Source organism: Leifsonia soli, assembly GCF_013408745.1.
In the GTDB taxonomy this organism is placed as follows: Bacteria; Actinomycetota; Actinomycetes; order Actinomycetales; family Microbacteriaceae; genus Leifsonia; species Leifsonia soli.
Window position 1 is genome coordinate 1,071,362 of record NZ_JACCBJ010000001.1, and the last position, 453,685, is coordinate 1,525,046.

At 70.7% G+C, this 453,685-nt stretch carries 437 protein-coding genes, 6 tRNA genes, 1 other RNA gene and 1 pseudogene (2 of these 445 cut by a window edge); 145 read left to right on the forward strand and 300 right to left on the reverse strand.

The window, feature by feature from the left end; genetic code table 11:
• Window positions 1-730: the 3' portion of a class II glutamine amidotransferase gene (locus tag BJ963_RS05180; protein ID WP_089910971.1), read on the forward strand. Its footprint begins 158 nt before the window's first position; 730 of the gene's 888 nt are visible here — the last part of the coding sequence; the start codon falls outside the window, past its left edge; its stop codon occupies window positions 728-730.
• Between the two features lie 22 nt (window positions 731-752).
• Here BJ963_RS05180 and BJ963_RS05185 read toward each other — a convergent pair whose 3' ends face one another.
• Both BJ963_RS05185 and BJ963_RS05190 read right to left on the reverse strand, forming a co-directional pair.
• On the reverse strand, window positions 753-1,241 hold the full coding sequence (locus BJ963_RS05185; RefSeq protein ID WP_179455060.1) for an FBP domain-containing protein: 489 nt from the start codon (window positions 1,239-1,241) through the stop codon (window positions 753-755).
• Between the two features lie 252 nt (window positions 1,242-1,493).
• On the reverse strand, window positions 1,494-1,904 hold the full coding sequence (locus BJ963_RS05190; protein WP_179455062.1) for a hypothetical protein: 411 nt from the start codon (window positions 1,902-1,904) through the stop codon (window positions 1,494-1,496).
• Between the two features lie 180 nt (window positions 1,905-2,084).
• Here BJ963_RS05190 and BJ963_RS05195 point away from each other — a divergent pair, with 180 nt between their 5' ends.
• Window positions 2,085-2,474 (forward strand): RidA family protein, encoded by a 390-nt coding sequence (locus BJ963_RS05195; protein WP_089910963.1) that lies wholly within the window; start codon window positions 2,085-2,087, stop codon window positions 2,472-2,474.
• Window positions 2,475-2,513: 39 nt separating this feature from the next.
• Here the strand turns inward: BJ963_RS05195 and BJ963_RS05200 are convergent, their stop codons facing one another.
• On the reverse strand, window positions 2,514-2,726 hold the full coding sequence (locus tag BJ963_RS05200) for a hypothetical protein (RefSeq protein ID WP_179455064.1): 213 nt from the start codon (window positions 2,724-2,726) through the stop codon (window positions 2,514-2,516).
• Between the two features lie 212 nt (window positions 2,727-2,938).
• On the opposite strand from BJ963_RS05200, the gene BJ963_RS05205 reads away from it, so the two are divergent.
• From BJ963_RS05205 to BJ963_RS19360, 5 genes are all read left to right on the forward strand, one after another.
• Window positions 2,939-4,804 carry a diguanylate cyclase domain-containing protein gene (locus tag BJ963_RS05205; RefSeq protein WP_179455075.1) on the forward strand — a complete coding sequence of 622 codons (1,866 nt, stop codon included), beginning with the start codon at window positions 2,939-2,941 and terminating at the stop codon, window positions 4,802-4,804.
• 193 nt (window positions 4,805-4,997) lie between these two features.
• Window positions 4,998-5,741: a class I SAM-dependent methyltransferase gene (locus BJ963_RS05210; protein WP_179455078.1), complete on the forward strand. Its 744-nt coding sequence runs from the start codon at window positions 4,998-5,000 to the stop codon at window positions 5,739-5,741.
• 91 nt (window positions 5,742-5,832) lie between these two features.
• The gene (locus BJ963_RS05215; RefSeq protein WP_089910958.1) at window positions 5,833-6,195 is read left to right on the forward strand and encodes a YciI family protein; all 363 of its coding nucleotides are present in this window, start codon (window positions 5,833-5,835) and stop codon (window positions 6,193-6,195) included.
• A gap of 300 nt (window positions 6,196-6,495) precedes the next feature.
• A complete protein-coding gene (locus BJ963_RS05220) occupies window positions 6,496-6,861 on the forward strand; it encodes a VOC family protein (RefSeq protein WP_179455079.1) in 366 nt (121 codons plus the stop codon).
• A gap of 69 nt (window positions 6,862-6,930) precedes the next feature.
• Window positions 6,931-7,062 (forward strand): hypothetical protein, encoded by a 132-nt coding sequence (locus BJ963_RS19360; RefSeq protein WP_281363845.1) that lies wholly within the window; start codon window positions 6,931-6,933, stop codon window positions 7,060-7,062.
• 1 nt (window position 7,063) lies between these two features.
• On the opposite strand, the gene BJ963_RS05230 is transcribed toward BJ963_RS19360, so the two are convergent.
• Window positions 7,064-7,870, reverse strand: coding sequence for an SRPBCC domain-containing protein (locus tag BJ963_RS05230; RefSeq protein ID WP_179455081.1), 807 nt, complete (start codon window positions 7,868-7,870; stop codon window positions 7,064-7,066).
• A gap of 76 nt (window positions 7,871-7,946) precedes the next feature.
• Between BJ963_RS05230 and BJ963_RS05235 the strand changes: the two genes are divergently transcribed.
• Complete coding sequence (locus BJ963_RS05235; protein WP_179455083.1) at window positions 7,947-8,414, forward strand: SRPBCC family protein; 468 nt, start codon at window positions 7,947-7,949, stop codon at window positions 8,412-8,414.
• Between the two features lie 24 nt (window positions 8,415-8,438).
• Here BJ963_RS05235 and BJ963_RS05240 read toward each other — a convergent pair whose 3' ends face one another.
• On the reverse strand, window positions 8,439-8,882 hold the full coding sequence (locus BJ963_RS05240) for an ester cyclase (RefSeq protein WP_179455085.1): 444 nt from the start codon (window positions 8,880-8,882) through the stop codon (window positions 8,439-8,441).
• A 77-nt stretch (window positions 8,883-8,959) separates the two neighbouring features.
• Here BJ963_RS05240 and BJ963_RS05245 point away from each other — a divergent pair, with 77 nt between their 5' ends.
• Window positions 8,960-9,571, forward strand: coding sequence for a TetR family transcriptional regulator (locus BJ963_RS05245; RefSeq protein WP_179455087.1), 612 nt, complete (start codon window positions 8,960-8,962; stop codon window positions 9,569-9,571).
• Here the strand turns inward: BJ963_RS05245 and BJ963_RS05250 are convergent.
• The 10 genes from BJ963_RS05250 to BJ963_RS05295 all read right to left on the reverse strand — a co-directional run bounded on the left by BJ963_RS05250 (window position 9,492) and on the right by BJ963_RS05295 (window position 17,995).
• A complete protein-coding gene (locus BJ963_RS05250; protein WP_246297993.1) occupies window positions 9,492-9,839 on the reverse strand; it encodes a hypothetical protein in 348 nt (115 codons plus the stop codon). The two genes, BJ963_RS05245 and BJ963_RS05250, sit on opposite strands and share 80 nt — an antisense overlap.
• A gap of 286 nt (window positions 9,840-10,125) precedes the next feature.
• The gene (locus BJ963_RS05255; RefSeq protein WP_089910922.1) at window positions 10,126-10,533 is read right to left on the reverse strand and encodes an arsenate reductase ArsC; all 408 of its coding nucleotides are present in this window, start codon (window positions 10,531-10,533) and stop codon (window positions 10,126-10,128) included.
• 52 nt (window positions 10,534-10,585) lie between these two features.
• Complete coding sequence (locus tag BJ963_RS05260) at window positions 10,586-11,383, reverse strand: NAD(P)H-binding protein (protein ID WP_179455089.1); 798 nt, start codon at window positions 11,381-11,383, stop codon at window positions 10,586-10,588.
• A 161-nt stretch (window positions 11,384-11,544) separates the two neighbouring features.
• Window positions 11,545-13,143: an MFS transporter gene (locus BJ963_RS05265; protein ID WP_179455091.1), complete on the reverse strand. Its 1,599-nt coding sequence runs from the start codon at window positions 13,141-13,143 to the stop codon at window positions 11,545-11,547.
• The gene (locus BJ963_RS05270; protein ID WP_343037229.1) at window positions 13,140-14,027 is read right to left on the reverse strand and encodes a DUF5996 family protein; all 888 of its coding nucleotides are present in this window, start codon (window positions 14,025-14,027) and stop codon (window positions 13,140-13,142) included. The genes BJ963_RS05265 and BJ963_RS05270 overlap by 4 nt, the downstream gene beginning before the upstream one ends.
• A gap of 35 nt (window positions 14,028-14,062) precedes the next feature.
• Window positions 14,063-14,557: a MaoC family dehydratase gene (locus tag BJ963_RS05275; RefSeq protein ID WP_179455093.1), complete on the reverse strand. Its 495-nt coding sequence runs from the start codon at window positions 14,555-14,557 to the stop codon at window positions 14,063-14,065.
• Window positions 14,554-15,519, reverse strand: a complete 966-nt coding sequence (locus BJ963_RS05280) for an alpha/beta hydrolase (protein ID WP_179455095.1) — start codon at window positions 15,517-15,519, stop codon at window positions 14,554-14,556. Before BJ963_RS05280 ends, BJ963_RS05275 begins: the two co-directional genes overlap by 4 nt.
• Before the next feature lie 18 nt (window positions 15,520-15,537).
• Window positions 15,538-16,251, reverse strand: coding sequence for an alpha/beta hydrolase (locus tag BJ963_RS05285; RefSeq protein ID WP_179455097.1), 714 nt, complete (start codon window positions 16,249-16,251; stop codon window positions 15,538-15,540).
• 76 nt (window positions 16,252-16,327) lie between these two features.
• Complete coding sequence (locus BJ963_RS05290) at window positions 16,328-17,251, reverse strand: helix-turn-helix domain-containing protein (RefSeq protein WP_179455100.1); 924 nt, start codon at window positions 17,249-17,251, stop codon at window positions 16,328-16,330.
• Window positions 17,252-17,410: 159 nt separating this feature from the next.
• Window positions 17,411-17,995 (reverse strand): TetR/AcrR family transcriptional regulator, encoded by a 585-nt coding sequence (locus BJ963_RS05295; RefSeq protein ID WP_179455102.1) that lies wholly within the window; start codon window positions 17,993-17,995, stop codon window positions 17,411-17,413.
• An 84-nt stretch (window positions 17,996-18,079) separates the two neighbouring features.
• On the opposite strand from BJ963_RS05295, the gene BJ963_RS05300 reads away from it, so the two are divergent.
• Entirely contained in the window at window positions 18,080-18,982 is a 903-nt protein-coding gene (locus BJ963_RS05300; protein WP_179455104.1) for an AraC family transcriptional regulator, read from the forward strand.
• 58 nt (window positions 18,983-19,040) lie between these two features.
• Window positions 19,041-19,451: an aspartate 1-decarboxylase gene (panD, locus tag BJ963_RS05305; protein WP_179455106.1), complete on the forward strand. Its 411-nt coding sequence runs from the start codon at window positions 19,041-19,043 to the stop codon at window positions 19,449-19,451.
• Between the two features lie 27 nt (window positions 19,452-19,478).
• On the opposite strand, the gene BJ963_RS05310 is transcribed toward panD, so the two are convergent.
• From BJ963_RS05310 to BJ963_RS05325, 4 genes are all read right to left on the reverse strand, one after another.
• On the reverse strand, window positions 19,479-19,721 hold the full coding sequence (locus BJ963_RS05310; protein WP_179455108.1) for a hypothetical protein: 243 nt from the start codon (window positions 19,719-19,721) through the stop codon (window positions 19,479-19,481).
• A 44-nt stretch (window positions 19,722-19,765) separates the two neighbouring features.
• A complete protein-coding gene (locus BJ963_RS05315) occupies window positions 19,766-20,992 on the reverse strand; it encodes a hypothetical protein (protein ID WP_179455110.1) in 1,227 nt (408 codons plus the stop codon).
• Between the two features lie 97 nt (window positions 20,993-21,089).
• Complete coding sequence (locus BJ963_RS05320) at window positions 21,090-21,758, reverse strand: GAP family protein (protein ID WP_179455112.1); 669 nt, start codon at window positions 21,756-21,758, stop codon at window positions 21,090-21,092.
• Window positions 21,759-22,037: 279 nt separating this feature from the next.
• Entirely contained in the window at window positions 22,038-23,702 is a 1,665-nt protein-coding gene (locus BJ963_RS05325) for a SulP family inorganic anion transporter (protein WP_179455114.1), read from the reverse strand.
• A gap of 171 nt (window positions 23,703-23,873) precedes the next feature.
• On the opposite strand from BJ963_RS05325, the gene BJ963_RS05330 reads away from it, so the two are divergent.
• Together BJ963_RS05330 and BJ963_RS05335 are read left to right on the forward strand one after the other, a co-directional pair.
• Entirely contained in the window at window positions 23,874-24,437 is a 564-nt protein-coding gene (locus BJ963_RS05330) for a P-loop NTPase family protein (protein ID WP_179455116.1), read from the forward strand.
• Entirely contained in the window at window positions 24,434-25,297 is an 864-nt protein-coding gene (locus BJ963_RS05335; RefSeq protein ID WP_179455118.1) for an alpha/beta hydrolase-fold protein, read from the forward strand. Before BJ963_RS05330 ends, BJ963_RS05335 begins: the two co-directional genes overlap by 4 nt.
• Window positions 25,298-25,324: 27 nt before the next feature.
• On the opposite strand, the gene BJ963_RS05340 is transcribed toward BJ963_RS05335, so the two are convergent.
• Complete coding sequence (locus BJ963_RS05340; protein ID WP_179455120.1) at window positions 25,325-25,996, reverse strand: GAP family protein; 672 nt, start codon at window positions 25,994-25,996, stop codon at window positions 25,325-25,327.
• A gap of 209 nt (window positions 25,997-26,205) precedes the next feature.
• Here BJ963_RS05340 and BJ963_RS05345 point away from each other — a divergent pair, with 209 nt between their 5' ends.
• The 3 genes from BJ963_RS05345 to BJ963_RS05355 all read left to right on the forward strand — a co-directional run bounded on the left by BJ963_RS05345 (window position 26,206) and on the right by BJ963_RS05355 (window position 28,282).
• Entirely contained in the window at window positions 26,206-26,535 is a 330-nt protein-coding gene (locus BJ963_RS05345) for a YciI family protein (RefSeq protein WP_089910877.1), read from the forward strand.
• On the forward strand, window positions 26,532-27,749 hold the full coding sequence (locus tag BJ963_RS05350; protein WP_179455122.1) for a DUF6596 domain-containing protein: 1,218 nt from the start codon (window positions 26,532-26,534) through the stop codon (window positions 27,747-27,749). Before BJ963_RS05345 ends, BJ963_RS05350 begins: the two co-directional genes overlap by 4 nt.
• Window positions 27,750-27,838: 89 nt before the next feature.
• The gene (locus BJ963_RS05355; protein WP_089910874.1) at window positions 27,839-28,282 is read left to right on the forward strand and encodes a VOC family protein; all 444 of its coding nucleotides are present in this window, start codon (window positions 27,839-27,841) and stop codon (window positions 28,280-28,282) included.
• 31 nt (window positions 28,283-28,313) lie between these two features.
• On the opposite strand, the gene BJ963_RS05360 is transcribed toward BJ963_RS05355, so the two are convergent.
• The gene (locus BJ963_RS05360) at window positions 28,314-28,955 is read right to left on the reverse strand and encodes a GNAT family N-acetyltransferase (RefSeq protein WP_179455123.1); all 642 of its coding nucleotides are present in this window, start codon (window positions 28,953-28,955) and stop codon (window positions 28,314-28,316) included.
• Window positions 28,956-29,090: 135 nt separating this feature from the next.
• Between BJ963_RS05360 and BJ963_RS05365 the strand changes: the two genes are divergently transcribed.
• Window positions 29,091-29,495, forward strand: a complete 405-nt coding sequence (locus BJ963_RS05365) for a hypothetical protein (RefSeq protein ID WP_179455124.1) — start codon at window positions 29,091-29,093, stop codon at window positions 29,493-29,495.
• Between the two features lie 57 nt (window positions 29,496-29,552).
• Here BJ963_RS05365 and cls read toward each other — a convergent pair whose 3' ends face one another.
• Together cls and BJ963_RS05375 are read right to left on the reverse strand one after the other, a co-directional pair.
• Entirely contained in the window at window positions 29,553-31,025 is a 1,473-nt protein-coding gene (gene cls, locus BJ963_RS05370; RefSeq protein ID WP_179455125.1) for a cardiolipin synthase, read from the reverse strand.
• A gap of 84 nt (window positions 31,026-31,109) precedes the next feature.
• Window positions 31,110-33,440 (reverse strand): HelD family protein, encoded by a 2,331-nt coding sequence (locus BJ963_RS05375; RefSeq protein ID WP_179458037.1) that lies wholly within the window; start codon window positions 33,438-33,440, stop codon window positions 31,110-31,112.
• 214 nt (window positions 33,441-33,654) lie between these two features.
• On the opposite strand from BJ963_RS05375, the gene BJ963_RS05380 reads away from it, so the two are divergent.
• Window positions 33,655-34,269 carry an N-acyl homoserine lactonase family protein gene (locus tag BJ963_RS05380; RefSeq protein ID WP_179455126.1) on the forward strand — a complete coding sequence of 205 codons (615 nt, stop codon included), beginning with the start codon at window positions 33,655-33,657 and terminating at the stop codon, window positions 34,267-34,269.
• A gap of 205 nt (window positions 34,270-34,474) precedes the next feature.
• On the forward strand, window positions 34,475-35,146 hold the full coding sequence (locus tag BJ963_RS05385; protein ID WP_343037230.1) for a class I SAM-dependent methyltransferase: 672 nt from the start codon (window positions 34,475-34,477) through the stop codon (window positions 35,144-35,146).
• A 30-nt stretch (window positions 35,147-35,176) separates the two neighbouring features.
• Here the strand turns inward: BJ963_RS05385 and BJ963_RS05390 are convergent, their stop codons facing one another.
• Window positions 35,177-35,569: a carboxymuconolactone decarboxylase family protein gene (locus BJ963_RS05390; RefSeq protein WP_179455127.1), complete on the reverse strand. Its 393-nt coding sequence runs from the start codon at window positions 35,567-35,569 to the stop codon at window positions 35,177-35,179.
• Window positions 35,570-35,953: 384 nt separating this feature from the next.
• Here BJ963_RS05390 and BJ963_RS05395 point away from each other — a divergent pair, with 384 nt between their 5' ends.
• Window positions 35,954-36,595, forward strand: a complete 642-nt coding sequence (locus BJ963_RS05395) for an HdeD family acid-resistance protein (protein ID WP_179455130.1) — start codon at window positions 35,954-35,956, stop codon at window positions 36,593-36,595.
• A gap of 114 nt (window positions 36,596-36,709) precedes the next feature.
• On the opposite strand, the gene BJ963_RS05400 is transcribed toward BJ963_RS05395, so the two are convergent.
• Window positions 36,710-38,704, reverse strand: a complete 1,995-nt coding sequence (locus BJ963_RS05400) for a prolyl oligopeptidase family serine peptidase (protein WP_179455133.1) — start codon at window positions 38,702-38,704, stop codon at window positions 36,710-36,712.
• Window positions 38,701-39,471, reverse strand: a complete 771-nt coding sequence (locus BJ963_RS05405) for an SDR family oxidoreductase (RefSeq protein ID WP_089910853.1) — start codon at window positions 39,469-39,471, stop codon at window positions 38,701-38,703. The genes BJ963_RS05400 and BJ963_RS05405 overlap by 4 nt, the downstream gene beginning before the upstream one ends.
• A gap of 106 nt (window positions 39,472-39,577) precedes the next feature.
• Between BJ963_RS05405 and BJ963_RS05410 the strand changes: the two genes are divergently transcribed.
• From BJ963_RS05410 to BJ963_RS05425, 4 genes are all read left to right on the forward strand, one after another.
• Complete coding sequence (locus BJ963_RS05410) at window positions 39,578-40,087, forward strand: NfeD family protein (RefSeq protein WP_089910851.1); 510 nt, start codon at window positions 39,578-39,580, stop codon at window positions 40,085-40,087.
• Window positions 40,084-41,076 (forward strand): SPFH domain-containing protein, encoded by a 993-nt coding sequence (locus BJ963_RS05415; RefSeq protein ID WP_179455136.1) that lies wholly within the window; start codon window positions 40,084-40,086, stop codon window positions 41,074-41,076. The genes BJ963_RS05410 and BJ963_RS05415 overlap by 4 nt, the downstream gene beginning before the upstream one ends.
• Entirely contained in the window at window positions 41,073-41,822 is a 750-nt protein-coding gene (locus tag BJ963_RS05420; RefSeq protein WP_179455139.1) for a glycerophosphodiester phosphodiesterase family protein, read from the forward strand. Before BJ963_RS05415 ends, BJ963_RS05420 begins: the two co-directional genes overlap by 4 nt.
• Before the next feature lie 110 nt (window positions 41,823-41,932).
• A complete protein-coding gene (locus tag BJ963_RS05425; RefSeq protein WP_089910842.1) occupies window positions 41,933-42,304 on the forward strand; it encodes an RNA polymerase-binding protein RbpA in 372 nt (123 codons plus the stop codon).
• 37 nt (window positions 42,305-42,341) lie between these two features.
• On the opposite strand, the gene lnt is transcribed toward BJ963_RS05425, so the two are convergent.
• The 10 genes from lnt to BJ963_RS05475 form a co-directional block, all read right to left on the reverse strand.
• Window positions 42,342-43,910 (reverse strand): apolipoprotein N-acyltransferase, encoded by a 1,569-nt coding sequence (gene lnt / locus BJ963_RS05430; protein ID WP_179455143.1) that lies wholly within the window; start codon window positions 43,908-43,910, stop codon window positions 42,342-42,344.
• An 80-nt stretch (window positions 43,911-43,990) separates the two neighbouring features.
• On the reverse strand, window positions 43,991-46,423 hold the full coding sequence (locus BJ963_RS05435; RefSeq protein WP_179455153.1) for a DEAD/DEAH box helicase: 2,433 nt from the start codon (window positions 46,421-46,423) through the stop codon (window positions 43,991-43,993).
• Between the two features lie 22 nt (window positions 46,424-46,445).
• Entirely contained in the window at window positions 46,446-47,198 is a 753-nt protein-coding gene (gene tatC, locus BJ963_RS05440; protein ID WP_018191077.1) for a twin-arginine translocase subunit TatC, read from the reverse strand.
• Window positions 47,199-47,241: 43 nt separating this feature from the next.
• The gene (gene tatA / locus BJ963_RS05445; protein WP_179455155.1) at window positions 47,242-47,538 is read right to left on the reverse strand and encodes a Sec-independent protein translocase subunit TatA; all 297 of its coding nucleotides are present in this window, start codon (window positions 47,536-47,538) and stop codon (window positions 47,242-47,244) included.
• 4 nt (window positions 47,539-47,542) lie between these two features.
• On the reverse strand, window positions 47,543-47,902 hold the full coding sequence (locus tag BJ963_RS05450; RefSeq protein WP_179455157.1) for a hypothetical protein: 360 nt from the start codon (window positions 47,900-47,902) through the stop codon (window positions 47,543-47,545).
• A 29-nt stretch (window positions 47,903-47,931) separates the two neighbouring features.
• On the reverse strand, window positions 47,932-48,906 hold the full coding sequence (locus tag BJ963_RS05455) for a helix-turn-helix transcriptional regulator (RefSeq protein ID WP_089910825.1): 975 nt from the start codon (window positions 48,904-48,906) through the stop codon (window positions 47,932-47,934).
• The gene (locus BJ963_RS05460) at window positions 48,899-49,975 is read right to left on the reverse strand and encodes a WYL domain-containing protein (protein WP_179455166.1); all 1,077 of its coding nucleotides are present in this window, start codon (window positions 49,973-49,975) and stop codon (window positions 48,899-48,901) included. Before BJ963_RS05460 ends, BJ963_RS05455 begins: the two co-directional genes overlap by 8 nt.
• 21 nt (window positions 49,976-49,996) lie before the next feature.
• Window positions 49,997-50,914 (reverse strand): FKBP-type peptidyl-prolyl cis-trans isomerase, encoded by a 918-nt coding sequence (locus tag BJ963_RS05465; protein WP_231947133.1) that lies wholly within the window; start codon window positions 50,912-50,914, stop codon window positions 49,997-49,999.
• Window positions 50,915-50,954: 40 nt separating this feature from the next.
• Window positions 50,955-51,965 carry a tRNA (adenine-N1)-methyltransferase gene (locus BJ963_RS05470; protein WP_179455168.1) on the reverse strand — a complete coding sequence of 337 codons (1,011 nt, stop codon included), beginning with the start codon at window positions 51,963-51,965 and terminating at the stop codon, window positions 50,955-50,957.
• Window positions 51,962-52,687 (reverse strand): HAD family hydrolase, encoded by a 726-nt coding sequence (locus tag BJ963_RS05475; RefSeq protein WP_089910813.1) that lies wholly within the window; start codon window positions 52,685-52,687, stop codon window positions 51,962-51,964. Before BJ963_RS05475 ends, BJ963_RS05470 begins: the two co-directional genes overlap by 4 nt.
• Window positions 52,688-52,774: 87 nt before the next feature.
• On the opposite strand from BJ963_RS05475, the gene BJ963_RS05480 reads away from it, so the two are divergent.
• A complete protein-coding gene (locus BJ963_RS05480) occupies window positions 52,775-53,710 on the forward strand; it encodes a proteasome assembly chaperone family protein (RefSeq protein ID WP_089910810.1) in 936 nt (311 codons plus the stop codon).
• Window positions 53,711-53,773: 63 nt separating this feature from the next.
• On the opposite strand, the gene BJ963_RS05485 is transcribed toward BJ963_RS05480, so the two are convergent.
• Both BJ963_RS05485 and BJ963_RS05490 read right to left on the reverse strand, forming a co-directional pair.
• A complete protein-coding gene (locus tag BJ963_RS05485; protein WP_179455170.1) occupies window positions 53,774-54,637 on the reverse strand; it encodes an undecaprenyl-diphosphate phosphatase in 864 nt (287 codons plus the stop codon).
• Window positions 54,638-54,658: 21 nt separating this feature from the next.
• Window positions 54,659-55,978, reverse strand: a complete 1,320-nt coding sequence (locus tag BJ963_RS05490; RefSeq protein ID WP_179455172.1) for a M20/M25/M40 family metallo-hydrolase — start codon at window positions 55,976-55,978, stop codon at window positions 54,659-54,661.
• 133 nt (window positions 55,979-56,111) lie between these two features.
• On the opposite strand from BJ963_RS05490, the gene BJ963_RS05495 reads away from it, so the two are divergent.
• The 4 genes from BJ963_RS05495 to BJ963_RS05510 all read left to right on the forward strand — a co-directional run bounded on the left by BJ963_RS05495 (window position 56,112) and on the right by BJ963_RS05510 (window position 59,396).
• Window positions 56,112-56,196: transfer RNA gene (locus BJ963_RS05495), tRNA-Leu, on the forward strand.
• Window positions 56,197-56,272: 76 nt separating this feature from the next.
• Complete coding sequence (locus BJ963_RS05500) at window positions 56,273-57,256, forward strand: cation diffusion facilitator family transporter (protein ID WP_179455174.1); 984 nt, start codon at window positions 56,273-56,275, stop codon at window positions 57,254-57,256.
• A 39-nt stretch (window positions 57,257-57,295) separates the two neighbouring features.
• Complete coding sequence (locus BJ963_RS05505; RefSeq protein ID WP_179455176.1) at window positions 57,296-58,297, forward strand: helix-turn-helix transcriptional regulator; 1,002 nt, start codon at window positions 57,296-57,298, stop codon at window positions 58,295-58,297.
• 10 nt (window positions 58,298-58,307) lie between these two features.
• On the forward strand, window positions 58,308-59,396 hold the full coding sequence (locus tag BJ963_RS05510; RefSeq protein ID WP_179455178.1) for a VIT1/CCC1 transporter family protein: 1,089 nt from the start codon (window positions 58,308-58,310) through the stop codon (window positions 59,394-59,396).
• Between the two features lie 9 nt (window positions 59,397-59,405).
• Here the strand turns inward: BJ963_RS05510 and BJ963_RS05515 are convergent, their stop codons facing one another.
• Window positions 59,406-59,912: a DUF1707 domain-containing protein gene (locus tag BJ963_RS05515; protein WP_089910794.1), complete on the reverse strand. Its 507-nt coding sequence runs from the start codon at window positions 59,910-59,912 to the stop codon at window positions 59,406-59,408.
• Window positions 59,913-60,029: 117 nt separating this feature from the next.
• On the opposite strand from BJ963_RS05515, the gene BJ963_RS05520 reads away from it, so the two are divergent.
• Together BJ963_RS05520 and BJ963_RS05525 are read left to right on the forward strand one after the other, a co-directional pair.
• Window positions 60,030-60,320 (forward strand): DUF6504 family protein, encoded by a 291-nt coding sequence (locus BJ963_RS05520; protein ID WP_179455180.1) that lies wholly within the window; start codon window positions 60,030-60,032, stop codon window positions 60,318-60,320.
• Window positions 60,321-60,374: 54 nt separating this feature from the next.
• Window positions 60,375-61,217: a DUF3097 domain-containing protein gene (locus BJ963_RS05525; protein WP_179458039.1), complete on the forward strand. Its 843-nt coding sequence runs from the start codon at window positions 60,375-60,377 to the stop codon at window positions 61,215-61,217.
• Between the two features lie 16 nt (window positions 61,218-61,233).
• On the opposite strand, the gene BJ963_RS05530 is transcribed toward BJ963_RS05525, so the two are convergent.
• Window positions 61,234-61,665: an NUDIX domain-containing protein gene (locus BJ963_RS05530; RefSeq protein ID WP_179455182.1), complete on the reverse strand. Its 432-nt coding sequence runs from the start codon at window positions 61,663-61,665 to the stop codon at window positions 61,234-61,236.
• Between the two features lie 123 nt (window positions 61,666-61,788).
• On the opposite strand from BJ963_RS05530, the gene BJ963_RS05535 reads away from it, so the two are divergent.
• From BJ963_RS05535 to BJ963_RS05545, 3 genes are read left to right on the forward strand one after another with little or no spacing between them, the layout of a single operon-like run.
• On the forward strand, window positions 61,789-62,481 hold the full coding sequence (locus BJ963_RS05535; protein WP_179455184.1) for a hypothetical protein: 693 nt from the start codon (window positions 61,789-61,791) through the stop codon (window positions 62,479-62,481).
• On the forward strand, window positions 62,482-64,143 hold the full coding sequence (locus BJ963_RS05540; RefSeq protein ID WP_179455186.1) for a DNA polymerase Y family protein: 1,662 nt from the start codon (window positions 62,482-62,484) through the stop codon (window positions 64,141-64,143).
• A 15-nt stretch (window positions 64,144-64,158) separates the two neighbouring features.
• The gene (locus BJ963_RS05545; RefSeq protein WP_179455189.1) at window positions 64,159-67,551 is read left to right on the forward strand and encodes an error-prone DNA polymerase; all 3,393 of its coding nucleotides are present in this window, start codon (window positions 64,159-64,161) and stop codon (window positions 67,549-67,551) included.
• A 29-nt stretch (window positions 67,552-67,580) separates the two neighbouring features.
• On the opposite strand, the gene BJ963_RS05550 is transcribed toward BJ963_RS05545, so the two are convergent.
• Genes BJ963_RS05550 through BJ963_RS05560 form a run of 3 tightly spaced genes read right to left on the reverse strand, consistent with a single transcriptional unit; the run spans window position 67,581 to window position 71,024 of the window.
• Window positions 67,581-68,414 carry an AMP nucleosidase gene (locus BJ963_RS05550; protein WP_218857023.1) on the reverse strand — a complete coding sequence of 278 codons (834 nt, stop codon included), beginning with the start codon at window positions 68,412-68,414 and terminating at the stop codon, window positions 67,581-67,583.
• A gap of 30 nt (window positions 68,415-68,444) precedes the next feature.
• Window positions 68,445-69,200 carry a VIT1/CCC1 transporter family protein gene (locus BJ963_RS05555; RefSeq protein ID WP_179455191.1) on the reverse strand — a complete coding sequence of 252 codons (756 nt, stop codon included), beginning with the start codon at window positions 69,198-69,200 and terminating at the stop codon, window positions 68,445-68,447.
• 51 nt (window positions 69,201-69,251) lie between these two features.
• The gene (locus BJ963_RS05560) at window positions 69,252-71,024 is read right to left on the reverse strand and encodes a DEAD/DEAH box helicase (protein ID WP_089910762.1); all 1,773 of its coding nucleotides are present in this window, start codon (window positions 71,022-71,024) and stop codon (window positions 69,252-69,254) included.
• A 160-nt stretch (window positions 71,025-71,184) separates the two neighbouring features.
• On the opposite strand from BJ963_RS05560, the gene BJ963_RS05565 reads away from it, so the two are divergent.
• Window positions 71,185-71,973 (forward strand): SGNH/GDSL hydrolase family protein, encoded by a 789-nt coding sequence (locus BJ963_RS05565; protein ID WP_089910759.1) that lies wholly within the window; start codon window positions 71,185-71,187, stop codon window positions 71,971-71,973.
• 33 nt (window positions 71,974-72,006) lie between these two features.
• On the opposite strand, the gene BJ963_RS05570 is transcribed toward BJ963_RS05565, so the two are convergent.
• Together BJ963_RS05570 and BJ963_RS05575 are read right to left on the reverse strand one after the other, a co-directional pair.
• Window positions 72,007-73,263, reverse strand: coding sequence for a D-alanyl-D-alanine carboxypeptidase family protein (locus BJ963_RS05570; protein ID WP_343037231.1), 1,257 nt, complete (start codon window positions 73,261-73,263; stop codon window positions 72,007-72,009).
• A gap of 19 nt (window positions 73,264-73,282) precedes the next feature.
• A complete protein-coding gene (locus BJ963_RS05575) occupies window positions 73,283-74,107 on the reverse strand; it encodes a TrmH family RNA methyltransferase (RefSeq protein WP_179455193.1) in 825 nt (274 codons plus the stop codon).
• Between the two features lie 76 nt (window positions 74,108-74,183).
• On the opposite strand from BJ963_RS05575, the gene BJ963_RS05580 reads away from it, so the two are divergent.
• Together BJ963_RS05580 and BJ963_RS05585 are read left to right on the forward strand one after the other, a co-directional pair.
• Window positions 74,184-75,029 (forward strand): Sir2 family NAD-dependent protein deacetylase, encoded by an 846-nt coding sequence (locus BJ963_RS05580; protein ID WP_179458042.1) that lies wholly within the window; start codon window positions 74,184-74,186, stop codon window positions 75,027-75,029.
• Between the two features lie 35 nt (window positions 75,030-75,064).
• The gene (locus BJ963_RS05585; RefSeq protein ID WP_179455195.1) at window positions 75,065-75,664 is read left to right on the forward strand and encodes a histidine phosphatase family protein; all 600 of its coding nucleotides are present in this window, start codon (window positions 75,065-75,067) and stop codon (window positions 75,662-75,664) included.
• Window positions 75,665-75,749: 85 nt separating this feature from the next.
• Here BJ963_RS05585 and BJ963_RS05590 read toward each other — a convergent pair whose 3' ends face one another.
• Window positions 75,750-76,823 (reverse strand): glycosyltransferase, encoded by a 1,074-nt coding sequence (locus BJ963_RS05590; protein ID WP_179455197.1) that lies wholly within the window; start codon window positions 76,821-76,823, stop codon window positions 75,750-75,752.
• Window positions 76,820-77,743: an alpha/beta fold hydrolase gene (locus BJ963_RS05595; RefSeq protein ID WP_179455199.1), complete on the reverse strand. Its 924-nt coding sequence runs from the start codon at window positions 77,741-77,743 to the stop codon at window positions 76,820-76,822. Before BJ963_RS05595 ends, BJ963_RS05590 begins: the two co-directional genes overlap by 4 nt.
• A 199-nt stretch (window positions 77,744-77,942) precedes the next feature.
• Here BJ963_RS05595 and treS point away from each other — a divergent pair, with 199 nt between their 5' ends.
• The 3 genes from treS to BJ963_RS05610 all read left to right on the forward strand — a co-directional run bounded on the left by treS (window position 77,943) and on the right by BJ963_RS05610 (window position 80,842).
• Window positions 77,943-79,652, forward strand: coding sequence for a maltose alpha-D-glucosyltransferase (gene treS / locus BJ963_RS05600; protein WP_179455201.1), 1,710 nt, complete (start codon window positions 77,943-77,945; stop codon window positions 79,650-79,652).
• 116 nt (window positions 79,653-79,768) lie between these two features.
• Window positions 79,769-80,455: an exonuclease domain-containing protein gene (locus BJ963_RS05605; protein ID WP_179455203.1), complete on the forward strand. Its 687-nt coding sequence runs from the start codon at window positions 79,769-79,771 to the stop codon at window positions 80,453-80,455.
• 69 nt (window positions 80,456-80,524) lie between these two features.
• Window positions 80,525-80,842 (forward strand): DUF4190 domain-containing protein, encoded by a 318-nt coding sequence (locus BJ963_RS05610; RefSeq protein WP_089910733.1) that lies wholly within the window; start codon window positions 80,525-80,527, stop codon window positions 80,840-80,842.
• 60 nt (window positions 80,843-80,902) lie between these two features.
• Here BJ963_RS05610 and BJ963_RS05615 read toward each other — a convergent pair whose 3' ends face one another.
• The 3 genes from BJ963_RS05615 to glgA form a co-directional block, all read right to left on the reverse strand.
• Entirely contained in the window at window positions 80,903-81,154 is a 252-nt protein-coding gene (locus tag BJ963_RS05615) for a type B 50S ribosomal protein L31 (protein WP_018191113.1), read from the reverse strand.
• A 155-nt stretch (window positions 81,155-81,309) separates the two neighbouring features.
• Entirely contained in the window at window positions 81,310-82,110 is an 801-nt protein-coding gene (locus tag BJ963_RS05620) for an ABC transporter ATP-binding protein (RefSeq protein ID WP_089910728.1), read from the reverse strand.
• Between the two features lie 30 nt (window positions 82,111-82,140).
• On the reverse strand, window positions 82,141-83,331 hold the full coding sequence (glgA, locus tag BJ963_RS05625) for a glycogen synthase (protein ID WP_179455205.1): 1,191 nt from the start codon (window positions 83,329-83,331) through the stop codon (window positions 82,141-82,143).
• A 47-nt stretch (window positions 83,332-83,378) separates the two neighbouring features.
• Between glgA and BJ963_RS05630 the strand changes: the two genes are divergently transcribed.
• Both BJ963_RS05630 and serB read left to right on the forward strand, forming a co-directional pair.
• Window positions 83,379-84,623, forward strand: a complete 1,245-nt coding sequence (locus tag BJ963_RS05630; RefSeq protein WP_089910722.1) for a glucose-1-phosphate adenylyltransferase — start codon at window positions 83,379-83,381, stop codon at window positions 84,621-84,623.
• Window positions 84,620-85,282, forward strand: coding sequence for a phosphoserine phosphatase SerB (serB, locus tag BJ963_RS05635; protein ID WP_089910720.1), 663 nt, complete (start codon window positions 84,620-84,622; stop codon window positions 85,280-85,282). Before BJ963_RS05630 ends, serB begins: the two co-directional genes overlap by 4 nt.
• An 80-nt stretch (window positions 85,283-85,362) precedes the next feature.
• On the opposite strand, the gene fabG is transcribed toward serB, so the two are convergent.
• Entirely contained in the window at window positions 85,363-86,073 is a 711-nt protein-coding gene (gene fabG / locus BJ963_RS05640) for a 3-oxoacyl-ACP reductase FabG (RefSeq protein ID WP_179455207.1), read from the reverse strand.
• Window positions 86,074-86,162: 89 nt separating this feature from the next.
• Here fabG and BJ963_RS05645 point away from each other — a divergent pair, with 89 nt between their 5' ends.
• Genes BJ963_RS05645 through BJ963_RS05655 form a run of 3 tightly spaced genes read left to right on the forward strand, consistent with a single transcriptional unit; the run spans window position 86,163 to window position 87,567 of the window.
• Window positions 86,163-86,471 carry a DUF3099 domain-containing protein gene (locus BJ963_RS05645; protein WP_218857024.1) on the forward strand — a complete coding sequence of 103 codons (309 nt, stop codon included), beginning with the start codon at window positions 86,163-86,165 and terminating at the stop codon, window positions 86,469-86,471.
• A 5-nt stretch (window positions 86,472-86,476) separates the two neighbouring features.
• Entirely contained in the window at window positions 86,477-86,707 is a 231-nt protein-coding gene (locus tag BJ963_RS05650) for a hypothetical protein (RefSeq protein WP_172824184.1), read from the forward strand.
• Window positions 86,704-87,567: an SURF1 family cytochrome oxidase biogenesis protein gene (locus tag BJ963_RS05655; RefSeq protein ID WP_179455209.1), complete on the forward strand. Its 864-nt coding sequence runs from the start codon at window positions 86,704-86,706 to the stop codon at window positions 87,565-87,567. The genes BJ963_RS05650 and BJ963_RS05655 overlap by 4 nt, the downstream gene beginning before the upstream one ends.
• Window positions 87,568-87,658: 91 nt before the next feature.
• On the opposite strand, the gene BJ963_RS05660 is transcribed toward BJ963_RS05655, so the two are convergent.
• From BJ963_RS05660 to sufB, 6 genes are all read right to left on the reverse strand, one after another.
• On the reverse strand, window positions 87,659-89,257 hold the full coding sequence (locus BJ963_RS05660; RefSeq protein WP_089910709.1) for an ABC-F family ATP-binding cassette domain-containing protein: 1,599 nt from the start codon (window positions 89,255-89,257) through the stop codon (window positions 87,659-87,661).
• A gap of 106 nt (window positions 89,258-89,363) precedes the next feature.
• Complete coding sequence (locus BJ963_RS05665; RefSeq protein ID WP_089910706.1) at window positions 89,364-89,693, reverse strand: metal-sulfur cluster assembly factor; 330 nt, start codon at window positions 89,691-89,693, stop codon at window positions 89,364-89,366.
• Between the two features lie 23 nt (window positions 89,694-89,716).
• Window positions 89,717-90,508, reverse strand: a complete 792-nt coding sequence (sufC, locus tag BJ963_RS05670; RefSeq protein WP_089910704.1) for a Fe-S cluster assembly ATPase SufC — start codon at window positions 90,506-90,508, stop codon at window positions 89,717-89,719.
• 2 nt (window positions 90,509-90,510) lie between these two features.
• The gene (locus tag BJ963_RS05675) at window positions 90,511-90,840 is read right to left on the reverse strand and encodes a non-heme iron oxygenase ferredoxin subunit (RefSeq protein WP_089910701.1); all 330 of its coding nucleotides are present in this window, start codon (window positions 90,838-90,840) and stop codon (window positions 90,511-90,513) included.
• Window positions 90,840-92,066, reverse strand: a complete 1,227-nt coding sequence (gene sufD, locus BJ963_RS05680) for a Fe-S cluster assembly protein SufD (protein WP_179455211.1) — start codon at window positions 92,064-92,066, stop codon at window positions 90,840-90,842. The genes BJ963_RS05675 and sufD overlap by 1 nt, the downstream gene beginning before the upstream one ends.
• Window positions 92,063-93,481 carry a Fe-S cluster assembly protein SufB gene (gene sufB, locus BJ963_RS05685; RefSeq protein ID WP_089910696.1) on the reverse strand — a complete coding sequence of 473 codons (1,419 nt, stop codon included), beginning with the start codon at window positions 93,479-93,481 and terminating at the stop codon, window positions 92,063-92,065. Before sufB ends, sufD begins: the two co-directional genes overlap by 4 nt.
• A gap of 328 nt (window positions 93,482-93,809) precedes the next feature.
• On the opposite strand from sufB, the gene BJ963_RS05690 reads away from it, so the two are divergent.
• Window positions 93,810-94,751 carry a COX15/CtaA family protein gene (locus BJ963_RS05690; RefSeq protein ID WP_179455213.1) on the forward strand — a complete coding sequence of 314 codons (942 nt, stop codon included), beginning with the start codon at window positions 93,810-93,812 and terminating at the stop codon, window positions 94,749-94,751.
• Here BJ963_RS05690 and BJ963_RS05695 read toward each other — a convergent pair.
• Both BJ963_RS05695 and BJ963_RS05700 read right to left on the reverse strand, forming a co-directional pair.
• Window positions 94,725-95,285, reverse strand: a complete 561-nt coding sequence (locus BJ963_RS05695) for a GNAT family N-acetyltransferase (protein WP_179455215.1) — start codon at window positions 95,283-95,285, stop codon at window positions 94,725-94,727. The two genes, BJ963_RS05690 and BJ963_RS05695, sit on opposite strands and share 27 nt — an antisense overlap.
• An 86-nt stretch (window positions 95,286-95,371) precedes the next feature.
• Window positions 95,372-96,292 (reverse strand): heme o synthase, encoded by a 921-nt coding sequence (locus BJ963_RS05700; protein ID WP_089910687.1) that lies wholly within the window; start codon window positions 96,290-96,292, stop codon window positions 95,372-95,374.
• Between the two features lie 304 nt (window positions 96,293-96,596).
• On the opposite strand from BJ963_RS05700, the gene tkt reads away from it, so the two are divergent.
• Genes tkt through pgl form a run of 6 tightly spaced genes read left to right on the forward strand, consistent with a single transcriptional unit; the run spans window position 96,597 to window position 104,746 of the window.
• Window positions 96,597-98,687 carry a transketolase gene (tkt, locus tag BJ963_RS05705; RefSeq protein ID WP_179455217.1) on the forward strand — a complete coding sequence of 697 codons (2,091 nt, stop codon included), beginning with the start codon at window positions 96,597-96,599 and terminating at the stop codon, window positions 98,685-98,687.
• A gap of 28 nt (window positions 98,688-98,715) precedes the next feature.
• Window positions 98,716-99,846, forward strand: a complete 1,131-nt coding sequence (gene tal, locus BJ963_RS05710) for a transaldolase (protein ID WP_179455219.1) — start codon at window positions 98,716-98,718, stop codon at window positions 99,844-99,846.
• Window positions 99,843-101,453 (forward strand): glucose-6-phosphate isomerase, encoded by a 1,611-nt coding sequence (locus tag BJ963_RS05715; RefSeq protein ID WP_179455221.1) that lies wholly within the window; start codon window positions 99,843-99,845, stop codon window positions 101,451-101,453. Before tal ends, BJ963_RS05715 begins: the two co-directional genes overlap by 4 nt.
• A gap of 25 nt (window positions 101,454-101,478) precedes the next feature.
• Window positions 101,479-103,020, forward strand: coding sequence for a glucose-6-phosphate dehydrogenase (gene zwf / locus BJ963_RS05720; RefSeq protein ID WP_089910676.1), 1,542 nt, complete (start codon window positions 101,479-101,481; stop codon window positions 103,018-103,020).
• On the forward strand, window positions 103,017-103,979 hold the full coding sequence (locus tag BJ963_RS05725) for a glucose-6-phosphate dehydrogenase assembly protein OpcA (protein WP_179455223.1): 963 nt from the start codon (window positions 103,017-103,019) through the stop codon (window positions 103,977-103,979). Before zwf ends, BJ963_RS05725 begins: the two co-directional genes overlap by 4 nt.
• Window positions 103,976-104,746 carry a 6-phosphogluconolactonase gene (pgl, locus tag BJ963_RS05730; RefSeq protein WP_089910670.1) on the forward strand — a complete coding sequence of 257 codons (771 nt, stop codon included), beginning with the start codon at window positions 103,976-103,978 and terminating at the stop codon, window positions 104,744-104,746. Before BJ963_RS05725 ends, pgl begins: the two co-directional genes overlap by 4 nt.
• On the opposite strand, the gene BJ963_RS05735 is transcribed toward pgl, so the two are convergent.
• From BJ963_RS05735 to polA, 23 genes are all read right to left on the reverse strand, one after another.
• Window positions 104,727-105,161 carry a hypothetical protein gene (locus BJ963_RS05735; protein ID WP_089910667.1) on the reverse strand — a complete coding sequence of 145 codons (435 nt, stop codon included), beginning with the start codon at window positions 105,159-105,161 and terminating at the stop codon, window positions 104,727-104,729. The two genes, pgl and BJ963_RS05735, sit on opposite strands and share 20 nt — an antisense overlap.
• 131 nt (window positions 105,162-105,292) lie before the next feature.
• The gene (locus tag BJ963_RS05740) at window positions 105,293-105,658 is read right to left on the reverse strand and encodes an RNA polymerase-binding protein RbpA (RefSeq protein ID WP_018191138.1); all 366 of its coding nucleotides are present in this window, start codon (window positions 105,656-105,658) and stop codon (window positions 105,293-105,295) included.
• Window positions 105,659-105,684: 26 nt separating this feature from the next.
• On the reverse strand, window positions 105,685-105,930 hold the full coding sequence (gene secG, locus BJ963_RS05745; RefSeq protein WP_018191139.1) for a preprotein translocase subunit SecG: 246 nt from the start codon (window positions 105,928-105,930) through the stop codon (window positions 105,685-105,687).
• A gap of 70 nt (window positions 105,931-106,000) precedes the next feature.
• Complete coding sequence (gene tpiA / locus BJ963_RS05750) at window positions 106,001-106,804, reverse strand: triose-phosphate isomerase (protein WP_179455225.1); 804 nt, start codon at window positions 106,802-106,804, stop codon at window positions 106,001-106,003.
• Window positions 106,792-108,009 carry a phosphoglycerate kinase gene (locus BJ963_RS05755; protein WP_179455227.1) on the reverse strand — a complete coding sequence of 406 codons (1,218 nt, stop codon included), beginning with the start codon at window positions 108,007-108,009 and terminating at the stop codon, window positions 106,792-106,794. Before BJ963_RS05755 ends, tpiA begins: the two co-directional genes overlap by 13 nt.
• Window positions 108,010-108,024: 15 nt before the next feature.
• Entirely contained in the window at window positions 108,025-109,029 is a 1,005-nt protein-coding gene (gap, locus tag BJ963_RS05760; protein ID WP_089910658.1) for a type I glyceraldehyde-3-phosphate dehydrogenase, read from the reverse strand.
• A gap of 104 nt (window positions 109,030-109,133) precedes the next feature.
• Entirely contained in the window at window positions 109,134-109,760 is a 627-nt protein-coding gene (locus tag BJ963_RS05765) for a superoxide dismutase (protein ID WP_089910655.1), read from the reverse strand.
• Window positions 109,761-109,867: 107 nt separating this feature from the next.
• Window positions 109,868-110,848 carry a DNA-binding protein WhiA gene (gene whiA, locus BJ963_RS05770; protein WP_089910652.1) on the reverse strand — a complete coding sequence of 327 codons (981 nt, stop codon included), beginning with the start codon at window positions 110,846-110,848 and terminating at the stop codon, window positions 109,868-109,870.
• Window positions 110,849-110,903: 55 nt separating this feature from the next.
• Window positions 110,904-111,797, reverse strand: a complete 894-nt coding sequence (gene rapZ / locus BJ963_RS05775) for an RNase adapter RapZ (protein WP_089910649.1) — start codon at window positions 111,795-111,797, stop codon at window positions 110,904-110,906.
• 34 nt (window positions 111,798-111,831) lie between these two features.
• A complete protein-coding gene (gene uvrC / locus BJ963_RS05780) occupies window positions 111,832-113,841 on the reverse strand; it encodes an excinuclease ABC subunit UvrC (RefSeq protein WP_179455229.1) in 2,010 nt (669 codons plus the stop codon).
• Window positions 113,842-113,849: 8 nt separating this feature from the next.
• The gene (uvrA, locus tag BJ963_RS05785) at window positions 113,850-116,762 is read right to left on the reverse strand and encodes an excinuclease ABC subunit UvrA (protein WP_089910643.1); all 2,913 of its coding nucleotides are present in this window, start codon (window positions 116,760-116,762) and stop codon (window positions 113,850-113,852) included.
• A gap of 202 nt (window positions 116,763-116,964) precedes the next feature.
• On the reverse strand, window positions 116,965-117,549 hold the full coding sequence (locus tag BJ963_RS05790; RefSeq protein ID WP_246297997.1) for a hypothetical protein: 585 nt from the start codon (window positions 117,547-117,549) through the stop codon (window positions 116,965-116,967).
• Entirely contained in the window at window positions 117,546-118,952 is a 1,407-nt protein-coding gene (locus BJ963_RS05795; RefSeq protein ID WP_179455232.1) for a DUF58 domain-containing protein, read from the reverse strand. The genes BJ963_RS05790 and BJ963_RS05795 overlap by 4 nt, the downstream gene beginning before the upstream one ends.
• Window positions 118,949-120,034, reverse strand: a complete 1,086-nt coding sequence (locus BJ963_RS05800) for an AAA family ATPase (protein ID WP_179455234.1) — start codon at window positions 120,032-120,034, stop codon at window positions 118,949-118,951. The genes BJ963_RS05795 and BJ963_RS05800 overlap by 4 nt, the downstream gene beginning before the upstream one ends.
• The gene (locus tag BJ963_RS05805) at window positions 120,024-120,665 is read right to left on the reverse strand and encodes a hypothetical protein (RefSeq protein WP_246297998.1); all 642 of its coding nucleotides are present in this window, start codon (window positions 120,663-120,665) and stop codon (window positions 120,024-120,026) included. The genes BJ963_RS05800 and BJ963_RS05805 overlap by 11 nt, the downstream gene beginning before the upstream one ends.
• Window positions 120,662-121,405, reverse strand: coding sequence for a DUF4129 domain-containing protein (locus BJ963_RS05810; protein WP_343037233.1), 744 nt, complete (start codon window positions 121,403-121,405; stop codon window positions 120,662-120,664). Before BJ963_RS05810 ends, BJ963_RS05805 begins: the two co-directional genes overlap by 4 nt.
• A 75-nt stretch (window positions 121,406-121,480) precedes the next feature.
• The gene (uvrB, locus tag BJ963_RS05815) at window positions 121,481-123,547 is read right to left on the reverse strand and encodes an excinuclease ABC subunit UvrB (protein ID WP_179455236.1); all 2,067 of its coding nucleotides are present in this window, start codon (window positions 123,545-123,547) and stop codon (window positions 121,481-121,483) included.
• A 62-nt stretch (window positions 123,548-123,609) separates the two neighbouring features.
• Window positions 123,610-124,215, reverse strand: a complete 606-nt coding sequence (gene coaE, locus BJ963_RS05820; protein ID WP_179455238.1) for a dephospho-CoA kinase — start codon at window positions 124,213-124,215, stop codon at window positions 123,610-123,612.
• Window positions 124,216-124,330: 115 nt separating this feature from the next.
• Window positions 124,331-125,773 (reverse strand): 30S ribosomal protein S1, encoded by a 1,443-nt coding sequence (rpsA, locus tag BJ963_RS05825; RefSeq protein WP_089910628.1) that lies wholly within the window; start codon window positions 125,771-125,773, stop codon window positions 124,331-124,333.
• 107 nt (window positions 125,774-125,880) lie between these two features.
• Window positions 125,881-126,864 carry a DUF1731 domain-containing protein gene (locus tag BJ963_RS05830; RefSeq protein ID WP_179455240.1) on the reverse strand — a complete coding sequence of 328 codons (984 nt, stop codon included), beginning with the start codon at window positions 126,862-126,864 and terminating at the stop codon, window positions 125,881-125,883.
• On the reverse strand, window positions 126,861-127,547 hold the full coding sequence (locus tag BJ963_RS05835; RefSeq protein WP_179455242.1) for a DUF4166 domain-containing protein: 687 nt from the start codon (window positions 127,545-127,547) through the stop codon (window positions 126,861-126,863). Before BJ963_RS05835 ends, BJ963_RS05830 begins: the two co-directional genes overlap by 4 nt.
• Before the next feature lie 19 nt (window positions 127,548-127,566).
• The gene (locus BJ963_RS05840; protein WP_179455244.1) at window positions 127,567-129,240 is read right to left on the reverse strand and encodes a DUF885 domain-containing protein; all 1,674 of its coding nucleotides are present in this window, start codon (window positions 129,238-129,240) and stop codon (window positions 127,567-127,569) included.
• A gap of 118 nt (window positions 129,241-129,358) precedes the next feature.
• Window positions 129,359-132,031 carry a DNA polymerase I gene (gene polA / locus BJ963_RS05845; RefSeq protein ID WP_179455246.1) on the reverse strand — a complete coding sequence of 891 codons (2,673 nt, stop codon included), beginning with the start codon at window positions 132,029-132,031 and terminating at the stop codon, window positions 129,359-129,361.
• 58 nt (window positions 132,032-132,089) lie between these two features.
• On the opposite strand from polA, the gene BJ963_RS05850 reads away from it, so the two are divergent.
• On the forward strand, window positions 132,090-132,494 hold the full coding sequence (locus BJ963_RS05850; RefSeq protein WP_089876069.1) for a hotdog fold thioesterase: 405 nt from the start codon (window positions 132,090-132,092) through the stop codon (window positions 132,492-132,494).
• 68 nt (window positions 132,495-132,562) lie between these two features.
• Here BJ963_RS05850 and BJ963_RS05855 read toward each other — a convergent pair whose 3' ends face one another.
• Complete coding sequence (locus tag BJ963_RS05855; protein WP_089910612.1) at window positions 132,563-133,168, reverse strand: ANTAR domain-containing response regulator; 606 nt, start codon at window positions 133,166-133,168, stop codon at window positions 132,563-132,565.
• 38 nt (window positions 133,169-133,206) lie between these two features.
• Between BJ963_RS05855 and BJ963_RS05860 the strand changes: the two genes are divergently transcribed.
• Window positions 133,207-133,289, forward strand: a tRNA-Leu gene (locus BJ963_RS05860).
• 5 nt (window positions 133,290-133,294) lie between these two features.
• Here the strand turns inward: BJ963_RS05860 and BJ963_RS05865 are convergent.
• A complete protein-coding gene (locus tag BJ963_RS05865; RefSeq protein WP_179455248.1) occupies window positions 133,295-133,795 on the reverse strand; it encodes an FBP domain-containing protein in 501 nt (166 codons plus the stop codon).
• An 84-nt stretch (window positions 133,796-133,879) separates the two neighbouring features.
• Here BJ963_RS05865 and BJ963_RS05870 point away from each other — a divergent pair, with 84 nt between their 5' ends.
• Window positions 133,880-134,203, forward strand: a complete 324-nt coding sequence (locus BJ963_RS05870; RefSeq protein WP_089910604.1) for a thioredoxin family protein — start codon at window positions 133,880-133,882, stop codon at window positions 134,201-134,203.
• Between the two features lie 21 nt (window positions 134,204-134,224).
• Here the strand turns inward: BJ963_RS05870 and BJ963_RS05875 are convergent, their stop codons facing one another.
• On the reverse strand, window positions 134,225-135,001 hold the full coding sequence (locus BJ963_RS05875; protein WP_179458044.1) for an MBL fold metallo-hydrolase: 777 nt from the start codon (window positions 134,999-135,001) through the stop codon (window positions 134,225-134,227).
• A 97-nt stretch (window positions 135,002-135,098) separates the two neighbouring features.
• Here BJ963_RS05875 and BJ963_RS05880 point away from each other — a divergent pair, with 97 nt between their 5' ends.
• Together BJ963_RS05880 and BJ963_RS05885 are read left to right on the forward strand one after the other, a co-directional pair.
• On the forward strand, window positions 135,099-136,130 hold the full coding sequence (locus BJ963_RS05880; RefSeq protein ID WP_089910597.1) for an LLM class flavin-dependent oxidoreductase: 1,032 nt from the start codon (window positions 135,099-135,101) through the stop codon (window positions 136,128-136,130).
• Between the two features lie 154 nt (window positions 136,131-136,284).
• Complete coding sequence (locus tag BJ963_RS05885) at window positions 136,285-137,223, forward strand: hypothetical protein (RefSeq protein WP_179455250.1); 939 nt, start codon at window positions 136,285-136,287, stop codon at window positions 137,221-137,223.
• A gap of 105 nt (window positions 137,224-137,328) precedes the next feature.
• Here BJ963_RS05885 and BJ963_RS05890 read toward each other — a convergent pair whose 3' ends face one another.
• Window positions 137,329-137,796 (reverse strand): VOC family protein, encoded by a 468-nt coding sequence (locus BJ963_RS05890; RefSeq protein ID WP_089910590.1) that lies wholly within the window; start codon window positions 137,794-137,796, stop codon window positions 137,329-137,331.
• Window positions 137,797-137,905: 109 nt separating this feature from the next.
• Here BJ963_RS05890 and BJ963_RS05895 point away from each other — a divergent pair, with 109 nt between their 5' ends.
• Window positions 137,906-138,694, forward strand: coding sequence for a GDSL-type esterase/lipase family protein (locus tag BJ963_RS05895; protein ID WP_179455252.1), 789 nt, complete (start codon window positions 137,906-137,908; stop codon window positions 138,692-138,694).
• 100 nt (window positions 138,695-138,794) lie between these two features.
• Here the strand turns inward: BJ963_RS05895 and BJ963_RS05900 are convergent, their stop codons facing one another.
• Window positions 138,795-141,227 carry a phosphoketolase family protein gene (locus BJ963_RS05900; RefSeq protein ID WP_179455254.1) on the reverse strand — a complete coding sequence of 811 codons (2,433 nt, stop codon included), beginning with the start codon at window positions 141,225-141,227 and terminating at the stop codon, window positions 138,795-138,797.
• Between the two features lie 139 nt (window positions 141,228-141,366).
• Here BJ963_RS05900 and BJ963_RS05905 point away from each other — a divergent pair, with 139 nt between their 5' ends.
• The 4 genes from BJ963_RS05905 (at window position 141,367) to BJ963_RS05920 (ending at window position 144,324) form a co-directional block, all read left to right on the forward strand.
• Window positions 141,367-142,251 carry a L,D-transpeptidase family protein gene (locus BJ963_RS05905; protein WP_231947122.1) on the forward strand — a complete coding sequence of 295 codons (885 nt, stop codon included), beginning with the start codon at window positions 141,367-141,369 and terminating at the stop codon, window positions 142,249-142,251.
• 25 nt (window positions 142,252-142,276) lie between these two features.
• A complete protein-coding gene (locus BJ963_RS05910) occupies window positions 142,277-142,726 on the forward strand; it encodes a hypothetical protein (RefSeq protein ID WP_179455256.1) in 450 nt (149 codons plus the stop codon).
• An 82-nt stretch (window positions 142,727-142,808) separates the two neighbouring features.
• Window positions 142,809-143,378: a GNAT family N-acetyltransferase gene (locus BJ963_RS05915; RefSeq protein ID WP_179455258.1), complete on the forward strand. Its 570-nt coding sequence runs from the start codon at window positions 142,809-142,811 to the stop codon at window positions 143,376-143,378.
• 58 nt (window positions 143,379-143,436) lie between these two features.
• Window positions 143,437-144,324 (forward strand): EamA family transporter, encoded by an 888-nt coding sequence (locus BJ963_RS05920; protein WP_179455260.1) that lies wholly within the window; start codon window positions 143,437-143,439, stop codon window positions 144,322-144,324.
• Window positions 144,325-144,337: 13 nt separating this feature from the next.
• Here the strand turns inward: BJ963_RS05920 and BJ963_RS05925 are convergent, their stop codons facing one another.
• The 48 genes from BJ963_RS05925 to BJ963_RS06160 form a co-directional block, all read right to left on the reverse strand.
• A complete protein-coding gene (locus BJ963_RS05925; protein ID WP_281363846.1) occupies window positions 144,338-145,255 on the reverse strand; it encodes an ABC transporter permease in 918 nt (305 codons plus the stop codon).
• Complete coding sequence (locus tag BJ963_RS05930; protein ID WP_179455262.1) at window positions 145,242-146,177, reverse strand: ATP-binding cassette domain-containing protein; 936 nt, start codon at window positions 146,175-146,177, stop codon at window positions 145,242-145,244. Before BJ963_RS05930 ends, BJ963_RS05925 begins: the two co-directional genes overlap by 14 nt.
• Window positions 146,174-147,223, reverse strand: a complete 1,050-nt coding sequence (locus BJ963_RS05935; RefSeq protein ID WP_179458046.1) for a LolA family protein — start codon at window positions 147,221-147,223, stop codon at window positions 146,174-146,176. The genes BJ963_RS05930 and BJ963_RS05935 overlap by 4 nt, the downstream gene beginning before the upstream one ends.
• Before the next feature lie 462 nt (window positions 147,224-147,685).
• Complete coding sequence (gene pyk, locus BJ963_RS05940; protein WP_089910569.1) at window positions 147,686-149,101, reverse strand: pyruvate kinase; 1,416 nt, start codon at window positions 149,099-149,101, stop codon at window positions 147,686-147,688.
• Between the two features lie 80 nt (window positions 149,102-149,181).
• Complete coding sequence (locus BJ963_RS05945; RefSeq protein ID WP_089910566.1) at window positions 149,182-150,639, reverse strand: glutamate synthase subunit beta; 1,458 nt, start codon at window positions 150,637-150,639, stop codon at window positions 149,182-149,184.
• Window positions 150,632-155,209 (reverse strand): glutamate synthase large subunit, encoded by a 4,578-nt coding sequence (gene gltB / locus BJ963_RS05950; RefSeq protein ID WP_179455264.1) that lies wholly within the window; start codon window positions 155,207-155,209, stop codon window positions 150,632-150,634. The genes BJ963_RS05945 and gltB overlap by 8 nt, the downstream gene beginning before the upstream one ends.
• Window positions 155,210-155,382: 173 nt before the next feature.
• The gene (gene lgt / locus BJ963_RS05955; protein WP_179455266.1) at window positions 155,383-156,384 is read right to left on the reverse strand and encodes a prolipoprotein diacylglyceryl transferase; all 1,002 of its coding nucleotides are present in this window, start codon (window positions 156,382-156,384) and stop codon (window positions 155,383-155,385) included.
• 87 nt (window positions 156,385-156,471) lie between these two features.
• On the reverse strand, window positions 156,472-157,269 hold the full coding sequence (gene trpA / locus BJ963_RS05960) for a tryptophan synthase subunit alpha (RefSeq protein WP_179455268.1): 798 nt from the start codon (window positions 157,267-157,269) through the stop codon (window positions 156,472-156,474).
• Window positions 157,266-158,477, reverse strand: coding sequence for a tryptophan synthase subunit beta (gene trpB, locus BJ963_RS05965; protein WP_179455270.1), 1,212 nt, complete (start codon window positions 158,475-158,477; stop codon window positions 157,266-157,268). Before trpB ends, trpA begins: the two co-directional genes overlap by 4 nt.
• On the reverse strand, window positions 158,477-159,247 hold the full coding sequence (gene trpC / locus BJ963_RS05970; RefSeq protein WP_179455273.1) for an indole-3-glycerol phosphate synthase TrpC: 771 nt from the start codon (window positions 159,245-159,247) through the stop codon (window positions 158,477-158,479). Before trpC ends, trpB begins: the two co-directional genes overlap by 1 nt.
• A gap of 3 nt (window positions 159,248-159,250) precedes the next feature.
• Complete coding sequence (locus tag BJ963_RS05975) at window positions 159,251-159,481, reverse strand: DUF6704 family protein (protein WP_089910548.1); 231 nt, start codon at window positions 159,479-159,481, stop codon at window positions 159,251-159,253.
• Between the two features lie 178 nt (window positions 159,482-159,659).
• Complete coding sequence (locus BJ963_RS05980; protein ID WP_343037234.1) at window positions 159,660-160,361, reverse strand: Trp biosynthesis-associated membrane protein; 702 nt, start codon at window positions 160,359-160,361, stop codon at window positions 159,660-159,662.
• Window positions 160,362-160,372: 11 nt separating this feature from the next.
• Window positions 160,373-161,905 (reverse strand): anthranilate synthase component I, encoded by a 1,533-nt coding sequence (locus BJ963_RS05985; protein WP_179455277.1) that lies wholly within the window; start codon window positions 161,903-161,905, stop codon window positions 160,373-160,375.
• Window positions 161,902-162,285 (reverse strand): phosphoribosyl-AMP cyclohydrolase, encoded by a 384-nt coding sequence (gene hisI, locus BJ963_RS05990; RefSeq protein ID WP_089910533.1) that lies wholly within the window; start codon window positions 162,283-162,285, stop codon window positions 161,902-161,904. The genes BJ963_RS05985 and hisI overlap by 4 nt, the downstream gene beginning before the upstream one ends.
• Window positions 162,282-163,046, reverse strand: a complete 765-nt coding sequence (hisF, locus tag BJ963_RS05995) for an imidazole glycerol phosphate synthase subunit HisF (protein WP_089910530.1) — start codon at window positions 163,044-163,046, stop codon at window positions 162,282-162,284. Before hisF ends, hisI begins: the two co-directional genes overlap by 4 nt.
• Window positions 163,046-163,885 (reverse strand): ATP phosphoribosyltransferase, encoded by an 840-nt coding sequence (gene hisG, locus BJ963_RS06000; protein ID WP_179455279.1) that lies wholly within the window; start codon window positions 163,883-163,885, stop codon window positions 163,046-163,048. The genes hisF and hisG overlap by 1 nt, the downstream gene beginning before the upstream one ends.
• A gap of 64 nt (window positions 163,886-163,949) precedes the next feature.
• On the reverse strand, window positions 163,950-164,213 hold the full coding sequence (locus tag BJ963_RS06005) for a phosphoribosyl-ATP diphosphatase (RefSeq protein WP_089910525.1): 264 nt from the start codon (window positions 164,211-164,213) through the stop codon (window positions 163,950-163,952).
• A gap of 56 nt (window positions 164,214-164,269) precedes the next feature.
• A complete protein-coding gene (gene rpe / locus BJ963_RS06010; protein ID WP_089910522.1) occupies window positions 164,270-164,959 on the reverse strand; it encodes a ribulose-phosphate 3-epimerase in 690 nt (229 codons plus the stop codon).
• Window positions 164,960-164,968: 9 nt separating this feature from the next.
• Window positions 164,969-166,408, reverse strand: coding sequence for a transcription antitermination factor NusB (locus BJ963_RS06015; RefSeq protein WP_179455281.1), 1,440 nt, complete (start codon window positions 166,406-166,408; stop codon window positions 164,969-164,971).
• On the reverse strand, window positions 166,405-167,349 hold the full coding sequence (fmt, locus tag BJ963_RS06020) for a methionyl-tRNA formyltransferase (protein ID WP_179455283.1): 945 nt from the start codon (window positions 167,347-167,349) through the stop codon (window positions 166,405-166,407). Before fmt ends, BJ963_RS06015 begins: the two co-directional genes overlap by 4 nt.
• 129 nt (window positions 167,350-167,478) lie before the next feature.
• A complete protein-coding gene (locus BJ963_RS06025) occupies window positions 167,479-169,545 on the reverse strand; it encodes a primosomal protein N' family DNA-binding protein (RefSeq protein ID WP_179455285.1) in 2,067 nt (688 codons plus the stop codon).
• A 2-nt stretch (window positions 169,546-169,547) separates the two neighbouring features.
• Window positions 169,548-170,741, reverse strand: a complete 1,194-nt coding sequence (metK, locus tag BJ963_RS06030; protein ID WP_179455287.1) for a methionine adenosyltransferase — start codon at window positions 170,739-170,741, stop codon at window positions 169,548-169,550.
• Window positions 170,742-170,801: 60 nt separating this feature from the next.
• Window positions 170,802-172,124 (reverse strand): bifunctional phosphopantothenoylcysteine decarboxylase/phosphopantothenate synthase, encoded by a 1,323-nt coding sequence (locus BJ963_RS06035; protein ID WP_179458047.1) that lies wholly within the window; start codon window positions 172,122-172,124, stop codon window positions 170,802-170,804.
• An 82-nt stretch (window positions 172,125-172,206) separates the two neighbouring features.
• On the reverse strand, window positions 172,207-172,470 hold the full coding sequence (gene rpoZ, locus BJ963_RS06040) for a DNA-directed RNA polymerase subunit omega (RefSeq protein WP_089910506.1): 264 nt from the start codon (window positions 172,468-172,470) through the stop codon (window positions 172,207-172,209).
• A 104-nt stretch (window positions 172,471-172,574) separates the two neighbouring features.
• The gene (gene gmk, locus BJ963_RS06045; protein ID WP_179455289.1) at window positions 172,575-173,519 is read right to left on the reverse strand and encodes a guanylate kinase; all 945 of its coding nucleotides are present in this window, start codon (window positions 173,517-173,519) and stop codon (window positions 172,575-172,577) included.
• Window positions 173,512-174,474 carry an orotidine-5'-phosphate decarboxylase gene (gene pyrF / locus BJ963_RS06050; protein ID WP_425484712.1) on the reverse strand — a complete coding sequence of 321 codons (963 nt, stop codon included), beginning with the start codon at window positions 174,472-174,474 and terminating at the stop codon, window positions 173,512-173,514. Before pyrF ends, gmk begins: the two co-directional genes overlap by 8 nt.
• Complete coding sequence (carB, locus tag BJ963_RS06055) at window positions 174,471-177,758, reverse strand: carbamoyl-phosphate synthase large subunit (RefSeq protein ID WP_179455296.1); 3,288 nt, start codon at window positions 177,756-177,758, stop codon at window positions 174,471-174,473. The genes pyrF and carB overlap by 4 nt, the downstream gene beginning before the upstream one ends.
• Window positions 177,758-178,936 (reverse strand): glutamine-hydrolyzing carbamoyl-phosphate synthase small subunit, encoded by a 1,179-nt coding sequence (gene carA / locus BJ963_RS06060; protein WP_343037235.1) that lies wholly within the window; start codon window positions 178,934-178,936, stop codon window positions 177,758-177,760. Before carA ends, carB begins: the two co-directional genes overlap by 1 nt.
• Before the next feature lies 1 nt (window position 178,937).
• Complete coding sequence (locus tag BJ963_RS06065) at window positions 178,938-179,510, reverse strand: PH-like domain-containing protein (protein ID WP_246297999.1); 573 nt, start codon at window positions 179,508-179,510, stop codon at window positions 178,938-178,940.
• Window positions 179,503-180,819 (reverse strand): dihydroorotase, encoded by a 1,317-nt coding sequence (locus BJ963_RS06070; protein WP_179455298.1) that lies wholly within the window; start codon window positions 180,817-180,819, stop codon window positions 179,503-179,505. Before BJ963_RS06070 ends, BJ963_RS06065 begins: the two co-directional genes overlap by 8 nt.
• 2 nt (window positions 180,820-180,821) lie before the next feature.
• Window positions 180,822-181,793, reverse strand: a complete 972-nt coding sequence (locus BJ963_RS06075; RefSeq protein ID WP_179455300.1) for an aspartate carbamoyltransferase catalytic subunit — start codon at window positions 181,791-181,793, stop codon at window positions 180,822-180,824.
• Window positions 181,790-182,371, reverse strand: a complete 582-nt coding sequence (gene pyrR, locus BJ963_RS06080; RefSeq protein WP_179455302.1) for a bifunctional pyr operon transcriptional regulator/uracil phosphoribosyltransferase PyrR — start codon at window positions 182,369-182,371, stop codon at window positions 181,790-181,792. Before pyrR ends, BJ963_RS06075 begins: the two co-directional genes overlap by 4 nt.
• A gap of 342 nt (window positions 182,372-182,713) precedes the next feature.
• A complete protein-coding gene (locus BJ963_RS06085) occupies window positions 182,714-183,469 on the reverse strand; it encodes a DsbA family protein (protein ID WP_179455304.1) in 756 nt (251 codons plus the stop codon).
• Window positions 183,470-183,483: 14 nt separating this feature from the next.
• Complete coding sequence (gene nusB / locus BJ963_RS06090) at window positions 183,484-183,897, reverse strand: transcription antitermination factor NusB (protein ID WP_089910477.1); 414 nt, start codon at window positions 183,895-183,897, stop codon at window positions 183,484-183,486.
• Entirely contained in the window at window positions 183,898-184,461 is a 564-nt protein-coding gene (gene efp / locus BJ963_RS06095) for an elongation factor P (protein WP_089910474.1), read from the reverse strand. It abuts the gene before it with no gap.
• A 106-nt stretch (window positions 184,462-184,567) separates the two neighbouring features.
• Entirely contained in the window at window positions 184,568-185,005 is a 438-nt protein-coding gene (locus BJ963_RS06100) for a type II 3-dehydroquinate dehydratase (RefSeq protein ID WP_179455306.1), read from the reverse strand.
• A gap of 1 nt (window position 185,006) precedes the next feature.
• Window positions 185,007-185,390, reverse strand: coding sequence for a hypothetical protein (locus tag BJ963_RS06105; protein WP_179455308.1), 384 nt, complete (start codon window positions 185,388-185,390; stop codon window positions 185,007-185,009).
• Window positions 185,387-186,466 carry a 3-dehydroquinate synthase gene (aroB, locus tag BJ963_RS06110; protein ID WP_179455310.1) on the reverse strand — a complete coding sequence of 360 codons (1,080 nt, stop codon included), beginning with the start codon at window positions 186,464-186,466 and terminating at the stop codon, window positions 185,387-185,389. Before aroB ends, BJ963_RS06105 begins: the two co-directional genes overlap by 4 nt.
• Window positions 186,463-186,981, reverse strand: coding sequence for a shikimate kinase (locus BJ963_RS06115; RefSeq protein WP_089910461.1), 519 nt, complete (start codon window positions 186,979-186,981; stop codon window positions 186,463-186,465). Before BJ963_RS06115 ends, aroB begins: the two co-directional genes overlap by 4 nt.
• Window positions 186,982-186,985: 4 nt before the next feature.
• Window positions 186,986-188,194 (reverse strand): chorismate synthase, encoded by a 1,209-nt coding sequence (aroC, locus tag BJ963_RS06120; RefSeq protein WP_179455312.1) that lies wholly within the window; start codon window positions 188,192-188,194, stop codon window positions 186,986-186,988.
• A gap of 39 nt (window positions 188,195-188,233) precedes the next feature.
• On the reverse strand, window positions 188,234-189,496 hold the full coding sequence (locus tag BJ963_RS06125) for a shikimate dehydrogenase (protein WP_179455314.1): 1,263 nt from the start codon (window positions 189,494-189,496) through the stop codon (window positions 188,234-188,236).
• Entirely contained in the window at window positions 189,489-191,141 is a 1,653-nt protein-coding gene (gene mltG / locus BJ963_RS06130) for an endolytic transglycosylase MltG (RefSeq protein ID WP_246298000.1), read from the reverse strand. Before mltG ends, BJ963_RS06125 begins: the two co-directional genes overlap by 8 nt.
• A gap of 2 nt (window positions 191,142-191,143) precedes the next feature.
• Window positions 191,144-191,611, reverse strand: coding sequence for a Holliday junction resolvase RuvX (ruvX, locus tag BJ963_RS06135; protein ID WP_172824182.1), 468 nt, complete (start codon window positions 191,609-191,611; stop codon window positions 191,144-191,146).
• Window positions 191,612-191,617: 6 nt separating this feature from the next.
• Window positions 191,618-194,272, reverse strand: coding sequence for an alanine--tRNA ligase (gene alaS / locus BJ963_RS06140; RefSeq protein ID WP_179455316.1), 2,655 nt, complete (start codon window positions 194,270-194,272; stop codon window positions 191,618-191,620).
• A gap of 45 nt (window positions 194,273-194,317) precedes the next feature.
• Window positions 194,318-194,509: a hypothetical protein gene (locus BJ963_RS06145; RefSeq protein WP_089910448.1), complete on the reverse strand. Its 192-nt coding sequence runs from the start codon at window positions 194,507-194,509 to the stop codon at window positions 194,318-194,320.
• A 56-nt stretch (window positions 194,510-194,565) separates the two neighbouring features.
• Window positions 194,566-194,949: a DUF948 domain-containing protein gene (locus tag BJ963_RS06150; protein ID WP_179455318.1), complete on the reverse strand. Its 384-nt coding sequence runs from the start codon at window positions 194,947-194,949 to the stop codon at window positions 194,566-194,568.
• 150 nt (window positions 194,950-195,099) lie between these two features.
• On the reverse strand, window positions 195,100-195,723 hold the full coding sequence (rpsD, locus tag BJ963_RS06155) for a 30S ribosomal protein S4 (protein ID WP_018191226.1): 624 nt from the start codon (window positions 195,721-195,723) through the stop codon (window positions 195,100-195,102).
• Window positions 195,724-195,913: 190 nt separating this feature from the next.
• Window positions 195,914-197,254: an AAA family ATPase gene (locus BJ963_RS06160; RefSeq protein ID WP_179455320.1), complete on the reverse strand. Its 1,341-nt coding sequence runs from the start codon at window positions 197,252-197,254 to the stop codon at window positions 195,914-195,916.
• Window positions 197,255-197,395: 141 nt separating this feature from the next.
• On the opposite strand from BJ963_RS06160, the gene BJ963_RS06165 reads away from it, so the two are divergent.
• From BJ963_RS06165 to BJ963_RS06175, 3 genes are all read left to right on the forward strand, one after another.
• Window positions 197,396-198,169 carry a peptidylprolyl isomerase gene (locus BJ963_RS06165; RefSeq protein ID WP_179455322.1) on the forward strand — a complete coding sequence of 258 codons (774 nt, stop codon included), beginning with the start codon at window positions 197,396-197,398 and terminating at the stop codon, window positions 198,167-198,169.
• Window positions 198,170-198,247: 78 nt separating this feature from the next.
• The gene (locus tag BJ963_RS06170) at window positions 198,248-199,477 is read left to right on the forward strand and encodes a DUF349 domain-containing protein (RefSeq protein WP_179455324.1); all 1,230 of its coding nucleotides are present in this window, start codon (window positions 198,248-198,250) and stop codon (window positions 199,475-199,477) included.
• A 127-nt stretch (window positions 199,478-199,604) separates the two neighbouring features.
• Window positions 199,605-200,222, forward strand: a complete 618-nt coding sequence (locus BJ963_RS06175; protein ID WP_179455326.1) for a type IV toxin-antitoxin system AbiEi family antitoxin — start codon at window positions 199,605-199,607, stop codon at window positions 200,220-200,222.
• Here the strand turns inward: BJ963_RS06175 and BJ963_RS06180 are convergent.
• The 11 genes from BJ963_RS06180 to pdxS all read right to left on the reverse strand — a co-directional run bounded on the left by BJ963_RS06180 (window position 200,201) and on the right by pdxS (window position 210,803).
• The gene (locus BJ963_RS06180) at window positions 200,201-202,450 is read right to left on the reverse strand and encodes a RelA/SpoT family protein (RefSeq protein WP_089910429.1); all 2,250 of its coding nucleotides are present in this window, start codon (window positions 202,448-202,450) and stop codon (window positions 200,201-200,203) included. The two genes, BJ963_RS06175 and BJ963_RS06180, sit on opposite strands and share 22 nt — an antisense overlap.
• Before the next feature lie 69 nt (window positions 202,451-202,519).
• Window positions 202,520-202,888, reverse strand: coding sequence for a rhodanese-like domain-containing protein (locus tag BJ963_RS06185; RefSeq protein WP_179455328.1), 369 nt, complete (start codon window positions 202,886-202,888; stop codon window positions 202,520-202,522).
• A gap of 9 nt (window positions 202,889-202,897) precedes the next feature.
• On the reverse strand, window positions 202,898-203,917 hold the full coding sequence (gene secF, locus BJ963_RS06190; RefSeq protein WP_089910424.1) for a protein translocase subunit SecF: 1,020 nt from the start codon (window positions 203,915-203,917) through the stop codon (window positions 202,898-202,900).
• Window positions 203,917-205,647: a protein translocase subunit SecD gene (gene secD / locus BJ963_RS06195; RefSeq protein WP_179455330.1), complete on the reverse strand. Its 1,731-nt coding sequence runs from the start codon at window positions 205,645-205,647 to the stop codon at window positions 203,917-203,919. The genes secF and secD overlap by 1 nt, the downstream gene beginning before the upstream one ends.
• Before the next feature lie 62 nt (window positions 205,648-205,709).
• Window positions 205,710-206,132 carry a preprotein translocase subunit YajC gene (gene yajC, locus BJ963_RS06200; RefSeq protein ID WP_089910418.1) on the reverse strand — a complete coding sequence of 141 codons (423 nt, stop codon included), beginning with the start codon at window positions 206,130-206,132 and terminating at the stop codon, window positions 205,710-205,712.
• A 56-nt stretch (window positions 206,133-206,188) separates the two neighbouring features.
• A complete protein-coding gene (gene ruvB, locus BJ963_RS06205; protein WP_179455332.1) occupies window positions 206,189-207,226 on the reverse strand; it encodes a Holliday junction branch migration DNA helicase RuvB in 1,038 nt (345 codons plus the stop codon).
• Window positions 207,223-207,831 (reverse strand): Holliday junction branch migration protein RuvA, encoded by a 609-nt coding sequence (gene ruvA, locus BJ963_RS06210; protein ID WP_089910411.1) that lies wholly within the window; start codon window positions 207,829-207,831, stop codon window positions 207,223-207,225. Before ruvA ends, ruvB begins: the two co-directional genes overlap by 4 nt.
• Window positions 207,828-208,418: a crossover junction endodeoxyribonuclease RuvC gene (gene ruvC, locus BJ963_RS06215; RefSeq protein ID WP_179458052.1), complete on the reverse strand. Its 591-nt coding sequence runs from the start codon at window positions 208,416-208,418 to the stop codon at window positions 207,828-207,830. The genes ruvA and ruvC overlap by 4 nt, the downstream gene beginning before the upstream one ends.
• A gap of 15 nt (window positions 208,419-208,433) precedes the next feature.
• Window positions 208,434-209,198 (reverse strand): YebC/PmpR family DNA-binding transcriptional regulator, encoded by a 765-nt coding sequence (locus tag BJ963_RS06220; RefSeq protein WP_179455334.1) that lies wholly within the window; start codon window positions 209,196-209,198, stop codon window positions 208,434-208,436.
• Window positions 209,199-209,283: 85 nt separating this feature from the next.
• Window positions 209,284-209,895 (reverse strand): pyridoxal 5'-phosphate synthase glutaminase subunit PdxT, encoded by a 612-nt coding sequence (pdxT, locus tag BJ963_RS06225; protein ID WP_179455336.1) that lies wholly within the window; start codon window positions 209,893-209,895, stop codon window positions 209,284-209,286.
• Window positions 209,896-209,897: 2 nt separating this feature from the next.
• Window positions 209,898-210,803, reverse strand: a complete 906-nt coding sequence (gene pdxS, locus BJ963_RS06230; RefSeq protein WP_089910401.1) for a pyridoxal 5'-phosphate synthase lyase subunit PdxS — start codon at window positions 210,801-210,803, stop codon at window positions 209,898-209,900.
• A 104-nt stretch (window positions 210,804-210,907) separates the two neighbouring features.
• On the opposite strand from pdxS, the gene BJ963_RS06235 reads away from it, so the two are divergent.
• Both BJ963_RS06235 and pdxY read left to right on the forward strand, forming a co-directional pair.
• Window positions 210,908-212,218, forward strand: a complete 1,311-nt coding sequence (locus BJ963_RS06235) for an aminotransferase class I/II-fold pyridoxal phosphate-dependent enzyme (RefSeq protein WP_179455338.1) — start codon at window positions 210,908-210,910, stop codon at window positions 212,216-212,218.
• Between the two features lie 28 nt (window positions 212,219-212,246).
• Entirely contained in the window at window positions 212,247-213,098 is an 852-nt protein-coding gene (pdxY, locus tag BJ963_RS06240) for a pyridoxal kinase PdxY (RefSeq protein ID WP_179455340.1), read from the forward strand.
• Window positions 213,099-213,176: 78 nt separating this feature from the next.
• On the opposite strand, the gene BJ963_RS06245 is transcribed toward pdxY, so the two are convergent.
• Together BJ963_RS06245 and thrS are read right to left on the reverse strand one after the other, a co-directional pair.
• Window positions 213,177-213,821: an HIT family protein gene (locus BJ963_RS06245; RefSeq protein WP_089910393.1), complete on the reverse strand. Its 645-nt coding sequence runs from the start codon at window positions 213,819-213,821 to the stop codon at window positions 213,177-213,179.
• The gene (thrS, locus tag BJ963_RS06250) at window positions 213,809-215,791 is read right to left on the reverse strand and encodes a threonine--tRNA ligase (protein ID WP_089910390.1); all 1,983 of its coding nucleotides are present in this window, start codon (window positions 215,789-215,791) and stop codon (window positions 213,809-213,811) included. Before thrS ends, BJ963_RS06245 begins: the two co-directional genes overlap by 13 nt.
• A 212-nt stretch (window positions 215,792-216,003) precedes the next feature.
• Between thrS and BJ963_RS06255 the strand changes: the two genes are divergently transcribed.
• Window positions 216,004-216,201, forward strand: a complete 198-nt coding sequence (locus tag BJ963_RS06255) for a hypothetical protein (RefSeq protein WP_179455342.1) — start codon at window positions 216,004-216,006, stop codon at window positions 216,199-216,201.
• A gap of 22 nt (window positions 216,202-216,223) precedes the next feature.
• Here BJ963_RS06255 and BJ963_RS06260 read toward each other — a convergent pair whose 3' ends face one another.
• Window positions 216,224-217,297, reverse strand: a complete 1,074-nt coding sequence (locus tag BJ963_RS06260) for an alkene reductase (RefSeq protein ID WP_179455344.1) — start codon at window positions 217,295-217,297, stop codon at window positions 216,224-216,226.
• A 190-nt stretch (window positions 217,298-217,487) separates the two neighbouring features.
• On the opposite strand from BJ963_RS06260, the gene BJ963_RS06265 reads away from it, so the two are divergent.
• Window positions 217,488-218,105 (forward strand): GNAT family N-acetyltransferase, encoded by a 618-nt coding sequence (locus BJ963_RS06265; protein WP_179455346.1) that lies wholly within the window; start codon window positions 217,488-217,490, stop codon window positions 218,103-218,105.
• A gap of 3 nt (window positions 218,106-218,108) precedes the next feature.
• On the opposite strand, the gene BJ963_RS06270 is transcribed toward BJ963_RS06265, so the two are convergent.
• On the reverse strand, window positions 218,109-219,431 hold the full coding sequence (locus BJ963_RS06270; RefSeq protein WP_179455348.1) for a wax ester/triacylglycerol synthase domain-containing protein: 1,323 nt from the start codon (window positions 219,429-219,431) through the stop codon (window positions 218,109-218,111).
• 84 nt (window positions 219,432-219,515) lie between these two features.
• Here BJ963_RS06270 and BJ963_RS06275 point away from each other — a divergent pair, with 84 nt between their 5' ends.
• The gene (locus BJ963_RS06275) at window positions 219,516-219,974 is read left to right on the forward strand and encodes a GyrI-like domain-containing protein (RefSeq protein ID WP_179455350.1); all 459 of its coding nucleotides are present in this window, start codon (window positions 219,516-219,518) and stop codon (window positions 219,972-219,974) included.
• Between the two features lie 43 nt (window positions 219,975-220,017).
• Here the strand turns inward: BJ963_RS06275 and BJ963_RS06280 are convergent, their stop codons facing one another.
• From BJ963_RS06280 to BJ963_RS06300, 5 genes are all read right to left on the reverse strand, one after another.
• Entirely contained in the window at window positions 220,018-220,704 is a 687-nt protein-coding gene (locus tag BJ963_RS06280) for a BON domain-containing protein (protein WP_179455352.1), read from the reverse strand.
• Between the two features lie 191 nt (window positions 220,705-220,895).
• On the reverse strand, window positions 220,896-221,327 hold the full coding sequence (locus tag BJ963_RS06285) for an Hsp20/alpha crystallin family protein (protein WP_179455354.1): 432 nt from the start codon (window positions 221,325-221,327) through the stop codon (window positions 220,896-220,898).
• Between the two features lie 251 nt (window positions 221,328-221,578).
• Window positions 221,579-221,650, reverse strand: a tRNA-Val gene (locus tag BJ963_RS06290).
• 26 nt (window positions 221,651-221,676) lie between these two features.
• Window positions 221,677-221,747 (reverse strand) — tRNA-Cys (locus BJ963_RS06295).
• A 67-nt stretch (window positions 221,748-221,814) separates the two neighbouring features.
• Window positions 221,815-221,887 (reverse strand) — tRNA-Gly (locus BJ963_RS06300).
• Window positions 221,888-222,056: 169 nt separating this feature from the next.
• Here BJ963_RS06300 and BJ963_RS06305 point away from each other — a divergent pair.
• The 3 genes from BJ963_RS06305 (at window position 222,057) to BJ963_RS06315 (ending at window position 223,352) form a co-directional block, all read left to right on the forward strand.
• A tRNA-Val gene (locus BJ963_RS06305) sits at window positions 222,057-222,132 on the forward strand.
• A 158-nt stretch (window positions 222,133-222,290) separates the two neighbouring features.
• Window positions 222,291-222,695, forward strand: a complete 405-nt coding sequence (locus tag BJ963_RS06310; protein ID WP_179455356.1) for a hypothetical protein — start codon at window positions 222,291-222,293, stop codon at window positions 222,693-222,695.
• A gap of 42 nt (window positions 222,696-222,737) precedes the next feature.
• Window positions 222,738-223,352 carry a hypothetical protein gene (locus BJ963_RS06315; RefSeq protein ID WP_089910351.1) on the forward strand — a complete coding sequence of 205 codons (615 nt, stop codon included), beginning with the start codon at window positions 222,738-222,740 and terminating at the stop codon, window positions 223,350-223,352.
• A gap of 87 nt (window positions 223,353-223,439) precedes the next feature.
• On the opposite strand, the gene BJ963_RS06320 is transcribed toward BJ963_RS06315, so the two are convergent.
• Entirely contained in the window at window positions 223,440-224,111 is a 672-nt protein-coding gene (locus BJ963_RS06320; protein ID WP_089910348.1) for a helix-turn-helix domain-containing protein, read from the reverse strand.
• A complete protein-coding gene (locus tag BJ963_RS06325; RefSeq protein WP_231947110.1) occupies window positions 224,108-225,607 on the reverse strand; it encodes an APC family permease in 1,500 nt (499 codons plus the stop codon). Before BJ963_RS06325 ends, BJ963_RS06320 begins: the two co-directional genes overlap by 4 nt.
• 195 nt (window positions 225,608-225,802) lie before the next feature.
• Between BJ963_RS06325 and BJ963_RS06330 the strand changes: the two genes are divergently transcribed.
• Genes BJ963_RS06330 through BJ963_RS06340 form a run of 3 tightly spaced genes read left to right on the forward strand, consistent with a single transcriptional unit; the run spans window position 225,803 to window position 229,880 of the window.
• Window positions 225,803-227,305, forward strand: coding sequence for an APC family permease (locus BJ963_RS06330; RefSeq protein ID WP_089910343.1), 1,503 nt, complete (start codon window positions 225,803-225,805; stop codon window positions 227,303-227,305).
• Between the two features lie 11 nt (window positions 227,306-227,316).
• Complete coding sequence (locus BJ963_RS06335; RefSeq protein WP_179455358.1) at window positions 227,317-229,326, forward strand: primary-amine oxidase; 2,010 nt, start codon at window positions 227,317-227,319, stop codon at window positions 229,324-229,326.
• The gene (locus BJ963_RS06340; protein WP_179455360.1) at window positions 229,323-229,880 is read left to right on the forward strand and encodes a hypothetical protein; all 558 of its coding nucleotides are present in this window, start codon (window positions 229,323-229,325) and stop codon (window positions 229,878-229,880) included. The genes BJ963_RS06335 and BJ963_RS06340 overlap by 4 nt, the downstream gene beginning before the upstream one ends.
• A gap of 103 nt (window positions 229,881-229,983) precedes the next feature.
• On the opposite strand, the gene BJ963_RS06345 is transcribed toward BJ963_RS06340, so the two are convergent.
• Together BJ963_RS06345 and BJ963_RS06350 are read right to left on the reverse strand one after the other, a co-directional pair.
• On the reverse strand, window positions 229,984-230,820 hold the full coding sequence (locus BJ963_RS06345; protein WP_179455362.1) for a hypothetical protein: 837 nt from the start codon (window positions 230,818-230,820) through the stop codon (window positions 229,984-229,986).
• 11 nt (window positions 230,821-230,831) lie between these two features.
• Window positions 230,832-231,065: a PLDc N-terminal domain-containing protein gene (locus BJ963_RS06350; RefSeq protein WP_179455364.1), complete on the reverse strand. Its 234-nt coding sequence runs from the start codon at window positions 231,063-231,065 to the stop codon at window positions 230,832-230,834.
• Between the two features lie 126 nt (window positions 231,066-231,191).
• Between BJ963_RS06350 and BJ963_RS06355 the strand changes: the two genes are divergently transcribed.
• Window positions 231,192-231,539: a hypothetical protein gene (locus tag BJ963_RS06355; protein WP_089910330.1), complete on the forward strand. Its 348-nt coding sequence runs from the start codon at window positions 231,192-231,194 to the stop codon at window positions 231,537-231,539.
• Window positions 231,540-231,549: 10 nt separating this feature from the next.
• Here the strand turns inward: BJ963_RS06355 and BJ963_RS06360 are convergent, their stop codons facing one another.
• From BJ963_RS06360 to BJ963_RS06380, 5 genes are all read right to left on the reverse strand, one after another.
• Complete coding sequence (locus BJ963_RS06360) at window positions 231,550-232,032, reverse strand: type II toxin-antitoxin system PemK/MazF family toxin (protein WP_425484713.1); 483 nt, start codon at window positions 232,030-232,032, stop codon at window positions 231,550-231,552.
• Window positions 231,947-233,191 carry an ammonium transporter gene (locus BJ963_RS06365; RefSeq protein ID WP_179455366.1) on the reverse strand — a complete coding sequence of 415 codons (1,245 nt, stop codon included), beginning with the start codon at window positions 233,189-233,191 and terminating at the stop codon, window positions 231,947-231,949. The genes BJ963_RS06360 and BJ963_RS06365 overlap by 86 nt, the downstream gene beginning before the upstream one ends.
• Window positions 233,192-233,323: 132 nt before the next feature.
• Window positions 233,324-234,607 carry an ammonium transporter gene (locus BJ963_RS06370; RefSeq protein WP_089910322.1) on the reverse strand — a complete coding sequence of 428 codons (1,284 nt, stop codon included), beginning with the start codon at window positions 234,605-234,607 and terminating at the stop codon, window positions 233,324-233,326.
• Window positions 234,608-234,813: 206 nt separating this feature from the next.
• On the reverse strand, window positions 234,814-235,248 hold the full coding sequence (locus tag BJ963_RS06375) for a SufE family protein (RefSeq protein ID WP_179455368.1): 435 nt from the start codon (window positions 235,246-235,248) through the stop codon (window positions 234,814-234,816).
• A gap of 34 nt (window positions 235,249-235,282) precedes the next feature.
• Window positions 235,283-236,182 carry a sulfurtransferase gene (locus BJ963_RS06380; RefSeq protein ID WP_089910317.1) on the reverse strand — a complete coding sequence of 300 codons (900 nt, stop codon included), beginning with the start codon at window positions 236,180-236,182 and terminating at the stop codon, window positions 235,283-235,285.
• A gap of 137 nt (window positions 236,183-236,319) precedes the next feature.
• Here BJ963_RS06380 and zapE point away from each other — a divergent pair, with 137 nt between their 5' ends.
• On the forward strand, window positions 236,320-237,375 hold the full coding sequence (gene zapE / locus BJ963_RS06385; RefSeq protein ID WP_089910314.1) for a cell division protein ZapE: 1,056 nt from the start codon (window positions 236,320-236,322) through the stop codon (window positions 237,373-237,375).
• Between the two features lie 58 nt (window positions 237,376-237,433).
• On the opposite strand, the gene BJ963_RS06390 is transcribed toward zapE, so the two are convergent.
• Complete coding sequence (locus tag BJ963_RS06390) at window positions 237,434-238,663, reverse strand: alpha/beta hydrolase family protein (RefSeq protein WP_179455370.1); 1,230 nt, start codon at window positions 238,661-238,663, stop codon at window positions 237,434-237,436.
• Window positions 238,664-238,763: 100 nt separating this feature from the next.
• On the opposite strand from BJ963_RS06390, the gene BJ963_RS06395 reads away from it, so the two are divergent.
• The 4 genes from BJ963_RS06395 (at window position 238,764) to BJ963_RS06410 (ending at window position 244,010) form a co-directional block, all read left to right on the forward strand.
• The gene (locus tag BJ963_RS06395) at window positions 238,764-239,375 is read left to right on the forward strand and encodes a DUF3000 family protein (protein WP_179455372.1); all 612 of its coding nucleotides are present in this window, start codon (window positions 238,764-238,766) and stop codon (window positions 239,373-239,375) included.
• On the forward strand, window positions 239,368-240,564 hold the full coding sequence (locus BJ963_RS06400) for an HRDC domain-containing protein (protein WP_179455374.1): 1,197 nt from the start codon (window positions 239,368-239,370) through the stop codon (window positions 240,562-240,564). Before BJ963_RS06395 ends, BJ963_RS06400 begins: the two co-directional genes overlap by 8 nt.
• Window positions 240,565-240,637: 73 nt before the next feature.
• Window positions 240,638-241,864 carry an acetyl-CoA C-acyltransferase gene (locus BJ963_RS06405; protein WP_179455376.1) on the forward strand — a complete coding sequence of 409 codons (1,227 nt, stop codon included), beginning with the start codon at window positions 240,638-240,640 and terminating at the stop codon, window positions 241,862-241,864.
• Window positions 241,865-241,871: 7 nt separating this feature from the next.
• Window positions 241,872-244,010 carry a 3-hydroxyacyl-CoA dehydrogenase NAD-binding domain-containing protein gene (locus tag BJ963_RS06410; RefSeq protein WP_179455378.1) on the forward strand — a complete coding sequence of 713 codons (2,139 nt, stop codon included), beginning with the start codon at window positions 241,872-241,874 and terminating at the stop codon, window positions 244,008-244,010.
• Between the two features lie 91 nt (window positions 244,011-244,101).
• Here BJ963_RS06410 and BJ963_RS06415 read toward each other — a convergent pair whose 3' ends face one another.
• The 8 genes from BJ963_RS06415 to dut form a co-directional block, all read right to left on the reverse strand.
• Window positions 244,102-245,082 (reverse strand): aldo/keto reductase, encoded by a 981-nt coding sequence (locus BJ963_RS06415; RefSeq protein WP_179455380.1) that lies wholly within the window; start codon window positions 245,080-245,082, stop codon window positions 244,102-244,104.
• Entirely contained in the window at window positions 245,079-245,480 is a 402-nt protein-coding gene (locus tag BJ963_RS06420; RefSeq protein ID WP_179455382.1) for a MerR family transcriptional regulator, read from the reverse strand. The genes BJ963_RS06415 and BJ963_RS06420 overlap by 4 nt, the downstream gene beginning before the upstream one ends.
• A gap of 60 nt (window positions 245,481-245,540) precedes the next feature.
• Complete coding sequence (gene dxs, locus BJ963_RS06425; RefSeq protein ID WP_089910278.1) at window positions 245,541-247,493, reverse strand: 1-deoxy-D-xylulose-5-phosphate synthase; 1,953 nt, start codon at window positions 247,491-247,493, stop codon at window positions 245,541-245,543.
• A 204-nt stretch (window positions 247,494-247,697) separates the two neighbouring features.
• On the reverse strand, window positions 247,698-250,526 hold the full coding sequence (acnA, locus tag BJ963_RS06430; RefSeq protein ID WP_179455384.1) for an aconitate hydratase AcnA: 2,829 nt from the start codon (window positions 250,524-250,526) through the stop codon (window positions 247,698-247,700).
• 139 nt (window positions 250,527-250,665) lie between these two features.
• Window positions 250,666-253,047 carry an HAD-IC family P-type ATPase gene (locus tag BJ963_RS06435; RefSeq protein ID WP_179455386.1) on the reverse strand — a complete coding sequence of 794 codons (2,382 nt, stop codon included), beginning with the start codon at window positions 253,045-253,047 and terminating at the stop codon, window positions 250,666-250,668.
• Window positions 253,048-253,083: 36 nt separating this feature from the next.
• Entirely contained in the window at window positions 253,084-253,881 is a 798-nt protein-coding gene (locus tag BJ963_RS06440; RefSeq protein ID WP_179455388.1) for a DUF3159 domain-containing protein, read from the reverse strand.
• 9 nt (window positions 253,882-253,890) lie between these two features.
• Window positions 253,891-254,499: a DUF3710 domain-containing protein gene (locus BJ963_RS06445; RefSeq protein ID WP_218857373.1), complete on the reverse strand. Its 609-nt coding sequence runs from the start codon at window positions 254,497-254,499 to the stop codon at window positions 253,891-253,893.
• 65 nt (window positions 254,500-254,564) lie between these two features.
• The gene (gene dut, locus BJ963_RS06450) at window positions 254,565-255,023 is read right to left on the reverse strand and encodes a dUTP diphosphatase (protein WP_179455393.1); all 459 of its coding nucleotides are present in this window, start codon (window positions 255,021-255,023) and stop codon (window positions 254,565-254,567) included.
• A gap of 40 nt (window positions 255,024-255,063) precedes the next feature.
• On the opposite strand from dut, the gene BJ963_RS06455 reads away from it, so the two are divergent.
• Window positions 255,064-255,510 carry a DUF3093 domain-containing protein gene (locus BJ963_RS06455; RefSeq protein WP_179455395.1) on the forward strand — a complete coding sequence of 149 codons (447 nt, stop codon included), beginning with the start codon at window positions 255,064-255,066 and terminating at the stop codon, window positions 255,508-255,510.
• 11 nt (window positions 255,511-255,521) lie between these two features.
• Here the strand turns inward: BJ963_RS06455 and BJ963_RS06460 are convergent, their stop codons facing one another.
• Window positions 255,522-255,815, reverse strand: a complete 294-nt coding sequence (locus BJ963_RS06460; protein WP_026307201.1) for a DUF4193 domain-containing protein — start codon at window positions 255,813-255,815, stop codon at window positions 255,522-255,524.
• A gap of 203 nt (window positions 255,816-256,018) precedes the next feature.
• On the opposite strand from BJ963_RS06460, the gene sepH reads away from it, so the two are divergent.
• On the forward strand, window positions 256,019-257,167 hold the full coding sequence (gene sepH, locus BJ963_RS06465; protein WP_179455397.1) for a septation protein SepH: 1,149 nt from the start codon (window positions 256,019-256,021) through the stop codon (window positions 257,165-257,167).
• Between the two features lie 27 nt (window positions 257,168-257,194).
• On the opposite strand, the gene BJ963_RS06470 is transcribed toward sepH, so the two are convergent.
• A complete protein-coding gene (locus BJ963_RS06470) occupies window positions 257,195-258,319 on the reverse strand; it encodes an alkaline phosphatase family protein (protein ID WP_179458053.1) in 1,125 nt (374 codons plus the stop codon).
• A gap of 84 nt (window positions 258,320-258,403) precedes the next feature.
• On the opposite strand from BJ963_RS06470, the gene BJ963_RS06475 reads away from it, so the two are divergent.
• On the forward strand, window positions 258,404-260,890 hold the full coding sequence (locus BJ963_RS06475) for a DNA gyrase/topoisomerase IV subunit A (protein ID WP_179455399.1): 2,487 nt from the start codon (window positions 258,404-258,406) through the stop codon (window positions 260,888-260,890).
• Between the two features lie 108 nt (window positions 260,891-260,998).
• Here BJ963_RS06475 and BJ963_RS06480 read toward each other — a convergent pair whose 3' ends face one another.
• A complete protein-coding gene (locus BJ963_RS06480) occupies window positions 260,999-263,098 on the reverse strand; it encodes a DNA gyrase subunit B (RefSeq protein ID WP_179455401.1) in 2,100 nt (699 codons plus the stop codon).
• 215 nt (window positions 263,099-263,313) lie between these two features.
• Between BJ963_RS06480 and BJ963_RS06485 the strand changes: the two genes are divergently transcribed.
• The 3 genes from BJ963_RS06485 to BJ963_RS06495 are packed head-to-tail and all read left to right on the forward strand — an operon-like array spanning window position 263,314 to window position 265,367.
• Window positions 263,314-263,550, forward strand: a complete 237-nt coding sequence (locus BJ963_RS06485) for a DUF7455 domain-containing protein (protein WP_018191296.1) — start codon at window positions 263,314-263,316, stop codon at window positions 263,548-263,550.
• Window positions 263,551-263,604: 54 nt separating this feature from the next.
• Complete coding sequence (locus tag BJ963_RS06490) at window positions 263,605-264,294, forward strand: alanine racemase C-terminal domain-containing protein (protein WP_179455403.1); 690 nt, start codon at window positions 263,605-263,607, stop codon at window positions 264,292-264,294.
• A complete protein-coding gene (locus tag BJ963_RS06495; protein WP_179455405.1) occupies window positions 264,291-265,367 on the forward strand; it encodes an alanine racemase in 1,077 nt (358 codons plus the stop codon). The genes BJ963_RS06490 and BJ963_RS06495 overlap by 4 nt, the downstream gene beginning before the upstream one ends.
• Before the next feature lie 122 nt (window positions 265,368-265,489).
• Here BJ963_RS06495 and BJ963_RS06500 read toward each other — a convergent pair whose 3' ends face one another.
• The 5 genes from BJ963_RS06500 to BJ963_RS06520 all read right to left on the reverse strand — a co-directional run bounded on the left by BJ963_RS06500 (window position 265,490) and on the right by BJ963_RS06520 (window position 271,422).
• Window positions 265,490-266,206, reverse strand: a complete 717-nt coding sequence (locus BJ963_RS06500) for a type 1 glutamine amidotransferase (protein WP_089910241.1) — start codon at window positions 266,204-266,206, stop codon at window positions 265,490-265,492.
• Window positions 266,203-267,477, reverse strand: coding sequence for a MurT ligase domain-containing protein (locus BJ963_RS06505; RefSeq protein WP_179455407.1), 1,275 nt, complete (start codon window positions 267,475-267,477; stop codon window positions 266,203-266,205). Before BJ963_RS06505 ends, BJ963_RS06500 begins: the two co-directional genes overlap by 4 nt.
• A gap of 4 nt (window positions 267,478-267,481) precedes the next feature.
• The gene (locus BJ963_RS06510) at window positions 267,482-268,852 is read right to left on the reverse strand and encodes an RNA polymerase sigma factor (protein WP_179455409.1); all 1,371 of its coding nucleotides are present in this window, start codon (window positions 268,850-268,852) and stop codon (window positions 267,482-267,484) included.
• A 236-nt stretch (window positions 268,853-269,088) separates the two neighbouring features.
• On the reverse strand, window positions 269,089-270,420 hold the full coding sequence (locus BJ963_RS06515; protein ID WP_179455411.1) for an MFS transporter: 1,332 nt from the start codon (window positions 270,418-270,420) through the stop codon (window positions 269,089-269,091).
• Window positions 270,421-270,492: 72 nt separating this feature from the next.
• On the reverse strand, window positions 270,493-271,422 hold the full coding sequence (locus BJ963_RS06520) for a proteasome assembly chaperone family protein (RefSeq protein ID WP_179455413.1): 930 nt from the start codon (window positions 271,420-271,422) through the stop codon (window positions 270,493-270,495).
• A gap of 128 nt (window positions 271,423-271,550) precedes the next feature.
• Between BJ963_RS06520 and BJ963_RS06525 the strand changes: the two genes are divergently transcribed.
• From BJ963_RS06525 to sucB, 3 genes are all read left to right on the forward strand, one after another.
• Entirely contained in the window at window positions 271,551-273,035 is a 1,485-nt protein-coding gene (locus BJ963_RS06525; protein WP_179455415.1) for a leucyl aminopeptidase, read from the forward strand.
• 106 nt (window positions 273,036-273,141) lie between these two features.
• Window positions 273,142-274,515: a dihydrolipoyl dehydrogenase gene (gene lpdA, locus BJ963_RS06530; RefSeq protein WP_089910224.1), complete on the forward strand. Its 1,374-nt coding sequence runs from the start codon at window positions 273,142-273,144 to the stop codon at window positions 274,513-274,515.
• 79 nt (window positions 274,516-274,594) lie between these two features.
• Window positions 274,595-276,178 carry a 2-oxoglutarate dehydrogenase, E2 component, dihydrolipoamide succinyltransferase gene (gene sucB / locus BJ963_RS06535; RefSeq protein WP_179455417.1) on the forward strand — a complete coding sequence of 528 codons (1,584 nt, stop codon included), beginning with the start codon at window positions 274,595-274,597 and terminating at the stop codon, window positions 276,176-276,178.
• 5 nt (window positions 276,179-276,183) lie between these two features.
• Here sucB and BJ963_RS06540 read toward each other — a convergent pair whose 3' ends face one another.
• A complete protein-coding gene (locus BJ963_RS06540) occupies window positions 276,184-277,599 on the reverse strand; it encodes a hypothetical protein (protein ID WP_179455419.1) in 1,416 nt (471 codons plus the stop codon).
• 250 nt (window positions 277,600-277,849) lie between these two features.
• On the opposite strand from BJ963_RS06540, the gene lipB reads away from it, so the two are divergent.
• The 3 genes from lipB (at window position 277,850) to BJ963_RS06555 (ending at window position 280,253) form a co-directional block, all read left to right on the forward strand.
• Window positions 277,850-278,509, forward strand: coding sequence for a lipoyl(octanoyl) transferase LipB (lipB, locus tag BJ963_RS06545; protein ID WP_089910215.1), 660 nt, complete (start codon window positions 277,850-277,852; stop codon window positions 278,507-278,509).
• Entirely contained in the window at window positions 278,506-279,495 is a 990-nt protein-coding gene (gene lipA / locus BJ963_RS06550) for a lipoyl synthase (RefSeq protein ID WP_089910212.1), read from the forward strand. Before lipB ends, lipA begins: the two co-directional genes overlap by 4 nt.
• Window positions 279,496-279,557: 62 nt before the next feature.
• Complete coding sequence (locus BJ963_RS06555) at window positions 279,558-280,253, forward strand: DUF4191 domain-containing protein (RefSeq protein WP_089910209.1); 696 nt, start codon at window positions 279,558-279,560, stop codon at window positions 280,251-280,253.
• Between the two features lie 108 nt (window positions 280,254-280,361).
• Here the strand turns inward: BJ963_RS06555 and BJ963_RS06560 are convergent, their stop codons facing one another.
• Window positions 280,362-280,784 (reverse strand): RDD family protein, encoded by a 423-nt coding sequence (locus tag BJ963_RS06560; protein WP_179455421.1) that lies wholly within the window; start codon window positions 280,782-280,784, stop codon window positions 280,362-280,364.
• A gap of 159 nt (window positions 280,785-280,943) precedes the next feature.
• Here BJ963_RS06560 and glnA (BJ963_RS06565) point away from each other — a divergent pair, with 159 nt between their 5' ends.
• The 3 genes from glnA (BJ963_RS06565) (at window position 280,944) to BJ963_RS06575 (ending at window position 284,212) form a co-directional block, all read left to right on the forward strand.
• Window positions 280,944-282,368 carry a type I glutamate--ammonia ligase gene (gene glnA, locus BJ963_RS06565; RefSeq protein ID WP_089910204.1) on the forward strand — a complete coding sequence of 475 codons (1,425 nt, stop codon included), beginning with the start codon at window positions 280,944-280,946 and terminating at the stop codon, window positions 282,366-282,368.
• Window positions 282,369-282,519: 151 nt separating this feature from the next.
• Window positions 282,520-282,948 (forward strand): YciI family protein, encoded by a 429-nt coding sequence (locus BJ963_RS06570; RefSeq protein WP_089910201.1) that lies wholly within the window; start codon window positions 282,520-282,522, stop codon window positions 282,946-282,948.
• A gap of 28 nt (window positions 282,949-282,976) precedes the next feature.
• Window positions 282,977-284,212 carry an RNA polymerase sigma factor gene (locus tag BJ963_RS06575; protein ID WP_179455423.1) on the forward strand — a complete coding sequence of 412 codons (1,236 nt, stop codon included), beginning with the start codon at window positions 282,977-282,979 and terminating at the stop codon, window positions 284,210-284,212.
• Between the two features lie 128 nt (window positions 284,213-284,340).
• Here the strand turns inward: BJ963_RS06575 and BJ963_RS06580 are convergent, their stop codons facing one another.
• Both BJ963_RS06580 and glnA (BJ963_RS06585) read right to left on the reverse strand, forming a co-directional pair.
• Window positions 284,341-287,364, reverse strand: a complete 3,024-nt coding sequence (locus BJ963_RS06580; protein WP_179455427.1) for a bifunctional [glutamine synthetase] adenylyltransferase/[glutamine synthetase]-adenylyl-L-tyrosine phosphorylase — start codon at window positions 287,362-287,364, stop codon at window positions 284,341-284,343.
• Between the two features lie 10 nt (window positions 287,365-287,374).
• Window positions 287,375-288,712, reverse strand: a complete 1,338-nt coding sequence (gene glnA, locus BJ963_RS06585; protein ID WP_089910191.1) for a type I glutamate--ammonia ligase — start codon at window positions 288,710-288,712, stop codon at window positions 287,375-287,377.
• Between the two features lie 102 nt (window positions 288,713-288,814).
• On the opposite strand from glnA (BJ963_RS06585), the gene BJ963_RS06590 reads away from it, so the two are divergent.
• From BJ963_RS06590 to panB, 3 genes are read left to right on the forward strand one after another with little or no spacing between them, the layout of a single operon-like run.
• Complete coding sequence (locus BJ963_RS06590) at window positions 288,815-289,075, forward strand: hypothetical protein (RefSeq protein ID WP_089910188.1); 261 nt, start codon at window positions 288,815-288,817, stop codon at window positions 289,073-289,075.
• Window positions 289,072-289,458: a type II toxin-antitoxin system VapC family toxin gene (locus tag BJ963_RS06595; RefSeq protein WP_179455430.1), complete on the forward strand. Its 387-nt coding sequence runs from the start codon at window positions 289,072-289,074 to the stop codon at window positions 289,456-289,458. The genes BJ963_RS06590 and BJ963_RS06595 overlap by 4 nt, the downstream gene beginning before the upstream one ends.
• A 38-nt stretch (window positions 289,459-289,496) precedes the next feature.
• Window positions 289,497-290,348, forward strand: a complete 852-nt coding sequence (gene panB, locus BJ963_RS06600) for a 3-methyl-2-oxobutanoate hydroxymethyltransferase (protein ID WP_089910180.1) — start codon at window positions 289,497-289,499, stop codon at window positions 290,346-290,348.
• A 96-nt stretch (window positions 290,349-290,444) separates the two neighbouring features.
• Here panB and BJ963_RS06605 read toward each other — a convergent pair whose 3' ends face one another.
• Window positions 290,445-290,654, reverse strand: coding sequence for an SPOR domain-containing protein (locus BJ963_RS06605; RefSeq protein ID WP_018191320.1), 210 nt, complete (start codon window positions 290,652-290,654; stop codon window positions 290,445-290,447).
• Window positions 290,655-290,666: 12 nt separating this feature from the next.
• Here BJ963_RS06605 and map point away from each other — a divergent pair, with 12 nt between their 5' ends.
• Complete coding sequence (gene map / locus BJ963_RS06610) at window positions 290,667-291,533, forward strand: type I methionyl aminopeptidase (protein WP_179455431.1); 867 nt, start codon at window positions 290,667-290,669, stop codon at window positions 291,531-291,533.
• On the opposite strand, the gene BJ963_RS06615 is transcribed toward map, so the two are convergent.
• Window positions 291,520-293,016, reverse strand: a complete 1,497-nt coding sequence (locus tag BJ963_RS06615) for an MDR family MFS transporter (RefSeq protein ID WP_246298001.1) — start codon at window positions 293,014-293,016, stop codon at window positions 291,520-291,522. The genes map and BJ963_RS06615 overlap by 14 nt on opposite strands.
• 66 nt (window positions 293,017-293,082) lie before the next feature.
• On the opposite strand from BJ963_RS06615, the gene BJ963_RS06620 reads away from it, so the two are divergent.
• From BJ963_RS06620 to BJ963_RS06635, 4 genes are read left to right on the forward strand one after another with little or no spacing between them, the layout of a single operon-like run.
• Window positions 293,083-293,700, forward strand: a complete 618-nt coding sequence (locus BJ963_RS06620; RefSeq protein WP_179455433.1) for a TetR/AcrR family transcriptional regulator — start codon at window positions 293,083-293,085, stop codon at window positions 293,698-293,700.
• Window positions 293,701-293,726: 26 nt separating this feature from the next.
• Window positions 293,727-294,560, forward strand: a complete 834-nt coding sequence (gene ppgK, locus BJ963_RS06625; protein ID WP_089910171.1) for a polyphosphate--glucose phosphotransferase — start codon at window positions 293,727-293,729, stop codon at window positions 294,558-294,560.
• A 7-nt stretch (window positions 294,561-294,567) separates the two neighbouring features.
• On the forward strand, window positions 294,568-297,132 hold the full coding sequence (locus BJ963_RS06630; RefSeq protein ID WP_179455435.1) for an ATP-binding protein: 2,565 nt from the start codon (window positions 294,568-294,570) through the stop codon (window positions 297,130-297,132).
• A complete protein-coding gene (locus tag BJ963_RS06635; RefSeq protein WP_089910167.1) occupies window positions 297,129-297,836 on the forward strand; it encodes a response regulator in 708 nt (235 codons plus the stop codon). The genes BJ963_RS06630 and BJ963_RS06635 overlap by 4 nt, the downstream gene beginning before the upstream one ends.
• A 26-nt stretch (window positions 297,837-297,862) precedes the next feature.
• Here BJ963_RS06635 and rnpB read toward each other — a convergent pair.
• From rnpB to BJ963_RS06655, 4 genes are all read right to left on the reverse strand, one after another.
• Window positions 297,863-298,230: RNase P RNA component class A (gene rnpB / locus BJ963_RS06640), an RNA gene on the reverse strand.
• A gap of 26 nt (window positions 298,231-298,256) precedes the next feature.
• Window positions 298,257-298,991 carry a CT398-like coiled coil hairpin domain-containing protein gene (locus tag BJ963_RS06645; RefSeq protein ID WP_179455437.1) on the reverse strand — a complete coding sequence of 245 codons (735 nt, stop codon included), beginning with the start codon at window positions 298,989-298,991 and terminating at the stop codon, window positions 298,257-298,259.
• 28 nt (window positions 298,992-299,019) lie between these two features.
• Window positions 299,020-299,838, reverse strand: coding sequence for a Nif3-like dinuclear metal center hexameric protein (locus BJ963_RS06650; RefSeq protein ID WP_179455446.1), 819 nt, complete (start codon window positions 299,836-299,838; stop codon window positions 299,020-299,022).
• Between the two features lie 88 nt (window positions 299,839-299,926).
• Complete coding sequence (locus BJ963_RS06655) at window positions 299,927-302,155, reverse strand: purine-cytosine permease family protein (protein WP_179455448.1); 2,229 nt, start codon at window positions 302,153-302,155, stop codon at window positions 299,927-299,929.
• 153 nt (window positions 302,156-302,308) lie between these two features.
• Between BJ963_RS06655 and BJ963_RS06660 the strand changes: the two genes are divergently transcribed.
• Together BJ963_RS06660 and BJ963_RS06665 are read left to right on the forward strand one after the other, a co-directional pair.
• Window positions 302,309-303,115: a thymidylate synthase gene (locus BJ963_RS06660; RefSeq protein ID WP_089910158.1), complete on the forward strand. Its 807-nt coding sequence runs from the start codon at window positions 302,309-302,311 to the stop codon at window positions 303,113-303,115.
• Window positions 303,112-303,594 carry a dihydrofolate reductase gene (locus BJ963_RS06665; RefSeq protein ID WP_179455450.1) on the forward strand — a complete coding sequence of 161 codons (483 nt, stop codon included), beginning with the start codon at window positions 303,112-303,114 and terminating at the stop codon, window positions 303,592-303,594. Before BJ963_RS06660 ends, BJ963_RS06665 begins: the two co-directional genes overlap by 4 nt.
• 3 nt (window positions 303,595-303,597) lie before the next feature.
• Here BJ963_RS06665 and BJ963_RS06670 read toward each other — a convergent pair whose 3' ends face one another.
• The gene (locus BJ963_RS06670) at window positions 303,598-304,197 is read right to left on the reverse strand and encodes a DUF1345 domain-containing protein (protein WP_089916687.1); all 600 of its coding nucleotides are present in this window, start codon (window positions 304,195-304,197) and stop codon (window positions 303,598-303,600) included.
• A 108-nt stretch (window positions 304,198-304,305) separates the two neighbouring features.
• On the opposite strand from BJ963_RS06670, the gene BJ963_RS06675 reads away from it, so the two are divergent.
• Both BJ963_RS06675 and BJ963_RS06680 read left to right on the forward strand, forming a co-directional pair.
• A complete protein-coding gene (locus BJ963_RS06675; protein ID WP_089910152.1) occupies window positions 304,306-305,619 on the forward strand; it encodes an aspartate aminotransferase type Ic in 1,314 nt (437 codons plus the stop codon).
• Window positions 305,620-305,624: 5 nt separating this feature from the next.
• Entirely contained in the window at window positions 305,625-306,140 is a 516-nt protein-coding gene (locus BJ963_RS06680) for a GNAT family N-acetyltransferase (RefSeq protein ID WP_179455452.1), read from the forward strand.
• Window positions 306,141-306,232: 92 nt separating this feature from the next.
• Here the strand turns inward: BJ963_RS06680 and dhaM are convergent, their stop codons facing one another.
• From dhaM to trpD, 4 genes are read right to left on the reverse strand one after another with little or no spacing between them, the layout of a single operon-like run.
• A complete protein-coding gene (dhaM, locus tag BJ963_RS06685) occupies window positions 306,233-306,952 on the reverse strand; it encodes a dihydroxyacetone kinase phosphoryl donor subunit DhaM (protein ID WP_089910148.1) in 720 nt (239 codons plus the stop codon).
• A complete protein-coding gene (dhaL, locus tag BJ963_RS06690) occupies window positions 306,949-307,590 on the reverse strand; it encodes a dihydroxyacetone kinase subunit DhaL (protein WP_089910145.1) in 642 nt (213 codons plus the stop codon). The genes dhaM and dhaL overlap by 4 nt, the downstream gene beginning before the upstream one ends.
• A 33-nt stretch (window positions 307,591-307,623) precedes the next feature.
• Entirely contained in the window at window positions 307,624-308,622 is a 999-nt protein-coding gene (gene dhaK, locus BJ963_RS06695; protein WP_089910143.1) for a dihydroxyacetone kinase subunit DhaK, read from the reverse strand.
• A 40-nt stretch (window positions 308,623-308,662) separates the two neighbouring features.
• A complete protein-coding gene (gene trpD, locus BJ963_RS06700; RefSeq protein WP_089910140.1) occupies window positions 308,663-309,712 on the reverse strand; it encodes an anthranilate phosphoribosyltransferase in 1,050 nt (349 codons plus the stop codon).
• A gap of 132 nt (window positions 309,713-309,844) precedes the next feature.
• On the opposite strand from trpD, the gene ctaE reads away from it, so the two are divergent.
• The 5 genes from ctaE (at window position 309,845) to BJ963_RS06725 (ending at window position 314,984) form a co-directional block, all read left to right on the forward strand.
• Entirely contained in the window at window positions 309,845-310,489 is a 645-nt protein-coding gene (ctaE, locus tag BJ963_RS06705) for an aa3-type cytochrome oxidase subunit III (RefSeq protein WP_172824178.1), read from the forward strand.
• Window positions 310,490-310,512: 23 nt separating this feature from the next.
• Window positions 310,513-311,349 (forward strand): cytochrome bc1 complex diheme cytochrome c subunit, encoded by an 837-nt coding sequence (gene qcrC / locus BJ963_RS06710; protein ID WP_179455454.1) that lies wholly within the window; start codon window positions 310,513-310,515, stop codon window positions 311,347-311,349.
• Window positions 311,350-311,391: 42 nt separating this feature from the next.
• Window positions 311,392-312,459, forward strand: coding sequence for a cytochrome bc1 complex Rieske iron-sulfur subunit (gene qcrA, locus BJ963_RS06715; protein ID WP_089910132.1), 1,068 nt, complete (start codon window positions 311,392-311,394; stop codon window positions 312,457-312,459).
• Window positions 312,456-314,072 (forward strand): cytochrome bc1 complex cytochrome b subunit, encoded by a 1,617-nt coding sequence (gene qcrB, locus BJ963_RS06720; protein ID WP_179455456.1) that lies wholly within the window; start codon window positions 312,456-312,458, stop codon window positions 314,070-314,072. Before qcrA ends, qcrB begins: the two co-directional genes overlap by 4 nt.
• A gap of 96 nt (window positions 314,073-314,168) precedes the next feature.
• Window positions 314,169-314,984, forward strand: coding sequence for a methyltransferase domain-containing protein (locus tag BJ963_RS06725; protein WP_179455458.1), 816 nt, complete (start codon window positions 314,169-314,171; stop codon window positions 314,982-314,984).
• 518 nt (window positions 314,985-315,502) lie between these two features.
• Here BJ963_RS06725 and BJ963_RS06730 read toward each other — a convergent pair.
• The 5 genes from BJ963_RS06730 to BJ963_RS06750 all read right to left on the reverse strand — a co-directional run bounded on the left by BJ963_RS06730 (window position 315,503) and on the right by BJ963_RS06750 (window position 320,624).
• Window positions 315,503-315,925, reverse strand: coding sequence for a cytochrome c oxidase subunit 4 (locus BJ963_RS06730; protein ID WP_089910123.1), 423 nt, complete (start codon window positions 315,923-315,925; stop codon window positions 315,503-315,505).
• Between the two features lie 3 nt (window positions 315,926-315,928).
• Entirely contained in the window at window positions 315,929-317,677 is a 1,749-nt protein-coding gene (gene ctaD, locus BJ963_RS06735; RefSeq protein WP_089910120.1) for an aa3-type cytochrome oxidase subunit I, read from the reverse strand.
• A gap of 9 nt (window positions 317,678-317,686) precedes the next feature.
• Window positions 317,687-318,574 (reverse strand): aa3-type cytochrome oxidase subunit II, encoded by an 888-nt coding sequence (gene ctaC / locus BJ963_RS06740; RefSeq protein WP_089910117.1) that lies wholly within the window; start codon window positions 318,572-318,574, stop codon window positions 317,687-317,689.
• 144 nt (window positions 318,575-318,718) lie between these two features.
• On the reverse strand, window positions 318,719-319,075 hold the full coding sequence (erpA, locus tag BJ963_RS06745) for an iron-sulfur cluster insertion protein ErpA (RefSeq protein ID WP_089910115.1): 357 nt from the start codon (window positions 319,073-319,075) through the stop codon (window positions 318,719-318,721).
• Between the two features lie 94 nt (window positions 319,076-319,169).
• Entirely contained in the window at window positions 319,170-320,624 is a 1,455-nt protein-coding gene (locus BJ963_RS06750) for a dipeptidase (RefSeq protein WP_179455459.1), read from the reverse strand.
• A gap of 41 nt (window positions 320,625-320,665) precedes the next feature.
• Here BJ963_RS06750 and BJ963_RS06755 point away from each other — a divergent pair, with 41 nt between their 5' ends.
• Both BJ963_RS06755 and BJ963_RS06760 read left to right on the forward strand, forming a co-directional pair.
• Entirely contained in the window at window positions 320,666-321,262 is a 597-nt protein-coding gene (locus BJ963_RS06755; protein ID WP_089910108.1) for a DUF3043 domain-containing protein, read from the forward strand.
• 1 nt (window position 321,263) lies between these two features.
• Entirely contained in the window at window positions 321,264-322,199 is a 936-nt protein-coding gene (locus BJ963_RS06760; RefSeq protein WP_179455461.1) for a ribonuclease HI family protein, read from the forward strand.
• Here BJ963_RS06760 and BJ963_RS06765 read toward each other — a convergent pair.
• The 3 genes from BJ963_RS06765 to hisD form a co-directional block, all read right to left on the reverse strand.
• The gene (locus BJ963_RS06765; protein WP_179455463.1) at window positions 322,167-323,210 is read right to left on the reverse strand and encodes a quinone-dependent dihydroorotate dehydrogenase; all 1,044 of its coding nucleotides are present in this window, start codon (window positions 323,208-323,210) and stop codon (window positions 322,167-322,169) included. The genes BJ963_RS06760 and BJ963_RS06765 overlap by 33 nt on opposite strands.
• Window positions 323,211-323,327: 117 nt before the next feature.
• On the reverse strand, window positions 323,328-323,798 hold the full coding sequence (nrdR, locus tag BJ963_RS06770) for a transcriptional regulator NrdR (protein ID WP_179455465.1): 471 nt from the start codon (window positions 323,796-323,798) through the stop codon (window positions 323,328-323,330).
• A gap of 16 nt (window positions 323,799-323,814) precedes the next feature.
• Window positions 323,815-325,125: a histidinol dehydrogenase gene (hisD, locus tag BJ963_RS06775; protein WP_179455467.1), complete on the reverse strand. Its 1,311-nt coding sequence runs from the start codon at window positions 325,123-325,125 to the stop codon at window positions 323,815-323,817.
• 79 nt (window positions 325,126-325,204) lie between these two features.
• Here hisD and BJ963_RS06780 point away from each other — a divergent pair, with 79 nt between their 5' ends.
• The gene (locus BJ963_RS06780; RefSeq protein ID WP_179455469.1) at window positions 325,205-325,735 is read left to right on the forward strand and encodes a flavin reductase family protein; all 531 of its coding nucleotides are present in this window, start codon (window positions 325,205-325,207) and stop codon (window positions 325,733-325,735) included.
• Window positions 325,736-325,832: 97 nt separating this feature from the next.
• Here the strand turns inward: BJ963_RS06780 and dnaE are convergent, their stop codons facing one another.
• The 21 genes from dnaE to BJ963_RS06885 form a co-directional block, all read right to left on the reverse strand.
• The gene (gene dnaE, locus BJ963_RS06785) at window positions 325,833-329,348 is read right to left on the reverse strand and encodes a DNA polymerase III subunit alpha (RefSeq protein ID WP_179455471.1); all 3,516 of its coding nucleotides are present in this window, start codon (window positions 329,346-329,348) and stop codon (window positions 325,833-325,835) included.
• A 35-nt stretch (window positions 329,349-329,383) separates the two neighbouring features.
• Window positions 329,384-330,304, reverse strand: coding sequence for an RluA family pseudouridine synthase (locus BJ963_RS06790; protein WP_179455473.1), 921 nt, complete (start codon window positions 330,302-330,304; stop codon window positions 329,384-329,386).
• A complete protein-coding gene (gene lspA / locus BJ963_RS06795) occupies window positions 330,305-330,928 on the reverse strand; it encodes a signal peptidase II (protein WP_246298002.1) in 624 nt (207 codons plus the stop codon).
• Window positions 330,929-330,959: 31 nt separating this feature from the next.
• On the reverse strand, window positions 330,960-331,796 hold the full coding sequence (locus tag BJ963_RS06800) for a DivIVA domain-containing protein (protein ID WP_179455475.1): 837 nt from the start codon (window positions 331,794-331,796) through the stop codon (window positions 330,960-330,962).
• A 148-nt stretch (window positions 331,797-331,944) separates the two neighbouring features.
• The gene (locus tag BJ963_RS06805; protein WP_018191359.1) at window positions 331,945-332,241 is read right to left on the reverse strand and encodes a YggT family protein; all 297 of its coding nucleotides are present in this window, start codon (window positions 332,239-332,241) and stop codon (window positions 331,945-331,947) included.
• 102 nt (window positions 332,242-332,343) lie between these two features.
• Complete coding sequence (locus BJ963_RS06810; RefSeq protein ID WP_089910078.1) at window positions 332,344-332,871, reverse strand: cell division protein SepF; 528 nt, start codon at window positions 332,869-332,871, stop codon at window positions 332,344-332,346.
• 64 nt (window positions 332,872-332,935) lie between these two features.
• On the reverse strand, window positions 332,936-333,649 hold the full coding sequence (locus BJ963_RS06815; protein ID WP_179455477.1) for a YggS family pyridoxal phosphate-dependent enzyme: 714 nt from the start codon (window positions 333,647-333,649) through the stop codon (window positions 332,936-332,938).
• Complete coding sequence (gene ftsZ / locus BJ963_RS06820) at window positions 333,615-334,796, reverse strand: cell division protein FtsZ (RefSeq protein WP_089910072.1); 1,182 nt, start codon at window positions 334,794-334,796, stop codon at window positions 333,615-333,617. Before ftsZ ends, BJ963_RS06815 begins: the two co-directional genes overlap by 35 nt.
• Before the next feature lie 142 nt (window positions 334,797-334,938).
• The gene (locus tag BJ963_RS06825) at window positions 334,939-335,961 is read right to left on the reverse strand and encodes an FtsQ-type POTRA domain-containing protein (RefSeq protein ID WP_179455479.1); all 1,023 of its coding nucleotides are present in this window, start codon (window positions 335,959-335,961) and stop codon (window positions 334,939-334,941) included.
• 11 nt (window positions 335,962-335,972) lie between these two features.
• A complete protein-coding gene (gene murC, locus BJ963_RS06830) occupies window positions 335,973-337,400 on the reverse strand; it encodes a UDP-N-acetylmuramate--L-alanine ligase (protein WP_179455481.1) in 1,428 nt (475 codons plus the stop codon).
• A gap of 117 nt (window positions 337,401-337,517) precedes the next feature.
• Window positions 337,518-338,585, reverse strand: coding sequence for a UDP-N-acetylglucosamine--N-acetylmuramyl-(pentapeptide) pyrophosphoryl-undecaprenol N-acetylglucosamine transferase (locus BJ963_RS06835; protein WP_179455483.1), 1,068 nt, complete (start codon window positions 338,583-338,585; stop codon window positions 337,518-337,520).
• Complete coding sequence (gene ftsW, locus BJ963_RS06840; RefSeq protein WP_179455485.1) at window positions 338,582-339,862, reverse strand: putative lipid II flippase FtsW; 1,281 nt, start codon at window positions 339,860-339,862, stop codon at window positions 338,582-338,584. Before ftsW ends, BJ963_RS06835 begins: the two co-directional genes overlap by 4 nt.
• The gene (gene murD / locus BJ963_RS06845; protein WP_179455487.1) at window positions 339,822-341,387 is read right to left on the reverse strand and encodes a UDP-N-acetylmuramoyl-L-alanine--D-glutamate ligase; all 1,566 of its coding nucleotides are present in this window, start codon (window positions 341,385-341,387) and stop codon (window positions 339,822-339,824) included. Before murD ends, ftsW begins: the two co-directional genes overlap by 41 nt.
• On the reverse strand, window positions 341,384-342,499 hold the full coding sequence (gene mraY / locus BJ963_RS06850) for a phospho-N-acetylmuramoyl-pentapeptide-transferase (protein WP_089910054.1): 1,116 nt from the start codon (window positions 342,497-342,499) through the stop codon (window positions 341,384-341,386). The genes murD and mraY overlap by 4 nt, the downstream gene beginning before the upstream one ends.
• Window positions 342,496-343,935: a UDP-N-acetylmuramoyl-tripeptide--D-alanyl-D-alanine ligase gene (locus tag BJ963_RS06855; protein ID WP_179455489.1), complete on the reverse strand. Its 1,440-nt coding sequence runs from the start codon at window positions 343,933-343,935 to the stop codon at window positions 342,496-342,498. The genes mraY and BJ963_RS06855 overlap by 4 nt, the downstream gene beginning before the upstream one ends.
• Entirely contained in the window at window positions 343,936-345,480 is a 1,545-nt protein-coding gene (locus tag BJ963_RS06860) for a UDP-N-acetylmuramyl-tripeptide synthetase (RefSeq protein ID WP_179455491.1), read from the reverse strand. It lies immediately after the preceding gene.
• Window positions 345,481-345,504: 24 nt separating this feature from the next.
• The gene (locus tag BJ963_RS06865; RefSeq protein WP_179455493.1) at window positions 345,505-347,247 is read right to left on the reverse strand and encodes a peptidoglycan D,D-transpeptidase FtsI family protein; all 1,743 of its coding nucleotides are present in this window, start codon (window positions 347,245-347,247) and stop codon (window positions 345,505-345,507) included.
• Between the two features lie 20 nt (window positions 347,248-347,267).
• Window positions 347,268-347,924, reverse strand: coding sequence for a cell division protein FtsL (ftsL, locus tag BJ963_RS06870; RefSeq protein ID WP_179455495.1), 657 nt, complete (start codon window positions 347,922-347,924; stop codon window positions 347,268-347,270).
• Window positions 347,921-348,925 (reverse strand): 16S rRNA (cytosine(1402)-N(4))-methyltransferase RsmH, encoded by a 1,005-nt coding sequence (gene rsmH, locus BJ963_RS06875; protein ID WP_179455497.1) that lies wholly within the window; start codon window positions 348,923-348,925, stop codon window positions 347,921-347,923. The genes ftsL and rsmH overlap by 4 nt, the downstream gene beginning before the upstream one ends.
• Window positions 348,926-349,040: 115 nt before the next feature.
• Window positions 349,041-349,472, reverse strand: a complete 432-nt coding sequence (gene mraZ, locus BJ963_RS06880) for a division/cell wall cluster transcriptional repressor MraZ (RefSeq protein ID WP_179455499.1) — start codon at window positions 349,470-349,472, stop codon at window positions 349,041-349,043.
• 238 nt (window positions 349,473-349,710) lie between these two features.
• Entirely contained in the window at window positions 349,711-350,091 is a 381-nt protein-coding gene (locus tag BJ963_RS06885) for a DUF3040 domain-containing protein (RefSeq protein ID WP_089910035.1), read from the reverse strand.
• Between the two features lie 80 nt (window positions 350,092-350,171).
• Between BJ963_RS06885 and BJ963_RS06890 the strand changes: the two genes are divergently transcribed.
• Window positions 350,172-351,302, forward strand: coding sequence for a polyprenyl synthetase family protein (locus BJ963_RS06890; RefSeq protein WP_179455501.1), 1,131 nt, complete (start codon window positions 350,172-350,174; stop codon window positions 351,300-351,302).
• Window positions 351,303-351,327: 25 nt separating this feature from the next.
• On the opposite strand, the gene BJ963_RS06895 is transcribed toward BJ963_RS06890, so the two are convergent.
• Complete coding sequence (locus BJ963_RS06895; protein ID WP_179455504.1) at window positions 351,328-351,669, reverse strand: Rv2175c family DNA-binding protein; 342 nt, start codon at window positions 351,667-351,669, stop codon at window positions 351,328-351,330.
• Window positions 351,670-351,820: 151 nt separating this feature from the next.
• Here BJ963_RS06895 and BJ963_RS06900 point away from each other — a divergent pair, with 151 nt between their 5' ends.
• The 6 genes from BJ963_RS06900 (at window position 351,821) to BJ963_RS06925 (ending at window position 359,706) form a co-directional block, all read left to right on the forward strand.
• Window positions 351,821-352,939, forward strand: coding sequence for a LysM peptidoglycan-binding domain-containing protein (locus BJ963_RS06900; RefSeq protein ID WP_179455506.1), 1,119 nt, complete (start codon window positions 351,821-351,823; stop codon window positions 352,937-352,939).
• Window positions 352,940-353,025: 86 nt separating this feature from the next.
• Complete coding sequence (gene pknB, locus BJ963_RS06905) at window positions 353,026-354,927, forward strand: Stk1 family PASTA domain-containing Ser/Thr kinase (protein WP_179455508.1); 1,902 nt, start codon at window positions 353,026-353,028, stop codon at window positions 354,925-354,927.
• Between the two features lie 246 nt (window positions 354,928-355,173).
• Window positions 355,174-356,157, forward strand: coding sequence for a hypothetical protein (locus BJ963_RS06910; protein ID WP_179455510.1), 984 nt, complete (start codon window positions 355,174-355,176; stop codon window positions 356,155-356,157).
• A gap of 2 nt (window positions 356,158-356,159) precedes the next feature.
• Window positions 356,160-357,737 carry a permuted SH3 domain-containing protein gene (locus BJ963_RS06915; RefSeq protein ID WP_246298003.1) on the forward strand — a complete coding sequence of 526 codons (1,578 nt, stop codon included), beginning with the start codon at window positions 356,160-356,162 and terminating at the stop codon, window positions 357,735-357,737.
• Window positions 357,734-358,438 (forward strand): ATP-binding cassette domain-containing protein, encoded by a 705-nt coding sequence (locus BJ963_RS06920; RefSeq protein WP_179455512.1) that lies wholly within the window; start codon window positions 357,734-357,736, stop codon window positions 358,436-358,438. The genes BJ963_RS06915 and BJ963_RS06920 overlap by 4 nt, the downstream gene beginning before the upstream one ends.
• Window positions 358,435-359,706, forward strand: a complete 1,272-nt coding sequence (locus tag BJ963_RS06925; RefSeq protein ID WP_179455513.1) for an ABC transporter permease — start codon at window positions 358,435-358,437, stop codon at window positions 359,704-359,706. Before BJ963_RS06920 ends, BJ963_RS06925 begins: the two co-directional genes overlap by 4 nt.
• Window positions 359,707-359,787: 81 nt before the next feature.
• Here BJ963_RS06925 and BJ963_RS06930 read toward each other — a convergent pair whose 3' ends face one another.
• From BJ963_RS06930 to BJ963_RS06940, 3 genes are all read right to left on the reverse strand, one after another.
• Window positions 359,788-361,116, reverse strand: a complete 1,329-nt coding sequence (locus BJ963_RS06930) for a class II 3-deoxy-7-phosphoheptulonate synthase (protein WP_089910014.1) — start codon at window positions 361,114-361,116, stop codon at window positions 359,788-359,790.
• Window positions 361,117-361,225: 109 nt separating this feature from the next.
• Complete coding sequence (locus tag BJ963_RS06935; RefSeq protein WP_089910011.1) at window positions 361,226-361,915, reverse strand: lysophospholipid acyltransferase family protein; 690 nt, start codon at window positions 361,913-361,915, stop codon at window positions 361,226-361,228.
• A 28-nt stretch (window positions 361,916-361,943) separates the two neighbouring features.
• Window positions 361,944-362,894: an ROK family glucokinase gene (locus tag BJ963_RS06940; protein ID WP_179455515.1), complete on the reverse strand. Its 951-nt coding sequence runs from the start codon at window positions 362,892-362,894 to the stop codon at window positions 361,944-361,946.
• A gap of 149 nt (window positions 362,895-363,043) precedes the next feature.
• Between BJ963_RS06940 and BJ963_RS06945 the strand changes: the two genes are divergently transcribed.
• Window positions 363,044-364,873, forward strand: coding sequence for an AMP-binding protein (locus BJ963_RS06945; RefSeq protein ID WP_179455517.1), 1,830 nt, complete (start codon window positions 363,044-363,046; stop codon window positions 364,871-364,873).
• A gap of 15 nt (window positions 364,874-364,888) precedes the next feature.
• Here BJ963_RS06945 and BJ963_RS06950 read toward each other — a convergent pair whose 3' ends face one another.
• The 5 genes from BJ963_RS06950 to BJ963_RS06970 all read right to left on the reverse strand — a co-directional run bounded on the left by BJ963_RS06950 (window position 364,889) and on the right by BJ963_RS06970 (window position 372,227).
• Entirely contained in the window at window positions 364,889-365,776 is an 888-nt protein-coding gene (locus BJ963_RS06950) for a PDDEXK family nuclease (RefSeq protein WP_179455519.1), read from the reverse strand.
• 175 nt (window positions 365,777-365,951) lie between these two features.
• A complete protein-coding gene (locus tag BJ963_RS06955) occupies window positions 365,952-366,797 on the reverse strand; it encodes an NAD-dependent epimerase/dehydratase family protein (RefSeq protein ID WP_089909997.1) in 846 nt (281 codons plus the stop codon).
• A 36-nt stretch (window positions 366,798-366,833) separates the two neighbouring features.
• A complete protein-coding gene (gene def, locus BJ963_RS06960) occupies window positions 366,834-367,325 on the reverse strand; it encodes a peptide deformylase (RefSeq protein ID WP_179455521.1) in 492 nt (163 codons plus the stop codon).
• A gap of 38 nt (window positions 367,326-367,363) precedes the next feature.
• The gene (locus BJ963_RS06965) at window positions 367,364-368,734 is read right to left on the reverse strand and encodes a nucleotide-binding protein (protein ID WP_179455523.1); all 1,371 of its coding nucleotides are present in this window, start codon (window positions 368,732-368,734) and stop codon (window positions 367,364-367,366) included.
• A gap of 88 nt (window positions 368,735-368,822) precedes the next feature.
• Window positions 368,823-372,227 (reverse strand): pyruvate carboxylase, encoded by a 3,405-nt coding sequence (locus tag BJ963_RS06970; protein ID WP_179455525.1) that lies wholly within the window; start codon window positions 372,225-372,227, stop codon window positions 368,823-368,825.
• A gap of 79 nt (window positions 372,228-372,306) precedes the next feature.
• On the opposite strand from BJ963_RS06970, the gene BJ963_RS06975 reads away from it, so the two are divergent.
• Window positions 372,307-373,116, forward strand: coding sequence for a ParA family protein (locus BJ963_RS06975; RefSeq protein ID WP_089916681.1), 810 nt, complete (start codon window positions 372,307-372,309; stop codon window positions 373,114-373,116).
• Window positions 373,117-373,227: 111 nt separating this feature from the next.
• Here the strand turns inward: BJ963_RS06975 and BJ963_RS06980 are convergent, their stop codons facing one another.
• From BJ963_RS06980 to BJ963_RS07015, 8 genes are all read right to left on the reverse strand, one after another.
• Complete coding sequence (locus BJ963_RS06980; RefSeq protein WP_018191394.1) at window positions 373,228-373,779, reverse strand: MerR family transcriptional regulator; 552 nt, start codon at window positions 373,777-373,779, stop codon at window positions 373,228-373,230.
• A 132-nt stretch (window positions 373,780-373,911) separates the two neighbouring features.
• Entirely contained in the window at window positions 373,912-374,604 is a 693-nt protein-coding gene (ftsR, locus tag BJ963_RS06985) for a transcriptional regulator FtsR (protein WP_089909985.1), read from the reverse strand.
• Window positions 374,604-375,110, reverse strand: a complete 507-nt coding sequence (locus BJ963_RS06990; protein WP_269457907.1) for an FHA domain-containing protein — start codon at window positions 375,108-375,110, stop codon at window positions 374,604-374,606. The genes ftsR and BJ963_RS06990 overlap by 1 nt, the downstream gene beginning before the upstream one ends.
• The gene (gene clsA / locus BJ963_RS06995) at window positions 375,103-375,735 is read right to left on the reverse strand and encodes a cardiolipin synthase ClsA (protein WP_343037236.1); all 633 of its coding nucleotides are present in this window, start codon (window positions 375,733-375,735) and stop codon (window positions 375,103-375,105) included. Before clsA ends, BJ963_RS06990 begins: the two co-directional genes overlap by 8 nt.
• Before the next feature lie 10 nt (window positions 375,736-375,745).
• The gene (locus BJ963_RS07000; protein WP_179455527.1) at window positions 375,746-376,576 is read right to left on the reverse strand and encodes a DUF72 domain-containing protein; all 831 of its coding nucleotides are present in this window, start codon (window positions 376,574-376,576) and stop codon (window positions 375,746-375,748) included.
• Window positions 376,576-376,980, reverse strand: a complete 405-nt coding sequence (locus BJ963_RS07005) for an RNA-binding S4 domain-containing protein (protein ID WP_089909974.1) — start codon at window positions 376,978-376,980, stop codon at window positions 376,576-376,578. Before BJ963_RS07005 ends, BJ963_RS07000 begins: the two co-directional genes overlap by 1 nt.
• Before the next feature lies 1 nt (window position 376,981).
• A complete protein-coding gene (locus BJ963_RS07010) occupies window positions 376,982-377,500 on the reverse strand; it encodes a hypothetical protein (RefSeq protein ID WP_179455529.1) in 519 nt (172 codons plus the stop codon).
• Between the two features lie 42 nt (window positions 377,501-377,542).
• On the reverse strand, window positions 377,543-378,379 hold the full coding sequence (locus BJ963_RS07015) for a DUF1295 domain-containing protein (RefSeq protein WP_425484714.1): 837 nt from the start codon (window positions 378,377-378,379) through the stop codon (window positions 377,543-377,545).
• 108 nt (window positions 378,380-378,487) lie between these two features.
• Between BJ963_RS07015 and BJ963_RS07020 the strand changes: the two genes are divergently transcribed.
• The gene (locus BJ963_RS07020; RefSeq protein WP_089909965.1) at window positions 378,488-378,787 is read left to right on the forward strand and encodes a hypothetical protein; all 300 of its coding nucleotides are present in this window, start codon (window positions 378,488-378,490) and stop codon (window positions 378,785-378,787) included.
• A gap of 10 nt (window positions 378,788-378,797) precedes the next feature.
• Here the strand turns inward: BJ963_RS07020 and BJ963_RS07025 are convergent, their stop codons facing one another.
• Window positions 378,798-379,187, reverse strand: coding sequence for a VOC family protein (locus BJ963_RS07025; protein ID WP_179455534.1), 390 nt, complete (start codon window positions 379,185-379,187; stop codon window positions 378,798-378,800).
• A gap of 49 nt (window positions 379,188-379,236) precedes the next feature.
• Window positions 379,237-380,184, reverse strand: a complete 948-nt coding sequence (locus BJ963_RS07030; RefSeq protein ID WP_089909959.1) for a nuclease-related domain-containing protein — start codon at window positions 380,182-380,184, stop codon at window positions 379,237-379,239.
• A gap of 147 nt (window positions 380,185-380,331) precedes the next feature.
• Between BJ963_RS07030 and BJ963_RS07035 the strand changes: the two genes are divergently transcribed.
• Window positions 380,332-380,712: a glyoxalase superfamily protein gene (locus BJ963_RS07035; protein ID WP_179455536.1), complete on the forward strand. Its 381-nt coding sequence runs from the start codon at window positions 380,332-380,334 to the stop codon at window positions 380,710-380,712.
• On the opposite strand, the gene BJ963_RS07040 is transcribed toward BJ963_RS07035, so the two are convergent.
• From BJ963_RS07040 to BJ963_RS07065, 6 genes are read right to left on the reverse strand one after another with little or no spacing between them, the layout of a single operon-like run.
• On the reverse strand, window positions 380,709-381,590 hold the full coding sequence (locus BJ963_RS07040) for a prenyltransferase (RefSeq protein WP_089909954.1): 882 nt from the start codon (window positions 381,588-381,590) through the stop codon (window positions 380,709-380,711). The genes BJ963_RS07035 and BJ963_RS07040 overlap by 4 nt on opposite strands.
• The gene (locus tag BJ963_RS07045; RefSeq protein ID WP_179455538.1) at window positions 381,587-381,910 is read right to left on the reverse strand and encodes a lycopene cyclase domain-containing protein; all 324 of its coding nucleotides are present in this window, start codon (window positions 381,908-381,910) and stop codon (window positions 381,587-381,589) included. The genes BJ963_RS07040 and BJ963_RS07045 overlap by 4 nt, the downstream gene beginning before the upstream one ends.
• Window positions 381,907-382,266 carry a lycopene cyclase domain-containing protein gene (locus BJ963_RS07050; RefSeq protein WP_179455540.1) on the reverse strand — a complete coding sequence of 120 codons (360 nt, stop codon included), beginning with the start codon at window positions 382,264-382,266 and terminating at the stop codon, window positions 381,907-381,909. Before BJ963_RS07050 ends, BJ963_RS07045 begins: the two co-directional genes overlap by 4 nt.
• Window positions 382,263-383,855 carry a phytoene desaturase family protein gene (gene crtI, locus BJ963_RS07055; protein WP_179455542.1) on the reverse strand — a complete coding sequence of 531 codons (1,593 nt, stop codon included), beginning with the start codon at window positions 383,853-383,855 and terminating at the stop codon, window positions 382,263-382,265. The genes BJ963_RS07050 and crtI overlap by 4 nt, the downstream gene beginning before the upstream one ends.
• A complete protein-coding gene (locus BJ963_RS07060) occupies window positions 383,852-384,775 on the reverse strand; it encodes a phytoene/squalene synthase family protein (protein WP_089909944.1) in 924 nt (307 codons plus the stop codon). Before BJ963_RS07060 ends, crtI begins: the two co-directional genes overlap by 4 nt.
• Window positions 384,772-385,896, reverse strand: coding sequence for a polyprenyl synthetase family protein (locus BJ963_RS07065; protein ID WP_246298004.1), 1,125 nt, complete (start codon window positions 385,894-385,896; stop codon window positions 384,772-384,774). The genes BJ963_RS07060 and BJ963_RS07065 overlap by 4 nt, the downstream gene beginning before the upstream one ends.
• 303 nt (window positions 385,897-386,199) lie before the next feature.
• Between BJ963_RS07065 and BJ963_RS19365 the strand changes: the two are divergent.
• Window positions 386,200-386,361: pseudogene (locus BJ963_RS19365) on the forward strand (MarR family transcriptional regulator); the annotation flags it as partial.
• A 145-nt stretch (window positions 386,362-386,506) separates the two neighbouring features.
• Here BJ963_RS19365 and BJ963_RS07075 read toward each other — a convergent pair.
• Window positions 386,507-388,114 carry an SDR family oxidoreductase gene (locus BJ963_RS07075; protein WP_179455544.1) on the reverse strand — a complete coding sequence of 536 codons (1,608 nt, stop codon included), beginning with the start codon at window positions 388,112-388,114 and terminating at the stop codon, window positions 386,507-386,509.
• A 157-nt stretch (window positions 388,115-388,271) separates the two neighbouring features.
• Here BJ963_RS07075 and BJ963_RS07080 point away from each other — a divergent pair, with 157 nt between their 5' ends.
• Window positions 388,272-388,613 (forward strand): DUF7882 family protein, encoded by a 342-nt coding sequence (locus BJ963_RS07080; RefSeq protein WP_089909938.1) that lies wholly within the window; start codon window positions 388,272-388,274, stop codon window positions 388,611-388,613.
• A 20-nt stretch (window positions 388,614-388,633) separates the two neighbouring features.
• Here the strand turns inward: BJ963_RS07080 and BJ963_RS07085 are convergent, their stop codons facing one another.
• Together BJ963_RS07085 and BJ963_RS07090 are read right to left on the reverse strand one after the other, a co-directional pair.
• The gene (locus BJ963_RS07085; RefSeq protein ID WP_179455546.1) at window positions 388,634-389,215 is read right to left on the reverse strand and encodes a galactose-binding domain-containing protein; all 582 of its coding nucleotides are present in this window, start codon (window positions 389,213-389,215) and stop codon (window positions 388,634-388,636) included.
• Between the two features lie 160 nt (window positions 389,216-389,375).
• A complete protein-coding gene (locus BJ963_RS07090; protein WP_089909932.1) occupies window positions 389,376-390,287 on the reverse strand; it encodes a sigma-70 family RNA polymerase sigma factor in 912 nt (303 codons plus the stop codon).
• A gap of 306 nt (window positions 390,288-390,593) precedes the next feature.
• On the opposite strand from BJ963_RS07090, the gene BJ963_RS07095 reads away from it, so the two are divergent.
• A complete protein-coding gene (locus tag BJ963_RS07095) occupies window positions 390,594-391,997 on the forward strand; it encodes an MFS transporter (protein ID WP_179458058.1) in 1,404 nt (467 codons plus the stop codon).
• A 75-nt stretch (window positions 391,998-392,072) separates the two neighbouring features.
• Here the strand turns inward: BJ963_RS07095 and BJ963_RS07100 are convergent, their stop codons facing one another.
• Together BJ963_RS07100 and ku are read right to left on the reverse strand one after the other, a co-directional pair.
• Window positions 392,073-393,044: a DNA topoisomerase IB gene (locus BJ963_RS07100; RefSeq protein ID WP_089909928.1), complete on the reverse strand. Its 972-nt coding sequence runs from the start codon at window positions 393,042-393,044 to the stop codon at window positions 392,073-392,075.
• Window positions 393,041-393,931, reverse strand: a complete 891-nt coding sequence (gene ku, locus BJ963_RS07105) for a non-homologous end joining protein Ku (protein WP_179455548.1) — start codon at window positions 393,929-393,931, stop codon at window positions 393,041-393,043. The genes BJ963_RS07100 and ku overlap by 4 nt, the downstream gene beginning before the upstream one ends.
• A 98-nt stretch (window positions 393,932-394,029) precedes the next feature.
• On the opposite strand from ku, the gene BJ963_RS07110 reads away from it, so the two are divergent.
• Window positions 394,030-396,453, forward strand: coding sequence for an ATP-dependent DNA ligase (locus BJ963_RS07110; protein WP_179455550.1), 2,424 nt, complete (start codon window positions 394,030-394,032; stop codon window positions 396,451-396,453).
• Window positions 396,454-396,486: 33 nt separating this feature from the next.
• On the opposite strand, the gene BJ963_RS07115 is transcribed toward BJ963_RS07110, so the two are convergent.
• Window positions 396,487-397,788 (reverse strand): MFS transporter, encoded by a 1,302-nt coding sequence (locus BJ963_RS07115; RefSeq protein ID WP_172824299.1) that lies wholly within the window; start codon window positions 397,786-397,788, stop codon window positions 396,487-396,489.
• Window positions 397,789-397,871: 83 nt separating this feature from the next.
• A complete protein-coding gene (locus BJ963_RS07120; protein ID WP_179455552.1) occupies window positions 397,872-398,315 on the reverse strand; it encodes a nitrogenase-stabilizing/protective NifW family protein in 444 nt (147 codons plus the stop codon).
• Between the two features lie 60 nt (window positions 398,316-398,375).
• Between BJ963_RS07120 and BJ963_RS07125 the strand changes: the two genes are divergently transcribed.
• Window positions 398,376-399,950, forward strand: a complete 1,575-nt coding sequence (locus BJ963_RS07125) for a bifunctional phosphatase PAP2/diacylglycerol kinase family protein (RefSeq protein ID WP_246298005.1) — start codon at window positions 398,376-398,378, stop codon at window positions 399,948-399,950.
• A 54-nt stretch (window positions 399,951-400,004) separates the two neighbouring features.
• On the opposite strand, the gene BJ963_RS07130 is transcribed toward BJ963_RS07125, so the two are convergent.
• Entirely contained in the window at window positions 400,005-401,177 is a 1,173-nt protein-coding gene (locus BJ963_RS07130; protein ID WP_179455554.1) for a citrate synthase, read from the reverse strand.
• Window positions 401,178-401,229: 52 nt separating this feature from the next.
• Between BJ963_RS07130 and BJ963_RS07135 the strand changes: the two genes are divergently transcribed.
• Entirely contained in the window at window positions 401,230-402,435 is a 1,206-nt protein-coding gene (locus BJ963_RS07135; RefSeq protein WP_179455556.1) for a citrate synthase, read from the forward strand.
• A 75-nt stretch (window positions 402,436-402,510) separates the two neighbouring features.
• Here BJ963_RS07135 and BJ963_RS07140 read toward each other — a convergent pair whose 3' ends face one another.
• The 3 genes from BJ963_RS07140 to BJ963_RS07150 are packed head-to-tail and all read right to left on the reverse strand — an operon-like array spanning window position 402,511 to window position 405,157.
• Window positions 402,511-403,170: a methionine ABC transporter permease gene (locus BJ963_RS07140; protein ID WP_089909910.1), complete on the reverse strand. Its 660-nt coding sequence runs from the start codon at window positions 403,168-403,170 to the stop codon at window positions 402,511-402,513.
• Entirely contained in the window at window positions 403,167-404,210 is a 1,044-nt protein-coding gene (locus BJ963_RS07145; RefSeq protein WP_179455559.1) for an ATP-binding cassette domain-containing protein, read from the reverse strand. The genes BJ963_RS07140 and BJ963_RS07145 overlap by 4 nt, the downstream gene beginning before the upstream one ends.
• Entirely contained in the window at window positions 404,210-405,157 is a 948-nt protein-coding gene (locus BJ963_RS07150; protein WP_179455561.1) for a MetQ/NlpA family ABC transporter substrate-binding protein, read from the reverse strand. Before BJ963_RS07150 ends, BJ963_RS07145 begins: the two co-directional genes overlap by 1 nt.
• 202 nt (window positions 405,158-405,359) lie before the next feature.
• On the opposite strand from BJ963_RS07150, the gene BJ963_RS07155 reads away from it, so the two are divergent.
• The 3 genes from BJ963_RS07155 to BJ963_RS07165 are packed head-to-tail and all read left to right on the forward strand — an operon-like array spanning window position 405,360 to window position 407,949.
• Window positions 405,360-405,614, forward strand: coding sequence for a BatC protein (locus tag BJ963_RS07155; protein ID WP_089909900.1), 255 nt, complete (start codon window positions 405,360-405,362; stop codon window positions 405,612-405,614).
• Window positions 405,614-406,969, forward strand: coding sequence for a cupin domain-containing protein (locus BJ963_RS07160; RefSeq protein WP_179455563.1), 1,356 nt, complete (start codon window positions 405,614-405,616; stop codon window positions 406,967-406,969). Before BJ963_RS07155 ends, BJ963_RS07160 begins: the two co-directional genes overlap by 1 nt.
• Entirely contained in the window at window positions 406,966-407,949 is a 984-nt protein-coding gene (locus tag BJ963_RS07165) for a ferredoxin family protein (RefSeq protein WP_343037237.1), read from the forward strand. The genes BJ963_RS07160 and BJ963_RS07165 overlap by 4 nt, the downstream gene beginning before the upstream one ends.
• Window positions 407,950-407,995: 46 nt before the next feature.
• Here BJ963_RS07165 and BJ963_RS07170 read toward each other — a convergent pair whose 3' ends face one another.
• From BJ963_RS07170 to BJ963_RS07220, 11 genes are all read right to left on the reverse strand, one after another.
• Window positions 407,996-408,418: a VOC family protein gene (locus tag BJ963_RS07170; protein WP_179455565.1), complete on the reverse strand. Its 423-nt coding sequence runs from the start codon at window positions 408,416-408,418 to the stop codon at window positions 407,996-407,998.
• Window positions 408,419-408,514: 96 nt separating this feature from the next.
• Window positions 408,515-408,919 carry a helix-turn-helix transcriptional regulator gene (locus BJ963_RS07175; RefSeq protein WP_089909891.1) on the reverse strand — a complete coding sequence of 135 codons (405 nt, stop codon included), beginning with the start codon at window positions 408,917-408,919 and terminating at the stop codon, window positions 408,515-408,517.
• A gap of 53 nt (window positions 408,920-408,972) precedes the next feature.
• On the reverse strand, window positions 408,973-412,569 hold the full coding sequence (locus BJ963_RS07180; RefSeq protein ID WP_179455567.1) for a TM0106 family RecB-like putative nuclease: 3,597 nt from the start codon (window positions 412,567-412,569) through the stop codon (window positions 408,973-408,975).
• A gap of 125 nt (window positions 412,570-412,694) precedes the next feature.
• Window positions 412,695-413,261: an HhH-GPD-type base excision DNA repair protein gene (locus BJ963_RS07185; RefSeq protein ID WP_179455569.1), complete on the reverse strand. Its 567-nt coding sequence runs from the start codon at window positions 413,259-413,261 to the stop codon at window positions 412,695-412,697.
• A 4-nt stretch (window positions 413,262-413,265) separates the two neighbouring features.
• Entirely contained in the window at window positions 413,266-413,484 is a 219-nt protein-coding gene (locus BJ963_RS07190; protein ID WP_089909883.1) for an SCO4848 family membrane protein, read from the reverse strand.
• 50 nt (window positions 413,485-413,534) lie between these two features.
• On the reverse strand, window positions 413,535-414,464 hold the full coding sequence (locus tag BJ963_RS07195) for an SseB family protein (protein WP_246298006.1): 930 nt from the start codon (window positions 414,462-414,464) through the stop codon (window positions 413,535-413,537).
• The gene (priA, locus tag BJ963_RS07200) at window positions 414,448-415,194 is read right to left on the reverse strand and encodes a bifunctional 1-(5-phosphoribosyl)-5-((5-phosphoribosylamino)methylideneamino)imidazole-4-carboxamide isomerase/phosphoribosylanthranilate isomerase PriA (RefSeq protein WP_179455571.1); all 747 of its coding nucleotides are present in this window, start codon (window positions 415,192-415,194) and stop codon (window positions 414,448-414,450) included. The genes BJ963_RS07195 and priA overlap by 17 nt, the downstream gene beginning before the upstream one ends.
• Window positions 415,195-415,258: 64 nt before the next feature.
• Window positions 415,259-415,912 (reverse strand): imidazole glycerol phosphate synthase subunit HisH, encoded by a 654-nt coding sequence (gene hisH / locus BJ963_RS07205; protein WP_179455573.1) that lies wholly within the window; start codon window positions 415,910-415,912, stop codon window positions 415,259-415,261.
• Complete coding sequence (hisB, locus tag BJ963_RS07210) at window positions 415,909-416,511, reverse strand: imidazoleglycerol-phosphate dehydratase HisB (RefSeq protein WP_179455575.1); 603 nt, start codon at window positions 416,509-416,511, stop codon at window positions 415,909-415,911. Before hisB ends, hisH begins: the two co-directional genes overlap by 4 nt.
• Window positions 416,508-417,656: a histidinol-phosphate transaminase gene (locus tag BJ963_RS07215; protein WP_179455577.1), complete on the reverse strand. Its 1,149-nt coding sequence runs from the start codon at window positions 417,654-417,656 to the stop codon at window positions 416,508-416,510. The genes hisB and BJ963_RS07215 overlap by 4 nt, the downstream gene beginning before the upstream one ends.
• A gap of 166 nt (window positions 417,657-417,822) precedes the next feature.
• Complete coding sequence (locus BJ963_RS07220; RefSeq protein ID WP_218857035.1) at window positions 417,823-418,203, reverse strand: LysM peptidoglycan-binding domain-containing protein; 381 nt, start codon at window positions 418,201-418,203, stop codon at window positions 417,823-417,825.
• 247 nt (window positions 418,204-418,450) lie between these two features.
• Here BJ963_RS07220 and lexA point away from each other — a divergent pair, with 247 nt between their 5' ends.
• Window positions 418,451-419,131: a transcriptional repressor LexA gene (lexA, locus tag BJ963_RS07225; RefSeq protein ID WP_089909867.1), complete on the forward strand. Its 681-nt coding sequence runs from the start codon at window positions 418,451-418,453 to the stop codon at window positions 419,129-419,131.
• Between the two features lie 81 nt (window positions 419,132-419,212).
• Here the strand turns inward: lexA and BJ963_RS07230 are convergent, their stop codons facing one another.
• The 4 genes from BJ963_RS07230 to hflX form a co-directional block, all read right to left on the reverse strand.
• Complete coding sequence (locus BJ963_RS07230; protein WP_089909864.1) at window positions 419,213-419,563, reverse strand: metallopeptidase family protein; 351 nt, start codon at window positions 419,561-419,563, stop codon at window positions 419,213-419,215.
• Between the two features lie 92 nt (window positions 419,564-419,655).
• A complete protein-coding gene (gene metE, locus BJ963_RS07235) occupies window positions 419,656-422,019 on the reverse strand; it encodes a 5-methyltetrahydropteroyltriglutamate--homocysteine S-methyltransferase (protein ID WP_179455579.1) in 2,364 nt (787 codons plus the stop codon).
• Window positions 422,016-422,996: a methylenetetrahydrofolate reductase gene (locus BJ963_RS07240; protein ID WP_179455581.1), complete on the reverse strand. Its 981-nt coding sequence runs from the start codon at window positions 422,994-422,996 to the stop codon at window positions 422,016-422,018. The genes metE and BJ963_RS07240 overlap by 4 nt, the downstream gene beginning before the upstream one ends.
• 220 nt (window positions 422,997-423,216) lie before the next feature.
• Window positions 423,217-424,752 (reverse strand): GTPase HflX, encoded by a 1,536-nt coding sequence (gene hflX / locus BJ963_RS07245; protein WP_179455583.1) that lies wholly within the window; start codon window positions 424,750-424,752, stop codon window positions 423,217-423,219.
• Between the two features lie 55 nt (window positions 424,753-424,807).
• Between hflX and BJ963_RS07250 the strand changes: the two genes are divergently transcribed.
• Window positions 424,808-425,425 carry a class I SAM-dependent methyltransferase gene (locus tag BJ963_RS07250; RefSeq protein ID WP_172824176.1) on the forward strand — a complete coding sequence of 206 codons (618 nt, stop codon included), beginning with the start codon at window positions 424,808-424,810 and terminating at the stop codon, window positions 425,423-425,425.
• A gap of 91 nt (window positions 425,426-425,516) precedes the next feature.
• On the opposite strand, the gene dapF is transcribed toward BJ963_RS07250, so the two are convergent.
• From dapF to dapA, 13 genes are all read right to left on the reverse strand, one after another.
• Window positions 425,517-426,395, reverse strand: a complete 879-nt coding sequence (dapF, locus tag BJ963_RS07255) for a diaminopimelate epimerase (protein ID WP_179455586.1) — start codon at window positions 426,393-426,395, stop codon at window positions 425,517-425,519.
• 10 nt (window positions 426,396-426,405) lie between these two features.
• A complete protein-coding gene (gene miaA, locus BJ963_RS07260) occupies window positions 426,406-427,380 on the reverse strand; it encodes a tRNA (adenosine(37)-N6)-dimethylallyltransferase MiaA (RefSeq protein ID WP_179458062.1) in 975 nt (324 codons plus the stop codon).
• The gene (gene miaB, locus BJ963_RS07265; protein WP_179455588.1) at window positions 427,377-428,987 is read right to left on the reverse strand and encodes a tRNA (N6-isopentenyl adenosine(37)-C2)-methylthiotransferase MiaB; all 1,611 of its coding nucleotides are present in this window, start codon (window positions 428,985-428,987) and stop codon (window positions 427,377-427,379) included. Before miaB ends, miaA begins: the two co-directional genes overlap by 4 nt.
• Window positions 428,988-429,059: 72 nt before the next feature.
• A complete protein-coding gene (locus BJ963_RS07270; RefSeq protein ID WP_343037238.1) occupies window positions 429,060-429,902 on the reverse strand; it encodes a regulatory protein RecX in 843 nt (280 codons plus the stop codon).
• Between the two features lie 37 nt (window positions 429,903-429,939).
• Window positions 429,940-431,013 carry a recombinase RecA gene (gene recA / locus BJ963_RS07275; protein ID WP_089909842.1) on the reverse strand — a complete coding sequence of 358 codons (1,074 nt, stop codon included), beginning with the start codon at window positions 431,011-431,013 and terminating at the stop codon, window positions 429,940-429,942.
• 173 nt (window positions 431,014-431,186) lie between these two features.
• Window positions 431,187-431,411, reverse strand: coding sequence for a DUF3046 domain-containing protein (locus BJ963_RS07280; protein WP_089909838.1), 225 nt, complete (start codon window positions 431,409-431,411; stop codon window positions 431,187-431,189).
• An 83-nt stretch (window positions 431,412-431,494) separates the two neighbouring features.
• Window positions 431,495-431,806, reverse strand: coding sequence for a helix-turn-helix domain-containing protein (locus tag BJ963_RS07285; protein WP_018191455.1), 312 nt, complete (start codon window positions 431,804-431,806; stop codon window positions 431,495-431,497).
• 158 nt (window positions 431,807-431,964) lie between these two features.
• A complete protein-coding gene (locus BJ963_RS07290; protein WP_179455590.1) occupies window positions 431,965-432,471 on the reverse strand; it encodes a nicotinamide-nucleotide amidohydrolase family protein in 507 nt (168 codons plus the stop codon).
• On the reverse strand, window positions 432,458-433,081 hold the full coding sequence (gene pgsA / locus BJ963_RS07295) for a CDP-diacylglycerol--glycerol-3-phosphate 3-phosphatidyltransferase (RefSeq protein WP_089909832.1): 624 nt from the start codon (window positions 433,079-433,081) through the stop codon (window positions 432,458-432,460). Before pgsA ends, BJ963_RS07290 begins: the two co-directional genes overlap by 14 nt.
• A 9-nt stretch (window positions 433,082-433,090) precedes the next feature.
• Window positions 433,091-435,934, reverse strand: coding sequence for an FtsK/SpoIIIE family DNA translocase (locus tag BJ963_RS07300; protein WP_179455592.1), 2,844 nt, complete (start codon window positions 435,932-435,934; stop codon window positions 433,091-433,093).
• Window positions 435,935-436,003: 69 nt separating this feature from the next.
• The gene (locus BJ963_RS07305) at window positions 436,004-436,495 is read right to left on the reverse strand and encodes a GNAT family N-acetyltransferase (RefSeq protein ID WP_179455594.1); all 492 of its coding nucleotides are present in this window, start codon (window positions 436,493-436,495) and stop codon (window positions 436,004-436,006) included.
• Window positions 436,496-436,562: 67 nt separating this feature from the next.
• Window positions 436,563-438,239 (reverse strand): ribonuclease J, encoded by a 1,677-nt coding sequence (locus tag BJ963_RS07310; protein ID WP_179455596.1) that lies wholly within the window; start codon window positions 438,237-438,239, stop codon window positions 436,563-436,565.
• A 71-nt stretch (window positions 438,240-438,310) separates the two neighbouring features.
• Window positions 438,311-439,288 (reverse strand): 4-hydroxy-tetrahydrodipicolinate synthase, encoded by a 978-nt coding sequence (gene dapA / locus BJ963_RS07315; protein ID WP_089909818.1) that lies wholly within the window; start codon window positions 439,286-439,288, stop codon window positions 438,311-438,313.
• A gap of 79 nt (window positions 439,289-439,367) precedes the next feature.
• Between dapA and BJ963_RS07320 the strand changes: the two genes are divergently transcribed.
• The 4 genes from BJ963_RS07320 to BJ963_RS07335 all read left to right on the forward strand — a co-directional run bounded on the left by BJ963_RS07320 (window position 439,368) and on the right by BJ963_RS07335 (window position 441,809).
• Window positions 439,368-439,808 carry a TlpA family protein disulfide reductase gene (locus BJ963_RS07320; RefSeq protein ID WP_089916654.1) on the forward strand — a complete coding sequence of 147 codons (441 nt, stop codon included), beginning with the start codon at window positions 439,368-439,370 and terminating at the stop codon, window positions 439,806-439,808.
• Window positions 439,795-440,319 (forward strand): DUF4395 domain-containing protein, encoded by a 525-nt coding sequence (locus BJ963_RS07325; RefSeq protein ID WP_218857036.1) that lies wholly within the window; start codon window positions 439,795-439,797, stop codon window positions 440,317-440,319. The genes BJ963_RS07320 and BJ963_RS07325 overlap by 14 nt, the downstream gene beginning before the upstream one ends.
• Window positions 440,320-440,469: 150 nt before the next feature.
• Window positions 440,470-440,895, forward strand: coding sequence for an OsmC family peroxiredoxin (locus BJ963_RS07330; protein ID WP_089909815.1), 426 nt, complete (start codon window positions 440,470-440,472; stop codon window positions 440,893-440,895).
• Between the two features lie 17 nt (window positions 440,896-440,912).
• The gene (locus BJ963_RS07335; protein ID WP_179455598.1) at window positions 440,913-441,809 is read left to right on the forward strand and encodes a TIGR01777 family oxidoreductase; all 897 of its coding nucleotides are present in this window, start codon (window positions 440,913-440,915) and stop codon (window positions 441,807-441,809) included.
• 67 nt (window positions 441,810-441,876) lie between these two features.
• Here the strand turns inward: BJ963_RS07335 and BJ963_RS07340 are convergent, their stop codons facing one another.
• Together BJ963_RS07340 and dapB are read right to left on the reverse strand one after the other, a co-directional pair.
• The gene (locus BJ963_RS07340) at window positions 441,877-442,344 is read right to left on the reverse strand and encodes a tetratricopeptide repeat protein (protein ID WP_179455600.1); all 468 of its coding nucleotides are present in this window, start codon (window positions 442,342-442,344) and stop codon (window positions 441,877-441,879) included.
• A gap of 31 nt (window positions 442,345-442,375) precedes the next feature.
• Window positions 442,376-443,182, reverse strand: coding sequence for a 4-hydroxy-tetrahydrodipicolinate reductase (gene dapB, locus BJ963_RS07345; RefSeq protein ID WP_089909810.1), 807 nt, complete (start codon window positions 443,180-443,182; stop codon window positions 442,376-442,378).
• A gap of 38 nt (window positions 443,183-443,220) precedes the next feature.
• Between dapB and BJ963_RS07350 the strand changes: the two genes are divergently transcribed.
• Entirely contained in the window at window positions 443,221-443,715 is a 495-nt protein-coding gene (locus tag BJ963_RS07350) for a GNAT family N-acetyltransferase (protein ID WP_179455602.1), read from the forward strand.
• Between the two features lie 84 nt (window positions 443,716-443,799).
• Here the strand turns inward: BJ963_RS07350 and BJ963_RS07355 are convergent, their stop codons facing one another.
• Both BJ963_RS07355 and BJ963_RS07360 read right to left on the reverse strand, forming a co-directional pair.
• Window positions 443,800-444,402 carry a histidine phosphatase family protein gene (locus tag BJ963_RS07355; RefSeq protein ID WP_089909805.1) on the reverse strand — a complete coding sequence of 201 codons (603 nt, stop codon included), beginning with the start codon at window positions 444,400-444,402 and terminating at the stop codon, window positions 443,800-443,802.
• Between the two features lie 40 nt (window positions 444,403-444,442).
• A complete protein-coding gene (locus BJ963_RS07360) occupies window positions 444,443-445,801 on the reverse strand; it encodes a M16 family metallopeptidase (protein ID WP_179455604.1) in 1,359 nt (452 codons plus the stop codon).
• A gap of 181 nt (window positions 445,802-445,982) precedes the next feature.
• Here BJ963_RS07360 and BJ963_RS07365 point away from each other — a divergent pair, with 181 nt between their 5' ends.
• Window positions 445,983-446,567, forward strand: coding sequence for a TetR/AcrR family transcriptional regulator (locus BJ963_RS07365; RefSeq protein WP_089909799.1), 585 nt, complete (start codon window positions 445,983-445,985; stop codon window positions 446,565-446,567).
• Between the two features lie 94 nt (window positions 446,568-446,661).
• On the opposite strand, the gene BJ963_RS07370 is transcribed toward BJ963_RS07365, so the two are convergent.
• The 7 genes from BJ963_RS07370 to BJ963_RS07400 all read right to left on the reverse strand — a co-directional run.
• On the reverse strand, window positions 446,662-447,726 hold the full coding sequence (locus BJ963_RS07370; protein ID WP_179455606.1) for an aldo/keto reductase: 1,065 nt from the start codon (window positions 447,724-447,726) through the stop codon (window positions 446,662-446,664).
• Between the two features lie 179 nt (window positions 447,727-447,905).
• The gene (locus BJ963_RS07375) at window positions 447,906-448,721 is read right to left on the reverse strand and encodes an aldolase/citrate lyase family protein (RefSeq protein ID WP_179455608.1); all 816 of its coding nucleotides are present in this window, start codon (window positions 448,719-448,721) and stop codon (window positions 447,906-447,908) included.
• On the reverse strand, window positions 448,718-449,263 hold the full coding sequence (locus BJ963_RS07380; protein ID WP_179455610.1) for a MaoC family dehydratase: 546 nt from the start codon (window positions 449,261-449,263) through the stop codon (window positions 448,718-448,720). Before BJ963_RS07380 ends, BJ963_RS07375 begins: the two co-directional genes overlap by 4 nt.
• Complete coding sequence (locus BJ963_RS07385; protein WP_179455612.1) at window positions 449,260-449,907, reverse strand: CoA transferase subunit B; 648 nt, start codon at window positions 449,905-449,907, stop codon at window positions 449,260-449,262. The genes BJ963_RS07380 and BJ963_RS07385 overlap by 4 nt, the downstream gene beginning before the upstream one ends.
• Window positions 449,904-450,665: a CoA transferase subunit A gene (locus tag BJ963_RS07390; protein ID WP_179455614.1), complete on the reverse strand. Its 762-nt coding sequence runs from the start codon at window positions 450,663-450,665 to the stop codon at window positions 449,904-449,906. Before BJ963_RS07390 ends, BJ963_RS07385 begins: the two co-directional genes overlap by 4 nt.
• A gap of 105 nt (window positions 450,666-450,770) precedes the next feature.
• Window positions 450,771-452,012, reverse strand: coding sequence for an acyl-CoA dehydrogenase family protein (locus BJ963_RS07395; protein ID WP_089909780.1), 1,242 nt, complete (start codon window positions 452,010-452,012; stop codon window positions 450,771-450,773).
• 23 nt (window positions 452,013-452,035) lie between these two features.
• A protein-coding gene (locus tag BJ963_RS07400) for an ATP-binding protein (protein WP_179455616.1) crosses the window boundary here: on the reverse strand, window positions 452,036-453,685 show its 3' portion. Its footprint extends 507 nt past the window's final position; the window shows 1,650 of its 2,157 coding nt (coding positions 508-2,157); its start codon lies off the right edge, out of view — the gene reads right to left on this strand; its stop codon occupies window positions 452,036-452,038.

Consider the following 453,685-nt stretch of genomic DNA (forward strand, 5'->3'; position numbering starts at 1 on the left):
CGTGAACGGCGACGGTTTCGGCTTCGGCTGGTACCCGGAGGACGCGGGCAACGGGAACATTCCCGCGCTGTTCCACAGCATCGAGCCCGCCTGGCATGACGAGAACCTCCGCGAGCTGACCAACGCCATCGCCAGTCCGCTCTTCTTCGGTCACGTGCGGGCCGCGGCCGGACCGCCCATCCAGCAGTCGAACTGCCACCCGTTCCGCCACGAGAACTGGCTGTTCATGCACAACGGCTTCCTCGACGGCTTCTCGGTCATGAAGCGCGATCTCGCGTTCGCCGTCGATCCCGAGCTGTTCCCGCTCATCCAGGGCACGACCGACACCGAGACCCTGTTCTATGTCGCACTGACGATGGGGCTGATGGACGACCCGGTCGCCGCGCTCGGACGGGCACTGCGGTTCGTGGAGGAGACCGGGCGCAAGCACGGCATCCGATTCCCGGTGCAGGGGACCTTCGCGGTCTCCGACGGGTCGCGGATGTGGGCCTTCCGCTACTCGACCTCTCAGCGCAGCCGGTCGCTGTTCCACTCGGTCGCCGTGCCGGAGCTGCGGGAGATGTTCCCGGACGCCGCGCGGCTGGAGCTGTTCGGCGACCACGCCAAGGTCGTGGTCTCGGAGCCGCTCAACGACATGCCCGGCGCCTTCGTGGAGGTGCCGGAGAACACCGTCGCGGTGCTCGACGACGACGGCTACCGACATGAGCCGTTCCTGAGCGAGGCGGCCTGACGGGGCCGCCTCGCTCAGGCCGTCACTCGTCGACCATCACCTTCCGGACGAACGCGTCGACGTGCTCACGGAGCGCCTCGATGCGCGCCTGGCGGGCCGCCTCGACGTCGAAGCCGACGTAGGCGGTCGGCGGCCGCTTGCGCACGTTGGCCGAGCACTGGAACTCGGCGCAGACCAGCGTGCCCAGGGTGTTGCCGTTGCGGCCGGCCTTCCCGGCGCGCTTCGCGATGAAGAAGAGCACGTCGTTGGGCAGGTGCACGTCGTCGCACCAGGAGCACTGCGGGCGCGACCGGACGCGGCCCTCCGCCTGCCGGAGGAGGACGCCGACGGGTGCGCCGTCGACCTCGGCGACGACGTACCCGACGGTCGGGAGCCTGCGGTCGCGCCAGCCGAGGAAGTCGATGTCGTCCCAGCGCACCTGCGCCAGGTCGGGAAGGGTGAGCTCCTTGCGCTCGCGCTGGGACGCGTTGACGAAGGAGGAACGGAGCTGCTGCTCGGTCAATGGATGCATGAATGAACGCCTGACATGTCGTGGAATCGTCATCGGTCGAACCGATGGGAAGGGTCCGCCCCGCGGGCACGCCGCAGCAGCGGTACGCGCCGACGGCGCGCAGGATCACCGAAACAGGGTCAGAACGCTCTGACGCCGGCGCTCTGCGCGCCGACGACCTCCAGACGCCCGGCGGCCGCGGAGGCGGCGAGGGGCAGCGAGACGAGCGGGTTCACGCCTCCACTCTATCGAAGCCTGTCAACCCGGCGGCGGTCAGGCCCGACGGAAGTGCGGGCGCGCCGCCGGCAGCCACATGAGCACACCGGCCGCGATGACGATGAGCACGACGAGGATCCCGAGCACGTCGCCCGTCAGCAGGGACGAGATGAGGCTGAGCAGGACGACCGCGCCGATGACGGTGAGCACGATGCGCGCCCAGTTCGCGCCTTTGAGGAGGAACACGGCGAGGAAGACGCGGAGCGCGGCACCGATGAGGGCGCCTCCGACCGCGCCGGCCACGACTCCCGCCGCATACGGGGTGCCGGAGGTCGGCCCGGCGAACAGGCCGGGTGCCATCAGCGCGAACGCGATCAGGCTCACGACCGTGCTGGCGATCCAGAGCCAGAAGGACGCGGTGACGACGGTCGGGGCGGTGCGGGCGGCGGCGGAGAGCGGCTGAGACACGGAGATTCCTCGGGGTCGGGACGGTTGCGGCGGAGCGCGTCGTCCGCCGTTCTTCTTTCCTATCGGCAGGCGCGCCGTCTCCGTCAGCAGAGGGGGAACACCCGTACCCGACGGGAGAGGCGGCATCCCCGGTGTCGGGGGTCGGCGTCAGACTGGAGACCTCACCGGAGAGGACGCGCCATGACCGAGACACCGACCCCCGTCGACCCGCCCGGGCTGTACCGCAGCCCGGCTTTCGCTCAGGGGATGATCGTCCCGCCGGGCCCGCTGCTGTTCGTCGGCGGACAGAACGGGGTGGATGCGGAGGGCGCCCTGCTCGACGGCCTCGCCGCGCAGACGGAGCAGGCGCTGCGCAACCTCCTGGCCGTCCTCGCCGAGGCGGGAAGCGGTCCGGAGCAGGTGGCGAAGCTCACCATCCATCTGGCCCCGGGAATCGACCCGACCGATGCGTACGGGGCGACGCGGGCCGTCTGGGGCGACCACCGGACGGCGGTGACGGTGCTGGCCGTCGCTCCCGCCCGGCCGGGGGCGCTGGTGGAGATCGACGCGGTCGCAGCCGTTCCGCGCTAGCTCGGCTACTGACCCCGCTCGTCTACTGGCCCCGCTCGGCTATTGGCCCCGCTCGTCTGGGCCGTCGAACTCGGACAGCTCCTCGACGACCTCGTCGCCCTCGAGCGCGGTGTCGTCACGGCTGTCGTCGGCCGCGTCGTCCCCGGTCGGGCCGCGGAAGGCGCCGGTCCCTTCGTCGAGGGTGCCCTGGCCGTCGGGGTAGCCCGCGTCGTCCGGGTACTCGGAGCGGTCGGTGTTCGCTGTCTCGTCCATGTCGTCCTTCCGTGTCGTGTAGGTATCATCCACCGCCGGGGCTCACCGGCACACCCCCGGACGGCGCGTCGCGCGGCGTCGGAACGGAGGGGAGGTGCGGCGGGTCTGCGCCCACCCGGGTCACGGGCCGGCCGGGACTGGGTTAGGGTCGTGTGGTGGTGGATGGTGGTGTTGTTCCCGACGCGTCGGAGCTTCGGCGGCTCGAAGAGTGCGTGAAGGAGCCGATCCGTACGCCGGGCCGGATCCAGTCGTTCGGGATGCTGCTGGTCGTCAACGTCGCGACCTACGAGATCGTGACCGCGAGCGAGAACGCGGCGCACTGGCTGGGCCGTTCCGTCTCGGAGCTCGGCAGCCCCACCCTCGAATGGAGCATCGCCGCGGAGACGCACGGCGACCCGGTGCGCGTCGACCTGCAGGGCGAGCCGTACGACGCGGTGACGCACCGCCTCGGCACGCAGGTCGTCATCGAGCTGGAGCCGGCGACCGGCACCCCGGACCTCCCGACCGCCTCCGTCGTCGGTGCCATCCGGTCGCTGGGGCTCGTGGCGAGCGCGGAGGAGCTGCGCCAGGCGGCGGCCGAGGAGGTCAAGCGGATCAGCGGGTTCGACCGCGTCATGGTCTACCGCTTCTTCGACGACGGCCACGGCGAGGTCGCCGGTGAGGCGTCCGAGGCCGACATGGAGTCGTACCGCGGCCTGCACTTCCCGGCATCCGACATCCCGCAGCAGGCGCGCTCGCTCTACCTGACCAAGCTGTCGCGGCAGATCGTGAGCACGGAGGACCCGGGAACCCCGCTGGTCTCCGTCGACGAGAACGTGCCGCCGCTCGACCTCAGCAGCGGGGAGTTGCGCGCCGTGTCGCCGCATCACCTGCAGTTCATGCGGAACATGGGGCAGGCGTCCACGGTCTCCTTCTCGCTCATCGAGGACGACCGGCTGACCGGCATGATCACCTGTGCGCACCGCACCGAGCGACGGATGCCCATCCTGCTCCGCCGCGCTCTGGAGGTGCTGGCCACGCAGCTGACCCTGCAGCTGGCCGCGCTCGAGTCGATCGCCCGGCTGCGCCGCGACCTCACCATCCGCGAGCAGCGGGCGGCGGTGCTCGCGGGCATCCCGTCGTCCGACGACGCTCTGCTGACCCTGGTCGATGGCGGCGCCGAGCTGTGCCGGCTGGTGGGCGCCGACGGCGCCGTGCTGGCTCTGGACGGCGTCAGCCGCAGCATCGGCGATGTCCCGCAGATCGACCGCAGTCTGCTGCTCTCCGCCGTCGGCATCGAGCCCTTCCACACGAGCGAACTGCAGCGCACCCATCCCGCCCTCGCTGCGCTGATGCCGGGGTTCGCCGGACTCCTGGTCGTCCCGGTCGGAACACACGGCGTCCTGCTGTTCTTCCGCCACGAGGTCACGCAGGTGATCCGCTGGCTCGGCGACCAGACCCCGGAGAACCGCGACACCGCGCTGTCGCCCCGCAACTCCTTCTCCGAGTGGCGGCAGAGCGTGGAGGGCACCGCGCTGGCGTGGGGGTCGATCCCCGAGGAGGGGCGTGAACTCGGGCGCGACCTGGCCAGAGCACTCGATCGACGTCAGGAGGCGCGACTCGCCCAGCTGGCGCTGATCGACCACCTGACGGGGCTGCACAACCGCCGTTCCCTGGAGCACCGTCTCGAGTCGGCGGTCGTGGACGGGCACGACGGCGTGCTGCTCTTCCTCGATCTCGACGGCTTCAAGGCCGTCAACGACCGGCACGGTCACGAGACCGGCGACGCCGTGCTGCGAGCGGTCGCCGACCGTCTCACGGGCGGCAGCCGGGCGTCGGATGTGATCTCGCGTCTCGCGGGCGACGAGTTCGTGGTCCTCAGCGTCGGGGTCGCCCAGGAGGACGGCGAGCGGTTCGCGGCGCGGCTGGTGCGCGAGATCGCCCAGCCCATCGACACCGCGCGCGGTCCGATGACCGTCACGGCATCGTGCGGTGTGCTCCCGCTCGGAGCGGGGCTGACGGCGAAGCAGCTGCTCGACGCGGCCGACGCTGCCATGTACCGCGCGAAGAAGCAGGGACGCAACCGCGTCTCCCTCTGATCCGTTGCCGGAGCGGCGCCGGCGCGTGCCCCGGCACTGCCGCATCCGCCGTCTTTCGCGGTCGCCCGCGCATCCGGCACGATGACCGTGCGCATGGTGGGGGAGACGGGATCCGTGCGCAGAGGTGCCCGGCGCTCTCCGTCGCGGCGGGCACCTCGCCACCTCGGCGCTGCGCGCGGGTATCGTCGGGCGCATGCCCGACCCGATGCACTTCGATCGGCACGCCGACCTGTATGAACGCGCCAGGCCGCCGTACCCGGCCGCGCTGTGGGAGCGGCTCGATGCGCTCGGGCTGCTCGTGCCCGGCGTTCCCGCGCTCGACCTGGGCGCCGGAAGCGGGCAGGCAACGCGGGGTCTGGTGCGGGCCGGGATGGAGGTGACCGCGGTCGAGCCGGGCACGGCTCTGGCGGCACGGTTGCGAGAGTGGCTTCCGAGCGTTCGGGTGATCGTGGCGTCGGCGGAGGAGGCGGTCCTCCCCACCGCCGCCTTCGAGCTGGCGACCGTCGCGACCGCGGTCCACTGGTTCGATCTCGGGGTGGTGCTGCCGAAGGTGCACGCCGCGCTGAGGCCGGGTGGGCGCCTCGCGGTGTGGCGCAACGCGTACGGGGACGCCTCGGTGCCGCAGACGGCGTTCCGTCAGCGTGTGCAGGCGATCGTCGATCGGCGGAGCGCTCCGCCGCGGCCGGGACCCGATGAGTCGCAGACGTCGGAGTGGGCACGACTGCTGGAGGCGGGAGGGCTGTTCCGGTCAGCGCACGTCGAGGAGTTCGCCTGGGCCGTCGAGCTGGACGAGGAGGGCGTCCGCAGCCTGTTCACCACCTTCAGCGACTGGTCAGAGAGCGAGGCGGACCAGGCAGCGCGTGCGGTCCGCGACCTCGGCGGCACGGTCATCGAGCACTACCGGACGCCGCTGATCGTCCTCGACCGCGTCGCCTGACGCCGAGTGGATCCGCTCCGCGCTGTCGATTTCGGGCGCACCCGTTCGACGCCTGTTTGGAAAATGATCCGAGAACAAGGAGGCACGGCAGATGAGCCAGTTCATCATTCTCATCCAGGGGGACGCGAACCGCTGGAAGACGATGTCCGCGCAGGAGCGCGACGAGATCGACACCGCGCACCGGGAGTTCTGGCAGAAGGCCGGGGATGCCGTCGTGGCGTCCGGAGAGCTCCAGGGGCCGGAGACGGCGGTGACCGTGCGACGCGGCGACGACGGTCAGCCGGTGGCGGTCGACGGTCCGTTCACCGAGGCGAAGGAGGTCGTCGGCGGGTTCTATGTCATCGACGTCGCAGACCGGGAGGCCGCCGTCGCGCTGGCAGCCGGTCTCGCCGAGGCCCGGCACGACCACAGCGGAGTCCAGGTGCAGCCCCTCGTCGACCACAGCGCGGGCTGAGCGCCGCACGCGCCGGGCGAATCGCGCTGGCCACATCGCGCTGCGCGGTTCGAGGGGGAGAGGGGTTTCCCGGGATGCCGTTCCTGCCGCGTCGGGTTGAGACGTCTTCGCTAGGAATTCGTTTCCGCGTCGGTCCGGCATCCCCGGGCCTCGACAACGCTAACCCGAGGGCGCTCCTGTCCTCAATTCGGAGGACAGAAACCGTCAAGAGTTGACGGGGGACGGCTGTTCGGGGTGCGGGCGGGCGTCGCATCCGGCTGTTCGGTTGCTAGCCTGAGCGCCGAGAGCGAGGAGGTCGCGATGGGCGTCGAGGGCATCGGCGGGCTGTTCATCCGCAGCCGGGATCCGGAGGCGCGCGCGGAGTGGTACCGCCGGCATCTGGGCATCGCGGCAGGCTCCGACAGCGTGTGGGAGCAGCAGGCCGGGATGACGGTGTTCGCGCCGTTCCCCGCCGACTCCGACTACTTCGCGGCCGATCAGCCGTTCCTGCTCAATCTGCGCGTCACCGGGCTGGACGAGCTGGTGGCGGCACTGGAGTCCGACGGGATCGCGGTCGAACGCAGAGCCGAGTGGGACGGCGAGTACGGCAGGTTCGCGCGGCTGCACGACCCGGAGGGTCTGCCCATCGAACTGTGGGAGGCGCCGGCGGAGGAGGCCGGCGCCTGATCGTGCGGGCCTGTTGCGGCGTGGGCGATCACCCGCTGGCGGACGGGAGGGCGGACCCTGGCCGCGACCGTGCTGAGCCCGTGGCTGCTGCCGCCGATCGTCGCCGTCATCCCGCTGTTCACGCTGCTGCGGACGCTGTCGCTGAACAACACGCTTCCTGGGCTGACCCTGGTCTACGCCCTCGGGGGAGCGGATCGCTGAGTCACGGGCGGCGCGCCACCACGTCCGCCAGGGCGTCGAGCAGCTGGGTCCACCCCGGTTCCAGGCCGGCTATCATGGGGGCGGCTGCAGCATCCGCGCCGGCGACCCGGATGGTGAGCTCCATCCGGCAACGCGTCCGACCCGACAAGGTCAGCTCGTGCACTGCGTCGAACAGCGGCTCTCCATCTGCCCCCAGGGGCGCGAGCGTGAACTCCAGGCGGCGTCCCGGCTCTGCGGCGCTGACCGTGCCGGCCGAGGCGTAACGCGCGCCGTCGGCCTCGCGCAGCCGGAGCTCGACATGGCCTCCGGGAATCGCATCCAATCGGCTGTGCTCCACCTCGAAGTGGCGGGGAGCCCACCACCGGGCGAGGAGGCGGGGATCGGTCCACGCCTCCCAGATCCGTGCCGGCGGAGCGGGGATGGTGCGAAGGAAGCGCAGGGTGGTCGCGTGACCGGCCGGGTCGTCGGAGATCCGCGCCTCGGTCGCCGCTACCGCGTCTGCGTATCGCTCGAGGGCGACGTCGTCCGGAGTCGCCACCGACAGACCGCCGAGCCAGGCGGCGACCTCGTCGAGGGCGGCCCGGTTCAGGTAGGCGAGTTTGCGCCGGCCCAGCCGGTGGATACGCACCACGCCAGCAGCTTCGAGTGCCTGGAGGTGCTTGGTCGTCTGAGGCTGGAGGGCGCCGAGGACGGCGGCGACCTCGCCGATCGTGTGCGGGCGGATGGCCAGGGTCTCGACGATCCGGAACCGCGTCGGTTCTGCGAGCACCGCGAGGATCGCGTGCACCCGGTCGCTTTCGACCGCCATCCGTTCCTCCGATCGATCAGCGCTTGACACATTCGTCGGCACGAATATATCGTGCGATCAAATGAAGGAGCAAATCATGGAAGCGATCGAACGGATCATCGCAGCACCAACAGAGACGGTCTGGGAACTGTGGACCACCCCGCAGGGCATCGGGCGCTGGTGGGCGCCGGACGGCTTCCGCACCGACGTTTCCGCACTCGACCTGCGGCCCGGGGGCGAACTCGTCTACACGATGACGGCGACGGGGCCCGAGCAGGTGGCTTTCATGGAACAGAACGGGCTCCCGCTGAGTACGGAGTCTCGCAAGATCTTCACGACTGTCGAGCGGCCGACGCGGCTCGGGTATCGCTCCCTGATCGACTTCGTGCCCGGCCACGAACCCTACGAACAGCTGACCGAGATTGAGCTCGAGCCCGCCGACGGTGGGACGCGCGTGATCATGAGAGTCGAGCCGCTGCACGACGACGTGTGGACCGAGCGGCTCCTGGCCGGCCGGGCGAACGAGCTGGACAACCTCGCACGCCTGGTTGACGCGGGGGAGTAGGTCGCCGGGCGAACGCGGCGCTGTTCACCGAGGCTGAGGGACCTCGATACGGCCGAGCTGCAGCAGGATCGCGAAGCGGTCGGGCACGCCCCAGTGTTCGACGATCCGCCCCTCGGCGACCCGTGCGACGTCGATGACGGTGAAGTGCACCGGCCGCCCGGTCGGCGCTCCGAGGAAGTGCCCGGTGTTGGTTCCGGAACCTTCGGCGCGCACCCAGACGATGTCGTCACGTTGAGCCCAGTCCCCGATGGTGAATCGGAGGTCCGGGAATGCCGTGTGCACGTCCGTCATGCCCTTCTTGACCTTGGCGATGGCTTCGGCGCCGGTGCCGGACAACCCGAGCTGGTGCTCGATCAGGTCGGGGGAGCACAGCTCGTCGACGATGTCGGTGCGGCCCTGGGCGAATCCCTCGTGGAGCATCCGCTCCAGGAGGACGACCGCGGCGGGTTCTGCGTGTGTGGTGATCATGGGAGACTCCCTCGTCTGCATGGATACTGCGTTCACTGCAGTGGTACTGCATTGACTGCACCATTAGTATCGATCTCGTGAACGCCGAGGTCAAGACCGCATCCTCCTACCGTCAGGAGCAGGCGCAGCAGACGCGCCTCCGCATCGCGTCGGCTGCCCAGACGCTCTTCGCACGCGACGGGTATGCGGTGACCAGCATCGAGGCGATCGCGAAGGAGGCCGGCGTCGGCACCCGCACCGTCTACGCCGCGTACGGGGCGAAGCGCGAGATCCTCAATGTGATCTGCGAGCGCTGGCTGGAGCGCGCGCGGGCCCGCGAGCTCGCCCGCGAAATTCTGGAGCTCACCGAGCCGGGGGAGAGGGTGGCGGGGGCGGCCCATTGGCTGACGGTGCTGTACTCGACCGATTTCGACGTCGTGCGCATCCTCGACTCCGCTCTGGACGAGGACGCGGAGACTCAGGCTCTGCTGCGCTCGAAGCTCCGCGCGCGCAACCGCGTGATGGACGGGCTGATCGCCTCCGTGGAGAACGCGTTGGTCGTTCCCCTGGCCGAGGCCCAGGCGGTGTACCGCGCGTTCGCCGCGAGCGGCGTCTACCTCGAGCTGGTCGTCAACGCCGGGTGGACGCCGGAGCATTTCGAGCAGTGGCTGGCGGCCACGCTCGCCGGTCAGCTGCTCGGAATGCGGTGACCGAGTCCGGTCGTCGCCCGCGCAGCCAGCGGTTGCGCGGGTCGCTCGGGCCCCCACGCGTGCCCTTGTGAGCCTCCTCGATGATCCGCACGTCGCGCACGGTGACGCTCTCGGTCATGAGCAGGTCGAGCGAGGTGACGAACAGCCGTCCGATCTCCTCGGGCGTCACGTCCGGTCCGGGGACGTCGACGCGGAACCCCTGCGCCTGCAATCCGCCCTCATTCGAGAACGTCACCTCGGCGTCGAACACCGCGCGATACTGCGTCATCGTCCCCTCATCCCTCTCGTCGAGGCGAGCCTAGCCTCCCCCTACGCGCGGAAAACGGAGGATATCCCGCCTCCTGGACGGGCGGACGTCCTCCGTTGCGGCATCGCAGCGGCGTGTCGCCGCGGCATCCCCTCCGTCGAGGTTCGAGTGCGGGAACGGAGGAGATTCGGCAGCCTGACCCCGTGAAACGCCGGAGACGGAGGGGATGCGGGCGAGCGTGCCCGGCATCCCCTCCGTTTCCGACCGCGCCGGTCGCGGCGCGGAGGGGTCGCGGCACGGCGCCGGCTCAGGCGACGGGCAGCAGCTCCGCGATGAGGGCCTCCACGCGCCGCTTGATCTCGTCGCGCACCGGCCGCACCTGCTCCACGGGGAGTCCGGCCGGGTCGGTCAGGTCCCAGTCCTCGTAGCGCTTGCCGGGGAAGATCGGGCAGGTGTCGCCGCATCCCATCGTGATCACCACGTCCGACTCGCGCACGGCGTCCGTCGTCAGGATCTGCGGGGTGTTCCCCGCGATGTCGATGCCCTCCTCGGCCATCACGGCCACGGCGGCGGGATTGAGCCGGTCGGCGGGCTCGGAGCCGGCGGACAGCACCTCCACCCGGCCGCCCGACAGCTCACGGAGGTAGCCGGCGGCCATCTGGGAGCGACCGGCGTTGTGGACGCAGACGAACAGGACGGTGGGGCGGTCGGACACGGCGCTCTCCCAATCTCTCGGTCACGGTAATCATAGACGACCATCGATGCTTTCAACCAGAATGCACGGCCGCAGCGGCGACCGAGGCGACCCCGCGCGGTTCGCGTCCGAGGAGCCGGCGCAGGTCGTCCGTCTCGTGCCCGAGCACGCCCGCGGCCGCTGCCGCGTGCAGCGGCCCGAGGGGGCCCACCGCGTCCGGAGTGACCTCCCTGCTCTCGACCGGGCGTCCGAGCAGGCCGCTCAGGATCGCGGCGAGGGCGGGGTAGGTCCAGGCCGGTCCGCGCAGCTCCCAGAGGGCCTGTGCCGGCGGAGCGGCGGCCACGCGCGCGGCGGCCTCGGCCATGTCGGCGATGGATGCGGTCGCCAGCGGGCGGGATGCGGTGGCCGACAGGATCACCCCGTTCCGCGCGTGCTCCAGCGCCGTCGTCACGAACGGCTCGGTGTAGAACCCGTTCCGGAGGATCGTCGCCCCGCCGCGCACGCGCAGGGCCGCTTCCGTCGCCGCGTGGGCGGGGTCGTGATCGGCTCCATGGACGCTCGTGTAGACGATGTGCTCGATGGATCGGGAGGCCGCGATCACGTCGAGGTGCTGCCGGAGGCGCTGCTCGGGGTCCAGCGTCGGACTGGAGATGAACAGCAGACGGTCGATGCCGCGGAACGCCGCGGCGAGTGCGGCGGGATCCGCGTAGTCGGCGAGGCGGGCATCCACCCCGGTCCGCCGCAGCCGGGCGGCCGCGTCGGGTGTCCGGACGAGAGCATGCACGCTCCCGGCGGGGTGGAGGGCGAGCAGGGATCGGACGGCCGCGCCGCCGAGACGGCCGGACGCGCCGGTGATCAGGATGTGGGTCATGACGTGCTCCTTCACGAGACGACGAAACGGGGTGGCGGGGGAGGGAGTCGGGGACTCCCGGCCGTCACGAGACCGTCGTCGCGCGCACGCGCGGGCAGAGGACCGTCAGGCGCCTGCGGGGATCATGGTGTGAAGAATCATCCGCTGCCGAGGCTAGCGCATCACAGGATGTGGAAGTAGTGCCGCTCGACCGGATCGGTGCTGCTCAACGCGCGGGCGGCCTCCCACAGCTCCCGGTCGCGGCCGGTGAACCGCTGCGTCCTCTGGCGGGTGAACTCGCCCCAGGACGGCACCAGGAACGTCTCGACCATCGTGCCGGGATGGTCGCCGCTGCGGTAGAGCCGCCAGCGGTAGCCGCCGGTGCGGCGGCGGGAGTCGGCCACCTGACGGATGGCCTCCTCGAATGCGGGGCGATCGGCGTCGCTCACGCTGTACGAGACCTCGATCAGCACCGGGCCGTCGGTCGGGTCGGGCTCGAAGACCAACGCGGGCTCCGGCCAGGAGTTCGGGAGGGTCCGGTCGACCGTCGCCGTGCCAGGGAGGAGCGGGAGCGCACGGACGCTGACCGCCACGACGACCAGCAGGACGGCCGAGACGACGAGCGCGGTGGTGGTGCCCGTCAGCTGCGCCAGCACGCCGAACAGGTATGACCCGACCGCCATCGCGCCCATGAAGAACAGGATGTACACAGCGACCGCGCGCGAACGCACCCACTGCGGGAGGGTCAGCTGCAGAGCGGCGTTCAGCACGGTGAGCGTGCCGATCCAGGCGAGCCCCGCCACCGTCAGCACGATCAGCGCCAGGACGAACGGCGCGAACGCGGCGGCGACCGTTCCCAGAGCGAAGAGGAAGGCACTCGCGGCGATCACCACGTTGTCGCTGAAGCGCTTGCGCGCGAGCGGCAGCAGGAAGACACCGGCGACGGCACCGACACCGAGTGCGCCGAGCAGCAGACCGTATCCGCTGGAGTCGAGTCCCAGGCGGGTCGCCGTGAGGGGGAGCAGCGCCCACAAGGCGCTCGCGGGGAAGGCGAACAGCACCGACCGGAGCAGGATGCGTCGAACGAGGTGTGCCGACAGCGTGTACCGGACGCCCGCGCGCAGGGCCGGGCCGAACCGCTCCCGGTCATCGAGCCCCGGCTGCGGCGGGCGCCGCCACCAGATCAGCGCCGCGACGGCGCCCAGGAAGCTCACCGCGTTGATCCCGAACACCACCGGCGTGCCGAACAGCGACAGCACGACGCCGGCGAGCGCCGGACCGATCGCGCGAGCGCCGTTCACCGTCACACCTCCGAGCGCGGCGGCCGCCACCACCTGCTCGCGCGGGACGAGCTCGGGCTGGATGGCCTGCCAGGCCGGAGAGGTCAGCGTCGACGCGACCCCGAGGAGCAGCGTGAAGCCGAGCAGCACGGGAGCATTGAGCGTGCCCGCCGCGGCGACCACGGTCAGGGCGATGGCCAGCACCGCACTGACCGCCGATCCCCAGATCAGCAGCTTGCGGCGGTCGAAGGAGTCCGCGAGCACCCCGGCGGGGAGCGAGAACACGACGGCGGGGATCAGGCTCGCCGTCTGCACCAGCGCGATCACCAGGCTGTCCGCGTGCGACTCGACCAGGAACCACTGAGCGCCGACGGTCTGCATCCAGGTGCCGATGTTGCTGCCGAGCTGCGCGAACCACAGCACGCGGAACACCGAGATCGCCATGGGCGCCCAGGGCGACAAGGATGCGGGGGGCGCCGTCCTGCTCGCCGACGACGTCATCGGACGGTCACGGGAGACGCGACCGTGGCATCCGGCGCCGGCCACTGCCCGAGGTCGGCCGCCGCCCGGTACGTCGCCTCGAGGAAGGCGCGGACCAGGCCGTCGGGGTCGGCGGAGCGCCGGACGTTCTCGTACGGCAGCAGGAACTCGCCCAGCTCGTCGCTGTAGAAGGCGCCGTCGGGCATCGGCGTGCGCTCGAATCCCACCGGAGCGGGATACGCGTACGAGTAGAACGCGCCCTCGGCGCCGCCGCCCGGCCAGAACCCGGCACTGCTGAGCTCGTGCGAGTACCCCTCCAGCATCACGCTGTCCGGGCAGTTCGGCGCACCGCCGGGATGCGGCGGCGCGACCCGGCCGGAGAACCGGGTGACCGCAAGATCCATCGCCCCCCAGAAGTAGTGCACCGGGCTGACCTTGCCCGTGAAACCCGAGCGGAACTCCAGCAGCATCCTCTGGGCATCGATCAGCTGCCGCCAGAACGCCCGCGCCTGCTCCGGCTCGTAGGTGCAGTGCTGGGTGTCGTCGGCGAAGGGGATGGCGACCGCCACCTCGTTCGGGACCGCGTGGATGTCGACGGGCACCCCGAGGTCGGCGAGCGCCTCGCGCGTCGCGGCGTAGAACGAGGCGACCGAGTTTCCGGCGAGCGCGAAGCGGCGGAGGTCGCCGTCGCTGGTGCGCAGCACGAGCTCGTGCTCCACGAAGTCGAATTCGATGTCGAGGATCCCCGACGGGATCGGGATGGGGCCGGTGCCGAGTCCGCGGGCGCTCAGGTAGAGCGTGACGTGCCACCAGTGGTTGACCGGCGGGGTCAGCGCCATCCGGATCTTGCCGACGATCTGCGTCCACATGTGGATGGTGTCGCGCGTGGCGGTCCAGCTGTCCACGGGAAGCTGCACCCGCGGCTCGGCGACCGGCCCCATCATGCCTCCGCCGGCTGCGGGGTGCGCCGCAACAGGTAGGTGTGCTCGCCCGAGAGGACGACCTCCGACCGTTGATTGTGCACGGTCACCGCTGCGGTGACGATTCCGTTGGGGCCATCCGGTGTCAAGGCGGTGATCTCCAGTTGCGAGTAGAGGGTGTCGCCGGCGTGGACCTCCCGGAGGAAGCGCGCCGAGAGCCCGGTGAACGCGATGAATACCTCTCCGATGATATGCGGGAACAGGGTCGCTCCGGGGGCGGTGAAGGCGAGCACCTGCAGGCCGTGGACGACCGGAGCGCTGTGGCCGTGCGCCTTCGCCCACACCTCGTCGTAGTGCACGGGGTGGTTGTCCGCAGACACCGCCTGGAACGCCGACGCGTGGGCGTCGGTGAGGGTGCGGCTCGGCGCACGGAACACCTCGCCGACCGCCAGCTGCTCGAACGTGCGCGGCTCGACGATGGCGAAGTCGAGCGGGTCGAACGTCCCGCCGCTCATGCCGCGAGCCGTTCGCTCAGGAAGTCGACCGCCTGGGCGACGGCGGCGCGCGCCTGCGGTGTGTCGTGCATGCTGTTCACCATCACGAAGTCGTGGATGATGCCCTCGTACCGCACGCCGGTGACCGCGACGCCCGCGCGGCGGAGCTTCGCCGCGTACGCCTCGCCCTCGTCGCGGAGCACATCGCACTCGGCGGTGACGACGAGGGCAGGCGGCAGCCCGGCGAGCTGCCGCTCCGTCGCCCGCAGGGGAGACGCGGTGATGCTCGCGCGCTCCTCGTCGTCCGTCGTGTACTGGTCCCAGTACCAGCGCATCGCATCCCGGGTCAGCCAATAGCCGTCGGCGAACTCGCGATACGACCCGTCGTCGAACGCGGCGTCCGTCACCGGATAGAACAGCACCTGGCCACGGAATGCGACATCGCCGCGCTCCTTCGCCATCAGCGTGACGGCGATGGCCGTGTTGCCCCCGGCCGAGTCGCCGGCGATCGCGACACGGGAGCCGTCCAGCCGCTCGTCCGCGCCATGCTCCACGACCCAGGTCGCCACGGCGTACGCCTGCTCGTTCGCGACCGGGTAGTGGACGTCGGGGGAGCGCGTGTACTCGGGGAACACGATCGCCGCTCCCGTTCCGACCGCGAGGTCGCGCACCAGCCGGTCGTGGGTGTGGGCGTCGCCGAACACCCAGCCGGCGCCGTGCGTGTAGACGACGACCGGGAGGGGGCCGGCCGAGGCCGGCGGCCGGACGATCCGGACCGGGACCGAGCCGGTCGGGCCGCCTGCGACGGTAATCCACGTCTCGTCGACCGCGGGCTTCGCGATCTCCGAATCCTGCACGTGGTCGACCGCTGTCCGTCCCTCCTCGGGAGAGAGCTGGTACAGGAACGGCGGTGAGACGGTGGCCTCGCAGAACGCCTGAGCCGCCGGTTCGAGCGCGTAGCCGTGCGGGTTCGCGGTGGTCATGCTGATCGCGGCTGTCGTTCAGGCCAGCTCTGCGGCGGCGTCGGCGATGACCTTCGCCACCTCCGCGGGGTGCGAGCGCATCACGAGGTGCGGGGCGTCGATCTCGATCACCGAGCGCAGCCCGGCGCGCTGGTAGCCGAAGCGCTCGACGTCGGGGTTGATCGTGTGATCGGCCGACGAGACGATGCCCCAGCCCGGCTTCGTCTTCCAGGCAGCGACCGGCGCCGTCTCGCTGAAGGCGAGCGCAGCGAGCGGTCGCTGCGACGCGGCGAGCACCTCGCTGACCTCCCGGTCGACGCCGGCGGCGAAGACGTCGGGGAACGCCTCCACCTTCACCGACACGTCGGTGCCGGGCTCGGACCCCTCGATGGGGAACGGCGTGTAGACCAGGTTGGCGGCGAGGTCGGAGTCGGGGAAGCCGCCCTGCAGCTGCCCGAGGCTCTCGCCCTCGTCGAGCGCGTACCCGGAGATGTAGACGAGCCCGACCACGTTCTCGGCCGCGCCGGCGACGGTGATCACGGCGCCCCCGTAGGAGTGGCCGGCGAGGAGGACCGGGCCATCGATCTGCTCGACGACCGAGCGGATGTATGCGGAGTCTCCGAGGAGGCTGCGGTTCGGCACGGCGGGAACGCGCACCGTGTAGCCCTGATCGAGCAGGATGCGGGTGACGGGAGCGAAGCTCGCCGCATCGGCGAAGGCTCCGTGGACGAGGACGATGGTGGGTGCGGTCATGGCGACGATCCTTCCGTTGGGGGGTTCGAGCGCCACGCTAGGGCCGCCCTGCCGGCCTGTCGTGGCCCTCTCGGGGTCACGGTCGCGGCAGCGGGTCCTCCTCGATGAGCTCCTCGGGAGTCGGATCGTCGCCGTCGGCGGCGGCCAGCGCGCGATCGACGCCCAGCTTCGCCTGGAGGTACGCGATCGCCGCAGCAGCCGGGGAGGCGGGGTCGCCGAAGAAGGTGGTCAGGTACTGCCCGCCGCCCGGGACCTCGAACGTCTGCCAGCGAAACGGGATGTAGCCGAACGGCTCGATCTGGACGAGCGCCACGCCGCGCCGCTGCGGGCGCGCCTCGTGGCTCGCCCACACCTCCCGGAACGCGCGGGACCGCGAGGACAGCGCCGCGACGAGGAGCTGGAGCCGCGGGTCGTCGGGCTCCGCGTGGTAGCGGAGGCTCGCGACCGCGGCCCGCACGGCCCGCTCCCAGTAGTCGCGCCGGTCGTCTCCGGCGGCCAGCGCCGCATCCACGATCGCCTCGACCATGTTGGCGCCGGGCCGCAGGGACAGCGGGATGAACGCGCGGCCCAGCGGGTTGACCGCCAGGACGTCCTGGTTGCGGTCCACCACGTACGCGGGCGCGACCGTCCACTGATCGAGCAGCACGGTCACGCTGTCCAGCACGTCCTCCGCGCTGTCGCTCCCGGCCGGCGGGCACTGGTCGGTGCGCCCGGGCGGCACCGTCTGGCCGGCGAGCCGGAACAGGTACACCGTGGCATCGGCGTCCAGCTGCAGGGCGCGCCCCAGGGCGAGCAGCACCTGCGGCGACGGCTGGTGGTCGCGGCCCTGCTCCAGCCGCAGGTAGTAGTCGGGGCTGATGCCGGCCATCCCGGCGACCTCCTGACGGCGGAGGCCCCGCACTCTGCGGCGCGCGTCCGCACGGAGGCCCGCGTCCTCCGGTGTCAGAGCGTCACGGCGGGCACGGAGGTAGGCGCCGAGGGCGGCGTGGGAGTCGCTCATGCGCGGAGGCTCCTGTCGGGGATGCACCGTACTGGATTCACCACTCCAGATTGTCCCAGACGGGCGGCTCCGGGCGCCAGGTCTGCGCGATGGGCCGATTCCTCTTGGCCCGAACCGCTGCGGCGAAGGGGCCGGCCGGGTCGAAACGGACGGCCCGGATCAGGCCGCCTGCAGCGCGGGGGACAGGTGGGCCAGCGACGACTCGGCGATGCTCTCCAGCCGCTCCGGGGCACCGTCGACTCGGCTGAACTGGATGAGGCCCTGCGAGACGAGGACGATCTCAGCGGCGAGCGTCGCCCGGCCGGCCTCTGGGACGCCCTCCCACGCGAGACGCTCCTCGACGATGGCCTCCATCGCCGCGATGGTGCGTGCGCAGGCGGCGGCCACCTCCGGCCAGTCGCGGCCGAGCTCGGCGAGGCTGTTGAGCATCAGGCATCCCCAGCTCGGCTGGTGGGCGGCGCAGTCCTCCACCACGGCGCGGAAGAACCGCCCGACGGCCTCCTCGGCCGTGCTGCCCTCGGCCATCGCGCGACGGACGAGGTCGACCCGGCCATCGCAGTAGCGCTCGAACAGCAACAGGAACAGCTCGGGCTTCGAGCCGTACGCGGCATAGATGCTGCCGTTGCCGACGCCTGCCGCCTCCGCCAGATCGGACATCGAGGTCGCGGTGTAGCCCTTCCGCCAGAAGACGGCCGTGCTGCGCGCCAGAAACGCATCCTCGTCAAACTCTCGACGGCGAGCCATTGCTCGAGCCTAGCAATCGGGGTCGTCCGGGGCGGAATCGCGGCGGACATGCGATCCTGGGTGCGACGATTTCGCGGAGGGACGATGCGACTGCCGACCGACCCGACGTGCGTGCTCGTGCAGATGCACGCGACCACGCACGCCGAGACCGCCGTCTATCGACGCATGCACCGGCACTCGTTCGGTCACGTCGGCCTGTCGCAGATCGCCTCCGTGGCGCAGAGCGTCGAGGCACGGCTGGACGAGGTTCCGGCGCGGGCGATGAAGAGCACTCAGCTGCAGCTCGTGCACAGCGGGAGCCTCGTCCTGGAGCAGGGTGGGACGCAGACCCGATTCCACGCCGGGGAGGTGGCGCTGTACGACGCCAGCCGGCCGTTCTCCTTCGTCTACCCGGAAGAGTTCCGGACGACCATCGTGCAGGTTCCGACCGTCCTGCTCTCCGCGGGCGGCGTGCTCCCCGCCTCCCTCGACGCTCGGAGCATCGGCGCGGGATCGCGCGGCCGCCGGATGCTCGAAGGGCTGCTGCTCGGCGCCCTGGGGCGTGGTCCGGGCCGCTATCCGGGCCCGGCTGGCGACCCCACGGCGCTGTCGTCCGAACTCGTCCGGGCAGCGCGGCTGCTGGTCGACGAGGAACTCGGTACGACGGCCGACCGGCACCCGTCCTCGGCCGATCTGCGCCGTGAGGCGACGGAGCTCCTGCACCGCCGGTACGCCGACCCCGGCCTGACGGCGGCCGCCATCGCGGCCGACCTCCACGTCTCGCTCCGCACGCTGTTCGCCGCCTACGAGGGCGCGGACGAATCGCTGGCGTCGACACTGCGCAGCATCCGCCTCGCCGCTGCCGAGCGGGTGCTGCTCACCACGCGGCTGCCCGTCTCCGATGTCGCCCGTGGCGTCGGCTACGCGGACGTCACGGCGTTCATCCGCGCCTGGAAGGCCGCAACCGGGCTCACGCCCGCCCGCTGGCGGCGGCTGCGCACCGGCTGATCCGTCGCGGGAATGCCGGCGCCCGGACCTGGTTGGCCGGACCTGGTTGAATAGGCACGTGCTCCGAACGATGTTCAAGTCGAAGATCCATCGCGCCACCGTGACGCACGCCGACCTCAACTACGTCGGTTCGCTGACGGTCGACAGCGATCTGCTGGCCGCCGCCGATCTGCTGCCGGGGGAGCAGGTCGCCGTGGTGGATGTGACCAACGGCGCGCGCTTCGAGACCTACCTGATCGCGGGCGAGGCCGGCAGCGGCGTCGTCGGTGTGAACGGCGCGGCGGCGCACCTGGCGGAGGTCGGCGACACGGTCATCGTCATCTCGTACGCACAGCTCGAGGACGCCGAGGCTCGCGTCTTCGTCCCGACCGTCGTGCACGTGGATGCGGACAACCGGATCGTCGCGACCGGCGACGACCCCGCAGAGGCGCTCACGCCCGGAACCGAGCGGCCGCCGCTCGCGCTCTGACCGCGCTCGGCGAGGGTCCGGCCCGCTTCACGGCTCGTCGTCGACAGGGTCGCCGTCGTCGTCCATCCGGTCAACCAGCCGATAGACCGCGCGGCGCGGCCAGTCGGTGCTGTCATCGAGAACGAAGACCTCCCAGACCTCGACGTCCCGGTATCGCGCTCTGCCCCGGAGCGCCGCCGGCGGCTCACCGCGGCCGGCCGTCAGCCGGATCACCGCGTCGACCAGGCCCGGCCGCTGCATCACCGCTTCGAACGTGACGTCGCCATCCATGTCTGCACCCTAGGGATGCGGACCGGTTCCGGAAAGCCAGTCGCTCAGCGGCACTGTCCGGCGACGGCGATCTGCTGGTCGGACGGGCGGCCGTACGCCTCGATGCCCGAGCCGGGCACGTCGAACCCCATCGCGATCGCCCAGGCGGTCGCCCACATCTCGTCGTCGCGGTGGAACGTCGGTCCGTCGAACAGGGTCTTGCACTCCGGGCGCACCACCTGGGCGTGACCGACCTCGTGCGTGATCAGCGCCTTGGCGTTGACATCGCCGTCGGCCCAGCCCTCCTGCAGGCTGAAGTTGAGGTCGATGGTCGCCCACCCGCCGTCGTCCTCGTGGTACAGCGTCGTTCCGGAGTACCAGCCCTCGCCGAGGCCACTGACCTTCTCGTGCCACTCGACATCGAGCGTGACCCCGTGGGCGATGGAGCGGGCGTAGGCCTCCATCTGCGCGCGCACTGGATAGGCCGGGTCCTGTTTCGCGGCCTCGCCGGCGGCCTGGGCCGCGTTGACCCCGTCGATCGCAGAGATCACCCGCAGGAGGCGGGTGCCGTCGACGACCGCTGCTCCCGACCCGTCGGCTTTCGCGTCGTCGATGGCGTGCCGCAGGGCGACCTTGCTCTCGTAGGTCGCGGAGGTGTCCGCCGTGAGGACCTGCTCGCCGTGCGCGGCGAGGCCGCCCGAGACGGCCAGCGCGCTCGCCGTCAGCGCCTTCTGCGCCGAGGTCAGCGCTTTCAGCTCCGCGGCCCTGGTGCGCTGGGTCGCCCGCTCCTGTTTGGCGAGCTCAAGCGTGTGCTGGACGTCGGCGGAGACGTTCCACGGCATCAGGTCGGGACTGCCCGCCGGCACGTCGGGAGCATCGAACGGCGTGTAGGTCAGGCCTTTCGACGTCTTCGTCAGCGTCGCCTGCGCGTCGGACAGCGCTGTGGCGGTGGCCTCCGGGAGGTAGTCGGGCCGCGGCTGCGCACTGAACCCGGACAGCGACTGCAAGGTGGCACGCGCCTTGTCGATCGCCGCTCCCCGGCGGTCCGTGACATCGCCCAGCGAGGTGGAGGCCGCGACCAGCTCACGGTGCGCCTGCGACTCGGCCTCCGCGGCGAGCGCGCGCCAGCCCCATCCCGCCCCCGCCGTCGCTCCGGAGATGAGCAGCAGGGTCGCTGTCGCGACCACCCAGAACCGACCGCGACGGGGAGCGCGCGGGGCCGTCGGCGGTTCGCTCTCCGCCTGCGGCGGAACGTCCTGGGGGAGGGGGCGGCTCTGTCGGTCGTCGCTCACGGGGTCCTCTCGCCTCCGGCCAGAATGCATGCATAAATGCACGCGCCACTCTACGGGGATGTCCGCCTCCGGCACGACCGGATGCCGCCGGCCCGGCTCAGAAGCGGGAGAGACCGTTGCCGATGATGACCGTGCCGATGACGGTCGCCACGATGATCGCGACCGTGGTGTCGTTGCGCAGCAGCCAGCGTTCCGTCGCGGCGAGCGCCGGCCGGGCCGTGTCCGGCCGGATCAGCGCGAACAGCGCGGGGCCGCCGACGGTGCTCCCGCCGATCAGCACGTAGATCGCGATCACGACGATGTCCTCCGGCAGCGGCAGCTGCGCCGGGCCGATCGCGAGGCCGGCGGCGATGGCGAGCAGCACGGACTTCGGGCGGAGGTTGAGCGCGAACCCGAGGCCCAGGGCGGGCAGGGAGCGCATCCTGCCGAGCGCCACCATCCAGCGCGGCGGGGTGTCGTGTTCTGTCGCCTGCGGGTGCCGCCGCACCTCGATGACCGCGTACACCAGCAGTGCCGCGCCGACCGAGATCTCCAGGACGCCGACGACCGGTTGCGGCCCCACGGACGTGGTGCCCGGGATGGCGTGCAGGAAGATCGCGAAGAGCGACGTGATCGCGATGAGACCGACGACGTATCCGACGACGAACAGCGTCGGCACCCACGGGCGGACGGCGGCGAGGAGGAGCACCAGGACGGCCAGGATCGGGACGGAACTCAGCGCGACCGCGACGGCCAGCGGCAGCAGTTGCCCGATGACGCCCAGCATGCGACTCCTTTCACCGGAGAGCCCGCCGCGAGCCGGCTGCCTCTGCGCCGTGCCGCACCGCCGAGGGTACGGCAGCGGGCATCCCCGTGGACAGTCACGCGTGGTCCGGGATCGCAGCGGGAACACCGCTCCGGCGTGCGAAGCTGAGCGCATGGACCTTCTCACCGCCTCCGGAAGGCGACGGGAGCCGACGCCTACCTGCCCCCCACCGTCGAGTACGCACAAATTGCACACCGTGGCGTGCGAAAGCGTGCAGTTTGTGCGTACTCGACGGTGGGGTCAGTCGCGGGCGACGGTGCGCCGGGCGTCGGACCAGGCTTGGTGGACGGCTGTGCCGATCCACTCGGTGCCCTGGTAGACGTTCTCCTCGCCCAGTTCGTCGAGGAGGCCGCTGGCGTCCAGTTGCCGATGCACGGCGAGCTCGCTGACGACCAGTTTCAGCCGGGACCCGGATGCGGCCAGGCTGCGCGCATAGCGGCGGAGGGAGTCGATGAGGGCGAGATCGAGCTCGTCCGTTCCGCGCAACCGGATGATCACCACCGAGCCGGCCGTCGCGTCGTCGACGCTCGGCAGTTGCCGTTCGAAGGACGGGGCGCTCGCGAAGAACAGGCTCCCGTACGGCTGCAGCACGATGACCTGCCGCGCGCCGACGGTGGCGGGCGGGTCCGACTCCCGCATCCGGCCGCTCTCGTCGAGGTGCACCTGCCGCACCCGCAGGCGGTTCGACTGGCGGGCGACGAACAGGATGATGCCCAGGCCGACACCGGCCAGCACGGCGAACTGCAGCGGGATGACCAGGGTCAGCACGAAGGTGACCGTCATGACCGCGGTCGGCAGCACGCCGCTCCTGACCACGGAGTAGACGCGGCTCGGCTTGATCGCGGCGAAGCCGATCATGATGAGCAGCCCGGCGAGCGCCGGCATCGCCGTGAGCGCGACGATGCCCGATGCGAACACGATCACGAGCGCCATGGTCGCGCCGGCGACGAACAGCGCGAGCTTCGACCGTGCGCCGGCGGCGACCAGCAGCGCGGAGCCCGACATCGAGCCGCCGACCGGCATGCCGCGGAACAGCCCGGAGACGATGTTGCCGACGCCCTGCCCGATGAAGTCGCGTGATGAGTTCGCCGGGCGTCCGCTCGCCGTCGGGATGCCCGCGGACACGCCTGCGCCCTGGATGAGTCCGACGAGCGCCAGCGATACCGCGGGGATGAGCAGGTACGGGATGTCCTCGATCGACGGGAGCGTCGGAAGCGGCAGCCCGGCCGGCACCGCGACGATGTCGCCGAGCAGTGGCACGGGGGCATCCACCCACAGGTTGAGCAGGGCGGCCGTCAGCGATCCGAGCACCACGGCGATCACGAGTCCGAACCCGCCGACGGGCGTCCGCTGCAGGACGACGATGGTCAGGATCGTGACCGCGCCGACCACAACGGTCGGGATGCTCCACTGCGGGATGTGCTTCAGCAAGTCGATCGAGCGCGTCACCCGGTTGGCGCCTTCGCCGGAGTACCCGGTGAAGGCCGACAGCTGGCCGAGGACGATGTTGACGCCCACCGCCGTGATGAACCCGGTCATGACGTCGGCCGGGACGAAGCGGATCAGCCGGCCGCCCTTCAGAAGCCCGGCGATGCACATCACCAGCCCGGTCAGCAGGGCGAGCGTGAAGAGCGCCCGGTCCGGGTCGGGCCGTGACGCGAGGTCCGCATCCTGGATGACGAGGGCCATCGCGCCGGTCGCCTGCACCGCCATGAACGTGCTGCTGGTGAGCACCGCCGCTCCGACCATCCCGTACAGGTAGGCGTAGAGGCCGGCGAGCGGATTGACGCCCGCGAGCAGTCCGGACGCGAGGCCGTCCGGCACGCTCTCGATGCCGAGGACGATCCCGGCGATGGCGTCCTTGACGATGTCACGGCGACGCAGCCGTCGCTTCTTGGCGCGCACAGGCCACAGGGTAGCGACGGCGGGCGCTCACGGCTGGACAGCAGTTGGGCGGGTGGATGCGCGCCAGGGCCAGCGGCTGGGGTAGATTCCCAGGGTGCCGACCACCGCTGCGCTCGAACCGGAGACCACGATCACCCCGGCGCCGGCTGGCGGGACGCGGTGGCCCAGCCGATGACGACGTCCGCGCTGCTGATCGGCGGCCGCTCCGGCGTCGGGAAGTCGACCGTCGCTCTGGCCATTCACGACCTCCTGTCCGCTGCCGACGTCGCACACGCGATCATCGAGGGCGACAACCTCGATCTGGCGCATCCGGCGCCGTGGACCACCTACCCGGAGGCGGAGCTCGCCGAGCGCAACCTCGCCGCCATGTGGTCCAACTACTGGGCGCTGGGATACCGCAGGGTCGTCTACACGAACACCGCGGCGCCGGTCACGATCCCGCAGCTGCACGCTGCGCTCGGGGACGACGCGGAGGTCACTGCGGTCCTCCTGCAGGGGAGTGACGAGGCGGTCAGGGTGAGGTTGACGCAGCGCGAGCGCGGCGCATCCCTCAACGCGCACCTCGCGCGCAGCGCGGCCGCCGCGGTCCGGCTGGAGGCGGACGCCCCCGCGAGCGTCGTGCGCATCGACACGACGGGACGGACGCCGGAGGAGGTCGCGATCGACGTTCTCCGCGCTGCGGGCTGGATTCCGTCCGATGCGACGGCGCAGCGCTGGGGAGGCGGCCAGCCGTGACGACGGACGTTCCGTACCGCTCGCTTCCCGTCGACCAGGGCGACGTCCACTACCTCCCCGGTCCGGACTCGTCACGCCGGGACGACGTCCCCGCGGGGGCCACGACTCGTCTCGAGCTGCAGGGTGCGAGCAGCTTCCCCGGCACCCGCCGCAGCATCTGGGTCCATGTCCCGCAGGCGGTCGACCCGAATGCCCCCGCTCGCGTCATGGTGTTCAACGATGGGTGGTGGTACCTGGACCCGGACGGTGATGTTCGCGGCGGCGTCGTCCTGGACAACCTCGTCCATCAGGGAGCGATCCCACCGCTGATCGGGGTCTTCGTCGACCCCGGGATCAGGGAGGACGGCGAGAAGAACCGCAACCGGGAATACGACGCCTTCGACGCCCGCTACGCCGACTTCCTGGCGGAGGAGGTCCTCCCGGCGGTGGGAGAGCATCATCTGCTTTCCCAGCGCGCCGCCGACCGGGGCATCTGCGGCGGGAGCTCGGGTGGAAACGCAGCGTTCACGGCGGCCTGGTCGCGGCCGGACCGGTTCGGCCGGGTGATCGCCTTCAACGCCAGCTTCGCGCAGATGCCCGGCGGCAATCCGTATCCCGCCCTGCTCGCAAGCGAGCCGCCGCGGCCGCTGCGCATCCTGCTGCAGGCCGCGCACCGCGATCTCGGCTGGAACGAGCGGACGGGCAACTGGTTCGCCGAGAACCTGCGCGTCGCGGCCGCCCTCGCCGAGGCGGGATACGACATGCGTCTGGTCGTCGGCGACGGCGGCCACAGCGCGAATCACGGGGGAGTCCTGCTGCCCGATGCGCTCCGCTGGCTGTGGAGGCCGGCGGGTCAGCCGTCTACGGTCCTGCCGCACTGAGGAACGGGCGGTGCCGAGCCGCGGAGGTCAGAACCGTCCGAGCCCCTTGCCGATCAGCACGACGCCGATCACCAGGAGCAGCACCGCCATGATGGTGGCGTTGTTGTGGAGCAGCCACGTGCGGAGGGCGTCGAGCGGCCGGGCCATCCGCCCCGAGGCGGCCAGGTAGGCGATGACCGGGACCGCAACGGTGGATGCCGCGATCACGGTGTACACGATCACGGCGACGACGGACTCGGCCGTCGTGTCCGCATCCGACTCGATGGCGACGCCCGCGGCCGCTCCCATCAGGAGGTTCTTCGGGTTGAGGGCGGAGAGCAGGAACCCCAGCCCGAGCGCACGGCCGGCCGTCAGCGTGTCGATGGCCGCCATCCACTTCGGCAGCTCCGGATCGGCGCCGGGCGCGGGCCGGGAGCGCCACTGCCGGACCGCGAGCACGAGCAGCAGCAGGCCGAGGACGATCGTGATCGTTCCCGCGATCGGCTTGGACTGGTCCGCGTCGCCGCGGGGGAGCACCGCGGAGAGGAGGGTGAACACGACGACCGCGACGACGATGCCGACCACCCAGCCGACGAGGAAGCCGACGCTCGTTCCCCGCGCTCTGGGGGAGAGCAGCATGAGGATCGCCGCGATGATGGGGATGGGGCTGATCGCCACACCGAGCGCGAGGGGGATGACGTCGCCGATCACCGGTCCCATGGATCTCCCGCCTTCCCGGCGCGTCGTCGGACGGAGGGTGCCACGCGCCGTTGCTCCACAGTGTGGGGGATGCGGGGTCGCCGCAGCTAGCCGGAAGAAATGCGCCGCTGCGAGGCGACCCGCTGTCGAAACACGCCGCACGCGTTCGTCGCAGGGGTGACACCGCCCGCACCAGGATGGGCGGAACGCAGCAGGGAGAGGATAGGCGCATGCAGTATCTCGTGAACGTCATCGACAGCCGAAGCAATTCGGGCACTGAGGAGGAGGCGGTCGCCATCGACGCCTTCAACGACACGCTGCGCGCCGGCGGCCACTGGGTGTTCGCCGGTGGACTCGCCGATCCGTCCGTCTCGACCGTCATCGACGGCCGCGGCGACGAACCGGTCTTCACCGACGGCCCGTTCGTCGAGGCGAAGGAGTGGGCGGCCGGCTTCTGGCTCATCGAAGCACCCGACCTGGATGTCGCCCTCGCGCTGATGGCGGAGGGCTCGAGGGCCTGCAACCGCCGGCTCGAGGTGCGACCCCTTCTCGTCGTGTGACCACCGCGAACGACGCCCTCACCCAGGCCCACCGCGACGAGTGGGCCCGGGTGGTCGCCACCCTCGCGAAACGGTTCGGCAGCCTCGACCTCGCCGAGGAGTCGGCCGCGGAGGCCTACGCGACCGCCGCCGAGCGGTGGCCGGCGGACGGCATCCCCCCGAATCCCGGCGCCTGGCTCACTACCACCGCCACGCGCAAGGCGATCGATCGCATCCGCCGCGAGAGCACCCGCGACGCCCGTCACAGGGAGGCGCACCTCGTGCACGACACCCGGCCGGAGCCCGTCGGCCCGGTCGACGACGACCGGCTGCGGCTGATCTTCACCTGCTGTCATCCGGCTCTGGCCCCGGAGGCGCGCATCGCGCTCACGCTGCGCATGGTCGGCGGCCTCAGCGTGCCGGAGATCGCCCGCGCGTTCCTCGTCCAGGACACCACGATGGGCGCGCGCATCACCCGGGCCAAGGCGAAGATCGCCGCGGCGAACATCCCGTATCGCCTACCGACGTCGGAGGATCTGCCGCGGCGCGTGGCCGGGGTGCTCACGGTGCTGTTCCTCATCTTCAACGAGGGATACCTCGCCTCCGGACCCGACACCGCCCCCGTGCGGCGGGAGCTCACGCGGGAGGCGATCCGGCTCGCCCGCCTCGTCCACGAGCTGCTGCCCGACGACGGCGAGGCGACCGGGATGCTGGCGCTGATGCTGCTGATCGAGGCGCGCAGCGATGCCTGCGTCTCCTCGGCCGGCGAGCTCGTGCCGCTGGGGGAGCAGGACCGCGCCACATGGGATGCGTCGCTGATCGCCGAGGGCCACGCGCTGGTGCGCGGGCGGCTGGCCTCCGGTCAGCCGCCTGGCCGGTACCAGCTTCTCGCCGCGATCAACGCCGTGCACACCGACGGCGTGGCGCCGGACTGGTCGCAGGTCGTCGCGCTGTACGACCAGCTGGTCGTGCTGGACCCGTCGCCCATCGTCCGGCTGAACCGCGCGGTCGCCGTCGGGGAGAGGGACGGTCCGGCGGCCGGTCTGGCCCTCGTGGACGCGCTCGATCCGCAGCTGTCGGGCTACCACCCGTTCCACGCGGCGCGGGCGAGCCTGCTCGTGCGGCTGGGACGGGAGGTGGATGCGCGCGCCGCGTACGAAGCCGCACGGGCGCTCACCGAGAACTCGGCCGAGCGCGCCTACCTGACCCGCCAGCTGGCCCGGCTCTCGACCTGACCTCCACGGCGCCCGAATCTCCATCCGCACCCCGGTACCATGGCGCGACATCCGCATCCCACCGATCGACCTCCCGAGGAGACGTCCCCATGCCCATCGCCCTGGACAACGTCGGCATCGCCGTGGACGACATCGAAGCGGCGATCGCCTTCTTCACCGACCTCGGCCTCACCGTGCTCGGCCGCGACACGGTCAGCGGGGAGTGGGCGGACACGGCCGTCGGCCTCGACGGCAACCACGCCAAGATCGCGGTTCTGCAGACCCCGGACGGCCACGGCCGTCTGGAGTTCTTCGAGTACCTGCACCCGGATGCGATCGCGACCCGTCCGACGCTCCCGAACGAGATCGGGATGCACCGCGTCGCGTTCTCCGTCGACGACATCGACGAGTCCCTGGCGATCGCCGCGCGGCACGGCTACCACCCGCTCCGCGGCGTCGCCACGTACGAGGACATCTACAAGCTCACCTACCTGCGCGGCCCGAGCGGCATCCTGCTGATGCTCGCGCAGAAGCTGACGCCCGCCGGCGACTGAGCAGTACGGCGATCCGCCGACTCGCCGGGCGCTAGGTCCCCTGGCGGAGTCGAGCGGTCGGCACCTCGGGAATTCCGGCGCTCACCGCCGTCAGCACGACGGTCACCCGCCGACCGGTCTCGTGCGCGGCAATAAAGCCGAGGCGCGCCGCGAGGGCGGCGGACGTCTCGTTCGTGCGGTCGATCACAGCCGTCACGATCGCGGCTCGCAGCTCGCGGAAGGCGAGCCCGAGCATCGCCCTCGCCGCCTCCGTGGCGTAGCCGTGGCCACACGCGCTGGTCAGCTGCAGCCAGCCGATCTCCGCCGTCCGCGTCTCCGCCGCGGTCGTCCGCAGATGCAGGGAGACGTCGCCGATGACGTGGCCATCGCGTTCGACCGCGAGCACGAGGAGGTCGCCGGGCACCGAGAGCGACACATGGCGAGTGCGATCCCGGAGGTGCCGGAGCGCTTCCCTTTCCGTGCGGAGCGGCCAGCCGAGTCCGCACCGGATCCTCGCGTCCGCCTCGATCCGCATCCAGTCGGCGGCGTCCGTCAGCCGATACGGGCGGAGCAGCAGGCGCGGTGTCCGCAGCTCGCGCGCGACGACCGGCGCACGGAGGACTGGAGGCTCGCGCAGCGCGCGGAGGGACGCCAGCAGCCGTCCACCCGACGGATCGTGCGACAGGGCGATCATCGGCCGCCTCCTCTCGGATGCGACGCTACGGCGCGAGTCGATGACGCGGCTGCGAGACCCCGGTCCTCGCCTGAGAGCGCCACCAGTCGTTCATAGCGCGGACGCAGGCGCGACGGCTTCCTCTAGTATTCGAGGGTGTCCGATCTGACGGCCCGCTTCCCGCCCGACTCGGCGGTGCGCGCTGTCCGATTCCCCACTACCGCTCGCGCGATCCGGTCTCTCGGCGGAGTTCGCCTCCCGATCGAATACGCCGTGGTCGTGGATGCGGGACGCGTCGGTTTCGTCGGACGCGGGGGAGAGGTGTTCTGGGACCTGCCGGCATCTGCCGTCCACGCCGTGTCCGTCGGCGAGACCCGGTCGTCCCCGCCATATCCGCAGGTCAGTCTGGCCATCATCCTGGAGGTGCGAGTCGACACCGGCACCACCGACCTCCCGATCGTTCCGGTCTCAGACGACGGCAAGCGCTCGCTGACCTGGCGCGACGAGGAGGTGCGGGCGCTGGCACGGCGACTTGTCCAGGCCCTCGGAACGGACGTCTGATGTCGAACTTTCCCGCACGCGCACGCCGTGGAGCGCGGCACCCGGCGGAGGTCGCGCCTACTGCAGCGCGGAGGTGAGCCGGGCGACCCCGTCCAGGAAGGTGGCCGACCTCGGCTCCCGCTTCCACTCCTCGAGCGTCAGCTGCCTGCCGGCGTCGCGGGAGCCCTGCTCGACAGCCCGCATCTGCTCGACGAACGACCGGCCGTGCACGAGCAGCGTCACCTCCGAGTTCAGCGCGAACGAACGGATGTCCATGTTGCTCGATCCGATCACGGCGACGTCGTCGTCGATCGAGAGGTGCTTCGAGTGCAGGATGTACGGCGCCGGGTACAGCCAGATCTGCACACCCGCGCGCAGCAGCGGCTCGTAGTACGACCGTTGTGCGTGCCACACAGCGCCCTGGTCGCCGACCTCGGAGACGAAGAGCTGCACCTCAAGCCCCCGCTGGCACGCCGTCGTGATGGCATACATCATCGCCTCGTCGGGCACGAAGTAGGGGCTCGTGATGATGACCTTCCGCTGTGCCGACGTGACCAGCGTCAGGAACTGGCGCAGGTTGTTCTCCTCGCCGTATCCCGGTCCGCTCGGGACCACCTGGCAGACGAGCGCGTCGGGGGAGGGGTCGGCAGGCACATCCACGGCCCTCACCTGCGCATCCGCGCCGAGCAGCTCGCCGGTCTCGAGGTACCAGTCGGAGAGGAACACGGCGTTCGTCTCGGCGACGACCGGCCCGGTGATCCGTGTCATCAGCTCCTGCCACTGCAGGCCGCGCTTCAGGTTCTTGGGGGTGTTGTAGCTGCGGTCGATGAGGTTCTGCGACCCCATGTGGGCGACGAGGCCGTCGACGACCACGAGCTTGCGGTGGTTGCGCAGATCGGGCCGCTGGTATTCGCCGGAGAACGGGCGGACCGGGAGCATCCAGCTCCACGTCACGCCGATGCGGTCGAGCTCGGCGAAGGTCTTGTCGCTGTCGACCGCCCGGCGGGAGGCCACGTAGTCGGCGAGGAGACGCACGGTCACCCCGCGCTGCACCGCGCGTTCCATCGCCGCAAAGAACGGCCTCGTCGTCGCATCCCACGACACGATGAAGAACTCGACGTGGACGAAATGTGCGGCCCTCTCGATATCCGCGGTCATCGCGTCGATCGACGCGCGGTAGTCGCCGATCAGCGTCGCCGCGTTGCCGCCCACCGCCGGAAGGGCGCCGAGCGCGCGGTTCTGCCGCACGAGCGACGCGAACCAGTCCGGCCAGGAGCCGCGCCCGTCGACGAGCTCGATGCCCTGCGCGCGGTCCGTGATGATGCGGTTCAGCTCATCCTGCTTCTCTCGCCGCTTCTTCGGCAGACGAGGATTGCCGATGAGCAGGAACAGCAGGATGCCGATGAACGGGATGAGGAAGATCGCCAGCAGCCACGCCATCGCAGCCGTCGGCTTCCGGTCGCGCGGCACGATGATGAGGGCCGCGATGCGGATGGCGAGGTCGGCGAGGATCAGGATGCCGCCGAGCAACGAGAGCTGATCACCGTTCATTCGGCCGCCTTCCTGATCCGGGCCGGCACGGCGGCCGGCCGGATGGTCGTCCGAAGTATCGCAGCGGGGGAGCGGGGCGGGAAGTCAGTGGTCGGACGGATCCAGGATGACGAGTTCGCCGGTCGTCCGCGTCATGGCCACGTAGCGGTCGACCGCCGACTCGATGTCCGTCGCGCGATCGCGCGGGATGCCGCGATGACGTTGACCGGATTCCACGAGGAGCACGAGGTCGAATTCGAGCCCCTTCGCCTCGACGGCGCTGAGCGATCGGACGCGCGGCGTCCCCGCGTAGGCGTCGTCGCCGATGACGCAGGCGGTCCCCTCGGCGTGGGCATCGAGCCACTCGCGGAGGATGCGGTCGCGGTCGGTCGCCGGCGCATCCCGCACGGGGATGCCGTTGTCGCGGACCGATGTGGGCACGTTGGCGTCGGGCAGCACGGCGCGGATCACCGGCGCCGCGTGCTCCATGACGGCGACCGGTGTCCGGTAGTTGACGGACAGCGTCGCCACCGTCGCGCCCGGCAGCCCGACCTCGGCGAGGCGCTCGGTCCAGCTCTCCGGGAAACCGTGCCGGGCCTGCGCACGATCGCCGACGACCGTGATGCTGTGCGAAGGAACGCGCCGGGTGACCATCGCCCACTCCGCCGGCGTCAGCTCCTGCGCCTCGTCCACGATGATGTGCGCGAACGGGCCGGCGAGCAGCTCCGTCGATGACGCGGCCGGGCCGTTGTTCGTGTCCAGCGCACTGCGGAGGTCCTGACCGCGCAGCATGGACATCGTCTTGAGGTCGGAGTCGTCGGTCGCGATGAGGTCGTGGATGACATCGTCCATCACCGCACGGTCGGCGGCCGCCCGCGCTGCGTCCGCGCGGCGGCGGCGATCCCGTTCGGGATCGCCCGCGCGCTGCAGGGCCGCATCGAGCAGCGGGAGGTCGGACACCGTCCACGGGTCGGACGGCGATCTCTGGAGCAGTGCGGCCTGGTCGGTGGTCAGCCACGGCGCGCAGCGCAGCAGCAGGGCGGGGGAGCTCCACAGCCTCCGGACGATCGCAGCCGGGTCGAGGAGCGGCCACACCGTGTCGAACACCGCAGGGAGGTCGGTGTCGTCGGTCAGCGCTCGACGGATCGCGTCGGCGTCCCTCCGTCCGCCGGCCTGCCCGTAGGCGTCGAACTCCTCCTCGTCGTCGAACCCCCAGCGCGGGGCGTCGTCTTCCCGGGCGGCGGTTGCCGCGTCGTCCCATCCCGCGTCGCCCCAGCCCGCGTCGCTCCACCGGCCGGCACGCCCAGTGTCGCCCTCGCCGTTCCGGGTCGAGACGATGTCGACGAGGATGTCGAGCAGCGCCTCCCAGATCTCCGCCCGAGCGTCGTTGTGCGGCGCGGCCGGGTCCGCCGCGCCGAGCGCCTCGGCCCACTCCCTCTGACCGATACGGAGCTCGCCCCACGGAGTGTCGAGCACGGTCGGACGCGATGGCGGGCGCTCGGCGAGCCTGATCGCGGCCTCGACGGCCCCGGGCATCCGGCGGTCGCCCTTAAGCAGCCCGACGTGGCGGTCCGGCTCCGGCACGGCTTGTCCGCCCTCCGGCACGAGGTCGGTGAGCGTGCAGGTGCGCACGCCCTCCTCGCCGAGGCCCGGCAGGATGTCGGCGACATAGTCCGTGTAGGCGTGCGACGGACCGACGAACAGCGCGCCCCCGTGCCCGCCCTGCAGCCGCGGCTCGGAGTAGAGGAGGTAGGCGGCGCGGTGCAGCGCGACCACCGTCTTTCCCGTGCCCGGTCCGCCGTCGACCACGAGGACGCCCTGCCCGTCGGCCCGGATGATCGCATCCTGGTCCGCTTGGATGGTGCCCAGCACATCCCGCATCCGGGGCGTGCGACTCGCACCGAGGCTGGCGATGAAGGCGGACTGGTCGTCGAGCGCCGCGGGGGAGGAAGCGGCGGACTCCGTGAACGTCTCATCCCAATAGTCCGTCACACACCGGTCGCTCCAGCGATAGCGGCGCCGGGAGGTCAGCCCCATCGGATGCGCGAGCGTGGCACCGAAGAACGCCTCGGCCGCCGGGGTGCGCCAGTCGACCAGCAGCCGCTCGCCGTCGGCGTCCGCCAAGCCCACGCGACCGATGTAGATCGTTTCCGTGCCGGTCACCACCCGCCCGACGCAGAGGTCGGCCCCGAACCGGCGCAGCAACCGTGACCGCCGGTTCAGCCGGACGATCTCCACCTCGCGCTCGTACGCCTCCTGCCCGTTGCCGCCGGGTGTCGCCAGCAGCTCGGCGAGGCGCCCGCCGACCTCCTCGCGCTCGGCTGCCAGGCGTGCCTCGATCCGGGCGAACCGGCGCACGTCGTCGTCGATCAGCTCGGGTGCGGCCTTGGCCGGATGTGCATCGAGGCAGAAGGGGGTCGGGAGGGCACGGGTCATCGCGATCCAATCGAGGGAAACGGGGGAGGGGAACGTCACCGGGACGACGACGGTGCTCATCGCACCGCGCCTGCCGTCCCGTGGGTATCGGTTGCGAGACTGCATTCTGCCCGGCAGGGGGCCTCTTGCGGCAAGCCCCCTGGCGTGATATATTCTGGAATTGCGAGCTGATATTCCTCGCATTTTTTGTGCCCGATCACGGTACTGTGACGGCATGACACCGTCCGTCACCGTCACTCCGGTCCGCGTCGCCAGCCTTCTGGTGGGGGAGGACGAGCGGCTTCCGGTGTTCGTCCACCTCATCGAGCACCCGGACGGCCGCATCCTGGTCGACACCGGGCTGACCGCCCTGCACCCCGCCGTCGCCGACATGGACCCGCAGCTGGAGCCACTGAGCGACAACTCGGACGTCGATCTCGACAGCATCACCGCGGTCGTCAACACGCACCTGCATTTCGACCACTGCGGCGGCAACCACCTCTTTCCGGGCCGCCCGATCCATGTGCAGCGCACGGAACTCGAGGATGCCCGCACCCAGGACGACTACACGATCCGGGAGTGGGTGGATGCGCCCGGCGTCGAGTACGCGCCGGTCGACGGCGAATGGGAACTGCTGCCCGGCATCCGGCTCGTGCCTGCACCCGGGCACACCCGCGGCTCGCAGATCGTCGCGGTGGAGACAGGGGAGCGCCCGATCGTCATCGCCGGCGACACGGCCGTCTGGTTCGGCGAACTCGACGCCCCGGAGACCGAAGGCCAGCTCCTCATCCGCTCGCTCGACCCGCAGCAGGTGTGGCTCGCCCACACGGCGGAGCCGTGGTCCGCGTGACGCGGTGACCAGGGGAGACGTGCGGCGGCACCTGTCGCCTCGGCTGCTCGTTTCCGATCGTGAGCGAGGTGCGGCGTGTACAGACGCGAGGTTTGCCCTCTTCAACCTGACATAATGTGCATTATCAGCGCATGACCGACGCGAGTTCCTCGGGCGCGGCGACCAGGTCCATGTGCGCAGAACGGTGCGCTCATATGCTCGTCGCGTGCAGAGTTCAGTGGCGAATGCGTACTCGCGTCGGTCAACGGAGTACATCGAGCTGTTCGGCTCGATGGACCCGGTGCATCGCGCCGACCTGAATCGAGTCTCGGCGTGGGCTGACGGGCTGACGGGTCTGGTCATCGACGCGGGCTGTGGGCCCGGGCATTGGACGAACCATCTCGCCGCACGAGGCATCGATGTGCGCGGTGTCGACGTGGTGCCCGAGTTCATCGCTCGGGCTCGCGACAGTTATCCGGGGATGCGGTTCGACATCGAGAGCCTGGAGGAGCTTGACGCTGAGCCATCCTCGGCCGGTGGCGTGCTCTCCTGGTACTCGCTTATCCATTACGAGCCGGAGGACATCCATACGCCACTGCGGGAGTTCGCTCGCGTCCTGCGCCCCGGCGGCGGTCTCCTCATTGGGTTCTTCACATGGCCGACTTTGGAGAGGTTTCCGCACGCCGTGGTCGACGCCTACCGATGGCCTCCGCTGTCGCTCGCCTCCGAACTGGAGTCTGCTGGATTCGAGGTCGTTGAGACCTATGAGCGGACAGAAACCGGCGCCCGTCCCCAAGGCGCGATTGTGGCACGACGTCGGCTGGGCGCGCCGCCTTCCCGCGTCACGCAGAATGCATACCTCTCCCCCACACGCGGCGCGGCTGCTGAGGACGGATGACGACTCCCCCTCAATGATCCGCCTGCTTGCTCAGGCCTGCTCGGCGAAGACCTCAGCCGCGATGCCGTAGCCCTCGAAGGCGCGGGCAACGCCGGCGTAGGCCGCGATCTGGATGAAGACCTCCACGATCTCCTCCTTGGTCGCTCCGCTTTTCAGCGCTATGCGCAGCTGTCCGCGGAGCGGTTCGAGGACGCCGAGGGACGCCGCGATGGTCACTGACACGAGCGCGCGGGTGCGCGTGTCGAGGTGGTCGGTGCGGGGCCAGGCGTCTCCGAACGCCTGGATGGTGGCGATCCGTTTGAAGTCTTCGGCGTTCTCCGGCTCGGAAGCGGCGGTCTCGAGGAAGCGCTCGAGCCGGAAGCCGAGGAGCTTCTCGGCTTCGTTGAGCGCGGCTGCGTAGTCGCGATCGATGGATTCGGACATTGTGATCTCCTTGTGTTGGGGTGAGGGGTTGCAGCTATGCGAGGCGGTCAGGAGACGACGTCGGGGAAGTCTGCCGGGAAGGGTTCGCCGATGTCATGGGGTTAATGAAACACCATTGCGCTATTTAACGCAACCTCGTTGCGCTAAGTAGGCAGGATGAACGACTTCGCCCCGTTCCGTGCGCCCGCTCCACGGAGGAGCCTCGAGCCGGCACGGCAAGGGCGACACCGGGCAATCGCACGAGTGCGCGCGCTGAACGATCCCGCGGAGCCGGAATGGGACAGCGACACGGCGCATCCGTACTCCTGACACCGCCCACACGGCGCGCTAGTGTCAGCAGCGAACGGCCAGGAGAACGGCCGCCTCTCTCGAAGGGATGACGCGATGAGCGCTACAGATCCGACCGACCCGCTGCTGCACGAATTCTCGCTGGACGCCCGGCAGATGACCCGTTCCGCCATCAACGCCATCCGCACGGCGCTCGGCGTCAGCGGCGCCGTTGCGCTGATCCTCGGCATCGTCCTGCTGTTCTGGCCCGAGAAGACGTTGTCGGTGCTGGCGATCTTCCTGGGGATCTACTTCCTGGTCGCGGGCGTGATGCGTCTCGGGATCGGCATCTTCAGCCGCGGGATGCGCGGCGGCTCCCGAGCACTCAACATCATTCTCGGAGTCCTGCTCATCTTCGCGGGAATCGTCGCCCTGAAGAACGTGACCGCCGCGGCCGTCACACTGGTGATCTTCGCCATTGCGTTCATCGGCGTCGGCTGGATCATCGACGGCGTCATGGCGCTGGCCGAAGCCGGCCGGGCCGCGTCGTCCGGATGGGCCATCGCGTTCGGCATCCTCAGCATCATCGCCGGGATCGTCGTGCTGGTGCTGCCGGCGTCGTCCGCGGTGTTCCTGCTGTTCTTCGCGGCCTTCTCGCTGATCGTCCTCGGCGTCATCGGAATCGTGCGGGCGTTCACGTTCGGCCGCGAGGTGCTCAAGGAGACCGACTCCCCTGCCGCCACCCCGCGCGTCGCCTGATCGTATACGATCCAGCGCGCTAGTTTCGGCACGAATGTGCGGAAAAACGCGCCCAGAACGCACATTCGGCACGAATCGCACCCCGGAAACGGGGTGCGATTCGTGCCGACGTGCTCAGCGGTGGTTGCTGCGGCTCGGCAGGTGCTCCGCCCACCAGTCCAGGATGATGTCGAAGCGCTCCCGGCGGTGGCGCGGGCGGCCGCTGCGGCTCAGCTCGTGGTCTTCGCCCGGGAAGACCACGAGCTCCGTCTCCACTCCCCTGCGCTTGAGCGCCGCGTAGTAGCGCTCGGCCTGCCCCAGCGGGCAGCGCAGGTCGTGGGATGAGTGCAGCACGAGCGTCGGCGTCCGCACCTGATCGACCAGGGCCTGCGGGCTCTGCGACCGCATCAGCTCCGGGTCGGTCCCGGTGTACTCGTCACCGAAGAAGCTGCCGATGTCGCTGGTGCCGACGAACGCCTCCGGGTCGAGGAATCCCCGCTCCACGATCGCCGCAGCGAAGCGGTGGTCGTGCGCGATGGTCCACGCCGTCAGGTAGCCGCCGTAGGAGCCGCCCATGATCCCGACGCGCTCGGCGTCGAGGCCGGGCACCTGGGCGATCGCGCCGTCGAGGAAGTCGAGCACGTCCGTCAAGTCGACTGTGCCCATCCGCTGGCGGATCACCCGGCCGTGCTCCTGCCCGTACCCGGCGGAGCCGCGCGGGTTGGACATGACGACCGCGTATCCCGCCGCCGCGTACACCTGCGCCTCGTCGAACAGGGCGTGCGTGTAGGCGGCGAACGGGCCGCCGTGGATGGTGAGGAGCACGGGATGCGGCCCATCGCCCTCCGGGACGAGCACCCAGCCGTGAACGGGGTAGCCATCGCGGCCGGTGATCGTCAGCTCACGCGGCTCGATGACGCCGGCTGAGCGGAGCGGCGCCGAGAAGTCGGTCAGCCGGCGCAGGCCGGCCGCCTCCACCACGGCGACATCTCCCGTGGTCAGAGCGTCGGCGAACGCGACGACGACCGTGTCGCCCGCCGCATCCACACCGCTGACGACAGTGTGATCGTCGGTCAGCCGGCGGCTCTCCCCCGCGGCCGTCACCTCGGTCAGCACCAGGGCCCCGTGGCGGCGGTCGAGGACGAGCACCGCGTCGTCTCCGCTCGGTGCGATGTCGGACTCGGTGAAGTCGACGGACTCCGGGTCGGTCAGACGTCGCGGCGCCGCGCCCGCGTCGTCGATCACGTAGAGGGCGGCGTTCTTGGCGACGAAGTCACGGCCGGTCTGGCCGACATCCTGAGCGGTGAAGAACAGCGCGCCGCCCGGAGCGAAGTGCGCCGTGATCACGCTGTACGAGCCGTGGGAGCCGGTCAGGTCGCGCGCCTCTCCCCCGTCGGCCGGGACGACGAAGACGTTCGACCGCAGGTCGAGGTCGCGGCTGGCGTGCCGTTCCGAGACGAAGGCGATGCTCCGTCCGTCGGGCGAGAACGAGATCGCGCCGTCGTCCCACGGGCCGTCGGTCACCTGACGCGGCTCCGCGACCGCGGGCGCGGGGTCCGTCGAGCCGTCGGGGTTCGGTGCGGGAGACGGGACGGGCGCCGCCCAGACGTCCGGAACCGGCACGGTGAAGACGTGCGCGCGCCGGTCGGTGATGTAGCCGAGGCCGTTCGCCTGATATTTCAGCGTGTCGAAGCGGCGAGCGGGCTCGCCGTTCGGGTCGATGCCGTCGACCGTGCCGTACCGCCCCTGCTCAGGCACCCGGCTCACGAAGGCGATGGTGCTGCCATCGGGCGACCAGGCGAATTCCGAGACGCCGAGCGTGCGGTCGGTGACCGCGACGGGCTCTCCGCCCGCGGCGTCCACGACGTACAGCTGCGCCGGCTTCTTCGGCGCTGCGCGCAGGAACGCCAGCAGGCGCCCGTCCGGCGAGAACCGGGGAGCCGTGTCGCGGAATCCGCGGGTCAGCAGCCGCGGGGCGGCGTGACCGGTGAGCGGGATGCTCCACAGCTGCCCGACGGTGGCGTCGGCCTCCAGCGATGGTCGGGTCACCGACACGACGGCTCGCGTGCCACCGGGGTGGACGGTCGGCGTCGAGACGCCGGTCAGCAGACCGAGGTCGGCGGGCTTCACTCGACGACCGGCGTGAAGCTGGACACGTCGCCGACGAGGCGCGTGTGGTCGGCCGGGATGGGGTCGACGACGGCGGAGGCGACCTCGGCCGCGAACTCGCTGACGTTGTACAGGCGCCCGGCAGCCTCCTTGCGGGCGTCGATGGCGCCCGGGTTGAGGCGGTTGAGAAGGGTCGCCGTGATGGTGCCCTCGATCATGTCACCCGAGACGACGACGAACTCGACGCCCTTCTCGGTGAGCGACGGCAGCAGCTCCCGCAGCGCGTCCTCCCCCGCCCGCTTGCTCAGCGCGACGGCCTCGTACTCGGGCATGGTCGGCGTCGTCCGGATGAAGTGCGCCTGATGGCTGGTGACGAACACGACGCGTGCGCCGTCGCCGAGCAGCGGGAGCGCCGCGGTGAGGGTGTTCACCTGGGCGTCGCGGTTGAGTTGCATCGCGTAGTCCTCGGCCATGCCGGACTCCATGCCGCCCGAGGCGTTGAGCACCAGGATGTCGAGGCCGCCCCAGGCGTCGGCGACGGTCCGGAACATGGCCGCGACGGACTCGGGGTCCGTGAGGTCGGCACCGACCGCGATGGCCGTCCCGCCGCTCTCCACGATCGAGTCGACGAGCTTCAGAGCCCGCGCCTCCTTGTTGCGGTAGTTGATGACGACACTCGCGCCCGCCTCGGCGAGGTACTGCGCGGTGTCCGCGCCGATCCCGCGCGACGAGCCGGTGACGAGGGCGCGCTTGCCCGTCAGCGAACCAGGTGAAAGGGGGTTTGCCACGAAAACTCCTCGGCGTCGATGTCTGCATCCTGAGACTACCAAGCGGGTTGGAATCGGCGTGGGCCGCACCTGATACGGTCGGAGAAAGCAGTGAAAGGGGGACGTCATGGACATCACGTCCTTCGCCTGGATCGTCTGGCTCGTCCTCATCCTGATCTTCGTGATCATCGAGATGCTGACGCTCGACTTCGTCTTCCTGATGATCGCCGTCGGCAGCTTCGGCGGCCTCGTCTCCGGCCTCGCCGGAGCACCCTGGTGGCTACAGCTGATCATCGCGGCGATCCTCTCCGTCGTGCTCATCTTCTTCATCCGTCCACCGCTCCTCCGCGCGCTGAAGCGCGGGGGCGACCCGGCGAAGAGCAACATCGACCGCCTGATCGGGATGGGCGGCGTCGTCGTCTCGACCGTCACCCGCACCACCGGCCTGGTGAAGCTGCAGATCGGCGAGACCTGGACCTCCCGGCTCGCCGGCGCGCCCCTCCCGGGCGATGGCCGGGAGGAGCTCGTCCCCGGGGAGCACGTGGTCGTGGTCTCGATCGAGGGTGCGACCGCCGTCGTCGCCCCCGCACCGGTCTCCGCAGGCAGCGACGGCCTCACCGAGAGGATCACCCCGTGAACGATCCGAGCCAGCTGGTCCTGACCATCGTGGTCAGCGTCATCGTCCTGATCATCGCGATCTTCGTGCTGGTCACGCTGTTCCGTGCGATCCGCATCATCCCGCAGGCGCGGGCCGGCGTGGTCGAGCGGCTCGGCCGGTACCACAAGACGCTGATGCCGGGGCTCAACGTCGTCGTGCCGTTCATCGACAAGGTGCGGCCGTTGATCGACATGCGGGAGCAGGTGGTCTCGTTCCCGCCGCAGCCGGTCATCACCGAGGACAACCTGGTCGTCTCGATCGACACTGTCGTCTACTTCCAGGTGAACGATGCGCGCGCCGCGACCTACGAGATCGCCAACTACCTGGGCGCGGTCGAGCAGCTGACCACCACGACACTGCGTAACGTCGTCGGCGGCCTGAACCTCGAGGAGGCGCTCACCAGCCGAGACAACATCAACGGACAGCTGCGCGTCGTGCTCGACGAGGCCACCGGCAAGTGGGGCATCCGGGTGGCGCGCGTGGAACTCAAGGCGATCGAGCCGCCGCTCTCCATCCAGGACTCCATGGAGAAGCAGATGCGCGCGGAACGTGACCGCCGCGCTGTCATCCTGACGGCCGAGGGCACGAAGCAGTCCGAGATCCTCAACGCGGAGGGTCTGCGGCAGGCCGCGATCCTCAAGGCGGAGGGTGACGCCAAGGCGGCGGTGCTCCGCGCCGAGGGCGAGGCGCAGGCGATCACGACGGTGTTCGGGGCGATCCACCAGGGCAACCCGGACAACCTGCTGCTCGCCTACCAGTACCTCCAGACGCTGCCCAAGCTCGCGGAAGGCCCGGCGAACAAGCTGTGGATCATCCCGAGCGAGCTCACCGAGGCGCTCAAGGGCATCGGCCAGGCCTTCGGGCCCGGTGCCGGGACGCCGCGCCCGGACGCAACTGGAAGCACGGATTCCGCCGGCGCGCCCGGCCCGGCCGCACCGACCGGGCCGGCGGCACCGACCGCGCCGTGACGTTCCTCGACGGGGCCGGGACGCGCATCATCGCGCATCGCGGCCTGGCCCTCGATGCGCCCGAGAACACGCTCCCCGCCTTCCTGCGCGCGCTCTCGGCGGGCGCGACGCACCTCGAGACCGATATCCACGCCTCGGCCGACGGCGAGGCCGTCATCGCGCACGACCCGGACCTCGCCCGGGTCGCCGGGCGGAGCGTCGCGGTCGGCCAGCTGACGATGCGGGAGCTGCGACGCATCGACCTCGGGCACGGGCAGGGCTTCTGCTCGCTCGGCGAGGCGCTCGACGCCTTCCCGCACGCGCGGTTCAACATCGACGTGAAGGATGCGCGCGCCGCCGCGCCGGCCGTCGCCGCGATCCGGGACGCCCGCGCGACGGAGCGCGTGCTGATCACCAGTTTCTCGACCGAGAGGAGGCGGGCCGTCGCCGACGCCCTTCCCGGAGTGGCCTCCTCCCCCGCCGTCCCCGAGTTCGTCCCCGCGCTGGTGGGCGCCCGGCTCGGCATCGCTCCCCTGGTCCGGCGCGCCCTGCACGGCTTCGTCGCCGTCCAGGTCCCCGAGCGTCGCGGACCCGTCCGGATCGTCACCCGGCGCACGGTCGAACGGTTCCATGCCGCCGGAGCCGAGGTGCACGTCTGGACGGTGAACGACCCCGCCGACATGCGACGGCTGCTCGACTTGGGGGTCGACGGCATCGTCACCGACCGCTGCGACCTCCTCAAGACCGTGGTCGCGTCGCGGCGCTGAAACCCGGCGACTCTGAGAGGCCACTGGGAGAAACGCTCCCCTGGAAAGAGAATCCCCAGCTTGACCGTTTATAACAGTGAGGATTCGCGCGCACTAGAGGAGACCACACAATGGCAGATCGAAGCTTGCGCGGCATGAGAATCGGCGCCCAGAGCCTACAGAGTGAAGAAGGCGTCGTCTACTCTCCGCGTTCCCGTTACAACTACCTGTGCCCGACCTGCGGCAAGGAGACCGATGTCGTCTTCTCGGCCGAGGCCGAGGCCCCCGAGACCTGGGAGTGCAAGCACTGCGGCCAGGAGGCTCGCCTGCTGATCGGCGACACCCCCGTCGAGGTCGACCACTCCGACGTCAAGACGCCCCGCAGCCACTGGGACATGCTGCTGGAGCGCCGCACCCGCGCCGAGCTCGAGGAACTCCTCGAGGAGCGCCTGCAGTACCTGCGCTCGCGTCGCGGAACGAGCGAGCACAAGCACACCGCCTGACCGTCAGCACCACCTGACTCAGGACAACGGGCCGTTCTCACCTTCGCGGTGGGAGCGGCCTTCTCGTTGCCGGGAGCGGGCTGCGCCGCCCCGTGAATGCGGCCGCCAGCCCGAACAGACCGAGGCCGGCGACGAGGAACTCGATCCCCCGGCTGAGCAGCGTCGCCGGCGTCGTGGTCGTGCCGAGCGGTACGTCCGCGACCATGTGTCCCGGTTTGAACGGCGGGATCGAGCTGATCGTTCGTCCATCGGGTCCGATGATCTGGCTGCTGCCGACCGTCGAGATGTTCACCAGCGAGCGTCCCGCCTCTATCGCGCGCAGGCGAGCGATCGCGAGCTGCTGCTGGTTCTCGTCCGTCTCGCCGAAGTCCGCGTTGTTCGTCTGGGCGAGGATCACCTGCGCTCCCCCGTTCATCATGTCGGTGAGCAGCTGGTCGTCGACGATGTCGAAGCAGATGGAGATCCCGGCCCGGACGCCGCCGACGTCGAAGACGTTGTCGCGCGTCCCCGGGGTGTAGTCGCGCCCGATGAGGTCGATCAGAGCGGGGGCGAATGGACGCCAGAACGCGCGGTCGGGGACGTACTCACCGAACGGCACCGGGTGCTTCTTGTCGTAGTAGTCGACGGCGCCGTGCCCGGCCACCCACTGCAGCGACGTGTTGTAGAAGCGGTCGTCGCGCGACGTGATCGTGCCGACGACGAACGGGGCGCCGAACTTCCGGCTGAGCGCATCCAGGATGGCCGCGTTGTCCGGGTCGCGCGTCGGGTCGGGCAGCGCAGACCCCTCCGGCCAGACCACCATGTCGACCTTGTTCGCGCCGGAGACCTGCGACGACGGGATGCGCAGCGTCTCCGCCACCTGGGAGGCGAACACCGCACCGACGGGAGCGTCGTCGAAGTATCCCGCCGGGCCGTTGCCCTGCACGGCGGCGATCCGCGTCGTCCCGTCGGTCGTCGCGGGCCAGGCGGGGATCGCGAACACGAGCGCGACCGCCACCCCGGCGAGCAGCCAGCGCTGCACCGTACGCACATCCAGAGCCCCGGGCAGCTCGACCAGGAGGGCGACCAGCCACACCATCACGAAGCTCACCCCGGAGATGCCGACCCAGGCCACCATCGGAGCAAGCGGGCTCTGTGACTGCGACTCGGCCACCCGTCCCCAGGAGAAGCCGCCGTACGGCCAGTTTCCCGTCACGTACTCGCGCAGCACCCAGAGGCCGCTCACGATCACCGGCAGCAGGCCGAGCCGCCCGAGCAGCGTCGGGAAGGCCCGCGGCACCCATCGGTACGCGAGCGTGATCAGGATGCCGCCGACGCCCCAGAACAGCGCCTCGAGCGTCGAGAGCGCGACCCAAGGCACCGGGCCCAGGTAGAGCGCCGTCCAGGAGACGTGGACGAGGTAGAACGCCTCCCCCGCGACCCAGCCGATCAGGAAGGCCGGCCCGGCGCGGCGTCCACGTTGCGCGAGCAGCACCATCGCGATGCCGACGAAGGTCAGCGGCCACCAGTCCTTGTCCGGGAAGCCCGCATCGAGCACCGGGCCGGCGGCCGCAGCGAGCAGCACCGCGAGCCAGAGCGGAAACGGGGCTCGCGGGACGGTCTGCACGAAGGGAGAGCCTAAAGCATCCGCGTGTGGGGTCTGCTCAGGAAGCGCGGCCCCGACCACGGGGCCGCCGGCGAGCCGCGTCACGCGACCGACGAGTACGCCACGATGCCGCGGCGGATGGACTCTAGCGCCTGCCGGGCCACCCGCCCGACGTTGCCCTGAGCCACCAGCGACAGCTGATCGAGGAGGTCGATCGTCTGCTTGGCCCAGCGGACGAAGTCGCCCGCCGCCATGTCGGCCTCGCTGAGCACCGCATCCAGCCCGGAGCCGCGGGACCACATCCACATCGCCAGCGACAGCGCGGTCGACGGGGGTTCGCTGCCGGGGAGCCGGTTGTCCTGCTCCAGGTCGTCGAGGGTGCTCCACAGCGTCGTCGTCTTCTCGAGCGCCGGGCGGAACGCCCCGCGAGGCAGGGTACGGTCGTTGGCCAGGCCGTCGTCACGCCGGGGCTCGAAGACCAGTGCGCAGGCCATGGCCGCGAGCCCGGGGGCGTCGAGGTCCTTCCAGGCGTTCCTGCGCAGGCACTCGGCGACGAGCAGATCCCGCTCGCCGTAGATGCGCTTGAGCGTGCGGCCGTGGACCGTCAGCTCGGTCTCGCCGTTCTCCTTGGTCAGGTAGCCGAGCTCGAGGAGCACCTCGGACACCCGGTCGAAGACCTTCGCGACGGCGCCGGTGCGCGATTGGATCTGCGACCGCAGCCGATCGGTGTCGCGCTTCAGCTTCCACCAGCGCTCGGCCCAGCGTGCGTGTGCCTCACGTTCCGGGCAGCGGTGGCAGGGGTGGTCCTTCATGCGTTTGCGCAGTGCCGCCAGCTGCCTCTGCCGCTTCTCCCGCTCGCTGTTCGACGCCGACTCGATGCGGGAGCCGGAGCGCTCCAGGTCGGTCAGCTCGCGCCGGATGGCGAAGTACTCGCGGAAGTCGCCGAGGTGGCAGGTCATCGCCTCCTCGTAGCCGGCGAGCGACTGCTCCTGCTGCAGAGCCTTCCGCGCCAGGTCGACCACCGCACGGTCGGCCTGGAACTGGGCGAACGACGACTCGAGGATCTCGCGGGTGCGGGGCCGCCCGAACTGGTCGATGAGGTTGACGGCCATGTTGTAGGTCGGGCGGAAGCTGGAGTTCAGCGGATAGCTGCGGCGGGAGGCGAGGGACGCGACCGACTGCGGATCGAGGCCGTCCTCCCACTGGATGACGGAGTGGCCCTCGACGTCGATTCCGCGTCGCCCGGCGCGCCCGGTCAGCTGGGTGTACTCCCCCGGCGTGATCGGCACCCGGGCCTCGCCGTTGAACTTCTCCAGCTTCTCCAGCACGACCGTCCGGGCCGGCATGTTGATCCCGAGCGCCAGCGTCTCGGTCGCGAAGACCACTTTGACGAGCTTCCGGCGGAACAGCTCCTCCACGACCTCCTTGAAGGCGGGAAGAAGACCAGCGTGGTGCGCGGCGACGCCGCGCTCCAGCCCTTCCAGCCACTCCCAGTACCCCAGGACCGCGAGGTCTTCGTCGAGCAGCGTCCGGCACCGGTCCTCGACGATCTCGCGGATCTCGTCGCGCTCGTGCTTCTCGGTCAGGCGCACCCCGGCCCGGAGCACCTGCCGCACGGCCTGGTCGCAGCCGTTGCGGCTGAAGATGAAGAAGATCGCAGGCAGCAGGTTGCGGTCATCGAGCAAAGCGACGAGGTCCGACCGGCTCATCCGGAAGGAGTCGGGACGGCCGCCCTTCGAGTGGTATCGGCCGACATCCCGCATCTGCCGGCTGCTGAGCACCCGGCCGCCGTAGCGCGCCATCTGCACGAGCTCCGGATTGACGCGGTTCGTGGTGGCGAGCCCCGACGAGTCGAACAGGTCGATGAGCTTCGACCGCATCAGGATGTGCTGCTCCAGCGGCACCGGACGCTCCTCCGACACCACGACGTCCGTGTCGCCGCGGACCGCCTGCAGCCAGTCGCCGAACTCCTCCGCGTTCGACACGGTGGCGCTGAGCGACACCATCCGGACCTCGGACGGCAGGTGGATGATGACCTCCTCCCAGACGGCGCCGCGGAACCGGTCGGCCAGGTAGTGCACCTCGTCCATCACGACGTAGGCGAGGTCGGTGAGCAGGTCGGAGTCCGCGTAGAGCATGTTGCGGAGCACCTCGGTCGTCATGACGACGATGCGCGCGTGGGAGTTGATGTTGGTGTCGCCGGTGAGGAGCCCGACCGACTCCGCGCCGTACGCCTCGACGAACTCCTGGAACTTCTGGTTCGAGAGCGCCTTCATCGGCGTCGTGTAGAACACCTTGGCGTTGGCCTCGCGCATGGCGAGGAACACGGCGAACTCCGCCACGATCGTCTTGCCTGCGCCGGTCGGGGCGGCGACGAGAACGCTGCGCCCGCGCTCCAGAGCCCCGCACGCCTCGCGCTGGAACGGGTCGAGGTCGAACCGGAGGCCCTCGCGGAAGGTCTCGAGCAACGGCTGGCGGGCCCGGTCGCGCGAGGCGGCGAACCGCTCCGCCGGTGAGAGCGTCTGGTCGGTCACTCCCCCAGCCTATGCCCGTGCGTCAGGCGGCGAGCTCGGCCTCGAGCCGCAGCTCCCGCTTCGCGGCACGGCGGTCGTGCAGCCAGGCGACGCCGTAGGCCGCGAAGTACAGCGCGACCATCGGGATGGCCAGCAGGAACATCGAGAGCACGTCGGCCGCGGGCGTCGCGATCGCGGTGAACAGCGCGATCAGGATGAGCGCCCACCGCCACGAGGCGATGATCGACTTCGCGCTGAGCACCCCGACGAAGTTCAGCAGCACCAGGAACACCGGGAGCACGAACGCGATGCCCACGGCGATCACCAGCTTCAGGATGAAGTCGAAGTAGGTCTTCGCCTGGATGATCGCGGAGTCGGGCTCCGGCGCGAAGCTCGTCAGCAGGCTCACGATGTGCGGGACCAGCAGCCAGCCCGTCACGCCGCCCGCGATGAAGAGCGGGACAGCGGTGAAGAAGAAGCCGAAGCCGTAGCGGAGCTCCTTGCGGGTCATCGCCGGGACGAAGAACGCCCAGATCTGGTAGAGCCAGACCGGGCTGGAGATGATCGCACCGATGGTTATCGCGACCTGCATCTTGAGGTCGAACGCGCCGGTGATGCTGTCGTAGTTGAGCATGGCCTCGCGGCCCTGCTGCTTCGCGATGTCCGTGATCGGACCGCGGAGCGCATCCATCACGTAACCGCTGAGGAACCAGCCGATGACGGCGCCGCCGACCAGCGCCAGAGCGGAACGGAAGAGGCGTTTGCGAAGCTCGATGAAGTGCTCGGCGAGCGTCATCCGTCCTTCGCGGCTCTTGCCTCGCTTCGTGGAGGCCACCGGACTAGGACTTCGGGTTCGACTCGGTCGAGGGGTCGACCGGCGTCGGAGCCGGGGTGCTCTGCGCAGCCGTGTTCTGGACCGCCGTGTTCTGGGTGGTCGTGTTCGTCGGCGTGCCGTCGGTGGCCTGGTCGGACTTGCCGTCCTTGCCGTCCTTCTTCAGCTCGTCGACCTCGCCCTTGAAGATCCGCATCGACTGGCCGATGCTCTTGGCGAGCGCCGGAAGCTTCGGCGCACCGAAGAGCAGCAGGATCACGGCGAGGATGATGAGCAGATGCCATCCGGTCAGTCCTGCGAACATGAGATCAGGTCCTTCTCAAAAGGTGGGCGAAGCGAGCGGGCACCGTCTCCGGGTCCACACTGACGAGTAGTCTACCGCGCCGGACGCGGGCGTCCCTGCGAGCTTGCCGGGCATAGGCGCGCTCGATGAGGTGCTCCTGCCGCTCCGCACGGAGCTCGTCGGCGTCCGCCAGCACGGCCGGCTCGAAGGTCTCGTGGAGCTCCTCCGCGCGGCGCGACAGCACCTCCGTCTTCTCCAGGAGGGCGGCGGCTTCGCGGCCGGCGGCGACCAGCTTGCGGAACAGCCACCAGGCGAAGAACGCGAGCATGCCGAGGAGACCGAGCACGAGCACGGTCCAGATCACCAGCCACGACCACCAGGGCACGGCCTCAGCCTACCCGCCCCGGCCGGCGGTCAGAGGTAGCGTTCGACGCCCGCACGGGCCCAGCCGGCGACGACCTGGCGCGCCTCGGGCGGGTCGAGGACCGTCAGAACGCCCGACAGCCCGGCGACCAGCCGCTTGAGGCCGTGGAAGTGCGCGACCCGGACGCTCGTGCGGATGATGCCGTCGCGCTCCTCGCGCACGGCGCCCTCGGGGATGTAGTCCTCGATCAGCGGGATGGCGGAGGCGGACACCTCGACCGTCACCAGCTGGTCCTCCGGCGTCCCGGTGAACAGCGTCTCGGGGAGCTTCACGTCGCCCGGCCGGTAGGTGATGGCCTCCTCCGTCGCGACCAGATCGTCGATCCGATCGAGGCGGAACGTGCGGATGGCCGTGCGCAGGTGATCCCAGCCGCGCAGGTACCAGTCCTGGTCGACGGACTCGATGCGCAGCGGGTCGACGCGACGCCGTTCGCGTTCACCGCGCGAGCTGAGGTAGTCGAACTCGAGCTGCACGCCCGCGATCACCGCATCCCGGATCGTGGCGAGTGTCTCGTCGGTCTCGGACCGCGCGACGGCCAGCTGGCTCGGTGCGGCTGATGCACCGCGGGCGAGCTTCGCCATGAGCGAGCCGATGGCGTCGCGGTCGGCGTTCTCCGGCAGGGCGGTCAGATACTGCAGCCCGGCGATGAGGGCGGCCGCCTCCCGCGCCGAGAAGCGCGGCGAGTCGTCGATCGCGACCTGGTGGGTCAGGACGATCTGGTCGTTCTCCTCGAAGTCGTCCCAGGCGATGTCGAACAGATCGCCCGGCTGGTACGCGTTGGTCTCGCCCGGGATGCCGGAGACCGCGATCAGGCGGACCGCGTCGCGCAGCTGCTCCTGATCGACGCCGAAGTGCTCGGCCGCCTCCGCGACGCTCACGCGATCGCGGTCCATCAGGTACGGCACGAGGGCGAGCAGGAAGGCCAGCTTGTCCTGCGCCTGCATCGGCTTCCGGCGCTCAGCCATCGTGCGCCTCCCCCCGCTGTCCCTGTGCGGCGTCGGCCGGAGCCGTGTGCGCGGCGACCGTCGCCTGGAGCCGCTGCAGCACCTGCTCGCGCAGCTCCGGCGGAGAGAGGACGAGCACCTCCGGCCCGAACGACGCCAGCTGGTCGGCGAGGATGTTGATGTCGGAGAAGTTCACGGTGAGCCGGACGGGCTCCCCCTCGGCGCCGACCGGGACGGCGTCGCCGTACCGCTTTCCGAGGCGGGTGGCCGCATCCGTGCCGGCCGTCACCTCGATCTCGGCGACGTTCGACTCCCAGATGCGCTCGAGCTCCAGGAGCGCCCGCTCGGCGAACGCCTCGCCGTCGACCCGGTACTGCTCCGGGTCGAACACGCGGGAGGTCAGCCTGACCGGCCCGACGATCCGCGACAGCAGGAAGGTCCGCGAGCCGTTCGCATCCTGGTCGATGCCCTGCAGATGCCACCGGCCCTGGTGCTGGACGAGCGACAGCGGCGCGACGGTGCGCTGACGGGAGGCGCTCTCGCCCGGCTTGAGGTACGGGAACTGGACCATGGCGTGCCGCTCCAGCGCCTGGCTGAGCGGCTCGAAGGCGCTCTCCCGCACGCGCAGCCGCGGCGCGTAGCCGACGACCGGGTCGTCCGCCTCGACGCCCAGCGAGCGCAGTTTCATGAGCGCGCGCCGGGACTCCCCCGACAGCGACCCCTCGCGCCACACGGCAGCGGCCAGCCCGAGGAGCGTCAGCTCCTCCGGCGAGAAGCTGACGTCGGCCGGGAGGTCGTATGCCCCTTTGGGAATGCGATAGCGGAGCAGCTGGTTGTTGCCGGACGCCTCGGGGGCCTCCACCGTCTCCAGCGGGACGCCGAGCTCGCGGATGTCGTCCTTGTCGCGCTCGAACTGCCGCTCCAGGCTGCTGTTGTCGCCGTGCGGCTCATAGCGCTGGCGATAGCCCTGGACGGTCGACAGGATCTCGCTCTTGGTCAGGCCGTTCTCTGTCGCGAGCAGCGCGAGCACCAGGCTGAACAGACGCTCCTCGACCGGGACGCGCGCGGGCGAAGAGGAGGAACGGGACACCCGTCCATCCTAGTCCGCGCGCTAGCGGATCCCGAGGATGTCGACCACCCAGGCGGAGGCCGCGACCTGTCCCTCTGCGGGGGCCTCGATGACCACCTGCGAGCCGACCTTCTTGCCCACCAGCTCGGCCAGGACCTTCTGCGGAAGGGCCTGGTTCAGCTGGCTGGCACCGGTGTCGAGCTTCACGAAGTCCGGCGACCCCGACTGCCAGCTCGAGACGATGACGTTCTTGTCTTCCCAGCCCACGGCCGTGTACTGGAGGATGGCGAACGAGTCCTTCTTGACCGTCGCTCCCGACCCGGCCTTCAGCTCCTCGCTGCGGACCTTCGTCGGCGCCGAGCCGGAGGACGGGATCGTGATGCCCGGCTGCCCGGTCGGCGCCAGCACGACGGTCGGGAATCCGGACACCGACGGACGGACGGCGCCGTCGGCCTTCGCCAGGTACGCCTTCAGGATGTCGACCACGATCACACCGGAGCTGGTCGCCCCGGTGCCGCCCGCGTCCTTCGGCGAGATGACCACGGCGACGCGCGAACCGACGGGGGCGCACTGGAGGCCCTTGCTCAGCGCGGCGTTGCCGGAGCCGAGGGCGAGCGGGTAGGTGTCGCCGCTGCCGTAGGACGTCTGCTGCACCTGACCGGTCTTGCCGTCGAGGATCGTGTACTGCATCTCGATGACCTGGCCCTTGTGGACCTGCTCACCGGTGCCCTCGGTGATGATGGTGCGCTCGGACTTCGTCGTGTCGAGCGGAGTCGGAACCGTGATCTTCGGCTTCGAGCCGATCTTCCCCGTCGCCTCCACGAGTTGGGAGGCCTTGCCGGAGGGCAGAGCGGTCGAGCAGTCGTTGTTCGGGTCGGTCGAGCATCCCGTGAGGACAGCGGCCACGAGGCCGACGGCGACCACGACAGCGGACGTTCTTCCGATGGTGACTCTGCGCACGTGTTCTCTTTCGGTCGGGGCGTTGGAGGGCCAATTCATGCTAGCCGACGCCCGGAGCGTCCTCGTCCGCGTCCCGGCCCTTCGCGAGTTCCGCGCTCGTGGCGGCCTCGCGCATCCGCTTGCGGAGGCTCTTCGGGCTGGACTGCCGCTCGCCGAGGGCGCCGGGGGTCCAGGCCTCGACATCCTCGTCGGAGTAGTCCGACTTGGACGGACGGCGCTTCAGCTCGGGCAGGACCGTCCCCGGCGCGAGCCGGCGGGCGGTGATGAGGAACCCGGTGTGGGCGATCATGCGGTGGTCGGGACGGACGGCCAGCCCCTCGACGTGCCAGCCGCGGACCATCGTCTCGTTCGACTGCGGATGCGTGTAGTCGCCGGAGGCGCGGATGGCCTCGGCCACGCGGGACAGCTGGGTCACCGTGGCGACGTAGCAGATCACGACGCCGCCGGGCTTGAGCGCGGCGGTCACCGCGTCGAGCGTCTCCCACGGCGCCAGCATGTCGAGCACAACGCGGTCCACCGTTCCCGGCTCGACCGCGGCGGGAAGCGCATCCTGCAGGTCGCCGACGGTCAGCGTCCAGTTGCCGGGATCGCCGCCGAGGAACGTGGCCGCATTGTCGCGAGCGACGTCGGCGAACTCCTCGCGGCGCTCGAACGAGAGCAGGCGCCCCTCCGGTCCGATCGCGCGGAGCAGCCAGAGCGAGAGCGCGCCGGAGCCGACACCGGCCTCCACCACCGTCGCCCCGGGGAAGATGTCCGCCAGCGCCAGGATCTGCGCCGCGTCCTTCGGATAGACGATGGCGGCGCCGCGCGGCATGGACATGACGAAGTCGGTGAGGAGCGGGCGGAGCGCCAGGTGCTCGACGCCCGCGTTGTTCGTGACGACGGAGCCGTCGGGCAGCCCGATGATGGCGTCGTGCGGCAGGACGCCGCGGTGGCTGTGGAAGAGCTTCCCCGGCTCCAGGGTGATGGTGTTCATCCGGCCCTTCGGGCCGGTGAGCTGCACGCGGTCGCCCGCGCGGAACGGTCCAGAGCTGCGCCGTGTCTCGTTCATCGGGTGGCCGCCCCACGGCGGGCGCGGGCGACGGAGAACAGATCGTCCGCGGTGCGTCCGTCGAGCGTCGGCCACAGCGTGTGCTCCTCCGATTCGGGCAGCGGCACGATGTGCGGCACTCCGATGGTGGTCGCCCCCGCAGCCACGGCCGAGGCCAGGCCCACCAACGAGTCTTCGACGGCCACGGTCTGGCGGATGTCCACCCCGAGCAGCTCGGCGGCGCGCAGGTACGGTTCCGGAGCCGGCTTCGGCTCGTCCACCTCGTCGCCGCTCACGATCACGTCGAACGCGTCGAACGGCATCTGCGCGACGATCTGCTCCGCCATCCTGCGGACCGACATGGTCACCAGGGCCGTCGGGACGCCGCGCTCGCGCAGCGCCTCCAGCAGCTCGCGGGCACCCGGGCGCCACGGCACGCCGTCGGCGTCGAGCTTCTGCTGCACGCGGTCGGTCAGCCACTCCACGATCTCGTCCGGCTCCATCGCCACGCCGCGGGAGCGGAGGATCTCGGCGGAGTTCCAAAGGCCGAGGCCGACGAGCAGCAGACCGTCGTCGTGCGTCCAGGTGCCGCCGAACGAGTGCACCAGCTCCACCTCCGACGCCATCCAGTACGGCTCGGTGTCGACGAGGGTGCCATCCATGTCCCACAGCACGGCGGCGGGCACGTCGCCGGAGCCGGTGTCGGTACGGGTATGTTCGCTGCGGGGGGAAGACGCGGTCACAACGGGCAAGTCTATCGGGAGAGCCGCGGGCCTATCCTGGATGGATGGCGCCCCGACCGGACGCCGGGAAGGACGAGGGACAGCTTCGTGACAGACGGACAGAACATCCTCGGCGGGCGCATCCTCGTGGTGGCCTTCGAGGGATGGAACGACGCGGGCGAGGCGGCCAGCGGCGCAGTCAAGACGCTCAAGGAGCAGCTCGACGTCGTTCCGATCGCCGAGGTCGACCCCGAGCTCTACTTCGACTTCCAGTTCAACCGGCCGGTGGTGACCGACGACGACGGCCGCAGGCGCCTCATCTGGCCCTCTGCGGTCATCTACGGTCCGTCGCTCCCCGGGCGGGTCGGAGAGGACCTCGCCGGCGACGCGGAGCTCACCGTCACGGGCGACAACGCGGGCAACATCTTCCTGCTGCTCGGCACGGAGCCGTCGCGCAGCTGGCGCAGCTTCACGGCCGAGATCATGGATGTGGCGCTCGCCGCCGACATCGGAGCCGTCGTCTTCCTCGGCGCGATGCTCGCCGACGTCCCGCACACGCGGCCCATCTCCGTCTTCGCGTCCAGCGACAATGCGGCGGTGCGGGCGGAACTCGGCCTCGAGCGCTCCACGTACGAGGGGCCGGTCGGCATCCTGAGCGCGCTCGCCGAGGGAGCGGAGGACGTCGGCATCCCGACCATGATGATCTGGGCGTCCGTGCCGCACTACGTGCACAACGCGCCCAGCCCGAAGGCCGTGCTCGCGCTGATCGACAAGCTCGAGGAGCTCGTGGATGTGACCATCCCCCGCGGCACGCTCGTCGACGAGGCCGCGGCCTGGGAGTCCGGGATCGACGCGCTCGCCGCCGACGACGAGGAGATGGCCTCCTACATCCAGCAGCTCGAGCAGGCGCGCGACACCGTCGACTCGCCCGAGGCGAGCGGCGAGGCGATCGCGCAGGAGTTCGAGCGGTACCTGCGCCGCCGCGGCGACGGCCGCGACGGCGGCACGGCCGGGCGCGCGCCCGACGACCCACGCCGCGGCTGAGGCGCCGGGGCGTCCCGGCTCAGACCTCGCCGGTCGTAAGCACCGCGCTCGTGAGCACCGGGTTCACGCCTGGAGCACGCCGGTGGCCAGCAGGATCATCAGCAGGACGCCGAGAGCGATGCGGTAGATCACGAACGGCAGGAAGCTGCGGCGCGAGATGTAGCCCATGAAGAACGCGATCACCAGCAGGCCGACGACGAACGCGACGACCGTCGCGGCCGCGGTCTCGACCGGGCCGAACACCTCGGGCGTGCAGGTTCCCGCCTTCGCGAGCGCCGCGGTGCACGGCTCCTTGACGGCCTTGTAGAGCTGGTAGAAGCCGCTGCCGAACACCGCGGGGAGCGCCAGCAGGAACGAGTACCGTGCCGCGGCGCGGCGCTGGTAGCCCATGAACAGCCCCGCCGTGATGGTGCCTCCGGAGCGGGAGACGCCCGGGATGAGCGCGAGCGCCTGGGCGAGACCGAAGACGATGCCGTCGATCCAGGTCAGGTCGCGCAGCCTCTTGCGCTTCGCCCCCACCCAGTCGGCGATGCCGAGCAGGATGCCGAACACGATGAGCGTCGTCGCGACGATCCACAGCGAGCGGAAGACCGTCTCGATCTGGTCCTGGAAGAACAGGCCGAGGACCACGATCGGAACGCTGCCCAGGATGACGAGCCAGCCCATCCGCGCGTCGGGGTCGTTGCGCGGGATACGACCGAACAGCGCCCGGAACCACTGCGCGATGATGCGCGTGATGTCGCGCCAGAAGTAGAGCAGCACCGCCGCTTCCGTTCCCAGCTGGATGATCGCGGTGAAGCGGGCGCCGGGGTCGGCCCCGGTTCCGAGCAGCTCGCCGACGATGCGGATGTGCGCCGACGACGAGATGGGGAGGAACTCGGTGAGCCCCTGCACGAGGCCGAGGATCAGAGCGTTGATGAAGTCCATACGTTGCGTCGAATCCCGGGGTCAGTAGGCGCGGAGCAGGTCGCGGAGCACGGTCCTACCGAACACTAGCGCGTCGAGCGGGACGCGCTCGTCCACCCCGTGGAACATGCCGGGGAAGTCGAGGTCGGCGGGCAGCCGGAGCGGCGCGAAGCCGTACCCGGTGATGCCGAGCCGGCTGAGTGCCTTGTTGTCGGTGCCGCCGGAGAGGAGGTACGGGAGCACGGGCGCGCCCGGGTCGTGCTGCTCCAGCGTGCCGGTGATGGCGTCAACCAGTCCGCCGTCGAACTCGGCCTCGAGCCCGATGTCGCGGTGCATCACCTGGATCTCGATGTCGTCGCCGATGAGCTCGCGGACCCGGGAGAGCACCGCGTCCTCCTCGCCGGGGAGCGTGCGGATGTCGATCAGCGCCTCCGCCGTGTCCGGGATGACGTTGTGCTTGTAGCCGGCCTCGAGCAGGGTCGGGTTCGTCGTCGTCCGGAGCGTCGCGAGGATGAATCCGGCGGCCGTCCCCGTGCGGATCACGACCTCGTCCGGTCCGATCCGCTGCGGGTCGACGTCCAGCAGGCGGCCGAGCTCGCCGATCAGCCGCGTCGTCGTCGCCGTCAGCTGGACCGGCCAGTCCTCGCGGCCGAGCGCCACGACGGCCTCCGCGAGCTTCGTGATGGCGTTGTCGCGGATGAGCCGCGAGCCGTGCGCGGCGCGGCCGCGCGCGATCAGCTTGATCCAGACGAGCGACTTCTCCCCCGTCTGCAGCAGGTACGCGCGCCGGCCCGCGAGGTCGATCGAATAGCCGCCGACCTCGCTGATCGCCTCGGTCGCGCCCGCGAACAGCTCGGGATGCGTATCGACCAGGTGGTGCGACCCGCGCCGGCCGCCGTCCTCCTCGTCGGCGAAGAACGCGACGACGAGGTCGCGCGCCGGGCGCTCCCCCGCGCGCAGGATGTCGCCGACCGCGGTCAGGATCATCGCATCCATGTTCTTCATGTCGACGGCGCCACGGCCCCAGAGCAGGCCGTCCTTGATCTCGCCGCCGAACGGGTCGACCGACCAGTTGCGCGGATCGGCCGGCACCACGTCGAGGTGACCGTGCACGACGAGAGCGGGCTTGCCCGGATCGGCGCCGGCAACGCGGGCCACCACGCTCGCGCGGCCCGGGTCGGACTCGAACACCCGCGGCTGCAGGCCGAGCTCGACCAGCTTCGCCTCGACGTATGCGGCGGCCTCAGCTTCGCCGTTCGAGCGGCCCTCGCCGTAGTTCGTCGTGTCGAACCGGATGAGGTCTCTGGCGATGATCGCGGTCTCGTCGAGGTCGGGCTCGGTCGCGCGGAGTTCGTCGGTCATCCCACCACGCTACCGGGCGCATCCGGTCGCCGCCCCGCCACGCCCGAGGTGTGTGGACGAGTGATCCTGTGTGGAGAATCCGTGCTATCGTCTTTCTTCGGCAGCCGGAGAAGTTCGGCGGCCGTCTCACCTCGTCCGGGTGGCGGAAATGGCAGACGCGCTAGCTTGAGGTGCTAGTGCCCGTATAGGGCGTGGGGGTTCAAGTCCCCCCTCGGACACAGAACGCGGAAGCGGACGGAAGGCCCCGGTCACAGCGACCGGGGCCTTCCGCATTCCCGGGACTATGGTGTCGCCATGCCCCGCAGCAAACGATCGTCGAGCCTGTTCACGGTGCTGCTCGCCTTCGCGGCGAACATCCTGGTCGCGATCGCCAAGACTATCGCGGCCGCGATCACGGGGTCGGCATCCCTGGTGGCCGAGGCCGCGCACTCGTGGGCCGACGCCGGCAACGAGATCTTCCTCATCCAGGCCGAACGCTCCGCCGTGCGCCCGCGCGACGCGTCGCACCCCGGCGGGTACGGCCGCGACGCGTACGTCTGGAGCCTGTTCGCCGCCGTCGGGCTGTTCACCGCAGGCGCCGTCGTCTCCGTCATGCACGGCGTCCAGGCCCTCGGCTCGACGGAAGCGGATTCGGACTACCTCGTCGGCTATCTCGTGCTTGCGGCCGCCTTCGTCCTCGAAGGCATCTCGTTCCTCCAGTCGTACCGGCAGGCGCACGCGAAGGCCGACTCCTCCGGCACCGGGACGTTCGAGCACGTGTTCAGAACATCGAACCCGACCCTGCGCGCGGTGTTCGCGGAGGACTCCGCCGCTCTCGTCGGTCTCGTGATCGCCTTCCTCGGACTGCTGCTGCACGAGCTCACGGGCAATCCGTTCTGGGACGCGCTCGGATCCATCCTGATCGGAGTGCTCCTGGCGGTCGTCGCGGTCGTCCTCATCGAGCGCAACCGCCGGTTCCTGCTCGGGCAACCCGGCTCGGACCGCGCGTGGCAGGCCGCGCTCGGCGCGCTGCTCGCGCACCCCGAGGTCGAGACCGTGACGTACCTGCACCTCGAGTACGTCGGCCCGGAGCGCTTCTATCTCGTCGCCGCGGTCGATCTCGTCGGCAACGACCGCGAGTCCGACGTCGCGGTCGACCTCCAGGCCGTCGAGGCGGCACTGGAGAGCTCCGAGTGGATCACGGAAGCCGTCATCACGCTGTCCCGGCCCGGCGCCGCGCCCCTCAGCGTCACGTCCTCCGGAACCGGAACCGAGGCGGACGTGGCCGCAAATAGCTAGCGGTCAGTTTCCGACCGCAAGCCTGTGCAGAATGGGAGCATGGCAAGTACCGGCTCCCGCTCGCTCCAGCTCCTCTCTCTCCTCCAGTCCCATCGGTACTGGCCCGGACAGGAGCTCGCCGACCGTCTCGGCATCTCGCCGCGCACTCTGCGCCGCGACATCGAGCGCCTGCGCGACCTGGGATACCCGGTCGACGCCACCCGCGGCGTGTCCGGCGGGTACCAGCTCGCCGCCGGCGCGTCCCTGCCTCCGCTGGTCGTCGACGACGACGAGGCCGTCGCGCTCGCCGTCGGCCTGCGGACCGCCGCGCAGAGCGGAATCGCGGGCGTCGACGAGGCCTCCGTGCGCGCCCTCGCCAAGGTCGTCCAGGTGATGCCGCCGCGGCTACGGCGCCGGGTCGACGCGCTCCGGATGACGACGCTGTCCACCACCTTCGGGCCGACGCCGCAGACCGACCCCGGCATCCTCACCGCCTTCGCTCAGGCGTGCCGCGACGAGGAGCGGATCGAGTTCGCCTACGTCGCCCGCGACGGCCAGGCCTCCAGGCGCACCGTCGAGCCGCACCGGCTCGTCTCCGTCGAGCGCCGCTGGTACCTGGTCGCCTACGACCTCACCCGCTTCGACTGGCGCAGCTTCCGCCTCGACCGCATCGCCGATCCGCACCCGACCGGCGCCCGATTCCGACCGCGGGCCCTCCCTGCGGAGGATGCGGTCGAGTACGTCCGGCAGTCGCTGCACAGCGCGGTGGAGCCGATGATCGTCGACGCCGTCATCGATGCTCCCAACGACCGCGTCGTCGACGTGCTCGGGCGATGGGCGACGGTCGACGACCGCGGTGACGGCACCTGCGCGGTCAAGATCACCGCGGACAGCGCGGAGTGGGCCCTCTTCGGGCTCGCGGCGGTGGACGCGCCTTTCCACATCCTCGGCCCGGAGGAGGCGGTGATCGCCGCGGCCGACTGGGGCGAGCGATTCACCCGCTCCGCACTGGCGCTCACCGCCGAGGCAGCCGCCCCGGCCGGCCCCGCCACCACCTCGTAGACTGGAGGGGATGACGACAACAGCCCGAACCCCGAGCCCCGCCGACATCAGGCGGTGGCGCCGCTACCTGGCCGACGAGCGCGCGGAGGCCTCCGTGTACCGCGATCTCGCCAGCCGCCGACAGGGCGAGGAGCGCGAGATCCTGCTCGCGCTGGCCGAGGCGGAACGCCGGCACGAGCAGCACTGGGTCGACCTGCTCGGGGCGCAGGCAGGCCGTCCGCTGAAGGGCGACATCCGCACCCGTCTGCTCGGCTGGCTCGCCCGGCGGTTCGGCTCCGTCTTCGTGCTCGCCCTGGCGCAGCGCGCCGAGGCCCGCTCGCCGTACGCGGCCGACTCCGACGCCACGCCGCAGATGGCGGCCGACGAGCAGGTGCACGAAGAGGTCGTCCGCGCCCTCGCGGCCCGCGGCAGGCAGCGGCTCTCCGGAACGTTCCGCGCCGCCGTCTTCGGTGCGAACGACGGCCTCGTCAGCAACCTGGCCCTCGTGCTCGGTGTGAGCGCGAGCGGGGTCCCCACCCACGTCGTGCTCCTCACCGGCATTTCCGGCCTCCTCGCCGGAGCGCTCAGCATGGGCGCGGGAGAGTACGTGTCGGTGCGGTCGCAGCGTGAGCTGCTGGAGGCATCCACCCCGAACCCCGCGACAGGCTCGGCCCTGCCCCACCTCGATGTCGATGCCAACGAGCTCACGCTGGTCTACCGCGCGCGCGGCATGACGCCGGAGGCGGCGGCGGACCACGCACGCGAGGTCCTGTCGACGCTCCAGGCGGTCACCTCCCCCATTCCCCTGGGCCCGGCGGTCGACGAGGACGAGCACGAGGCGATCGGCACGGGATGGAACGCGGCCCTCTCGAGCTTCTGCTTCTTCGCCTCCGGGGCGCTCATCCCGATCCTGCCGTTCCTGTTCGGGCTGACCGGGACCGCGGCGATCGTCGTCTCGGCTCTGCTCGTCGGGATCGTGCTGCTCGGCACGGGAGCGGTCGTCGGCCTGCTCTCCGGTGCTTCCCCGCTGAAGCGGGCGATCCGTCAGCTGCTCATCGGCTACGGAGCGGCCGCGGCCACCTATCTCCTCGGTCTGCTGTTCGGCGCCACCGTCGGCTGAGCCGGCCGGCTAGCGCCGACGGCCGCCGTCGGTGCCGTAGGCGACGGCGCCGACCAGCGGGATGAGCAGGAACCACAGCCACGAGTACTGGTACCCCCATGCCATCCCGGTGAGGAAGAACAGGATCACCGACACGAACGGGATGATCGAGACCGCCAGGAGACCCCAGCGGGAGGACGGCTCGCGGCCACCCTGGCCGTACGGCTGCGGCTGAGCGGGATACGACGGAGCCGGATACGGCTGACCCGGATAGGGCTGGCCCGGCTGTGCACCCGCGGGGGCGGCGCCCCCGGGCTCGGCGGGCCCGTCCAGCCGCAGACCGCCGGGGAGGTCCGCGAAGAGCGGAGCGAGGTCGCCCCGCGTCACCGCGGAGCGGGCCGCGGCGGAACGCGTCTGCAGCTCCTGATCGGTGAGCCGCCCCTGGGCGGCATGGGCCTGCAGGGCTGCGACCGCGCGCTCGCGCTCATCGTGGCTGAGGCGCAGTGACGCGCCGGAGGGATCCGTGATGTCCGACATAGACGCCAGTATGGCAGCGACGCGTCGCATCCACGATGGTCATCGCGGGGGGTGCGATGTCGCGGACCGCGGGTACACTCTCTTTCGAACATACGTTCGACAGACGAGGTGAGCAGCATGACCGAGATCGACGAGACGGTCGCCGTCTGGACGACCGACGAGGGCGTCCCCACCCGGCTCGTGTGGAGATCCACGCGGTACCGGGTCTCCGACACGCCGACGGTGTGGGCGGAGGTCTGCACCTGGTGGCGGCCGTTCGGCGAGCACCGCTACCCGATCGGCAGCGTCCCGCGGTCGATCGGCGGCTGGCGGTTCCAGGGCACGAGCGAGGACGGCGTGGCGCACGTGTTCGACGTACGCCACGACGCGACCGCGCGGTCGTGGCGGCTGGTCCGCGTTTTCGACTGATCGCAGCGTGGCTCGCACGCCCCGCGCATCCCGTCGCATAGCCTCCATCGGGTGATGGACGACCGCTACGGATCCGATGTGCTCGCCGGCGACTGGCGGCAGGCCGGGAGGAAGCCCGTCCCGACCGTCGAGGCCGTGACGGATCTGGTGCTGGAAGATGCGGCATCCGGCTTCTGCGGCGCCGTCACGCGGCTCGAAGCGCAGACGGTCGAGCTCGAGGACTACTTCGGCAAGAAGCGCGTCTTCCCGCTGTCCGGCTCGTTCCTCATCGACGGGGAGCCGGTGCGCCTGGCCGTCCCGTCACGTGCGCCCGCCGGTCCGACGCGGACGGCATCCGGATCGTTCGCGGTCGGCGACCAGAAGGCGCGGGTCGCCCGCGCCAGCCGGATCTTCGTCGAGGGACGCCACGACGCCGAACTGGTCGAACGGGTCTGGGGCGACGACCTTCGTGTGGAAGGCGTCGTCGTCGAGTACCTCGAAGGCGTCGACGATCTCGACGCGATCGTCCGCGAGTTCCAGCCGGATCGTGGCCGGCGCATCGGCGTCCTGGTGGACCACCTGGTCCCCGGATCGAAGGAGAGCAGGATCGCGGAGCAGGTGGCGCGCGGACCGTACGGCGCCCACGTCCTCGTCGTCGGCCATCCGTACATCGACATCTGGCAGGCGGTGAAGCCGCAGCGGGTCGGCCTCGAGGCCTGGCCGAGCATCCCGCGGTCGGTCTCCTGGAAGCACGGCATCTGCGCCGCCCTCGGTCTTCCGCACGAGACGCAGGCCGACATCGCGCGCGCCTGGAAGCGCATCCTCGGCCGGGTCCGTTCCTACACCGACCTCGAGCCGGAGCTGCTCGGCCGCGTCGAGCAGCTGATCGACTTCGTCACCGAGCCGCCGGGGCGGTAGGCACGACCCGCACCGCTCACCAGCCGTATTCGGTGTACGACTCCCCTCGCACGAGCGCGTCGATGCCGTGCCGGATCACCGGGATGACGTCGTCCGGCAGCGCGCGCACCGGCGCCCAGACCAGTTCGGATGCCTTCTCCGGCTCTCCGATCGCCGGTGCCGCACCCGGCGGGAGCGCGGCGGTGAAGAAGAAGTCGATGTAGGCGTCGCCGTCCGCGCGGCCGTGCTGGACGAGGGCGAGCCGCACGTCGCCGCGGGCGAAGGCGATGCCGATCTCCTCTCGCGCCTCACGGAGCACGGCGGCGGTCGCCGACTCCCCCGGCTCGATGTGACCGGCGGGGAGCGAGAGCTCGCCGTCGCGATAGCCGGTGCCCGCACGGCGCTGGAGCAGGATGCGGTCGGCGTCGAACAGGCACAGGTACACGGCTGCGGGGTAGGTCGGGCGCATGTGCCCAGTGTGCGCCGTCGGCTGTCGGTCGGGTGGCGTACTGTTCTTCTCCACAGGTGGCGCTCGTCCACACACCCGAAATTTCCATTTGCGTTGTTCGAACATACGTTCGAAAATAGACGTATGTCCCTCGCAGCTCCGCACCTCGCCGAACCGGTCGCCGACCGGGCGCAGGTGCACGAGCTGCAGACCCGCATCCGGCAGATGCAGGCGACCAAGCTCGAGAGCCGGACCCTGCAGACGCACCCGGCGCTCTCCCCCCTCCTGCCGGGAGGCTCGCTCAAGGCCGGGGCCGCGTACTCGGTCCGCGGGTCGACGACGCTGCTGATGGCCATGCTGGCCGGTCCCAGCGCGGCCGGGGCGTGGTGCGGCGTCGTCGGGATGCCCGATTTCGGCGCGGAGGCTGCCGGGCGGTTCGGCATCGACCTCGAGCGCCTCGTGCTGGTGCCGCATCCCGGGGAGCATTGGCTGACCGTGACCGCGGCGGTCGTCGATGTGCTCAGCGTCGTGGTCGTCGCGCCGCCCGCCCGCGCGAAGGACGGCGACGTCGCCCGGCTCACCGCCCGGCTGCGGCAGCGCGAGGCGACCCTCATCGTCGCCGGCGACTGGCCCCAGGTCGAGGCGACGCTCACCGTCGCGCGCAGCGGGTGGGACGGACTCGGCACCGGCAACGGCTATCTCTCGTCCCGGCGGGTCACCGTGGAGTCGGCGCCCCGCGGCGGGACCGGTCCCCGCCGGACCGCCGAGCTGTGGCTGCCGGCCGTCGACGAGAGCTTCCGCACCTCCGGGCCGACGCGGCTCGAGGCGGTGAGCTAGATGGCGAGCGGAGCACGCGAAGCCGTCGTCACCCGGGCGATCGTGCTCTGGTGTCCCGACTGGCCGGTCATCGCTGCGCAGCAGGCGCTCGAGCTGGCGGTCGATCAGCCGCTCGCCCTGGTCGAGAAGGGCGTGGTCTTCGCGTGCTCTCCCGCAGCGCGTGCCGACGGGGTGAAGCGCGGACTGCGGATGCGCGAGGCGCAGGCGCGCTGCCCTCAGCTGGAGGTGCTGCCCTACGATCCGGTGCTCGATGCGCGTGCGTTCGAGCCGGTGCTCGCCGCGATCGAGGAGATCACCCCCGGTGTGCAGCCGGTCCGCCCGGGCACGTGCGTGCTCCGGGCCCGCGGGCCCGCGCGCTATTACGGCGGCGAGGAGCAGGCGGCCGCCGAGCTGCTGCGCTGCCTGGAGGGGCTCGGGCTCCCGGACGCGCGGGTCGGGATCGCCGACGGTCCTTTCGCCGCCGAGCAGGCCGCCCGCTCGACCGGGGCCGCCCGGCCGCTCGGCGGCGCTCCCTCCGCCGGCACTCCGACGACCGGTGCCGCCGACGCCGCGCACGACCCGGCCCCGCACTTCTGGGCCCACAGCCGCGTGCGCATCATCCCGTCCGGCGACTCCCCCGCGTTCCTGGCGCCGCTCCCGGTCGCCCTCCTGGGCTTCGCCGAGCTCACTCCGCTGCTGCGCCGGCTGGGGCTGCACACGCTCGGCGACATCGCCGCGCTCTCGCGCGTAGACATGCGGGAGCGGTTCGGCGAGCGGGGAGAACTCGCGCACACCCTGGCCAGCGGGCTCGACGGAACGGCGGTGGTGCCGCGCACCCCGCCGAAGCAGCTCGACCGCTCCATCGACTTCGAGCCTCCCCTCGACCGCGTCGACCAGGTGACCTTCGCCGTGCGCGGCACGGCCGAGCAGTTCATCGGCGGGCTCACCAAGGCCGGGCTGGTGTGCACCTCGCTCCGGGTGGAGGTGACCGACGAGTCCGGCCGGGTCAGCGAGCGCATCTGGCTCCATCCCCGGCTGTTCTCCCCGCCCGACGTGGTCGACCGGGTTCGCTGGCAGCTGCAGGGCTCCGGCGCGATCGACTCCGGACTGGCGTCGCCGATCTCCCGGGTGGTCCTCGAGCCGGAGGCGGTCGACGACATCGGCCACCACGAGGACGGGCTGTGGGGCGGTGGAGCCGACGAGCGCATCCACCACGGCCTCACCCGTGTGCAGAGCATGCTCGGCCACGAAGCGGTGGTCACGGCGACGATCGGCGGCGGCCGCGCCCCCGGCGAACGGCAGGTGCTGGTGCCCTGGGGCGACCGGCCGGTGGGGGTCGCCCGGGCCGACCAGCCGTGGCCGGGATCCCTGCCGGCACCCGCGCCGTCGACGGTGTTCGAGGTCCCGCGTCCCGTCGCGGTGCTCACCGAGCAGGGGGCGTCCGTCGAGGTGACCGACCGTGGAGACGTGACCGCGCCGATCGCCCGGTTCTCCCCCACCGGCCAGGCGCGGGACGCCCGGCCGGTTGACTCCTGGGCCGGCCCCTGGCCGGTGCGGGAACGCTGGTGGGACGCCACGCTCTCGCGGGCGATGCACCGGTTCCAGCTGGTCGACGCCGACGGCACCGCCTGGCTGCTCGCGCTGGCCGGGTCCGGCTGGTTCGCGGAGGCGCGCTATGACTGAGCGAGGCGATGCCTGATGGGGTGGAACAACCCTCCGATCCCGTGGGCCGAGTTCGAGCGGCGGCTTTCCGGGCGGCGCACCGCGCAGCAGGCCGACGAACGCCCGTCCTCCCGCAAGCGGCAGAAGTACGTTCCGCAGGTGATCCCGGAGACGCCGGAGGACGCGGTCCCCTACGCCGAGCTGCACGCGCACAGCAACTTCAGTTTCCTCGACGGCGCGTCCTCTCCCGAGGAGCTGCTGGAGGAGGCGACGCGGCTGAACCTGCACGCGCTCGCCCTCACCGACCACGACGGCATGTACGGCGTGGTGCACCTGGCCGAGGCGGCCGAAGCGTACGACCGCGTGAAGACCGTGTTCGGGGCCGAGCTGTCGCTGTCGCTCACCAAGCCGCAGAACGGCGAGCCCGATCCGGAGGGCAGCCACCTGGTGGTGCTCGGCCACCGGCAGGAGGGCTACCACCGGCTCGCCGCCGCGATCACCGCGGGGCAATTGGCCGGTGAGGAGAAGGGGCGGCCGGTGTACCGGCTCGACGAGCTCGCCGAGCAGTCCGGCGGCGAGTGGATGGTGTTGACCGGATGCCGTAAGGGCGACGTCCGGCTCGCCCTCGCCGAGCACGGGGAACGCGCAGCGGAGCGCGAGGTCTCCCGGCTCGCCGAGCTGTTCGGCCGCGACAACGTCCTCGTCGAGCTGATCGACCAGGGCGCCCCGCGCGATTCGACCGACAACGACATCCTCACCCGGATCGCCGGGCGGCTCGGGCTGCCGACGGTGGCGACCAACAACGTCCACTACGCGAGCCCCGCGCAGTACCCGCTGGCGACCGCCGTCGCTGCCGTGCGAGCCCGGCGCAGCCTCGACGAGCTCGACGGCTGGCTCCCGGCCGCCGGCGCCGCCCACCTGCGCAGCGGGGCGGAGATGGCCCGCCGGTTCGCGCGCTACCCCGGTGCCGTCGAACGGACCGTCGAGATCGCCGACGACCTCTCCTTCCGCCTCCGCAGTGCCCGTCCCCGGCTGCCGAAACAGGACGTCCCGGAGGGCCACACGCCGATGGGCTGGCTGCGCGAGCTCACCTGGCGGGGCGCGGCCGAACGCTATCCCGACCTCGACCGCAACCCGGCGAAGCGCGAGCGCATCGAGCGCGAGCTGGATGTGATCGAGGCGAAGGACTTCCCCGGCTACTTCCTCATCGTTCACGACATCGTCCGGTTCGCCCGCAGCCGCGGGATCCTCTGCCAGGGCCGGGGGTCGGCGGCGAACTCGGCCGTCGTCTACCTGCTCGGGATCACCGCCGTCGACTCGATCAAGTACGACCTGCCGTTCGAGCGGTTCCTGTCCAGCATGCGCGAGGAGGAGCCCGACATCGACGTCGACTTCGACTCCGACCGCCGGGAGGAGGTCATCCAGTACGTCTACGCCAAGTACGGCAGGCACAACGCGGCGCAGGTCGCCAACGTGATCACCTACCGCCCCAAGAACGCGGTGCGCGACATGGCGAAGGCGCTCGGCTACTCCACCGGCCAGCAGGACGCCTGGAGCAAGCAGATCGACGCGTGGGGGGCGGTCCAGACCAGCGACGACCACGACATCCCGGACGACGTGGTCGGGCTCGCACAGCAGGTGCTCAAATTCCCCCGGCATCTCGGCATCCACTCGGGCGGAATGGTCCTCACCGACCGGCCCGTCGGCGAGGTCTGCCCGATCGAGCACGCGCGCATGGAAGGCCGCACGGTGCTGCAGTGGGACAAGGACGACTGCGCGTGGATGGGCCTGGTCAAGTTCGACCTCCTCGGCCTCGGGATGCTGTCGGCGCTGGACTACTCGATGCGCACCATCGAGGCATCGCTGGGCGAGAAGTGGACGCTGGAGAGCATCCCGAAAGAGGAGCAGGGCGTGTACGACATGCTCTGCCGGGCCGACTCGATCGGCGTCTTCCAGGTGGAGAGCCGCGCACAGATCGGCACCCTGCCGCGTCTGCAGCCGCGCAGCTTCTACGACCTCGTGATCGAGATCGCGCTCATCCGCCCCGGTCCCATCCAGGGCGGAGCGGTGCACCCGTACATCCGCCGGAAGCTGGGCAAGGAGCCGGTCACCTACCTGCACCCCGCGCTCGTTCCCGTGCTGGAGCGCACGATGGGCGTCCCGCTGTTCCAGGAGCAGCTGATGCAGATGGCCGTCGCGGTCGGCGACTGCACGGCGGAGGACGCCGACCTGCTGCGCCGCGCGATGGGCTCCAAGCGCGGGGTGGAGAAGATCGAGGCGCTCAAGGCGAAGCTGTACGACGGGATGGCGAACAACGGCATCACCGGAGCCGACGCCGACGCCATCTACGAGAAGATCGAAGCGTTCGCCAACTTCGGCTTCGCCGAGAGCCACGCGATCAGCTTCGCGCTGCTCGTCTACGTCAGCTCCTGGATGAAGCTGCACTACCCCGGCGCCTTCCTGGCCGGGCTGTTGCGCGCCCAGCCGATGGGCTTCTACTCGCCGCGCACCCTCACCGCCGACGCGCGACGGCACGGCGTCGTCGTGCACCGCCCGGACATCCAGCGCTCCGGCGTCTTCCCGCTCCTCGAGCCGCTCGACGACCCGGATGCGCGGCGGGGGCCGACCGGCTCCGATCCGTGCCTGCAGACGGAGCAGCCGCCGATCGATCCCTTCGACCCGGCCGTCCCGCTCGACTTCGCCGCGCACCGCCGCGACGCCGGCCACGCGGTCCGGCTGGGCCTGGCGGCGGTCACCTCGATCGGCGAGAAGGTGGCGGAGCGCATCGTCGCCGAGCGGGAGGCGTACGGCCCCTACCGCGACCTCGGCGACCTCGCCCGGCGCACCGGCCTCACCACCGGCCAGCTGGAGGCGCTCGCCGCCGCCGGCGCCTTCGACGGCTTCGACCTGAGCAGGCGGCAGGCGATCTGGGAGGCGGGCAACGCCGCCCAGGAGCGGCCCGAGTACCTGGCCGGCACGGCGATCACCGTCCAGCCGCCGCTGCTGCCGATGCTCTCCCCCGCCGAGCAGCTCGCCAGCGACCTCTGGGCGACGGGGATCTCGACCGACGACCATCCCATCCGCTTCCTGCGTCCGGCGCTCGCCGCCCGCGGCGTCCGCCCAGCCGACACGCTCGCCGCCGGCGAGTCCGGTCGCCGCATCGAGGTGGGCGGCGTGGTGACTCACCGGCAGCGACCCGCCACGGCGGCGGGGGTCACGTTCCTCAACATCGAGGACGAGACCGGGATGGTGAACGTCGTGTGCCCGGTCGGCGTCTGGAACCGCTACCGCCGCGTGGCCCGCCAGGCGCCGGCGATGATCATCCGCGGCATCCTGGAGCGCAGCGAGGAAGGCGTCGTCAACGTGGTCGCCGACCGCCTCGAAGCACTCGACACCGGAATCCGCACCGTCTCGAGGGACTTCCGGTGACCAGGATCAACCAGCGCAGGCGGATCCCGTCACTCGTCGAATCGCAGGTGCCGGACGCTGCGGCCGTTCCTCCGCACCAGCCGGAGGGCCTCGACGCCGATCCGGATGTGACGCTCGACGAAGTCGCGCGACACGCCCTGGTCGCTCTCCGCGGTCTTCACGCCCTCCGGGGTCATCGGCTGATCCGAGATGAGCAGCAGCGCCCCGCTCGGGATGCGGTTGGCGAAACCCGCCGCGAACACGGTCGCCGTCTCCATGTCGACGGCCATACAGCGCGTCCGCTTGAGGTACTCCTTGAACGTGTCATCGTGCTCCCACACCCGCCGGTTCGTCGTGAACACGGTGCCCGTCCAGTAGTCCTGCTGGAAGTCGCGGATGGTCGACGACACGGCGCGCTGCAGCTGGAAGGCCGGAAGGGCGGGCACCTCCGGCGGCAGGTAGTCGTTCGACGTGCCCTCGCCGCGGATGGCCGCGATCGGAAGCACGAGATCGCCGAGCTTGTTCTTGCGCTTCACCCCGCCGCACTTTCCGAGGAACAGCGCCGCCTTCGGACACGCAGCGGTGAGCAGGTCCATGATCGTCGCCGCGTTCGGGCTGCCCATCCCGAAATCGACCATCGTGATCCCGTCGGCCGTCGCGTTCGGCATCGACCGGTCGAGCCCGCGCACCTCGGCGCCGTACCACTCGGCGAAGCGCTTCACGTAGTCGCTGAAATTCGTCAGCAGGATGTACTCCCCGAACTCCTCCACCGGAGTGCCCGTGTAGCGCGGAAGCCAATCGCGGACGATCGCCTCCTTGTCCTTCATGCCGCCCTCGCCGGGCATCACGTTCGCCGCGGCCTCGCGGTCCTGCGCATCCACCATCCTGCATCCCCCTCCGTCGTGCGGCGCCGGTCAGCCTGCGACGCTCGTGCCGAGCAGCGAACCGACGATGAAGGTGGCGGCCAGCGCAAGCGCACCGCCCACCACCACCCGGACCATGGCGCGACCGCGGGAGCTGCCCCCGATCCAGGCCGCCACGTAACCGGTGACCGCCAGCGCCACGAGCACCGCAACGAACGTGACCGGGATGCGCAGCGTCGCGGGAAGCAGGATGGTCAGCATCGGCAGGATGGCGCCGCAGGTGAACGCAACGGCCGACGCGAGCGCCGCATGCCACGGGCTGACCACGTCGTCCTGGTCGATCCCGAGCTCCGCAGAGAGGTGGGCGGCGAGAGCGTCGTGCGCGGTCAGCTCGACGGCGACCTGACGCGCCGTCGCCGGGGTCAGCCCGCGCTGCTCGTACAGGCCCGTCAGCTCCTCCAGCTCCTGCTCCGGCATCTCCGCCAGCTCCCGGCGCTCCTTCGCGATGAGCGATCGCTCGCTGTCGCGCTGGCTGCTCACGGAGACGTATTCGCCCAGGGCCATCGAGATCGCCCCGCCGACGAGCGCCGCCAGCCCCGCCGTGACGATCGCGGGGGCGGAACTCGTCGCGCCGGCGACGCCGACCACCACCGCGGCGACCGAGACGATCCCGTCATTCGCCCCGAGGACGCCCGCGCGCAGCCAGTTCAGCCGCTGCGCCATGCCTCCGCGGTGCGGCTCGTCCGGATGCGCACCCTCCGGCGCCGTACCCTCCGGGCTCCGGTCACCCGCTCCTGTATCGCTCATGGGCTCAGCCTAGGAACCCCGGCGGGCGACCGCCAGCAAGGTTCGGCGACCCTAATGAGCGCCCAGCCGCTTCCGCAGGAAGTCGATCCTCGCCTGGAGCTGGGTGACACTGGCCTGCGCGACCGCCGGTCCGCCGCAGACCCGCCGCAGCTCCGCGTGGATCAGACCGTGCGGCTCCCCCGAGTTCTTCGAATACAGCCCGACGAGGCTGTTCAGCAGCTGGCGCTGCTCCTTCAGCGTCCGGTGCAGCGTCGGCGGCGGATGCCCCTCCGCGGTCGGCGGCCGGGACGAGTGCCGGCGCGCCTGTCGTTGCTGCCGCTGCAGCAGCAGCTCGTGCACCTGCTCCGGCTCGAGGATGCCGGGGAGGCCGATGAAGTCGAGCTCCTCGTCCGTGCCCGGTACCGCGAAGCTGCCGAACTCCTTGCCGTCGTACAGCACGCGGTCGAAGTTGGCCTCCGACCCCAGCGCCTCGAACGCGAACTCCTCCGTCAGCGCCTCCGACGCGCGCTCCTCGCGATTCGCGTCGGCCACCATCGCGTCCTCGGGGTTCCACAAGTCGCCCTCGGTGTTCTCCTCGACGCGGTCGAGCGCGTGATCGCGTTCCAGCTCCATCGCGTTCGCCAACGCCATCAGCGTCGGCACGTTCGGCAGGAACACGGAGGCCGTCTCGCCGCGGCGCCGGGCGCGCACGAACCGGCCGATCGCCTGCGCGAAGAACAGCGGGGTGGATGCGCTGGTCGCGTACACGCCCACGGCCAGCCGCGGCACGTCGACGCCCTCCGACACCATGCGCACCGCGACCATCCACCGCGAGTCGCCCTGCGCGAACTCGGCGATCCGGTCGCTGGCCTCCTTCTCGTCGGAGAGCACGACCGTGACCGGCTCTCCGCTGATCTGCTGCAGCAGGTCCGCATACGCCCGCGCCGCGTAGTGGTCCGTCGCGATCACCAGACCTCCGGCGTCGGGAATGGAGTTGCGCACCTCGGTGAGGCGGCGGTCGGCCGCCGCCAGCACGGCCGGGATCCACTCGCCGCGCGGATCGAGCGCCGTCCGCCACGCCTGCGATGTGATGTCCTTCGTGTTGCCCTCGCCGAGCCGCGCCTCCATCTCGTCGCCCGTCTTGGTGCGCCAGCGCATGTGCCCGGCGTAGACCATGAAGATGACGGGACGGACGACGCCGTCCTCGAGCGCGCGGCCGTAGCCGTAGTTGTAGTCGGTGACCGACGTCCGGATGCCCTGGCGGTCGGGCAGGTAGGTCACGAACGGGATGGGCGCCGTGTCCGAGCGGAACGGCGTACCGGTGAGCGAGAGCCGCCGCGTCGCGCGCTCGAAGGCGTCGCGGATGCCGTCTCCCCAGCTCAGGGCGTCACCACCGTGATGCACCTCGTCGAGGATCACCAGCGTCTTGTACGCCTCGGTGATGTCCTTGTGCAGGCTCGGCCGCATGGCCACCTGCGCGTAGGTCACCGCGGCGCCCCGGTAGTGCCGTGCATAGCGGCCATCGGAGTTCTTGAAGTCCGGATCGAGGTGGAGGCCGACCCGGGCCGCCGCCTCCGCCCACTGGCGCTTGAGGTGCTCGGTCGGCGCGACGACCGTGACGCGCTCGACGACCCGGCGCGACAGGAGCTCGGTCGCGAGCCTCAGCGCGAAGGTCGTCTTACCGGCGCCCGGCGTCGCCGCCGCGAGGAAGTCGCGCGGCTCGTGGACGAAGTACGCATCGAGCGCCTCCGCCTGCCAGGCACGCAGCTTGCCCGCGGTCCCCCAGGCGGCGCGCTCCGGGAAGGACGGCGACAGGTGCTCAGCGGCGAAGCTTCCCGCGTGCACGCCCGGGCGCTCGATATCTCCGCCCTCGATATCACCGCGCTCGAGACCACTGAGTTCGGGGTCACCGGAGGCCTCTTCCGGCTGGGGTGCTGCTGACGTCTCCACTTGGATCAAATCTACCGGAGCCCGCCGACACCGCCGTCCGATGCAGAATGGAGCAATGGCGGAAGCACAGCATCCCTGGTCCCGGTACGTCGCCCTCGGAGACTCGTTCACCGAAGGCATCGGCGATCCGGAACCGGGGAGCCCAGGCGGCCACCGCGGCTGGGCGGATCGCGTGGCCGAGGTCCTGAGCAGACAGACCGACGACTTCGCGTACGCGAACCTCGCGGTCCGCGGCAAGCTGATCCGCCAGATCCTGGACGAGCAGGTGGATGCGGCGGTCGCCCTCCGGCCCGACCTCATCACGATCTCGGCGGGCGGCAACGACGTCATCCGGCCGGGGACCGACCCCGACCAGATCGCGCTGCTATTCGACGAGGCCGTCTCGCGGCTGAGCGTCGACGGCGCGACCATCGTGGTGTTCACCGGAGTCGACGTCGGCTTCTCGCCGGTCTTCCGCGGCATCCGCGGCAAGGTCGCGATCTACAACGAGAACGTCCGCGCCATCGCGGCGCGCTACGACTGCATCGTCGCCGATCAGTGGTCGCTGACCGAGATCCAGGACCAGCGGATGTGGGCGCCCGACCGCCTGCACCTCGCGCCGCTCGGCCACCACACCGTGGCGCGGATGGTCCTCGCCGCGCTCAACGTGGAGAACGACCTGCAGCCGCTGCAGCCGGAACCGCTCCCTCCGCGCACCTGGCGGCGCGCCCGCGCCGAGGACCTCTCGTGGGCGCGCGAGTACCTCGTGCCGTGGGTCCTTCGCCGCATCCGGCACCAGTCGTCCGGCGACCATGTCACGCCGAAGCGGCCGCAGGCGGGTCCCTTCCTGATCAGCGGCGACTGACCCGGCGTTCCGAGGCGGCCCTCCGGTCCGCGGCTAGGTGCCGAGGCCGCCCGGATGCGCCAGCCGCCACCCGAATCCCGGGTCCGGCACATCGCGCGCCAGCGCGAGCGGCACCGTGGCGGTCTTCCCGTTCAGGGTGAACGTGCCCTGTCCGAGGATGTCGCCCTTGAATCCGGACGACAGCGGTCGGGTCTGCAGGTCCACGCCGATCGGCGTGTCCGACCACACCAGGAACGACTTCGTCTCGGTCGCGACCAGCTTCGATGTCGCTCCCCAGGCGGTGGTGTAGGTCCCGAACACCTGGCCCTTCTCGACCGGCGTGACCTGGTGGAAGCCGTTCTTCATGCTGGTGAGGAGCGCCTGGACACCCGCCCACAGGTCGTCGTGGGTGGGCGCGCCGAGCACGACGCCGAGCACCCGCACCTTCGTCGCACCGACCGGGAGCTCCGCCGAGAAGAGCAGGCAGTTGCCCGCCTCGTCGGTGTTGCCGGTCTTGATGCCGTCCATCCCCTCGAAACCGAGGAGGGTGTTCGTGTTGTCCTGCGACCCGGCTCCTGGCAGGTTCGCGTTCTTCTGCGACACGATCGACGACAGCACGGGCGACGCCAGCACGAGCTTCCCGATGCCGATGAGGTCCTTCGTCGTGCTCACGTTGCCGGGGTCGAGGCCGTCCGGGGTCGTGATCTTCGTTCCGCTGAAGCCGTTCTTCGCGAGCCAATCGTTCGCGGCGGAGACGTAGGCGCTCGTCGAGCCATACGCCCAGTTCGCCAGCGAGATCGCGTAGTTGTTCGCGGAGGGCAGGAGCATCGCCTCCAGCGCCTGCTTCTCGGTCATCGAGGTGCCGGCGACCACCGGTGCCCACGAACCGCCGGCCGCGACGACGTCGTGCCAGATGTTCACGTCGCGCTGCGTGAACGCGATGTCCGGACCCTGGTCGTCGCCGTTCAGCGGCTTCTTCTCCAGCACCACGAGTGCGGTGATGGTCTTCGTGATGCTGGCGATCGGCACGCTCGCGTCGCTGCCGTGCGACGCCGAGGCACCCGGGTAGTCGGGGGCGACGATCGCGGAGGAGCCGTACCCGGGCCACGCCAGCTGCGCGGCCGGCTGGACCAGCTGCTTGCCGTGCGCGGTGACGGCGGCTGTCGCCGGGACGGGCGCGACCAGCGACCCGACAACGTAGACGAACGCGAGGAGGACGGCGATCACGGTTCCGAAGACGACGATCCGGCGCCGGCGGTACACCGTCCGCGAGACACGGCGCGGCGGATCGACGAGAACTTGCTGGGGCACCCTCGGATTTTAGCGGCGGCTATCCCTGCTGCGGCTGAGAACGCGCGCTGAGCGCCCACAACGCCACCGCGGATGCCGACGCCACGTTGAGCGAGTCGACGCCGTGCAGCATCGGGATGGTGACGACGGTGTCCGCCGCCGCCAGGGCCCGGCGGCTCAGCCCGTCCCCCTCCGCTCCGAACACCATCGCGACGCGCTCCGGCGGGTCGGCCGCATAGGCGTCGAGCGTCACCGCATCGTCGGACAGCGCCAGCGCGGCGATGTCGAACCCCGCATCGTGCAGCAGCGGAACGGCGTCGTCCCACTCGGGCAGCCGGGTCCACGGCACCTGCAGCACCGTGCCCATCGACACGCGGACGCTCCGGCGGTACAGCGGATCGGCGCACCGCGGGGTGACCAGCACGGCGTCCGCGCCGAGGCCGGCGACCGAGCGGAAGATCGCCCCGACGTTGGTGTGGTCGACGATGTCCTCCAGCACCACGACGCGCCGCGCATCCCGCATCAGGTCGGCCGGATCGGGCAGCACCGGGCGGTGCATCGCCGCGAGGGCGCCGCGGTGCAGGTGGTAGCCGGTGAGCCGCTCCAGCACGGCCGCGTCACCGACGAAGACCGGGACGTCGGGGTACGGAGCGAGCAGCGGCTCCACGTCCGCGAGCCACTGCTCCTGCAGCAGCACGGACCGCGGTCGGTGCCCGGCGGCCAGCGCGCGGGTGATCACCTTCGTCGACTCGGCGATGTACAGGCCGCCCTCCGGCTCGGTCACCCGCCGCAGAGCGACATCGGTGAGACGCGAGTAGTCGGCGAGACCGCCGGCCTCCAGGTCGTCGATGCGGTGCAGGAGCATGGCTCTACACTGCCAGCCGCACGAAACAAATCGGAAAACTGGGGTGTTTAGACTCAAAGAGGATCTGGAGGTGCCTGTGACCACGCTGACGACCGAGCTCCCGCCGGAGCTCGCCCGCGGGATCGACCAGACCGTCGAGCTGCTCTCCGGCCGCCGTTTCGCCGTTCTGACCGGTGCCGGCGTGTCCACCGACTCCGGTATCCCGGACTACCGCGGCGAGGGCGCACCGAAGCGCACGCCGATGACGTTTCAGCAGTTCCTCGCCGACGACCGCTTCCGCAAGCGCTACTGGGCGGGCAGCCACCTCGGCTACCGCCGCTTCGCCGCCGCGCAGCCCAACGACGGCCACCGCGCCCTGGCGGCTCTGGAGTCGTCGGGCGCCGCAAACGGTGTCATCACGCAGAACGTCGACGGCCTGCACAAGCAGGCGGGGTCGCGCAAGGTCGTCGACCTGCACGGCGCGATGGACCGCGTCCTCTGCCTCGTCTGCGGCCAGATCTTCGCGCGCGAGGCGATCACCTCCCGCATCGACGCCGCGAACCCGTGGCTCGACACGGAGGGCGCCGTCGAGATCGCGCCGGACGGCGATGCCGTCGTCACCGATATCGACGCCTTCGTCGTCCCGGACTGCACCGTGTGCGGCGGACGCCTGAAGCCGGACGTCGTGTTCTTCGGCGAGTTCGTGCCCGCCGAGAAGTATCGCGAGGCCAGCGCGCTGGTCCGCTCGGCGGAGGCCCTCGTGATCGCCGGGTCGTCGCTGGTCGTCAACTCCGGCATCCGCCTGCTCGAGGAGGCCAGGCGCCGTCGGCTCCCGATCGTCATCGTCAACCGCGGCGCGACCAAGGGCGACGGTCGCGCGACCATTAAGCTGGACGGTGGGACGACGGAGACACTGGTCGAATTGGCCGAACGGCTGGCCTGAGCCGACGGCGCGCGTCCCGTGACGAAAGGACGCGTGTGACCTTCATCTCGCTGGTGCGGCACGGCCAGACCGACTGGAACCTCGCGAAGCGCATCCAGGGCTCCAGCGACATCCCGCTCAATGCGACGGGCCGGGACCAGGCGGAGGCGACGGGACGCGCGCTCGCGGGCGGACGGTTCGACGCGATCTACGCCAGCCCGCTCTCGCGGGCGCTCGACACGGCGCGCATCATCGCCGGTCACGTCGGGCTGGGCGAGCCGGAACGCCTGCCGGCCGTCGCGGAACGGCAGTACGGAGAGGCCGAGGGGCTGACCGGCGAGCAGATCCTGGCCCGCTGGCCGGACGGGACGCCCGTGCCGGGTCGCGAGACCCGCGACGAGGTCGTCGCCCGCGCCCTTCCCGCGCTCCGCGAGCTCGGGGAGCGGCACCCCGGCGAGAACCTCATCGTGGTCAGCCACGGCGGCGTCATCTCGTCGCTCGTGCGCCACGTCACCGACCACGCACTGCCCGGGCCGGGCGAGCTCATCCCGAACGGCTCCGTGCACCGCTTCCGCTACGACGACGGCGACCTCACGCTCGACCGCTTCAACCTCGGTCCGGAGGACCGCGACCTGTTCACCGCCTCCGTCATGTGACGGAACGCCACCCCGCCGCATCCAGGGGTCGCAACACGCCGTTCTGACCCGCCGATAACGGCGCGTCGCGACCCACAGACGGCCGTCAGCGCGACGCGACCTCCGTGAGCACGCCGAGCAGCCGCTCCGCCGACGCGTCCCAGGTGTACCGGGCGGCCTGAGCGCGCGCGGCCGCCGACCGCGCCGCCCACACGCCGTCGTCCTCCAGGTGCCGGATGCGCGCGGCGAGCTGCTCCGGGGCGTCCGCGTCGAAGTACAGCGCGGCCTCCCCGCCGATCTCCCGGAAGATCGGGATGTCGCTGACGACCACCGGCGTTCCGAGCGTCATCGACTCAACCAGCGGGATGCCGAACCCCTCGTCGTGCGACGCGGTCACGAGAGCGGTCGCCGCGGCGAGCGTCTCCGCGTAGTCCTCGTCGCTGGCGCCGTCGTGGAAGACGATCCGCGCCCCCGGGGCGAGCTCCGTCAGGCGCCGCCGTTCTGCATCCGTCACCCGGCTCATCAGGTGGAGCGTGTAGTCCGGCAGCAGCGCGGTGGCGCGCACCAGTGTGTCCACGTTCTTGTACGGCATGAACGAGCCCATGTAGACCAGGCTCTTGCTCTCCGCCGCCGTGCGCTCCGCCCGCCCTGGCGCGAGCTCGGGCATGTCGGCGGCGTTCGGGACGACGTGCACCGGCCGCTTGGTCAGACGGTGCTCGGCGATCAGCCCCTTCGTGGTCTCCGACACGGTGACGACGGCGTCCGATCGGTTCAGCAGCAGGCGCTGCGGCCACCAGGCCAGGTGGTACAGCCGCCAGAGTCCGCGCACGAACGCCGGCAGGTCGCGCGGCGGCGTCGGGTGCCGGTAGTAGATCAGGTCGTGGACGGTCAGCACGAGCAGGTACTTCCGGCCGAAGCCGCCCATCGTCTGCATCGGCGTGAAGACCACGTCCGGCCTGAGGCGGTTGACCGTCCGGGCGACCCACGGCTCCCCCACCGACGTGGGTGCGGGGATGATCTCCCAGGGCAGATCGGGCAGCAGGTCCAGCTGGCGGTGGTCGCTGATGAGCATGGTCACCGGGTGCCGCTTCGCTAGGGCCCTCACGAGCCCGGCGGTGTAGCGGCTGATGCCGTCGTGCCGGCCGATGCGGGTGTAGCGGCAGTCGAACAGGATCCTCACGGTCGCTCCTCCGCGAGTTCGGCGACGAACCGCTGGATGGCGCGGGCCGCGGCCGCCGGGGTCTCGTAGTGGATGAGGTGGCCGACCTCCGGGATGACGACGAGCTCCGCCGCCGGGAACACCGTCTGCAGGCGGTACTCGGCCGCGATGGGCGTGATGTCGTCCTTCTCGGCGGCGACGAGCAGGGTGCGCTCCGGGATGCGCGCCGCGTACTCACTGACGTCGTGCGCGACGGAGGCGCGGAACGCCTCGAGCACGACGCGCCGGTCGCTGAACGCGGAGAAGTAACGGTCGTGCTGGTCGTGGATCCAGCGTCGCAGCGCCGGCTCCTTCGTCTTCGCCATGGCCATGCTCATCACGCGGACGATCACGCGGTTGCGCAGCAACGCGAACCCGAGCCGCTCGGGGAGCACCGAGGCGAGCCAGTAGTAGAACACCGCGAGCCGCGTGAACACACCGCGCGGGCCCTCGAGCGCGGGCTGGCCGATCGGGTTCACCAGCACGACGCCGGCGGGACGTTCGGCGTCCGCTGCGGTGTCCGCATCCGCCAGCGCACCGGCGACGACGATGGATCCGAAGGAGTGGCCGAGCAGCACCACCCGGCCGCTCAGCCCCGACGCGGCGACGAAGGCGCGCAGCCAGCGGCCGTAGCCGGCGACGTCATGCGCCGCCTCGGTCATCGGCGTCGACGCACCGAAGCCCGGGAGGTCGGGCGAGATCATGCGGATGCCGTGCAGCTGCGCGACCACCGGCTCCAAGCCGTGGTGATCGCCGCGGAAGCCGTGCACGAGCACCAGGGTGGTCGTCGCATCCCGGTCGCCGTAGTCCCAGAACCGCGTGGTCGAGCCCAGGACCGGGACCGCCTCTTCGCGCACGGGCACCCGCTCCAGAGCGGCGGCGTAGGGTGAGGAGACAGTCATCGCTTCCCAGTCTAGGCAGGACTGGACAGGGCACCGCTCGCACGCCCTAGACTTCACTGGATGTAATCGCTTGCACCGGATGCCGCTCCCCCGGCGGCCCGCCCGGCATCATCGAGTGCATCACCGCACCGTCCACGCACCGCCCCCGCTTCATCCCGCTCCGGCACCGCCCCCGAACCACCCCGCCAGAAGGAGAACCGTGAGTTTCACCGCGCCCATCACGCTGCCCGGGCTCGCCCTCGATCGGCAGTGGTACCGCCGGTCGGTCTTCTACGAGGTCATGGTCCGCTCGTTCGTCGACAGCAACGGCGACGGGTCCGGCGACATCGCGGGACTGACCTCGAAGCTCGACTACCTGCAGTGGCTCGGGATCGATGCGCTCTGGCTCCCGCCGTTCTTCCAGTCGCCCCTGCGCGACGGCGGCTACGACGTCTCCGACTTCACGTCGATCCTCCCGGAGTTCGGCACGATCGATGAGTTCCGCGAGCTCGTCACCAAAGCCCACGAGCGCAACATGCGCATCATCATCGACCTGCCGATCAACCACACCTCCGATCAGCACGAGTGGTTCCAGCAGTCGCGCTCCGATCCGGAGGGGCCGTTCGGCGACTTCTACGTGTGGAACGACACGGACGACAAGTGGCCGGACATCCGCATCATCTTCGTCGACACCGAGGACTCCAACTGGGCGTTCGACGAGGCCAGGCGGCAGTTCTACTTCCACCGCTTCTTCTCGCACCAGCCGGACCTCAACTTCGAGAACCCGGCCGTGCACGAGGCGATGTACGACGTCGTCCGGTTCTGGCTCGATCTCGGCGTCGACGGCTTCCGGCTCGACGCCATCCCCTACCTCTACGAGTCCGACGAGGGCAACGGCGAGGGCGAGCCGAAGACCCATGAGTTCATCATCAAGCTGCGCGAATGGGTCGACCGCGAGTACCCCGGCCGCATCATGATCGCCGAGGCCAACCAGTGGCCGCGCGAGGTGGCGGCGTTCTTCGGCAGCGAGGAGGAGCCGGAGTGCCACATGGCCTTCGACTTCCCGGTGATGCCGCGCATCTTCTACGCACTGAGGTCGCAGCAGGCCAGCGAGCTCGTCCGGGTGCTCTCCGAGACGACGGACGTGCCCGACGGCGCCGCCTGGGGCGTGTTCCTGCGCAACCACGACGAGCTGACGCTCGAGATGGTCAGCGAGGAGTACCGGCAGGCGATGTACGGCTGGTACGCCTACGACCCGCGGATGCGCGCCAACATCGGCATCCGGCGCCGCCTCGCGCCGCTGCTCGACAACTCCCGGGCGGAGCTGGAGCTGGCCCACGCGCTGCTGTTCTCGCTGCCGGGCAGCCCGTTCCTGTACTACGGCGACGAGATCGGGATGGGCGACAACATCTGGCTGCCGGATCGCGACAGCTCGCGCACGCCCATGCAGTGGACGCCCGACCGCAACGCCGGCTTCTCCAGCGCCGACCCGGGCAAGCTGTACCTTCCGGTGGTCCAGTCGCTGGTGTTCCACTACAACCAGGTCAACGTCGAGGCGCAGCTCGCGCAGTCGCGGTCGCTGCTGCACTGGATCCGCAACGTGATCCACGTGCGGAAGGCGCATCCCGTGTTCGGGCTGGGCGACATCCGCGTGCTGCCGACCGACCACGAGTCCGTCCTGGCGTTCGTGCGCTCGTACGAGGGCAGCGGCACGCACTTCGGCGACCAGCCGGAGGACGTGCTGTGCGTGTTCTCGTTCGCGCACAATCCCGTGTCGGTCACTCTGGAGGCGCCCGAGTTCGCCGGCCGCACGCTGTACGACCTGTTCGGAGGCGCGGAGTTCCCGACCGTCGCCGACGACGGCCGCTTCACGCTCACCCTCGGCACCCAGAACTTCTACTGGCTGCACATGGAGCCGCGCCGCGACTGACCCGTCCCCCTCCCGAGCTGCGACATCACGTCACCACTCGACCCGGATACCGGCAACGACTCACGACTCGGCGCGCCATCCACAGGGATGACGGTGGGTCGGCTTAGCCTGAGGGCATGAGCACGTGGCACCAGCGACTCGGGGTGTTCGACCTCGAGACCACCGGAATCGACGTCGAATCGGCCCGGATCGTCACCGCCCACGTCGGTCTCCTCGACGAGACCGGTGAGGTGCTGCACCGCCGCGACTGGCTGATCGACCCGCAGGTCGAGATCCCGGCCGAGGCGACGGCCGTCCACGGCATCACGACCGACCGCGCCCGCGAGCACGGAATGGATGCGGCCAGGGCGGTCGCGGCGATCGTTGCGCAGCTGCGCAGCCTGTTCGATCGCGGCATCCCCGTCGTCGCCTACAACGCGCCGTACGACTTCACGCTGCTCGACCGCGAGGCCCGCCGCCACAGCGTCGCCCCGCTCGTCTCCCCCGGCCCCATCATCGACCCGCTAGTCATCGACAAGGCGGTGGACAAGTACCGCCGCGGCAAGCGGACGCTCACGGTCACCGCGACCCACTACGGCGTCGACCTCCTCGCCGCCCACGACGCCGGAGCCGACGCCATCGCGGCCGGCCGGGTCGCGCAGGCGCTCGCCCGCATCCACGCCGAGGCCCTCGCCCTGGAGGCCGCTGAGCTTCACCGTCGCCAGGTGGACTGGTGCCGCGAGCAGGCCGCCGACTTCCAGGAGTACATGCGCCGGGAGCGCGACCCCGGGTTCACGACCTCGGGCGCGTGGCCCATCCGCTGAGCCCCCGCTGAGCTGCCACCCGCATGCGGGGGCTTCTGCACGCGCCGCTGGGCCGCTAGATTGTGCCGCATGAGCGACTCCAACCTGAACCCGCAGCCCCTCCCGCCGCAGCAGCCCGCCGGCTACCAGCAGCAGTACCAGGGCGCGCAGCCCGGCTGGAACACCATGTCGATCGTGGCCTTCATCCTGTCCTTCTTCGTCAACATCGTCGGCATCATCCTGGGCTTCATCGCCCTCAACCAGATCAAGCGCACCGGCGAGCAGGGCCGGGGCCTCGCGATCGCGGCCATCATTATCGGCTTCGTCTCGGTGGCCTTCGGCATCATCTTCGCCATCATCTTCTTCGCGTCGCTCGGCGCCGCGATGAGCAACTACAACTACAACTGACCGCCCGCCGCGGAACGACGAAGGCCCCCGTCCGGTGGACGGGGGCCTTCGTCGTGCGGCTTACTTGCCGAAGCTCTTGTAGCGCGAGTTGAACTTCTCGACGCGGCCGGCCGAGTCCATGATGCGCTGCTTGCCCGTGTAGAACGGGTGCGACTCGGAGGAGATCTCGACGTCGATCACCGGGTAGGTGTTGCCGTCCTCCCACTCGATGGTCTTGTCGCTCGAGACGGTGGAGCGGGTGAGGAACGTCGCACCCGAGGCCAGGTCGCGGAAAACCACCGGGGCGTAGTCGGGGTGGATGCCAGTCTTCATCAGGACTTCCTTGTTGCAGCTAGTAGTCGGTTCGGTCGTGTCCGCGCAGACCGCGTGGACGGGAAGCTTCAGACCCGCGAGCCCGGGATCGCAGCCATGACGGCGCGAACGGTTCGGGGACCAGCTATCGAGTCTAGCAGATCGCGGGCGGGCGATCAGCCTTCGACGCCCTGGCGCGCCCGGGCGGTGTAGCGGCCGTCCGACTCCGTGATCTCCACGTCGATGTCGAAGGTCGCACTGAGGTTCTCGCTCGTCAGCACATCGCCGATCGGGCCCTGGGCGGTGATCTCGCCGTCCTTGAGCAGCAGCGCGCGGTTGAACGCCTGCGGGATCTCCTCGACGTGGTGCGTGACCATCACGATCGCGGGCGATTTGGGGTCGCTGGCGTACCCGCCGAGCAGCTGAAGCAGCTCCTCGCGACCGCCGAGGTCGAGGCTCGCCGCCGGCTCGTCGAGCAGCAGGATCTCCGGATCCGTCATCACCGACCGGGCGATCTGCACCCGCTTCTGCTCACCGTCGGAGAGGCTGCCGAAGGTGCGCTCGGCGAGGTGGTCGAGGTGCCATTCGGAGAGCACCCGGTGGGCACGGCGCTCGTCGATGTCCTCATACAGCTCGTTCCAGCGGCCGGTCACGGCATACGCGGCGGTCATCACGACATCCAGCACGCGCTCGTTCCGCGGGATGCGCCGGGCGAGCGCGCTCGAGGCGAAGCCCAGCAGCGGTCGCAGCTCTGCGAGGTCGGTGTGGCCGACCGACTCCCCCAGCACGACGGCCTCTCCCGAGCTCGGGTGCAGAGCCGCCGCGGCGATCTGCAGCAGGGTCGTCTTCCCCGCGCCGTTCCTGCCCAGGATGACCCACCGCTCGTCCGGTTCGACCGTCCAGTCGATACCCTTCAGGACGGGGTTGCCGTCCCGCACAACGGACACGTCGGAAAGTCGGAGAACGCTGTCGGCCATAGCCTCCAGCCTAGCGTCGCCGGGCACCCCTCAGTGACGACCGGCGAGGGAGCGGTACACGTCCCGGGTCTGCTCCGCGATGGCCGTCCAGCTGAACGAGGTCTCCGCCCGCTCACGCCCTGCGCGGCCCATCTCGGCCGCTCGCGCCGGGTCGGAGGCCACCTCGGTGAGTGCCGCCGCGAGATCGGCGACGAAGGCGTCCGGGTCGGTCGGGGTGCCCGTGCCGTCCTGCAGCTGCCGGATCGGCACGAGTCGTCCGGTCACGCCGTCCACGATGACCTCGGGGATGCCGCCGGTGGCCGTGCCGACCACGGGAAGCCCGCACGCCATCGCCTCGAGGTTGACGATCCCCAGCGGCTCGTAGATGGACGGGCAGACGAAGACGGTGGATGCGGTCAGCGCGATGCGGAGGTCGTCGTTCGGGAGCAGGCGGTCGATCCAGACCACGCCGTCGCGCTCGCGCTGCAGCTCCTCCACGAGACCCGTCACCTCGGCCAGGATCTCCGGAGTGTCCGGAGCGCCGGCGCACAGGATGACCTGTACCTCGGGCGGCAGCATCCTGGCCGCCCGCAGCAGATATGGCAGCCCCTTCTGGCGTGTGATGCGGCCGACGAAGATGACGGCCGGGCGGTCGGGGTCGATCCCGAGGGCTCGCGCGCGGTCGTCGTCGCGCAGCGGCTGCCAGCGCTCGAGGTCGATGCCGTTGTAGATGGTGACGACCTTGGTCGGGTCGAGCTCCGGATACGAGGCGAGGATGTCGCGGCGCATCCCGTCGCTGACCGCGATCACGGTGTCGGCGGCCTCGAACGCGGTCTTCTCGATCCAGCTGGACACGCGGTAGCCGCCGCCGAGCTGCTCGGCCTTCCACGGCCGGAGCGGCTCCAGGCTGTGCGCCGTGACGACGTGCGGGACGCCGTGCAGCAGCTTCGCCAGGTGGCCGGCGCCGTTCGCATACCAGGTGTGCGAGTGGACGACATCCGCTCCCCCGCAGTCCTGCGCCATCTGCAGATCGACACCGAGCGTGGCGATCGCCCCGTTGGCGTCGGCGAGTTCGGCGGGCACGCGGTAGGAGGCCGTATCCGGCTCGTCCCGCGGCTCGCCGAAGGCGCGGACGATCACCTCGGTGTCGGTCCGCAGAGCCTTCACGAGCTCGGTCACATGGACCCCGGCCCCGCCGTAGATGTCCGGCGGATACTCCCGGGTGAGCAGATCGACGCGCATGTCCGAAACGCTAGTACAGCGATCAGTTCGCCTCTACTGTTGTGGACATGGCATCAGGCAAGAAGATCTTCGGCATCGTCCTCGCGGGCGGAGAGGGAAAGCGGCTGATGCCGTTGACGGCGGACCGGGCGAAGCCCGCCGTCCCGTTCGGCGGGCAGTACCGCCTCATCGATTTCGCCCTGTCGAACCTGATCAACTCGCAACTGCGCCAGATCGTCGTCCTCACCCAGTACAAGTCGCACAGCCTCGACCGCCACGTCTCGCAGACCTGGCGCCTCGACGGCATCACCAACTCGTACATCGCGTCCGTCCCTGCTCAGCAGCGGCTCGGCAAGCGATGGTTCTCCGGGTCGGCGGACGCCATCCTGCAGAGCCTCAACCTGCTGCGCGACGAGAAGCCGGACATCGTGGTCGTCGTCGGCGCCGATCACGTGTACCGGATGGACTTCGCCCAGATGATCGAGGCGCACATCGCCTCCGGGGCCCCGGCGACGGTGGCCGCGATCCGCCAGCCGATCGGGCTCGCGGACCAGTTCGGCGTCATCGAGGTCGAGCCGGAGCGCACCGACCGCATCGGCGCGTTCCGCGAGAAGCCGCGCGACCCGATCGGCCTGCCCGACTCGCCCGACGAGGTCCTCGCCTCCATGGGCAACTACGTCTTCGACGCCGATGCGCTCATCGACGCCGTGGTGCGCGACGGCGACCGTCCCGACTCCAACCACGACATGGGCGGCGACATCATCCCCGACTTCGTGGCCCGCGGCGAGGCGGCGGTCTACGACTTCAACAACAACGACGTCCCCGGATCGACCGACCGCGACCGCTACTACTGGCGCGACGTCGGGACGATCGACTCGTTCTTCGAGGCCCACCAGGACCTCATCTCGGCCCTGCCGGTGTTCAACCTGTACAACCGGTCCTGGCCGATCTTCAGCCAGGTGCTCAACTCCCCGCCGGCGAAGATCGTGCGCGACGGACGCGGCGCCCTCGGCACGACCATCGACTCCATCGTCTCGCTCGGCTCGGTGATCTCCGGCGCCCACCTCGAGCGCAGCGTCCTCGGCCCGTGGGCGAAGGTCGACTCCGGCGCGAAGGTCGTCGACTCGGTCGTCTTCGAGCGCGCGATCATCGAGCCGAACGCGTTCGTCGGCCGCGCCATCCTCGACAAGGACGTGGTGGTCGCCGAGGGCGCCCAGATCGGCGTGGATGCGGATCGCGACCGCGCCAGGGGCTTCACCGTGACCGACTCGGGCATCACCGTGGTCGGCAAGGGCGTCCACGTCGTTCCATGACGACCGAACAGCACCCCAGGTCCGCCTCCGTCCTCGTCGTCCTCGACGCCGACTCCACGCTGCTCCAGGACGAGGTCATCGAGCTGCTCGCCGATGAGGCGGGGTCCCGTCCGGAGGTCGCCGAGATCACCGAGCGCGCCATGCGCGGCGAGCTCGACTTCGAAGAGAGCCTGCGCGAACGCGTCCGCACCCTCGCGGGCCTGCCCGCCGCCGTGTTCCAGCACGTCGGTGAGCGCATCCGGGTGACCGAGGGCGTCCCGGAGCTCATCGCCGGGGTCCAGGCGGCCGGCGGCGTCGTCGGCGTGGTGTCCGGCGGCTTCCACGAGCTGCTCGACCCTATCGGCGAACGCCTCGGGCTCGACCACTGGCGCGCCAACCGGCTCGTGGTCGAGGACGGCCGGCTCACCGGCGAGGTCGACGGACCGGTGGTGGATGCGGCGGCCAAGGCTCAGGCGCTGCTGCTCTGGGCCGCCGACGCCGGCGTGCACCTGCGGCAGACCGTGGCCATCGGCGACGGAGCGAACGACCTGCGGATGATGGCGGAGGCGGGCCTCTCCGTCGCCTTCAACGCGAAGCCGCGGGTGCGGGCGGAGGCCGACCTGGTCATCGACCGGCCGGACCTCTCGCAGGTGCTCCCCCTCCTCGGCCTCCGCGGCTGAGCCCCCAGCCGACAGCTCCTGAGTCTTCCGGCCCGATACACCGATCGCGGGCCGAAAAACTCAGGAGCTGTGTGCGTGGGTCAGTGCCCCATCCCGAGACCGCCGTCGACGGGGATGACCGCGCCGGAGATGTAGCCGGCGTCATCTCCGGCGATCCACGTCACGACCTTCGCGACCTCCGAGGCCGACGCGAAGCGGCCGGCCGGGATGCTCTTCTTGTACTCGGCCTGCTGCGCCTCGGGGAGCGCCGCCGTCATGTCGGTCTCGATGAACCCAGGCGCGACGACGTTCGCGGTGATGCCGCGCGCGCCCAGCTCACGGGTGATGGACCGCGCCATGCCGACCAGCCCGGCCTTCGACGACGCGTAGTTGACCTGCCCGGCGCCGCCGAACAGACCGACGACGCTGGAGATCAGGACGATCCGGCCGAACCGCGCCTTCAGCATCCCCTTGTTCGCCCGCTTCACGACACGGAACGCGCCGCCGAGGTTCGTCTCGACGACCGAGTCGAACTCCTCGTCCGTCATCCGCATCAGCAGCGTGTCCTTGGTGATGCCCGCGTTCGCGACGACGACCTCCACCGGACCGAGCTTCTCCTCCACCTCGGCGAAGGCGGCATCCACGGAGGCGGTGTCCGTGACGTCCGCACGCACCGTCAGCGCGCCCGCCGGGCCCTCGCCGGACCGCGCGGTGACCGCCACCCGGTGGCCCTGGGCGACGAACTCCTCGGCGATGGCGTAGCCGATCCCCCGGTTGCCTCCGGTGACGAGGACGGTGCGTGGCGTGGTCATGCGATTCCCTTCAGGAAGACGGCTTTCTGCAGATTCGACCCCAGCAGGGCCGAACCCAAGTTTATGGACGTACGCTGGAGGCAACGCACATGAAGAAGCCCTCAGCACCGTCGATCACGAGTCTCCCCCTCTCTCCCGATGAGGAGCGACGGCACCGGATGATCAAGTATTCGGTCGCCATGGGCGTCCGCGTGCTCTGCCTCGTCGCCGCCGTGATCGTCCCCGGCTGGTGGGCCGCCATCCCGCTCGTCGGAGCGATCTTCCTGCCCTACTTCGCCGTGGTCATCGCCAACGTCTCGGTGGAGCAGGGTCGAGTCGCCGTTCAGCGTCCAGGCAGTATCGTTCCTGTTGCGCCCACTCCGCAGGCGCCGAAGGACGAGCCGCGGGAGGGCCAGTGATCGGGATGGGCGAGCCGGAGCCCCTGACGTGCTCGCGCGCCGGCTGCCGGGAGACCGCATCGTGGCGCATCGAGTGGCGCAACCCCCGCATCCACTCGGCCGACCGGGTGAAGGTGTGGCTGGCGTGCGACGAGCATGTCGACTACCTGCGCGAGTTCCTGGCCGCACGCGACTTCCCGCTGCGCGTCGTGCCGGCCGAGGGATCCGAGGTCGCCGCTGAGAGGCCGATCGCGTGACCGGATCGACGACCGGAGGGTGGCGCTTCGCGTTCTCCCGCCGCTGGCTCGGGTACCTGGCGTTCGCGATCGTGTTCGCCATCGCGTGCGGCTTCCTGTCCAACTGGCAGCTCGCGCGCAGCAAGGAGGCCGCTGCCGCGAACGCCCTCGTGACGGCGAACTTCGACCAGGCTCCCGTTCCCCTGGCCGACGAGCTGCCGACGCTGGGCTCGTACTCGCCGAAGCAGGAGTGGAAGCGCGTCACCGTGACGGGCACGTACGAACGAGACAAGCAGCTGCTCGTCCGCAACCGCCCCTTCAACGGCAACCCCGGCTTCGAGGTGCTGACGCCGCTCCGCACAGCCGATGGCTCGCTGTTCATCGTGGACCGCGGCTGGGTCCCCACCGGCAACACCACCGACTCCCCCGACCACGTTCCGGCCGCGCCGGCCGGCACCGTGACCGTCGTCGCGCGGTTGAAGGCCAGCGAACCGGCCATCGCCGGGCGCACAGCGACGGGCGATCAGGTGGGCACCATCCAGCTCTCCGTCGTCGAGCAGAAGCTCGGAGGGGCCGACGTCTACACCGGCGCATACGGACTGCTCGACAGCGAGGACCCGGCTCCCGCCACCGCGCCGACGCCGACCGTCACCAGCCCGCCGACGCAGGACGAGGGCCTGCACTGGTCGTACATGATCCAGTGGATCATCTTCGCCCTGATCGGATTCTTCGGCCTCGGCTACGCGCTGGTCACGGAGTACCGCAAGCGCAACTCCGACGACCCCGCAGAACGCGAGCGCGCTGCGGCCCGCGAGCGGCGCCGCCGCGCCAAGCGCACCGACGCCGACGTGGAGGACGAACTCCTCGACGCCGCGCGCTGACCCTCCCCGCCCCCGTCGAGTACGCACAAATTGCACGCCCCAGAGCCTCTGGGCGTGCAATTTTTGTGTACTCGACGGAGGCGCGGAGGGGTCAGGCGAGAGAGATGAGGTCGAGGTAGTCGCGCGACCAGTGGTCCTCGACGCCGTCGGGGAGGATGAGGACGCGCTCCGGGTTCAGCGCCTCCACCGCTCCCTCGTCGTGGCTGACCAGGACGACCGCGCCCTCGTAGTGCGCCAGCGCATCCAGGATCTCCTCGCGGCTCGCCGGGTCGAGGTTGTTGGTCGGCTCGTCGAGCAGCAGCACATTCGCGCCGGAGACGACGATCATCGCCAGGGCGAGCCGGGTCTTCTCGCCGCCGGAGAGCACGCCCGCCGGCTTGTGCGCGTCGTCCCCCGTGAACAGGAACGAGCCGAGCACCCTGCGGGCCTCCGTCTCGGTGAGCGACGGCGATGACGACACCATGTTCTGGAGCACGCTGCGCTCGACGTCGATCGTCTCGTGCTCCTGGGCGTAGTAGCCGACCCGCAGTCCGTGGCCGGGCTCGACCTGCCCGGTGTCGGGCTTGTCGACGCCCGCGAGCATCCGGAGCAGGGTGGTCTTGCCCGCACCGTTCAGCCCGAGCACCACGACCTTCGAGCCGCGGTCGATGGCCAGATCGACGGCGGTGAAGATCTCCAGCGAGCCGTAGCTCTTGGACAGGTCGCTCGCCTGCAGCGGCGTGCGGCCGCACGGCGCCGGGGTCGGGAACCGCAGCTTGGCGACCCGGTCGACCTGGCGCACGTCCTCCAGCCCGGCGAGCAGCTTCTCGGCACGCGCGACCATCTGGTGCGCCGCCGCGGCCTTCGTCGCCTTCGCGCCGAACTTGGCGGCCTGCAGCTGCAGGGCGCCCGCCTTCTTCTCGGCGTTCGCGCGCTCCTTCTTGCGACGCTCCTCGTCGGCGGCGCGCTGACGCTGGTAGTTCTTCCAGCCCATGTTGTAGATGTCGATGACCTGGCGGTTCGCATCCAGGTAGAAGACCCGGTTGACCGTCTCGCCGACCAGTTCGACGTCGTGCGAGATGACGATGAATCCACCGGTGTAGTTCTTCAGGAACTCACGCAGCCAGATCACCGAGTCGGCGTCCAGGTGGTTGGTCGGCTCGTCCAGGATCATCGTGCGGGCATCGGAGAACAGGATGCGCGCCAGCTCGATGCGCCGGCGCTGGCCGCCCGACAGCGTCTTCAGCGGCTGGTCGAGGATGCGGTCGGGCAGGTTGAGATTGGAGGCGATGGATGCGGCCTCGGCCTCGGCGGCGTACCCGCCGAGCAGGTGGAAGCGCTCCTCCAGCCGTCCGTACTTCTTCATCGCCGCTTCGGACACGGCGGAGTCGGTGCTCGCCATGTCGACGGTGGCCTGCTGCATCCCGAGCACGATCGAGCCGAGGCCCCGGGCGTCGAGGATGCGCGTGCGAGCCAGGTCGTCGAGGTTGCCGGATCGGGGATCCTGCGGCAGGTAGCCGAGCTCCCCGGAGCGGTCCACTTTTCCGGCGGTCGGCAGCAGGTCGCCGGCGAGGACCTTGGTAAGCGTCGTCTTGCCGGCGCCGTTGCGGCCGACGAGTCCGATCTTGTCCCCGTCGGCGACGCGGAAGCTCACGTCCTCCATCAGAAGGCGTGCGCCAACGCGCAGCTCCAGCCCCTGCACGGCAAGCACGTCGTTCTCTTCTCTACTCGGTTCTCAGCAAACAGTTCCGGACTTTTTCGGCCCGACACGCCACGGCGCGGTCGAAAAAGTCCGGAACTGTTGGAAAGGGGGATGTTCAGATGGCGAAGCCGAGGGCGCGCATCATGTCGCGCCCGTCGTCGCTGATCCGCTCGGGACCCCACGGCGGCATCCACACCCAGTTGATGCGGAAGGCCTCGACGATCCCGTCGAGCGCCTCAGCCGTCTGCTCTTCGAGCACGTCGGTCAGCGGGCAGCCGGCACTGGTGAGCGTCATCGAGATGATGAGCGCGTTGTTCTCGTCGTCCCAGGCCAGATCGTAGATGAGGCCCAGGTCGACGACGTTGATCCCGAGCTCGGGATCCATGACGTCCTTCAGCGCCTCTTCGACCTGGTCGAAGAGCGCGGGACTCAGAGTGGCGGGCATGGTGGGATTCTACCTCTCGAAGCTCAGGAACCGACCTCGGCCGCCGATGCGGCCGCAGGCTCGGGGGCGTCGACGTAGCGGTCGTAGCCCTCCTCCTCCAGGCGGTCGGCCAGCTCGGGGCCGCCCTGCTCGGCGACGCGGCCGGCGACGAACACGTGCACGAAGTCCGGCTTGATGTAGCGCAGGATGCGCGTGTAGTGCGTGATCAGCAGGATGCCGAGCCCGGTGTTGGCCTTCGCCCGGTTGACGCCCTCCGACACGATCTTGAGCGCGTCGACGTCGAGGCCGGAGTCGGTCTCGTCGAGCACGGCGAACTTCGGCTTGAGCAGCTCCAGCTGGAGGATCTCGTTGCGCTTCTTTTCGCCGCCCGAGAAGCCCTCGTTGACGTTGCGCTCGGCGAACGACGAGTCCATGCGCAGCGCACCCATCGACTCCCGGACGTCCTTCACCCAGGTGCGGATGGACGGCGCCTGGCCGTCGATCGCCGTCTTGGCGGTGCGGAGGAAGTTGGTGTTGGTCACGCCGGGGATCTCGACCGGGTACTGCATCGCGAGGAAGAGCCCGGCGCGGGCGCGCTCGTCGACGGTCATCGCGAGGACGTCCTCGCCGTCGAGCGTGATGCTGCCCTGGGTCACCGTGTACTTCGGGTGACCGGCGATCGTGTAGGCGAGGGTGGACTTGCCGGAGCCGTTCGGGCCCATGATCGCGTGGATCTCACCCTCGTTGATGGTGAGGTCGACGCCGTTCAGGATGGGCTTGGTGCCCTGGTCCGTCTCGACGGTGACGTGGAGGTCGCGGATCTCGAGGACTGACATGGTTACTTGTTCACTTTCGGGGCGCTGGGGTCGATGAAGACGTCTCCGTCGATGATCTCGACGGGAAACACGGGGACCGGCTCGTAGGCCGGGAGGTTGAGGGGCTTGCCGGTGACCAGGGAGAACTGGGACCCGTGGGCCCAGCACTCCAGGGTCTCGTCCTCGACGAAGCCCTCGGACAGCGAGATCTCGCCGTGGGTGCAGGTGTCGCCGATGGCGTGCACCGCACCGGACGAGTCCTTGACGACGGCGATGGGGACGCCGTCGAGCACGACGCGGGTGGCCTGGTTCTCGACCAGCTCCGCGACGGCCGCGACGCGCTGACCCGCCATCAGTGCTCGGCCCCGGCGTTCGGCGCGGACGGCGTCGACGCGGTGACCGTCGCCGACTCCAGCTCGTCCTCGATCTTCGCTTGCAGGCGCTCCTGGAGCGCCGGCGAGCCGATCTGCTGGACGATCTCGGCGAGGAAGCCGCGCACGACCAGACGGCGCGCCTCCTCCTCCGGGATGCCGCGGGACTGCAGGTAGAACAGCTGCTCGTCGTCGAACCGGCCGGTGGCGCTCGCGTGACCGGCCCCGAGGATGTCGCCGGTCTCGATCTCGAGGTTCGGCACGGAGTCGGCGCGGGCGCCGTCGGTCAGGACGAGGTTGCGGTTCTGCTCGTAGGTGTCGGTGCCGACGGCCGACGGGCCGATCAGCACGTCGCCGATCCAGACCGTGCGCGCGCCGACGCCCTGCAGCGCGCCCTTGTAGGTCACGCGGCTGCGGGTCTCGGGGCCGTCGTGGAAGACGTACACCTGCTGCTCGAGGTGCTGGCCGGCGTCGGCGAAGTAGGCGCCGAGGAGTTCGGCGTCCGACCGGGCGCCCGCCAGGTGGGCGGACGGGTTGAGCCGGACGACCCCGCCGCCGAGCGTGACGGCCACGTGCTTGATGCGCGCGCCCTCGCCCAGCTCGGCGAAGTGGGCGGCGACGTGGAGGGCGTCGTCGTCCCACTCCTGGAGCGACACGACGGTGAGGTCGGCGTCCTTCCCCAGCAGGAACTCGACGTTCTCGGTCAGGTGCGCCGATCCGGTGTTCTGCAGGATCAGCGTAGCGACCGCTCCGGGGGCCACCTCGACGACCGTGTGCGCTGCGCGCGCCGGTCCGCCGAGGGCGGAACGCGTGAGCGTCACCTCGCGGCGGTCGCCGCTGAGGTCGGCTCCGATGGTCACGAGCAGGGCCTGCTCGAAGGCCGTCCAGGCGTTGGCGGACGCGCGGTCCTCCGGCTTCCCGCCTGCACCGATCCTGGCGTCGTCCCGCGTGATCCACGCGGTGGTCACACCGGGAGCGGCGGTCACGTCGTACACGTACGGCGAGCCGTCCAGCTCACCCGTGATGAGCTCCTGGAGCCGCGCGACGGGCGTGTACTTCCACATCGGCTCGCGACCGGTCACCGCGGGGAAGTCGGAGACCTCCGTCGATGTGAACCGCTCGGCGCGGCTCTGGACGGGGACGGGCGCGCGCAGGTGCTTCGGGGCGGGGGCGGCCGTGTCGGTCGTCGTCGTCTCGATCTGCGTCATCCGACAGAGCCTTCCATGCCCATCTCGATGAGCTTGTTGAGTTCCAGTGCGTACTCCATCGGGAGCTCGCGGGCGATCGGCTCGATGAAGCCGCGGACGATCATCGCCATGGCCTCGTCCTCCGGGAGCCCGCGCGACATCAGGTAGAACAGCTGCTCCTCGCTCACGCGCGACACGGTCGCCTCGTGGCCGAGCTGCACGTCGTCGACGCGGATGTCGATGGCCGGGTAGGTGTCGGACCGCGAGATCGTGTCGACGAGCAGCGCGTCGCAGCGCACGGTGTTGGCGGAGTGGTGCGCGTTCGCGTCCACCCGCACCTCGCCGCGGTAGCCCGCGCGGCCGCCGCCGCGTGCGATCGACTTGGAGACGATCGACGACTGCGTGTACGGCGCCATGTGGATCATCTTGGCGCCGGCGTCCTGGTGCTGACCGGGGCCGGCGAAGGCGACGGACAGCGTCTCGCCCTTGGCGTGCTCGCCCATCAGGTAGATCGACGGGTACTTCATCGTCACCTTGGAGCCGATGTTGCCGTCGATCCACTCCATGGTCGCGCCCTCGGCCGCGGTCGCCCGCTTGGTGACGAGGTTGTAGACGTTGTTGGACCAGTTCTGGATGGTCGTGTAGCGGACCCGCGCGTTCTTCTTGACGATGATCTCCACGACCGCGGAGTGCAGCGAGTCCGACTTGTAGATCGGCGCCGTGCAGCCCTCGATGTAGTGGACGTAGCTGCCCTCGTCCGCGATGATCAGGGTCCGCTCGAACTGGCCCATGTTCTCCGTGTTGATGCGGAAGTAGGCCTGCAGCGGGATCTCGACGTGGACGCCCTTCGGCACGTAGACGAACGAGCCGCCCGACCACACAGCGGTGTTCAGCGCGGCGAACTTGTTGTCGCCCGCCGGGATGACCGTGCCGAAGTACTCCTCGAAGATCTCGGGGTGCTCGCGGAGCGCGGTGTCGGTGTCGAGGAAGATGACGCCCTGCTGCTCGAGGTCTTCGCGGATCTGGTGGTAGACGACCTCGGACTCGTACTGCGCGGCGACGCCGGCGACGAGGCGCTGGCGCTCCGCCTCCGGGATGCCGAGCTTCTCGTAGGTGTTCCGGATGTCCTCCGGGAGGTCTTCCCAGCTCTGCGCCTGCTTCTCGGTGGAGCGGACGAAGTACTTGATGTTGTCGAAGTCGATCTCCGACAGGTCGGCGCCCCAGGTCGGCATGGGCTTGCGCTCGAACAGCTGGAGGGCCTTGAGGCGGCGTTGCAGCATCCACTCGGGCTCCTTCTTGAGCGCCGAGATGTCTTTCACCACCTCGGGCGAGAGACCGCGACGAGCGGTGGACCCCGCGGCGTCGGAATCCGACCAGCCGAACTCGTACTGCCCCAAAGAGGCGAGCTCAGGCCGATCGATCAGGATGTCTGACATATCTACCTCGTTTCCTTCCACTCGTAACCGGATATCAGTCCGGCTCATTCCCCTCGGAGAACACGGCTCACGCCGGTCGCTCCTGAGCGTCCTGATTGTGCGGGTGGCGGTGACTGCGTACCAACACGTGCGTACCTAGACTGTTCGGAGAGACGGGCCACGATGCCCCGGCGATGGACGGAGAAACCGGCCGCGCCACGCGCTGGGATGCGCGTTCCTCGAACCCACCAATTCTACAGGTGCGGCGCGGTATTAGTAGAGGCGCGCCTGCGCATTGCCCGAGTATCCGCAACCGGCCCCGCCGATCCGACCGAGAGAGTCCCGAACCATGAAGCGCATCATCGCCTGGCTGCCGGATCGTGTCGACGGACGGCTGAAGGCGATCGCCTGGGTGTATCTGGTCGGCCAGGTCGTCCTGGTCGGGACCGGCGGCCTGGTGCGGCTCACGGCCAGCGGCCTCGGCTGCCCCACCTGGCCCAAGTGCACGAGCGACTCTCTCGTGAACACGCCGGAGATGGGCGTCCACGGCTTCATCGAGTTCGGCAACCGCGTCCTCAGCGCTCTGCTCGCGGTGGTCGCCATCGTCGCGTTCCTGGCCATCCTCCGGATGCGGAAGCAGCGCCCCGACCTGTTCTGGCTGACCCTCATCGCCGGCCTCGCCATCCCCGCGCAGGCGGTCATCGGCGGGCTCAGCGTCCTGAGCGGCCTGAACCCCTACGTGGTCGGTCTGCACTTCGTCGTCTCGATCGCGCTGGTCGCGACCTGCACCGCCTTCGTCTTCCGCGTCTACGCGGTCCCCGGGCCGCGTGTGCGCGCCGTGCCCGGCTGGTTCGCGGGCGTCGCCCACCTCACCAGCTTCGTCGTCGCCGTCACGATCCTGGTCGGCATCCTCACCACCGGCAGCGGTCCGCACGCCGGAGACGCGAATGCCCCGCGGAACGGGCTGAACCCCGAGATCCTGCAGCATGTCCACGCGATCCCCGCGTACGTCACCTTCGCGCTGACCCTGGTGCTCGTCGTGGGGTCCTTCCGGTATCGCACCACCCAGGTGCACCGCTTCACGCAATACCTGCTCGCCGTCGAGCTGGTGCAGATCGTCGTCGGGCTCATCCAGGCGAACACGGGGCTGCCGGGCATCCTGGTCGGCATCCACATGACCCTTGCCGCGCTGCTGGCCTCGGCGATGACCGCGGTCATCCTCTCGCTCAAGGCTCCGGCGGCGGCCCTGGACGTGCCGGAGGGGTCAGCGGCCGACGCCGTCGCGGCTTAGCCGGCCGACGCGCGCCTCGCGCAGTTCGCCGTGCAGGCTGACGACCGTGCGGATCCCGTCGCCGAAACCGAAGCCCGCCGCCTCCGCCAGTCGCCTGCTCGCCTCGTTGCCGGGCACGTACTCCCAGTTGAGCCGCTCGAATCCCAGTCCGTCCGGGTCGAGCGCGTAGCGGGCGACGGCGCCGAGCGCCTCCCGCATGTAGCCCTGCCCGCGCGCCCACGGCCCGGACCAGCAGCCGAGCGAGGCCGAGCCGGGGTGCTCGTCCCTGCGCACCTCGAGCGCGCCGAGGAGGCGGCCGTCGCCGCGTGCACGCACAGCCCACACGGTGTACTGGCGGCTCGCCAGCCCGTGCGGGCAGTAGCTGCGCACGAAGAACTCCGCGCTCTCGCGGGTGTATGGCGACGGCAACGGCACCCAGCGCTGGGTCGCGGGGTCCTGACAGGCCGCCAGCACGTCCGGGACGTCGTCGTCCGTCGGGGCGTCGAGCACGAGGCGGGGCGTCGCCAGACGCATGGTCAGCACCGGTGCCGTCATGCGCACATGTTAGAGCCAGGCGGGCCCTCGCGGCACGGGTTTTCGCGTACGGACTCCCCGGCGGGCGCTGTCAGCCGCGGCCGCGCTCAGAACGGCAGCAGCGGGTCGATCGCGACGGCGAGGAAGATCAGCGTCAGGTAGGCGATCGAGCCGTGGAAGACGCGCATCGGCGACACCGTCTCGTGACGGATCGCGAGGTTGTACAGACGGTGCGACTCGTAGATGAACCAGCCGCCGGCGACCAGGGATACGGCCGTGTACAGCAGCCCCATCCCGGCGACCGGGATGAGCAGGAGCGAGCACGCCACCATGGCCCACGCGTACAGGATGACCTGCAGGCCGACCACGGCGCGCCCGCGGACCACCGCGAGCATCGGCACGCCGGCCTCCTGGTAGTCCGACCGGTACTTCATCGACAGCGGCCAGTAGTGCGGCGGCGTCCAGAGGAAGATGATGCCGAACAGGATGACGGGCGCCCAGTCCAGGGAGCCGGTCACGGCCGCCCAGCCGATCAGCACGGGCATGCAGCCGGCGACGCCGCCCCAGACGATGTTCTGCGGCGTGCGGCGCTTGAGGATGAGCGTGTAGAAGACGACGTAGAGCAGGATGGCCGCGACCGAGAGCGCGGCGGCGAGCCAGTTCGTGAAGAATCCGAGCACCAGCACCGAGGCGATGCCCAGCGCCCAGGCGAAGACGAGAGCCTCGCGGTCGGAGAGCTCGCCGGTGACGAGCGGCCGGTTCTTCGTGCGCCGCATGACGCGGTCGATGTCACGGTCGATGTAGCAGTTGAAGGCGCCGGCGGACCCGGCGCTCATGTAGCCGCCGACGACCGTGGCGAGCACCAGCCACAGGTTCGGGATGCCGTGCGCGGCGAGGATCATCGTCGGGACGGTCGTGACCAGGAGCAGTTCGACGACCCGCGGTTTGGTGAGGGCGACGTACGCCTTCACCTTGCGAGCGACGCCGATGCGGCCCGGTTCGACACGGCTCTCTACAGCGACGTCCATTGCTCCTCGTGATGTGTCGGCGGATGTACTCAGACGGTATCCGATTCTACGTCACGTCGAGCACCGGCCGACCGGGTACCCCGTGTACGCCCCTGGCACAACCGGCTGGGGGAACACCCCACGTTTCGTGCGCGTTACCTATACTTGGAGGTGCTCGCCAGCCGAAGCCCTGTTCCGGCCGCACTCTTTGTAGGACGGTGACGGAGGAATGGCTCGGCGCCGATGACGTCCACGGCGCGCACTACCTCAACCGGTGCGGGTTCCACGACGACCCTCACCACATCGACGAAGGGTCAGTTTTCACGTGGCAGCACTGCAGTGGGATCCCATTGACAACAAGGCAGTAGACACGGCGCGCGTCCTCGCGGCCGACGCGGTGGAGAAGGTGGGCAACGGGCATCCCGGCACCGCCATGAGCCTCGCCCCCGCGGCCTACCTGCTGTTCCAGAAGGTGATGCGCCGCGACCCGCGCGACCAGCACTGGCTCGGCCGCGACCGCTTCATCCTCTCGGCGGGCCACTCGTCCCTGACCCAGTACATCCAGCTCTATCTGGGCGGATACGGTCTCGAACTCGACGACCTGAAGAAGCTCCGCACCTGGGGCTCCCTCACCCCCGGCCACCCCGAGTACGGACACACCGACGGCGTGGAGATCACCACAGGACCTCTCGGTCAGGGCATCTCCTCCGCCGTCGGTTTCGCTTATGCGGAGCGGTTCGAGCGCGGTCTGTTCGACCCGGACGCCGCCCCCGGCACCAGCCCGTTCGACCACTACGTCTACGTGATCGCCTCCGACGGCGACCTCGAGGAGGGCGTCAGCTCCGAGGCGTCGTCGCTCGCCGGCCACCAGGAGCTCGGCAACCTGATCGCGATCTACGACAGCAACCAGATCTCGATCGAGGACGACACCGACATCGCGTTCACCGAGGATGTCAAGGCGCGCTACGAGGCGTACCACTGGGACGTCCAGGTGGTCGACTGGAAGAAGACCGGCGTCTACCAGGAGGACGTGCAGGAGCTCTACACGGCCATCGAGAACGCCAAGGCGGTCACCGACAAGCCGTCGCTGATCATCCTCAAGACGATCATCGGCTGGCCTGCGCCGAAGAAGCAGAACACCGGCAAGATCCACGGGTCCGCCCTGGGCGCCGACGAGCTGCGTGCGGTCAAGGAGGTGCTCGGCTTCGACCCGGAGCAGACCTTCGAGGTCGCCGACGAGGTCATCGAGCACACCCGCAAGGCGATCGAGCGGGGAGCCGCCGAGCGCGCCGAGTGGCAGAAGGGCTTCGACGCCTGGGCCGAGGCGAACCCCGAGCGCAAGCAGCTGCTCGACCGCCTGCTGTCGGGCGAGGCGCCCGACCTCGAGAGCGTCATCCCCGTCTTCGAGCCGGGCAAGGACGTCTCGACCCGCGCCGCGAGCGGCAAGGTCCTGAACGCCATCGCGCCGGCCATGCCGGAGCTGTGGGGCGGTTCCGCCGACCTCGCCGAGTCGAACAACACCACCATCGAGGGCGCCCCCTCGTTCGTGCCGAGCGAGCGCTCGACCCACGAGTGGACGGGCAACCCGTACGGCCGCGTGCTGCACTTCGGCATCCGCGAGCACGCGATGGCCGCGATCATCAACGGCATCGTGCTGCACGGACCGACGCGTCCGTTCGGCGGCACGTTCCTGATCTTCAGCGACTACCAGCGCCCGTCGCTGCGTCTGTCGGCCCTGATGGACATCCCGTCGATCTTCGTCTGGACCCACGACTCCGTGGCCCTCGGCGAGGACGGCCCGACGCACCAGCCGATCGAGCAGCTCTCGACGCTGCGCGCCATCCCGAACTTCACGGTCGTCCGCCCCGGCGACGCCAACGAGGTGGCCTGGGCCTGGAAGACCATGCTGGAGCGCCGCCAGGGCCCGGCCGGCATCGCGCTGACCCGCCAGAACATCCCGGTTTTCGAGCGCGGAGAGGGCGAAGCAGAGGGCGACACCCTGGCGTCGGCGAAGAACGTCGCGAAGGGCGCGTACATCCTGGCCGAGGCGCCGGGCGGCACGCCGGACGTGATCTTCATCGCGACCGGCTCCGAGGTCCAGATCGCACTGGAGGCCCGCGAGGAGCTGCGCGGCGAGGGCATCAACGCCCGCGTCGTCTCCGCCCCGAGCCTCGAGTGGTTCGCCGAGCAGCCCGCCGAGTACCGCGAGAAAGTACTCCCCGAGGCCGTCAAGGCCCGCGTCTCGATCGAGGCCGGTCTGGCGCTCGCCTGGGACAAGATCGTCGGCGACCACGGCCGCAGCGTGTCGATCGAGCACTTCGGTGCGTCGGCCGACTACAAGACGCTGTTCCGCGAGTTCGGCATGACCACCGAGCACGCCGTGTCCGCAGCGAAGGAATCGCTCGCGTCGCTCTGAGCGCGGGCACAAGAGGAGATAAGACAACATGACCGACACAACCGCCACCGCCGCGACCCCCACGGCCGCACTGTCCGCAGCGGGCGTCAGCATCTGGCTGGACGACCTGTCGCGTGAGCGCATCAACACGGGCAACCTGGAGAAGCTCATCGCCGAGAAGAACGTGGTCGGAGTGACCACGAACCCGACGATCTTCGCCGCCGCCCTCTCCAAGGGAGAGGCCTACGACGAGCAGGTCCGCCAGCTCGCCGCCGCCGGCCTGGACGTCGACGACGCGATCTTCGAGATCACCACGGACGACGTGGCGAAGGCGAGCGACATCTTCCACAGCGTCTACGAGCGCTCCAACGGCGTCGACGGCCGCGTCTCCATCGAGGTCGCCCCGGCGCTCGCCCACGACGCGAAGGCCACCATCGCGGCCGCCAAGAAGCTCTCGGACAAGATCCAGAAGCCGAACGTCATGATCAAGATCCCGGCGACGGTCGAGGGTCTCGAGGCCATCACGGAGACCATCGCGGCCGGCATCAGCGTCAACGTGACCCTGATCTTCAGCCTCGAGCGCTACCGCGCCGTCATCGACGCCTACCTCACCGGCCTCGAGAAGGCCAAGGAGGCGGGCATCGACCTCTCCGGCATCCACTCGGTCGCCTCGTTCTTCGTCTCCCGCGTCGACACCGAGGTGGACAAGCGCCTCAGCGCGATCGGCACGGACGAGGCCGAGGGCCTCAAGAGCAAGGCGGGCATCGCCAACGCCCGCCTCGCGTACGAGGTGTACGAGCAGCAGTTCGCAACCGAGCGCGCGAAGCTCCTCGTCCAGGCCGGCGCGAACGAGCAGCGTCCGCTGTGGGCCTCCACCGGTGTGAAGGACCCGAACCTGCCCGACACGCTGTACGTCGAGGCGCTCGTCGCCCCGAACGTCGTGAACACGATGCCCGAGAAGACGCTCGACGCGACCTTCGACCACGGCCACATCACCGGCGACACCGTCACCGGCACCTATGCCGAGTCGAACGACGTGCTCAACAAGCTCGCCGACCTCGGCATCAGCTACGACGACGTGACCGAGACCCTCGAGCGCGAAGGCGTCGAGAAGTTCAACGTCTCGTGGGGCGAGCTCGTCGAGACCGTGAAGACCGCCCTCGAGGGAGCCGCCAAGTGACGTTCCGCATCCACGTCACCGGTCCGGCGGCGGAGGCCGTCCGCACGGTGGTGCCGCAGCTCGTCGCCGACAAGGTGGCGTCCGGCATCACGGCGCTCGACCCGGCCCTCTGGGGCCCCGCCGCCGAGGCCGAGGCGAGCAAGCGCCTCGGCTGGACCGAAGCCGTCGCGATCTCGCGCCCCCTGGTCCCCGAGATCGTCGCCCTGCGCGACGAGCTGCACGCGAAGGGCGTGAACCACATCGTCCTCGCCGGCATGGGCGGCTCCTCGCTCGCTCCCGAGGTCATCACGCGCACCGCCGAGGCCGAGCTCACCGTGCTCGACTCGACCGACCCCGGCCAGGCGCTCTCCGCCCTCCGCGACCGGCTGGAGGCCACCGCCCTGGTTGTGTCGTCCAAGTCGGGCTCGACGCTCGAGACGGACAGCCAGCGCCGCGTGTACGAGAAGTGGTTCCAGGACGCCGGCATCGACCCGCGCGAGCGGATCGTCGTCGTCACCGACCCCGGCTCGCCGCTCGACCAGTCGGCCCGTGAGGCCGGCTACCGCGTGTTCAACGCCGACCCGAACGTGGGCGGCCGCTACTCGGCGCTCACCGCGTTCGGCCTCGTCCCCTCCGGCCTCGCCGGCGTGGACATCTCCGAGCTCCTCGACGAGGCCGACGCCACGTCGATCGAGCTCGCGGTCGACAACGAGCAGAACCCGGGCCTCGTGCTCGGCGCCGCGATCGCCGGCACGAGCCCGCTCAAGGACAAGCTCGGCATCGTCTCCGACGGGACCCACATCGTGGGCTTCGCCGACTGGGCCGAGCAGCTGATCGCCGAGTCCACGGGCAAGGAGGGCACCGGACTGCTTCCGGTCGTGCTCGACAAGCTCGCCCCCGAGCTCGAGTCGAAGCCGGCCGACCTGCAGGTCGTGCGTCTCGTCTCGAACGCCGAGGCCCACCACCTCTTCCCGGCCGACCGTCACGAGGGCGAGATCCTCGTCTCGGGCAGCCTCGGCGCCCAGATCCTGGTCTGGGAGTACGCGGTCGCGGTCGCCGGGCGCCTGCTCGGCATCAACCCGTTCGATCAGCCGGATGTGGAGGCGGCGAAGGCCGCCGCGCGCTCGCTGCTCGACAACCGCCCGGAGCCTGCCGCCCCCGCGTTCAGCGCGGGCGGCATCGAGGTCCGCAGCACCGGTTCCTTCCTCGGCGGCGCCGGGACCCTGGACGCCGCGGTGGATGCGCTCCTCGCCCAGCTCGGACCGGACGGCTACGTCGCGGTCCAGGCCTACGTCGACCGTCTCGCCCTCCCCCAGCTCGCGGGCATCCGCGACCTGCTGGCGGCGAAGGCCGACCGGCCGGTCACCTTCGGCTGGGGACCGCGCTTCCTGCACTCGACGGGTCAGTTCCACAAGGGCGGTCCGGCGGTCGGCGTGTTCCTGCAGATCACGGCGACGCCCTCCGAGGACCTCGAGATCCCCGGCCGTCCCTTCACCTTCGGGCAGCTCATCCAGGCCCAGGCCGCCGGCGACGCCAGCGTCCTCGGCGACCACGGACGCCCGGTGCTGACGTTGACGCTCACGAACCCCGAGGCGGATGTCGTCTCGCTGTTCGAGGCCGTCAACTGAGCCGTCGAAAAAGGAGATCACCCACGTGTCACCGGTGGAAATCACCCCGGAGTTCAACCCGTTGCGGTTGCCCTCCGACCGCCGCCTGAACCGCATCGCCGGGCCCAGCAGCCTCATCATCTTCGGCGTGACAGGCGACCTGTCGCGCAAGAAGCTGATGCCGGCCGTGTACGACCTCGCGAACCGCGGCCTGCTGCCGCCCGGGTTCTCGCTCGTCGGGTTCGCCCGGCGTGACTGGGAGGATCAGGACTTCGAGAAGGTCGTGTACGACGCGGTCAAGCAGTACGCCCGCACGCCGTTCGACGACGACGTATGGCAGCAGCTCGCACAGGGCATCCGCTTCGTGCCGGGCGAGTTCGACGACGACGAGGCGTTCCAGCGCCTCAAGCAGACGGTCGAGGAGCTGGACAAGGAGCGCGGGACCATGGGCAACCATGCGTTCTACCTGTCCATCCCTCCGAAGGCGTTCCCGATCGTCACCGAGCAGCTGAAGCGCTCCGGCCTCGCCGACCAGTCCGGCGACGGCTGGCGGCGCGTCGTCATCGAGAAGCCGTTCGGACACGACCTGCAGTCGGCGCGCGAGCTCAACGCGGTCGTCGAGACGGTGTTCCCGCCGGACTCGGTGTTCCGGATCGACCACTACCTCGGCAAGGAGACGGTCCAGAACATCCTGGCGCTGCGCTTCGCGAACGAGCTGTACGAGCCGATCTGGAACGCCAACTACGTCGACCACGTGCAGATCACCATGGCCGAGGACATCGGCGTCGGCGGCCGTGCCGGCTACTACGACGGCATCGGCGCTGCCCGCGACGTCATCCAGAACCACCTGCTCCAGCTCCTCGCCCTCACGGCGATGGAGGAGCCCATCTCGTTCAACGCCACAGACCTGCGCGCCGAGAAGGAGAAGGTGCTCGCCGCCGTCCGGCTGCCCAAGGACCTCGCGAAGTCGACGGCCCGCGGACAGTACGGGCCCGGCTGGCAGGGCGGCGAGAAGGTCCCTGGCTTCCTGGAGGAGGACGGGATGAACCCGCACTCCACCACGGAGACCTACGCGGCCATCAAGCTGGAGATCGGCACCCGCCGCTGGGCGGGCGTCCCGTTCTACCTGCGCGCAGGCAAGCGCCTCGGCCGCCGCGTCACCGAGATCGCCGTGGTCTTCAAGCGTGCACCGCAGCAGCTCTTCGCGGAGTCGCAGACCAGCGCGCTCGGCCAGAACGCGCTCGTGATCCGCGTGCAGCCGGACGAGGGTGTGACCATCCGCTTCGGCTCGAAGGTGCCCGGCGCCGGCATGCAGGTGCGCGACGTCAGCATGGACTTCGGCTACGGCCACGCCTTCACCGAGGCCAGCCCCGAGGCGTACGAGCGGCTCATCCTGGATGTGCTCCTCGGCGACCCGCCGCTGTTCCCCCGCCACGAGGAGGTCGAGCTCTCCTGGAAGATCCTCGACCCGATCGAGGACTTCTGGGCCACGCAGGGCCAGCCCGAGCAGTACCGCCCCGGAACCTGGGGCCCGAAATCGGCCGACGAGCTCCTCGCCCGCGACGGCCGCGTCTGGAGGCGTCCATGATCGTCGACCTTCCCGCGACGACCGTCAGCAATATCTCGAAGGCGCTCGTCAAGATCCGTGAGGAGGGCGGCGCCGTCGCCCTCGGCCGCGTGCTGACCCTCATCATCGCGACCCACCTCGGGCAGGAGGAGGAGGCCATCGAGGCCGCCAACGACGCCTCCCGCGAGCACCCCATGCGCGTGATCGTGGTGTCGACCGAGGAGGAGCGGACCCACAACGGCGACGGCCGACTCGACGCGCAGATCCGCGTCGGCGGCGACGCCGGGGCCAGCGAGGTCATCGTGCTCCGCGCCTACGGCGAGACGGCGAGCGACGAGGAGGGACTGGTCACCGGCCTGCTCCTCCCCGACGCCCCCGTCGTCGTCTGGTGGCCGGGGATCGCTCCCGAGAAGGCGTCCACCTCTCCCCTGGGCCGCATCGCGACCCGGCGGATCACCGACGCCTCCGCGCAGCCGAACCCGCAGGAGTTCCTGTTCCACCTGGGGAAGACCTATGCCCCCGGCGACACGGACTTCGCCTGGACCCGGCTGACGCTGTGGCGCGCTCAGCTCGCCGCGGTGCTCGACCAGCCGCCGTTCGAGCCGATCATCGCTGTCGACGTCGCCGGTGCGGCCGACTCGCCGTCCACGCTGCTCCTGGCCGCCTGGCTGCGACTGCAGCTGCAGGTGCCCGTGAAGTACGACCTCGCCTCGCGCGCGATCGGCTCCGGCGGCATCCACGGCGTCACGATGGAGCGCGCCTCCGGCGTGATCGAGCTGCGACGCGAGGTGCCCAACGTGGCACGTCTGTCGCAGCCCGGCCAGCCGTCGCACGACCTCTCCCTGCCACGCCGCAGCCTACGGGACTGCCTGGCGGAAGAACTGCGTAGGCTGGACCCGGACGACCTCTACGGCGAGGTCATCACCAAGGGTCTCGCACTGCTGGAGACCTCCGACGAAGGAGCAGGCGCCAGGGCATGACGAACGAACGGCGGGTGCTCGTCCACCCCGACAAGGAAGCACTCACCGCGTCTGTCGCGGCGCGCTTCCTCACCAAGACGATCGACATCGTCGACGACCAGGGGGCGGCGAACATCGCGCTCACCGGCGGCACGATGGGCATCGCGGTGCTGGAGGCGGTCAACGCCTCCCCCGCCCGCGACACCATCGACTGGTCGAAGGTGCACTTCTGGTGGGGAGACGAGCGGTTCGTGCCGCGGGACAGCCCCGACCGCAACGAGCGCCAGGCCCGCGAGGCCCTGCTCGACCACATCGCGGTCCCGCCGGAGAACGTGCACCCCTTCCCGTCGTCGGATGAGACCCCGGACATCGACGAGGCCGCCCGCCTGTACGCGGCGGAGCTCGAGGCGTTCGCCCACGAGGGCTGGCCGGTGCCGAAGTTCGACATCACGTTCCTCGGCGTCGGGCCGGACGGCCACATCGCGTCGCTTTTCCCCGACCGTCCGGGGATCCGCGAGGAGAAGGCGTCGGTGATCGCCGAGCGCGACTCGCCGAAGCCTCCACCGCAGCGGCTGAGCCTCACCCGCCCGGTGATCAACTCCTCCGACCGGATCTGGCTCGTGCTGTCCGGCACCGACAAGGCCAGCGCCCTCGGCCTCGCCCTCGCCGGCGCCAGCTACACCGAGGTCCCGGTCGCGGGGGCGAAGGGTCGCAAGCGCACCGTGTTCTTCGTGGACAAGGATGCGGCGGTCGACGTTCCCGAGAACCTCATCGCACCCAGCTACTGACCCGCTCCCGCAGCGCGTCCAGCCGCGCGCAGGGCGCTCCGGTCAGCGGTCCGCGACGTCGGATCGCACGCCGGTCGTGCCCTGCCGCGGCGATGCGACGATCGAACGCGTGCGTCAGCAGGTGCAGGTAGAACGCGAGGAGCCGCGCCGCCTCGTCCCGCACCTCCGCCTCCCGGCCGGCGAGGTCGAGTTCGTCGATCCAGCGCTGCAGTTCCGCGAACGACACCCGCAGCCGAAGCGCCAGACGCGCATCCGCCGCCGTCGTCGCGTCGATGTCGTCGCAGCGCGCGAGCAGGACGTCCGCCTTCTCGGCGGCGTCCACGGCCTCTCCCAGGAGCGCCAGTAGGCTCAACCGGCCGACCTCGTCACCGAGGGCGCGCGGCGTGTCCGCCTGCTCGTCCCGTGCTCCCCGCATGCCCCGCAGTCTAGTCCCGGGATGTGCGCCGCATCGCGGCTCTGTACGGCAGCGTGAGAACCGCGATCCGCCGACGGGCAGTGAACGACGAAGGCCGCCCACCCGCAGGTGGACGGCCTTCCTGAGGTGACTCAGTTCGTGGTCGGACGACCCCGGCGGGCGCGCAGCTGGTTGAGGGCGTCCTCGAGCAGCTGCTCGGCCTCCTCCTCGCTGCGGCGCTCCTTCACGTACGCGAGGTGCGTCTTGTAGGGCTCCGTCTTCGCGACCGACGGCGGGTTCTCCTTGTCGCGGCCGGCGGGCAGGCCCGTCGACGGCGAGTCGATGATGTCGGGGATCTCCTCCTCGGGGAGGTTCGCCGCGAAGTACCGGACCGTCTCGTTGCCGAGCGCGTCCCAGTACGAGATCGCGACGCGGTCCGCGTGGAAACCGCGGTCCTGCTCGCCCATGGGGCCCGCGCCGACGCGCGAGCCGCGGATTGCACTGCCTCCGGATGCCATGCAGTCTCTCCTTCTTCAGTGTGCGCTTACGCGCTGAACTTCGTGATCAGACCGAGCACGACGATGCAGGTGATCCAGATCAGGCCCAGGATCACCGTGATGCGGTTCAGGTTGCGCTCGGCGACACCGGACGCACCCAGGTTGGACGTCACGCCGCCGCCGAACATGTCGGACAGACCGCCGCCGCGACCCTTGTGCAGCAGGATGAGCAGTGTCAGCAGGAGGCTGGTGATGCCGAGCAGCACCTGCAGGACGACCTGGAGAATCAGCACGTGGAACCTTTCGGGGAGCGTCCGGGCCGCGCCCGGGAAGACCAACGACCAGTATAACCGGCGGGAGCCGTCAGAGGCCGACGTGCTTCTGGTACCGGACGATCGCGGCGAACTCGTTCACGTCGAGGCTCGCGCCGCCCACCAGGGCGCCGTCCACGTTCGGCTCGCGCATGAAGCCGGCGATGTTGCCCGACTTCACCGAACCGCCGTAGAGGATGCGCGTCTTGCCCGCGACATCGTCGCCCAGGACCTCGGCGATCACCGCTCGCAGCGCAGCGGCGACCTGCTCCGCCTGCTCGGGCGTGGCGGCCTGGCCGGAGCCGATGGCCCAGACCGGCTCGTACGCCACCACGAAGTCGGCGGCCGAGTCGACTCGCGACAGCGCTGCACGGAGCTGGGCGACCGGGACGGCGCTCGCGCCGTGGGTCTCCAGGTCTTCCGCGGTCTCCCCCACGCAGATGATCGGGGCGATGTTGTGCGCGATCGCCGCAGCCACCTTGCCGGCGACCTGCTCGTCGGTCTCGGCGTGCAGCGTGCGACGCTCCGAGTGCCCGACGATGACGTACCGAGACTCCAGCGCCTCGAGGAACGCCGCCGAGATCTCGCCCGTGAATGCGCCGGACTCGTGCTCGGAGACGTCCTGCCCGCCGAACGCGAGCGGCAGCTTGTCGGCCGCCACCAGCGTCTGGACGCTCCGCAGGTCGGTGAACGGCGGGAACACCGCCACCTCCACGGCCGAGAAGTCGTGGTTCGCGTCCTTCAGCGTCCACGCGAGCTTCTGCACGAACGCGATCGCCTGGAGGTGGTCCAGGTTCATCTTCCAGTTGCCGGCGATGAGCGGCACGCGCCGCACCGTTGGGCTCACTGCTGCCATCCGAGGACCTCCAGTCCGGGGAGTCGCTTGCCTTCGAGGAACTCGAGGCTCGCGCCTCCGCCCGTCGAGATGTGACCGAACTGGTCGTCGCGGAAGCCGAGCGCACGCACAGCCGCTGCCGAGTCGCCGCCGCCGACGACGCTGAGGCCGTCCACCTCGGTGAGCGCCTGCGCGACCGCCTTCGTGCCCGCCGCGAACGGCGCCAGCTCGAACACGCCCATCGGGCCGTTCCAGAACACGGTGCGCGCTGCGCGGACGTACTCCGAGAACAGCTCGGCCGTCTCCGGTCCGATGTCGAGGCCGAGGCCCTTTTCGCCCCAGTCGGTGTCCTCGATCGCGTCCACCGGGCGCACCACGTGCTCCGCGTCGGCGCCGAACTTCGAGGCCACCACCACATCGCGCGGGAGCACCAGCTCGACGCCGAGCTCCTCGGCCTTCGCCAGGTAGCCCTTCACGGTGTCGATCTGGTCGGCCTCGAGCAGGCTCGATCCGACCTTCATGCCCTTCGCCGCGAGGAAGGTGAACAGCATCCCGCCGCCGATGAGGAGCGAATCGACCTTCGGCAGCAGGTGACCGATGACACCGAGCTTGTCGGAGACCTTCGAGCCGCCGAGGACGACCGCGTACGGCCGCTCCGGGTTCTCGGTCAGCCGGTCGAGCACCTCGAGCTCGGCCTGGATCAGCGTCCCGGCCGCGCTCGGCAGCAGCTGCGCGAGCTCGTAGACGCTCGCCTGCTTGCGGTGCACGACGCCGAAGCCGTCCGAGACGAAGGCATCGCCGAAGGCGGCCAGCTTCTCGGCGAAGGCGCGGCGCTCTGCCTCGTCCTTCGAGGTCTCCCCCGGGTTGAAGCGGAGGTTCTCCAGCAGGGCGACGTCGCCGTCCTTCAGGCCGTCCACGGCCTCCTGGGCTCCGCCGCCGACGGTGTCCTTGGCGAAGGTCACCGGCGCGCCCAGCAGCTCGGAGAGCCGCTGGGCCACCGGCGCCAGGCTGTACTTCGCATCGGGGGCGCCCTCCGGGCGTCCCAGGTGGGAGATGACGACCACCTTCGCGCCCTGGTTGATCAGGGCGTTCAGCGTGGGAATCGACGCTCGCACGCGACCGTCGTCCGTGATCTTCGACCCCTCGAGGGGGACGTTGAGATCACAGCGGACGACGACCCGCTTGCCGGCGAGCGAACCGAGTGAGTCGAGAGTGCGGAGCGTCACGTCGGTTCCCTGCGCTTAGAGGCGCTCGGCGACGTACTCGGTCAGGTCGACGAGACGGTTGGAGTAGCCCCACTCGTTGTCGTACCAGCTCGAGAGCTTCACCTGGTCGCCGATGACGCGCAGCAGACCCGAGTCGAAGATCGAGGAGTGCGGGTCGGACACGATGTCGGTGGAGACGATCTCGTCCTCGGTGTACTTGAGGATGCCCTTGAGCGGGCCCTCTGCGGCCTTCTTGTACGCCGCCTTGACCTCGTCGACCGTGACCGGGCGAGAGGCGGTGACCGTCAGGTCGGTGATGGAGCCGGTGGGGACGGGGACGCGCAGCGCGAACCCGTCGAGCTTGCCCTTCAGCTCCGGGAGGACGAGGCCGATGGCTTTCGCCGCACCGGTGGAGGTCGGGACGATGTTGATCGCGGCGGCGCGGGCACGGCGCAGGTCGGAGTGCGGGCCGTCCTGCAGGTTCTGGTCGGCGGTGTAGGCGTGGACCGTGGTCATCAGACCGCGCTCGATGCCGAACTCGTCGTTGAACACCTTGGCGAGCGGCGCGAGGCAGTTCGTGGTGCAGGACGCGTTGGAGATGATGTTGTGCGACGCGGGGTCGTAGAGGTGCTCGTTCACACCCATGACGAACGTGGCGTCCTCGCCCGTCGCCGGCGCGGAGATGATGACCTTCTTGGCGCCCGCCTCGATGTGCTTGCGCGCGTCGTCCGCCTTGGTGAAGCGGCCGGTCGACTCGATGACGATGTCGACGCCCAGGTCGCCCCAGCCGAGGTTGGCGGGGTCGCGCTCGGCGAGGACCTTGATCGGCTTGCCGTTGACGACGATGTTGTCGCCATCGAGCTCCACGGTGGCGTCGAGCCGGCCCGTGATGGAGTCGTACTTGAGCAGGTGCGCGAGCGTCTTGTTGTCGGTGAGGTCGTTCACCGCGACGATCTCGAGGTCGCTGCCCTTCGCCAGGGCCGCGCGCAGGTAGTTACGACCAATGCGACCGAACCCGTTGATTCCGATCTTTACGGACACAGATGTCTCCAGTTACTCGATGGGCGCCGGACGGCGCACTTTGTCAGGTGTTGATTGCGGACGGCGGCGTCCCGGGAGGGTTCCCTCCCGGGACGCCCACCCGCCTACGACAGTAGCAGCAGACCCGCGGTCTTCTCACGCGCCCGGACGAAGCGGGCGTCGACATCGCCCCAGTTGGTGATGTTCCAGAACGCCTTCACGTAGTCGGCCTTCACGTTGACGTAGTCGAGGTAGAAGGCGTGCTCCCACATGTCGAGCATCAGGAGCGGGACGGTCGCAGCGGCGAGGTTGCCCTGGTGGTCGTACAGCTGCTCGATGATGAGCTTCTGGCCGAGCGAGTCCCAGGCGAGGATCGACCAGCCGGAGCCCTGGATGCCGAGCGCCGACGCCGTGAAGTGGGCGCGGAACTTGTCGAACGATCCGAAGAACTCGTCGATCGCGGCGGCCAGCTCGCCGGTCGGCTTGTCGCCGCCGTCCGGGGAGAGGTTGTTCCAGAACACGGTGTGGTTGACGTGGCCGGCGAGGTTGAACGCGAGGTCCTTCTCGAGCTTGTTGACGTAGGTCAGGTCGTCGGCGTCGCGCGCCTCGGCCAGCTTGGCGATCGCGGTGTTCGCACCGTCCACGTACGTCTTGTGGTGCTTGTCGTGATGCAGCTCCATGATCCGTCCGCTGATGTTCGGCTCAAGAGCCGAGTAGTCGTACGGAAGGTCCGGCAGCGTGTAGTCAGCCATTACTCATCTCCACTGTTGTTGTGATTCGAGCGACTCGTCGAGTCTGGTAAGGGCAACCCGGGCGGCCGTCGGATGCTTCCTTCCGGCCGCACGTTCCCTGTCGAAACTTACACCTCGTCCAGATCGGCGGGGAGGCTCGCCTCCGTGCCGGGGATGCCGAGGTCGCTTGCGCGCTTGTCCGCCATGGCCAGCAGGCGGCGGATGCGGCCGGCCACCGCGTCCTTCGTCATCGGCGGGTCGGCGTGGTGGCCGAGCTCGTCGAGGCTGGCGTCGCGGTGCGCGAGGCGCAGCTCCCCCGCGTAGCGCAGGTGCTGCGGAACCTCGGGGCCGAGGATCTCGAGGGCGCGCTCCACCCGGGCGCACGCGGCGACGGCGGCCTGGGCCGACCGCCGCAGGTTCGCGTCGTCGAAGTTGACCAGCCGGTTGGCGTTGGCGCGCACCTCGCGGCGCTGCCGCAGCTCCTCCCAGTTGGCGACGGTCTGCGCCGCGCCCATCGCGACGAGCATGGCGCTGATCGCCTCGCCGTCGCGGATGACGACACGGTGCACACCGCGCACCTCGCGGGCCTTGGCCGAGATGCCGAGGCGACCGGCCGCGCCGACGAGGGCCATGGCGGCCTCGTTGCCGGGGCAGGTCACCTCGAGGGCGGCGGAGCGGCCGGGATCGGTCAGCGAGCCGTGCGCGAGGAAGGCTCCGCGCCACACGGCGGCGAGCTCGTCGCGCGAGCCGGTGGTCAGACGGTTCGGGAGGCCGCGGATCGGCCGGCGCCGCGCATCCAGCAGGCCGGTCTGGCGGGCGAGCGTCTCGCCGCCGTCGAGCACGCGCACCAGGTACTGGCTGCTGCGGCGCAGGCCCGACGCGGAGATGACGGACACCTCGCTGCGGACGCCGTACAGCTCGGCGAGGTCCTTGCGCACCCGCCGGGCGAGCTCGGGGGTGTCGAGCTCGCTCTCGACCGCGATGCGGCCGCCGATCAGGTGCAGACCGCCCGAGAACCGGAGGATGGTGGCCAGTTCTGCTGCCCGGACCGTGGTCTTGCTGACCTCGACCTTCGTGAGCTCGTCCTTGACGTCGGCGGTGAGAGCCAATCGGATTCCTTACTGTCTCAAGGCAGGGGTGATGCCGTGGAGGGGAGGGCCGTGATCATTCACGGCCGAGGTCGCGGTGCTTGGTGTTGACCGACAGACCGGGGAAACTCCGCAACCGCGCCGCGAGCTCTTCCGCAATCGCGACGGACCGGTGCTTTCCGCCAGTGCAGCCTATCGCGATCAGAGCGTGACGTTTGTTCTCGCGCTGGTATCCGGACATGATCGGGCGGAGCGCGGAGACGTACCCCTGGACGAACTCCTCGGCCCCGTCCTGCGCCAGCACGTAGTCGCGGACGACCTCCTCCAGCCCCGTGTGCGGCCGCAGCTCGGGGTTCCAGAACGGGTTGGGGAGGAAACGCGCGTCGGCCACCATGTCGGCGTCGGCCGGCAGCCCGTACTTGAAGCCGAAGCTCATGACCGTCACCTGTACGTCGGCCGTGTCCTCCGCCGCGAACGTGTCGGTGATGTTGGTCGCCAGCTGGTGGATGTTGAGATCCGTGGTGTCGACGATGATGTCGCTCGACTCCCGGATCTCGCGCAGCCGCGTCCGTTCCGCGGAGATGCCGTCGAGGATGGTGCCGTCGCCCTGCAGCGGGTGCGGCCGGCGCACCTGCTCGAAACGGCGGACCAGCACCGCGTCCGAGGCCTCGAGGAACAGCACGCGCACCTTGGTGCCCTCGCGGAGGCTCTGGATCATCTCGCGCAAGTCGGAGAAGAAGTTGCGTCCGCGCACGTCGACGACCGCGGCGATGCGCGGAAGACCCGACTCCGCGCGGTTCGCGAGTTCGATCAGCGGGCGCAGCATCTGCGGAGGGAGGTTGTCCACGACGTACCAGTCGAGGTCCTCCAGCGCATTGGCGACCGTCGAGCGGCCGGCGCCCGACATCCCGGTGACGATGAGGACTTCCTGCTGCTCGGCGTTTGCGACTGTGTCGCCGTCGGTGGCCATCGTCCGGTCTCCTCCGTTGTGGTGTGCCCCCAGCCTAGCGACTGCCGCCCTCGGAGAGTCGCTCGAAGATCGCCGTCGCGAGGGTCGGGCCGACCCCGCGCACCTCGGCGATCTGCTCGGGCGTCGCCTTCCGCAGCTGGGCCACGGAGCCGAAGTGCTTCAGCAGCTCCTTGACCCGCGACGGGCCGAGGCCGGGGATCTCGCCGAGCACCGTCCCGATGTCGCGCTTCCGGCGTGCCCGCTGGTAGGTGATCGCGAACCGGTGGGCCTCGTCGCGCAAGCGCTGGATGAGGAACAGCGCGTCGCTGTTGCGCGGCAGGATCACCGGGAAGTCGGAATCCGGCAGCCAGATCTCCTCCAGGCGCTTCGCGATGCCCGCGAGCTGGATGCCGGTGACCCCGGACTCGTCCAGCGCGCGTTTGGCCGCGGCGACCTGGGGCTGCCCTCCGTCCACGATGAGCAGGTTCGGCGGGTAGGAGAACTTGCGGCGGCGGCCCTCGGCCGCGTCCACGATCTGGTCGGCGCCGGCCGCGCCCTCCGCGTCGAGCGCCGTCTCCTCGTCGGCCGCGGAGTCGTCGTCGGCCGCGGAGTCCTCGATGACCGGCGAGCCCGCGCCGGCGGGCGCATCCTTCAGATAGGCCAGCCGGCGCGTGATGACCTGATAGATCGACTCCGTGTCGTCCGTCGACTCGGGGATGCTGAACCGCCGGTACTGGTCCTTGCGGGGCAGGCCGTCCTCGAAGACGACCATCGACGCGACGATGTTCGTTCCGCTGAGGTGCGACACGTCGTAGCACTCCATCCGGAGCGGGGCGTCGTCCATGCCGAGGGCGTCCTGGATGTCGTTGAGCGCCTTCGACCGCGCCACGAAGTCGGAGCTGCGCCGGGTCTTGTAGAGGATGAGCGCGTTCTTCGCGTTCATCTCGACCGTCTGCGCGATCGCGGCCTTGTCGCCGCGCTGCGCGGTGCGCAGTTCGACGCGGCCCGTCAGGCGGCCCCGGGCGGCGGACGGGTCGGGCGTCTCCCGGCGCCGCTGGGTCAGCCACTGCTCGAGCTCCGCGGTATCCTCCGGCAGCTCGGGCACGATGATCTCGCGCGGTGGCGCGTCCGGCCCGTCGTACGCGTTCTGGACGACGGTCTCGACCAGCTCGCCGAGCTCCATGTCGAGCTCTTTGTCGACCACCCAGCTGCGCACACCGCGGACGCGGCCCGCGCGCACGATGAACTGCTGCACGGCCGCGGCGAGCTCGTCGTGCGCGATGCCGAAGACGTCGGCGTCGATGTTCTCCGGAAGGACGACGGCGCTCTTGCCGAGCACGCCCTCGAGAGCCTGGATGGCGTCCCGGTGACGAGCGGCGGCCTCGTAGTCCATCGTGCCGGCCGCCTGCTTCATCTTCTCGTTCAGATCGCGCAGGTAGCCGCTGTCGTTCCCGGCCATGAACGAGGCGAAGTCGATGGCGAGCGACTTGTGGTCGCCCGGCGAGATCCGGCCGACGCAGGGAGCAGCGCACTTGCCGATGTCGCCGAGGAGGCACGGCCTCCCGGTGAGCTCGGCGCGGCGGTACACGCCGTCGGAGCAGCTCCGCATCGGGAAGGCCTTGAGCATCAGGTCGACCGTCTCGCGGATCGCCCAGACCTTGGTGTACGGCCCGAAGTAGCGCGCATCCTTGATGTTGCGGTTGCGCGTGATCATGACCCGCGGGATGCGGTCGCCCAGCGTCACGGCCAGGTACGGGTACGTCTTGTCGTCCCGGAACTTGACGTTGAAGGGCGGGTTGAACTCCTTGATCCAGGTGTACTCCAGCTGGAGGGCCTCGTACTCGGTGCCCACGACCGTCCACTCGACGCTCGCCGCGGTGGTGACCATGCGGCGGGTGCGCTCGTGGAGGCTGCGGAGCGGCTGGAAGTAGTTGCTCAGCCGCGCGCGCAGGTTCTTCGCCTTGCCCACGTAGAGCACCCGGCGGTTCTTGTCGCGGAACCGGTACACGCCGGGCTGCGTCGGGATCTCGCCGGCCTTCGGCCGGTAGCTGACGGTGTCTGCCATCGCTCCTCTTACGCGGCGCCCCGGGCGGACTCGCCCTGCAGGATCTCCTTGAGGAAGAAACCGGTGTGGCTGCCCGGGGTCTCCGCGACCTTCTCGGGGGTCCCCGTCGCGATGACCTCGCCGCCGCCGGCGCCGCCCTCCGGACCCATGTCGATGATCCAGTCGGCCGACTTGATGACGTCGAGGTTGTGCTCGATGACGATCACCGTGTTGCCCTTGTCGAGCAGCCCGTTCAGCACCAGCAGCAGCTTGCGGACGTCCTCGAAGTGGAGCCCGGTGGTCGGCTCGTCGAGCACGTACACGCTGCGGCCGTTGGACCGTCGCTGCAGCTCGGTCGCGAGCTTCACGCGCTGCGCCTCTCCGCCGGAGAGGGTCGTCGCGCTCTGCCCGAGCCGCACGTAGCCGAGGCCGACGTCGACGAGGGTCTGCAGGAAGCGGTGGATGGCCGAGATCGGCTTGAAGAACTCCGCCGCCTCGCTGATCGGCATGTCGAGCACCTCGGCGATGTTCTTGCCCTTGTAATGCACGGAGAGGGTGTCGCGGTTGTACCGGGCTCCCCCGCACACCTCGCACGCCACATAGACGTCGGGCAGGAAGTTCATCTCGATCTTGATCGTGCCGTCGCCCGAGCACGCCTCGCAGCGTCCGCCCTTGACGTTGAAGCTGAACCGGCCGGGCAGGTAGCCGCGGGCCTTCGCCTCCGGCGTCTCGGCGAACAGGGTGCGGATGCGGTCGAACACGCCCGTGTAGGTGGCCGGGTTCGACCGCGGCGTCCGGCCGATCGGTGCTTGATCGACGTGCACGACCTTGTCGAGGTTCTCGAGCCCCGTGACGGTGCGGTGCTTGCCCGGCACCTTGCGGGCGCCGTTGAGCTTGTTTGCCATCACCCGGTACAGGATGTCGTTGACGAGCGACGACTTGCCGGAGCCGGAGACGCCGGTCACCGCCACGAACGTGCCGAGCGGGAAGTCGACCGTCACCTTCTTCAGGTTGTTGGCCTCCGCATCCACCACGCGGATCATCCGCTTCTTGTCGATCTTGCGTCGCTTCGACGGGATCGGGATCTCGCGTCGCCCGGCGAGGTAGTCGCCGGTCAGCGAGTCGGTGTTGGCCAGCAGGTCGTCGTACGACCCGGAGTGCACGACGTGGCCGCCGTTGACGCCGGCGCCCGGTCCGATGTCGACGATCCAGTCGGCGGTGCGGATGGTGTCCTCGTCGTGCTCGACGACGATCAGGGTGTTGCCGAGGTCGCGCAGGGCCACCAGCGTGTCGATGAGCCGCCGGTTGTCGCGCTGGTGCAGGCCGATGCTCGGCTCGTCGAGCACGTACAGCACGCCGGTCAGGCCGGAGCCGATCTGGGTCGCCAGACGGATGCGCTGCGCCTCGCCGCCGGAAAGCGTTCCCGCGGCGCGCGCCAGATCGAGGTAGCTGAGGCCGACCTGGATGAGGAAGTCGAGGCGGACCTTGATCTCGCGCAGCACCTGCGCGCCGATCTTCTGCTCGCGCTCCGTCAGGTGCAGCTTCTCCATGAACGAGCGGGCGTCGCTCAGGCTCAGGAGGGAGGCGTCCGCGATGCTCTTGCCGTGCACGAGCACGGCGAGGACCTCGGGCTTGAGCCGCTTGCCGCCGCAGACCGGGCAGGGGACCTCGCGCAGGTACTCGGACCAGCGGGCACGCTGCGTGTCGGTCTCGGCCTGCAGGTACTGGCGCTCGATGTAGGGCACGACACCCTCGAAGCCGGAGGTGTACGACATCTCGCGGCCGTAGCGGTTCTTCCACCGCACCTTGACCTCGAAATTGTCGCCGCGCAGAACGGCCTCCCGCACGTTGGCCGGAAGCTTCTTCCACGGCGTCTTGAGCGAGAACTTGAGGTCGCGGGCGAGGCCGTCGAGCAGCTTCTCGTAGTAGTTGAAGAGGCCCTTGCCCTGCGTGGTCCACGGGACGATGACGCCCTCGGCGATGCTGAGCTCGTCGTCGCCGAGCAGGAGCTCCTCGTCGACCGACATGCGGGTTCCGAGGCCGGAGCACTCGGGGCACGCGCCGAACGGGGCGTTGAACGAGAAGGTGCGCGGCTCGATCTCCGTCAGCTGGATCGGGTGACCGTTGGGGCACGACAGCTTCTCGCTGAAGTTCTGCCAGGCGGCCGGGCCCTCGCGGTCGACGTAGTTGACCTGCACGAGGCCGTCGGTGAGGCGGAGCGCGGTCTCCAGCGAGTCCGTCAGCCGGCCCAGGATGTCCGGCCCGGCGACGAGGCGGTCGACGACGACCGAGATGTCGTGCTTGTACTGCTTCTTCAGCGTCGGCGGGTCGGAGAGCTGCACCTGCTCGCCGTCGACGAGGGCGCGGGAGTACCCGCTCGCCGCCAGCTCCTTGAAGAGGTCGACGAACTCGCCCTTCTTCTGCGAGACGACGGGGCTGACGACCATGTACCGGGTGCCGGCCTCCAGCTCCATGAGCTGGTCGGCGATCTGCTGGACGGTCTGGCGCTGGATGCGCTCACCGCAGATCGGACAGTGCGGGACGCCGATGCGCGCCCACAGCAGGCGCATGTAGTCGTAGATCTCGGTGATCGTGCCGACCGTCGACCGCGGGTTGCGGTTGGTCGACTTCTGGTCGATGGACACCGCCGGGCTCAGGCCCTCGATGAAGTCGACGTCCGGCCGGTCGACCTGGCCGAGGAACTGACGTGCATAGGCGGACAGCGACTCGACATAGCGGCGCTGCCCCTCCGCGAAGATCGTGTCGAACGCGAGCGACGACTTGCCCGAACCGGACAGACCGGTGAAGACGACCATCGAGTCGCGCGGGATCTCGAGGTCGACGTTGTGCAGGTTGTGCACGCGCGCTCCACGCACGCTGAGGTGTGACCCCGTCACTCTGCTGATGTTGCCGGACTCCCCGTCGACCCGATCGCTGTTCACTCGTCCGCTGCTCACTCGCTCTATTCTCCGCCATCCGTGCTGGGAAATCGGGGCTGTTCGCCCACCGCGCACCCGTTCGCCAGGTCGAACGTGTGTTCGATTCTACCCTGGACGGCACCGTGATCCCGTGCAGGCGCGAGTCTAGGCGCGACCACCGACATTCCAACCCGCCACGGCGGATGCGCCGGTCGCGGGCCGTCGCTCAGCGCGGTGCGCGCCGGAGGAGCGCAGGGAGCAGGAGTCCGACGAGCGCCGCGAGAGCGAGCCCGGAGACGACCGCGAGGACCGGGACGTCCGGCCCGGCGGCTCCACCGCCCGCACCGCCGCGGAGAAGGAGCAGCACGACCGCGGCGAGCTGGACCGGCGCCTGGACGATGGCGAACCGGCGGAGCGAGGGAAGCAGCACCGTCGGCTGCAGGCGCGCCGCGGCGGGCAGCGCGAGCATCCACCCGGCCAGCAGATGCATGGCGTGCGCTCCGGCGATCACGGCGAGCAACCGGGGCGTCAGCGTGCCGGGCCCCGCCAGGGAGGACAGCAGCAGCGCACCGATCAGCACCCACGCGGTGAGCCAGCGCGGTCGCCACACCGAGACGCCCACGAGGACGGCCGCGATGACCGTCCACGGGCCCTCGGGCACCCCCACCAGCACGAGGGGCAGCGCGATCGCGGCGAACAGCGCGCGCACCGACCAGGCGGGGACCGTGAACAGTCCGAGCACCGGAGCCGGGGCCGACGGCTCCTCCGCTGTGGTGGAGACGGCCGGAAGCCGACCGCCGTCGCGGCTCACCGTCTCCCCCGCCCCGAGACGCGCCCCGGCCCGGAGGCCAGCGCGCGCAGGGCCGCCTCGCGCAGGGCCGGATCCTGCCAGACGAGCAGCTCCACGCCGCCCGCCTGCAGCTGCTCGAGCCGCAGAGCACGCTCCAGCTCGATGGCGCGCAGGGCCAGACGGTCGCGCGCAGGCAGTTCCCGCCCATCCCGCGCGGGAAGCACGTCGACGGCGATCACCCGGTGCCCGGTGGCGCGCCAGGTGAGGGCGAGCGCGACGGGCTGGTCGTCGAGGAAGGTCGACAGCACGAACACGATCGACCCTGGCGCCAGCCGCGGGGAACGGACCCGCGTGAACGGCGCCCCGTTCGCCGCGGTCGCCTCGATCGCACGCAGCACACGCTCCCTGTGGCGCGCCCCGGCCCGCGGAGGGAGGACGCGCCGCGGCTCCCCCAGGTCGTCGAAGCCGACCCGGTCCGCCGCTCCGGTGTATGCGGCGGCGAGCGAGGAGGCGGCCTCCCGGGCGAGATCGAGCGACGACACGGCCGGCCGGGGGTAGGCACGCGGCCAGTCGGCGACGACGGCGCTGACGTCGTCGCGCGCGTCCAGCACCAGGTGCACGGCCGCGTCGGAGGTCGCCGTCGTGCGCCGGACGTAGAGGTCGGCACCGCGCCCGGCACGTGCCGTCGCCTTCCAGTCGATGCGCCGCAGACGGTCGCCGGGATGGAACAGGTCGATGTCGCGGAACTCGCCCCCGTTCCCGGGGCGGGTGGAGATGTGCTGGCCGGTCAGCCCGAGCAGTCGCGCGGGCAGCGGCAGGCTGCGCAGCGGCGCGCGCCGCGGGCGCACCACCCGCTCGACCACGGCCTCGTCGGAGGGGAGGCTCACCCAGGCCGCATCCGCTCCGATGGCCCGCACCTCCACCGCCGCGACGCGCTGCGGCCCGGAGTGGACGATCGGGACCGCGCTCCGCAGCTCGGCGGCCGCCCGCGGGGTGACCACCGCATCCACGGGCGCGGCGCCGCCGAGGCCCAGCCGCAGGTGCAGGGCGTCCGGGCGCTGCGTCGCGGAGGCGGCGACGAGGATGTCGATGGCCGCGCCACCGACGCGGCCGGCTGCATCGCCGTCACCGCCTGCGTGCGTCGTCACCGCGGTGGTGATGTCGACGGCGTCGACCCGTGCCTCCGTCGGCGCGGGAGCCGCATCCTCCGTGGTCTCGGGCCGTCCGGGGGTCTCGACCGCCGCCGGCCTGCGGTCCCAGTCCCAGGCCGCGCAGAGCAGCAGTGGGATGCCGACCAGCGCCGGCTCGAACCGCGACATCACGAAGGCGGCGGCGACACCCACCACTCCGACCACGATGGCGCCGGCGACAGCCGGGCTCGGCATCCACCGGGCCCGCGTCGTCGTGGCGGCGCGCTCGGTCACCGCACTCTGCCGTCCTGCGCCGGCTCGGACGCGTCCGCGCCTCCGCGCACGGCCGTGCCGACGGCCGGGGGCCCCGGCACGGTGTTGACCACCTCGGCGACGACCTGCTCCGCCCGCACGCCGCCCGTCCACGCCTGCACGGTCAGGGTGAGCCGGTGGGCGAGCACCGGGACGGCGACGGCCTTGACGTCGTCGGGGATGACGAAGTCGCGCCCGTCGAGGACGGCCAGGGCCCGCGCGACGAGGAGGAGCCCCTGCGACCCGCGCGGCGACGCGCCCACTTCGACGGACCGGTGCCTGCGGGTGGCCGCGGCGAGGCGGACGCAGTACGCGGCGATGTCCGCATCCACGTCCACCGACTCCACCCCTGCCTGCATCGCCGCGAGCGTCGCGGAGTCGATCACGGCCTCGACCGTTGCGACCTCGTGCCGCCGGGCCACGCGGGACAGCAGGACGCGCGACTCGCCCGCCTCGTCCGGGTAGCCGACGGCGAGACGCACCATGAACCGGTCGAGCTGCGCCTCGGGCAGAGCGTAGGTGCCCTCCGACTCGATCGGATTCGCCGTCGCGACGACGTGGAAGGGCGTCGGGAGCGGGAAGCTACGGCCCTCGACCGAGACCTGCCCCTCGGCCATCGCCTCCAGCAGAGCCGACTGCGTCTTCGGCGACGTGCGGTTGATCTCGTCGGCGAGGAACAGCCCGGTGAAGACGGGACCGGGACGGAACTCGAAGTCGCCGCTGCTCGGAACGTAGACGAACGACCCGGTGATGTCGGAGGGCAGCAGGTCCGGGGTGCACTGCAGCCGGCGGAAGTCCAGCCCGACGGCCGCGGCGATGCTCCGCGCGGCGAGGGTCTTGCCGAGCCCGGGGACGTCCTCGAACAGCACGTGGCCGCCCGCGAGGATCGTGGCGAACGCGATCCGCAGCGGGCCGCGCATCCCCACGACGACGCTGCCGACCCGCTCCAGGACGTCTGCGCCCAGCCGTGCGACCTCGGCCACGGGCAGCGGGGCCGGAGGCGGGGTGGGTGCGGACGTCGCGGATGCGGACGGCGTGGATGCGGCGTTGTGATCAGCGGGCACGGGGCGGCTCCTCGAGCGAGTGGGCGGTGGACGAGCGGGCGGTGGACGAGTCGGCGGTGGACGAGCCGGCGGTGGACGAGCGGGTGGCGGAGACCAGGCGTTCGAGCCGGTCCAGGACGGCGGCGATCTGAGCGGTCCGAGGCGAGGTGACCGCCGAGCCCCGACGGAGGAGGGCGAGCACGTCCGCGCCGAGGAGCGCCTCGAGCTGCGCATCCGCCCCCCGGTCCTCCAGGTCGAGTCCGCGCAGGCCGAGCGCACGTTCGGCGACCGCCCGCAGCGCGCGCAGGCCCTCGGGCGATGCGCGTCCTCCGCGGGAGCCGAACGACCAGCCGAGGGCGACGATGTCGCGCCGCGATCCCGGCCGGGGCGGCGGCGCCGGCTGCTCCCAGGTCAGGTCCGCGGCCTCGCCCAGGGCCGAGAGACAGGCCGAGAAGGCGAAAGCGGCGACGCCGAGACCGGCGGCGTGGGCCTCATCCATCCCCAGCGACCACGCCGTCAGGCCGATCGCGAGACCCAGCAGCGCACTGAGGATGAGGCGGCGCAGCATCCGCGGCGGCAGCCGCCTCGGGCGCGGCACGGGCGCCTGCCGGTCGTCCCGACCCTCGGCACGGCCCGACACGCGCGCGTTCATCCGCGGCCGCCGTCCCGAGCGCGCGAACCGGCGGCGGAGCCGACGCTCCAGGACCCGCGCAGCGCCTCGACCGCGGCGCGGGCGGCTGCGACGTCGGCGGCGGTCACCGGTGCGCTGCTGAACCGTGCTCGGAGGTAGAGGGCGAGGAACCGGGACGCCGCGTTGCGGTCGGCCGCGACGCGCGCGACGACGCGGGCGGCGAACTCCGCGGGCGTCTCGGCGGGGAGGCGGCGGACGCCCGAGTCGGCTGCGCCCTCCTCCAGCCCCACCCAGGCGGCCTCGATCGCGTCACGCGGCTCGCGCGGCTCGGCGAGCACCTCGGCGGCTCGCTCCAGCCCGCGGCGCACCTGCTCGGGCTCCGGCTCCGGGCCCTGGTCCGCGTGCGTCTCGGACGTCTCGGCCACGCCGACCGTGTCGAGCGGCGGCAGCTCGAGCGGCGGTGCCGCTCGTCGGCGGAGGCGCCACAGCAGTGCCAGGCCGATCACCACGGCGAGGATCACCAGCGCGACCAGCAGCCAGGACAGGTCGATCCGGACCTCGTGCGGCACGCCGCGCGGCTCCGGAGTGCCCGACTGCTGGGGTGCGGGAGCCTGGGAGCGGACGGGCGCGGGCGGCAGGAACATCCGCGGGCCGCTGAACCGGGGCGCACCCTGGAACGCAACGGCCACGAGAACGACCGCCGCGAGCACGACGCCCACGGCGAGCGTCCACCGCCGCCGTCCGTCCGTCTTCGTGGTCACCCTGCCACCGTAACCCGCACGGACGACCGACGGCGCCTTCCGACCGTGCCTTCTGACCGCGCGGCCGGACGCCGGTCAGCCCAGGTGCCCGGCCTTCTCCATCTGCCGCAGGTCGCGCTTCAGATCGGAGAGCTCGTCGCGCAGGCGTGCGGCCAGCTCGAACTTCAGCTCGCCCGCCGCGGCCAGCATCTGCTGGTTGAGGTCGGCGATCAGGCCTTCGAGCTCCGCCGCTCCCTGTGCCGCGATGCCGCCGTTGCGGAGGTTCGGCGTCGGGCTCTTGCGCTTCTGCTCCCGGCCGGCGAGCATCCGGGCGGTGTCCGCCTCCTCGCGCGCCAGCACGTCGGTGATGTCGGCGATGCGCTTGCGCAGCGGCGTCGGATCGATGCCGTTGACCCGGTTGTACTCGATCTGCTTCTCGCGACGCCGGTCGGTCTCCTCGATCGCGCTCTTCATGGAGTCGGTGAGCACGTCCGCGTACATGTGCACCTGGCCGGACACGTTTCGGGCCGCACGCCCGATCGTCTGCACCAGCGACGTCGAGGAACGCAGGAAGCCCTCCTTGTCGGCGTCGAGGATGGCGACGAGCGACACCTCCGGAAGGTCGAGGCCCTCGCGCAGCAGGTTGATGCCGACGAGGACGTCGTACACGCCCGCGCGGAGCTCTGTGAGCAGCTCCACCCGGCGCAGCGTGTCGACATCCGAGTGCAGGTAGCGCACTCGGACTCCGGCCTCGGCCAGGAAGTCGGTCAGCTCCTCCGCCATCTTCTTGGTCAGCGTCGTCACCAGCACGCGCTCGTCGCGCTCCACCCGCAGGCGGATCTCCTCCAGCAGATCGTCGATCTGGCCCTTCGTCGGCTTGACCACGATCTCGGGATCGATGAGGCCGGTGGGGCGGATGATCTGCTCGACCACGCCGTCGGCGATGCCGAGCTCGTACTTGCCGGGCGTCGCGGAGAGGTACACGGTCTGCCCGACCCTGTCCTTGAACTCGTTCCACTTCAGCGGCCGGTTGTCGAGCGCGCTCGGCAGCCGGAACCCGTGCTCGACCAGCGTGCGCTTGCGGGACGCGTCGCCCTCGTACATGGCGCCGATCTGCGGAACCGTGACGTGCGACTCGTCGATCACGACGAGGAAGTCGTCCGGGAAGTAGTCGAGCAGGCAGTGCGGGGCTTCGCCCGGCGCGCGGCCGTCGATGTGGCGCGAGTAGTTCTCGATGCCCGAGCAGAAGCCGATCTGCTCCATCATCTCGAGGTCGAACTGGGTGCGCATCCGCAGGCGCTGGGCCTCGAGCAGCTTGCCCTCGCGCTCCAGCTCCTGCAGCCGCTCGTGCAGCTCCTCCTGGATGGTGCCGATCGCGCGCTGCATGGTGGCCGGGCTCGCGGCGTAGTGCGTCGCGGGGAACACGGACACCGCATCCATCTTCGTGATCACGTTGCCGGTCAGCGGGTGCAGCGAGTAGAGCGCTTCGATCTCGTCGCCGAACAGCTCGATGCGGATCGCGTTCTCTTCGTAGACCGGGATGATCTCGATCGTGTCGCCGCGCACGCGGAACTTGCCGCGCGAGAAGTCGACGTCATTGCGCTCGTACTGCATGTTCACGAACCGGCGGATCAGGGCGTCGCGGCCGACGTTCTGCCCCACCTGCAGCGCGACCATCGCCTCCAGGTACTCCTCCGCCGCACCGAGGCCGTAGATGCACGAGACCGTCGACACCACGACGACGTCGCGCCGGCTCAGCAGCGAGTTGGTGGTGGAGTGCCGTAGCCGCTCGACCTCGGCGTTGATCGAGGAGTCCTTCTCGATGAAGGTGTCCGTCTGCGGGACGTACGCCTCGGGCTGGTAGTAGTCGTAGTACGAGACGAAGTACTCGACGGCGTTGTTGGGCAGGAGCTCACGGAACTCGTTGGCGAGCTGTGCCGCCAGCGTCTTGTTGTGCGCGAGGACCAGCGTCGGGCGCTGCACCTGCTCGATGAGCCACGCTGTGGTCGCCGACTTTCCGGTACCCGTCGCGCCCAGCAGCACCACATCGGTCTCGCCCGCGTTGATGCGGGCCGACAACTCGGCGATCGCATGCGGCTGGTCGCCGCTCGGTGTGTATTCGCTGACGACCTCGAAGGGACGGACGGAGCGCGTGGGAAGCATCTCACCAGTCTAGGAAGGACCACCGACACTGCGGCCGGCTCTCGCTCACAGCGGAACGGCGATCAGCCCGCCGGCCGGCGCAGCTCCTCCCAGAGCGCGTCGACCTGCTCGATGGTGTGCTCCAGCGTCCCGCCGGTGTCGATCACGACGTCGGCGACGGCGAGGCGCTCGGCGTCGGAGGCCTGCGAGCGGATCCGGCGCTCGGCCTCGGCGCGATCCATCCCGCGGAGCCGGACGAGCCGGTCGACGCGCGTCTGCTCGTCGGCATGCGCGACGACGACACGGTCGAAGGGATACGCGTTGGCCGACTCCACCAGCAGCGGGACGTCGTAGACCACGATCGCGTCCGGGTCGCGCTCGGCGGCAGCCCGGAACCGCGCGGTCGACTCCTTCAGCACGGCCGGGTGCGTGATGCCGTTGAGGGCCGCGAGGGCCTCCGGGTCGCCGAAGACGATCGCGCCGAGCGCCGGGCGGTCGAGACGGCCGTCGGCGTCGATCACCCCGTCGCCGAACCGGCGCGCGATCTCCGCCAGGGCCGGGGTGCCCGGCTCGACCACCTCGCGGGCGATGCGGTCGGCGTCCACCACGACGGCGCCGTGCGACGCGAGACGGGAGGCGATGGTCGATTTTCCGGACGCGATCCCGCCCGTGAGTCCGATCAGCTGCACGTGCCCAGCCTAGCCAGGCCGATGCACGGCGATCGCATGCGCGCGTCATGCATCCGGATCGCCGGGAACGACGAAGCGGCCGGCCCCGAAGGACCGGCCGCTCGTCAGAGGATGCTCAGTTGTTGGAGCTGAGCTTCTCGCGCAGAGCCGCGAGCGACTCGTCGTCGGCGAGGGTTCCGCCGGTGCCCGAGTCGGAGGTGTAGGTCGACGTGCCGCTGTCGGCGGCAGCCTCCTCGAGGCCCTTCGCAACCTGGCGCTTGTGCGCCTCCCAACGAGCCTGGGCGGCAGCGTACTGCTGCTCCCACTCGTCGCGCTGCGACTCGAAGCCTTCCTTCCACTCGTTGGTCTCCGGGTCGAAGCCCTCCGGGTACTTGTAGTTGCCCTGGTCGTCGTACTCGGTGACCATGCCGTAGAGGGCCGGGTCGAACTCGGTGCCCTCGGGGTCGACGCCCTCGTTGGCCTGCTTGAGGCTCAGCGAGATGCGGCGGCGCTCCAGGTCGATGTCGATGACCTTGACGAACACCTCGTCGCCCACCGAGACGACCTGCTCGGCCAGCTCGACGTGCTTGCCGGACAGCTCCGAGATGTGCACGAGGCCCTCGATGCCGTCCGCGACGCGGACGAACGCACCGAACGGAACCAGCTTGGTGACCTTGCCCGGTGCGACCTGACCGATCGCGTGGGTGCGGGCGAAGACCTGCCACGGGTCCTCCTGCGTCGCCTTGAGCGACAGCGAGACGCGCTCGCGGTCCAGGTCGACCTCGAGGATCTCGACGGTGACCTCCTGGCCCACCTCGACGACCTCGGAGGCGTGCTCGATGTGCTTCCAGGAGAGCTCCGACACGTGGACGAGACCGTCGACGCCGCCGAGGTCGACGAACGCACCGAAGTTGACGATCGACGAGACGACGCCCTTGCGGACCTGGCCCTTGTGCAGGTTGTTGAGGAACGTGGTGCGGGACTCCGACTGGGTCTGCTCCAGCAGCGCGCGGCGCGAGAGCACCACGTTGTTGCGGTTCTTGTCGAGCTCGAGGATCTTGGCCTCGATCTCCTGACCCAGGTACGGGGTGAGGTCGCGGACGCGGCGCAGCTCGATGAGCGACGCCGGCAGGAAGCCGCGCAGGCCGATGTCGACGATCAGGCCGCCCTTGACGACCTCGATGACCGTACCGGTGACGACACCGTCGGCCTCCTTGATCTTCTCCACATCGCCCCAGGCGCGCTCGTACTGCGCGCGCTTCTTGGACAGGATGAGGCGACCCTCCTTGTCCTCCTTCTGGAGAACGAGTGCCTCGACGGTGTCGCCGACCTCGACGACCTCGCTGGGGTCGACGTCGTGCTTGATGGAAAGCTCACGGGAGGGGATGACGCCCTCCGTCTTGTAACCGACGTCGAGGAGGACCTCGTCGCGGTCGATCTTGACGACGGTGCCTTCGATGAGGTCTCCGTCGTTGAAGAACTTCAGCGTCTTTTCGACCGCGGCAAGAAAGTCCTCAGCAGATCCGATGTCGTTGACGGCGACCTGCTTGGGTGCCTTGTCGGTCGTTGCGGTTGTCATGTAGTGGGTGCTCCGTAATGGACAGGAATCAGGCCGTCGCGGTGTTCTTCTGATGTGTTTCCGCGAACGGCAGGCGGATAGGGATGTCACACAAGTGACGTTCTAGTCTACCGGGCTGCGGACGCGTGCAGCAAGCCGCGGTCGGAGAGGATGTCGCGGAGCGCCGGCGCGAGGTCCGGGTAGGCGAAGGTGTAGCCCGCGTCGAGCAGGCGTTCGGGCACGACCCAGCGGCTTTTCAGCACCAGCTCGGTCTCCGTCCGGATCGCGATGGAGCCGAGTTCGAGCATCCACCGGTGGGCCGGCAGCCCGATCGGACGGCCGAGCAGGCGGCGCAGCTCGGCCATCAGCGTGCGGTTGTCCGTCGGGTTCGGCGCGGAGATGTTGACCGGTCCGTCGAGGTCGGACCGCCCGCGCAGGAACTCGATCGCCCCGAGCACGTCGGCGATGTGGACCCAGCTGAAGCGCTGGCGGCCGCCACGCGCCCGGAACTCGTGGAACGTCCCGGCATTGCGGCGCGCGGTCGTGGCGAACCACGGCCCGTCGACCTGGGGACCGCCCAGCCCGAACCGGGTCAGATTGACCAGCGGCGTGAGCGCGCTGCCGTCGCCGAGCACGATCGCCATCCGCAGGGCGACGCGTCGGGTTCCGGGGAGATCCCCCTCGAACAGCTCGCGCTCCCAGGCCTTCGCGACCTCGACAGAGAAGCCCGTCCCGAGCTCCCCCGTCGACTCGGTCATCGGGCGGTCCTCGGCGTGACGGTAGATGGTCGCGGTGGAGGCGTTGAACCAGACCGGCGGCGGCGCGTCGCTTTGCGCGATCGCCTCCCGCACGGCGCGGGTCGTGGCGAGCCGCGACCGGAAGATCTCCGCACGATTGGCATCGCCGTAGCGGCAGTCGACGCTCTTCCCGGCGAGGTTGATCACCGCGGCGGCGCCGGAGACCGCCGCGCGCAGGCCCGCCGCGTCGTCCCACCGCACGTCGGGGCCGGAGCGGCCGATGAGGACGACCTCGGCTCCCTCAGATCGGTAGTGCTCCTCCAGGTAGCGCCCGACGAAACCGGACGCCCCCGCGATGACGATGCGCTCTTTCACTCCGATGACTCCCCCGATTGTGTGCGTGCCCGTCTGTGTTCCTGTGTCGCGCTGTGTTTCTGTGTCGCGGCTGCCCGCTCGATGCCGTACCGGAACCGCCCCCGGTACTGGTAGATCCTGCCGATCAGCGGCGCGCGGACGACGATGGACACCCGTTGCTGCTTGTGCTGGTCGTCCCACTGCTCGGTCAGCGCGACGACCGGGGCGAGCGGATCCGGGATGCGCACCCGCCGGCCGCGGACGACGAGCCACACGGCGGTCGAGCGCAGCCGCAGACCGCCGTCCCTCACCGTCGCCGCGAAGCGTGCCTCCGCCCGGACCGGATCGCCGAGGCGGTCGACGATCGCGCCACCGTCGACGCGGATCACGTCCACCATGGTCGCGTGGCCGGAGGGCAGCAGGAACGTGCGCGCCGCCGCGACGGCGGACGACCCGTCCGGCCCGCCGACGGGGCGGTTCTCGACGGCGAACGGCACCTCGCGCTCCCAGACCGGGAACATGACGTGCGATCGAGCCAACACGGCGAGCACCGGCCACAGCCACCGCCGCGGCGTTCCGACCGTCTCGAACACGCCCGTCCCCCGGCCGACCGCGCCGGCCGGGATGGCGTCGAAGTACGCCCGCAGTCGCGGATGCAGCTCGTCGAACGCCGCGCCCAGCACGGCGCAGTACGGGGAGGTCACCGAGAAGAGGGTGCGCCGCTCAGTCGAGCAGCGCCGCCTTCAGCGTGTCGAGGCCGACGCCGCCGATGTCGAGGGCCTTCTTGTGGAACGCCTTGATGTCGAACGACGCGCCCTCGCGGCGGGCGTACTCGTCGCGCAGCTGCTCCCAGATGCGCTGGCCGATCTTGTACGACGGCGCCTGCCCGGGCCAGCCCAGGTAGCGGTTGACCTCGAAGCGGACGAAGCCGTCGTTCATGTTGACGTTCTCGCGAAGGAACGGGAACGCGTCCTCTCCCGTCCACGCCCGCGAGCCGTCCGGCAGCGGCTTCTCGAGGTGCACGCCGATGTCGAGCACGACGCGCGCCGCGCGCATGCGCTGCCCGTCGAGCATCCCGAGCCGGTCGGCCGGGTCGTCGAGGTAGCCCAGCTGCTCCATCAGCCGCTCGGCGTAGAGCGCCCAGCCCTCGGCATGCCCGGACGTGCCTGCGATGCGGCGCCACGAGTTGAGCTGCGCCTTGTTGTAGGTCGCCTGCGCGATCTGCAGGTGGTGGCCGGGGACGCCCTCGTGGTACACGGTGGTCAGCTCGCGCCAGGTGTCGAATTCGGTGACGCCCTCGGGGACGCTCCACCACATCCGGCCCGCTCGCGAGAAGTCGTCGCTCGGCCCGGTGTAGTAGATGCCGCCTTCCTGCGTCGGCGCGATCATGCACTCGAGGCGGCGGATCTCGGCGGGGATGTCGAAGTGCGACTTCCCGAGCTCTTCGATCGCGCGGTCGCTGGTCTCCTGCATCCAGCGCTGCAGCGCATCGGTGCCGTGCAGCTTGCGGCTCGCGTCGCCGTCGAGGAACTCGATCGCCTCGAGAACCGTCGCTCCCGGCTTGATCTCGCGCGCGATCGACTCCTGCTCGGCACGCATGCGGGCGAGCTCCTCGATGCCCCACTCGTACGTCTCGTCGAGGTCGACGGTGGCGCCGAGGAAGCTCCGGGAGGCCAGCGCGTACAGCTCGCGGCCCACGGCGTCCTTCTCGGGGGCGTGCTGCGCCAGCTCGTTCTCGAAGAAGTCGGCCAGCGTGGCGTACGCCTGCGCGGCCTCCTTCGCGCCGTCCGCCAGATCGCCCTTCAGCGACTCGGGAAGCGTGCCGTTGAGCGGCTTCGCGTCGGCGGTGAACTCGAAGAAGAAGCCCGTGTCGGCGACCTGCTTCCGCGCCTGCGCGAGCACCTCGCGCACCTGACGGATCGCCGGGACGTTGCCCGCTGCGATGCCGCTGCGCAGGGTCTCGATGTAGCCGTTCATCGCGGCCGGGAGGTTGTGGAGGCGCTTGGCGACGTTGGCCCAGTCGTCTTCGGTGTCGGTCGGCACGAGATCGAAGATGTCGCGCAGCTCCTGCGGCGGCGACGCGATGACGTTGAGGTCGCGCTGGGCGAAGCCCGCCTCGTGCTTCTCGACGGTGAGCTGCAGCTCACGCGTAAGGTCCATCTTCGTGACGCGGTCGATGTCGTCGACCGGCTCGGCCGCTTCGATGCGGGCGAGGGTCTCTCTGACTTTGCCGATGGCGTGCTCAGCACCGGCCGGCGAATAATCGGCGTACTCGCCCTCGCGGCCTGGGCGGCCGAGCCAGACGTGGAACTCCGGGTACAACTCGAGCTGGGTGTCGACCCACTCCTCGGCGATCGTGTCGACCGGAGTGGGTTCGCGCTTCTGATCGTTGGTCATGATCCGACCCTATCGAGGAGGCGGCGGCCCGGTCACGGTGTGATCGAGTGCGCACCTTGCCGAGTCGTGAGTGGATGCGCGAATTCGGGACGAGTTGCGACATGATGTCGCAACTCGGTCAGTGCGCGGCGGCGTCCCAGTTGGAGCCGCGGCCGACCTGCACGTCGAGCGGCACGCGGAGGTCGGCGGCGCCGGCCATGCGGGCGCGCACGATCGCCTCCAGGGCGTCCCACTCCCCCGGAGCCACCTCGAAGATGAGCTCGTCGTGCACCTGCAGCAGCATGTGAGACTCGAGGCTCTGGTCGATCATGTCGCCGGCGATCCCGAGCATGGCGACTTTCATGATGTCGGCCGCCGAGCCCTGGATGGGCGCGTTCAGCGCCTGCCGCTCCGCGTTCTCCCGGAGCACCCGATTGGTCGACGTCAGGTCGGCGAACGGTCGACGGCGGCCGAAGATGGTCTCGGTGAAACCGTCGACACGCGCCTGCTCCACGACGTTGCGCAGGTAGTCGCGCACCGCACCGAACCGCTCGAAGTAGTCGGTCATCAGCTGGCGCGCCTCGGAGGTCTCGATGCGCAGCTGCTTCGAGAGGCCGAACGCGCTCAGGCCGTAGGCGAGGCCGTACGACATCGCCTTCACCTTGGTGCGCATGGCGGACGTGACCTCGGACGGGTCGACGCCGAACACGCGGGCGCCGACGAACCGGTGCAGGTCCTCCCCCGCGTTGAACGCCTCGATCAGGCCGGGGTCTTCCGACAGGTGCGCCATGATCCGCATCTCGATCTGCGAGTAGTCGGCCGTGAGCAGCGTCTCGAAGCCATCGCCGTGCCGGAACGCCGAGCGGATCTCGCGCCCCTCCTCCGTGCGGATCGGGATGTTCTGCAGGTTCGGATCGTTCGACGAGATGCGGCCGGTGCTCGTGCCGGTCTGGTCGTACGTCGTGTGGATGCGGCCGTCGCCCTCGACGGAGCGCTCCAGCGTCTCCACGATCTGCTTCAGCTTGGTGGCGTCGCGGTGCTGCAGCAGCAGGCCGAGGAAGGGATGCGGGTTCTTCTCCTGCAGGTCGGCGAGCGATCCGGCGTCGGTCGAATAGCCGGTCTTCGTCGCGCGCGTCTTCGGCATCCCGAGCTCCTCGAACAGCACCTGCTGGAGCTGCTTCGGCGAGCCGAGATTGATCTCGTGGCCGATCTGCGCGTACGCCTGCGCGGCGTAGTCGTTGGCCTTGTCGGTGAGCTCTCCGCGGAGCCGGGCGAGCACCTCGGAGTCCATGGCGACGCCGGTGAGCTCCATCTCGGCGAGCACGGCGACGAGCGGCAGCTCGATGTCGTCGAGCACCGCGCGCGTGCCATCGTCGAGGGCGATCATCTGCCCCTCGGCGACCCGGCGGATGTACCACGCCTCGGTCGCGGGGCTCACGGCGTCGTTGATCGGGACGAGCTGGTTCGGGTCCGAGACCGGGAGCGTCTCGCCGAGGACCTCGTACACCTGCTCGGCCAGCGACTGCGGGGCGGCACCGGGCTTCACGAGCCAGGAGGCGATGCGCGTGTCGAACGCCAGCCCGTCGACCACGAAACCGGCCCGGCTGAGCGCCTTGAACTGCGGCTTCGCGTGGAAGAAGTACTTGGGCGCGCTACTCGCGAGCCACTGCTCGAGCGCTTCGTAGTCCTTCCGGCCGGCGACCCACGGCACGTACACCGTGTCGTCGGCGGCGGCCAGACCGAAGCCCGTGATGCCCGCAGGCCCGAGCTCCAGCTGGACGGCGACCGCCGCGCCGTCGGCGGACGCGCGGGACAGCCAGTTCGCGAGCTCCTCGTCGACCATCGTGCGGACGGCCGGAGCGCTCACGGCGCCGGCGTCGCCGACCTCGACAGCGGACGCGGCGCCGTCGAGCATGCCCTCTTCGGCCGCGGTCTTCATCAGGCGGTCGAGCAGGGTCTTGAACTGGAGCCGCGCGAAGATGTCGCGCACCGCGTTCTCGTTCAGCGGCTTGCGCTCCAGGTCGTCGAGCGCGACGGGGAGCTCCACGTCGTCGAGCAGCTGGTTGAGCCGGCGGTTGCGGAGTGCGTTCTCCTTCTGGTCGCGGAGGTTCTGCCCGACCACGCCCGTGATCTCGTCGGCGTGCTCGACGATGTTCGCGACCGTTCCGTACTTCTGCACCCACTTGACGGCGGTCTTCTCGCCGACCTTGTCGATGCCGATCAGGTTGTCGCTCGTCTCGCCGACCAGGGCGGCGATCTCGGGGTACTGGTGCGGTTCGATGCCGTACTTCTCGCGCACGGCCGCCGGGTCGTACACCTTCAGCTCGGAGACTCCGCGCACGTTCGGGTACAGCAGGGTCACGTCGTCGTTGACCAGCTGGATGGTGTCGCGGTCGCCCGAGACGAGGAGGACGCGGTACCCCTCGTCCACCCCGCGGCGGGCGAGCGTCGCGAGGATGTCGTCGGCCTCGTAGTCCTCTTTCGCGATGGTCGTGACGTTCATCGCGTGGAGCGCCTCTTCGAGCAGCGGGACCTGGCCGGCGAACTCTGACGGCGTCTCGCCGCGCGTGCCCTTGTACTCCGGGTACTCGCGCGTGCGGAACGAGTAGCGGGAGATGTCGAACGCGACCGCGATGTGGGTCGGCTTCTGCTGCTGGAGCAGGTTGATGAACATCGCGATGAAGCCGTGGATCGCGTTCGTGTGCTGACCCTCGCGGTTGACGAAGCTGTCCACCGGAAGCGCGTAGAAGGCCCGGAAAGCGAGCGAATGGCCGTCGATCACGAGGAGGGTAGGCTTTTCGGAGTCTGACACCAGGCAAGCCTACAAGGGGCCGGTGACAGTCCAGACGACCCGTCGAGAGAGGCCGAGGATGACCGAAGACGCGCTCGCGTACGTGCAGCAGAGAGGGCTCGGCCGGCTGGCCGAGAAGATGGGCATCGAGATCATCGAGTTCAGCGTTGAGCGCTCCGTCGCGCGCATGCCCGTCGAGGGGAATACCCAGCCTGCTGACCTCCTGCACGGCGGCGCGTACGTCGTCCTCGGCGAGTCTCTCGGCTCGATGTCGGCCAACCTCTACGCCGGCGAAGGGCGCCTGGCGGTCGGCATCGAGATCAACGCATCGCACACCCGGTCGGCCACGAGCGGCTACGTCACCGGCGTGTGCACGCCCATCCACCTGGGCCGGACGCTGACGACGCACGAGATCGCGGTCACCGATGATCAGGGGCGCCGCTGCTCCACGATCCGCATCACGAACCTGATCAAAGACCTGTGACAGGATTCGTCACGAATGGTCGCCATTCGTGACGAATGGCGACCATTCGTGACGAATCGCGGCGCGCCTTACTTCTTGGGCGCGAGCTGCTCGATGATCGCCTGGGCGACGTCGTGCATGGTGAGGCGGCGGTCCATCGACGCCTTCTGGATCCAGCGGAACGCCTCCGGCTCGCTGAGGCCCATCTTCTCGTTGAGCAGGCCCTTGGCGCGGTCGACGAGCTTGCGGGTCTCGAAGCGCTGCACCATGTCGGATACCTCGGCCTCCAGCGCGATGATCTGCTGGTAGCGGGCGAGAGCGATCTCGATGGCGGGCAGGAGGTCGTTCGGCGTGAACGGCTTCACAACGTAGGCGAGCGCTCCGGCCTCGGTCGCCCGCTCGACGAGCTCCTTCTGGCTGAACGCGGTCAGCAGCACGACGGGCGCGATGTGGTCCTTCGACAGGCGCTCCGCGGCGGAGATGCCGTCGAGCTGCGGCATCTTGACGTCCATGATGACCAGATCGGGCCGCAGCTCGGTCGCGAGCGCGACCGCCGTCTCGCCGTCACCGGCCTCTCCGACGACCTCGAAACCGTTGTCGCGCAGGATCTCGACGATGTCGAGGCGGATGAGCGATTCGTCCTCCGCCACGACGACGCGACGGGGTGCGGTGGGGGTGGATTCCTGGTCAGTCACGTCCGAAAGCCTACGGTATTCTTCAGGGGTTGTTGTGCGCCGCTGTGGCGGAATGGCAGACGCGGAGCACTCAAAATGCTTTGTCCGGAAGGGCGTGTGGGTTCGAGTCCCACCAGCGGCACGACTTCAGATGCGGGCGCCGACCACGGTCGCGGCGAACCGCCTGGCACGGTCGGCGAGGCCGGAGACGCGGTCCTCGGCCACCCGGTCGGCGTCGAACCCGACATACGACGGAGGCGGCGTGCGCCGAACGTTGGCGCTGCACTCGAACGCACCGCAGACCAGCGTGCCGACCGTGTCGCCGTTGCGGCCGGGCTGACCGGCGCGGCGCGCCGACCAGAACCAGACGTCGTTGGTGAGGTGCACATCCTGGCACCAGCCGCACATCGACGGCGCATGCGACCGCATGGAGGCCTCTGACGCGCGCAGCACGATGCCGACGGGGCCGTCCGCCGTCGGGATGACGACGTAGCCGCGCTGCGGGAGCCGCGGGTCGCGCCAGCCGAGGTACTCGCGTCTGGCCCAGTCCACCTCGTGCAACCCGGGCGGGAGCGGAAGCTCTTCCGCTTCGCTGCGGGAGCAGTTGACGAACGACTCGCGGATCTGCTGCGGGCTCAGGATCTCCATGCGCACCTCCTCCTCCCATGCTCGCACAGGATCGGCGCGTCTCCGCTTGACCCTGCCCCCGTGGTCAGGGCTTAGCGTGCTCGCATGACCACGATCGAGAGCGTCACCGACGCCACTTTCCCGGAGGCCGTGCTCGCCGCGCCCGGCACCACCGTCGTCGAGTTCTGGGCGGAATGGTGCGGCCCGTGCCGTGCGCTCGGCCCTATCCTGCAGCAGCTGCAGGACGAGCACGCCGACCGCATCCGCATCGTCAAGATCAACGCGGACGAGAACATGGAGAGCACGGTCGCCTACAAGGCGCTGGCCCTCCCGGTGATGAAGGTGTTCCGCGACGGCGAGGTGGTGAAGACCATCATCGGGGCGAAGCCGAAGCCCGCGATGGAGCTGGAGCTCGCGCCGTTCCTCTGAGCGGCGTGCTCCGGCCGCCTGTCAGGTGAGGTGGTCGAACGCCCCGCTGACCCACCCGATGTAGCGGTCGGCCGAGCGCAGCACCGCGTCGCGCGCCTCCCGCGGGATGACGTTGCCCAGGTTGCCGTACATCCGGTCGAAGGGGCGGTCGCAGACCGTGTCGGCGATCCGCCGGACGACGGCGGCGGAGAGCGGGATGTCGTTGGGGAAGCTGCGCTGGAACGTCCCCCACCGCTGCGACGGCCCGGGGAAGACCGTGTCCCCGCTGAGCACGACGCCGCGGTCCCAGTGCACGACAGCGCTCCCGGGGAAGTGCCCTCCGACCGTGCGCAGCAGGACGCCGGGGAGCACCTCCTCCTCTCCCGTCCACGACTGGATGGCCGGGTCGTCGCGCTGCACCCAGTGGCGGTCGGCCGCGTTGACGAGCACCGGCGGGTCGCCGAGCATCCGCGACCAGGTCACCTGCGCGCCGAACATGTGCGGGTGGCTGGTCGCGATGACGGCGACCCCGCCGAGGTCCTGCACCGCAGCGGCCGCGGCTTCGTCGACGTACCCGGGCGGGTCCCAGAGCAGGTTGCCGTCCGGGGTGCGCAGCAGAAGGCCCTGCTGGCCGATGCCCACCTTCGGCTCGCTGCGCAGCCCGTACAGGTCGGGCTCGAGCTCGGCGACCACGATGTGCTCGCCCTCGCGCTGCAACCGCTGCAGCGTCGTCCACTCCTGACCGGTCGGCGGCACGTACTGCCGTTCGTCCTCGCAGATCGGGCAGCGCTCGGGAGGCTCCTCCCCCGACGCCGTCATCCGGGGCACCGTCTCCACGGCACAGGTCGCACACAGCCACTCCGCCACACCCGGGACTCTAACCCGACGGAATAGGCTGCGACCAGGACCGATTGGAGTGGATGTGAAACGCATCGGGTTCCTCAGCTTCGGGCACTACCAGCCCATCCCCGGCTCCGTGTCGCGTACTGCCGCGGACGCCCTCCACCAGGCGATCGACCTCGCCGTCGCCGCGGAGGAGCTCGGAGCCGACGGCGCGTTCTTCCGCGTGCACCACTTCGCGCCGCAGCTGGCGTCGCCGTTCCCGCTGCTCGCGGCCATCGGCGCGCGCACCTCGCGCATCGAGATCGGCACGGCCGTCATCGACATGCGCTACGAGAACCCGCTCTACATGGCAGAGGATGCGGCGGCGGCCGACCTGATCTCCGACGGCAGGCTGCAGCTCGGCGTCAGCCGCGGCTCACCCGAGACGGCGCTGCGCGGCTCCGAGTCGTTCGGCTACGTGCCCGCAGACGGCGAGACGGATGCGGACATGGCCCGGCGGCACACCGAGCTGTTCCGCGCGGCGATCGCCGGTGCGGGCGTCGCGGAGGCGAACCCGGCGATGACCGGCGGGCAGCGCGGCGCGCTGGCCATCGAGCCGCAGTCCCCCGGACTCGCCGACCGGATCTGGTGGGGCGCGGGCACCCGCGCGACGGCCGTGTGGGCGGCGGAGCAGGGCATGAACCTGATGAGCTCGACGCTGCTGACGGAGGACACGGGCGTTCCGTTCTCCGACCTCCAGGCGGAGCAGCTGCAGCAGTACCGCGACGCCTGGGCGGCGGCCGGCTGGGAGCGCGAGCCCCGGGTGTCGGTCAGCCGCAGTATCCTGCCGATCACGACCGACCTCGACCGCCGCTACTTCGGAGCCTCCGCCCTCGCGGAGCGGCACGACCAGGTCGGCCACCTCGACGGCGGGCTGGCGCGCTTCGGCAAGAGCTACGTGGGCGAGCCGGAGCGGATCGTGGAGGAGCTGCGCGAGGATGCCGCGGTCGCGGACGCGGACACCCTGCTGGTGACCGTCCCCAACCAGCTGGGCGTCGAATACAACGCCCACCTGCTGGAGACGATCGTCACCCAGATCGCTCCTGCGCTGGGCTGGCGCGACTGAGAGGCGGCACGGCGCCGGCACGCGCAACGCGACACACCACGCGGATCGTGTACCCCGAATGCGGCATAGACGTATTCCGGGATACTGCGATGATGGTCGTACCGCACACCCGAATCTGCGGTGACCGTTCCGTTCCGCGATCTAAGGGTGTGCCATGCGAGCTCCGACTCTCCGCTCAGCGATCACCTCTGCCGCGCTCGCACTCGTGGTGGGCGGCTCCCTCGTCGCCGCAGCCCCGGCGACCGCGGTGACGCAGCGCGTCGACGCGACATCGCCGACCTCGGCGATCAGCGGGATGTGGGCGTGGGGCAACCCGATCGACCCGGCAGAAGACGCGCGCGGCGAGGGGCTCCCGCAGTTCGAGCCGCAGGCGCTCGCCGAGTTCGCTGCCGCACACCACCTGCGCACCGTCTTCCTGTCCGTGCCGTGGGCGGCGGACGAGGGCCCCTTCGGCGTGTGGCTGACGGATGCCGTCGACGCCCTGCACGCCGCCGGCGTGGCCAAGGTGGCGGCCCTCGGCGGCGACCCCGCGTGGGCGAGCGATCCGTCGCTCGCGGCGACGTGGACCTCCGCGGCCCTGCGCGCGGCTCCCTTCGACGCGGTGCAGTTCGATGTCGAGCCGTGGGTGGTCTCGTCCGACGCTGAGCTCCCCGCCGTGGTCGCTCAGCTTCAGGCCATGTACGACGCGGCCCGCACGGCCGCGGGGTCCGTTCCGATCGGCGCCGACCTGCCCTGGTGGCTCGCGGCCAAGCCGCAGCCGGGAGGCGGTACGGCGTTCGACGCGCTGCTCCCTCACCTGAAGTCGGTCGCGATCGTGGCGTTCAGCGACCACGCGGCCGGGACCGACGGGATCGTGGCGCTCGCGAAGCCCGCGGCGACCGCGGCAGCCGCCAAGCGCATCCCGTTCAGCATCGGCGTCGAGACGGACACCCCCGAGGTCGCCGGCGGACCGGCCGCGACCTTCGGGGACGACAGCGCGGCCCTGCTCGAGGCCGAGACGGCGAAGGTGCGAACGGCCCTCGGCGGCCTGCGCGGCTACGGCGGCGTCACGGTCGAGCACCTCCTCAGCTGGCAGACCCTGCTCGCCCCCTGACCTGACCCTCACCCCCGCCCACACCAGGAGCGAGGTGCTCGCAGGTGCGGCGGACACGCCGTGCGTGAGGGCAGGTGCGAGCACCTCACGGGATGCGAGCGTGCGTCAGCGGCCGTCGGCGGCGGCCTCCAGCGCGGCGATGTCGAGCTTCCGCATCCCGAGCATCGCCTGATTCGCCCGGGCCGCGCGCGCCGGGTCCGGGTCGGACTGCAGTTCGAGCAGCCGCTTCGGCACGATCTGCCAGCTGACGCCCCAGGGGTCCTTCAGCCAGCCGCACATGCTCTCCTCGCCGCCGTCCGCGGTGAGCGCCTCCCACAATCGGTCGACCTCGGCCTGGTCGTCGCACAGCACCGAGAGCGAGAACGCCTCGGTGAAGCCTCCGGCGGGCCCGGTGTTCATGGCCTGGTACTCGACGCCGGCGAGGGTGAAGCGCAGCACAACGAGGCCGTCCGGCATGCCCTCCCCGAAGCGCTGGACCTCCAGGATCTCGGAGCCGGGGATCAACGACGTGTACAGCCGGGCCGCCTCCTCCACCCCCTTCTCGAACCACAGGAACGAACTGACCTTCTGCATGGGTCCCCCTCCATCGCCTCGTCCGCGGGCCGCATCGTCCGCGGGCCGCGCCCTCCGTCGGACGCGGTCGATGCGGCCCATGGTAGCCGCGCGGAGTAGCGTTGCACCCGTGTCCAGCACCGCATTCGCCAGCTACATCGCCATCGGAGACAGCTTCACGGAGGGCGTCGGCGACGAGCTGCCCGACGGCCGCGTCCGGGGCTGGGCGGACTTCGTGGCTCTCGGGATGGCCGCTGCCGCCGACGGGCCGTTCCGGTACGCGAACCTCGCGGTGCGCGGCCGCAAGCTCGGGCCGATCGTCGCCGAGCAGGTCGATCCGGCGATCGCGCAGCATCCCGACCTCGTCAGCCTCAACGGCGGCGGCAACGACATCATGCGACCCCGCGTCTCGATCGACGCCGTCGCGCAGACACTGATGGATGCTGCGGACCGCGTCGTGGCGTCCGGCAGCCACATGCTGCTGCTGAGCGGCGCGAACCCGAGCGCGCACCTGCCCCTCGGCGGTCTCATCCGTCGCCGCGGCGAGGAGCTCGCGGCGGCCGTCCGGGCGATGCTCCCCCGCGAGGGCATCACCTTCGTCGACAACTGGGCCGATGAAGGCCTGGAGGACATCCGCTACTGGTCGGAGGACCGTCTGCACCTCGGCCCGCTCGGGCACGCGCGGGTGGCGAGCAACGTGCTGACGGCGTTCGGCATCCCGGTGCCGGTCGAGTGGGGCGTCGAGGAGGTCGCCGCCGCGCCGCCGGGCGCGCGCACCCGCCGCACCGCCGAGTACTACCGCCGTCACGTGCTGCCGTGGATCGGCCGCCGGCTCACCGGGCGCTCCTCCGGAGACGGCCGCGCCGCGAAGATCGCCGAGCTGACCGTGGTCGACCCGGAGACCCTCCGCCCGCTCTGACCTCCGCGCCGCCTACGGCCACGTCGAGTGGACACGACACGCCGTCCGGCGCCGGGCGCGGACGGCGTGTCGTGTCAACCGAGTGCACGGGAGACCCGGGTCAGTCGTTGTCGCCGCCGGTCGTGTCGAACCGGGTCGTGCGGTCGCCGCCGGCCCAGGTCCACTCCGCCACCTCGGGGATGTCCTCCCCGTGCTCGCGCGTGTACTGGCGCGCCCGCAGGCGGGCGTCCTGCATCTCCTGACGCAGCTCGGCCTCGCGGGCGGCCAGTCCGGGGACGCGGTCGATCACGTCGATCACCAGGTGGTAGCGGTCGAGGTCGTTGAGCATCACCATGTCGAACGGTGTCGTCGTCGTGCCCTCCTCCTTGTAGCCGCGCACGTGCAGGTTGGCGTGCCCGTTGCGGCGGTAGGTGAGCCGGTGGATGAGCCACGGGTAGCCGTGGTACGCGAAGATGACGGGCTTGTCCGCGGTGAACAGCGCGTCGTACTCGCGGTCGTTCAGCCCGTGCGGATGCTCCCCCTCGCTCTGCAGCCGCATCAGGTCGACGACGTTCACCACGCGCACCTTCAGGTCGGGCAGCCGGCGGCGCAGGATGTCGGCCGCGGCGAGGGTCTCGAGCGTCGGGATGTCACCGGCGCAGCCGAGCACCACATCCGGCTCCTCCCCCTCCACCTCGGTCCCGGCCCACGGGAAGATGCCGATGCCGCGCGTGCAGTGCGCGATGGCCTCCTCCATGGTCAGCCAGTTCGGAGCGGGCTGCTTGCCGGCGACGACCACGTTCACATAGTCGACCGACCGCAGGCAGTGGTCGTAGGTCGACAGCAGCGTGTTGGCGTCGAACGGCAGGTAGACGCGCACAACGTCGGCCTTCTTGTTGACCACGTGATCGATGAAGCCCGGGTCCTGGTGCGACGCGCCGTTGTGGTCCTGCCGCCAGACATGCGAGCTGAGCAGGTAGTTGAGGGAGGCGACCGGTCGGCGCCAGGAGACCTCGCCGGCCGACTTCAGCCACTTGGCGTGCTGGTTGAACATCGAGTCGACGATGTGGATGAACGCCTCGTACGACGTGAACACGCCGTGGCGGCCGGTCAGCAGGTAACCCTCCAGCCAGCCCTGGCACTGGTGCTCGCTGAGCACCTCCATCGCGCGGCCTGTCGGCGCGAGGTGATTGTCCGCGTCGATCGGCAGGTAGCCGGCGTTCCACTGCTTGCTGGTCGTCTCGAACACGGCCTGGAGCCGGTTGGATGCGATCTCGTCCGGGCCGAACAGCCGGAAGTCGTGCGGGTTGGCGATCATCACATCCCGCAGCCACTCGCCCAGGACGCGGGTCGCCTCCGCGACGGTCTCGCCGGGCGCGGGCACGTCGACGGCGTAGTCGCGGAAGTCGGGCAGCCGCAGGTCGCGCCGCAGCAGGCCGCCGTTCGACACCGGGTTGGCGCTCATCCGCCGTTCGCCCTCGGGGGCGAGGCCGGTGATCAGCTCGATCGGGCGTCCCTGCTCGTCGAACAGCTCCTCCGGGCGGTACGACGCGAGCCAGCTCTCCAGCAGCCGCGTGTGCGCCTCGGTGTCGCGGGCGTTCGCGAGCGGGACCTGGTGCGAGCGCCAGTTGTTCTCGGCGGGGTGCCCGTCGATCTCGGCGGGGCAGGTCCATCCCTTCGGGGTGCGGAGGATGAGCATCGGCCACGCGGGACGGCCGTCCAGCTCTCCGGCCGCCGCTGCCGCCTTGATCTCCGCGATCCGGTCGAGGATCTCGTCCAGCGTCGCAGCCATCCGCTCATGCACCGCGCGGGGGTCCTCGATGTCGAACGCGCCGGAGACGATGTAGGGCGTGTATCCGTAGCCGCGCATCAGATCGAGCAGCTCGGACTCGGGGATGCGCGCGAGCACGGTCGGGTTGGCGATCTTGTATCCGTTGAGGTGCAGGATCGGCAGGACGACGCCGTCCTGCTCCGGGTTCAGGAACTTGTTGGAGTGCCAGGCGGTCGCGAGCGGTCCGGTCTCGGCCTCGCCGTCGCCGACGACAGCCGCCACCAGAAGGTCCGGGTTGTCGAACGCGGCGCCGTACGCGTGCGAGAGGGCGTAGCCGAGCTCGCCACCCTCGTGAATCGAGCCGGGCGTCTGGGGAGCCGCATGGCTCGGGATGCCGCCGGGGAAGGAGAACTGGCGGAACAGGCGGCGCAGGCCGTCCTCGCTCCGGTCGATCGCGCTGTACAGCTCGCTGTACGTCCCGTCGAGGTAGGCGCCGGCGACGACGCCCGGCCCGCCGTGGCCGGGGCCGGCGACGAAGAGGGTGTTCAGGTCGCGCTCGCGGATGACGCGGTTCAGGTGCGCGTAGATGAAGTTGAGCCCCGGAGTCGTCCCCCAGTGGCCGAGCAGCCGCGGCTTGATGTCGTCGCGCGAGAGCGGCCGCCGCAGCAACGGGTTGTCGAGCAGGTAGATCTGCCCGACGGACAGATAGTTCGCCGCGCGCCACCAGGCGTCGATGCGGTCGAGGGTGTGTTCGTCCAGGGTGCGCTCCGCGGCCGTCGTCATATCGCGATCCTACGGGGGACCCCGGGGGTGCGACAGGTCCGACAGCTGCCTTTCGGACCGCCGCGGCGCCTGACACAGTCGGCAGCACGGCGGGTCTGACAGGGTCCCCGGGCGGTGACGGGAAGAGGGCGGAGGAGCCATGAGCAGCACAGCGCAGCGCGCAGCGGCTCTCGGACTGCTCGTCCTCCTCGCCGCCGCTGTCGCCGTGGCGGGGAGCGTGGCATTCGGGCCGCCACGCCTCCCCGCCATCGGATCCGGCGCGATGTCGCAGCGGAGCTCGCCGCTCGCCGGGCCCGGTGGCGACGCATCCCCCGTCGGCCCGGCGACTCTCGCAACCCTGCCCGCCGCCACCTTCGATGCGGTGATCCCCCGGCTGTTCGCGTACGACGGGACGGCGGACACGATCACCACGCGCTACAGCATCGAGACGGACATCGCCCTGTACGGGCGCGACCGTCGCACGCCGGTCGCCCGGCTGCTGGCGGCCGACTTCCTCGGTGCAGCGACCACGGTCGTCGGCGCCGCTCCGGAGGGCGACTGGACGCTGATCCTCACGCCGGCGCGGGTGACCCTTCCGTCGCAGTCCGGAGGAACGGCGCCGGCGCAGAGCGCCGCCTGGGTCCGGACGGCGGACGTGCACGGCCCGAAGCAGCTCGCCGACCGCGTCCTGATCTCGGTGGGCCGGCAGTCGCTCACCATCCTGCAGGACGGCACGGCGCGACAGACCTTTCCCGTCGGCGTCGGCACCCCGGGCACGCCGACGCCGACGAACACGACCGGATACCTCCAGCAGCGCTACCTCGACCCGCGCCAGGGCGAGACCGTCCACCCGATCCAGCTCACGTCCCTCCACGCCACCGCCGCCGACGAGCCGTACACCGGTGGCGACGGCGGACTGATCGGGATCCACTACGCCGGCGTCAGCACGGGGGCTGTCTCGCACGGCTGCATCCGCGTCGACGCCGACGCCATCGGTGCGGTGGACGAGCTCCCGCTCGGCACCCCCGTGACCATCGTCCCGTGAAGCCGCCGCCGGAAAGGAACCGACCATGAGCCACCCCCGAAACCGCATCGCCGCGCTCGCGGCGGTCGCGATCGCCGTCTGCCTGCTCGCAACCGCCTGCACCGGGACGCCGGCGCCCGGTCCGACGACCGCGCGGCCGACCGCGACCGGCATCGCCGGCCTCCCCACCGGCGTGCAGCAGGCGACGGATGTGCCGACCGATGTCCCCAACACCCCGGAGCTCCGGAAGAACGTGGCGCTCGCCTCCTGCGAGAAGGCGGACGGCGGATGGCGCGCGGGCGGAACGGCCTCCAATCCCACGGACACGGCCGTCGACTACACGATCACGGTCTTCTTCACCACCGACACGGGCACCGTGCTCGGAACGGCGGACACGACCGTCTCCGTCGGTGCGAAGGAGAAGAAGGACTGGACAGCGACCGCAGCGCTCACGCCCGCGCCCAAGACGGTGTGCGTGCTCCGCGGGGTGGGGTGAGCGCACCTCCTCGCCGCGCTACGCCGCACGGCGAGGCGCCGGGGCCCTAGCCCGTTCCACGACGGCGCGCTAGCGTCGAGGTATGAGCGACACTGTGGTCCGGCCGGTCGACGATGCCGTCTGGGGCGACCTGGAGACCGTGTTCAGCACCCCGGGCGACCCGTCGGGATGCTGGTGCCAGTGGTTCAAGGTGCCCCGGGCGCAGAACGACCGGATCTCGGTGGACGAGCGCCGCGAGCTGCTGCACGAGCAGGTGCGGTCCGGTTCGCCGGGAGTCATCGCCTGGATCGACGGACAGCCCGTCGGCTGGGCCGCTGTGGAGCCGTACTCGGCCTACCCGACGCTCGCCCGCTCCCCCATCACCCGCAGGCGCGACGACGACCCCGCCGACCCGTGGGCGGTGACGTGCTTCGTGGTCCGGTCCGAGTTCCGCCGGCAGGGCATCGCCCGTGCGCTGCTGGACGGCGCGGTCGCGCATGCCCGCACGCAGGGCGCCGAGGTCGTCGAGGGGTATCCGGTCGACCCGGAGGTCCGGCCCTCGCTGTCCACGGCGGAGCGCTATCACGGCACCGTCGCGCTGTTCCGCGACGGCGGGTTCGAGGTGGTGCGCCGCCCGAGCGCGACGCGCGCCATCATGCGGCGGACGGTCTGAACCCCTCCGCCGTCCGGCGGCGCGTTCGACGGTGCCGCCGGCCGGTAAGCTCGACCGGGTGAGCTCCACCCGTCGCGACCGCCTCGTCGGCGCGGGCACCCAGGTGGCGACGGAAGTGAGCATCAACTACGGGTCGGCGCTCGCCGGCCTCCTCATCCCGATCGTCGGATCCATCGTCGTCGTCGCCGCACGACAGGTCGTGACGGCCGTGGCGGTCCTGCCGTTCTACCGGCCGCGCCGCGCGGAGCTGACCTGGCGGCGGCTGTGGCCGGCCCTCGCGCTCGGCGTGGTGCTCGCCGCCATGAACCTGAGCTTCTACGAAGCCGTCGGGCGGCTCGGGCTCGGCATCGCCGCCACCATCGAGTTCCTCGGGCCGTTCGCCCTCGCCCTGGCCGGTTCGCGGCGTCTGCTCGATGCGGGATGCGCGGTGGCCGCCGCGGCGGGCGTCCTGCTCCTGACGGCCACCGAGGGGACGGTCGACCCGCTCGGCGTCGCCCTCGCCCTCACCGCTGCCGCCGCCTGGGCCGCCTACATCCTGCTCACCCGTCAGGTCGCGATGCGCCTCCCGGGGCTCGAGGGCCTGAGCGTGGCGAGCGTCGTCTCGACCGTCCTGACCGTGCCGCTCGCCCTCGTCGTCATCGACTACAGCCGGGTGGATGCGCGGGTGCTGCTCCTGCTGCTCGCCCTCGGCGTCCTGTCGTCGGCCGTCCCCTACAGCCTCGACACCTTCATCCTGCGTCGCATCACGCCACGGCTGTACGCCGTCATCACGAGCTTCGGACCGGTGGTCGCGACCGTGTTCGGCGTGATCGTCCTGGGTGAGCGCTTCACGCTCATCCAGCTGATCGGCATCCTGGTGGTCTGCCTCGCAGCGGGGATCACCATCGCCACGCAGCGCGACCATCCCCGGTCCGAGCTGGAGCAGACCGCCGAGTCCGTTCCCTGATGCGTCCGGCGGGTCAGCTCAGGATGTCCTTCGTGGTGAAGCGGCCGACGGCCAGCGCACCGAAGACGACGATGTAGCCGAGCTGCAGCAACGCGTTGTCGCCGAACGAGTCCCACGAGATCGGGTCGCGCAGGAAGTCGCCGAACCCGAGCCAGTAGTGGCTGAACAGCCACGGGTGGAGCCCGTCCAGCTGCGGCAGCTGGTCGAGCACCTGCGAGACGACGGCGAGCACCGCGGTCGCGGCCATCGCGCCCACCGGCACGTCCGTCAGCGTCGAGAGGAACAGCCCGATCGCGCACAGCCCGAGCAGCGACACCACGATGTAGAGGGCGATCAGCAGGAGCCGCAGGTACGCATCGCCCATGCTCACCTGGACGCCGGACAGCAGCGTGACCGGCCCGATCGGGAAGAGCAGCATCCCGATCAGGGTTCCCGCCAGCCCCACGACCAGGGCGGCCGCGATGCAGAACACGGCACAGCCCGCATACTTGACCGCCAGCAGCCGGAGGCGCCCGGCCGGCGCGATCACGAGGTAACGGAGGGTGCCGTGGCTCGCCTCACCGGCGATCGTGTCGCCCGCCACCACCCCGATCGTCAGCGGCAGGAACAGCGGGACGCACACGACGAGGGCGGTGAAGGCGACGAACAGCCCGTTCGACGTGATCTCGCTGAGGAAGGCGGGACCGCGCGAACTGCCGCCGGTGACCCGCACCGCGATCGCGATCAGCAGCGGGATGGCCGCGAGAGCCCCCAGCATCGCCCAGGTGCGCCAGCGCCGGAACATGACCGAGATCTCCGACCCGAGCAGCGCCCAGCCTCCGCTCGCGCGCTCCCTCCGCGCCGCGATGCCCCCGGCCGCGCGGGCGCTCGGCGGAGGGACCGCGTGGTCGATCGGGACCTGCCCGGCGTCCGACAGCTCACTGCTCGACATCGAAGCCCTCCCCGGTGAGCTCCACGAAACGCTCCTCCAGGCTGGACGAGCGCACCGCGAATCCGCGCAGCCGGACGCCGTCGCCGACGAGCGCCGCCGACAGGTCCTCCGCCGCAGGCGCCGGCGAGCCGAGCGAGGCCTCCACGCCGTCCCCGGTGGCGACCGGCTCCAGGCCGAACCGCGCGAGCACCCCGGATGCCAGGGCGGTGTCCGGGGTCTCGATGGCGACCCGGGGGCCGGAAGCGCTGCGGAGCTCGTCGAGCGACCCCTGCGCCGCCAGCCGGCCGGTGCGCATGATCGCCGCGTGGGTGCAGACCTGCTCGATCTCGGCCAGCAGGTGGCTGGACACGAACACGGTCGTCCCCTCATCGGCGAGCGACCGCACCAGGGCGCGGACTTCGCGGGTGCCCTGCGGGTCCAGCCCGTTCGTCGGCTCATCGAGCACCAGGAGATCGCGGTCGGTGAGCAGGGCGCCGGCGATGCCGAGCCGCTGCTTCATCCCGAGCGAATAGGCGCGGACGTGCTTGCCGGCCGCGTGCGAGAGACCGACGCGCTCGAGAGCCGCCTCGACCCGCGCCCGCCGCGTCGCGCCCGGCGCGTACCGGTCGGCGGTGTCGCGCCGCATCAGGTTCGCGGCGCCCGACAGGTACGGAGCGAACGCCGGCCCCTCGACCAGGGCGCCGACGCGCGGCAGCACGCGCGCGCCGCGGTCGGGCATCGGCTCCCCCAGCACGCGGATCGAGCCGGCGGACGGCGACACGAGGCCCAGCAGCATCCGGATCGTCGTGGTCTTCCCCGACCCGTTCGGGCCGAGGAACCCGAACACCGAGCCGCGCGGCACGTCGAGGTCGAGGCCGTCGACGACCGCCCGCGACCGGAAGCGCTTGGTGAGCCCGCTGGTCGCGATCGCCGCGTCGGTCACTGCCCCGTCGCCTGCGCGGCCGCGGTCTGCAAGGTCGAGACCGGCACGGACCCGGCCAGGACGCGGCCGTCCGCGGTGATCAGCACCGACACCAGCGAGGAGCTGAGCGCCCGGCCGCCGTCGACGGGCTGCGTCAGCTGCGCGAAGAGCGGATCGTCGGCAACCCCGGCCGGAGCGGATCCCGCGGGCAGGGAGACGACGGTCGCCCAGCCCTCGCCGGAGACCGCCGGCTTGTGGTGCGCACCCGCGGCGTCCTTCGCCTGCGCGCCGGTCGGCAGCTTCTGCTCGGACACGCTCGCGCCCTTCGGCGGCGTGAATGCGAAGACGCCGGCATCCGGCTTCTGGTCGCTGAACGCGGTGAACCCGGCCTCGAACGCAGGGGCGCCGGCACCGCGGGCGGTGACGGCCACCTTCAGCGGGATGCCGGTCCTGCCGTCGACGGCGATGGAGACGGAGCCGATCAGGGTCGCGTCGGTGCGCGGCGTGAGCACGAGGTCGTAGGCGTCGCGCCCGGCCACCGTGGTGGCGTCGCCGAGGGACACCTTCGTGGACGGATCGACCGCGGCGAGGAAGCGCTGCGCCAGCTGCGACGGGGTCAGCGCGGTGGCGTCGGGCGTCGGCGTCGCCTTTCGGGAGTCGGGGACGGTGGCGTGCGCGACCTTCTCGCCGTTCGACTGGTACAGCCACAGGTCCGTGCCGTTGCGGATCGCATCCCGCTCGGCCAGCTTGTCGAGCACCTGGACGCGCACGTGCGTCGGGCCGTCGACCCACACCTTGGCGGTGTGGTCGGAGAGGGCCAGCTCGAGCAGGTTCGCGGCGTCGCCGTCGTCCATGCCCTTCGAGGTGGTCGCGGGGAGGTCGGGAAGCCCGAGGTCGGAGCTCTGCTCGACCGTGCCGGAGAACGAGCGGGTGTCGCTCGCGGCGACCAGTCGCAGCACATCGGCCGGTGACTTCACGGGGAGGTCGGACGCTCCCGCGGCGAGGGGCGAGACGATGACGGCGGCGGCGATCGCCACGGGGGCGACGACGGCGGGCGCCCAGCGCATCCAACGGTGTTCCATAGTCCGAGGGTACGCGCGAGCCACCCCATCCGACCCTGCGGATTGCATGGGAAAGCCGGAGTTCATCCCCCGGTCGTACCCGGCGTCATCCCGCAGGACGATGCCAGCGGGGACGGGCCTCGCGCCGCCCCTCGGCGACCGAACGGAGGAGCCGCGCGCGACTGCCGCCGCCATCCCCTCCGTCTCCCGTCCGTCGCCGGTGCGGCGAGCCCGATCGCCTCCGTTTCCGTCCGTCCCATCCGTCAGGGAACCGCCACGGCCGCTGCCCCGGACCGGCCGCTGCCGCCGTCGGAATGGGAGGAGAAGGAGCGCCGACGCGCCGGCGGATGCGGTGAACGGAGGTGGATGCGGGTGGACGCGACCGGAACGCCTCCGTCTTTCGCGGCCCCAGGCGCGCGGCCGGGAACGCAGAAGGGCCCCGCCGCAGCGGGACCCTTCCGACCGGTGCTACAGGACGTCGCCGACCCGGTGCACGCGGATGTCGTTGGTGGTTCCGGGGATCCCGGGAGGGGAACCGGAGATGATGATCACCTTGTCGCCGTCCACGGCGCGGCCGGTCGACTTCAGGGCCTCGTCCACCTGCGCGACCATCTGGTCGGTGTGGGTGACACGGCCGACGACGAAGGACTGGACACCCCAGAACAGCGACATGCGGCGGCGCACCGACTCCTCCGGCGTGAAGGCCAGGATGGGGATGCGGCTGCGCAGCCGGGCCATTCTGCGAGCCGACTCGCCCGACTCCGTGAACACGCAGAGGAACTTCGCCTCGACGAAGTCCGCGACCTCGACCGCGGCGAGCGTGATCGCGCCCGACTGCGTGCGGGGACGGGTGCCGAGCGGCAGGATGCGCTCGAGTCCGTGCTCCTCGGTCGACGTGACGATGCGCGCCATGGTCTGAACGGTGACCGTCGGGTACTCGCCGACGCTGGTCTCGCCCGAGAGCATGACCGCGTCCGCGCCGTCGAGGACGGCGTTCGCGACGTCGGAGGTCTCGGCGCGGGTGGGCACCGGGCTCGAGATCATCGACTCCAGCATCTGGGTCGCCACGATGACCGGCTTGGCCGCGCGGCGGGCCAGCTCGACGGCGCGCTTCTGCACGATCGGCACGGCCTCCAGCGGCAGCTCGACGCCCAGGTCGCCGCGGGCGACCATGATGGCGTCGAACGCCTCGATGATCTCCTCCAGCGCATCCACGGCCTGCGGCTTCTCGATCTTGGCGACGACGGGGACCTTGCGGCCCTCCTCCGCCATGATCTCGTGCACGCGCTCGATGTCCTTGGCGTTCCGCACGAACGAGAGGGCGATCAGGTCGGCCCCCAGCTTGAGGCCCCAGCGCAGGTCGGCCTCGTCCTTGTCGGACAGTGCCGGGACGTTCACGGCGACGCCCGGCAGGTTGATGCCCTTGTTGTTGGAGACGGGACCGGCCACGATGACCTCGGTCGTGACGACCGGGCCCTCGACCTCGATGACGCGCACGCGCACCTTGCCGTCGTCGATGAGGAGGAAGTCGCCCGGCTTGACGTCGTTGGGGAGGCCCTTGAACGTCGTCGAGGAGATCTCCTTGGTGCCGATGATGTCCTCGGTGGTGATCTTGAAGATGTCGCCCTCGGCGAGCTCGTACGGCCCGGCCTCGAACTTGCCGAGACGGATCTTGGGGCCCTGGAGGTCGACGAGGACGGCGACCGGCTTCCCGGCGTCGTCGGCGGCCTTGCGCACGTTGGCGTAGACCCCCTCGTGCACCTCGTAGCTGCCGTGGCTCAGGTTCATGCGGGCCACGTCCACACCCGCGTCGATGATCGCGCGGATGTTGTCGTAGCTGGAGGTCGCCGGCCCGAGGGTCGCGACGATTTTGGCCCTTCTCATGCTTTTCTGTTCGCTCCGTGATTCTGCGCCGACGGCGCGTGATTTCTTGGTGGCGCCCGGTCGTGCGGGCATCGCCTCGCTCAGACGAGGATGCCGCGGTCGGTGGGACGGATCGGAGACGGCAACTGCGTCTCCCCTTCAAGATACCGGTCAACAGCGGCTGCCGCTGCCCGGCCCTCTGCGATAGCCCACACGATGAGGGACTGACCGCGGCCGGCGTCACCGGCGACGAACACGCCCTCCTGCTCCGTCTGGTAGTCGGAATCGCGCGCCACGTTGCCGCGGCCGTCGAACGGGAGACCCAGCTGCGAGGACAGATCCTGCTGCTCCGGGCCGGTGAATCCGAGGGCGAGAAGCACCAGGTCGGCGGGGATCTCGCGCTCCGTGCCCGCCTTGGGCACCCGGCGTCCGTCCAGGAACTCGGTCTCGGCGACGCGCAGGGCGCGCACCTCGCCGAACTCGTTGGAGACGAACTCGACGGTCGACGCCAGGTACTCGCGGCGTCCGCCCTCCTCGTGCGCCGACTGGACCTCGAACAGCGTCGGCGTGGTCGGCCACGGCTGGTGCTCGGGGCGCTCCGCCGGCGGCTGCTTGCCGATGGCGAGGTTGGTCACGCTCGCGGCGCCCTGGCGGTGGGCGGTGCCGATGCAGTCCGCACCGGTGTCGCCGCCGCCGAGGACGACGACGTGCTTGCCGTCCGCGGTGATCTGGTCGGAGATCTGGTCGCCAGCGCCCGCCTTGTTCTGCTGGACGAGGTACTCCATGGCGAAGTGCACGCCCGAGAGCTCCCGGCCCGGGATGGGCAGGTCGCGCGGGACCATGGCGCCGGTGGCGACGACGACCGCGTCGTACCGGGCGCGCAGGTCGTCCCAGCTGATGTCCGTGCCGATGTCGACGCCCGCGCGGAATCGGGTGCCCTCGGCCATCATCTGGTTGAGACGCGCCTCGAGGTGTTTCTTCTCCATCTTGAAGTCCGGGATGCCGTACCGCAGCAGGCCGCCGATCCGGTCGTCGCGCTCGTAGACGGCGACGGTGTGACCGGCGCGCGTCAGCTGCTGCGCGGCGGCGAGGCCGGCTGGGCCCGAGCCGACGACGGCGACCGTCTTGCCCGTGAGGCGCTCCGGCGGCTGCGGCTGCACCCAGCCGTTCTGCCAGGCCTGGTCGATGATCGAGACCTCGACCTGCTTGATCGTGACGGCCGGCTGGTTGATGCCGAGCACGCAGGACGACTCGCACGGCGCCGGGCACAGCCGCCCGGTGAACTCCGGGAAGTTGTTCGTCGCGTGGAGGCGCTCGATCGCCTGGCGGCCCTCGCCGCGCCACATGAGGTCGTTCCACTCGGGGATCAGGTTGCCCAGTGGGCAGCCCGAGTGGCAGAACGGCACGCCGCAGTCCATGCAGCGGCCGGCCTGGCGGCGCAGCTGCGCCGGGTCCTGGGCCTCGTAGACCTCTTTCCAGTCCATCAGCCGGACCGAGACGGGGCGGCGCTTGGGCAGCTCCCGCTCGGTCACCTTCAAGAATCCCTTGGGATCAGCCACCGGTCACCTCCAAAATCCTGTTCCACACGATGTCGCCGTCGGGATCGAGTCCCTCGTCGACGGCCTCCTGGCGCATCTGCATCACCGCGGCGTAGTCGCGGGGCAGCACCTTGACGAACTTCGCGACGGTCGCGTCGAAGTCCTCCAGCATCCGGGAGGCGAGCTCGGAGCCCGTCTCGGCGGCATGCTGCTCCAGCAGGTCGCGGACGATCTCGATGTCCGCGCTGCCGAGCGGAAGGAGCTCCAGCTCGCCGGTCGCGAGCGCGTCGCGGTTGACCCGCTCGCGCTTCAGGTCGTAGACGTACGCGGTGCCCCCGGACATGCCGGCGCCGAGGTTGCGACCGGTGCCGCCGAGGATCACGGCGAGTCCGCCGGTCATGTACTCGAGCGCGTGGTCGCCCACGCCCTCGACCACTGCCGTCGCTCCGGAGTTGCGCACCAGGAAGCGCTCGCCCACGATGCCGCGGATGAACATGCTCCCCTGCGTCGCGCCGTACCCGATCACATTGCCCGCGATCACGTTGCGCTCGGCGGCGAACACGCTGTCCCGCGGCGGCTTCACGACGATCTGGCCGCCGGAGAGGCCCTTGCCCACGTAGTCGTTCGAGTCGCCCTCCAGGCGCAGCGTGATGCCGGAGGGGAGGAACGCGCCGAGCGACTGCCCGGCCGAACCGGTCAACGTGATGTCGATCGAACCGGCGGGAAGGCCGTTCTCGCCGTGCCGGACGGTCACCTCGTGGCCGAGCATCGTGCCGACGGCCCGCTCCGTGTTGCGGATCGGGAGGCTCAGCTCGATGCGGCCGCCGTTCTCGAGCACGTCGCGCGCAGCGTCGATCAGCTGGACGTCGAAGTGGTGCTCCAGCTCGTGGTCCTGCGCCCGGCCGTTGCGCCGCGGCGCCTCCGGACCGAAGGCCGGTCCGTGCAGGATGGGCGTGAGGTCGAGACCAGACGCCTTCCAGTGGTCGATGGCGCGGTCGACGTCGAGCAGCTCGGCGTGGCCGATCGCTTCGTCCAGCGTCCGGAAGCCGAGGGCCGCGAGGTACTCGCGCACCTCCTCGGCGATGAACTCGAAGAAGTTGACGACGAACTCCGGCTTGCCGGAGAACCGCGCCCGGAGCTCCGGGTTCTGCGTTGCGACGCCGACCGGGCAGGTGTCCAGGTGGCAGACGCGCATCATGATGCAGCCGGAGACGACGAGCGGAGCCGTCGCGAAGCCGAACTCCTCGGCGCCGAGCAGAGCGCCGACGATGACGTCGCGGCCGGTCTTCAGCTGACCGTCGACCTGCACGACGACGCGCTCGCGCATCCCGTTCAGCATCAGGGTCTGCTGCGTCTCCGCGAGCCCGAGCTCCCACGGCGTGCCCGCGTGCTTCAGCGAGTTGACCGGCGAGGCGCCCGTCCCGCCGTCGTGGCCGGAGACCAGGATGACGTCGGCCAGTGCCTTGGCGGTACCGGCCGCGACCGCGCCGATGCCCGACTCGGAGACGAGCTTGACGTGGACGCGGGCGCCCGGGTTGGCGCGCTTCAGGTCGAAGATCAGCTGCTTGAGGTCTTCGATCGAGTAGATGTCGTGGTGCGGGGGCGGCGAGATCAGGCCGACACCGGCGGTCGCGTGACGGGTGCGCGCGACCCACGGGTACACCTTGGTCGGCGGCAGCTGGCCGCCCTCGCCGGGCTTCGCACCCTGCGCGAGCTTGATCTGGATGTCGTCGGCGTGCGTGAGGTACATCGACGTCACGCCGAACCGGCCGGACGCCACCTGCTTGATGGCGCTGCGCCGCTCCGGGTCGAGCAGGCGGTCGAGGTCCTCGCCGCCCTCGCCGGTGTTCGACTTGGCGCCGAGCCGGTTCATGGCGATCGCGAGCGTCTCGTGCGCCTCCTGCGAGATGGAGCCGTAGCTCATCGCACCCGTGGAGAACCGCTTGACGATGGACGAGACGGACTCGACCTCCTCCAGCGGCACCGGCGGACGCTCCCCCTCCTTGAGCGAGAACATCCCGCGCAGGGTCATCAGCGACTCGGACTGGTCGTCGACGAGCTTCGTGTACTCGCGGAACACGTCGTAGCGCCGGGTGCGCGTCGAGTGCTGCAGCCGGAACACGGTCTCCGGGTTGAACAGGTGAGGAGAGCCGTCGCGACGCCACTGGTACTCGCCGCCGGTCGCGAGGCGCTCGTGCGCGAGCGCCGCGCCCTCTGCGGGGTACGCGCTGTCGTGGCGGGCGAGGTTCTCGGCCGCGATCACGTCGATCCCGACGCCGCCCAGCTTGCTGGTCGTGCCGGTGAAGTACTGGTCGACGAACTCCTGGCTGAGCCCGACGGCCTCGAACGCCTGGGCGCCCGCGTAGGAGGACACCGTGGAGATGCCCATCTTCGACATGATCTTCAGGACGCCCTTGCCGAGCGCCTTGATGACGTTCTTGACCGCCTTCTCGGGGCTGACACCGGTGATCATCCCGCTGCGGACGAGCTCCTCGCAGGTCTCCATCGCGAGGTACGGGTTGATCGCCGAAGCGCCGTACCCGATCAGCAGGGCGACGTGGTGCACTTCGCGCACATCCCCCGCCTCCACGATCAGACCCACCTTCATGCGGGTCTCCGAGCGGATGAGATGGTGGTGGACGGCGGCGAGCATCAGCAGCGACGGGATGGGCGCGAGGTCCTTCGTCGAGTCGCGGTCGCTCAGCACGATGAACTGCGCACCCGACGCGATCGCCTCGTCGACCTCGTCGCACATCTCGGCCAGACGGCGCTCCAGGGCGTCGGGACCGGCGTCGGAGCGGTACAGGCCGCGCACGGTCGTGGTCAGCGTGCTGCCCGGCCGCGGGTCGATGTGCTGGATCTTCGCCAGCTCGTCGTTGTCGATCACCGGGAAGTCGAGCACGACCTGCTTCGCGTGCTCCGGGCCCGCCGACAGCAGGTTGCGCTCCGGCCCGAGGCCGAGCTTCAGGGAGGTGACGACCTCCTCGCGGATCGAGTCGAGCGGCGGGTTGGTCACCTGCGCGAACTGCTGCGTGAAGTAGTCGAACAGCAGGCGCGGGCGCTCCGAGAGCACGGCGACGGGCGTGTCCGATCCCATCGCGCCGAGCGGCTCCGCGCCGGTGGTCGCCATCGGGCGGAGGAGGATCCGGACCTCCTCCTCGGTGTAGCCGAACGTCCGCTGGCGGCGCGTGATCGACGCAGGGGTGTGCACGATGTGCTCGCGCTCCGGGAGGTCCTTCAGGTTGATCCGGCCCTCGTCCAGCCACTCCCCGTAGGGGGCGCCGGCTGCGAGCTCCGACTTGATCTCCTCGTCCTCGATGAGGCGGCCGGCGACCGTGTCCACCAGGAACATCCGGCCGGGACGCAGGCGGCCCTTGCGGACGACGCGGCTCGGCTCGAAGTCGAGCACGCCGATCTCGGAGGCGAGCACGACCAGGCCGTCGTTCGTGACGACGTAGCGTCCGGGACGCAGGCCGTTGCGGTCGAGCGTCGCGCCGACGACGGAGCCGTCGGTGAACACGATCGCGGCCGGGCCGTCCCACGGCTCCATGAGCATCGAGTGGTACTCGTAGAACGCGCGGCGGACCGGGTCGATCTCGGTCTGGTTCTCCCAGGCCTCCGGAACCATCATCATGACGGCGTGCGGGAGTGACCGGCCGCTCAGCGACAGCAGCTCGACGACCTCGTCGAACGAGGCGGAGTCGGATGCGCCGGGCGTCACGATCGGGAAGACCGGCTTCAGGTCGCCGAGCAGCTCGTTCTCCAGCTGCGACTGGCGGGCGCGCATCCAGTTGCGGTTGCCCTGCACCGTGTTGATCTCGCCGTTGTGCGCGATCATGCGGAACGGCTGCGCGAGCGGCCACGACGGGAACGTGTTCGTCGAGTAGCGGGAGTGGACGAGCGCCAGCTTCGAGGCGAAGCGCTCGTCGGAGAGGTCCGGGTAGAACGGCTCCAGCTGGAGCGTGGTGACCATGCCCTTGTAGACCAGGGTGCGGCTCGACAGCGACGAGAAGTACAGGTCCAGCTCGCGCTCCGCCCGCTTGCGCAGGAAGAAGGTCTGCCGGTCGAGCGCGATGCCGGAGACGGCCTCGCCGCTCTCGTCGACGCGGGTCGACGCGACGTACAGCTGCTCGATCACGGGCATGGCCTGGCGGGCCAGCGTCCCGAGTTCGTCCGGGCGCACCGGAACGGCACGCCAGCCGAGGACGGTCAGCTCGTGCTCGGCCGCGATGGACTCCAGCGCCGCCTTGACCTCGGCGCGCTCGTCCTCGGCGTTCGGAAGGAACGCGTTGCCGACCGCGTACCGCCCGGCCGCCGGGAGCTCGAAGCCCGCGACGGCGCGCAGGAACGCGTCGGGCACCTGGGTGATGATGCCGGCGCCGTCGCCGGTGCCGGCGTCCGACCCGACCGCGCCGCGGTGCTCGAGGTGACGCAGCGCCTCGAGCGCGGCGTCGATGATGTCGTGCCCGGCCGTGCCGCGAAGGGTCGCGACCATGGCGAGGCCGCAGGCGTCCTTCTCGTGGGCAGGGTCGTACAGGCCCTGCGGGCCAGGCACGGTCCCGAAGCGGGAATGGGGAGGCGTGAGCGCCATCTGTCGACCGTCCTCACAGTGTCGTGGATGTGGGGATGTTGGGTGCGGGGACGCCATCGGCCCGGTGCGTATGGATTCCGCCGCATCCTCCGGGCCGTGTGCGGCTCGGACTCGTGGAGCGGTCAGGTGCGTGGGATCGCCTCGACGGTTTTCGTACTTCGAGCCGTCGGGTGTTATCCGTTCGTGGGGCTTGTGGCCTTGGCCGAAGCGGACCCGGCAGGCACACCGTCTGCGTCGGCGGCGTCCTCGTCCTCCAGGTCCGTGTCGTCCGAGTCTACCTCAGCATCCGGGTTGACCCATTCACGACCCGGCCGGTAGGGGCTGGGCTCGAGACCCGGGTGCCTGTTCGACTGGACGAAGAAGATGATGAGGCCCAGCACCACGGCGCCGAACGCGGCCCAGACGTTGCTCGGGATGCCGAGCAGCGTGAACTCGCTCGGGTCGATGCGGATCGACTCCAGGTAGGAGCGGCCGGCGCCGTACCAGATCAGGTAGACGGCGAAGACCTTGCCCCACTGCAGGGTGAAGCGGCGCTGCAGCCAGACGATGACGAACACGCCGATGACGTTCCAGATCATCTCGTACAGGAAGAGCGGCTGGAACAGCGTGCCGTCGGGCAGTCCGACCGGGATCGCCTTGTTGCCCGCATCGATCTGCAGGCCCCAGGGCAGGTCCGTCGGCAGGCCGAAGAGCTCTTGGTTGAAGTAGTTGCCGAAGCGGCCGATGGCCTGCGCGAGCAGGAGGCCCGGAGCGAGGGCGTCCGCGAACGTCCAGAACCGCAGCCCGGTCCAGCGGCAGCCGATGAGCACACCGATCGCACCGCCGATCAGGGCGCCGAAGATGGCGCCGCCACCCTCCCAGATCGCCCAGATGCTGCCCGGCTGGAAGGGGTTGAAGATGTTGGCGCCCGGGTAGAAGAAGTCCTTCGGGTGCGTGACGACGTGGTACAGACGTGCGCCGACGATCCCGAGGGGGACGGCGCACAGCAGGATGTCGAGCACGACGCCCGGCTCGGCGCCGCGCTTGGTGAGGCGGCGCGACGTCCACATGGCGGCGACGACGATGCCGACCAGGATGATCAGCGCGTACATCTGGATGCGGTACGGCCAGAAAGGCAGCGGGATCTGCGCCCAATCGGGCCCAGGACTCGGGATGCTGGCCATCCAGCCGCTCATCGTCGCAAACACCCGATGACTCACCTTTCGTGTCGATCATGCCGCGGCGCGGAGAGGCGCGCGGCCACCATAGTCTAGAACGCCCGGCTAGGCCGTCGTGCCGCGGGCGAGCTCGGCCGCGACGCGTCCGGCCTCCGCCACGCCGCCGTCGCCCAGCGCCTTGACGAGCGCGGAGCCGACGATCGCGCCGTCCGCGTACTCGAGCACCTCGGCCACCTGCGCGGCCGACGAGATGCCGAGGCCGACGCACGTGCTCGTCGCGCCCGCCTCGCGGAGGCGGCCGACGAGCGTGCGCGCCGCCGCATCCACATCGGTGCGCGCGCCGGTGATGCCCATGGTCGAGACGGCGTAGACGAAACCGCGGCTCGCCTCCACCGCCTGCTTCAGGCGCACATCGGTCGAGCTGGGCGCGGCGAGGAAGACGCGGTCGAGGCCGACCCGGTCGGAGGCGGCGAGCCAGTCGGTGCCCTCGTCCGGGATCAGGTCGGGCGTGATCAGCCCCGCTCCCCCGGCGGCGGCCAGGTCGTCCGCGAAGCGGTCGACGCCGTACTGCAGCACCGGGTTCCAGTACGTCATCACGAGGACGGGGATGTCGACCTGCGCGGTGATCTCGCGGACGGCCGTGAAGCCGTCGCGCAGACGGAATCCGGCGCCGAGCGCCTGCTGCGTCGCCGCCTGGATGACCGTGCCGTCCATGACGGGGTCGGAGTACGGCAGTCCGAGCTCGATGACGTCGACGCCGTTCTGCGCGAGCGCCACCGCGGCATCCACACTGGTCGCCAGGTCGGGGAAGCCTGCGGGGAGGTAGCCGATCAGGGCGCCGGAGGCCTCGGCGTTGCGCCGGGCGATCGCGTCGGCGACGCGGCTCGTGACCACGCCGCTCACGACTGCACCGCGTCGGCGTCGATGAGGTCGAAGTACCGCCCGGCGGTCTCCATGTCCTTGTCGCCACGGCCGCTGAGGTTCACCAGGATGATGCCACCCGGCCCCAGCTCGCGCCCGAGCGCGATGGCGCCGGCCAGCGCGTGCGACGACTCGATGGCGGGGATGATTCCCTCGGTGCGGCTCAGCAGGCGGAGGGCCTCCATCGCGTCCGCGTCCGACACGGGCCGGTACTCGGCGCGGCCGATCTTCGCGAGCCACGCGTGCTCCGGGCCGACGCCCGGGTAGTCGAGGCCGGCGGAGATCGAGTGCGACTCGATGGTCTGGCCGTCCTCGTCCTGCAACAGCATGGAGCGCGCGCCGTGCAGCACGCCGGGGCGGCCCTTGGTGATGGTCGCGGCGTGGCGCGGGGTGTCCGCACCCTCACCGCCCGCCTCGAAGCCGACCAGGCGCACATCCTCGTCGTCGAGGAAGGCGTGGAAGATGCCCATGGCGTTCGAGCCGCCGCCGACGCACGCGACGACCGCATCGGGCAGGCGGCCGGTGAGCTCCTGCACCTGCTCGCGGGCCTCCTCGCCGATGATCTTCTGGAGGTCGCGCACCATCGCCGGGAACGGGTGCGGGCCCGCCACCGTGCCGAAGATGTAGTTGGTGTGCTCGACGTTCGTGACCCAGTCGCGCATGGCGTCGTTGATGGCGTCCTTGAGCGTGCGGGAACCGGTCTTCACGGCAACGACCTCGGCGCCCAGCAGACGCATGCGGGCGACATTGAGCGCCTGGCGCTCGGTGTCGACCTCGCCCATGTAGATGGTGCACTCGAGGCCGAAGAGCGCGGCGGCCGTCGCCGTGGCGACGCCGTGCTGCCCCGCTCCGGTCTCGGCGATCACGCGGGTCTTGCCGATGCGCTTGGTGAGGATGGCCTGCCCGAGCACGTTGTTGATCTTGTGCGATCCGGTGTGGTTGAGGTCTTCGCGCTTCAGAATGATGCGCGCGCCTCCCGCATGCGCGGCGAAACGAGGCACCTCGGTGATGATCGACGGGCGCCCGGTGTAGCTGCGGTGCAGCTCGTCCAGCTCGGCGTGGAACGCGGGATCGGCCTTCGCCTCCTCCCACGCCGCCGACAGCTCGTCGAGCGCTGCGACCAGCGACTCGGGTACGAACCGCCCGCCGAAGTCGCCGAAATACGGACCCTGCTCAGTGCGGAGGGACATCAGACTCCCAGAAACTCTTCGAGCGTGGCGAGGGGGTCGCTCGTGACGAGCGCCTCGCCGACGAGCACGACATCCGCCCCCGCCGCCCGGTAGTGCGCGACATCGTCGGCCGACTTCACGGCAGACTCCGCCACGCGGATGACGCCGGAGGGGATGCTGCCGGCCAGGCGGCCGAACAGGTCCCGATCCAGCTCGAACGTCGTCAGGTCGCGGGCGTTGACGCCCACGAGGCCCGCGCCGGTGTCGAGGGCGCGGCTCAGCTCGTCGGCCGAGTGCGCCTCCACCAGCGAGGTCATGCCCAGCTCGGTGATCAGCTCGTGCAGCTCGACCAGGCGCTTCTGGTCGAGGGCGGCGACGATCAGCAGCACCAGGTCGGCGCCCGCGGCGCGGGCCTCGAACACCTGGTACGGATCGGCCACGAACTCCTTGCGCAGCACCGGGATCGAGACGGCATCGCGGACCGCCTCGAGGTCGGCGAGCGACCCGCGGAAGCGGCGCTCTTCGGTGAGGACGCTGATCGCGCTGGCGCCGCCGGTCTCGTACGAGACCGCCAGCGCGGCCGGGTCGGGGATGGCGGCGAGCGACCCGCGGGACGGGCTCGCGCGCTTCACCTCGGCGATGATCTTCACGCGCTCCGCCGGGGCGAGGGCGGTGAGGGCGTCGAGGGCGGCCGGCCGGGCGAGCGCCGCGGCCTCCACCTCGGCGAGCGGACGCTCTCCGCGTCTCCGCTCAGCGTCTTCGAGCGCGCCGGCGACGAGGTCGGCGAGCACGGATCAGTGACCCTTCGGGGTGTACTTGTCGCCGCCGACGCCGTACCCGGCGCGCTTCATGACCCAGCCGACGATGAGACCGATCACCGCGAGTCCTGCGGCCGCCCAGACGATGATGGGGAGGTCGAAGAAGAAGGCGATGGCGCCGATGGTGAACGCGACCAGCATGATGATCACGGCCGTCCATGCCGCCGGCGAGTGACCGTGGCCTGGCTCGACTGACTCGCTGCTCATGGGACTCCTGCACGTCGGGTGCGCGCCGCCGGGCGCGCACGGGGATGTGGAACGCATCCAGTCTAGTGGGCGCTCCTCCCCCTCGCCTTCCACCCGCCCGCCGTCGAGTCCGCGATTTTTGCACGCTTCTGCGGGCGTGGGCGTGCAAAAATCGCGGACTCGACGGTGGGGGTGTGGGTCAGCGGGTGGGGTCGTCGCCTCGGGTGAGGTCGTCCCAGCTGTCGATCGCGGTGTCGCGGTCGAGGGCGGTCGGCTCCCCCCGCGCGTCGGGCGCCTCGGCTGCCTCCGCGGCGACGGCGTCCGCGTCGTCGGACGCATCGGCGTCCGGGGTGGAGAAGACCTCCTCGGCGGAACGGCCGTCCTCTCCGGCGAAACGGGTCTGGTACTTGCGCGACGGACCGGGCCAGAGACGCGAGAAGACGACGACGGCCACACTGGACAGGATGATGAGCGCGCCCGCGACGACGGCCACCCACGGCCACAGCTCGATCGCGGTCGAATGCACCAGGCGGCGGATCGAGGAGTCGCCGGCGACCCCGGTCGCGGTGGTGATGGCGGAGGACGACGCGCCCACCGCATCCGACACCGCGCTGATCGCCGAGATCAAGACCGAGACGCCGAGCAGCAGCCCGAGCAGCGCGAGCACGATGCGGAAGACGGGACCGGCGATGGCCAGTGCCGCCGTCAGCGCCAGCCCGGCGAGCGACAGCGCGGTCAGCGCGGGCGCCGCCACCGACCCCGCGACGCTGATCGTGCTGGAGTGCTCGGCCGTGTCGGTCAGCCGGATGGTGAACCACGGTTGCGTCGCCGCCAGCAGCGCGAGCCCACTCCCCACGAGGAGGAGCAGCATCGTGGAGTACTTGACGCGGCGGCCGTTCACGTCCCCGGTCCTCACAGCACGCGCTTCATGGCGTTCGCCACGGCGACGGCGCGCAGCGGAGCCGCCGCCTTGTTCTGCGACTCCTGGAACTCGTTCTCCGGGATCGAGTCGGCCACCAGTCCCCCGCCGGCCTGCACCCGGGCGACCCCGTCCATGATCGTGGCGGTGCGGATCGCGATGGCGAGGTCCGCATCCCCCGCGAAGTCGAAGTAGCCGATCACGCCGCCGTAGACGCCGCGCTGGACGGGCTCCAGCTCGTCGATGATCCGCAGCGCCATGGGCTTCGGCGCGCCCGAGAGCGTTCCGGCCGGGAACGTCGCGCGGAACACGTCGATCGCGGTCGCATCCGGCAGGAGGTCGCCCTCCACCGACGAGACGATGTGCATGATGTGGCTGAACCGCTCGATGCGCATGAACTCCGTCACCTCGACGGTGCCCGCCTCGCACACCTTGAGCAGATCGTTGCGGGCGAGGTCGACGAGCATCAGGTGCTCGGCGCGCTCCTTGTCGTCGGCGAGCAGCGAGGCCTCGAGGTCGAGGTCCTGCTCCGGCGTCGCGCCACGCGGACGGGAACCCGCGATGGGATGCGTGAACGCGCGACCCTCCTGCACCTTCACCAGCGCCTCGGGCGAGGATCCGACGATCTGGTACGGCCGTCCATCCGGCTTCTCGAGCGACAGCAGGTACATGTACGGGCTCGGATTGAGCGCACGGAGGACGCGGTACACATCGAGCGCCGGAGCGGTGCACTCCAGTTCGAAGCGCTGCGAGATGACGACCTGGAAGATGTCGCCGTCGACGATGCGCTCTTTCGCCGCGACGACGGACGCCAGGAAGTCCTCCCGGCGCGTGCGGGAGATCGGGTCGGCCGGGATGCCGAGGTCGACGTCCTCCAGCCACGCCTCGGAGGGCTGCGCCAGCTCGCGCTGCATGCGGTCGAGGCGCTCCTGCGCATCCGCCCACAGGGCATCCGCGTCGGCGACGCCGTCGGCCAGCGCATTGGCGACCAGCTTGACGGTTCCGGTGCGGTGGTCCAGCACGACGAGGTCGGCCACGAAGGCGAGCGCCTGTCCCGGCACGTCGACATCGGCGGGCGGGGCGTCCGGAAGCCGCTCGATCTGGCGGATCGCCTCCCAGCCGATGAACCCGACGAGACCGCCGGTGAGCGGAGGGAGCCCGGGGATGCGGGCGGTCTGCCAGCGGGCGTGCAGCGCGGCGAGGGCATCGAGCGGCCCGAGCGACGCCGCGGTGCCGAGCGCGCGCTCGGCGGGCAGACCGTAGTCGAGCCAGTGCACGGCGTCACCGACCTGGGTGAGCACGCCGAAGGATGACGCGCCGACGAACGAGAAGCGCGACCAGATGCCGCCCTGCTCCGCCGACTCCAGCAGGAACGTGCCAGGCCGGCCCGCCGCGAGCTTGCGGTAGATGCCGACCGGTGTCTCCCCATCGGCGAAGAGCTCGCGGATCACCGGGACCACGCGATGATCCGCGACGAGCGCGTCGAACGCGCTGCGCGTCGTCGTACCGCCCACCGTGTCGATCACAGGTCGGCCGCCTCGATCTCGGGGCTCGCGCCGACCACGGGCTCCAGCACATCCCCGTCGAAGCAGGTGCGCGTGCCGGTGTGGCAGGCCGCGCCGACCTGCTCGACGGTGATCAGCAGGGTGTCGCCGTCGCAGTCGAGCGCCGCGCCCTTCACGTACTGCACGTGCCCGGACGTGTCGCCCTTCCGCCAGTACTCCTGGCGGGAGCGCGACCAGAACGTCACCCGGCCCTCGCCCATGGTGCGGCGGAACGCCTCCGCGTCCATCCATCCCATCATGAGCACCTCGCGGGTGTCCCACTGCTGGATGATCGCCGGCACCAGCCCGGTGTCGGTGAAGCGGATGCGCTCCAGCACCGCATCGGTCGTCGTCGCGTTCATCGGCGGACCTCCATCCCGGCCGCGGCCAGTTCGTCCTTCACCTGCTCGATCGTCAGCTCGCCCTGGTGGAACACGCTCGCCGCGAGCACGGCGTCGGCTCCCGCCTGGATGGCCGGAACGAAATGCTCCAGCGCCCCGGCGCCGCCCGAGGCGATCACGGGCACGCTGCTCAGCGCGCGCATCTCGCGGATGAGCTCCAGATCGAAGCCCTCCTTGGTGCCGTCGGCGTCGATGGAGTTGACCAGCAGCTCCCCCGCGCCCAGCTCGATCGCGCGCGCGGCCCACTCCAGGGCGTCGAGGTCGGTCTCCGTCCGCCCGCCGTGGGTGGTGACCACGAAACCGGAGGGCGTCGCGGCCGAGCGCTTCACATCCAGCGACAGCACCAGCACCTGCGCGCCGAACCGGGCGGCGATCTCCGAGATCAGCTCCGGGCGCGCGATGGCGGCCGAGTTGACGCCCACCTTGTCCGCGCCGTGGCCGAGCAGCTTCGCCACGTCCTCCGGGCTGCGAACGCCGCCGCCGACGGTGAGCGGGATGAACACCTGCTCGGCCGTCGCCCGCACCACGTCGTACGTGGTGGCGCGGTCGTCGACGGTCGCCGTCACATCGAGGAAGGTCAGCTCGTCCGCACCCTGCTCGAAGTACCGTCTCGCGAGCTCGACCGGGTCGCCCTGGTCGCGCAGGTTCTGGAAGTTGACGCCCTTCACCACGCGGCCTGCGGCCACGTCGAGACAGGGGATCACCCGGACCGCGACGCCCATCAGATCCGCGCAGCGTGGATGGAGGTGACCAGGATGGCGCGGGCGCCCAGCTCGTACAGGTCGTCCATGATGTGGTTGGTCTGCTCGCGCTTGATCATCACGCGGACGGCCACCCACTCCGGCTCGCCCAGCGGCGACACGGTCGGCGACTCGACGCCCGGGGTCAGCGCGACGGCCTTCTCCAGCAGTGCGACCGGAAGGTTGTAGTCGATCAGCACGTACTGGCGGGCGACCATGACGCCCTCCAGCCGGCGCACGAGCGTGTCGACGCCGGCGGCCGGCGACGGGGACGAGACGAGCACGGCCTCCGACTCGAGAATGACCGGGCCGAAGATCTCCAGGCCCTGCTTGCGGAGGGTGGAGCCGGTCTCGACGACGTCGGCGACCGCGTCGGCGACGCCGAGCCGCACGGCCGACTCGACGGCCCCGTCCAGCTTGATCAGGGAGGTGCTGACGCCGTTCTCGCCGAGGAACGCGCCGACCAGGCCCGGGTAGCTCGTCGCGACGCGCTTTCCCTCCAGGTCGGCGAGCTCGGCGAACACGCCGGCCGGGCCGGCGAACCGGAACGTCGACGCGGCGAAGTCGAGGGCGGTGATCTCGGCGGCGGGCGAGCCGGAGTCGAGCAGCAGGTCGCGGCCGGTGATGCCCACATCGAGCGCGCCGGAGCCGACATAGGTGGCGATGTCGCGCGGGCGCAGGTAGAAGAACTCGACGCCGTTGCGGGCGTCGGTGACGATGAGCTCCTTCGGATCGCGGCGGCCGACGTAGCCGGCCTCGTGCAGCATCTGCGCCGCGGTCTCGGAGAGGGAACCCTTGTTGGGGACGGCGATCTTCAGCATTCGCAGGTCTTTCGTGACGTGATCGGACGAGTGGATGGCCTCGTTGCGGTGAGAGGCGGGACCATCACAGATGTCGGTACACGTCGGCCGGTGTCAGGCCCTTCGCGAGCAGCAGGACCTGCAGGTGGTAGAGCAGCTGCGAGATCTCCTCGGCGGTCGCCTCGTCGGATTCGTACTCGGCGGCCATCCAGACCTCGGCGGCCTCCTCGACGATCTTCTTGCCGATGGCGTGCACGCCGGCGTCGAGCTCGCGGACCGTTCCGGAGCCCTCCGGGCGGTCCTGCGCCTTCCGCTCGAGTTCGGCGAAGAGGTCGTCGAAGGTTTTCACCCCTCCAGCGTACCGGTCCGCCCGAGGGGCGGTGCGCCACGGGTCCCGGCGGCGGGTCAGTGGATGTGCGGGAGGGCTGCGGCGCGGAGGGCCGCGATGCGGTCCGCCGGCTCGCCGCGGAACACACTGGAGCCCGCCACGAAGGTGTCCGCCCCGGCGGCCGCAGCCGTGACGATCGTCTCCTCGGTGATGCCGCCGTCCACCTGCAGCCAGACGTCGAGACCGCGGGCCGCGACGGCCTGGCGAAGCGCGTGGAGCTTCGGCATGGTCTCCGGCATGAACGACTGGCCGCCGAATCCCGGCTCGACCGTCATGACGAGCACCTGGTCGAACTCCTCCAGCAAGTCGAGGTAGGGCTCGACCCCGGTGCCGGGCTTCACCGCGATACCCGCCCGCGCTCCGATCGCCCGCAGTCGTCGTGCCAGCGCGACCGGGTCGTGTGCGGCCTCCGCGTGGAACGTCACCGAGTACGCGCCGAGCTCCGCGTAGCCGGGCGCCCAGCGGTCCGGGTCGTCGATCATCAGGTGCACGTCCAGCGGCACGGGGCTCACGTCCTGGATTCGCCCCACCATCTGAGGTCCGAAGGTCAGGTTCGGGACGAAGTGGTTGTCCATCACGTCGACGTGCACCAGGTCGGCGGTCGCGATGCGCTCCACCTCGCTCTGCATGTTGACGAAGTCGGCGGCGAGGATGCTGGGGTTGATGCGGACGCGCGGGTCGATCCGGTCGGCGGGGGTCGAAGCCATGACTCCAGCCTAGGCGGAGCGCTTGCGGAGCAGCGCGATGAACATCGCGTCGGTGAGGTGCCGGTGCGGCCACAGCTGGACCGTCTCACCGTCGCCCGCGAGATCGAGCCGCTCGACGGCCAGCGACTGCAGCGCGTCGGCCGTCGCCTGCGGTTCGAGCAGAGCGCCGTGCCGCTCGCGCGCGTCGGCGATGACCCCGCGGGTCTCGGCGAGGTGCGGCGAGCACGTCACGTAGGCCAGCAGTCCCCCGGGCTTCAGCGCAGCGATCGCGGAGTCGAGCAGGGCCGACTGGAGCGCCGTCAGCTCGGCGACGTCGCGCGGGCTCTTCCGCCAGCGCGCCTCCGGCCGGCGGCGGAGCGCGCCGAGCCCGGTGCACGGGGCGTCGAGCAGGATACGGTCGAACTCCGCGGGATGCTCGGCGCCGACGACCGTTCCGTCCTGTTCCCACACCGGTACCTCCAGCGGAACCGGGGCGAGCGCACGGCGCACGAGGTCGGCGCGCGCCGGGACGAGCTCGTTCGCGACCAGGGTCGCGCCACCGGCCAGCGCCTCGGCGGCCAGCAGCGCGGCCTTCCCGCCGGGACCCGCGCACAGATCGAGCCAGCGCTCGCCCGGCCGCACCGGCTCCGCGCGCGTCAGCGCGAGCGCGGCCAGCTGCGAGCCCTCGTCCTGCACGCGGATGCGACCGCCGGTCCTCTCCACGATGCCGAACGGGTCGCCCCCGCCGACGGTGAAGCCGGGAGGCGAGAACCGGTCGTCGCGCGCGTCGTCCGGCTTGTCGACCAGGCCGGGCAGCGCGATGAGGTTGACCCGCGGCGCGGTGTTGTCGGCCTCCAGCAGCTGCTCCAGCTCGTCCGCGCGCCCCTCGGCGTCGAGCGACCGGCGCAGCGCCCGCACCACCCAGACGGGATGCGAGTACAGCGCCGACAGGCGGTCGTCGTCGTTCTTCGCCCGCGCGGCCACCTCGTCCCGCCACTCGTCGGGGGTGTGGCGGCCGATCTCGCGCAGCACGCCGTTCACGAAGCCGCTGCCCGACCGGCTGCCGACGGCGCGCGCCAGCCCGACCGACTCGTTCACGGCCGCGTGCGACGGAACGCGCATCGACAGCAGCTGGTGCGCGCCGAGGCGCAGCACGTCGAGCAGCGGAGGGTCGATGCGGTCGACGGTGCGGCCCGCGGCGATCGCGATGACCCGGTCGTAGTAGCCCTGCATGCGCAGGGTGCCGTAGGTCAGCTCCGTGGCGAGGCCGGCGTCCGCCGCGGAGAGCCCGGCGCGCGCGATGCGCGTCGGCAGCAGGAGGTTGGCGTAGGCGTCCGACTCGCGGACGGCCTGCAGGACGTCGAGCGCGACCTGCCGCGCGGGCTGCACGCGGGTCTGCGGCGGGCCGGAACGCGGACGGTTCCTGTCGTCACGGCGGTCACGGCTCCGGTCTCCCTGCGGCGCGTTCATGCGAACACCACCCCGGTCGATCCGGCAGTGGATGCCGTCGCGGCGGAGGAGGCGATCCCGCGCATCCAGTCGGCGGCAGGCATCGCGCGCCTCCCGGCCGGCTGGACGGTGACGAGCTCCAGCGGCGCCGTCCCGGTTCCGGCGAGCACACGCTTGCCGCGCAGCTCCACCGCACCCGGCGGCAGCGGCTCCTCGTCGTCGGTCCTCCGCGCTGCGAGCACCTTGAACCGCTCCCCCTCCAGCAGCACGAACGCGCCCGGCTCCGGCGTCACTCCGCGCAGCCGTGCGTACACGCGCTCGGCGGGTTCGGTCAGGTCGAGCCGGGCGTCGTCGAGGGCGAGCTTCGGCGCGAGGGTGACCTCGCCGGTCTGCGGTGTGGCGGCGGCCGTTCCGGCGGAGAGGGCGTCCACGGTGTCGGCCAGCAGGGTCGCGCCCTCGTCGGCCAGGGCGCCGAGCAGTTCGCCCGCCGTCTCATCCTGTCCGATCGGACGCCGCAGCTCGGCATAGACGTCGCCCGCGTCGAGCTCCGGCACCAGGTGGAAGACCGCAGCCCCGGTCTCGGTGTCGCCCGCGATCACCGCGCGCTGCACCGGCGCGGCACCACGCCAGCGCGGGAGCAGCGAGAAGTGGAGGTTGACCCAGCCGAGGCGCGGAAGCGACAGCAGCGGCTCGCGCACCAGGCCGCCGTAGGCGACGACGACGCCGAGGTCCGGCCGCAGCGCGGCGATCCGTGCCGTCACGTCCTCCCCGAGGCGGTTGGCCTTGACGACCGGCAGACCGAGCCGTTCGGCGGCCTCGGCCACCGGCGACGGCGTCAGCACGCGCTTGCGGCCGAGCGGCGCGTCCTCCCTGGTCACGACGGCGACCACCTCGTGCCGGGCCGCCACGGCCTCCAGGGACGGGATGGCGACGGCCGGCGTTCCGGCGAAGACGATGCGCATGGGAAAGGTTCTTTCGGTTCGGGACGGCGATCCAGCCTACTCCGCGGAGGTCCGGACCCCCCGCGAACGGCGTCCCCGCCACAGGATCGCCGCTGCCACAGGATCGCCGCTGCTACAGGATCGCCGCTACTACAGGATTTCGGGGTCGTCGAAGCGCACCCGCAGGGTCGGCGCCGGACGGTACCCGGGTCGTCCGGCCGGGGCGCGGCGACGACGGGTCGCGTTCTTGACCACGGCGGCACGGACGGATGCGGCGACTTCGGCGCCGTGCGCATACTCGAAGCGCAGCACGGCCCGGACCAGGTCGGGACCGGCCCGGGCGACGCGCGCCGACGGGCCGTCCGCCTCCACCGGTGCCGGCCCGAGAACGTCGATGAGCTGGCTGCGGTCCACCGCATCCAGCACTTCGGTCACGGTCGCCTCGGATCCGGTCACCGAGGCGAGACGCACCGCGGGCGGGAAGCGCAGCTCGCGGCGGTCCGCCAGCTCCTCGCGGGCGAACTCCACCAGGCGACCGGTCGCGAAGTCGCGCGCCAGAGGTCCCCCGACGCCGACCAGCACGGTGGGAGCGCCGGGCGCCGCGAGCCCGGCGGCGCTCTGCCACCAGCGCAGGCAGTCCTCCGCGACGTGCAGGCTCTCGCGCGCCAGCATCCGCTCGCCGTCGAGCAGCAGCACCGCCTGGTACCCGCCTTCGGCGATCGGCTCGGCGCCGCGTGTCGCGACGACGAGCGCCGGGGCGGAGCCGACGCGCTGCACCGGGTGATCGCCGTCGGCGAGGATGACGCGCGTGCCGGGGAACGCGCGCCCCAGCTCCTCCGCGGTGCGGCCGGAGCCGACCGTCACCAGGCGGAACCGCCGGTGCTCGCAGTGCTCGCACTGCCAGTCGGTCGCGAGCCGCCCGCAGACCGTGCACGACGGCGGCGAGCCGGCCCTGGTCTGGTGCAGCGCACCTTTGCAGTTCATGCAGCGGGCGGCCTGACCGCAGTTCGCGCACGCGATCACCGGCGCGTAGCCCGGCCGGCCCACCTGCACGAGCACGGGACCGCGCGGACGCCCGCTCTCCCCGTTCAGCGCCTCCCGGGCAGCACGCCAGGCGGTGGAGGGGATCCGCGCGGCGCGGGCCATGGGCTCCGGCGCCTGCTGGTTGGCGGTGAGCACGACCTTCGGCGTCTGGAAGCGCTCCGGCGCGATGTCGTGCAGCCAGCCGAGCTCCACCAGGCGCTGCGCCTCGACGCTGCGGATGTTGCCGCTCAGCACCAGCGCGCAGCCTTCGAGCTCCTGCCGGACGAGGGCGGCATCGCGGGTGTGCACGTACGGGCTCAGCGGTTCGGCGTGGAGCGGGTCGCTGTCCTCCCAGACCGCGATGAGCCCCAGCCGCTCGGCCGGCGCGTACACGACGGAGCGGTTGCCGATCACGATGCGGGGGCCGGAGAGCGCCTCCAGGAAGCCGCGGTACCGGTCCGGGTTCGCCTGCCCGGCGTCGGCGCGGACGATCGCGTGCTCCGGCGCGGTCACGGCCAGGGCTGCGGCGAGCTGCTCCAGGTCGCGGTGGTCGGGAACGGCGACGATCGCGGTCCGGCCGTGGCGCCAGCAGTCGGCGGCCAGCGCCGCCAGAGTGACCGCCCACTCCCCGACCCAGGTCCCGTCGGGCAGCGGCACCAGGCGCGGGATGGCCCGGAGGGCGATGCGCTCGTCGCGCGCGACCGCATCCTCCAGCACTCGCTCTCCGTACCCCCGGACGGGCACGGCCGTCCCCGACAGCTCCTGAGTTTTTCGCCCCTCCGATGGCGTGTCGGGGCGAAAAACTCCGGAACTGTCGGCTTGAGCGGCCAGCCACGCCTTCTCGACGCGCACCATCCGGCCCGGGACAGCGAGGCGCAGGATGTCGCTCGCCGTTCCCGCGCTCCGATCGGCGAGCCGCCGCGCGAGCCGCCACACGCCCGGCGTGAGCACCCGTGCGGGCGAGACGACGGCCTCCAGCGGGCTCAGCGTCCCCTCGTACCCGTCGTCCGGGTCGCCGATCTCGACCAGGTAGCCGTCCGCCACCCGGCCGGCGGAGCGCAGCGGAACGCGCACGCGCACGCCCGGCTGCGCGTCGGCGGCCAGCTCCTCGGGGATGCTGTAGTCGAAGAGGTGGTCGAGCTGCGGGAGCGGCGAGTCGAGGACCACCCGGGCGACCCGTCCGGCCGCCGCCACCGCTAGATCCCCGCGGCCGAGCGCAGGTCGTCGACGCGGTCGAGCCGCTCCCAGGTGAACTCGGGGAGCTCGCGGCCGAAGTGGCCGTAGGTCGCCGTGCGGGCGTAGATCGGACGCAGCAGGTCGAGGTCGCGGATGATCGCAGCGGGGCGCAGGTCAAACACCTCGCGGATCGCGCCGATGATGCGCTCCTCGGGCACCTTCGCCGTGCCGAACGTCTCGACGTAGAGCCCGACCGGCGCCGCCTTGCCGATCGCGTACGCGATCTGCACCTCGAGCCGGTCGGCGAGACCGGCCGCGACCGCGTTCTTCGCCACCCACCGCATGGCGTACGCCGCCGAGCGGTCGACCTTCGACGGATCCTTGCCGGAGAACGCGCCGCCGCCGTGGCGCGACGCCCCTCCGTATGTGTCGACGATGATCTTGCGGCCGGTGAGGCCCGCGTCGCCCTTCGGGCCGCCGATCTCGAAGCGACCGGTGGGGTTGATCAGTGTGCGGATGTGGGAGGTCTCGAGCCCTGCCGCGTGCAGCACCGGGTTGATGACCTCCTCGATGACCTCCGCCTGCAGCTGCTCGTTCGAGACCCGCGGAGCGTGCTGCGTCGAGAGCACGACGGTCTGCACCGACTTCGGCACGGCGCCCTCGTACCCGACGGTCACCTGCGTCTTGCCGTCCGGGCGGAGGTAGTCCAGCGTTCCGTCCTTCCGGACCGCGGCGAGGCGCTCCGCCAGGCGGTGAGCAAGCCAGATCGGCAGCGGCATGTACTGCGGGGTCTCGGTGGTCGCGTAGCCGAACATGATGCCCTGGTCGCCCGCGCCCTGCCGGTCGAGGTCGTCGTGGCTCTGCTCCGCGCGGGTCTCCAGAGCGTTGTCGACGCCCTGCGCGATGTCGGGCGACTGCGCCCCGATCGACACGGACACGCCGCACTGGGTGCCGTCGAAGCTGACATCGGAGGAGTCGTACCCGATCTCCACGAGCTTGTTGCGCACCAGGGCAGGGATCTCGACGTAGCCGCTCGAGGTGACCTCGCCGGCGACATGGACGAGACCGGTGGTGACGAGGGTCTCCACGGCGGCGCGACTGTGCGGGTCGACGGTGAGCAGCGCATCCAGGATGCTGTCGGAGACCTGGTCGCAGATCTTGTCCGGGTGCCCTTCGGTGACGGACTCGGACGTGAAGAGACGCAGATCTGCCATTGTTCTCCCTGGTCGACGGGGCGCTTGTCTCACGACCGGATGCCTCCGGCGTGCGCGTGCTTACGCGATGACGTCGAGGATACGGTCGGCCACCGACAGCTTGCTGCCCGAGGCCTCCATCACTATATCGCCGCCCTTGCGCAGGACCACGACCTCGTTGCTCTCCGTTGCGAAGCCCTGCGACCAGCCCACCTGGTTGAGCACGAGGAAGTCGCTGCCCTTGGCGGCGAGCTTCGTCCGGCCCAGCTCGATGAGGGCCTGCGGGTCCGGCTCGGTCTCCGCCGCGAACCCGACGACGACCTGGTCGTCGCGCTTGTGCGCGGACAGCCCGGCCAGGATGTCGGGGTTGGCCACCAGCTCCAGCGTCAGCGTGTCGCCGTGGTCCGACTTCTTGATCTTGGCCTCGCGGGTCTCGGCCGGACGGTAGTCGGCGACCGCGGCGGTCATGACGACGACGTCGGCGGAGCGCGCGGCCTCCTCGACCGCCTCCTGCAGTTCGAGCGCGGTCTGCACCTCGATCAGCTCGACGCCCTCCGGCGGATCGACCTCCAGGTGCGCCGCGATCAGGACGACGTCGGCACCGCGTGCCTGCGCGGCGCTCGCGATGGCGACGCCCTGCCGCCCGCTCGAGCGGTTGCCGAGGAAGCGCACGGGATCGAGCGGCTCACGCGTCCCGCCCGCGGTCACGACGACGCGCTTCCCCGCGAGGTCGACGCCACCGCGCGGACGACGCGCCGCCTCGTTGGCGCGGCGGCGCTCCGACAGCACGACCACGTCGTTGACGGCGGTTGCCTCGGCCGGCGAGCCCGCGGGAACGGCGACGGGCGCGTGCGCGGGCGCCTCGACAGCGCGTGGCATCGCGCCGGCGGCCCGCAGAGCCGCCCGCACGATCACCTCCGGCTCCTCCATGCGGCCCGGGCCGGAGTCGGCTCCGGTCAGCTGGCCGCTCGCGGGTCCGACGACCGTGACGCCGCGGCTGCGGAGGGTGGCGATGTTCGCGACCGTCGCGGGGTTCCGCCACATCTCGGTGTGCATCGCCGGGGCGATGACGAGAGGAGCAGTGGAGGCGAGGACGGTGTTGCCGAGCAGGTCGTCGGCCAGCCCGGCAGCGAGCTTGGCGATCGTGTTCGCGGTCGCCGGGGCGATGACGATCAGGTCGGCGGACTGCCCGATCGCGACGTGACGCACCTCGGCCACGCCTTCGTAGAGATCGGTCGCGACGGGATTGCGGCTGATCGCCTCGAGCGTCGGCCGGCCCACGAACCGCAGGGCGGCCTCCGTCGCGACCACGTGCACCGAGTGACCCTCGAGGACCAGGGCGCGGATGACACCGACGGCCTTGTACGCGGCGATGCCGCCGGTCACTCCGACGACGATGGTCAATCGTGGGCTCAACGGCGGCACCTCTCCTCGGCCGGGCCCTCCCGGCTGCGGTCGTCCTGTGGTGTTGTCTTCTGCCTGGGTCCTACTCGGCGGCGGCGATCGGCTTCAGGACGAGCTTGTCCTCGTTGATCTCGTGCAGCGCGACCGACAGCGGCTTGTCGTCGACGGACGAGTCGACCAGCGGGCCGACGTTGTCGAACAGGCTGCCCTCGTGGAGGTCGGCGTAGTAGTCGTTGATCTGGCGTGCCCGCTTGGACGCGAAGATCACGAGCGCGTACTTGGACTCGACTCGGGAGAGGAGGTCGTCGATGGGCGGGTCGATGATGCCGTTGTTGCTGGTGGCCATGCGGGGTGCTCCTTAGTTCTGGGCGATCGCGCGCTGGGCGGGATCGGACGGCCGCGAGGGGCGACCGAGGACGGTGGGCGCGCCGGCGACGGCGCGGAGAGAGGTCATGGACGCGCTGGCGCCGCACGGACCTTCATCAAGTCTACGACCTCGCGGGCCGCCTCGGCGACGTCGTGGTTGACGACCTTGTAGTCGAACTCGTCCTGCGCCGCCAACTCGACCTTCGCCGTCTCGAGGCGGCGCTGCTGCTCGGCCGCGTCCTCCGTGCCGCGCCCGATGAGGCGGCGAACGAGCTCCTCCCACGTCGGCGGGAGCAGGAAGATCAGGCGGGCCTCCGGCATCGACTCACGCACCTGGCGGGCGCCCTGGAGGTCGATCTCGAGCAGGACGCTGCGTCCGGCCGCGAGGGCCTTCTCGATCGGGGCACGCGGCGTCCCGTAGCGGTAGGCGTTGTGGACCGTGGCGTGCTCCAGCAGTTCGCCCGCGTCGATCATCCGGTCGAATTCGGCGTCGTCCACGAAGTAGTAGTTGACCCCGTCGACCTCGCCGGGCCGCGGCGCACGCGTGGTCGCCGACACCGACAGCAGGACATCGGGATAGTGCTCCCGGATGTACGTGGAGACGGTGCCCTTGCCGACCGCGGTCGGTCCGGCGAGCACGACCAGCCGGGTGCGCTGGCGCGCGCTGCGGTTCTCGCGCTCGATGAGGTACTGCCGCAGGCGCAGCCGCTGGTGCCGCCCCAGGCCGCCGAGGCGCTTCGCCGGCGAGATGGCGAGACGGTCGAGCGCCTCCTGCATCTTGGTGGTGCCGATGGCGGGGACGCTGAGCAGGAACTCGGTCACCCGCAACCGCCCCTCGACGCCGTCCGGGTCGGCCGTCGCGCGGTCCAGCACGACGAGCGGCGACACCTCACGCGACGCGATCGACGCCTTCACCGCCGCGCGGGCGCGCCGTGCGGCAACGGCGGCCTGCGACGCCGCCTGGCGGTCGACGTCGGGCGGAGCCGGGCGCGTGGGAGCAGAATCCCGGGTGGATGCGGCCTCAGACATGCGCGGACCGCACCTCGTCGGCGCGGCGGCGGATCGCCTCGGCCAGCCCGTCCGGTCCGGCGCCCAGGAGCCCCCGGGACTCGCTGACGATCACACCGGTCGCGAGCGAGCCGAACAGCCGGGGAGCGTCCTCGACCCGGGCGCCCTGGTGGCCGAACCCCGGCGCGAGCACCGGGAGGGCGGGCGTCCGCTCCCCCGCCGTCGCGACGTCGATCCCGTAGTCCGCCAGCTCGACGGTCGCGCCGAGCACCAGCCCGACCGACCCGAACGGCGCGCCGTCCTGCTGCTCCTGATTGAACGAATGCACGTCTTCGATGATCGCACGAGCGACGGACTGTCCCGCCCGACGCCCGGAGCGGACGATCGCCTGCTGCACGTCCGCGGCCTCGGGATTCGAGGTCGCCGCCAGCACGAACAGGCCCTTGCCGGCCCTCTCGCCGAGCGCCATGGCGTCCGCGAGCGACCCGACGCCCTGGTAGGCGGCAACGGTCATCGCGTCGGCCTCAAGCGGAGATCCCGGGGTCAGCCACGCCTCCGCGTATGCCGTCACGCTCGTCCCGATGTCCCCGCGCTTCACGTCGGCGATCACCAGGAGGTCGGCGGCGCGCGCGGCGGCGAGCACCTCTTCGAGCGCGCGGTAACCCGCCGAGCCGAAGCGCTCGAAGAAAGCCACCTGCGGCTTGACGATCCCCGCCTGCCCGGTGGCGGCCTCCACCACCGTCAGCCCGAAGGAGCGGAGGCCGTCGGCGGACGCCGGCAACCCCCACGCCTCGAGCAGGTGCGCATGCGGGTCGATGCCGACGCACAGCCGCCCCTGCTCGGCGAACACCGCCGCGAGCCTGTCCCCGAACCGTGCCCCGCGCCCCGCCGACGGCTCCTGAGTTTTTCGGCCCGCCAACGGCGTGCCGGACGGAAAAACTCCGGAATCGCCGGGTTCGAGAGCGGGGGGCGTCATGCGCGGGCGAGCCGCTCGATCGCGTACTGCTGCAGCGACTTCACGTCGAAGCCCTCGCGGATGGCGTCCAGCGACGCGACCGCAGCGCTCAGCTCGGCGATGGTCGTGAACAGCGGCTTGTCGGCCGCGACCGCCGCCGCGCGGATCTCGTACCCGTCGGCGCGCGCCGAACGCCCGCTCGGGGTGTTGATCACCACATCCACCTCTGCGCGGTTGATGATGTCGACGATCGAGTCGCCTCCGCTCTCCTGGGCCTCGCTGTGCTTGCGCACGATGCGCGCCGCGATGCCGTTGCGGTTCAGCACCTCGGCCGTCCCCTCGGTCGCGACGATCTCGAAGCCGAGCTGGTGCAGCCGGAGCACCGGAAGCACCACCGCGCGCTTGTCGCGGTCGGAGACCGAGACGAAGGCCGTGCCGCCCAGCGGCATGCCGCCGTACGCGGCCGACTGGCTCTTCGCGAACGCCGTCGGGAAGTCCTTGTCGATGCCCATGACCTCGCCGGTGGAGCGCATCTCCGGGCCGAGCACCGAGTCGACGACCGTGCCCTCCTTCGTGCGGAACCGCTTGAACGGCAGCACGGCCTCCTTCACGGCGACCGGCGAGTCCATCGGGATGCGCGAGCCGTCCTGCTCGGGGAGCAGCCCCTCGGCGACCAGGTCGGCGATCGTCTCGCCGACCATGATCCGCGACGCGGCCTTGGCGAGCGGGATGCCGAGCGCCTTGGACACGAACGGCACGGTGCGCGAGGCGCGCGGGTTGGCCTCGAGCACGTAGAGCACGCCGGCCCCGATCGCGAACTGCACGTTCAGCAGACCACGGACGCCGATCCCTTCGGCGATCTTCCTGGTCGCGTCGCGCACCCGGTCGATCTCGCGGCGGCCGAGCGTGATCGGCGGCAGGGTGCACGACGAGTCGCCGGAATGCACGCCGGCCTCCTCGATGTGCTCCATCACGCCGCCGATGTACAGCCGCTCTCCGTCGAACAGGGCGTCGACGTCGATCTCGATCGCGTCGTCGAGGAACCGGTCGACCAGCAGCGGATGCGACGGGCCGACGATCCCCTGGCCGGCGACGCGCTCGAAGTAGTCCGCGAGCGATGCGCTGTCGTAGACGATCTCCATGCCGCGGCCGCCGAGCACGAAGCTCGGGCGCACCAGCACCGGGTAGCCGATCTGCTCCGCCACGTGCGAGGCGCTCGGGAAATCGACGGCCGTGCCGTTGCGCGGCGCGACGAGGCCGGCCTCGTCGAGGATGCCCGAGAACAGCCCGCGCTCCTCCGCCAGGTCGATGGCCTCCGGCGTCGTGCCGAGGATCGGGACGCCTGCGGCCTCCAGACCCTTCGCCAGCCCGAGCGCCGTCTGGCCGCCCAGCTGCACGACGACGCCGACGAGCTCGCCGGACTGCGACTCCGCGTGGATGATCTCCAGCACGTCCTCCAGCGTCAGCGGCTCGAAGTAGAGCCGGTCGCTGGTGTCGTAGTCGGTCGACACCGTCTCCGGGTTGCAGTTGATCATGATCGTCTCGAACCCGGCGTCGTGCAGCGCGAACGACGCGTGCACGCACGAGTAGTCGAACTCGACGCCCTGGCCGATGCGGTTCGGGCCGGAGCCCAGGATGACGACCTTGCGCTTGTCGCTCGGCTCCACTTCGGTCTCCAGGTCGTAGCTGGAGTAGTGGTACGGCGTGAGCGCCGGGAACTCGCCGGCACAGGTGTCGACCGTCTTGTAGACCGGGCGGACACCGAGGATGTGGCGCACCTCGCGCACGTCCGCCTCGCCGAAGCCGCGCAGCTCGCCGATCTGCGCGTCCGAGAACCCGTGGTCCTTCGCGTAGCGCAGCGTGTCGGTGTCGAGCGTCGGGGCGTCGCGGATCTGGTCGGCGACCTCGTTGATCAGGACGATCTGGTCGATGAACCAGGGGTCGATCTTGGTCGCCTCGAACACCTGCTCCGGGGTCGCACCGAGCCGCAGCGCCTGCTGCACGTCGACGATGCGGCCGTCGGTCGGAGTCGCGATCGAGGCGAGCAGCTCGTCCACCGTCCGGGTCTGCTGGCCCCAGTGGAACGACGAACCGCGCTTCTCGAGCGACCGGAGCGCCTTCTGCAGCGCCGAGCTGAAGCTGCGGCCGATCGCCATCGCCTCGCCGACGGACTTCATGGTGGTCGTCAGCGTCGGGTCGGCGGCCGGGAACTTCTCGAACGCGAACCGCGGCACCTTGACGACGATGTAGTCGAGCGTCGGCTCGAAGCTCGCCGGCGTCACCTTGGTGATGTCGTTCGGGATCTCGTCCAGGCGGTAGCCGATGGCGAGCTTCGCGGCGATCTTCGCGATCGGGAAGCCGGTCGCCTTCGACGCCAGCGCCGACGAGCGCGAGACGCGCGGGTTCATCTCGATGACGATGATCCGGCCGTTCTCGGGGTTCACCGCGAACTGGATGTTGCAGCCGCCGGTGTCGACGCCGACCGCGCGGATGATGTCGATGCCGATGTCGCGCATCCGCTGGTACTCGCGGTCCGTCAGCGTGAGCGCCGGGGCGACCGTGATCGAGTCGCCGGTGTGCACGCCGACCGGGTCGACGTTCTCGATGGAGCAGACGACCACCGTGTTGTCGGCGGTGTCGCGCATGAGCTCGAGCTCGTACTCCTTCCAGCCGAGGATGGACTCCTCCAGGAGCACCTCGCTGGTCGGGCTCTGGTGGATGCCGTCCCCGGCGATCCGGCGGAGCTCGTCGGGCGTGTGGGCGAAGCCGGAGCCCAGTCCGCCCATCGTGAACGACGGCCGGACGACGAGCGGGTAGCCGAGGTCCTCGGCGAACTCGAGGGCCTCATCCACCGTGTGCGCGATGTGCGAGCGCGCGACCTCGGCGCCCGCTTCGACCACGAGCTCCTTGAAGATCTGGCGGTCCTCGCCCTTCTGGATCGCCTCGAACTTCGCGCCGATCAGCTCCACGCCGTACTTCTCGAGGATGCCGTGCTCGTGCAGCTGCATGGCCGCGTTGAGCGCCGTCTGTCCGCCCAGGGTCGGCAGGATCGCGTCCGGGCGCTCCTTCGCGATGATCGTCTCGATGACCTGCCAGGTAATCGGCTCGACGTAGGTGGCGTCGGCGAAGTCGGGGTCGGTCATGATCGTCGCCGGGTTGGAGTTGACGAGGATGACGCGGACGCCCTCCGCCTTCAGCACGCGGCACGCCTGGGTGCCGGAGTAGTCGAACTCGACCGCCTGGCCGATGACGATCGGCCCGGAGCCGATGACCAGCACCGACTGGATGTCGTCACGTTTGGGCATCAGGCGTTCTCCTGGTTCTCGGTGCGGGCTGACGGGTCGGCGGGCGCGGTGTGCTGCGCCTTGACCATGTCGAGGAAGCGGTCGAAGAGGTAGTTGGCGTCGTGCGGGCCGGCGGCCGCCTCCGGGTGGTACTGCACGCTGAACGCGTTCAGGTCGAGGCAGTTCAGTCCCTCGACGACGTTGTCGTTGAGCGAGAAGTGGCTCACCTCGACGCGGCCGAAGCCGGCGGGCGAGTCGAAGGACGCGTCGATCGGCGCCTTCACCGCGAAGCCGTGGTTCTGCGCGGTGATCTCGACCCGGCCGGTGCGCTTGTCGAGCACCGGCTGGTTGATCCCGCGGTGGCCGAACGGCAGCTTGTAGGTGTCGAGGCCGAGCGCGCGGCCGAGCAGCTGGTTGCCGAAGCAGATGCCGAAGTACGGCAGGCCCGCCCGCAGTGTCTCCTGGAGCAGCGCGACGTGCTTGTCGGAGGCCTGCGGGTCGCCGGGCCCGTTCGAGAAGAACAGGGCGGAGACGCCGAGGTCGAGCACATCCTGCGCGGTCACCTGCTGCGGGAGGACGTGGACGTCGAGCCCGCGCGCGGCCAGGTTCTCCAGAGTGGACTTCTTGACGCCGAGATCGAGCACGGCGACCGAGCCGACCTTCTCGCCCACCGCCGGGACGGTGTACGGCTCGACCGTCGACACCTCGGCCGACAGGTTGCGGCCCTTCATCGGTGCGTCGGCGAGCACGAGGTCGAGCTGCTCGCTGTCGCTCAGCGCGAAGTCGTCTCCCGAGAAGATGCCGGCGCGCATGGCTCCGGCCGAGCGGATGTGACGGGTCACGGCGCGCGTGTCGATGCCGCTGATCCCGACGACGCCCTGCGCGACCAGGTCGTCGTCGAGGCTCCGCTGGGCGCGGAAGTTGGAGACGACACGGCTGGGCTCGCGGACGACGTACCCGGCGACCCAGATCTGACGGGACTCCATGTCCTCGTCGTTCGTCCCGGTGTTGCCGATGTGCGGCGCCGTCATGAGGACGATCTGGCCCGCGTACGACGGGTCGGTCAGCGTCTCCTGGTAGCCGGTCATGCCGGTGGCGAACACGGCCTCGCCGAGCGTGCGCCCGCGGGCGCCGTACGCCCGGCCGACGTACCGTTTTCCGTCTTCGAGGACGAGCACTGCGGGTTCTGCAGCGAGCACGTCACACCTCCTTGTCGTTCGGGCGGTCGACGCCCGTCGTGTCGGCGCCGGGCGTCTCCGCGCCGGCCGTGCCCGCGGAGTCCGTCCGGGGCACGAGATCTTCGATGGCCGCAGCGAGCTGCGCGCGGCCGGCCGGGTCGACGACCCGGACGTAGCTGTCGGCGGCGGTGCCGCCGCTGGTGGTCCAGCCGAGGCGGAGCAGGCCGTCCTTCTCGACGACGCGGTCGATGGCGACGCTCGCGGCGCCGATACCGGTGACGACGGCCGCCGGGACGAACACCGGCTGCTCGCCCGTCACCGCGAGCTCGACGCCCTCGGGCCGGACGGTCACCGTCGCCGTTCCGCGGAACGCCAGACCGGGCAGGGCGAGCCGCTCCAGGGGCTGACCGGCGCGGGTCGTCGCGACGTACAGCGCCTCGATGGAGGCGGTCGGCGCACTCAGCGTTCCCGGGATCGAGTAGCCGCCACCGGATGCGGTGTCGCGCTGCACGCGCCGGCGCCAGCCGACGACCGCGAGGGCGATCACGATGACGACGACCGCGAGGATCCCGAGGGTGGGGAGCACCTTATCCACGCGCCGCCACCTCCTCCACGTCGACGACCGTGCCGTCGAGAACGGTCGGTCGGCCCTGGTGGAAGGTCGTCACCACGCGGCCGGGCAGCGTCAGCCCCAGGTAAGGCGAGTTGACGCCCTTCCCGGCGAGATCGCCGGTCGAGAAGGTGCGCGACGCGGTCGGGTCGTAGAGGAAGAGGTTCGCGGCCGTGCCGGCGGCGAGCGGAGCGCCGTGGCCGTCCAGCCGTCCGATCCGCGCCGGAGTGGCGGACAGCACCCGGGCGACGTCGGCCCAGCCGAGCATCCCGTTGTCCACGACCGAGGCCTGCACGACGGGCAGGGCCGACTCGAGTCCGACCATGCCGAAGGCGGCCGCATCCCACTCGCAATCCTTGGACTCGACCGGATGCGGAGCATGGTCGGTCGCCACGATGTCGATCGTGCCGTCGGCGAGGCCGGCGCGGAGCGCCTCCACGTCCTCGCGGCGGCGGAGCGGCGGGTTGACCTTGTACCGCGCGTCGTACCCGGTCGCCAGCTCCTCGGTGAGGGCCAGGTGGTGCGGGGTGACCTCGGCCGTCACGTCGATGCCGCGGGCCTTCGCCCAGCGGATGACGTCGACGCTGCCCGCCGTCGAGACGTGGCAGACGTGCAGGCGCGATCCGACGTGCTCGGCGAGCAGCACATCCCGCGCGATGATCGACTCCTCGGCCACCGCGGGCCAGCCCGCCAGGCCGAGCTCGCCGGAGAGAGCGCCCTCGTTCATCTGGGCGCCCTCGGTCAGCCGCGGCTCCTGCGCGTGCTGCGCGATCACGCCGTCGAACGCCTTCACGTACTCCAGCGCCCGGCGCATCAGCAGCGGGTCGGAGACGCATTTGCCGTCGTCCGAGAACACCCGGACGCGGGCGCGGGACTCCGCCATCGCCCCCAGCTCGGCGAGACGCTCGCCGGCGAGGCCGACCGTCACAGCGCCGATCGGGCGCACGGTCGCGTAGCCGGCCGCCTCGCCCAGGCTCAGCACCTGCTCCACGACACCGGCGGTGTCGGCGACCGGCGACGTGTTCGCCATGGCGAACACGGCCGTGAATCCGCCGGCGGCTGCGGCGCGCGTGCCGGTCAGGACGGTCTCGCTCTGCTCGTAGCCGGGCTCGCGCAGGTGCGTGTGCAGGTCGACCAGCCCGGGCAGCGCGAGCAGCCCGTCCGCGTCGATCGCCGTCGCGCCCGCCGCGCTCACCCCCGAGCCGGTCTCGACGATCCGGCCGCCCTCGACCAGCAGGTCGGTCCGGGTGCCGTCGGCCAGCGTCGCGCCGCCGATCAGGAATCTCTCGTCCACACTCACCTCACACCGCCTGGCCGTACCTGTTCGGTATTCGCACCCGACAGCAGCAGGTACAGGGCTGCCATCCGCACGGAGACGCCGTTCGCGACCTGCTCCCGGACCGTCGAGCGCGGCGAGTCCGCGGCCGCGGCCGAGATCTCCAGCCCGCGGTTCATCGGTCCCGGGTGCATCACAATGCTATCGGCCCGCAGCCGGCCCAATCGCTCCTCGTCCAGCCCCCAGCGCCGCGAGTACTCGCGCGTGTTGGGGAAGAACGCCGCATTCATCCGCTCCGCCTGGATGCGCAGCATCATCACGACGTCGGGACCGGCGGCGATGGCGGCGTCGAGGTCGTACCCGACGGTGGCGGGCCAGCCGGACACATCCACCGGCAGCAGGGTCGGCGGCGCGACCAGAGTGACGTGCGCGCCGAGCGTCCGCAGCAGCCACACGTTGGAGCGCGCGACGCGCGAGTGCACGATGTCGCCGACGATCGCGACGCTCACCCCGTCGAGGTCCTTGCCGCGCGACGCCGTGCCGTGGAGGCGGCGACGCATGGTGAACGCGTCCAGGAGCGCCTGCGTCGGGTGCTCGTGGGTGCCGTCGCCGGCGTTCACGATGCCGGCGTCGATCCAGCCGCTCGTCGCCAGGGTCTGCGGGGCGCCCGACGACCCGTGCCGGATCACGACGGCGTCCGCGCCCATGGCCTGCAGGGTCTGGGCGGTGTCCTTGAGGCTCTCGCCCTTGGAGACGCTCGACCCCTTCGCGGAGAAGTTGATCACATCGGCCGAGAGGCGCTTCGCGGCCGCCTCGAACGAGATCCGCGTGCGGGTGGAGTCCTCGAAGAACAGGTTCACGACGGTCTTGCCCCGCAGCGTCGGGAGCTTCTTGACCTCGCGGTCCTGCACGTCCGCCATGTCCTCGGCGATGTCGAGCAGCCGGATGGCGTCCTCGCGCGGCAGGTCGCGGGTGGAGAGCAGGTGCCTCATGCGTCGCTCCCCCGCCCGGTGCCGGTGTCCGTGCCCGGCTCCTCGATCGTGACCGACTCGTCGCCGTCGACGTCGGTGAGGCGGACGTAGATGCGCTCCGCTGCGGCCGACGGCAGGTTCTTCCCGACGAAGTCGGCGCGGATCGGCAGCTCGCGGTGGCCGCGGTCGACGAGCACGGCGAGGCGGACGGCCCGCGGGCGTCCGAGGTCGCTCACCGCGTCGAGCGCCGCGCGGATGGTGCGGCCGGAGAAGAGCACGTCGTCGACCAGCACGACGGTCTTCCCGTCGATCGGCCCGGGCAGCGATGTCGGCTGCGGCGTGCGGGTGGGACGCCGCGAGAGGTCGTCGCGGTACATGGTCACGTCGAGCGCGCCGACGATGTCCGCAGGCGACGCGACGGCCGCCGGTTCGATGCGCTGGATGTTCTCGGCGATCCTCCGCGCGAGCACGACGCCGCGGGTCGGGATCCCGAGGATCACCAGATCGTCCGTTCCCCGGTTGGACTCCAGGATCTCGTGAGAGATCCGAGTCAACGCCCGGGCGATGTCAGCCTGATGCAGCACGGTGCGCGCCGTCATGCCGACCTCCTTCCCCGCCTCACAGGACGGCTCTTAAAGGATGCCTACGCCTCCACCCTACCAGGCTGCCGCCGTCCGTTCCCGCAGGCCGCTCCCGCCGCATCCACCCGCCGCATCCACCCGCTGCAAACGGAGGAGTCCGCGGGCATCCGCCCTCGAATCCCCTCCCTTTCCCGCCGACACGCCGGCGAGGCGGCCGGAAGTCCTCCGTTTCTCCGCGACGCCCGCCCGTCGGCGCGGACGCGCGAAACGGAGGAGGTGACACGCGACACGCCGAGGGGATGCACGAAACGGAGGAACCGGCGGACGCGCGCTCGGCGATGTCCTCCGATTCGGACGCGGTCAGTGGTCGGCGAGGAACGCCGTGAACGCCTTCTTGTCGGAGATGCCGCCGGGATACTGCTTCCCGTTCACGAGCACGGTCGGGGTGCCCTTGATGGTGTCGAGCACCTTCCGGCCGTCCACCTCGATCGGGCCCTTCTGCGAGTGCGCGGTGTTCGCCTGCGCCCACGCCTGGTACGGACCGCTGTCCGCGAGGCAGGAGGCGATGTCGCCGGCGCCGGCGTCGCTCGCGCGCTTGGCCAGCTGCTTGTCGGTGAGCCCGTCGGAGTTCTCCTCCGGCTGGTCCGTGAACAGCGCCTGGTAGAACGGCAGCACCGCGCGCTGGTCGCTCACGGCGACGCAGGTCAGCGCTGCGGCCGCCCTGGTCGAGTACCCCGTGCCGTTGGAGGCGGCGTCGAGGAACGTGAGCGGGTGCAGCCGGAGCGTGATCGAGCCGTCGTCGACAGCGTTCGCCAGGGTGGTGCCGTTCGCCTGCTCGAACGCGCCGCACACCGGGCACATCGCGTCGAACCAGATGTCGACCGTCTTCGCCCCGTCGCCCGCGGTGATGAAGCCGCCGTCGAAGTCCACCGCCCCGTCGGTCCCCGTCGGCGGCTTGTCGGTCGCCACCGGGACGTTGGATGCTCCCCCGAGCAGCGAGCACGCCGCGACCCCGGCGACCACGCCGACGGCCAGTGCGGCGGCCGCGGCCATCCGGACGATCCGGCGGCGCACACCCGTGCGCGCGCCGGCGATGCGATCTTCGGCAGTCCTCATGCGGTCCTCGGTGTTCAGGCCCGGGTGTGGGCGATCTTGGCGAGCAGGCCGTTCACGAAGCCGGCCGAGTCGTCCGTCGACAGCACGGTGGCCGCCTCGACCGCCTCGGAGATCGCGACGCCCTCTGGCACCTCGTCGTTGAACAGCACCTCCCAGACGCCGATGCGCAGGATTGCGCGATCGACGGCGGGCATGCGGGCCAGGGTCCAGCCCTGGGCGTAGGTCTCGATCAGCTCGTCGATCTCGTCCTGGTGCTCGATGACGCCGTCGAGGATCTCGCGCGCGTAGAGCCAGGACGCCTCACGCGCCGGCTCGTTCGCGGCGCGCTCCGCCTCGGTGGCCAGCGCCTGCCGGAGCGGCGTCTGCCGCAGGTCCGCGCTGTAGAGCACGTCGAGCGCGCGTTTGCGCGCCTTGGTCCGAGCGCTCATTCAGTCGTTGACGCGGCCGAGGTAGTCGCCCGTGCGGGTGTCGACCTTGACCTTGGTGCCGGTCTCGAGGAACAGCGGGACCTGGATCTGGTAGCCGGTCTCGACCGTCGCGGGCTTGGTGCCGCCGGTGGAGCGGTCGCCCTGCAGGCCCGGCTCGGTGTAGGTGATCTCCAGCACGACGGAGGCGGGGAGCTCGACGTAGAGCGGGGAGCCCTCGTGCAGCGCGACGGTGACGTTCTGGTTCTCGAGCATGAAGTTGGCGGCCTCGCCGACGACCGGGCCCGGGATGGTGATCTGGTCGTAGTCCGACGTGTCCATGAACACGAAGTCGGCGCCGTCCTGGTAGAGGTACTGGTAGTCGCGGCGGTCGACGTTGGTGATGTCGATCTTGGCACCGGCGTTGTAGGTGCGGTCGACGGTCTTGCCGGTCGTGACGTTCTTCAGCTTGGTCCGGACGAACGCGCCGCCCTTGCCCGGCTTGACGTGCTGGAACTCGATCACGGTCCAGAGCTGTCCGTCGATGCTGAGGACGACGCCGTTCTTGATGTCAGCGGTAGAGGCCAAGGGGATGTTTCCGTTCGCTCGGTGTGAAGATTCGGGTGGTGCCGCGCTTCGCTCCGGAGGCGGCCCACAGTCGGCCGCGCACAGCGGCCCCCAGAGATTCTAGACGTCAGCGGGCGTTTCGGCGAATGAAGGCGAGCGCCAGCCGGTACGACTCGAACCCGAACCCGGCGATGACGCCCGTGGCCACGGCGGTGAGGACGCTGGTGTGCCGGAACTCCTCGCGGGCGTGCGGATTCGACAGGTGCACCTCGACCACGGTGCCTCCGGCGGCCGTCACGAGGGACACCGCGTCCCGCACGGCGTACGAGTAGTGCGTCCACGCGCCGGCGTTCAGGATGACGGGAGCGCCCGTGTCCGCCGCCTCGTGCAGCCAGCGCAGCAGCTCGCCCTCGTCGTCGGTCTGGCGCAGGTCGATCGTGTCGTCGCCGGCGTCCTCCACGAGGACGGCGCGCAGGTCGTCGAGGGTGCCGGAGCCGTAGACGTCGGGCTCGCGGGTGCCCAGGCGGCCGAGATTGGGTCCGTTCAGGACGAGGATGCTCGTCACGTCACTCCTCTCCGTCCTTCAGCGGGCGCACGCGCACGGCCGACCAGGTGTCGTCCACCGCGATGTTGCTGACACCGCGCCAGCCGTAGGCACGGGCTTCGCCCGCGACGACGTCACGGTTGACGTCGGCACGGCCGCCCTTCGGGTACACCACCCAGACCGCTCGTGCCCCCGCGGCGACCGGCAGCTGTTCTGCATAGCGCGCCAGCAGCTCGTCGCGGGTCCGGATCACCGTCGCGACGATCGCGGCCGACGCCACCGGCGCCTCCGTCGCGCCGTCGGGCAGGGCACCGAGCAGGGCACGGTCGTCGTCGCCGGAGACCACCAGGGCGATCCCGTCGCCGGGCTTGGCCTGGAATCTCTGCAGCACGGTCTTCTCGCTCACGAGCCCACCTCCTGGTATGCGGCGAACAGCAGGCTCTGGTCCGGCCCGGCCAGCACGGTGGGCCGGGCGACGTCGTCGAGCACGATGAACCGCAGCATACTGCCCCGCGCCTTCTTGTCACGCTGCATCGAGGCGAGGAGGGTCTGCCAGCGGCCCAGTGGATACGACACCGGCAGGGTCAGCGACTCGAGGATGCGCCGGTGCCGGTCGACGGCCTCGTCGCTCAGCCGCCCGCTCAGCCGCGCCAGCTCCGCGGCGAACACCATCCCGACGGAGACGGCAGCGCCGTGACGCCACTGGTACCGCTCGGCGTGCTCGATCGCGTGTCCGAGCGTGTGGCCGTAGTTGAGGATCTCGCGCAGGCCCTGCTCGGTGAAGTCCTCCCCCACGACGCGCGCCTTGATGCCGATGGACAGCTCCACCAGCCGGCGCAGCTCCGGCGTCTCCGGGTCGGTCGCCCGGTCGACGTCCGCCTCGATGATGTCGAGGATCTCCGGCTCGGCGATGAAGCCGTACTTCACGACCTCCGCGAACCCGGCGAGGATCTCGTTCTTCGGCAGCGACGTGAGGGTGTCGAGGTCGCAGATCACGGCGTCCGGTGCGTAGAAGGCGCCGACGAGGTTCTTGCCCTCCGCGGTGTTGATGCCGGTCTTGCCGCCGACCGCCGCATCCACCATGCCGAGCAGCGTCGTCGGCACCTGGATCAGCTTGACGCCGCGCAGCCAGGTCGCGGCGACGAAGCCGGCCAGGTCGGTCACGGCGCCGCCTCCGAACCCGATCACAGCGTCCGACCGCGTGAAGTCGGCCTGCCCCATGATCCCCCACAGGAACGACGCGACCTCGACGCGCTTGGCGGCCTCCGCATCCGGGACCTCGGCGAGAAGCACCTCGTAGCGGTCGACGAGGGACTCGCGCAGTTCGGCCGCAGCGGCGCCGAGGGTCGGCGGGTGCACGACGAGCACCTTGGCGACCGCGTTCCCGAGGTGCGGTGCGAGCTCCAGCCGGAGCCCGCGGCCCACGATCACCGGGTACGGGTGCGCACCGGGGACCAGGATCTCGGTGGGGGCGTCGGTCATGCGTGTCCTTCCTTCTGCGACTCGACCCACGCCGCGATCTCCTCGACGATGGTGTCGATGGGACGCGACGAGGTGTCGGCCGTGTAGTCGGCGAGCGAGTGGTAGAGGTCGCTCCGGGCCGCGACGAGGCGCTTCCAGGACTCGAGGTCGGTGACGAGCGGCCGTTTGGCGTTGTCGATGCGGCGGGCGATCGCCTCCGGCCGCACCGTCAGCAGCACGACGCGGGTCTCGGCGAGGTCGGCCTGGGTCGCCGGGTCGAGCACGGCTCCCCCGCCGAGCGACACGACGCCGGGCTCGCGCACCGCCTCGGCGACCGCCGCGCGCTCGAGCTGCCGGAAGTACGGCTCGCCGTGCTCGGCGAACAGAGCCGGGATGGGGCCGTGCTGCGCGACGACGACGGCGTCGGTATCGACGAACGGCAGGTGCAGTCGGCGCGCCAGGCGCTTGCCGACCCGCGTCTTGCCGGCCGCGGGCGGACCGATCAGGACGACGGGCGTCGAGAGCTCGGACGACACGGCGTCAGGCGTAGGGTGCGCTGACGCGCTCGGTCGCGAGGTTCTCCGGGATGCTGGCCAGGTACGCGTGGAGGTTGCGGGCCGTCTCGCCGATCGAGTCGCCGCCGAACTTCTCCAGCACGGCGTTCGCGAGCACGAGCGCGACCATGGCCTCGGCGACCACCCCGGCGGCGGGAACCGCGCAGACGTCGGAGCGCTGGTGGTGCGCCGGCGCGGCCTCGCTCGTGGCCACATCCACGGTGCGCAGCGCGTGCGGGACGGTCGCGATCGGCTTCATCCCCGCGCGGACGCGCAGGACGCCGCCGGTGCTCATGCCGCCCTCGGTTCCGCCGGCCTTGTCGCTGGTGCGCGCGATCGCGCCGTCGCCCGCGACGAGCTCGTCGTGGGCCTCGGAGCCGCGGCGCGTGGTCGTGAGGAACCCGTCCCCGATCTCGACGCCCTTGATCGCCTGGATGCCCATCAGAGCGGCGGCGAGCTGCGCGTCCAGCTTGCGGTCCCAGTGGACGTGCGAGCCGAGCCCCGGCGGGACGCCGTACGCGAGCACCTCGACGACGCCGCCGAGGGTGTCGCCGTCCTTGTGCGCCGCATCCACCTCGGCGACCATCCGCTCGGAGGTGGCCGGGTCGAAGCAGCGCAGCGGGTCGGCGTCGAGCGTGTCGACGTCCGACGGGCGGGGCAGCGGCGCGCCTTCCGGCACCCGGACGGGGCCGATGGAGAGGGTGTGGCTCACGAGCGTGATGCCCAGCTCGTTGAGGAACGAGCGGGCGACCGCTCCCAGCGAGACGCGGGCGGCGGTCTCCCGGGCGCTCGCGCGCTCAAGGATCGGGCGCGCCTCGTCGAAGCCGTACTTCTGCATGCCGACGAGATCGGCGTGGCCGGGGCGCGGGCGGGTCAGCGCCGCGCCGCGACCGGACTTCAGCACCTCCGGGTCGACCGGCTCCGGGCTCATCACGTCGACCCACTTCGGCCACTCGGTGTTGCCGATGCGCAGGGCGATCGGGCTGCCCAGGCTGAGGCCGTGACGGACGCCGCCGGAGACCGCCAGCGCGTCCTGCTCGAACTTCATGCGCGCGCCGCGGCCGTACCCGAGCTTGCGGCGTGCCAGATCGGCACGGATCGCGTCGAGCGAGACCGGGACCCCGGCGGGAAGACCCTCCAGGACGGCGATGAGTTCGGGACCGTGGGATTCCCCGGCCGTGAGCCAACGAAGCATGCTTCGATTCTGGCACAGCGCAGTGGTGCGACCGCGCGCTCAGTGCTCCAGCGGGGAGCCCTGCTCGTCGATGCCGACGGCGTCCAGCATGGCCGAGAGCACGGCCTCCTCGTCCTCCAGCGGCTGCAGCGGATCGCCCGAGACGAACACGCGCACCTGCAGAAGGGCCTGGTGCGCGAGCATGGCGAGGCCGGACACGACCCGGCCGCCCACCGCCTCCCACTGACGGGCCAGCGGCGTCGGCCACGGCTCGTACGCGACGTCGAACAGCACGGACCGGCGCCGGGTGGAGTCGGTGTAGACCGCCTCGGTGGTGGTTCCGCCCGGCAGGGTGCTGATCACGAGGTCTGGCACGTCGAGCGAGCGGTCCGCCTGCGCGAACGGTCGGATGCGGACACGGAGGCCGAGCTCGTTCGCGAGCGGTTCGATCCACGCGCTGCGCTCGAGGTCGCGCACGTGCGCGTCCACCCTGTCCGCACCGAGCTCGGCCGCGGCGACGAGCGCGGACGCCGCCGTGGCTCCCCCGCCCAGGATGTGCACATAGTGCGCCTGCTCGAGTCCCGCCGCCTGCAGGGCGCGGACGATGCCGGCGACGTCGGTGTTGAAGCCGCGGACGGCCTCGCCGTCGAGGAGCACGGTGTTCGCGCCGCCGGTCTGCTCCGCGATGCGGTCGGTCTCCGTCAGAATCGGGAGCACGGCCTTCTTCAACGGCATCGTGAGCGAGAGTCCGCGCCACTCCGGGCCGAGGTTCGCGATGAACTCCGGCAGGGCGTCCTCCGTGACGTCGACGGCCTCGTAGGACCAGTCCAGCCCGAGCGCATCGTACGCGGCCCGGTGGAGTTGCGGCGACCGGGAGTGGCCGATCGGCGAGCCGAGCACCGCGAGCCGGCGGCTGGGTGCCTTCGGGGTGCGGGGCTTGGATGCCGTCGGCTTCGAGCCGGACTTCGCCGCAGCTTTCGCAGGGGCCTTCGCCGGAGCCTTCGCGGGGGCCTTCTCGGGCTCGGGCGCGGGGTCGGGGTGTGCCTCGCCCGCCGGCACCGCTTCCGGCGCCTCCGGCGCGTCGTGCGGAGCCTCCCGCTCGACGGCATCCTCCGCCTCCTCGACCGCCGACTCCTCGGCCTCGCGCTCGCGCTCCGCCTCCACGAGTGCGGCGATCGACGCCTCCGCCGACGCCTCCGACACGCCGTCCTCGACGGCGGCCCGCTCATCGGCGTCGGACGGCGACTCGTCGACCGCGTCGTCCTCGAGCACCGCGGGCTCCGCCACGTCCTCGTCGCGCCGCTGCTTGCTCGTGTCATCCATAGCCGGGGTTGTCCTTCATCCACTGCTGCCATTTCTCCACAGCGGCATCGTGTTCCGCCTGCGTTGTGGAGAAGATCGTCTCTCCGGTCTGGAGGTTCCAGGTCACGAAGTACATCCAGGTGCCGTCCGCGGGATGCTGCACCGCGTTGATCGCCAGGTCGCCGGGGTTCGAGATCGGTCCGACCGGCAGGCCCGAGTGCACGTACGTGTTGTACGGGTTCGCGGCGTCCTCGCGTTCTGCGTCGGTCGTCTCCACCCGGTCGGTGTGACCGGTGCCGTACGCGACCGTCGCGTCCGACTGGAGGTCCCAGCCCTGCGCCAGGCGGTTCAGGAAGACGCGGGCCACCTTCGGGTAGTCGTCCTTCAGCCCCGCCTCCCGCTGCACGATCGACGCGAGCACGATGGTGTTCCACCGGTTCTGCGGGGCGACGCCGGCCTCGTCGAGCGCCTGGAACATCCGGTCGACCATCGTCTTGATCGCCTGCTGCGCCGTGGTCCCCGGGGCGAAGGTGTACGTCGCAGGGAACAGGAAGCCCTCGAGCGACTTCGCCTCCGGCGGGAGGCCGTACGCCGCGGGGTTCGCCGCGGCGGTCTGGAGGTCGGCGAGCGGGATCTTCGCCGCGTCCGACACCGTCTGCAGGATGTCCTTCTCGGCCGTCCCCTCCGGGATGACCGCCGTGTTCTCCACGCGCGACGCCGGGTCCTTCAGGGCGGCCAGCGCGGCGGCCGCGCTCATCTGCTTCGCCAGCTTGAACACGCCGGGCTGGAACTCCACATCCGGCTTCTGGCGCAGCAGCAGCGAATAGAACGCGTCATACGTCTTGACCACGCCGGCCTTCGCGAGGTTCTCGGAGATCGTGGAGCCGTCGTCGCCGGATGCGATGGTGAACATCACCTCGCCCGTCCCGTTGCCCTTGTAGTCGTTCTCGGGCGGGAAGAGCGCGTTCTGCACCTTGGCGATCTGCGGCTGGAAGATGGCGTACGCTGCGCCGGCCATGCCGCCCAGGATCCCCAGCACGACGATCGTCACGATCAGCCGCTTGACCCAGCGGCGCTTCTTCGGCGGCTCGTCGTGGGACAGGTAGTTCTGCTGACGCCAGACCAGCGGATGCGCGTCGTCCACGGTCTCGTCCTCGGTATCCTCCAGCACGCCGAACACAGTACGCGCAGGGTGGTCGTGGGGCGACGGCGCGTGATCGTCCGCTCCGTGCCGCGCGGCGACGGCGACCGTCTCCGGCTCCTCGACGTGGGTGATCGGTCCGGTGATCACGGCGTCGAAGTCGAGACCCGCGAGGGCCGCACGATCGGCCGAGGTCTCCTGGGCCGGAGTGGGCGACGAGATCGGCGTGCTGTCGTCGAACATCGACCAGGGCGTCGCGGACGGCGACTGCGCGGCCGAGACCGGGGCGGTGCCGGGTGCGGGCGGTTCCTGAGGTTCCTGCTGCTCCCGCTGCTCCCGCTGCTCGTGCGAGTCCGGCGCCCCCTCGGCCCTGCGCTCCTGCGCCTCACGGGCGGCCCGCGCCTCGCGGCGCGTCATCGGCGGACGCTCGCCGCTGTCCGTCGCCGGCGTCTGCGGCGGCGACGGCGGCCGGTTCACGGCCGGGAAGGCGGGCGGCTCCGGCCGCTCGGGGGGGTTCTGAGCCAAAACTAGTGTCCAATGCTCGATTCGACGGGGTCACCCGGCGGACGGCCGGTGGCCCGCTCCGCGTCGAGGGCGTGCTGCAAAATTATCGTGGCAGCGACCTGATCCACCACCGGACGCGCCTTCTTCGCATTTCTGCCCGACGCCCGGAGCGCCGAGGCCGCCGACACGGTCGACAGGCGCTCGTCGACCAGCCGCACCGGGATCCCGACCTCCACTGCCAGGGCCTCGGCGAAACCGATCGCGTCCGCCGTGGATGCGGTATGCGCGCCCGAGAGCGCCAACGGCAGACCGACGATAACCTCGAAGGCTCCGAGTTCGCCGACGATCTCGGCGATCCGCCGCCGATCCGCAGCATCCTCTGAGCGAGGAACCGTCTCCACCGGGGTGGCCAGCATCCCGTGGAGGTCGGACCGGCTCACGCCGATCCTGACCTTGCCGACGTCGATGCCGATCCGCACCCCGCTGCGCACCCGGTGCTATCCGATCGCCGAGACGACGGCGCTCAGCGCCGCGGGGATCGCATCGGCGTCGGTCCCGCCGCCCTGCGCGAGGTCGGCCTTTCCGCCGCCGCCGCCACCGAGCACACCCGCCGCCGTCTTCGCGAGCGCTCCCGCGTTGACGCCGGCATCGCGCGCCGCCTGGTTGGTGCCGACGATCACGACCGGCTTGCCGCCGGCGCGGGCCGCGAGGGCGACCGCCGCCGCGTCGGAGCCGAGCCGATCGCGCACGGTGGTGACGAGCATCCGCAGGTCGTCCGGGCTGTTCAGGGAGCCGGCGTCCTCGGCCACGACCGTCACCGCTCCGCGACGCGTCGCCGACTCGAGCAGGGCCGGGACCTTGTCGAGCACCGCGCGGGCCTCGAACGCCTGGATGCGCTTCTCCGCCGCCTTCAGGCTCGCCATCAGGTCCGCGATCTTCTCGGGCAGCTGCTCGCGCGGCGTCTTGAGCGAGCTGGAGAGCTGCGACACGATCGTGCGCTCCACCGCGAGATCCTTGAACGCCTCCAGGCCGACCAGCGACTCGACGCGCCGGTTGGTGGAGCCGACCGACGACTCGCTGACCAGGTTGATCATCCCGATCTCGGAGCTCGTCGAGACATGGGTGCCCGCGCAGAGCTCGCGCGACCACGGGCCGCCGATGTCGACGACCCGCACCACGTCGCCGTACTTCTCGCCGAACAGCGCCATGGCGCCGAGAGCCTTCGCCTCGCTGAGCGGGAGCTCGCGAGTGGTGACCTCGAGGTTCTGCCGGATGGCGTTGTTCGAGATCTCCTCGATCTCGCTGCGCGTCTCGGCCGAGAGCGCCTGGTTCCAGGAGAAGTCGAGACGCAGGTAGCCGGCCTTGTTGTACGAGCCGGACTGGTGCGCGTTCGAGCCGAGCACCTGGCGGAGCGCGGCGTGGATGATGTGCGTGCCCGAGTGCGCCTGGCGCGCGCCGCGGCGGTAGTCCGCATCCACGATGCTCGTCGCGGGCGCGCCGGTGCCGACCTCGCCGCTGCGCACCAGCACCTTGTGGCTGATCAGGCCCTTCACGGGCTTCTGCACGTCGAGGACGTCGAGCTCGTACCCGGGGCCGACGATCGATCCGGCGTCCGCATCCTGTCCGCCCGACTCCGCGTAGAGCGCGGTCGCGCCGAGGATGACCTCGGCGACCTGACCCTCGCGGGCACGGTCGACCGCGTGGCCGTCGACGATGATGCCGAGGATGCTCGACTCCGTCTGGAGCTCGGTGTATCCGGTGAACACGGTCTCGCCGAGCGAGCGGAAGCTGCTGTACACCGACAGGTCGGCCAGCGCCGTCTTCTTCGCCTTCGCGTCCGCCTTCGCCCGGGAGCGCTGGTCGGCCATGAGCTTGTCGAACGCGCCCCGGTCGACGGTGAGACCCGCCTCCTCCGCCATCTCCAGCGTCAGGTCGATCGGGAAGCCGTAGGTGTCGTGCAGGAGGAACGCGGTGTCGCCCGCGAGCTGCTTCCGTCCCTCCTTCTGCGTCGTCGCGACCGCGGTGTCGAGGATGCTCGTGCCCGCCGTCAGGGTGCGGAGGAACGTCTCCTCCTCCGCGTAGGCGAGCTGCGAGATGCGGTCGAACTCGGTCGCGACCTCGGGGTAGGCCGCCTTCATCGCGTCGCGCGAGACGGGGAACAACTCCGGGAAGGTCGCCGTCTCGACGCCGAGCAGGCGCATGGCGCGCACGGTGCGGCGGAGCAGGCGGCGCAGCACGTAGCCGCGGCCCTCGTTCGACGGGGTCACCCCGTCGGCCATCAGCATCAGGGCGCTGCGGACGTGGTCGGCGACGACGCGCAGGCGCACGTCGTCCTCGTGCGCCTCGTTGCCGTACGGCTTCTCGGCGAGCTCGGCCGCGCGGTCGAGCACCGGGCGCACCTGGTCGATCTCGTACATGTTGTCGACGCCCTGCTTGAGGAACGCGACGCGCTCGAGGCCCATGCCGGTGTCGATGTTCTTCTTCGGCAGGTCGCCGAGGATCTCGAACTCCTTGCCGTCTCCCTCGCCGCGCAGGTACTGCATGAAGACGAGGTTCCAGATCTCGACGTAGCGGTCGTCGTCGGTCGCAGGGCCGCCGTCGGCGCCGTAGGCGGGGCCGCGGTCGAAGAAGATCTCCGAGCAGGGGCCCGCCGGGCCGGGCTGGCCGGTCGACCAGTAGTTGGTGTCCTTGCCGAGGCCCTGGATGCGGTCGGCCGGCAGGGTCGAGACGCGCTGCCAGATCTCGCGCGCCTCGTCGTCCTCTTCGTAGACCGTGACCCACAGGTCCTTCGGGTCGAAGCCGAGGCCGCCGTCGTCCTCCGACGTGGTCAGCAGCTCCCAGGCGAAGGTGATCGCCTGCTCCTTGAAGTAGTCGCCGAAGGAGAAGTTGCCGCACATCTGGAAGAACGTGCCGTGCCGCGGCGTCTTGCCGACCTCGTCGATGTCGAGGGTGCGGATGCACTTCTGCACACTGGTCGCCCGCGGGAAGGGCGCGGGCACCACACCGGTCAGGTAGGGGACGAAGGGCACCATCCCGGCCACCGTGAAGAGCAGCGACGGGTCGTCGCTGACCAGCGAGGCGGAGGGGACGACGGTGTGGCCGCGCTGCGCGAAGAAGTCGAGCCAGCGGCGGTGGATTTCAGCGGTCTGCATGGGGTCCGGTCGATCGAGGTCTGCGGGTGGTGAGGGGAAGGGGCGTCAGTCGCCCTGGATGGCCGAGCGGATCTCGGCCTCGCGCTGACGGTACCCGTCGGTGACGGCCTCCCCGAAGTCGCGCGCCTTCCGGTCGATGGTGCTGAAGAATTCGCGACCCTTGGGGGTCTCGTTGACCTTGTGGGCGACGGCGAAGCCGATGGCCACGCCGATGAGCAGCCACAGGAAACTCTTCATGCTGATCCTCCCTCTCTGGATGCCGCCGCGCGCGGCGCGGCAGACGAGAGTCCAGTCTAGTGCGAGCCGCCGCGTGCCTTCCGGGAGCCGAATCCGCCGGCGGCGCGGAAGGCCGCCCTGGCCGCAGCGCTGAAGCCGGCGAGCTTGATCAGCGGACCGCCGACCGTCGCGGCGAACAGCGCGACGAGTGCAGAGACGTTTCCGGTCACGTCGGCGACGTTCTTGGTGATCACGTCCACGCGCGCGAGCTGCTTGTTGGTCTCCTGCAGCGTCGTCGCGGTCTCGTCGAGGATCGGCGTGATGCCGTCGCTCGCCTCCTTGATCGCGTCGCGCGTCGAGTCGAGCACGCGCCCCAGCTTGATCAGCGGGATGGCGATGAAGCCGACGAGGATCGCGAACACGACCGCCGCGATCAACCCTGCGATGTCTCCTCCGGACACGTGGGCTCCTTCCATTCCGCCTCAGGCATACGGGTCAAGCGTAGTCGCACCCGGGCGCAGCGGGAACGGCGGGAACGGGAAAGACCGGGCGGAGACGACGAACGGGGCCGCGGCGAGAAGCCGCGACCCCGTCCGGAGTGATGCTGGTGCTCAGCGAGCCGCGTAGTACTCGACGACCAGCTGGACCTCGCAGGTCACGGGGACCTCGGCGCGCTTCGGGCGGCGCACGAGGCGCGCCTGCAGCTTGTCGATCTCGACATCCAGGTAGCCCGGGGTCTTCGGCAGGACGTCGAGGTGACCGCCGGCGGCCGCGACCTGGAAGGGCTCGGTGCCCTCGGAGCGGGCCTTGACGTGGATGAGCTGGCCCGGCTTCACGCGGAACGACGGGCGGTCGACGAGCTGGCCGTCGACGAGGATGTGACGGTGCACGACGAACTGGCGCGCCTGCGTGATGGTGCGGGCGAAGCCGGCGCGGAGCACGAGGGCGTCCAGGCGCATCTCGAGGAGCTCGACCAGGTTCTCACCGGTCAGGCCCTGCGTACGGCGGGCCTCCTCGAAGGCGATCCGGAGCTGCTTCTCGCGGATGCCGTACTGGGCGCGCAGACGCTGCTTCTCGCGCAGACGCACGGCGTAGTCCGAGTCGGCCTTGCGCTTGGTGCGGCCGTGCTCACCCGGAGCGTAGGGGCGCTTCTCCATGTAGCGCGCCGCCTTCGGGGTGAGCGGGATGCCCAGGGCCCGCGACTCGCGGGTCTTGCTGCGGGAACGTGAAGACACGGTTTCCTTTCGAAATTTTCTCTCTAGAAGTAGTGGATGCGGGCATACACGCTTGTATGGGCACTGCCGCCCGCAGAGAGAGGGATTGTCGCCAGGGAGGCCCGGCTACAGGGCCATTCCCGTCGAATCGTGAACGCGGCAGCCGCACCCCGGACACGCTTCTAGGCGCAGAAAGTCTAACAGATCGCGGTCAGCGCCCGCGCACGATGCGACGCAGCTTCGCCAGGCGTGCCGAGACGTCCCGTTCGTTGCCGTGCTCGGTGGGCGTGTAGTAGGTCGTTCCGGACAGTTCGTCGGGCAGATACTGCTGCTCCAGCACCCCGAGCGCATCGTCGTGCGGGTACTTGTAGCCCTTGCCGTGCCCGAGCCGTTTCGCGCCGGGATAGTGGGCGTCGCGCAGGTGCTTCGGGACGCGCCCGATCTTCCCGGCCCGGACGTCGGCGATCGCCGCGTCGAGCGCCATGTACGCGGCGTTCGACTTGGGGGCGGTGGCCAGGTGGACGACCGCCTGGGCGAGCGGGATGCGCCCCTCCGGCATCCCGATGTACTGAACGGCGTCGGCCGCCGCGATGGCGACGCCGAGGGCCCGCGGGTCGGCCATGCCGATGTCCTCCGACGCGAGCACGATGATCCGGCGGGCGATGAACCGCGGGTCCTCCCCCGCCTCGATCATCCGCGCGAGGTAGTGGAGCGACGCGTCGACGTCGGAGCCCCTCACCGACTTGATGAAGGCGCTGATGACGTCGTAGTGCTCGTCGCCGTTGCGGTCGTACCGCAGCAGCGCCCGGTCGACGGCCTGCGCGACGAGCTCTGCGGTGATCACCGGCTTCTTCTTCGAGGTCGCCGGCGTGGACGACGCGGCGGTGACCGACGCGGCCTCCAGAGCGGTCAGCGCCCGCCGCGCGTCCCCCGACGCCAGCCGGATGAGGGCGGCGCGCGCCTCCTGGTCGAGCGTGTACTGGCCGCCGAGACCGCGATCATCGGTCACGGCGCGGTCGATGACGACGCCGAGGTCGTCGTCGCTCAGGGTCTCGAGCGTGAGCAGGAGGCTGCGGGAGAGCAGCGGAGAGATCACGGAGAACGAGGGGTTCTCGGTCGTGGCGGCGACCAGGATGACCCAGCCGTTCTCGACGCCCGGGAGCAGCGCATCCTGCTGGGCCTTGGTGAAGCGGTGGATCTCGTCGAGGAAGAGGACGGTGGAGACGCCGTAGAGATCGCGCGTCGACAGCGCTTCGTCCATCACCAGGCGGACGTCCTTCACCCCGGCGGTCACGGCCGACAGTTCGACGAAGCGACGGCCGGACGAATGCGCGATCGCCTGCGCGAGCGTCGTCTTCCCCGTGCCGGGCGGGCCCCAGAGGATGACGGAGACCGATCCCGACTGCCCCTCTTTATCGGAGGCGAGGGCGACCAGCGGCGAACCCGGCTTGAGGAGGTGACGCTGACCGGCGACCTCGTCGAGCGACTTCGGGCGCATGCGCACCGCGAGAGGAGTCGCTCCGGTGCGGAGCCCAGGTTGCACGTCGACCACCTGTCCAGGGTAGTCGCGACCGCCGACAGTCCGCCTGGGAGCGGCGAGTTTGTCGTCCATAGGGGCGCCGGATAGGGTTCTGCATGATCCAGCGGGCGGAAGCCTCGCGGAGATCCCCCGTACCGACGCCGGAGGACACACGTGGCACCGAAGCAGAACGACCGCGAAGCGCGACAGGCCCGCGAGCGGCTGCGCGCCTACCAAGCGCGGCAGACCGTCCACGAGCACAAGGTGAAGCGCCGCAAGCGCGACAACTGGGTGGCCGGAATCGCGGCCGTCGTGATCGTCGCCCTCGCGGTCGGCACGCAGCTCCTCTACTTCTCCGCCGGACCCGGTGCTGCCAAGCCCTCGTCCTCCGCGTCGCCGTCGGCATCCCCGTCCGCGGGCGGCGTCCCGCCGAAGACCCTCGCCGAGGACCGCACCTGGACGGGCACCATGACGATCAACGGCGTCCCGCTGGGGGTCTCCCTCGACGGTGCCGCCGCGCCGCAGGCCGTCTCGTCGACGGTCTCGCTCGTCCAGAAGAAGTTCTACGACGGGCTGACCTGCCACCGACTGACCACCAGCGGCATCTTCGTCCTGCAGTGCGGCGACCCCCAGGGCAACGGGCAGGGCGGACCGGGCTACGAGTACGGGCCGATCGAGAACGCGCCTGCCGACGACGTCTACAAGGCGGGCACCATCGCGATGGCCCGTCAGGGCAACAACGCCGAGAGCCAGGGCAGCCAGTTCTTCATCGTCTACGAGGACACGAAGATCCCCTCGGACGACGCCGGCGGCTACACGGTGATCGGCTCGGTGACCAGCGGCCTGGACCAGCTCAAGGCGCAGGTGACCGACAAGGGCGTCGAGGGCGGGAAGACCGACGGGACGCCCGCGGTGAAGACCACCATCGACAGCTTCACCCTGCAGTGACCACGGCACGTGCAATAGGCTGATTCCCAAACGTTGGGCGGGCATCCCGCCCGATCGCGCAGCAGCAAGGTGAGGCTCTTGGCTACTTCTGAACAGCACCCCTGGGGACGTGTCGACGACACGGGAACCGTGTACGTCCGCGAGGGCGACGGCGAACGCGTCGTCGGCGAGTACCCCGACGGAACGGCGGAGGAGGCGCTCGCGTACTTCGAGCGCAAGTACACCGACCTCGCCGGACAGGTCGGCCTGCTGGAGCAGCGCGCACGGCGGGGAGCCCCCGCGAACGACATCGCCAAGTCCGTCGCCAACCTGCGCTCGGCCGTCGAAGGCGCGAACGCGGTCGGCGACCTCGCCTCCCTGCTGACGCGGCTGGATGCGCTGGGCGGCACGGTCGAGGAGCTCACCGAGCAGCAGAGCGCCGAGGCGAAGGCCGCACTCGACGCCGCCATCGCCGCGCGCACCGCGATCGTGGAGCAGGCGGAGGCCCTCGCGGCCCAGGACCCGGCCCGCACGCAGTGGAAGACGACGAGCGCCGAGCTCGACGCCCTCTTCGCGCAGTGGCAGGCGCACCAGCACGACGGTCCCCGCATCCCCAAGAACGAGGCCAACGAGCTGTGGAAGCGGTTCCGTGCCGCGCGCTCGACGATCGAGCACAACCGCAAGGCCTTCTTCGCGGAGCTCGACACGCAGCACCGCGACGTGCGCAACCGCAAGAACGCTCTGATCGAGGAGGCCGAGAAGCTCATCCCCCTCGGTGCGGACGGAGTGCCGGAGTACCGCCGGCTGCTCGACCAGTGGAAGGCCGCCGGGCGCGCAGGCAAGAAGAACGACGACGCCCTCTGGGCGCGGTTCAAGGCCGCCGGCGATGCGATCTACTCGGCGAAGGCCGAGGTGGATGCGCGCGACAGTGCCGAGTACGAGGCCAACCTGCAGCAGAAGCTGGCCCTCCTCGACGAGGCTGAGCCGCTGCTGAAGGCCACCGAGCGGGAGACCGCGCGCGCGCAGCTCCTGTCGATCCAGGAGCGCTGGGACCAGATCGGCCGAGTGCCCCGCGACCAGGTGCGTCCGATCGAGGACCGCCTCCGTCGCGTCGAAGCCGCGGTCCGCCGCCTCGACGAGGAGCACTGGGAGAAGAACAATCCCGAGAAGAAGGCGCGCTCGGAGGGGCTCGCCAGCCAGCTCAACGCGGCGATCGCGAAGCTCGAGCAGGAGCTCGCCGACGCGCAGGCGACGGGTGACAGCGCAAAGGTGAAGGCGGCGCAGGAGGCGCTCGACGCCCGCAAGATCTGGCTCGACGCGCTGGGCTGAGCCGGGGACGCGACGGCGCTGACCGCGTCGTCGCGCCGTCGTTCTCCACAGGGCGCCGGACGCGGACGTTCTCCACTGTTCCGATGTCTCCGACCCGCTCCGGGCCTCCCCGGACGAGGCTGGAGGCATGAACACGACGACCTCCGCTCCCCTGCTCGACGCCGACATCCTCCCGGTCGTCGAGCTGCTCGCCCTCTGTCTCGACGGTCATCTGTTCCGGGTCGGAGACGCATTCGCGCCGGCCGGGGCGGTCGACGGGCCCGCCCTGCGGTCGCAGGCCTTCGCACGCACCGCCCCGGGGTGGGCGGTGGCGGATCGCGGCTCGGCCGCGTGGATCCACGGCACGCGGTCGATGCCCCCTCCCGTCCCTCAGGTGTGCGTCCCTCCCCGTCGCCGAGGTGGGGCGCTCTCCCCCGCCGTCGACACCTCGCATCGGGTGATCGCCGACGACGAGACCGTCGTCTTCGATGGCGTGCGGGTCACGAGTCCGCTGCGGACGGCGATCGACCTGCTCTGCTCCGGCACCCCTTTCGGCGAGGGCGATGCCCTCGAGATCCGCCACCTGCTGCTGCTCGCCGGTGTCTCGCCTGCGCAACTGGACGACCGGCTGCGGACGAGTCGGCAGAAGGGGTGCGGTGTCGCGAGGCAACGGCTGCCTGCCGTCGCGCGGGCGCGGCTCCCTGGCGTGGCCGACGCGGAGTTCGGACGTCGGGACGCGGCGGGTCAGCCGCCGCTGACGCGGTAGACGTCGTAGACGGCGTCGATACGGCGCACCGCGTTGAGCACCCGGTCGAGGTGGGTGGTGTCCCCCATCTCGAAGACGAATCGGCTGAGGGCCAGTCGGTCGCTGGAGGTGGTGACCGTGGCGGAGAGGATGTTGACGTGATGCTCGGACAGCACGCGTGTGACGTCGCTGAGCAGGCCGGAGCGGTCGAGGGCCTCGACCTGGATCTGCACCAGGAAGACGCTCTTGGAGCTGGGAGCCCACTCGACCTCGATCATGCGATCGGGCTCTTGCAGCAGCGACTGCACGTTATGGCAGTTCGCCTGGTGCACCGAGACGCCCTGACCGCGGGTGATGAACCCGACGATCGGGTCGCCCGGCACCGGGGTGCAGCACTTGGCCAGCTTCACGAGGATGTCGGGAGCACCGCGAACCAGGACACCGGAGTCGCTGTTGCGCAGCTGACGGCGGCCCTTGACGGGGATCTCGAGTTCGCCGTCCGACTCGACCTCGGTCTGCAGCGACGCCACGATCTTCTCGATGACGGACTGGGTGGAGACGTGCCCTTCACCGACGGCCGCGTAGAGGGCCGAGACGTCCGGGTACTTGAGCGAGGACGCGACCTCCACCAGGGCGTCCTGCGTCATCAGCTTCTGCAGCGGCAGGTTCTGCTTGCGCATCGCCCGCGCGATCGCATCCTTGCCCTGCTCGATCGCCTCGTCGCGGCGCTCCTTGGTGAACCACTGGCGGATCTTGTTGCGCGCGCGGGGGCTCTTGACGAAGTTGAGCCAGTCCTGGCTGGGGCCGGAGTCCGGATTCTTCGAGGTGAAGATCTCGACGACGTCACCCGTGTTCAGGCTGCTCTCCAGCGGGACGAGGCGGCCGTTCACCTTGGCGCCCATCGTGCGGTGGCCGACCTCGGTGTGCACCGCGTACGCGAAGTCGACCGGCGTCGCACCGGCCGGGAGGCCGATCACCCGCCCCTTCGGGGTGAAGACGTAGACCTCCTTCGCGCCGATCTCGAAGCGGAGCGAGTCGAGGAACTCGCTCGGGTCTGCCGTCTCCGCCTGCCAGTCGGAGATATGGGCGAGCCACGCCAGGTCGGTGTCCACCTTCGCCGGTCCGCCCGAGCTCTTCCCGGTCGTCTGCTCCTTGTACTTCCAGTGCGCCGCGACACCGAACTCGGCCCGCTGGTGCATCTCCTCCGTGCGGATCTGGATCTCGACCGGGCGGCCCTGCGGGCCGATCACGGTCGTGTGCAGCGACTGGTAGAGGTTGAACTTCGGCGTCGCGATGTAGTCCTTGAAGCGGCCGGGCATCGGGGTCCAGCGCGCGTGGATCTGACCGAGCACGGCGTAACAGTCGCGCACCGTGTTGACGAGCACGCGGATGCCGACGAGGTCGTAGATGTCGTCGAACTCGCGGCCGCGCACGACCATCTTCTGGTAGATCGAGTAGTACTGCTTCGGACGCCCGACGACCTTGCCGCGGATCTTCGCCGACTTCAGGTCGTCGTTGATCGCGTCGATGACCTGCTGCACCAACCGCTCGCGCTCCGGCGTGCGCTGCTTCACGAGACTCTCGATCTCCGCATACAGCTTGGGGTAGAGCACCGCGAACGAGAGGTCCTCGAGCTCCCACTTGATCGCCTGGATGCCGAGGCGGTGCGCGAGCGGCGCGTAGATCTCCAGGGTCTCGGTCGCCTTGCGCGTCGCGGACGCGGCGGGCACGAACCCCCAGGTGCGCGCGTTGTGCAGGCGGTCGGCGAGCTTGATGATCAGCACGCGGATGTCCTTCGACATCGCCACGATCATCTTGCGGACCGTCTCGGCCTGCGCACTGTCGCCGTACTTGACCTTGTCGAGCTTCGTCACGCCGTCGACCAGCATCGCGATCTCGTCGCCGAACTGGTCGCGCAGCTCGTCGAGCGTGAACTCGGTGTCCTCGACCGTGTCGTGCAGGAGTGCGGCGGCGATCGTCTTGGCTCCGATGCCCAGGTCCGCGATGATCTGCGCGACGGCCACCGGATGCGTGATGTACGGCTCGCCCGACCGCCGCTTCTGCCCGCGGTGCGCCCGCTCGGCGACCGAGTAGGCGCGCTCGATGAGCGAGAGGTCGGCCTTCGGGTGGTGCATGCGCACCGTGCGCATCAGGGTCTCGACGGCGCCTCCGGACGGCTGCGCGCGAGAGAAGATGCGCGGCACCAGACGGCGCAGGGAAGCGCTCTGCGATGTCGTCGTGTCAACCATTCGCGCGCCTCCTGACGTCCATTATGACCGCTCCCGGACACTGTTCCGTCACGGTGGGGGCACTCGGGCCTAGGCGATCGCTCCTGGCGTACCGTCGTCGCGCAGAACGGGGCCGCCCTCGGCGTGCCAGGCGCTCATCCCGCCCGCGACATTGGCGGCCGGATAGTTCGCCTCGATGAGAGCGTCGGTGACCCGGCGCGACCGGGCCCCGCTGCGGCAGATGATCAGCAGCTGCTGGTCCTCCGGGAGCTCGTGCTGACGCTCCCCCAGCTCGCCGAGCGGGATGTGGTGCGCACCGGGCGCGTGACCGGCCTCCCACTCGAACGGCTCACGCACGTCGAGCAGCCACGCGTCCCCTGCGTCGGTCAGCTCTCGGGCGCGCGAGACCGAGATCTCGTCCTCGGGAAGGAAAGGGCTCTGCGGGGCGGCGTCGGTCATCCGGCCAGGCTACTCCGCGGCCGTCGCGACAGCGTCCGCCTTGACTTCGGCCTTCGGACGGATCGACAGCACCTTCTGGTCGTGCTTCCGGATCGCCGGCTCCTTCTCGCGGAACTGCGAGTACATCGGCGCCGCGAGGAAGATCGTCGAATAGGTACCGACGATGATGCCGATCAGCAGTGCGAGCGAGATGTCGCGGAGCGTCGCCGCACCGAGCGCATAGGCGCCGATGAAGAGGATGGACGCGACGGGGAGCACCGCGACCACGGCCGTGTTGATCGACCGGACCAGGGTCTGGTTGACGGCGAGGTTGACCGACTCGGCGAACGTCCGCCGGGTCAGCTCCATCTCCTCCTTCGTGTTCTCGCGGATCTTGTCGAACACCACGACGGTGTCGTACAGCGAGTACCCGAGGATGGTGAGGAAGCCGATCATGGTCGCCGGCGACACCTCGAAGCCGACCAGGGCGTACACGCCCGCCGTGATGATGAGGTCGTGGAACAGCGAGACGATCGCGGCCGCGGACATCTTCCAGGTGCGGAAGTAGAGCGCCATGGCGATGAACGCCAGCAGCAGGAACACCACGAGGCCCTGGATGGACTGCTGCGTGACGTCCGCGCCCCAGGACGGGCCGATGAACGTCGCAGACACCTCCGAGGCGTCTACATCGTAGGCCTTCGCCAGCGCGTCGGACACCTCGCGCGTCTGCGTCTCGGACAGCTGGTCGGTCTGCACGCGCACCGCGTTGTCGCCGACCACGCTCACGTGCGACACGGCGCTCGGCACGACGCTGGTGACGGCGCTCTGCGCCTTCGAGGTGTCGGTGCTCGACACGTCGCTCACCTGGAACTGCGAACCGCCGCGGAACTCGATCGAGAAGTTGAACCCGCCCCGGACGACCGGGACGAGGATCGACAGCACGACCATCACGGCCGCGATCGAGTACCAGATCTTGCGCCGGCCGACGAAGTCTATCGACCGTGCCCCCGTGTATAGGTCGTTACCGAATTTCACGAGACGGCTGGCCATCAGGAGTCCTTCCCCTCGGTCGATCGATCCGAGGACGTCGAGGCGCCGGCGAGCTCTGCCGCCTTGCGCTCGGCGATCGTCTGGCGGCGAGCCGCCTCCTTGCCCGCGCGTGCGGCCGTTCCCGCCTTCACCGACGCCGTCGGCGCGCGGAACTGCGCCGCCCCGCGGTATACGGCGCCGAGCGCCTGCGGGTCGAGGCCGGACAGCGGGTGACCGGAGCTGAAGAAGCGCGTCCGCGCGAGCAGCTGCAACGTCGGGTGGGTGAAGAGCAGCACGACGATGACGTCGATGATGGTCGTGAGTCCGAGTGTGAACGCGAACCCGCGCACGTTCGCCGCCGCGAGCACGTACAGCACGACGGCCGCGAGGAGGTTGGTGGCCTTCGACGCGTAGATCGTCCGGCGGGCACGTCCCCAGCCGGCCTCCACGGCGGATTCGAGACCCCTCCCGTCGCGCAACTCGTCTCGGATGCGTTCGAAGTACACGATGAACGAGTCGGCCGTGAAGCCGATCGCGACGATCAGACCGGCGACGCCCGCGAGGGAGAGCCGGTAGTCGTAGTGCCACGAGAGCAGCGAGATCGTCAGCCAGGTCAAGACGCCTGCGACGACGAGCGAGAAGATCGTGACGAGACCGAGCAGGCGGTACTGGAAGAACGTGTAGATGGCGACCAGGATGAGCCCGATCAGGCCCGCGATCAGACCGGCGAGCAGCTGGGCCGTGCCGAGCGTCGCCGAGATCGTGTCCTGGCTCTGCACCTTGAAGCTGAACGGCAGCGCGCCGAACTTCAGCTGATCGGCCAGGGCCTTCGCGGTCGTCTCGGTGAAGTTGCCGGTGATCTGCGGCTTGCCGTCCGTGATCGCGGCCTGCGTCGTCGGCGCGGAGATCACCTTGCCGTCGAGCACGATCGCGAACTGGTTCTGCGATCCCTGGAGGCCGACGAGGCGGGTCGTGACGTCGGCGAACGCCTTCGTGCCCGCGCCGTTGAAGACGATGTTGACGGCCCACTGGCCCGTCGTCACGCCCTGCGAGCTCTGCACGAGCCCGGCGTTGGCGTCGCTGATGTCCTGGCCCTTGACCTCGACGGGACCCAGCAGGTACTTGACCGTGTTCTGGTCGTCACAGGTGATCAGCGGCTGATCCGTCGGAGCGGAACTCGTCGTCTTGTTCGCGTTCGCCTTGCAGTCGTAGGCGTTGAACTCGGCCTGGAGCTTCGGCGTCACCCAGGCGAGGTCGCTGCCGTTGGTCGGCTTCGCCGACGGCGTGGCCTGCAGATCGGGCGCCGGCGACGGGGCCGGGGTCGACTTGCCGTCGGCGCCGACGACCTCGTTGGTCGGACCGCCCGCGATGAGCACCGGGCGGAAGTCGAGGCGTGCGCTCGACTTGACGCGGTCGAGCGTGGCCTGGTCCGGCTTGCCCGGCAGCGACACGACGATGTTCTTCGAGCCCTCTGTCGAGATCTGCGCCTCGGAGACGCCCGACGCGTCGATGCGCTGGCGGATGATCGACACCGCCTGGTCCAGCTGCTGCTGCTGCACGGACTGGCCGTTCTCGACCTGCGGGGCGAGGATGATCTGGGTTCCCCCCTCGAGGTCGAGGGCGAGCTTCGGCAGCCACGTCGCGTTGCTGAACAGGACGCCGGCCGTGAGGGTGCCGAGGAGCACCACCACGAGGACGCCGAGCCACGTCAGCGAACGCCAGGCTTTCTTGACCGGGGTCGACTTTGCCACCAGGAACTCAGCTTTCTACGAGCGCTCCGGCGCCGCATGGACGCCGGAGCACAGGGGATGTGTCAGTCGTCGCTCTTCGAGCCGGGCTTCTTGGGCGAGTCGTCGAGACGCTCGCCGTACTCCGGCGTCGTGGAGTCGGACGCATCGTGGGTGATCGCGTGGTCCTCATTGAGCTCGACGCCCGAGGTCTCGGCGTCGTCGCCCGTCGCCTCCGCGGTCGTGGGCTCGACGACACGGGCGAGCACCTGGCGGTGCACCTTGACGACGTGGCCGGGGCTGGTCTCGATGGTGGCGGTGTTGTCGTCCTCGTTCACGGACACGAGCGTGCCGTACAGACCGAAGTTGGTCATCACCTCGGCGCCCGGCACCATCTTCGAACGGGTCTCCTCCTGCTCCTTGCGCCGCTTGCGGCTGTTCCGGAACATGAAGAAGACGAGGGCCGCCAGAATGACGACCATCACGATGGTCAACGGGTCAAATCCCATGGAGCTGCCGAACCTTTCAATGGGGGCAAGGGGGTTGGCCGAACGGCCAGCTTGGATTATATGTCATCGACGAGCGTCGGAGGCTGGGAGGAATCCCGCCGCGGGCTCGGAATGCCGAGATGTCGCCACGCCGCTGCTGTCGCCATGCGGCCGCGCGGGGTCCGGGAGAGCAGTCCGATGCGCACGAGGAACGGCTCGACGACCGACTCGATCGTCTCCGCCTCCTCCCCGACGGAGACCGCGAGTGTGTTGAGGCCGACCGGCCCGCCGTCGAATCGCTCGAGCAGGATCTGCAGCACCGCGCGGTCGAGGCGGTCGAGCCCCAGCGGGTCGACATCGTAGAGCTCGAGCGCCGCGCGCACCGCATCCACATCGGCCCGGCCGCCGTGGACGAGGGCGTAGTCGCGCACCCGGCGCAGCAGCCGGTTGGCGATGCGCGGTGTTCCGCGGCAGCGCCCGGCGATCTCGGCCAGCGCCTCGCGGTCGATCTCGAACTCGAGCATCGTGGCCGCGCGCGTGAGCACCTGCGTCAGCTCCGCCTCGTCGTAGAACTCGAGGTGGGCCGTGAACCCGAAGCGGTCGCGCAGGGGGTTGGGCAGCAGGCCCGACCGGGTCGTCGCGCCGACCAGCGTGAACGGCGCGAGGTCGAGCGGGATGGACGTCGCACCCGCCCCCTTGCCGACCATGATGTCGATGCGGAAGTCCTCCATCGCGAGGTACAGCATCTCCTCCGCCGACCGCGCCATCCGGTGGATCTCGTCGATGAACAGCACCTCGCCCGGCGTCAGCGACGACAGCAGGGCTGCCAGGTCGCCTGCGTGCTGGATGGCCGGACCACTGGAGAGCCGGAGCGGGCGCTCGCTCTCGTGCGCGACGATCATCGCCAGCGTGGTCTTGCCGAGGCCCGGAGGGCCGGCGAGCAGGATGTGGTCGGCGGTCCGCTCCTGCATGCGGGCCGCGGTGAGCAGCAGCTGCAGCTGGCCGCGCACCTTCGCCTGGCCGACGAACTCGGAGAGCGTCCGCGGCCGGAGCGCGCCCTCGAAGGCGAGCTCGGTCTCCGACTCGAGCTCCGGCGCCGTCAGATCGTCGCTCATCGGGCCGGTCCGAGCCGGGAGAGGGTGAGCCGCAGGAGGGCCTGGACGCTGTCGCGCTCCTTCTCCTCCGTCTCCGCCGTGACCTCCGCGACGGCCTCGGCGGCGACGCGCTCGGGCCAGCCGAGCCCGACGAGGGCGACGAGCACGCTGTCGCCGACCGATGACGGCGCCCTGGTGGCCTTCACCGCGGGAGCCGGACGCCGGACGGCGGTGAGCTTGCCCGCGAGGGAGACGACGATGAGCTTCGCGGTCTTCGGGCCGATACCGGACACCTTGCGGAACGGGGCGTCGTCGTCCGCGGCGACGGCGGCGGCGATGTCATCGGGCGCCAGCACGGACAGCACGCCGATCGCCGACTTGGGGCCGACTCCCGAGACGCCGTTGAGCAGCTCGAACACCTCCAGCTGCTCCCGGTCGGCGAACCCGAACAGCTGCAGAGCGTCCTCCCGCACGATCAGCGAGGTGTGCAGGAAGGTCTCCTCACCCACCCGCAACGACAGCACGTGGTCGGGCGTCAGCTGCAGGGCGAAGCCGACGCCGCCCACCTCGACGACGGCGGTGCCGCCGCTCGCCGAGAGCACGGTACCGCGGAGGGAGGAGATCACCGTGCAAGCCTACGGGGCGCCGCCGACGTCCGGCTGGAGCGCTCGGCGGCGCGCCACGCCTGCTGGGCGGGCGTCAGCGCGGTGTCCGTCCCTCCCCCGGCGTCGGCGGCCACCGGGCCGCCGCGCCAGGCATGACAGATGGCGATCGCCAGGGCGTCCGCGGCGTCCGCGGGCTTCGGCGCCTCGGCGAGCCCGAGGATGCGCGCGACCATCGTCTGCACCTGCTTCTTGTCCGCCGAGCCGTACCCGGTGACCGCCGCCTTCACCTCGCTCGGCGTGTGCAGGGCGACGGGGAGTCCGCGCTTCGCCGCCGAATGCAGGGCGACGCCGCTGACCTGCGCCGTTCCCATCACGGTGCGGAGGTTGTGCTGGGCGAACACGCGCTCGATCGCGACGACGGCGGGGCCGAACTCGTCGAGCAGCCGCTCGATACCGGTGCCCACCGCGAGCAGCCGCTCCTCCAGGGCCATGCCGGGCGGAGTGCGGATGACCGTCACATCCACCAGCGTGGCGCGGCGGTCGGCGCGCACGTCGACGATCCCGACGCCGCAGCGCGTCAGACCCGGGTCGATGCCGAGCACCCGGATCGTCATGGCCGCGGCTTACTCGTCGTCTTCGTCGAGCTGCGCCTGCACCTCAGGGCTGATGTCGAGGTTCGTGTAGACGTTCTGCACGTCGTCCGAGTCCTCGAGGGCGTCGATCAGGCGGAACACCTTCCGCGCCACCTCGGCGTCGGCCTCGACGTTGACGGTCGCCACGAACTCCGCGTCGGCGGAGTCGTAGTCGATGCCGGCCTCCTGCAGCGCGGTGCGCGCGGCGACCAGGTCGGAGGCCTCGCTCAGCACCTCGAAGCTCTCGCCGCGGTCGGTGACCTCCTCCGCGCCCGCATCGAGGACGGCGGCGAGCACCGAGTCCTCATCGACGCCGTCGGCGTGGGGCACCACGATGACGCCCTTGCGGTGGAAGTTGTACGCGACGCTGCCCGGGTCGGCCATGGTGCCGCCGTTGCGGGTCATCGCGGTCCGGACCTCGGCCGCTGCGCGGTTCTTGTTCTCGGTGAGGCACTCGATCAGCAGGGCGACGCCGCCGGGGCCGTAGCCCTCGTACATGATCGTCGTGTAGTCGATCGACTCGCCGGTGAGGCCAGCGCCGCGCTTGATGGCGCGGTCGATGTTGTCGTTCGGGACGGAGGTCTTCTTGGCCTTCTGCACCGCGTCGACGAGCGTGGGGTTACCCGACAGGTCGGCACCGCCGGTCTTCGCCGCCACCTCGATGTTCTTGATCAGCTTTGCGAAGGACTTCGCGCGGCGGGCGTCGATCACCGCCTTCTTGTGCTTGGTCGTTGCCCACTTGGAATGCCCGGACACTGGTGCTCCCTCGTCTCACGTCTGAAGATCCTGACCATTGTAGGACGACTGGCCGCCCCGCTTCCGCGCGACCCACCCGGCGGCGTCAGGCGGCGCGCAGGGCAGCGGCCCGCACCTTGCCGAGGAAGTACTCGTGGAAGCGGGTGTCCCCGGTGATCTCCGGATGGAAGGACGTCCCGAGCAGGTCGCCCTGCTCGACGGCGACCACGCGGCCGTCGGCGACCCGGGCGAGCGGCGTCGCCGCGGGCCCCACGCTCTCGACGATGGGCGCGCGGATGAACACCGCGTGCATCGGCTCGTCGCCGACGGCCGGGATGTCCAGGTCGGTCTCGAACGAGTCCACCTGCGAGCCGAACGCGTTGCGCCGCACCGACACATCCAGGCCGCCGAGGCTCTCCTGGCCCGCGATGCCGTCGAGGATGCGGTCGGCGAGCATGATCAGCCCGGCGCACGTCCCGTAGACGGGCAGGCCACCGGCGATCGCCCGGCGCAGCGGCTCGGCCAGGCCGAACGCGCGGGAGAGCTTGTCCATGACGCTGGACTCGCCGCCCGGGATCACCAGGCCGTCGATCTCGTCCAGCTCGGCCGGACGGCGCACGGGGACGGCGTCGGCGCCCAGCCCGCGGAGGACCGCGATGTGCTCGCGGAAGTCCCCCTGCAGGGCGAGGACGCCGACCCGCGTCGTCGTTCCCGCCACTCTTACCAGCCGCGCTCGGCGAGACGGTGCGGCGCGGGGAGGTCGCCGACGTTGATGCCGACCATGGCCTCGCCCAGTCCGCGGGAGACCTCGGCGATGACCTTCGGGTCGTCGTAGAACGTCGTCGCCTTGACGATGGCCGCTGCGCGCTGCTCCGGATTGCCGGACTTGAAGATGCCGGAGCCGACGAACACGCCGTCGGCGCCGAGCTGCATCATCATGGCCGCGTCGGCCGGGGTGGCGACGCCGCCCGCGGTGAACAGCACGACGGGGAGCGTGCCGGTCTCGGCGATCTCGGCGACCAGCTCGTAGGGGGCCTGGAGCTCCTTGGCCGCGACGTACAGCTCGTCCTTCGTCATGGACTTCAGGGCGTTGATCTCGGAGGTGATCTTGCGGATGTGCTTGGTCGCCTCGGAGACGTCGCCGGTGCCGGCCTCGCCCTTCGAGCGGATCATCGCCGCGCCCTCGTTGATGCGGCGGAGCGCCTCGCCGAGGTTCGTCGCACCGCAGACGAAGGGGACGGTGAAGCGCCACTTGTCGATGTGATTGACGTAGTCGGCGGGCGAGAGCACCTCGGACTCGTCGATGTAGTCGACGTCGAGCGCCTCGAGCACCTGCGCCTCGACGAAGTGGCCGATGCGGGCCTTCGCCATGACCGGGATGGAGACCTCGGCGATGATGGCCTCGATCAGGTCGGGGTCGCTCATCCGGGCGACGCCGCCCTGCGCGCGGATGTCGGCGGGGACACGCTCGAGCGCCATGACGGCGACGGCTCCGGCGTCCTCGGCGATGCGGGCCTGCTCCGGGGTGACGACGTCCATGATGACGCCGCCCTTCAGCATCTCTGCGAGGCCGCGCTTGACCCGGCTCGATCCGGTCGCCGTGCCCTGTACGTTGTCTGTCATCATCGCCCTCTCGTGCGTAACAAAGAATGTTTTGGCCTATGCCGAACGATAGCATCCTGTCCCCTGCTCGATAGACTCGAACGCGGGACGAGCGCGCGAGGAGCGTCATGGACGGACACGGCATCACCGGCGCCACGGCGTCGGAGATCGCGGCGAGCGTTCGCGCGCTGCACGAACGCGGCGCGCTGCGCCGCGGCGACGCCCTGCCGCCGGTGCGGGAGCTCGCCGCCCAGCTGCAGGTCAACCGCAACACCGCCGTCGCCGCGTACCGCCTGCTCGCGCAGGCCGGCGTCGTCACGGCCCGCGGCCGGGCCGGCACCGTCATCGCCGGCGTCGAAGCGGTCGCCCAGGAGGGCTACGCGGCGGACAGCGTCCTCCGCGACATCGGGACGGGCAACCCGGACCCGCAGCGCATCCCCGCGCCGTCCGCCGCCCTCGCCGGCGCCATCGGCCGGCCCGTCCTCTACGGCGAGCCCGTCATCGACCCCGCCCTCGAGGAGCGCGCCCTCGCCTGGGTGCGCGACGACCTCCCCGACCAGCCGCTGCGCATCACCGTGACCAACGGCGCGGTGGATGCGGTCGAGCGTCTGCTCGCCCAGGCGCTGCTGCGCGACGACGCTGTCGCTCTCGAAGACCCGTGCTTCCTGGCGAGCATCCACACCGTCCGGCTCGGCGGGTACCGGGCCGTCCCCGTGGCGGTGGACGCGGAGGGCATGACCGTGGACGGCCTGCGCGCCTCGCTCGCCGCCGGAGTCCGTGCGGTCATCTGCACGCCGCGGGCGCAGAATCCCACCGGAGCGACCCTCTCCCCCGCGCGCGCCGCCGAGCTGCGCGCGGTGCTGGCCGACCATCCCTACGTGCTCGTCATCGAGGACGACCACTTCTCCATGCTGTCGCAGCGCCGCTACGAGACGCTGATCGGGCCCGGTCACCGGCGGTTCGCCCTCATCCGCTCCGTGTCGAAGTTCCTCGGGCCGGACATGTGCCTCGCCGTCGCCGCCACGGACCCGGAGACGGCCGAGCGCCTGGCCTTCCGGTTGAGCCCCGGCACGACGTGGGTCAGCCACATCCTGCAACGCCTCGTGCTCGCCCAGCTGACCGACGAGACCGCCCTCGCCGAGATCGCCGCCGCCGGGCGCCACTACGCCGAGCGGAACAGCGCCTTCGCGGCGCGACTGACCGCCCGCGGGCTCCCCGCCGAGGCGGCCGACGGCCTCAACCTGTGGGTCGAGCTTCCCGTGCCCGCGCGATCGGTGGCGGAGCGCCTCATGCGACGCGGGTGGCTGGCCCGAACGGGCGACGAGTTCCAGCTGGCCGAGCATCCCGCGCCGTCCCATCACCTCCGTCTCACGGTGCACGACCTCACCGACGAGGAGAGCGCTCGGCTCATCGACGACCTGGTGGACGCGGCGCGCTGAGCCCGGCACGGGATGAGAGGATCGAGGGATGAAGATCCTCTCGATCCAGTCCGCGGTCGCCTACGGTCACGTCGGCAACTCCGCCGCCGTCTTCCCGCTGCAGCGCATCGGCGTCGAGGTCCTGCCGGTCTACACCGTGAACTTCTCCAACCACACCGGCTACGGCGCGTGGCGCGGACCGCTCATCTCCCCCGACGACGTGCGCGAGGTGATCACCGGCATCGAGGAGCGCGGCGTGCTCGGTCAGATCGACGCCGTCCTCTCCGGGTACCAGGGCAGCGAGGGCATCGGCGACGTCATCATCGACGCGGTCGCCCGCGTGAAGGCCGCCAACCCGGACGCCGTCTACGCCTGCGACCCGGTGATGGGCAACGCGAAGTCCGGCTGCTTCGTCGCCCCGGCCATCCCGGTGCTGCTGCGCGAGCGCGTCGTCCCCGTCGCCGACATCATCACGCCCAACCAGTTCGAGCTGGGGTTCCTCACCGAGACGTCGCCCGACACGCTCGAGTCGACGCTGGAGTCGGTGGATGCGGCGCGCGCGATGGGTCCGAAGACGGTCCTGGTCACCAGCGTCGAGCGGCCGGATGCACCGGCCAACACCATCGAGATGCTCGCGGTCGACGACGCCGGCGCGTGGATCGTGCAGACCCCGCGCCTCCCGATGAAGGCGAACGGCTCGGGCGACGTGACGGCGGCGCTGTTCACGGCGCACTACGTGCGGACCGGGGACGCCGAGCTCGCGCTGCGGAAGACGGTGTCGAGCGTGTTCGACCTGCTCACCCGGACCCTGGAGTCGGGAGAACGCGAGCTGCAGCTGGTCGAGTCGCAGGACTCCTACGCGAACCCGCGCGAGCAATTCGCGGTCACCCGCGTGCGCTGACCCTCCTTCCACACCATCAGCTCCTGAGTTTTTCCGCCGAATCGTCGCGAATCGGGCGAAAAACTCAGGAGCTGATCGCTAGGCGGGACGCGGCCAGGCGTCGGCGATCGCGGTGCGGACCTCGCCGAGCAGCTGAGGGAGCGCCTTCGTCTTGGCGATGATGGGCAGGAAGTTCGCATCCTGAGCCCACCGCGGAACCACGTGCTGGTGCAGGTGCGCCGCGATCCCGGCGCCGGCGACCTCGCCCTGGTTCATGCCGATGTTGAACCCGTCGTTCTTCGACACCTCGCGGATGACGCGCATCGCCGTCTGGGTGAGGCTGCCGATCTCGGCGACCTCCTCCGGCGTCGCCTCGTCGTACGTGGCGATGTGGCGGTACGGGCAGACCAGGAGGTGGCCGCTGTTGTACGGGAAGAGGTTCAGCAGCGCGTACGCGTGCGTCCCGCGCGCGACGATCAGCGCATCCTCGTCGCTCATGCTCGGTGCGACGCAGAACGGGCAGTCGTCCTTGCCGGGCTGCTGGCCGTGCTGGATGTAGACCATCCGGTGCGGTGTCCACAGCCGCTGGAACTCGTCCGGCACGCCGACGAGGTACGACGGGTCGTCGACGCGGACGCGCTCGGCGTCGACGCTGTCCCGGATCGCGCCGTCCGGCACAGGACCCTCGCCGTTCAGCCCCTCGTCGTCCTGACTCCCGTACGAGTCGAGGTTCAGTCGTGCCATGCCGTGTCGACCAGCTCGTGCGAGCGGATGCTCTCGACGATCCGCTCGATCGCCTCGTCGACGGTCACGCCGTTGCGCTGCGTGCCGTCGCGGAACCGGAAGCTGACCGTGCCGGCCGACGCGTCCTCTTCTCCGACGATCAGCTGGAAGGGGACCTTCGCCTTGGTGTGGGTGCGGATCTTCTTCTGCATGCGGTCGTCGGAATGGTCGACCTCGGCGCGGACGCCGCGTGCGCGGAGCCGGGAGATCACGTCGTCGAGGAACGGCGCGTACTGGTCGGCGACAGGGATGCCCACGACCTGCACCGGCGACAGCCACACCGGGAACGCCCCGGCGTAGTGCTCCAGCAGGATCGCGAAGAACCGCTCGATCGAGCCGAGCAGCGCCCGGTGGATCATGGCCGGCTGCTTGCGCGTTCCGTCCGCCGCGTTGTACTCCAGCTCGAACAGCTCCGGCTGGTTGAAGTCCAGCTGGACGGTCGAGAGTTGCCAGGTGCGGCCGATCGCGTCGCGCGCCTGCACCGAGATCTTCGGTCCGTAGAACGCCGCTCCGCCCGGATCGTCCACCAGCTCCAGACCGGACTCGATCGCGACCTCGCGCAGGGTCTCCGTCGCGGTCTCCCAGCTCTCGTCGCTTCCGACGTACTTGTCCGGGTCCTTTGTGGAGAGCTCCAGGTAGAAGTCGGTGAGCCCATAGCCGCGCAGGGTCTCGAGCACGAACTCGAGCTGACGGGCGACCTCGTCCTTGATCTGGTCTTCTGTCACGTAGATGTGGGCGTCGTCCTGGGTGAGCCCGCGGACGCGCGTCAGACCGGACAGGGTGCCCGACTTCTCGTACCGGTACACCGTGCCGAACTCGGCGAAGCGGAGCGGGAGCTCGCGGTAGCTGCGGCCGCGCGCACGGAAGATCAGGTTGTGCATCGGGCAGTTCATGGGCTTCAGGTAGTAGTCCTGGCCCTGCCGGGTGATGTTTCCGTCCGCGTCGCGCTCCTCGTCGAGGTGCATCGGCGGGAACATGCCCTCCTTGTACCAGTTGAGGTGCTGGCTGGTCTCGAAGAGGTGCGCCTTGGTGATGTGCGGCGTGTTGACGAGCTCATAGCCGTTGGCGATGAGCCGGTCGCGCATGTAGTCCTCGATCTCCTTGCGGATGATCCCGCCCTTCGGGTGGAACACCGCCAGGCCCGAGCCGATCTCCTCGGGGAAGCTGAACAGGTCCATCTCGGCGCCGAGCTTGCGGTGGTCGCGCTTGGCGGCCTCCTCCATCCGCGTCTGGTAGGCGCGCAGCTCCTCTTTGCTCGCCCACGCGGTGCCGTAGATGCGCTGCAGCTGCTTGTTCTTCTCGTTGCCGCGCCAGTAGGCGGCCGCGACGCGGGTCAGCGCCCAGCCGTTGCCGATCATGCGCGTGTTCGGGAGGTGCGGGCCGCGGCAGAGGTCCTTCCAGACCGTCTCCCCCGTCTTCGGGTCGACGTTGTCGTAGATGGTGAGCTCGCCGGAGCCGACCTCCACGGACTCGCTCTCGTCGAAGGCGGCGGTGTCGCCGTGCTGCACTCCGCCCTTGAGGCCGATGAGCTCCAGCTTGTACGGCTCGCCGGCGAGCTCTGCGCGCGCCTCCTCGTCGGTGACGACGCGGCGGACGAACCGCTGGCCCGCACGCTGGATGCGCGACATCTCCTTCTCGAGGGCCTTGAGGTCCTCCGGGGTGAACGCCTCGAGCACGTCGAAGTCGTAGTAGAAGCCGTCCGTGATGGGCGGCCCGATGCCGAGCTTCGCCTCCGGGTTGACGGCCTGCACGGCCTGCGCGAGGACGTGCGCCGTCGAGTGGCGCAGGATGCTGAGGCCGTCGGGCGAGTCGATGGTGACCGGCTCGACCTCGTCGGTCGTCGTGACGGTGGTCGCGAGGTCCTTCAGCTCACCGTTGACGCGCATCGCGACAACGGAACGGTCGGTGAAGAGCTCGAAGCCGTCGGCCACCTGTCCACTCCTTGTTCGTGGGTCGTTTGGGGAACCCTCCAACTCTAGCCGGACCGGGGATGCCGGTCGGCGCGGGTGGCGATGGCTCGGCGACCTGCCGGCGCCGGCCCGGCGACGGGACATCATCCGAGCGACCGATGAGCGGCGGGTGTGAGCCTCGGTAGGGTGACGCCATCGGCGGCCCCACCGTCGGACGAGACGAGCTCTACCGCATGGGACCGGCACTGCAGCTCGCCGTCGCCGGCGCTGTGCTGCCGTTCGGGGTCGCCGTGCTGCTGGCCTCCCTGGTGGGGCTCGCGGCGCCGCGACGCGCGTGGGTGGTGCCGGCCTTCGGGATCTGCACCAGCGTCGTCTTCTGCGCCGCGGCGATGCTCTTCCTCCACACGCCGGCTCCCCTCCCCGGGGGATGACGGCCGGCGCGGCATGGGACGCCTACGCGCTGAGTCGGGGGTAGTCCGTGTATCCCTCCGCGCCGTCCCCGTAGAACGTGACCGGGTCGGGCCGGTTCTCGGGGTGCTCGCCCTTCCACCGCTCCACGAGGTCCGGGTTGGCGATCACGAGGCGCCCGACGGCGACCGCGTCCGCGTGCGCGTCCTCGACCAGCGTGACTGCCTCGTCGCGGGTCGTGACGGAGCCGAATCCGCTGTTCACGATGAACGGGCCGCCGAAGCGCTCGCGCAGGTCCTGCACCAGAGCGCCGGTCGGCTCGCTGTGGAGCACGCTGACATACGCCAGCCCGAGCGGCGCGATCCCGTCGACGACGGCCCGGTAGGTGGCGGTGGCGTCGGCGAGATCGGTCTCGACCACATCCTGGATGTTGTGCATCGGCGACAGGCGGATGCCCACCCGCCCGGCGCCGACAGCGGCGGCGATCGCGCTGGTCACCTCGACCGCGAACCGGGCGCGCGTCTCCGGGGAACCGCCGTACCCGTCGTCGCGGACGTTCGACACCGGCGAGAGGAACTGGTGCAGCAGGTAGCCGTTGGCGCCGTGCACCTCGACCCCGTCGAAACCGGCCGCGATGGCGTTCTCCGCCGCGGCGACGAACTCGGCGCGGACCGTCGCGAGCTCCTCGGCGGTGAGCGCGTGGGGAACCGGGTAGGCGACCTTCCCCATCGGCGTGCGCGCCTCCCCTTCGATCGCGACAGCGCTCGGTGCGACGATGCGCTCCGTGCCGGTGATCAGGGGATGCGAGACCCGGCCGCCGTGCATCAGCTGCATGACGATGCGGCCGCCCTCGGCGTGGACCGCGTCCGCGACCGCGCGCCAGCCGGCGATCTGCGCCTCCGTGACGATGCCCGGCTGGCCCGGGTAGGCACGGGATTCGTGGCTCGGATAGGTGCCCTCGGAGATGATCAGACCGACGCTCGCCCGCTGCGCGTAGTGCTCCGCCACCAACGGCCCGGGGATGCCGGCCTCGCCTGAGCGCGTTCGCGTGAGCGGCGCCATCACGACGCGGTTGGGAAGGTGGAGGTCGCCGAGCGAGACGGGAGAGAACAGATCCATCGAGGGGGATGCCTTTCGGTGTTCGGATGCCGTGCGGCCGGTCGGGGCCGCGGGCGCAGCGCTGTCGGAGCGCAACCTCGACGGTAACGGGCTGCGCCCGCGTCGTATTCCGTCGAGGCGTGGATGCTGCGGCCTCTGGCGCGCCGGAATCGAGGTCGGCACACTGGAGGAGGTCGGGTGAAAGGGGGCGATGAGCGTGACGGCTGAGCATGTGATCAAGCCGCTGACCCTGGAGACCTTCCCGGGGTGGCTGGCGCTCGCGGAGAAGCACAACGGCGTCTGGGGCGGGTGCTACTGCTCGTACTTCCACGGAGATACGGCGGACACCGTGAAACGCGAGTACGACGGCCCGACCTTCAAGCGGCGGCTCGTGGCGGAGGGCGTCGCTCATGCCGCGCTCGTCTTCGAGGGTGACGATGCGATCGCCTGGTGCGAGTACGGGAGTCCCGCCGAACTGCCGAACATCTACCACCGCAGGCAGTACGACGCGGGCGAGACGCGGCCTGCTCCGTGGCGCATCACGTGCTTCTTCGTCGACCGCGACAACCGCCGCGAAGGGGTGGCGCGGGAGGCGCTGGACGGGGCGCTCGACCTGATCAGGCAGGCCGGCGGAGGCGAGGTGGTCTCGTTCCCGAACGAACTCGTCCCCGGAAAGAGGACATCGTCGTCGTTTCTCCACAACGGCACGAGGACGATGTTCGAGAAGGCCGGATTCACCTTCGAGCGTCATATCGGGAAGAGCAAGACGGTGATGCGCATCACGGTCCCGCCACCCGACGGACGCGCGACTGTCGATCCGGCCCGGTGATCGCTAGCCTGTGCGCTCCGCCTGCCTTTCGCCCTGCGCGGCGATGCGGTCGAGCGCGTCCGCCATGGCATCGGCGAGCACCCGGGCCGGCGGCACGTGCTCTCCGTCCGTCTGCACGCTGACGCGGAAACGGCCGGCGTAGGACACGGCGAGCGCGCCGACCCGGACGTTGCCGGACAGCAGTGCCAGCGGCCAGGCAGCGGCCAGGTCCGCCCCGGCCAGTCGGAGGGCGTGCGCAGGTCCTGTCAGCTCGGACGCGATCGCCGCGACGGCCCGCTGCCGGCGAGCGAAGCGCATGAGGAACCGCGCGGCGCGGGGGCTCCGCATCAACCGGAACGTCCCGACGGCCCGCGCCCTGGCCTTCTCGGAGCGCGTCACGGCTGCCACCCGGGCGACGGAACCGTCGGAGCGGGGATCGCCCTGTGCACTGCCGACCGGGATCTCGACCAGCATGACACCGGTCGCGTTCCCCGCGCCCGCGGACCGGGCAAGGCGCACGGGGCTCGAGACCGGGAGCGTGGCGGGCGGCACCTCCCCCGCGGCGACGAGCATCGCGCGGATGCCACGGCCGAACGCGGCGAGGAAGGCGTCGTTGATCGTGCCGCCGAGTCGTCGGGCGCCCTCGTGCAGGGACGCGAGGTCGACCTCCAGGAACGCGACGTCGCGTGTCGCACCGAGCGGGCCCAGCAGGACCTTCGAGTGGACGCGACGGCGGAAGACCGCGAGCGTCTGGTCCACCAGGTCCCCCAGCCGGAGGACGAACGGCCTCCGACCCGGCGCAGCGGGATCCGCCGGCCCGGGGCCGGCCGCGACGGGTGTCTCCGCCGGAAGCGGGTCGGACAGGGCGGCGACCACTGCCTCGGCCCCCAGGCCGTCGGCGACCGCGTGGTGCAGGCGGAACAGCATCCCGCACCGGTCCCCAGCCACGCGGGGCACGAGCAGCACCTCCCAGAGCGGGCGTCGGGTGTCGAGCGGAGTCATGACGACCCGGGCGCACGTCCGCTCGAGCGCGGTGGACGCGTCCCCGTCCGCGGTGGGAGGTTCCGGCCGGATCACGCGGATGTGCTGCGCCAGGTCCGGATCGACCGACCGCCACCTCCATTCGCCGCCGGATTCGACGGGCACCCGGTGCAGGGCCGCCAACCGCTCGACCCGCGGCGCGAGTACCTCGCGGAGTGCGTCGACATCGGGGTCGCCTGTGCCGTCCACGAAACCGCCGGGAGCGAGGAGGCCGACCAGCGTGACGACGTTGGGCTGGCCCTGCTCCACGGTGAAGTTGGCCGCATCCACCGCCGCCATCGGCGTCGCCGCTCGAACGGTTTTCATGGCCTCACGCTACGGCGGCCGAGGCGCACGCCGCCGGGACGTTCGACCCTCGCCGGGCGGCACCGCCCCATTCATCATTGCCGCATGACCGAGATCGCCATCGTCCAGCATTCGGAGCAGCCGACCGCCGTCGTGCACGAGCGCGTCCCCCTCGCCGACCTCCCCGCGTTCTTCGCCCGGGCGTTCCAGGAGACCGCCGCGGCGCTGCAGGCCCAGGGGCGGCATCCGGCGGGGCCTCCGTTCGGCAAGTACTCCGGGATGCCCACCGACACCGTCGACGTCGAGGCGGGCTTCCCCGTGTCCGCACCGATCACGGCATCGGGTGACGTCGTGCCCGGCACGCTGCCCGGCGGCCGGGTGGTCGAGGCCACGCACATCGGACCGTACGACACGATCCAGCAGACCTACGACGAGATCCAGCGATTCGTCGCCGACGCAGGCCTGACTCCCGGCGAGGTCATGTGGGAGTGCTACCTGAGCGATCCGCAGAGCCAGCCCGATCCGTCCACCTGGAGGACGACGATCTGCTGGTCCGTGGCCTGACGTCTCGGGTGCTGAGACGGCTGCGGCTTCGGGCGGGAGCGCGTCAGCCGCGCCCCAGGTCGACGACGAGCAGGTTGTGCACCCGGGTGACGTTCGGGGACGACCACGCCGAGAGCTCCGCCTCGTGCTTCTCGATCCACGACCGCACGGTGCCTTTCAGGGTCAGCTCGGTGCCGTCGACGGTGACCACGATGTTGCGGGCGTCGAGCGCGGCGTTGCGGATGATCGCCTCGCGCACCCGATGGGTGACGTCTTCGGCGTCCGGCCGTCCGGTGAGCTGGATGCGGTCGACGACGGCATGGACGCCGTCGATGCGCCGGACCGCCTTGACCGCGGCCGTCCGCTGGTAGTTCCAGTCCACGAGCCCGCTCAGCGTCACCGTGTGGTCCATGACCTCCAGGTGGATCCTCTCCTCCGGGATGCCGGACGTCCAGCGCAGGACGTCGTTCACCGCCTTCGCCAGTTCGAGCCCCTCCGGCTCGCCTCCGAGCGCTCGCACGCGGAGTTCGTCGTTGACGGCGAGCACGCCCGCGACGCGCTGCGCGGCCATCACGGCCGCAGCGCGCTGGCTGAGCGACGGGACCTCGCCGCTGAGGGTGACGATGCCGCCGTCGACCGCGACCCCGATGTGCGCCGGCTCGTCGATGCCGGGCTGCCAGCCGAGTTCGGACTGGACGTCGTGACGGACCTTCAGGTCCGCGGCTGCATGCGTGCCGGTGGTGGTGTCCATGCCGACATGGTGCCGCCGTGCCGTTGCCGGCAGGAGGGGCGAAGGTCCCGTGACGCCCGGAACGTCCCGCCGGCGAACGCGTGCCGCGCTGCTCCCCCGGAGCACCGCGGCACGCCTGGTCGGGATTCGAGCCTCCCGGCCGTCCCCCTTCTTCCCCCGTCCTCGGCTTCTTCCCCCGTCCTCGTCGCCGATCAGGCCTTCGTCCCTGCTGTGATGGGGATCTTCGTCGGCGCCGGAAGCGCCGCGAACGGCACGTCGACCCGGAGGACGCCCTTGTCGAAGGTGGCGGCGATCTTGGCCTGGTCGGACTGCTGCGGGAGTGCGATGCGGCGGTAGAAGCTCTGGCTGGATTCGCGGACGACGTACTTCTTGTCCTTGTCCTCCTCCTTCTCGTGCTTCTCGGCCTGGATGACCAGCGCGCCCTCGTCGATGTTCACCGAGATGTCGTTCTCGTCGAAGTCGGGAAGGTGCACCTCGACGATGAGCTCCTTGTCGTCCTTCGTGTAGATGTCGGTCGTGGGCAGCTTGGTGCGGCGCGACGCGAGCATGCCGTCCTCGAAGAAGTCCCGCTGCAGCCGGTCGAGCTCCGCGAACGGGTCGAAACGGACCAGATTGCGTGCCATGACGGTGTCCCCTCTCTCGTCGGTGTCCGTGGTGACGCCGATACGGTACGTCCGGCGGGATGCGACGGCCCGGGCCGAAGGTCCCGCGAGGGGGTATAGCGGCCGCCTGCGTCGGAGATCCGGTCCTTCTCGGCCGGGATCTCCATCCGCACCGCGGTACGTCGGAGATTCGAGAGGCTTTCCCCGACGGTAGCGCCGGCGGCGGTCCAGAAACGACGAAACCCCCGGTTTCCCGGGGGCTTCTCTCTCTGTGGGCGATACTGGGATCGAACCAGTGACCTCTTCCGTGTCAGGGAAGCGCGCTACCGCTGCGCCAATCGCCCGAACCTGAACGCGAAGCTCAGGATCGAGGTGGATACGGGATTCGAACCCGTGTATACGGCTTTGCAGGCCGCTGCCTCGCCTCTCGGCCAATCCACCGAACGCCACAACACGGAAAAAACCGTACCGTACCTGAGAGGCCCGATCCGTAGACCGGGCCGACTCGAGCGGATGACGAGACTCGAACTCGCGACCCTCACCTTGGCAAGGTGATGCGCTACCAACTGCGCTACATCCGCATTTCGCCCCGCAGTTCCCTGCGGCACTTGAAAGACTCTAGCCGATCCGAACGCGCATGACAAAACCGATTACGCCCGCCGGGTGTGTCGCCTGCGGTCGCGTTCGGGTCCCCCGCGTCGATGTGCATCGGGGCCCCGGAGTCGGCTAGTATCGAATCTCGCAGCACACGGGCGATTGGCGCAGTTGGTAGCGCGCTTCCTTCACACGGAAGAGGTCATCAGTTCGAGTCTGGTATCGCCCACCAGAGAAAGCCCCCGGTCAGCCGGGGGTTTTTCGTTTGTCAGGAATGCCGAGATATGCGTCGCGAAACTCGGCGGCGGCGGCGTGCCGACTTTTCTCCGCGTCGGTGAGCTTACGTCCGTGATCTCACCAGTCGTGATCGCCGCGAGTAGAGTCCGACCCGTGACCGTCCCGAACAGCCGCAGCCGTAACCACCCGCGCACGCAAACGGAACGGAACCGCGCCGCCCTTCCGGTGATCGTCTACGGCGCGACCGCCATCCTTCTCCTCGCCCCGGGCGCCTCAGTCGCCGGCGAATGGCAGCACCTTCTCCGGTACGGCTGGCCGGGGCCCTACGACGCGGTCATTGCCGAGCTGAACGCTGGCGAGACCCTGTTCAGGGTGCAGCTCTCGGCGATCGCGTCCGCGATCGTCCTGGTCGCAGGCGCTGTCACCGCGGGCGTCGCCGCACGCTCCGCACGCCAACGGGTGTGGCTGGTCACCCTCGTCGGGGTTGTATCGACCGTGGTACTCGTCTTGGTGGTCGGGTTCCTGCTGACACCGCCGTTGGCGTCCTCATCGAACTGAACGCGACCGCAGTAGACGGCGCTGTCCGCTAGGGTTTCCGGCGTGAAGCTCGTCACGTCAGCGGTCATCTGTCTCATCGCTCTCTCCCTCGCAGGCTGCACCGCGTCAGCCACCAGCGCGCCCAGCCAGTCCGCAACGCACCAGGCAACGCATTCGCCCGTTGCGTCGGCGACGCCGGCCGTCGCCGACGGGTTGCCCACCAGTTGCAAGGCGTTCTACTCCGTACTCACCACGTTCATGTCGCCGGACGGGTCGCTCGTCCTCAACCCCGCATGGAAGTCCGGTCCGGGCGTGGTTCGGGCGGAAGTGGGCGGCTACGGCAGCTACGACCCGACACTCGCGCCCCTGCTGGCGCACAACCCCGGGGTCATCTGCGACTGGGCCCCGTCGGCCGGGCCGAGCGACACATTCCTCACCACCCAATTCCGCCACGTCGACGACACGACCGCACAAACCGCGATCGCCCACCTGGAACAACTCAACTGGGGATGCAGCCCGGTTTACGACGGCATGTGGTGCCTGACCGACGACTCCCACACCGGCCGGTCGATCGGCGAATCGCAGTACTTCGGTCACGGCGACTGGATCGCCTCAGACTGGAACAATGCCGGCCCGGAAACCTACACACCGAGACTGCTGCAGTCGCTCTTCGGGTGAACCGGAGGAGGCGACGAGCAGGGTCCGACCCGTGACCACTGCGCCGCCGAGAAAGCCGTGGTGCGTGAGCGCATACAACTCGACCTTTCACCGGCCGAGCAGCGGACCCAGCCGGACCGCGGTGTCCGCGACCAGCGACACCAGTCCGTCGCGGTCGGCCAGGCGGGCGGCGGGGAGGGCCAGCGCCAGCCCGGCGACCAGGCGCTGGTCGCCGCCGCGCACGGGAACCGCGAGGCAGCCGAAGCCGGGCACGAGCTCCCCCTCCTGCGTCGTGAACCGCGTCGGCGACGGCACGGCACGCGCGGCCTGCTCCGCGAGCAGGAGGCGGCCGAGGGCCGAGACGCTCAGATCCGAGCCGATGCGCTTGGGGTCCGAGAGCGGGAAATCCGGGTCGACATCGACAGGCACGACGCGGTCGTCGCGGTAGACGGCGAGATGCACGCCGCCCCGGATGCGTGCGCGAAGTTCCGCGACGGCCTCCCGCGCCGTGGCGGCCGCATCCTGCGCCTGGGCGACATCGGCGAGCTCGGCCACCTTGCGGCCGAGGGCGAAGCCGCGCAGGTCGGGCATGCGCACCAGGTACTCGTCCTGCACCAGGAGGTTCAGGATGCGGTAGGCCGTCGCACGCGGAAGCCCCAGCCGGGCCGAGAGCTGCTGCGCGGTGATCCCGGGCCCGGCGCGCGCGACCTCCTCCAGCACCGCGAACGCGCTGTGCACCGCGCCCGGCTGTCGCCCGCTCAGCTCCGGGATGGCGTTCATGGCGCCCCGCCGAGCACGTCCCCCGTCGTCGGCTCGTCGTAGAGGCCGATGCGGAGCAGCGCGTCCGCCCTCCGCCGTCGGCACAGCACCCACAGCCCGAAGGCGACCGCCGCCACCCCCGCCAGCAGCAGCACCGCGACGGCCCGGTCGCCCGAGACCTCGAGCCAGAGGTCGAGTGCGAGCGCCATCACGAGACCGACCGCGGCCGTCGCCGCCGCGATCGCGGGACCGACGGTCAGCTCCCCGATCCGCCGCAGGAAGAACGGCGTCGCGACGCAGACGAGCGCATACGCCGTCATGTAGCCGGCCGCCGCACACACCACGACGACGCCCATCGCCTGCCACGGCCCCATCCCGGCCACGACCAGCACCGCAGGCACGGCGACCTCGGCCACGATCGCGACCGTCAAAGCGATGTGCGGGGTGCGGAACCGGCGATGCGCGCGTCCGAGGGCACGCGGCGCGATCCCCTCGCGGCCGAGGGAGAACAGCACGCGCGCGAGCGCCGTGGTCGAGGCCAGGGCGCACGCCAGGAACGAGCACGCGAGCGCCGCATCCAGCAGCAGGCCGATCCACTCGACGCCCGCACGCGCGGCGAGGTCGTTGACCGGGGTATGGCTGGCGACGAGATCCCCTCCGAGCGCCTGGAAGCCCGCCAGCTGCGTGTACGCGGAGAGCAGGTAGAGCAGCCCGGCAGCGATCACCGTCCAGCGGATGGTGCGCGGGATGGTCGCGAACGGCCGCCGCGACTCCACGCCGAGCGTCGCCGCGCTCTCGAACCCGACGAAGGCGGTCACCGCGACGGTCGTGCCCGCAGCGAGCTCCGGGATACCGACCGACCGGGGCACCGCGACGCTCGCGAACGAGGAGCCGGGAACTCGGACGAGCAGCACCGCGATCAGCACCAGGATGCCCACGATCGAAAGCAGCTCGACGACCAGCGTGACACGCGTGGAGAGCCGGATGCCGCGCCAGAGCACCAGCAGGCAGAGCGCACCGGATCCGGCGAGCAGCAGGAGCACGAGCCCGCGGGAGCCGGTCACGCCGGGCTCCGCGTGCGCCAGCAGCGTCAGGCCGTAGTAGGCGGCCCCGAGCAGGGCGAACATCGCGACGAACCCGTAGCCGACGATCATCGCGGCGCTGGTCGCGAAACCGGCCCGCACGCCCAGGCCGCGCGCCGCGAACGTGTAGAGGGATCCGGTCGCCGCCATCCGGCGCGTGAACTGGTTGACGGCGTAGGCGACGAGCGCCATCAGCACGCCGGCGAGCAGGAAGGCCAGCAGGGTGCCCGATCCGGCGCGAGCGGCGACGAGCACCGGGCAGGTGGCCGCCGCGGCCGACGGGGCGACGGCCCCGACCGACTGGGCCAGCACATCCACGAAACCGAGACTGCGGCGGTCGAGGCCGGCCATCGGCGAGCGCGCGGGGAGGCCGTCGACCGGCGTCGGATCGGCGATCGCCCGGCTCAGGGCCGTCACGGGGGGCTGTGCTGTCACGGTGTGCTCCTCGCCCGCGAGGCTACGGCGGGCGTGTTGCGGCCGGGTTTCGTCGGCGTCACGGGCGCGTGACCCCGAATGCGACGCGGGTCGTCCCATTCGGCGAGCGCCGACTCTTCATGCCGGCGGAACGGACGTGCAACACCCCCTCGCGAGACTGACGGCACCACCACCCCTCACCCCCAGGAGGAACCCATGACGGCTGCACAGGAGCCACAGGCTCTGCTCGGCGATCCGATCGCCATCCGAGGTCCCGGCGCCGCGCGCCAGCTCTCCGGCCGGCTCGGCGTCGGTTCGATCGTGTTCATGGTGGTCGCCGCCGCGGCGCCGCTCACCGTGATCGGCGGCGGCTTCCCGGTCGCCGTGCTGCTCGGCAACGGAGCGGGCGTGCCGAGCATGTTCGCGATCGGCGCCGTCATCCTGCTGTTCTTCGCCGTCGGGCTGAGTGCGATGAGCCGGTTCATCCCCCGGCCCGGCGCCTTCTTCACCTATGTCGGCTACGGGATGGGACGCCCGCTCGGTCTCGCGGCCGCCTACCTGGCGCTCCTGACCTACACGACCGTGCAGGTGGCGGTCTACGGCTACCTGGGGGCGACGCTCGAGTCGTCGGTCGTCGCGCTGCACGGCCCGGACATCCCCTGGTACGTGTACTCGCTCGCGATGATCGCCCTGGTCGGCGTGCTCGGGTACCGGCACATCGAGCTGAGCTCGCGCGTGCTCGGCATCCTGCTGATCGCCGAGGTCGGCATCGTCATCGTCCTGAGCTTCGTCATCATCGGGACGGGCGGGGCGGAAGGGCTCTCGCTCGCTCCGTTCGAGCCGAGCACCGTGCTGTCGGGCTCCCCCGGCATCGGGCTCATGTTCGCCCTCGCCGGGTTCATCGGATTCGAGTCGACCGCCATCTTCCGCGACGAGGCCAAGGAGCCGGAGAAGACCATCCCGCGGGCGACCTACATCGCCGTCATCGCCATCGGCGTCTTCTACACGTTCGCCTCCTGGGCGCTGGTGATGGGATGGGGCCCCGCGAAGATCGTGGACGTCGTCGCCTCCGACACCGGCGGCTTCATCGTGAACACGGCCGTCCACTACCTGGGATCGGTCGGCGGCGTCATCGTGAACGTGCTGCTGATCACGAGCCTCTTCGCGTGCGTCCTCTCCTTCCACAACGTCGTCACCCGCTACCAGCACTCGATGTCGAACGCGTCGGTGTTCCCGGCGGCGATCGGACGCGTCCACGGCAAGCACTCGTCGCCCTACGTGTCGTCACTGGTGCAGACCGCCACCGCGGCGGTGCTGATCGCGGTCTTCGCGTTGTTCCGCCTCGACCCCGTGCTGCAGGTGTTCACCTGGTTCAGCGGCATCGCAACGCTGGCCATCGTCGTGCTGATGGCGCTGACCTGCCTGGCCGTGATCGTCTACTTCGCCCGCACGAAGACCGGCGCAGGCCTCTGGCGCACGGTGATCGCCCCCGTCATCGGCCTGCTCGGCCTGATCGGGGTGACGCTCATCATCGTCGACAACTTCCCGCTGCTCATCGGCGATGTGGATGCGAAGGGCACCCCGGTGGTCGGCCCGCTCTCCATCGCCTTCTTCGCCGCCATGCTCGCCGTTCCCGTGATCGGCGTGGTGCAGGCCCTCGTCCTGCGCCGCAGCAAGCGCGCCGCTTACGAGAACATCATCGACACCATCAGCGCCTAGGAGACCTGCACATGACGACCGAACTCCCCCTCACCCTCCCCCACGACGACACGGCGGCACCCGGACCGCTCTCCAGCCTGACCGCCGCCGAGATCGAGTCGGCGACACGCATCCTCCGCAGCGCCGGCGTCGTGACGGACACCACCCGCTTCGTCTATGTGGGGCTGCTGGAGCCCGACAAGGCGGATGTGCTGGCCGCGCTCGCCGGCGAGGCCCCCGCGCCGGACCGCGAGGCGCGCATCCTGCTGCTCGACGTCGCCACCGGCGCAAGCGCCGACGCCGCCGTCTCCCTCACCCGGGGCGAGGTCATCGCGCTGGTTCCGATCGACGGCTCGCGCGGCCAGGTCCCCATCCTGGAGGAGGAGTTCGAGGCGATCGGCGGCATCCTCGCCGCGGACTCCGGCTGGCTCGCAGCGCTCGGGAAGCGCGGACTGGTGAGCGAGCAGGTCGTCTACGCACCGCTCTCCCCCGGCTCCTACGACATCCCGGGCGAGGAAGGCCGCCGGATCATCCGGGTCTTCGCGTTCCGGATGGACCACCCTGAGGACCACCCGTGGGCGCACCCGGTCGACGGCCTCTGTGCGTACGTCGACGTCATCGCGCGCGAGGTCACGCAGGTCGTCGACGCGTTCGAGCTGCCCGTGCCGGAGGAGCCGGGCAACTTCCACCTGGAGTCGGAGCGGCCTGCGCCGCTCGACACGCTGAAGCCGATCTCGATCACCCAGCCGGAGGGACCGAGCTTCGCCGTGGACGGCGACCGGGTCACCTGGGCCAACTGGTCGTTCTCGCTCGGCTTCGACGCGCGGGAGGGGCTCATCCTGCGGAACCTCGGGTTCGCCGATCCCGACCAGGGAGGCGAGGTGCGTCCGGTGGTCTACCGCGCCTCCATCGCCGAGATGGTCGTGCCGTACGCGGACCCGTCGCCGACCCGGTACTGGCAGAACTACTTCGACACCGGCGAGTACCTGTTCGGCCGCTTCGCGAACTCGCTCACGCTGGGCTGCGACTGCCTCGGCGAGATCCGCTACTTCGACGCCGTGCTGTCCGACGAGTTCGGCCGGCCGAAGACGATCGAGAACGCGATCTGCATGCATGAGGAGGACTACGGGACGCTGTGGAAGCACACCGACCTGTTCACCTCGGCCAACGAAGTGCGGCGGTCGCGGAGGCTCGTCATCTCCTTCTTCACCACCGTAGGCAACTACGACTACGGCTTCTACTGGTACCTGTACCTCGACGGCACCATCGAGTGCGAGGCCAAGCTCACCGGCATCCTGTTCACCTCGTCGTACGTCGAGGGCTCCGCGACGGCGAGCGAGGTGGCGCCGGGTCTCGGTGCGCCCTACCACCAGCACCTGTTCTCGGCGCGGCTCGACATGATGGTGGACGGGCTGGCCAACGCGGTCGAGGAGGTGGACGCGGTGCGCCTGCCTGTCAGCGAGACGAACCCGTACGGCAACGCGTTCACGAAGCGCGCGACCCGCATCCTGAGCGAGGCGGAGGGAGCGCGCGAGGCCGACGCGTCCGTCGGGCGCACCTGGCACATCGTCAACACCGAGAAGACCAACCGGCTCGGCCGCCCCACCGGGTACGTGCTCCACGCGGAGCAGAACCCGACGCTGATGGCGGACCCCTCCGCCACGGTCACCGCCCGGGCGGCGTTCACCACGAAGCAGCTGTGGGTGACGCAGTACGCCAGCGACGAGCGCTATCCGGCCGGGGAGTTCGTCAACCAGAACCCGGGCGGCGACGGCCTCCCCGCCTACATGGCGGCGGACCGGCCCCTGGACGGTGAGGACATCGTGCTCTGGCACACGTTCGGGCCGACGCACTTCCCGCGCGTGGAGGACTGGCCGGTCATGCCGGTCGACTACGCGAAGTTCACGCTGAAGCCCTACGGCTTCTTCGGCCGCAACCCCGCCCTCAACGTCCCGGCCGAGGCTCCGGCGCACTGCGCGCCGGGGCAGCACGGCCACGCCGACGGCGGCCACGGGCACGGCGAGCACACGCACCACGGATGATCGAGACCATGCACCTCGGCAGCATGCTCCCGGCGACGCTGGGGGCATGCTGCGTCGCCGGGAGCGCCGACCGCCGCTCCCCGCTCGCCTGGTTCGGGATGCTGGCCATGCTCGCGGCGATGGCGGACACGATGCTGCTGCCGCATCCCGTCGTCGCTCCGGTCGTGTGGGCGGCGCTGCTGGTGGCGACGGGGGTCGCGACCGCGATGGCGCAGCGGCTGCGGCGGGTGGGGCGGAGTGGCGCGGAGGGCGCAGATTCCGCCCATGGCGCGCATCCCGCCCATCGCGCCCGGACGATGGCGCTGCACCGCGCGCTGCAAGCGATCCTGATGGGCGGGCTGATCGTCGCGGCGGGTGCGCACCACGGCGCGGCGGGCGGCGGACACTCAGCCCACGGGGTGAACATGGTCGCGGCATTGGGGCTCGCCGCGCTCGCCTTCGCGGTAGCGTCCGGGCTCCTGGCGCTCCGGCGACCGCTCCCGCGCCTCCTGCGCGCAGAGGCGTCACTCGGGGCGGCCTCCGTCGCGCTGATGTCGCTACCGCTGCTCGTGTAGCGCGCCGCCCGCGCCACATTCGTGCCGAATGCGCGGAAAGGCGCCGCTAGAGAGCGCACATTCGGCACGAATGCCGCCGCGCTTCGCGCTCAACGTCAGGCCGTCAGTGGGTCGTCACCGGGTGCAGGGCGTTGCTGAGCGTGCATCCCGCTTCGCCGGACTGCAGAGTGATGTCGGCCGGGTGCCACACGTGCACGGAGCCGTCGGCGTCCCGCTTCCCCACCAGACAGTCGGTGCTGCCCGAGATGCCGACGGCGACGCCGAGGACGGTGCCTTCCGCACCGCTGTCGCGGGTGAGACGGGCGCCGGTGACGGGGTCGTGCCGGACGGAGTCGTCCGGGAACGCGACCGTCAGATCGTCGGCCAGGCTCGTCGCCGTGGCCGCGGCCAGCACCGCGGAGAGCCGGTCGGCGGTGTCGGCCGGCAGGCTCGGCTTCGGAAGCGGCGTCGGCGGCGGCGAAGCCGGAGCGGGTGGACAGATCACGCTCTTCGGCTTCGTCGCGCTCCACTGGAAGAACGGACGGACGCGGAAGGCGAAGCAACCCGACCAGTCCCCCTCCGGCCAGCCCTTCCGCGCCAGGGAACCGGGCCGGCTCGGCGCGTGTGCGGTGATGCGGAGGGTGAAACGGGCACCGCCGAGATCGCGCGTCATCCCCTTCCATGACATCGCCTGAACCGACAGCTCGACGTCGTCGGCGGGAACGGCCGGCGCCTCACCGCTCGATTCTCGGGACGGGTCGGAGTACCGGTAGGCGAGGTCGGACGCGAGCACGTTCCGCGGGCGGGAGTCGTCGATCGCCGCCGCGATGCGCTCCGCCTCGTGGCGGGCGGCATTCTGCGCCACCGCGTCTCCGGTGCGCACGTCGGACGGTCCCGTGCACGCGGCGAGCGCCGACGCGAGCAGGACCGCGGCCGCCAAGGTCGCGACGGTGCGTCTCATCGGTTCCCCGCTCAGCCCGTCTGCGTGGGCGGTGTCTCCCGTCGCAGCGAGCTGCGGCCGATCGTGAACCAGAGGATCGCTCCGAGGAAGGGCGCCAGCGTCACCAGGATGAGCCACCCGACGGTCGGTCCTGCTGCGGCGCGGGCCGCGGCGATCTGGATGACGGCGATCAGCCACAGGATGAACGGGACGACGAACATCCCGAACACGATCAGCGCATGCCACCCGGCGAGGCCACTGAACATGAATCCCCCATTCGTTCGGTGCCACGACCCTACCGGACGACCGATTCTGTCTGACGAACCACCGAGACTCTGCGGAGATCCGCGCGTCGTCCACTACGCTGATCGCATCGACGATCGGGGGATATCGTGCCGACACTCATCGAGGAGTACGACAGGGACCGCGCCATCCGCCTGCGGGCCCGCTGGCTCATGGTGGGCGTGGTCGTGGCGATCGCCGGCGTCTTCCTCACCGGACCTCTCGGCGTGCTGCGCCTCGTCGACGGAGACGGCCTCGGCTGGCTGCTCGTCGCCGCAGCGATCGTGTTCGCCGTGGCGGCCATCCTGCTGTTCCGCGCCAGCCGCCGTGCGGTCCCGGCGCAGGACTACCGCATCACCGCGGACGCCTCGCAACAGCCGGACCCGGAGGGCGCGCCCATCTGGACGCGCAAGGAGATCGGCTGGTCGGCCAACGCGATCCGCCAATGGAACCCGTGACCGGACGACCTCAGCTCCAGCCGTAGCGCGCCGCCAGCGCTCGTCGCACGGTGTCGAACCGGCGCGCGTCGAGCGCGGCCCCCTCGCGACGCAGGCCGCCCGGCGCGACCCGGAACACGCGGTCGAGCCGGACGAAACTCGGGCGACCGCGCCCGTCCCACTCCCCCGAGCCGATCGGAAGGTACTCCGCCCGGCCGGGATGCTCCTGGCTGGTCAGCGCGACGGCGAGCACCGAACCCGACGGCTCGGCGGCGACCACGAGCACCGGGCGGTCCTTGCCGCGGCCGTCCGCCTCCTCGTAGGGAACCCACGTCCAGACGATCTCGCCCGGGTCGGCGTCGCCGTCGAGGCTGGGGTTGTACGACGTCCGGATGCGGCCCAGCCGGGACGGATCGACCTGGACGGTCTCAGCGGGCCGGCTCGGAGTCCGGGCCGTCCGCGACGGACGGAACAGTGCTCCCAGAGCCGACAGGACGCTTCTCACGGATGCCACGAACGGCACCATAGCGGACGCGCGTCAGGCCCACGGTGAACCGCAGGGCGAGCGCGAGCAGCAGGGAGACGGTGGTCGCATAGAGCAGCACGGACATTCCGGCGATCCCCTGGGCGATGAACAGGTCGAAGTTGCCGCTGTCGACCATCCCGCCGCCGATCGCGAACAGCCCGGGGAACAGCAGCCCCACCAGGCTGCCGACGATCGTCACGACGGAGATGGTCAGCGCCGGGCCGAACCGGGCGCGGGCGGCGAGGTCCACCATCGTGGCGCAGGCCAGGGCGGACAGCGCGCCGACCAGCATCGACCAGCCCAGTGTCAGGACTCCGGACGCCGCCGTCGCACCGACCAGGCCGGCCAGCGCGCCGCACACGGCGCTGGTCAGGGTCGGCCGGCGCAGGACCACCGCATCCACCAGCATCCACATCAGGACCCCGGTCGCGGAGGCGAGGAAGCCGCCGAAGGCCATGAGGGGCGCGTACGCGTCGAGGGCTCCCTCCGAGCCGACGATGAGCCCGAGCCACCCCACCCACACCAGGGCGCCGCCGATCGCGACGAGCGACGGACGGCTCGCGTGCGTCCGCAGGTGCTCGCCCCGGCCGCAGGCCAGCAGGATGCCGACGGCGCTGCCGCCCGCGGCCAGCACCGCGAGCGAACCGCCGAAGTCGACGACGGAGAGGCCGGCCACCGCCCACCCGTCGTCGAGCGCGAACACCCCGTAGGCGACCGGGATCAGGACGAGCGGGAACCAGAGCACCGTGAACACGATCCACGCCCGCAGGGTCAGCCGCGAGGCGACCGCCACCCCCACGAGCGCCGTGCAGAGCGCCAGGAGCGCGACGAGGTAGCCGGCGCGGGCGAGCGGATACGGTGAGGACGCCGCTGCATCGGGGCCGGCGATCGACGCCATCCCGAGATCGGGGCGACCGACCAGATGCGGGATCAGCGGGCGGCCGACGATCATGCCGTACCCGCCGAGCACCGCCAGGAGCACGACGACGGCCACCCCCACGAGTGCGAAGCGCAGCGCCCGGGCGGCACGCGCCCGCCCGGCCATGCCGCCGGCGAAGAACGCCAGCCCGAACGCGGCCAGCAGCACCAGCGCGCCGCAGACGAAGAGCAGCAGCGCATCCACCTGGTCCGGCGTGGCGTGTGCCATGGGCTCCCTCGGTCGTCAATGCCTGCACTCACCCTAGCGACGGCGCACCCGGCGCCGCGCAGCCCGGCGGACGACGGAACGGGGCGCCGCCTTCCGGCGACGCCCCGTCCGTTGCGGTCGAGAGACGGTCGATCAGACCGTCTCGAGCGAGTAGCCCTCCTCGCCGTGCACGACGGTGTCGACGCCGGCCAGCTCGTCCTCGTTCTTGATCCGGAAGCCCATGGTCTTCTGGATGACCCAGCCGATCGCGTAGGCCAGGACGAAGGAGTAGATCAGCACCGCGAAGGCGCCGATGGCCTGGACGCCCAGCTGGTAGAAGCTTCCGCCGTACAGCAGGCTCGAGAACTGCGAGGTCGCCTCACCCTTGCTGTTGTACATGTGGGTGAAGCCGAAGAAGCCGATCCACAGGGTACCGATGAGACCGCCGACGAGGTGGATGCCGACCACGTCGAGCGAGTCGTCGAACCCGAGACGGAACTTCAGGTCGATCGCCAGGGCGCAGACCGCACCGGCGACGAGGCCAAGAAGGATGGCGAAGCCCGGGGTGAGGATGTTACAGGCCGGGGTGATCGCGACCAGACCGGCCACGGCGCCCGACGCGGCGCCGATGGAGGTCGGCTTGCCGTCCTTCAGCTTCTCGACGATCAGCCAGCCGATGGTGGCGGCGGCCGGAGCGGCCAGGGTGTTCACCCAGGCGATGGCGGCGACACCGTCGACCGCGGCCTCCGAGCCGGCGTTGAAGCCGAACCAGCCGAACCACAGCAGCGCGGCGCCGAGGAGCGTCAGCGGAACGTTGTGCGGCTTGCTCATGCCCTTCTGGAACCCGACGCGCTTGCCCAGGACCAGGGCGAGAGCGAGGCCCGCCGCACCGGCGTTGATGTGGACGGCGGTGCCACCGGCGAAGTCGTTCACGTGGAGGACGGCCGGGGCCCAGCCGTCGGCGAGGTTGAACACCCAGTAGGCGACCGGGAAGTAGACGATGGTCACCCAGATGCCGGCGAACACCATCCACGAGCCGAACTTGGCGCGGTCGGCGATCGCACCGGAGATCAGCGCGACGGTGATGATGGCGAAGGTGGCCTGGAAGCCGGCGAACGCGAGGCCGCCGAGGTCGGGGGTGATGCCGTCCTTGCCCATCAGGCTCGACAGGAACCAGTCGGGGGTTCCGAGGAAGTGAGGGATGGAAGCGGGACCGAACGCGAGACCGTAGCCGTAGAGCACCCAGAGGACGCCGACCAGGGCCATCGCTCCGAAGCTCATCATCATCATGCTGATGACGCTCTTGGCCCGAACCATGCCGCCGTAGAAGAAGGCGACACCGGGGGTCATCAGCAGGACGAGGGCTGCGGCGACAAGGAGCCAGAGGGCGTTGACCGTCCCTGCCTCCGCGTAGTCCGCTGCTGTGTGGAGCACCATGCGAATTGTCTACCTCTCTGTGCATAGCCCCGCGGGGTGACGCGATCCCGATCCGGGTGGGGGGCGCTTTCGGGGTGGAGCCAGTCTCGATGCGAGAGGTTTCGTGAGAGGGATGCTCGTGTTTCGCGAGTGTTACGCATCCCCCCGGCGTGTAAACACTGTGTTTCGGGATGCTGCCGATGTGCTCGGCGGGTGCTGCGACCCTCCTAGGCGGCGAGCTTCGCGCGCACCTGCCGCTTGGCGCGGCCGAGGAGGGCGGACATCCCGCGCAGCCGGAGCGGCGACACCGCCTGCGCGAGGCCGAGGGTCTGCGGGAAGTCGTCCGGCACGGCGAGGACCTCGTCGGCGGTGAGGCCGGCGAGGCCCTGCACGAGGATGGATGCGAAGCCGCGGGTCGTCGGAGCCTCCGCCGGCGCGGTCGCGTACAGGTGCACGATCCCGTCGTCGTCGACCTCCACGAAGATGTACACCGGCGCCTGGCACTCCTCGACGCGCTCCAGCAGGTCCGGGTGGTCGCGGTAGCGCTCGGGCAGTTCGGGGAGTTCGTCCGAGAACTCCAGCAGCAGCTGCAGGCGGTCGTTCTGCTCCAGCGCCTGGAAGTCGTCGCGGATCTCGGCGAGCGTTCCCGTCATTTCGGTCATCCCTTAAGGCTACGTCCGATTCCGGCGTGACCGGTCAGCGCGCCGGAACCTCGCCTGGCTCGGAGCCGGTGACGATCGGGACGCGGACGGCCGAGCCCCACTCCGTCCACGAGCCGTCGTAGTTCTTGACGTTCTCGAAGCCGAGCAGGTGCGTGAGCACGAACCAGGTGTGGCTGGAGCGCTCGCCGATGCGGCAGTACGCGATCACGTCGTCCCCCGGCTTCAGGCCGGCTCCGTCGAGGTAGACCTCCTCGAGCTCCGCACGCCGCTTGAAGGTGGCGTCGGGAGCCGCGGCGCGGGCCCACGGCACCGACTTCGCCGACGGGATGTGACCGGCGCGCAGGGCGCCCTCGGTCGGGTACCCGGGGATCTCGGTGCGCTCGCCGCTGTACTCCTCGGGCGACCGGACGTCGATCAGCGGCTGTCCGAGGTGGGCGAGCACGTCCTCCTTGAAGGCGCGGACGACGGTGTCGTCGCGCTCGACGACGGGGTACTCGACCGGTGTCGGCTGCGGCACATCGCGCGTGAGCTCGCGGCCCTCCGCGATCCACTTGTCCCGCCCGCCGTCGAGCAGCCGGACGTCCTGGTGGCCGAACAGGGTGAACACCCACAGCGCGTAGGCGGCCCACCAGTTGTTCTTGTCGCCGTAGATCACCACGGTCGTGTCGCGGGCGATGCCCTTCGACCCGAGCAGCTCGGCGAAGCGCTCCGAACTCACGTAGTCGCGGATGACCGGGTCGTTGAGGTCGGTGTGCCAGTCGATCTTCACCGACCCGGGGATGTGCCCGGTGTCGTACAGCAGCACGTCCTCGTCCGACTCGACCACCGCGAGTCCGGGTTCGCCCAGGTGCGCGGCGAGCCAGTCGGTGCTCACGAGGCGCTCGGGGTGCGCGTAGCCGGAGAACTCGGGCGACGGGTCGGTCTCGATGGTCATGTCTGTGATGCCCTCCAGGGAATCGGTCGGTGGCGCAGGACTAGGCTGGGAAGCCTGCGACAGCTGGAATCTACGTCCAGCGTAAGCGGCTCGGAACGGCCGCGGTAAGACTTCGACACAAAGGTGCAGAACCCGCCATGACCCTCGAACAGACCGGCGCCCTCCCCCGTCTCGCCGACCGCTCGCCCGCGATCACGGGCGCGGAGATCGCCGAGAGCCTGGTGCCGCCGTCGCAGTTCGAGCACGCGACCTTCGACTCCTACCGGCCCGACCACGACTACCCGTCGCAGTCGGAGGCCGTCGCGACGCTGAAGCTGTTCGCCAAGACCTGGGAGCCGCAGCGGCCGGCCGGCCTGTTCAGCCGCAGCCGCAAGAAGGTGGAGGCGATGAAGCCGGGCGTCTACCTCGACGGCGGCTTCGGCGTCGGCAAGACGCACCTCCTCGCTGCGCTCTGGCACGAGGCGCCCGGCCCGAAGTACTTCGGAACGTTCATCGAGTACACCGCCTTGGTCGGCGCGCTCGGCTATGCCGGAGCGGTCAACCTGCTGCGCGGATCCACGCTGATCTGCATCGACGAGTTCGAGCTCGACGACCCGGGCGACACCATGATGATGACCCGGATGCTCGGCGAGCTCGTCGCCTCCGGCACCCGCATCGCGGCGACCAGCAACACGCCGCCGAACGCCCTCGGCGAGGGACGGTTCGCGGCGAGCGACTTCCTGCGCGAGATCCAGTCGCTGTCGTCGAACTTCCAGACCATCCGCATCGACGGCCTCGACTACCGCCGCCGCGACACCACCGGCAGCGCGATCACGGTCGAGCCGGCGGAGTACGAGCGTGTCGTGACCGCCCTCGCCGGCCGCGGCGAGACGGTGACGAGCGACTCCTTCCAGGACCTCATCGCGCACCTCGCGACCGTCCACCCCTCGCGCTACATCAAGATCATCGACGGCGTGGATGTGATCGGCCTGCGCGACGTGGAGGTGCTCCACGACCAGATGGCCGCCCTGCGCCTCGTCGCCTTCATCGACCGCGTGTACGACGCGGAGATCCCGATCGTACAGTCCGGCGTTCCGCTCAGCGACGTCTTCGACGAGGAGATGCTCGGCGGCGGCTACCGCAAGAAGTACCTGCGCTCCACGTCGCGCATGATCGCGCTCACCGCGGGTGAGCTGCCGCCGCACGACGACTGAGGCTCCGCCTCCCGCCGAGTTCCGGCATCACGTCACCACTCGGCCCGGGAACCGACAGCTACTCACGACTCGTCGCACCGGGTGCGGAGGTCGCGGGAGCGTGGGCGGGGATCGTGGCGGCGAGCCAGTCGGCGATGGCGCCCGTCCACTTCGCCTCGTCGTAGTTCCACAGCTTGGTGTGGAGGGCGACATCGAACGACACCAGCGTGACGATGTCGCTCCGCGCCTCGGCGAGCGCCCGGGAGCCGGTCGACGGGACGAACCCGTCGTCGTCGCTGTGCAGGATGAGCATCGGAAGGCTGAGCTCGGAGGCACGCGCCACGAAGTCCATGCTGCGCAGGTCGATCGGCGCCCCCTGGCCGGTGATGGGCCCGCTCCACTCCGACTCGATGAGGCGCATCGCTGCGCGGGTCATCATGTCCGGCAGGTGCAGGAGGTTGCCCTGGTAGCCGAGGGTGTCGATCCAGTCGATGACCGGGGATTCGAGAACGATGCCGGCCACGTGCTCCACCGAGGTGGACCGGGTGACCGTCTGGAGCACGACGGCGCCGCCCATCGACCAGCCCATCAGCACGACCGACCGGGCGCCCTGCGACACCGCGTAGTCGATCGCGGCCTCGATGTCGCGCCACTCGGTGCCGCCCAGGCCGTAGCGGCGGTCGGCGCTCTCCGGCGCATCCCCGTCGTTGCGGTACGAGGCGAGCAGGCACGTGAAGCCGGCGTCGTGGAACACCCGGACCGCACGGAGGCCCTCCTGGCGGCTGGCCCCCCAGCCGTGCACCTGGATGACCCACCGCTCGTCGCCCGCACCGTCCGGCGCCGGGAACACCCAGGCAGGAGCTTGGCCGAGGTCCGTCGCGATCTCGACCGACCGGACGGGAAGCCCGAGCTCGCCGGGCTGGAGGTAGTAGTAGCCGCTGATGCGGGAGCGTCCCGCGCGCAGTTCGCCGAATTCCACCCGCTCCAGCTCACGGGTGACCGAGCCGTCGGCGCGCTCGATCAGTCCGCCGAGCTTGGCGTAGCCGGTGTCGCCGCCCCACCAGAGGCCCAGCCGGCCGGGCATCGTCGCATCCGGCGACTCCCGCAGGGTCACCGTGCCGGTGCTCTCGTCGAACGAGCGGATGGTCTGGTTCTGCGGGCGCCGGCGCACCGGCGTGATCACGGTGCGCGCCACGCGGGCCGTCGCCCACCCGGCGATGAGCGCAGTACCGACGACCAGCCCGCCCGCGACGAAGGCCGCCGTTCCGAGTGCCTTGCCCCACGCCGATCCCGAGCCGCCTGCCGCCATAGTGGCAGCGTACCGGCGGCGGCTCCGGTACGCCCTCAGGAGTTCCCCAGGCGGCGTGCCTTACTGACGCCGGACGCCAAAGGCTTCTAGTGTTCGAAGCGTGCCGACACCGACATCCCCACCGCAGCACCCGGCGGAATTCGCCACGGCGCTGCAGTCCATCCGCACCGCAGTGTCGCGTCCGGAGCTCGTGATCGAGGAGATCCCCGCGCCCGCGCAGCTGGCGCCGTACTCCGTCGCGCTCGCCGCCGACGTCCGGCCCGCGCGCCACGGAAGCGATTCGGATCTCGGCACGGGACGCTTCATCCTGCTCTACGACCCCGAGGAGCCGGAGGCGTGGGGCGGCCGCTTCCGGATCGTCTGCTTCGCGCAGGCCCCGCTGGAGACCGACATCGGCCTCGACCCGTTCCTCGCCGACGTCGCCTGGTCGTGGCTGGTGGACGCCCTCGACGCGCGTCACGCGCGCTACACGGCCGCGAGCGGGACGGCCACCAAGATCATCTCCACCGGCTTCGGCGAGCTCGCCGCCCAGGGCGACGGCTCCCAGATCGAGCTGCGCGCCTCCTGGAGCCCGCTCGAGGCGGACGTCTCCGCACATGTCGAGGGATGGGGCGAGCTGCTGTGCATGCTCGCCGGCCTCCCCCCGACCGGCGAGGGGGTGAGCCTGCTCAGCGCCCGGGCGGCCGCGCCCAGGAAGGCGCCGCGTGGCTGAGTACACGGTCATCGAGACCCGTGCCGACTACCTCGCGGCGGTCGAGCGCATCGCCGCGGGGACGGGGCCGATCGCGGTCGACGCCGAGCGGGCCAGCGGCTTCCGGTATTCGCAGAGGGCCTACCTCATCCAGGTCTTCCGGCGAGAGGCCGGCACCTTCCTCTTCGACCCGCCGGCGGTCGGCCGCTTCGACGAGCTGAACGAGGCCATCCACGACGACGAGTGGGTGCTGCACGCGGCGACGCAGGATCTGACCTGCCTGCGCGAGGTCGGGCTCGACCCGTCCATCGTGTTCGACACGGAGCTCGCAGCACGCCTGCTCGGGATGCCGCGCGTCGGCCTCGGCACGGTCGTGGAGGAGCTCCTCGGCATCCACCTGGCGAAGGAGCACAGCGCGGCCGACTGGTCGACCCGTCCCCTCCCCCAGCCGTGGCTCGACTACGCCGCCCTCGACGTGCAGCTGCTCCCCGATCTGCGGGACGCGATCGCTGCGCTGCTGGACGAGGCGGGCAAGACCGACATCGCGCACCAGGAGTTCGCCGACGAGCTCGTCCGCGACCTGGTCCCGGTGCGCAGCGAGCCCTGGCGGCGCCTGTCGGGCATCCACTCGATCCGCGGCGTCCGAAACCTCGCCGTCGCCCGTGAGCTGTGGCAGGCCAGGGACGCCCTGGCCCGGGAGATCGACACCGCGCCCGGCCGTCTGGTCCCCGACGCGTCGCTCACCGCCGCCGCCAAGGCGATGCCGGAGTCGAAGCGCGCGCTCGCGGCGATGCGGGAGTTCACCGGGCGCGCCAGCCGCACGGAGATCGACCGCTGGTGGGCGGCCATCGAAACGGGACGCACCACCGACGACCTCCCTGTGCTGCGCGGCAACGGCGACACCCTGCCTCCGCCCCGGGCGTGGTCCGACCGCAATCCGGATGCGGATGCCCGTCTCAAGGCGGCGCGCACGGCGCTCACGGCTGTGTCCGAGGAGCGCAGCATCCCGCTGGAGAACCTGCTCACCCCCGACACGCTGCGCCGCGTCGCCTGGACTCCCCCCGCCGAAATCACGCCGGAGAGCGTCGCCGAGGCCCTCGCCGCGCACGGTGCACGGCCGTGGCAGGTTGCCGCAACCTCACAGGTGATCGCCCAGGCATTTGTGGAAAGCAGCCAAAGCGCCGACGAGGGGTCGGAGCCCGCTTCGTAGGAAGGATCAAACGATTCTTTTCGTGCACAACGGTGTACCTAGGATCGTTTCCGACCTTGATTTGGGAGGCACTGTGGCCGATAGGAACGATGTCGTGTTCGTCGACGGAGTCCGTACTCCGTTCGGACGGGCCGGCGAAAAAGGGCAGTACTGGAACACCCGCGCGGACGACCTCGTCGTGAAGGCGATGATCGGACTGCTGGAGCGGAACCCCCAGGTGCCCAAGGACCGGATCGACGACGTGGCGATCGCCGCGACGACGCAGCAGGGCGACCAGGGTCTCACCCTCGGCCGTACCGCCGCACTCCTCGCCGGACTGCCCAAGTCCGTCCCCGGATTCGCGATCGACCGGATGTGCGCCGGCGCGATGACCAGCGTCACCACTCTCGGCTCCGGCATCGCGTTCGGCGCGTACGACCTGGTGATCGCGGGCGGCGTCGAGCACATGGGCCGTCATCCGATGGGCTTCGGAGCCGACCCGAACCCGCGCTTCCTCTCCGAGAAGATGGTCGCGGAGGACGCGCTCAACATGGGCATGACGGCCGAGCGCATCCACGACCGGTTCCCCGCGCTCACCAAGGAGCGCTCCGACCGCTTCGCCATGCGCAGCCAGCAGAAGCTGGCCGCGGCGTACGAGGCCGGCAAGATCCAGCCGGACCTCGTGCCTGTCGCGATCCGCTCCGAGTCCGGCTGGAGCCTCGCCACGCAGGACGAGGGGATGCGTCCCCAGACCACCATGGAGGGGCTCGCCACTCTGAAGACCCCGTTCCGGCCGCACGGCCGCGTCACGGCGGGCAACTCGTCGCCGCTGACCGACGGCGCCACGGCCTCCCTCCTCGCGTCCACCGACGCGGTGAAGGAGCTGGGTCTCACCCCCAAGATGCGCATGGTGAGCTTCGCGTTCGCGGGCGTCGAGCCGGAGATCATGGGCCTCGGGCCCGTCCCGTCGACCGAGAAGGCGCTCCGCAAGGCGGGCCTCCGCATCGACGACATCGGGCTGTTCGAGCTGAACGAGGCGTTCGCCATCCAGGTGCTGTCGTTCCTCGACCACTTCGGCATCGCCGACGACGACCCGCGCGTCAACCTGTGGGGCGGCGCGATCGCGATCGGCCACCCGCTCGCCGCGAGCGGAGTCCGCCTGATGATCCAGCTGGCGCGCCAGTTCGAGGAGCACCCGGAGGTGCGCTACGGCATCACCGCGATGTGCGTGGGCCTCGGCCAGGGCGGAACCGTCATCTGGGAGAACCCCCACTTCTCCGGAAAAGCACTGCACGACAAGCGCGCCGCGCGGAAGGGCTGACACGCACGTGACCGACTACAGCACGATCGACTTCTCCCCCCTCGCCGACCTCACCGACGACGAGGTCGTCACCCACTCCTTCGTCCGCGACGTCCCGCTCCCCAGCGGCAAGACGCTCGCTCTGGTCACCCTCGACAACGGCCGCGACCACACCCGCCCCAACACCATGGGGCCGGCGACGCTGCTGGAGCTCGGGAAGACCTTCGACGAGCTGACCGAGCGCGCGAAGCGCGGCGAGATCGACGCGGTCGCCGTCACCGGCAAGCCGTTCATCCTCGCCGCAGGAGCCGACCTCAGCCGCGTCAGCGAGATCCCCAGCGTCGAGGTGGCTAAGCTGCTCCCGCAGCTGGGCCACTACGTTCTCGGCAAGCAGGCGACCTTCGGCGTCCCGTCGTTCGTGTTCACGAACGGCCTGGCGCTGGGCGGCGGCGTGGAGATCGGCCTCAACGCCGACTACCGCAGCATCGACCGCAATGCGGCCGCTTTCGCCCTGCCCGAGGTCTTCCTCGGCCTCATCCCCGGCTGGGGCGGCGCGACCATCCTGCCCAACCTGATCGGCATCGAGAACGCCCTCAAGGTGATCGTCGAGAACCCACTGAAGCAGAACAGGATGCTGAAGCCGCAGGAGGTCTTCGACCTCGGGATCGCGGACGCGATCTTCGACTCGGCCAACTTCCTCGAGGACTCGCTGCGGTGGGCCGACACGGTCCTCACCGGCGACGTCGTCGTCAAGCGCCCGAACGAGCCGGGCAAGATCGAGCGCATGGTGAAGTGGGATGCCGCCATCGGCATCGCGCGGAAGATGCTCGAGTCGCGCATCGGCACCGTCCCGAAGTCGCCGTACAAGGCACTCGAGCTGCTCAAGGCCGCGAAGGCGAACGACCGGGAGGCCGGGTTCGCCCTCGAGGACGACGCGCTCGCGGAGCTCATCGCGGGCGACCAGTTCCAGGCGAGCATCTACGCGTTCAACCTCGTGCAGAAGCGTGCGAAGCGCCCGGCCGGCGCCCCGGACAAGAAGGTCGCGAAGAAGGTCACCAAGATCGGCGTCATCGGCGCCGGCTACATGGCCAGCCAGTTCGCGCTGCTCTTCGTTCGGCGCCTCCGGGTGCCCGTGGTCATCACCGACCTCGACCAGGCGCACGTCGACAAGGGCGTCGCGTACATCCACGACGAGATCGGCAAACTGCAGGAGAAGGGCCGCATCTCCCCCGATGAGGCCAACCGCCTGCGCGCACTGGTCACCGGCACCACCGACAAGGCCGACTTCGCCGACTGCGACTGGGTCATCGAGGCGGTGTTCGAGGAGCTCGGCGTGAAGCAGGACGTCTTCGAGCAGGTGGAGCAGTTCGTCTCCGACGAGGCGGTGCTCGCGACGAACACCTCCTCCCTGTCGGTGGAGCAGATCGGCGCCAAGCTGAAGCATCCCGAGCGCCTGGTGGGCTTCCACTTCTTCACGCCGGTCGCGGTCATGCCGCTGATCGAGGTCGTGAACACGCCGCTCACGGATGAGGCGACGCTGTCGACCGCGATGGTGACGGCGGCAGCGCTCAAGAAGAATGCGGTCATCACGGCCGACACCCCCGGGTTCGTGGTGAACCGCATCCTCGCGAAGATCCTCGGCGACGCGATGCACGCGGTCGACGACGGGACGCCGTTCGACGTCGTCGACGAGGCGATCGCGCCGCTCGGCCTGCCGATGGCGCCGTCCGCCCTGCTCGACCTGGTGGGACTCAAGGTCGGCGCACATGTGCTCGACACCCACCATGCGGCCTTCCCCGACCGGTTCTACCGCTCGGAGAACCTCCACAAGCTGGCCGAGTACGGCACGCTGCTGGAGAAGGATGCCAAGGGCAAGGTGAAGGGCCTCGACAAGGGCGCGGCGAAGATCGTCTCCGGCGGCACGAACCCGTGGACGAAGGAGCAGATCCTGCGGACCCTCGAAGACGGCCTGGCCGATGAGATCCACCGCATGCTCGCCGACGACCACGTGGTCGAAGCACCCGAGGACATCGACCTGTGCATGATCCTCGGTGCGGGCTTCCCGTTCCAGATGGGCGGCATCACCCCCTACCTGGATCGCGTCGGAGCGTCCGAGCGCGTGTTCGGCGACACGTTCCACCACCCGCCGGTCAAGGGCGTCGCCTGACGCGCTGCCGAGTTGACGCGCTGCCGAGTTGACGCGACACGCCGTCCGCCCGATCGAGCGGACGGCGTGTCGCGTCAGGCAGGGTCGGCTGTCAGCGGTTGACCGTCGACATGTCCGGGTAGCGGTCGCCGACGGGGGCGGCCACCGCATCCAGCCGCGCCAGCTGCTCCGGGGTGAGCTGCAGGTCGGCGGCGGCGACGTTCTGCTCCAGGTTGGCGACCTTCGTCGTGCCCGGGATCGGCGCGATGTCGTCGCCCTTCGACAGCAGCCACGCGAGGGCCACCTGGCCGGGCTTCGCGCCGACCTCCCGCGCGACCTCGTCCACCTGCTCCACGATCCGGATGTTGGCCTCCAGGTTGTCTCCCTCGAACCGCGGGTTGAAGCGGCGGAAGTCGTCGTCCGACAGCTGGTCGAGCGAGCGGATCGTCCCGGTGAGGAAGCCGCGGCCGAGCGGCGAGTACGGCACGAAGCCGATGCCGAGCTCGCGAACCGTCGGCAGCACCTCGGCCTCCGGGTCGCGCGTCCACAGCGAGTACTCCGTCTGGATGGCGGTCACCGGGTGGACGGCGTTGGCGCGGCGGATGGTCGCAGGCGACGCTTCCGACAGTCCGTAGTGCCGGATCTTGCCCTCCTCGATCAGCTCCTTCAGTGCCCCGACGGTCTCCTCGATGGGCGTGTCCGGGTCCATCCGGTGCTGGTAGTAGAGGTCGATGTGGTCGGTCTGCAGACGACGCAGCGAGCCTTCGACGGAGAGCCGCACGTTATCGGCCGAGCCGTCCATCCCGCGCTCGTCGTTCTGGCGGTGCTTGATGGTGCCGAACTTGGTGGCGATGACGACGCGGTCGCGGCGGCCGTCGGCGAACGCCTTCGCGAGCAGCTCCTCGTTCGTGTACGGCCCATAGATCTCGGCCGTGTCGAAGAACGTCACGCCCAGCTCCATCGCGCGGTGGATGGTGCGGATCGAGCCCGCCTCGTCGCTGCCCGCACCGGTGTAGAACGCGGACATCCCCATGCAGCCCAGGCCCAGCTGCGAGACCTCCAGCTTCTCGGTTCCCAGTGCGATCGTCTTCATGCGTCGTTCCCTTCCGTGACCTGGCCGACGCTCTGCCGGTACAGGTCGATCTTGTAGTCGATGGCCGCCAGGCTCGCCGTCATCTCCTCCAGCTGCCGCACGACGGCCATGCGGTGCAGGAGCAGCAGCTCCAGTCGCTCCGCCTGCGTGTCGTCGCCCTGCCGCGCGAGCACGACGTACTGCCGCATCGTCGCGATGGGCATGGCGGTCGAGCGCAGCTTCGTGAGGAACGTCACCCAGGTGACGTCCGCGTCGGTGTAACGCCGGTGGGTGGAGGATGCGCGCTCGACCGGTGTCAGCATCAGCCCCTCGCGCTCGTAATAGCGCAAGGTGTGGGTGGTCAGCCCGGTCCGCTCGGCGACGTCGGAGATCGACATCGCCGTCCGTGTGTCGGTCATATCGCCACAGTAGAACTTCGAGCGCACTCCGAGTCAACCGGGGTCGGCGATCACGGAGATTTAGGCGGGACGCTTCTTCGCGGGGGCGGCGTCGGCAGCGGTCTCGTCGTCGGGCAGGGGGCGGGCGATCGGGACGCGGCTGCCGAGCACCTGCGCCACCAGATCGCGCGCGATCTTCTGCGGGGTGAGCCCGGCGTCCTCGAGGATCTGGTCACGCGAGGCATGGTCGATGAAGGCGTCCGGGAGGCCCAGCTCGTCGACCGCCGTGTCGATGCCCGCTTCGCGGAGGTCTTGGCGGACGCGCGTGCCGATGCCGCCGACGCGGATGCCGTCCTCGATCGTGACGACGATCCTGTGCTCCGCCGCGAGGGAGAGGATGCTCTTCGGCACCGGGACGACCCAGCGCGGGTCCACGACGGTCGCGCCGATCCCCTGCGCCGCCAGGCGGTCGGCGACCTTCAGCCCGAGGTCGGCCATCGGGCCGACGGTGACGAGCAGCACGTCCTTCCTGTCGCCCTCTCGGAGCACGTCCACGCCGTCGTCGAGCCGGCGGAGCGCCTCGATGTCGGGCTGGACGGACCCCTTCGGGAAGCGCAGGACGGTGGGACCGTCATCCACGGCGACGGCCTCCGCCAGCTCTTCCCGGAACCGCGTTCCGTCGCGCGGCGCGGCCAGCCGGATGCTCGGGACGACCTGCAGGATCGCGAGATCCCAGATGCCGTGGTGGCTCGGGCCGTCCGGACCGGTCACGCCGGCCCGGTCGAGAACGAAGGTGACGCCCGCCTTGTGGAGTCCGACATCCATCAGTACCTGGTCGAACGCGCGGTTCATGAACGTGGCGTAGATGGCGACGACGGGATGCAGCCCGCCGAACGCGAGACCGGCGGCGCTGGTCGCGGCGTGCTGCTCGGCGATGCCGACGTCGTGCACGCGCTCGGGGAAGCGCTCGGCGAACTTGTGCAGCCCGGTGGGGCGCAGCATCGCGGCGGTGATGCCGACGATCTTCGGGTCCTTCTCGGCGAGGCGGACGATCTCATCCGCGAACACGCCCGTCCAGGAGGGCTTGCTCGACCCCTCCATCGGCTCGCCGGTCTCCGGGTCGATCTGCCCGACCGAGTGGAACTGGTCGGCCGCGTCGCGCAGCGCGGGCTCGTAGCCCCGGCCCTTCTGCGTGATGGCATGGACGATGACAGGGGCCCCGTAGTTCTTCGCCTGGCGCAGCGCCTCCTCCATCGCCTCGATGTCGTGACCGTGGATGGGGCCGATGTACTTGATGTCGAGGTTCGAGTACAGCGCCTCGTTGTTGGAGAAGCGGCTCAGGAAGCCGTGCAGGCCGCCGCGCACGCCACGGTAGAACGACCGCCCGGGCGTACCCAGCTTGTCGAACGCCTTGCGCGACGTGAGGTACAGGTTGCGGTAGCTCTTGCGCGTCCGCACCGTGTTGAGGAAGCGCGCCATGCCGCCAATGGTCGGCGCGTACGAGCGGCCGTTGTCGTTGACGACGATGATCAGCTTGCGGTTGTTGTCGTCGGAGATGTTGTTGAGGGCCTCCCACGTCATCCCGCCCGTGAGGGCGCCGTCGCCCACGACGGCCACAACGTGCCGGTCCTGCTGTCCGGTGAGCTCGAATGCGCGGGAGATCCCGTCCGCCCAGGAGAGGGACGAGGAGGCGTGCGAGCTCTCCACGATGTCGTGCTCCGACTCCGACCGCTGCGGGTAGCCGGCCATGCCGCCGCGCTGCCGGAGCCGCGAGAAGTCCTGACGACCGGTGAGCAGCTTGTGCACGTACGACTGGTGCCCCGTGTCGAACACGATGGCATCGCGCGGGGAGTCGAAAACGCGGTGGATGGCGATGGTCGTCTCGACGACACCCAGGTTCGGGCCGAGGTGTCCACCGGTCTTCGCCACGTTGGCCACCAGGAACGCGCGCACCTCGGCCGCCAGCTGGACGAGCTCCCGCTCGGTCAGCCGGTCGAGGTCACGGGGACCGTGGATGGTCTCGAGGATTCCCATGGATTCGAGTCTAGGCGCGTCCTGGTGGACAGAGGCTCGGAACGTGCCGTACGAGGGTCCCCTTGACAATGCGTGCTCTCTCCGGCAAGGCGTCGGACCGGTGTATAGAACGGAGGCGCCCGGCGAGCGACACGCCCGTGGACGCGGAAAACGGAGGCGCCGGCGGCCGTGCGGGCCGTCGACGCCTCCGTTCGCGCGAGGTGCTCAGACCAGGCTGCGCAGCACGTACTGCAGGATGCCGCCGTTGCGGTAGTAGTCCGCCTCACCGGGGGTGTCGATGCGGACGACCGCGTCGAACTCGACGGTCGTCTTGCCCGCGCGCGAGTTGTCGCTCGGCTCCGCGACCACGTGCACCGTCTTCGGCGTCGTGCCCTCGTTCAGCTGCTCGAGACCCGTGATCGAGAACACCTCGGTGCCGTCGAGCCCCAGCGAGTCGGCGGACTCGCCGGCCGGGAACTGCAGCGGGACGACGCCCATGCCGATCAGGTTCGAGCGGTGGATGCGCTCGAAGCTCTCGGTGATGACCGCGCGGACGCCGAGCAGGCTGGTTCCCTTCGCAGCCCAGTCGCGCGACGAGCCGGAGCCGTACTCCTTGCCGCCGAGGATGACGAGCGGGGTGCCCTGCGCCTGGTAGTTCTGCGACGCGTCGTAGATGAACGACTGCGGGGCGCCCTCCCGGGTGAAGTCGCGGGTGTAGCCACCCTCGACTCCGTCCAGCAGCTGGTTCTTGAGGCGGATGTTCGCGAAGGTTCCGCGGATCATCACCTCGTGGTTGCCGCGGCGCGACCCGTAGGAGTTGAAGTCCTTGCGGTCGATGCCGTGCTCGGTGAGGTACTGGCCGGCCGGGCTGTCCGCCTTGATCGAGCCGGCGGGCGAGATGTGGTCGGTGGTGACCGAGTCGCCCAGCTTGGCGAGCACGCGGGCGCCGAGGATGTCGGAGACCGGCGTGGTGTCGAGCGTCATGCCCTCGAAGTACGGGGGCTTCCGCACGTAGGTCGACTTCTCGTCCCACTCGAAGATCGAGCCGGTCGGGGTCGGCAGCGACTTCCAGCGCTCGTCGCCCTCGAAGACGGACGCGTACTGGTGGACGAACATCCCCTCGTTGATCGACGAGTCGATGGTCTGCTGCACCTCGGCCGCGTCGGGCCAGATGTCCTTCAGGAAGACGTCGTTGCCCTCGGTGTCGGTGCCGAGCGGGTCGACCTCGAAGTCGAAGTTCATCGAACCGGCGAGGGCGTACGCGATGACCAGCGGCGGGCTCGCCAGGTAGTTCATCTTGACGTCCGGGTTGATGCGGCCCTCGAAGTTGCGGTTGCCCGAGAGCACCGCGGTGACGGCGAGGTCGTTGTCGTTGACGGCCTGCGAGATCTCCTCGGGCAGCGGGCCCGAGTTGCCGATGCAGGTGGTGCAGCCATAACCGACCGTGTAGAAGCCGAGGGCCTCCAGGTCGTGCGTGAGGCCGGCCTTCTCGTAGTAGTCGGTGACGACCTTGGAGCCAGGGGCGAGGGTCGTCTTGACCCACGGCTTGGCCTTGAGGCCCTTCTTCGCCGCATTGCGGGCGAGGAGGCCGGCGGCGAGCATGACCGACGGGTTGGAGGTGTTGGTGCACGACGTGATGGCCGCGATGGCGACGGCGCCGTGATCGAGGATGAAGTCCTCGCCGTTCTCGGACAGGCGGACCGGCGTCGGGTTGGATGCGGCCTTCGGCGCGTGGCTGTGGTGGCTGTGCTGGTGGGTGCTGCGCGCATCCTCCGGCTGGAGCTCGCCCGGGTCGGACGCCGGGAACGACTCGGAGATGGTCAGGTCGACCAGGTCGTGGGAGACGTCCGCGTAGTCGACGAGGTCCTTCTCGAACTGGTCCTTGGCGTGGCTCAGCTCGATGCGGTCCTGCGGGCGCTTCGGGCCGGCGATCGAGGGGACGACCGTGGAGAGGTCGAGCTCGAGGTACTCGCTGAAGACCGGTTCGACCGCGGGGTCGTGCCAGAGGCTCTGCGCCTTGGAGTACTCCTCGACCAGCTTCACCTGCTCCTCGCTGCGGCCGGTGAGGCGCAGGTAGTCGAGGGTGACGTCGTCGATCGGGAACATCGCGGCGGTCGAGCCGAACTCCGGGCTCATGTTGCCGATGGTCGCGCGGTTCGCGAGCGGCACCTCGGCGACGCCCGCTCCGTAGAACTCGACGAACTTGCCGACGACACCGTGCTTGCGCAGCATCTGCGTGATGGTCAGCACCACGTCGGTCGCAGTGACACCGGTCGGGATGGCGCCGGTCAGCTTGAAGCCGACGACCTTGGGGATGAGCATGGAGACGGGCTGGCCGAGCATGGCAGCCTCCGCCTCGATGCCACCGACGCCCCAGCCGAGCACGCCGAGGCCGTTGACCATGGTGGTGTGCGAGTCGGTGCCGACGCAGGTGTCCGGGTAGGCGAGCAGCTCGCCGTTGACCTCGCGGGTCATGGTGACGCGCGCCAGGTACTCGATGTTGACCTGGTGGACGATGCCGGTGCCCGGCGGGACGACCTTGAAGTCGTCGAACGCGGTCTGGCCCCAGCGGAGGAACTGGTACCGCTCGCCGTTGCGCTCGTACTCCAGGTCGGTGTTCCGCTCCAGCGCGTCCGGCTGGCCGAACAGGTCGGCGATGACGGAGTGGTCGATGACCATCTCGGCCGGGGCGAGCGGGTTGATCTTCTTGGGGTCGCCGCCGAGGGCGGAGACGGCCTCGCGCATGGTGGCGAGGTCGACGATGCAGGGGACGCCGGTGAAGTCCTGCATGATGACGCGGGCCGGCGTGTACTGGATCTCGGTGTCCGGCTCTGCGGCCGGGTCCCAGCCGCCGATGGCCCGGATGTGGTCGGCGGTGATGTTCGCGCCGTCCTCCGTGCGGAGCAGGTTCTCGAGCAGGACCTTGAGGCTGAACGGAAGCCGCTCGTACCCCTCGACCGTGTCGATTCCGAAGATCGTGTAGTCCTTCGACCCGACCGTCAGTGTCCGCTTCGCACCGAAGCTGCCGTGTCCTGCGTTCTCGGTTGCAGTCACAATGCCCTCTCCTTCATCGGCAGGCGATGTCCACGCACGCCTCGTCCATCTTCCTCGTCCGTCGAAGCGCCTTTCCAGCAAGGTAACCCTAAATCGCCGAACCGGAAAGTATCTTGACGTCGAGATAAATCTAGCACGCTCAGAGCCGGTCGAAGACCAGCGAGCGGCTCTTCGCGAAGCGGTAGAAGAGCTCGACCCCGACGGCTCCGACCGCCCCGATCGCGATGCCCCACGCGAGTGCGCCGTCCGCCTTCAGGTGCATCTCGAAGAAGGAGGCGGTGAACGGGATGAGGCACACCAGAGCGAAGGCCGCGGCCACCGCGACGAGCAGCAGCCAGCGCATCCCGGTGAGCGGACGGGTGAGCACGCACAGGATCCACAGCGACACGCAGAACAGCGCGACGGTGGTCACGCTGCGCGCCTCGTGCAGCGGGATGCTGCGATGCAGCGGAGCGTAGGCGACGATCGCGGTCACGCCGGCGATGAGGCCGGTCGGCACGGAGTACCGGAGCACCCGTCCGAGCACGCCCGGCGTGTAGATGCGCTTGTTGGGCGCCAGCGCGAGGAAGAAGGAGGGGATGCCGATGGCGAGCGTCGAGACCAGCGTCAGCTGGCGCGGGAGGAAGGGGAACGGCCACAGCAGGATCGCGCTGACCAGCGCCAGCAGGATGCCGTAGGTGGTCTTCGCGAGGAAGATGTTGGAGACGCGCTCGACGTTGGCGATGACGCGCCGCCCGGACGCGAGCACGTCGGGCAGGCGGTCGAAGCGGTCGTCGAGCAGCACGACGCGCGACACCGCCTTCGTCGCGGCCGTGCCGGTGCCCATCGCGATGCCGAGGTCGGCATCCTTGACCGCCATCGCGTCGTTCACACCGTCGCCGGTCATCGCGACCGTCCGTCCGCGTTCTTTGAGCAGCCGGACCGCCGTGCGCTTCTGGTCCGGGCTGACCCGCCCCAGCACACTCGCGGTGTCCAGCGCCTCGGCGAGCGCGTCGTCGGACGTCAGGGTGGACGCATCCACCGCAGCGCCCTCCAGCTCGAGCTCGCGGGCGATGGCCGCGACGGTGACCGGGTTGTCGCCGGACATGACGACGACGCGCACCGTCTGCTCCCGGAAGTAGCGCAGGGTGTCGCGCGCCTCGGGCCGCAGGGTCTCGGCGAGGAGCACGAGCAGGGCCGGCTCGACGCGCACCCCGGTCAGCGGTCGGTGGACGTCGTCGGGCAACGGGTCGACCGCCCGCGCCAGCGCCAGCGTCCGCAGGCCGGTCGCCGCCAGCTCGGTAGCGCGGGCGAGCGCGACGGGGTGCGCCTCGAGCACCCGCTCCGGAGCGCCGAGCACCCACGAGCTCTCCTCGTCGTCGACGGTCATGGTGAGCGCGCTGTACTTGGTCGCAGAGCTGAACGGGATGCGCCGGGCCACCCCGAAGCGGTCGCTGCGGAACCGCGACCCCAGCAGGCCGGACGTCGCGTTGCCCGCCTCGTCCGATCCGAAGGCGGCCAGCGCCGTCTCGGCCAGCTGCTTTCCGTCCGGAGCCGCGGCCCCGACGACCTCCGTCCCGTGCAGCGCGAGCTCCCCGGTCGTCAGCGTCCCGGTCTTGTCGAGGCAGAGCACGTCGACGCGGGCGAGCACCTCGACGGCCGCGAGCTCCTGCACGAGCACCTTCTTGGTGGCCAGCTGGATGGCGGCGACGCCGAACGCGAGGCTGGTCAGCAGCACGAGCCCCTCGGGGATCATGCCGACGACGGCGGCGACGGCGTCGACCAGCGCGCGCCGCCAGCGGGCGTCGACGAAGATCTCCGAGAACCCGCCGTAGGTGAGCACGCGCCCGATCAGCGTCACGACGATGAGCGGGCCGAGGATCCACGACAGGTACACCAGGATGCGGTTGGTCGCCTCGCGCAGCTCCGAGCGGACGAGCGAGTGCTTGCGGATCTCGCTGGTCAGACGGCTGGCGTAGGAGTCCGCCCCGACGGCGGTCACGAGGGCGATGCCCGTGCCGGTGACGACGTGCGAGCCGGAGAGGAGCGGCGCATCCGCATCCTTGAAGACGGGGTCGGACTCCCCCGTCAGCATCGACTCGTCGAGCGACAGCCCGGTGCTCTCCACCACCAGGGCGTCCGCCGGGATCTGGTCGCCCGGCCGCAGCACGAGGAGGTCGTCGATCACGACGTCCTCGAGGGCGACCGTCGCCACGTCCCCGTCGCGGCGCACGCGGCTGTGCGGCGCCGCCAGCAGGGCGGCCCGGTCGAGGACCCGCTTGGCGCGGTACTCCTGCACGATGCCGATCAGGGCGTTGACGACGACGATGCCGAAGAAGAAGCCGTCGCGCAGGTCGCCGAGCAGCACGACGGCGAGGAAGCAGGCGGTGAGGATGCCGTTGAACAGGGTGAAGATGTTCTCGCGGAGGATGTCGCCGAGCGACCGCGAACTCGGCTGCGTCTGCGTGTTCGCCCGGCCCGCGGCAACACGCTCCGCCACCTGGGCGGCCGTCAGCCCCGTCCGTGTCCCCGCGTCCAGCATCCGTCCCCCTCCGTCGCCCGCGAGCCCGCCGCCGTCCTAGCGGCCAGAGGCCGCGCCGCGGGGCGCCGTCGCCTTCTGCGGGAACTGGGCCTTGACCACGAACCACGTCACCAGCAGCAGCGGGGCGTAGAGCGGGACGCCCATGAGGAGCTTGGTGAGCGCGAGCGCGCTGGTCGCCGCGTCCGTGTGCGCCAGGTAGAGAGGGACCTGGACCACGAGCCGCGCGACGAAGAGCAGCAGCCAGAGGAAGGTGAGCGCCTGCATCACCCGGAACTTCCGCTTGTCGCTCCGCCAGGCGACCCCGTCGCCCATCAGGTAGCCGGCGGCCAGCCCGATGATCGGCCAGCGCACCAGCATGGAGATCAGGATGCCGGCGGCGTACGCGGCGTTGGTCCAGATCCCGAACAGGAAGTTGTCCTCGCCCCGCCCGGTGATGAGGGCGAGGATCGCCGAGACGCCAACGCCGATCAGTCCGGCCAGCGCCTGCGTGAGCGGCGTCCTCCCGATCACGCGCAGCACGGTGAAGACGATCGCGACGGCGACGGAGCAGCCGATCGACAGCGGGACGTTCTGCGTGAAGGTGAACAGGACGAGGAAGACGAGCCCCGGGAGGATCGTCTCGCAGAGCCCGCGGATGCCGCCAAGCGCGCCGAGCAGCGCCGCGCCGGTCGAGGCGTCGGTCTCCGCCAGCTGCCCGAGGCCCGAGCGGCGGGCGGCGGCCGCGATGCTGTCGCCCAGAGCGGGGGCCGGCGCGCCGGCGCCGGTCTCCGCGTTCTCCGCTGCGGTGGGCTCGGCCGGCGTGCTGTTCCGGTCGGGCCGGTCCTGATCGGTCATGCGTGCGCCCTAAAGAGAGGAGTAGTCGTTCTCGTTGCCGGTCGTCGGCGCGGCCGGCATCCGGAGCGGGATGAGGTCGCGCGGCGGCATCGGCACCGAGCCGCGGACCACCACGATGCTGCGGAACAGGTCTTCGACGAGCGCGGCCGCCTCCGGCTGCACCGCGGCATCCCCCGCGATCACGCCGCGGAGGAACCAACGAGGGCCGTCGACGCCGACGAAGCGGGCGACGCGGGTCTCGACCGGGCCGCCGTCCGGGGCCGCCACGGGGATCTCGGCCACGAGCTCCGGGCCGAACGCGCCGTCGCGCTCGGTGACCCGCCCGCCCTGGCGCTGGATCTGGTCGGTGATCTGGTCGCGGATCTCGTGCCACAGGCCGCTCGAGCGCGGCGCGGCGAACGGCTGAACCTGAAGCGTGGAGCCGGCGTAGTCCAAGCCGACCGCGACGACGCGCTGGGACTCCTCCTCCACCTCGAGGCGCAGGTGCAGGCCCTCCCGCGGGAGGATCTTCACCCCGCCGAGGTCGACGTACGGCCGGACGGGGTTGGCCTCGCTCTCGTCGAGCGGCCCCTCGGTCTCGCGGTCCGGCGGGGCCGACTTCTCGAACTCCGCCTCCAGGCCGTCGTCCTGCTGCTCGAGCTCTGCGCCCTCCTCGGCTCCGCGAGGGGTGTCGCTGATGTCGCTCACGCGTGTTCTCCTGACTCGGTCACGGTGTACCCGGACGAGCCGAAGCCCGCGGTGCCGCGGTGGCTGTCCGGGAGGGTGTCGACGGGGATGAACCGGGCCCGCGTGACCGGCATGACGATCAGCTGGGCGATCCGGTCGCCGACGGCGATATCGTACGGCATCGACCTGTCGGTATTGAGAAGGGTCACCCGGATCTCGCCGCGGTAGCCGGCATCCACCGTCCCCGGCGCATTGACGATCGTCAGCCCGTGCCGCATGGCGAGGCCGCTGCGCGGCACGACAAAGCCGGCGTACCCGTCGGGCAGGGCGATCGAGACGCCGGTCGGCATGGTGAAACGCTCCCCCGGACCGAGGCGCACCGCCTCCGCGGCGCACAGGTCGGCGCCGGCGTCGCCCGGGTGCGCGTACGCGGGCAGGGACGAGGCGATGATCGGGACGTCGACGGTATCGGTCACGTGTCAGAGGCTAGTGCAGAAGTCTGATCGAATAGAGGTCATGGACCTGTACCGAGAGCGACTCTGGGCGACGCCCTGGCTGTTCATCTCCACCCTGCTCGTCATCCCCGCGGTCATGCTCGTCTTCGCGCCGATCAACTTCACCGTCGGCGTCGTCCTGGCCATCGCGATCTACGTCGCCTGGGCGATCTTCCTCATCGCGACCGCGCCCGTCATCCGCGTGACGAAGGACGAGCTGGCGGCCGGCAACGCACGCATCCCGCTCGAGCTCGTCGGCGAGCCGACGGCGTACCGCGGCGACGACGCGACCCTGGAGCGCGGCCGGCGTCTCGATGCCCGGGCGTGGCTGCTCATCCGCGGCTGGATCAAGCCGGTCGTGAAGGTCCCGGTCCTCGACCAGGACGACCCGGCGCCCTACTGGCTCCTCTCGACAAGAAACCCGGACCAGCTGGTCCGGGTTCTCGATGAGGCTCGCCTCAGTTCCTAGTTCGTCCGACGTCAGGCGGCGCACTCCACGCAGATCGGTCCGAGCTTGGTCTCGTGATCGATCTGGGAGCGGTGCTTCACCAGGAAGCAGTTCACGCAGGTGAACTCGTCCGCCTGGGGAGGCAGCACGACGACGTCGAGGTCGAGGTCGGAGAGGTCGGCACCGGGGAGCTCGTATCCGCCGGGGTTGTCAGCGTCTTCGACGTCGACGACCCCCGACATCTTGTCCGGGACACGCTCCTTGAGGGCCTCGATCGACTCGGAGTCGTCCTCGGTCTTCCGCGGTGCGTCGTAATCCGTTGCCATGCCCATCCACTTCTCGTCGTAACGGCCGATTCTCGCAATCGGCGGCCATAGTTTGCATCAATCGCCCCTGAATAGCAAAACCAATCAGGAGCCTCTCAGCATTGCTCGGTGTGCAACTTCCGGCACGCCCGCGGTATTCCCCGGAATGCCTACTGCTCCGTGGCATCCTGGGGCCGTACGAACGAGCTCGGAAGGCAATCCACATGCAGGATCTGAAGGTCATCGGGGTCGAGAACGGCGCGCTGGTCGCCGTCGGCGACGACGGTGAGCGTTTCCGCATCGCCGTGGACGAGGCGTTGCAGTCGAAGGTGCGCCAGGTGCGGCAGGAGACGCCCGCCGACGCGCCGAAGCTCTCACCGCGCGAAGTGCAGGCCCACATCCGTTCCGGCATGTCCGCAGAGGACGTCGCAGCGGTCACCGGAGCGCCCCTGGAGTACGTCCAGCGCTTCGAGGGACCGATCATCGCCGAGCGCGAGCACATCGTGGCGAGCGCCCTCAGCGTCCCTGTGCACACCTCCGACGCCGTCGACCCGCTGGGCGAGGCCGAGACGTTCGGTTCGGTCATCCGCGACCGGCTGGCGTCGCTCGGCGTCGCCGGCGAGCGCTGGGCGAGCTGGAAGGACAGCGAGACCGGCTGGATCGTCAAGCTGGAGTTCACCGCCGACACCATCGACCACGACGCGCGCTGGTCGTACGACGCGCGCAAGCACGCCCTCGCGCCGCTGAACTCGGAGGCGACGACGCTCTCCCAGGCGGGCGAGCTGCGCGGCGGGGCGCTCATCCCCCGTCTCCGCGCCGTCCTGCCGCACGAGGGCGAGCCGGACAGCTCCCGCTTCGACAGCGGGGCCTTCACCTTCCCGGCCCCCGCCCCGGCCGCCGACCTGATGGGCCCGGAGATCACGGCGCCCATCGAGCCGCTGGCCCAGGGCCGCACGCCCGGCGCCAACAACTCGATCAGCGTCTCGGCCATCAAGCGCGCCGACGACGCCCCGCGAGATCTGCACCAGACCGCCGATCTGCTGGAGGCCCTCCGTCGCCGCCGCGGCGAGCGGGAGGCCGCCGGGTACGACGACCGGCCGACGCCGGCCGACGCGTCCCCGGTGGATGTCGTTCCGACCCCGCCGACCGAGGCCCCGGTCACGCCGACGCCCGGCCCGACGCCGTTCCGGCTGATCGATGAGCGTCCGCCCGCCGCCGAGCAGCCCCCGCTCCCCCTCGACGTGCCGGCTCCGCCGAGCGGTCCGTCGAACGACTCCGGTCCGCAGCCGTCGTCGCGGAAGAAGGGCCGGGCGGCCATGCCGAGCTGGGACGAGATCGTTTTCGGCGCGCGGACGGACGACGATCTGGCCTGAGCGGCAGGTCCTTCCTGCTCGGTGCGCCTACGCGGCCGCGCCGAACCGCAGCAGCGGGACCCGCGTCTCCTCCGGCGTGAGCGACCCGTGCTGGCCGACCATGTTGCGGCCGGTGCGCTGCGGGTCCCGGCCGTCGTAGTAGGCGATGCGCTTGCGCGCGGCGACGAGCACATCCCCGATCCGCGGGGCGACCTCGGGGGCGACCCGCTCGCCGAACCAGCCGGCGTCGACGGCCTCGGCGCGCGTCGCCACCCACGACCGGTCGCCCTCGGCGTCGCGCCAGCGCTCGGCGACCGCCGCAGGCGACGCGCCGTCCTCGAGATAGAGGTGCAGGAGGCGCGGTTCGCCGGCGATGTCCGCCACGTCCTGCAGCAGCTCCGGCGCGGTGTCGTAGAGGATGTGGCCGCTTTCTGGCACGTCGACGACGCCGTGGTCGGCGGTCAGCAGCGCGCCGCGTCCGGGACCGAGGCGACGGGCGAAGGCGACGACCAGCGCATCCAGGGTCTCCAGCGCCGTGGTCCAGTCCGGTGACTCCCAGCCGCGCGCGTGCGCCAGCTGGTCGAGCTCCGCGACGTAGAGGTAGGTGAGCCCCGGTCCGGCGGTCGCGACGACATCGGCGGCCGCCGCGAAGCGGTCGGCCATCGACTGCACGCCGACGAACTCGGCTCCGCGCAGCACCGCGGCGGTGAAGCCGGTGCCGGCGAACTTGGGCAGGGCGATCGCGCGCGGCGTCACGCCCCGCTCCGCCGCCGCCTCGAAGACCGTGCGCGAGCGCTGCCAGCTCGCCGGGTCCATCCGCTCGTCCCAGCCGGTGAGCTGGTTCGTCAGGCGGCCCGCGCCGTCGCGCACCCGGTAGCCGACCAGACCGTGCTCGCCGGGCGTCGTCCCGGTGGTCAGCGTGGCCAGAGCGGCGGCCGTGGTCGTCGGGAAGCCGGAGTCGATCGTCGTCGCCTTGCCGAGCAGCGGGGCGAGCGTCCTGGCATGGCCTGCACGTGCCCGCAGGGCGGCCGCGCCGAGGCCGTCCACCACGATGACGACCACGTGCTCCATCGCCGGGAGGCCCAGGTCGTTGGTCTCGCCGGACAGCGCGGCGAGCGAACTCGGAAGAACCGTGGCGAGGCTCGCTCTCGTCGTGAACGCGGCCGGTAGCATGGGGGGCATCCGGCCCAGTCTGGCACAGCGATCCCGCCGCCCGACAAGCCGCCCCCGCCCCTTCGCACCGCACAGAATGCCCGAATGACACCTGCAGACGACAAGCCCGCCGCCGGAACGACGGAACGCATCGAAGACGTCGACGTCACGACCGAGATGCAGGGCTCGTTCCTCGAATACGCCTACTCGGTGATCTACTCGCGGGCCCTCCCGGACGCCCGCGACGGCCTCAAGCCCGTGCAGCGCCGCATCCTCTACATGATGACCGAGATGGGCCTGCGCCCCGACCGCGGGCACGTCAAGTCGGCGCGCGTCACCGGCGAGGTCATGGGAAAGCTGCACCCGCACGGCGACAGCGCCATCTACGACGCCCTGGTGCGTATGGCGCAGGACTTCACCCTCCGCGTCCCGCTGGTCGACGGGCACGGCAACTTCGGGTCGCTCGACGACGGCCCCGCCGCCGCCCGGTACACCGAGGCGCGCCTGGCCGCCGCGGCCCTCGCGATGACGGAGGACCTCGACGAGGACGTCGTCGACTTCGTCCCCAACTACGACAACCAGCTGATGCAGCCGGACGTGCTGCCCGCCGCGTTCCCCAACCTGCTCGTCAACGGCGCCAGCGGCATCGCGGTCGGCATGGCCACCAACATGGCGCCGCACAACCTCATCGAGGTCGTCGGCGCCGCCCGGCACCTGCTCGAGAACCCGGATGCGACGCTCGACGACCTGATGGCGTACGTCCCCGGCCCCGACCTCCCCGGCGGCGGCACCATCGCCGGCCTGGCCGGCGTGCGCGACGCCTACGCGACCGGACGCGGCAGCTTCCGGATGCGCGCCAAGGTGACTGTCGAATCCATCACGGCGCGCAAGAGCGGCCTCGTCGTCACCGAACTGCCCTACCTGGTGGGCCCGGAGAAGGTGATCGAGAAGATCAAGGACGGCGTCAACTCCAAGAAGCTCAACGGCATCTCCGACGTCACCGATCTCTCCGACCGCCAGCACGGACTCCGGCTGGTCATCGGCCTCAAGACGGGGTTCAGCCCGGAGGCGGTGCTCGAGCAGCTGTACCGCTACACGCCGCTCGAAGAGGGCTTCGCGATCAACAACGTGGCCCTGGTGGCCGGCGGACCGCAGACGCTCGGCCTGCGCGACCTGCTCCAGGTGTACCTCGACCACCGCATCAGCGTGGTCACGCGCCGCTCGCAGTTCCGCCTGGCGCGTCGCAAGGAACGGCTCCACCTGGTCGAGGGCCTGCTCGTCGCGATCCTCGACATCGATGAGGTCATCCAGGTCATACGCACCTCCGACGACACGGAGCAGGCGCGCGGGCGCCTGATGCAGGTGTTCGACCTGAGCACCCTGCAGGCCGACTACATCCTCGAGCTGCGGCTGCGCCGCCTCACCAAGTTCAGCCGGATCGAGCTCGAGACCGAGCGCGATCAGCTCCGCCGCGAGATCGAGGAGCTCGAGGCGCTCCTCGCCTCGCGCCAGCGCATCAACGACCTGGTGTCGGACGAGCTGGAGCGGGTGGCCGCGACCTTCGGCACGCCGCGGCGGACGCTGCTCACCGAGGCGAAGCCGTCGATCGCCGGGGCCTCGCGAAGCAAGGCGGCGACCGTGCAGCTCGAGGTCGCCGATGTGCCGACGCGCGTGTACCTCTCGACGACCGGGCGCATCCTGCGCGTGGACGCTGTGGCGGGCGCGGACGGAGCGGAGGGCGGCCTCGACCGCATCCAGCCGCCGGCCCGGCGCAGCAAGCACGACGCCATCCTGTCGCAGCTGGACACCACCAGCCGCAGCGAGATCGGCGCGGTCACGAACCGGGGCCGGCTCATCCGCTTCTCCCCCGTCGACCTTCCGGCGGTGCCGGCGAACTCCATCCAGCCGGCCGCCGGGGTCAAGATCGGCGACTACCTCGCACTGGCGGACAAGAAGGAGCGGGTCCTCGCCCTCGTGTCGCTCGACTCGGAGCGCACGATCGCGCTCGGCACCGCGCAGGGCGTCGTGAAGCGCGTCGCGGCGGGCGACTGGGCCAACAAGCCGGAGTTCGAGGTCATCGGGCTCAAACAGGGCGACGAGGTCGTGGGCGCCACCACGGTCACCGACGCGGACGAGCTCGTGTTCGTCGCCAGCGACGCTCAGCTGCTGCGGTTCGCCGCGTCGAACGTGCGACCGCAGGGCCGCGCGGCAGGCGGCATGGCGGGCATCAACCTCGGCGCCGGCGCGCACGTCATCTACTTCGGCGCCGTCTCGGCCGAAGAGGCCGACGGCGCGGTCGTCGCGACCATCGCCGCCAGCGACGCCACCCTTCCCGGCGCCGACCCCGGCTCGGCGAAGGTCAGCGACTTCGCCGAGTTCCCGGCGAAGGGCCGCGCCACCGGCGGTGTGCGCGCGCAGCGGTTCCTCAAGGGCGAGAACGAGCTGGTGCTCGCATGGGCCGGTCCGACTCCCGCTCAGGCGGTCGCGCCGGACGGCGCTGCGCGGGCGCTCCCCGAGGGCGGCTCCCGCCGCGACGGCTCCGGCACCCCGCTCGACACCGTCGTCGGCTCCATCGGCCGCCGCATCGGCTGACCCTCCCGCCCACTCTGCGCCCCACCGTCGAGTCCGCGATCTTTGCACGTCCGCACGGCGTGTCGCGTGCAAAGTTTGCGGACTCGACGGTGGGGCGGCGCGGCTTCGTCAGGCGTCGATGCGCGCGCGGCTGAGGTCGTCGGCCCCGGCGATGATGAACTCCTTGCGCGGGGCGACGTCGTTGCCCATCAGGAGCTCGAAGACGCGGTTCGCGGCCTCGGCGTCGGGGACGCGCACCCGGCGCAGCGTGCGGTGCGCGCGGTCCATCGTCGTGGTCGCCAGCTGGTCCGCATCCATCTCGCCCAGACCCTTGTAGCGCTGGATGGGCTCCTGGTACTTCCTGCCGCGCTTCTTGAGGTCGGCGAGGACGGCCTGCAGCTCCGCCTCCGAGTACGTGTAGATCGTCTCGTTCGGCTTCGACCCCGGGTTCACCACGACGACGCGGTGCAGCGGCGGGACGGCGGCGAAGACGCGGCCCTCCTCGATCATCGGCCGCATGTAGCGGAAGAACAGCGTCAGCAGCAGTGTCCGGATGTGGGCGCCGTCGACATCCGCATCCGACATGATGATGACCTTGCCGTACCGCGCCACCGAGAGGTCGAAGCTGCGGCCGGAGCCTGCGCCGATCACCTGGATGATCGCCGCGCACTCGGCGTTCGACAGCATGTCCGAGATGGACGCCTTCTGCACGTTCAGGATCTTGCCGCGGATCGGCAGCAGCGCCTGGTACTCGCTGTCACGTGCACGGCGGGCCGTGCCGAGCGCCGAGTCGCCCTCGACGATGAACAGCTCGCTGTTGGCGACGTCGTTCGAGCGGCAGTCGACCAGCTTCGCGGGGAGGGATGAGGTCTCCAGCGCGTTCTTCCTGCGCTGCGTCTCCTTGTGGGCGCGGGCCGAGATGCGGGACTTCATCTCGGCCACGACCTTGTCGAGCACGAGAGCCGACTGCGCCTTGTCGTCGCGCTTCGACGAGCCGAACCGCTCGGCCATGGCCTTCTGGACGACGTTGGCGACGATCGCACGCACAGCGGGCGTGCCGAGGATCTCCTTCGTCTGCCCCTCGAACTGCGGCTCGGGGAGGCGGACCGTGAGCACGGCGGTGAGACCGGCCATCACGTCGTCCTTCTCGAGCTTGTCCGTCCCCACCTTGAGCCGGCGGGCGTTCTGCTCCACCTGCTGGCGGAGGAACTTGAGCATCCCCTGGTCGAACCCGGCCTGGTGGCTTCCGCCTTTCGGCGTCGCGATGATGTTGACGAAGCTGCGCATGACCGTGTCGTACCCGGTGCCCCAGCGCAGCGCGATGTCGACCTGGCAGTCGCGCTTCAGCTCGGTGGGGAGCATGGCTCCCGTGTCCGACAGCACCGGGACGGTCTCGGTGAAGTGCCCCTCCCCGGTGAGCCGCCAGGTGTCGGTGATCGGGCTGTCCGGTGCGAGGAAGTCGACGAACTCGGAGATGCCGCCCTCGTAGCGGAAGGTGGTCCGCCCGGCCGGCCCGGCGCCGTCCGCGGCCGGTCGCTTGTCGTCGATCGAGATGGCGAGCCCCGGGACGAGGAACGCCGTCTGCCGGGCGCGGCCGACGAGGTCGTCCGTCGAGAACTCGGCGCCCTTCGTGAAGATCTGCCGGTCGGCCCAGTAGCGGATGCGCGTGCCGGTCACGCCCTTCGCGACCTTGCCGACGACGCGCAGCTCGCTGCCGCTGACGAACGGGGCGAACGGGCTGTCCGGCCCCGGCTCGCCCTTCTTGTCGTCGAAGATGCCGGGCTCGCCGCGGTGGAAGGACATGGCCCAGGTCTTGCCGTCGCGGTCGACCTCGACATCGAGACGCTCGGAGAGGGCGTTCACGACAGAAGCGCCGACGCCGTGGAGTCCCCCGGAGGCCGCGTACGATCCGCTGCCGAACTTGCCGCCGGCGTGCAGCTTGGTGAAGACCACCTCGACGCCCGAAAGGCCCGTCTTCGGCTCGATGTCGACGGGGATGCCGCGGGCGCGGTCGCGCACCTCGACGCTGTCGTCGGCGTGCAGGATGACCTCGATGTCGGACCCGTGCCCGGCAAGGGCCTCGTCGACCGAGTTGTCGATGATCTCCCACAGGCAGTGCATCAGGCCGCGGGAGTCGGTGGAGCCGATGTACATGCCCGGTCGCTTGCGCACGGCCTCCAGCCCCTCGAGCACCGAGAGGTGCCTGGCCGAATAGTCCGAACTCGCCACGGGTGCTCCTTGTGGTTCCGGCGCGCCCATCCGGGTGCGGGCGCACGTGCTCCTCCAGACTAAGCGCCGGGCGGCGCAGCCCCCGTCACCGACACCCGGCGGGCGCCGAGGCTACGCGTTGAGCGAAATAGCAGGCGATGCGCGTCCGATTGCCGGGCATCCGTGGTTCTATAGACGTACCGAGTTCAAGCGGTTGCGACGGAAAGGAGCATCACATGTCGACACTCACCTCGGAGAACGGGGCGGTTGACGAGCTCGCATCGGGGCCGCAGTTGACGGCCGCGGACCGTTGCGACAGCTGCGGCGCGCAGGCGTACATCCGCGTCGTCGTCAACAACGGCGAACTCCTCTTCTGCGCCCACCACGGCAAGAAGCACCAGGAGAAGCTCTCTCAGATCGCCCACAGCTGGCACGACGAGACCGCTCGCCTGTTCGAAGAGCAGCGCGCGTAACGCGACCCCATCGCGAATCGCGAGGCTGACCGGAGGATGACACCAGGAACAGGTGTGCGCAGACGCGCCCACGTCGACCTCTCCGTCATCCGCTCGACGGCAGCCGCCGCGATCTCGTCCCTCCCCGACTGCACCGCCGATCTCCGCGCCGACGCGTACGGACACGGGCTCATCCCCGTGGCTCGTGCGCTGACGGATGCGGGGGTCGGCGGTTTTCTCGTCTCCCGGGTCGAGGATGCCGCGGCACTCGCCGACGAGGGTCTGCCCGTCGACGCGGTCGTCGGGAGCGCCCCTGGCGCATCCCTGCTCGGCCCGGAGCTCTTCGGCCTCGACCTCGAACGACCGCGCCCGGCGGCCATGCGTCTCGAGGGCGAGATCATCGCCGTCAAACGCGTCCCCGCCGACCGGGGCGTCTCGTACGGCTACACCTACCGCACGGCCCGGCCCAGCACGCTCGTGCTGGTCGCGCTCGGCTACGCCGACGGCATCCTGCGCGTCGCCTCCAACAAGGCGCCGGTGAAGGTCGGCGACACCGTCGGCCGCATCACCGGCCGCATCGCCATGGACCAGTTCGTGGTCGACATCGGCGACGACACCGCCAGTCCGGGCGATCCGGTCGTCCTGTTCGGCGACCCGGACCGCGGTGAGCCGACGGTGCGGGACTGGGCGGATGCGCTGGGCGTCGCCGCTCCGGTCATCACAAGCCGGCTCGGCCGCCGCATCGAGAGGACGTACAGCGCGTGACCATCGTGGATGCCGTCGCCGAGCCGCTCCCCCGTGCCGTCATCGACCTCGCCGCCGTGCGGCACAACGTCGCGCACCTCACCCGCCTCATCGCACCGGCGCAGACGATGCTCGCGGTGAAGGCGGACGCCTACGGCCACGGGCTGCTCCCGGTCGCCGAGGCCGGCCTCGAAGCCGGAGCGACCTCGCTCGCCGTGCTCGAGATTCCGGCCGGGCTGGTCCTCCGCCGCGCGGGCATCACCGTCCCGCTGCTCGCCTGGCTGCACGGCCAGGACACCGACTGGCGCGCCGGGATCGAGGCCGACATCGAGCTCGGCGTCTCGGCGCACTGGCAACTGGAGGCCATCGCCGCAGCGGGAGCCGACCGCCCAGCGATCGTCCACCTGAAGGTCGATACCGGGCTGAGCCGCAACGGCGCCACCCGGGAGGAGTGGCCCGGCCTGATCCGCGCGGCCCTCGAGCTGCAGGAGCGCGGCGTGATCCGCATCCGCGCCGCCTGGTCGCATCTGGCCGACGCCTCGATCGCCGACGACGAGGCCGCCCTCGCCGAGTTCCGCTCGGCGGTCGTCCAGGCGGAGCGCCTGGGCGCCTCGTTCCGGGTGCTGCACCTGGCCGCGAGCTCGGCGGGCATCCGGATGCCCGAGGCGCGTTTCGACTTCGTGCGATTCGGCATCGCCGCCTACGGTTTCTCCCCGTTCGACGACTCGACCGGCGGCGAGCTCGGCCTCATCCCGGCGATGCGCCTGGAGGCTCCGGTCACCGAGATCCACGTCGGAGGCACGACGCACGCCCGCCTCGGGATCGGCTACGCCGACGGCGTGCCGACGCTCGGCATCGCCAAGACGTCCATCCAGCTGAACGGCCGCCGCTGCCCCGTGATCGAGGTCGCCGCCGACAGCATGCTGGTGGATGCGGGAGCGCACCGGGTCGAGGTCGGAGACACCGCGATCCTGTTCGGCTCGGGTACGGACGGCGAGCCCACCGCCGAGACCTACGCCGACTGGGCGGAGACGATCGCCGACGAGATGATCACCGGCGTCGCCGCGCGCGTCCCCCGCGTCTACATCAACTGACCCCCGCCCCTCGCGGCCCGAGGTGCGACATCATGTCGCCACTCAGCCCGAGGTGCGACATCATGTCGCCACTCGGGGGAAGTAGCGGCGACGAGTCACCACTCGACGGGATCAGGCCCGGGTCAGAGGGAGACGCCGAGGCGGTCGGCGATCGCGCGGCGCGCGTTCGTCGCGTAGCGGTCCACGCGCTCCGTCTGCGGCACCGGGGGAAGCTCGCCGCGCAGTGCGGCGCTGAGCAGGCGGTCGGCCAGCACCGGGTTCATCGGCAGCAGCGGTCCGTGCAGGTGGGTTCCGATCGAGGAGCCGACCACCACGCCCTCCACCGAGCCGTCGTTGCCCGTGCCGCGCACCACGCGACCGAGCGGCTCAGCGCCGTCGAGCACGGTGCGGGCCGAGTGGTTCTCGAAGCCGGCGATCGTCGTGCCGTCCGCGAGCCGCACCACGATCTCGCCGACGTGCCGCTTGCCCCCGAGCGCGGCGCGCGACGGGAACACCGCTGCGCCCGCCAGCACCTCGCCGTCCGGGGTCTCGAGCTGGGTTCCAAGCAGCTGCCAGCCGCCTGCGATCGCAACGAACGGCACTCCCGCGTCGCGCCACTGGCGCAGCCGCGGCGCAATCCGCAGCACGTCGTCGTGGACGGCGCGCTGCGCCGAGAGCGGGCCAGAACCGATGTGAACGATGTCGGCGCTCGCCGGCAGCTCCGCGCCCGGCGCATGGGTCACGACGTCGACCTCGACTCCGCGCCAGCGGGCGCGCTCAGCCAGAGCAAGGACATTGCCCGCATCGCCGTTGATCCCGAGCTCGGCCGGGTACAGGTGCAGGATGCGCAGAACGGTCATCGCTCGCCGCCCTCCAGATCGAGGAAGCCGAGCTGCTTGCGGATGAGCATCATCTGCTCGTAGTTCACGATCATCGTCTTGGTGCCGCGCGACGGCTTCGGCAGCGCCAGGAACGCCTGCAGCGCGGGCTTCAGCTCGGGGACGACCTGGTCGACCTCGATGCCGGCGTAGGCGAACCGCGTCGCGAACTGCCAGGCCTTCGTTCCGGACACCACGTCGACGTGGGTCAGCTTCGACAGGTCGATGTCGTACACCCACGACGGGTCCGGCGTGCCCTCGTCGACGGACACGAACACCTGTTCCGGCGACTCGCTCAGGTAGTCGAGGTTCAGCTGCAGGCTCGGCGGGTTCTTCATCATGATGATCTCGATGTCCTCGTCGCCGACGTGCAGCGTCTCGCCGCGGCCGTACACCGTGCGGAGCGCGGCCATCGCGGCGACGACGGCATTCGGCTGGAACCGGTCGCCGAGCAGCCGGCTCGCCGTCGCGGTCGCGCCCGCCGCATCCACCGCGTAGTGCAGGCCGCGCGCGGGCAGACCGATCCGGACGTTCTCGCCGCCGATGGTCAGCTGCGCGCTCTGCACTTCGAGCTTGCTGACGAACACCGAGGGGATGGGCAGCGCGCCAGCGGCCGCGCCTGTCAGGTCCTTGACGTTGGCCAGGCCGTTGGGCGACGCCTCGATGATCGACGGCGCCACGGCGAAGGTGGAGACATCCCGCCCCGCCGAGGCCAGCTCGGCGCCCACCCGGGCGAGGCTGTCGTCGTCCGCGTTCACGACGACGAACTCCGAGGAGCCCTCCGCGATCGAACGCAGCATCCCGATCACACGGGTCGGCTCGAAGAAGCGGTTCAGCTGGTCGATCTGGACGTTGAGCAGCAGCGAACCGCGCGGCTTCAGAACGCGCGCGAGGTCGACGCCGTAGGCCTCGTCCACCTCGATCACACCGACGTCGCCGCGGACGTAGCCGTCGAGCGGAACGTCGGCGAGCAGCGCGGACGCGATGCCCTGCGGCAGGTTACCGCCGGACGGATTCGTGAACACGTCGAGCCCGTGCTCGCGCAGGATCGCGGTGAGCATGTTGGTCGTCGTCGACTTGCCGTTCGAGCCGGACACGAACACGACGCCGAGCGGGAGACGGCTGACCGCGCGCTCCAGGAACTTCGGGGCGATGGCCAGCGCGACCCGGCCGGGGACCGCGGAGCCGCCTCCCCGCAGGCGCAGGAGCCAGCGGGCGAGGCGGCCGGCGATGACCGCCAGTCGGTACCGCACCGGTTTACTCGAGGTAGTCGCGCAGCGACTGCGAACGCGACGGGTGACGCAGCTTCGCCATCGTCTTCGACTCGATCTGGCGGATGCGCTCGCGCGTCACACCGAACGTGTCGCCGATCTGGTCGAGCGTCTTCGGCATCCCGTCGCCGAGGCCGAAGCGCATGCGGATCACGCCCGCCTCGCGCTCGGAGAGCGAGTCGAGCAGGCTCTCCAGCTGCTTCTGCAGCATCGTGAAGCCCACCGCGTCGGCCGGGACGACCGCCTCGGTGTCCTCGATCAGGTCGCCGAACTCACTGTCGCCGTCCTCACCCAGCGGGGTGTGCAGCGAGATGGGCTCGCGACCGTACTTCTGCACCTCGATGACCTTCTCCGGGGTCATGTCGAGTTCCTTCGACAGCTCCTCGGGGGTGGGCTCGCGGCCCAGGTCCTGCAGCATCTGACGCTGCACGCGGGCCAGCTTGTTGATGACCTCCACCATGTGGACCGGGATGCGGATGGTCCGCGCCTGGTCCGCCATCGCGCGGGTGATCGCCTGACGGATCCACCACGTGGCGTAGGTCGAGAACTTGAAGCCCTTCGTGTAGTCGAACTTCTCGACAGCACGGATGAGGCCCAGGTTGCCCTCCTGGATGAGGTCGAGGAACTGCATCCCGCGACCGGTGTAACGCTTCGCGAGACTGACCACGAGGCGCAGGTTCGCGCCGAGCAGGTGGCTCTTCGCGCGCTGGCCGTCGCGGGCGACCCACTTCAGCTCGCGCTCGAGCTCCTTGCTCAGGTTCGGGGTGTTCGCGAGCTTGTCCTCCGCGAACAGACCGGCCTCGATGCGCATGGCGAGCTCGACCTCTTCGGCCGCGTTCAGCAGCGGGACCTTGCCGATCTGCTTCAGGTAGTCCTTGACCGGGTCGGCCGTCGCGCCGGTGATCGTCGAGGAGTAGACGGGGATGTCGTCGTCCTCGTCCACGGCGCGCAGCACGAGCGCGTCCGTCGGAAGCGGGATGTCGCCGACCGGGATGGTCACCGCGGGCTTCTTGCCCTCGGCGTCGTCGCCATCGGCGTCGTCGGAGTCGGCCTCGTCGGTCGTTTCCGTCTCGTCCGCGTCGTCCGCCACCGCGTCGTCGTCCGCGACGACGGCCACGTCCTCCACGTCGATCTCGACCTCGGCGTCGTCGTCGATCTCGTCGTCGTCCGCCGCACTGCCCTTCGCCTTGCTCGACGCGGTCTGCTTCTTCGCAGCCGTCTTCGTCGCAGCCTTCTTCGGAGCCGCCTTCGCGGCGGTCTTCCTGGCGGGCTTCGCCGTCTCCTCCGCGGCGACGGTCACGGTCTCGTCGACCTCGACCTCCGCATCGCGGGTCTTCGTTGCTGCACGGGTTGCCATGTGAACACCTTTCATACCAAGCAGAGGGGCCGGGATCCTGACGGCCGAGCCTGGCTCAGGGTTTGCGTGCGGACACTACTAAGACCCATGTCAAGTCCTGGGTGATTGCGCCGGGCATCGTCAAATGCTCCGGCCCAGGGACATGAACGGGTCCAGACGTCAATTATTGCACGCTCCACGTGAGCCCCCGACCACGTACGGCCATCTCGGATCGAATCGGGACGCCGCCTGCGCCCCTACAGCGCTTCGCGCCCGCCGCGCCTCCTCCACGCTCCGACGAGTGCAACCCACAGAGGGGCCACTTCTATTCCCTCGTCGTCCTTCAGCCGACGACGCGTGCGGCGGCGTGCGTGCACCAGGAACCCCACTCCGATGCCGACGATCACGTACTGGATGGCGAACGCCCAGCGGAAGTGGTCCAGCTGGTAGAGCTGCGCATCCCCGCCCGCCCCGTGCGCCTGCACGTCGAGCGAGACGCCGATCAGGAACATCATCACGAAGCTGGCGAGGAAGCCGCCGACGTTCACGATGCCGTTCGCGGAGCCGAGGCTGTGCAGCGGGTTGAATGTGCGGGCGAAGTCGAAGCCGATGAGCGACCCCGGGCCGCCGATCCCGATCGCCGCGATGAGGACGATCACGGTCCAGAGCGGCGGCTGCCCGGGCCAGAGCAGCACCAGCGTCCACGCGGCCGCCATCAGGCCGACGATCGCGAGCACCAGGTTGCTTCGGCGCATCGGGAAGCGGGCGGTGAGGATGCCGAGGATCGGACCGGAGATGAGGCCGGCGCCGACGAGCACGGTGAGCAGGGCGGACGCCTCCGCCGGCTCGATGCCGATGGCGAAGACGAGGAACGGGATGCCCCACATCAGGCTGAACACCGTTCCGGAGGACTGCGTGACGAAGTGCGACCAGAAGCCGAGCTGCGTGCCCGGGCGCGCCAGGCTGATCCGCAGCTGCCGCAGCGAGTCGGACCAGGACACCGGGCGCGGCCCCTCGCTCGCGCCGACCGGGCGGTCGGTGACCGCGGCGACGATGCCCACCAGGGCGACGACGGAGAGCGCTGCGGCCGTGAGGAAGGCGACCGTCCAGCCGGAGAGGTGCAGCAGCAGCGCGAAGGGGACGGCCGACAGCACCTGTCCCAGCTGGCCGACGTTGCCGATCCACTGCGACAGCTGCGGGACGATCTTCCCGCGGAACCACGAGTTGGTGAGCCGCATGAGAGAGGTGAAGACCGTCGCGTCGCCCGCTCCGACCAGGATGCGCCCGACGATCGCGATCGCGATGCTCGGTGCCAGTGCGACGGCGACCTGTCCGACGACCATCAGAGCGGTGCCCGCGATCATCAGGACGCGCGACCCGATGCGGTCGATGAGCACGCCCACCGGCACCTGCATCCCCGCGTAGACGATCAGCTGGACGACCGCGAGGGTGGAGAGGACGGAGGCGGAGACGTGGAAGCGGTCGGTCGCCGCGACCCCGGCGACGCCGATGGTCGTCCGCTGCATGACCGCGATCAGATACGCGAAGACACCGATCCCGTAGACGATCCAGGAGCGACGCGAGTTCACCGAACGATCCTATGCCCGTCGTCCGGGCATGCCCGCGCGCGCCGACGCGGACGCGGGGTCAGGCGTAAGCGCTCAGCGCTCGCCGCGCCCGTTCTCCTCGTCGCCATGGCGGCGGAAGGCGAGGAAGTTCTCCAGCTCCGCCGCGATCTCGTCGGCGCTCGGCAGCTCGCCGTCGCTGTCGGTCAGCGGAGAGCGCAGCTGCGTGTCCTCCATATAGGAGTCGTGCCGCTCCTCCAGCGTGCCGACGAGGCGGCCCAGCTCGGTGTTGCCCGCGACCTGCTCGTCGATGTTCGCGACGAACTCGCGGTCCTCCTGACGCAGGCGGTCGGTCGGGAAGATGAGGCCCGTCGCCGCGCTGATCGAGTCGAGGGCGGCGATCGCCGCCGCCGGGTACTCGGTGTCGGCGAGGTAGTGCGGGATCAGCAGGATGAAACCGGCGATCGGGTACGCCAGCTGCTGCAGGCGGTACTCCAGCAGGTGCAGGGCGTTCGCGGGCACCTGCGTGTGCGGCTTCCAGATCGACATGGAGTCGATGAGCTCGGTCCGGTTGCCGCTCACCGTCACCCCGATCGGCCGGGTGTGCGGGACGGGCATCGGGATGGAGTGGACCCAGGTCACGCTCTTCACCTTGTAGCGCTCGATCAGGCCGAGAACGGCCTCCGTGAACGCCTCCCACCGGAAGTCCGGCTCGAAGCCGGAGAGCAGCAGGAACGGCTGGCGCAGCTCGTCGTACGCGAGGTACAGCTTGAGCGTCGCCGGCTGGTAGTCGGTGAGGTGGTCCTGATCGAAGTAGATGATGGGACGGCGGGCGCGGTAGTCGAGCAGGATGTCCGCGTCGAAGGTGGCGACCACCTCGCTGTCGAGCGTGCCGAGCAGATAGGTGCCCAGCTGGCTCACGCCGGAGCCCGCGTCGGCGAAGCCGGTCAGCCCCGCGACCAGCGGCAATCCCTCCGGCACAGCCAGTGCCGGGTTGAGCTCGAACAGTTCGCCGGGGTCACGCATACCTCAACTCTAGAGCGGACCCCGGCGGCGGGAGCCGGGTCTCCGCCGGGTGCGGGAACGCCCACAGCGAACACGGCCGCGGCCCCGACGGGCCGGGACGGCACGCGCGTGCGCGTTAGGGTCGAGACATGACCGTTCCCGCGCTGACCGTGACCGACGCATCCACCCCCACCGGCCCCGCCGACGTCCTTGTGGTCGCCGCCCGGGTCGCCCGCGACAGTGTGACCGTGCTGTCCGGCGGCGGCGGGGACGAACTGGCGCAGCAGTTGCGGGACGTCGGTTTCGCCGGAGGCAAGGACGAGCTGGTCCGCCTGCCCGCTCAGGGCTCCGGTCCGTCGCTCGCCGTGATCGGGCTGCCGGAGACCGGGGAGGACGCCCTCCGCTACGCCGCGGGCAGTGCCGTGCGGCAGCTGGCCGGCGCGGGCGCTGTCGCGCTCGACCTCCCCGCGGAGGGCGACGCGCAGCTGGGCGCCGTGGTCGAGGGTGCTGCGCTCGGCGCGTACGCGTTCACCGAGTACCGCGAGAAGAGCCGTGCCGCGGTCAAGGACCCGGTGGGCTCCGTCGAGGTGCTCGGCGCAGCGTCCGACGCCGGTGCGCTGGTCGCCCGCGCCACCGCCGTCGCCGAGGCCGCGGCCCTCGTCAAGGACCTCGTGAACACTCCCCCGCTCGACCTCTACCCCGAGACGTTCGCCGAGCGCGCGCAGGCCGCATCGTCGGACCTTCCCGTGACGGTGACCGTGTGGGACGAGGAGCAGCTCGCGGTGGAGGGCTTCGGCGGCATCCTCGGTGTCGGGCAGGGCTCGACCCGCCCGCCGCGCCTGGTCAAGGTGTCCTACTCCCCCGACGGCGCCGCCCGGCACCTCGCGCTGGTGGGCAAGGGAATCACCTTCGACTCCGGCGGATTGTCGCTGAAGCCGGCGACGGGGATGGTCGGCATGAAGTACGACATGACCGGCGCCGCGACGGTGCTCGGCGTCGTGCTCGCCGCCGCGCGTCTGGCGCTGCCGGTGCGCGTCACGGCGTGGCTGTGCCTCGCGGAGAACATGCCGTCGGGGTCGGCGATCCGCCCGAACGACGTGCTGCGCATCCGCGGAGGGCGGACGGTCGAGGTGCTCAACACCGACGCCGAGGGCCGGCTCGTGCTCGCGGACGGCCTCGTCGCCGCGAGCGAGGAGCAGCCCGATGCGATCGTCGACGTCGCCACCCTGACCGGCGCCGCGATGGTCGCCCTCGGCACCCGATACGCCGCGGTGATGGGCTCGGACGACCTGGTCGACCAGGTGCTCACGGCCGGCAAGGAGACCGGCGAGCTGCTCTGGCCGATGCCTCTCCCCGGCGAACTGCGCGCGACCATCAACTCGGACGTTGCCGACATCGCGAACGCCAACCCGGGCAACACCGCGGGCGGTGCTCTGCTCGCCGGCGTGTTCCTGCAGGAGTTCGTCGGCCGCACCGGCGACGCGGACGACGCGCCGCGCATCGCATGGGCGCACCTCGACATCGCTGGGCCGGCGAAGAGCCCCGCCGCTCCGTACGGTTTCACCGGCAAGGGGCCGTCCGCCGTCAGCGTAAGGGCGCTCATCCGTCTGGCCGAGAGCTTTTCCCGGAAGTAGTAGGGTCGTATGGGCGGGAAATCCCGCCCATCAACACGTCTCCCGGAGCCACCCCTCTGGGCGGCAAATCGTGTCACATGATCCTGATGCGCGAGGGAGTAGCTGGGTGTCTGAGCAGAACTTTGACATTGTGGTGCTCGGCGGTGGGAGTGGAGGCTACGCAGCGGCGCTGCGTGCGGCCGAACTCGGTTTCACCGTCGGCATGATCGAGAAGGACAAGGTCGGCGGCACCTGCCTGCACCGCGGCTGCGTCCCCACGAAGGCGCTGCTCCACGCGGCCGAGGTGGCCGACTACTCGCGGGAGTCGTCGAAGTACGGCATCGTGACCCAGCTGCAGGGCGTCGACATCAACGGCGTCAGCGAGTACCGCAAGGGGATCGTCGCCAAGAAGTACAAGGGCCTCCAGGGCCTGGTGAAGGCCCGCGGCATCACCGTCATCGAGGGCGAGGGTCGCCTGACCTCCCCGACCACCGTCCAGGTGGGCGACGACACGATCGTCGGCAAGAACGTCATCCTGGCCACCGGCTCCTACTCACGCTCGCTTCCGGGCCTCGAGATCGGCGGCCGCGTGATCACGAGCGAGCAGGCTCTCGAGCTCGACTTCGTCCCCCGCAAGGTGGCCGTGCTCGGCGGCGGCGTCATCGGCGTCGAGTTCGCCAGCGTGTGGAAGTCGTTCGGCTCCGAGGTCACCATCATCGAGGCGCTGCCCCACCTCGTCCCGAACGAGGACGAGTCGATCAGCAAGTCGCTGGAGCGCGCGTTCCGTCGCCGCGGCATCGACTACCGCCTCGGCATCCGCTTCCAGGGCGTCACCCAGAACGAGAACGGCGTCGTCGTGACCCTCGAGAACGGCGACACCGTCGAGGCCGATGTCCTCCTGGTGGCCGTTGGCCGTGGCCCGCTCACCCAGGGTCTGGGCTTCGAGGAGGTCGGGGTCACCATGGACCGCGGCTTCGTCATCACCGACGAGCGCCTGCACACGAACATCCCCGGCGTCTACGCCGTGGGCGACATCGTGCCCGGTCTGCAGCTCGCGCACCGTGGATTCCAGCAGGGCATCTTCGTCGCCGAGGAGATCGCGGGCCTGAACCCGATCGTCATCCCCGACGTCAACATCCCGAAGGTCACCTACTGCGACCCGGAGGTCGCCTCCATCGGCCTCACCGAGGCCAAGGCAGTCGAGAAGTACGGTGCCGACAGCGTCAGCAGCTACGACTACAGCCTCGCCGGCAACGCCAAGAGCGAGATCATCGGCACGAACGGCAGCGTCAAGGTCGTCCGCGTCAACGACGGCCCCGTGGTCGGCGTGCACATGATCGGCGCCCGCGTCGGCGAGCTCATCGGCGAGGCGCAGCTGGCCGTGAACTGGGAGGCGTACCCCGAGGACATCGCGCCCCTCATCCACGCGCACCCCACGCAGAACGAGTCGCTCGGCGAGGCCTTCCTGTACCTCTCGGGCAAGCCGCTGCACACCCTCTAGGACGACCAGCCGGGTCCGCGCCGCGCGGACCCGGCTGCAATAAGCTACTGAACGATCAGGTTTTGAAGGAGAGAAGCTCATGAGCGAATCCGTCAGCCTCCCGGCGCTCGGCGAGAGCGTCACGGAAGGCACGGTCACCCGCTGGCTGAAGAACGTTGGCGACCGTGTCGAGGTGGACGAGCCCCTGCTCGAAGTCTCGACCGACAAGGTCGACACCGAGATCCCGTCGCCGGTCGCCGGCGTCATCGAGGAGATCCTGGTGCAGGAGGACGAGACGGTCGAGGTGGGCACTGCGCTCGTGACGATCGGCGACGGCTCCGGCGCTGGCGCCGAGGCGCCTGCTGCCCCGGCGGCCGAGGCCGCTCCCGCGGAGGCGGCTCCGGCCGAGCAGGCGGCTCCGGCCGCCGCACCGGCTCCCGCTCCCGCCGAGCAGGCTTCCGCGCCGGCCGAGCAGGCCGCTCCGGCTCCTGCTCCCGCGGCGCAGGCCGCTCCTGCTCCCGCGGCGCAGGCCGCTCCTGCTCCCGCGGCGCAGGCCGCTCCTGCTCCCGCGGCGCAGGCCGCTCCGGCTCCGGCTCAGCCGGCCGCACCCGCTCAGGCTCCTGTGCAGGAGGCTCCCGCAGCTCCCGCACCGGCCGCCCCCGCAGCACCGGCTCCCGCCGCACCGGCCGCCCCCGCAGCACCGGCTCCCGCCGCCCCGGCCGCGCCCGCGCAGGAGGCCCCAGCGGCCTCCGGCAGCTCCTCGTCGGGCGCTCACGCCGGCAACGCCGGCTACGTGACGCCGATCGTGCGCAAGCTCGCGAACGAGCAGGGCGTCGACCTCTCCACCGTCACCGGCACCGGTGTCGGCGGGCGCATCCGCAAGGAGGACATCCTCTCGGCTGCCGCCCCCGCCGCGGCTCAGGGCGGCTCGCAGGCCGCCGAGGCGGCTCCGGCCCCCGAGGTGTCGCCGCTGCGCGGAACCACGCAGCCGATGTCGCGCCTCCGCAAGGTCGTCGCGGAGCGCGCCGTCGTCTCGATGCAGTCGACCGCGCAGCTCACCAGCGTCGTCGAGGTCGATGTCACGAAGGTCGCCGCCCTGCGCGACCGCGTGAAGGCCGACTTCCTGGCCAAGACCGGCGTGAAGCTCTCCTTCCTGCCGTTCTTCGCGCTGGCCGCCGCCGAAGCGCTGAAGACGTACCCCGTCATCAACGCGACGGTGGACGGCGACAGCATCGTGTACCCCGATCACGAGAACATGTCGATCGCCGTCGACACCGAGCGCGGCCTGCTCACCCCGGTGGTGCGCAACGCGTCCGAGCTCGACATCGCGGGCCTCGCGAAGGAGATCACCGACCTGGCGGAGCGCACCCGCGACAACCGCCTCAAGCCGGACGAGCTGGCCGGCGGCACCTTCACGCTGACGAACACCGGTTCGCGTGGCGCGCTGTTCGACACCCCGGTCGTGTTCCTCCCGCAGGTCGCGATCCTGGGCACGGGCATCGTCACGAAGAAGCCGGTCGTCATCTCGGCCGACGGCACCGACTCGATCGCCATCCGCTCGACGGTGTACCTGGCTCTCTCGTACGACCACCGCATCGTGGACGGCGCCGATGCTGCCCGCTTCCTCGTCGCGGTCAAGAACCGCCTCGAGGGCGGCAACTTCGAGGCCAACCTCGGAATCTGATCCGCTCACGGGTACACCGCCCGTAGCCGCCAACCGGCCTCGCTCCTCACCAGCAGGAGCGAGGCCGGTTCGCTTTTCGGGGTGCGGGCCGCGTCCGGAGCAGCGCTGATGAGCGCGGCAGCGCCCCACCGCTCGACCAGGGACAGCTGCGCGCCGCGGTAGTCCCGGGCCCCGCTTGCGCCCTTCTCGGCCAGAGCCGCCGTCTCCTCCGCGATGAGCGGCGATCCGTCGTCGAGGACGGCCGTGAGACAGTCGGTGCGCGGAGGGCGGGCCACGAAGCACGAATGCCGGGCAGCGAGGATGGCGCGTGCCGCCTCCACCGGATCCGATTCCGGGGCGGCCGACGCAGCGGCCGATGCAGCCGCCGATGCCGTGGCCGGCACCGGACCGGAATGCGACACCTCCGGCTCCTCCACCCGTTCTCCCGGCACCCGTTCGCCCGGCACCGGAGCCGGAGCCGTCGCCGGTGCCGGTGCCGTCCCCGACGAGGGCAGCAGGGCGATCAGGGCGACGGCCGTCACCACGGGAACCGCGGCGACCGCCACGAGCACGGGTCGCCGACGCGCGAACGCTCGGAGCCGTCGACCGAGAGCGCGCCCCGGACGACCATCGAGCGCATCCATCGCCCGGCTCGCCAGGAGGGCGATCCGCACGCCCGGCCGCCCGGCGACGCCCCCGCGTGCGGACCGGCTCGGCACGGGAGGACCGGATGCGGTCAGCCCCACCGCCCAATCGGACCCGGTCGCGTCGACCCGACCGGCCTCGGACTGCCCGGGATCGGCGAACGCCACCGGTTCCGGGGCGACCGCGCGCAGCACGGCCTCGGCGAGCGCGGTCCAGCTCCCCTGCCGGAGCCCGTCCTCCACCGCACCGAAGAGGCGCATCCCGGATCCGTCGACCACCCTCAGACACACCGTCCTGCCGAGAGCGTAGAAACGCTCGGCGTCCGTGACCGCTCCCTCCGCCGTCCACGGCTCCACCCCGTCGAGCGCATCGAGAGCGGGACAGCCGTCGCCGAGGAACACGATGCCGGGGCCCGTGAGCTCCGGCCCCGCCCATCCGGACGCATGCAGTGCTCCCACCCCGGCGGCGACCCCCAGCAGAATCGTCGCCGCCTCGCCCGACCGGATGCCGCCCCGTCGAGCGAGGAGACACTCGAGGTCGCCGTGTTCCGGGGCCTCCAGCAGCACGGCATCCACCTCCCTCCCCCGCACGCGCCGAACCGCGGATACCCCGACGATGCCGACGACGTGCTCACTCGCCGCCACAGCGCGCGCGTCGAGTTCGGGGCAGGCACGGTCCGGTCCGGGAGGGCGCTCACGCACCCGCAGGAGGCACCGCCCGGGCAGCCGGTCGCCGGACACGGTCAGCCGCACCTCGTCCGTCGGGCTGCCGACAGGACGGCACTCGGACGCGCCCACCTCCCACCCCTCGTCGGCTGCGATCGACCGCGCCGCCCGGAGGAGATCGGCAGGAGTCGGTGTCCGGTCACCGGATCGAGACGGCGCGGAGGGTCGGATGGGCGCTGAGCGGAGGGAGACAGGAGAGGAAGTCACCCGTCCATCCCATCCGTCCGGCCGACGCGGCGGGTTCGCGGCCGCCGATCTGTGCAGAACCTGTCCGCGCGTCCGCCTGTGAGCACCTGTCCGCCGCCGCGCATAGACTGACCGGGTGACCACGTATGACGTCACGGGGCTAAGCGCCAACTCCGTGCCGTATCTCGAGGCCCTTCAACAGCAGCGTGCCCTGCACGCCGCCGTCGTCGCAGGCCGGGCGCCCGATACCGTCATCCTCCTCGAGCACTCCCCGGTGTACACCGCGGGAAAGAGGACCTCACCGGACGAACGTCCCACCGACGGCACCCCCGTCGTCGACGTCGACCGGGGAGGCAAGATCACCTGGCACGGGCCGGGTCAGCTCGTGGGGTACCCGATCCTCCGTCTCCACGATCCCATCGACGTCGTCGGCTACGTCCGCGCCCTCGAACGGGTGCTCATCGACGTCCTCGCCCGCCTCGGCGTCACGGGGGTCCAGATCGAGGGCCGCTCCGGAGTGTGGATGCGGCCGGAGCACAACCCGGGAGCGACCACGGACGAGAAGATCGCCGCCATCGGCATCCGCGTCGCGGAAGGCGTCACCATGCACGGCTTCGCCCTCAACTGCTCCAACAGCCTCGACGCGTACGAGCGGATCGTCGCGTGCGGCATCCGCGACGCCGGGGTGACGACGATCTCCCGCGTGCTCGGCCGGACCGTGACGCCGCAGGACGTCGCGCCTCTCGTGATGGACGCGTTCGACCTGGAGTTCACCGCAGCAGAGGCCGTCGCATGAGCGCCGTCCCCGAGGGGCGCCGGATGCTGCGCCTCGAGGTCCGCAACGCCCAGACGCCGATCGAGCGCAAGCCCGAGTGGATCAAGACGAAGGCGAAGATGGGGCCGGAGTACCGGCAGCTGCAGAGCCTGGTGAAGTCCGAGGAGCTGCACACGGTCTGCCAGGAGGCCGGCTGTCCCAACATCTACGAGTGCTGGGAGGACCGGGAGGCCACCTTCCTCATCGGCGGCTCGCAGTGCACGCGCCGCTGCGACTTCTGCCAGATCGACACCGGGAAGCCGGCGGAGTTCGACCGCGACGAGCCGCGCCGCGTCGGCGAGTCCGTGCAGCGCATGGGGCTCCGTTACGCGACCGTGACGGGTGTCGCCCGCGACGACCTGGAGGACGAGGGGTCGTGGCTGTACGCGGAGACGATCCGCGAGATCCACCGCCAGTCGCCGGGGACGGGGGTCGAGATCCTGGTGCCCGACTTCTCCGGCAACCCGGAGCACCTCGGACAGGTCTTCTCGGCGCGCCCGGAGGTGTTCGCCCACAACGTGGAGACGGTGCCGCGCATCTTCAAGCGCATCCGGCCCGCCTTCCGCTACGACCGGTCGCTCGACGTGCTGACCCAGGGGCGTGCCGCCGGGCTCATCACCAAGTCGAACCTCATCCTCGGGATGGGCGAGGAGCGCCACGAGATCAGCACCGCTCTGCGCGACCTCCACGACGCGGGGACCGACATCATCACGATCACGCAGTACCTGCGGCCCAGCCCCCGGCACCTGCCGGTGGCTCGCTGGGTGCATCCGGACGAGTTCGTCGAGCTCAAGCAGGAGGCGGAGGAGATCGGATTCCTGGGCGTCCTGGCGGGCCCCCTGGTGCGGTCGTCGTACCGCGCAGGCCGGCTGTGGGCGCAATCCATGCAGGCGAAGGGACGGCCGGTGCCGGACGAGCTGCGGCACCTCGCCGACGCGACTCTCGGCTTCGCGCAGGCGGTCTCCTGAGAGCCCTCTCCCCGCAGCGAACGGGTCATCTGGAACGCCGCCGAGCCGGTATCCTTGGAGCTATGGCAAAGGACAAGTCCACCAAGGAGCCCGGCCGTCTGAAGCAGATGTGGCAGGTGTTCCAGATGACCCGCCGGTACGACGACCGCGCGGTGCTGTACATCGTCCTCGGGGCTGTCCTGCCGATCATCCTCGGCGTCCTGCTCGCCGTGTTCCTCTCGGGCGGCAACGTCTTCACGATGGTGCTGTGGATCCTGGCGGGCGTGCTCGCCGGCGTCCTGATCGCGCTCATCATCCTCGGCCGGCGCGCGGAGCGTGCCGCGTACTCGCAGATCGAGGGTCAGCCGGGCGCAGTGGGTGCCGTGCTGCGGTCGTCGCTGAAGCGCAGCTGGCGCGGCTCGGAGATGCCGGTCGCCGTCAACGGCAAGACGCAGGATGCGGTGTACCGGGCCACCGGTCGCGGCGGCGTCGTGCTCATCAGCGAGGGCCCCGTCACCCGCACCAAGCGGATGATCGACGAGGAGCGCCGCAAGGTGAACCGCGTGCTGCCGAACGTGCCGGTCACCGTCATCAGCGTCGGGCCGGACGCCGACTCGGTGCCGCTGCACAAGGTGCCGCGCACCCTCGCCAAGATCAAGCCGACGCTCACCAAGGCCGAGGTGCTCGCGATCAGCAACCGGCTCCAGTCCATGGAGAACCAGATGCCGATCCCGAAGGGCATCGACCCGATGAAGGTGCGGGCTCAGCGCGCCCGCTGACCCGCCTCCTCGGAGTGGGCCCCGCCACTCCGTCGAGTACGCAAAGACTGCACGTTTTCCGGCGGAATCCGTGCAGTATGTGCGTACTCGACGGTGGGCGGAGGTCCGTCAGGAGCGGATGAGGACGGTCCCGGCGATCTTGTCGTGGAAACCGCGCTGGTCCGAGTCCCAGACCAGCGCCGGGATGACGACGCATAGCAGCAGCGTCCGCACGATCGGACGCCAGACCCCGACCCAGCCGCCGCGTACCGCGACGACGCGCATCCCCACCGCCCGATGGCCGATGCTGCCGCCGAGCGTCGGGATGAACACGATCTGCAGGGCGGCGAAGATCGCGATCGTCGCCCACGAATCGTAGCGGAAGAACGCGAACGACAGCAGGGAGGCGATGGCCCAGTCGATCGCGATCGCCGCGATGCGCCGTCCGACGCGCCCGACCGATCGGGGACCCGACTCGGGAAGGCCCAGGCGCTCCCCCGGGTAACGGCTCGGGGCGATGTCTCCTGGACGGTTCGTGGGGTTCTGCGGCACCCGCAGAGTCTACCGAGCGCCGTCTGGGACATCCCCGGCCCGGGTACGCGTAACATGCCCGAAACATTCGCGTGACCCCCGGGAAACCCCCTCCCTCTAGCTTTGACGTGGGCTGCACGCGCAGTCCGGTCACCCGCAAAGCCATTGGGAGTCGTCCGTATGTTCCGTGATTCGTCTGAGGTGCTCAAGTTCATCAAGGACACCGACGTGAAGTTCCTCGATATCCGCTTCACCGACCTTCCCGGTGTGCAGCAGCACTTCAACATCCCCGCTGCAACCGTCGACGAGGAGTTCTTCTCCGTCGGCCAGCTGTTCGACGGCTCCTCGATCCGCGGGTTCGCGTCGATCCACGAGTCCGACATGCAGCTCATCCCGGACGTGTCCACCGCCTACATCGACCCGTTCCGCGCCGAGCGCACGCTGATCATGGTGTTCGACATCTACAACCCCCGCAACGGCGAGATCTACGCGAAGGACCCGCGTCAGGTCGCCAAGAAGGCGGAGAAGTACCTCGCGTCGACCGGCATCGCCGACACCGCGTACTTCGCCCCCGAGGCGGAGTTCTACATCTTCGACGACGTGCGCTACGAGGTGAAGCAGAACTCGAGCTTCTACTCCGTCGACTCGGAGGAGGGCGCCTGGAACTCCGGCCGCGTCGAAGAGGGCGGCAACCTGGGCAACAAGACCCCGTACAAGGGCGGCTACTTCCCGGTCAGCCCGGTCGACAAGCAGGCCGACCTGCGCGACGACATCTCGCTCAAGCTGATCGAGGCCGGCCTCATCCTGGAGCGCGCGCACCACGAGGTGGGCACCGGCGGCCAGGCCGAGATCAACTACCGCTTCGACACCATGGTGCACGCGGCGGACGACATCCTGAAGTTCAAGTACATCGTCAAGAACACCGCCAACGAGTGGGGCAAGACGGCCACGTTCATGCCGAAGCCGCTCTTCGGCGACAACGGCTCGGGCATGCACACCCACCAGTCGCTGTGGAACGACGGCAAGCCGCTGTTCTACGACGAGGCCGGCTACGGCGGGCTCTCGGACATCGCCCGCTGGTACATCGGCGGTCTGCTGAAGCACGCTCCCGCGGTGCTGGCGTTCACGAACCCGACGGTGAACTCGTTCCACCGCCTGGTCCCCGGCTTCGAGGCCCCGGTCAACCTGGTCTACTCGGCCGGAAACCGCTCGGCTTCGATCCGCATCCCGATCACGGGCTCCAACCCGAAGGCGAAGCGCATCGAGTTCCGCGCCCCCGACGCGTCCGGAAACCCGTACCTCGCGTTCGCCGCGCAGCTGATGGCGGGCCTCGACGGCATCAAGAACCGCATCGAGCCGCACGAGCCCGTCGACAAGGACCTCTACGAGCTTCCCCCGGAGGAGGCGCGCAACATCCCGCAGGTGCCGGCGTCGCTCGGCGAGGCGCTCGACGCGCTCGAGGCCGACCACGACTTCCTCACCGCGGGCGGCGTGTTCACCCCGGAGCTCATCGAGACCTGGATCGAGTACAAGCGCGAGAAGGAGATCAAGCCGCTCGCGCAGCGTCCGCACCCCTTCGAGTACGAGCTGTACTACGGGGTCTGACCCGCACCGGAGCCACGAAGAGGGCCGCATCCGATCACGGATGCGGCCCTCTTTCTTTTTTCTTGCCGACCCTGTCGACCTTTCGCGCCGCCGTTCGACACGATGGTAGGAGGGTGCGACCGAAGCACCCCGGACCTGAGGGAGACACCCCATGAAGTACATGCTGATCATGCGCTCGGATGACGCCGCCAAGGAGGCCTACCAGGAGATGGACTTCAACGAGGTCATCACCCGCATGGGCCAGTACAACGAGCAGCTCATCTCCGCCGGCGTGCTGCTGGCGGGCGAGGGCCTCGCGGACGACGTCGCCGAGACCGGGTTCGTCGTCGACTTCTCGTCGACGCCGCCGGCGATCACCGACGGCCCCTACGGCGAGACGCACGAGCTGTTCAACGGCTTCTGGATCCTCGAGGTCGGCTCAAAGGAGGAGGCGGCGGAGTGGGCGAGCCGCTGCCCGCTGGGGCCCGGCTCGAAGCTGGAGGTTCGGCGCGTGACCGACGAGAGCGACTTCGCGGCATTCGCCGACAACGAGTACATCCAGAAAGAAGCCGAATGGCGGGCGGCCGCGGACAAGGCCTGAACGACCGGGGACCGAGAGGCTGCAGACGATGAGCGGGATCCCGGCGCGGGTCGACGCCGTCTGGCGGATCGACGGAGCGCGCGTCGTCGCGACGCTCGCGAAGATCACCGGCGACATCGGCCTCGCCGAGGATCTCGCGCAGGAGGCGCTGGTCGAGGCGCTGAAGCAGTGGCCGCGGGACGGTGTGCCGGACAACCCCGGCGGGTGGCTCGTCGCCGTCGCCAAGCGCCGGGCGATCGACCAGTGGCGACGGCGCGAACGACTCGACGACCGCTACCGGGCGATGGCGGCGACGCTGGAGGAGACCACAGAGGACGCGTGGGAGCCGATCGACGACGACGTGCTCCGCCTCGTGTTCACCGCGTGTCATCCCGCGCTGTCCCGGGAGGGCCAGGTCGCCCTCACCCTGCGCGTCGTCGCCGGGCTCGGCACGGCCGAGATCGCACGGATGTACTTCGTGCCGGTCGCGACGGTGCAGCAGCGCATCGTCCGGGCGAAGAAGACGATCGCCGCCGCGCACATCCCGTTCGCCTCCCCCGACCCCGCGGAGTGGAAGGAACGCCTCGAGGGCGTGCTCAGCGTCGTCTACCTCGTCTTCACCGAGGGGTACGCGGCGACGACTGGCCGCGAGTGGATGCGCGCCGAGCTCGCGAACGAGGCGCTCCGGCTGGGACGCATGGTGGCCGCGCTGCTGCCCCGGGAGCCCGAGGCGCACGGGCTCGTCGCCCTGATGGAGCTGCAGGCCGCGCGCTTCCCCGCGCGCACCCGCCCGGACGGCACCCCGGTGCTGCTGACCGAGCAGGACAGGACGCGCTGGGACCGCTCGCAGATCGTCCGGGGACGCGCAGCGCTGGCCCGAGCGGACGAGCTGGGACGCGGCCGCGGCCCGTACGCGCTGCAGGCGGCGATCGCCGAGTGCCACGCGATCGCACCGAGCGCCGAGGAGACCGACTGGGACCGCATCGTGGTGCTGTACGAGGCGCTCGGGAGGATCGCGCCGAATCCGGTGGTGGAGCTGAACCGTGCGGCGGCGGTGTCGATGGCGACCGGACCGGCGAACGCGCTGCGCATCGCCGACGATCTCGCCGCGCGCGGCGCCCTGCGGGGCTCGCACCTGCTGCCGAGCGTGCGCGGCGAGCTGCTGGCCCGGCTCGGTCGCACCGAGGAGGCCGTCTCCGAGCTGACGACGGCGCCCGGCCTCACCGCGAACGAACGCGAGCGCGACGTGCTGCTCGCCAAAGCCGCCCGTCTCCGCGACGCCTGACCCGTCCGGCGTCCGCTCGCCGCCCCGCCGTCGAGTCCGCGATTTTTGCACGGTTATGAGGGTCGAGGCGTGCAAAGTTTGCGGACTCGACGGTGGGGCGGCGGGCGCGGGGGCGGGCGGCGGGGGGGTCAGGCGGTGGGAGCGGGGCGCTGCGGGAGGCCGTAGAAGGCGCGCTCGAAGACCTGGCGGGCCCGGCGCGTGACCGCCAGGTAGTCCTCCTCCAGCCGGGAGGCCGAGCCGGGCGGATACTCCATCAGCCGTGCGACGCCGTCGAGCGCGCTCCGATCGGATGGAAGCACGTCGGCCGTCTTGTCCGCCCACAGGGTCATCGCCGACCGGGCCCGTGACGCGAACACCCACGCGTCGCGCATCCGCGCCGCGTCCTCGGCGGAGACGAACCCGTGCTCCGCCGCCGCGGCCAGCGCATCCAGGGTCGATGTCGTCCGCAGCGCGGGCACGGCGGCGGCGTGCTGCAGCTGGATGAGCTGGACGAACCACTCCACGTCGCTCAGCGATCCGCGCCCCAGCTTCAGGTGGCGGGACGGATCGGCGCCCTGCGGCAGCCGCTCGTTCTCGACGCGTGCCTTGATCCGCTTCACCTCGCGGATCTCCTGCTCGCCGATGCTCTGCGGGTAGCGCACCTCGTCCGCGAGGTCGGTGAAGTCGGCGAGCAGCGCCGCGTCCCCGGCGATCCCCCGGGCGCGCAGCAGCGCCTGCGCCTCCCACGTCAGCGACCAGCGGCGATAGTAGGCGCGATACGAGTCGAGCGAGCGTGCTGGCGGCCCGTTCTTCCCCTCCGGGCGCAGGCCGATGTCGAGGTCGAGCGGGAGCCGGTTGTCCTCGGTGAGCCGGTTCAGCTCCGACACGATGGCGAGCGCGCTGCGGTTCGCCGCCTCCTGGTCGGCCGCCAGCGGACGGAAGACGTACATCACGTCGGCGTCGGACCCGAAACCCAGCTCGCGGCCGCCGAACCGTCCCATCCCGATGACGGCGAACTCCAGCTGGTCGGCGTCGCCGCGGGCGAGCCGGATCGCCTGCAGCACACCGGAGATGATGTTCTCGGTGACGGCGGTGAGACCGTGGGCCAGCTCCTCGATCGTGGCGAAGCCGAGGATGCCGGAGAGCGCCAGGCGCAGGATCTCGCGGCGGCGCACCGCCCGGAGCGCCGCAGCGGCCGTGTCGACGGACTCGTGCCGGGCGAGGATCGCGGCCGTCTCCTCCCGCAGCAGCGCAGCGGAGCGGGGCCGCAGCTCGTCCTCGGTCTCCAGCCACGCGACGGACTCGGGGATGCGGCCCAGCAGCTCGCCGGCGAACCGCGACCCCGACAGCACGCGGGTGAGCCGTTCGGCCGCCCCCGTGGAGTCGCGGAGCATCCGCAGGTACCAGTGCGTGCCGCCGAGCTCTTCGCTGAGCCGCCGGAAGGTCAGGAGGCCGTAGTCCGGGTCGGGCCCGCTCGCGAACCACTGCAGCATGACGGGCAGCAGGTGCCGCTGGATCGCGGCGCGGCGCGAGACGCCGGAGGTGAGCGCGCCGATGTGCGCGAGCGCACCGCGCGGGTCGCGGAATCCGATCGCGGCGAGGCGCGCCTCCGCCTGCTCGCTGGTGAGGCCCGCTCCCCCGGCCAGCCGCGCGTCGTCGGCCGGTGTCGCCGCGACCGCGCTGAGCAGCGGACGGTAGAACAGCCGCTCGTGCAGGCCGCGCACCCGGTGCTTGATCTGGTTCCACTGCACGAGCAGCCCGTCGGCGCTGGGCGCGAGGCCGGTGGCGCGGGCGAGGATGCGCACATCCGCTTCGTCTCGCGGCATCAGGTGCGTGCGGCTCAGCCGGCGGAGCTGGAGGCGGTGCTCCATCAGCCGCAGCGAGCGGTAGTCTCGCGAGAAGCTCGCCGCCTCTTCCCGCCCGACATACCCCCGCGCGGCCAGCGCGGCGAGGGCCGAGAGGGTGTCGCGCTGGCGGACGGCCTCGTCGGTCTGGCCGTGCACGAGCTGGAGCAGCTGCACAGTGAACTCGACATCGCGCAGGCCGCCAGGCCCGAGCTTCACCTGGTAGTGCACCTCGTCGTCGGGGATGTGATCGGTGACGCGCTCGCGCATCCTCTGCACCGACTCCACGAAGTTCTCGCGGGAGGCGCTGCTCCACACCTTCGGCGCGAGGGCCGCGACGTACCGGTCCCCGAGCCCGGGATCGCCGGCGAGGGGCCGTGCCTTGAGGAGCGCCTGGAACTCCCATCCCTTCGCCCAGCGGTCGTAGTAGGCCACGTGCGAGTCGAGCGTGCGGACCAGGGCGCCGTCCTTGCCCTCCGGCCGCAGGTTCGGGTCGACCTCCCAGAGCCCCGGCTCGATCGCGGGCTCGTGGATGCCGCGCATCGTCAGCATCGCCAGGCGCGTCGCGATGTCCACCGCGCGGCCGGGCTCCAGTCCGGCGTCCTCGTCCCCTTCGGTGACGAAGATGACGTCGACGTCGCTGACGTAGTTCAGTTCGCGGGCGCCCGCCTTGCCCATCCCGATGATGGAGAACCGGGTGGCGCGCACCTGCTCCTCGGGGAAGCGGCCGGGCCCCGTCCCGATCGTCATGCGTCGCGCCACCGCCAGCGCTGCTTCGAGCGCGGCCGCCGCGAGGTCGGAGAGCGCCGCGGCGACCGCGTCGAAGCCGCCGACGGGATCGGCCTGCTCCAGGTCGAAGCTCGCCACCTGCACGAGGCGGTGGCGGTAGCGGATGCGGAGGCGCGTCCACGCGCTCTCGTCGGCGTCGGCAGCAACACCGTCGACCGCTCCGACGACGGCCAGCAGGTCGGCGCGCACCTCGTCCGCAGACGGGAGCGCGGTGACGGGAGTCGCGAGCGCGTCCACCTCGGCGGGCTGGCGGAGGAAGAACTCGGCGGCGCCCTCCGATGCGCCGATCACGCGGAACAGCCGGCGGGCGTCGTCCTCGCTGCGGAACGCTCCCGCCGCCTGCTCGGGCGCCTGCCGAAGTAGCCGCAGAGCCGAGGCCAGGGCCGTGTCGGGGTCGGCTGCGGCCGACAGCGCCGCGATCAGCGTCTCGGGATCCAGACCGGTGCGGTCGGCGAGCTCGTCGAGGCCGTCGCGGACCGAGCTCAGCCCCACGAACCCGGCGCGCGCCAGGGCGGTGAGGGAGAGCTGCTGCCGCGTCACGACGAAGGGGTCAGAGGATCTCGAGGTTGGATCGCAGCTCGTACGGGGTGACCTGCGCCCGGTACTCCGCCCACTCCTTGCGCTTGTTGAGCAGGACGTAGTTGAAGGCCTGCTCGCCGAGCGTCTCGGCGACGAGCTCCGAGTCCTCCATCAGGGAGATGGCGTGGTCGAGGCTCGCCGGGAGCTGGCTGTAGCCGAGGGCACGGCGTTCTCCGTCGGACAGCGCCCAGACGTTGTCTTCGGCCTCCGGCGGGAGCTCGTACTGGCCCTCGATGCCCTTGAGGCCCGCGGCGAGCAGCAGCGAGAACGCCAGGTACGGGTTCGCCGCGGAGTCGATCGCACGGTACTCGACGCGCGAGCTCTGGCCCTTGCTCGGCTTGTAGAGCGGGACGCGGACGAGCGCCGACCGGTTGTTGTGGCCCCAGCTGACGAAGCTGGGCGCTTCGTCGCCGCCCCAGAGGCGCTTGTAGGAGTTGACGAACTGGTTCGTGACCGCGGTGATCTCGGGCGCGTGGCGCAGGAGACCCGCGATGAAGTGCCGGCCGATCTTCGACAGCTGGTACTGCGCGCCCGGCTCGAAGAAGGCGTTGGTGTCGCCTTCGAACAGCGACATGTGGGTGTGCATCCCGGATCCCGGGTGGCCGGAGAGCGGCTTCGGCATGAAGGTCGCGTACACGCCCTGCTCGATGGCCACCTCCTTGATGACCGTGCGGAACGTCATGATGTTGTCGGCCGTGGTGAGGGCGTCCGCGTAGCGCAGGTCGATCTCGTTCTGGCCGGGGCCCGCCTCGTGGTGGCTGAACTCGACCGAGATGCCGAGGTCTTCCAGCATGCGCACCGAGCGGCGGCGGAAGTCGTGGGCGGTGCCTCCTGGGACGTTGTCGAAGTAGCCCGCCGAGTCGACCGGCTCCGGCCCCTCGGTGCCGAACGACGACGACTTGAGCAGGTAGAACTCGATCTCGGGATGCGTGTAGAAGGTGAAGCCGCGGTCGGCCGCCTTCTCCAGCGTCCGCTTGAGGACGTTGCGCGGGTCGGAGACGGCGGGCTGCCCGTCCGGCGTCGTGATGTCGCAGAACATGCGCGCGGTCGGGTCGACCTCGCCCCGCCACGGCAGGATCTGGAAGGTCGTGGCGTCCGGGAGCGCGAGCAGGTCGGACTCGTAGGCGCGGGTGAGGCCCTCGATGGCGGAGCCGTCGAAGCCGAGCCCCTCGCTGAACGCGCCCTCGACCTCGGCCGGGGCGATCGCGACGGACTTCAGGGTGCCGACGACGTCGGTGAACCACAGCCTCACGAACTTGACGCCACGCTCCTCGATCGTGCGAAGAACGAAGTCGCGCTGCTTGTCCATCCTGCCCCTTTCCTCGGCCGTGTCCAGACTACTGGGTGGTGGCAGCCTCAGCCCCGCAACGCGTCGGTGCAACACCGAAGCGGCGAGTGGTACACTCGGCGCATGCCGACACAGCTCGCCCGAACTCAGATCACCCACACGCCGCACGTCCAGCGCGCACTGGACACGGCGCGGGAGCAGTGGTCCGACGATACGGACGGGAAGCTGCTCGTGCACCTCATCGAACTCGGCGAGCAGGCATTGCGTGAGAGTCGCAGCCGACAGATCGACGATCGACTGGCCGAGCTCGATCGGATCAGTGCCCGATACTCCGACCTCACCTTCGAGAGCCTGGACTCGATCCGCGAAGGTTGGCCGGAATGACGGTCGCGCTCGACGCCGGCGTCCTCATCGGCCTCCTCGATTCCACGGATGCCCACCATGCGGCGGCGCGGCGGATTTTCGCCGCCGGTCGCCGGTTCCTGGTGCATCCCGTGAACATCGGGGAGGCTCTCATCACACCCGAACGGGCCGGTCGCGGGCTCGAGGCCTATGAGGACTTGCAGCGGATCGGTGTTCTTCCGTCTCCGTTGGGAGCCAACGAGCCGCTGATCCTCGCCCGGGTCAGAGAACAGCACCGTCTCCGCATGCCCGATGCGTGCGCGCTGGCTGTCGCTGTCCATAACGACATCCCCCTCGTCACTTTTGACAAGCAACTCGCATCGGCCGCATCGACGAGAGGACTGTTGGAACAGGTTCCGGCCTGAGCCCGGGCGCCCCGACGTCCGTCACTAGACTGAGCCGCATGAGTGAGCAGTCACCGGTGCCCTCCGTCCATCCCGCGACCTCGTCGATGCAGTCGCTGAAACGGGTTCGCACCCGCCACTTCCAGGCGGCGAAGGAGGAGGGGTCGCCCTTCACCGGCCTGACGAGCTACGACATGCTCACCGCCCAGATCTTCGACGAAGCGGGGATCGACTTCCTCCTCGTCGGCGACTCCGCCGGCAACAACGTGCTCGGCTACGACACGACGCTTCCCGTGACGGTCGACGACCTCATCCCGCTGACGCGCGCGGTCGCGGGGGCCGTGAAGCGCGCCTTCGTCGTCGCGGACATGCCGTTCGGCTCGTACGAGACGGGCCCGCTGGAGGCGCTGCACACCGCCGTCCGCTTCATGAAGGAGACCGGGGCGCACGCGGTCAAGCTCGAGGGCGGCCGTCGCAGCGCCGAGCAGATCCGCCGGATCGTCGATGCGGGCATCCCCGTCATGGCGCACATCGGCTTCACCCCGCAGAGCGAGCACGGACTCGGCGGTCACCTCGTCCAGGGGCGCGGTCAGGCGGCGGACGACCTGCTCGCCGACGCCCACGCTGTGGAGGAGGCCGGGGCGTTCGCCGTGGTGCTCGAGATGGTGCCGGCCGAGGTGGCCAAGCGCGTCACCGCCGAGCTGCGCATCCCGACGATCGGGGTCGGCGCCGGCCCGCACGTCGACGGCCAGCTGCTGGTGTGGACGGACTGGGCCGGCTTCACGACCGGCCGCGTGCCCCGCTTCGTGAAGCAGTACGCCGACCTCAAGACCGTGCTCGCGGACGCGGCACGCGCCTACAAGGCGGACGTGCAGGAGCGCACGTTCCCGACCGACGAGCACAGCTTCTAGCGGTCACGCGACCGGTCTCGGGCGACTGCGGCCGCCCGTAACGTCTGCGCCGGGGCGCGCACCCGCACTCGTCACGCAGCGCCGCAGGCGCCCGTGCTAGCGACCGTCCTCGGCGTCCTCCTCGGCCCACTTGGCGGAGTTCTCACGCAGCTTCTCGAGGGCGTGCTCGGCCTCGTCGCGGGTGTCGAACGGGCCGACGCGGTTCGGCGCGGGCGACAGGAAGCCCTGCTCGACCTCGCCGGTCTTCATGTTGTACCAGTACTTGTGCTCGGCATCCTGCTTGATGCCGTACTCGTCGCTCGTCATAAGGTTGATCGTATGCCCAAGGATTCCGCCGGACACCTGATCCCCGGTCGTGTCACCCCGATGCGGCCCGTGCCGAGCCGGATCGCGCGCCCCGAGTACGTCGGGCGCTCCGGACCAGCTCCGTACACCCGCGGCGACGTCTACACGCCCGACGAGGTGGAGCTGATCCGCGAGTCCGGGCGGATCGCCGCCCAGGCGATCGAGCGCGTCGGCGAGGCGGTGCGCCCGGGCGTGACGACGGAGGAGCTGGACGCGATCGGGCACGAGTTCCTGCTCGCGCACGACGCCTACCCATCGACCCTCGGCTACCGCGGCTATCCGAAGTCGATCTGCAGCTCGGTCAACGAGGTCATCTGCCACGGCATCCCCGACGACACCGTGATCGAGGACGGCGACATCGTCAACATCGACATCACCGCCTACAAGAACGGCTTCCACGGCGACAGCAACCAGACGTTCATCGCCGGTACGGCGTCCGCCGAGGTCACCGCCCTCGTCGAGCGCACCCGCGAAGCACTGAACCGGGGCATCAAGGCGGTGGCCCCCGGCCGCCAGGTGAACGTCATCGGCCGGGCGATCGAGTCGTACGCCAAGCGCTTCGGCTACGGCGTCGTGCGCGACTTCACCGGCCACGGCGTCGGAGCCGCCTTCCACTCCGGCCTGATCATCCCGCACTACGACGCCGCGCCCGCCCACGACGACGTGATGGAGCCCGGGATGGTGTTCACGATCGAGCCGATGCTCACGCTGGGCACGCACGAGTGGGAGATGTGGGCCGACGACTGGACGGTGGTGACCCGCGACCGGAGCATCACCGCCCAGTTCGAGCACACCCTGGTCGTGACGGAGCGCGGCGCCGAGGTGCTCACGCTCCCTTGACCTCCTGGGGCCGGGCGGCGTCCTGGGGCCGGGCGACCGGCTCCGCCTCCTCCACCGGCTCCGCCTCCTTGACCGGGGCAGGGACGGCCGACCGCCCCGCTGCTCCGGCTTGCGCGGGCGACGGAAGCAGGAACGCGATCCCGACCCCGAGCACCGTCGCCGCCGTCGCCACCCAGAACGCGGTGTCGAACGCCGACGACACCGACGCCCCTCCCTGCACCGCAGCCTGCAGCAGCACCGCGAAGACCGCCGTGCCGAACGAGCCGCCCAGCTGCTGCGCGATCCGGGTCAGGATGCTGGAGTGCGCGATCTGCTCACCGGCCAGGCCCTGGTACGACGCGACCATCAACGGCATCGTGATCGCCCCGAGCCCGAACCCGCGGACGAACAGCGCGACGAGCAGCAGCGGATCGGCCGCCGACGTGGGGTGGAGGGCGAACGGGACCGTCGAGACCGCGACCACCGCGAAGCCGACGACCGCGATCCACCGCGCGCCGATGCGGTCGATGAGACGACCGGCGATGGGACGGCAGGCGAGCGTGCCGAGCCCCTGCGGGACGAGCAGCAGCCCGGCGCCCAGCGCATCCGTCCCCCGCTGCTGCTGCCAGAACAGCGGCAGCAGCAGCATCGCGCCGTACAGGGCGACGCTCGACAGGAACAGCAGAGTGGATGCGGACCAGACCGAACGCACCCGCAGCAGCCGCACATCCACCAGGGCGGCGCCCCTCCTCCGCAGCGCCCACAGCACGAACGCGACGACCAGCACGGCGCCGGCAGCGAGCGGCAGCCAGGAGTCGAGGCGGGCGAACCCGCCGTCGAGCACCGAGTCGGACAGCCCGAGCAGGAGCCCGGCGAGTCCGGGCACGAGCAGCAGCACACCGACCAGGTCGAGGCGGCGCTCCGGGTCGCGTCCGCGGTCGGAGGGCAGCATCCGCCACGCCAGCAGCAGGCCGACGACGGAGAACGGGATGTTGACCCAGAACACCCAGCGCCAGTCGCCGAGCGCCAGGATGAGGCCGCCGATCACCGGGCCGAGGATGGGGCCCGCCATCGCGGGAAGCCCGACCACTGCCGAGACCCGGCCGAGCTGACGCCCTCCGGCCACCTCCATGATCATCGTCGTCATCACCGGGAGCATGAGCCCGCCCCCGACGCCCTGCAGCACCCGGAAGGCGATGAGGGAGTCCGCATTCCAGGCCAGCCCGGAGAGCACGGAGCCGACGAGGAAGATCGCGAGCGCCACCATCCACACCCGCTTGCCGCCCCAGCGGGCGAGGCACCACGCCGACAGCGGCACGGTCGCGGCGAGCGCGAGCAGGTAGCCGGTGGTGACCCACTGGATCTGCGCGACCGTCGTGTGCAGGTCGCTCGCCAGGGTGTGCAGGGCGACGCTGAGGATGGTCGTGTCGAAGACCACCGCCAATGCGCCGATCACGAGCGCGGTCGCCGTCCGCACGACCACCCGATCCAGTCTGTCCGCCATGTCCGCTCCTTAAGATGCGTGTCTGTATCTTAACGAGAGCGTACGACGATCGGATAAGATGCGCAAATGGACTCTAATGAGACACCTGCCCGCCGCCGCCGGGGCGCTGCTCTCGAGAGCGCGCTGCTCGACGCCGCGTGGGACGAGCTCGACGAGCACGGCTACGCCGCCCTCACCATGGAGGCCGTCGCCACCCGCGCAGGCACCAGCCGGCCGGTGCTCGCCCGGCGCTGGGCGACCCGGAGCGATCTGGCGCTCGCGGCCATCCGGCACCACTTCGCGGCCGAGCCCATCCAGGTGTCCGATCACGGCAGCCTCCGCGAAGACACGCTCGACCTGCTGCGCCAGATGAACACCCGGCGTCGTGGGCTGGTGACGGAGGTGCTGCTGCGGTTCTCCGGCATCGTCAGCGAGTCCGACGGCGGCATCGCCGGCTTCCGCGAACGGCTGATCGGGGACCAGCCGACGCAGCTCCGCCTCATCCTCGAGCGCGCGGACGCCCGCGGCGAGATCGACCTCGCCCGCCTCTCCCCCGTCGTCGCCGACCTGCCGCTGACCCTCCTCCGCCACGAGATGCTCATGCGCCCCACCCGGGCCGACGACGAGACGCTCCAGTCGTTCGTGGACGATGTCTTCCTCCCGCTCGCCCGGGCGACCCGGTCGAACGGGGGCGGCGAGCAGTGAGGTTCCCGGCGGGGTAGATTCGAGGCATGACTTCGCAGAAGCACGCGATCGGCATCGACATCGGCGGAACGGGCATCAAGGGAGGCCTGGTCGATCTGTCGACCGGCGAGCTCATCAGCGACCGGGTCAAGCTGCCGACCCCCGACGGCGGCAAGCCGGACGACATCGTCGAGACGACGAAGGAGATCGTCGAGCGGCTGGCCCAGGAGGAGCCGGATGCCCCCGTCGGCGTCTGCTTCCCCGCGATCGTCAGCCACGGCGTCACCCTCTCGGCCGCGAACGTCTCGAAGGACTGGATCGGCCTCAACGCCGAGGAGCTGTTCGAGAAGGCCCTCGGGCGCGACATCCACTTCGTGAACGACGCCGACGCCGCGGGATACGCCGAGACGCGGTTCGGCGCAGCGAAGGGCAAGGACGGCCTCGTCATCATGACGACGCTGGGGACGGGGATCGGCTCCGCCCTCATCTACGACGGCATCCTCATCCCGAACGCAGAGCTCGGCCACCTGGAGATCGACGGGCACGACGCCGAGTCGCGGGCCGCCTACTCCGCGAAGGAGCGCGAAGACCTCAGCTGGGAGAAGTGGGCGAAGCGCCTGCAGAAGTACTACACCACGGTCGAGTTCCTGTTCACACCCGATCTCTTCATCGTCGGCGGCGGGGTGTCGAAGCACTACGAGGAGTTCCTCCCCCTGCTGAAGCTGAAGACCCCGATCGTCCCGGCGGTGCACCGCAACAACGCGGGCATCCTCGGGGCCGCAGCCCTCACCGTCCGCAACGAGCGCCGGGAGGCCGGCGAGCGCGGCCGCAGCGCCGAGGCCGGGACGCCGCAGGACGCGCCGGCCCCCACGCCGGCGTAATCGGACCATGCCGCGGGGTCGCCTCCGGGTGATGCTGGGTGCCGCCCCGGGCGTGGGCAAGACGTTCGCCATGCTCGAAGAGGGCGAGCGGCTCCGCGCGCTCGGGAAGGACGTCGTGGTCGCCGTCGTGGAGACCCACGGCCGCGCGGCGACGGCCGCGCTCGTCAGCACGCTCGAGGTCGTGCCGCGGCGCACGGTGGAGCATCGCGGTGTCACGCTCACCGAACTCGACCTGGATGCGGTGCTGCGTCGCAACCCCCGGGTCGCGCTGGTCGACGAGCTCGCTCACACCAACGCTCCCGGCTCGGAGCACGCGAAGCGCTGGCAGGACGTCGACACGCTGCTGGAGGCGGGGATCGACGTGATCTCGACCGTCAACATCCAGCACATCGAGTCGCTGAACGACGTGGTCGAGCAGATCACCGGGGTGCCGCAGCGCGAGACCATCCCGGATGCGGTGCTGCGGCGCGCCGACCGCATCGAGCTGGTCGACCTGGCCCCGCAGGCGCTGCGCGACCGGCTGGCCGACGGACTGGTGTACCCGGAGGCGCGCGTCGATGCCGCGCTGTCGAACTACTTCCGCCTCGGCAACCTGACCGCCCTGCGCGAACTGGCGCTGCTCTGGCTCGCCGACGAGGTGGACAACGCGCTGCTGCAGTACCGCGCCGAGCACGGCATCGCCGGAACGTGGGAGGCGCGGGAGCGCGTCGTCGTCGCGCTCACCGGCGGTCCGGAGGGCGAGACGCTGCTCCGGCGCGGCGCGCGCATCGCGGCGCGGAGCGCGGGCGGCGAGCTGCTCGCCGTGCACGTGACCAGTCAGGACGGCCTGCGCGAGGCACAGCCCGGCGCTCTCGCGGCGCAGCGAGCGCTGGTCGAGCAGCTCGGCGGCAGCTACCACCAGGTGGTCGGCGACGACATCCCGCGCGCGCTCGTCGAGTTCGCACGCGGTGAGAGCGCCACCCAGCTGGTGATCGGCGTGTCCCGCCGCAGCCGGCTGGCCGCGCTGCTGACCGGGCCGGGGATCGGCGCGACCGTCATCCGCGAATCCGGCGACATCGACGTGCACATCGTGTCGCACGCGCGCGCCGGAGGGCGGTTCTCGCTGCCGCGGCCGCGCGGCGGACTCACCGTGCGCCGCCGGGTGTACGGATTCGCCCTCGCCGTGATCGGCGGTCCGCTCCTGACGCTGCTGCTCACCAGCGTCCGGTCGAGCGAGTCGATGACGGCGGATGTGCTCAGCTATCAGCTGCTCGTCGTCCTCGTCGCCCTCGTCGGCGGGATCTGGCCGGCCCTCTTCGCGGCGCTGCTCTCCGGGCTGACGCTCGACTTCTTCTTCGTCGACCCGCTCTACACCATCACCGTCGGCGAGCCGCTGCACCTGCTCGCGCTCATCCTGTTCGTCATCATCGCGGCGCTCGTCAGCCTGGTGGTCGACCAGGCGGCCCGTCGCAGCCGTGCTGCTCTCCGGGCCGCGGCCGAGGCGGAACTGCTGGCGACCGTCGCCGGGGGCGTCATCCGCGGCGAGGATGCGCTGCAGGCGCTCGTGGCCCGCACCCGGGAGGCGTTCGGGCTGAGCGCGGTCCGGCTGGTGGTCACCGACCCGGACGGCGGACCGGCCGTCGTGGCCGCCGATGGCGAGGCGACCGCGTCGGAGCCGGTGCAGCGGATCCCGGTCGGCCCCGGCGCCGCCGACGACCGGAACGGCGCGGGCGGTCGAGCGGCCGGCGCATCCGGGCCGCGCGAGACCGCGACCCTCGAGCTGCACGGCCGCGACCTGGAGGCGAGCGACCGCCGGCTGCTGTCGGCCATCGTCGCCCAGTTGGAGGCCGCCCTCGAGCACCGCCGCCTGACGGCCACCGCCGCCGAGCTGGCGCCCCTCGCCGAAGCCGACCGCGTGCGCAGCGCCCTGCTCGCCGCCGTCGGACACGATCTCCGCCGTCCGCTCGCCGCAGCGACCGCCGCGGTGACCACGCTGCGCCAGTCCGACCTCGCCCTCGGCGACGACGACCGGGAGGCGCTGCTCGAGACCGCGGAGGACAGCCTCCATTCGCTCGCCTCGCTCGTCACCGACCTGCTCGACGCCAGCCGCGTGCAGGCCGGGGCGCTCGCGGTCTCCCTCGCTCCGACCGAGGTCGACGACGTGGTGCTGCCGGCCCTGGACGAGCTGGGAGTCGGCCCCGGCGACGTGGAGCTGGACCTGAGCGCACAGGTGCCGCCGATGCTGGCCGACGGCGTCCTGCTGCAGCGCGTGATCGTCAACCTGCTGGGCAACGCCCTCCGCTACAGCCCGCCGGACGCCCGGCCGGTGCTCGCCGCCAGCGAGTTCGGCGGGATGGTGCAGCTGCGCGTCATCGACCGCGGGCCGGGCATCCCCGCCGAGCGCCGCGAGGCCGTGTTCGCCCCGTTCCAGCGGCTCTCGGACACCGACAACGGGGCCGGGATCGGCCTGGGGCTCGCCCTCTCGAAGGGATTCGTCGAGGGGATGGGAGGGACGCTCGAGGCGGAGGACACGCCGGGCGGCGGCCTCACCATGGTCGTGTCCCTCCCCGCAGCACGGAAGGTGGACGAGTGAAGGTCCTGATCGCCGACGACGACCCGCAGATCCTGCGGGCGCTCCGCATCCTGCTCACCGCGCGCGGCTACCACGTGCTCACGGCCCGCACCGGCGCCGAGGCGCTGAGCGTCGCCGTCGACCAGCATCCCGACCTGGTGATGCTCGATCTGGGCATGCCCGAGCTGAATGGCATCGAGGTCATCGAGGGGCTCCGCGGCTGGACGAGCGTCCCCATCCTCGTCGTCTCCGGCCGCACCGGCTCCGGCGACAAGGTCGACGCGCTCGACGCCGGGGCCGACGACTACGTCACCAAGCCGTTCGCGGCGGACGAGCTGCTCGCCCGCATCCGCGCTCTCACCCGGCGTCAGAGCACCACGGCGGACGAGCCGACCGTGACCTTCGGCGACGTGACGGTCGACCTGGCCGCGCACCAGGTGACGCGGCGCGACGGAGGCGAGGCCCATCCGGTCCGGCTGACACCGACGGAGTGGCAGATCCTGGAGGTGCTGCTGCGGAACCCGCGGCGCCTGGTGACGCGCCAGTCCCTCCTGACCCAGGTGTGGGGTCCGCAGTTCACGACGGACACCGGCTACCTGCGGCTCTACCTCTCACAGCTGCGGAAGAAGCTGGAGCCGGAGCCGTCGCGGCCGCGCTACCTGCTGACGGAGCCCGGCATGGGCTACCGGTTCACGCCCGACGGAGCCGACGCCGACGCGCCCTGACGGCACATCGGCACGAATGTCGCGAGGGAATGGGCCGGCTGATACGCCGGGTTCTGTCACGGTGCGAGCACCGCGGACGGCCATCTATCTCGGGACGACGTTGCCGCCGCCCTCCAGCGGTCTACCCGGGGACGAGACGAGCAGCCTCATGGTCCCCTGTCCGACCTTGCTCCGGGCGAGGTTTACCCAGCCGGCCGGGTCACCCCGGCCGCTGGTGGTCTCTTACACCACCGTTTCACCCTTACCGCGGGCCGAAGCCTGCGGCGGTCTGCTTTCTGTTGCACTTTCTCGCGGGTTGCCCCGGGTGGGTGTTACCCACCGCCCTGCTCTGCGGAGCCCGGACGTTCCTCGGCGGCCCGCTCTCGCGGACCGACGCGACCGTCTTGCCGACCCATTCCGGGCTCAACGATAGCGCAGGCGTCAGAGTCCGGAGTCCTCACCGCGCACCAGGATGGCGCCGCTGTCCGGGCACAGCACGACATCGTCGGCCGCGGCACGACGGATGTCGGAGAGGTCCGACTCGGTCAGCTTCACGTTCGACCCCATCGAGACGCCGCGGATGAGCGCGGCGGCGCCCACACCGTAGCGGGCGCGCTGGCGCTCGTACAGTTCGATCAGATCGGCCGGCAGCGCCTCCGCCATGGTGGCGCGGTCCTTCGCCAGCGCCGTGCGCTGCACCTCCAGCTTGCCCGCCTCCTCGTCGCGCTGCGCTTCGAGGGCGGCGACGCGCGCACCCAGCTCGGCGCGCTCCCCCTCGACCCCGGCGAGCGCCTGCTCGAGGTCCTCCACGCGCTGCATGACGGTGAGCTCGATCTCCTCCAGGTCGTTCTTGCGCTTGGCGAGGGACGCGAGCTCCGCTTCGAGCGCCTGCACGTCCTTCATCGAGGCGGACTGCTGCACGCGGTCCGAGTCGCGCTTCGCCCGCGCGTCGACGATCTGGACGTCCGACTCGATGCGCTTGAGCTCGGCCCTGGCGTCCTCCAGTTCGCCGGTCGCGGCGATCCAGCGCGCGCGCAGCGCCTCGACCTCCGGCTGCAGCTTCACGAGCTCGGCCGACTGCGGCAGGTTCTTCGTGGCGTGCGCGAGCTGCGCCAGGCGGGTGTCGGCGGCCTGGAGGCGCAGGAGCTCGTTCTGGTCGGCGGGACTGGCTTTCACGGTGCGGTGCTTCCTTCGTGCGAGGTGGTCATTGCAGGATGACGAAATCCCAGGGGTCGGTGCGGAGCTCGCTGACGACGACCTCCACTCCGGGCAGCGCCGTGCGGAGCTGCTCAGCGGCGGTGTCGAGCCAGAGCCATTCGCTCGCCCAGTGCGAGACGTCGAGCAGAGCGGGACCGCCGCCGAGCACGGCTTGCTCGCGCGCTTCGGAGGCGGGATGGTGCCGCAGGTCGGCGGTGATGTAGACGTCGGCGCCGCGGACGGCGTCGCTCCCGAGCAGGGAGTCGCCCGCGCCGCCGCAGACGGCCACCCGGGTGACCGGCTGGTGATAGTCGCCGGAGGCCCGGACTCCCCCGGCCGTGGGCGGGAGCACCTCGGCGAGCGCGCGGGCGAGCTGGCCGAGCGTCGTGGGCTGCGGCAGGTCGCCGACGCGCCCGATGCCCGTCACGCCGTCGGCCGACGGCGAGATGGGCCGGGTGTCGCGGAGGCCGAGGCGTGCCGCGAGCACGTCGCTGGTTCCGTCTGCGACCACGTCGGCGGTGGTGTGCGCGGCGTACAGGGCGACGCCGCCGCGGATCAGCCGGGCGAGCAGTGCGCCCTTGTAGCGGTCCTCCGCGATGCTCGTGACGCCGCGGAGCAGCAGCGGATGGTGGGACACCAGGAGGTCGGCGCCGAGTTCGACCGCTTCGTCCACGGTGGCCGCCACCGCATCCACCGACAGCAGGATGCGCTCGATCGCGGCGTCGGGATCGCCCGTCACCAGCCCGACCGCATCCCAGCTCTCGGCACCCGCGAGCGGCCAGAGCTGCTCGATGGTGTCACGGACGGAGGCGAGGGTGTGCGGCACGTCGTTCAGCCTACGGGATGCGGCCGGAGCGGCACCCGGCGGACCGGGGATGTGGACAGCGCTCCGGCCTGTGGAGGGACAGCGCGAATCAGGCCGCTGCCGCCTCCTGCTTCCGCACCGCGGGAACGGCGGTCACGAGCACCCCGAACATCCCGATCGCCAGAGCGATGACCACGCCGATGTTGCTCGCGCCGATCCCCGCGTTCGGGTCGACGCCCACCAGCCGGAACAGGTAGCCCTCCCACGCCAGCCACGGCAGCGGCGAGCTGACGGTGCCGAGCCCGACGGCCGTCGCTCCTGCCAGCAGGGCGAGGTTGGTCCACCGCCAGTCCGGGTAGACGCCCCCGCGGGTGAGCAGCGACGCCTGGTGGAAGCGCCGGGTGCGCAGCATCATCTCGCCGGAGAACACGCCCACCCACGCCGCGACCGGAACCGAGAGAGCGGTGGGGACCCCGCGGATGACCGTGGAGAGGTCGGTCACCGTCGCGGCCAGGGCGACGCCGACCGCGGCGATGGCGGCTCCCGCGATCAGCGTGCTCCAGCGACGCCCGAGCTTCACACCGGAGGCATCGAGGGTGAAGCCCGCGGAGTAGACCGTCAGCACCAGAGCGGACACCAGCGACAGGCCCACCGCGAGCAGCAGCGGCGCGGGATACCACGCGGGCAGTCCGAGCTGCACGAGGCCCCGGACCGGATCGCGCGCGAGCTCGGGCCCGAGACCCGGGTTGGATGCGGCCAGCAGCCCGCCGTACGACACCAGCAGGAGCGGAGGCACCCCGGCCCCGAACGTCGCCCACAGCATCGCCGCACCCCCGGACGAGAGCGGGCGCTGGTAGCGCGCGACCTCGGCGCCGCTCATCGCCCATGCCAGTCCGACATAGCTGAACACGAGGACGGCGCCCGTGACGACGTGCGTCCACAGCGCGTCGGGCACGGCGAGCGCGCGGGACACATCCACATGTCGCCATGTCGCGGCCACCATCAGGGCGATGAGCGCGGCGGAGGCGATGGTCAGCACCAGCTGCACCCGCGCGACGAGCGCATAGCCGACGTAGGCGATCGCCACCGCGACCAGGATGGTCACGGCGAGCGCCGCGGACGTCGCGAGGACCGCGTTCCCCGGCCAGTTCTCCGAGACGGTCAGGGCGCCGGCGGCCGATCCCGCGAGCCAGAGCAGCACGGACCCCCAGAACAGCTTGACGATCAGCGCCAGAAAGGTCGGGACGATGTTCCCGACGAGCCCGAACGACGCCCGCGACACGACGAGGGTGGGCTGGCCGCTCCACTTGCCGGCGAGGGTTCCGAGACCGAGCGGCAGGAAGGACAGCGCGACGCCGACGAGGGTGGCGACGAGCAGCTGCCGCAGGCTCAGTCCGAGCACGAAGAGCGTCGCGCCGACCCCGACGCTGATCAGAGAGGAGGTGGCGGCGAACCAGAGCCAGAACATCCGGGATGCGCGTCCGACTCGGAGATCCACGGGAGTGGGTTCGAGGTCGGCGGACTCGGGGGCGAAGAGCCCGCGGATCCGACCCGGGGAGGCGGCGGACGCGGCTGCGGGGGCGGCCACGGCGGCCACATCGCCGGTGGCGGCAGGGGATGCCGTGACGGCGACGGGTGTCACGGTCGGGGCGCCCTCGTCGTCACGCGCGCCGCCGGCGGCAGATGTCTCTGGCGCGATCGGCGCCGCGGCGGCGGCAGGCGTCACGAGCGGGACAGCCGGGACGACCGGAACCGGTTCCGAGTCGCGCGGAGCCAGCTCCTCCGGCACGAGTCCGAGCGGCTCGGCGCGGACGAGCGGCGGATAGGCCGGCGGGGCGACGGCCGGCTCCGGCTCGCGGTCCGGCGCCGGCTCCGGACCGCGCTCCGGCGACGGCGCAGAGGCATGGCGGCCCGGCCGGTGCAGCTCGTCCGTGGCTTCCGGCTCCCGTTCCGCCGCCGGCAGCGCGTGAGCGCCCGTGTGCGGCGCCGGCTCCCGCTCGCTGCGCTGGATCGGGATGGCCGCCGTCGCCACCCACGGGCTGAAGGTCGGCTGGGGCCCGGTCGGCTCCCGGCGGACCGGGAGATCGTCGAAGCTGATGGCCTGCGTCGGCGGGCCGCTCCCCTCGTCCGCGTCGTCATCCGTGTCGCCGTGCGCGTCGTCATCCGCGTCGCCGTCTGCCCCGTCGGCCGGGTCGTCGCCGCCTGCCGCCTCCTCCTGCTCCACGCGCGGCGCCTCGGAACGGATGATCGGGATGGCAGACGTGATGCGCGCGACCTCGTCCTCGAGCACGCTCGCCAGCTCGTCGTCGCTGTGCCGATCGGCCGCTCCCCGGTCCATGGCCCCAGACTACGACGCGCCGTCACCCAGCAGCAGAGCCTCCGTCCCGAGCGCGCCACCCCCACCGTCGAGTCCGCACAGATTGCACGTTTCCCGGCGAGAAGCGGTAAGTCTCTGCGGACTCGGCGGTGGGGAGGGAAGTAGCATCGGGGTGTGAGCCAGATTGCGACCCCGTACGAGGACCTCCTGCGCGACGTGCTGACGAACGGCACCCACAAATCCGATCGGACGGGGACGGGGACGCGCAGCGTCTTCGGCCGGCAGCTGCGGTTCGACCTCGCCGACGGCTTCCCGCTGATCACCACGAAGCGCGTCCACTTCAAGTCGATCGCGTACGAGCTGCTGTGGTTCCTGCGCGGCGAGAGCAACGTCGCCTGGCTGCGCGAGAACGGCGTCACCATCTGGGACGAGTGGGCGGACGCCGACGGCGAGCTCGGCCCGGTCTACGGGGTCCAGTGGCGGTCCTGGCCGGCGCCGGACGGCCGGCACATCGACCAGATCCAGCAGGTCATCGACACCCTCCGCAGCGACCCCGACTCGCGCCGCATCATCGTCTCCGCGTGGAACGTCGCCGACATCCCGAACATGGCGCTCGCTCCCTGCCACGCGTTCTTCCAGTTCTACGTCGCCGACGGCAAGCTCTCCTGCCAGCTGTACCAGCGCAGCGCGGACATGTTCCTCGGCGTCCCGTTCAACATCGCCTCCTACGCGCTGCTGACCCTCATGGTCGCCCAGCAGGTGGGCCTCGAGCCCGGAGAGTTCGTCTGGACCGGCGGCGACGTCCACATCTACGACAACCACATCGAGCAGGTGACCGAGCAGCTCACGCGCGACCCCTATCCCGCGCCGACGCTGCGCTTCGCACGCAAGCCGGACAGCATCTTCGACTACCGCTTCGAGGACTTCGTGGTCGAGGACTACCAGCACCACCCGGCGATCCGGGCCGCCGTCGCCGTATGACGATCGCACTGATCTGGGCGCAGGCCCATGACCGGGTGATCGGCGCGGGCGGCGTGATGCCCTGGCACCTCACCGAGGACCTCCGCCACTTCCGCGCCCTCACCGGCGACGATCCGGTGGTGATGGGGCGCCGCACCTGGGAGTCGCTTCCCGAGCGCTACCGGCCGCTCCCCGGCCGCGACAACATCGTGGTGACGCGCCGGAGCGACTGGGCGGCGCCCGGCGCGATCGTGACGCACTCGGTGGAGGAGGCCCTCGCTTCGGCGGCGGACTCCCCCACCGTCTGGGTGATCGGCGGCGCCGAGCTGTACCGGCAGACGCTGCCGACGGCCGACCGGTTGGAGGTCACCGAGATCGACCTCGACATCGCGGGCGACACCCGTGCTCCGGAGCCGGGCGACGGCTGGGACATCGACGCGGGCGACTGGCTCACCGGCTCGAACGGGATGCGCTACCGCTTCGTCAGCTACACGCGCTGACGATCAGGTCAGCCCGGCGACCAGGTTGACCGTCGCGGCGACGATGACCGTCCCGAACACGTACGAGAGCAGCGTGTGCCGCAGCACCGTCGCACGGATGAACGCGTTCTGGATGTTCGTGTCCGACACCTGGAACGTCATCCCGAGCGTGAATGCCAGGTACGCGAAGTCGCTGTACCGCGGGGGTTCCTCCTGGTTGAAGTCGATGCCGCCGCCCGTCCGGTAGTAGATGCGGGCGTAGCGGAGCGTGTACACGGTGTGCACGAGCGTCCAGGAGAGGGCGACGCTCACGATCGCCAGCAGCGCCACGCCGAGCTGCGCTCCGCCCTTGAGAGATTTCGCATCGACCAGGATGAAGACGACGGCCACCACGCTCGCCACCGACGCGAGGATCAGCAGCAGGTCGGTGGTGCGCCGGCCCGGATCCTCCAGCGTGGCGTGGTCCTTCGTGGTGTCGGCGTCGAGCCGCCAGACGGACAGCCAGACCCAGGCGATGTAGACGATGCAGGCGGCCGCCCACCCCGCGATGGCCGCGTAATGCCAGGCGTTCAGCAGCCCGACGACCACGGCGACCACCACTCCGGAGCCGATGGCGGTCGTCATCTTCGCGCGGGTCCGGCCGCGGCCCTTCTGCAGATCGTCGGTCACACTCCGGATGTTCGCACACGCCGGCTGGGCGCGCCGTGAAGCAGCGCCGGTACGATCGATGACGTGACGTCAGCAGCCCACTCCGCCTCCGCCCTCCGGCCCTCTCCCCTGGCCGACCTCGACACCGCCGCGCTCCGCGAGGCGCACTCCGCGTTCGCCCGCGCCTACGACGACCTGAAGGCCGCCGGCCTGAAGCTCGACCTCACGCGCGGCAAGCCGTCGGCCGAGCAGCTCGACCTCTCCGACGACCTGCTGCACCTGCCTGACGGGCGCTACCGGGATGCGGCGGGCACCGACCTGCGCAACTACGGCGGACCGACGGGCCTGGCCGAGCTCCGGGCGATCTTCGCGGACGCACTCCGCGTGCCGGTCGGGCAGCTCCTGGCGCTCGGCAACTCCAGCCTGACCCTCATGCACGACACGATCGCGTTCGCGCTGCTGCACGGCGTGCCGGGCGGCGAGCTGCCGTGGAGCAGCCGCCCGATCAGCTTCCTCGCGCCCGTCCCCGGCTACGACCGGCACTTCACCATCGCCGAGCGGTTCGGCATCCGGCTCATCCCGGTGCCCTCCGACGACAACGGTCCCGACATCGAGGCGGTCGCGTCCCTGCTGGAGACGGATGACAGCATCCGCGGCATGTTCTGCGTCCCCGTCTACTCGAACCCGACCGGCGCCGTGTACTCGGAGGAGGTCGTGCGGGCGCTCGTGTCCCTGCCCGCGGCGGACGACTTCCGGCTGATCTGGGACAACGCCTACGCGGTCCACCACCTCTCCGACGAGCGGCCGGAGCCGATCGATGTGCTCGCCCTCGCCGCCGAGGCCGGAAACCCGGACCGCCCGCTCGTGTTCGCCTCCACCTCCAAGGTGACCTACCCGGGCGCCGGCGTCGCGTTCTTCGGCGCCTCCCCGGCCAACGTCGAGTGGATGCTGCACAACCTCTCCGCGCAGAGCATCGGCCCCGACAAGCTCAACCAGCTGCGGCACGTCGAGCTGCTCCGCGACGCGGACGGCCTCGCCGCGCACATGGAGAAGCACCGCGCCATCCTCGAACCGAAGTTCGCGGCGGTCGATGCGGCGTTCCGCGAGCGGCTCGCGCCGTGGGGCGGGGGCACCTGGACGGCGCCGAGCGGGGGCTACTTCGTCAGCCTCGACGTGCTCGACGGCGCCGCGAAGCGTGCCGTGCAGCTGGCCAAGGAGGCAGGGATCGCGGTCACTCCGGCCGGGGCGACCTTCCCGTACGGCGACGACCCGCGCGACGCGAACATCCGCATCGCCCCGACCTTCCCTCCGCTCGACGAGCTGACGACCGCGCTCGACGGGCTCTGCACGGCGATCCTCCTCGCCGAGGCGGAGACCCTGCTGTCCGCGCGGGACTGAGCAGCATGGCCGGCTGGACGGTCCGCGCCAGCACGGAGGACGACTGGCAGGCGTATCGCGCGCTGCGGTTCGAGATGCTCGAGGACGCGCCGATCGCGTTCCTGGAGACGCTCGATCACGCGCGGACGCATCCGGATGAGCACTGGCGCCGGCGCGCGGCGAACACGTCGTCCACGAGCCGGCTGTTCGCCGCGGTGGCGGACGACGGTCGCTGGCTGGGCAGCATGGGCGGCTACCAGTCCGCGCCGACGCGCGAGCCGTACCTGGTCGGCGTCTACGTGACCCCGGACTGGCGCGGGCACGAGCACGGCATCACCGACGCTCTGCTGGATGCGGTGATCGACTGGGCACGCGGCCGCGGCGACCGCCTTCTGCTGGAGGTGCACGAGGACAACGAGCCCGCCATCCGCTCGTATCTGCGCCGCGGCTTCACGTTCACCGGCCGCACGCAGCCCTACCCGCTCGACCGCACGGCCGACGAGCGCGAGATGCAGCTCCCCCTCCTCCCCCGATCCCTCTGACCCCCACCGCCCGCTCCTGAGTTTTTCGGGTTCTCCTACGGCGTGTCGGGCGAAAAACTCAGGAGCTGACGGTGTGAGGGATGCGGGAGCGGTCAGACCTCGCCGAAGCCGGTGTCGACCAGGTCGGCGAGCGCGTCGACGGCAGCGCGGCCGTCCGGATCGTCGGAGGCGATGCGGGCCGTGGAGCCCGCGGTGAGCCCGAGCGACATGATGCCCAGGAGGCTCTTCGCGTCCTTGCCGTTCACGGTGACCTTCACCGGGAAGGTGTTCGCGAGCTTCACGAACTCCGCCGCCGGCCGGGCGTGGAGCCCCTCGGGGTTGCGGACGAGAACCTCGCGCTCATACGGACCGGCGGACGCGGGCTCTGCCGCCGGCTCTGCTGCCGCCTCTGCTGAGGCGGCCGTGCTGCCTTCCCGCCCCGCCCACGCATCGACGGCGCCCTCGGCCGCGGCCACGACCTCGTCCAGGCCGCCGCCGGACTCCGCGGCGACAGCCGCCGCGACACCGCCCTCGACGAACGGCACGTCCACCACGCGCACGCGGGACCGCTGCTCGTCGTCGAGCATGTCGAGCACGGTCTCCGCCGTGAGCAGCGCAGAGCCGAGATCGCTGATCACCACGACGCCGTCACCGCTGTCGGCCTCCGACACCGCGGACATCACCTTCGTGAAGCTGGTGCCGATGCCGTCGTCGTCGGTTCCGCCCGCGGCGACCAGCCGCACCGAACCGGCCATCTGACCGGCGAGCTGCACCATCCCCGCGGCGATCTGGGAACTGTGCGAGACGAAGACGACGCCGACCTTCGCGGTCATCCGGCCGCCTCGGCGGTCTGCGCCGCAGCCCGCAGGAGCAGCGCGGTCGACTGGGCGCCCGGGTCGCGGTGCCCGGCCGACCGCTCGCCGAGGTAGCTCGCACGCCCCTTCCGGGCGACGAGCGGCTCGGTGGCCACCGCTCCCTTCTCGGCGGCCTCCGCCGCGGCCGCCAGGATGCCGGCGGCCGAGGCCCCGGACTCCTGGGCGGCCGCAGCGGCGTCGACCGCCGGCGTCCACGCGTCGATCATGGTCTTGTCGCCGGGTTCGGCCTTTCCGCGGGACACGATGCCGTCGCGCGCGGCCGTCAGGGCCGCGACGAGCGACGCCTCGTCGATCGCGGCGGCGTCCCCGACGGGATCCGCCGCCTTGAGGAACGCCGTGCCGTAGAGCGGACCGGACGCACCTCCCACCGTCGAGATCAGGGTCATGGCGACCGATCGCAGTGCCGCGTTCGGCGTGGTGTCGTCCGGCAGCTTCTCCAGCGCGATGACCGATGCGCGCAGCCCGCGGTCCATGTTCTCGCCGTGGTCGCCGTCGCCGATCTCCCGGTCGAGCGTGTTCAGCTCCTGCTTGTGCTCGCCGATGGATTCCGCCGCGGCGGAGATCCACTGCCTCACCCAGTTCGTGTCCAGCGTCATCGACGCGTCCTCCTCATTGTCGGTTCCGGCTTGCTACAGGCCCCAGCGGAGCGCCGCGGTGTGGACGGGCGCGTCCCACAGCTGCGTCAGCTCGTCGTCCAGCTTCAGGAGCGAGATGGATGCGCCCTGCATCTCGAGCGACGTCACGTAGTTGCCCACGAGCGAGCGGCTGAGCGTGATGCCGCGCTCGTCGAGCACTTCGGCCGCACGACGGAACAGGATGTACAGCTCCGACAGCGGTGTCCCGCCCATGCCGTTCACGAACAGCAGCACCTGCGAGCCGTCGAAGGAGAGGTCGGTGAGGATCGCATCCATCATCCGGTCGACCAGGCGATCGGCCGGCTCCAGCTTGATGCGCTCGCGCCCCGGCTCGCCGTGGATGCCGACGCCGAACTCGATCTCGTCCTCGGGGAGCACGAAACCGGGCTCGCCGGCGTGCGGCACCGTGCCGTCCGTCAGGGCGAGGCCGATCGAGCGGACGTTCGCGTTGACGCGCTCGGCGACGGCCGTGACCGCGTCGAGGTCGTCTCCGCGGTCGGCGGCCGCCCCGGCGATCTTCTCGACGAGGACGGTGCCCGCGACGCCGCGCCGGCCGGCGGTGTACAGGGAGTCCTGCACGGCGACGTCGTCGTTGGTCACCACGGAGCGGACGGTGATGCCCTCCGCGGCCACCAGGTCGGCGGCCGTCTCGAAGTTGAGCACGTCGCCCGTGTAGTTCTTGACGATGTGGAGGACACCGGCGCCGCCGTCCGCGGCCTTGGTGGCCTCGACGATCGGCATGGGCGTCGGCGAGGTGAAGACCTCGCCGGGCACGGCCGCGTCCAGCATCCCCTTGCCCACGAAGCCGGCGTGGAGCGGCTCGTGGCCGCTGCCACCGCCGCTGACGAGACCGACTTTGCCCTGCACCGGGCCGTCGGCCCGGGAGACGAAGCGCGGATCCTGGGACACCTTCACGATGTCCGCGTGCGCTCGGCCGAAGCCCGCGAGGGACTCGGCCACGACGTCCGGGACGTCGTTGATGAGCTTCTTCATCGAAACCTTTCCTTCCATTCCAGTGGAATGCTCCACCGTGTCAGTGCGTCGCCGCCACCCACTCGTCGAGCTTCGCGGCCGCAGCCCCGGAGTCGATCGCTCGGGCAGCGACCGCCATTTGCGAACGGAACCGATCCAGGATGGATTCCTGGACCCTCGACGGGTCGGACGCGAGCTCGAAGGACACGAGCCCGGCCGCCGCGTTGAGCAGGACGATGTCGCGCACGGGGCCTTCTTCGCCCGCGAGCACGGCACGCACGACCGCCGCGTTGTACGCGGCGTCCTTCCCGAGCAGATCGTCGATGCGCGCGCGGGGGATGCCCAGATCGCGCGGGTCGATGTCGTGCTCGGTGACGAGGCCCCGAGAGACCTCCCAGACGTGGCTGTGACCGGTGGTCGACAGCTCGTCGAGCCCGTCGTCGCCGCGGAAGACCAGCGCGGTGGCCCCGCGGGTCTGGAACACGCCGACGATGAGCGGGATGCGGTCGAGCGTCGCGACGCCGACCGCGGACGCCTCGGGGCGCGCCGGGTTGCAGAGCGGTCCGAGGTAGTTGAAGACGGTGGGGACGCCCAGCTGGGCGCGGACCGGGCCGGCGTGGGCGAATCCCGGGTGGAACGCGCTCGCGAAGGCGAACGTGATGCCGACCTTCTTCAGCACCTCGGCGACCCGGTCCGCGGGGAGCGTCAGGTCGATGCCGAGGGCGGCGAGCACATCCGAGGAGCCGGATGACGAGCTCGCCGCGCGGTTCCCGTGCTTGATGACGGGAACGCCGGCGGCGGCGGCCACGATCGAGGCCGTCGTCGACACGTTCACCGTGCCGAACCGGTCGCCTCCTGTGCCGACGATGTCGAGGGCCATCGGGTCGACGACGAGCGGGACGGCGTGGTCGAGGATCGCGTCGCGGAACCCGACGATCTCATCCACCGTCTCGCCCTTGGCGCGCAGCGCGATGAGAAACGCCGCCAGCTGGGCGTCCGTCGCCTCGCCGGTCATCACCTCATCCATGGCCCAGGCCGCGTCCGCCACGCTCAGGTGCTCCCCCGCCAGGAGAGACGTCAGCACGGACGACCAGGACTGCGTGTGGACCATGAAGCGATCCTATCGGCGGGCGACACGCCACGGCGATAGCGGTCGATCTGCGGCCGGTAAGGCTGTCCTAACCGCAATTCGGGTCGATTCACGCCTCGCAGGTGGGAAAACCAGGGCACCTTTTCAGCCATAATGGGTTACGTGACGAGCACCTCCATTTCTCCCTCAGCGAGTGCGCCGGCGATCAACCGGCCCAATGTCGTGGCCGTCGGCACGATCGTGTGGCTCGGCTCGGAGGTGATGTTCTTCGCGGGGCTCTTCGCGATCTACTTCACCCTCCGGTCCACGTCCCCCGATCTCTGGGCCGCCGAGACGCAGCACCTCAACGTGCCGTACGCGCTGACGAACACGATCATCCTGGTCCTGAGTTCGGTCACCTGCCAGTTCGGGGTGTTCGCGGCCGAGCGCATGCAGCCGCGCCGCGCAGGCGGCATCCTGCAGTTCTGGCGCTGGGGCATGGTCGAGTGGTTCACGCTGACCTACCTCATGGGCGCGATCTTCGTCTCCGGCCAGGTGCTGGAGTACGCGACCCTCGTCTCCGAGGGCATCTCCCTCAGCTCCAACGCCTACGGATCGGCGTTCTACCTGACAACGGGCTTCCACGCCCTCCACGTCACGGGCGGCCTCATCGCGTTCCTGCTCGTGATCGGCCGCGCGTTCGCGGTCAAGATCTTCGGCCACAAGGAGGCGACGAGCGCCATCGTCGTCTCGTACTACTGGCACTTCGTCGACGTCGTGTGGATCGGACTGTTCGCGGTCATCTACATCATCCGATAGGAAACAGGAGCGTTCTTCACCCCATGCGTCCGAAAAACCCCCGCCCGGCCACCCAGCCCCGAACGGGCAAGCCCGCCCGCAAGGCCGGCCGCCGGCACCCGCTGGCCACCATCGCGCTGCTCGCGATCGGCCTCGGCCTGACCGGCGGTGCGTACGCCGCGTTCACGACGACGACCGCATCCGCCGAGCCGCAGGTCGCCGCCGCCAGCCAGAACTCGGTCGACGAGGGCAAGAAGCTCTTCCAGGCCAACTGCGCCACCTGCCACGGCCTCGACGCCCAGGGCAGCTCGGTGGCTCCGAGCCTGATCGGCGTCGGCGCAGCCGCCGTCGACTTCCAGGTCGGCACCGGCCGCATGCCCATGCAGATGCAGGGTCCGCAGGCCCAGGAGAAGCCAGTCCAGTTCACGGACGAGCAGGTCAAGGCCCTCGCCGACTACGTCTCCTCCCTCGCCCCCGGACCGTCCATCCCGGAGCAGAAGTTCCTCGACGGGAAGGGCGACGCCGCCCACGGCGCCGAGCTGTTCCGCATCAACTGCGCGATGTGCCACAACGTGGCCGGCGCGGGTGGAGCGCTCACCGAGGGCAAGTACGCCCCGCCGCTGACCGGCGTCACCGCGAAGCACATCTACGAGGCCATGGTCACCGGCCCGCAGAACATGCCGGTGTTCAACGACCTGAACATCACGCCGCAGGGCAAGGCCGACATCATCACGTACCTGAAGTACATCCAGAACAACCCGTCCCCGGGCGGCTTCGAGCTGGGCAACCTCGGCCCGGTCGCCGAGGGCCTGTTCCTCTGGATCTTCGGTCTGGGCGCCATCGTCGCCCTCACCGTGTGGATCACGGCCAAGTCCAACTAGTCGGCCCGCACAGGCACGAACCACAGCGTAAGAAGGAGAGCAATGGCACAGGACGAGAACGGCGGTCGCGAGCTGACGCCCGCCAGTTCGTCTGAGGCGCACCGCACCGGCGACCCCGGGACGGCGGTGATCATCCGCGACGCCGTCGAGAACCCCGGCTTCCCGCCTCACCGCCCGCGCGTCACCGACCTCGACCCGCGGAAGGAACGGCGCGCCGAGCGTACGGTCTACACGCTGTTCTACCTGTCGATCGCGGGCTCGGTGTGGGCGGTCGCCGCCTACCTCGCCTTCCCGATCGTCGACGGCGACCCCGGCTCGGTCCGCCTGAACAACCTGTTCATCGGCATCGGAGGAGCGCTCGCGCTCCTCGCGATCGGCATCGGCGCCGTCCACTGGGGCAAGGCGCTCATGCACGAGAAGGAGGGCGTCGACCTCCGTCACCCGGTGCGCGGCAGCGAGGCGACCACCGAGCGTGCCGCCGAGATCTTCCGCCAGGCCGACGAGGAGTCCGGCTTCAGCCGGCGCACGCTCGTGCGCAACAGCCTCATCGGCGCGCTGATCGCGTTCCCGCTTCCCGCCGTCGTCCTGTTCCGCGGCCTCGCGCCCGAGAACGAGGACCCGGTGGAGCTGCTCTCGAACACGATGTGGGCGAAGGGCGTCCGGCTCACCCGCGACCCAACCGGAACCCCGATCAAGGCGTCGGATGTGACTCTCGGCAGCGCGTTCCACGTGATCCCCGAGGGCCTCAACGAGGCCGAGAACATGCTGGAGGAGAAGGCGAAGGCCGCCGTGCTCCTCATGCGCCTCAAGCCCGAGGACCTGCACGTGTCCAAGGGCCGGGAGAACTGGAACTACGACGGCATCGTCGCGTACTCCAAGATCTGCACGCACGTCGGGTGCCCGGTGGCGCTCTACGAGCAGCAGACCCACCACCTGCTCTGCCCGTGCCACCAGTCGCAGTTCGACATCACGCACGAAGCGCAGGTCATCTTCGGACCGGCGAAGCGGCCGCTGCCGCAGCTGCCGATCACCGTCGACGCCGATGGCTACCTGGTCGCGCGCAGCGACTTCACCGAGCCTGTCGGCCCAAGCTTCTGGGAGCGCCATTGAGCACCACGACCGCCGCACCCGCGGCAACGACGACGGCCAAGAAGGGTGGCTTCACGGCGGCAGCCGCGAACTACCTCGAAGACCGCACCAGCATCTCAGGCGCCGTCAAGGAGTTCGGTCGCAAGATCTTCCCCGACCACTGGTCGTTCCTCCTCGGTGAGGTCGCGCTCTACAGCTTCATCGTCATCCTGCTGTCCGGAACGTTCCTGACGTTCTTCTTCCAGGCGTCGATGGCCGAGGTCACCTATAACGGCTCGTACGTGCCGCTGAAGGGCATCGAGATGTCCTCGGCGATGCAGAGCACGCTGAACATCTCGTTCGAGGTGCGCGGCGGTCTGCTGGTCCGTCAGATCCACCACTGGGCGGCCCTGCTGTTCGTGGCGTCCATCGGCCTGCACATGCTCCGCATCTTCTTCACGGGCGCGTTCCGCAAGCCGCGTGAGCTCAACTGGGTGATCGGCTTCGTGCTCTTCATCCTGGCCATGGCCGAGGGCTTCACCGGCTACTCGCTCCCGGACGACCTGCTCTCGGGCAACGGCCTCCGCATCATCGACGGTCTCATCAAGGGCCTGCCGGTGGTCGGGACCTGGATCTCGTTCCTGCTCTTCGGAGGCGAGTTCCCCGGAACGGCGATCGTCGGCCGCCTGTACACGCTGCACATCCTGCTTCTGCCCGCCTTGGTGGTGGCGTTCATCGCGCTGCACCTCATGTTCGTGGTCATCCACAAGCACACGCAGTACGCGGCTCCCGGGCGCACGCAGGGCAACGTCGTCGGCTACCCGGTCCTCCCGGTGTACGCGGCGAAGGCCGGCGGCTTCTTCTTCATCGTCTTCGGCGTTCTGGTGCTGATGGCCTCGCTGTTCACGATCAACCCGATCTGGAACTACGGCCCGTACGACCCCTCCCCGGTGTCCGCGGGAACGCAGCCGGACTGGTACATCGGCTTCGCCGACGGCGCCCTGCGACTGGTGCCGCCGGGCTGGGAGTTCGTCTGGCTCGACCGCACCTGGTCGTTCAACATCATCATCCCGGTGGCGATCCTCGGCCTGTTCATCGTGACCGTCATGATCTATCCGTTCCTCGAGGCGTGGATCACCGGCGACAAGCGCGAGCACCACATCCTGGACCGTCCGCGCAACGCCGCGAACCGCACGGCGATCGGCGCTGCCGGCGTCACGTTCTACGCGGTCTTCTGGGCGGCGGCGAGCTCCGACATCATCGCGACGCACTTCAAGCTGACGATGGAGGGTGTCATCCACACCCTGCAGGCGCTCTTGTTCGTCGGTCCGGTGATCGCGTACTTCGTGACGAAGCGCGTCTGCCTCGCGCTGCAGAAGAAGGACCGCTCGATCGCCCTCCACGGCTTCGAGACCGGCCGTATCGTGAAGCTGCCCGGCGGTGAGTTCATCGAGGTGCACGAGCAGCTCAGCGACTACGAGCGCTGGCGTCTGGTGTCGTTCGAGTCGTACGAGCCGCTGATGCTGCGTCCGAACCGACGGGGCAAGATCACGGCGGCGAACCGGGTCCGCGCGGGCCTGTCCCGCTGGTTCTTCGAGGACCGCATCGTTCCGCCGACCCGGAACGAGCTCGAGTCGGGCCACGACCACCACTGAGGCCCGCCTCCATCGGAAGCGCCGGTGCGTTCATTCGCGCCGGCGCTTTCGCGTTCCCGCCCGTTGTCTCCTGTTCCTTCGACCGAGGGGCTGCCCTTGTCCGCTGATCTGTCCCGGCTCGCCGCCTGGCTGCGCTGCCCCGTCTGCGAGGCCGATCTGGAGCCGGTCGACCGCCTGACGCTGGGATGCGCGAACGGACACCGTCACGACGTGAACAAACGCGGGTACGTCGCGCTCCTCGGCGGAGGCACCAAGCACCTGGGCGACACCACCGAGATGCTGGATGCGCGCGACCTCGTGCTCGAGGGCGGCGCCTACTCCCCCATCGCCGACGCCGTGGCGGCGTCCGCCGTCGGGTCGCGGGTGCTGGATGCGGGCGCCGGGACCGGCCACTACCTCCGCGCTGCACTGTCGTCCCTGCCGCAAGCCCTGGGGCTCGCCATGGACCTGTCCGCGCAGGCGGTCGCTCGTGCCGTGCGCTCGTCGGATCGGGTGGACGGCCTCGTCGCCGACACCTGGCGCCCGCTGCCCGTGCGCTCGGACTCGGCCGACACCGTGCTCGACGTGTTCGCGCCGCGCAACCTTCCCGAGTTCCACCGCGTCCTACGTCCCGGGGGAACCCTCGTCGTGGTGGTCCCCCGCACCGAGCATCTCGGTTCGCTTCGCGCCACCGGGAGCATGCTCGACATCCCCTCCGACAAGGCGGACGACGTCATCGCCACCGCGGAGCCCCTGTACGCCCTCCTGGCGCGCGAACCGGTCGCGTACGACCTCGCGCTCACGCCCTCCTTACGTGAGGCTCTGGCGGGCATGGGCCCGTCGGCGCGCCACGCGGCCACGGCGGCGGTCATCCCGTCCGAGGTCGACGCGACGCGCGTATCCGTCGACGTCCTCCACTTCACCCGCCGCTAACGCGGCCTGCTCCGTCCCTCCCGTCAGCGGCGTCCCCGCCACCCAGTGGACGCAACACGCCGCACGTCGCGACGCAGCCACGGCGTGTTGCGTCCACTGGATGGAGCCGGTCCTGCGCCCGAACCAGCGCGCGCGACGCTTGGCCCACTCGGGGGTCGCAACACGCCGTTACGACGGCGGGATAGCGGCGTGTTGCGTCCCACAGAGCGACAAACGCGGGGGAATGCCCGTTGGATCCCCCGGGCGCCGAAAGGCGGACGGGACGGCGCGACGCCGCACTCGGCGCAGCGGCAGTTGGAGACGCCACCTCGTCGCCCACGACCGAGCCATCCATGGGTCGCAACACGCCGCTATGTCGTCAGGATAACGGCATGTTGCGTCCCACAGATGAGGCTGCCGGCCGGGCCGCAGCGGCGGAGAAGCCTCGGTCACGCGCGCACGGAAGGGCGGAAGCGCCCCAGACGCACTGAGGGCCGCCTCCCGTGGGAGACGGCCCTCACTAGGCGCGGACGCCGGGGTCAGCGCGCGAAGTATCCGCGGTAGTACTCGTAGACCCAGCCGACGATGCAGACGAGGCTGAAGGCCACGCCGATGTAGCAGATCCAGAAGCCGACCGCGAGGCCGAGGATGACCAGACCCGCGCCGAAGGCGAGGGAGACCGGCCACCAGCTCCACGGGCTGAAGTTGCCGAGCTCCGGGTCGCCGTCGTCGATGTTCGCGTCGAGGCGGTCCTCCGGCAGCTCTCCCCCCTGCGAGGCGTGGGAGCGGCCGACGTAGAACGCGATGAACGCGGCGAGGATCGCACTCAGCAGCAGGGCGACGGTGCCGACCCACTCGACGTTGCGGTGCATCTCGTCGAGCAGGTTCCACAGCGTGTAGACCACCGCCGAGAGCAGGAAGAAGGCCGACAGGATCCAGAACAGGATGGCATTTGCGCGCATGGGTTACTTCACCTCGTCGTTCGCGACGTCGTGCACAGGGGCGTCGGGGGCGTCCTTCGCGGGACCCACGCCGATCGGGATGCCCGCCTCGGGGTGGTTCAGGTCGAACGCAGGCGACTCCGAACGGATGCGCGGGATCGACGTGAAGTTGTGGCGCGGCGGCGGGCAGCTGGTCGCCCACTCGAGCGAACGGCCGTAGCCCCACGGGTCGTTGACCGTGACCTTGGGCGCGTTGCGCGCCGTCAGGTACACGTTCACGAAGAACGGGATCATCGAGATCGCGAGGATGCCGGCGCCGATCGACGAGACCTGGTTCATCCAGGTGAAGCCGTCGGACGGCAGGTACGTCGCGTACCGGCGCGGCATGCCGACGACGCCCAGCCAGTGCTGGATGAGGAACGTCGTGTGGAAGCCGATGAACAGCAGCCAGAAGTGCCACTTGCCCAGCCGGTCGTTGAGCATCTTGCCCGTCCACTTCGGCCACCAGAAGTAGAAGCCGGCGAACATGGCGAACACGACGGTTCCGAAGACCACGTAGTGGAAGTGCGCGACCACGAAGTACGTGTCGGACACGTGGAAGTCGAGCGGCGGCGACGCGAGGATGACGCCCGTCAGACCACCGAAGGTGAACGTGATCAGGAAGCCGATGGACCAGAGCATGGGCGACTCGAAGGTCAGCGACCCGCGCCACATGGTGCCGATCCAGTTGAAGATCTTCACGCCGGTCGGAACGGCGATGAGCATCGTCATCAGCGAGAACCACGGCAGCAGAACCGAGCCGGTGACGTACATGTGGTGCGCCCACACCGTCACGGAGAGGGCGGCGATGGCGATCGTCGCGTACACCAGGGTCTTGTATCCAAAGATCGGCTTCCGGCTGAACACCGGGAAGATCTCGGACACGATGCCGAAGAACGGCAGAGCGATGATGTACACCTCGGGATGCCCGAAGAACCAGAAGAGGTGCTGCCAGAGCAGGGCTCCGCCGTTGGCCGCGTCGTAGATGTGCGCGTCGAACACGCGGTCGGCCGCGAGGGCGAACATGGCCGCGGCGAGGACAGGGAAGGCCATGAGCACGAGGATCGAGGTCACCAGGGTGTTCCAGGTGAAGATCGGCATGCGGAACATGGTCATGCCCGGCGCGCGCATGGTGATGATCGTGGTGATGAAGTTCACCGCGCCGAGGATGGTGCCGAAGCCCGAGAGGCCGAGGCCCACCACCCAGAGGTTGCCGCCGATCCCCGGAGAGAACGTCGTGCTCGAGAGCGGTGCGTAGGCGAACCAGCCGAACGACGCGGCGCCCTGCGGGGTGAGGAAGCCGGCGACCGCGATGAGCGATCCGAACGAGTAGAACCAGTACGCCAGCGCGTTCAGACGCGGGAACGCCACGTCCGGTGCGCCGATCTGCAGCGGCATGAGCACGTTGGCGAAGCCGGCGAAGAGCGGCGTCGCGAACATGAGCAGCATGATCGTGCCGTGCATGGTGAAGAGCTGGTTGTACTGCTCCTTCGTCGCCACCACCTGCAGGCCCGGCTCGAAGAGCTGGGCGCGGATGATCAGCGCCATCACGCCGCCGATGAGGAAGTACACGAACGACGAGACCAGGTACATGTACCCGATGGTCTTGTGGTCCGTCGACGTGATGTAGTTCACGAGGATGTTGCCCTTGCGCTCCACACCGTTCGCGGTGAGGATCGTGGGCGCTGGCTTGGGGGCGGCGGTGGCTCCCGGTGCCGGTGCTGTCGTCGTCATCTGTGCGTCCTACTCGTTGCCCTGCGGGGCGCCCGTTCCGGGCAGGTTCTGGTTGCGGTCGTACTCGGAGCCCAGCTGACCCTCGTAGCCCTGGTCGCGGAGGCTCTTGATGTGTGCGTCGTACTCCGACTGCGGCACGATCTTGACGTTGAAGAGCATGGCCGAGTGGTACTCGCCGCAGAGCTCGGCGCACTTGCCGACGAAGGTGCCCGTGCGGTCGGTCGTCTCGAAGTACATGTAGTTGGTCTTGCCCGGGATGACGTCCTTCTTGTAGAGCATCGCCGGCACCCAGAACGAGTGGATCACATCGCGCGAGTCGAGCTGGATCGTGATCTTCTTGTTCTCGGGCAGGTACAGGGTCGGGACCTCGCCCTCCTGGACCGATCCGGGGGTGGCGCTGTTGTCATCCGGCTGGACCTGGATTCCCGGGTCGTAGACGTTGTCGCTGACGTAGTTGAAGTCCCACGCCCACTGCTTCGCGTACACCTGGATCTTGACGTCCGGGTTCGCGTACGGCTTCTCGATCGCGTTCTGGTCGCGCGCGGTGAAGGCGAAGAAGCCGAGCACCAGGATGAGCGGCACGATCGTGTAGAAGATCTCGATCGGCATGTTGTAGCGCAGCTGCACCGGGAGGCCGGTCTGGCCCTTCCGGCGGCGGTACACGATGACCGCCCAGAGCGTGAGGCCCCAGACGATGATGCCGACGATGAGCAGGACGATCCAGCTGGTCACCCAGAGGCCGCTGATGCGGTCGGTGTGGTTCGTGACGGGCGGCTCGCCCTCGACGAAGCCCGGGAGGAATCCGTGCAGCTGAGCCTGCGTGCAGCCCGCGAGTGCCACGACGAGCGTCGCGGCGATCGGGATGGCAGCCCATCGGAGACGGCGATTGTGACGCACCGGTGACCTTTCGAGTGACTACTGGACAGTTCACATGCAACTGTATGTGGCTGTGTCTACCCTACTCCGACTGACACCCTGATCCGAACAAAAGGGCCGCCCTGTGGAGGGCGGCCCGATGTGATTCTCTGTGCTATACGGCGCTCAGTGGAAGGAGTCTCCGCACGCGCAGGAACCGGTCGCGTTGGGATTGTCGATCGTGAATCCCTGCTTCTGGATCGTGTCTTCGAAGTCGATCGTCGCGCCGTCGAGGTACGGAACGCTCATCTTGTCGACGATGACCTCCACCCCGTCGAAGTCGACGGTCGCGTCTCCGTCGAGCATGCGCTCGTCGAAGTACAGCTGGTAGATCAGACCCGAGCATCCGCCGGGCTGGACGGCGACGCGCAGACGCAGGTCGTCACGGCCCTCCTGCTCGAGCAGGCTCCTGACCTTGGATGCCGCGGCGTCGGTCAGGCCGACTCCGTGGGCCTTGGTCGCGGTCAGCGTTGTGTCGGTCATGGGACTCCTCACAAGGACGAAACGGGACTTCGGAACGAAATCTGGGTCGATTGTACGTCGCCGAGCTGGAAATTCGGCAGACCGCGGGATCCGCTCAGGATGCGGTGCGCCCGTCGAGCCGCGCGAGCAGCAGCGCCTCGGTCAGCACGGCGCGCTTGAACACGCCCAGGTGCAGCGACTCGTTGGGGCTGTGGGCGCGCGTGTCCGGGTCCTCGACCCCGGTGACGAGGATCTGCGCCTCCGGGAACTCGCGGACGAGGTCGGCGATGAACGGGATGGAGCCGCCGATGCCGGTCTCCACCGCCTCGGCTCCCCAGGCGTCGGTCATCGCGCGCTTCGCCTCGGTCGCCGCCCAGCCGTCCGTGTCGACGAGGAAGGGATCGCCGAGGTCGACATCGTCGATCGCGATGTGCGCGCCGAACGGCGCGTGCGCGCGCAGGTGGCGCTCGAGCGCTTCGTAGGCCTCACGGGCGGGCTGGCCCGGTGCGACGCGGGAGCTGATCCGCACGGCGACGCCCGGGAGCAGGGTGTTGGACGCGTTGGCGACGCTCGGTGCGTCGATCCCGGTGACCGTGATGGTCGGCTGCGACCACATCCGCGACAGGATCGGGCCCCGTCCGACACTGGTGACGCCCGGGAGGAAGGCGGCGTCCTCGGCGAGCTGCTCCTCCGTGAACGCCGGCGGCTCCGCCGCGGCATCGTACGAGGTGAGGCCGTCGACGGCCACCGCGCCGTCGTCGTCGTGCAGGGTGGCGAGGAGCTTCACCAGCGCGAGCATCGCATCCGGAGCCGCTCCCCCGTACATGCCCGAGTGCGAGGCGTGCTCGAGCGTCGAGACGGTGAGGCGGAACGTGACGTTGCCGCGGAGCGACACCGTCAGCGCGGGGGTGTTCACATCGACGTTGTCGGAGTCGGCGACCACGATGACGTCGGCGGCCAGGGCGGCTGCGTTCTGCTCCAGGAAGTTCGCGAAGGAGCGGGAGCCGAACTCCTCCTCCCCCTCGATGAAGACGGCGAGGCCGACCTCCAGGTCGTCGCCCAGCACGTCGCGCAGCGCCCGCACGCTCGCCACGTGCGCCATGACGCCCGCCTTGTCGTCGGCCGCCCCGCGGCCGTAGAGGCGGTCGCCGCGCACGGTCGGCCCGAACGGCGGAGTGTCCCAGTTCGCCTCGTCGCCCTCCGGCTGGACGTCGTGGTGGGCGTAGAGCAGGACGGTGGGTCGCCCGTTCCTCGCGGCCCGCGTCGCCAGCACGGCCGGCTGCCCGAGCGTGTCGCCGTCGCCGATCGGCGCCTGCTTGACCTCGACCCTGTCGAACATCCCGGTGTCGGTGAGGAGGGCGGCGACCGCGTCGGCACTGCGGCGCACGTTCTCGGGGTCGAACGCGGACCACGACACCGACGGGATGCGGACGAGCTTCGAGAGGTCGGCGACGGCCGACGGCAACCCCGCCTCGACCGCGGCGCGGACCTTCGCCTCGACGCCGGGGGCCGAACCGTCCGCCGTGTCGTCGGCGGCCGTGGGAACAGGGGTCTGCTGGCTGTCTGTCATGCGGGTAATCTTAAGCGGACCCCACAAGCGAAGGCTCGAAGTTGGCGAAACGACAGAATGCGGCGAGCGAGGCGGAGACGCCCGCCGCCGAGACCCCCGAAGAGACGGCTGCCCGGCTGAAGCAGGGCAAGGGCGCACCGACGCCCTCCCGCCGCCAGCAGGAGGCCGCCCGCAAGCGCCCGCTGGTGCCGACGGACCGCAAGGAAGCGGCACGCGTCGCCCGGCAGAAGCAGGCGGAGGCGCGCGAGAAGGCGCGCATCGGCATGGCGGCCGGCGACGACCGCTACCTGACCGCACGCGACCGCGGACCCCAGCGCCGGTACGTGCGCGACTATGTCGACGCCCGGTTCTCGATCGGCGAGTTCCTCATCCCGGTGATGCTGATCGTCATCATCCTGACGTTCCTGCCGTGGCCGGAGATGCAGGTCTACGGCCTCTTCGCGCTCTGGGGCTTCTTCCTGATCGCGGTCATCGACTGCATCGCGCTCGGCTTCCTGGTGCGCAGGCGCATCGGCGCCAAGTTCGGCGCGACGAAGGTGGAGCGCGGCCTGCGCTGGTACGCCGCGATGCGCGCTCTGCAGCTGCGGGTCATGCGCCTGCCGAAGCCGCAGGTCAAGCGCGGCCAGTTCCCGAGCTGACATGGCGATCGTCGCGGCGGCGGACGGCTCCGCCCTCGGCAACCCCGGCCCGGCCGGCTGGGCCTGGTACGTGGACGACGACCACTGGTCGGCGGGAGGCTGGCCGCACGGCACCAACAACCAGGGCGAGCTCATGGCGGTCATCGACCTGCTGGAGGCGACCGCCCACCTCGGCGACGACCTGCACATCTTCTGCGACAGCCAGTATGTGATCAACGCGGTGACCAAGTGGATGCCGGGCTGGAAGCGCAAGGGCTGGCGCAAGGCCGACGGCGCCCCCGTCCTGAACCGCGAGCTGCTGGAGCGCCTCGACCGCGCCCTGCAGGGCCGGAGCTACCGGTTCGAGTGGGTCAAGGGACACGCCGGTCATGAGCTGAACGAGGCGGCGGACGAGCGGGCGCGCGCCGTCGCCCTCGCGTACCAGAAGGGCGACCCCATCCCGATCGGCCCGGGGTGGCCCGGTCGGGCGGCCGTCGCCGAGGAGCCGGCACCCGCTGCCGCTGCGGCCACTGCCGCACCCGCTGCGGCCGTCGCCGCCCCCGCGCCGCAGGACGCCTCCGTCGAACTCGACCTCTTCGACGACCTCGCCGCCGAGGAGACGGACGAGCAGGTCGTCGCGCGATTGGAGCGCGAGCTGCTGGAGCCCACGGTCCGCTCGGATGCCTCCCGGCTCGCCGAGCTGCTGCATCCCTCGTTCGAGGAGATCGGGCGTTCGGGCCGGTTGTGGGGCCGGGATGCGCTGATCTCCGAGCTGGCCGTCGACGACGACCCGGCCGCGGCGATGGAGCTGCTGGCCGTCGACCGCGTCGCGCCAGAGACGCTGCTGCTCACCGCACGGACGACGGATGCGCGCGGCGCGACCCTGCGGAGCTCCCTCTGGGTGCGCAGCTCGGGCCGCTGGCGCCTACGCTTCCACCAGGGGACGCCGGAGGCGTAGCAGCCCCCGGTTGATCTGCCGGGCCCAGAGCGGGCCGCGGTAGAGGAACGCCGTGTAGCCCTGCACGAGGGTCGCTCCGGCATCCAGGCGCTCCTGTACGTCCTCCGCCGTCTCGACGCCCCCGACGGAGATGACGCAGAGTTCGGCCGGTACGACGGCGCGGATGAGTCGGAGCACCTCGAGGGACCGCGCCGCGAGCGGGGCGCCGCTCAGCCCGCCGGCGCCCGCCGCCGCTACGACGGCGGGGTCGGTGCGAAGACCCTCCCGCGAGATCGTGGTGTTGGTGGCGATGATGCCCGCGAGCCCGAGCTCGACGGCCAGACGCGCGATGCGCTCGACCTGGTCGTCCGTGAGGTCTGGCGCGATCTTGACCAGCAGCGGTGTCGCACCGGCGACCTCCTTCACCGCGGTGAGTAGCGGGCCGAGCAGCTCCAGCTCCTGCAGGCCGCGGAGCCCCGGCGTGTTCGGGGAGCTGACGTTGACCACCAGGTAGTCGGCGACCGGGGCGAGCGCGCGGGCGCTGGTCAGATAGTCCTCCGTGGCGTCTTCGACGGCGACGACCCGCGACTTGCCGATGTTCACGCCGAGCACTGGGCGCTTCGCCGAACGGCGAACCCGGAGCAGCCGGTTCGCCGCCGCACCGGCGCCGTGGTTGTTGAAGCCCATCCGGTTGATCACGGCGCGGTCCGGGATGAGGCGGAACAGCCGCGGCTTGTCGTTGCCGGGCTGCGGGCGCGCGGTGATCGTGCCGACCTCGACGTGGCCGAAGCCGAGCGCGCCGAGGCCGAGGACGCCCTCACCGTCCTTGTCGAATCCGGCCGCCACGCCGAACGGTGAGTCGAACCGCAGCCCGAGCGCCTCGACGGCGAGGGACGGATCCGGCGCCGTGAACCGGCGCGCCAGCCCGCCGAGGCCGACGGCCGGGAGGGCGCGGATCACCACGAACGCGAGGTGATGGGCCCGCTCGGGGTCGAGCCGGGACAGGACGAGGTCGAAGAGTGCGCGATACATGCCGGTATGAGAATACCCGGCCCCGCTACTCGACCTCGACCGGCTCCGCGCGGTGGAGCTCAGGGCAGCGCGCAGCGATGCCGCGACCCCAGCGCCGAGGGAGCCTGCGACCGAGGTTCAGGAAGGAGCGCCGGCAGGCTCCACATGCGCCAGCCGCAGGGAGCGGATGGCGGCCTCGAAGTCGTCGAGCGAGTCGAACCCCTGGTAGACGCTGGCGAACCGCAGGTACGCCACCTCGTCGAGCTCGCGCAGCTCCGGCAGGATCGCGAGGCCGATGTCGTTGGCCTCGATCTGCGACGCACCGGTCGAGCGGATGGTCTCCTCGACCTTCTGCGCCAGCACGGCCAGATCGGAGTCGGTCACCGGGCGCCCCTGGCACGCCTTCCGCACGCCGAGCACGATCTTCTCGCGGCTGAACGGCTCGGCCACCCCGCTGCGCTTGATCACGCTGAGGCTCGCCGTCTCCGTCGTCGAGAACCGGCGGCCGCACTCCGGGCACTGCCGGCGGCGGCGGATCGACAGCCCGTCGTCGCTCGTCCGGGAGTCGATGACGCGGGAGTCCGGGTGACGGCAGAAGGGGCAGAACATGAAGGGATTCTATCGCTCAGCGGGTGCGGAACCGCTGGGTGACCGCTTCTCCGTGCGCCGGGAGGTCCTCCGCCGTCGACAGGGCCACGATCCGGTCGGCGACCTCCCGCAGCGCGTCCCGGTCGTACTGGACGACCTGCTGCGGGCGGAGGAAGGAGTAGGCGCCCAGGCCCGGCGAGAAACGCGCCTGTCCGCCGGTCGGGAGCACGTGGTTCGACCCAGCCAGGTAGTCGCCGAGGCTCACCGGCGACGTCGGGCCGAGGAAGATGGCGCCCGCGTTGCGGATGGAGCGCAGCAGCTCCTGCGGGTCGGCGGTCTGAAGCTCCAGGTGCTCCGGGCCGTAGGCGTTGCTGAACGCTGCAGCCGCGGCGAGATCGTCCACGAGCACCACGGCGGACTGCGGGCCGCCGAGGGCCGTGCGCACCCGCTCACTGTGCTTGGTCGCGCCGGCCAGCGCATCCAGCTCTGCCACAACGCGCTCGGCGAACGCCGGGCTGTCGGTGACCAGCAGGGAGGCGGCCGCCTCGTCGTGCTCCGCCTGCGAGACCAGGTCTGCCGCGACGTAGGCGGGGTCCGCGGTGTCGTCCGCGATCACGAGGATCTCGGTCGTGCCGGCCTCGGAGTCGATGCCCGCCTGACCGCGTACGACGCGCTTCGCGGCCGCCACGTAGATGTTGCCGGGGCCGGTGATGACCTGGACCGGCTCCAGGCCGATTTCTTCGACGCCGTACGCCAGCGCGCCGATCGCACCGGCGCCTCCCATCGCGTACACCTCATCGATGCCGAGGAGGCCGGCGGCCCCGAGGATGACCGGGTGGACTGCTCCCCCGAACTCGCGCTGGGGAGGGCTCGCGATGGCGACGGAGGCGACGCCCGCGATCTGTGCGGGCACCGCGTTCATGACGACGCTCGACGGGTAGACGGCCTTGCCGCCCGGCACGTACAGTCCGGCGCGCTCCACGGGCTCCCAGCGCTGCACGATCGTGGCACCGGGACGGAGGACGGTCTCGGCCGGCGGCGGCACCTGCGCGGCGGTCGCCTCGCGCACGCGCGCGATCGCCTCCTCCAGCGCCTCACGGACGTCCGCGGGAAGCGCCTCGATGGCGGCGTCGATCTCCGCCTGGGGAACGCGGACGGAGGCCGGCGCGGCCCCGTCGAAGCGCTCGGCCTGCTCGGCGAGGGCGGCGAGCCCGCGCTGCCGCACGTCGTCGATCAGCGCGGAGGCGACCGACATCGCCGCCTGGACGTCCACGACGGGACGGGGCACGAGTCGCTGGAAGGCGGCGCGAGTAGGCTGGACACCGCGGAGGTCGATGGTCTGGATCATGGCCCATCCACCCTATCCGCTCGGGCACGTCCCTCCCCCGCGGAATGGTCGACACAGATTCGGGCTTGTATCCATCAGTATGAACAGCGCATCCCCCGACCCCACCGACGGCGCCATCGGCGACGCGACCCCGGACCTCGCGGCGTTCCGGCAGACGTTCCGCCGCCACGCGGCCGGGGTGGCCATCGTCACGGCGCAGCGCGAGGACGGCACGCCCGTCGGGTTCACCGTGACGTCGCTCGCGTCGCTCGCAGCCGTCCCGCCGCTCGCCACCTTCAACATGGCGCTCTCGGCCTCGAGCTGGCCGGCGATCGCGGAGACCGACCGGGTCGTCATCCACACCCTCGGCGTGCGCAATCGCGACGTCGCCCAGACGCTGTCCGGCGACAACAGCCAGCGGTTCATCGGCGACCACTGGTACCGCGGGCCGCACGGGCTGCCGGTCATCAAGGACACGACGGCCTGGATGGTCGGGCGCATCATCGAGCGCGTCCAGGTGCACCAGAGCGCGGTCGTGATCGTGCAGATCGAGCAGGGCGGCCTCGGCGAGGACGACGCGCCGCTGGTCTACCACGAGCGCACCTACTGGCGCCCCGGCACCCCCGTCTGACGCTTCGCGTCCTTCCCGCTCCGATCGGGGTGCGACATCATGTCGCCACTCGCGCCGAGATGCGACATGATGTCGCACCTCGGCGGTGGGACGGGCGTCAGACCAGGCAGTGCGGGCCGAGCAGACCCTTGAGCTCGCCGTAGAGGTCGGCGCTCACCTTCACCGGCTTCGGCACCTCGAAGACACGCGCGACCTGGCCCTTCACGAGACGGAGGCGCACCTCGCTCTCGCCCGGATGCCGCGCCAGCACCTCACCGAGCGACACCACGGTGTCGGTCGTCGCGCGCTGGTCGGGCATCGTGATGACGAGCGGACCGGAGTCGTTCGCCTGTCCGAGGTCCGGCGTCATCAGCGAGAACGCGTGCAGGTTCATCCCGTCGTCGCGCAGGCTCACCCGGCCGCGGACGACCACGATCGCGTCGCCCTGCAGCTGCGGCGAGTACTCCTGGTACGCCTTGCCCATGAACATCACGGTGAGCTCGCCGCCGAAGTCCTCGACCTGGATCATGCCGTACTGGTTGCCGGACGCCTTCGCCACGCGGTGCTGGACACTCGTCACGAGTCCCGCGATCGTGACCGTCTCGCCGTCCTGGATGTTCTCCGACGCCACGAGCTCGGCGATCCCGGTGCTGGCGAGCTTCGCCAGCTGCAGTTCCAGCCCGGCGAGCGGGTGGTCGGAGACGTAGAGTCCGAGCATCTCGCGCTCGAAGGCCAGCTTGTCGCGCTTCGCCCACTCCGGCCGCTGCGGGATGTGGTGCTGCGTCTGCGCCGCCTCGTCCTCACCCCACAGGCTGTCGAAGTCGAACCCGACGTCGCCGTTCGCCTCGTTGCGTTTGATCTTGACGGCGGACTCGACCGCATCCTCGTGCACCTCGACGAGCGCGCGCCGGGTGTGGCCGAGCGAGTCGAACGCGCCCGCCTTGATCAGCGACTCCACCGTGCGCTTGTTCGCCGCGTGGATGGGCACCTTGTTCAGGAAGTCGTGGAACGACTCGAAGCGCCCCTTGCTCTCGCGGGCCTCCCGGACGCCCTCGACGACGTTCGCGCCGACGTTGCGGACGGCGCCCATGCCGAAGCGGATGTCCTCGCCGACGGCGGCGAAGTACAGGTTCGACTCGTTGACGTCCGGCGGGAGCACCTTGATGCCCATGCGGCGGCACTCGTTGAGGTAGAGCGCCATCTTGTCCTTGGAGTCGCCGACGCTGGTGAGCAGCGCGGCCATGTACTCCGCCGGGTAGTGGGCCTTGAGGTACGCCGTCCAGTACGAGATCACGCCGTACGCGGCGGAGTGCGCTTTGTTGAACGCGTAGTCGGAGAAGGGGAGCAGGATCTCCCAGAGCTTGTTGACGGCGTCCATCGAGTAGCCGTTGGCCTGCATGCCCTGCGAGAAGCCCTCGAACTGCTTGTCCAGCTCCGACTTCTTCTTCTTGCCCATGGCGCGGCGCAGGATGTCTGCTTGGCCGAGCGAGAAGCCGGCGACCTTCTGCGCGATCGCCATCACCTGCTCCTGGTAGATGATGAGGCCGTAGCTGGTCGAGAGGATGTCGGCGAGCGGCTCCGCGAGCTCCGGGTGGATGGGCGTGATCGCCTGCTGCCCGTTCTTGCGGAGCGCGTAGTTGGTGTGCGAGTTCGCGCCCATCGGGCCCGGCCGGTACAGCGCGATGAGTGCCGAGATGTCCTCGAAGTTGTCCGGCTTCATCAGGCGGAGCAGCGACCGCATCGGGCCGCCGTCGAGCTGGAACACGCCGAGGGTGTCTCCGCGCGACAGCAGCTCGTACGCGGCCCGGTCGTCGAGTTCGAGGTCTTCGAGGACGAGCTCTTCTCCGCGGTTGTCGCGGATGTTGTCCAGGGCGTCGTTGATGATGGTGAGGTTGCGCAGCCCCAGGAAGTCCATCTTGATCAGGCCGAGGGACTCGCAGGCTGGATAGTCGAACTGCGTGACTATCTGGCCGTCCTGCTCCCGCTTCATGATCGGGATGACGTCGATCAGCGGGTCGGAAGACATGATCACGCCGGCCGCGTGCACGCCCCACTGGCGCTTCAGGTTCTCGAGCCCGAGCGCGGTGTCGAAGACGGTCTTCGCCTCCGGGTCGGTCTCGACGACCGCCCGGATGTCGACCGCCTCTTTGTAGCGCGGGTGGTCCTTGTCGAAGATGCCGGTCAGCGGGATGTCCTTGCCCATGACGGGCGGCGGCATCGCCTTGGTGAGCTTCTCGCCCATCGAGAACGGGAAGCCGAGCACGCGTCCCGAGTCCTTCAGCGCCTGCTTGGCCTTGATGGTGCCGTACGTGACGATCTGCGCGACGCGCTCGGACCCGTACTTCTCGGTCACGTACTTGATCACCTCGCCGCGACGACGGTCGTCGAAGTCGACGTCGAAGTCGGGCATGGAGACGCGGTCGGGGTTGAGGAAGCGCTCGAAGATGAGGCCGTGCTGCAGCGGGTCGAGGTCGGTGATCCGCATCGCGTATGCGGCCATCGAGCCGGCGCCGGAGCCGCGGCCGGGGCCGACGCGGATGCCGTTCCGCTTCGACCAGTTGATGAAGTCGGCGACGACGAGGAAATAGCCCGGGAAGCCCATCTGCGAGATGACGCCGATCTCGTAGTCGGCCTGCTTGCGCACCTCGGGCGTGATGCCGTTCGGGTAGCGCTGCTCGAGGCCCTTCTCGACCTCCTTGACGAACCAGGTCTGCTCGGTCTCGCCCTCCGGGACGGGGAACCGCGGCATGTAGTTGGCTGCCGTGTCGAACTTCACGTCGCAGCGCTCGGCGATCGCGAGGGTGTTGTCGCACGCGTCGGGGTAGTCGCGGAACAGCTGCCGCATCTGCTCCGGCGTCTTCAGGTAGAACTCGTCTGCGTCGAACTTGAAGCGGTTCGGGTCGTCGAGCGTCGAGCCGGACTGCACGCACAGCAGAGCGGCGTGGCTCTTGGCGTCCTCCGCGTGCGTGTAGTGGAGGTCGTTGGTCGCGACGAGCGGGAGGCCCAGGTCTTTGGCCAGCCGGATGAGGTCGGACATGATCCGGCGCTCGATGCCGAGCCCGTGGTCCATGATCTCGGCGAAGAAGTTCTCCTTGCCGAAGATGTCGCGGTAGTCGGCCGCCGCCGCACGCGCCGCCTCGTACTGCCCGAGCCGCAGGCGCGTCTGCACCTCGCCCGACGGGCAGCCGGTCGTGGCGATGATGCCCTTCGAGTAGCGGCTCAGCAGCTCGCGGTCCATGCGCGGCTTGAAGTAGTAGCCCTCCATCGAGGCGTACGACGAGAGCCGGAAGAGGTTGTGCATCCCCTCGGTCGTCGCCGCGAGCAGCGTCATGTGCGTGTACGCGCCCGAGCCGGAGACGTCGTCCCCGCCGCCGTCGCCCCAGCGGATGCGGGTCTTGTCGGTGCGGTGGGTGCCCGGCGTGAGGTAGGCCTCGGTGCCGATGATCGGCTTGATCCCGGCGTCGGTAGCCGTCCGCCAGAAGTCGAACGCGCCGAACATGTTGCCGTGGTCGGTGATCGCGACACCGGGCATCCCCTGGGCGGCCGCAGCCTCCACCAGGGGTTTGACACGCGCTGCCCCGTCGAGCATCGAGTACTCGCTGTGGACGTGGAGGTGGACGAAGGAGTCGGACATCGATCTAAGCCTAAGGCCGTCCTCCGACGTCCGCTCTACGACTCTCGGAGGACGTCCAGCGCGTGCTGCAGGTCGGCGGGATAGGTCGTCGTGAAGGTGACCCACTCCCCCGTCGCCGGGTGCGCGAAGGCGAGCTGGACGGCGTGCAGCCACTGCCGGGTGAGGCCGAGCTTCGCGCTCAGGGCGGGGTCGGCGCCGTACATCGCATCCCCGACGCACGGATGCCGCTGTGCGGCCATGTGAACGCGGATCTGGTGCGTCCTCCCGGTCTCCAGGTGGATCTCCAGCAGGCTGGCCGAGGGGAACGCCTCGATCGTCTCGTAGTGCGTCACGGACGGCTTCCCGCCCGCAACGACCGCGAATTTCCAGTCGGATCGCGGATGCCGTCCGATCGGGGCGTCGATGGTGCCGGTCAGCGGGTCCGGGTGGCCCTGGACGACGGCGTGGTAGATCTTCTCGACCGTGCGGTCGTGGAACGCGCGTTTCAGCGCCGTGTACGCGCGCTCCGACTTGGCGACGACCATGAGACCGCTGGTGCCCGCGTCGAGGCGGTGGACGATGCCAGCGCGTTCGGCGGCGCCGGAGGTCGAGATGCGGAATCCCGCGGCGGCCAGTGCTCCGAGGACGGTCGGACCCTCCCAGCCGACGGAGGGGTGGGCTGCGACGCCGACCGGCTTGTCGATGACCACGATGTCGTCGTCGTCGTGGACGATCGTCAGGTCCGGAACGGCGATGGGCACGATTTCGACGTCGGACTTCGGCTGCCAGGAGACCTCGAGCCAGGATCCGGCCGACAGGCGGTCGGACTTGCCCACGTCACGGCCGTCGACCGTCACACCTCCGGCCTCGGCGATCTCGGCGGCGAAGCTGCGGGAGAACCCGAGGAGCTTGGCGAGACCCGCATCGACCCGCGAGCCCTCCAGGCCGTCCGGGACGGGGAAGCTGCGCGACTCCATCTAGCCCTGCGGCTTGTCGTCGTGCGGCTCGGCGGGAGCAGGGGCGGCGGGGGCCGCGTCGGTCTGCGTCCCGGTGTCGGACTGCGTCCCGCTCTCCGGCTCCGGCCCGATCGCCGGGTCGCCCTCCTCCACCGCATCCTCCTCGTCCTCGTCGTGCGTGTGACGGCCGTCGAGTCCGACACCGCGGAGGGTGAGGATGAGGAAGAGCGCCATGCTCGAGACGATGGCGACGTCCGCCAGGTTGAAGATCGCCGGCAGCAGCGGGATCTGCAGGAAGTCGACCACATGGCCGACGCCGAATCCCGGCTCCCGGAACAGCCGATCGGTCAGGTTGCCGAGCAGGCCGCCGAGCAGGAGACCGAACAGCACGGCCCACGCGGTGGAGCGGATGCGCGGGGCGTACCAGATGACGAAGCCCAGGACGCCGACCCCGACGATGGAGAAGATCCACGTGGAGCCGCTGCCGATGGAGAAGGCCGCACCGGCGTTCTTGACGAAATGGAACTGGAGCAGCTGCCCCAGGACCTCGACTTGCTGGCCCTCGTACAGGTTCGAGACGACCAGGACCTTGGCGATCTGGTCGACGAGGTACACGCACAGCGCGACCACCGCCAGGACCGCCAAGGCCCTGATGCTGACCTTGGACCGGGAGGGACTAGCCTCCAAAGCCGGGGAACGCCGGAGGCTGCTGCCCCTGGCCCGAGTCGTCGGAGCCGCCCGCGGGGACCGGCGCCGGGACCGAGCCGCTCACGGGAGCCGCGGACCGGCTGCCGGAGGCCGAGCCGCCGGGCTGTGCGCCGCCGCCCTGGACCGGCGCGTCGAGGTCGCGGAGCTGGCCCTCGATGTAGCTCTTGAGGCCCTTGCGGTAGTCGCGCTCGAAGGTGCGGAGCTCGTCGATGCGACGCTCGAGACCGGTGCGCTCCTGGTCGAGGGCGCTGATCTGCGCGCGCTGCTTGGACTCCGCCTCTGCGACGATGCGGGCAGCGGTCGCGTGACCCTCGGCGATGAGCTGGTCGCGCTTCTCCACGCCCTCGCGCACGTGCTCCTCGTGGAGCCGGCGGGCGAGCTGGAGCAGGTTGTTGGTGGCGTTGGGGTCGTTCGCGTCGTCCGCGGGCGCCTGGTAGGCCGGAGCGGCCTGCGCCTGCTCGGCCTGCTGCTTGGCCTGGGCGGCCTCCTGCTGGGCCTGGGCGAGGCGCTGCTTGAGCTCCTCGTTCTCGCGCTGGAGGCGCTCGGCCTCGCCGTTGTCGGCGCCCTGTGCGGCCGCGGCCGCCGCCGGGGCGGCACCGCCCTGGCCGCCGCTGCGCTGCAGCTCGGCGATCCGCGAGTCGGCCGCCACGAGGCGCTGCTTGAGCTCTTCGTTCTCCTGGTTCAGGCGACGCAGCTCGACGACGACCTCATCGAGGAAGTCGTCGACCTCGTCCTGGTCATAGCCCTCGCGGAACTTCGTCGGCTGGAACCGCTTGTTGACTACATCTTCCGGAGTCAGCGCCATGGCAAGCCACCTTAGATCGTGAAATTGGAACAGAAACGCGTTCAGCCAACGCTAGCAAAGCGGGCGGGAGTCGCGCACTCCAGCGCCTGCCCGGCGCGTCGGCTCGTCAACGATACAACGGGCCCTCCCCCGAACACGGGAGCGACGCTCAGCGGAATCCCAGGGTCACGTACAAGCCGATGATCACGACGAGCATGGTGAGGCTCCAGCCGAAGTCGATCGCGACGGGACCCATCGAGACGCGCGGGATGATCCGCCGGAAGAACCGGATGGGCGGGTCGGTCACCACGTACGTCGACTCGGCCAGCACCAGCCCGAACCCCCGCGGGCGCCACTGCCGCGCGAACACGCGCACCAGGTCGAGCACGAACCGGGCCCACAGCACGAAGAAGTAGAGCAGTAACGCGTAGTAGAGGACGGTCGCGATGAGGGAGACGACAAACACCCTCCCAGTATGGACGAAAGCGCACCGCGTCCCCTGAGCGTCCGCGGGGGACGACGAGGGAGGCGGTGCGCTTCGAGCGTCGACGGGCCGGAGCCCGCAGGGTCAGGCCTGGGCGAAGAAGGACGCGTCGACCTCGGCGTCCTGGCCGCCGTGCTCGCCCGAGACGACGACGTGGCTGGGAGAGAGCAGGAACACCTTCGGCGTGACCCGCTCGATCTTGCCGTAGAGGCCCTGCGAGAGGCCGCTGGCGAAGTCGATGAGGCGGCGGGCGTCGCCCTCGCTCATCTGCGAGAGGTTGATGATCACCGGGATGCCCTCCCGGAACGACTCGGCGATCGCCTGGGCGTCGCGGTACTGGCGGGGGTGGACCGTGAGGATCTCGTTCATTTCCTGTACCGATGCATTCCGTGCGGTGGACGACTTGCGCAGCGGCGTGACCGGAGCGCGGCCGGCCGCGGGCGCGACCGGAGCGGGGTGTGGGACGGCCTGGACCGGCGATGCGGCCGGGGTGTGGACCGGTGCTTCGCGGCGCGGCTGGTGATGAGCCTGCTCCTGCGGCTGCTCCTCGAACTCCAGCTCCTCGTCGGCGAGGCCCAGGTAGACCATCGTCTTCTTCAGCGGGTTGGCCATGGTTCCTCCGTACAGACCTGCGCGTCGACGCCTCGCCACGCACTTCGAACTCTTCTTCTCGAGATTAACGAAGCTCCGGCCGATTCCCGGTAATGGCCGTCCCGATCCGAAGGTGTGTCGCGCCGGCGGCGATGGCTTCGCGGTAGTCCTGCGACATCCCCGCGGAGATGGATGTCGCCTCCGGCGCGAGGCTGCGGACCCGCCCCGAGGCCGCGCGGACGCGCTCGAACGCCCTGGCCGGCTCCTCGCCGAGCGGGGCGACGGCCATCACGCCGAGCAGGTGCAGCCCCGGGGCCGCGAGCACGTGCTCCACCAGCGGCTCCAGGTCGCGATCGGCGACGCCGCCGCGCGCGGGGTCGTCGGTGAGGTTCAGCTGGACGAAGACGTCCAGATCGCTGTCGCCCTCCCCCTCGCGCGCCGCGAGGGCGTCGACGAGCGAGAACCGGTCGACCGAGTGGATGACGGACGCGTAGCGCCGCGCCTGCCGCGCCTTCTTGCTCTGCAGCTGGCCGACGAAGTGCCAGGTGAGGTCGAGGTCGGCGAGCTCCGCCGCCTTCTCCTGCGCCTCCTGGTGGCGGTTCTCCCCCACGTCGCGCACGCCCAACGCGGCCAGCTCGCGGACGAGCGAGGCCGGATGGAACTTCGTCACGACGATCGTGGTCAGCTCGGCGGGCGAACGGCCGGCGGCCCGGGCGGCGTCTGCGACACCCTCCCGGACCGCGGCCAGCCGCTCGGTCAGCGGACTACTTGAGGAAGTCGGGGATGTCGAGGTCGTCATTCTCGTCGTCGAACGCCGGGTCCTTCTGCTGGGCCGCCTCGGCCACCGGGCTCTCGCCGGTGTGCCAGGCGTCGGTGGTCACGGGCGCGGGGATCTCGCCGGCCTCGACCTCGGCGGAGGAGGCCACCTGCGACTCCTCGGAGCCCGCCTCGACGAAGCTGGCGCGGCGCGCATCCACCGCGGCCGGCCGCGTGCTCGGCTCGCCGCCGTCGAATCCGGCCGCGATGACGGTCACGCGCACCTCGTCGCCGAGGGTGTCGTCGATGACCGCACCGAAGATGATGTTGGCCTCCGGATGGACAGCCTCCTGCACCAGGCGGGCGGCGTCGTTGATCTCGAAGATGCCGAGGTTCGATCCGCCCTGGATGGAGAGCAGGACGCCGTGGGCGCCATCGATGGAGGCCTCGAGCAGCGGGGAGGCGACGGCCAGCTCGGCCGCCTTGATCGCCCGGTCGGCGCCGCGCGAGGAGCCGATGCCCATGAGGGCGGAGCCGGCTCCCTGCATGACCGACTTCACGTCGGCGAAGTCGAGGTTGATCAGGCCGGGGGTGGTGATGAGGTCGGTGATGCCCTGAACACCGGCGAGGAGCACCTGGTCGGCGGTGGAGAACGCCTCGAGCATGCTGATGCCGCGGTCGCTGATCTCCAGCAGCCGGTCGTTCGGCACCACGATGAGGGTGTCGACCTCTTCCTTCAAGCGCTGCACGCCGGCCTCGGCCTGCTGCTGGCGGCGCTTGCCCTCGAACGAGAACGGCTTGGTGACCACACCGATGGTGAGCGCGCCGATCGACTTCGCGATGCGCGCGACGACGGGGGCTCCACCGGTTCCGGTGCCGCCGCCCTCTCCGGCGGTGACGAAGACCATGTCGGCGCCCGCGAGGGCCTCCTCGATCTCCTCCGCGTGGTCCTCGGCGGCGCGACGGCCTACCTCGGGGTCCGCTCCGGCGCCGAGGCCGCGCGTGATCTCACGGCCGACGTCGAGCTTCACGTCGGCGTCGCTCATCAGCAGCGCCTGCGCGTCCGTGTTGATGGCGATGAACTCGACGCCGCGGAGGCCGAGCTCGATCATGCGGTTGACGGCGTTGACGCCGCCTCCGCCGATGCCGACGACCTTGATCACGGCGAGGTAGTTCTGTTGTGCTGTCACGTCCGGCCTCCACTGGAACCTTCAACCTCTAGCTGAGGCTTAAAGTCTTGCTGAGTATGCAATTCTCGATCCGACGTTAGGTGGGCCGGGGCGGCGCCCGGGTATCCCGCCAGGCGTGTCGGAAAAGTCGTGCGCATCGGGGTCATCCCGTCGTCACGCTGTGGGGCGACGAGACGTCGTACCGGGAGGATCCCGGCGCGCTCTTCAGCAGGGCGCCGAGGTCCGCCGCCTTGAGCGACGAGTCCTCCGCGCTCCCCCACACCACGGTCGCACCGGTGCCCCGGAGGGTGAAGCTCACGTCGTCCTTGGTCTTCGCCGCGATCGTGTCGACCTGCGCGCGGACGTCGTCGGGAAGGGCGCTGAGGACGCTGGCGGCGGCGGCGAACCCGGAGTCCGCATCCACGTCGGCCGCCGCGCCGCTCGCGGCGATCAGGGGGTAGCCGTCCGGGCGCTTCTCGCTGCTCGAGATCGGCACCTTGGCCGCATCCACCAGCGTGTACGCGGCCCCTTGCTGGATGACGCCGACCGGTTGCCGCTCCACCACGCGGATCACGATCGAGTCGGGCGGGTGGCTCTCCACCGTGTAGCTGCGGATGAGCGGGAACGCCGCGAGGTCGCTCGAGATGCCCGCCTGGTCGAGCAGCGGAAGCGGCGTGCCCAGCTGATCGGACAGCTTCTTCTCGATGGTCGTGGCGTCCAGCCGGGAGGTGCCCGTCACCTGGATGTGCTTCAGCGCCAGCAGCGGGGAGTACGCGACGAGCGCGACGGAGAGCACGAGGCCCGCGACCACGGCGGCGGCGGCCAGCCAGGCGATCCTGCGGCGGCGCGACCGCTTGGTGAAGCGGCGCACCTCGCCCCGCTCGAGGCGCTTGCGCTCCCGGCGCGCCGCCCGGAGCGCCTTGTCGATCTCGCGGTTGGTGGGGAGCCGCGAATACGGCGAGGTCTCGGCCGTCCGGTCGGCACGGGAGGGCCGTGCGGCCGGGGTCTCGCCCGGCGGCGCGGTCGGTGTGTCTCGGATCACCGGGATGGGCTCGGTCACCGTGCCGATACGGCCCGCGGGCGCGGCATCCTGCCGTCGCTCGTCCCGGGCCTCCGGCTCGTGCCGCGCCGGTGCGGGCGGCGTCGCCGGCACCTCCCGCCGGTCGTACCCCTGAGGACGCTTCACCGAGCGGCCCGCTACGCGCCGGGTGCGTCCGGGTGCTCCCGGCGCAGCGAGTCGAGCAGCTGGGGCACGATGCGGTACACGTCGCCGCAGCCGAGGGTGATCACGAAGTCGCCCTCCCGGGCGATCTGAGCGGTGTGGTCGGCGGCCTCCTGCCAGTCGGCGATGAAGGCCACCCGCTCGGGATGCTCGAAGCGGTCCGCCACGAGGGCCCCCGTCACGCCGGGCTCCGGGTCTTCGCGCGCTCCGTACACGTCGAGCACCACGGTCTCGTCGGCGTAGCGCTCGAGGGTCTCGGCGAACTCCCGGGCGAACAGGCGCGTCCTGCTGTACAGGTGCGGCTGGTGGACGGCGATGATCCGGCCGTCGCCGACCACGGTGCGGGCGGCGGACAGCGCGGCGGCGACCTCGGTGGGGTGGTGCGCGTAGTCGTCGTAGACGCTGACGCCTCCGACCGTTCCGTGCAGCTCGAAGCGGCGCTCGGTCCCGCCGAACTCGGCGATGGCGGCGAGCGAGGCGGCCGGGTCGAAGCCGAGGCCGGTCAGCACCGCGAACGCGCCGCCCGCGTTGATGGCGTTGTGGCGCCCTGGTACCCGCAGCCGTGCCGAGTAGTCCTCGCCCCGGTAGCGCAGCGTGAACGACACCGGGCCGTCGGTGACGATGGAATGGACGCGCACGTCCGCGTCCTCCGCCTCGCCGAAGGTGACGACGCGCTTGTCCGGCGCCTGCTCGCGCAGCCGGCGGGTGACGTGGACCGCGCCGGGGTCGTCGGACGAGACGACGACGAACTCGTCCGCTTCGCGGGCGAAGGCCACGAAGGCGTCCTCGAACGCCTCCAGCGAGCCGTAGTGGTCGAGGTGGTCCGGGTCGACGTTGGTGATCAGGGCGACCGCCGTGTCGTAGAGCAGGAACGAGCCGTCCGACTCGTCCGCCTCGACCACGAACAGCTCGCCCGTGCCTGTCCGCGAGCTCGTGCCGAGGGAGGCGATGACCCCGCCGTTCACGAAGCTCGGGTCCTCGCCGAGGCCGAGGAGGCCGGTGATGATCATGCCGGTTGAGGTCGTCTTGCCGTGCGCGCCGGCGACGGCGACCAGCCGCGTGCGGTTGATCAGCCAGGCGAGGGCCTGCGACCGGTGCAGCACCGGGAGACCCTTCGAGAGCGCCAGCTGGTACTCCGGGTTGTCCTGCCAGAGGGCGCCGGTGACGACCAGCGTGTCGGCGTCGCCGACGTTCGCGGCGTCGTGGCCGATGGCGATCGTCGCTCCGAGGTTCCGCAGGGTGTCGATGTTCGCGGAGTGCCGCACGTCCGATCCGGTCACGGTGTAGCCGGCCTCGAGGAACAGGCGGGCGATGCCGCTCATCCCAGAGCCGCCGATGCCGACGAAGTGGAGCTTTCCGAGCTCCTCCGGGAGGGCGAGGGTCAGGTCGGGCTTGATCGTCACAGGTACAGCTTTCGGTTACGCGAGAGGGACTCCATCCAGTATGAGGCTACGCGGCGACCCTGCGGATCGGCCCCAGCCACTCCGACGGGTCGGCGGGATGCGTCAGAGCGGCGACGGTCAGAGCGCCGAGCGGATGAGCGCGACCATGCGGTCGGATCCGTCGCGGACGCCGACGGACGCGGCCCGGCGCGCCATCTCGGCCACGCGCCCGCGATCCGCCAGCAACGGCAGCAGGTTGCCGTCCACCCAGTCCGGGGTGAACGCGGCGTCGTCGACCAGCACGCCGCCGCCGGCCTCGACGACGCCCGCGGCGTTGAACCGCTGCTCGCCGTTGCCGATCGGGAACGGCACGTACACCGCCGGGATGCCGAGCGCGGCGAACTCGCACACGGTGGCGGCGCCCGCCCGGGCGACGGCGACATCGGTGAGCGCGAAGGCGAGATCCATGCGGTCGCAGTAGTCGACCAGCCGGTAGTGCTCGACGCCCGGGTCGGTCAGCTCGCCCTTGCCGCCCTGGATGTGCAGCACCTGCCAGCCCGCGGCCGTCAGTTCGGCGGCCCGCGCGACGATGGTCTGGTTGATCCGGCGTGCGCCGAGGGAGCCGCCCGTGACGAGCAGGGTCGGCCGGTCCGGGTCGAGTCCGAACTCGGCGGCGGCCTGCGGGCGCGCGGCGGCGGCATCCAGCTGTTCGATCTCCACCCGCAGCGGCATGCCGACGAACGTGGGATGCGGCAGCGGGGTGCCCTCGAACGCCACGCCGACCCACGGGGTGTAGCGGGCGCCGAGCCGGTTCGCGAGTCCCGGCCGCGCGTTCGCCTCGTGCAGCACGAGCGGGACGCCCTCGCGGCGGGCCGCCGAGTATGCGGGAGCGGCGGCGTAGCCGCCGAAGCCGACGACCGCGTCGATCCCGCGGTCGCGGATCAGCGCACGGACCGTCGAGATGCTGCGCCGGTACTCGCCGGGGAAGCGCAGGGCTGCCGCATTCGGGCGGCGCGGGAACGGGAGCTTCGGGATGGTCGCCAGTTCGTAGCCCCGCTGCGGGACCAGACGGGCCTCGAGCCCCTCCTTCGTCCCGAGCACCAGCACCTCCGCATCCGGCTGGTCACGACGCAGCCGGTCGGCGACGGCGAGCAGGGGGTTCACGTGGCCGGCGGTGCCCCCGCCGGCGAGAAGGTACCGCGTCATGCCCCGCGGCCCGCCGAACCGGTCTCGGAGGCCGACAGGGAGTCACGGTGCGACTGCCGCGCGAACGACAGCACGATTCCGATGGCGATCATGGAACTGATCATCGCAGTCCCACCCGCAGAGATCAGTGGGAGCGGTACGCCCAGCACCGGGATCACCCCCAGGACCACGGCGATGTTGACGAACGCCTGGCCGATCAGCCACACCATGATGGCCGCCGTCGTCACGCGCGCGAACGGATCGGTGGATGCGTGGATGATGCGCAGGAAGACGACCGCCAGCATCACGAAGAGCAGGAGCACGAGGACCGCGCCGATGAGTCCGAGCTCCTCGCCGATGATCGCGAAGATGAAGTCGGTGTCCGCTGCGGGCAGCCACGACCACTTCGAGTGCGAGTTGCCCAGCCCGACACCGAAGACGCCGCCGGAGGCGAGGGCGTAGAAGCCGTTCTTGATCTGCCAGTCGACGTCCGGGTTGGCCACGCTCGTCCCGCCGAAGTAGGCGGCGATGCGGCCCACACGGCTGGCGCTCGACAGGGCGACGACGATCGCCAACGCCCCGACGGCGACGACGCCGGTGGCCAGGTACCGCATCCGGACGCCCGCGAAGTACAGGGCGCCGAGGATGAGCGCCGCCAGGATCATGGTCGTTCCCAGGTCGCCGCCGAGCAGCACGAGAGCGACAGCGCCTCCCGCGATCGGGACGACGGGCACGGCGACGTGCTTCCACTGGTCGAGCACGTCGCGCTTACGGGCGAGGACGACCCCCAGCCACACCACGAGCGCGAGCTTGATGGCCTCCGACGGCTGGGCGGTCACCGAGCCGATGCGCAGCCAGTTGCGGTTGCCTCCGATCTCGACGCCCAGCGGCGTGAGCAGCACGAGCAGCTGGAGGAAGCAGGCGGCGCCGAGGAAGAACCAGATCGTCTTCCTCCAGAACGCGCGCGGGATCCGCGAGACCAGGAACATCAGCGGCAGGCCGACCAGCGTGTACGCGCCCTGCGACCAGAACCGGGAGAAGAAGTTGTCGTCGTCGTTGTGGGCCTCCACCGACGAGGAGGACAGCACCATCACCAGGCCGAACACGACCATGAACAGGGTGATCCCGAGCAGCAGGAAGTAGTTCGCCGACTCGGAGGTCATCCCGCGGCCCAGCTGGATGCGCGTCGTCAGCGCACCGATGCGGGCGGCGGCACCGGAACGCGGCTCGGACGGAGGAGCCGCCGGGCCCGGGCGCTCAGTCCTGCCGCGGGTCGGGACGCGGGGCGGACTCGTCATCCGCCTCACCTCCCACGTACTCGTTCACGGCCGACTGGAAGCGGCGGCCTCGTTCTGCATAGTCGGCGAACTGGTCCATCGACGCCGCCGCCGGAGCGAGCAGCACGGTGTCCCCCTCGCGAGCGAGACCACCGGCCAGTCGGACCGCCGTCGGCATGACCTCATCAGTCTCGTCGGCGTCGACCTCCAGCACGGGAAGGTCCGGCGCGTGTCGCCGGAATGCGGCGACGAGCTCCGCGCGGTCGACGCCGATCACGACGGCGCCGCGGAGCCGGCCGACGTGCCGGGCGACCAGCGCATCCACGTCGACGCCCTTCAGGAGGCCGCCGACCAGCCACACCACGGACGGGTAGGCGCGCAGAGACGCATCGGCGGCGTGCGGGTTGGTGGCCTTCGAGTCGTCCACCCAGTTGACCCCGCCCTGGACGCGGACCAGCTCGATGCGGTGCGCGTCCAGCCGGAAGGCCGTGAGCACATCCCGGATGACCTGGGGAGGCACGCCGTACGACCGGGCGAGAGCGCTGGCGGCGAGGATGTTCGCGACGACGTGCGGCGCGGAGAGCCCGGCCTCCTGCAGCTCGTCGAGCGTGGTCAGCTCGAGCGCCGCGTTCGCGCGGTCGTCGAGGAAGGCGCGGTCGCAGAGGATGCCGTCCACGATCCCGAAGTCGCTCGGGCCGGGGACGCCGAGACCGAAGCCGATGGCGCGCGCGCCCTCGACGACCTCCGCCTCCTCGACCATGCGCAGGGTGTTCTCGTCGGCCTTGTTGTAGACGCAGGCGACGCGGGTGTTGTCGTAGACCTTGGCCTTGGCGGCGATGTACGCCTCGAGAGAGCCGTGCCAGTCCAGATGGTCGTCGGCGATGTTCAGGCAGGCCGCCGAGAACGGTGACAGCTCACCGCCCGCATTGCGGTTGACCCAGTGCAGCTGGTAGCTGGAGAGCTCGACCACGAGCACGTCGTAGCCCTCCGGGTCGCGGATGGCATCGAGCACGGGCACGCCGATGTTGCCGCACGGAGCGACGCGGTTGCCGCCGGCGAGGATCATCGTCGCGGTCAGCTGCACGGTGGTCGTCTTGCCGTTCGTTCCGGTGACGCAGATCCAGTCGGCCGGGCCCTGACGGCCGTCCGGCCGCGCGACCTTGTCGCGCAGCCGCCAGGCGAGTTCGATGTCGCCCCAGACGGCGGTGCCGCGCTGCTCGGCCCAGACCAGCAGCGGGTGGTCCCAGTGGAAGCCCGGCGACGCGATGACCAGCTCCGGGTCGAACGCGACGAGGCGGTCCGGCGGGGTCGCCAGATCCGGCTCCTCGACAAGCTCGGCGCCGATGACCTCCAGCAGCATCCGCCGCTCGTCGTCGGCCTTCGCGGCGACGACCAGCACCTGGGCGCCCAGCTCGGCGAGCGTGTCGGCCACCGAGAACCCGGTGACGCCGAGACCGTACACGGCGACCCGCAGGCCGCTCCAGTCGTGGTGCCAGCTGGTCAGCGCAGCGAGGCGCTCCGCGAGGGCGTCGTTCGAGGCCGTCATGTGGCCAGCCACTCCAGGTAGAACGAACCGACGCCGGCGGCGACGAGCAGGCCGCCGATGATCCAGAACCGGACGACGACCGTCACCTCCGCCCATCCCTTCAGTTCGAAGTGATGATGGATGGGGCTCATCAGGAAGATGCGTCTGCCGTGCGTCAGTTTGAAGTACGCGCGCTGCACGATCACCGACCCCGCCTCGATGACGAAGATGCCGCCGATGAGGACGAGCAGCAGCTCGGTGCGGCTCAGGATGGCGAGGGCGGCGACCGCGCCGCCGAGCGCCAGCGAGCCGGTGTCGCCGAGGAAGATCTGCGCGGGCGATGTGTTCCACCAGAGGAACCCGACGACAGCGCCGACGATCGCCGTAGCGACGATCGCGAGGTCGAAGGGATCGCGCACGTCGTAGCACTTCGCCACGTTCTCGACGCTCAGCTTCGCGTTCGCGCACGACTGGATCGACTGCCAGAAGCCGATGATGATGTATGCGCCGATCGCCAGGATGGACGCACCGGACGCGAGCCCGTCGAGGCCGTCCGTGACGTTGACGCCGTTCGAGGTCGCGGCGACCAGGAAGTTGATCCAGATCAGGTAGAGGCCGTAGCCGACGAGCACCCCGATGACGCCGAACTTGGTGATCGAACCGAAGTCGATCGCCGGGAGATCGCGAATGAAGGACACGGTCATCGTCGCCGGGGTATAGCCGTTCCCATTCGGGAAGCGGATGGCGAGGAACGCCCACACGGTCGCCACGATGACCTGCCCGGCGACCTTGGCCCAGCCGGTCAGCCCGAGGCTCCGCTCGCGCCGGGTCTTGAGGAAGTCGTCGATGAAGCCGACGACGCCCAGTCCCACCATGAGGAACAGCACGAGGAGCGCCGAGACGCTCGTCTCGTCTCCGGTCAGCAGGAGCGCCGTGAAGTAGCCGAACAGCGTTCCGAGGATGACGACGATGCCGCCCATCGTGGCCGTGCCCCGCTTGGCATGGTGACTCTGAGGTCCGTCGTCGCGGATGAACTGTCCCCACTGCAGCCGGCGGAACAGCCGGATGAAGAGCGGGGTCAGGAAGAGCGTGAACGCCATCGACAGCGCACCGGAGGTCAGCAGGGCTCTCACGAGAACGATTCTCCCAGTCGGTCGCCCAGGAAGCGCAGCCCGGCCGAGTTGGAGGACTTCACCAGCACCGTGTCACCCGGGAGCAGAGCACCGCTGAGGTGGTCGAACGCCGCGTCCTGCGTGTCGAAGTAGAGGGATTCGCCATCCCAGGAGCCCTCGTTGATCGCCGAGATGTGCATCCGGCGCGCGGAGGGGCCGACGATCACGAGCTGATCGATGCCGAGCCGGACCGCCAGCAGGCCGATGCGGTCGTGCTCCTCGCCCGAGAACTCCCCCAGCTCGCTCATCTCGCCCAGCACGGCGATGGTGCGGCCGTCCGGCTCGGCGATCTGCGCCAGAGTCTTCAGCGCGGCCGACATGGAGTCCGGGCTCGCGTTGTACGCGTCGTTGATGACGGTCACCTCGGTGCCGCCCATGACCTCCATCCGCCAGCGCTCCGCCGTCTTGACGGTCTGGAGGGCCGACACGATCGTGTCGATGTCGACGTCGAGGACGTACGCGGAGGCCGCAGCGGCCAGGGCGTTCATGACGTGGTGCTCGCCGAGCACCTGGAACCGCACGGGACGCGACTGCGGCTCCGAGCCGGGGCCGTCTCCGCCGTCGCGCGACGGGAGGTGCAGGGTGAAGGAGGTGCCGCGGCGGTCGGACACCACATCGGTCGCGCGCACGTCGGCGCGCTCGTCCAGCCCGAACCAGAGCACGCGGGCGGCGGTCTTGTCCGCCATCGTCGCCACGCGCGGGTCGTCGATGTTGAGCACGGCGACATCCGATTCCAGCAGGTCGGTGACCATCTCGGTCTTGGCCTGCAGGGTTTTCTCGATGCCGCCGAACTCGCCCGCGTGCGCGAGCCCGACCTTGAGGACGACACCGACATCCGGCCGCGCCATGCGCACCAGGCGCGCGATCTCGCCGATGCCGCTCGCCCCCATCTCGGCGACGAGGAACTGCGTCTCCTCCGTCACCTGCAGCATGGTCACGGGCGCGCCGACCTCGTTGTTGAAGGAGGCGCGCGGAGCGATCGTCGGACCAACCTGCTCGAGCACGGCCCGGAGCAGGTTCTTTGTGGTGGTCTTGCCGTTCGATCCGGTGATCCCGACGATCTTGAGCCGTCCGAGGGCACGCACGCGGGCGATGACCTCGGTGGCGAGGTCGCCGAGGGCCACCACGGTGTCGTCGACCAGAAGCTGAGGGACCGGCAGCTGGAGCGGGTGGTCGACCACGACGAGAGCGGCGCCCGCTTCCACCGCCTGCGGGGCGAACAGGTGGCCGTCGGTCACCTCGCCGGGCTTGGCGAAGAAGATCCCGCCGGGGACGACCTCGCGCGAATCCGTCGTGGAGGGTCCAGAGACCGCGGTCTCCGGCGAGACGTGGGTGCCGTCGAGCAGCAGCGTGCCGCGGGTCGCCTCGGCGATCTCGGCCAGGGTGAGAGCGATCATCTACAGCCACCCCGCCTCTCGCAGCGCGAGGCGGACGTCGTCGCGGGCCGAGTACGGCAGTCGCTGACCCGCGACCTCCTGGTAGTCCTCGTGGCCGGGGCCGGCGTACAGCACGACGTCGCCCTCGCCCGCCAGGGACAGCGCGGTGCGGAACGCGGCACGCGGGTCGGGGACCTCGTACAGCTCGAGGTCCGGGACGGCGCCCCGCGCTCCATCGAGCAGGGCGGCACGGATGCTCGCGGGATCCTCCCAGCGCGGGTGGAAGTCGGTGATCACCACGGCGTCCGCGCCGCGGGCGGCGATGGCTCCCATGTCGGTGCGCTTCGTGGTGTCGCGGTCTCCGTCGGCGCCGAACACCATGATGATGCGGCCTTCGGTCACCTTGCGCAGCGCGTTCAGGGTCGAGAGGAAGGCGTCGGGGCTGTGGCCGTAGTCGATGAACACCACAGGGCCGCGGTCGCCCGAGAGCCGCTCGGCGCGGCCGGGGATGTAGGCGTCGATGCCGCCGTCGCGCGCGAGGGCCGCTCCGATCGCGTCGAGGTCGTATCCCGACTCGACCAGCATGACGATGGCGAGCGCGGCGTTGGCCGCGTTGTACGCACCGAGCAGCGGGATGCTCGTCTCGAGCCGCCGGCCGTCGGGACCCTCCAGCGCGAAGGATGTACGTGTCAGAGTCTCCTCGAGCACCGTCAGCAGCCACTCGGAGTCGGAGCCGGGCGAGCTGGACAGCGTGGCGACGGGGATGCGCGACTGCTCGACCAGGGCACGACCCCAGTCGGAGTCGACCGTGACGACGCCGCGGCGGGCGCGGTCGGGCTGGAAGAGCTCGAGCTTGGCCGCGAAGTAGTCCTCCATGGCGTCGTAGTCGTCGAGATGGTCGTGGCTGAGGTTGGTGAACCCGACGACGTCGAACACGATTCCGTCGACACGGTGGCGGGTGAGCGCCTGCGCGGACACCTCGATGGCGACGGCGCGGACGCCCTCCTCGCGCATGCGGGCGAGGAGCGCGTGGAGCTCGCTCGCCTCGGGAGTGGTCAGCTTGCTGGTGATGGCCGTCTCGCCGATGCGGCGCTCGGCGGTCGAGCTGAGGCCGGAGACGACGCCCAGCTGGCCGAGGATGGCGTTGAGCAGATACACGACGCTGGTCTTGCCGTTGGTGCCGGTGACGCCGAACAGCGTCGCGGAGTTCTCGTCGGTGCGGTAGATCCACGCCGAGACGGCGCCCAGTGCGGCGCGCGGCTCAGGCGTGACGATGACCGGGAGGCCGGACTCCGCGGCGAGGGCCGCACCCTCCTCGTCGGTGAGCACGGCGACGGCACCCGCGTCCGCCGCGGCGGTCGCGTAGGACGCGCCGTGGGAGTTGCGGCCGGGCACGCCGACGTAGAGGTCGCCGGGTTCGACGGCGGAGCTCGCGAGGGCCGCGCCGGTCACCTCGACCCCGTCGAGGTCGCCGCGGCACTCCAGCCCGAACTCCGCTACCAGCTGGGCGAGCGGGCGGGCGACGGGATGCTCGGGGCGCAGAGAAGAGGGCGCCGGTCCTGTCACGTGGCTCACTTTCCGTTGTGCTGTCTAGTAGTAGGGCGGATAGTCCGCCGGGCTGGACGTCGAAGGCTTCACCCGGTAGGTCTTCAGCACCTGACTCATGATCGTGTGGAACAGCGGAGCGGCGGCTGCCGACGAAGTAATGGTAGTCGGGAACCCGAGGTTGACCGAAACGACGTACTGGGGATCGTCGACCGGCGCGACGCCCATCACGGACACGTAGTACGAGGGCAGGTAGCCGCCCTTGCCGTCCGGCTGCTGGGCCGTTCCGGTCTTCGCGGCGATGCGGTAGCCGGGGATCTGGAGCTGCTTCTTGAGCTCGCCGTCGGTGACGACGGACTCCAGCATCCCGAGCGTCGTCGCGGCCGCCTGCGCGGACACGACCGGCGTGGGCTTGGTGTTCGGGATGTCCGTCACCGAGCCGTCCGGGTGCTGGCAGCCTTCGACCAGCGACAGCGGGATGCGGGTGCCGCCGTTGGCGAGCGCCTGGTACGCGCCGACCATCTGCAGCTGGGTGGCCGAGACACCCTGACCGAACATCGTCGCGTACTTGGTCTGGTCGTCCCAGTCCTTCACGGGGTGGAGTTCGCCCGAGGACTCGTCCGGGTACGGAAGCCCGGTCGGGTCGCCGATCCCGAACTTCTTCAGATAGTCGTATCGCGTCTGGTCGCTCAGTGCGCGGCCCAGCTGCGACATCCCGGTGTTGGACGACATCATGAGCACTCCGGTCAGCGTGAGCCGGAGCGGGGCGTGGTATCCCGAGTCGTGCAGATCGGCCCCGTTGCCGGACTGCCACGAGTACGGCGCGAGCACCTGGGACGTCGGCGTCGCCTTCCCCTGGTCGATCAGCATCGCTGCGGTCAGCGCCTTGAAGGTGGAGCCGGGCTCCCGCGGGTCGGTGAGGGGCTGCAGACGCCAGAAGGACGGATCGGTCGCGTCGATGTTGTTGGGGTCGAGCGACGGCACCTGCGCGATCGCCTTGATCTTCCCGGTCTTCGCCTCGGCCACCGTCACGAAGCCGAACTTGGACCCGGTCGCGGCGACCTGCTGGGCTAGCGTCTGCTGGGCGAACCACTGCAGATCCGAATCGATGGTCAGCTTGAGGGTGCCGCCGTCCTTCGCGGGCTTCTGCACGACCGTGCTGCCGGGGATGGCCACCCCGTCGGCGCCGCGCTGGTACGTCTCCTCGCCGTTCTCGCCGGCCAGGCAGCCGTTCTCGCTGGCCTCGAGCCCGGCGTCGCCGCCCTGCGACAGGTAGCCGAGCAGGTTGCCGGCGACCGCGCCGTTCGGGTAGCTGCGAGCCTGCTTCTTGGTGAAGGTGAGCCAGGGGTACGGCAGCTTGTCGAGCTTGTCGAACGTTCCGACGTCCATTCCGGACTTGATGAGTACGTACTGCGACTTCGGGTCGGCCTTGAGCGCCGCATCGATGAGGGCGACGACCGCGTCGCCGCCCTGACCGGTGATCGCCCCGATCTTCGCGGCGGCCTCGACCATCTTGTCCCGGCCGCCGGCGATCGCATCCTTCGGGGAGGCCGCCGCCGTGTAGGTGTAGATCGTGGTGGCCAGCACCGTTCCGTCGCTGTCGACGATGTCGCCGCGGTTGCCGAGCAGCGGGGTCGAGACCTCTTTCGCCGTCACCGACTGCCGCTGCAGGGCATCCGCCCGCACGACCTGGATGTCGACCAGCTTGGCGCCCAGGATGCCGACGGTCGCCGCGACGGCGAGGACCGTCACGGCGGTCCGCCGCCGCAGCATCTTCTTGCTGACCATGCCCCGCATCCGTCCCGTCGTCAGTGCGTCACCGGGGTCGGCAACGCTCCCTGCAACGGTACGGTCGGAGTGGCACCCGAGGCGGTAGCCCCACCCGGAGTTGTGGAATTCCCAGCCTGCCCCGCCGTTGTGGACGGATTCACCGGCTGCTGCGGCTGCGTCACCAGCGAGACGCCCGCGAGGAGCGCATTCGGCACCAGGTTGCCCTGCGTCCCGGTGACGGTCCCCGCCGCCCCGCTGGCCGGGAGCGGCGCACCGAGCACCGCCCCGTCGGACAGGCGCAGGTAGGCCGGGTTGCTGTTGCTGACCATGCCGAGGGCGTTCGCGTTCGCGGCCAGGTTCTGCGGCGAAGCCACGCGGTTGAGGTCCTCCGAGACCGCCTGGTACGAACGCTGCAGCTCGGTCTGCTTCGACTCCAGGGTCTGCAGCTGGTAGGCGCCCTGGGACAGGCCGATGCTGAGGAGCAGCTGCGCCACGACGACGCCGAGCAGGGTCGCGACGGCGATGCCCGCATACAGTGCCCGGGGACGAGCGCGTCGCTGCGACCGGGTCGGGACGACCTCCAGGTGGGTGCGCTTCTGCTCCTCCACCGGGGCGGGGAGGGCGCCGCCCCGCCACAGGGCCGCAGGGCGCCTGCGCCCGGTGACCGGGACCGCTTCTGCCAGATTGCCGCTCACGAACGCCTCCTCGTCTCGTCCTTGCCGGTGGATGCGCCGCTCGCCGGTCGCACCCGTTCGGCCGCCCGCAGGCGCACCGGGGTGGCCCTCGGGTTGGCGGCCTTCTCGTCGTCGTCGGCCAGCTCGGCGCCGCGGATCAGGAGCTTCAGCTCCGGCCGGTGCTCGGGCAGCTCGACGGGAAGTCCTGCGGGAGCGCTCGATGTGGACCGCGCCTGGAGTTCCCGCTTGACGATGCGGTCCTCGAGCGACTGATACGCCTCCACGACGATGCGGCCGCCGACGGCGAGGGAGTCGATGGCAGCCGGGATCGCACGCTGCAGCACCGCGAGCTCCTGATTGACCTCGATCCGCAGGGCCTGGAACACGCGCTTGGCGGGATGCCCCTGTCGCTGCAGCGCCGCGGGCGTCGCCTTGATGATCAGGTCGACCAGCTGACCGGAGCGCACCAACGGCTCGCGCTCGCGCGACTCCACGATGCGCGAGGCGTAGCGCCCCGCCAGCTTCTCCTCGCCGTAGTCGCGGAAGATACGGCGGAGGTCGGCCTCGGAGTACTCCGCGAGAACGGTCGCCGCGGTGAGCTCGCTCGTGCCGTCCATCCGCATGTCGAGCGGTGCGTCCTTCGAGTACGAGAAGCCGCGCTCGACGCGGTCGAGCTGGAGGGAGGAGACGCCGAGGTCGAACAGCACACCGTCGACCGCCTCGAATCCGAGCCCTTCGATGGCCTCGCGGATGCCGTCGTAGACGGTGTGGACGAGGTGGACGCGGTCGCCGAAGCGCTCGAGCCGCTCCCCCGCGATCGCCAGCGCCTCGGGGTCGCGGTCGAGTCCGACCAGCGTGACATCGGGGAAACGCTCCAGGATGCCGGCGGAGTGGCCGCCCATCCCGAGGGTCGCGTCGGCGAAGACGGCGCCCGGCCTGGTCAGCGCGGGACCGAGCAGTTCGATGCAGCGCTCCAGGAGGACCGGGGTGTGGATGCGGGAGGTGTCGTCGGATTCGGTCATGGTCGTTCGGGACGGGCCGCCTGCCCCTGGATCCGGATCCCCATCCATTCCGACCTGACACCGGGGAAGTGGTGTCAGGGCGTATGGCTGGGAGTCCGGCGCCAGGGACGCGGGGTCAGAAGAGTCCCGGGATCACCTCCTCCTCCGTGTTCGCGAACGCTGCCTCCTGCTCGGCCAGGTACTTCTCCCAGGCCTGGGCGTCCCAGATCTCCGCGCGGCTGCCCGCGCCGATCACGACCAGGTCGCGATCGAGTCCCGCGTACGTGCGCAGCGCGGACGGGATGGTCACCCGGTTCTGCTTGTCCGGGACCTCCGCGCTCGCCCCCGAGAGGAAGACGCGCAGGTAGTCACGGGCCTGCTTGCTCGTCACCGGCGCCTGGCGGATCTTCTCGTGGAGCGATTCGAACTCGCGCTGAGAGAAGACGTAGACGCAGTGCTCCTGGCCGCGGGTCAGGACGAGGCCGGACGCGAGCTCATCCCGGAATTTCGCCGGCAGGATGATGCGCCCCTTCTCGTCCAGCTTGGGGGCATGCGTACCGAGGAACATCGGCTGCCACCCCCACTCTCCCGGCCCAGGTTGCGGTGTGACTCCACTTTACTCCACTTCCATCCACAAAGTCGCCCATTTCGGCCATATTGCCCCGAAATGGGGACGCCGTGCCCTGAAATCACGCGGAATTCTTGGGTGGAGGAAAGTGGAGCGCCGGGGACGTCCCGGGAGCACGAAAAAGGGCCGATCAGACGATCGGCCCTTCGATGAAGAACGGGTGGAGCGGAGTGGAGGGTTAGCCCTCGCCGCCGTCGTTGCGCTTGTCCCAGCGGTCGTTCATGCGGTCCATGAAGCCCGTCTGGCCGCCGCGCGCCTTCGCCTTCTTCGGCTCGGCGGCTCCGGGCTCGACGGCGACGCGCTTGCCCGGGGCGATGGAGACGAGGACGCCCGCGAACATCACGACGAAGCCCAGGATGCCGACGATCGGCTGACGGTAGTAGACCCCGGCGATCAGGACGCCGACACCGACGACGGCGAGCAGGATGCCGAGGACGATCGACCGGTAGGCGGGACGTGCCCGCTTGCCCCCGACCTTCGCGACGAAATCTGCGTCGTTCTGATAGAGACTGCGTTCCATCTCTTCGAGGAGGCGCTGCTCATGTTCCGAAAGCGGCATCCGATTCCCCCTCTTTCTCGCGGGTTCGAGGCTTCAGTGAGGTCGATTCTAGACCTCACGTGTCTGGCTAGGCTAGGCGTGTGTCTGAAAGCATCCGATTCGTCGACCTCATCCAGTCAAGAATCGATGGATTCTTCGATGCGCGTGCCTCCATTCTCGTCTCCATCGCCGACGAGCTCTCTCCGGTAGCGGCGTTCTCAAGGGAATTTCTCAGCGGCGGCAAGCGCTTCCGTGCGCTGTTCTGCTTCTGGGGATGGCAGGCCGTCCGCACCGCCGACGACGCGGGCGACGACGGCGGCGAGACCGGGCCCGTGACGGCCGGCGGCGCGCTCGACGCCGTCGTCTCGGTCGCCAGTGCACTCGAGCTGTTCCACGCCGCCGCGCTCGTCCACGACGACCTGATCGACAACTCCGACACCCGCCGCGGCAAGCCCGCTGCGCACAAGCGCTTCGAGCACCTCCACGCGTCCGAGGGATGGGGCGGCTCCGGCGCGATGTTCGGCACCGGCGCCGCCACCCTCCTGGGCGATCTGCTGCTCATCCTCAGCGACGAACTGTTCGACGAGGGCCTGACGCAGCTGGTGAGCGCACCCGCACGCCGCGCGACGCGCGCGGAGTTCAACCGCATGCGGCTGGACGTCACCGCCGGCCAGTACCTCGACATCTTCGAGGAGATCGGCTGGTCCGGCCGCCCCGACTCCGAGCAGCTGGAGCGCGCGGAGCGGGTCATCGTCTACAAGTCGGCCAAGTACTCCATCGAATCCCCGCTGCTGATCGGCGCGAGCCTGGCCGGCGCCACCGTCGGGCAGCTGGAAGCGCTCCGGGCGTTCGGTCTCCCGCTCGGCATCGCGTACCAGCTGCGCGACGACCTGCTCGGCGTCTTCGGAGACGCCGACGTGACGGGCAAGCCCAGCGGCGACGACCTCCGCGAGGGCAAGAGGACGGTCCTGATCGCGCTGACGCGTCAGGCCATCCCCTCCGGCGCGCGGGCCGCACTGGACGAGCTGCTCGGCGACCCCGAGCTGACGCCGGAGCAGATCCGGACGATGCAGCTGACCATCCGCGAGTCCGGGGCCGTCGATACGGTGGAGCGCATGATCGCCCAGAACGTGGCGCGCGCCATCGAGGCGCTCGATGCTGCGCCGCTCGGGGCAGCCGCCACGGGCCAGCTCCGCGACCTCGCGGTCGCTGTCACGCGTCGGAGCGCCTGAGCCCGAGCTGCCGGCTTCGGCCGATTCAGGCCAGCGCTTGGGCCACGCGGCGCACCTCGGCCTTGCGGCCGGCGCGCAGAGCCTCGATGGGCGACGTGCCCAGGCTCTCCTCCTCGGCGAGCAGCCAGTCGACGGACTCCTCGTCGCTGAAGCCGTCGTCCGCCAGGACGATCAACGTGCCCCGGAGCTCGCCTAGCGGCTGCCCGTCCTTCAGGAAGGACGCGGGCACCTTGAGCACGCCGTCGACGCGCTTGGCTCCCAGGTGGCGGTCCTCGATGAGCCGACGGACGCGGCTCACGCTCAGTCCCATCAGCTCGACGAGGTCGGGTACGGTCAACCACTCGGTGGTCTGGACGTGCTCGGTCACCCCACCAGCGTGCCACGGATCACCACCCGGCGAGAAGCCGGGGTAATTGTTACGATCATGTAAACCCGTTTCACATCCGTCACTCCTGTTGACTCCTTTCTTCTTCTGTGTCAGCGTGATGGGCAACGTGTCACTCGAAGAGGGGGGTCACATGGCTCTGGCAGACACCGGCAGGTCGCGCGGCATCCTGGGAACCGTGCCGATCGCGGTGGCGAGTTCGCTCGCCGTGACCCTGAACCTCGTCACCCCCGCACAGGCGGCGCCGCGGGAGGACCGCGCGACCGATCGCGCGGGCGACACCGGCGAGGTCAGCCCCCTCGAACGCGCCGCCCTCGGCAGCACCATCGGCATGACGCCGGCCGCCTCCTCCTTCACGTCCGCTCCGCGCACCGCCGTCGCCGACGCCCCCGCCACCTATCGCGTGCAGTCGGGCGACACGGTCTCGGGGATCGCCGCGCGATTCGGGCTCTCCACCGCCGCTGTGCTCGCCATGAACGGCCTGAGCTGGAAGAGCCTGATCTTCCCCGGCCAGGTCCTCGCCCTGGCGCAGGCGGGAGCGGTCGCGGCCCCCGCTCCGGCGGCCCCGGCCCCCGCGGCACCGGCCGCCCCCGCGACCACGGTGTACTCGGTCGTGCGCGGCGACACCATCAGCGGCATCGCCGGCCGATTCGGCGTCACCACGCGCGCGGTGCTCGCCGCCAACGGCCTGAGCAGCTCCAGCCTGATCTTCCCCGGGCAGCAGATCCACATCCCCGGAATGACCGCAGCGGCGCTCGACACGCCCACGGCCGCGCCGGTCGCGGCTCCCGCACCGGTCGCCGCTCCCGCACCGCTGCCCACCGCGTCCGCCGGGCAGGTCGTCGCTCTCACCGACGAGATGCGCGCGAACGCGCAGCTCATCATCGCCGTCGGCCGCCGGCAGGGCGTTCCGGACCAGGGCATCGTCGTCGCTCTCGCGGCGGCGGCGCAGGAATCCGGCCTCCGCAATGTCCGCTACGGCGACCGCGACTCCCTCGGGCTGTTCCAGCAGCGGCCGAGCACCGGGTGGGGCACGCCGGAGCAGGTGCTCGACCCGACCAGGGCGACCCTCGCCTTCTACGGCGGGGCGGGCAATCCCAACGCGGGTCGCACCCGCGGCCTCCTCGACATCCCCGGGTGGATGGGCATGAGCGTCACCCAGGCTGCGCAGGCCGTGCAGATCTCGGCGTTCCCCGACGCCTACGCCAAGTGGGAGACGTCCGCGCGCACCTGGCTGGCCCAGCTCGGCTGAGCCGGAATGTCACAGCCCGATCACAGCCACGGCGTCCACCGGTGTTTTGCAGGGTTCGATCACGGCTCGTTCCCTAGACTCGATCCGTGACCACGAGCCAGACCGACCCGATGATCGGACGTCTCATCGACGGCCGGTATCAGGTGCGCTCGCGGATCGCCCGTGGCGGCATGGCGACGGTCTATCTCGCGACCGATCTGCGCCTGGAGCGCCGGGTCGCCATCAAGATCATGCACGGCCACCTCGCCGACGACTCCACGTTCAAGAGCCGCTTCGTGCAGGAGGCGCGCTCCGCCGCGCGGCTGGCGCATCCCAATGTCGTCAACGTCTTCGACCAGGGCCAGGACTCCGACATGGCCTACCTGGTCATGGAGTACCTGCCCGGCATCACCCTGCGCGATTTGCTGAAGGACTACGGCAAGCTCACCCCCGAGCAGACGATCGACATCATGGAGGCGGTGCTCTCCGGGCTGGCGGCCGCGCACAAGGCGGGCATCGTCCACCGCGACCTCAAGCCGGAGAACGTCCTGCTGGCCGACGACGGCCGCATCAAGATCGGCGACTTCGGGCTCGCCCGGGCGGCCAGCGCCAACACCGCCACCGGCCAGGCGCTGCTCGGGACGATCGCCTACCTCTCCCCCGAGCTGGTCACCCGCGGCGTCGCCGACGCCCGCAGCGACATCTACGCGCTCGGCATCATGATGTACGAGATGCTCACCGGCCAGCAGCCCTTCCAGGGCGAGCAGCCGATGCAGATCGCCTACCAGCACGCCAACGACGCCGTCCCGGCGCCGAGCAGCAAGAACCCGGCCGTTCCCGCCGAACTCGACGAGCTCGTCCTCTGGGCGACCGAGAAGGATCCGGACCGCCGGCCGCGCGACGCGCGCGAGATGCTCGACCGGCTGCTGGAGGCCGAGAAGGCGCTCCGGGGCGAAGCCGTCCTGCAGCCGACAATGGTCCTGCCTCCCGCGTACGAGATCGACGAGGGCGACACCCAGATCATCAACCCGGCGATCCGCCAGCAGGTGGCGTCGAACACCCCCGCCGCGGCGACCACGCTGACGGCGGCCGCCGCCAAGCGGCGCTCGAAGGGCTGGTGGCTGTTCGCCCTCGTGCTCGTGCTCACGGGCGTCGCGGCCGGAACGGGATGGTACTTCGGCGCGGGTCCCGGCTCACTGGTCGCGGTCCCGAATGTCGTGAACACGGCGCCGGACGCCGCGGCCTCGCAGCTGCAGAAGCTCGGCTTCAAGACCGCTCAGACTCCGGAGTACAGCACGACCGTCGCAGCGGGGAAGGTGTCGAGCACCGACCCGCACGCCGGTGTCCCGGCCGGACGCGGAAGCACGGTGACGCTCCGGGTGTCGCAGGGGCCCAAGCCGGTGACCATCCCACCGCTCGCCGGCACGACGCTCGACACGGCGAAGAGCGCGATCACCGGCGTCGGGGCCAAGGTCGGAACGGTCGCCGAGCAGTTCGACGCGAAGGTTCCGGCGAACACCGTGATCTCGGCCACCCGTGCCGACACCGGAGCGGACATCTCCGGCGGCGGCGACTACTTCGAGGCCGCGGCGGTGAATCTCGTCGTGTCGGTCGGCCCCATCCCGGATGTCGCAGGCAAGTCGGTGGAGGACGCCTCCGCGATCCTCGGCAAGGTCAAGCTCCTCACCTCCGCGGGCCCGCAGAGTTACAGCGACACGGTCAAGGAGGGCGACGTCATCTCCGCCCAGCCGCAGCACGAGCCCGTCCGGCCCGGCGACACGCTCCTCCTGGAGACGTCGAAGGGCCCGGAGCCCGTCACCATCCCGGACGTGGTGGGGAAGAACTGGAGCGACGCCAAAAAGGCGCTCACCGACGCCGGATTCACTCTCAAGTACAGCGCGATCGCCGACGTCGCACCGAGTGCGTTCGTCGTCTCGAAGGTGTCGCCGGCGGCCAACACCCAGGCACCCAAGGGTTCGACCATCACGGTCAACTTCGCCGGGTTCTGACCGGCCGCCGCGTTCAGCGCGCCTCCGCTTCCTTCCGCCGCTTGATCGGCGCCGTCGTTTCCCGCGTAGACCGTTCGCCTTGCTCAAATATTAGTTGTTAACACTCTGCTTTTCCATATCTCGTACCAAGGGATGAGTCCTATCATCCACGGAGGCGACGACAGCCACTGCGTCGCTCCGCTGGAATCGACGGAAGCGGGTCGGCCGCCCGGCCGCCCCGCCTCCGAGACAAAGGAATCGACAGACATGACCCACCCCCGCCGCATTCGCCGCGTCGGCTTCGCCGCCTCGCTCGCCGTCCTCGCCGTCACATCTGCAGCGCTGACCGGCTGCGCCGGCGACGCAACCTCGTCCTCGCTCGACGCGAAGGACAGCCCGTTGTACAAGATCCTCGGGCCGCTGGGCGGGCTGGACGACAAGGAGGCGCTCCGAAAGCAGGAGCGCGCGGTCCAGAAGGCCGCCGCCCAGTGCATGACGGACGAGGGGTTCGAGTACAAGCCGTCCGACAGCGCGGCGTCCACCATCACCGTCGGCGGCCCGGACAGTGAGAAGAGCGAGGACTGGGTCTCCAAGAACGGCTACGGCTTCTCCCGCGGACTCAATTCCGAGAAGGACGACCCCAACCAGGACTACGTGGATTCGCTGTCCGACACCCAGCAGACCGCCTACTACGAAGCGCTCTACGGCCCGGCGACGGAGGCCGGGGCCGACGACGCCGACGCCGACGGCGGCACCGAGGCCGAAGGCGGCACGACCGCCACGGGGTGCCTGAACGAGGCGTACCGCTCGGTGACGAAGACCTCCTTCTGGGAGGACGAGAAGTACAAGAAACTTCTCGACTCCGCCTCCGCTCTCTTCGAGAAGGTCGAGAAGTCGCCCGCCGTCAAGAAGGCCGCGGCGAACTGGTCGGACTGCATGGCCGACGCCGGGTACTCCGAGATGGACACGAAGGCGGATGCCATGAATCACGTGTCGGAGAAGATGAGTGCCCTCTACGACGCCCCGGGTGACGCGACCGGGGACGGTCAGCCGTCCGAGCCGTCGGCCGCCGACATCAAGGAGTTCCGCGACCTGGAGATCAAGGTCGCCCTGGCCGACTTCCGCTGCGACGCGAAGACGGGCTACGAGAACGCGAAGCTCGCCGTGCAGTTCGAACTCGAGGAGAAGTTCGTGCGGGAGCACAAAGCCGAGCTGGACGAGCTGGTCGACGCCTACGGCGACAAGAAATGATGATGCGGATCCGTCGACGCGCCGACCGCCGGCCGGTGGATGAGGTCGGGATCGACGACCTCATCCCGGGCGACGACTCCGCTGCCGCCCCGGCCGGGACAGACGGCCAGAGCACACCGGCAGCATCCGGCTGGTCGCGCGTGCTGCGAGGCAATCGGCTGTTGTGGCTCGTGGCCGGCGCCTCCGTCGTCTGCCTCGCAGCCGGGTACGCCGGCGGCGCCCTGCTCTCGTCGGCCGACGCCGCCGAGACACCGGGGAAGGGCGGTCCGATCACCGTCCCCGTCGAGTCGAGGGTGCTCTCCAACACGGTGAAACTGCGCGGAGACGCCGCGTTCGACGATGCCGTCGAGGTGAAAGTCGCCGCCGGCGACCTGGAGGGGCCCGCCGTCGTGACGGGAACGGTCCCCGAGGTCGGCGCGACGCTCGACGCGCTCAGCGTGGCGCTGGAGGTCGCGGGGCGCCCGGTGATCGTCCTCCCCGGGGCGCTTCCCGCCTACCGCACGCTGCGTGCCGGACAGAAGGGGCCGGATGTCGCCCAACTGAAGGAGGCGCTCCGTGCCGTGGGGATCGACCCGGGCGCGTCCGATGTCTACGACGCCGCGACGGCGAACGCCGTCGTCGCCCTGTACCAGCGGGTCGGCTACGCCCCGCCGGCCGTCAAGGCGGAGGCGAAGTCCGCCGTCGAGGGCGCGCAGGAAGCGGTCGCCGGCGCCGAGAAAGCGCTCGCGAGCGCACAGCGCGAACTCGCCGCGGCGAGCAAGGGAGCCGACGCCGCGAGGCGCGTGGAGCTCGAGAACGCCGTGAGGGATGCCGAACGCGAGCTGGCCACGGCCCGCTCGGGCGGCGACGGCTCGGCGATCGCCCGCGCCGAGGACGCGCTCCGACTCGCGCAGACGCAACTCTCGGTCGGCCTCTCCGCGCCGGACACCAGCGCCGAGTCCGGGGCCGTTGGCGACGCTCGAAAAGCCCTCGCCGCGGCGCAGGAGGACCTCGCGAAGGCGAACGAGGAGGCCCTGACCCCGCTGCCGGCCAACGAAGTCCAATTCCTGCCGACGCTCCCGCGCCGGGTCGACGAGGTGCGCACCGCCCGCGGGAAGATCCTCGAAGGCGCCGCCATGACCGTATCGGGAGCGACCCTGGCGATCACGGCTCGCGCCACCGCCGCCGACGCCGAGCTGCTGAAGAGCGGGCTGGCCGCGTCCATCGAACTCCCCGACGGCTCCGAGCTGGCGGCCACCGTCACGAACGTGAAGCCGCGGAAGGCCGACGAGGGCGAGGAGAAGAAGTCCGGCCGGTCGTGGGACGTCGCACTCGCGCTCATCTCGCCCACCCCGAAGCAGGTCGAGCAGCTGCGCGGGCAGAACGTGCGCGTCATCATCCCGGTGAAGGCGACGGCGGGGAAGGTCCTGGTCGTGCCGGCCGCCGCCCTCACAGCGGGGCCGGGAGGCGAGAGCCGGGTCGAGGTGGCGAAAGGCGACGCCACCCGCGTGGTCACGGTGAAGACCGGCCTCGCGGCCGACGGCCTCGTCGAGATCAGCGGGAAGATCGCCGCAGGCGACCGGGTGGTGGTCGGCCGGTGAACGACGTGCTCCTCGGCCTCGACGCCGTCACCAAGATCTTCCCGGGGCCGCCTGCCGTCGAAGTGCTGCACCCGACCGATCTGGCGGTGGAGCAGGGAGGCTACGCGTCCATCGTCGGGCCGAGTGGGTCGGGCAAGTCGACCCTGCTCAACCTGCTGGGGCTGCTCGACCGTCCGACGACCGGCGAGTACCGGTTCAACGGGGTCCCGACGACCGGGCTCGCCGACGAGGAGCGTGCCCGGTTGCGCGCACGCAGCATCGGCTTCGTCTTCCAGTCGTTCCATCTGATCCCCGAACGGACGGTGCTGGAGAACGTCCTGCTCTCGACGCTGTACAGCGGCGTGGCGCGGGCCGAGCGCGTCGACCTGGCCAGGACTGCGATCGAGCGCGTCGGGCTCGGCCACCGCGTCGACCACACACCGCTGACCCTCTCGGGCGGCGAGCGACAGCGGGTCGCCGTCGCCCGCGCGACGATGACGTCCCCCAAGCTCCTGCTCGCCGATGAGCCCACCGGCAACCTCGACCAGAACACCTCGGGGCAGGTGATGGACCTCTTCGAGGAGCTGAACGCCGACGGGATGGCCGTCGTCATCATCACGCACGACGCAGCGGTCGCGAAGCGCGCGCGCCGCGTCATCCGCATCGTCGACGGCACGGTGGAGGACGGCACGGTGGAGGACGGCACGGTGGAGGAGCGATGAAGCCGCCCGCCCTCATCCGCCGCCTCTTCGCGAGGCCCCGGCGGCCCGCCGACCCGGACCGCTTCACGGCCCAGGATCTCGCGGCGGAGGCAGTCAGGAGCCTCGGCGGACGCCCGGGGCGCCTTCTGCTCACCACGGTCGGCACCGTCCTCGGCATCGGCTCGCTCGTGGTCACCTACGGGCTCGCCCAGACGACCAACGCCGAACTCGCCCGGCAGCTCGACCCGACGCAGGCGACCCACTTCCTCGTCGAGCCGGAGAAGACCCGCGACAGTTCGGGCGCATCCCGACCGGTCACCGCCTTCCCGTCCGATGCCGACCGCCGGGCGGCAGGCCTCCACGGCGTCGAGGCCGCCGGCCTCATCGCCGAGGTGCCCACTGCCGACGCCGCCATCACCACCGTCCCGGTGAACGACCCGTCCGCGGCGCAGACCCTCCCGCCCATCGTGTTCTCCGCGAGTCCCGGCCTCCTGGATGCGGTCGGCGCGCACATCGCGACCGGCCGCACCTTCGACACCGGGCACCGCGGCCGCGCCGACCGCGTGGCCGTGCTCGGGAAGGACGCCGCGGCAGAGCTCGGCGTGTCACGCGTGGACGGTCAGCCCACCGTCTTCATCGGAACGCTCGCGTACACCGTCATCGGCATCCTCGACCGCACCGAGCAGCGCACGGATCTGCTGTCGGCGGTGCTCATCCCGGACTCCACCGCACGTCACGACTTCGAGGCGCCCGTTGGAGACGAACTGCACCTCCGGGTGAAGCGCGGGCTCGGCCCGCTGATCGAGCACCAGGTCCCGATCGCGCTGTCGCCGAACGCGCCGGACAGCTTCCGGCCCCAGGTCGTCAGCGGCTCGGAACGTGCGGCGCAGGCCCGCTCCGACACCAATGTCGCCTTCCTCCTCCTCGGCATCATCTCGCTCCTGGCCGGTGCGCTCGGCATCGTCAACGTCACGATCCTCTCCGTGAAGGAACGCACGGGCGAGATCGGCCTGCGCCGCGCGCTCGGGGCGACCTCCCGCGACATCGGGTCGCAGTTCATGGTCGAGACGGGCATCATCGGCGTGATCGGCGGACTCGCCGGCACCGCCCTCGGCGTCGTCGCGGTGGTCGTCATTGCGGCGACCCAGCAGTGGGCGCCCGCGATGGACGGGTGGGTGGCGATTGCGGCCCCGGCTCTCGGCACCGCGATCGGCCTCGTGGCCGGGATGTATCCGGCCCGCCGCGCCGCGCGGATCGAACCGGCGACGGCGCTCCGCAGCGGCATCTGATGGATCGCGGAAGGAGGCGCCGTCCGCCGCGCGGCGGACGGCGCCTCCCCTCGCGTCAGGCGTCTCCCCGTGTCAGGCGCCTCAGCCGGCCGAGAGCTCCTCGGCCACCAGGAATGCCAGCTCGAGCGACTGCATGTGGTTGAGCCGCGGGTCGCAGAGGGACTCGTAGCGCGTCGCCAGCGTCGCCTCGTCGATGTGCTCGGAGCCGCCGAGGCACTCGGTCACGTCGTCGCCGGTGAGCTCCACGTGGATGCCGCCCGGGTTCGTGCCGACGGCGCGGTGCGCCTCGAAGAAGCCCTTGACCTCGTCCACGACGTCGTCGAACCGGCGCGTCTTGTAGCCGGTCGGCGTCGTCAGACCGTTGCCGTGCATCGGATCGGTGACCCACAGCGGCTTCGCGTCTGACCGCTTGATGGCCTCGAGCAGTGGAGGAAGCGCATCGCGGATCGTGCCGGCGCCCATGCGTGTGATGAACGTCAGACGGCCGGGCTCGCGCTCCGGGTCCAGCTTGTCGATCAGGCGCAGCATGTCGTCGCGGGAGGTGGACGGGCCCAGCTTCACGCCGATCGGGTTGCGCACCCGCGACAGGAAGTCGACGTGCGCTCCGTCGATGTCGCGCGTCCGCTCGCCGATCCAGACGAAGTGCGCCGACGTGTTGTACGGCGTGCCCGTCCGGGAGTCGATGCGCGTCATCGGGCGCTCGTAGTCCATGAGCAACGCCTCGTGGCTGGAGTAGAATTCCACGCGCTTCAACTCGTCGAAGTCGGCACCGGCCGCCTCCATGAACTTGATGGCGCGGTCGATCTCGCGGGCGAGACCCTCGTAGCGCTGATTCGCCGGGTTGGCGGCGAAGCCGCGGTTCCAGCTGTGCACCTGGCGCAGGTCGGCGAAACCACCCTGCGTGAACGCGCGGATGAGGTTCAGCGTGGAGGCGGCGGTGTGGTACCCCTTCACCAGGCGGCTGGGGTCGGCCTCGCGCGACTCCGGCGTGAAGTCGTAGCCGTTGACGATGTCGCCGCGGTAGGCGGGGAGGGTGACGCCGTTGCGCGTCTCCGTATCGCTGGAGCGCGGCTTGGCGAACTGCCCCGCCATGCGGCCCATCTTGATGACGGGCACCGAGGCGCCGTAGGTCAAGACGACGGCCATCTGCAGCACGGTCTTGACGCGGTTGCGGATCGCATCCGCTGTCGCCCCGGCGAAGGTCTCGGCGCAGTCGCCGCCCTGCAGGAGGAACGCCTCGCCCTCGGCGGCCCGGGCCAGCCGGGTCCGGAGCTGGTCGACCTCGCCGGCGAACACCAGCGGCGGGAGGGTGGCGATCTCAGCGGACGCGGCGGCCGCGGCCTCCGGGTCCGGCCAGGCCGGCTGCTGCTTGATCGGGAGCGTGCGCCAATACTCCAGGCCCTCGATCACGGACTCGTCAGGTCGCACGACGGGCTCTGTGGTCTGTAGCACTGGTCTTCCGCTCACTCAAGGGATGGATGGGATATCCGAGCCTATCGCGAAAGCCGTGGGGGCCGTCCTACTGTGACAGCGTCGCCCGCTTCTCCTTGACCGTGCTGGCGTACACGTCGACGTACTCCTGGTCGCCCAGGCGCTGCAGTTCGTACATGATCTCGTCGGTGACCGAGCGCAGGATGAAGCGGTCGCCTTCCATCCCGTCGAACCGCGAGAAGTCCAGGGGCTCCCCCACGATGATCCCGATGCGCCCGATCTTCGGCAAGCGCCGGCCGATCGGCATGATCCGGGCGGTGTCGACCATCGCGACGGGCACGACGGGGACGCCGGCCTCCAGGATCATCCGCGCGACGCCCGTCCGCCCACGGTAGAGCTTGCCGTCGGGACTGCGCGTGCCCTCCGGATAGATGCCGAGGATCTCGCCGCGGGCCAGCACGGCGAGCCCGGTGTTGAGCGACGCCTCCGAGGCCTTGCCGCCGGAGCGGTCGATGGGCAGCTGGCCGGTCGCGTTCATGAACGCCTTTGTCGCCCATCCCTTCAGTCCCCTGCGGGTGAAGTAGTCGCTCTTCGCGAGGAACGACACGTGCCGGTCGACCTCGAGCGGCAGGAAGATCGAGTCGATGAACGACAGATGATTGCTCGCCAGGATCACCGGCCCGTCGGCAGGGATGTTCTCGAGCCCGACCACCCACGGCCGGAAGATCCCGCGCAGCAGCGGCCCCGCGATCACGTACTTCATCAGCCAGTAGAACATCGAACCGAAGCCTATCCCCGCGGTGCGCCTAGAGCGAGGATGCGTGCAGTCGTGCCAGATCGGCCGCGCCCACCACGCCGGCGTCGTTCACCAGCTCCGCGATCGCGAACTCGGGCTCCGGATGGAAGCCGCGGGCGGGCAGGTTCTCCAGGTACGCCAGGCGGATGGGCTCCAGCAGCAGTTCGCCGGCCTGCGCGACACCGCCGCCGAAGACGAACAGCTGAGGGTCGAGGATGGCTCCGAGGCTCGCGCAGGCCTGCCCGAGCCAGTCGCCCAGCTGCCGAAGCGCTGCGAGGGCGCCCGGGTCGCCCTCGGTGATCAGTGCGCTGATGTCCGTTCCAGTCAGCGCGCCGGTCCTCGAGCGCACGTCCGCGAGGCCCTGGCCGATGCCGCCGGCGTCCGCCAGCTCGTTCGCCATGCGCTGCAGCGCGCGGCCCGATCCGTACTGCTCGATGCAGCCGTGCGCGCCGCAGCCGCAGGGCAGGCCGCCGGGGACGACCCGCATGTGCCCGATCTCGGCTCCGGCGCCGAACCCGCCGCGGAACAGCCGGTCGTTGCTGACGATCGCCCCGCCGACGCCTGTGCCGATGGTGAGGACCACCATGTCGGAGACGAGGCGGCCCGCGCCGTACCGGAACTCGGCCCAGCCGGCCGCGTTCGCGTCGTTCTCGATGATGACCGGGATGTCGAGGCGCTCCTCGAGCTTCTCCCGGAAGGGCTCGTGGCGCCAGTTGATGTTGGGCGCGTAGTACACGGTCGACTGCGCCGCGTCGATGAATCCCGCCGCAGCCACTCCGGCGCCGGCGATCTCCTCCGGCCCGTCGCTGAGGCGCTCGATCATCGCGACGACGGCGTTCTCGATCTCCTCCGGACGCGTCGCGTCGGTGGGGACGCGGTCCTCCCGGACGATCGTTCCGAGCTCGTCGACGAGGGCTCCTGCGATCTTGGTCCCTCCGATGTCGATGCCGATGGCGTGCACGTGGGGGCCTTCCTGGAGGGATGGTCAGAGGGAGGGGCGGTCGGGCCGGGTCTCGGGCGAGCCGCAGCGGGACCATCTAGAGTGTAATCAACCGAATCGCCCCCAGCCATTCGGCCGAACGCCCGCCCGCCGGTACCGAGGGAGCTACCGTGAAAGAGATCCTGACCCCCGCGATCGTCCCAGCAGACCCGGACGCCAACGCCACCGACCTGCTCGTGGACCGCGTGGCGCAGACGCCGGACCAGCCGCTGTTCAGCCTGCCCGACGGCGACGGATGGCGCGACATCACGACCGCAGAGTTCCACCGCCAGGTGATCGCTCTCGCGAAAGGCCTGGTGGCCGCAGGCATCCAGCCCGGCGACAAGATCGGGCTGATGTCGAAGACGCGGTACGAGTGGACGCTGATCGACTTCGCCGTCTGGTTCGCCGGGGCCGTGCTGGTGCCGATCTACGAGACGTCCTCCCCCACCCAGATCCAGTGGAACATGTCCGACTCCGGCGCCATCGCGGTGTTCCTCGAGAACGCCGAGATGCACGCGCGCTTCGACGAGGTGCACCCGGAGCTCCCCGACATCCGCACCGTCTGGCAGCTGCACCTCGGCGACCTGGACAAGCTGGCCGCCGCGGGCGTCGGCGTGCCCGACGAGGAGATCGAGCGTCGCCGCCGCATCGCCAAGGGTTCCGACATCGGCACGCTGATCTACACCTCCGGCTCGACCGGACGGCCGAAGGGATGCGTCCTCACCCACTCGAACTTCGTCGAGCTCTCGCGCAACTCGGCCGAGGCGCTCAAGCAGGTCGTGCAGCAGCCGGGCGGCGCATCCACTCTGCTCTTCATCACCACCGCGCACGTCTTCGCGCGCTTCATCGCCGTTCTCTGCGTCACCGGCGGTGTGAAGGTCGGCCACCAGGCCGACACCAAGCAGCTGCTGCCCGCGCTGGGCAGCTTCAAGCCCACGTTCCTGCTGGCCGTGCCGCGGGTCTTCGAGAAGGTCTACAACTCGGCGGAGCAGAAGGCGGAGTCCGCGGGCCGCGGCAAGATCTTCCGCGCCGCCGCCGAGGTCGCCGTCGAGCACTCGAAGGCCGTCGAGGCCGGTTCGGTGCCCTTCGGGCTGAAGCTCAAGTTCGCGCTGTACGACCGCCTGGTCTACTCCAAGCTCCGCGCCGCGATGGGCGGCCGCGTGAAGTTCGCCGTGTCCGGCTCCGCCCCGCTGGGGTCGCACCTCGGCCACTTCTATCACAGCCTGGGAATCAAGGTCCTCGAGGGATACGGTCTCACCGAGACCACGGCGCCCGCCACCGTGAACAGGCCGGACTCCTTCCGCATCGGCACGGTCGGCCCGGCGCTGCCCGGCGTCGACCTGCGTCTCGCGGACGACGGCGAGATCGAGGTGCGCGGCATCAACGTCTTCAAGGAGTACTGGAAGAACCCGGAGGCGACCGCGGCCGCGTTCGACGACGGCTGGTTCCGCACCGGCGACCTCGGCGCGTTCGATGACGACGGATTCCTCACCATCACGGGCCGCAAGAAGGAGATCATCGTCACCGCCGGCGGCAAGAACGTCTCGCCCGCAGCGCTCGAGGACCCGATCCGGTCGAACCCGCTGGTGAGCCAGGTGATCGTCGTCGGCGACCAGAAGCCGTTCATCTCCGCGCTCATCACGCTCGACACGGAGATGCTGCCGACCTGGCTCGCCAACAACGGCGAGGACAAGGACATGACCCTCGCCGAAGCCTCGGTCAACCCGGCGGTCCACGCTGAGATCCAGCGCGCCATCGACCACGCGAACGCGGGCGTCTCGCGGGCCGAGAGCGTCCGCAAGTTCGTGGTGCTCGCGACGGAGCTGAGTGAGGCGAGCGGCCACCTCACGCCGAAGATGAGCATCAAGCGGAACGTCATCCTCGCCGACTTCGCCGACGTGATCGACGGCATCTACAGCGACAACCCCCGCACCGAGGGCTTCTCGCTCGCCCACTGACGCCCCCCTTCCCCTTCACGATTCGTCACGAATCGCGCTCGTTCGTGCCGAACGGGCGTCATTCGTCACGAATCGCGCGAGACGAGAGACCAGGGCGTCACGATTGTGGAAGAGATCGTCCGCGGTGACACGGACGATCCGCCACCCTTCGGCTTCGAAGTGCTCGTGACGTCTGATGTCGACGCCCCATTGCCGTCGCTCCCGGTGGCCGTCACCCTCGTACTCGAACGCGATCCGCCGCTCGCGGATGCTGAGGTCCGGATGAAGGGTCAGTCTGCCGCTGTCGACGACGACCGGGCTGTTGACTTCGAGGTCGCAGAATCCGAGCTCTTCCAGCAGCAGTCGAAGGAGCGTCTCTGGCCGTGAGTCGGCGCCGACACGGATGCGCGGGAGCGCCCACGCTCGTGCACGTGCGCCCTTCGTGCCGCTGCACTGATCGACTGCATCGCTGAGGGCACCGACATCCGTCTGAGCGTCACGCGAGCGCGCGCCCACCAGATGATCTCCGGCCGCGACGAGGTCCAGTGCGCCGAGCACCGTCGACAGCTGGCACCACACGAGCTCCGGTGAGCAGACGGGCAGCCCGTCGACCGACTCACCGGAGAGTACTCCCAGACTGTGCCCGATCACGCCCCGGCCGCGCGGCGGCGTGCGCGGGAAGGATACCGAGACGTGCAGCGCTCCGTCCGTGACGTCGGCGGGAAGCGGAACGCCCAGCAACTCGGCCGCGGTCTGATGGCTGAAGAAGGCCCCTTCCGGCAGAAGTGGAAGATAGGCATGACAGAGTGAACGGACGCTGCTCGGCGCGATCGCGACGCGAACCCCGTGGAAAGGGCGCAGCGGATCGGGGTGCCGTGCCACGCGTGTGGTCGCCGACGCAGTCAGCGTTCGATTGCCTCGCATGCTTCATCGTCTCGTCAGGCCGGGTGTCGCAAGGCCGAGCGGCCGAATCTGTGGAGAAGTCGTCCATCCACAACCGTCTCCCGCAGTGCATGCTGCGGCTGATTCGTCACGAATGCGCGCGGTTCGTGACGAATCTCGAGGTTTCGGCACGAATCGCGAGGGAGGGAGCGAAGTCTCAGACCTCGTCGCGCCAGGAGTGCTCGGGCGCGTAGCCGAGGATGCGGCGCGCCTTGTCGATCGACAGCAGCGTGTCGTTGACGCCCAGCTCGCGCTTCAGCGGCACGCCGGGGAACACCTCGGCGACGAGCTCGTCGTTGGGGCGGCTCATCACGGTGTCGGCGGCGGCGATGATGAACCGGTCGAACCCGGTCGTGTCCCACTCCAGCGCCCGGCGAATGGCCTGGGCGCCGTCGCGGGCGTCGATGTAGCCCCACAGGTTCCACTTGCGCGCCCACGGGTCGTCGTCGAACGCGGGGAACGCGGCGTAGTCCTCCGGATCCATCACGTTGGAGAAGCGCAGCGCCACGATCTTCAGCGCGGGATCCCAGCGCACCAGCTCGATCGCCATCTGCTCCTCGAGGTGCTTCACCAGGGAGTAGGTGCTCTCCGGCCGCGCGGGGTAGTCCTCATCGACGGGGATGTACGGCGGCGGCACGTCGAACGGCAGGCCCAGGACGGTCTCGCTCGATGCGTACACGACATTACGGATGCCGGCCCGGCGCGCGGCCTGGAACACGTTGTAGGTGACCCGGATGTTGTTGTGGAACGTGGCCACATCGGTCAGGATGCCCGGCGCCGGGACGGCCGCCAGGTGCACGATCGCGTCGAAGCCGTCGTGCTCGTCGTTGACACCGAAGATCGCATCCACCGTCTGCCCGTAGTCGGTGAGGTCGACCCGGACGAAGCCGGGACCGCGCTCCCCCGCCGCATCCAGGGAGACGACGACGTCCCCCGACTTCCGCAGCTCGCGCACGACAGTGCGTCCGAGCTTGCCCGATCCTCCGGTGACCGCGATTCGCATACGGCCAGTCTATTGAGCGCCGCGCGCGCGGCAGCGTCAGAACCAGTCCGACTCGCGGACCTGCTTCATCGCCTCGCGGCGGCTCTCCTTGTCGAGCCGGTCCAGGTAGAGCGTGCCGTCGAGGTGGTCGGTCTCGTGCTGCAGCGCCTGCGCGAGCACGCCCGTGCCCGAGACCTCGATCTCGTTGCCGTCGAGGTCGATGCCCTTCACGCGGGCGAAGGGATAGCGGAGCGTCTTGAACCACAGGCCGGGCACCGAGAGGCAGCCCTCGTCCATCAGCTCCGGCTCCCCCGACACCTCGACGAGGACCGGGTTGATGACGTAGCCCACCGTTCCGTCGACGTTGTAGCTGAACGCACGCTCGTTGACGCCGATCTGCGGGGCGGCGACGCCCGCGCGGCCCGGCGGGAGGACGCTGTCCACCAGGTCTTCGACCAGCCCGCGCACGCCGTCGTCGATCTCGCCGATCGGATCGGACGGGGTCTTCAGCACGGGGTCGCCGAACAGGCGGATCTGACGCTCGGTCACAGGTACTCCTCGGTGGATCGGGCGGACGGTCGGGATGCTCAGTCGCGCTCCGCCGGCAGGCCCTCGACGACGAGAGCGGCCAGCGTGCGCGCCGAGAGGCGGGTCAGCGGCTTGAGGTCCTTCCACGACACCACCGAGCCGGCGGCGAGCTGCGGGTCGTACGGGACGCGGACGATCTCGCGCACCCGCGAGCGGAAGTGCGCCTCGATCTCCTCCAGCTTCACCAGGTTCGTAGCGTGCGTGGCGGTGTTCAGCGCGACGACGGCGTTGCGGACGAGCTCGCCGTAGCCGTTCGCCTCCAGCCAGGTGAGCGTCTCGGAGGCCAGCCGCGCCTCATCCACACTTCCGCCGGACACGATGACCAGGGAGTCGGCGCGCTGCAGGGTCGCGCGCATGACCGAGTGGACGATGCCGGTGCCGCAGTCGGTGAGCACGATCGAGTAGAACCGCGCGGAGAGGTCGGCGACGACGTTGTAGTCGTTCTCGTCGAACGCCTCCGAGAGCATCGGGTCGGTGTCGGACGCGAGGATGTCGAGCCGCGTCTCGTCGCGCGAGACCAGTGCCGAGAAGTCGGTGAAGCCGCCGATGCTGGCCGCCTTGTGCACCACGTCCCGCACGGTCGAACGGGTCTGCCGCGGCACCCGCTCCGAGAGCGTCCCGCGGTCCGGGTTCGCGTCGATGGCGATGATGCGGTCCTCGCGGGCGGACGCCAGCGCCATCCCGAGCAGCGTGGTGACCGTGGTCTTGCCGACGCCGCCCTTGCGCGTGAGCACGGGCACGAAGCGGGCGCCGCCCTCGAAGTGCTTCTGGATGCGGTGGTCGAGTTCCTTGCGTGCGCGCACCTTGGCGGAGTCGCCGAGATTCACCGTGCGGAAGGTGACGTTGTAGACGAAGCGCTGCCACGGGCCCTCCGGACCGGGGCGCGTCTTCCGGTTGACCTCCAGGAGGCGATCCGCGGTCAGCATCGCGGCGGGCTCCGGCTGGCCGGACTGCTCGCCGCGCAGGCGGTCGCGGCGCGACCCGGCGTACGCGTCGGCCGCCGGGAGCGGCGGAATCTCCGCTGCGGGCTCCGCCGCGCCCTCCGGCGCCTCGGGCGTCGCGGCGAGGCGGGAGGCGACGATGGCGACCGACATGGTGGTCGGCTCCGCGGGCGACGCGACGAAGCCCGGGTCGACCGGCACGTCGTCGATCGCGACGGCCGCCTCGTCCTCTGGGATCTCCCGGGGCGGCGTCGGCGGGAGGTCGACGGCGATGCTCAGCGTCGACTCCACATCCAGCACCGGCTCCCGCGACGGCGACGGCGACAGCGTCGGCTCGAACGGGCGCGCAGGCGTCAGCTCGTCATCCGCGGGCACGAGGTCGCGCGGGGCGCGCTCCTCGGGCGCGTCGGCGTCGGACCTGTCTGCCACGTCGTCTCGTCCTCCTTCTGCCGCGGGAGTGTCCCGCCGACTCGTCATTGTAGGCCGCCCCGGGCCGGGGCGGTCATGCGCATCCCGATCAGGCGGGCTGGATCACCACGAGCAGGTCGCCCGCGTCGACCTGCTGCGTCTTCGGGATGGCGAGCCGCTCGATGGTCCCGGCGACGGGTGCCGTGATGGCGGCCTCCATCTTCATCGCCTCGATCGAGGCGACCGCCTGACCCGCCGCGACCGCGTCGCCGACGGCGACCTGCAGCGTGACGACGCCCGAGAACGGCGCGGCCACCTGGCCCGGCTTCGCCGTGTCCGCCTTCTCGGCGGCCTTGGTCTCGACGACGATGCTGCGGTCGCGCACGAACACCGGCCGCAGCTGGCCGTTGAGCGTGGTCATGACCGTGCGCATGCCCTTCTCGTCCGCCTCGCCGATGGCCTCGAGGCCGACGTACAGGCGCACGCCGCGGCTGAACTCGATGACGTGCTCCGAGCCCTGCTTGAGACCGTAGAGGTAGTCGAGGGTGTCGACGACGGAGAGGTCGCCGAAGAGCTCGCGCATCTGCTCGTAGATCCGGGTGGGAGCGGGGAAGAGCAGGCGGTTGAGGGTCGCACGGCGCTCCTCGCTCGATCCCTCGAGCGCGCTGCTGTCGTCGGCCGAGAGGTCCTCGACGCCCACCTTGACGGTCTTGCCCGCGAGCACCTTCGTGCGGAACGGCTCCGGCCATCCCCCGGGCAGCTCGCCCAGCTCGCCCGCCATGAAGCCGACGACCGAGTCCGGGATGTCGTAGTTCTGCGGGTTCTCGGCGAAGTCGTCCGGGTCGGCCCTGACCGCTGCGAGGTGCAGCGCGAGGTCGCCGACGACCTTCGACGACGGCGTCACCTTGGGGATGCGCCCCAGGATGCGGTTGGCGGCCGCGTACATGTCCTCGACGAGCTCGAAGTCCTCGGCCAGGCCGAGCGCCTTCGCCTGCTGGCGCAGGTTGGAGAGCTGGCCGCCGGGGATCTCGTGCTTGTACACGCGGCCCGTCGGGCCGGGCAGGCCCGACTCGAACGGCCGGTACACCTGGCGGACGGCCTCCCAGTACGGCTCGAGGTCCTCGACCGCGGTCAGGGAGATGCCGGTGTCGCGCTCGGTGTGGGCGAGGGCGGCGACCAGGGCCGACGCGCTCGGCTGGCTGGTCGTGCCCGCCATCGGGGCGCTGGCCACATCCACCGCGTCCGCTCCGGCGCGCGAGGCGGCGAGGAGCGTCGCGAGCTGGCCGCCCGGGGTGTCGTGCGTGTGCACGTGGACCGGGAGGTCGAACCGCTCGCGGAAGGCCGCGACGAGCTTCTCGGCGGCGGACGGGCGCAGCAGACCCGCCATGTCCTTGATGGCGAGGATGTGCGCACCGGACTCGACGATCTGCTCGGCGAGCCGGAGGTAGTAGTCCAGGGTGTAGAGGTCCTCCGCCGGGTCGAGCAGGTCGCCGGTGTAGCAGACCGCGACCTCGGCGATCGCCGACCCGGTGGCGAGCACGGACTCGATCGCCGGGCGCATCTGCGACACGTCGTTGAGGGCGTCGAAGATGCGGAAGATGTCCACGCCGGTCGCCGCGGCCTCGCGCACGAAGGCGTCCGTCACCTGGGTCGGGTACGGGGTGTAGCCGACGGTGTTGCGGCCGCGCAGCAGCATCTGGATGTTGATGTTCGGCAGCGCCTCGCGCAGCGTGGCCAGACGCTCCCACGGGTCCTCGCCGAGGAAGCGGAGCGCGACATCGTAGGTCGCGCCTCCCCAGGCCTCGACCGAGAGGAGCTCCGGCGTCATCCGCGCGACGTACGGCGCGACCGCGACCAGGTCGCGGGTGCGCACGCGGGTGGCGAGCAGCGACTGGTGCGCGTCGCGGAACGTCGTCTCGGTGACCGCCAGGGCCTTCTGCGCGCGCAGCGCCTCGGCGAAGCCGGCCGGACCGAGCTCGAGCAGGCGCTGCCGCGAGCCGGCGGGAGCCGGCGCGCTCAGGTCGATCTCCGGGAGCTTCTCGGCCGGGTCTGCGCTCAGCGGACGCGGTCCGTTGGGCTGGTTGACGGTGACGTCGGCGAGCCAGTTGAGCACCTTGGTGCCGCGGTCCTTGGACGCGCGGCCCTTGAACAGCTCCGGGCGCTCCTCGATGAAGGAGGTGGAGACGTTGCCTGCGATGAAGTCCGGGTCCTCCATGACCGCCTGCAGGAACGGGATGTTCGTCGCGACACCGCGAACGCGGAACTCGGCGAGGGCGCGGCGGGCGCGCAGGACGGCGGCCGGGAAGTCACGGCCGCGGCAGATGAGCTTCGCCAGCATCGAGTCGAAGTGGGGGCTGATCTGGGCGCCGGGGTTGATGGTGCCGCCGTCGAGGCGGATGCCCGCGCCGCCCGGCGAGCGGTACGTCGTGATCTTGCCGGTGTCGGGCCGGAAGCCGGCCGTCGGGTCCTCCGTGGTGATGCGGCACTGCAGCGCCGCCCCGCGGATGTGGACCGTCTCCTGGCTGAGGCCGAGGTCGGCCAGCGTCTCCCCCGCGGCGATGCGGATCTGCGACTGGACGAGGTCGACGTCGGTGATCTCCTCGGTGACCGTGTGCTCGACCTGGATGCGCGGGTTCATCTCGATGAACACGTGCTGGCCGGCGCGCTCGCCCGCCGTGTCGAGCAGGAACTCCACGGTGCCCGCGTTCTGGTACCCGATCGAGCGGGCGAACGCGACGGCGTCGCGGTAGAGCGCCTGCCGGATGTCCTCCGACAGGTTCGGGGCCGGAGCGATCTCGACGACCTTCTGGTGGCGGCGCTGCACCGAGCAGTCGCGCTCGAACAGGTGCATCGTGTCGCCGTCGTTGTCGGCGAGGATCTGCACCTCGATGTGGCGGGGGCGGAGCACGGCCTGCTCCAGGAACATCGTGGGGTCGCCGAAGGCGCTGTCCGCCTCGCGCATGGCCTCCTCGAGCGCACCGCGGAGGTCGTCCTTGCTCGCGACCCGGCGCATCCCTCGTCCGCCGCCGCCGGCGACCGCCTTCGCGAAGATGGGGAAGCCGATCTCGTCCGCGCCCGCGAGCAGCTCGTCGATGTCGCGCGACGGCGGGGTGGACTTGAGGACGGGGACGCCCGCGGCGATCGCGTGCTCCTTCGCGGTCACCTTGTTTCCGGCCATCTCGAGGACGGACGCGGACGGGCCGATGAAGGTGATGCCGGCCGCACGGGCCGCCTCGGCCAGGTCCGGGTTCTCGGAGAGGAAGCCGTAGCCGGGGTAGATGGCGTCAGCGCCGGATTCCTTCGCGACGCGGATGATCTCGTCCACATCCAGGTAGGCGCGAACCGGGTGCCCCGGCTCGCCGATCTGGTAGGCCTCGTCCGCCTTCAACCGATGCATCGAATTGCGATCTTCATACGGGAAGACGGCGACCGTCTCGGCGCCGAGCTCGTACGCGGCCCGGAAGGCCCGGATGGCGATTTCACCGCGGTTGGCAACGAGGATCTTTCGGAACATGGGGACCTTTCGAGCAGGGGTGAACACCACACAGCAAACGGTTAGGTTCTCTAAGACTAGTGAAGGTAACGTGGCTCTCGTGCACGTACTCAGCGTTAGCTCCCTCAAGGGCGGTGTCGGAAAGACGACGGTGACGCTCGGTCTGGCGTCGGCGGCGTTCGCGAAGGGCCTCAGGACGCTGGTCGTGGACCTCGACCCGCAGTCGGATGTCTCGACCGGCATGGACATCCAGGTCGCCGGTCACCTCAACGTCGCCGACGTGCTCGCCTCCCCCAAGGAGAAGATCGTGCGCGCGGCGATCGCCCCGTCCGGCTGGACGAAGGGCCGCTCCGGCACGATCGACGTCATGATCGGCAGCCCGTCCGCGATCAACTTCGACGGCCCGCACCCGAGCATCCGCGACATCTGGAAGCTCGAGGAGGCGCTGGCCAACGTCGAGCACGACTACGAGCTCGTCCTCATCGACTGCGCGCCGTCGCTCAACGCCCTGACCAGGACGGCGTGGGCGGCGAGCGACCGCGTCGCCGTCGTGACCGAGCCCGGTCTCTTCTCCGTCGCCGCCGCCGACCGCGCGCTGCGCGCGATCGAGGAGATCCGCCGGGGACTCTCCCCGCGCCTCCAGCCGCTCGGCATCATCGTCAACCGCGCGCGCGTGCAGTCCCTGGAGCACCAGTTCCGCATCAAGGAGCTGCGCGACATGTTCGGGCCGCTCGTGCTGTCGCCCCAGCTGCCGGAGCGTACGTCGCTGCAGCAGGCGCAGGGCGCGGCGAAGCCGCTGCACGTGTGGCCGGGCGAGAGCGCCCAGGAGATGGCGCACAACTTCGACCTTCTGCTGGAGCGCGTGCTGCGCACCGCCCGCATCGGCGAGTACGCGAACGCCCCCTCCTGACCCGGGCTCGCGCCCTCCGTCGAGTCCGCACAAATTGCACGCTTCCGGGGTCCGGAGCGTGCAATCTTTGCGTACTCGACGGAGGGGCGGAGGGCGGGGCGCGGGGCGGGGCTAGGAGGCGCGGGTGCGCGCGGCGCGACGAGCGGCGAGCTCGTCCATGGCGTCCGTCTGCGTGTCCAGCTCGACGAGGCTCGACTCGACCTCGCGCAGCACCTTGCCGACGGCGATGCCGAAGACGCCCTGGCCGCGGCTGACCAGGTCGATGACCTCATCGTTGGACGTGCACAGGTACACGCTCGCGCCGTCGCTCATCAGCGTGGTCTGGGCGAGATCGTTCACGCCCGACTCGCGCAGCTGGTTGACCGCGGTGCGGATCTGCTGCAGCGAGATGCCGGTGTCGAGCAGGCGCTTCACGAGCTTCAGCACGAGGATGTCGCGGAAGCCGTAGAGGCGCTGCGACCCCGACCCGGCGGCGCCGCGGACGGTCGGCTCGACCAGTCCGGTGCGCGCCCAATAGTCGAGCTGGCGGTACGAGATGCCGGCCGCGCGGGCGGCGACCGCACCGCGGTAGCCGTTCACATCGTCCATCTCGGGAAGGCCGTCGGTGAAGAGGAGTCCGAGGTCGTACCGGGCGACGCCGTCTTCACGACTCAGTTCGCTCATGTTGTTCGCCTCTCACCCCGGGTTGTGGATCGCGCGTCGCATCCGCGTCGCTTCATCCACGGTACCCATGCGGCGGTCGCCGGGCAACGACATCCGCCCTTTCGGTTTCGGCGTGTCGAGGCGCCGGGGCCGTCACGGCCGCAGCCGGGCGATGGACGAGCGGATGATGCTGCCGCGCACGACGTCGAGCTGCGCCGCGATCTCGCGGGCGAGTTCGGCCGTCCTGGCCTTGCTGCTCACGTCGTTGCGGCGCGCGATCGGGACGAGCGCGGTCTCGATGAGCCCGATCTCGCGCTCCGCCGCCGCGCGGAATCCGCGGAGGTGCCGCGGCTCGATTCCGCTGCGGCGCAGCTCGGCGAGGGCCCGCAGCACGGTCAGCGCCTCGTCGCCGTAGGCATCGGATGCGGGCAGCAGCGAGGCGCTCACCGCATCCTGCAGCAGTTCGGCGTCGGCGCCCGCCTCACGCAGCAGCTCGTCGCGGCGGTAGCGGCGCGTGCCCGCGAGGATGGACCCCGTCGGTGCGGTGCCCGGGAACGCCGGGTCCAGCCCGGCATCGAGGTCGGCGAAGTACTTCTTGATGACCTTCAGCGGCAGGTAGTGGTCGCGCTGCATCGCGAGCACGGCGCGCAGCCGCTCGACATCGGTCGACGAGAACTTGCGATAGCCCGAGGGCGTCCGGGCCGGCGACACCAGACCGCGCTCCTCGAGGAAGCGCAGCTTCGACGACGACAGGTCCGGGAACTCGGGGGTGAGCCGTGCGAGGACCTGGCCGATGCTGAGCAGGGCCGGAGCGCCGTCGGCGGCCCTGGTGGCCGGCCGGGCCACTAGCCGTTCGCCGCTGCGGCGAGGTCGTGACGCGAGGCGTAGAACGTGAGGCGGAACTTGCCGATCTGCACCTCGGCCGAGTCGGCGAGGAGCGCGCTCTCGATCCGGACGCCGTCGTAGTACGTCCCGTTGAGGGAGCCGAGATCGCGCACCTCGAAGGAGGTGCCGCGGCGGGTGAACTCCGCGTGGCGGCGCGAGACCGTCACGTCGTCGAGGAAGATGTCCGCGTTGGGATGGCGGCCGGCCGTCGTGACGTCGGCATCGAGGAGGAAGCGGGCGCCCGAGTTCGGCCCCCGTCGCACGATCAGCAGGGCGGAGCCGGACGGCAGGGCGGCGATGGCCTCCTGCTCCTCCGGCGACACCTCGCCCGAGGGGTACATCTTCGAGATGAACTCCTCGCCGAAACGCGCGGTCGTGTCCTCGTTGCCCGCCGCGTCCCGCAGGGGGCCCTTGGCGGCGTCATCGGCTCCGTCGGCCGGACCGTTCGGGTGAATGTCTTCAGGCACCGTCAACCTCCTTGCCGTCCAGCGTATCCGATCGCGGGCCCGTGTCATCGGCCGGAAGGCGGATTACCCGTGCCGTCTCCCGGATGTACAGGATGCCGGCCCACCAGTAGAGGAACGCGCCCCACAGTGCGAACGCCCAGCCCAGCGGAAGGGAGAAGGGTTCGAGGGGCGCGAACGCCTCCCCCAGCATGAGCAGAGGGAGCGCCCAGAACAGGCAGAAGGTGGCCACTTTTCCCAGATGGTGGACGGGAAGCGGGCCGAAGCCGTTGTTCGCGAGGATCACGCCGAGGACGGCGAGCATCACATCCCGGGCCACGATGACCACGAAGAGCCACCACGGGATGACCTCGCGCCAGCACAGCCCGATGAGCGCCGCGAAGATGTAGAGCCGGTCGGCGGCGGGGTCGAGCAGCTGCCCGAGTCGCGACACCTGGTGCAGGCGGCGGGCGAGGAAGCCGTCGAGGAAGTCGGTCACGCTGGAGAACACCAGCACGAGCAGGGCGAAGCCGTCCTCCCCGACGATGACCAGCCACAGGAACACCGGGACCAGCGCGAGCCGGAGGAAGCTGAGCATGTTGGGGATCGTCCACACCCGCGAACTCACCACGGCGCTCTCACCCTGCACCCTCCCGAGTCTAGTGAGGACGCGGCGTCCAGTCGGCAAGGCGGTCACGCAGGCCCATGGCGTCATAGGGGGCGCGCACCTTCACGTCGTTGTCGAAGTACGCGTACACATCCATCCCACCGCGGAGGACGCCGCCCAGTTCGGCAGCCCAGCGGTCGAGCGACTCGTCGGTGTATCCGCTGGTGTACAGCTCCTCGTCGCCGTGGAGCCGGACGTAGCAGAAGTCGGCGGTGGTCTCGCGGATGACCGGATAGCGCCCCGCGGCGTCCGCCAGCACGATCGCGACGCCGTGCGCGCGGGCGAGGGCGGTGAACTCCGGCACGTCGAAGGACGCGTGCCGCACCTCCACCGCGTGCCGAAGCGGCCGCTCCTCCCCCGGTATCAGGTGCGTGCGGTCCTCCTCCAACGTCGTCTCGCGCGCGAGTTCCGCCGCCTCGGCGGTCGTGCGGGGCAGCATCCCGAGGAAGGCGTCGACCTCGGCGGGGTCGAACGCCAGGGTGGGCGGCAGCTGCCACAGCAGCGGCCCAAGCTTCTGACCGAGGGCGAGCACCCCGGAGGCGAAGAAGTTCGCGAGGGCGCCCCTGGCGTTCTTCAGGCGCAGGATGTGGGTGATGTAGCGGCCGCCCTTGACCGAGAACACGAAGGAGTCCGGGGTGCGCTCCGCCCACATCCGGTAGCTCGTCGGGCGTTGCAGGGAGTAGAAGCTCCCGTTGATCTCGATGGAGTCGAGGCGTTCCGCCGCGTACTCCAGCTCGAGGCGGTGCGGCAGCTTCGGCGGGTAGAACACGCCTCGCCACGGCGCGTAGGTCCAGCCCGAGATCCCGACGCGGGCGAACGCCATCAGCGGCCCCTGAGCTGCTCGAGGAGCCGCCGTTCCCGCTTGGTCGGGCGCCCGGCGCCGCGCTCACGCAGCACGGCGGCCGGCGCCTCGGTGCGCGGTGGCGGCGGCGGAGTGCGGTCGTCGAAGCAGTCGGCGGCGGCCGCGGCGCTCAGCCGCTTGGTGATGAGGCGACGTGCGATGTAGATGCGCTCGACGCCGCCGACGAGGGCGCGGACCTCATCGCCGACCTTCACGGGCTGGGCGGGCTTGGCCCGCTCGCCGTTCACCTTGAGGTGACCGGCTTTGCAGGCATCGGACGCCGCCGAGCGCGTCTTGAACAGCCGGACCGCCCAGGCCCAGGAGTCGACGCGGACGCTGGACCGCGCTGCGGCCTGCGGCGACGCGTGCGGGGCGGAACCGGCCATGTCAGGCCACCGGGACCGGGCGGCTCTCGTCGGCCGGCTGCGCCTCGCCGGCCAGGGCGACCGCGTCGGCCGCCGGTCCTTCCTCGGCCAGCGACGCCTTCCACTTCACGAGGCTGCGCACGGTGCGGCTGCGGTCGGACGCGAGCTTCTCCATCACGTCCGCTGGAACGAAGTAGTTGACGGCCACCCAGCCGCGCACCGTCTCGGAGCGGTCGTCGGCGAGCTCGCGCAGGATGTCGCACGGCGTCGCCTCGTTCTTGGCGACGCAGCCGCGGACGCCGGCGTCGGGATCCTTCGCGAGCGTCGCGAACAGGTCCTCCGGTGTGTTGTAGCTGCTGGCGACGGCCTCCCGGATCTTCGGATTCGGGTCGGAGGCGAGCAGCCGCAGGCGGCGCAGCTTGCTCTCGGTCACCTCGGGGGCCGGGTGGAGCGCTGCGGCCTCTTCGGCGGTGAGCATGGCCGGCCGGTGGTTCTGCATGGCGCGGCGCTGGGCGGGGGTGTTGAACCGGATGCAGGACATGCTTCCACCGTAGCCCGGGTTCTCAGCCGCGGGCGGGGTCCGTCACCGCGATTCGGGCGACACGCGCGGCCTGTCCGCACCGCGCCCGGGGAACCACGGGATGACGGGCGAGGTGCGCGCCTGGTACGCCGCGTACTCCGGGTACCGCGACAGGCTGATGCTCTCGGTGAACACCGTCGAGCCGATGAACAGCGCGGTCAGCAGCAGCGGGCCGAGGACCGTCCATTGGAGGAGCGATCCGGCGGCGACGCAGCCGAACAGGAAGAGCACCCACCACTGCGCCTGCTCGAAGAAGAAGTTGGGGTGGCGCGAGAACCGGAACAGCCCCGACTGCAGGAAGCGCGGCGACGGCTCGCGGCCGGCCGCCACCTCCAGCTTCTTCCAGCGGTGGAAGTTCCACTGCTGCTGGTCGGCGATGGTCTCGCCGGTCAGGAGGAAGAGGAAGACGGCGGCGAGGATGACGTCCAGCGCGTTCAACGGTGTCCGGTGCTGGTAGGCGGTCCACGCCGGGAGCGCGATGAGCAGCAGCAGGATGTTCTGGTAGACGACGATGAAGAGGAGGTTGAACAGCTGGAACGCGCTCGGGCTCATCCTCCCGCGCAGCACTACCCAGCGGTAGTCCTCTCCGCCCGGGGCGTATCCGCCCTTCCGCGCGAAGTTGAAGGTGAGCCGGGCTCCCCACAGGGTGACGAGGACCGCCATGAGGTCGAGGCGGGCGTCCGCAAGACCGGCCGCTCCTGCGAACACCCACACGTACACCACGGGCACGATCGACCAGATGCGGTCCACCCACGAGTACTCACGGGTGATCAGGGACAGCACCCAGGTCGCAGCGCAGGCGGCGGCCAGGATCCAGAGGGAGACGATGAAGGGGTCCACGTGCACAGTGTAGAACTCCCGTGCGGCCGCCGTGACTTGGTCGGGATGCCGCTGAGCGAAAGCCGTGGAGGGCTCGATCTCCCAGCGGGAGACGCTTACCGTGTCAGCGTGTCGATTTCCCGTCCCCACGCGTTCCGCGCCGTGCTCCTCGGCGACGACGGAGTACCCGCGAACACCCTGACGCTCCCGAGCGACGTGGATGTGCCTCCGAACCGTATCCGGGTGCCGTCCGACTTCGCCGGCGCCTCCGCATTCGATGTCTACGAGCTGGTCGACGACCGGTCCTGGCCGGACGAGGCGACCTTCCAGCTCGTCTCCACCGTCCCGCGCTCGACGGACGACCTGCCGGAGCACGAGCGCGATCTGCTGCAGAGCGGCGACCTCGACAGCGACGACGAGCGCGCCTGAGCGCCGCGCGTCAGTTCTGCAGCACCGAGAGCACGTTGCCTGCCGGGTCGCGGAACCAGGCGATGTCCGGTCCGCGATCGGCCGCCCGTCCCCGCAGCACGCCCTTGTCGTCGGTCGGCAACGACGGATCGTCGTAGATCGCCGTCGCGACTCCGCGGGAGTTGAGGTCGTCGACCGCGGCGTCGATGTCCGCGACGACGAGGTTCAGGATGGTGAACGTCGCCGGCGTGTGATCGGGCTTCGGATAGATGAAGACGTGACCGCCGGACGGGAGCTCGAGGTCGAGGTTGTCCATCGGGCCGTCGTGGATGGCGAGCCCGAGGGTCTCGCCGTAGAAGGTTCTGGCGGCGGCGATGTCGTCGACGCTGAAGCCGCTGAAGATCTCGAGTGGGGTGACCATGGCGTCCACTCTCCTCGCGCGGGTCGCGCTGTGTCTAGAGCGTCACCGCTCAGACGAACCGCACGGCCTCCTGCAGCCGGGTCCGCAGCTCGAACGCGCGGTCGACGCTCTCGCGCCCCGCCGCGTCGGCGCCGTCGCGGAGCAGTCGCGGCAGGAGCGACCGCCGGACGAGGATCGAGCCGCTCAGCCGGCCGCGACGCACGACGTCGAAGGGGACGTCGAGGTCGTCGTCCGGCACGACGATGATGTACCCGGTGAACCGCACGCCGGCCTGACGCCCGAAGCTCTTGGCCGCGTGGTACAGGTCGTGGAAGGGCTCTTCGTCGGGGCCGACGCCCTCGCCGACCACCTCGCCCTTCGCCAGCTTCACCGGGGCTCCCCAGTCGGCCGAGCGGATGGCGAACAGTCCGGCGGGGCCGAGCACGATGTGGTCGATCTTGGCGTCGGTGGAGGGATGGACCGCGACGTCGTTCCAGATCGTGAAGCCGATGCCGAGCCCGGAGACCGCGCGGGCCGTCGCCTCCTCGGCGAGCGCGACCGCGAGCAGCTGGCGGATCTCGCGCGGAGCGGAGCGCACCAGCGCGGGGTCGTACGGGTCGCGGTCGTCGGTGCCCCGGCCCATCCACTCGCGCATGAGGGAGAGGAAGCGTTCGCGCGAGCGCCCACCCGGGTGCCCGTAGCTGCGGGCGCGGACGGTCGCGCCGCGCGAGGACGCATGCGCGGTGTGGAAGGTCGCGCTGAAGCCGCCGCCCGCGGAGTCGCCGGCAACGGCATCCACCGTGATGCTCTCTCCGCGGTCGTATCGCGCCCGGTCCTCCGGGTCTCCGACCAGCTCCCACGCCCGCTGCACCGCCTGGAACGCGGCCGCTGTGCCTCCGGTGTCGGGATGGGTCTCCCGCAGCAGCCGACGGTACGCGCGACGCAGATCGTCGTGGCTCACATCCGGTCGGACGCCGAGGACCTCGTAGGGGCTCGGGGCGGCCGGGGAGTCGCTCATCGCTGGGGCGTCGCTTTCGGTTCTGGCTGGGCGGGAGATTACGACGATAGCGCGCGTGGCCGCGAAAACGCCGAAATCCGATTGCGGCCGGAAACTGACCGCATCGGCTTCTAGCCTGGTGACAACAGAACACGAAAGGGTGTCACCATGACCATCAGCGACTGGCGTATCGAGCTCATCATCCTCCCGGTGACGGACGTCGACCGGGCCAAGGCCTTCTACGTGGACTCGCTCGGCTGGAACGCCGATCACGACCAGCGCGTCTCGCCGGAACTCCGGTTCGTGCAGATCACGCCTCCCGGCTCCGCGTGCTCCATCGCCTTCGGCGAGGGCCTGACCGATATGGCGCCCGGAACGATGAAGGGACTCCAGATCGTGGTCCCCGACGCCGACGCGGCCTTGGCCCACCTCACCGAGCACGGCGTCGAGGCGCGCGGCGTCGCGGACCTCGCCTGGGGCCGGTTCGTCGACTTCACCGACCCCGACGGCAACGCCTGGACCCTGCAGCAGCTGCCGAAGCGCGACTAGCGCACCTGCACCCACACGATCAGCAGCATCGTCACGACGAAGCCGCACGCGTAGTTGATCCAGAGGAAGCGGCGCCAACCGCGGTTCGCGATGCTGGACTCGGCGTCCGGCACCGACCAGAACGGTGCGGCGGCGGCGATGTACGGGATGGCAAGCACGGCAGCGAGCGGTCCGGGCCAGGCGGTGAACAGCATCGCCACGCCCGCGGCCGCCCACGCTCCGATCGCCAGCCGGACCGTCGCCGCCGCGCCGATCGCCGTTGCGATGGAGGAGATGCCGCCCTCGCGATCGGGGACGACATCCTGGACGGCGCCGAAGGCATGGCTGCCGACGCCCCAGAGGAAGAACGCGAGCAGCACCAGCCAGAGCTGCGGAGTGAAGGTCGCGCCGGCGAGCACCAGTCCGTACAGGGCCGGGCTCACGAAGTGGACGCTGGAGGTCGCCGAGTCGAGGAACGGCACCTCCTTGAAGCGAAGACCTTTGACCGAGTACGCCAGCACGGCGAACAGGGAGAAGGCCAGCACGAGCCACGAGAGCGGCGACCCGACGATCACCAGGTAGACGACGAACGGGATGGTCGTCACCGCCGCCGCGATCAGCGTGCGCCGGTGCGCCGACCGGTCGAGGAGCGCCCCTTCTGCCCCGCCCTTCCGCGGGTTGCGGAGGTCGGACTCGTAGTCGAAGACGTCGTTGATGCCGTACATCGCCAGGTTGTACGGGATGAGGAAGAAGATCGTCCCGACGACGAAGGTGGCGTCCACCCGCCCGGTCGTCAGCAGGTAGGCGGCCGCGAACGGGAACGCGGTGTTGATCCAGCTGAGCGGGCGCGACGCCAGCACCAGCTGCCGGAACGGAGCTGCCGGGGCCACGGCGGTCACGACCCGCTCCCCCGCCGCCGGGTCAGCAGCCAGAGGGCGGGCAGCAGCAGGAGGCCGGCGATCGGATAGGCGAAGTCCTCGAGCGGCACGAGTCCCAGGCGAACGCCGCTGATCCGCGCACCGTCGTATGTCATGAATCCCGCCCCGATCATCAGGTTGTCGAACACCGCCGTCAGCACCAGGATGGCGGCGGCCGCGACAGCGACCGGACCCCACCAGCGACGCACGAGACGAGCGCGGTCGCGGGCGGTCGCGAGAGCGACGGCGAGCACCGACGCCGCGATCAGCAGGAAGACGATGCTCAGCAGCGCGTACGTCACCGGGCACTCTCCCGCTCCGGCTCCCGGCGCCCGTCGGCCCGGCGCCGCGCATCCAGCACGGCCCGGGCGCCGAACACCGCCACCAGCGTCAGATAGCAGAGGAAGAGGAGGAAGAAGACCTCTTCCAGCGGCAGCTCCGGAGCGAGCTCCACGCCGGTCATCAACGGCGACTCTCCCCGGGCGAACACGCCGAGCAGGATACCGGCGGCATCCCACGCCAGGAAGAAGGCGAGGCCGAGGACGAGGACGATCGCCGCCCGGCGCGCATCCCGCCAGAAGACCAGCCGGAAGCGAGCGTCGAGCAGCACCATCGCCGCCAGCGAGATCAGCAGGCAGCCGAGGTAGAGAAAGGTCACGGCACCCGCTCCGCCTGCGGGGCGGGAAGGGGCTCGGGCAGCGGACCCGCACCGCCGTCGCCGCGCAGCCGCTTCAGCACCAGCTCGGCGCTGATCAGGCACATCGGGAGGCCGATGCCGGGGATCGTCGAGCATCCCGCGTACAGCAGGCCGTCGACCTTCTTCGATGCGTTCCCCGGTCGGAAGAACGCGCTCTGCCGCAGGGTGTGGGCGGGGCCGAGGGCGCCTCCGCTCCAGGCGTTGAACTCGGTCGCGAAGTCCTCCGGCCCGACCGTGCGCCGCACCACGATGCGGTCGGCGAGATCCGGGATGCCCGCCCAGGCGGAGATCTGAGCGATGGCGGCGTCGGCGGCGCGCTCGATGGCGCGGTCGCCCGCTCCGTTCATCCCGCCGGCGCCGAGTGAGACGTCGGCGGGGACCGGGATGAGCACGAACAGGTTCTCGTGCCCCTCCGGCGCGACGTCGGGATCCGTCTCGCTCGGCATGCAGACGTACAGCGACGCCGGGTCGGGAATGCCCGGGTCCGGCCCGTAGATCGTCTCGAAGTTCGCCTTCCAGTCGGTGGTGAAGAAGAGGTTGTGGTGCGTCAGCTGCGGCAGCCTCCCGCGCACGCCGAGCATGGCCAGGACGACGCCGGGGCCCGGGTCCCGGCGCTCCCACGTCTTCTCGGGGTGGGTGCGCAGCGCCTCGGGCAGCAGAACGGTCTCGGTGTGGTGCAGATCGGCGCCCGACACGACGACATCCGCGTCGATCGAGTGCAGAGCGCCGGACGCGTCCCGGTAGTCGACACCGGATGCCCGCGGACGCGGCGAGGAGTCCGTGGTGCGGATGGCGACGACCCTGGCCCCGGTCTGGAGGCGGGCGCCCGCGTCCGCGGCGAGCGCGGCGATCCGGTCGATCAGGGCGGCGAAACCGCCGAGCGGATACCGCACGCCGTCGTCGAGGTCGAGGTGGCTCATCAGGTGGTACATGCTCGGCGCGCGGTCGGGCGATGTCCCGAGGAACACCGCGGGGTAGCCGAGCACCTGGCGCAGCCGGACGTCGCGCACGAAGCCGGCGGCGTAGCGGTCGAGGGGCTCCAGGAGGAGCCGGGCGAGGCGGGGCAGCCGCCGCACCAGGTCTCCGGCGAGCAGCGGGCGGAGGTCGGCGAAGGTGCTGTAGAGGAAGCGGTCGACGGCGAGACGGTACGTCTCGGCCGCTCCGGCCAGGTAGCGGTCGAGCGCGGCGCCCGCGCCGCGCTCCTCCCGCTCGAAGACCGCGCGGTTGGCGGCGCCGTCGGCGAGGATGTCGAGCGGCGGCCGGCCGTCCTCCGAGAACACGCGGTAGCCGGGGTCGAGGGTGACGAGGTCGAGCTGCTCAGCGGTGGAGGTGCCCATCAGCCGGAAGAAGTGGTCGAAGACCTCGGGCATGAGGTACCAGGACGGCCCGGTGTCGAAGCGGAAGCCGTCGTGCTCCCAGGAGCCCGCCCGGCCCCCGACGGCGGCGTTCTGCTCGAGCAGGGTGACGCCGTATCCCTCCCGGGCGAGCAGGGCCGCGGTCGCGAGACCGGCGATCCCGCCGCCGATGACGACGGCGGTCTGCCCGCTCATGGCCGCGATCCCGAGGCGGAGCGCGGCAGCGCCGCCGAGACGGTCGCCCGGGCCAGGATGGCGACCTTGACGCGCGCGGGCACGCTGATCCGGCGCGTGAGCAGCTCGCTCGCCGGCGTCATCCGGATGCGGTCGCTCAGCTCGGAGAACAGCCCGTGCGCGGCGATGATCGCCCTGCGGCAGTTGTCCGGCAGCTCCGGGATGACGTCGGCCGCCGCTCCGAGGTCGCAGTCGATGTCGACGACGAGGGCGAGCTTCTGGCGCTCCGTCAGCCGGGCCGGGTCGATGCCCGGGAAGTAGCTGCGGCCGAGCTCGGTCCAGTCGACGGCCAGGTCGCGGAGGAAGTTGATCTTCTGGAAAGCGGAGCCCAGCCGTCGCGCTCCGGCCTCCAGCCTCCGCCGCGTGGCATCGGTCACCGGATGGTCGGAGAGGAAGACCTTCAGGCACATCAGCCCGACGACCTCGGCGGAGCCGTAGATGTACTCGCGCAGCTCCTCCGCGGTGAAGTCGACGGGGCTGAGATCGCGTCGCATCGACGAGAAGAAGGGCCGGGTCAGCTCGACCCCGATGCCGGTCGCTCGTGCGGTCACCGCGAAGGCGTGCACCACGACGTTGGCGCTGTATCCCGTGCGCATCGCGCGCTCGGTGTCGTCCTCCAGCGCGTCGAGCAGCGCGCGCTGGTCGTCCAGGTCGAGGCCGGCCTCGGCGGCCGCGCCGTCGACGATCTCGTCGGCGACGCGGACGAGCGCGTAGACATCCTCCACGCGCGGTCGGATCTGCGCGGCGAGAAGACGGGTCGCCATCCCGAACGACGTCGAGTACGCGTGGATGATCGTGGCAGCACCCGCATGCGCCGCCTCCGTGTAGGTGGCGAGGTCGGTCGGCACGGTGGCCGCCGGGGCCTCGGGCGCTCGAGTCATACGATCCTCCCAATGCAGGAGCGTGCCACGTCGGCGAGGGGTTCGGCCAGTGCCGGCGGGATGGACGGGGAGTCGAGCAGCGCGACCGCACGATCGACGTGGTCGGCGAGCAGCCGCTCGACGAACCGGCGGGCGCCGCACTCCTCGAGCACGCTCGCCAGACGCCCGGCCTCGTGGGGTGCGAGGTCGCCGCGGCCCAGGGAGGGTGCGACCTCCTCCCACCGGGCTGTTCCGCGGGCGTAGGCGATCAGAGAGGTCTCCTTGCCCTGCCGGAGGTCGCTGACGATGCTCTTGCCGGTGACGTCCTCCGCGCCGAAGACGCCGAGCAGGTCGTCGCCGAGCTGGAAGGCGATGCCGACGAGCCGTCCGTACTCGGCCAGCGACGCGAGCACGTCCTCTCCCCCGCCGGCGAGCAGCGCGCCGGTCATCAGCGGCCCGGAGACCGAGTAGGCGGCCGTCTTGTGCTCCGTCATGGCGAGGACGTCCTCGAGCGCGGGGGCGTCATCGCCGAGCCGCTCCGACAGGGCGACGTCGGCGAGCTCGCCCGCCGCGGTGACGAACACGCTGTGGTCGAGGATGTCGAGGAGGCGCTCCCGCGTCCACTCGTCGGTGTCGGCCCTCGCGAGCACAGTGGCCGCCGCGTGCAGCAGCAGGTCGCCGGCGAGGATGGCGCCGGACTCGCCCCAGCGCCGGGCGCGGTGGCTGCTCGCCCCCCGGGCCACGGCGTCCGCGGCGAACTCGCCCGCGGTGTTGGGCCGGCCGCGCCGGACGGTGTCGCCGTCGATGACGTCGTCGTGCAGCAGGAAAGCGGTGTGCAGGAGTTCGTAGGCCATCGCAGCGGTGCAGGCCACGTCGCGCTCGGCGCCGCCGAGTCCGCGGTACGCCAGGAGGACGAAGCGCGGGCGGATGCGCTTGCCGCCTTCGGCCGCATCCCGCGCCGACTCCCACAGCCTGCGGTACGACGGGTCGTACGCGGAGGCCGCCGAGATCCGAGCGTCGAAGAAGGCTCCGAGTCGCTCTTCGACCGCTGCCAGGTCGAGCGCCAGGGCGCCGTCCCCGGCCGCCGTTCCGTCAGCGGTCGGTGCGTCAGGAGTCCGTACCTCGGGGTGCAGCTGTGTCATACCCGGCGCTCCCTTGTCTAGCTTGGGTAGCAAATAACTTAGCACGCTTCTTACAGATGGGAATAGGATGTCCGCATGACACCGGCCCGGGATGACGCGCGACGCGACGCGAAGCGCATCTCGGCATCGCTGACCGATCCGCGCATCATCGATCCGCGACAGGAGCTCGTCCGCCACGACGATCTGAGCGAAGCGGAGATGGCGCAGATCCTGCGCCTCCTGACGGCGATGCGCGAGTGGCGCGAGGCCGACCAGCGGCTCAGCTTCGAGTCACGCACGCACATGAAGCTCAACGAGACCGACATGCGGGCCCTGCGGTACATCATCGCCTCGATGAACGCCGACGTGCCGGTGACCGCCGGCGCGCTGTCCGACCATCTGCACATCTCCACCGCATCCACGACGAAGCTCCTTGACCGCCTCGAGCGCGCCGGGCACGTCGTGCGCCGCCCGCATCCCACCGACCGCCGTGCCGTCACGGTCGAGATCACGCCGGAGACGCACCGCGAGGTCCGGCGGACGATGGGGCTGCAGCACGCCCGCCGTTTCGAGGTGGTGCGCTCGCTCAGCCCCGATGACCGCGACACGGTGACCCGCTTCCTCCGCGACCTCAGCGCGACGACGCTGGCGTCGGTCCCTGCTGCCGGGTCGGACGATCCGGCAGCGGACCCGGAGCAGGATTCCGGGTCGGATTCCGAGGCGACCCCGGCGTCGGATTCTGCTGCCGGGTCGGGCGTGCGACGCGGCTAGCCGCCTGAGGGTGCTCCGCTTCGTACACGATCCGGTTCGCCATCCCGTTGAAGATCACGCCGTGGAACGGCAGGATCGCGAACCAGTAGAGCCGGCCAGACAGCCCACGTGGGAAGAACACGGCACGCTGACGGTACTGCGACCCTCCGCCCTCCCGCGGACGGACCGCGAGCTCCAGCCACGCACGCCCCGGCACCCGCATCTCGGCACGCAGCCGGAGGCTGCTTCCCCGCTCGATCCGCTCCACCCGCCACCAGTCGAGCGCGTCGCCGGTGTTCAGGTGATCGGCGTCGCGCCTCCCGCGGCGGAGACCGACGCCGCCGACGAGCTTGTCGGCCCAGCCGCGCAGCGCCCACGCGAGCGGGAAGGAGTACCAGCCGCGCTCTCCGCCGATGCCCTCGACGACGCGCCACAGCAGCTCGGGATCGGCCGTCGAGTCGCGTTCGCGCACGTCGGTGTAGACGGTGTGCCCCGACCACTCCGGGTCGCTCGGCAGCGGGTCGCTCGGCGCGCCGGCGACCGATGCGTCCTGCCAGCTGGTCTCCACCTCCCCCGACCGCTCGCGCGCGAGGGCGAGCCGGACGGCCCGCCGGTACGACGTCAGCCCCTCGGGCGGCGGCGGGATGACCGCGTCGATGTCGTGCTCGCGCATCACGCAGTCGTACTGCAGCGATTCGATGATGGGGACGGCGAGGCTGCGCGGGATGGGCGTCACCAGGTTCACCCACTGCGACGCCAGCCACGGGGTGAACACCGGCAGGGAGGCGATCGGCCGCTGCGGCAGCCCGGCCTCCACCGCGTACGCGTTCATCATCTGGCCGTAGCGGAGGATGTCCGGACCGCCGATGTCGAACGGGCGCGACACCTCCGGCGGGAGGTCGGCGGCCTCCAGCAGGTAGTGGAGGACGTCGCGGATGGCGATCGGCTGGATGCGGTTGCGCACCCAGCGCGGCGCTGGCATGTACGGGAGCACCTCGGTCAGATGCCGGATCATCTCGAACGACGCGGACCCGGAGCCGATCACCACGCCCGCCTGCAGCACGACCGTCGGGACGCCCGAGTCGAGCAGGATGCGGCCGACGGCGACGCGCGAGCGCAGGTGCCGGGAGAGCTCCCCATCGGGATGCAGGGCGCCGAGGTAGACGATGCGGCGCACGCCCGCCGCCTTCGCAGCCTCCGCGACGGTGCGGGCCGCGGCCGCCTCCTCCTCGTCGAAGTCTCCGCGGGCGCGCATGGCGTGGACCAGGTAGTAGACGACGTCCACGTCGCGCACGGCGCGCGCGACGGCGTCGCCGTCGTGGAGGTCGCCCTCCACCACCTCCACCTGACCGGACCAGGGCACGTCCGTCAGCTTCTGCGGCGAGCGCGCCAGCACGCGCACGTCATGGCCGCGGGCGAGCAGCCGGGGGACGAGACGGCCGCCGATGTAGCCGGTGGCGCCGGTGACCAGGATGCGGGTGGGGCTCATGCGCTGGACGATACGCCCTCTCGGCGGGACGCGGACCGCCCGCGGTCAGCGCAGCAGCATCGCTCGGGCCAGCCGGTCAGGCCGGGATCTGCGTGTAGCGCATGTCACGGACGGACGCCGATGCGGGCATTCCGCGAACGTCCTGTACGTTTCACCCATGGGCAAGCTCATCTACGGCGGAACCACCGAGATCGGTTTCGAGGACCGGGTCCTGGCGCATCTGCAGATCGTGATCGGGCTCAAGCTGCGTCGCAAGGAGGGGTTCTTCTTCTCCTGGCGCGACGAACAGGGCGTCGGAGACGGCCGCAGTGCGATCTGGGTCGATCCCGCGATCCCGCTGCTCTTCCGCTACAGCGGCGGACGGCATCCCCGCATCAACAAGACCTGGCTGGAGCAGCTCACCGTCTCGTCCAACAGCGCCCAGGGATTGCAGCTGACGGAGGAGATCGGCGCGCTCGGCGCCGACGAGGTCGACGCCGACTCGCCTCCGGGACGCTGACCGCCGGTGCTCCGGTCGTCTCAGGAGCCGAGCACGCGGACTTCCGCCAGCGAGAAGAGCTTCCATCCCGGCACCTGCACCATCACGTAGCGCGCGGGAAGGTTGATCTGCTGCTGGCGGAGAAACGCATAGCTTCCCAGCGTGTAGGTGGTCACGCCCGCTCGGCGTTCCTGCTGCTCCGGAGTGAGAGTCGTGTCGAACGGCTTCGCAGACAGGAACAGGCGGGCCCCCTCGAGCCTCTCCTGACAGCAATCCGTGCGGTTGAGGATCTCGATCGCCGAGATCGTCGCGGTGCGTCCGAGATCGACCTGCCACCACGAGTCCTGCCCCGCGTCCGTATGCGTGACCGAACCGTTCGACAGGGTCCCGTCCGGGTTGCCGTCGATCGCCTTGTCCGCTGTCGCCGACGGGAGCCACTGCCAGGTGGACGACTGCGTCGCCGTGCCGCCCAGAGCGAGGTTCTTCTCGACGGAGGTGTCGGACGCCGGCTCCGCCGAGGCGGCGACGCCGCCTGCGCCCATCAGCAGTGCCGCGACGACGGCGGACGCCGCCACCTTCCACCCGACTCGACCGCTCCGTCGCATGGTCTTCCGTCTACGCATGGTGTTCCTTTCGCCGTCGATTCGCCGAGGGAGACCCTCACTTCGTAAGACGGCGGGAACGGGCATCCATGACGTCCATCCGTAAAATCACCGATGGCCGCACGCCCCGATCCCTCGGGTGCGGGCGGCCATCGACGGGCTCGCGATAAGGCGCCTGGCGTCAGCGCAGGTACTCGAGCAGCTCCGGCGAGCGCAGGCGCTTCAGGCTGCGGGTCTCCAGCTGGCGGACGCGCTCGCGGGTGATGCCGTACACCTCACCGACCTCGTCGAGGGTCATCGGCTTGTGGCCGTCGAGGCCGAAGCGCATGCGCACCACCTTGGCGTCGCGCGGCGGCAGCTCGCGGAGGCGCTCCTCGAGGTCGCGGTGACGGAACTCCACCTCGACGGCTTCCGGCGGGCCGGCGAAGTCGCCGTCCTCGATGAGGTCGCCGAGCTCCGCGCCCTCGTTCTCGCCGACCGGGACGGCCAGCGAGACCGTCTCGGAGTCGCTCATCTGCAGCTTGTGCACCTCGGCGGGAGCGAGGTTCGACGCCTCGGCCATCTCCTCCAGAGTGGGCGTGCGGCCCAGTTCTCCGCCCAGGTCGCGGCGGATGCGGTCGAGCTTGTCGATCTTCTCCACCGTGTGGACGGGGATGCGGATGAGGCGGGCCGTGTCGGCGATCCCGCGCAGGATCGACTGGCGGATCCACCAGGTCGCGTAGGTCGAGAACTTGTTGCCCGTGCGGTAGTCGAACTTCTCCACCGCTCGGACCAGGCCCAGGTTGCCCTCTTGGATGAGGTCCATCACGGGGAGGCCGCGGCCGGCGTAGCGCTTGGCGATGCTGACCACCAGGCGCAGGTTCGCCTCGATGAAGCGCTCGAAGGCGCGCTTGCCGTCGTCGGCGAGGTACTGCAGCTCGCGCTTCTCGCGCGGGGTCAGGTTCGGGCGGATCGCCAGCCGCTCGCCGGCCAGCACTCCCACCTCGATCCTCTTGGCCAGGGCCACTTCCTCTTCGGCGGTCAGGAGCCGCGTGCGGCCGATGGCGTTGAGGTAGTCCCGTACCGGGTCGTTGGTCACTTCGAGCGTCGTCATCGTCTCATCCCATTCAGCCCGTGTACGCACGGGCAACAGTCGTTCGTGCTCTCAGATCGGGTGTCCCACCGCCCCTCGCGGTTCGGTGGTTCGTTAGCCACGATAAACAAGGCACCCCCTGCCCCAACAAGGGGTTGACACGGAGACTTCGAGTGAGCTACCGGACGGCACAAACAAGTCGCGGTCGATTTGTCAAGGCTCTGCCGGGAGACGCACAGCACTCGTACTGTCCCCCGGGTGACAGCTCACACATCGCAGACGAACGCGGCGTCGCTGAAGACGATCCGCACAGCCATCCCCGCTCGCATGGACCGCCTCCCCTGGTCCCGCTTCCACTGGCTCGTCGTCGTCGGACTCGGGACCGTGTGGATCCTGGACGGCCTCGAGGTCACCATCGTCGGCGCCATCGGAAGCCGCCTCACCGAACCGGACAGCGGTCTCGGACTCACCACGGCGCAGGTCGGGCTCGCCGCGGCCATCTACGTCGCGGGCGCCTGTACGGGCTCCCTGGTGTTCGGCTATCTCACCGACCGGTTCGGCCGGAAGAAGCTGTTCATCATCACGCTGGGGCTCTACCTGGTGGCGACCGTGCTCACGGCGTTCGCCGTCACGCCCTGGATGTTCTTCCTGTTCCGCTTCTTCACGGGCGCGGGCATCGGGGGCGAGTACGCGGCGATCAACTCCGCGATCGACGAGCTGATCCCGGCACGCCGCCGCGGCCTGGTCGATCTGGCGATCAACGGGTCCTACTGGCTCGGGACCGCCTTCGGAGCGGTGCTGACGGTCTTCCTGCTGAACACGGACATCTTCGCCCCGAACATCGGCTGGCGCATCGCGTTCGGGCTCGGCGCGGTGCTCGGCCTCATCATCCTGCTGGTCCGCCGCAACGTGCCCGAGTCGCCGCGGTGGATGTTCATCCACGGCCGCGACGAGGAGGCCGAGGAGCTCGTCGACGAGATCGAGGAGGGCGTCGAGAAGGACACCCGCCAGACGCTCGAGACCGTTCCCCGCGACCGCGAGATCGAGATCCACCAGCGCCGGTCCACCGGATTCGGCGAGATCGTGCGCGTCGCGATCACGCAGTACCCGAAGCGGTTCGTGCTCGGGCTCTCGCTGTTCATCGGGCAGGCGTTCCTGTACAACGCGGTGTTCTTCACCTACTCGCTGGTGCTCACCAAGCTGCTGAACGTGCCGGACGACGTCGCCCCGTGGGCGCTCGTCCCGATCGCGATCGGCAACTTCCTTGGACCGTTCCTGCTTGGTCACCTCTTCGACACCGTCGGGCGGAAGTTCATGATCACCCTGTCGTACGTGGGCAGCGGCATCCTGCTGGTCGGGACGGCCATCCTGTTCGACGCGGGAGCGCTGGACGCCTTCTGGCTCACCGTGTGCTGGATGGTCGTGTTCTTCTTCGCCTCGGCCGGCGCCAGCGCGGCGTACCTGACCGTCAGCGAGATCTTCCCGATGGAGACCCGGGCCATGGCGATCGCATTCTTCTACGCGGTCGGCACCGGCATCGGCGGCATCATCGGCCCGATCCTGTTCGGCACCCTGATCGAGGGCGGCATCCACTCGGTCGTGATCGGGTACTACATCGGCGCGGGGCTGATGATCGCGGCCGGCCTCGTAGAACTGTTCCTGGGCGTGAAGGCCGAGGGCAAGTCGCTGGAGGAGATCGCCTCGCCGCTCTCCGCCTCCACCGACCACTGACCCACACCCGCAGCTCCTGAGTTTTTCGCCTCCGCGACGGCGTGTCGGGCGGAAAACTCAGGAGATGTCGGTTCGTCAGCTGGTGGAGAGGAGGTCGAGGAGGGCGGGCTCCGGGGTGCGGCCCCCGGAGGTGTCGATGACCTCTCCGCTGCGGTAGCGGTCGAAGATGCGCGGATCGATGTAGCTGTTGCGCGCGATCGCCGGGGTGTTGCCGAGCGCGGCCGCCGCCTCGTTCACGGCGGCGCTGATCCGTTTCTTCCGCTGCGAGTCCGACCCGGCGACGCCCAGCTCGGCGAGCGCCTCCGCCGCGACGATCGTGCCGTGCAGTGTGCGGAAGTCCTTCGCGGTGAACTCGCCGCGGGTCTGCCGCCGGATGTACTCGTTGAGGGACGCCGGGCGGATGGAGTGCCAGGTGCCGTCCTTCCAGGACAGCAGCCGGGACCGCTGGCCGCGGAGCGCCTGGACCTGCCGCAGCAGCTCGGCCAGGTCGGCGTCGGTGATGGTGCTCGTCCACTTCTGTGCCGACTTCGCCGGGAACGTGAGGGTGATGTCGTCGTCCTCGATGCGCGCATGGCGGCAGAGCAGGGTCGTGAGACCGCGGCTCCCGTTGGCGTGCAGGTACTCCTCGCTGCCGATCCTGACGCTGCCCAGGTCGATGATGCGGAAGGCCGCCGCGAGGATGCGGTCGCGGCCGAACCCTTCCTCCCGCAAGTCCATGGTCACCTTACGGCGGGCCGACGGCAGCGTCTCCGCCAGCAGCGCGGCCCGCTCGAACTTGACGCGGTCCTGGTGCAGCCTCCAGGAGTCGTGATAGCGGTACTGGCGGCGGCCGGCCTGGTCGGTCCCCACGGCCTGGATGTGCCCACGGGCGTCGGGCGAGATCCACACGTCCTGCCAGGCCGGAGGCAGTACGAGCGACCGGATGCGCTCCAGCTCGCGCTCATCGACGATCGTGTTGCCCGCTTCGTCCTCGTACACCGGTCCCGAGTCGGTCATCCTCCGGTGGTAGCCGGGGCCGGACGGGTTGCTGCGCTTCAGCCGCGTCACGCGGGCTTCTTCGCAGACTTCTTCGCCGGGGTCTTCCGAGCTGCCGGCTTCTTCTCGGCCGGCTTCTTCTCCGCGGGCTTCTTGGCCGCGGTGGACTTCGAGGAGCGGCTGCGGTCGACGCTGCGCTGGAGGGCTTCCATCAGGTCGATGACCTCGCCTCCGCCCTTCTTCTCCTCCTCCTCGCCGAAGGTGGCGGCCGTGTCGACGCTCTCACCCTGCTCCAGCTTCGCGTCGATGAGCTTGCGCAGCTCGTCCTGGTATTCGTCGCTGAACTTCTCGGGCTCGAAGTCGCCGGCGAAGCTCTCCATCAGGGCGCTCGAGAGCTGCAGCTCGCGGTCGGAGATGCGCGGCGTCTGATCCAGCGACGGGAACTCGGCCGCCCGGATCTCGTCGTGCCAGAGCAGCGCCTGCAGGACGAGCACGTTGCCGCGCACACGCAGCGCGCCGAGCCGGGTCTTCTGGCGCAGGGCGAACTCGACGATCGCCGTGCGCTCCTCGTCCTCCAACGTCTTCCGCAGGAGCGCGTATGCCTTGAGCGACTTGGAGTCGGGCTCCAGATAGTAGCTGCGGTCGAACATCAGCGGGTCGAGCTGGTCGTTGGGCACGAACTCCACCACGTCGATCTCGCGGCTGCGCTCGGAGGGCAGCGAGGCCATGTCCTCCGCCGTCAGGATGACCGTGCGCTCACCGTCGTCGTACGCCTTGACGATGTGCTCGTACGGGATGACCTTCCCGTCGATCTCGCAGCGCCGCTGGTAGCGGATACGGCCGCCGTCGGCGTCGTGCACCTGGTGCAGCGGGACGTCGTGATCCTCGGTCGCGCTGTATACCTTCACCGGAACGTTGACCAGACCGAAGGTGATCGCGCCCGTCCATATGGCCCTCATGTGCCCATCGTGTCCGGCAAAAGGCGCATTTTCAAGCCATGATCAGGGAATGCGCCGGAACGCATCCGCGACGGCCGTGCCGGGCGTACGGTGAGGGCATGGCCGCGCAGGACACCGAGGTCGTCGAGATCGACGGCCACCGCCTCAAGCTGACCAACCTCGACAAGGTCATGTACCCGGAGACCGGGACGACGAAGGCCGACATCTTCGGCTACTACAACGCCGTCGCCGACGTGATGATCCCGCACGTGCGCGACCGGATCGCGACACGCAAGCGCTGGGTGCACGGCGTCGGGACGCCGGACGATCCCGGCGAGGTGTTCTTCCAGAAGAACCTCGACCCCGCCTCCACACCGGACTGGGTGCGCCAGGCCTCCATCACGCACAAGACGAGCACGAACACCTACCCGCTGGTGAACGACCGGGCGACCCTGATCTGGCTGGCGCAGATCGCGTCCCTCGAGATCCATGTCCCGCAGTGGCGGGTGGGGCGCGGCGGCGAACGGAGGAATCCGGACCGTCTGGTGCTCGACCTCGACCCCGGTGAGGGCGTCACCCTGGTCGACTGCGCCGATGTTGCCAGGCTGGCGCGCGCCATCCTCACCGACATGGGACTCGACCCCTTCCCCGTGACCTCCGGCTCGAAGGGCATCCACCTGTACGCCGCGCTCGACGGCTCCCAGACCAGCGAGCAGATCAGCGCCGTCGCGCACGAGCTCGCCCGCGCGCTCGAAGCGGACCATCCCGACCTCGTCGTCAGCGACATGAAGAAGTCGCTGCGCGCCGGGAAGGTGCTGGTCGACTGGAGCCAGAACAACGGTGCGAAGACGACGATCGCGCCGTACTCGCTGCGCGGCCGCTTCCATCCGACGGTCGCTGCGCCCCGCACCTGGCGCGAGCTGGCCTCCAAGAAGCTCGAGCACCTGGACTACCGCGAGGTCCTGCAGCGGCTGAAGCGCCGCGGCGACCCGCTGGCCGACCTCTCCGCCGGGGACGGCGCGTCCGGCCACGGCGGTCACGTGTCGGAGCCCGATCGGCTGTCCACCTACCGGTCGATGCGGGATGCGACGAAGACGCCGGAGCCGGTGCCCGGCGAACGGCCAGCCGCCCGGGAGGGGCGGTCGTTCGTCATCCAGGAGCACCACGCCCGCCGGCTGCACTGGGACTTCCGGCTGGAGAACGACGGCGTGCTCGTCAGCTGGGCGCTCCCCAAGGGCCCGCCGACGGACACGAAGCAGAACCATCTTGCGGTGCACACCGAGGACCACCCGCTCGAGTACGGCGGATTCGCCGGCGACATCCCGCACGGCGAGTACGGCGCGGGGCACGTCGACATCTGGGACCACGGGGACTACAAGCTGGAGAAGTGGCGCGACGACGAGGTGATCGCCACGCTGCACGGCCAGCCGGACGGCGGCCTCGGCGGCGAGCCGAGGAGGTTCGCACTCATCCGGACGGCGCAGGGCGGCGACGAGAAGAACTGGCTCATCCACCTGATGAAGACGGAGGGGCACGACGACCACCGGACGCATCGCGACCCCGGTCCGGCCATCACGGGCGACCCGGTGTCCCCGATGCTGGCGACCCTCGGCTCGCCGGCCGACGTGACCGACGAGGACGAGTGGGCCTTCGAGATGAAGTGGGACGGCATCCGGGCCATCGCCGAGGTGCGTGGCGGCCGGCTGCGGCTCACCACCCGCAACGGCAACGACGTCACCTCCACGTATCCCGACCTCGCCGGGCTCGTCGACCTCGCCGGCGATCACGATCTCGTGTTGGACGGCGAGATCGTCACCCTGAATCCGAAGGGCCGGCCCGATTTCGGGCTGCTGCAGACCAGGATGGGGCTGACCCGTCCCGGCGACGTGCAGGCCGCGCTCAAACGGGCCCCGGCGCACTACATGGTGTTCGACGTGCTGGAGGTGGACGGCCGGAAGCACACGCGCGACAGCTACGACGAGCGCCGCGCGCTCCTGACCGAGGTGCTGCGGCCGGGCCGCAGCGACGCCGTGCAGGTGCCTCCGGCGTTCGACGGCGACCTCGACCACGCCATCGCCTCCAGTCGCGAGCTCGGGCTGGAAGGGGTGATGGCGAAGCGGCGGGACAGCACGTACGCGACCGGCCGCCGGTCGCGCTCCTGGATCAAGATCAAGCACCACCTCACGCAGGAGGTCGTCATCGGCGGGTGGACGCCCGGCAACGGCAGGCGGGCGGACACCATCGGCGCGCTGCTGCTCGGCATCCCCGACGGCGACACCCTGCGCTACGTGGGCAAGGTGGGGACGGGCTTCACCGACCGGGTGCTGGACGATCTGGCCGCCAAGCTCGGGGCGCACGAGCGCAAGACGCCGCCCCTCGAGGGCGTACCGTCCGCCGATGCGCGCGGAGCGCACTGGGTGCGGCCGGAGTACGTCGGAGAGGTCGAGTTCGCCGAGTGGACGGGGCCCGGGCGGCTGCGGCAGCCGTCGTGGCGTGGCCTCCGGCCGGACAAGCGGCCGGACCAGGTGGTGCGGGAGAGCTGAGCCCGCGGCCGAAGCCGGCGCGCCGAGGCCGTCTCAGGGCGTCGGGGCGAGCGCGTCGTAGCGGCGGAACGAGCCCTGGATGCGCGCGATCGTGGCGACCAGGACGACGATCAGCAGGCCGCCCAGCAGCGGAGGGAACCACAGCGCTCCGGTCAGGGCGAGGACACCGATGTAGAGGTCGCCGAGCCGCGGTCCGCCGGTGACGACGACGGTGAAGACGCCCTGCAGCCGGCCGCGCATCGCATCGGGAGCAGAGGCCTGCAGGATCGTCATGCGGAAGATCGAGCTGACGTTGTCGGCGGCCCCGGATGCGGCGAGCAGCACGGTCGCGGCGATCAGCGCCGGCAGGTTCGCCTGCACGAGGGAGGCTCCGCCGCCCGCGGTCCCGGTGAGAGCGACCACCGCGAGCACGATGCCGAAGCCGAGGATGCTGGCGCCGTACACGACGATCGCCCGTTCGACCGCGCGGCCCTGCCAGCGCACGCCGCCGAGCCGGCCGGAGAAGACGCTGGAGAGCAGCGTGCCGACCGCGCCGGCGGCCGTCAGGATGCCCACCGTGATCGGTCCGCCGCCGATGAGCAGCGCGCCCACCGCCGGGAACAGCGCCCGCGGCTGGCCGAACGTCATGGCGATGACGTCCAGCACGAACGTCATGCTGAGGTTGGGCGCGGTGCGCAGGAACCGCAGGCCCTCCAGCACCGAGGACAGACCTGCGCCCTTCCGCTCCCCCTCGGGCACGATGGATGGGAGGGTGAAGATGCCGAGGAACGCCGCCGTGAAGAGCAGCGCATCCACCGTGTAGGTCCAGGGGATGCCGACCGTCGCGACCAGGAGTCCGGCCAGCGCCGGGCCGACGGTCACCATCACGCCCATGCTGATGCCGCCGAGCGCGCTGGCGGCCGGAAGGAGGCTCACCGGCAGCAGGCGCGGAGTGATCGCCTGACGGGTCGCCCCGATCATGACCCCGGCGACGGCGTTGATCGTCGTGATGACGTAGAGCGGCCAGACGACCGGGATGTGCATCCAGGCCAGCAGCGCGAGCACCGCGGTCGACGACCAGGCGACGACGGCGGTCACCAGCGCGACCGTGCGCCGGTCGAAGGCGTCGGCGAGCACACCGCCGTACAGGCCGAAGACGATCATCGGGACCAGGGCGAACAGGGCGACCAGCGACACCGCGAGGGTCGAGTGCGTGAGGTCGTAGATGTGCAGGCCGACCGCGACGATGGTCATCTGCGAGCCGATGCCGGAGATCGCGCCGCCGGCCCACAGCCGGGCGAAGGCAGGCGACTCGCGGAGCGGCGACAGGTCGACGAAGTGCCGCCGCCGCGACAGGGTCTCGGCGGGTGGTGCGGAAGGATCCGCCGGCGCGGTCGGGTCGGTGCTTGTCGGGTCCGTGCCGCGCCGCGGGTCCGCGCTCAGAAGCGAGGCTGCTTGCTGAGGCGCACCGCGGCGGTCGAGAACACGACACCGGCGAGCATGATCACCACGGTGATCGCCTGGAGCAGCACCTGGAAGAAGGGCGCGAACGGCGTCACCGACACCCAGAGCCACAGGATCGCGCCGATCAGCGTGATGACGTAGCTGAAGGTGCGGCGGGCGTACAGCGCGTTGAGCGACACGACGGTGGCGGCAACCGAGACCTGGAAGAAGGGCAGGAAGTCCTCGGCGTTGCCCGACCAGGTGGCCACGAGGCTCCAGATGCCGATGACCAGCGACGCCAGCACCACGATCGTGGCGAGGAGGTTGCCGAGCGCGGGCGGCAGGGTCGTGCTGAGGCTGCGGACGAGCGTTCCGTGCTCGTCGCTGCCGACGACGTCCTGCTGGTGCTCGTTGGGCTGGGAGATGACGTGCGTGCTCACGCCGTCGATCCTACCGCCCGTCGGGCGCTCCGCCACGCGGTCTCGGCGTACGTTGGCGGTATGGCAGCATCCCGTCGACGCCCCCGGTCCCGCCCGTCGCGCCGCCCTCACCGGCGCCTCTCGCTCCCCGCCCGCGTGAAGCGCTGGGATGCGAGAGTCGCCTCGCGCATCAACGCGCGCACGACGGGGGCGGTGTCGGACGGGTTCTGGCGCGGGCTCACCCGCGCGGCCAACCACGGCACGCTGTGGTTCGCCGCTGCGTCCGTGCTGGTCGCCCTGGGCCGCCCGCGCGCGGCGGCGCGGGGGCTCGCCTCGCTCGGGCTCGCCAGCCTCGTCGCCAACCTGGTGGGGAAGCGCCTGGTCGGCGGCGACCGGCCGGCGCTCACCTCCATCCCGCTCGCCCGGCGGCTGGAGCGTTCCCCCACCTCGCCGTCGTTCCCGTCGGGGCACACGGCGAGCGCCGCCGCCTTCGCGACCGGCGTCGCCCTGGAGTGGCCGGCCGCCGGCGCGGCACTCGCGCCGCTGGCTGCCGGGGTCGGGTACTCGCGCCTGCACACCGGTGCGCACTGGCTCTCCGATGTGGTGGGAGGCGCCGCGATCGGCGCAGGGGCCGCGGTCGGGGTGAAGCTGCTCACCCCCGCGGTGAAGCCGGCCGTGCGCCGCGACCCACCGACCGCGCGGATGATCGACCTCCCGGCGACCGGGACCGGGGAGGGCGTGTTCATCGTGGTGAATCCCGGTTCCGGGCGCGGGATGGGCGGCCCGCAACCCGGTCCGCTGCTGCGGGAGCGTCTTCCGCAGGCGGAGGTCCACGAGCTGGCCGACGGCGACGACATCGGCGACGTCATCGAACGGCGGCTCGCCGCGGAGACCCCGCCGACCGTGCTCGGCGTCTCCGGCGGCGACGGAACGGTCGCGGCGGTCGCCCAGCGCGCCCGAGCGGCCGGGCTGCCGCTCCTCGTCTTTCCCGGGGGCACGTTCAACCACTTCGCGAAAGCCGCCCTGCTCGATTCCATGGATGCGACGCTGCGGGCTCTCGCCGCCGGGTCCGGCCGGGAGGTCGACGTCGCGGACCTGACGTTCGGCACGGGCGAGACGATCACCGTGCTGAACACGGCCTCCGTCGGCCTCTATCCCGCGTTCGTCGAGGAGCGCGAGAAGCACGAGAAGCGGCTGGGCAAGCCGATCGCCGCCCTCATCGCGGCCATCCGGGTCGTCCGCCGCGGCGACCCCCTCGAGGTCGAGATCGACGGGCGGACGCGCACGGTCTGGTCCGTGTTCGTGGGCGTCGACCGGTACTACCCGGTCGCCGTCGCACCGATCGAGCGGCGACGGCTCGACGACCACCTGCTCGACGTCCGCATCCTCTTCGCCGACGGGAAGCCGCGCTCCCGCGGCGCCGTCGCGCTCGCCTTCGGCGGCAGGACGGACGCCCTCGTCGCCCGGATGCCCTTCCTGCAGGGCCCTCCTGCGCTGGAGGCGCGGACCGTCGAGGAGATCACCATCGCGGCGCGGGGCGACGACCCCGGCTACGCGCACGACGGCGAAGCGTCCACCGAGACGCCCGGCGAGCCCCGGAGGATCACCCTCCGGGTGCGGCCGGCGGCGTTGACGGTGTACTCGCCGCGCGAGTGACGCGCGAGCGCGTCCGTTCCGGCGGCGCGGTGCCGCCGGCCCCCTACCGCCGGTTCAGCGCACGGCCTCCTGCCGCGCCGGCAGCGGCTCCGGCGCCGCGGGTCCGACGTACCGCGAGGACGGCCGCAGGATCTTCCCGTCGGCCGCCTGCTCCAGGATGTGGGCCGTCCATCCCACCACGCGCGCCGCGGCGAACGTCGGCGTGAACATCGACCGGGGGATGCCGCACAGCTCCATCACGACGCCCGCGTAGAACTCCACGTTCGTGTGCAGCTCGCGTCCCGGCTTCAGCTCGGCGAGGAGCTCCTGCACGCGCCGCTCGACCTGGACGGCGAAGTCGACCCGCGGGCCGCCGAACCCCTCGGCGAACGCGCGGAGCATGCGCGACCGCGGGTCCTCCGTCCGGTACACCGCGTGCCCGAAGCCCATCACCCGGCCGCCCTGCGAGAGCGTGCGGCGCACCCACTCGTCCGTCCGGTCGGGCGTGCCGATCTCGTCCAGCGTGTCCAGGGCCCGGCTCGGCGCTCCGCCGTGCAGGGGGCCGGACAAAGCGCCGAGCGCCCCGCCCACCGCCGACGCGAGGTCCGCCCCGGTGGATGCGATCACCCGCGCCGCGAACGTGGAGGCGTTGAACCCGTGGTCGATCGCCGCGGTCATGTACGCGCTGAGCGCGCGCTCCTCCTGCTGCGTCGGAACGCGCCCGGTCACCAGGTGGAGGTACCCGGCGACGTAGCCCAGATCGTCGCGGGGCTGCGCCGGCTCACGGCCGTCGGCGAGCGCGTGCAGCCGTGCAAGCAGAACGGGGGTGACCGCGGCGGTCCGGATCGCGTCCTCCACCCGGGCATCCGCGCTCTCGTCGTACAGCGGACGGGCGCCGTCGGCCGCCGCGACAGCGGTGAGCGCCATGCGGAGGCCGGCCAGCGCATCCCCGCCGGAGGTCAGCCGCGCGATCGCCGGGAGCAGCTCGATCACGGCGGGCGGAATCGATCGCGCCGCTGCGATCCGCGCGCGGAACGCCGCCAGCTCGTCGGCGGTCGGCAGCGCGCCGAACAGCAGGAGGTGCCACGCCTCCTCGAAGGTCCGCTCCCGGGCGAGATCCACCGCCGAGTACTGCCGGTAGTGGTAGAAGCCTTCGTGCCCGCGCACGTCGCCGAGCTCGGTGCGCGCGGCCACGACGTTCGTGAGGCCGCGCGGAACGTCGATGAGGGTGTCGTCCATCCTGTCCATATCGGTAGTGTGAACGTGGATGCAACACATCGTCAATGTTGATTGGATCAATATGGATGCCCTCCCCCGCCTCACCGCCGAGCAGACCGCCGAGCGGCTCGGTGTGAAGCTGGAGACCCTGTACGCGTACGTCGCGCGCGGGCGGCTCGGCCGCGAGCGCACCGCCGACGGCTCCAGCTTCGATCCGCTGGAGGTCGAGCGCTTCGCCGCGAGCAGGCGGCGGCGACCGCCGGCCGACGCCGACCGCTCGGAGGGCCGCCCGCTGATGGTCATCGAGACGGACTTCGCCTCCATCGAGGACGGCGAGTTGCGCTACCGCGGCCGTCCCGTCGACCAGCTCGCCGCGGAACCGTTCGAGACGGTCGCGCACTGGGCCCTCACCGGAGCCTGGGATGCGACGGCTCGCTTCGCGGCGGGCGCGGGCCTCGACGCAGCCCGGGCCGTCGCCGTCGCCCTCCCGGCCGCGGCGGGAGACCGGGACCGCCAGCTCGTCGCCGTGAGCGCCTTCGCGGCCGCCGACCCGCTGCGCGCCTCCCTCGACCCGGTCGTGGTGGCCTCGGCCGCCGAGCGCCTGGTGGCCGGGATGGTCGAGGTGCTGCCCACGCACGCCGACGCCGACCCCGATCTCCCCTCCCGCCTGTTCGCCCGGCTCGCCCCGCGCGCCTCCGCGGCGCCGGCGGCCGACGTCGCCCTGCTCAACGCCGCCCTCGTGCTGCTGCTCGACCACGACATCGCCGTCTCGACCCTCGCCGCCCGCGCGGCCGCCTCCGCGCGCGCCACCCCCTACGGCGTCGTCGTCGCCGGACTGGGAGCGCTCGACTCGCCCCTCCACGGGAACGCCAGTCGCGCGGCCCACCGTCTGCTGGAGCGCGTCGTCTCCGGCGAGGACCCGGCCCGCGCCGTGGCCGACGCCGTCGTCACAACGCACGGACCCGTCCCTGGGTTCGGCCAGCCGCTCTACCCCGACGGCGACCCCCGGGCGCGCATCCTGCTCGGGATGATCGCCGACGACCCCCGGCATGCCGCCGTCACGGCCGCCGTGCGGGCGGTCTGCGACGTCGTGCGCGAGCGCACCGGCGCGCATCCCAACGTCGACCTCGCTCTCGGTGCCGCCACCCTCGCCCTGGGGATGCGCGACGACGCGGGCGAGGTGGTCTTCGCCACGGCCCGCACGGTCGGCTGGATCGTGCACGCCATCGACGAGTACGCGCAGCGCCCGCTGCGCCTGCGGCCGGTCGGCCGCTACACCGGCCCCTGACCGTCGTCCGCATCCCTGGGTCGCAACACGCCGTCTCGACGGCGCGGCAACGGCGTGTCGCGACCCACGGATCGCTCAGCGGCGGAGCGCCTTGCGCGCCAGCCAGTTCCCGAGGAACTGCGCGGCCTGCACCAGCACGACGATCGTGATCACCGCGATCCACGTCACGGCCCAGTTGTAGCGCTGGTACCCGTACGAGATCGCGAAATCGCCGAGGCCGCCTCCGCCGATGCTGCCGGCGATGGCGGACAGGTCGACGATGGCGACGAAGATGAAGGTGTAGCCGAGGATGAGCGGGCCGAGCGCCTCGGGGATCAGCAGGGTCGTGATGATCCGCCACGGGCTCGACCCCATCGCTCTTGCGGCCTCGATCACGCCCGGCTCGATGGTGACGAGGTTCTGCTCCACGATCCGCGAGATCCCGAAGGTCGCTGCGATCGTCATCGGGAAGATCGCGGCGGGCGTGCCGAGGAACGTGCCGAGCACGAACTGCGTCAGCGGTGCGATCGCGGTCATGAAGATGATGAACGGGATGGGCCGGATGAAGTTGACGACCACATTGAGCACCGTGAAGAGCGCACGGTTCTCGAGCAGTCCGCCGCGCCGCGTCGTGTAGAGCAGGACGCCGAGCGCGAGGCCGAGGATGCCGCCGAGCACGAGCGTGGCGACGACCATCCACAGCGTCTGGCCGATGGACTCCAGGTACACCGGCCACAGGGTCGACCAGTCGGTCATGCCGCCACCTCCTCGACCTCGGTCACCGCGCGGAGCTCGGCGATCAGCGCATCCACATCGCCGGGCTCGCCGAGGAGCTCCAGCGTGAGGCTGCCGAACGACCGGCCCTGCAGCGCCGAGATGCCGCCGTAGACGATCTCGAAACGGACGTTGTGGCGGCCCACCGCGTCCGACAGCACCGACCCGAGACGGCCGTCGTCGTGGATGCGCGCCGAGACGATCCGCCCGGCGTGCTTGCCGCGGAGACGCTCGATGTCCGCCTCCCCCGGCTGGTTGCGCAGGACCGTGCCGACGAACCGCCGCGCCGTCGGCGTCTGCGGGTCGGAGAAGACCTCGAACACCGTGCCCTGCTCGATCACCCGGCCGGCGTCGAGCACGGCGACGCGGTCCGCGATCGAGCGCACCACCTCCATCTCGTGCGTGATGACGACGATGGTGACGCCGAGCTCGCGGTTGACGCGCGCGAGCAGGGCGAGAACGTCCGACGTGGTCTCCGGGTCGAGCGCGCTGGTGGCCTCGTCCGCGAGCAGGATGTCGGGGTTCGTCGCCAGCGCTCGGGCGATCCCGACGCGCTGCTTCTGCCCGCCGGAGAGCTGATCGGGGTAGCTCCACGCCTTGTCGGTGAGCCCGACGAAGGCGAGCAACTCGGCGACGCGCTGCTTGCGCTTGTCCGCCGGCCACCCCGCGACCTTGAGCGGGTAGGCGACGTTCCCGAACACCGTGCGCGAGCGGAACAGGTTGAACTGCTGGAAGATCATGCCGATCCCCGCGCGCACGCCGCGCAGCTCCCGTTCCTTCAGCTGCGTGAGATCCCGGCCGTCCACGATCACGGACCCGGCGGTGGGATGCTCCAGGGCGTTGATGAGCCGCACCAGCGTGCTCTTGCCCGCACCCGAGTAGCCGATGATCCCGAAGATCTCGCCGCGCGCGATCGTCAGGTCGAGCCGGTCGACGGCCGGAACCGCGGCGTCACCGGAGCCGAAGCTCTTGGTGACGCCGCGGAACTCGATGATCGGCGACGCGCTGTCGCGGTCCCCCACTACTTGGCCGCCTCGATGGTCTTCTTGAGGCCGTCGAGGATGCCGATCAGGTCGGACTGGGGGCGATCGACGATGACGGCGGTGTTCTTCGACTCGGCGAGCACCGCGTCCGTCACGGCCTTCGTGTGGTACAGCTTCGCGATCTTCAGGTACGTCGGGTTGTCCTTGTCCTTCTCACGGGCGACGAAGGCGTTGATGTACGGCTCGGCGGTCTCCGACTTCGGGTCGTCCTGGAACAGCGCCGACTTCGGGTCGATGCCGGCGGTCAGGGCGTAGTTGTTGTTGATGATGGCGCCGTCGGCCGAGCTGAGCGCCGGTGCGGTCTGGGCCGCGTCCACCGGGATGACCGTGACCTTGGAGGCGGCGGCGTCGATGTCGGCGGGCGTGGCCAGGGTGCTTCCGCCGTCGTTGAGCTTCAGCAGTCCGGCCTTCTGCAGCACCAGCAGAGCGCGCGCCTGGTTGGTCGGGTCGTTCGGGATGGCGATCTTCCCGCCCTGGGGGATGCTCTCGAGGCTGGTGTGCTTGGTCGAGTACAGCGGGAGCGGGACGACGAGGGTCGAACCGATCGGCACCAGGTTCTGCTTCGCCTGCACGTCGTAGTTGGCGAGGAACTGCAGGTGCTGGAACAGGTTGAGGTCGAGCTGGCCGTCGGCGAGCGCCGGGTTCGCCTGCGTGTAGTCGCGGAAGTTGACGGTCTGGATGTCGATGCCCTCCTTGGCCGCCTCCTTCTTCAGGACGGCCCAGTACGGCGAGGACGCCTCGGTCGTGCCGATCTTCACCGTCACGCTCTTCGCGGTGGCGGCGCCCGACCCCGTGAGGTTCACGACGACCAGCACGACGGCAACGATGACGGCGACGACCGCGATGCCGATGCCGACGAACAGGCCGGTGCGGGAGCGCTTCGGCTTCTCCGGAAGGGCGGGGGTGGACGGGGTGGCGTCGGACATGGCTGCGCCTCTCTCTCGTGAAGGGGGGTGTGTGCCGACGGACGGTGTGGCGGCACGTCCGAGCCTCCCCCGAGCCGCGGACGACGGTCAAAACGTCTTGCGAAATGTGACGCCGCCCGTTCACCGGACCGCCCTTACGGAGGCGCTGGGCCGCGCGTAGGGTGAGGGGCGTCAGCGTTCCCGCGGACGGAGTGGAGACGGAATGAGCGACATCAACGACGACGACATCACCACAGACGCGGTCGGCGGCGGCGAAGGCCCCGCGGACGGCGGAGCGAATCCCGGCGGCCACGACGGCGGAGCCGACGGCTCGGCCGCGGGCGAAGGCCCGGCCGACGGCGGAGCGAACCCCGGCGGCCACGACGGCGGAGCCGACGGCTCGGCCGCGGGCGAAGGCCCCGCCGACGGCGGAGCCAATCCCGGCGGCCACGACGGCGGAGCCGACGGGTCCGCTTGATGACGACCCAGGAGCGCGGGCCGGGCGACCGGCCCGCGCTTTCGCGTTGCGTGCCGGTCGACCGCGCGGAGTTCGCGGCCGACCACTGGGGCCGGAAGCCGCTGTTCACCCGCGCCGCCGCGCTCCCCGACGACTTCTCCGACCTGTTCAGCATCGACGCCGTCGACGAACTCGTCTCGGCGCGCGCCATCCGCACGCCGTTCGTCCGCATGGCGAAGGAGGGAGCCGTCCTCCCGCCGTCGCGGTTCACCGGCCCGGGCGGCTTCGGCGCGGAGGTCGGCGACCAGCTCGACTCCGCGAAGGTGCTGGCGGAGTTCGCGGACGGAGCGACCCTGGTGCTCCAAGGGTTGCACCGCACCTGGCCGCCGATCGCGGAGTTCGCCCGGCGCCTCGCCGTCGAGCTCGGGCATCCCGCCCAGGTCAACGCGTACATCACGCCGGCGTCGTCCCGCGGCTTCGACCCGCACTACGACGTGCACGACGTGTTCGTGCTGCAGATCGCCGGGGAGAAGCACTGGCGCATCCACGAGCCTGTGCATGTCGACCCGTTGCGCGATCAGCCCTGGAGCGACCGCCGCGACGCCGTCGCCGCCCGCGCCGAGGAGGCGCCCGCGATCGACGAGACCTTCCGCCCCGGCGACGCGCTGTATCTGCCGCGCGGATGGATCCACTCGGCGGAGGCCCTCGGGGGCGTCTCTGTGCACCTGACCATCGGCGTCGCCGCCTACACGCGCCACGACGTGGTCCGCGAGGCCGTCGCCCGCGCGGCCGACGCCGCCGCACTGCGCAGTTCGCTCCCGCTCGGGTTCGACCCGGCGGACCCCGAGGCGGTCGCCCCGATCGTCGAGGAGACGGTGGAGGCGCTGATCGCCGCGCTGAGCGACCCCTCCTCGCGTTCTGCGGTCGCCGACGCGGTGGCGGGCCGCCTGCGCCGTCGGCAGCGGTCGGACACCCCGCCCGCTCCCGTCCGCCCGTTGGAGACCATCGGCGCCGCCGCGGATCTGACCGTCGACAGCGTCGTCGCCGCGCGCCAGGGACTCGTCCCGGACGTCACGGTGGAGGTGGAGACGGTCACCGTGCGGCTCCCGACCAAGACGGTGGCGCTGCCGATCGCCGCCCGCGCGGCGGTCGAGCGGCTGCTGGACGGGCGTCCGGTCGCCCTCGGTGAGCTGCCCCTCGACGAGCGCTCCGCGGTCGTCGTCGCGCGGCGGCTGCTGCGCGAGGGGATCCTGGTGCCGCAGCCGGGCTGGGCGGACGCCGCCTACCCGGACGTCGACCCGGCGGATGATGCGGGCGTGTCGAGCGACGGCGAGCGGAGCGCGACCGCCGACTTCGGGACCGCGACAGCGACGTGACCGGTCTCCCGCCGCGCACTTCCGTGCCGGATGCCGGCTCCGGGGCTCCCGGAGACGGCGTCCGCGCCGAATCCGCGCGGGCGCCGGCCGGAGCCGGAGAGTGGATGCCGTGCAGCGATCGCGCCCTGCAGCGCGACGACCCGCTGGCCGGCACCGCAGGCTTCGGCGAACGCTGGCTGCTCGTGGAGATCGAGAGCGGATGGGGTCGGCACGCGTTCTTCGACTCCGCCCTCGATCCTGCACTCGGGGCGCGCGTGGTGGCGCGAGCCGAGGAGGCGGGCATCCGTCCGCTCGCGATCCGGCGCACCCGGCTGCGGGCGCCGCTGCGTCGCGACCAGACGTCGTGGCGGTGGGCGCTGGTGGACTGCCGCCCCGGGCGGGAGGGCATCCGCTGGGGCGCGGTGGACGACCCCGCCGAGCTGCTGACGCTTCCGCTCGACGGGAGCGCCGGCGAACCCAGTGAAGCGCCGATCTACGCGGTGTGCGCGCACGCCCGGCACGACCAGTGCTGCGCGGTGCGCGGGCGGCCGGTGGTGGAGGCCCTGGCCGCCGAGCATCCCGAGCTGACCTGGGAGTGCTCCCACCTCGGTGGGGACCGCTTCGCCGCGACGATGATCGCGTTCCCGGAGGGGCTCCTCTACGGCCGGGTCGGCGCGGAGGACGCCTCCCGCGTCGTGGAGCGGCACGCGGAGGGCCGTGTCGTTCCGGAGCTCCTCCGCGGACGCACCTGTCTGAGCACGGTCGCGCAGGCGGCGGAGGCGTTCGCGCGCGCCGAGACCGGAGACGACCGCATCGCGGCGTTCCGGCCGCTGGCCGAGCATCCCCACCCGCACGGCTGGACGGTCGAGCTGGCGCACGGCGACGATCGCCTCACCGTGGAGGTGGGCGAGCGGCTGTCCGAGCCGCTGCTGAGCACGTGCGCTGCGACCATCGCCCGGCCGGTCCGCGAGTTCGTGCCGGTGTCGGTCAGTAGTGCATGACGCTGCCGGTGTGCGCGACGTGAGGCCGCGCACACCGGCGGTCGGATCAGGCGTTCTGCGTCGCGGGTGTCGACTGCAGGATGCGCACCATGTTGCCGGACGGGTCGCGGAAGGCGCAGTCGCGAGGACCCCACGGCTGGTCGATCGGCTCCTGGAGGACCTCGGCTCCCGAAGCGCGCACGCGCTCGAAGGCGGTGTCGAGGTCGTCGGTGCGGAACACGGTCGGGCTCAGGGAGCCCTTGACGACGAGCTGCGCGAGCGCGTCGCCGTCCGCCTGGGAGCGGCCTGCGTGGGGGTCGCTGAGCACGACGGCCGCGCCGTCGTCGCCGGCCACCCCGAGGGTGACCCAGCGGTGGTCGCCGGAGGTGACGTCCTGGATGACGTCGAGGCCGAGGGCGTCGCGGTAGAACGCGAGCGACTCCTCCGGGTCGAGGACGGTGATCTGCGAGTACTGGAGTGAAACGGTCATGAGTCGACTCTAGGAACGGGGATCGGAGCGTGCTTCTCCAAAACTGCTCAGGTGGAGAACGGGCCGATCGCGCCGTCTGTGGACGGAATCGGGCGGTCAGGCCTTCGAGCGCACCGGCCGGGTGCGCTGCTTCGCGATGCAGTCCGGCATCGCCCGGACCGCCTCGTGCTCCCGTGCGCGGTAGTCGGTCGGCGTCATCCCGACGACCTCGCTGAACTTCGAGCTGAACGAGCCGAGCGACGTACAGCCGACCGCCATGCACGCATCGGTGACCGACATGCCGGTGCGGAGCAGCGCCATCGCCCGCTCGATCCGCCGGGTCATCAGGTAGCTGTACGGCGTCTCCCCGTACGCCGCGCGGAACTGGCGGGAGAAGTGCGCGGGCGACATGAAGGCGCGGGCGGCCATGGTCGGGACGTCGAGCGGCTTCGCATAGTCGCGGTCGATGAGGTCCCTGGCCCGGCGCAGGTGCGCGAGCGTCTGCAGCTCCTCCGGTGACACGGGATGAGCGTAACAGGACGCGCCGCACAGCGGCAGGACCGCCCTCGGCTCCCTCAGCCGACCGGCAGCGCCGCGCTGCGCTCTGCCCCCTCCACCAGCCGGATGAACGCGCTCAGCTCCCCCACCCCGGCGGGAGTGGTCGGGAGGAACTCCGTGAGTTCGGGCGAGTGCACGAGGTACGCCGCCCACTTCGCCCGCGAGATGGCGACGTTCAGCCGGTTCTTCATGAGGAGGAACGACACACCGCGCGGCACATCCACCGCGGACGAGGCCGCCAGGCTGACGATGGCGACCGCGGCCTCCTGGCCCTGGAACTTGTCGACCGTCCCCACCCGGACCTCCCGGTGCCCGGCCGCGTCGAGCAGCGCCCGCACCTCGGCGAGCTGGGCGTTGTAGGGCGTCACGACGATGATGTCGTCCTCCGCGAGGGGGTCGTCGATGCGTCCGGCATCCGGGTCGCTCCACGAGCGGCCGAGCAGGTCGTCGACGAGGGCGACGACGGTCTCGGCTTCCTCCGGCGACGAGGTCGAGTTGCCCACGTGCAGCACCGGCACGGGATGCACACCCGGGGCGACCCCGCCGAGCTCGCGGTCGGACGCGCCCTCGTGCGCCCGGAGCCTGCCCTCGTACGAGAGAGTGGACACGGCGGCGGCGAGAGCGGGATGCATGCGCCGCGTCTCCGCGAGGAAGTACCCGTACTCCGCCGGCAGCACGTCGTGGCCGTCGCTCACCCAGCCGAGCGCGGAGCCGTCGACCGGCTCGGGGTGCCGCCCCTGGCTGACCTGCGGCAGCTGCTGCGGATCGCCGAGCAGCAGGAGGTTCTTCGCCGCGACTCCGACCGCGATCGTGGAGGCCAGCGAGAACTGCCCGGCCTCGTCCACCACCATCAGGTCGAGGCTGCCCCGCGGGACACGTCCCGCGTTCGCGAAGTCCCACGCGGTGCCGCCGAGCACGAATCCGCGCTGCTCATTGACGCCCGCGAACTCGAGATGACCGTTGGCCGCCAGAGGCGTGAAGCGAGGTGGCATCTCCGCGGCTGTCTGCGTAGCGGCGGCCGTCTCCGTCTCCGAGGCCGGCTCGGCGGCCGGCACGCCCGCCGCGGCCGCCTGCTCCGGCCGGGAGCCGCCGCTCGGCACCTTGCCGACCTGATCGGGGTCGAGGCCCGCCGCCACCACCCGGTCGAGCAGATTCTCGACGACGGCATGGGACTGCGCCACCACTCCGACCTTCCAGCCGTGCTCGGCCACCAGCCGCGCGATGACGTGCGCGCCCAGGTAGGACTTGCCGGTCCCCGGCGGGCCCTGAACCGCCAGATAGGACCGGTCGAGATCGAGCAGGCTCGCCACGACCGCGTCGATCCGCCCGGTGCCGTCACCGCCACCGCCGGTGTCGCCCCGCTCCGACGGATCCGGAACGAGCGCGCCCGATCGCGTGCGCGGCGGTGTGCGCCGCAGCAGATCGATCGTCGCATCCACCGGCCACGTCTCGTGATGGCGCGCGATCAGCAGGGCGGTGCCCCACTCGCGGATCGCCTCGCCGAGCCGCCGGGAGTCCGGCGGTGCCGCCGGGGTGAGCGCGCTCGGCAGGTCGCGGTACGGAGCGACCTCGGGGGGAAGGGTCTCGCGGACGACGACCGAGCCGTCGTCGAGCGCGTCGATCACCGCCACCGTGCGGGCGGCCCGCGCTCCGGGCTGAGCCCGAGGCTGCCGGAACGGCCCCGGGTACTCGTAGAGCAGGTACGGCCCGGTGCGTTCGCTCACGCGGACGGCGCTCCCCGCACCCCAGGCGCCGGTGAGCAGCAGTTCGCGCCGCTCGACGCGCTGTCCCTCGTCGAGATACCAGTCGCGCAGCACGGTCGCGCTCTCCACGACGAGCACGTCGCGCGTCTCGCCCCACTCCTCGATCGGCTGGATCAGCCGCGAGAAGTGCGACTGCCAGAAGCTCTTCTGCTCGCGCCGGTGGAAGTCGATCGCCGCAGCGGCGAGGGCCATCGCTCGACGATCCGCATCGCGATGCGGGTCGAGCGGGTCACCGGCGAAGGCGAGCAGCCCCGCCCGCAGCGGCGACGCCTCGGGCGACGCCTCGGTCTCCTCCATCGGCGCCGCGCCGATCGGGATGCCGTTCTCGGTCGCGCGGGCGATCAGCCAGTCCCGCAGGCGCAGCGTGGAGACGCAGTCGTAGCGGTTGTAGTCGCCGATGTCGTCGAGGAGCGGCTGTGCCTCCTCCAGCCGGCCGAGCGCGATCAGATCTCGTGCATTCGCGTATTCGGTGATCGAGTCGGCGCCCGTCGTCACGTCGCTCTCGCGGAGCTCGTCGCCCATGTAGAGCGGCTCGAGCTTCTTGATCGAGTACGACCGCGACCCGACGCGGACCGCCTTGCGCACCAGCGGGTACAGGTCGACCATCACGTTGTCGCGCAGCAGGCCGTCGACCTCCTCTTCGCCGACGCCGTGCCGGGCGGCGAGGGCGAGCAGGTGGGTCTGCTCGTAGGCCGCGTAGTGGTAGATGTGCATGCCGGGGTACTGGGCGCGGCGTTCGCGGACGAACGCCAGGAAGGCCTCCAGCGCCACACGCTCCGCCGCGAAGTCGTGCGCCCAGAACGCGGTGAACCGCTCCTCCTGGTCGACCAGGCCGAACAGGTAGTCGAGGTTCCACCGCTCGCCTGCGCCCTCGGTGTACAGCGGGTCGCCCTCGAAGTCGAAGAAGATGTCGCCGGCATCGGGATGGGGCAGCACCGCCAGCACCGGCGCGTTGAAGACGCGCACCGGCGGCGGGGCGTCCGGCACCGCCTGGAGCTGGAGGCGTGCCTGCTCGCGCAGCCCGTCGAGCGTGCCATCGGGGATGCCGTCGACCGGCCCGGTCGAGGCGGCGAGGGAGTCGATGGTCGCGATGCCCGCCGCGAGCAGGTGCTCGCGCTGGGTCACGCGCATCCCCGCCACCAGCAGCACGTCGCGGGACGCCTGCACCTCGGCGTCGCACGTTTCGCAGCGCCCGTCGACGGTGAAGCGCGGATCGCCCCAGGCGACCGGCCCCGCATCGGCCGCGTGCTCCGCGACGATCGTCAGCAGCCGGGCGCGCCGCTTGCGGTACACCGGCTCGATGTCGGTCAGAGAGTGCTCGCTCACCGACCCGTCGCCGAGAAGCAGCTCGACCGTGTCGTCGACATCCACGCCCATCCGTCGCAGCTGTTCCGCGTAGGCGGCGAGCTGCAGCAGCGCCGTCACGCGGGCGCTGCGGGCGAGCTTGGAGTCTTGCACGCGGTAGCGGCCGTCGGGCAGCCGCACGACGAAGTCGGCGAACCCGACGAACGACCCGTCGAAGAAGGTCGCCTGGAAGACGACCTCCGCCCCGCGCTCGAAGGCCTCGGACGTGCGGCGGACGGCGTCGGCGAGGGCGTCGGCCGTCAGCTGCTCGGGACGCTCGATCTCGGCGACGCCGCTCCCGAATCGCTCGCGGTAGCGCTCGAGGATGCGGTGCTCGTGCTCGTCGCCCATGCGCGACGACCGCACGTACATCGGATCGTCGATCTCTTCGGTCTTCTCGAGCCGGCCCAGCTTCACGTCGAGCGTGCGGAGGAAGGCGAACTCGCACTTCGACGCCTCGGTGAGGTCGCTGGCGCTCGTAACGATGATCCCGTCGAGCAGGAACACGGCGACCTCCCTCCGCTTCCGGGCGACCGGTGCGCCACCCGCTCTGCGAGACTACCGGCGACCACCGACAGGAGCGGGTTCTCCACAGCGGCGGCCTCCGGAACGCCGGCGGCCGCCTCCTGTGGTCACTTTCCCTTCGCCGCTGCCTTCATCGCACGCTTGTGCTCGCGAACGCGGGCGAGCGAGTCGGCGTCGACGATGTCGGCGACCGAGCGGTAGCCCTCGCTGCCGTAGTCCCCAGCAGCCTGCTGCCAGCCAGGGGCCGTCAGCCCCTTCTGCTTGCCGAGGAGCGCGAGGAAGATCTTCGCCTTCTGCTCGCCGAATCCCGGCAGCGCCTTGAGCCGTCGCAGCACCTCGGCGCCGTCCGGGTCGCCCCGGGTCCAGATCGCCGCGGTGTCTCCGCCCCAGTCGCCGACGATCGCCGCGGCGAGCGCCTGCACGCGCGCGGCCATGGACCCGGGGAAGCGGTGGACGGCCGGCGTCTGCTTCATGACCTCCGCCAGCTTCTCCGGGTCGAGCGCGGCGATCGTGGCCGGCTCGAGCGAGCCGAGCCGGTCGCGCAGCTTCGCCGGACCGGCGAACGCGGTCTCCATCGGGATCTGCTGGTCGAGCAGCATCCCGGTCAGCAGGGCGAACGGCGACTGGTCGAGGAGGGCGTCGGCTTCGGCGTCGCCGGTGATGGTGAGAGGCATGCCCTCAGCCTGCCACCAGCAGCAGCACACCCGCCACAGCGGAGAGCGCGGCCAGCAGCAGCGCCGCCCCGAGCAGCACGCCGTGCACGATCAGGAACGGCGTCGCGCGCCCAGCCGCATCTCGGGCTCGCGCGTCCGTGCGGACCCTGCTGAAGAACCGAGGCCAGGCGAAGACGTTGAAGAGGGTGTTGAGGAAGAGCACGATGGCGGCGAAGACGGTCATGGTCCCTCCAGCCTAAGCGCCGCATCCGCCCACGGACCGGCCGTGCCGCGTCAGTCCCCGGAGGCGACGAGCTGCACCCGCAGCGAGTCGACCCGGGTGGCGATCACGTCGTCCGCCGCCCACCGCTGCGCCAGGCGCGACAGGATGGCGTCCAGCTCCTCGCGCGTGAGACCGGCGGCGAGGGACAGCCGCACCACGAGCTCCTCACCGGCCAGCCGGCTGCCGGGGTCGCCGGGGAGCAGCGTGACCTCGTGGACGCCGAGCTCCGACGCGATGGACGCGCCGAAGGCCGACGCCACCTCGGCGTCGCGGTCGCTCGGCAGCCACGGCGTCCCCTGCGCGATCGCCCAGACCGCGGGCCGGCGCAGCACGAACTCGGTCTCGGAGGTCGGATCGAGCACGATCAGCTCCGTGCCCTCCGCCGCGGCGGCGAGCGCGGCCCGGCGGCTGTCGACGGGGACGGGGCGCGCGGCCGGGTTCCACGTCTGCAGCGCGGTCACCGACGAGAAGACCGGCTGGACCGTGCGCCCGTCGGGACCCGCGACCGTCACGATCGAGAGCTCCTGGGTCTTGTCGACGCGCATCCCGGCGTCGGTTCGGCCCTCGTCGCCGAGTTCCGCCATCAGCGGGACGAGCAGACGGACGTCGCGCAGCGCATCCACCACCGTCTCCGCGCCCGTCTCTCCCGCGCGGAAGGCGGCCAGCGCACCGAGCAGCGCGGCTGGAGCGGAGCCGTCGTCCTCGCCGAACGGATTGTCGTCGAACTCGCGCCCCTGCCACGGCTGACCGGCCGAGTCGGCGAGGGAGGCGGCGAACCCGGCCAGCCGGGCGGCGCCCTCCTCGCTGGGGCGCGCGAGAGGGGTGCTCACACCGGGCGCGGCGCGGCCGGCGCCGTCGCCCCGGGCAACGTCGCCCCGGGCACCGTCGCCCCGGGCACCGTCGCCGCCGTGCGGTTCGGCGTCGTCAGCGTCCCGCGACATCCAGCGCCTCGGGCAGCGTGAACGCGCCGGCGTACAGCGCCTTGCCGACGATGGCGCCTTCGAGCCCCAGCGGCACCAGCTCGCGCAAAGCGGCGATGTCGTCGAGGTCGGAGATGCCGCCGGAGGCGACGACCGGACGCTCGGTGCGGTCGAGCACCTGGCGCAGCAGCTCCAGGTTCGGGCCGCGCAGCGTTCCGTCCTTGGTGACGTCGGTGACCACGTAGCGTGCGCAGCCCGCGTCCTCCAGGCGGTCGAGCACCTCCCAGAGGTCGCCGCCCTCGCGCGTCCAGCCGCGCGCTGCGAGGGTCGTCCCCCGCACATCCAGCCCGACGGCGATCGCCTCGCCGTATCGGCCGATCGCGCTGGCGGCCCACTCCGGGTTCTCCAGCGCGGCGGTGCCGAGGTTGACGCGGGTCGCCCCCGCCTCCAAGGCGTGCTCCAGGGAGGCGTCGTCGCGGATGCCGCCGGAGAGCTCGATGCTCACGCCGTCGACCTCGCGGATGACCTTCTTCAGCAGAGAGCGGTTCTCCCCACGGCCGAACGCGGCGTCCAGGTCGACCAGGTGGATCCACTCGGCGCCCGCCGCCTTCCACTCGGCCGCGGCTTCCACCGGGTCGCCGTAGCTGGTCTCGCTGCCGGCCTCGCCCTGGGTGAGGCGAACCGCCTTGCCGTCCGCCACATCCACCGCGGGGAGGAGGACGAGCCGGGGCGTGCTGATGAAGTCGGTCATGTGTTCCCTCGTGTCGGTCCGCGGCGGCGGACGGGTGGAGCCGGAGTCGGCGAGGTCGGGACGGCTAGAGCGCGTCGACCCAGTTGCGGAGGAGCTGGATGCCGGCGCGGCCCGACTTCTCCGGGTGGAACTGCGTCGCACTCAGGGGGCCGTTCTCGACCGCGGCGACGAACGGCGAGCCGTGGTCGGCCCAGGTCACCTTCGGCTGGGCGAACGGTCCGGACGCCTCCAGCGTCCAGTCCTGGGCGGCATACGAGTGGACGAAGTAGAAGCGCTCATCGCGCAGCCCGGCGAAGAGCGTTGAGTCCTCGGGCGCGCGGACCGTGTTCCAGCCCATGTGCGGAACGACGTCGGCGCGGATCAGGTCGACCGTCCCCGGCCACTCCCCCAGCCCCTCGGTCTCCACCCCGTTCTCGACGCCGCGCTCGAACATGACCTGCATGCCGACGCAGATGCCGAGCACCGGCCGTCCGCCCGCGAGGCGTCGGTCGACGACCTCGTCGCCGTGGGACGCGCGCAGCGCCTCGGCCACGGCGGTGAACGCTCCGACCCCCGGCACCAGCAGGCCGTCCGCCTCGAGCGCGCGCGTGCGGTCGCCCGTCAGCTCGACGTCGGCCCCCGCCGCTTCCAGCGCTTTGACGGCCGAGTGGACGTTGCCCGTGCCGTAGTCGAAGACGACGACCCGAGGCGTGCTGCCCGGAGTGCGCGCCACGGTCACAGCGCACCCTTGGTGGACGGGATGCCGCTGATCAACGGGTCCAGCGCCTTCGCCTGCCGGAACGCGCGGGCGAAGGCTTTGAACTCGGCCTCGGCGATGTGGTGCGGGTCGCGGCCGCCGACGACGGTGATGTGCGTCGTGATGCGGGCGTTGAAAGAGATCGCCTCGAAGACGTGACGGACCATCGAGCCGGTGAAGTGGCCGCCGATCAGGTGCAGCTCGAAGCCGGCGGGCTCCCCGGTGTGCACGAGATAGGGGCGGCCCGAGATGTCCACGACCGCCTGCACCAGGGCCTCGTCGAGCGGAACGAGGGCGTCGCCGTACCGCGAGATGCCCGACTTGTCGCCGAGCGCCTCCCGGATCGCCTGGCCCAGGACGATGCCGATGTCCTCCACCGTGTGGTGGACGTCGATGTCGGTGTCGCCGGTCGCGCGGATGCGCAGATCGGTGAGCGAGTGCTTGGCGAACGCGGTCAGCAGGTGGTCGTAGAAGGGAACGCTCGTCCGGATGTCGGAGGTGCCGGTGCCGTCGAGGTCGAGGCTCAGCTCGATGCTGGACTCGCTCGTCTCCCGCGTGGCAGTGGCGGCGCGATTCGTCATGCGTCCGAGTCTACCGGGGCGTTCCGGACCCTGTCCGGGGCGTCGTCGGCGACCGCGTCGTCCTGCGCGGGCCGGCCGAGGGCGGCCAGAGCCTCCAGGAAGGCGGTCGTCTCGGCCTCCGTTCCCGCGGTGACGCGCAGGTGGTGCGGGATGCCGACATCCCGGATCAGGATGCCGCGCTCGGCGAGGGCCTCGAATGTCGCGTGCGGGTCGTCCACCCCGCCGAAGAGCACGAAGTTGCTGCCGCTCCTGTGCGGCGTGTAGCCCAGCCGGGCGAGCTCCGTCACCAGCCGGTCGCGCTGATGCCGGATGTCTCCGACCGTGGCCAGCATCTCGTCGGAGTGCGCCACGGCGCCGAGGGCGGCGGCCTGGGTCAGGGCCGACAGGTGGTACGGAAGCCGAACGAGCCGGAGGGCGTCGATGACGGCGGGGTCGGCGGCGAGGTAGCCGACCCGCGCGCCCGCGAAGGCGAACGCCTTGCTCATGGTCCGCGAGACGAGGAGGCGCGGACGACCAGGCAGCAGCGTCAGGGCGGACGGCACGCCGTCCGGCATGAACTCGGCGTACGCCTCGTCGACGACGACGATCCCCGGGGTGGCGTCGTAGACGGCCTCGATGGTCTCCAGCCCGAGGGGCGTACCGGTCGGGTTGTTCGGCGAGCAGAGGATCACGATGTCCGGGTCGTGCTCGCGCAGCTCGGCGACGGCCGTCTCCGGGCTCAGCTCGTAATCGGCGTCGCGCGCGCCGGCGACATAGGCGGTGCCCGTTCCGGAGGCGAGCAGCGGGTACATCGAGTAGGTGGGCGCGTAGCCGAGCAGCGTCCGCCCCGGGCCGCCGAAGGCCTGCAGGATGTGCTGCAGCACCTCGTTGGAGCCGTTCGCCGCCCAGATGTTCTCCGCCGTCAGGTCGTGGCCGAGGTAGCGGGCGAACGCCGTGCGCAGCTCGGTGAACTCGCGGTCGGGGTAGCGGTTCACTCCGCCGACCGCAGCGGCGACGCGGGCGACGATGTCGGCGGCGACGTCCTCCGGCACCGGATGCGTGTTCTCGTTCACGTTGAGCGCGACGGGCACCGGACGCTGCGGAGCGCCGTACGGCGAACGACCGCGCAGGTCGTCGCGGATCGGCAGCTTGGAGAGAGAAGTCACCCTTCAATCGTAGTCAGCGCCCGGGCGCCGCCTCGCCGGATGACGCCCTGCGACGGAGCACGACGTCCGGCCGCAACGAGAGGGCCAGATCGGCTCGGGCGCGAAAGCGCTGTGCACCACCGCCTGCCCCGGCGCCTATCGCGCCACAGCTGCGCGCACCGTGGCCCTAGTGCGCGTACTTGGCCGGGACGGCGAGCTGCTGGCCGGGCGAGACGACGGCGGAGTCGAGACCGTTGAGGGAGACGATGTCGGCGATCACGTCGCGCGGGTCGGCGTTCGGTGCGACGCGCTCCGCGACGGACCAGAGGGAGTCGCCGGACTCCACGGTGACGTACTGGAAGCTGACATGGGTCTGCTCGCCGGTGGCGACGGCGCCGCCGCCGTTGAGGGCGAAGACGAGAGCGCCGATCACGAGCGGCAGTGCGACGAGGGCGGACAGCACAGCGCGACCGCGACGCGTGAGCCGCAGGCGGACCCGTGCTCCCTCGGGCAGTGGCGGGACCGCACGAAGGGTGGGAACCGACTCGCTGATCAGTACTGCACTCATTGTCGTGACCTCCTCAGACTCGCGGGTGCGAAGCTGTGTTCCGAATGTATCTTCGAATGTCCGAATCCGCAAGATGGTCTCAGAGCGGGAATTCGGGGACGAAGTTCGCGACACACTCGAACACATGTTTGTCTTCCCTTCCCGACGCGGATACAGTTTCGACTGTCTGAGGACATCAGATCAGGTACCACCGACATTCCTGCCGGGAGCATCCCCGCAGGACCGCCGACGCCAGGAGAGGACGCCCGTGTCGAACGAGAACCAGGCACGCGGAGGCACCCGTCGCCGCAAGAACCTGAGCGACAAGCAGCTGGCGATCCTCGATGTGATCCAGCGCTCGGTGAGCCAGCGCGGCTATCCGCCGAGCATGCGCGAGATCGGAGACGCCGTCGGCCTCTCCTCCCTGTCGTCCGTCACCCACCAGCTGAACCAGCTCGAGCTGAGCGGCTACCTGCGGCGCGACCCCAACCGGCCGCGCGCGCTCGAGATCCTCATCGACCTGCCCTCGTCGTCCCACGCCGCTCCGGACTACGAGAACCAGACGCCGGTGGGCGACGCCGCCATGGTCCCTCTGGTCGGCCGCATCGCCGCCGGCATCCCGATCACGGCGGAGCAGCAGGTGGACGAGGTCTTCCCGCTCCCCCGCCAACTCGTCGGCAACGGCGAACTGTTCATGCTGAAGGTCGTCGGCGAGTCGATGATCGACGCGGCGATCTGCGACGGCGACTGGGTCGTCATCCGCGCCCAGAACACGGCCGAGAACGGCGACATCGTCGCGGCCATGCTCGACGAGGAGGCGACCGTCAAGGTCTTCCGCCAGCGCGACGGACACACCTGGCTGCTGCCGCGCAACTCGAACTTCGAGCCCATCCTCGGCGACTACGCGCAGGTGCTCGGCAAGGTCGTGGCGGTCCTCCGCGCCGTCTGAGCAGCATCCCTCCCGCCGAGTGGCGACAAGACGTCACCGTTCGGCCGGAATTCCGGCGACGACTCACGACTCGGCGGGCGGCTACGCCCAGCCGAGCTCGCGCAGCCGCTCGTCGGAGAGGCCGAAGTAGTGCCCGATCTCGTGCACCAGCGTGAGCCGCACGCGTGCCCGCAGGTCGTCCTCCGAGGCCGCCGACGCCTCCAGGTTGTTGCGGAACAGCGTGATCCGGTCCGGCAGCTCGCCGAAGCCGTACACCGAGCGCCGGGTCAGCGGCCTCCCGCTGTACAGCCCGAACAGGCGTGGCCGCGCTCCGTCCGGCTGATCCTCGATGAGGATGGCGACGTTCTCCAGCGGCCGCACCATGTCGTCGGGCAGCGCGTCGAAGATGTCGCCGACCATCCGCTCGAACTCCTCGTCGGGGATGCGCACCATGCGCCCATCCTCACACGCGCGGCGGCCGGGACGCCGACGGTCCCGGTACGCCGTGAGCGTACCGGGACCGGAGGTCGCCGGCGGGACCGGGATCAGGCGCTGACGGCCGCCCGCTCGCGCACCCCCCGCGTCGCCTCGATGATGTTGCGGAGCGAGGCGACGGTCTCGTCGTACCCGCGGGTCTTGAGTCCGCAGTCGGGGTTCACCCAGAGCTGGCGGCCGGGGATGGCCTGCAGCGCCGTCTCCAGCAGCTCGGTCACCTCGGCGACCGACGGCACCCGCGGCGAGTGGATGTCGTAGACGCCCGGCCCGATGCCGTGCTCGAACCCGGAGCGCTGGATGTCGTGGACGACCTCCATGCGGCTGCGGGCCGCCTCGATGCTCGTCACGTCCGCATCCAGGTTCCGGATGGCGTCGATCACCACGCCGAACTCCGAGTAGCAGAGGTGGGTGTGGATCTGGGTTCCGTTCGCGACGCCCGACGTGGCGAGGCGGAACGATCCGACCGACCAGTCGAGGTACTCCCCCTGCGCAGCCTTCTTGAGCGGCAGGAGCTCGCGCAGCGCGGGCTCGTCGACCTGGACGACACGGATGCCGGCCTCCTCCAGGTCCGCGATCTCGTCGCGCAGGGCGAGCGCGACCTGGCGCGCGGTCTCTCCGAGCGGCTGGTCGTCGCGCACGAACGACCACGCCAGGATGGTGACCGGCCCGGTCAGCATCCCCTTCACCGGCTTCTCGGTCAGGCTCTGCGTGTACGCCGACCACTCGACCGTGATGGGCGCCGGGCGCCAGACGTCGCCCCAGAGGATCGACGGGCGGGTACAGCGCGATCCGTAGGACTGCACCCAGCCGTTGCGGGTGACCGCGAAGCCCTCCAGGTTCTCGGCGAAGTACTGCACCATGTCGTTGCGCTCCGGCTCGCCGTGCACGATCACGTCGATCCCGATCTCCTCCTGGAGATCGACGACGCGCTTGATCTCGTCGCGCATCCGGCCCAGGTACTCGGCCTCGGTGATGAGCCCCTTCGCCAGCTGCGCCCGCGACCGGCGGATGTCCGCGGTCTGCGGGAACGATCCGATGGTCGTCGTGGGGAGGAACGGCAGGCTCAGCGCAGCATCCTGCGCCGCCAGCCGGTCCGCGTACGCCCCGCGACGGAAGTCGGCCTCCGTCAGCGCCGCCTCGCGCTCGCGCACGGCCGGGACGCGCACGCCCGGCGCGGACGCGCGGTCGGCGAGCGCGGCGGTCGCGGCGGTCAGCTCCTCCTGGATGGACTCGTGGCCGTCCACGATGCCGCGCGCGAGCACGGCCACCTGGGCGACCTTCTGGTCGGCGAAGGCGAGCCACGACGTCAGGCGCTCGTCCAGCTCCGGCTCGTCGTCCACGTCGTGGGGGACGTGGAGCAGCGACGTCGACGTGGACACGGTGACGTCGGGGCTCAGCGACAGCAGCTCGGTGAGCTTCCCGAACGCGGCCTCCAGGTCGCCGCGCCAGATGTTGTGCCCGTCCACCACGCCGCCGACGAGGGTCTTGGCGGCCAGCGCGGACGCCGTCGCCGCGTCGAGCCCGGACGGGATCGATCCGCGCACGAGGTCGAGGGAGATCGCCTCGACGGGCGTGGCGGCCAGCGCGGGCAGGGCGTCGTCCAGGCTGCCGTAGGGCGCTGCGACGAAGAGCGCGGGCCGGTCGGCCGCGGCCCCGAGCACGTCGTACGCCTCCCGCGCGGCGGCGACCACAGCATCCCGGGGCTCGTCGATGCTCTCGCTGACGAGGGCGGGCTCGTCGAGCTGCACCCAGGGCGCGCCTGCCGCCGACAGCCGCGACAGGAGCTCGGTGTAGACGGGCAGGAGGTCGGCCAGCCGCGAGAGCGGGCGGAAGCCCTCCGGCGCGTCGTCCGCCGCCTTGCTCAGCAGCAGGAACGTCACGGGGCCGACGATGACCGGGCGCGTGACGAAGCCGGCCGCCCGGGCCTCCTCGAACTCGCGGACGATGCGGTCGGAGGCGAGCCGGAACGGCGTCTCCTGGCCGATCTCCGGCACCAGGTAGTGGTAGTTGGAGTCGAACCACTTGGTCATCTCCAGCGGCGGGTTCTCGCCCTCGCCACGCGCGATCGTGAAGTAGCCCGCGAGATCGACGGAGCCGTCGGCCCCGGCCAGGCCGGCGAACCGCGACGGCAGCGCGCCGACGGTGACCGCCGCATCCAGCACCTGGTCGTAGAAGCTGAAGCTCTCGGGGATGGACGCGTCCGTGGGGCCGAGCCCGAGTGAGGCGAGGCGCTCCCGCGTCGCAGCGCGGAGGTCGGCGGCGGTCGCCTCCAGCTCGTCGGCGTCGATGGCGCCGGCCCAGAACGCCTCGACGGCCTTCTTGAGCTCGCGTCGGCGGCCGATCCGCGGGTAGCCGAGGATGGTGCCCGCCGGGAATGCGGGGCGGGCCGGAGCGGCGGAGGTGGTGTCGGTCATGCTGGTTCCTTCTCGGTGGCCGGGTTCGCCGGGGTGGTGGATGCGATGCCGCTGGTCGCCGGGAGGGCGCCGATGCGGTCCAGCACGGACAGGACGGCCTCGTGCTGGTTGAACGTGTACAGGTGGAGTCCGGGGGCGCCGCCGGCGATCAGCCGCTCGCCGAGCCGTGCCGCCCACGCGATGCCGATCTCGCGGCGGCCCTCGTCGGTCGGCTCGACCTCGAGCTCGATGGCGAGGTCGCTGGGCAGGTCCTCGCCGCTGAGCTCCAGCATCCGCTTCAGCCGCGCGGGGCTGGTCACGGGCATGATGCCCGGCAGGATCGGGAACGTCACGCCGGCCTCGGCCGCGCGCTGCGCGAAGTGGAAATAGTCCTCCGCGTGGAAGAACAGCTGAGTGATCCCGAGGTTCGCCCCGGCCGCCTGCTTGGCGAGGAGGGCGTCGATGTCCTGCGAGACGGAATGCGACGATGGATGCCCGTTCGGGAAGGCGGCGACGGCGATCTGCACGTGCTCCCTGTGCTCCAGAACGGCCTGCGCGGGCAGTCCGGGAACGGCCAGCTCGCCGTAGGGGGCGCGCTCCGCCTGGACGCGGTGGATGAGCTGCACCAGCTCGGCGGTCGTGCGGATGTCGCCGATCCCGTCCTCCCCCTCGGCCAGACCCTCCGGCGGATCGCCGCGCACCGCGAGGAACCGGCGGACCCCCGCGTCGAGGAACTCTCGGATCAACCGATGAGCCTCCTCGTGCGACGATCCGACACACGTGAGGTGGGCCATCGCACTGACGTCGGTGTGCTCCAGGATGTACCGCAGCACGTCCAGCGACGCCGTGCGCGACGACCCGCCCGCCCCATACGTCACGGAGATGAAATCCGGACGTGCGGCGGCCAGGCGGTCGATCGTCCCCGGGAGCGCCGCCGCGGCGCGGTCGGTGCGCGGCGGGTACAGCTCGAAGGAGAACCGGGCCTCGGTACAGCTCATGGGTTCCTCGGATGGTCGGACAGCGGCACAAGGGCGTCCCGCCCGCGGGCATCGCGGGGAGGGATTCACTCGGGCGGGTGCCGGGCTCGGCTGTCGCACCACGTCAGCGGTCGCCCGCTTCGGTTGTCAGGCAATCTAGCAACGCAGAAGGCCGGGCGGAACCTCCCGTGTCATCGAGCGACACAGAAGTTCCGCCCGGCCTCCGGGCTGCGGCTCCGCGCTACGAGGTCGCGGCCACCTCGAACGGCTCGAACGCCGCGTGGTACTCGGGCATGATCCGCGCGGTCACGCGGGTGCCCTCCTCCACGTACTCGGTCGAGATCACGCGACCCCGCTCGTGCAGCGCCGAGATCAGGTCGCCCCGGTCGTACGGCACCACCAGCTCCACCTCCAGGGAGGGATCGGGCAGCAGCCGCGCGATGGCGGCCAGGACCTCGTCGATCCCTTCGCCGGTGCGGGCCGACGCGAAGATCGCGCCGGGCTCGAGTCCGCGCAGGACGAGGCGGTCGTCCGCCGAGATCAGGTCGGCCTTGTTGAAGACCACGATCTCCGGGATGTCGCGCGCACCCACCTCGCCGATCACGTCGCGCACCGTCGCCAGCTGCGAGGCCGGGTCCGGGTGCGAGCCGTCGACCACGTGCAGGATGACGTCCGAGTCGGCGACCTCCTCCAGCGTCGAGCGGAACGCCTCGACCAGCTGATGCGGCAGGTTGCGCACGAAGCCGACGGTGTCGGCGAGCGTGTACAGCCGGCCGTCGGCGGTCACCGAGCGGCGGACCGTCGCATCCAGCGTGGCGAACAGCGCGTTCTCGACCAGCACGCCGGCCTTGGTCACGCGGTTCAGCAGGCTCGACTTGCCCGCGTTGGTGTACCCGGCGATCGCCACCGACGGCACCGAGTTGCGGTTGCGGTTGGCGCGCTTCGCCTCGCGGGCGGGCTTGAAGCCGGCGATCTGCTTGCGCAGCCGCGCCATGCGCGTGTGGATGCGGCGACGATCCAGTTCGATCTTCGTCTCACCCGGTCCACGCGAGCCCATGCCTGCGCCCGCTCCACCCACCTGGCCACCGGCCTGGCGGGACATCGACTCGCCCCAGCCGCGGAGGCGCGGGAGCAGGTACTCGAGCTGTGCGAGCTCGACCTGCGCCTTGCCCTCGCGGCTCTTGGCGTGCTGGCTGAAGATGTCGAGGATCACCGCGGTGCGGTCGATCACCTTCACCTTCACGACGTCCTCCAGCGCACGGCGCTGGCTGGGTGCGAGCTCGGTGTCGGCGATGACCGTATCGGCGCCGAGCGCCGCGACGACGCCGGCCAGCTCCTCGGCCTTGCCGCGGCCGAGGTAGGTGCTGGGGTCGGGATGCGGCCTCCGCTGCAGCAGACCGTCGAGCACCGCGGCCCCTGCGGTCTCCGCCAGTGCCGCGAGCTCGCGCATCGAGTTCTCGGCGTCCTGCAGGGAGCCCTGCGAGTACACGCCGATCAGCACGACGTTCTCGAGTCGCAGCTGCCGGTACTCGACCTCGGTGACGTCCTGCAGCTCGGTGGAGAGCCCGGACACACGGCGGAGCGCCGCACGCTCCTCGCGGTCGAACTGCTCGCCGTCGTGCAGTCCGCCGTCGACGGCGTCGGCCTGCAGCGCCTGCGCCCGCGAGGACGCATCCGAGCCGAACAGCGTCACCGACGCGCGATTGTCCTGCGTGGCGAGCACGCGCGCGACCACGTCGTCAGCGTCGTGGTCGCGGATGTCGGTCTTATCAGTCATTCAGTTCCCCGATCCGGGTTAACCCTAGTTTGTTCGTGTCCTGTACGGTCTGCTTATGGCCAGCGGAGATCACTACTTTTCCCCGGCGCCCGAGAGCGAGCTGAACCTGCGGCCGTTCACCGTTCAGCTCGCCGGCCAGACGTACGAGCTGGTGACGGCGAACGGGATCTTCAGCCCCGAGCGCATCGACATGGGTACGCGAGTGCTGCTGGACCATGTCCCCGCAGCGCCGCCCGGCGGTCAGTTCCTCGACCTCGGCTGCGGCTGGGGGCCGCTGGCTCTCACACTTGCTCTCGAATCCCCTCATGCGACGGTCTGGGCCGTCGACGTCAACACCCGAGCATTGGACCTGGTGCGCAGGAATGCGCAGAAGCTCGGTCTCACCAATGTAAACCCGGTGACGCCGGATAATGTTCCCGATGACGTGCGTTTTACGACGATCTGGTCGAATCCGCCGATCCGCGTCGGCAAGAACGAGCTGCACAACATCCTGGAGCGCTGGCTCCCCCGCCTGGAGCCGGGATCGGACGCGTGGCTCGTCGTGCAGCGCAATCTGGGCAGCGACTCCCTGCAGCGCTGGATCCAGGCGACCTTCCCGGAGCTGACCACGACGCGCGCCGCGACCTCCAAGGGCTACCGCGTCCTCCGCGCCCGCTCGCACGCCGACGCCTGACCCCAACCGACAGCTCCTGAGTTTTTCGCCCTTCCGACCGCGAAACGGGCGAAAAACTCAGGAGCTGTTGGATCGGGATGACGGTGGGGGGTCAGGCGAGGTCGAGGGTGCCGGTGAAGACGAGGGCGGCGGGACCGGAGAGGCCGACGTGCTCGCCGTCCTCCGTGGCGAACATGCGGACGCCGACCGTGCCGCCCGGCACCTCCACGCGCCACTGGTTCGGCGCGCCGTCGCCTGCCCAATACCGGACCGCGAGCGCCGCTGCCGCCGCGCCCGTGCCGCAGGACAGCGTCTCGCCGCTGCCGCGCTCGTGCACGCGCATCCGGATGCGGCCGACGCCATCGACGACGAGCGGCTCGTGGGGCACCACGAACTCGACGTTCGCTCCGTGCTCGGGCGACGGCTCGATGTGCGGGATGTAGGAGAGATCGGCCGCGTCGAGCTCGGAGTCGTCGGCGACCGCGACCACAACGTGCGGGTTGCCCATGTCGATGCCGAGCCCGGGCCGCGCGACCGCGAGCTCCTTCGCGCGGACGAGCGGCTCGCCGCCGTCGAGTCGCCAGCGGCCCAGGTCGACCTGGAAGCCGTTGGTGCTGCGCTGCACGTCGCGCACGCCGGAGCGCGTGCCGATGGCGATCGTCCCGCCCTCCGGGAGCTCGGCGAGGCCGCTCTCGAGCAGGTAGCGGACGTACACGCGGATGCCGTTTCCGCACATCTCCGCCGGCGACCCGTCGGCATTGTAGTAGTCCATGAACCAGGTGGCGCCGTCGTCCTCCGCCAGCGCCGCCTCGCCCTCGGGGAGATGGGCGGAGCGGACAGCGCGGATCACGCCGTCGGCGCCGACACCGAAGTGGCGGTCGCAGATCTCGGCGATCTGGGTCGCGGTGAGCGGCTGGCGCCCCTCCGGGTCGGAGTAGAGCACGAAGTCGTTCCCGGTGCCCTGACCCTTGGTGAAGTGGATGGTCGCCATGGCCTCCAGCCTAGCGACCTGCCGGGGTGGTCTCGCCTCGGCGGCCGGTGCCCGCGTCGACCAGCGCGAGGGCGGCATCCACCAGGTCGGGCGCGTCGTAGTCGAGCCAGTGGATGCCGGGGTAGCGCTTGAACCAGCTGACCTGGCGGCGCGCGTAGCGGCGGGTCAGCTGCTGGGTCTGGGCGATCGCGTCCGCGCGGGACAGCTCGCCGCGCAGCTCGGCGAGGGCCTGCGCGTAGCCGATCGCGCGGCGGGCGGTGATGCCGCGGTCGATGCCCTGCGGGATCAGGGCGGTCACCTCGGCGAGCAGGCCGTCCGCCCACATCCGGTCGACGCGCGCGTCCAGGCGGGCGACGAGCTCCTCGCGCGGCGCGGTGAGCCCGATGACCACGCTCGGTTCGTGCCAGAGGGCCGGCTCGTCGGGCAGCGCGCCGGTGACGGAGGTGCCGGTCAGCTCGGCGACCTCGAGGGCACGGACGATGCGGCGGCCGTTCCGCGATCCGATCCGTCGCGCGGCCTCCGGGTCGCGCTCGGCCAGTCGCTGGAACAGCATCCCCGGTCCGTGCTCGGCGAGCTCGGCTTCGAGGCGGGCGCGCAGGTCGGGATCGGTTCCGGGGAAGCGCAGGTCGAAGAGCACGCTCGACACGTACAGGCCGGAGCCGCCGACGAGGATCGGCACGCTGCCGCGACCGGCGATCTGCCGGATCCGCTCGCGCGCCTCCGGCTGGTAGCGGGCGACCGTCGCCTCGTCGGTGACGTCGAGCACGTCGAAGAGGTGGTGCGGGATGCCGCGCCAGTCGTCCGCCGGGAGCTTCGCGGTGCCGATGTCCATACCGCGGTAGAGCTGCATCGCGTCGGCGTTGACGACCTCGGCGCTCCCGCCCCGGGCGCGCAGAGCGTCCGCCAGCGCCAGCGAGAGGTCGGTCTTGCCCGTTCCGGTCGCGCCGACGATCGCGACGAGCGGTGGGACGGGCGCCGTGCTCAGCGCTGTCCGTCCGTCGGGTCGTAGATCGGCATCGTGCCGACGCCCGGGGAGGTGAGCGGTTCGCGCGTGCGGAGGGTGGGCAGGCCGAGGGAGACCCGGCCGGCCGCTGCGCCCGCCGCCGCGCCGCCGTGCGCCGGGACGGCGCAGGACTCGGCCTCTGCGCGGTCCCAGGCGTCGCCCGCGCGGGTGCGGCGGATGCGGAGGAGCGCGCCGTCGGCGGAGTCGGCGATGAGGTGGTGCGGCGCCGCCTGCGTGACGCTCACCGTGACGACGTCACCCGGACGCGGAACCTCCGAGCCCTCGGGCAGTTCGAAGTGGACGAGGCGGCTGTCTTCGGCCCGGCCGCTCAGCCGGCGCGTGTCCGCGTCCTTCCGGCCCTCGCCGTTGGCGACGAGCAGCTGGACCTCGCGGCCGACGAGCTTCTGGTTCTCCTCCAGCGAGATGCGCTCCTGCAGGGCCGTGAGCCGGTCGTAGCGCTCCTGGACGATCTCCTTCGGCACCTGGTCCTCCATCGTCGCGGCGGGGGTGCCGGGGCGGATGGAGTACTGGAAGGTGAACGCCGACGCGAAGCGCGCGGCCTCGACGACGCGGAGGGTGTCCTGGAAGTCCTCCTCGGTCTCGCCGGGGAACCCGACGATGATGTCGGTGCTGATGGCCGCGTCCGGCAGCTTCGCGCGAACACGGTCGAGGATGCCGAGGAACTTCTCGGAGCGGTAGGAGCGCCGCATGGAGCGGAGGATGCGGTCGGAGCCGGACTGCAGCGGCATGTGGAGCTGCGGCATGACGGACGGCGTCTCGGCCATCGCGTCGATCACGTCGTCGGTGAAGGCGGCGGGGTGCGGGCTGGTGAAGCGGATGCGCTCGAGGCCCTCGATCTGGCCGGCGGCGCGCAGCAGCTTGCTGAAGGCCTGGCGGTCGCCGAACTCCACGCCGTAGGAGTTGACGTTCTGCCCGAGCAGGGTGACCTCAATGGCTCCGTCGTCGACCAGCGCCTGGATCTCGGCGAGGATGTCGCCGGGGCGGCGGTCCTTCTCCTTGCCGCGAAGCGACGGGACGATGCAGAACGTGCACGTGTTGTTGCAGCCGACGGAGATGGAGACCCAGCCCGAGTAGGAGGAGTCACGCTTGGTCGGGAGCGTCGACGGGAACGTCTCGAGCGACTCGAGGATCTCGATCTCGGCGGCGTCGTTGTGCCGGGCGCGCTCGAGCAGGCTGGGCAGCGCGCCCATGTTGTGCGTGCCGAACACGACGTCGACCCAGGGCGCCTTCTCGAGGATGACGTTCTTGTCCTTCTGGGCGAGGCAGCCGCCGACGGCGATCTGCATGCCTTCGTGCCGCCGCTTCACGCCGGCGAGGTGGCCGAGGTTGCCGTACAGCTTGTTGTCGGCGTTCTCGCGCACCGCGCAGGTGTTGATGACGACGATGTCGGCTTCCTCGCCGTCGGCCGGGACGTACCCGGCCGCCTCGAGGGAGCCGCTGAGGCGCTCGGAGTCGTGGACGTTCATCTGGCAGCCGAACGTGCGCACCTCGTAGGTTCGCGCCCGGCCGTCGGGACGGACTGCCGCCTCGGAGGGCGCGATGACGCTGTGCTGTTCCAGGATGCTCATGATGGCGACAAGTCTACGTTTCCCTCCGCCCCGCGGGCGACGTGCTCCGCGGGGCGGCACGTCGCCCCTGAGCTACTGGAAGCGGACCCCGGAACCGCCGCGCGAGCGCCGGGTCGCGAACGCCGCATCCATCGCCTGCCGGACGACGTCGGACGCATAGCCCTTGCGCGCCAGGAACCCGTGCAGGCGTCGGCGCGCGGTCTCGTCGTCGTAGGTGGACAGCTGCCCGATGCGCTTCACGGCCAGCTCCGTCGCGCGCTCCAGCTCGTCGTCGTCGCCGATGTCGGCCAGCGCGGCCTCGATCAGCTCCGGTTCGATGTGACGGCGCTTGAGTTCCTGCTCGATCGCGGTGCGTCCGAGCCCCTTCCGGCTGTGCTGGGTGAAGGCGAGCGTCGTAGCGAGAGCGGCATCGTCGATCACGCCGAGCACCTCCAGCCGATCGAGCTCCGGCCCATAGACCTCCGGATCGATCTCGCGACGGTTCAGCAGCTGCTCCAGCTCCCAGCGCGACATGCCCCGCCGAGCCAGCTGGCGGATCGCGACCCCGGAGGTCTTGCGCGCCTGCCGGACCGTCTCCTCGTCGGCCTCCGCTTCGTCTGCCAGGGACGGCGCAGCCGGCTCCGCCCCCCAGGTGTTGTTCCACCCGGCGTCGGCGGCAGACGTCGCTCCGTCGTGCCGAGTTCCGTCCGCCGGGAGAGCCACGACCGGTCGCGCCGCGCCATCTCGCGCCGCGCCGTCTCGCGCCGCACCGTCTCGCGATGCCCGGCCGCGCCGGGACGGATGGTCGTCGCCATCCGTGCGGCGATCGGATGCCCGCCGGAGCGGGGTCACGGGAGCCAGGTGCTCCCGCTCCCCCGCCTCCGGGGTCACGGACCCGTCGCCCTGGTCGCCCTCCGGCGAGGACGGAAACTTCACCACCACGAGGATCCCCTCCGGGAGGCGAAGGGCACGATCACGCGCCCTTTCGAGCCTGCAGCTTGTCTTCGATCGACCCGACGTTCGACGGCTCTTCCGCCACCGCGTTCGGGTCGGCCACGATCCCCAGCTTGATCTTGATCTTCTGCTCGATCTCGGCCGCGATGTCCGGGTTGGCGATCAGGAAGTTGCGCGAGTTCTCCTTGCCCTGACCGAGCTGGTCGCCCTCGTAGGTGTACCAGGCACCCGACTTCTTCACGAGGCCGTGCTCCACACCGAAGTCGAGCAGGCTGCCCTCGCGCGAGATCCCGACGCCGTAGAGGATGTCGAACTCGGCCTGCTTGAAGGGCGGAGCCATCTTGTTCTTGACGACCTTCACGCGGGTCCGGTTGCCGACCGCGTCCGTGCCGTCCTTCAGCGTCTCGATACGACGGATGTCGAGTCGCACGGAGGCGTAGAACTTGAGCGCCTTACCACCGGCGGTGGTCTCGGGGCTTCCGAAGAACACACCGACCTTCTCGCGGAGCTGGTTGATGAAGATCATCGTGGTGTTGGTCGAGCTCAGAGCACCCGTCAGCTTGCGGAGCGCCTGCGACATCAGCCGGGCCTGGAGGCCGACGTGCGCGTCACCCATCTCGCCCTCGATCTCGGCACGGGGCACGAGCGCGGCGACGGAGTCGATGACGATCAGGTCGATGGAGCCGGAGCGCACCAGCATGTCCGCGATCTCGAGTGCCTGCTCACCCGTGTCGGGCTGCGAGACGAGGAGCGCGTCGATGTCGACGCCGAGCTTGCGGGCGTACTCCGGGTCGAGCGCGTGCTCGGCGTCGATGAAGGCCGCGATGCCGCCCGCCCGCTGGGCGTTGGCGATGGCGTGCAGGGTGAGGGTCGTCTTACCCGACGACTCCGGGCCGTAGATCTCGACGATCCGGCCGCGCGGGATGCCGCCGATGCCGAGCGCGACGTCGAGGGCGATGGAGCCGGTCGGCACGACCTCGACGGGGGCGCGCTCGTCGCTGCCCAGTCGCATGACGGAGCCCTTGCCGAACTGGCGGTCGATCTGCGCGAGGGCTGTTTCCAGGGCCTTCTCGCGGTCTGCGGGTGATGGCATTTTGCGGTTCTCCTTCGTGGGCTTCGCTACGGTTCGACTCTAGGAGTGACGTCCGACACCCGAAGCGAGGGACGCGCATCTGTGGACAACCGGTTTTCGACTGCCGATGTGAAGAAGTGTAGCCAGTTCCGAACATATCTTCGAGAACCGGAATTGGCGTGTCGCGGCTCGGATCAGCGCTTGGGGGCGGGCTTGCCGGCGCCGTACCAGTGCGACTGCGGCACACCGGTCTCCTTGCACAGGGCGATCCACACGTCGCGCGGGGACAGGCCGGCCGCGATGGCTTCGTTCGGCGTGCGGCCGCCGAGTTCGCCGATGACGAGGTCGGTCAGCAGCGTCTGGCCGTAGGTGCTGCCGAACTCGTCGGAGACGGCGCGCTGGAACTCGCTGAGCTTCATGTGTCCTTATTCCAGGAGAGCAGGGGGGAGGTAAACGAAGGACGCCCCGCCGAGAGCGGGGCGTCCTCCTGAGCGTGCGGGGATCAGCGGGCGACCAGGTCCGAGTCCATCGCCGAGACGAACTCGTCCGGAACCGTGTCCGGAATGACCGGCTCGAGACCCTCGAGCACCGCGATCCGATCGCCGACCTCGCGCATGATGACCGAGACCGGCGTCTCCAGAGCGTCGGCCACGGAGGCGAGGATCTCACTCGACGCCTCCTTCTGCCCGCGCTCGACCTCGCTGAGGTACCCGAGCGCGACACTCGCCTTGCTGGCGACCTGGCGGAGCGTACGACCCTTTTGCAGGCGGAAGTCCCTGAGCACGTCGCCGATTTCCTGACGTACAAGAATCATTAGGAGCCTCCCTCTCTTACCCTGCCGACGTATCGATGGGATACGAATGTACCGCATCCCTGCGCTCCACGATATCGAGGGCTACTGGGCTTTTCTTGTGAATGCAGCAGGTGTAACCAGACCGAAACACCGCGTATTCCCGCGGTAATCCGGGACTCTCAAACACCCGTTATGCCCAGTTCTTCCGCGAGCGCCCTGACGGCCTCGACGACCGTCTGCCGGCGGATGCCGTCGCGGTCTCCCGTCAGCGCTAGTGCGATCGATCGCGCACCGGCGTCGGAGGCGACGCCGACGTAGACGGTTCCGACCGGCCTGCCGCCCTGCGGGTCCGGTCCGGCGACACCCGTCGTCGCCACGCCGATGTCCGCGCGCCGACCCGCGACGGCCAGCCGGTCGCGCACGCCGGCGGCCAGCTGCCGGGCGACCTCGGGGTGGACGGGGCCCTCCGTCGCGAGCAGGTCGGCATCCACGCCGAGCAGAGTGTGCTTCAGCTCCGTCGCATAGACGACGGCTCCCCCGAGGACGACGGCGGAGGCGCCGGGGACGCTCGTGAGCTCTGCGGTGAGCAGCCCCCCGGTCAGCGACTCGGCCGCGGCGACGGTGAGCCCGCGGTCGATCAGCGAACGGACGACGGCCTCGGTGGCCGAGGGCTCACGCGACGGCACGCTTCGCTCTCCGGCCCTTCCAAGCCTGCCAGAGGTAGTCGATCCCGGTCCAGACGGTGAGGATGACGGCAGCGGTCATGAGGATGCCGTTCACCCAGAAGATCCAGTCCCCGAACACCGTCCACAGCGGGACGAGCGCGAAGGAGATGGCGACCGACTGGACGATGGTCTTGATCTTGCCGCCGCGCGATGCGGCGATGACGCCCTGGCGGATCACCACGAAGCGGTAGACGGTGATGCCGATCTCGCGGACCAGGATGACGATCGTCACCCACCAGGGCAGCTCGCCCAGGATGGAGAGCGCGATGAGCGCGCCGCCGGTGAGCACCTTGTCGGCGATGGGGTCGAGGAGCTTGCCGAGATCGGTGACGAGTCCCTGCCGGCGGGCGAGGGCCCCGTCGACGCCGTCCGTCGCGATCGCGACGATGAACAGGGCCGCTGCGGCCCACCGGAGCCAGCCGTCGTCACCGCCGTCGGCGAGCAGCATCCAGACGAACAGCGGGGCGAGCAGGATGCGCACGACCGTGATCGCGTTGGGCAGGTTCCAGTTGCTCACGTGCTCAGTTCCGCCGTCCGCCGCGGCGGGCGGAGGGGTGTCGGGCACCGACATCGCGGTCGTCTACTCTCTGTCGGTCAGCTGCCAGGCGTCCTCGTCGGAGTCGCCCTCGACCTCAGGATAGCCCGCCGTCATCGCCGCGACCGGATCGTTTCCGTAGCGGTCGTCGATGTCGGAACCTCCCGCCCCTGGTGCCGGGCCCGGCACCGCGGCCGCAGCGGTGCCCGCGCCTGCGCCGACTCCGGCGGCCGCGCTCGGCGCGGACGGCGCCGCACCCGCCGGCGGCTCCTCGCCGCGCAGCCGGGCGATCACCTGCGGGAGCTGTTCGGCCGTCGCCAGGACGTCGCGCGCCTTGGACCCCTCGGACGGCCCGACGATCTCGCGGGACTCCAGGAGGTCCATGAGGCGACCGGCCTTCGCGAAGCCGACGCGCAGCTTGCGCTGGAGCATCGAGGTGGAGCCGAACTGCGACGACACCACGAGCTCGGCGGCGGCGAGGAGGAGTTCCAGGTCGTCGCCGATGTCGGAGTCGATCTGCTTCTTCTCGGCCGACACCGTGACGTCCTGGCGGTACTCGGGTCGCGCCTGCCGGGTGACGTGGTCGACGACCTTCTGGATCTCGTCCTCGTTCACCCACGCGCCCTGCACGCGGATGGCCTTCGACGCGCCCATCGGCAGGAAGAGCGCATCGCCCTGGCCGATCAGCTTGTCCGCGCCGGGCTGGTCGAGGATGACGCGGGAGTCGGTGACGCTGGTGACGGCGAACGCGAGGCGCGAGGGGACGTTGGCCTTGATCAGACCGGTCACGACGTCCACCGAGGGCCGCTGGGTGGCCAGCACCAGGTGGATGCCGGACGCGCGCGCCAGCTGAGTGATGCGGACGATCGAGTCCTCCACGTCGCGCGGGGCGACCATCATCAGGTCGGCGAGCTCGTCGACCACCACGAGCAGGTACGGATACGGCTTGAGCTTGCGTTCGCTCCCGGCGGGCAGGACGATCTCGTCGTTCACGACCGCGCGGTTGAAGTCGTCGATGTGCCGGAAGCCGAAGCTCGCGAGGTCGTCGTACCGCATGTCCATCTCCTTCACGACCCACTGCAAGGCCTCCGCGGCCTTCTTCGGGTTCGTGATGATGGGGGTGATGAGGTGCGGAACGCCGCCGTAGATCGTCAGTTCGACGCGCTTCGGGTCGATGAGCACCATCCGGACCTCCGACGGCTTCGCGCGCATCAGCAGGCTGGTGATCATCGAGTTGACGAAGCTCGACTTGCCCGAGCCGGTCGAACCGGCGACGAGGAGGTGGGGCATCTTGGCGAGGTTCGCGACGACGAAACCGCCGCCGACGTCCTTGCCGACGCCGATCGTCATCGGGTGGACGCTCTTCGTGGCAGCGGGAGACCGCAGCACGTCGCCGAGCGACACGATCTCGCGGTCGCTGTTCGGGATCTCGATGCCGATCGCGCTCTTGCCCGGGATGGGCGACAGGATGCGGACCTCGTTGCTCGCCACGGCGTACGAGAGGTTCTTGCTGAGCGCGGTCACCCGCTCGACCTTCACGCCGGGACCGAGCTCGATCTCGTACTGCGTGACCGTCGGGCCGCGCGAGTAGCCGGTGACCTTCGCATCGACGCCGAACTGAGTGAGGACGGACGTGATCGCTGCGACGATCTCGTCGTTCGCGCCCGAGCGCGTCTTCGCCGGTGTTCCGGCGGAGAGCATCGTGGCGGACGGGAGGTTGTATGGAGCGGACGGCTCGGGGAGCGCCGGCGGGGCGACATCCTCGTCGAAGTCCTCCGCGCCCGCCTGGAAGCCGGGGAGCACGGCAGCACCGCCGGGCGCTCCGCCGACGGGCGGGAGCGGCGCGACGGCGGTCGGGGGCTGCTCGCCGGTGAAACGGTGCAGGGCGTCCTCGGCGTTGGCCAGCTCGCTGAGCACCTCGGTGTTGTAGTGGTCGCTGGCGGGGTCGGGCTCGAGGGCGGTCGCGAACTCGCCCTTCCCTCGCCCTCCCGCGCCGAAGACCTCGGTGAGGCCGTCCGCCGGCGCGGCGTCGTACTCCGGGTCCTCTTCGCGCTGGGACTTGTTCCGGCGCCACCAGGGCAGGTTCGCCTCCTGCTCCGGTTCGTCGACGCCGTCGAGCTCGACCTGCTTCGTCCGCGCCTCCTTCGCCTCCTGGCGCTCGTCCTCCGTCGGGAGTTGCGCGCCGAAGAGGTAGGCGTACAGCTCGCGGATGCGCTCGGGCAGCTTGTTCGGCGGCGTCTTGGTGATGATGAAGAGGCTGAGGATCAGCAGCAGGATGATGACGGCGCCCGCGCCGTACGGGGTGATCAGCAGCGATAGCGGCGCCGCGATCAGCCACCCCAGCACACCGCCCGCCTGCGCGAGTGCGTTCACGCCGTCGCTCGGCGACGGGTGCGGGCTGAACAGATGGCACAGTCCGGACACCATGAGCAGCAGGATGCTCAGTCCGATGCCGATGCGCGTGTTGTCGTGCACCGAGCTGGGATGCCGGAACAGCCAGGCGGCGAACAGCACCATGACCACGGGGAGCGCGAACGCGACGCGCCCGAAGAGCAGACCGAACGTCGATGCGTCCAGCATGCGCGCGACCTGGTTGTTGATGAAGAACCACTCGATGACGGCACCGGCGGCTGCTAGCAGGACCAGGAAGAACGGAAACCCGTCACGGCGCTCTTCTTTCGCCAGCTTCTCCGGGCCGAGCGCGCGGAACGCCCCGCCGGTGAGGTGGGCGAGGCCCATCCACGCGCGGATCAGCGGACTGGGCCCCGCATCGGCTGCCGGGTAGGCGACCGTCTTCTGCTGCGCGGTCTTCGACGCCGGCTTGCGCGCGGTCGACCCGCCGCGACCGGAGTTCCGGGCGCGTGCATTCGACTTGGTGCTCGTAGCCATGCGACAACGGTACGTCGTGCCCCCGTCATCGCGCGGTTCCCGCGCCTGAGTTGTGGAAATCCGGCCGGGTCAGCGGACTGTGCGCACCATCGTGTCGGAGCCCTCCCCCGAGGCCACCGTCACGTAGCCCTCGCTGACGTACAGGCGCTGGGCGAAGTTGGAGCGCTGGACGCTGAGGCTGAGACGCGCGTGGCCGCGGGCTGCGGCCATGCGGGCCAGCTCGCGCAGCAGCGCCCGGCCGACCCCCTGCGCCCGCCAGTGCGGGTAGACGCCGAGGGTGAGCTCCGGAACGCCGGGCGCGACGAAGCCGTAGCCCGGATCGCTCGGCGAGAACAGCCGTGCCCACGTGGCGCCCACCGGAACACCGGCGGCATCCTCCGCCACGCAGCCGAAGTCGCCCGGCCGCTGCCAGCCGGCGATGTAGTGGCGGACGGACGGATCGTCGAGGACGGTCACCCGCGGTCTGGTGCGGACCGGATTCCAGTTCGCGGCCTCCACCAGCATGTCCGCGAGCACCCGCGCGTCGCCGGGGACGGCGGGTCGGATGCGGAACGCGTTCATGGACGAACGGTACCCGCCGCCGTGTTTCGGGCGGGTAACGATCCCGGCCACGCCGCTCCCGACCGGGTCAGGCCTCGATCACCAGGGGCACGATCATCGGACGGCGGCGGTAGCTGGTGTTGACCCAGCGGCCGACGGTCCGGCGCACCACCTGCGAGAGCGCGTGCGAGTCGCGGACGCCGTTGTGGGCGGCCTCCGCGAGCGCGGCGGCGATCTTCGGCTTGACGTCGTCGAACACCGCGTCGTCCTCGGCGAATCCGCGGGCGTGCACCTCCGGACCGGTCACGATGCGACCGGTGGCGGCCTCCACGACGACGATGATCGAGATGAAGCCCTCCTCCCCCAGGATGCGGCGGTCCTTCAGGTCGGCGTCGGTGATCTCGCCGACGCTGGAGCCGTCGACGTACACGAAGCCCAGGTCGAGCTGGCCGACGACGCGGGCGACGCCGTCGCGCAGGTCGACGACCGAGCCGTCCTCGGCCAGGATCGTGTTCTTCTCGGGAACGCCGGTGTCCATGGCGAGGCGCGCGTTCGCCACGAGGTGGCGGTACTCGCCGTGCACGGGCATGACGTTCTTCGGCTTCAGGATGTTGTAGCAGTAGAGCAGCTCGCCCGCGGCCGCGTGACCGGAGACGTGCACCTTCGCGTTGCCCTTGTGCACCACGTTGGCGCCGAGCTTGGTGAGCCCGTCGATGACGCGGTAGACCGCGTTCTCGTTGCCCGGGATCAGGCTCGACGCGAGGATCACGGTGTCGCCGGGGCCGACCTCGATCTGGTGGTCGAGGTTCGCCATCCGGGCGAGGACGGCCATCGGCTCGCCCTGCGAACCGGTCGACATGTGGACGATCTCGTCGTCGGGGAGGTCGGCGGCCTTCTTGTAGTCGATCAGCACACCCTCGGGCACCTTGAGGTAGCCGAGCTCCGCCGCGATGGTCATGTTGCGGACCATCGAACGCCCGAGCAGTGCGACGCGGCGGCCGTTCGCGGCGGCCGCGTCGAGCACCTGCTGCACGCGGTGGACGTGGCTGGAGAAGCTCGCCACGATCACGCGGCGGGGCGCGCGGGCGATGACGGCGTCGAGCACCGGTCCGATCGAGCGCTCCAGCGGAGTGAAGCCGGGGACGTCGGCGTTGGTGGAGTCGGCGAGGAACAGGTCGACCCCCTTCTCGCCGAGCCGCGCGAAGGCGCGGAGATCGGTGATGCGGTCGTCGAGCGGCAGCTGGTCCATCTTGAAGTCGCCGGTGTGGAGGACGACGCCGGCCGGCGTGGTGATCGCCACGGCGAGCGCATCCGGGATGGAGTGGTTGACCGCGACGAACTCGAGGGAGAACGGGCCGAGCTGCTCGACCTGCCCCTCCTTCACCGTGAGCGTGTACGGCTGGATGCGGTGCTCCTTGAGCTTCGCCTCCACCAGGGCGAGCGTGAGGCCCGAGCCGATCAGCGGGATGTCGCGCCGCAGCTTGAGCAGGTACGGCACGGCGCCGATGTGGTCCTCGTGACCGTGCGTGAGGACGACGCCGACGACGTCGTCCAACCGGTCGCGGACCGGCTGGAAGTCGGGGAGGATCAGGTCGACGCCCGGCTGGTCCTGCTCCGGGAAGAGGACGCCGCAGTCGACGATGAGGAGCTTGCCTTCGTATTCGAAGACGGTCATGTTGCGGCCGATCTCACCGAGACCGCCGGTCGGGATGATGCGGAGTGTTCCGGGTTCGAGCGCGGGAGGCTCGGCGACGAGGTTGGGCATGTGCCCTCCTATTTCTGTGTTCTTCGCGGGGCTTCGCGCGCCCGCCATGTGTTCGACCGCCTGTGCGGTCGTCAGCGTGTGGTCCCGGCGATCTTCGGGAGCGCACCGCCCGCGGCCGCATTGCGGTCGGGGCGGAAGTTCGAGAAGTCGACACCGGGGATGTCGTGGACGAGGTCGAGCTCGTCTTCGATCTGAGCGGCCTCCCACTCCTCGGGCCCGACGAGCGGGAGACGCACGCGGGGGCTCGAGATGCGGCCGAGGCCGTGGAGGATGTACTTGGCAGCAACGGTACCGGGCACGTGCGTCATCACGGCGCGCACGAGCGGCTCGAGCTTGCGGTGGGCTGCGGTGGCGGTCGCCAGGTCTCCGGCGTTCACCGCATCCACGATCTGGCGGTAGGGGGTCGGAGCGATGTTCGCCGTGACGCCGATGAGCCCGCTCGCCCCGATGGAGAGGTGCGGAAGCACGTTGGCGTCGTCGCCCGAGAAGTAGAGGAGGTCGGTCTGGTTGAGCACCCGGCTGACCTCGCTGAAGTCGCCCTTCGCGTCTTTGATCGCGAGCACGTTCGGGTGCTTGGCGATGCGGAGGATCGTCTCGTATTTGATGGGGACCCCGGTGCGGCCCGGGATGTCGTAGAGGATGACCGGCAGGTCGGTCGAGTCGGCGATCATCCGGAAGTGGGTGAGGATTCCGGCCTGCGTCGGCTTGTTGTAGTACGGCGTGACGACCATGACGCCGTCGGCCCCGGCCTTCTCGCTCTGCTGGTACAGCTGGATGGCGTGCGCGGTCTCGTTGGACCCGCCGCCGGTGATGATCTTGGCCCGGCCGGCGGCGACCGACTTGCCCACCTCGACCAGACGGAGCTTCTCCGCGTCGGTCAGCGTCGAGGTCTCCCCCGTCGTGCCGGTGACGACGATCCCGTCGGCACCCGCCTGGATCACGTCGTCGATGTGCTTCTCGACCGCCGCCCAGTCCACTTCGCCATCGGCGGTGAACGGGGTGACCAGGGCGACGAGGACCTGGCCGAACGGATTCTCGGAAGCAGCCATGCCACCAGGCTATCGGGTCGCCGTCACAGGAGGTCACATTCGGTGCGCTGTGGACGACGTCGGCGTAGCGTCCCGGGCTGTGAACGGATTCGCAGCTCTCGGCATCCTGCTCGGGCTCGTCGCCGTCGTCACGGCGGCCGGCCTCCTCTGGCGCGCGACGACCGGGCGCGCGCGGACGGTCGGCGGGCACGACGTCGTCGCCCCCTCCGAGGTCGGCGTCGACGCGTTCGGCGGCCGCGCCACCCTCCTGCAGTTCTCCACCGAGTTCTGCGCGCCCTGCCGCTCCACCGCGCGTGTGCTCGACGGCGTCGCGGCCGGCACCGACGGCGTGAGCCATACGGAGGTCGACCTGACGGACCGGCCCGAGCTCGCGACACGCTTCGGCATCCTCCAGACGCCGACCACCCTCGTCCTCGACGCCACGGGCGCCGTCCGCGCCAGGATCGGCGGCGCGGCACGCGCGGACGACGTCCGCCTCACCCTCCACCGCATCCTCGGGAGCGACCATGTCTCAGCCTGATCCGGCGGCGTCCGCCGCCACCGCCGCATCCCCCTCGACGGCGTCCGGTGCATCCGGCCGCCCCGGCATCGACCCGCGATCGCCGCGATTCGGCGCGGGGATCACGGCGGTGCTGCTCCTCGTCGACCTGTTCCTCTCGCTGATCGGGGCGACGACCGCGGCGGCGGTGCTGCTGCTCGTCATCGCGCTCCTCTTCGCCTGGGGCGCCGTCGCCGGCATCCGCCGCCACCCGTACGGACTGCTCTTCCGCGCCGTGATCCGTCCGCGCCTGGCGCCTCCCGCCGAGCTCGAGGACCCGGCGCCGCCCACCTTCGCGCAGGCCGTCGGGCTGCTCGTCACCGGGGTGGGCCTCGTCCTGTTCGTGGCCGGTGTGCCGCTCGCGCTGCCGATCGCCGCGGCGCTGGCGTTCGCCGCGGCCTTCCTGAACTCGGTGTTCGGATACTGCCTCGGCTGCCAGCTGTACCTCCTGCTGGTGCGCGCGCGACTCATCCGGCACTCCGCCGGGGCCTGATCGCCCGTCGAAGCGTGACCGCCCGTCGAGCCGCGACCCCCGCCGGCCCAGCCGGGAATCCGCCCAGCACCCGGTGACGGCGCCGGAACCCGTCAGTAGGGTGGAGAGGCCCGGCCGCGCTCGGCGGCAGAGGGTCACGAGGAGGTCTTCATGGCAGTCACCAGCGCATCCACCACCGTCTGGAACGGCGATCTCACGAGCGGCTCCGGAACGGTCACGCTCGACTCGTCGCACGCGGCAGAGCTCTCCGTCAACTGGAAGGCCCGCTCCGAGGGCGGCGCCGAGGTCACCACCCCGGAGGAGCTCCTGGGCGCAGCGCACGCCGCGTGCTTCTCGATGGCGTTCTCGAACGTGCTCGCGCAGTTCGGCAACGCGCCGGAGAGCATCCGCACGACGGCTGCGGTCACCTTCGATCCCGCACAGGGCATCACCGGCAGCCACCTGACCGTGACCGCCCAGGTCCCCGGCCTCTCCGAGGAGGACTTCCAGCGCCTCGCCGACGAGGCCAAGCGCACGTGCCCCGTGTCGCGGGCGCTGGTCGGCATCCCGATCACCCTCGACGCGTCGCTGGCCTGAGCCGCAGGCGGCCGCACATGCGCGTACTGCTCGCCGGCGCGTCCGGCATGATCGGCGGCGAGCTGCGTCGTCAGCTGGCCGAAGCCGGACACGAGACGCGGAGGCTGGTCCGGCGTGAGCCGGCCGGCTCGGACGAACTCCGCTGGGCGCCGGAGGAACGCTCCGTCGATCCCGGCGTGTTCGACTGGGCCGACGCGGTCGTGAACCTCTCCGGCAGCTCGCTGCAGCACCTGCCGTGGACGCGCGCGACCAAGCGGCGCATCCTGTCATCCCGGCTCCAGGCGACCGGGACGCTCGCCGAGGGGATGCGCCGGGCCGACAGCCCGCCCGCGGTGTTCGTCAGCGGGTCGGCGGTCGGCTACTACGGCGACCGCCCCGGCCAGCAGCTGACCGAGGCGGCGACGAAGGGACGTGGGTTCCTCGCCGACGTCGTCGACGCCTGGGAGGCCGCCGCCCGGCTCGCGCCGCCCGCCACGCGCGTCGCCCTCGCCCGGACCGGTGTGGTGATCGGGCGCGGCGGCGCCCTCACGCCGCTGCTCCCGCTCGCCAAGGCGGGACTCGCCGGTCCCCTCGGCGGCGGTCGCCAGCACTGGCCCTGGGTCAGCCTGCACGACGAGGCGGCGGCGCTCGTCCACCTGCTGACCTCGTCGCTCGAGGGGCCGGTGAACATCGCGGGGCCGACGCCCGCGACCGCCGGGGAGATCGTGCGCGCGCTCGCGCAGGCGGTGCGCCGGCCGTACCTCGTGCCGGTGCCGCGGTTCGCGATCGAGCTGGTCCTGCAGGATGCGGGCCGCGAGCTGCTGCTCGCCGACCAGCTGGTGGTGCCGCGCGCGCTGCTCGGCGACGGCTTCGTGTTCCGCGACCCGACGATCGAGGACGCGATGGACCGGCTCGTGGAGGTGCGAGCGGCCTGACGCGCGGCTGCCGCCGTGCTCCGCCGGCGCGCCCAGCGGTCGCGCCCAGAGGCCTGTCAGCGGGCCGTCAGCGGGCTGCGGGCCCGCCCGCTTTCGCCTGCGCCCGCTCCAGCCGGATCGCCTGCCGCAGCGCCTCGCGCGCGCGGCGGCGGTCCCCCGACGCGTCGTAGGCGAGCCCCAGCCGGAACCACGCCCGCCAGCTCTCCGGCTCCGCCTCGACCTCCGCGCGATAGCGCGGGAACTCCCGGTCCGCGGCATCGCGCAGCGGCCGGCCGCTTGCGCGCGTCGGCAGGTCCTCGACCGGGAGACCGCCCTCCGCATCCAGCTGCCGCACCAGGCGTTCCGTGCGCGCGCCGAACAGCAGCTCGCGGCCGATCGCCCATGCCGCGATGAACGGAAGCACGATCAGGGCGACGCCCATGGCGATGCCGACGGGCTCACCGGTCAGCACGAGCATGACCGCGCGCTGGGTGACGAGCACCAGGTAGACGAGCAGGAGGACCGCCATCAGGAGGGCGGCCAGGCGGTTTCTCATCCGGGGAGCCGGCCTCTCATCGCTTCGCCGGTCATCGGCCGGGGTCGGTGCCGTCGTCGCCCGCGTCGCGGACGGTCGGGCGCGGCGGCTCGCCGTTCGGCTCGGCGATCCCCAGGTCGACGAGCTTGTCGAGGCCGACCGTCACGCCCGTCGCGGTCGCCGCCGCGCGCAGCGCGAGCAGGATGCCCGCTTCGTACGCCTCCGGGCCGACCGTGTCGTGCCGGATGGTCAGCTGCTCCCCGGCGCCTCCGAAGATCACCTGCTGCTGGGCGACGACCCCGCGCATCCGGAGGCTGTGGATGGGCACACTGGCGACCTGCTGCCCGCGCGCCCGCTGATCGGAGTGCGGCGCCTCCACCGGGCCGATCGCGGCGCGTGCCGCGCCGATGAGCTCCGCGGTGCGCACCGCCGTGCCCGACGGCGAGTCGACCTTGCCCGCGCCGTGCGCCTCCACGATCTCGATGGAGTCGAAGAAGCGGGCGGCGACGGTGGCGAACGCCGTTCCCAGGGCGGAGCCGAGGGAGAAGTTGGGGATGACGACGGCGCCCTGCCCGTCGTGCTCGGCGACGCGTCGCTCCAGGTCGAGGATGCGGTCCGCCGACCAGCCGGACGTGCCGACGAGCACATTCAGACCGTGATCGACCGCGAAGGCGACGATCCGGCCGCTGACCTGCGGCACCGTCATGTCGACGAGCACGTCGGCGCCGAGCATGTCCTCCAGGGGCGAGCGGGAGTCGAGCCGCGCTACGAGCTCCAGGTCGTCGGCCTGCTCGATGAGACGGACCGCCACGCTTCCCAGTTTTCCGGTCGCTCCGGCGACGGCCACGCGAATGCTCACCCGATCAGCCTACCCGCGGGGCGCGTTACGCTGGGCCGATGGTGTCTTTCGCAGACGTCGCCGTCACCGACGCGACCGCCCACCGGATGCTGTCCGACTACTTCGCCGAGCGCGCCGCGACCTTCCCGAGCGCCCAGGGCGCGTACCGCACGTCGTTCCCCGATCCCGGGCAGTTCGTCGCGCCGAACGGGGTCTTCCTGCTCGCCTACGACGACGGCGTCGAGGTGGGATGCGGCGGCATCCGCGAACTGCGCGTCCCGTCGGCGGAGGCACAGGACGATGCATCCGTCGTGCGGTACGAGATCAAGCATCTGTGGGTGACGCCGTCGGCCCGCGGCAACGGCTACGGCCGCGCCATCCTCGCCGAGCTCGAGCTGCGCGCCCGCGGCTTCGGTGCGACCGAGCTGGTGCTCGACACGAACGCGAGCCTGGAGGCGGCGGGCGGCCTGTACCGCTCGCACGGCTACGAGCCCATCCCGCCGTACAACGACAACCCCAACGCGACGGACTGGTTCCGCAAAGCCTTCGTCTGACGCCGACAGCTCCTGACTTTTTCGCGCGAATCGGCGCCCAGGGGGCGAAAAACTCAGGAGCTGCGGGCTCGGGGCGGGGCGGAGTCAGACGGGCTGGAGCTCGGGGAGGCCGGTGCGCAGTTCGACCGGCAGGTGGCCGAGGTCGTTGTGCACCACGAGGACGGGCGGCTTGGCCGAGCGCACGCGGATGATCGTCAGGCCGCAGTTCGCCTGGTTGAGCCCCAGCCAGCGCCAGGCCGGCGCGTCGAACACGTGCCGGACGAACCAGCCGATCACGAAGTTGTGCGTCACCAGCAGGTCGTGCCGGTCGCCCATCGCCGGGGTCAGGAACTCGTTGACGGCGTCGTCCATCTGCGCCCGGCCTGCCTCGATCTCCGCCTCCGTCACCGGGCCGAAGAACGACTCGAACGCCTTGGGCATGTCCGGCGTCGGACCCGACGGGATGCAGTCGAACAGCAGGCTCGACGGCTGCGGCTCGAGCGCGGGCATCCGCTCGGCCATGATCGCCGCCGTCTCCGCTGCGCGCACCAGCGGCGAGTGGTACATCGAGGTGAACGGGATGCCGCTCAGCCGCTCGGCGACGAGCTGCGCCTGACGCTTGCCCCGTGGCGAGAGCGGGCCGTCCGGCAGGCCGTGCTCGGCATCCTGCTGCTCGCCATGGCGCACGAGGTAGATGTAGTGGGGCACGAACGGGACCTTTCGGAGATGGATCGGGAGAACGGGCTGGTCAGGAGGCGAGGCCGGCGAACACGTCGTCGGTGACGCTCCCCACCGCGGCGACGGAGACCGGCCGGTCCGCCAGGTCGGCGGCGAGGGCGCGCACATCGTCGGCGGTGACGAGGTGGAGGCGCCGGAGGCTCTCATCGAGATCGGCGAACTCACCGAGCGTGATCTCGGCGCGGCCGAGACGGGACATGCGGGTGTCGGAGTCCTCGAGCGCGAGGGCCGCGCCGCCGGAGAGCTGGCCGACGGCACGGCGGAGCTCGTCGGCCGTGACGCCGCCGGATGCCAGCCGTTGCAGTTCGTCCAGCATCAGCTCGGTGACCTGGCGCGCCTTCGCCGGGGCGCATCCCGCATACAGGCCGAACACGCCGGCGTCGGAGTACGAGCCGGAGAACGAGTAGACGGAGTAGGCCAGGCCGCGGCGCTCGCGCACCTCCTGGAAGAGGCGGCTGGACATCCCGCCGCCGAGGATGGAGTTGAGGACGCTCATCGTCGTGCGGCGCTCGTCGGTGGCCAGGATGCCGGGCATGCCGACGAACACGTTGGCCTGCTCGATCGGGCGCTCGACCGTGACGATGGGGCTTCCACGGCGGATGTCGGCCGGGACGGCCGGGCGGCGGCCGACCGGCGTGGCGGCGAGCTCCGGGTCCCAGCCCGCTGCGGCGAGAGCGCGCTCGACGCCCGCGACCAGGAGGTCGTGATCGACGGCGCCCGCGGCCGTCACCACGAGGTCCTGCGGCCGGTAGTTGGCGCGGTAGTGCTCCCAGACGCCGTCGCGGCTCGCCGCACGGATGGTGTCCGGGCGGCCGCCGATGGGACGGCCGAGCGGATGGTCGCCCAGGACGGCCTGGAACATCCGCTCGCTGGCGACGTCGGCGGGGTCGTCCTCCGCCATGGAGAGCTCTTCGAGGATCACGCCGCGCTCGTTCTCGAACTCGGCCGGATCGAGCAGCGACGAGGTGAGCATGTCGCCGATGACCTCGACCGCCATGGCGAGGTCCCGATCCTGGACCTTCGCGTAGTAGCAGGTGTACTCCTTGGCGGTCATGGCGTTGTGCTCGCCGCCCACGGAGTCGAACGAGACCGCGATGTCGAGCGCGGTGCGCGTGCGCGTCCCCTTGAAGAGGAGGTGCTCGAGGAAGTGCGTCGAGCCGAGCGATCCGGGATGCCCGGGCTGGCCGTCGCTCTCGTCGCGCGAGCCGACGGCGACCCAGTAGCCGAGCGTGGCGCTGCGGGCGCCGGGCACCTGCTCGCTGAGGATGCGGACACCGCTCGGCAGAACCGTCCGCCGGACCAGCGCTTCGCCGGACGCCGCGAAGGTGAGGTCGGCCATACCGAGCGGGAGGTCGACTGCGCTGTTCATCCCCTCCACCCTACGCCAGAGCACCCGGGATGCCTGGGCTGAGAAAAAGAGGACAAACAGAATCGTCTGTCTACCGCTATACTGTGAAAGCCATCGTGTCCGGCGCCTCGCGGCGGACGCGATCGGCCTCTGACAGCAGCCCGGAGGCGCCCCGCCTCCCCCGAACAAGGAGTCGTGCCGGATGGTCGTAAGTGCCCGAGCGACCATCCGGCCGCCCGCGCCGTCGAAGGTCAAGATTCTCGCGACGGCGGATCAGCTCTTCTACCAGGAGGGCATCCACACCGTCGGCGTCGACCGCATCATCGCGGGCGCCCGCGTGACGAAGGCGACGTTCTACAAGCACTACCGGTCGAAGGACCTGCTGATCATCGCCTACGTGGAGGGCCGCGACCGCCAGGTGCGCGACTGGTTCGCCCAGCAGGAGGCCGCGCACGACGACCCGCGCGACATCGCTCGCGCCCTGGTCGACTCGATCAACGAGCAGGCCGTGAGCCCGGGCTTCCACGGCGACCCGTTCATCAACGCCGCCGCGCAGTTCGCCGATGAGACGGACCCCGTGCGCGTGGCCGTGACGGCCCACCGCGACTGGTACGCCGACCGCATCGAGGAGCTGTTCCGCCAGATCGGCCACCCGCGACCGGGCGACGCGGCGGACGACCTCATCCTCGCGCGCGACGGCGCCATGGCCGGCGGCTATGTGGGCGACGCGATCGCCGCGGGCGCCGCGCTGCACCGCGCGCTCGACCGCATCCTGGCCGAGGTCTGACCCGCGCCGACGCGTTCTATGGGGCGCAACACGCCGTGACGCACGTCGCGGAACGGTGTGTTGCGCCCCACAGGCGCGCGAGCGAGGACGCGGACTACTCGGAGACGCGGTCGAGGTCGAGCATCTGCGACCGCGTGAGGCGGATGCCCGCGGCGGCCATCAACGCGTCGACCTGGTCCGGGCGGCTGGCGCTGGCGACCGGCGCGGCGATCGTCCGCTTGGCGAGGAGCCAGGCGAGGGCGATGCTGGCGGGCGCGACGCGGTGCTCCGCGGCGATCCGGTCGAGCACCGCGAGCACGCGCTGACCGCGACGGTTCACATACGCGGAGGCGCGGACGCTGCGCGCGCCGGCCGTGAGGTCGCCCTTGCCGCGGTACTTGCCGGTGAGGAAGCCGTTGGCCAGCGCGTAGTACGGCATCACGGCGAGCCCCTGCGCCGCCGCGACGATCCGCGGCGCGCTCTCGAACTCGCTGCGGTGCATCAGGTTGTACTGGGTCTGGATGGCGACGAACTTCGGCAGGCCGGACGACGCCAGGATGCGCGCCTCGATCAGCCGGTCCGCAGTGAAGTTGGACGCGCCGAGGTAGCGCACCTTGCCGCTCTCGATCAGCCACTCGGCCGTCGCCAGGCTGTCCTCCAGCGGCGTCTCCGGGTCGTCCTCGTGGAAGTAGAGCAGGTCGATGTGGTCGGTCTGCAGCCGCTCGAGGGACGCCTCGACGGCGCGGATCATGCTGACGGATCCGAGGCCCGGGTTGTCGTGGTGCCGCCCGACCTTCGTCGCGACGACCATGCGGTCGCGGTTGCGGCGCTCGCGCATCCACGTGCCGATGAGCACCTCGCTGCGGCCGCCGACGTAGCTGTCGGCGGTGTCGATGAAGTCGCCGCCGAGCTCTGTGAAGCGGTCGAGGATGGCGAACGAGGTGTCGCCGTCGGCCGTCCAGCCGAAGACGCTCGCGCCGAGCGACAGCGGGTACACCGCGAGGTCGCTCTCGCCGATGCGGCGGGGCGCGATGATCGACAGCGGGCCGGTGCTCGCGATGGCCGGGTCGACGTCGATGACGCCGGTCGGCGGCTCAGCGGAACCTGCGCGCGGGTCGGCGGCGGCGCTGCTGCGCAGGCCGACGGTCTCGAGCAGGCGCAGGGGAAGCAGCTGTGGCATGTCTCCCCCTCCCCCGCGACCTCCAACCGCCGCGTATGTCCGTTCTCCGCGAATCGATGGCTCTCGAATCGATTCGAGAACGGTGGATTCCCGATTGAACACTTGCAGCGTACGACATGCCTCCGACGCGCGAAGGACGAAACGGGTGAACCGTGGAGGAAAGCCAGGTCACAGTTTCATCACGAACGCCGGAGCACCGCCCGGGCGTGTGCGAGCACCGGTCCGTCGACCATCCGGCCCTCGTGGCGGAACACTCCTCCGCCCGCGTTCTCGGCGGCCGCGAGCAGCTCCCGGGCGGCCGCGACCTCCGCAGGATCGGGCCGGTAGGCGGCGCGGATCGTCTCCACCTGACCGGGATGGATGCACGCGGTCGCAGCGAATCCGACGGCCACGGCATCCTCCGCCTCAGCAGCGAGCCCTGCGAGATCCGCGATGTCGAGGTGGACGGTGTCGACGGCGTGGACGGAGGAGGCGGCGGCCGCGAGCAGCACCGCCGACCGCGCGTGCACGGCCACATCGCGGTAGCGTCCGTCCGCGTGCCTGCTGGATGTGCCGCCCAACGACGCGACCAGGTCCTCCGCACCCCACATCAGGGCCATCACCTCGGGGACGGCGGCAAGCGACGGCGCCGCGAGCACGCCCGCGGCCGTCTCGCAGAGGGCGATGACGGCGTAGTCGCGGAGCCCGTCGAGATCGGCCGGGCGCTCGGCTTTCGGCAGCATCACCGCGCGATAGGGCGTCGCCGCGAGCGCGGACAGGTCGGCGTCGTGGTCGTCGGTCCCGGCCGGATTGACGCGCACGATGACGCGCTCCGGGTCCAGGTCCGACGCCGCCAGGGCCTCCCGGGCGGCCACCCGCCGGGCGGGGTCGACCGCATCCTCGAGGTCGAGGATCACCGCATCCGCCCGCTCCAGCGCCTTCGCGTACCGCTCCGGCCGGTCGGCGGGGCAGAACAGCAGCGCCGGCCCCCAGGGGAACGCCGGGGCCTCGCTCACAGAATCCCGTCCACATCCGACCCGGCAGCGTCCGCCCCGCCGGTGTCGGGGGCGCCCGGGTCGGTCGCGGCCGGAGAGACGTCCCGGCACCACACCATCACCTGGCGTGTCGCCGTCGCGACGACGACGCCGTCCTGGTTGCGTCCGGTGTGCTCGAGCGTGACGATCCCCTGGCCGGGGCGGGAGGCGGAGAGCCGCTTCGCCAGCACCACCGTCTCCGAGTAGAGCGTGTCGCCGTGGTGCAGCGGATGCGGGAAGGAGACCTCGCTGAACCCCAGGTTCGCGACGATCGTGCCCTGCGTCAGCTGGGTGACCGACGCGCCGACGATCGTCGCCAGCGTGAACATCGAGTTCACCAGCCGCTCCCCGAAGGGCTGCCGGGCCGACCACGCCGCATCCAGATGCAGTGCCTGGGTGTTCATGGTGAGGGTCGTGAAGAGGACGTTGTCCGCCTCCGTCACCGTGCGGCCCGGCCGGTGCAGGTACCGCGTATCCGGTTCGAACTCCTCGTAGTAGAGCCCGCGCTGCTCGATCTCCCTCATGCCGCCTCCTCCAGCTCGATGCGCAGCGGCGCGCCGGTCGCGGCGACCACCTCGTCGACCGTGACGCCGGGCGCCAGCTCGCGCAGCACCAGGCCGTCGTCGGTGACGTCGATGACCGCCAGATCGGTGATGATGCGGTCGACGCATCCCATGCCGGTCAGCGGGAGGCTGCACTCTGTCACGATCTTGGGACGGCCCTCCCGGTCGACGTGCTCCATCATCACGATGAGCCGCTTGGCGCCGAACACGAGGTCCATCGCCCCGCCCATGCCCTTCACCATCTTGCCGGGGATCATCCAGTTGGCGAGGTCGCCCCGCTCGGACACCTCCATGGCGCCGAGGACGGCAAGGTCGACGTGCCCGCCGCGCACCATCCCGAACGACAGCGACGAGTCGAAGAAGGCGGCGCCGCGATTCACGGTGACCGTCTCCTTCCCCGCATTGATGAGGTCGGGGTCGACGGCGTCGTCGGCGGGATAGGGGCCGACGCCGAGCACGCCGTTCTCCGAGTGCAGGATGACCTCGACGCCCTCCGGGATGTAATTGGGGATGAGCGTCGGCATCCCGATGCCGAGGTTGACGTACTGCCCGTTCTCCAGCTCGCGCGCCACCCGCGCGGCGAGCTCGGTGCGGCTGAGGCTCATCGTGCGCTCCCTTCGGCGACCGTCCGCCGTTCGATCCGCTTCTCCACGCCCGGCGCGTGCACGACCCGCTGCACGAAGATGCCGGGGCAGTGCACCGCGCCCGGGTCGAGCTCGCCCGGCTCCACCAGCTCCTCGACCTCGGCGATGGTGATGCGCCCGGCCATCGCGGCGAGCGGGTTGAAGTTCATCGCGGCCGCGTGGAAGACGAGGTTGCCGTGCCGGTCGCCCTTCGCGGCGTGCACGAGCGCGAAGTCGGGGCGCAGCGACCGCTCCAGCACGTACTCGGCGTCGTCGAACATCCGCACCTCCTTCGGCTCGCTCGCGACCGCGACCGAACCGTCCGCGGCGTAGCGGCGCGGGAGGCCGCCCGTCGCGATCTGGGTGCCGACGCCCGCCGGGGTGAAGAAGGCGGGGATGCCTGCGCCGCCCGCGCGCAGCTTCTCGGCGAGCGTCCCCTGCGGGGTGAGCTCCACCTCCAGCTCGCCGGAGAGGAACTGACGCGCGAACTCCTTGTTCTCGCCGACGTACGAGCTGACCATCTTGCGGATGCGGTGCTCGGCGAGCAGCAGACCGAGACCCCAGTCGTCGACGCCGCAGTTGTTGCTGACCACCTCGAGGTCGGTGGTCCCGGCATCGAGCATCGCCTGGATCAACGCGCTCGGGATGCCGCACAGGCCGAATCCGCCGACCGCGAGCATGCTGCCGTCCGGAATGTCGGCGACCGCCTCCGCGGCGCTTCCGACGGTCTTGTCGATCATGCGTCCTCCCCTTCGAGGGTCTCTCACCGCCGGCTCCTGAGTTTTTCCGGCGACACGCCGGGTGCAGCGAGGAAGAACTCAGGAGCTGGCGGCTGCGGGTTCAGGTTAGGCGGAGAAGCCCAGCGCGCGCGAGATCACCATCAGCTGGACCTCGCTCGTGCCCTCGCCGATCTCCAGGATCTTCGAGTCGCGGTAGTGGCGCGCGACGGGGTTCTCGTTGAGGAATCCGTATCCGCCGAAGATCTGCGTGGCGTCGCGGGCGTTGTCCATGGCGGCCTCGCTGGAGACCAGCTTGGCGATGGACGCCTCCATCTTGAACGGCTTGCCGGCCATCAGCTTGTAGCAGGCGTCGTAGTAGGCGAGCCGGGCGGTGTGGACCCTGGCCTGCATCCGCGCGATCTTGAAGGCGATGTGCTGGTTGGAGCCGATGGGGCGGCCGAACACGTTCCGGCTCGCGGCGTAGCGGATCGCCTCCTCCAGGCAGCCCTGCGCCGCGCCGGTGCAGAGCGCGGCGAACGCCACCCGGCCCTCGTCGAGCGTCGCGACGAAGTTCGCGTATCCGCGACCGCGCTCCCCCAGCAGGTTAGCCTCGGGCACGTGCACGTCGGTGAGGGTCAGCGGGTGCGTGTCGGAGGTGTGCCAGCCGACCTTGTCGTACACGGGCTCCGCCACGAAGCCGGGCGTGCCGGTGGGGACGATGATCGCCGACAGCTCCTTCTTCACGGAGCCGTCCGCGCGCTTCTCCTCGCCCGTGACGGCCGTGATGGTGACCAGCCGCGTGATGTCGGAGCCGGAGTTGGTGATGAACTGCTTGGTGCCGTTGATCACCCACTCGCCGTCGCGCAGCTCGGCCGTCGTCTTGGTGCCGGACGCATCGGAACCCGCCTCGGCCTCGGTGAGCCCGAAGCCGGCGAGCGCCTCGCCGCGCGCGAGCATCGGCAGCCACTCCTGCTTCTGCTCCTCGGTGCCGCTGCGGAAGATCGGCATGGCCCCAAGGCCGACGCCGGCCTCGAGGGTGACGCCGATCGACTGGTCGACGCGTCCCAGCTGCTCCACCGCGAGGCAGAGGGAGAGGTAGTCCTTGCCCTGGCCGCCGTACTCGACCGGGAAGGGGAGGCCGAACAGGCCCATCCGGCCCATCTCGGCGATGATGTCGTACGGGAGGCTGCGCTTGGTGTCGTACTCGTAGGCCGCGGGCGCGACGACGGTGTCGGCGAAGTCGCGCACCTCGTCGCGGAGGCGGCGCTGCTCGTCGGTGAGCGCGAAGCCGGCGACATCGGTGTCGGCGGCCCCGGCGGCTCCGGCTCCGGCCGACGGGCCGGTGGGGCGGGTCATCTGCATGGTCATGCGGGTCCTGTCTCTCGTGGTGACTATCGCTGTGCGGCGGCCGGTCGTGTCGGCGCCGCGTCCGCCTGCTGGGGCGGAACGTCGGTGATGGCGCTGGGCTCGCCGGAATCGCCCGCGTCGTCCGCGTCCACGCGGGCGACGAGCTGGTCGAGCCGGACCAGGTCGCCGGTTGCGACGTGCACCGAGACGACGCCGTCGACCGGCGCCACCAGGCGGTGCTCCATCTTCATGGCCTCGACGACGACGACGGTGTCGCCCGCGGCGACGCGCGCGCCGGTCTCGACGGGGACGGCGACGACGGTCCCCGGCATCGGCGAACGGAGCTCGGGATGCGCGGCGAGCGTCCCGCGGTCGACGGCAGCCAGGCGTTCGGCCAGCCGCGTCGCGCGGTCGCGCAGCCGCAGCGGGCGCGAACGGCCATCGCGCGCCAGCCAGACGGTGTCGCCGTCGCGCGCGGTGTCGAAGCGGATGGTCTCTCCGTCGAGGTCGAGGAGCGCGACCGAGGGCCGCCCCGCGGCGTCCGGCTCGCTCAGGCGGAGGGAGGCGCGGCGCGGCGCGGCGTGCGCCGCCTCGTGGGCATCCTCGTGCGCCGCACCGGCGGAATCCCGCAGCACGTGCACGGTCGCGTCGTCGGCCGGTCCGCCGACGGACACCGTGACGCCGTCGACGTCGTATCGCGCGGGGCGCGCCCGGCCGGGGCGCCATCCCGTCGGCGCGCCCCACAGCGCCCCGACGCCGGCCGGCGGCTGCCGCCACCGGTCGCGGTGCGCGAGCAGCGCAGCGGCGATGAGCTCCGCCTCCGTCGCCGGCGCGGGCGTCTGCTCGGCGAAGCGGCGGTCGATCAGCGTGGTGTCCATCCGCCCGGCGCGGACGTCGTCGTCGGAGACGAGCCCGACCAGCCAGGCGAGGTTGGAGACGGCGCCCAGGATGCTGGTGCCGGCGAGCGCGCCGCGCAGCCGGGCGAGCGCCACGTCGCGGTCATCGCCCCAGGCGATGATCTTGGCGAGCATCGGGTCGTAGTCGGTGACGATCGGGATGCCCGCGACGATGCCGCTGTCGACCCGCACGCCGTCGCCCTCCGGCTCCCGCAGCGCCAGCACGTGCCCGGCGGCGGGGAGGAACCCGCGCTCCGGGTCCTCCGCGTACACCCGCGCCTCGACGGCGTGGCCGTGCAGCCGCACATCGGCCTGGGCGAACGACAGCGGCTCCCCCGCGGCGATCCGCACCTGCTGCTCGACGAGGTCCAGGCCCGTCACCAGCTCCGTCACGGGATGCTCGACCTGCAGGCGCGTGTTCATCTCCATGAAGAAGAACTCGTCCGGCGCATCGGCCGACACCAGGAACTCCACCGTCCCGGCTCCGACGTAGCCGACGCTCGCCGCGACCCGGCAGGCGGCCTCGCCGATGCGCGCGCGGGTCGCCGCGTCCAGCAGCGGCGACGGCGCCTCCTCCACCACCTTCTGGTGTCGGCGCTGCAGCGAGCACTCGCGCTCGCCCAGGTGCACGATCCCGCCGTGGCGGTCGGCGAGCACCTGCACCTCGATGTGCCGGGGGGATGCGACCAGCCGCTCCAGGAACAGCGTGTCGTCGCCGAACGCGGCGGCCGCGACGCGTCGGGCCGCCCGCAGCGCCTCCGGGAGCTCCGCCGCGGCGCGCACCGCCTGCATCCCCTT

Coding starts and splice junctions, on each gene's coding strand:
- BJ963_RS05735 (WP_089910667.1), bottom strand. CDS start 105,161: ATGCGGGGAGCACGGGACGAGCAGGCGGACACGCCGCGCGCCCTCGGT.
- BJ963_RS06350 (WP_179455364.1), bottom strand. CDS start 231,065: ATGTTCAGTGGCCTCGCCGGGTGGCATGCGCTGATCGTGTTCGGGATG.
- BJ963_RS06185 (WP_179455328.1), bottom strand. CDS start 202,888: ATGACCGACGCCGCCCCGCAGAGCCCTTTCCTTCCCGAGGACGAGATC.
- BJ963_RS07025 (WP_179455534.1), bottom strand. CDS start 379,187: ATGGTCACCCCACTCGAGATCTTCAGCGGCTTCAGCGTCGACGACATC.
- aroB (WP_179455310.1), bottom strand. CDS start 186,466: ATGACCGACGCCCCCACCGAGATCCTGGTCCCCGGTGCGCACCCGTAC.
- BJ963_RS05470 (WP_179455168.1), bottom strand. CDS start 51,965: ATGAACGAGACACGGCGCAGCTCTGGACCGTTCCGCGCGGGCGACCGC.
- BJ963_RS05975 (WP_089910548.1), bottom strand. CDS start 159,481: ATGAGCAGCGAGTCAGTCGAGCCAGGCCACGGTCACTCGCCGGCGGCA.
- BJ963_RS05630 (WP_089910722.1), top strand. CDS start 83,379: ATGGCATCAGGCAAGAAGATCTTCGGCATCGTCCTCGCGGGCGGAGAG.
- BJ963_RS07170 (WP_179455565.1), bottom strand. CDS start 408,418: ATGACCGTTTCACTCCAGTACTCGCAGATCACCGTCCTCGACCCGGAG.
- BJ963_RS06280 (WP_179455352.1), bottom strand. CDS start 220,704: ATGGACACCACCACCGGCACGCATGCAGCCGCGGACCTGAAGGTCCGT.
- BJ963_RS06525 (WP_179455415.1), top strand. CDS start 271,551: ATGACCGTTCCCGCGCTGACCGTGACCGACGCATCCACCCCCACCGGC.
- BJ963_RS07030 (WP_089909959.1), bottom strand. CDS start 380,184: ATGAGCGACTCCCCGGCCGCCCCGAGCCCCTACGAGGTCCTCGGCGTC.
- BJ963_RS05690 (WP_179455213.1), top strand. CDS start 93,810: ATGAAGCGCATCATCGCCTGGCTGCCGGATCGTGTCGACGGACGGCTG.
- BJ963_RS06375 (WP_179455368.1), bottom strand. CDS start 235,248: ATGACCGAAATGACGGGAACGCTCGCCGAGATCCGCGACGACTTCCAG.
- pgsA (WP_089909832.1), bottom strand. CDS start 433,081: ATGTCGGTGCCCGACACCCCTCCGCCCGCCGCGGCGGACGGCGGAACT.
- BJ963_RS05455 (WP_089910825.1), bottom strand. CDS start 48,906: ATGGCTGAGCGCCGGAAGCCGATGCAGGCGCAGGACAAGCTGGCCTTC.
- BJ963_RS06180 (WP_089910429.1), bottom strand. CDS start 202,450: ATGGTTGACACGACGACATCGCAGAGCGCTTCCCTGCGCCGTCTGGTG.
- BJ963_RS06760 (WP_179455461.1), top strand. CDS start 321,264: ATGGCGATCGTCGCGGCGGCGGACGGCTCCGCCCTCGGCAACCCCGGC.
- miaB (WP_179455588.1), bottom strand. CDS start 428,987: ATGAGCATCCTGGAACAGCACAGCGTCATCGCGCCCTCCGAGGCGGCA.
- BJ963_RS06620 (WP_179455433.1), top strand. CDS start 293,083: ATGGACTCTAATGAGACACCTGCCCGCCGCCGCCGGGGCGCTGCTCTC.
- BJ963_RS07035 (WP_179455536.1), top strand. CDS start 380,332: ATGACCATCAGCGACTGGCGTATCGAGCTCATCATCCTCCCGGTGACG.
- BJ963_RS05520 (WP_179455180.1), top strand. CDS start 60,030: ATGACCGAGATCGACGAGACGGTCGCCGTCTGGACGACCGACGAGGGC.
- BJ963_RS07305 (WP_179455594.1), bottom strand. CDS start 436,495: ATGAACGCGTTCCGCATCCGACCCGCCGTCCCCGGCGACGCGCGGGTG.
- BJ963_RS07125 (WP_246298005.1), top strand. CDS start 398,376: ATGGCAGCATCCCGTCGACGCCCCCGGTCCCGCCCGTCGCGCCGCCCT.
- BJ963_RS07240 (WP_179455581.1), bottom strand. CDS start 422,996: ATGAGCTGTACCGAGGCCCGGTTCTCCTTCGAGCTGTACCCGCCGCGC.
- BJ963_RS06420 (WP_179455382.1), bottom strand. CDS start 245,480: ATGACCGACACACGGACGGCGATGTCGATCTCCGACGTCGCCGAGCGG.
- BJ963_RS06680 (WP_179455452.1), top strand. CDS start 305,625: ATGGCCGGCTGGACGGTCCGCGCCAGCACGGAGGACGACTGGCAGGCG.
- BJ963_RS05395 (WP_179455130.1), top strand. CDS start 35,954: ATGAGCGCTACAGATCCGACCGACCCGCTGCTGCACGAATTCTCGCTG.
- BJ963_RS06340 (WP_179455360.1), top strand. CDS start 229,323: ATGATCGAGACCATGCACCTCGGCAGCATGCTCCCGGCGACGCTGGGG.
- BJ963_RS06085 (WP_179455304.1), bottom strand. CDS start 183,469: ATGAGGACTGCCGAAGATCGCATCGCCGGCGCGCGCACGGGTGTGCGC.
- BJ963_RS05295 (WP_179455102.1), bottom strand. CDS start 17,995: ATGGCTCGCCGTCGAGAGTTTGACGAGGATGCGTTTCTGGCGCGCAGC.
- BJ963_RS07185 (WP_179455569.1), bottom strand. CDS start 413,261: ATGCCTCTCACCATCACCGGCGACGCCGAAGCCGACGCCCTCCTCGAC.
- pyrR (WP_179455302.1), bottom strand. CDS start 182,371: ATGACGGCGCGCACCGTGCTGCATCAGGCTGACATCGCCCGGGCGTTG.
- BJ963_RS05530 (WP_179455182.1), bottom strand. CDS start 61,665: ATGCGCCCGACCTACCCCGCAGCCGTGTACCTGTGCCTGTTCGACGCC.
- aroC (WP_179455312.1), bottom strand. CDS start 188,194: ATGCTTCGTTGGCTCACGGCCGGGGAATCCCACGGTCCCGAACTCATC.
- tal (WP_179455219.1), top strand. CDS start 98,716: ATGACCGACACAACCGCCACCGCCGCGACCCCCACGGCCGCACTGTCC.
- BJ963_RS05545 (WP_179455189.1), top strand. CDS start 64,159: ATGGGGTGGAACAACCCTCCGATCCCGTGGGCCGAGTTCGAGCGGCGG.
- BJ963_RS07300 (WP_179455592.1), bottom strand. CDS start 435,934: ATGGCTACGAGCACCAAGTCGAATGCACGCGCCCGGAACTCCGGTCGC.
- BJ963_RS05220 (WP_179455079.1), top strand. CDS start 6,496: ATGGGCGTCGAGGGCATCGGCGGGCTGTTCATCCGCAGCCGGGATCCG.
- BJ963_RS05910 (WP_179455256.1), top strand. CDS start 142,277: ATGAGCCACCCCCGAAACCGCATCGCCGCGCTCGCGGCGGTCGCGATC.
- BJ963_RS05675 (WP_089910701.1), bottom strand. CDS start 90,840: ATGGCGGGTCAGCGCGTCGCGGCCGTCGCGGAGCTGGTCGAGAACCAG.
- BJ963_RS07150 (WP_179455561.1), bottom strand. CDS start 405,157: ATGTCCGACGCCACCCCGTCCACCCCCGCCCTTCCGGAGAAGCCGAAG.
- rpoZ (WP_089910506.1), bottom strand. CDS start 172,470: ATGGCCACCAGCAACAACGGCATCATCGACCCGCCCATCGACGACCTC.
- BJ963_RS06335 (WP_179455358.1), top strand. CDS start 227,317: ATGACGACCGAACTCCCCCTCACCCTCCCCCACGACGACACGGCGGCA.
- BJ963_RS05410 (WP_089910851.1), top strand. CDS start 39,578: ATGGACATCACGTCCTTCGCCTGGATCGTCTGGCTCGTCCTCATCCTG.
- BJ963_RS06330 (WP_089910343.1), top strand. CDS start 225,803: ATGACGGCTGCACAGGAGCCACAGGCTCTGCTCGGCGATCCGATCGCC.
- BJ963_RS05240 (WP_179455085.1), bottom strand. CDS start 8,882: ATGATCACCACACACGCAGAACCCGCCGCGGTCGTCCTCCTGGAGCGG.
- dxs (WP_089910278.1), bottom strand. CDS start 247,493: ATGGGAATCCTCGAGACCATCCACGGTCCCCGTGACCTCGACCGGCTG.
- BJ963_RS07220 (WP_218857035.1), bottom strand. CDS start 418,203: ATGAGTGCAGTACTGATCAGCGAGTCGGTTCCCACCCTTCGTGCGGTC.
- BJ963_RS06780 (WP_179455469.1), top strand. CDS start 325,205: ATGAACAGCGCATCCCCCGACCCCACCGACGGCGCCATCGGCGACGCG.
- BJ963_RS05740 (WP_018191138.1), bottom strand. CDS start 105,658: ATGGCATCCGGAGGCAGTGCAATCCGCGGCTCGCGCGTCGGCGCGGGC.
- BJ963_RS07380 (WP_179455610.1), bottom strand. CDS start 449,263: ATGAGGGAGATCGAGCAGCGCGGGCTCTACTACGAGGAGTTCGAACCG.
- glnA (WP_089910191.1), bottom strand. CDS start 288,712: ATGGACAAGCAGCGCGACTTCGTTCTTCGCACGATCGAGGAGCGTGGC.
- serB (WP_089910720.1), top strand. CDS start 84,620: ATGACGACCGAACAGCACCCCAGGTCCGCCTCCGTCCTCGTCGTCCTC.
- BJ963_RS06175 (WP_179455326.1), top strand. CDS start 199,605: ATGAACACGACGACCTCCGCTCCCCTGCTCGACGCCGACATCCTCCCG.
- BJ963_RS05250 (WP_246297993.1), bottom strand. CDS start 9,839: ATGACGCAGTATCGCGCGGTGTTCGACGCCGAGGTGACGTTCTCGAAT.
- BJ963_RS07350 (WP_179455602.1), top strand. CDS start 443,221: ATGGTGTCTTTCGCAGACGTCGCCGTCACCGACGCGACCGCCCACCGG.
- BJ963_RS05540 (WP_179455186.1), top strand. CDS start 62,482: ATGGCGAGCGGAGCACGCGAAGCCGTCGTCACCCGGGCGATCGTGCTC.
- BJ963_RS05265 (WP_179455091.1), bottom strand. CDS start 13,143: ATGACGTCGTCGGCGAGCAGGACGGCGCCCCCCGCATCCTTGTCGCCC.
- BJ963_RS05665 (WP_089910706.1), bottom strand. CDS start 89,693: ATGCCCGCCACTCTGAGTCCCGCGCTCTTCGACCAGGTCGAAGAGGCG.
- BJ963_RS07005 (WP_089909974.1), bottom strand. CDS start 376,980: ATGGCCGGTTCCGCCCCGCACGCGTCGCCGCAGGCCGCAGCGCGGTCC.
- trpB (WP_179455270.1), bottom strand. CDS start 158,477: ATGTCCCTCCGCACTGAGCAGGGTCCGTATTTCGGCGACTTCGGCGGG.
- BJ963_RS06390 (WP_179455370.1), bottom strand. CDS start 238,663: ATGGCGGCAGGCGGCTCGGGATCGGCGTGGGGCAAGGCACTCGGAACG.
- BJ963_RS05500 (WP_179455174.1), top strand. CDS start 56,273: ATGCCCCGCAGCAAACGATCGTCGAGCCTGTTCACGGTGCTGCTCGCC.
- BJ963_RS05300 (WP_179455104.1), top strand. CDS start 18,080: ATGCGACTGCCGACCGACCCGACGTGCGTGCTCGTGCAGATGCACGCG.
- BJ963_RS06865 (WP_179455493.1), bottom strand. CDS start 347,247: ATGGTCAGCAAGAAGATGCTGCGGCGGCGGACCGCCGTGACGGTCCTC.
- ruvB (WP_179455332.1), bottom strand. CDS start 207,226: ATGAGCGACGATCTGACGGCGCCGGAGCTCGAGTCGGAGACCGAGCTC.
- BJ963_RS07285 (WP_018191455.1), bottom strand. CDS start 431,806: ATGATTCTTGTACGTCAGGAAATCGGCGACGTGCTCAGGGACTTCCGC.
- BJ963_RS07395 (WP_089909780.1), bottom strand. CDS start 452,012: ATGACCATGCAGATGACCCGCCCCACCGGCCCGTCGGCCGGAGCCGGA.
- BJ963_RS07390 (WP_179455614.1), bottom strand. CDS start 450,665: ATGATCGACAAGACCGTCGGAAGCGCCGCGGAGGCGGTCGCCGACATT.
- BJ963_RS06345 (WP_179455362.1), bottom strand. CDS start 230,820: ATGAGACGCACCGTCGCGACCTTGGCGGCCGCGGTCCTGCTCGCGTCG.
- BJ963_RS05185 (WP_179455060.1), bottom strand. CDS start 1,241: ATGCATCCATTGACCGAGCAGCAGCTCCGTTCCTCCTTCGTCAACGCG.
- BJ963_RS06970 (WP_179455525.1), bottom strand. CDS start 372,227: ATGTTCCGAAAGATCCTCGTTGCCAACCGCGGTGAAATCGCCATCCGG.
- BJ963_RS05355 (WP_089910874.1), top strand. CDS start 27,839: ATGCCCATCGCCCTGGACAACGTCGGCATCGCCGTGGACGACATCGAA.
- BJ963_RS06655 (WP_179455448.1), bottom strand. CDS start 302,155: ATGGACCGGGGAGCGGCCGATCGGCACAGCGACGACGAGCTGGCGAGC.
- BJ963_RS06555 (WP_089910209.1), top strand. CDS start 279,558: ATGGCAAAGGACAAGTCCACCAAGGAGCCCGGCCGTCTGAAGCAGATG.
- BJ963_RS07065 (WP_246298004.1), bottom strand. CDS start 385,896: ATGACACAGCTGCACCCCGAGGTACGGACTCCTGACGCACCGACCGCT.
- BJ963_RS06015 (WP_179455281.1), bottom strand. CDS start 166,408: ATGAACGCGCCGCAGGGAGACCGGAGCCGTGACCGCCGTGACGACAGG.
- BJ963_RS07135 (WP_179455556.1), top strand. CDS start 401,230: ATGGATGCCCTCCCCCGCCTCACCGCCGAGCAGACCGCCGAGCGGCTC.
- pyrF (WP_425484712.1), bottom strand. CDS start 174,474: ATGACGCCCCCCGCTCTCGAACCCGGCGATTCCGGAGTTTTTCCGTCC.
- BJ963_RS06145 (WP_089910448.1), bottom strand. CDS start 194,509: ATGAAGAGTTTCCTGTGGCTGCTCATCGGCGTGGCCATCGGCTTCGCC.
- sufD (WP_179455211.1), bottom strand. CDS start 92,066: ATGACGCAGATCGAGACGACGACGACCGACACGGCCGCCCCCGCCCCG.
- BJ963_RS06885 (WP_089910035.1), bottom strand. CDS start 350,091: ATGCCGCTTTCGGAACATGAGCAGCGCCTCCTCGAAGAGATGGAACGC.
- BJ963_RS06380 (WP_089910317.1), bottom strand. CDS start 236,182: ATGACCATCGAGACCGACCCGTCGCCCGAGTTCTCCGGCTACGCGCAC.
- BJ963_RS05890 (WP_089910590.1), bottom strand. CDS start 137,796: ATGCAGAAGGTCAGTTCGTTCCTGTGGTTCGAGAAGGGGGTGGAGGAG.
- fmt (WP_179455283.1), bottom strand. CDS start 167,349: ATGCGCATCGTCTTCGCCGGAACGCCGGCCGTCGCCATCCCGTCCCTG.
- BJ963_RS05345 (WP_089910877.1), top strand. CDS start 26,206: ATGCAGTATCTCGTGAACGTCATCGACAGCCGAAGCAATTCGGGCACT.
- tatC (WP_018191077.1), bottom strand. CDS start 47,198: ATGACGCTCGCCGAGCACTTCATCGAGCTTCGCAAACGCCTCTTCCGT.
- BJ963_RS05850 (WP_089876069.1), top strand. CDS start 132,090: ATGACCGAAGACGCGCTCGCGTACGTGCAGCAGAGAGGGCTCGGCCGG.
- crtI (WP_179455542.1), bottom strand. CDS start 383,855: ATGAGCGGGCAGACCGCCGTCGTCATCGGCGGCGGGATCGCCGGTCTC.
- pgl (WP_089910670.1), top strand. CDS start 103,976: ATGACGAACGAACGGCGGGTGCTCGTCCACCCCGACAAGGAAGCACTC.
- erpA (WP_089910115.1), bottom strand. CDS start 319,075: ATGACCGACACAACGCTGACCGCGACCAAGGCCCACGGAGTCGGCCTG.
- BJ963_RS05925 (WP_281363846.1), bottom strand. CDS start 145,255: ATGTCGAGCAGTGAGCTGTCGGACGCCGGGCAGGTCCCGATCGACCAC.
- tatA (WP_179455155.1), bottom strand. CDS start 47,538: ATGTTCGCAGGACTGACCGGATGGCATCTGCTCATCATCCTCGCCGTG.
- BJ963_RS06265 (WP_179455346.1), top strand. CDS start 217,488: ATGAGCGTGACGGCTGAGCATGTGATCAAGCCGCTGACCCTGGAGACC.
- BJ963_RS06455 (WP_179455395.1), top strand. CDS start 255,064: ATGGACCTGTACCGAGAGCGACTCTGGGCGACGCCCTGGCTGTTCATC.
- BJ963_RS06900 (WP_179455506.1), top strand. CDS start 351,821: ATGGCTCTGGCAGACACCGGCAGGTCGCGCGGCATCCTGGGAACCGTG.
- ftsW (WP_179455485.1), bottom strand. CDS start 339,862: ATGACGAGTCCGCCCCGCGTCCCGACCCGCGGCAGGACTGAGCGCCCG.
- BJ963_RS06520 (WP_179455413.1), bottom strand. CDS start 271,422: ATGCGTGACCCCGGCGAACTGTTCGAGCTCAACCCGGCACTGGCTGTG.
- BJ963_RS05285 (WP_179455097.1), bottom strand. CDS start 16,251: ATGACCGCACCCACCATCGTCCTCGTCCACGGAGCCTTCGCCGATGCG.
- BJ963_RS07250 (WP_172824176.1), top strand. CDS start 424,808: ATGGCCAGCGGAGATCACTACTTTTCCCCGGCGCCCGAGAGCGAGCTG.
- BJ963_RS07010 (WP_179455529.1), bottom strand. CDS start 377,500: ATGTCCTGCATCCGGTTCAACACCCCCGCCCAGCGCCGCGCCATGCAG.
- BJ963_RS05620 (WP_089910728.1), bottom strand. CDS start 82,110: ATGGCCGACAGCGTTCTCCGACTTTCCGACGTGTCCGTTGTGCGGGAC.
- BJ963_RS06615 (WP_246298001.1), bottom strand. CDS start 293,016: ATGGCGGACAGACTGGATCGGGTGGTCGTGCGGACGGCGACCGCGCTC.
- BJ963_RS06815 (WP_179455477.1), bottom strand. CDS start 333,649: ATGACGACCTCGACATCCCCGACTTCCTCAAGTAGTCCGCTGACCGAG.
- BJ963_RS06950 (WP_179455519.1), bottom strand. CDS start 365,776: ATGCGAGGCAATCGAACGCTGACTGCGTCGGCGACCACACGCGTGGCA.
- BJ963_RS05575 (WP_179455193.1), bottom strand. CDS start 74,107: ATGCTCCTGCACCGCATCGACGACCTGGAGGCCGGCGGTCTCGCCGAC.
- BJ963_RS05210 (WP_179455078.1), top strand. CDS start 4,998: ATGCCCGACCCGATGCACTTCGATCGGCACGCCGACCTGTATGAACGC.
- BJ963_RS06485 (WP_018191296.1), top strand. CDS start 263,314: ATGTCGACACTCACCTCGGAGAACGGGGCGGTTGACGAGCTCGCATCG.
- rpsA (WP_089910628.1), bottom strand. CDS start 125,773: ATGACAACCGCAACGACCGACAAGGCACCCAAGCAGGTCGCCGTCAAC.
- hflX (WP_179455583.1), bottom strand. CDS start 424,752: ATGACTGATAAGACCGACATCCGCGACCACGACGCTGACGACGTGGTC.
- BJ963_RS06125 (WP_179455314.1), bottom strand. CDS start 189,496: ATGGATGACACGAGCAAGCAGCGGCGCGACGAGGACGTGGCGGAGCCC.
- BJ963_RS06910 (WP_179455510.1), top strand. CDS start 355,174: ATGACCCACCCCCGCCGCATTCGCCGCGTCGGCTTCGCCGCCTCGCTC.
- pyk (WP_089910569.1), bottom strand. CDS start 149,101: ATGAGAAGGGCCAAAATCGTCGCGACCCTCGGGCCGGCGACCTCCAGC.
- BJ963_RS05340 (WP_179455120.1), bottom strand. CDS start 25,996: ATGGGACCGGTGATCGGCGACGTCATCCCCCTCGCGCTCGGTGTGGCG.
- BJ963_RS05765 (WP_089910655.1), bottom strand. CDS start 109,760: ATGGCTGACTACACGCTGCCGGACCTTCCGTACGACTACTCGGCTCTT.
- BJ963_RS07000 (WP_179455527.1), bottom strand. CDS start 376,576: ATGGCGTTCGCCCGCGTCGGGATCTCGGGCTGGACCTACGCGCCGTGG.
- dhaL (WP_089910145.1), bottom strand. CDS start 307,590: ATGACGCTGGACACGAACTGGGTGAGGCAGTGGATCTCCGCCGCGGCG.
- BJ963_RS06630 (WP_179455435.1), top strand. CDS start 294,568: ATGCCGCGGGGTCGCCTCCGGGTGATGCTGGGTGCCGCCCCGGGCGTG.
- nusB (WP_089910477.1), bottom strand. CDS start 183,897: ATGAGCGCTCGGACCAAGGCGCGCAAACGCGCGCTCGACGTGCTCTAC.
- BJ963_RS05280 (WP_179455095.1), bottom strand. CDS start 15,519: ATGACCACCGCGAACCCGCACGGCTACGCGCTCGAACCGGCGGCTCAG.
- gltB (WP_179455264.1), bottom strand. CDS start 155,209: ATGGCGCTCACGCCTCCCCATTCCCGCTTCGGGACCGTGCCTGGCCCG.
- pdxY (WP_179455340.1), top strand. CDS start 212,247: ATGAAGATCCTCTCGATCCAGTCCGCGGTCGCCTACGGTCACGTCGGC.
- BJ963_RS06500 (WP_089910241.1), bottom strand. CDS start 266,206: ATGACCGTTCTGCGCATCCTGCACCTGTACCCGGCCGAGCTCGGGATC.
- BJ963_RS07385 (WP_179455612.1), bottom strand. CDS start 449,907: ATGAGCCTCAGCCGCACCGAGCTCGCCGCGCGGGTGGCGCGCGAGCTG.
- dapA (WP_089909818.1), bottom strand. CDS start 439,288: ATGGCTGCTTCCGAGAATCCGTTCGGCCAGGTCCTCGTCGCCCTGGTC.
- tpiA (WP_179455225.1), bottom strand. CDS start 106,804: ATGGCAGCAGTGAGCCCAACGGTGCGGCGCGTGCCGCTCATCGCCGGC.
- BJ963_RS05725 (WP_179455223.1), top strand. CDS start 103,017: ATGATCGTCGACCTTCCCGCGACGACCGTCAGCAATATCTCGAAGGCG.
- BJ963_RS05485 (WP_179455170.1), bottom strand. CDS start 54,637: ATGGACTTCATCAACGCTCTGATCCTCGGCCTCGTGCAGGGGCTCACC.
- hisB (WP_179455575.1), bottom strand. CDS start 416,511: ATGACGAATCGCGCCGCCACTGCCACGCGGGAGACGAGCGAGTCCAGC.
- BJ963_RS05595 (WP_179455199.1), bottom strand. CDS start 77,743: ATGACTGTCTCCTCACCCTACGCCGCCGCTCTGGAGCGGGTGCCCGTG.
- dhaK (WP_089910143.1), bottom strand. CDS start 308,622: ATGAAGAAGCTCATCAACGACGTCCCGGACGTCGTGGCCGAGTCCCTC.
- BJ963_RS06475 (WP_179455399.1), top strand. CDS start 258,404: ATGACACCTGCAGACGACAAGCCCGCCGCCGGAACGACGGAACGCATC.
- BJ963_RS05555 (WP_179455191.1), bottom strand. CDS start 69,200: ATGAGCGATACAGGAGCGGGTGACCGGAGCCCGGAGGGTACGGCGCCG.
- BJ963_RS06835 (WP_179455483.1), bottom strand. CDS start 338,585: ATGACGCGGTACCTTCTCGCCGGCGGGGGCACCGCCGGCCACGTGAAC.
- zapE (WP_089910314.1), top strand. CDS start 236,320: ATGACCCTCGAACAGACCGGCGCCCTCCCCCGTCTCGCCGACCGCTCG.
- BJ963_RS06510 (WP_179455409.1), bottom strand. CDS start 268,852: ATGGCAACCCGTGCAGCAACGAAGACCCGCGATGCGGAGGTCGAGGTC.
- BJ963_RS05610 (WP_089910733.1), top strand. CDS start 80,525: ATGAGCGACTCCAACCTGAACCCGCAGCCCCTCCCGCCGCAGCAGCCC.
- BJ963_RS05885 (WP_179455250.1), top strand. CDS start 136,285: ATGCGAGCTCCGACTCTCCGCTCAGCGATCACCTCTGCCGCGCTCGCA.
- recA (WP_089909842.1), bottom strand. CDS start 431,013: ATGCCATCACCCGCAGACCGCGAGAAGGCCCTGGAAACAGCCCTCGCG.
- BJ963_RS06670 (WP_089916687.1), bottom strand. CDS start 304,197: ATGACGACCGCCATCGGCTCCGGAGTGGTGGTCGCCGTGGTCGTCGGG.
- BJ963_RS05310 (WP_179455108.1), bottom strand. CDS start 19,721: ATGGATGGCGACGTCACGTTCGAAGCGGTGATGCAGCGGCCGGGCCTG.
- hisF (WP_089910530.1), bottom strand. CDS start 163,046: ATGGGCGTCGCGGTCCGGGTGATCCCCTGTCTCGACGTGGCCGCAGGC.
- BJ963_RS06925 (WP_179455513.1), top strand. CDS start 358,435: ATGAAGCCGCCCGCCCTCATCCGCCGCCTCTTCGCGAGGCCCCGGCGG.
- BJ963_RS05360 (WP_179455123.1), bottom strand. CDS start 28,955: ATGATCGCCCTGTCGCACGATCCGTCGGGTGGACGGCTGCTGGCGTCC.
- BJ963_RS05840 (WP_179455244.1), bottom strand. CDS start 129,240: ATGACCAACGATCAGAAGCGCGAACCCACTCCGGTCGACACGATCGCC.
- BJ963_RS06595 (WP_179455430.1), top strand. CDS start 289,072: ATGACGGTCGCGCTCGACGCCGGCGTCCTCATCGGCCTCCTCGATTCC.
- BJ963_RS05215 (WP_089910958.1), top strand. CDS start 5,833: ATGAGCCAGTTCATCATTCTCATCCAGGGGGACGCGAACCGCTGGAAG.
- rapZ (WP_089910649.1), bottom strand. CDS start 111,797: ATGGCCACCGACGGCGACACAGTCGCAAACGCCGAGCAGCAGGAAGTC.
- carB (WP_179455296.1), bottom strand. CDS start 177,758: ATGCCCAAACGTGACGACATCCAGTCGGTGCTGGTCATCGGCTCCGGG.
- uvrC (WP_179455229.1), bottom strand. CDS start 113,841: ATGGCAGACACCGTCAGCTACCGGCCGAAGGCCGGCGAGATCCCGACG.
- BJ963_RS05870 (WP_089910604.1), top strand. CDS start 133,880: ATGACCACGATCGAGAGCGTCACCGACGCCACTTTCCCGGAGGCCGTG.
- BJ963_RS06255 (WP_179455342.1), top strand. CDS start 216,004: ATGGGACCGGCACTGCAGCTCGCCGTCGCCGGCGCTGTGCTGCCGTTC.
- BJ963_RS05605 (WP_179455203.1), top strand. CDS start 79,769: ATGAGCACGTGGCACCAGCGACTCGGGGTGTTCGACCTCGAGACCACC.
- BJ963_RS05275 (WP_179455093.1), bottom strand. CDS start 14,557: ATGAGCGGCGGGACGTTCGACCCGCTCGACTTCGCCATCGTCGAGCCG.
- BJ963_RS06270 (WP_179455348.1), bottom strand. CDS start 219,431: ATGAAAACCGTTCGAGCGGCGACGCCGATGGCGGCGGTGGATGCGGCC.
- qcrA (WP_089910132.1), top strand. CDS start 311,392: ATGGCACAGGACGAGAACGGCGGTCGCGAGCTGACGCCCGCCAGTTCG.
- BJ963_RS07155 (WP_089909900.1), top strand. CDS start 405,360: ATGAGCGACATCAACGACGACGACATCACCACAGACGCGGTCGGCGGC.
- yajC (WP_089910418.1), bottom strand. CDS start 206,132: ATGGGATTTGACCCGTTGACCATCGTGATGGTCGTCATTCTGGCGGCC.
- BJ963_RS05490 (WP_179455172.1), bottom strand. CDS start 55,978: ATGACCGACGAACTCCGCGCGACCGAGCCCGACCTCGACGAGACCGCG.
- BJ963_RS05320 (WP_179455112.1), bottom strand. CDS start 21,758: ATGCTGGGCGTCATCGGGCAACTGCTGCCGCTGGCCGTCGCGGTCGCG.
- sucB (WP_179455417.1), top strand. CDS start 274,595: ATGAGCGAATCCGTCAGCCTCCCGGCGCTCGGCGAGAGCGTCACGGAA.
- BJ963_RS06460 (WP_026307201.1), bottom strand. CDS start 255,815: ATGGCAACGGATTACGACGCACCGCGGAAGACCGAGGACGACTCCGAG.
- nrdR (WP_179455465.1), bottom strand. CDS start 323,798: ATGTTCTGCCCCTTCTGCCGTCACCCGGACTCCCGCGTCATCGACTCC.
- BJ963_RS07160 (WP_179455563.1), top strand. CDS start 405,614: ATGACGACCCAGGAGCGCGGGCCGGGCGACCGGCCCGCGCTTTCGCGT.
- BJ963_RS05865 (WP_179455248.1), bottom strand. CDS start 133,795: ATGGAGATCCTGAGCCCGCAGCAGATCCGCGAGTCGTTCGTCAACTGC.
- BJ963_RS07230 (WP_089909864.1), bottom strand. CDS start 419,563: ATGGTGCGCATCCCCGACGAGGAGTTCGAGCGGATGGTCGGCGACATC.
- alaS (WP_179455316.1), bottom strand. CDS start 194,272: ATGCAGACCGCTGAAATCCACCGCCGCTGGCTCGACTTCTTCGCGCAG.
- BJ963_RS06365 (WP_179455366.1), bottom strand. CDS start 233,191: ATGGCACACGCCACGCCGGACCAGGTGGATGCGCTGCTGCTCTTCGTC.
- BJ963_RS06765 (WP_179455463.1), bottom strand. CDS start 323,210: ATGTATCGCGCACTCTTCGACCTCGTCCTGTCCCGGCTCGACCCCGAG.
- rpe (WP_089910522.1), bottom strand. CDS start 164,959: ATGGCTTCGACCCCCGCCGACCGGATCGACCCGCGCGTCCGCATCAAC.
- cls (WP_179455125.1), bottom strand. CDS start 31,025: ATGAACGGTGATCAGCTCTCGTTGCTCGGCGGCATCCTGATCCTCGCC.
- BJ963_RS06415 (WP_179455380.1), bottom strand. CDS start 245,082: ATGAAGACGATCGCACTGGGAACCGAGAAGCTGGAGGTCTCGCAGCTG.
- BJ963_RS05260 (WP_179455089.1), bottom strand. CDS start 11,383: ATGACCCACATCCTGATCACCGGCGCGTCCGGCCGTCTCGGCGGCGCG.
- rsmH (WP_179455497.1), bottom strand. CDS start 348,925: ATGACCGAATCCGACGACACCTCCCGCATCCACACCCCGGTCCTCCTG.
- BJ963_RS05935 (WP_179458046.1), bottom strand. CDS start 147,223: ATGCGCTGGGCGCCCGCCGTCGTCGCCCCCGTGGCGATCGCCGCCGCC.
- BJ963_RS05535 (WP_179455184.1), top strand. CDS start 61,789: ATGTCCCTCGCAGCTCCGCACCTCGCCGAACCGGTCGCCGACCGGGCG.
- BJ963_RS05700 (WP_089910687.1), bottom strand. CDS start 96,292: ATGGACGTCGCTGTAGAGAGCCGTGTCGAACCGGGCCGCATCGGCGTC.
- BJ963_RS05645 (WP_218857024.1), top strand. CDS start 86,163: ATGAAGAAGCCCTCAGCACCGTCGATCACGAGTCTCCCCCTCTCTCCC.
- qcrC (WP_179455454.1), top strand. CDS start 310,513: ATGCGTCCGAAAAACCCCCGCCCGGCCACCCAGCCCCGAACGGGCAAG.
- BJ963_RS06915 (WP_246298003.1), top strand. CDS start 356,160: ATGCGGATCCGTCGACGCGCCGACCGCCGGCCGGTGGATGAGGTCGGG.
- trpD (WP_089910140.1), bottom strand. CDS start 309,712: ATGGTCCACACGCAGTCCTGGTCGTCCGTGCTGACGTCTCTCCTGGCG.
- BJ963_RS05515 (WP_089910794.1), bottom strand. CDS start 59,912: ATGTCGGACATCACGGATCCCTCCGGCGCGTCACTGCGCCTCAGCCAC.
- BJ963_RS06730 (WP_089910123.1), bottom strand. CDS start 315,925: ATGCGCGCAAATGCCATCCTGTTCTGGATCCTGTCGGCCTTCTTCCTG.
- uvrB (WP_179455236.1), bottom strand. CDS start 123,547: ATGCTTCCCACGCGCTCCGTCCGTCCCTTCGAGGTCGTCAGCGAATAC.
- BJ963_RS06790 (WP_179455473.1), bottom strand. CDS start 330,304: ATGGAGTCGCGCAGCTTCCCCGTCCCGGACGGCCTGGAGGGCTCGCGG.
- BJ963_RS06605 (WP_018191320.1), bottom strand. CDS start 290,654: ATGACGAGCGACGAGTACGGCATCAAGCAGGATGCCGAGCACAAGTAC.
- BJ963_RS05900 (WP_179455254.1), bottom strand. CDS start 141,227: ATGACGACGGCCGCGGAGCGCACCCTGGACGAACACACCCTCGACCGC.
- BJ963_RS07110 (WP_179455550.1), top strand. CDS start 394,030: ATGGCCGCGCAGGACACCGAGGTCGTCGAGATCGACGGCCACCGCCTC.
- BJ963_RS05235 (WP_179455083.1), top strand. CDS start 7,947: ATGGAAGCGATCGAACGGATCATCGCAGCACCAACAGAGACGGTCTGG.
- lipA (WP_089910212.1), top strand. CDS start 278,506: ATGAGCGCCGTCCCCGAGGGGCGCCGGATGCTGCGCCTCGAGGTCCGC.
- BJ963_RS06590 (WP_089910188.1), top strand. CDS start 288,815: ATGCCGACACAGCTCGCCCGAACTCAGATCACCCACACGCCGCACGTC.
- BJ963_RS05230 (WP_179455081.1), bottom strand. CDS start 7,870: ATGGCGGTCGAAAGCGACCGGGTGCACGCGATCCTCGCGGTGCTCGCA.
- BJ963_RS07280 (WP_089909838.1), bottom strand. CDS start 431,411: ATGAAGCTCAGCGAGTTCCAGCGCGCCGTCTCCGACGAGTTCGGCAGC.
- gmk (WP_179455289.1), bottom strand. CDS start 173,519: ATGTCTGAGGCCGCATCCACCCGGGATTCTGCTCCCACGCGCCCGGCT.
- BJ963_RS05615 (WP_018191113.1), bottom strand. CDS start 81,154: ATGAAGACTGGCATCCACCCCGACTACGCCCCGGTGGTTTTCCGCGAC.
- mraZ (WP_179455499.1), bottom strand. CDS start 349,472: ATGTTCCTCGGTACGCATGCCCCCAAGCTGGACGAGAAGGGGCGCATC.
- BJ963_RS05695 (WP_179455215.1), bottom strand. CDS start 95,285: ATGACGGCACCGGTGCTGACCATGCGTCTGGCGACGCCCCGCCTCGTG.
- ctaE (WP_172824178.1), top strand. CDS start 309,845: ATGGGTTACGTGACGAGCACCTCCATTTCTCCCTCAGCGAGTGCGCCG.
- BJ963_RS07095 (WP_179458058.1), top strand. CDS start 390,594: ATGGACCGCCTCCCCTGGTCCCGCTTCCACTGGCTCGTCGTCGTCGGA.
- dhaM (WP_089910148.1), bottom strand. CDS start 306,952: ATGACCGCGAAGGTCGGCGTCGTCTTCGTCTCGCACAGTTCCCAGATC.
- BJ963_RS06570 (WP_089910201.1), top strand. CDS start 282,520: ATGAAGTACATGCTGATCATGCGCTCGGATGACGCCGCCAAGGAGGCC.
- sufC (WP_089910704.1), bottom strand. CDS start 90,508: ATGTCAGTCCTCGAGATCCGCGACCTCCACGTCACCGTCGAGACGGAC.
- BJ963_RS06575 (WP_179455423.1), top strand. CDS start 282,977: ATGAGCGGGATCCCGGCGCGGGTCGACGCCGTCTGGCGGATCGACGGA.
- BJ963_RS05510 (WP_179455178.1), top strand. CDS start 58,308: ATGACGACAACAGCCCGAACCCCGAGCCCCGCCGACATCAGGCGGTGG.
- BJ963_RS05650 (WP_172824184.1), top strand. CDS start 86,477: ATGGGCGAGCCGGAGCCCCTGACGTGCTCGCGCGCCGGCTGCCGGGAG.
- secF (WP_089910424.1), bottom strand. CDS start 203,917: ATGGCCAGCCGTCTCGTGAAATTCGGTAACGACCTATACACGGGGGCA.
- BJ963_RS06245 (WP_089910393.1), bottom strand. CDS start 213,821: ATGGCACGACTGAACCTCGACTCGTACGGGAGTCAGGACGACGAGGGG.
- BJ963_RS06855 (WP_179455489.1), bottom strand. CDS start 343,935: ATGATCGCTCTCACCCTGGCCGAGATCGCCGAGGCGACCCGCGGCACG.
- panB (WP_089910180.1), top strand. CDS start 289,497: ATGAGTGAGCAGTCACCGGTGCCCTCCGTCCATCCCGCGACCTCGTCG.
- BJ963_RS06750 (WP_179455459.1), bottom strand. CDS start 320,624: ATGACAGACAGCCAGCAGACCCCTGTTCCCACGGCCGCCGACGACACG.
- ctaD (WP_089910120.1), bottom strand. CDS start 317,677: ATGACGACGACAGCACCGGCACCGGGAGCCACCGCCGCCCCCAAGCCA.
- BJ963_RS05195 (WP_089910963.1), top strand. CDS start 2,085: ATGACCGAGACACCGACCCCCGTCGACCCGCCCGGGCTGTACCGCAGC.
- BJ963_RS06370 (WP_089910322.1), bottom strand. CDS start 234,607: ATGGTGCTCCACACAGCAGCGGACTACGCGGAGGCAGGGACGGTCAAC.
- ppgK (WP_089910171.1), top strand. CDS start 293,727: ATGACTTCGCAGAAGCACGCGATCGGCATCGACATCGGCGGAACGGGC.
- BJ963_RS07085 (WP_179455546.1), bottom strand. CDS start 389,215: ATGCGTAGACGGAAGACCATGCGACGGAGCGGTCGAGTCGGGTGGAAG.
- BJ963_RS06955 (WP_089909997.1), bottom strand. CDS start 366,797: ATGCGAATCGCGGTCACCGGAGGATCGGGCAAGCTCGGACGCACTGTC.
- BJ963_RS07090 (WP_089909932.1), bottom strand. CDS start 390,287: ATGACGACGCTCGAAGTGACCAACGACCCGGTACGGGACTACCTCAAC.
- hisG (WP_179455279.1), bottom strand. CDS start 163,885: ATGCTGAAGATCGCCGTCCCCAACAAGGGTTCCCTCTCCGAGACCGCG.
- BJ963_RS05505 (WP_179455176.1), top strand. CDS start 57,296: ATGGCAAGTACCGGCTCCCGCTCGCTCCAGCTCCTCTCTCTCCTCCAG.
- dapF (WP_179455586.1), bottom strand. CDS start 426,395: ATGGCGACCATCCACTTCACCAAGGGTCAGGGCACCGGGAACGACTTC.
- BJ963_RS05200 (WP_179455064.1), bottom strand. CDS start 2,726: ATGGACGAGACAGCGAACACCGACCGCTCCGAGTACCCGGACGACGCG.
- BJ963_RS07335 (WP_179455598.1), top strand. CDS start 440,913: ATGCGCGTACTGCTCGCCGGCGCGTCCGGCATGATCGGCGGCGAGCTG.
- BJ963_RS05565 (WP_089910759.1), top strand. CDS start 71,185: ATGGCGGAAGCACAGCATCCCTGGTCCCGGTACGTCGCCCTCGGAGAC.
- BJ963_RS06275 (WP_179455350.1), top strand. CDS start 219,516: ATGACCGAGATCGCCATCGTCCAGCATTCGGAGCAGCCGACCGCCGTC.
- BJ963_RS07330 (WP_089909815.1), top strand. CDS start 440,470: ATGGCAGTCACCAGCGCATCCACCACCGTCTGGAACGGCGATCTCACG.
- BJ963_RS06075 (WP_179455300.1), bottom strand. CDS start 181,793: ATGAGGCACCTGCTCTCCACCCGCGACCTGCCGCGCGAGGACGCCATC.
- BJ963_RS07080 (WP_089909938.1), top strand. CDS start 388,272: ATGGGCAAGCTCATCTACGGCGGAACCACCGAGATCGGTTTCGAGGAC.
- BJ963_RS06470 (WP_179458053.1), bottom strand. CDS start 258,319: ATGCTACCGGCCGCGTTCACGACGAGAGCGAGCCTCGCCACGGTTCTT.
- BJ963_RS06935 (WP_089910011.1), bottom strand. CDS start 361,915: ATGTTCTACTGGCTGATGAAGTACGTGATCGCGGGGCCGCTGCTGCGC.
- BJ963_RS06980 (WP_018191394.1), bottom strand. CDS start 373,779: ATGAGCGAACTGAGTCGTGAAGACGGCGTCGCCCGGTACGACCTCGGA.
- BJ963_RS05425 (WP_089910842.1), top strand. CDS start 41,933: ATGGCAGATCGAAGCTTGCGCGGCATGAGAATCGGCGCCCAGAGCCTA.
- BJ963_RS05525 (WP_179458039.1), top strand. CDS start 60,375: ATGGACGACCGCTACGGATCCGATGTGCTCGCCGGCGACTGGCGGCAG.
- map (WP_179455431.1), top strand. CDS start 290,667: ATGCCCAAGGATTCCGCCGGACACCTGATCCCCGGTCGTGTCACCCCG.
- BJ963_RS07310 (WP_179455596.1), bottom strand. CDS start 438,239: ATGCCCAACCTCGTCGCCGAGCCTCCCGCGCTCGAACCCGGAACACTC.
- lgt (WP_179455266.1), bottom strand. CDS start 156,384: ATGAGCGGCTGGATGGCCAGCATCCCGAGTCCTGGGCCCGATTGGGCG.
- metE (WP_179455579.1), bottom strand. CDS start 422,019: ATGACCGACACCACCTCCGCCGCTCCGGCCCGCCCCGCATTCCCGGCG.
- BJ963_RS06440 (WP_179455388.1), bottom strand. CDS start 253,881: ATGACCGATCAGGACCGGCCCGACCGGAACAGCACGCCGGCCGAGCCC.
- metK (WP_179455287.1), bottom strand. CDS start 170,741: ATGGCAGATCTGCGTCTCTTCACGTCCGAGTCCGTCACCGAAGGGCAC.
- BJ963_RS07365 (WP_089909799.1), top strand. CDS start 445,983: ATGGTCGTAAGTGCCCGAGCGACCATCCGGCCGCCCGCGCCGTCGAAG.
- BJ963_RS07140 (WP_089909910.1), bottom strand. CDS start 403,170: ATGACCGACTGGTCGACCCTGTGGCCGGTGTACCTGGAGTCCATCGGC.
- BJ963_RS05805 (WP_246297998.1), bottom strand. CDS start 120,665: ATGAACGCGCGCGTGTCGGGCCGTGCCGAGGGTCGGGACGACCGGCAG.
- BJ963_RS06235 (WP_179455338.1), top strand. CDS start 210,908: ATGGACGGACACGGCATCACCGGCGCCACGGCGTCGGAGATCGCGGCG.
- BJ963_RS07195 (WP_246298006.1), bottom strand. CDS start 414,464: ATGTCGCGGGACGCTGACGACGCCGAACCGCACGGCGGCGACGGTGCC.
- BJ963_RS07075 (WP_179455544.1), bottom strand. CDS start 388,114: ATGAGCCCCACCCGCATCCTGGTCACCGGCGCCACCGGCTACATCGGC.
- fabG (WP_179455207.1), bottom strand. CDS start 86,073: ATGACCACGCCACGCACCGTCCTCGTCACCGGAGGCAACCGGGGGATC.
- BJ963_RS07370 (WP_179455606.1), bottom strand. CDS start 447,726: ATGCCACAGCTGCTTCCCCTGCGCCTGCTCGAGACCGTCGGCCTGCGC.
- BJ963_RS06285 (WP_179455354.1), bottom strand. CDS start 221,327: ATGGCACGCAATCTGGTCCGTTTCGACCCGTTCGCGGAGCTCGACCGG.
- glgA (WP_179455205.1), bottom strand. CDS start 83,331: ATGCGCGTCGATCTGCTCACCCGGGAGTATCCGCCGGACATCTACGGC.
- BJ963_RS06260 (WP_179455344.1), bottom strand. CDS start 217,297: ATGGATCTGTTCTCTCCCGTCTCGCTCGGCGACCTCCACCTTCCCAAC.
- BJ963_RS05905 (WP_231947122.1), top strand. CDS start 141,367: ATGAGCAGCACAGCGCAGCGCGCAGCGGCTCTCGGACTGCTCGTCCTC.
- BJ963_RS05390 (WP_179455127.1), bottom strand. CDS start 35,569: ATGTCCGAATCCATCGATCGCGACTACGCAGCCGCGCTCAACGAAGCC.
- BJ963_RS06665 (WP_179455450.1), top strand. CDS start 303,112: ATGACGATCGCACTGATCTGGGCGCAGGCCCATGACCGGGTGATCGGC.
- pdxS (WP_089910401.1), bottom strand. CDS start 210,803: ATGATGACAGACAACGTACAGGGCACGGCGACCGGATCGAGCCGGGTC.
- BJ963_RS06320 (WP_089910348.1), bottom strand. CDS start 224,111: ATGAACGCCATCCCGGAGCTGAGCGGGCGACAGCCGGGCGCGGTGCAC.
- dnaE (WP_179455471.1), bottom strand. CDS start 329,348: ATGTCCGACTCCTTCGTCCACCTCCACGTCCACAGCGAGTACTCGATG.
- murD (WP_179455487.1), bottom strand. CDS start 341,387: ATGACGGCCTCGAACGACGCCCTCGCGGAGCGCCTCGCTGCGCTGACC.
- BJ963_RS06435 (WP_179455386.1), bottom strand. CDS start 253,047: ATGCTGGACGCGGGGACACGGACGGGGCTGACGGCCGCCCAGGTGGCG.
- BJ963_RS05875 (WP_179458044.1), bottom strand. CDS start 135,001: ATGACGGCGTCGGGGGAGGAGCCTCCCGAGCGCTGCCCGATCTGCGAG.
- BJ963_RS06800 (WP_179455475.1), bottom strand. CDS start 331,796: ATGGCGCTGACTCCGGAAGATGTAGTCAACAAGCGGTTCCAGCCGACG.
- BJ963_RS07060 (WP_089909944.1), bottom strand. CDS start 384,775: ATGACTCGAGCGCCCGAGGCCCCGGCGGCCACCGTGCCGACCGACCTC.
- BJ963_RS07130 (WP_179455554.1), bottom strand. CDS start 401,177: ATGGACAGGATGGACGACACCCTCATCGACGTTCCGCGCGGCCTCACG.
- BJ963_RS05330 (WP_179455116.1), top strand. CDS start 23,874: ATGACGACGTCCGCGCTGCTGATCGGCGGCCGCTCCGGCGTCGGGAAG.
- priA (WP_179455571.1), bottom strand. CDS start 415,194: ATGACCGACTTCATCAGCACGCCCCGGCTCGTCCTCCTCCCCGCGGTG.
- hisI (WP_089910533.1), bottom strand. CDS start 162,285: ATGAACGCGACGACGACCGATGCGGTGCTGGAGCGCATCCGCTTCACC.
- BJ963_RS05290 (WP_179455100.1), bottom strand. CDS start 17,251: ATGAGCGACTCCCACGCCGCCCTCGGCGCCTACCTCCGTGCCCGCCGT.
- BJ963_RS07325 (WP_218857036.1), top strand. CDS start 439,795: ATGTCTCAGCCTGATCCGGCGGCGTCCGCCGCCACCGCCGCATCCCCC.
- BJ963_RS05550 (WP_218857023.1), bottom strand. CDS start 68,414: ATGGTGGATGCGCAGGACCGCGAGGCCGCGGCGAACGTGATGCCCGGC.
- sufB (WP_089910696.1), bottom strand. CDS start 93,481: ATGTCAGACATCCTGATCGATCGGCCTGAGCTCGCCTCTTTGGGGCAG.
- BJ963_RS06810 (WP_089910078.1), bottom strand. CDS start 332,871: ATGGCCAACCCGCTGAAGAAGACGATGGTCTACCTGGGCCTCGCCGAC.
- BJ963_RS07360 (WP_179455604.1), bottom strand. CDS start 445,801: ATGAACAGCGCAGTCGACCTCCCGCTCGGTATGGCCGACCTCACCTTC.
- BJ963_RS05375 (WP_179458037.1), bottom strand. CDS start 33,440: ATGACCCGTGCCCTCCCGACCCCCTTCTGCCTCGATGCACATCCGGCC.
- hisD (WP_179455467.1), bottom strand. CDS start 325,125: ATGATCCAGACCATCGACCTCCGCGGTGTCCAGCCTACTCGCGCCGCC.
- BJ963_RS07340 (WP_179455600.1), bottom strand. CDS start 442,344: ATGAGAAACCGCCTGGCCGCCCTCCTGATGGCGGTCCTCCTGCTCGTC.
- glnA (WP_089910204.1), top strand. CDS start 280,944: ATGTTCCGTGATTCGTCTGAGGTGCTCAAGTTCATCAAGGACACCGAC.
- sepH (WP_179455397.1), top strand. CDS start 256,019: ATGCAGGATCTGAAGGTCATCGGGGTCGAGAACGGCGCGCTGGTCGCC.
- BJ963_RS07190 (WP_089909883.1), bottom strand. CDS start 413,484: ATGACCGTCTTCGCCGCCATCGTGCTCTTCCTCAACACCCTCTTCAAC.
- BJ963_RS05915 (WP_179455258.1), top strand. CDS start 142,809: ATGAGCGACACTGTGGTCCGGCCGGTCGACGATGCCGTCTGGGGCGAC.
- BJ963_RS05380 (WP_179455126.1), top strand. CDS start 33,655: ATGACACCGTCCGTCACCGTCACTCCGGTCCGCGTCGCCAGCCTTCTG.
- ku (WP_179455548.1), bottom strand. CDS start 393,931: ATGAGGGCCATATGGACGGGCGCGATCACCTTCGGTCTGGTCAACGTT.